Below are 354,243 nucleotides of genomic sequence, written 5' to 3'. Positions count from 1 at the left end.
TGTCAGTTGTCAGTTGTCAGTTGTCAGTTGTCAGTTGTCAGTTGTCAGTTGTCAGTTGTCAGTTGTCAGTTGTCAGTTGTCAGTTGTCAGTTGTCAGTTGTCAGTTGTCAGTTGTCAGTTGTCAGTTGTCAGTTGTTTTTTTGGGAGTATTGCCGATAGAGTTGAGGTAAGCATTTAGCTTAGGTGACAATTCATCAACAATTGGAATAAACTTATGTATTTGCTCATCTGTTAAAAGTTTGCGAGTGTAAGCTCGTCTTAACCAATGTCTTGTTTCATACAAAGAGGCTCGTGCTATCCTTACAAAACGTCGATTGTCCTGAAAGTTATACCGACCGCTTTCTTCTGCGATATTAGCACCGATGCTGTCTGCTGCACGAACAATTTGTTTGCCGATCGTATACTTAGCAAATTTATCCCATTTGTTGACTATTGTCCAAATCTCATCTGCTAGCTTCTCAGACAACTTGTAAACGTGCAGGTTTTGAAAATTCGGTTTTGTCATTTGTTTTACCAATATCCACTAACAACTAACAACTGACCACTGACCATTACCTAATTGGCGAGTACCCAAGTATCTTTCGATCCGCCACCTTGGGATGAATTTACTACTAAAGAACCTTTTTTGAGGGCAACGCGAGTTAAACCGCCTGGGTGTACGTAGATATCTTTGCCGTAGAGAATATAAGGACGTAAATCTACATGACATCCTTCAAAACAATCGTCTACTATTGTGGGAACTCGCGATAGGCAAAGGGTAGGTTGGGCAATATAATTGCGCGGATTGGCTTGAATTAATTGGGCAAATTCCGATCGTTTTTCCGGTGTGGCGTGCGGGCCAACTAACATACCGTAGCCGCCGGATTCGTTGGCGCATTTTACCACAAGTTTGTCTAAATTGGCAAGAACATAGTTTAATTGTTTCTCTTCCCAGCACAGGTAAGTGGGAACGTTTTGCAAAATGGCATCTTCGCCAAGGTAGTAGCGAATCATTTGGGGAACGTAGGCGTAGATGACTTTATCGTCGGCGACTCCCGTTCCCAAGGCGTTGGCGATCGCCACCCGACGATTGCGGTAAACTTCAGTTAAACCCGGTACGCCCAACATCGAATCGGAGCGAAATACTTGCGGGTCGATAAAGTCGTCATCGATGCGACGATAGATAGCATCAACTCGTTGCAATCCTTTGGTGGTACGCATTTGCAGGTAGCCATCCGCCACTACCAAATCTCTGCCTTCCACCAGTTCGACTCCCATTTGCTGGGCGAGAAAAGAATGCTCGAAGTACGCAGAATTGTAGATGCCGGGGGTAAGAACTACTACAGTCGGGTCTGTTAAATTGGTAGGTGCTAGATTGAGCAGAGTTTCGAGCAAATGGCTGGGGTAGTCGTCCACGGGTCGAATTGCCATTGTCTCGAATAGTTTGGGGAAGGACGACTTCATCACCCGGCGGTTTTCCAAGACGTAGGAGATACCGGAAGGACAGCGAAGATTATCTTCCAAAACGTACCACTGACCGTCTTTGTCTCGCACTAAATCCGTGCCGGTGATATGACACCAAATTCCTCCGGGAGGTTTTAATCCGATGCAAGGTTGCAGAAATCCTTTGGCGGAAGCAATTAATTCCGCAGGGATAACGCCATCCTTGATAATTTTTTGAGCGTCGTAGATATCTGCGATAAAGCAATTCAGGGCGTAGATGCGCTGCTTGAGTCCTTTTTCCAGTACCTCCCATTCTTGCGCCGAAACAATGCGGGGAATGACATCAAAGGGAAAGATACGTTCCGCACCGCGATTATCGCCGTAGACGTTGAAAGTCGCTCCCAGCTTGAAGAGGGCTGATTGGGCGACTTGCTGGCGGTGCAGAAGTTCCTCTGCTGGTAGGGAATTAATCCTTTCGATTAAAAGGCTCGCCTCTGGGCGGGGTTGCTCTTTGGCGATAAAGAGTTCATCATAGAAGTCTCCTGGTTCGTAAGTATCAAATCGCATATGGGGTATTGGTGATAAGTGAAAAGGCTTAGTAAAAAGGTAATTGGCGATCGAATTTTTTGCTATCCCGATTTATGACGCTGACTGCTGACGAGTTACAGACCAATGGCGATCGCTCATCATTTCAGCCTAAAGTGTGATGCGCCACCTGTAAATAGGAATAACCAAGTAAACTGTAGGTTGGGTTGAGGTAACGAAACCCAACATATATATTAAGTTTCTTATTTGTAACTCGACTGCCTCATGACACTGACGCAAGTTTGGGGTGTACTGCTGATTTTGATTATCTGTCCGCTGTTGGGGGGACTGCCCCTGACAGGATGGATAGTCTACGCACTGAAGCGGCGAAAGCTGCGAGACATCGGCACTGGAAATATCGGCGTGCAAGCAGCATTTTACCACGGGGGAACTCTGGCGGGTATTCTAGCTGTGCTGTCGGAAGCGGGAAAAGGTATCGCAGCTGTAATGTTGGCGCGTGCTTTCTTTGCGCCAGGGGACTCGGTGTGGGAAATGCTGACGCGAGGGCTATTTCACCCTGCACAAGTTATATCGCCATCCGCGACGTGGGAATTAATCGCTCTGCTTGCTTTGGTCATGGGGCGATACTGGATGGGAAAAGGAGCCGGTACAACTAATGTAGTGTGGGGCTTTGTTTTCCACGATGTCCGGGTGGCGGGATTGGTGTTTTTGATTGGGGGAATCAGCTTTACAATTTTGCGGGAGCGGAGTGCGGGAAGGATAGCAGTGTTAATCCTGTTTCCGCTGATGTTGGCATTATTGCATCCCCACGAGTACGATCGCATTTTTGTGGCGATATCGCTGGCGATGTTAATCGGCTGGATATATAAAAAGATACCCGACGATCTCGATCTTCGCCCAGAAGCAGGACAGGCGGATTCTGAAAAAATGTTTCGCTTTTTTCGCGGCGACAAAGCTATGATTTCTCTCGACCAACAGCTAGATGCGTCTAAAGTCGGACAAAAAGCTGCCACTCTATCTCAATTAAAACACTGGGGTTACTCGGTGCCGGATGGATGGGTATTGCCGCCGGGAGACGACCCCGTACCTTTGATAGAATCTTTGCAGCCTTCTCCCACATCGCCTTTGGTGGTGCGTTCTTCTGCAATTGGGGAAGATTCCGAACTTGCTTCTGCGGCTGGACAGTATGAAACTATTTTAAATGTTACCAGTCGAGAAGCTCTGCAACAGGCAATTCTGCGCTGTCAAGCTTCTTACAATTTACCGAGTGCGGTTGATTATCGCCAACAGCGATATCTTCCAGAAGCGAGTATGGCGGTGGTAATTCAAAAACAAGTTTCTGGTGCGTTTTCTGGAGTTGCGTTCAGCCGCGATCCTATTTTAGGACATGGTGATGCGGTGGCGATCGAAGCTTTACCCGGAGCTGCTTCGCGAGTAGTTTCCGGTAAAGTCACGCCAGAACAATATCGCGTTATTGTCAAAAATCAGGAAAATCTCCAACTTCCCTCCTCTCCCACTCCAAACTTAGAAGTAGTTGTGGAAGGCGAAGGAGATGTTCCCCAAAAGTTAATTCGACAAGTGGCAATTCTGGCGCGAGAATTGGAAAATCGCTATCACGGTATCCCGCAAGATATCGAGTGGAGTTACGATGGCGAAACATTGTGGATTTTGCAATCGCGTCCCATTACTAATTTATGGCCGATTTGGACGCGCAAAATTGCCGCCGAAGTGATTCCAGGATTGATTCGCCCACTCACTTGGTCGATTAATCGCCCTCTGACTTGTGGCGTTTGGGGAGAAATTTTTACCTTAGTTTTAGATAAACGGGTGCGTGGTTTGGATTTCAACGAAACGGCGACATTGCATTACTCTCGCGCTTATTTTAATGCTACTTTGTTAGGACAAATTTTTCGCCGAATGGGATTACCTGCGGAAAGTTTGGAATTTTTGACTAGAGGTGCTAAATTTAGCAAACCACCTTGGCGTTCCACTTGGCAAAATGTACCGGGATTACTCCGCCTATTGCGTCGCGAATTGCGTTTGGAAAAAGATTTTCAACGAGATTATCGACGACATTTTGCCCCGGCTTTAGCGGAATTGCGCCAAAGTCGGCCAGAAATAGGACGCGCTGCGACTCTCCCCCACTCCGACCCGCAAGCAATCCTAGAAAGAATCGACTTCATCCTCAATTTACTCAAGCGTGCGACATTTTACAGTATTTTGGCACCTTTGAGTTTGGCATTGCGGCAGGCAATCCTAAAGGTTAAAGATGGCGAATTGGATGCCGGTCAGACGCCGGAAGTTGCGAGTTTGCGAAGTCTGCGGGAACTTGCAAATGCTGCTCGTCATCTGCTATCCCCATCGCAATTAAACAATCTGGAAAGCGATCGAGATTTTGCGCCTACCCTGTTTGCCAGATTAGCGGAAATTCCGGATGGTGAGTCAATTTTACAACAATTTGACGAATTTTTAGATAACTACGGCTATCTCAGCGATGTGGGAACAGATATTGCCGTTCCTACATGGAAAGAAGACCCCAGTCCAGTTCGGGAATTGTTTGCACAGTTCGTTTTTAATCCTCCTTCGATCGCAGAAAATTCCGATTTGCAACAACGTTCTGCTACTCAAAAATCGCAACGCAAAAGACAAAGTTCTCTACAGCGTCGTTTGGATCTCAAAGGTAGGGTGACGGAAGTTTACAGCAAGTTGCTGGCAGAACTGCGCTGGAACTTTATCGCGCTAGAGCAAATCTGGTTAAATACAGGTGTGCTTAAGCAAGCTGGCGATCTCTTTTTTGTGGAATTATCGGAAATTCGCCGCTTTATCGCTGAGGGAAATCAAACAATCGCCGAGGAATTGGCGCAGTTGGTACTACAGAGGCGATCGCAACTCGAACAAGACCGACAATTAGAAACAGTACCGCCCGTGGTGTACGGCAATGCACCGCCAGCTGCTATGCTCAGAATTGGCGTCAGCGAAGCCAGCCAACAACTGCAAGGAATAGCCGCCAGTCCCGGACAAGTCGAGGGTCGCGTGAAAGTGTTGCGGAATTTGCAAGCGCTGGGAGAAGTTGACAAAAATACCATCCTCGTGGTAGAATACACAGATTCTGGCTGGGCTCCCCTGTTAGCCCGTGCGGGTGGATTGATTGCAGAAGTGGGTGGGCGTTTATCGCACGGTGCGATCGTCGCTCGCGAGTATAACATTCCCGCAGTCATGGATATTCACAATGCCACTCGTCTGCTGCGAAACGGACAGCAAGTGCGAATTGATGGAACTAGGGGAACAGTCGAAATACTTTAATAACCCAACTTGCATAAAGGTATGTTGTTGCGCTTCAGCGCTCTGATTAACAACTTACCCAATCGCAACATCAATTATACGAAAAAAACGGTAATTTGATACTATTTGTTGGTAACAATCAATTGACGAACTATTTGTAAGAAAAGTGGAATCAAGCTAGAGATGCGCGGATATAAAACTTGGAAACGTTGGGGAATTTTTGCTCTGTTGGGGTTGTTGGTAAGCTGGGCAGTTAGTTGCAGCAGTGGCAATGTGGTAAGTAGACAAGCTACAAGTGGCGATCGACAGGAGGTTGAGTTCTGGACGATGCAGTTGCAGCCGCAATTTACAGATTACTTCAATAAGTTGATTGCTAGTTTTGAGGCGAAAAATCCGGGTGTGAAGGTGCGTTGGGTAGATGTACCTTGGTCGGCGATGGAAACTAAAATTCTGACGGCGGTTTCGGCGAAGACTGCTCCGGATGTGGTAAACTTGAATCCAGATTTTGCTTCTCAGTTGGCTGCTCGCAATGCTTGGCTGGATTTGGATAGTAAGATTTCCAGTCAGGAACGGGAAGTTTATTTGCCGAATATTTGGAAGGCTAGCACGTTCGACGGGAAGAGTTTTGGTATTCCTTGGTATTTGGCGACAGATATTACTATTTACAATCAAGATTTGTTTAAACAAGCTGGTATTACCAAGCCGCCGGCTAGTTACGAAGAGTTGGCAAAGGTAGCTAAACAGGTGAAGGATAAGACTGGTAAGTATGCGTTTTTTGTAACTTTTGTACCGGGAGATTCGGCGGAGGTGCTGGAATCTTTTGTGCAGATGGGTGTGCAGCTGGTGGATGCAGAAGGTAAGGCGGCGTTTAATACACCGGAAGGTAAGGCGGCATTTCAATATTGGGTAGATTTATATAAAAATGGTTTGTTACCGAAAGAAGCTTTGACGCAAGGACACAGGCGTGCGATCGAACTTTACCAGTCTGGGGAAACGGCTTTGCTGCGATCGGGTGCCCAGTTTTTGAGTACGATCGCAAAAAATGCACCTGCGATCGCGCAAGTTTCTGTTGCTGCACCCCAAATTACTGGAAAAACTGGTAAAAAAAGCGTGGCGGTAATGAATTTGGCGATTCCCCGCAATACAGACCTTCCTGATGCGGCGCTTAAGTTTGCTTTGTTTGTGACTGACGATGAAAATCAGTTGGCTTTTGCTAAAGCTGCTAATACTTTGCCTTCCACGGTGAAGGCGCTGCAAGATAATTATTTCAAAACTGTTCCGCGTCATGCTACGTCTGCGGATAAGGCGCGTGTTGTCAGCGCCAATCAAATGAAGCAGGCGGAAGTTTTGCTGCCGGCGATGAAGGATGTGAATGTGCTGCAAACGTTAATTTACGATAATTTGCAGGCGGCGATGTTGGGTGAGAAATCGGTGGAACAAGCTGTGGCGGATGCAGCGAAGGGGTGGAACGATCGATAAGTGTTAAGCATTTAATAGACCTCTCCAGAAAATGATAAGAAAGGCAGGCAGGATGCCTATCCCACAACAATTTTTGGAGAGAGTTAAACTCCCTTAAAACCAAGCCCAGTTTCGGCTTGTCTGACAGCATTCAAATGCGTCATGCGGGTGGCGATTAAAGTTCTCCGCCTAATTCCCATCTGACTTAAAAGTAAACCGCAGACGATCGCGCTGATGGCAATAGAGTCGCCTAGAGTCAGTTTTTCATTCAAAATCAAGTAAGCTGCGATAACGCCCGCAATCGGACTAAAAGAATTTGCTAAAGAAGCTTGAGATAAGTTAGAATTTTTTAATCCTTTAGACCAACAAAATTGGCCGATCGCTACGATTAGGGCACCGTAAACTAACATCCACTGCCATAAAAATGGTGAAAATGCCTCGGCAAAATGTGCGCTGCCATAAAGATACATAGCGAGACAAAAAAATGCTATTGTGGCTATTCCCATACGCATAATAGTCATAATTTCCGGAGCAATGCGAGTTAGGAAAGCTTTGCTAATAATATTTCCGCTCATTCCAGCACATATTCCTATCAAAGTTAAAAACTCACCCCTGCCAAAGCCAATTGTACTCCCCATCCCCATATTTTGCAATTGAAAACTGAGAATAGCGCCTATAAAGCAAATTAAAGCTCCTCCTATTTCCCAACGATCGAGCCGTTCTTTGAACAACCAAATTGATAACAGCAAAATCAGCAGAGGTTCAATTCTTCCGATTAAAATGACGTTAGTCACTCTGGTCAGAGTTAGCGCTTGAAAAATAAAACCGGGAGCCAGCGCTCCCGATAAAATAGCAACTGCGATCGTCGCTAGCCATTCTCGGCGGGAAATTTGCTTCAATAAGTCTAACTTTAAGTGGCGATAGTTGATGACAAGCAAAACAAGTAAAGCACAAATGTTGCTGACAAATAAAACATTACAAGGAGAAATGGGATTTCTGCCTGCTACTAGATGTTGCTCGCCGACTTCAGCTAGTTTACGCACAATTGAGTTGGATGCAGCAAACAAAATAACTGCTATCCACAAATAAGCTTGTCCGGGAATTCTCTTAATCAAGCTCATAGTTTTGCTTGTCAAAAAAAATCTTGATATTTATTCGTTTTTGAGTATGACAAAATTAGCTGAGAAAATGCTGAGAATTTAATAATTTATCCTTAACCTAAGATTCAGCGAACTCTCAGACATACTTCAGATCCTCCTCAGATAGACTGTTTATGCTTCAGATAGTTGGATGAATCAATCGAACTTCCAACTCTTAACAGAAAGTATTCAAGCATTTTTAAGTTGCTGTAGTTCATTTTTCCCACCAGGATATCAGCCATGAAACTAGCTCCCATCCTTGCAAGTATTACCCTCGTTGGTTTAGTCACCGTTACTGGTTACCCATTAAAAAATCTGAATCCTTCATTGTTTGAAGCATCAGCGCAAGAAATGAAAGATTCTACTGGTCTGAGCGCTCAACAAAAAATCGATATGCTGATTAAAAATAAAGGCCAGTTTGGTAGTGGCGACCAACTCCGCCGTTTCTTCTTTGGCGACCTAGAACCAATTGCCGTTCAACCCGGTGGTGCGGGTATGGTAGTTAATCTCTACAACAAAGCAAATGATGTGACGATCGCTTACTGCGCTACTTACGATGTCGTCGTTGCGGTCAGAAAAGGTCGAATTAACGCATTTATGGCTAGTGAAGTGAAGTAATTCTCACAGGTAGTAGGTGGTTGGGACTTGGCCATTAGTGATTTGTACCTACTACCTACTATTCACTTTTAAATCCACATTCACGACTGGGAGGTTTAGTATGGAATTGAAGGATGCGATCGCCCTTATCCATCCGGCGATCGCAATGATCGTTGTCTATCCCCTGATTGGCAATGTCATTAATTTAGCGTGGCAAGTCAGACAAAGGCGACTACAAAATGCCAGTGGGGGTAAAAGTAAAATTCCTCCTATCTCCGGACAGGAACATCTGAAGTTAGGTCGGTATCTGGCAATTTCAGTTGTAGGAATTACCTTAATTGCACTAGCTTATTCAATTTTTATCAAACATATATTGGCGAAGCAAACTTGGATCGATCGACCTTTACAAGTTGGCTTTATCGTTTTGATGTTTGTGGCAACCATAGCTGCTCTTTTTTTCCTACAAAAAGCTAGTAATAAATTGTGGCGAGGAGTTTTTGCGAGTCTAACAGGTGCGGGATTAGTAATTTTAGGATTTCAAGAAGGAGTTTTCAGGCGCGATAGTGAATGGTTTGTTTCCCATTACTATTATGGGATAATTGCTGCCCTACTCATGATTTTTTCTTTAGCGATCGTTCCCGAAATTTACCGAGATAAAACAAATCGCTGGCGAATTGTGCATACAGTGTTAAACTCGATTGCATTGGTTTTATTTTTAGGGCAGGCAATCACAGGGGCGCGGGATTTGTTAGAAATTCCATTAAGCTGGCAAGAACCTTATATTTATCAGTGCGATTTTGCGAACAAATCTTGTCCGGCGACGACGCCCCAGCAATAGTTCGCCAGTAATTTATAAAAAAAAGCTAAAAAAGGAGAGAAATAGTTTTCAATAGGGGTAATAAATAGCTAAGAAACTCGACAGATAAATAGACGATCGCTCTGTGCGAGTTTTCGTACCCCTAAACATTCACTATGACTCTACCTTCAGGAGATGACATCGCGTTAGGCAGTCCTCGTGCTTGGCAGCAGGCCCAGCGGATTCTGGAAGTTTTATCTTCTCTTAACTATCGCGCTGGCGAACTCGATCGCTACCTGCACGATATTGCCTCCGGCTTAAGTCAGCTACTTGGACTCGACTGGTCTGTTGTCACTCTATGTCAGGATGGCAAAGAAAAAGTAATGGCAAGCAGCTTGGATATGGGGGAAGGAGAGCATATTTATTCATTACACGGATTGCTGACCGAGACTGTAGTGCGAAGCGGACAAACACTAGCTGTAGAAGATGCTTTAGCTTGTCAAGAGTATGGCCAACCTCCAGAAGGATATGCCTCCTATTTGGGAGTTCCCCTTCGCACATCCTACGGGGAAGTTATCGGAACAATTTGCTCTTTTTGTGTGTTATCTCGTCGTTTTTTAGAAGAAGAAATGCGGGTGGCAGAGTTGTTTGCCGAACGAGCGGCAACGGCAATTAATGATTACAATCTCTATCAGCAGCAGCGACAATTTAATGAGGTTTTAGAAGCGGAAGTTGCCAAACGCACTGAGGAATTGCGAGCCACTCAAGCCAAATTAATCGAACAGGAAAGATTGGCAGCGATCGGAGAATTTGCGGCGACGATATTGCATGAAATTCGCAACCCAGTCACTACGATAATGATGGGCTTAAATTATTTTAAGAAAAAGTCTGTTACCGCGCCCGATCGGGAAAGAGTTTCTTTAGCAATTGATGAAGCTTATCGGCTGCAAAATTTATTGAGCGAAATTTTACATTATGCCAAACCTCAAGTCCTACAATTAGAAGAAATAGAGCTAAATTCGCTCATGCAAAAAATGCTCTCCGTTCTGAGGGAAATGCCTGAAGCAGTGGAACGGAAAATAGAGTTTATCCCGACATCAAGTGGAGTTACAATTATGGGAGATAAAGATAAACTGAAGCAGGTATTGATTAACTTGGTGCGGAATGGATGTGAAGCGATCGCACCCGGAGAAGCCGTTACCTGTGAAGTCGAACTAAGTAAAGATTTGAGACAAGCTTGCCTCCAAATTCGTAATGGTGGTACGATCGTCCCATCTCATATTTTACCGAAACTAACGCAACCATTCTGTTCTACAAAATCTGGAGGAACTGGGTTAGGACTGGCGATCGTCAAACGAATTGTAGATGCTCACAACGGCATATTTTCGATTAAGTCTGCTAAAGAAACGGGGACGATCGCTAGTATTTACATTCCTTTATTAATCAAAAATAAACTATGAATTTACAAAGCAATGGTAAAGCTAATTAATAAAGTTATAGAAATAATTAAAATAACCTGGAGAAATTACGATTCTCTCTTGTTCAGTATAACTATAAAAATATTGCTGATTGCGATTCCAGTTTTGGTGAGTATGGCAATCTGGACAAGCTGGAAAGTCGATCGCTTATTAATGACAACCTCTCAACAAACGGTAAATTTAGCAGCGACTCACTTTGCTAAAGACATGGAAGAAACTCACGAATTTACCGATTCGTTAGATACATTGCAAACAATGGTAGATCGGTGGTCATCTCCAACCATGTGGTTTTGGGTCAAGCAAGCAGACAGCAAAGTGATGGTACAGTCCAAACAGTTGAATTCAAAGCTGAAAAATATTCAACCTACTTTAATGTCTCTCCAGCTTTTACCGGCTCAATTTCGACGCTATCAAATGGCTGGATATCACTTGACGATCGCCAGCAAAGCACTGTCAGGAGGTAACCAGTTGTATATTGCACAAGATGTGACGGAATTACAATTAGACGCCACAGCAATTATCCGCAATTTGGCAATCGGGATCGGACTATTTTTACCCGCATTAATCATACTGACAGCTTATATCCTGGCACAATCGCTTCAGCCTTTTCGTCAATTCAACCAGCTACTCCAACGGGAAGTAGGAGAACTCACTGTTGTTGTTAACGATGCAAAAGAGCAACAAAAACATTTTGCCGATCGCATTTCTCACGAACTGCGTACACCGCTCAGTTTGGTTTACGGATACCTGCAAAGTTTGCTGCGTCGCGGTAACAATTTGACCGATTTTCAACGCCAAGCACTGCAAACAGCTACCCAAGAAGCCGAACGCATGGTACAAATTTTACAGAACTTACTCGATCGAGCAAGGGAAAATCAACCGCAAAACTACAAGCATCAGCCAGAACTAATGGAAAGTTTATCTTGTGCGAGTGGAGATAGAACCGCCATGACCCCAACTGCACACATTCTCTTAGTCGAAGATGAAATTAAGCTAGCTCGGTTTATTGAATTAGAATTGTGCAGCGAGGGGTATCGCGTCAGCGTGGCGCACGACGGTATGAGCGGTCTGATACTAGCACGAGAGACTTCACCCGATCTGCTGATTTTAGACTGGATGTTACCGGGACTGACGGGTGTTGAACTTTGTCGGCGTTTGCGAACAACAGGTATTAAAGCGCCAGCAATTTTGCTCACAGCAAGAGATGAAGTGAGCGATCGCGTTGCAGGTTTGGATGCGGGAGCTGATGATTATGTTGTGAAACCTTTCAGTATTGAAGAACTCCTCGCCAGAATTCGCGCTCATCTGCGTCGCACAAAGGAAGATAAAGATGGAACAGATTTGTTGCAATTTCAAGATATCAGCTTAAATCGCCGCACTCGCGAAGTATTGCGGGGTCAGCGCAGCATCGAACTAACAGTTAAAGAGTTTGATTTACTCGACTACCTCCTCAGTCATCCCCGTCAGGTACTCACTAAGGAGCAAATTTTAGAAAAAGTTTGGGGTTACGATTTCATGGGTGATTCCAATATTATTGAGGTTTATATCCGCTACCTACGCCTGAAGCTAGAAGAAGGTAATGAAAAACGTCTGATTCACACAGTTAGAGGTGTGGGTTATTGCTTGCGGGAGTAGAACGATCGAGACTTAAGAAATGACCGATTAAATAAAGAGAACCGCACAAAACAAGTAAACTGGGATCGGATGCGATCGCAGCTGCTAAACCAGAAACTAGATCGGGATGAATTTCGACTAAAGCTAATTCCGGACAGATATGACGAGCGAGAGTTGCTAAATCTTCTGGATGAGCAGAATTTGGGTCTGGAACTGGCACTAAAAATAATCGATCGGATGGTCGAAGTAAAGCTTTAAAGATATCGTCACAATCTTTGCTAGAGAGGATTCCCATCACCCAGGTGACAGATTTGGGATCGAGGGTATCGACATATTGACGGAGAACGATCGCAGCTGCGGGATTGTGAGCGCCATCTATTAATATGCGCTGATTTTTCCAACTTGTCCATTGCACTCTTCCCAGCCATTTAGTTTTAGCCATCCCAGAAACGATCGCATCCTGAGAAATTTGCCAACCTTGTTGTTGGAGGAGTTGGAGGGATGCGATCGCCAACGCGGAATTAGCCAGTTGGAAATCTCCCCACAAGGGTAACGGATATTGAATTCCTTGATATTCGGCCCATTTTTCCCCTAGTGTTGGTAATGCGATCGCAGGTTGTGGGAAAATCGCCGGACAACCTAATTCCTGAATGCGGTTTTTCACAACTGTTATTGCTTCTGGCGGTAACTGACCGATAACAGCAGGACATCCCGGTTTGAGGATACCCGCTTTTTCTCTGGCGATATCCGCTATAGTTGGGCCGAGAACTTGCCAATGCTCGCGACTAATAGAAGTGATTACTGTTACCAAGGGGGAACAAACATTAGTTGCATCCAGTCTTCCTCCCAATCCCACTTCAATTACTGCCACATCTACTTTTTGTTGCGCGAAATACAACCAAGCGGCGGCGGTGATAACTTCAAACTGGGTGGGAGATTCTGCATTTGGTTTAATGACAGATTGCACTTGGAGGAGTAATTGTTGTAATTCTTGAGAAGAAATTGGTTTTTCGTTGAGACAGATGCGTTCGTTCCAAGAGATTAAATGAGGAGAAATATATCGTCCGACGCGATAACCTGCTGCTGTTAATACGGAGGAGAGATACGCGCAAACCGAACCTTTGCCGTTAGTTCCCGCAACATGGATAATACGTACTTGGCGATCGGGGTTACCTAAGTCGGCTAGAAGTTGTTGAATCCGTTCTAATCCGAGATTAACCCCGAAGTGTTGGAATGCTTTGAGGATTTTATCGATGTTCGCGTTTTCAGGTGAAAGCACTTTGTTAGTTATGGCTGACTGCCGAGTTAAACTGACAAATTACTATATTATTATGTTTTTCGGTATCGGGTGTGAGAATCTATTTTTGTCCCAAATCATTTCATAAATTGGGTTTCTTCCCGTAGTTATAGCAAATTTTCGGATTTTTTAACCTAATAAATCCGGTTTCTCCGCCTGACTATGTGAATACTTGACAGATGGTCTGGGGTGCAGGGTATAGTTAATTTTCCTTACTCCCCAAACGCCACACACTCTCTGGCTAATTTCTTAGCCAAAAAGTGTGTGGCAAATTTACCCGTTTTGCTTACCACTCTAAGTGCGAAGCAGGGGCCATCTCTTGCTTGTCACTCACTTCTCTAATGATTTAGACTTGTAAGAATTTAGCATACACCAAAATCTTGAAATTTAGCTATGTCCAATTCTATCTCTTCTACCGAGTTAGAAGAAAATTTAAAAGCTTCTAATAATATTTATTTTTTTGGCCGCGAGAAAGCGATCGCAGACCTCAAGATTTTGGTTAAGCAAAGAACAAAAATAATTCTGATCCAGGGTGAGGGAGGTGTAGGCAAGACCGTATTGTCGTGCCAGTACTTGGCAACGCAGGGTTTTGACGTAATTCTAGACCTTTGGATGGCTAAAGAAACCCAGAATATTACGAATGCCAGAAGTGTAGTAGAGGAATGGTTAAGAAGACATTTCCAAGATGAACCAGCCAGAGAATTCGGTATTTCTCTAGAACGGTTGAGGATGCAATTGCGAAAACCAAATCGAAAAGTCGGTATTTTAATTGATAACCTCGAACCGGCTTTAGATGGAAATGGTAAGTTTATCCCCGCACATCGAGATTATGTGGAATTACTGAGAGTGCTGGCCGATCCATCTGTTCATTCCTTGACCTTAATTACCAGTCGGGAGAGATTGGGAGAATCGGCGGTAAATTTTCAAAATTATCGGTTACCCGGTTTAGATATAAGTGCGTGGGAACAATTTTTGCTCAACCAAAATCTCTCTGTCGATTCTCGTTGTTTAAATACCATGCACCAAGCTTATAGCGGTAATGCGAAAGCTATGCGAATTTTGAGCGGAACTATCCAAAAAGATTGGCATGGGGATAGCAATAATTTTTGGCAAGCCAATGAAAATAATTTATTGATTCAAGGAGATTTAGAAAATTTAGTTGTCAGTCAGTTGAACCGCTTGGAACAGCTCGATCCGCAAGCTTATAAACTTTTATGTCGGCTGGGATGCTATCGCTATCAAGATGTGCGATCGATATCCCTAGAAGGAATTTTATCTTTATTGTGGGATGTGCCTTCGGAGGAACGCATATATGTTGTAAAATCGCTGTGCGATCGCTCGTTAATCGATTTCTACAAAAGTGAATATTGGCTGCATTCCGTAATTCGCGCCGAAGCGATTAAAAGGCTGAGAGCGAGCGAAGAATGGGAGTTTGTCAATGAAAAGGCGGCAGAATTTTGGAGTGCAAGTGTTGAGATAGTTGACGATATCGAAGATGCGTTTAAAGCTTTAGAAGCTTATCATCATTACGTAGCAATAAACGAATTCGAGCTAGCTTGTCAAGTAATTTTAAAAGCTCGACCAACTCCGTTAAGTAGCATGGGGGAAACAGAAAGCCTTAATTATGCCTTCGACAGGTTTGGTTTGATCCAACATATTGCTTGTACGATCGCGACTATAATAGATAAAATTGAAAACGAATATTATTTGACCATATTAAGCGGTTATTTAGGACGACATTACCATCATTTAGGTGAAATTAAAAAAGCGATCGAACTATATCAAATATCCATAGAAAAGGGCGAAAATTACCTGCGATCGCATTCTCAAGATGGTGCTACAGACAAACTCTGTTTAAAAGTCGGTCAACAAAATATAATATCTTTATTATGCCAAAGTACTTGTAAAGTTATCCTGGGCGAAACTGAAGCGGCAATAGAATCTTACAAACAAGTTGAATCATTAGCCGAAGCAACTAACTACCCGCTATTTTTAGTGTTTGCTTGGTTAAGTTTGGCCGTCATATATTCAAACAACAACTTTGCCGAACACGACCGAGAAAAGGCATCGGCTTTGTTTGCGAAAGCTGATAAACTTTATGGCGAACTACCAGAGGCTATGTTAACAACATGGAGTCATGTATATAGCTTATATATCGCTGGCATAGTATATAGAAATTTAGGAGAAAATGAAAAATCCTTAGAAATGTTCGCTCAAACATTATCTTATGCTGACAAAATTCAGTGCATTCAGCCAAAAGCGCAAGCTATCAATGGTTGGGCAGTTTTGTATCGCAATTTAGAAGATTTTGAAACCGCCATTGCTAAGCACGATGAAGCTATAGAAATGTTGGCGCAAATAGGCGCTAAAAGCGATTTGGCAGAAGTTTATTATGAAAAAGGATTGACTTATCAACAAATGGGAGATATCGAGAATAGTCGCACAAATTTTGAAGCTGCTATCTTAGCTTATGCACAAATCGACGCACCCAAGCAAGTCGAAAAAGTCCGAAAAGTGATGGATAATTGAAAATTGTAGAGACGTTTCATCAAACATATTTACATCCTAAAATAGCACAAAAAAATAGGCCAGCTTTACGCCAGCCTATCATTTAATTAAATGCCAATTAAACCTTTATCCAAACAGGTTTAAACCACCTACAGCTATTGCACCCGCCAATGCAGATATTGCCACAGAAGTAACAGCCGTACCGAATAGCCACCAAGCAGCAGTTGCAGCAGCTTTGCGAGCTTCTTCGCCTTGCTTTTTAGCTTGATGCTTGATATCTTCAATGCGTCGCTTCGTTTGTTCTTGCAGGTATTCCGCACGTTGCATTACGTTGTCGCGTGCAGATTCAATTCGATCGATAATCCGATGAGCATCAGCTTCGGAAATATCTTCGCGAGAACTGATAATGGCAACTAAAGTATCGCGATCGAACTGACTCAGACGTTCTTTGATAGCATCAAATCCCGCTTGCGGATCGTCGAACAATTTGCGGAAGTCGCGCTTGACTCCTTCGTAGTCCAGTTCGGGACGTTCCAAGGAGTTGAGGTAATTGCGAATACGATCGAAAACACCATCAAGTGCAGATTCTATTTTATCTTGAACGTTCTGCACTTGTTGAACGAATCGATCGCGCACAGATACGATGCGATCGGCAATTTGATTCGCTTCTTCTTCCGAAATATCTTCCCGCTGCGATAGCAGCGATACCAAGCTGGAACGATCGAACTGCTTGATGCGATCGCCAATATTTCCCATTCCTTCTTTGGGATGACGGAACAGCAATTGCAAATCTCGCTGGATACCTTCGGGATTGAGTTCTTGCTTGTTCGTATTTCGCAGGTAATTTGCCAAACTTGCTTGCAAATCGTAGACCTTATCTTTGGCGCGAGATGCTAAGCGACGAGGTTGTTTGACAACGCTGTTAATGGCATCTTGCACCTTATCTATTGTCTGATTGATTTGGTCTTCGGTCAAGCCTTCTCGCTGACTCAGCAATTTGACCAAAGTTTCGCGATCGACTTGGGAAAGTCTTTCGCGCAGCGCCACAGCACCTTCTTTGGGATTCTCGAAAAGTTTGGCAAAATCTTGCTTAATCCCTTCCGGATCGAGTTCTTCCAAGTTAGTGTTTCGCAGGTAATCGCCAATCTGATTTATCAGTCGATCGTACTGTTCCTTCGCTTTCTCGCTAACTTGTTGCGGTGCTTGCAGAATGTGATCGCCTACCGATTGAATGCGATCGACAAATTGATTGATTTGCTCTTCGTTCAGATCTCCGCGTGCCTTCAGCAATTCTACCAGAGTTTCGCGATCGAATTGCGAAACTCTTTCTCGCAGCGCCTTCAATCCTGCTTGGGGATCTTCAAACAGCGTTTGGAAATCTTGCGCGATCGCATCTGGATTTAATTCTGCCAAATTAGTATCGCGCAAATAAGATTCTACCCGCTGACGAAGTTCTTGCGCTTTCGATTTCGCTTGTGCTTGCGTTTCTTGTGCTTGGGAAACAACGCGATCGCGAGTTTCTTCCAAGCGACCGATCAATTCCTCTGCTTCTTCTTGACTGAAATCTTCGCGCTGTCCCAGCAATTCTACCAAAGTATTGCGATCGAACTTACCGAGACGATCGCGCAACGCCTCAAATCCCGCATCCGGATCTTCTAGAAGTGCTGTAAAGTCGCGTTCGATCCCTTCCGGATTCAACTCTTCCTTACCAGTCGATCGCAGATAATTTTCAATGCGACTGCGAAGGTCTTGGGATTGTTCTTCCGACTCACCAGTTTGAACAGTATTCAAAACTTCCATGCGAATTTCTTCAAACTGGTCGGCAATTTCATTTACCCTATCATCATCGAAATCGCCACGCTGATTCAAGAATTGCACGAAATTATCGCGATTCAGTTGTTCCAATTGCTTACGAACTAATCCCGGTGCAGCTTCTAAATCGTGAATAACTTCTTTGAATTCCTGCTTGATAGTTTCTCGATTCAGGTGCCAAGATTGAGAATTGAGGATGTAATTTTCCACATCCACCAACATCGGGTTACTCTGCGGTAGCGAAGGCAAATTTTCTTTTACCTTATTGCCAAATTGCTGCGCTTTGTCTGTTGCTTGTCCTGCCAGTTGTTGCAGTTGCGAAGAAATCTTTTCTACATCTGCATCCGACAGATCTACTCTTTCCAAAACAGCCGTCATCGCCGCACCAACGCCAGCTTGTACGGCTTTGTCCATCACGCCATTGCTATGCTCTTTCTTATCCTGTCCGTTGCCGCCGATCGCTTGTGCTAGCCTAGCAGTTAAATTGCCCGACCTCAGATCTTCTGGATTGGCAGATTTAATATAATTTACCAATTCAGCTTGCGGATCTTTCACCTGACGATTCAACGATTGCTGCCAAACAGATTCTAGTATATCTGCCACGCGATCGATATCTTTTTTCGAGAAATCGGTGCGACTGGCAACCAAGTCCACAAAACTTTGGCGATTGACATTCTGCAAAACATCGCTATTAGCTAAAGACCTGACATCCACATCGCCCAGTAACCTTTCCAAGTCACCGCGAATCGCATTCAAATCTAGTTTTGGCAATGGCAAGTCGCCCAAATAATCTTCAACTTGGTTGCGGATACCGATCGGGTCTATCGCAGAAGATAATTCTTTGCGAACCGCAGCCACAGAAGCTTCCACAGTATTGACAATCTGTTTGTTAGCAGCACCTGCACCCATAGCTGCCGTTGCGATACCCATCACTCCTTGAGCGCCAGAAGATGCTGTTTTAACTGCGGAACCGACTAAAGAACCAACAGCATTAGAACTCATCCAAACGAGCAACAAAAAGTAGCCCGACCAGATGGCAACCCCTATTATAGCACCTAAAGTGATGCTATTAACCAAGCTCAGCTTCACTGCCAAAAAGCAAGCGATAAACAAAGCCGTATTGACAGTTAACAAAGCCCAAGCGCCTACTTTGCCTTCAATTTGACGAAACTTTTTGCCCCAGCTATCTTCATTGTCTGCATCCAAGTCGATCGCATCGTCTCGATCGGAAAACTTAGCGGCCAGCGACAAATTTGTTAATAAAAATTGAAAGGCAAAAGCCATCAATATTCCCGCGCTCAATGCTACAAAAAACTGAGGACTGGAAAAGATAACGGCTACTTCTTCTGTAGTGGGAATTTGGGCGATCGACAGCGATTTGCCCGCCAATCCCAACACAATTTCTGCATGGTGAAACATGATATTTTCCTCATCAATGCTCAACCGGACGCAAAACGAATTTTGCGCGATGATAAAATGTAGAATTGAATACCCTTTCACGTTGGCAATTACAGTAATAAAAAACCTCCACCATTGGGTTGAAAGTTTTTTTTACTTATGGCAGTTAATATCTAGTTCTTAAGCAGTAATTTGAGGCGATGTTTTATAGAAATAAAAGTTTTTACCTATTTCTTTTGTGATACTCAATTTGGTCGATATAACAGCTTTTCTCAATCAAAAAATAATAGTCAGGGCGTCGGACAGTGGAGAAATTCTTTTCTCTTCCCTATTTCCGACGCCCTAACCGCTTTTTTCTTTCGACTTTTGACTTTTCTCGCGCCGACGCTCTCAGATTAGGCTTCCTTGTTCAAAAAAGCTTGAACTTGTTTGAGCGCAGCTGGGAGAATGTTACGCACTGCCCAACCGCCTGCAAGTAGAAGCGGTAGTAGAACGATGAGTAAACGCCAATCCATGTCCAGTTCCCCTCTTAAAGATTTATGAATTGTTTTTCATTTTCTTATATTTTGCGACGAATCGATCTAAATTTCCAGCCCCTGGGGAGATTTTGTGACCGGAAATAAGTTAGGGAGCGGGGGAGCGGGGGAGCGGGGGAGCGGGGGAGTGGGGGAGTGGGAGAACGGATGGCGGGAAGAAATTCTTAATTTTGACTTTTGACTTTTGACTTTTGACTTTTCTCTCCCCTCTTCAAAAACCCAAATCCGTGCCTTTACCAGCATGGACTAAGGCCAGCTTCTCATATTTGTGGGCGTGTTCGATCAGTTCCGCAACTTCCGCCTCAGAGAGATCCCGTAACTTTTTGGCGGGAACGCCGACAACCAGGGATTTTGGCGGTACATCCTTCGTTACTACAGAACCAGCACCGATAATACTACCAGCACCCACCCGCACGCCGTCCAGTACCACCGCACCGATACCGATGAGGCTACCGCGTTCGATGTAAGCTGAATGGATCACGGCGCGATGTCCGATCGTGACATAATCTTCCAAAATGGTAGGCTGACCGGGATCGCCATGTAAAATAGCTCCATCTTGGATATTGCTGCATTTGCCAATTTCAATACGTTCCACATCCCCGCGCACCACAGCGCCGTACCAGATGCTCACCCCCGCAGCTAGGTATACTTGACCCAAGACAACTGCATTGGAGGCGACAAAAGCAGCTTGAGATATATTGACGCTCGGCCAGTAGGATGGGAGAGAAGACAATCGATCGCTCATATTGTTTACCTTGAATATAGTATCTACAACTGGCTGTGCCAAAATAACCATCCTAATTAGTCTTGATGAGATGAGAGCGCAGTAAACGCGGTAAAGATGTTAAGCTTGCACTAGAAGTAACCAAAGGCGCTGGGAAACTTCCGATCTGAGCAGCTGGTAAAGTCTTAAGGACTAGCCCGCCGTTACCCAGAGATGAGAGCGTCAAGCTGCGACTGTGGGTAAGAGCGGTCTGAACTTAACAATCCCATCCCTATTAGGCGATCGGGAATGTCAAAATAAATAAACTGGCACCGTCCCTCAAAAATATTATGCCCATACGCACTTCATGATGAATCCAGGCTGGCAATACCCCATATTTGGCCCGGAGATTCAGTGTCCCCACTGTCGCCAAACCATACCGGCGCTAACACTGACGGATACCTACTTGTGTCCGCGTCATGGTGCCTTTGAGGCTAACCCGAAAACGGGCGAACTCATCCATCTCCAGTCCGGTCGGCAATGGCGACAGTGGAATAATGAGTGGTACAGACAGCACACCCATCCCGATGGGATTCGCTTTGAAATCCACGAAGCGCTAGACCGACTTTACACTCAAGGATATCGAGCCACAAGAGTAATTATTGCTCGACGCTATCAGGAATTGATCGGCGGTTACTTGGAACGCAGCACGCCTTGGCGCGGACAGTCGGATTCAGCTCGTCCTCGACTCTACGGTTTGCCGGTAGATTTTAGCCCCGACCCGAAGGACGAACCCTGCTGGGAAGTCATTAATTTTGACCTGGAAAAAGAGCCTGGGGTGCCGGTGAGATATCCTTATTTTCGCTTGTTTGAATAAATAATCGGCGAGCGGGTAATTTCAAATTTTAGATTGAAAAATTGCAGATGTAATTTTAATTCGGCAATTATTCAATTTAAAATCTAAAATCTAAAATCTGAAATCGAAAGATGCACCACGCTTCGATCCGTACTGCGAATATTCATAAAGCGATCGCTTTTTACGAACAGCTGGGATTTACCGTCTGCGAACGCTTTACGACCGGTTACACCCTAGCTTGCTGGATGGAAGGATTGGGGGGACGCATCGAACTGATTCAAATTCCCGAACCGAAACCTGCACCGGACGCTTTTGAGGACGAACATTATGTTGGATATTATCATTTATCTTTCGATCTCACTCATACCGTAGAAGATTTGCCTAGCTGGTTGAAAAATCTCCAAGAACGCTTTGACCGAGCGTCGCAAGAGAACCAAAACCAAATTCAACCGCTGAAAGTTCTACTAGAACCGACTCAACAAATGATAGGCGATCGAGTTTACGAAGTTGCCTTCATCGCCGATACAGACGGACTGCCTTTGGAGTTTATCCGCGTTTTGGATAAGGCAATTTAAAAGTCAAAAGTCAAAAGTCAAAAGTTAAAAGTTAAAAGTCAAAAGTTAAAAGTCAAAAGTTAAAATATATTTCCGATTTTTAAGCCCCAATTGTCATAAAATTAACAGTAATAAGAACATCGGCCACCAACAATTAACAAAACTCTTAACATTGCTGGGAAAAGGGGTCAAGCCTCCCATCCTTGTCCGTGAGTTTCCAGTGGCAAACTAGAAGATATTCAGGGCGCTGACGCGATCGAATTAAAATTTAAGCCTCGATTTGTAGAAGATTTATGTCGTTTTTGAGCAATTGGCATCAATATCGCATTCCCACATTCTTGTTTAGCCTTTGCCTAAGCGCTGTGCTGCTGTTTTCAGGCGAGGTTAGCAAAACTCAGCCCCTTGCCGCTACCGTCTCCAATATCGCAGAAGCTGCTCCGGCAGGGCAAGTAGCGGCAGCAATGTCAGCGGATGAAACATCCCTTTCCCTAACAGAAAACGTCCGCAAAACGGTTCTGGAAAATCAGCTCACCGTTTTAACCAAAGAAGTGCATACCGCTCCCGTTGTAACGGTGCAGGTATGGTATAAAGTGGGCTCCCGCAATGAAGAACCCGGAGTAAACGGGATTGCCCACCAGTTAGAACATATGATGTTCAAAGGCACCAAAGATCGCCCGATTCAATTCGGACGGCTGTTCAACGCCTTGGGAAGTAACTCCAACGCTTTCACCAGCTACGACCAAACCGCTTATTTCGGTACTGTAGAACGAGACAAACTGCGGGCGATGCTGGAATTGGAAGCAGACCGGATGCAAAACGCCCTCATCAATGCAGAGCAACTTGCCAGCGAAAAGCGCGTGGTGATTTCCGAGTTGCAAGGGTACGAAAATTCGCCGGATTATCGGTTAGAACGGGCAGTGATGCGATCGGTTTTCCCCACACAACCCTATGGTTTACCAGTGGGCGGCACCAAAGCAGATGTAGAAAAGTTTACCGTCGAGCAGGTACAGTATTACTATCACAAGTACTACAGCCCCAATAACGCTACCTTGGTAATTGTGGGAGATATCGAAACGGAACCCACCCTTAAGTTAGTTAAAGAAATTTTTGGTAATTTGCCCAATCGAGCGGGAGAGAGAGTGAGCGGGAGAGCGGGAGAAAATGAACGTCAAGATTCCCCCACTTCCAGTCTCCCCAGTTCTAAGTCTCCTATCACATTGCGAGAAGCAGGTAGCGCACCTATATTGCAGATAGTGTATCCGCTCCCACCCACCAATCATCCCGATGTAGCGGCGTTGAAGGTGATGGATTACATCTTGACCGGGGGGCGCAGTTCTCGTGTTTATCAAGCTCTGGTAGAATCGGGTCTGGCTAGCAATGCGGGAGGCTATGCGGCAAACTTAATTGCTGGTGGTTGGTATCAACTTTCCGCGACAGCAGCACTAAACCGTAAACTCACGGAAATCGATCGAGTTCTTCAACAAACGATCGCCGATTTGCAAAATCAAAGCGTCACAGAGGAAGAACTCAACCGCGCCAAAGCGCAATTCCGCGCCGCCGTTATCCTGAGCAACCGCGAAATCACTGCCCAAGCTATGCAGCTGGGCGATGACGAAACCAGTACGGGTGACTATAGATACACAGAACGCTTGCTGAAAGAAATTGCCGATGTGAGCGTCGCCGATGTGCAGCGAGTAGCTCAAAAATACCTCCAACAATCCGATCGCGCCGTCGGTTACTTTGAACCTACCGAGCTGACAGCTGATGGCGGCGGGGGAGGCACAAGTAGCAGCCAAACAAGCGAACAATTCAATGTGGGGCGACCAGTAGACCCAGCCGAGTTAGCAAAATATCTGCCTGAGTTTACGACATCTGCCACATCCACAGTTCAATCGCTGCCACAATCATTTAAACTGAGTAACGGTCTGCAAGTGTTGCTCATACGCGATCGCAGCACGCCCACCGTCACCCTGAGCGGCTATATCCAAGCTGGTACGGAATTCGATCTGCCAGCATCGGCAGGTACAGCTGCTTTGACAGCAGAAAACTTGATGAACGGTACGAAGACAAAAGATGCCCTGACTCTGGCGAAAACCTTAGAAGACCGAGGCGCGAGTCTCGACTTCGGTGCAGCCAGAGAAGGTGTCAGCGTCGATGGGTACAGTTTATCTAAAGACCTGCCCACCTTAATTGAGACGTTAGCTGACGTGCTGCAAAACGCCAACTTTCCTAAAGATCAGCTGGAACTGAGCCGTCAGCGGGCGATAACAGATCTCAAAGAAAGATTGGATAGCCCAGATTACTTGGCATATCGGACTTTGCAACAAACCGTTTACCCGGAAGTTCATCCCTTCCACGCCTATCCCACCTACGATAGCCTCAAGCGGATCGGCGAGGCGGATGTCATGAGCTTTTACAAGCAACATTATCGCCCTAATACTACGGTACTGACTTTGGTGGGGAACTTTGCACCGCAAGAAGTGCGATCGCTGATCGAAACTCAATTGGGCAGCTGGAAAGCCAGCGGCAATCTGCCAAAACTGAGTTTTCCCAGCGTACCCTTACCGCAAAAACTTGTCCGCTTGAATCCGGTAATACCCGGTAAAACACAGGCGATCACATTTATGGGATATCGCGGTATCAATCGCAAAGACCCGCGTTACTACGCCACATTGGTGTTAAATCAAATTTTGGGCGGTGATACCTTATCGAGTCGCTTAGGAACGGAAATTCGCGATCGCCAAGGTCTCACCTACGGCATTTATAGCGCCTTCCAAGCAGGAGAAGAACCCGGTTTGTTTTTAATTAATATGCAAACAGCACCGGAAGATACAAATAAAGCGATCGCCAGCACGATCGCTCTGTTGCAAGACGTTCATTCTCAAGGCGTTACCCCTGCCGAAGTAGATACAGCCAAGCGTTCGATCGTCAGCAGCTATACTGTCGAACTGGCAGACCCTGACTATTTAACATCAGAAATTCTGATGAACGAAGTTTACGGGCTCACGAGCGCAGAAATTCGCGATTTTCCCCGTAAAATCCTAGCAGTTACGCCAGAACAAGTTAACCGGGTAGCTAAAGATTTACTGCAACCTGATAACTTAATTGTTGTGACCGCAGGGCCATCAATTGCTGGCGGATCTTCTGCGTCGGCCAGATAAATAAAAAAGCATTGCTAAAGCTTGCTTTGTCACCAAAGATAAGGTAAAGGTAAAAAGAATAAATATCCAACATAAATTTGGGATTTTTCTTTCTTTTTACTTTTACTTCCCCAATTTTTACCCGCATTCGCAGGCAAGCAAAAATGCTCAGTCTTTATTTGTTTTTAATCCTGGGTTTTATTGGCAGCGGTCACTGTATAGGGATGTGCGGCCCTTTTGTGATGGGCTACAGCATACCAGCAAAAAATAATTGGTATTCTCACGTACTTTACGGCTTAGGTCGATCGACAACCTACGCCTTTTTGGGACTTGTGGCTGGCAGCTTCGGTCAATTTGTACAGGGTCTGTTAGGATGGCGGTCAATGCTGTTGATCCTTGCTGGTGCGGTGATGATTTACCTAGCGTTAGGCCAACTAAAAATATTACCGAGAAAGTTACCGTCGATCGAGCAATATAAGTGGTATCAAAAAAGTGTTGGGCGACTTTACGCTGTTAACGCCTGGTATCGCACCTATCCGTTAGGACTGCTGCTGGGGTTCATCCCTTGCGGTTTGATCGCAATGGCACTCAGTCTTGCCATTACGCAACCTCTAGCGATCGCTACCTTGGGAATGTTTATTTTTGGATTGGGCACTATGCCCGCTATGGTAGGCTTTGGTATCCTGATTCAAAAACTCAAAATTCCCAAACTGGAACGTTATCTGGCAATGGCAATGTTACTGTTGGGCACTCTGACCGTCTGGATGGGAATTCATCGGTTAGGTTGGCTACCTGCGCCTCCTCACAAGTCACTGCTCATGCAATTGCATCGCGTAACTTTGCCGGAAAATCCTCACAAACACCCAAATCCCGACGCACATCCTTCGTCGTCGCCATCCCATACATAATATGCTTCGCTTAATTGCTTGTGAGGGTAGATTTTTTGCCCAATCGCGGAAATATCCGATAAGTTAAATAATATAGACTGCCGCAGGCAACGAGATATTGCCCTTAAATTCTGTTGGGAAAATTTTCTCATCAGTATTTTTGAGTATTAATTCATCAGTTCTGCTGATTGTTTAAAGGTACACAGTTTCCCAAACGAACGGAGTTTTTTTTGATGAATATTTTCACCAATTTGCTTTCCCAAACCGTTTCATCTCCCAGCCCGAAAAAACGTAGAGGTATTGAAATTAAGTCGGCAAGAGAAATCGAAATTATGCGAGAGGCGGCAAAAATTGTCGCCACAGTCCTAAAAGAAATCTCCCAAACGATCGCGCCTGGAATGACAACGGCGGATTTGGACGCCTACGCAGAAAAGCGGATTCGGGAAATGGGAGCAACACCGAGTTTCAAAGGATACCACGGATTTCCCGGTTCTATTTGTTCCAGTATTAATAACGAAGTAGTACACGGCATTCCCAATCCGAAAAAAGTGATTCGCACGGGAGATGTAGTAAAAATAGATACAGGTGCTTACTACGAAGGATTTCACGGCGATTCTTGCATCACGATCGCAGTAGGTGAAGTAACGCCAGCAGCAGCTAAATTAATTCGAGTCGCAGAAGAAGCACTTTATCAAGGTATCGAGCAAGTCAAAGCCGGAAATTATTTGATGGATATTGCCGGTGCGATTCAGGATTGTGTAGAAGCAAACGGCTTCAAAGTAGTAGAAGATTTTACCGGACACGGGGTAGGTCGCAACTTGCACGAAGAACCCTCTGTGTTTAACTTCCGCACCCGCGAGATGCCGAATGTGAAGCTGCGTGCGGGGATGACATTAGCGATCGAACCGATTGTGAATGCAGGTTCTAAATTCACGCGCATTCTAGCGGACAGGTGGACTGCGGTGACGGTAGATAACTCTCTGTCTGCCCAGTTCGAGCATACGGTACTGGTGACCGAAGACGGTTATGAGATTTTGACCGATCGCGACAAGGTTTGACAAGGGAGAGGGAAAAGGGAAGAGAGAAAAGGGAAAAGGGAAGAGGGAAAAGGGAGAGGGAAGAGGGAAGAGGGAAGAGGGAAGAGGGAAGAGGGAAGAGGGAAAATATTAATTCTTCCGCTCCCCCACTCCCCCACTCCCCCGCTCCCCCGCTCCCCCACTCTCCCTCTCCCTTTCCCTCTTCCGGTGTGAAACAGGAGCTGAGAACTGGAAAAATTAGATCGAGACAACAAAGTTCGCACTCCAGGAGGATCGACAAAATGGAACAACCTCGCAAGCCAACAGTCGCAATCACGGGTACTTCGTCGGGAGTCGGTTTGTACGCCGCTAAAGCGCTGGTGAAGAGAGGATGGCACGTAGTCATGGGCTGTCGGGATTTAGAGAAAGCGGCAAAAGCAGCTCAAAGTGTAGGAATACCCTCAGACAGCTATACCCTCATCCATATCGACTTGGGCTCTTTACAGAGCGTGCGACGATTTGTGGAAAACTTTAGGGCAAGGGGTCTGTCCCTAGACGCTTTGCTGTGCAACGCTGCCATTTATATGCCTTTATTAAAAGAGCCGTTGTGGAGTCCAGAAGGCTACGAATTGACCGTTACCACGAATCACCTGGGTCATTTCCTGCTGTGCAACCTGATGCTGGAGGATATGAAACGGTCATCTTATCGCGATCGACGGTTGGTGATTTTGGGAACCGTGACCCACAACCCCGACGAACTGGGCGGAAAGATTCCGCCGCGTCCGGATTTAGGCAATTTTGAGGGTTTTGCCGCCGGATTTAAAGATCCGATTTCCATGATTGATGGTAAGAAGTTTGAACCGGTGAAGGCGTACAAAGACAGCAAGGTCTGCAACGTCCTGACGATGCGGGAACTGCATCGCCGCTTTCACTCCTCAACCGATATTACCTTCAGTTCTCTCTATCCGGGATGCGTTGCAGAAACTCCCCTATTTCGCAATCACTATCCCCTATTTCAGAAACTCTTCCCCTTGTTCCAGAAGTACGTCACGGGGGGATACGTATCTCAAGAGTTGGCTGGCGAGAGGGTGGCGGCGGTAGTCGCCGATCCGGAATACAGACAATCGGGTGCTTACTGGAGCTGGGGGAATCGCCAGAAGAAAAACCGTAAGTCGTTTGTGCAACAGGTATCTCCCCAAGCTCGCGATGATGAAAATGCTGTGCGGATGTGGGAACTGAGCTATAAGTTAGTGGGATTGGGGTGATCGGGTTCAACTCAACCTACAATCGATAAGCCAGATTGAATCGTACTAAGCACGGGAGAAACTGCGATGATTGATGACCGAGAACCGATCGCTTCTAAAGTCGATCTAGCATTTACTCCCGCGCTGGAACAGGCGCGGCTGATCCGCAGCAAAGAAATATCGCCCCTGGAATTGGTTGAAGTTTACTTAGAACGTATCCAGCGCTTGGATACTCAACTGGGCAGTTATTTTACGGTAATGGCAGATCTGGCTCTGGCAGATGCGAAAGCTAAAACGGAGCAGCTGGGTGGAAGCGATACCTCAGATTTGCCGCCTTTTTTTGGCGTCCCGATTTCCATTAAAGACCTTAACGCTGTTGCTGGTGTGCCTTGTAGCTATGGTACGCCAGTGTTGAGGAGCCAGGTGGCTGCTTTTGATGATGGCGTCGTAGTCCGAATTAAGCAGGCTGGGTTTATTATTTTGGGCAAGACTGCTACTTCCGAGTTGGGTTCTTTGCCTTATACTGAACCGCCTGGGTTTCCACCGGCTCGCAATCCCTGGAATTTGGATTATACTCCGGGGGGGTCGAGTGGCGGTGCGGCTGCATCTGTCGCTGCTGGATTGTGTGCTTTAGCGCAAGGTTCTGATGGTGGCGGCTCAATTCGGGGCCCAGCTTGTTGTTGCGGTTTAGTGGGAATCAAACCTTCTAGGGGTAGGGTATCTTACGCACCGATAGGCGATCGGCAAAGCGGGATCGGTGCCAATGGGCCGATCGCTCGTACTGTTGCAGACGCCGCCGCACTGCTGGATGTCATGTCTGGCTATGTCACTGGCGATCCTTATTGGTTACCAGATCCCAATCCTTCTTTCCTCGTCGCTAGCAGTCAAAAACCCGATCGTTTGCGAATTGCTTTTGCGACGGCAATTCCACCAATCGGTGCAGCTTCTGAAGAATGCCAAAAACCCGTTCTGGAAATTGTCAAACTTTTAGAAGAATTCGGTCATAACGTTGCACCCGGTTGTCCGGATTTTAACGGTTTGGTAGAGCCTTTCACCACAGTTTGGCTTTCGGGTGTAGCGGCATCTGGTATTCCTAAAGAAGCGCTGGGTTCTGTGAATCGCTATTTAGCAGAACGTACTTGCAATGCTGGTGAATATTTGCGAGCTGTTTGCCAAATGCAAGTTATTGCAAGGCAAATAGTTGGCTTTTTCGATAACTTTGATGTTTTGGTGTTGCCAGTTTATTTGCATCCGACAATTCGCGTTGGCGAGTGGGCTAATCTCAGTCCGGAAGAAACTATGCCAAAATTAGCTAATTGGGTGGCTCCCTGTCCGCCTTTTAATGCTAGCGGACAGCCGAGTATCGCCATTCCTGTCGGTTTCGATTCCAATGGCTTACCGCTGGGCGTTCAGCTTGTCGGACGACCTGCACAAGAAGCTACTCTCATTTCTCTTGCTGCACAAATTGAAGCTGCAAAACCTTGGATTGGGAAGCGTCCTGCTTTTGCGCTGTCATAATTCAAGAAGTAGGGTGCGTCAGAGCGATAAAATTAATGATTATTCCGCAAATTATGCTCTTCTGAGGCAGCCTACAGGTTTTGCTGAATTTTTTTACGAACTGCGCCTGCGCGTTAGCGTATAGGCGGGAAGGACACGAAGGCAAGAGAGAATATTTCATTAATCATTTAGAACTGCTGTCGTAGGGTGAGAATTGCCCACCTTATGCTCTTCTTATGGTTTGTCACTTCTCTTGGGATTTCTGCTAATATACGGATGAGCTAGATGCGCCTGTACGGGGGTCTAATTCTGTAGCCAAGATTAATAATTCTCTAACAAAAAAAATTTTAATGTCTAGCAAGTTCGCATACTCTAAACTACTATAAGCTCAACTTTGCTTTGCTAACACGCGATCGCAATTACGAATTTTTTACATTGATGGCAGAATAGTGATTAATGGAGAAAAAGCTTATGGATAAGCAGAGAGAAGAAAAATTAAATCAGCGATTTGCACTAATTCAAATATTAGTAGTAATACTAATTATAACTACGGGTAGCATGACAGCGGGTTGTAATATCATATTTTCAAAAAATCAATGTTCAGATAGGGAGTGCATTAAAAATAAAATTGAAGAAGCTGAAAATTTACTTCGGCAACTTCAATCACGACGTAGTAATGAACTCCAAAGTATTTACGATCGCTACTCTAGCGAACACCAAACTTATTACGAAAAGCTCAGGGAGGAATTGCCAAGGCTGGGAATAAGCAATCATGAAGAATTACTTAGGCAGTGTGACAAATATATCGTAACTTGCAACTTACTTGAACGGACAGCAATTTTACAGTATTCGTTGAATTGGCTGAAGACTAAAATTGATAAAGTTGACTTGCAGATAGGTAAGTTAGATCAAAACATCTGGAGGCTCAATAAAAAACTTGAACTTAGTGCAATTGCTTCTCCGGAAGATCAGGATAAAGTTAATGAACTGATAGCTTATACTAAAGTTATTCTGGAAGAACAGATTGCACCACCTGAAGCTGAAGATCCTGCTAAGTTACAAAAAGAGATATTTAACAATATTGTCAAGAGCTCGCCTAGCCCTACCGCCAGTCCTGAAGCCGATCCAAGTCCAAGTCCTACCGATAACCCTACCGCCAGTCCTGAAGCCGATCCAAGTCCAAGTCCTACCGATAGCCCTACCACCAGTCCTGAAGCCGATCTAATTCCAAGTCCTACCGATAGCCCTACTACGAGCCCTTAAGCTAACCTAAGTCTAAATCCCACCGACGGCGGAATAGTATTGCCCCCGAGTCGCTTTTAACCCAAACCTTTAATATAGAGGCTTTATGTTTAAAATCAACAAATTTTTTCACAAACCCCATCCCTATCAAGAAGCTTTACATACTCTGCTATACAGTTATCCCGATGGGCTTTCGGCTACAGAAATAGCAGATAAATTAGGAATATCAAATTCTGAGTGCGATCGGTTACTTAAACAGGAGCAAATAAGAGATACTATTGATGTCGAGCCTTGGACGGGGACTTTAATTTTTAAATCCCAAATAACTACTAAACCTCGTTATTCTTTAAAGGAAGCGTTAAAAATGGCAAAACGACTCAAATTTTTATTGGGTGTTGAGATTAGCTTGGCTATTCTGTCATCAACCTTAGTTGGTGTTACACTTATCTCTATACCTTTGAATATATCACTATCTTTTGGCTCTTCTAACAGAGATGACGTCAAACAAATTTCAGGAATTTGGCATAGCAAAAATAACGAAGATTTGCTCAAAGCTCGTGTTGAGGCTGAAATAGCAACGCAAAAGCGAATTGAGATAGAAAATCAAAGAAACGACCTAAACATACGTATCGCAAACATGGAATCTCTTCCAGCTAAGTCAGGCTGTAGTAAATACTGGCTTCAAGGTCAAACTTGCTATCTAGAAGGGCGTTTACTCAGTCAAGCCGAATTTGAGAGAGAAATGGCTGAAATGAGATTAGAAGTTAGTAAACTCAATGAAATACTCAGCTTATATAGTAAATGAGTGTTATTAATTTGTTAACCCAGAAACCCGGTTTCTTCAAGAAACAGGATTTCTGTATATCTCAATCAAGAAAAAACCGCATTAAATGTTTTTAATTCCTGCAAGGTTTACCGCTGGGAGTGGCGTCGGGATAAAAAGTGACGATCGCATCTCTACTCTTGACAAAAACGGCACTGTATGATTTACCCGTATCTCTATCTTGCACTGGTAAAATGCAAGCGCCCTGTGCATTTCCCTGCGCTTTAAATGCTTTGGTTGCATCTAATAGGAGTTCTTTCGCATCGGTGACCAAAGGGTAGCCTTTGAGGGGGTCTCGCCAAGTTCGATCGCCTTTTTTAATTACCACTCCCAAAGTATAAACAACTCCAGGAATTACTTCTTCTTTTTGTAAGTTGTTGGGTAAACGTCCCCCAATTCCTTGATTTTGCAATTGAAGGTATCTACCGAAATAATGCAGTCCGCCAATCTTTGTGGGAGTTTCTAATTCGCCGCAGAAAATATGTTCAAATCCTTCTCGCTTCGACCAAATAGCCGTTAGGTCATCCAGAAATTCTGCTTCTGTATTCCGCACAGGTAGCAGTTGACCGCCGACAGCTTGTTTGATTTCGCGTAGGACATTTGGGTGATTTGACATCAATTGTTTGAAATCGCTGGCTTTTAGTTTAGTGCCTATTTCGCCGCAGGTTTTTAGTACATCTCGATCGAATTCACTCAGTTGGGGTGCTGGTGGTGTGATGTCTACTTTCTTTCCGCGTGGAAAACCAAGCTGTTCTGGGTTATTAACTGTATCAAAAAATAATTTTAACTGTGATGATGAAGTTGCTTGGGCAATCGGGGTAGACAAACGCGATAAAGTGGCTTGGGCGATGGGGGTAGGGGAATAGCTAACTATGGCTACAGCAGCAATTACTTGCCATAATAATGCCTTCGTTAGATTGAGAGCCAATAGATTTATTGTGCGATCGCGTCCGTACCTGCACGCAGTTGTGATATAATACACAATTGAAATCCTCGTGAATTGAGATAAATTTACCTATTTCGGGGAAAATTTACAATAGAAGGGTTAGTGAAATTGTCAGCAAAAAATGGATAAAAAGACATTAGGCTTTATATTTGTTATCCTACTGGCGGGATTTATCATTGCTGGCGACAGCTTGACATTTCTGCCCCCACAGGTACGCAGTGCTAGTGTGCAAAGTCGAAACTTTGTAGTTGGGTTGATTCCCAAATGGATCAGACCTAAAAATCGCGATGCTGCTAGAGAACAAGAGATCCAGAAACTGGAAAAAGGACAAGATCCCAAGCAACAATAGAGTCATAGGTAAATTTTAAATTTTAGATTTCAGATTTCAAATTTCAATAAATCTGCAATTTGAAATCCGAAATCTGAAATTGGTCATTACCAACTAGCAACTACCGAGACTAAGCTTTTTTCAGCCAGCTGAACATTGCCCGCAAATCCTTACCGACTTCCTCAATTGGGTGTTCGGCTTCTTGACGGCGCATGGCAGTAAATCCGGGCTTACCTGCTTGATTTTCTAACACAAATTCACGGGCAAATTGACCGGTTTGAATTTCTTGAAGAATCTTACGCATTTCAGCGCGAGTTTGGTCGTTGACAATGCGAGGGCCACGAGTTAAATCGCCGTATTCCGCTGTGTTGGAGATGCTGTCGCGCATTTTGGCCAAGCCGCCTTCCACAATGAGGTCAACAATGAGTTTGACTTCGTGGAGACATTCAAAATAAGCTAATTCGGGCTGATAGCCAGCAGCCACTAAGGTTTCAAAACCACCTTTGATTAAGGCACTCAAACCGCCGCAGAGTACAACTTGTTCGCCAAATAAATCGGTTTCGGTTTCTTCGCGGAAAGTGGTTTCCAGGATACCGGCGCGAGTACCGCCGATACCTTTAGCGTAAGCCATTGCGCGATCGCGTGCTTGTCCGGTCGCATCTTGATACACTGCAAACAAACAGGGAACTCCTTCTCCCTGTTCGTAAGTGCGCCGCACTAAATGTCCTGGCCCTTTCGGTGCTACCATCACCACATCTACATTTGCGGGGGGAACAACTTGACCGAAGTGGATATTGAAGCCGTGGGCAAAAGACAGTACCTTACCTTCGGTCAAATGCGGTTCGATTTCGTTTTTATAGATTGTTTTTTGGACTTCATCGGGCAACAGGATCATAATCCAGTCTGCTGCTTTGGCGGCATCAGCTACACTGTGGACAGCTAACCCGGCTGCTTCGGCTTTGGCAGTAGATTTACTGCCGGGATACAATCCGACAATAACGTTTATGCCGCTATCTTTGAGGTTGAGGGCGTGAGCGTGGCCTTGAGAACCGTAGCCGATGATGGCAACGGTTTTATTGGCTAATAAGTCTAAATTGGCATCAGCGTCGTAGTACATTCGGGCCATAAGGGCAACTCCTTCGGTGCAAGCGTTGTCGTTCTCTGCAAACTTTTAATCATACCAAAATACGGTGGTGTCAGATCGGTTATGTGGGATACGATTTTGCCAAGAGGAAGCAGGGAGTGCGAGAGCAAACTAGATGGGATGCGATCGCTCTTTCTCAAATACAAGGTTTGGGCGATAATTGTATGCAGCCTTTAAACCTAAACGGCGGGCGCACTTTTATTAAAAATATTTCTTATCAATATATAGTTAGTAGTAAAGCTCAAATCAGCCTGCAACTGATTGAATAAATAAAGCACCTATGATGGATCGAGATCTGGAAAGACCTAACCCCGATTACGAGCGGATAGAATCAGATTTGTTGAGGCGTACTCGCCAATTGGAGATTCTCTGTCGCGCTATTCATCAGCTAAACTTAGCTCTCGAAATACCAGTTGTTATGGGAAGTTTAGTTGCTTCAGCAATGGAATTAGTCGAAGCAGGAGCGGGTACTTATGGCTTGATTAACCAAGATAAAATGTTTTTTAGCGAGTACCGAGAAAATGGAACAATCCGATCCATAAATCTAGTATTTGCACGGGGAGTTGGGGTTCCGGGTAGAGTGATGGAGACAAGGGAATATTACATTTCTAACGCTCCAGCAAATGACCCGCACGTCCTCCCGTACTTGTACGAAGAATTCGGTTTTTATAACATTATCAATATTCCTATTTTTAACCGCCGAGGTGAATTGATAGGCTGCTTTGAACTGCACAACAAAGCAGATAGTCTCCCATTCGATAGTAATGACGTTACAGTACTGCAAAGTTTGGCTGCCAGTGCGGCAGTAGCGTTAGAAAATGCCCAGATATTAAAAGAACGCGAAGAGGCTCTGGAAGCGCTAAGAAAAAGTGAGGAACTATACAAAACATTAGCCAGAAATTTTCCAAACGGTACGGTTGCCTTGTTCGATCGCGAACTCACCTATACAATTGCCGAAGGTACGGAACTGGCTTCGATCGGTCTTTCTAAAAAATCCTTGGAAGGCAAGACACTTTGGGAAATATTCCCGCCTAAATTTTGCGAAATTGCCGAACCAATGTATCAAGCAGCACTAGATGGAAAAGAGACAGTTTCGGAAATATTTTTTGCCAATCGCATCTATCTCTTACATACGCTACCCGTAAAAAATGAGTCAGTCGAAGTTGTTTCTGGCATGGTGATGATGCAAAATATTACCGAGCGCAAGCAAGCTGAAAAAGAACGACAGCAGTTAATATCATTGCTAGAAAATAGTTCTGATTATATTGCCTTAGCTTCTCTGGATGGAAAAATAATATTCCTGAACGATGCGGGTCAAAGACTTGTGGGTATCAATAATATAGAAGAAGCTAAGAGAACTGTGGTATTCGACTTTTTGATGAAAGAAGATATCTGCGATTATATGGAGCGGGTGTTACCGGCGATTATTAGAAACGGACGTTGGGAAGGTGAATATAGGTTTAGGAATTTTCAAAATAATAAGCCAATAATCGTACATAAAAATGCTTTTAGGATTGCGGATGCAAAAACAGGTAAACCAATAGCGATCGCCACAATTAGCCGAGACATCACAGAACGCAAAAGAGCCGAACAGGAAATTATCAAACTCAATGAAGAATTAGAGAAGCGGGTGATGGAAAGAACCTCACAATTGGAAGCAGCTAATAAAGAACTCGAAGCTTTTTCTTATTCAGTTTCTCATGATTTGCGTGCGCCATTGCGAAGTATTGATGGCTTCAGTCAGGCATTACTAGAACGATATGCGGATAAGTTGGATGAGAAAGGCAAACATTACCTGCAACGGGTGCGTGCGGGTAGCCAGCGGATGGCGGAACTGATCGACGATTTGCTCACTTTGTCGAGGGTGACCCGCAGCGAAATGCACCGCACGCAAGTCGATCTGAGCGCTCTAGCCAAAAGCATCTGCCAAGAACTTCAAGAGACACAGCCGCAGCGTCAAGTGGAATGGCAGATTGCAGAAGGACTTGTTGCCCAGGCAGATGCGCGGCTATTGCGAGTCGTTATGGAAAATTTGCTTAACAATGCCTGGAAATTTACTTCCAAGGGTATACGATCGCACATAGAGTTCGGATGCGAACTACAACCGGATGGCCAAATGGCCTACTTTGTGCGCGATAGCGGTGCTGGTTTCGATATGGCTTATGCTGACAAACTCTTCGGTGCTTTTCAACGCCTTCACAATACAGCTGAGTTTCCCGGTACAGGCATCGGGCTAGCAACAGTACAGCGCATCGTTCACCGACACGGCGGTCGAGTGTGGGCAATAGCCGCAGTCGATCGAGGTGCAACTTTCTACTTTACCCTTTAGCAGAAACTAGGGTCTAAAAAAGTCACTCATTCAAAAGTCAAAAGTCAAAAAGAAGAGGGAGGAGGGAAACAGGAAAAATATTAATTCTGCCCCTTTTCCGTTTTCCGTCTTACCGACGCCCGACGCCCGACGCCCTCTTGCCTAAGTCAAAAGTAAACTATTACAAATTACCATTTACCAATTACCAATTGAGAGACGAATGTGAATTACAAAAAAATCTTATTAGTAGAAGATAATCCAGATGATGAAGAGTTAACTTTGTTAGCTTTCGAGGAGAGCAACCTTTTGGGGGAGGTGATGGTAGTACGTGATGGGGCAGAAGCACTGGATTATCTACTGGGTATGGGTGCATACGCAAACCGCGATGTCAGCTTCAAACCATCGGTAGTGCTGCTGGATTTGAAGTTACCTAAAATGGATGGGCTGGAAGTGTTACGCAGGCTGCGTACCGACGAGCGCACAAAATTCATTCCTGTAGTTATTCTTACAACATCGATCGAACAGGAGGATATCATAAAAAGTTATGACTTAGGTTGTAATAGCTACATTCGCAAACCAGTGGACTATCTTCAATTCATTGAAGCTGTAAGGCATATGGGGTTATACTGGCTATTTTTAAACAAAGCACTGTCAACGTAATGGCTAATTTTTCGCTGCGTGTTTTGGTGATAGAGGACTCAGAAGACGATGCTGAGTTACTGGTGTACGAGCTAGAGAGGGGCGGTTATGCCGTTATATACGAACGGGTGGATACGCCTACCGCTATGAGTGCATCTCTAGAGCAACAGGAGTGGGATGTAGCTCTAGCTGACTACTCCCTACCCGGTTTTAGCGCTCCCGCTGCGTTGAATTTATTGAAACAAAAAGGGCTGGACTTGCCTTTTATTATCGTTTCGGGCACTATTGGCGAAGATGTGGCAGTAGCTGCCATGAAAGCAGGAGCCCACGACTATTTGACCAAAGGCAAGCTAGCGCGACTGGTGCCTGCGATCGAGCGCGAATTGCGGGAAGCCCAAGAGCGGCGCATCAGACGCAAAACAGAACAAGCTTTGCGAGAAAACGAAGAACGGTTTCGTTCCCTAATTGAAAATGCTTTAGACATTATTACAGTCATCGGTAGCGATGGAAAAATACGGTACGAAAGTCCTTCTGTAGAGAGAGTTTTAGGCTACAAACCAGAGGAATTAATCGATAAAAGCATTTGGGATTACATTCATTGTGAGGATATCAATAATGTCATCAATACCTTCACTGAAGTAATTCAAAATCCCAGCGTTGCTGCATCCACAGAGATGCGTTTTCAACATAAAAATGCTTCTTGGCGCATTCTGGAAGCAATCAGTAAAAACTTTATCGAACCTTCAGGAGTAACAAGTATTGTTGTCAATTGCCGCGATATTACAGAGCGCAAACTGGCAGAAATTCTACTGCAAAAGCAGGCAGAATCAGAACGTTTGCTTGCAGCGATAACTCTCCGAATTCGACAATCCCTAAATCTAGATGAGATTCTGGCAACGACGGTAGAAGAAATCAGACAATTTTTGCAAGCCGATCGCGTCACTATATATCGCTTTGACAATGAGCAAAATGGCACGCTCATTACAGCTTCAACTACTCCTGATTGGACGATAGAAGAGGCGATCGACCTTCACAAATACTGGTTTAAAGAAGAGCAAAAAGAACAAAATATTTTAAATACCGAGGTGATTAACGATATTGAGCGAGCCAAATTGTCTCCCAAACATTTGGAATTGATGATTCAACTTCAAATCAGGGCAAAGGTTACGGTACCTCTCCTGTGTCGTAAGGAAGAAAGCTCCGGGATGAGTAACGAATCACAGACAGAGAGCAATGCTTTTTTCCCCCCCTCTTCTTTATGGGGAGCAATGGTAGTGCATCAGTGTTCTAGTATACGGCAATGGCAGCAATTTGAAATCGATTTGTTGAAGCAACTGGCAACGCAAGTAGCGATCGCTATCCAACAAGCCCAACTATTCACAAAAGTTCAACAGCAAGCTGAGCGAGAGCAATTACTCAACCAGATCGGTCGGACACTAAACAGCAGCCTCGATCCACAACATATTTTACAGCAAATTGTCCAACTAACAGGACAATGTTTTGGTGTCGATCGGGTAATTTTGTATAGCCTAGAAGCCGAGCAAATTCAAGTACTGAATGAATGGCGAGCCAACGATGAAATACCCTCCATGCTGGATTTCAAAGCGGCTATATCAGATTGGCTAGACCTGCTAGCTCCTGCTTCTAAATGTAACTGTCACAAAGCTTTCCATGCTCCCAATTACGCACGATTGCCCAGCAAGCTGACCCGACAAGTTCAAGCAAAGCAATTGCAGACCCTTTCCGTGCTTAGTGTGCCCATTTTTATTCACGAGCAAATCTTCGGCGGCATTTCATTGCACACCACAATTTCTCAGCGAACCTTTACTCAAGACGAAATTCATATACTGGAGAGAATTGCAGACCAAGCCACAATTGCTCTTTACAATGCCTTAAACTACGAATGCCTGGAAGAATTAGTAAAACAGCGAACTCAAGAATTAGAGCAGGCAAAACTTGCAGCCGAAGCAGCAAGTCGTGCCAAGAGCGAATTTTTGGCTAACACCAGCCACGAATTGCGGACTCCGCTCAACTCGATTTTGGGATTATCTCAGATGTTGATCGAACAGTTTTACGGGCCTCTAAATCCCAAACAATTGGAGTACATGAGTTGCATTCATAGTAGTGGCGAACATCTACTGTCTTTGATTAATGATATTCTCGACTTGGCGAAAGTGGAGGCAGGTAAAGAAGATTTAGACCTGGCCACCATAGTAATTCCCGATTTATGCTATTCTTGCTTATCAATTGTAGGAGAGCGGGCATACAAAAAAGGGTTGAAACTAACAAGTAAAATTGACCCGCAACTGCATTTCTGTATTGCTGACGAACGCCGCTTGCGGCAAATGCTGCTGAATTTGCTCTCGAATGCAATTAAGTTTACTGCTGTAGGTGAAGTCTCTTTAACAGCTTGCAAGCAGCCTCACGGGATATCTTTTACGGTAGTTGATACGGGAATCGGTATTGCTCCAGAAAATATCTCTTCTCTTTTTCAACCCTTCTCTCAGTTGGATAGCAAACTCAACCGAAAATACGAAGGAACGGGTTTGGGATTGGCGCTGACGCGGCGCTTAGCGAGATTGCACGGTGGCGATTTGAGTGTGGAATCCCAACTCGGTAAAGGTAGCAAATTCAGTATTTATTTGCCAGATATACCTGCAAAAATTCCCGAGCCCAAATCCGCTGCAATTACCCCTGTTATTCTGGGAGGGAGCGGAGGAATGGGTAAGTGGGAAAAGGAATAACATTAAGGCAGAAAAATGGGGTAGCTAACCCAGATTCGGTCTGAGTATTAACAACTAAAAGTCTTCTATGGCAAAGGAGTATCTATTCGATAGCCATCAGGAAAAATTGTGGTGCGATCGAACAATGCTTTGGATAAATCGATTTGCTGGGCGCGAAACAAATTGCTACCTGCCAGTTGCGCTCCTTCCAGGTTAGCCTGTTCTAAATTCGCTCTACTTAAATTGGCGTATCGTAAATCAGCGTAACTGAGATCTGCATAATGTAAATCTGCTCCCTGCAAGTTGACACCCGACAAATTTGCAGAGCGTAGATTAGCATAACGCAGATTGGCTCTGGATAGATTCGCACCTTGCAAGTTTGCTTCGGACAGATTGGCTTCGTACAGCTGGGCATCACCTAAGTCAGCAGCTTCCAGTTGAGCTTGGTGCAAATTGGCCCCACTTAGGTTGGCATAGGGCAGATAGGTTCCCCTCAGCTTGCTGCTATTGAGATTAATTTCCCGTAAGTCGGCTTGAAATAAGTAAACTTCGCTCAAGTCGATCGGCTCAAAGTCTCTTTTTCCGCCGGTGTATTGAGCCAACAATTTCTCCGCGCTTAACTGCTCCATCTTGCTGTCGATCTTAAAAGCTTCTACTCTCACGAATTGATAAAAAAAGTTTATATTTAATATCGTGAGTATTTATACTCACGTATTACTGTTAAATGTAAACCGTTGGTAACGGGGGACACATTTTTTCTAATTTTTTTTTAAGATTTGTAAAAGAGATGCACTTGGGGGGGTAGCTAGCGATAACACTTTTGGTGCGGTAAATGCCAAGATCGAAAGGAAATAGAAGCATCTGATAATTTGTATGGCAGAAGTGCGAGGATCGATCGCTCAGCATTACCACGAGCGCACCAAATATGACCCCGAAACGATTGCTACCAAAAGTCAGGGTTTAGACTGGTCGAAGCAACCTGTGCCATTCAAGGAATACAAAATTGGCACTTCCTTTGACCTGAGACCCTATCTGAAACAAGAAACCGAAGCAGCTGTGAGCGCGGAGGTAAAGTGGTGGCGGCGTCTGTCGCAGTTGCTGTTTTGCAGCTACGGCTTGACGGCGAAAATGCCGATGCCGATGATGAATGCAGAGCCGATGTATCTGAGGTCAACGCCTTCCGCCGGTGGGCTGTATCCAGCTGAAGTGTATTTGATTTCTCGCGGGACGCCGCTACTGCCGCCAGGATTGTATAACTATCAGCCCAAAACTCATTCGCTGATTCATTTTTGGGAAAATGATGTTTGGAGGGCTTTGCAAGATGCTTGTTTCTGGCATCCGATTTTAGACAGCACTCAGTTGGCGATCGTCACGACAGCGATTTTTTATCGATCGTCTTGGCGCTATCACGATCGCGCCTATCGACGGATTTATTTAGATACCGGTCATTTACTCGGCAATATCGAGCTAGCCTGCGCGATGAATGACTACCGTCCCCATTTGATTGGCGGTTTTGCCGATGAGTCGGTCAACAACTTGCTTTACCTCAACTCGGAGGAAGAAAGTACTATAACTGTAATTCCTCTGGCAGACTTACTGGATATCAAACAAAACTTGCCGCTAGCTCGGACAGCGTTGCCTTCCGGGACTCAAACCGATTATCCTCAAGTAGCGGATGGGGAATTGCTGGGATATTTCCATCGCGCTACCAGGATTGATTTGTCCAACGCGCCAAAGATGACGGACGCGACAGGGAAATCTTTGCAAGATAAGTACAACTTTCCCTTTTGTCTGAAAGTTTCTACGGCGACAAGGGCGATCGATTGGGGAGAAAAGCTGGAAGCGCTCTTACACAATATTCTCAGACGTCGTTCCACTCGCGCTTACACAGGCGCTAATCTCACTTTGGAGGAACTGAACGCTTTACTGGATTTCACCTATCAACCGCAGCACTACATTGACCAGGGTTTAGATGGTTCTCCAGATTATTTCGATCTGAGTTTAATCGAGACGTTTATTGCTGTCTCAGGGGTGGATGGGTTAGAGGATGGCTGCTATTATTACGCACCGCTAGCCCAAGAATTGCGACAAATTCGCTTTAAAAACTTCCGACGAGAGTTGCATTACTTGTGCCTGGGACAGGAACTGGGACGGGATGCAGGGGCGGTGGTGTTTCACACGGCTGACTTGAAAAGGTCTGTGGCGAAGTATGGCGATCGCGTTTACCGCTATTTGCATATGGACGCGGGTCATCTGGGACAAAGGCTGAATTTGGCTGCTATGCGCTTCAACTTGGGAGTCAGCGGTATCGGTGGCTTTTTTGATGACCAGGTGAATGAAGTGTTGGGTATCCCAGCTGATGAAGCAGTTCTGTACATCACCACTTTGGGGCGTCCGCGATCGTGAGGCGAGTCAAAAGTCAAAAGTCACACGATTTTAGATTTTGGATTTTGGATTGGCTTGGCCTTAAAATGACCGAGCTTTAAATTTGGAAAAATTTTTTGATGATTCTCCTGGAAATAAGAGGCTTGAAACCATTTTTTTCGGTCAAAAGTCCTGACGGGGGTTTAATATATTGATAAGTGTTTTCACTAATTAAAATCCGGCAAATACTGCCATTCAATGATTTATTGAAACTTGGCAAGCGAGCCGCTATATTAACTATCGCTAATTGCTTTCTGTAAAGTCCATTCCATCGGAAATTTCCCTCAATTTAATTTCAAACTTAATTGCTAAAACGGTGTCTTCAGATTCATATTCGCTTAACAGCCATTTATTCTCGGCTGTTTTATTATATTGGATGACGTAATATCTGGCTCAATCGATTAGGATATATTCGCTGAATTGAGCGAACGATCGGAAACAAACTTGTCTTCCAAATTGTAGTTTTTAGTAAATTTGGATAAGGTCTAGTGTTGGTATTGTAGCTCAAGTTGCTACTTCTATCAGTTTTTGAATTTTGAATTTTAACTTTTCACTTTTGATTTGCTAATGTTTCCACCCGAATCGCTAAAATGAATATCGTACCGCTTTGAGTAGATTCCATATAATTGATTATGAAAACACGGGCTGCGATCGCTTGGGAAGCTGGGAAGCCTCTAGAAATTGAAGAGATTGACCTGGAAGGGCCAAAAGCAGGGGAAGTTCTGGTTCGGATTGTGGCGACTGGTGTTTGCCATACGGATGCCTACACCCTTTCAGGTAAAGATCCGGAGGGGATTTTTCCGGCGATTTTAGGGCATGAAGGCGGGGGTATTGTGGAAGAAGTTGGTGCTGGTGTGACTGGCGTTCAACCGGGCGATCGAGTAATTCCGCTGTACATCCCGGAATGCCAACAATGCAAGTTTTGTTTGTCACGAAAAACGAATCTTTGCCAAGCAATTCGTACCACTCAAGGTAAAGGATTGATGCCCGATGGTACGAGTCGATTCAGTAAAAACGGACAGCCGATTTATCATTACATGGGTACTAGCACTTTTAGCGAGTACACTGTATTGCCAGAAATTGCGATCGCTAAGATTAATAAAGACGCACCGTTAGAAAAAGTTTGCCTGTTAGGATGCGGGATTACTACAGGGATTGGTGCTGTATTAAACACAGCGAAAGTGCAACCCGGATCGACAGTTGTTGTATTCGGTTTGGGTGGAATTGGTTTAAGCGTAGTGCAAGGTGCTGTAATGGCGCAAGCAGGACGCATTATTGGAGTTGATATCAATCCCAGTAAATTTGAACTGGCGATGCAGTTGGGCGCAACAGAATGTATCAATCCCAAAGATTACGATCGACCGATTCAGCAAGTAATTATTGACCTCACAGATGGCGGTGCCGATTATACTTTTGAGTGCGTTGGCAATGTCAATTTAATGCGAGCTGCTTTGGAAGCGTGTCACAAGGGATGGGGAGAATCAACTATTATCGGTGTGGCTGGTGCTGGCGAAGAAATTAGCACTCGTCCGTTCCAACTCGTGACTGGTCGCGTGTGGCGGGGTAGTGCGTTTGGTGGTGTGAAAGGACGATCGCAACTTCCCGGATATGTAGAACAGTATTTGTCCGGCGAAATTCAGATCGATCCGTTCATCACTCAGACGATGCCTTTAGAAGAAATCAACACCGCATTCGATTTGATGCACGCTGGTAAAAGCATTCGTTCTGTAATTTTGTACAGATAAAAATTCATGTCTCAACAACTTCCTACTGACATCACTTCAGTCAGCCGTAACCGGAGTTTTGATGGTTGGCAAAATGTCTATCGCCATTACTCCCAAGTACTCAACTGCCAAATGAATTTTGGCGTGTATTTACCACCGCAAGCTGAGTCTCAATCTTGCCCAGTTCTCTATTGGTTGAGTGGATTAACTTGCACAGAACAAAATTTCATCACCAAAGCGGGAGCGCAACAATATGCGGCGAAATATGGCTTAATTGTAGTTGCTCCCGATACCAGTCCTCGCGGTTGCAATTTGCCAGGAGAAGAGGAAAGTTGGGATTTGGGAACGGGTGCGGGATTTTATGTGAATGCTACGCAAATGCCTTGGGCAAAGCATTATCGAATGTACGATTATGTGGTATCGGAATTACCGCAAGTTATTGCGGCTAACTTCCCTGTTTTGTCCGATCGTCGTGGCATTTTCGGACATTCAATGGGGGGATACGGTGCTTTAGCGATCGCGCTCAAAAATCCGGGTATGTTTAAAAGTATCTCAGCTTTTGCTCCGATTGTCGCTCCCTCGCAAGTTCCGTGGGGACAAAAAGCTTTTCGGAATTATTTGGGCGACAATGAATCTGACTGGATCGGTTACGATCCAACCTATTTGGTGAAGCTGACTTCAGAACGATTGCCAATTTTGATCGATCAGGGAGACGCAGACCAATTTTTGGAAGAACAATTGCGTCCGGATATTTTTGCTAAAGCTTGTGCGGAAGTCAATCATCCCCTGACTCTACGCCAACAACTCGGTTACGATCACAGTTACTATTTCATTGCGTCATTTATTGGCGATCATTTTGCACACCATGCTGCTGCTTTGGGTAAAGTATAGATTAGGAATACTTACTTAAGGACTTACGACAAACAAAGTAAGTATTACCAGTCGATCGCTCTACTCCCAGTTCGCGTTCTGCATCATAAACGCTGACTTCCGTAAAGCCCACATTTTCCAGCGCATATTGAATTTCTGCGCTGGAATAACATTTTTCTTGAATCGTTGTATCTGTGCGCTGCCAGTTTCCTTCTACGAGTTGGAATATGGTGACTTTAAGTTCGCCAATTTTGTTTTCTGGATCGTAGATCTGCCGAACTGCCCAAGCATAATCATCTTTAATATCGCCAGACATACTACCATTCCAATCTGACTGATATTCTGCTTCCAAATATACGTTGAAGACAAACAAGCCATTTTCCAGCAGTGCTGCATAAACATTTCGGAAGACGCTTGTCAATTCCTCAAGGTTCATCACATAGTTGAGGGAGCCAGTTGTCGAAATCACTGCATGAAAAGTTGGAGGCTGTTTAAAAAAACGTGCATCATCTAGTAAAAATTCACCGCTAGGTGCATTTTTTCGAGCATAATCTAACATTTCTTCAGAGCCATCGATTCCAGTTAATTGGTAGCCTCTTTTTAGTAGCTGTTGTGTCACTTGTCCAGAACCACAACAAAGGTCAATAATCCGCGCTCTTTCGGGGATGTGCGGTATCAGCAATTTCTCCAAAGGTGGTATGGTTTTCTTGGCAATATCCGCTGCCCAATATTCGTTATATATTCTGGCAAAGGGGTTGTATGCGTTATAAACAGTTGCTAAAGACATCAAAGGTTTTTCCTGGCGCTATGAGTGGGGTTGAAATCATCGGGACTTATATGTAGGAAGCTTGGAGAGAAACTTTTGGTAAGAAGCCTCCATCTTGCAGTTCTGCGACGCTATCTTTAACAGCTTGAATGATGCGATCGCAATCTTCATCTGTATGAGATGTAGACAAGAAATTACCTACACCTCGCAAGAGAATTCCCTTGTCGATGAGATGGTAAAATAACAGATCCATAATTGCCGAAAAAGTCGAATTATCCGAATCATCATTACCTGAGACAGCAGGGCCAAACAGAGAACCAAAATTCGCTAACCGGATGGGTAATCCTTCTTTTTCAAAGTAATTATTCAGCGTTATCACCAACTGAGACGTGCGTTGATTCAAATTTTCCTGAAGTGCAGAACCCTGCATTTTTAAATGTTTTAGTACGGCGCGTGCAGCAGCTATTGACAGTGGATGCTTGCAGTGCGTGCCTGCAAAAAATGTCTTTTTCGTCTGAGGAGAAGAGTTATCGCCATAGTTCCACATACCGCCATCAATGGCATCCATATAAACAGCTTTGCCGGCGATAATTCCGATCGGCATACCGCCACCGACAATTTTTCCATAAGTAGCAATGTCTGCTTGAATGCCAAAGTAAGCTTGCGCTCCTCCGGGATGAATTCGGAAACCTGTCACCATTTCATCAAAGATTAACGGTATATCCGATTCTTTTGTTAATTGCCTTAATTGCAACAGAAATTCTTTGGGTTGAAAGTTTGGTCGCCGAGTTTGTACGGGTTCAACTAGAACAGCCGCTAATTCATTTTTCTGGGATTCGATCATCTCAAGTGACTGAGGATTTCCGTAATCTAAAACCAAAATATCTGCAACGAAATTTGGCAGGACTCCGGGAGCGATCGGCGTTGCTTGCGCTTTGGCTAGCGTGCCATCAAAATGACCGTGATAAGAACCAGAAAATAAAACAATCTTATGACGACCTGTTACCGCTCTGGCTATACGCACTGCTGTCATTACTGCTTCTGTGCCTGTATTGCTAAAGGTAACTCGTTCCATTTGTGTCAATTGGCAAATTAATTCAGCCACTTCACCCACAAGTTCTATTTGTGGCCCTATCTGGATGCCTAGTTCGAGTTGCTCTTGCAATGCTTCTTTGATAAAAGGTGGATTGTGACCGAAGAGATTGATTCCGAATCCCATGATTAGGTCGATATATTCGTTGCCATCGATATCCCATATTTTGGAACCTAAAGATTGCTTGGCCACAATCGGATACAACATTTCTTTGACAAAAAAGTTGAATCCATCCGAAACTCTGGGATCGGCTAGAATCGGGCGATATTTTTGGGTGAATTGTTTGGATGTTTGGGTGCGCTTGTTATAGCGATCGATAAATTTACTCAGATAACTTTGCGGCAAATTAACTGCTTCTTGAATCATGTATAATTACCTCAGCTTTTGGGAAATGAGTATTCAAGTTTTTGACTAGACGGGGAATCTAAAAAGCCGCTACGAATCAAGTATGAAAAGTAAGTGCTAAGCAATTGTGCATCTACTGGCGGACAGGCGATCGATGTTTCTGCCAGTCCATTAATGGTATTTTGGCAGTCGAATTCCAGCACCGCTTTACTATCATCAACAGAAACTGTTTCGGAAAACGTAGAGACAAGCGGATACAAAGCATTTTCCGGTGAATTATCCGCAATATTAAGTAGTTTTGCTTGCCAACTTTCATCGGATATTTCCTCAAGTGGATAACCCATCGCACGAATCCAATTAACTAATTCATGCCAATGTGCAGGTTGAGGATTTACTAAGTGAAAGTTTTGACCCAGCGATTGTTTCTGTTTGGATAAATGAACGATCGCTTTGCTGGCATAATCTACAGGAGTAATGTTTGCGATCGCGTCCAAATTGGGGGCATATCCGAGTTGGATACAGCCTTTAATTGTTCTGAAGGTATGGTCATTTGTATTGCAAGCACCAGTTCGACTATGCCCGGAAATACGTCCCAGTCTGTAAATAGCGACTGGAATATCTCTGGAACGGGCAATTGTTACTAATTTTTCAGCAACCCATTTACTTTGAGCGTAGCCTCCATTGATTACTTCGCTATTGTCGATTTCATCTTCTTCTCGAACAACACGAACTTTGTCAGCACTTGCTGAGGAAAAAACCGACGTTGTGGAGATAAAATGCACTGGTTTAAGTTTAGCTTGACTTGCCAATCTCAGGATTTCCTGTGTTCCCAAAACATTGGCAGCTTTTAAGGCAGAGTAAGGATAAGTGAAATTAACTAATGCGCCATTGTGATAGATGACATCGAGTTGATTTGCCATCATCAAAAACTGCTCTTGTGAAAGTCCGAAAAGCGGTTTAGACAAATCTCCTACGATGGGAATAATCCGGTAACTCTGACTTTCATCCCAAAGTAAATAAGATTTTAGTGTGCTTTCAATTCTTTGTTTTCCTTCTATTGTATTGGCGGAACGAACCAAACAATAAATATCTGCTTCAGTTTGTTGTAAGAGTTCGTAGAGTAAGAACGATCCTACAAAACCTGTTACTCCAGTCAATAAGATATTTTTCGGTGCGCTGATGAATTTTACAGGTAGCTTATTTGGGCGAATTGTGGGGTCTAGAACAGCTTCTGCATTGAGATCCGCATCTTGTCTGCTAATTTTTTCTGTTCCCACTGTCATCTTGATGCGATCGCTCATCCCTGCCACGGTAGGCGCTTCAAACATACTACCCAAGGATAAACTCACCTGAAAAGTATTTCGCACCTTTGCCAAAAGCTGAGTCATTAATAAGGAATGTCCGCCCAACTCGAAAAAGTTGTCATAAACCCCTACTTTTTCTATACCTAAAACTTCCGCCCAGATGTCTGCTAACATCTTTTCCACAGGGGTACGAGGTGCGACAAAAACTGCTTCCAAATCCGGGCGTACTCGCTCAGGTGCAGGTAGCGATCGCCTATCGACTTTGCCATTAGGTGTTAGCGGTAAAGCCTTCAGCATTACGTAGGCAGAAGGCACCATATATTCAGGCAATTTCTCTTTCAAAAAGCCACTCAAATTGCTAATTGTGGGAGCAGATTCTTGAGATGGTACTGCATAAGCGACTAAGCGTTTGTTACCTGGCTCATCTTCTCTCGCAATTACTACTGCTTCCCGCACTTGTGGATGTTGAAGTAGTAATGCTTCAATTTCTCCGATTTCAATGCGGAAGCCGCGAATTTTTACTTGATGATCGATGCGACCGAGAAATTCTATGTTGCCATCGGGTAAGTATCTGGCTAAATCTCCCGTTTTGTAAAGACGATTTGAAGTATTTTTACCTTCTGCCTTCTGCCCTCTGCCTTCTGCCTTTATAAAAGGATTCGGGATAAACTTTTCCGCAGTTAAATCCGGTCGGTTAAGATAACCTCTGGCTACACCAACACCACTGATATACAATTCGCCAGCAACGCCGATGGGAACAGGTTGCAAATAGGAATCGAGTATATAAATTTGGGTGTTAGCAATCGGACGACCTATCGGTACTTGCGTTTTTGATAGTTGCGATCGGCAATGATATACACTGCTCCAAACTGTTACTTCGGTAGGGCCATATTCGTTGAATAGAGATGTTTCGGGAATGCGTTTGAGATGATGTTCAACTAACTCTTTTGAACAAGCTTCACCCGCGACGATAACAGCGCGAAGCGAAACTAACTGTTCGGTTTTTGCTTGCGCCAACATTAGGGAATAAAGAGAAGGAAGACTTAATAAATGGGAGATGCGATGTTGGGTAATTAATTCTACGATACTTTGAGGTTCGCGTTGTATGCCTTCAGCAGGAATGTGAAGAGTTCCGCCTTGGCAAAGCGTCCAAAATATACCCGCTACAGAACTATCAAAAGCGAAGGATGAAAGTAATAAAAAGCTGCTGACAGGTTCTTGATAGTAAGTCAGGCGAGCGTTTGTGGAATTAACTATGTTTTGATGGGTGATCTGGACTCCTTTTGGTTTTCCGGTAGAACCAGAAGTGTAGATAACATAGGCGAGGTGAGAAGGCGTGATATCGGTAAGCGGGTTTGACTGGCTTTGCTGTGCGATCGCTTCCGAATCTGCATCCAAACAAACTACTTTTGTTGTCGGTCGATCGCCAATCACTTTTGATAAATGACCGCTGAGCAAAGATGGCTGAGTTAATAACACTGGCGTTTGAGCATCTTCTAACATGAAAGCTAACCGCTCTTGAGGATAGCTAGGGTCGAGGGGTATGTAGGCTCCGCCAGCTTTGAGAATACCGAGAATACCGATGAACATTTCGAGCGATCGCTCTACACAAATCCCTACCATTACCTCTGGTTTGACTCCCAATTCTTGCAGGTAATGAGCTACTTGGTTAGCGCGTTGGTTGAGTTCGCTGTATGTTAGCTGGTGATTCTCAAATACGAGGGCAATATTGTTTGGTGTACGTTGAACTTGTGCCTCGAAAAGTTGGTGGATGCACTTGTGTTTTGGATAATCGGTTTCCGTATTATTGAACTCGAATAAAAGTTGTTGAAGTTCGCGATCGCTGAGCAGATTTAGTTGTGCGATCGCGTAGTGGGACGGATGTGCGATCGCGCTTTGCAATAAAGTTTCAAATTGTCCTGCTAAACGCTTGATATCCTCTGCCGATAACAAGTGTGCATTGTAGTGAAACTCTGCAATTATCGCATCTTTTGTACGCACGCAGGAAAGCTTGATTTTAAACGGTTCGATGCAAGCAAACTGCTTGGTAATGGCAAAAGAAATATCTGCGATCGAATGGTTAGCATAACCCTCTTCAAACTCAAAACTAAAAGGGCAAAAAGGCACGCCAACCGCGCTTGCATCGGAGCCAACTATTTCTTCCCAAGTAAAACAATCTTCCCATTTGTAAATCTCTTCCAGCGATTCACCAAGCTGTTTCAATACCTCATTGAAACGGTAGTTATCTTCCAGATGAAACGACAAAGGCAAATATTTGGCAAACAAACCTAAAGCTGACTTTAATTCGGCATATTTTCGCCCATCAGTCCCAATACCGACAATAATATCTTGCCCGGTTAAACGCCAGAGTAAAATCTGCCAACAAGCTAAGAGAAATATAGAAACGGAAGTATTATTTTCGTTAACCAGTTCTTCAATTTTTTTCGTCAAACCAGAATCTATAGTTATACTGATAACTTCTGGTTGAAACTCCGCCTTTCCCAAAATATCCTTTTCTACAGGAAGAGTTAAATTCAAAAACGCAGAGATATCCTGTTTGCGCCAATATTCTCTGCCTATTTTCGTCTCCTCTGCCTCCAGTAATTCATGTTGCCATTCAGCAATATCGGCATATTGCAGCGGTTCTTCGTTTACTTCTTCACCTAGTAAAGAATTAGCATAATAAATGCTAAGTTCGCACACCAAATTCTTGATACTTGTAGGATCGGCATTCATCGCAGGTAAGCCGATCGACAATACGTGCTTGTCAGAGGAGAGAGTAGCTAGAAAGGTATGCAAAATAGGGCCTTTCTCGAAGTCGATCGGCAATTGCTTTAATTCGTTAAAAAGCGCTTCAATTTTAGCTTCCTGTTCTTCAGCACTTAAATCGCTTAGGTCGTAATCCTCCCATTTAATACTGGAATCAGAAATTACCTGAACAGGCAACCTCATTCCTGGCAAGTAATGAAAAGTAGTCCGAAATATTTCGTATTTATTAACAATCTTCTTTAAGACAGATTTTAAAATTTTTGGGCTAATGTTTCCCTCAATCGATACAGCGCATTGGACACGGTACGGCAAGCTATTACCAACTTGCTGAACTAACCAGAGATGTTCTTGATGAGGCGAAAGCCGAAATCCTTCAGTTATTGTTGCTTGCATAATTGCCATTGTTTTTCCTTAGCCTAAATACTTTTTTGACAAAGAGATTTTTTCCCATACTCATATCTTGCAACAGAGGAGGTAGAACCTCCCAAATCTAGTTCCCAGGTTGAATCTGGGAACTAGATTTTAGAGGCTCTGCTTCTTGGTGAGATACGTGAGTAATATCTATATGACTGAGAGGTTCTGCCATGCCCACTACAACTTTTCGCGAACCTGTATAAGGGTTGCGTGCGTGTACAGACAGCAGATTGTCTAACATCAATATGTCCGATTTCTGCCAAAAAAAACTCACCATTTCTTGCAGATAAGCATCGCGAAGCTGCTGCAAAACCGATGCTTCAATAGTAGAACCATCTCCATAAAAAGTATTAGTTGGCAAATCATCCTCTTTAAATTCTGCCAGCAAAGAATCGCGTATTGCTGCTGGCAAAGTTGATACGTGAAAAAAAGTAGCGTGATTGAACCAAACTGTTTCGCCAGTGCGAGGATGTTTAATCACAACCGGACTAACTTGACGAGTTCTCAATTTTCCTCCCTCTTTCCATTCAAATTCAATCCCGTGACTGCGGCAGTATTTTTCTACATCTGCTGGTTCTGTAGTTTGAAACACAGTTTGCCAGGGAAGACCGAAACCGTCACCGAAGTTTCGCACGTACATTACCTTTTTTTCGATAAAGCGATCGCGTATTTTTCGATCGATCCGCTCAAAAATTTTCCGCGTACTACCAATAGGTGTTTCTCCGCCTGACTCTGCGGGTGTAACGCAATAGAAAAAGATTTTGCCTGGAAATACAGGTGAATAAGCGTGTTCGTTATGTGGAAATATACTTTGATCTGCCGGGTAGTCAGTCGAGGTATAAATTCTTCCACTCACTTGAGAACGCGGCGATGCACGATAGCGATATTCCAATGCTTCCCCACAAATAGCGGCGATAAATTCCTCGAATTCAGCCACCGAATTGATATCAAAATTACGGAAAAGAATGGCTCCATGTTTGATTAGCTGCGCCTCGATAAAATCTTGATTTCCAGACGCCCAAGTCAGCAGATTTACCCCCTTAACAGCAGGGCGAACTACCAAAGGTAACGACCAATCGGGATGCAAATAATCGGTTTCGATCAGTTTTTCTGGAGAAGCACTGACAACTTTCCGCTTGACAGTTTTTAAGTTTCCCATAGAGTTCGTTTGCGATTGCAAGTTTTTCATAATTTTTCTCCTAATTTAAGTGACTTGCGTTTGATATTGCTTAATTTTTGCCCAACAGTTTTTTGATACTCCTGTTCTTGGATGCTTTGTTGCTGGCGATCGGCTTCGCTCAAAATTTCCTTAAGAGCGTTCAGATTGATATTTGGTTGTGCCACAATATTATCCAGCAGCGTTTCCAATCGTGCCAAAATCCGGGCGATCGTACTGTCTTCAAATAAATCGGTTTTGTATACCAATACTAACCCAATTAGTTGTGCCTCTGTCTCCATCACATTCAGGAGAAGATCGAACTCTGAAGTGCCATTATCAACTTCTAAAAATCCCAAGGTTAAGCCCGGAAGTTGCAACGGTGGTGTGGGAACATTTTGCATGACTAGCTTGACTTGAAATAGCGGTGCGCGATTCAAACTGCGCTCTGGATTTAGCGCTTCTACAAGTTTGTCAAACGGCAAATCTTGATGAGCATGAGCTTCCAATGTTACCCGACGTACCTGTGCCAACAATTCTCGAAAGCTGGGATTTCCTGATAGATTGGTACGCAATACTAATTGATTGACAAAAAAACCAATTAATCCTTCAGTTTCGGCTTGGTTACGATTGGCAATATCAGTACCCACAACAATATCATCTTGATTTGTTAACCAATGCAATAAAGTTGTAAAGGCTGCTAGTAGCATCATAAACAGCGTCGCCCCTTCTTTGGCACTTAGGCTTTTGAGCGCATTTGAGAGGGCTTTTGATAATATCAAAGTTTTCCTTTCCCCTCGTAAAATTGGTATTGAGGGTCGGAGTTTATCGGTGGGCAATTGCAACACTGGAAGGTGATTAAGCTGTTGCTTCCAATAATTAATTTGAGTTTGCCAATGTTCTGGTAACCACTGTCTCTGCCAAATTGCAAAGTCGGCATATTGAATCGATAGTTCGGGAAGCGGAGATGGCTTTCGGAGAGAAAAAGCTTCGTAAAAAGTCGCAATTTCTTGAATCAGGATTCCCAGCGACCAAGCATCAGAAATAATGTGGTGCATGGTAAATAGTATTACCCAATCATTTTCGCCCATTTGCAGTAGTTTTACTCGCAGCAATGGCGCTTTATCTAGTGCGAAGGGTTGGCGCACTTCTGCAATTGCTAGTTGTTGGGCTTTTTGGATGTTCTCAGAAAATTCCCTTAAATCTACAATTGGTATTGTCAAAGTTAGAGTGGGAGCAATTTGTTGTACAGGTTCCCCATTTATCTCAATAAAACTGGTGCGTAAGCTTTCATGTCGCTTGATAACCTCATTCAAACTTTGCTCTAATGCCTTTACGTTGAGCGAACCAAAAAGACGCACGGCGGCAGGCATATTGTAAGCTGAATTACCTGGCATTAATTGGTTAGCAAACCACAGTCTTTGTTGAGCAAAAGATAAGGTTAAATTTCCTTGTCTGGGAACAGAAACAATTGGCGGAAGTTCTAGCTTTTGTCCCGCTTTGATTTCTGCCTCAATTCTTTCAGACAACTGCGCTATGGTTGGCGATTCAAACAAATAGCGCAAGGGAATTTCAAGTTGAAAAGCTTTGCGGATTCGTGAAATAACTTGGGTCGTCAATAAGGAATGTCCGCCAAGTTGGAAAAAGTTATCGGTAATGGCGATTGATTTAATTCCCAATACTTGAATCCAAATCCCGGTCAATATTTCCTCTGTGGGAGTGCGGTAAATTTTAACCTGTCCTTGCGATTCTTTTTTTGATGGAACGGGTATAGGTAGCCTTTTTCTGTCGATTTTACCGTTGGGTGTCAGCGGTAAACTTTCCAACAGAACAAAGCTAGAAGGCATCATGTATTCAGGCAATTTGGTTGCTAAAAACAGACGCAGTTCATTATTCAATTCTGGATGCTCAATTTTGTATTGCGATCGAGCTACACAATATGCAACTAACTGTTTATTACCCGGTCGATATTCTCTAGCGACAACCGCCACTTGTTGTATCGCTGGATGTTGATTTAATGCAGCTTCTATTTCTCCAAGTTCGATGCGGTAGCCGCGAATTTTAACTTGGTTGTCGCTCCGACCGAGAAATTCTATATTCCCATCGGGTAAGTATCGTGCTAAATCTCCAGTTTTGTAAAGTCGGCTGAATTTTGGATTGACTTCTGAGCTTTCAAAGGGGTTTGGAATAAACTTTTCGGTTGTCAGTTCAGGTCTGTTAAAATAGCCTCTCGCTAAACCAGCACCACTAATATAAAGTTCGCCAGTAACTCCGATGGGAACTGGTTGTAAGTTTGTATCTAAGATATAAAGCTGAGTATTGGGAAATGGCTTTCCTATCGGTACTAATTGGTCAGTAGGTAAGTCTATATCTGTACTTTCAAAGTATGAGCTATCAATGGTAGCTTCGGTTACTCCAAAAGAGTTAATGAGTCTGGTTTGGGAACTGCAAAATTGTCTAAATTTGCTATATTCGCTGCCATACCAACTATCAGAACCGCAAACAAGCAGCCGCATAAATTCAAGGCGCTGTTCGCTTTCTTCTAAGTATTGAATTAAGTTTCTTAAGACTGCTGGAACAAATTCAGCACAATCAACTTTTTCTCGAAGCATTAAATGATAAAGTTTTTCGGCATCTAGGAGATGTTCGCGATCGCACAACACCAGCTTTCCACCCGAACACAAAGCGCGAAGCATATCTCCGGTAAACACATCAAAGGAGAAACTTGCCATTTGGAGGTGACAAGTTGGTTGTTCGCTTAGTTGATAAATTTCTTTCCAAGCTAGATAAGCATTAACTAAGCTTCCATGCTCAACCATTACTCCTTTGGACTGTCCGGTAGAACCAGAGGTGTAGATGATATAAGCTAAGTTGTCAGATGTCGATCGACTAACTGGATTACTTTCGCTTTCCCGTGCAATTTTATCCCAGTTTTCATCCAAACAAATTACTGCCGTTTCTTCAAAGCTATTAACCAATGACAAATGACTAATAACTAATGACAATTGGGCATCTTTTAGCATGAAATATAGCCGTTCTTGGGGATAGGCTGGATCGAGAGGAAGGTAAGCACCGCCAGCTTTTAAAACGCCTAATACGGCGACAATTAAATTTAGCGATCGCTCTAAGCAAATACCAACTTTTACTTCGGGTGCAACACCGAGCGATCGTAAATAATGTGCCAAACAATTTGCCTTTGCATTCAGTTCGCGATATGTTAACTGCTGGTCTTGATAAACAACAGCAATAGAAGCAGGCGTAAGCTCTACCTGCGCTTCAAATATTTGATGAATGCACTGCCCGATTTTGGATTTTGGATTTTGGATTTTGGATTGATTTTGATTAAAATCGATTAGTATTTGATATCGCTCTGGTGTTGTTAATAAGGATAATTCCGAGAGTCGTTGAGTGGGGTTGGCAACTATATTTAAAAGTAACGTTTCCAAATGCCCCAACATTCGCTTGATGGTATCGGTGTGGAAGCGATCGCAAACATATCCAATCTTCAACAACAACTCCAAACCGGGAATCACTGTTACAGTCAAGGGATAATTAGTCTTTCCAAATGTGCGAAAATTTCCAATTTCTAGATTTGAATTAATCTGCCCTACCGCCGGATCTACCGGATAATTTTCAAACACTACAATGCTATCGAATAGCGACACACCGCGAGGAACTTCACTCCAACCTTGAATTTCTATCAATGAGTTGTATTCATATTGACGTAATTCCACAAACTGCGTTTGGAATTGCTGCAACCAAGGCAGGATAAACTCATGCGAATCGACCCAAACTCGCACTGGCAAAGTGTTAATAAATAATCCTACCATTGACTCAGCATCCGGCAGCGTCGGCGGACGACCGGAAACCGTCGCACCATATACAATGTCCTCTTCGCCACTGTAACGACTGAGTAGCAGCGCCCAAGCTCCTTGGACTATGCTATTCAGCGTTAATTGCTCTTTCCGCGCTAAAGATTGTAATGCTGCGGTTGTTTCTGTTGAAAGCTTTAATTGCTGCTCATCATAACTGGGAAATTGTGACGGTTTATTAGCAATTTGTGGCTGGTAAAATATCGCTGTTGGTGCAGTAAAACCTTTGAGTTTTTCTCGCCAAAATGCCTCAGCTTCCGTCACATTTTGTTGCTGTAACCAAGCGATGTAATCTCGATAAGGACGGGATTTTTCTAGAGACAAGTCCTTGCCTAGAGAAAAAGCTGCATAAAATGTAATAACTTCCTTAAAAATTAAAGGTAAAGACCAACCATCTAACAGCAAATGATGGTGATTCCAAATAAATTGATAGGAATTTTCTGCTAATTGTATAAGGGTAAAATTCATCAGCGGTGCTTTGGAAAGTTCAAAGCCTCGCTTTTGTTCTGTTTCTAACAAAGCCTCTAGTTGGTGTTGCTGTTCGATGGTGGAGAGTTCGCGCCAGTCAAGCTGCTGCCAAGGCAAACTTACTTGTCGTCCCACTACCTGAAGCGGCTTTTCGAGATTTTCCCATACGAAAGCAGTCCGTAAAACTGAATGCCGATTTAACACCTCTTGCCAAGCTTGTTTAAATGCGACAACATCGAGATTTCCATTTAGTTGAAGGGTGAGTTGTTCGACATACATTCCCGATGTTGGCGCATAAAGGCTATGGAAAAGCATTCCTTGCTGCATGGGAGAAAGAGGATAAATTTCCTCAATATTTCTTTGATTCATAGGAATTCTCCTCCTTCAAATTCGACGGTTTGTAACACTTGGGCAAGTTCGTCAGCACTCAGTTGTGTGAGCGGTAGATCGGATGGTGTATGCTCTTTTTTGCTCGTTTCACTTAAAGCGGCTACTGCTGCTAACTTGGCAATAGTTTGGTGTGTAAATAGCTGTTTGGGCGTTAAAGATAATCCGGCGCGATCGGCTTTGGATATAACCTGAATTGTAAGGATAGAATCTCCACCCAATTGGAAGAAGTTGTCGTGAATTCCTACCTGTTCTAGACCCAGAACTTCCGCCCAAATTTCGGCTAGTATTTGCTCAATTGAATTGCGCGGTGCTACATAAGCGTTTTCCAATTGCGATCGCATTTGGTCAATTTTTGGCAGCGCTTTTCGGTCTACTTTACCGTTAGGCGTTAGCGGCAAACTTTCCAAGGTTACGAAGCTGGAAGGCACCATGTAGTTAGGCAGCCTTTCCTCTAAATAGCTATGCAAATCGCTGGATTTAGCATTGTTTACCTGGGTAAAGGATGAACCTCTCCCCCCGTCCCCCTCTCCGACATCGGAGAGGGGGAGTGAGGGGGTGAGGTGAGGAACAACATAAGCTATTAGGCGCTTGTTACCAGTTTCATCCTCTGGCGCTAAAACTACAGCAGTTTGTACTTCTGGGTGTTGGCTTAAAACTGCTTCTATTTCGCCTAATTCGATTCGGAAACCTCGAATTTTTACTTGGTAGTCAATTCGACCGATAAATTCAATGTTTCCATCAGGTAAATAGCGTGCTAAGTCACCAGTTTTGTACAACCGCGCCCCTGGTTTACTACTAAATGGATTGGGAATAAATTTTTCGGCAGTTAGTTCGGGGCGGTTAATATAACCTCTAGCTAACCCATCTCCAGCAATGTATAATTCGCCAGGAATTCCGATGGGAACTGGATTGAGGTATTTATCTAAAATGTAGATTTGGGTGTTTGCGATCGCACTGCCAATATAAGCCACTCCATCTTCCCGATTAACCTGATAAACCGCAGACCAAATTGTTGTTTCTGTAGGCCCGTATAAATTCCACAGAGAATCGCATCTTTCTAACAATTGCTGACTTAAATTATGGGCAAGTGCTTCGCCACCACAGAGAATTTTGAGCGGTATTTTTGGCAAGCCAGCTTCTAAAAGCATTCGCCAAGTAGCGGAAGTCGCTTGCATTATTGTGACACTGGATTCAGTAATTTTTGCTAATAACTGAATTCCATCACTGGCAACTTCTCGACTCGCCACCACAACCCTAGCACCGACAATTAAAGGTAGGTAAAGTTCTAAGGCGGCAATATCAAAAGTAATGGTGGTAACTGATAAGAGGATATCTCGTTCTGTGATTCCTGGAGTTTGCCGCATGGAATTTAAGAAGTTAACCACTGCGCCATGCTGAATTTGCACGCCTTTGGGTTTACCTGTAGAACCGGAAGTGTAGATTACATAAGCGAGATTATTACTTGTTAATTCAGTCGCTAAATTGTTTTCACTTTCTTGTGTAATGCTGTTCCATTCGGTATCTAAACAAATTACCTTTGCTTGATGTTTCGGTAATTGTGCCATCAAATGTTGTTGAGTTAGCAATAGCGAAATTTGTGCATCTGCCAAGATATAAGCTATGCGTTCTTGGGGATAAGCTGGATCTAATGGTACGTAGGCTGCACCCGCTTTCAGGATGGCTAAAAGTGCGATGAGCATTTCGAGAGAGCGTTCGACGCAAATTCCTACCAATACCTCTGTTTTTACACCCGACGAGACTAAGTAATTTGCCAATTGATTCGCTCTTTGATTGAGTTCTCGGTAACTCAATTTTGTATCTTCAAAAATGACAGCAACAGCATCCGGCGTTCTTTCTACCTGCGCCTCAAATAACTGATGAATACTGGCTATTGGTTGATAAATTTTACCCTGTTCTCCAGCAACCCATTCCACTAATAATTGCTGTTGTTCGGCTGCTGTCAAAATCGACAATTCCGAAAGCCGTCGATGGGAATTAGCAACAATACTTGACAATAATCTTTGATAATGCCCCAGCATCCGGTTGATAGTTGTGGCATCAAATAGATCGGTGTTGTATTCCAAATTGGCAAGGAGTCCTGTGTCTGTTTCCTCTATATATAAAGTGAGGTCGAATTTAGCAGTTTTGCTGTTAATTTCTAAAGGTTTTAAGCTTAAACCTGGTAGTTCTAGAGGAGTTGTGGGAGCATTTTGCAAAACGAACATCACCTGAAATAGCGGCGTATGACTCAAGTCTCGCTGTGGTTGCAGTTCGTCTACTAACTTCTCGAAAGGCAGATTTTGATGAGCATAAGCGCCTAAAGCGACTTCCCGCACTCGCTTTAATAACTCTGGAAAACTGGGATTTCCTGCTAAGTTGGTACGCAATACCAAGGTATTGACAAAAAAGCCAATTAGCTGTTCTATTTCTTGGCGATCGCGATTGGCAATGGGCGTTCCTACTAATATATCCTCTTGTCCGGTATAGCGATACACCAAGGTTTTAAATGCTGCCAAAAGCGTCATAAATAGCGTTACGCCTTGCTGCTGGCTCAAGTTTTTCAATGACTCGCTTAAGCTAGGAGAAAGTTGTAGCGATCGCGTCGATCCATTGAATGTTTGGACAGTCGGACGTGGGCGATCGCTCGGCAATTCTAGTATTGGTAAATCCCCAGTTAATTGCTGCTTCCAATAAGTTAATTGATTTTCTAAATACTCTTCAGACCATTGCTGCTGCCAAACGGCAAAGTCGGCATATTGGATAGGTAATTCTGGCAGTGGAGAGGGTGTCTCATTGCAAAAACTTTGGTAAAGTGTGGCGACTTCTCGAATCAAAACTGCTGTTGACCAACCATCTGAAATAATGTGATGCAGCGTCAAAACTAACAAATAATCTTCTGCGTCTAATTTTACCAAATTGCACCGCAGTAAGCAGTCATTTGCTAAATCAAAAGGTCGTTGAGCTTCAATCGTCGCCAGTCGCAAAGCTTCTGCTTCTCTCTCAGTTTCCGGCAATTCCTGCAAGTCTATTACTGGCAATTCGATGATGGTATTTGAATCAATGATTTGAACAGGTTTACCATTTTTAACGGTAAAGTTTGTCCGCAAAATTTCGTGACGGCGCATGACTTCCCGCAAGCTGCCTTCAAGTGCTGCAATGTTCAGCTTTCCTCGTAATCTGACAGTTTTCGGCAGGTTGTAAGCGGGGCTATCGGGTTCTAATTGATGCAGAAACCACAGCCTTTGCTGGGCGAAAGATAACGGCAACTCTCTGTCTCGCGAAACGCGCTGAATTTGCGAAGAAAGTGCTTGTTCAATTTGATTGTAATTGGCAATTTTTTCGGCTAATTCTGCAACAGTTGGCGACTCAAATAAGCAGCGTAAAGGCAGTTCTAATTTAAAGGTTTCCCGCATCCGAGAAATGACTTGAGTTGCTAACAACGAGTGTCCGCCTAAGTCGAAGAAATTATCGTGAATGCTTACTTGTGCCAAACCGAGAATTTTCGCCCAAATTCCGGCTAATATTTCTTCGACTGGAGTGCGAGGTGCTACAAAAGTTCTTTGTAATTCTTGCTGTGTGCGATCGAGTTCTGACAATGCCACTCTGTCTACCTTACCATTAGGAGTTAAAGGTAGAGATTTCAGCATTACGAAAGCCGATGGCATCATATATTCCGGCAACTTTTCTCTTAAGAAATGGCGCAAAGTGTTATAATCGCTTTTTTCATCGGGAACAATATAAGCTATTAAACATTGATTATCTGATTTGTCTTCGCTTGCCAATACGACAACTTCTCGCACACCTGGATGTTGTCTGAGTGCTGCTTCTATTTCTCCCAGTTCTATACGAAAACCGCGAATTTTTACTTGGTTGTCAATCCGACCGATAAATTCTAAATTCCCATCCGGTAAGTAGCGAACTAAGTCACCCGTTTTATAGAGTTTTGCATTTGGTTCATCGCTAAATGGATGAGAAATAAACCTTTCGGCAGTTAGTTCTGGTTGATTAAAATAACCCCGCGCTAAAGATGCACCGCCGATGTATAATTCGCCGGGACATCCGATAGGTACTGGCTGTAGATGTGAATCTAATATATAAAGTTGGATGTTAGCAATTGGACGACCTAAAGGAACCGTTTTTGCCCAAGGATGTGAATTATTTTTAACTGTAAAAGTAGTTACACCAACCGTAGTTTCTGTAGGCCCGTAATGGTTGAAAATGGTGCATTTTGGCGATAAGTGCCGAATTAAATCGATGAGTTTCCAACTAGCAGTTTCGCCTCCCAAAATTAATTTTTGACGCGGCAAAATAGATGGGTTGGGCGAAGAGTTTAAAAGGGCAGATAGGTGGGAAGGTACGATTTTGAGGCAGTCGATCGGATGCTGACGGCAGTATTCGGCAAACGCCTGTGAGTCAGATGCACACTCCTGAGATATGATGTGCAAGCATCCACCATTGCACAGAGAAGGGAAGATGACTGTGTTGCCTAAGTCTGCTGCTAGTGTGGAGACGATCGCATAATTTGCATCTGTAGGTAGGTTTAATGTCTGTGCGATCGCATTCAGGTAATTCAAAAGTTGGCGATGTTCGACAGCAACACCTTTCGGTTTACCAGTAGAACCAGAGGTAAACAGCACATAAATTAGATTTTCAATTGTTACCTCGCTGCTGGGATTTGCATCGCTTTCCTGTGCAATAACATCCCAATCTTTGTCTAAACAAATTATTTGAGCGTTAAGCTTTGGCAGTGTATTGACTAAGTGCTTTTGTGTCAAAACCAACGATACTTGTGCATCTTGTAATCTAGTGACTAAACCTTCAGTTGGTAATGCCGGATCTAAAGGTAAATATGCGCCACCAGCTTTCAAAATACCTAAAAGTCCGATGATGCTTTCTAGGGATTTTTCTAAATATAACCCCACCAGCACTTCTGGTTTTACTCCCAGACGCTGCAAGTAATGGGCAAGCTTGTTGGCGCGTGCGTTTAGTTCGCTGTAAGTTAATTGCTGATTTTCAAATACTAGGGCAATTCGAGCGGGAGTTCGTTCTACTTGTTCTTCAAATAATTGATGGATACACTTATCATTTGAATAATTACTTTTTGTGTTATTGAATTCTACTAAAAGTTGCTGACGTTCGCTTGGGCTGAGAATTTCCAATTGCGCGATCGCACTTTTGGGATTTTCAATGGCGTTAGCTAATAAAGTCTCGAATTCTCCCGCCAAACGAGCGATCGCTTCGGCTGAATAGTAATTTTTATCGTAATGAAATGAAAGTTTGAGCGAGTTGCGATCGCAAGTACAGGTAAGTTTAACTTTAAACGGTTCGATGCAAGTGTATTGCTGATAAATAGAAAACGAAACACCACCTGCAAAGCATTCTGACTGCCATTGTTCAAACTCGAAACCAAACGGAAAAAATGTCAGTTCTTCTTCAACAAAATAATCCTGCCATTCCGAGGCATTTTCTTTAGCTTTATTTACCAGTTCTAATACTTCCCCAAAACGCAAATCTGATGCCAACCGGCAATGAATTGGTAGCCAAGTTGCGAATAATCCTAATGCGTCGTGCAGTTCTTCATATTCTCTGCGATCGCAACCGGTTCCAACAATAATATCTGTTTCTCCCGTCAGTCGCCAAAGCAGTATTTGCCAACAAGTCAGGAAGAAAACATCAACCGAAATCTCATCCTTTTGTACCAGTGCTTCAATCAATTCTGCCACATCAGAATTGATGTCACAAGTAAAACATTCAGGCTGAAATTCTGTTTTACCAAAATAGGGATTTTCCCAAGGAAGCTTCAATGCAGGTAGATTAGAAAAATCCTGCTGTTCCCAGTAATTTTTACCTGTTTCTGCGTCTTCATCTTCTAATAATTGATTTTGCCATTCTGAAAATTGAACGTACTGCACAACCTCGTCGTCTAATTCCTCACCTTGCAAGCAAGCAGCGTAGGAATTGCCGATTTCTTGAACTAGATTATTGAGTGTCCAACTATCAGCGCAAAGCGCAGGCAAGTTGATAATCAAAATATGCTTTTCTGGCGACAGCATTATCAGGTTTGAACGCAACAATGCCTCTTTTTCAAATTTAAAACTTTGATGTCTTTCCCATTGAAAAATATCTTCAATTTTGGCTAATTGTTCTTCTGGTTTACAATCAGTTAAATCAATCTCGCGCCACAAAGTATCGCTGCTATCTTCTACAACCATGACCGGAGTTTTCATACCCGGTAAACGGCGAAAATTTGTCCGCAAAATATCATGCCTTTCCACAACTTTTTGTAAGGCAAGTTTTAAAATTTTCGACTGGAGATTCCCTTCCAAAAGGATAGCGCAACTAGCCTGGGTAGAAAAGCCGTCTTGCTGCAACAACCAAAGACGCTTTTGCTGAGGAGAAAGACGAAAACCGCTAATAGTTTTAGTTTGCATATACTCCCTCCATCTCTTTGTTTACAAGGTCTTTACTGTCGAACATTTCGCCCATCGCTACCACAATTTTGCGCGACCCAACATAAGGATTTCGGCTGTGGGCGGCTAGCATATTATCTAGCATCAAAACATCTCCTTGTTGCCAAGGAAAACTAATCGTCGCTTCTCGATAAATTGCTTGAATTTCTGCCATCACCGAATCTTCAATGGGAGAACCATCACCGTAATAAACGTTGCGCGGTAGGTTATCTTCCCCAAACAAAGATAATAAAGATTCGCGGACTGCTGCATCTAAACAGGATATGTGGTGCAACAGAATTTGGTTGAAAAATACTGCATCGCCTGTTTTGGGATGTTTGGCTATTGCCTGGGCAATTCTCCGAGTTCTCAAATTATTTCCATCTTTCCATTCAAACTCAGTTTTCGCTTTTTTGCAAGCTTCTTCAACAACTTTTTTATCTTCTGTGTGGAAGAATTCTTGCCAGCTAACATCCAAACCTTCGGTGTAGTTGCGGACATACATTAATTGCTTTTGCTCGAAGTGCGATCGCAATTTCGGATCGAGCATATGATAAATTTTTCGGCAATCTACAATAGGCGTTTCTCCACCTTTTTGCGCTGGTTGTACGCAGAAAAACCAAATTTTCATCGGCCAACAATGCAGGTGAGAACTTTCACTATGAAACAAGATAGCTTTGTCAGACGGATAAGGTGTAGAACCGTAAACTTTGCCGCCGACTCCCTCACGCGGTAAGTCACCATATTCGCCGAATAATTCAGGACAAATTGCCCCAGCAAAGTTTTCAAACCCTGCCACAGAATTTAAATTGAAACCTCGGAAAAGCAAAGCACCGTGATGCAATAATTTCGATTCTATAAATTCCGGGTTATTTTTCACCCAATCGATTATATTGATATCTAAAACCTCTGGTTTAATTACCAAAGGCAGCATTTCGCTAGAAGGCAAATATTCCGTTTTAACCAAACTCTCCTGTAAAAAGCTGACAGCTTTCGGTGCAACTTTCATAAACTTCTTGAGTTTGGAATTTTTCCGTTCCTGTTTTTCCATCTCTTGTTGTTTCTTTTCAGCTTCAGCGAGTATTTCCAAATTGCTTAACCGGGCATCTGGCTGGGTAACAATGTTATTCAATAAAGTTTGGAAATTTCCTGTTATCCGAGCAATCGTGGTTGCCTCAAAAATGTCAGTGCTGTAGTTCCATGTTCCCTGAATTCCTTCATCTGTTTCTGTGAGGAATAAAGCCAGATCGAATTTTGCGGTTTTGTTATCCACTTCTAGCAGAGTTAAAGTTAACCCAGGCAATTCTAAAGGTGGCATCGGGGCATTTTGCAGAACGAATAACACCTGAAACAAAGGAGTGTGACTCGTCTGACGTTCTGGACGCAGAATTTCTACTAACTTAGCGAAAGGTAGGTCTTGGTGGGCATAAGCACCCAAGGTTACTTGACGTACTCGTGTCAGTAATTCGCGAAAAGTTGGGTTGCCGGCGAGGTGAGTCCGCAAGACTAATATATTGACAAAAAAACCAATTAATTGTTCTGTTTCCGAGCGATTGCGGTTAGCAACATCAGTGCCAACAAGGATATCTTCTTGACCTGTATATCGATGCAGCAAGGTTTGAAATGCTGCCAACAAAGTCATAAACAAAGTAACACTTTCTTGGCGTGAAAGCATCTTCAATTCAGAGGACAAACTTGCAGGAATTGCAAAGGAATATGTTGCACCTTGGAAGGTGGGAACTGCTGGTCGAGGGCGGTCAGTCGGTAACTGCAATACAGGCACATTCCCGCTTAATTGCTGCTGCCAATAACCCAGTTGAGTTTTTAGCGCCTCACTCTGTAACCACTGTCTTTGCCAAACTGCAAAGTCTGCATATTGAATGGGAAGTTCGGGAAGTGGTGACGGTTTTTCGCTGGAAAATGCTTCGTAAAGGGTTGCGATTTCTCGGACTAATACCCCAACAGACCAACCATCAAAAATAATGTGGTGAATTGTTAGCAGTAAAAAATGCTCTTTTTCACTCATGCGTAGCAAGGTAATTCGCAAAAGTTGGTCTTTTTCTAAATTGAAAGTCTTCTGATATTTTTCTAAGAGAATATTTTTTACTTTGGCGGCTTCCACTTCCTTTATCGACAGCTTAAGCTCCAAATTTGGATGGATAACCTGGAGCGATCGCCCCTCGGTCATCACAAAATTAGTTCGTAAAGCTTCATGCCGCCTAACAATTTCCTGTAGGCTTTTCTCTAGCGCTTTTATATTCAGTAACCCCTCAAGACGTACCACACCAGGAATGTTATAAGCGGGGTTCTCAGGCTCCAACTGGTAAAGAAACCACAGTCGCTCTTGGGCAAGGGATAGGGGTAGCTCGATTCTTTGGGAAACGCGCTCGATCGGAGAAAATTCAAGGCTCTGTTGTCCTTTCATTGCTATCTCTATCTGCTTAGCCAAACCCGCTACGGTAGGCGATTCAAACAGATAACGCAGGGGAATTTCTACCTGGAAAGTATCTCGCAGGCGAGACAAAATTTGAGTCGCAAGTAAGGAATGTCCTCCTAGCTCGAAAAAGTTATCATTCATTCCCACTCGTTCCACACCAAGTAGTTGATTCCAAATTCCTGTTACTACTTCCTCAATGGGGGTATAGGGTAATTGGAAGGTAGATGCGGATGAACTTTCAAAAGTTTTAATTATGGGGATTTCTGCGTATGTAATTTTATTTAAAAGAGTTGCTAATTTTAGTTCTGGTTGGGCAATTATTGACTGTAATAAAGTCTGGAAGTGCTGCAAAATATGAGTGATACTACTGCTATCTAAGCGGCGGACATCGTAGATAAGTTGAAATCTTAATTGGGCATCGGCTTTGACCTGAAGGATGAGGGCATATTTGGTTTGTGTTCCCCGAAAACGGCGATCGAGGATTTCTACTTTTAAATCGGAGAGTTGCCCCAGATCGATATCTACCGGATAGTTCTCGAAAACTACAATGCTCTCATAAATCGGCAAACATCCGGGTAGTTCGCTCAATTGATGAACTTGCCCTCCAGGAGTGTGTTCGTATTGCCGCAACTCAAAATTATAGGTTTGGATGTCTTTGAGCCAAGACCAAAGCGATGCTTGAGGAGAAACTTTTACCCGCACTGGCAAGGTATTAGTAAACAGCCCGATCGTCGATTCACATCCGATTAAATCAGGCGGACGACCAGAGACGGTAGTGCCAAAGACGACATCGTTTTCACCGCTATAGCGATGCAAAAGCAAAGCCCAAATTCCCTGGACTAAACTGTTCAAAGTCAAGCGGTTAGCCTTTACTAAAGACTGTAAGGTTGCTGTATCTGACGCTGATAGGTATGCTCTTTGTTTACCGCGATCGCAGCTGGAAAAATCCTCCCCCGTGCGATTGTTTTCCTGCGCGATCTGTGTTATTCCCAAAGGAGTTGGTTTGCTAAACCCTTGCAAAGTCTGCCGCCAAAACCTCTCTGCTTTGGAAAGGTCTTGCTGTTTCAGCCAAGCGATGTAGTCTTTGTAGGGACGGGGTTGCTCCAGATGTATATTTTCACTCGTGCGGAACGCTTGGTAAAAAGCAAGGACTTCTTTAAAAATTAAAGGTAAAGACCACCCGTCCAGCAATATGTGGTGATGGCTCCAAATTAATAGGTGTTCGGCTTCGGCTAACTGGATCAGCGTTAGGCGCATAAGTGGCGGTTTAGAAAGTTGGAAACCGCTCTGACGATCTGCTTCCAAAAAAGCTTCTAGTTGCACTTGCTGTTCGGATAAAGAAAGGCTGCGCCAGTCTAGCCGCTCAAATGGTACTGGTACTTGTTGAATTACAATTTGCAGTGGCCGATCTTGTTCTTTCCAGGCGAAACAGGTTCTTAAGATTGAGTGTCGATCGATCGCTCGTTGCCACGCTTTCTCAAAGGCGATCGCATCTAAACTTCCGCGCAAAGCGCAACTCAATTGCTCGATGTGCATTCCTGACTCTGGAGCGATGAGAGTCTCGAAAAGCATCCCTTGTTGTGGCGCAGACAGCGGATAAATCGCTTCTATGTTTTTCTTGCTCACCTGCAATTCTCCTCTAAATATCTATTTCTGCAAGAGCCTTTTCCAGTTGTTCTAGGCTCAGTTCGACATCGGGGAAGTCTGAAGGCGTATAGCTGCCAGCTTCCGAAGACTGGCAATAGGCAATAATTTCCCGCAGCATTTCCAGGCAACTTTGAGCCAGACGCTCAATTGTCCCGCGTTGATAAAGGTTTTCGCTGTACGCCCAATTCAGCCACAGCTGTCCGCCAGTCACAAAAGCGTTACCTTCTAACAAATGCTTGTTAATTCCTTGGAAACTGCGTCTCGGTTCTAGATTCCAGTCAGTTAGTTTAAACATCAACTCTTCAGAAAAAAGCCTATCTAACTGACCCAAATAATTAAAAATCACTTCTGCTTGGGACAGTGCTTGCAGTTGAGCGCTAATTTCCCGGTTTTCACTCAAATATCGCAGGATGCCATAACCAATACCTTGATGGGGAATCCGGCGCATTTGCTCTTTAATCGATCTCAAAACATCGCCCTTACTGCCATTAGCCAATTCCAAGCGCATGGGGAAAATTGTCGTAAACCAGCCCAAGGTGCGCGATAGATCGATATCGGTGAAAATATCTTCTCGTCCGTCTCCTTCTAGGTCTATTAGTAAACAATTTTCTCCCGTCCATTGGGCAAACGCTTGCACTAAAGCAGCGACTAACACCTCATTCATTTGCATTCGCAAGACTTGGGGAACTTCTTGCAACAAAGCTTGGGTTTCTTCCCCACTAAGTCCAACTGAGACGGTGCGTGCTGAACCTACGGTGTTTTCGGCACCCGGATAATCAACTGGCAAGCGAGAAACGGGTTTTTCTAACATTGAATGCCAGTCAGCTAGTTCTTGTTGCAATGCTGGTGATTGGGCGTACTCGATCAGTTGTTGCGACCACTGTTTGAGAGAAGTGGTTTTGCGTGGCAGTTGGATCGCTTTACCTAGACTGAGTTGCTGATAAGCGGTTTGCAGGTCTTCTAACAAAATCTGCCAAGAAAGACCATCGACGATCAGGTGGTGGATGACAAAGAGCAAACGAGAAGGTTTACTCACACCCAGGTCAAAATAGGCAACCCGCATTAAGGGGCCATCTGATAAATTCAGGCTAGGTTGCAGTTCTTCGATGGTTGCTTGGATGGCAGATTCTTGCTCTTGGGGGGAGAGGGCTGACAAATCTTGTCTGACTAAGGAGATAGTTTGGCTGTCGTCCGAGGCGGCGTACTGTTGCCAGCCGGATTCTTCTTTGACAAAACGCAGGCGTAGGGCATCGTGTTGTACCAGCAGTTGTTGCAACGCTTTCTCTAGGAGATCGGGTGCGATCGCGATCGCGTTGCGTACCATAATGGCTAGATTCCAATGGTGCGGCTGTTGGAGATTTTGTTCAAAAAACCAATGCTGAACCGCACTCAGAGGGACTTGTCCGACGATCGCTTCTTGTTCTGCTTGGATAGTTGCAGTCCTACCAGCTACAGGGGCTAATTCTGCAATTGTTTGGTACTCAAACATTTGCTTGGGAGTTAGTTGCAAACCAAACTGTTTGGCTTTGGCGATCGCCTGAATACTAAGAATAGAATCTCCGCCTATTTCAAAAAAGTTATCGTGAATGCCTACTTTTTCCAGGCGAAGCACCTGTTGCCAAATCTCAGTAAATATTTTTTCTTCAGGTGTTCTAGGTGCAACAAAAGTTCGCTCTAATTCGGGTCTTACTTTATCTGGTATTGGTAATACAACTGTGTCTACTTTTCCATTCACAGTCAGGGGCAAAGCTTCCAGAATCACGAATGCTGATGGCACCATATAGTCGGGTAGCTGCTGCTTGAGGTAATTTCGCAGTTCGCAAATGCTGGGTGTTTGCTGTTGGTGCGGAAAGATGTAAGCAACCAGGTACTTTTCTCCGGGTCGATCTTCTCGTGCCAAAACCACCGTTTCTCGCACTGCTGGATGCTGATTTAGTAACGCTTCAATTTCTCCCAGTTCAATGCGGAAACCCCGAATCTTTACTTGGCGATCGATGCGTCCGAGAAATTCAATGTTGCCATCGGGTAGATATCTCGCTAAATCCCCTGTTTTGTACAGCCTATCTAATTGACTTCTGTCTTTTGACTTGATAAAGGGGTTGGAAATAAATTTCTCTGTGGTTAGTTCGGGTCGGTTGAGGTATTCTCTGGCTAAACCAGCGCCACCAACGTACATTTCACCGGGAACGCCAATAGGCACAGGTTGTTGGTGTTTATCTAACAGGTAAATTTGCAGATCGGGAATGGGACGACCGATGACACTACTGCTACTATTGAGGTCTGCTATTGTGAGGGGACGATAGGTGGCGTGTACGGTGGTTTCCGTAATGCCGTACATATTGACCAATTGGGGGAAGTTGTCTGAGTGGCGATCGAACCAGGGTTTTAAACTTTGAATATCTAGTGCTTCCCCGCCAAAAATAACTAGGCGCAAGTTTAAATCTTTGGCATTTTCAGATGATTCATCTACTTGCATGATTTGGCGGAAAGCTGAGGGTGTCTGGTTGAGAACCGTTACCTGCTGTTGGCACAATAATTCGTAGAAAGTTTCTGGCGATCGACTCACCCAATAAGGCACTACTATCAACTTACCGCCGTAGATCAGCGCCCCCCAGAGTTCCCAAACTGAAAAGTCAAAAGCGTAGGAATGGAAGAGTGTCCACACATCGCTTTGGTTGAAATCAAACCAAGATTGAGTCGCTTTAAAGAGACGAACTACATTGCCATGAGTTATCAATACACCTTTCGGTTGTCCTGTGGAACCGGAGGTGTAAATTACGTAGCAGAGGTTTTCTGGAGTAAGAATGCTGTGGTTGGGATTTGAGGTGCTTTCTCTTGAGATGCTTTCCCAGTCGGTATCTATGCAGATAAGTTTCGCTGAGCGTTCCGGCAATGTTGCCGTTAATTCCTGTTGCGTCAGCAGTATTTCAATCTGTGCATCTTCTAATATGAAAGCTAGCCGTTCTTTGGGATAGGCTGGATCTAAGGGTACATAAGTTGCCCCTGCCTTTAAAATTCCCAATATTCCTATTACCATCTCTAAAGATCGTTCTAGGCAAATGCCAACTTTGGTTTCTGATTTCACACCTTGCGACTGCAAATAGTGCGCCAAACAGTTCGCTTTGGCGTTCAATTCCCGATAGGTTAGTTGCTGTTCGCCAAAAACTACCGCAATATTCTGTGGCGTTTGTTCCACCTGCGCTTCAAATAACTGATGTAAACAGACATCCACGGGATAATTGGAGGTAGTATTCCAATCAACTAACAAAGTTTGCTGTTCTGTTTGTGTTAAAATTGGCAATTCCGAAAGGTGTCGATCGGGATTGGTGACGATGCCTTCTAACAAAGTTGTAAAATGTGCGATCGCCCTATCAATTGTGGCAACCTCGAATAAGTCGGTACTGTATTCAAACGCTCCCGTTATTGCTGGTTCGCTGTCCACTAAGTACAAGGTCAAATCGAACTTAGCCGTTTTACTATCGGTTTCTAATCGCTTCAAAGTTAAACCAGACAGCATTAATTCCGGTGTCAGGTTTTCTTGCAAGACAAACATCACTTGAAACAGCGGTTGATGGCTCAAGTTTCGTTCTGGTTGCAATTCTTCTACCAGTTGCTCAAAAGGTAATTCTTCGTGTGCGTAAGCACCTAATGCTACCTGACGGACGCGACTGAGCAATTCCCGAAAAGTTGGATTTCCTGACAGGTCAGTACGCATTACCAAAGTATTGACAAAAACTCCAATTAATGCCTGAATTTCGCTGCAATTGCGATTAGCGATCGGAGTTCCAATTGATATATCTTCCTGTTCGGTATAGCGATAAAGTAAAGTTTGAAATGCCGCCAGCAGGGTCATAAATAAAGTGCAACCCGACTGCTGACTTAGAGATTTTAGCTTTGCAGTTAAACTCGGCGATAGTTGAAAGTGAGTCGTTGCACCTTGGAAAGTTTGGACAGCAGGTCGCGGTTTATCCGTGGTAAGTTCTAAAACCTTTGTTGCACCTGCTAGCTGTTCTTTCCAATAGGAAAGATGATTTTGCAAATGCTCTTTAGACCATTGACGCTGCCAAACTGCAAAGTCAGCATATTGAATGGGAAGTTCTGGCAATGGGGAGGGTTTGCTATGAGAAAATGCTTCGTAAAGTGCTGCTACTTCCCGAATGAACGATCGCATCGACCAACCATCACAAATAATGTGGTGCATAACGAACACCAGCACGTATTCTTTCTCACCCAGTTTCAGCAATGTACCCCGCAACAAAGGCGCTTTGCTTAAGTCGAAAGGTCTTTTAACTTCCTCAACTACAAAATCTTCAATTTGCGAATTCAGTCCCCGTAGGATAGGCGTCTCGCCTGTCGTCCCCAATTCCCTTACTGACAATTTAAAATCCAAACTGGGATGGATAATTTGCACAGCTTGTCCATCCACCATCTCGAAAGTAGTTCGCAAAGCTTCGTGACGGCGCACAATTTCATTCAAACTTTTCTCCAGCGCCTCCACATTCAACGAACCTTTTAAATGGACAGCGGAAAGTTCGTTGTAAGCGTTTCCCGAATCAAATTGATGCAGAAACCACAAGCGTTGCTGTGCAAAGGAAAGCGGTGCATGACTTTTTTCGGCACGTCGAGGAATAGTTTTTAATTGGGAATCGGATTTAACTTCTCCTCGCAATCGTTTTTCTAAAAGCTCTCGTTTTGCAGGCGAAAGTTTAGATTTTTTTGCTAATATTTCTGCTTTTTTGATATCCATAATAGTTTTACCCCAAAATCTGAATTTTTACATAATCGGGAGCGGTTTGAATTCGCGTCATATCGTTTTCTAAAATTTCCAATTCGCCTTGCTTTTCAATTTGCTGAAAACCCGCAAACTTATAAGCTACATACATCATTCGATTGCGATTGTTAGAAACAAATTCGGCACGCAACCGGACGTTATTCTGTTTAGCCAAACTCAAAATATAATTGAGCATAATTGTGCCGACGCCTCTGGACATAACGCGACAGGACATCAGCAAAAGTTTGATTGTCCATACGCTGTTTTGACATTCCACAAGTGCTAAGCCAATTTTGCCGTAACTGCCAAATTTATCTTCTAAACTGGCAATGAGCAATTTGTGGTTCTCTGACTGGCGAAAATGATTCAGTTCGTCATAGGAATAAGTGTAACCAGTTGTGTTTAATTGGTTAGTTCTTACTGTTAATTCTTCGGCGCGTTGCAAATCTTCTTCTTTGGCAGAAGAGATGGTAAAGGTCATGTTAAGTGTGGCTAAAAATTCTTCTTGAGGGCCAATGAATTCTTTTTCAGCGTTTTGCCGTTCTAAATCGCTAATATACATTAATCTTCGCTTTTTTGAATCTGCTGTAATAAAGCGTGGTTTCATTTCATCTCTGTATAGCAGACGATCTAGTTCTGCGGCGTTGATACAGAGGACTTCGGGTAGGGAAAAGTTGACTTCTTCCAGTTCAAAGGGTTGATCGTCGATGAAAGCGATCCCATCTGTACCAATGTTGAGTAATTTAGCGATTTCTTGAATAGAGGAGGCTTTGGAATTCCAGTTGATTTGGGGATAGATGAAATATTCATGTAAGCCGAACTGTTGGAGTTGCGCGATCGCTTTCTCAGGGTCGTTCTTGCTGGCGATAGATTGCAAGATTCCGCGATTGTCTAAGGTTTGAATTATATCAAGAATTTGGTTTTTTAGGGTGATGCGATCGCCTTCTAGTAAAACTCCGTTCCATAGTGTGTTATCTAAGTCCCAAACTAGACATTTGATGACTGTTTTATCGATTGTTGAGTTGGTTATAGGTAGATTTTTTGTGAGAGTCATATTCTTTTTTTAACGCAAAGGACGCAGAGGTTAACGCAAAGTTACGCAAAGGTTTTCAGAGGGGATAAGATATTCTTGGTAGGCGTAGTCGGCGATGGTAATTTGTTGAATTTGGGTGCTACCTTCGATGATTTCCATGATTTTGGCATCGCGGAGATATCTTTGGACTGGGTAGTCGCTGCTGCATCCGTTTGCACCGTGAATTTGTACGGCGTCGTTTGCTGCTTTGGTGGCTATTGTGGAGGCGAAGTATTTGGCAATTGAGGTTTCTAAAATAGCTTTTGGATTGCGGGTATCTTTGAGATATCCAGCTTGATAACAAAGTAATCTAGCTGCTTTGACGTTGGCAGTTATTTCTGTTATCATTTGCCGGATTAATTGGTGTTCTTTGAGATCGATGCCGAACTGTTTTCTTTGACTGGTGTATTGCAGGGAAGCTTCTAAGCAAGCTTGTGCAATTCCTACACATCCCCAGGCGACGCTGTATCTTCCATAGTCGAGTGCGGAAGCGGCGATGTAGGAGAAACCAAAACCAGGTTTACCGACGATATTTTCTGCGGGAATTTGACAGTTATCTAGGTGCAATTCTGCTAGCATGGAAGCTTTTACACCCATCATTCCAAAGATTGGTTTGATGGAAAGTCCCGGACTGTTTTTTTCCACTAAGAAAGCAGAAGGTTTGCCATCACATTGAGCGAATACTAAAAAAATATCGGCAATTTGTCCGTAGGTAATCCATTTTTTTTGTCCGTTTAAGACATAAGTATTGCCGGAAAGTGTGGCTGTAGTTTCTATATTTTTGGCATCGCTACCTACATTTGGTTCGCTTAAAGCGAAAGCTGCAATGACTTCGCCTGTCGCTAATTTGGGAAGCCAATAATCTTTTTGTTGCTTGTTTCCCCACTTGAGAATCGCATGAGAAACCATGCTATGAACAGTCAGCAAACTCCGCAGCGAAGAACATCCGCGACCGATTTCTTCGTTGAGCAAACCGTATGCGATCGCATCCATTCCACTCCCACCGAAATCTTTGGGGATAATCGCACCTAGATATCCTTTTTTAGCTAGTTTTTCTACTAGCTGAATGGGGGTATGTTCTTCGCGATCGCACTGATTTGCCAAAGGAACAATTTCTGCATCTACGAAAGCTCGAAATTGCGCTCGATCTTCTTTTTGCTGAACCGTCAATTCAAGTTTCATGCTATCTCATTTTCCTGCAAATACAACCATCTTTTTGTCGATTAACCGCGTCATCGCATTGATAGTCCGAAAGTTATCGAATTCCAAATCTTCGTTCTCAATGGCAATTTCAAACTCTTGTTCTATAAACAGTACCAGTTGCATGGCAAACATGGAGTTAACAAAACCAACAGCAAAGATATCTTCATCAGGCTGGAGGTCGTAATTTCGGAAAAATTTTGATAGAAACGTTTTGATTTTGGTGGTAATTTCTTGCATTTATTAAGTCCATTTTTAATTGTAGGTATAGAAACCCTGTCCGCTTTTCCGACCGTGCAATCCCGCGTCCACCATTTTCTTTAGCAGCGGACATGGCCTGTATTTACTGTCGTTAAAGCTTTCGTACAAAACTTCAATTGAATAGAGAATCGTATCCAATCCAATTAAATCGGCTGTTTCCAATGGCCCCATTTTGTGACCGAAACAGGTTTTGAAAATTCGATCCACTTCTGCTGCTGAAGCCACCCGATCTTGTAGCACAAAAATCGCTTCATTGATAGTCAACATCAGCACGCGGTTAGATACAAAACCCGGTGCATCATTGACAACAATACACTCTTTTCCCATCTGAGCCAAAAGTTTTTTCGCCGTTGCGATCGTTTCTTCGGAAGTATGATATCCCCGGATTGTTTCCACCATCGGCTTCATTGGTACAGGGTTCATAAAGTGCATCCCTAGCACTTTATCCGCACGCTTGGTTACTGAAGCAATGCGAGTGATCGGAATCGCTGATGTATTGGCAGCAAATACAGAATTTTTTGGGCAGATAGCATCTATTTTAGCATAAACATCCTGTTTAATTTGCCATTTTTCTGTTGTATTTTCAATGACAAATTCCGCCTCTTTTAGAACTTGATAATCGGGAGAAAATTTGATGCGATTGAGAATTTCATCGAGACGATCGGCTGGCTCGCTTTTCTTGAAAAAACCTTGAAAGCGGAGATTATTTTTGATTTCTTGTTTGGCACGTTCCAGAATTGCTTCTGAAACATCTATTAAAAGGACGTGATGTCCTGTTTGCGCGAGGTTTTGCGCCACCCCAACTCCCATCACTCCTGCACCCACAACACCAACTACTTGCATATTTACGCTCCTGAATTTCTGATTGCATATACGTTGTGAATATTTGAGCCTTCATACAAGTCTTCTTGTTCGGCTTCGACGCGATAACCTTGATTTTTCAACAAGTTAGTTACCTGTGCCAGTCGTCCCTCTATATCGTGTACTTCAATGACAATTTGCTGGATTTTTTGCCAATCATTTTTTTTAATGCCTTGAAGGACATCCAATTCGCTTTTTTGAACATCAATTTTGAGTAAATCGATGCGCTCAACGTTGTTTTCCCCGATCAGTTCGGAAAGAGTTCTCAACTGACAAGTAAAAGGTTGCACTTTAAACCTTTCTTCCAACAATTCATCAGCGTGTTCCATCACTTGTTCCATCCCTGCGATACCATTTTCCAATTGGTTAAGCATGATAGCTTTTAAAACTTCTTTCTCTTCCTGTTTATCGGCATAGAAAGAAGACATTCCCGAACTATTGGGATAGAAGGTAAATGTTGCTGTTTTAGGTTCGTTGGATATACCAAAATTAAACAGCTTGGTATTTATCTCATAGAAAGTGGTATTCAGGCGCAAAATTTCAAACAGAGGCGGTGCTGGCTCAAAACAGTAAATGGTGGGATTGTTGCAGTTTTGCGACGCAAAAAGCGTAAACATACCGATGTTAGCACCAACATCAAAAATAATGGCGCGATCGCGTAAAGTAATCCCATGTTTCAAATACACCCGATTTTGGAAAATATCCTCATAGAAATAATCAGCTTCCGCTTTCGTTTGATAGACAATTTCCAAATTATTAGGCAACTTGTAGCGTCGCTGACTGCTAACTTTGGGTGCTTGTGACTGGGAAACTGACACCAGCACTTCAACTTCTTCTTCAGGTAATTTTTCTAACTCATCGATCAGGATTCCTTCGATAAATAATGCCAACTCTGCCACCGTCGGCGCTTCAAAAAGAGGACGCAGGGATAAATCTATTTGAAAGTCTTTCCGCAATTGAGAAATTAACTGAATGCCAAGCAGAGAATGTCCCCCTAAAGCGAAGAAGTTGTCGTGAATTCCCACCTGTTCCACACCCAGTAATTGTTGAAAAAGTTGAGCAATTCTTTCCTCAATTTCGTTACTGGGAGCCACATAATTTTTCCGAATTCCTTGACGATCTACTCTCCCCTCTTCCTGAGATGGAGAGAGATTCTTTTCCTCAAAACATGGCTGCAAGCTCGGCACAACCCGCGTTTGTTTTTGTGGAGAAATCCAATACTTTTGACGTTCAAATGGATAGGTCGGTAAAGGTAGCCGATGGCAATTTTCATTCCCATGAACAACCGACCAATCTATCTGCACTCCTGCCAACCAAAGTTGACCCAATGCGTTCAGTAAAAATGCTATATCTGACTGCCTATCGTAGGAATGTCGCAGGCAAGGAAGCGCAATTTGATCGCCTTCTATACATTGTAATGCCAAGCTGGACAAAGTTTGACCGGGGCCAACTTCTAATAGAATTGGATGCTGTTTTTTCCACAATTCTTGAATTCCATCGGCAAAGCGAACCGGTTGGCATAAATGTTTCACCCAATAATCGGGATTTGTTGCTTCTGCTGCGGTTATCCAAGTGCCGGTAACGTTGGATAAATAAGGAATTTTTGGGGGTTTGAGATTGAAGGTTTTAACGAGTTCGCGTAAGCTGGGTGCGATCGCCTCCATCATGTAAGAATGGAAAGCATGGGAAGTAACGATTCGTCGGCAAGCCAATCCTTTGTCGATTAACAGTTGTTCTAATTCTTCGATCGCATCTATTGCACCTGCTATTACACAAAGGGACGCTCCGTTAATTGCCGATAAGGAAAGTTTCTCGTTCAAAAAAGGCTGTACTTCTTGCTCGGAAAGAGGAACTGCCAACATCGCTCCCCCCGGCAATTCTTGGATCGTTTTTGCTCTTTTGGCGACCAGAGTAATCGCTTCTTCTAGTGAGAAAACCTCGGCCAAACACGCCGCTACATATTCCCCAATGCTGTAACCGATCGTTGCTTGAGGATGAATTCCCCAAGCAATCAACAACTGTGCCAAAGCGTATTCAACGGCAAAAATTGCAGGTTGCGTTAGAAAAGTTTGATTCAGCTTTTCAGTCGCTGCATCTGTTTTTTCCTCGCCACGACCTAGCATTTTTCGCAAATCGAAACCCGAACTTTTATCCAGGTTGTTTTCACTGGAATAAAGGACATCTCGCAGATCTAAACCAAGGTGAGGTTGGAAAAGTTCGCAACAGCGATCGAATATTTTGCGAAATGTCGGCTCAACTTGGTAAAGTTCCCTCGCCATATTAACGTAATGTGTTCCCAGTCCGGGAAACATAAAAGCTACGGGACGCGAATTAGTTTTCTGAATGCTAGTAAGAACTCTTTTGGGGTCTTGAAGTGCAGCAATCGCATCTTCAATATCCCGACAAACAACAGTCCGCCGATGACTGAAAGCTCGCCTTCCTACCTGCAATGTGTAAGCAACATCTCCTAAGTTTAAATCTTTATGTTGCTTGAGGTAATCAACTAAATTATTTGTCGCCGTTTCTAATGCCGAATTAGTTTTAGCAGAAAGAACCAACAAATGATTCTTTTTCCCCTCTCCGTTTGACGGAGAGGGGTTGGGGGTGAGGTTCGGAGATTCTTCCAAAATTACATGAGCATTCGTTCCCCCAACTCCGAAAGAACTGACTCCGGCGCGACGGGGAGCGCCGTTACGTTTCCATTCAGAAAGTGTGGTATTTACATAAAAAGGACTGCTGTCAAAATCAATTTCTGGATTCGGCTTTTCAAAATGCAAAGTAGCAGGGATTTGTTGATTTTTGAGAGCCAGAACGGTTTTAATTAAACCTGCAACACCCGCCGCTGCATCTAAATGTCCGATATTAGTTTTTACCGAACCAATCGCACAAAATTCTGTCTTATTTGTATAAAGTGAAAAAGCTTCTGTCAGTGCGGCAATTTCTACCGGATCTCCTAAAGGTGTGGCGGTGCCATGAGTTTCGATGTAACCGATCGTTTCGGGATTAATTCCTGCTAAGGCAATTGCTTCTGCGATCGCTCTTGTTTGTCCCTCCACACTCGGCGCTGTATATCCAACTTTTAAAGCACCATCATTATTAATAGCGGCAGATTTGATAACAGCATGAATGCAATCTCCATCTGCGATCGCATCCGACAATCTCTTCAAAACTACTATTCCCACACCATTGCCAATCACAGTTCCCTGTGCTTTGGCATCAAAAGCGCGGCAATGTCCATCCGGAGATAAAAACCCGCCTTCGTGATATAAATATCCAGCTTTGTGCGGCACAAATATGGAAACTCCCCCCGCCAAAGCCATATCGCATTGATAGCTTAATAGGCTAGAGCAAGCCATACTTGTTGCCACTAATGATGTAGAACAAGCAGTTTGAATATTGATACTTGGCCCCCGCAAATTCAACTTATAAGAAATGCGAGTTGTCAGGAAATCTTTGTCATTTCCCATCAAGGTTTGGTGTCCGCCAACCGCTTCGATAAATTCGCGATTTGAGTAGAGATTATTGAACAAATAGCTATTCCAACCAACCCCCGCAAAAGCGCCAATTCGACCGGGGTAAGTTTCCGAATTATAACCAGCATTTTCCAATGCTTCCCAAGCGCATTCTAAAAACAGCCGATGTTGCGGATCGGTCATTTCCGCTTCTCTGGGACTAAAGCCAAAAAAGGCCGCATCGAATAAATCTATATCTTCTAAAGTTGCCCCAGCTTTTACATAATTGGGTTTCTGCAATTCGTCCGGCTCAATTCCCGAATCTAACAGTTCTTCATCATTGAAAAACTTAATTGATTCAACGCCATCTCTGATATTTTCCCAAAATTCATCGATATTTTTGGCACCGGGAAAGCGACCTGCCATACCAACGATCGCTATGCTTTCTAACTCCTCACTCATTTCCCCATCTCACTTGTTTCATTAATTGTTTTTGACGACTCAAAGCTAATCTTTGCTTTTGAGCTAAATCGCTAATTTCTTGGAATATTGGCTTTTCTTCTCGCTGAGGACTTAAATGTTTAGCCAATGATTCGATCGTTGGATATTTAAACATCTCAACCATCGAAATGTTTTTCTCCAACTTCGCTTGTAGTCTGCTATGCACTTTGACTATCAGCAATGAATGTCCGCCGAGGTCGAAAAAGTTGTCATAAATACCCACTTTTTCTAAACGCAATACTTCTTGCCAGATGGTGGCGATAATTTGTTCCAGTTCAGTTTGCGGCGAAACGTAGGCGACTTCTAATTCTGGACGCAGACTTTCCGGTGCAGGTAACGCCTGACGATCGACTTTACCATTCACAGTCAGCGGCATTTCATCCAACGTCACCAAAGCAGAAGGCACCATATATTCTGGCAATTTTTCTGCCAAATAGGTTCGCAATTCGCTAATGATGAGAGTTTCGCCAGGATGCAGAACTGCATAAGCGATGAGGCGATCGCATTTTGCCAAAACTGCACATTCCCGCACCTTGCAATGCTGACTCAACACCGCTTCAATTTCCGATAATTCGATTCGGAAACCGCGAATCTTCACCTGATGGTCAATTCTCCCAAAATATTCGATAATTCCATCAGCACGATAACGCGCTAAATCGCCTGTTTTGTAAAGCCTTTCTCCTGCAATAAAAGGATTAGCAATAAATCGTTCCGCAGTCAGTTCGGGACGATGTAAATAACCCCTTGCCACACCCGCGCCACCGATATACAATTCCCCTGTAATTCCGACAGGTACTGGTTGAAGATTCCGGTCTAAAATGTAAAGTTGAGTGTTGGCAATGGGACGACCGATCGGAACCGATCCAGACAGCTTATCTTTGGCTTGATAAATACAGCATCCAACTACCGTTTCTGTCGGCCCATACTCGTTTATTAACATCGTATCGGAGGCATTTTCTTGCCAAAAAGCAATGCTTTCAGCTAATAAATTTTCCCCACCGATGATGAATGCTCTAGTTTTCCGAGCAACTTCTTCCGGTAATAACTGGTGACTCAATAATTCTAACTGAGCGGGAGTAATTTTTATCAGACTAAAGTTAGATTTATTTCGCAGCGTTGTTGCCAGAGTTACTATGCCTTTATCTTCCGGTAAAAGTTCAACTTTTCGACCTACCAATAAAGGCGAAAATAACCCTGTAATGGTCATATCGAAAGAAATCGAAGAATGAACAGCAGCACCTTCTCCTTGTTCCACGCTATAAGCTTTCGTACACCAACTGAGGTAGTTTACCAAGCCTCTATGATGAATCAAAGTTCCTTTTGGCTTACCGGTTGAACCAGAAGTATAAATAACGTAGGCAAGATTTTCACCACAGACATTACTTACAGGATTGTCTGAACTTTCTTGAGCAATATCCTGCCAATTTGTATCTAAAGACACAACCATTCCCGAATGGGAAGGTATTATTTCTAATAGGCGCTGTTGAGTTAACAAAATAGGTGCTTGAGCATCTTCTAGCATAAAAGCTAAGCGTTCTTTGGGATAGCCAGGATCTAGAGGTACGTAAGCACCGCCCGCTTTCAAAATGCCCAAAAGCCCAACGAGCATTTCAAGCGATCGCTCTACGCAAATGCCAACCAAAACTTCTGGCTTCACGCCTAAATTTTGCAGGTAATGTGCTAGCTGATTTGCCCGTTCGTTTAATTCTCGGTAAGTTAGTTTTTCATCTTGGCAGACAACAGCAATCGCATCTGGCGTTCTTTCTACCTGAGCTTCAAACAGTTTGTGAATGCAAACATTTGGCGGTAATTCTGTTTTGGTATCGTTCCAATTTACCAAAATTTGTTGCCGTTCGGCTTCCGTCAACAAAGGCAGATCGGAAATAGCTCGATCGGGATTTTCAACGATACCTGACAGCAAAGTTGAAAAATGCCCTAACATCCGCGTCATCGTATCTGGATTAAACAGATCTGTGTTGTATTCCACAGTCCCGATTAGTTCCCCTCCCGTATCTTCCACAAATAAAGTTAAATCAAACTTCGCCGTTTTATTATCGATTTCTTCAACGCGCCAACTAAGACCGGGAATTTGTTGTGCTGGCAATGGGAAATTCTGGAGAGCGAACATTACCTGAAACAGCGGCGTGTGACTTAAATCTCGCTCTGGGTGCAGTAACTCCACCAACTTTTCAAACGGTAAATCTTGGTGAGCGTAAGCCTCCAAAGCTACCTTGCGTACTCGCCGCAATAACTCTCTAAAACTGGGATTGCCACCCAAGTTACTTCGCAACACCAAAGTATTGACAAAACAGCCAATTAATCCTTCTATTTCCCTGCGGTTGCGGTTAGCAATAGGCGACCCCACGAGAAGATCTTCTCGATCTGTATAGCGATATAGCAATGTTTTAAATGCTGCCAGCAAAGTCATAAATAAGGTGGCACCTTCTTGCTGACTTAGCTCTAAAATTGCTTGCCGGACAACTTTTGGAAAAGCTAAAGTTTGCTTAGCACCTCGAAAAGTCGTGACTGGCGATCGCGCACGATCTGTTGGTAGATTCAGTACGGGAAGATTGCCAGCTAACTGCTGTTTCCAGTAAGCAAGCTGCGTTTGGAACACCTCAACTTGCTGTTGCTGTTGCCAATAAGCAAAATCTGCATACTGAATCGGTAATTCCGCCAGCGGAGAAGGTTTCCCGCTAGAAAAAGCTTCGTAAAGCGCTACTATTTCTCGGATAAAAATGCCGATCGACCAGCCATCCGAGACAATATGGTGCATAACGAGAAACAATATGTTTTCCTCTTCTCCCAAACGCACCAATTTAGCTCGCAATAAGCCTCCCCGATCTAAATCGAAAGGCTGCTGCGCTGACTCAATTAAATAATCTTGAATTGATGATTTGCTAAAGTTTTTCCAATTCTCTAATTGCCAATCTATCTCTGGATGGATAACTTGCATCGGTTGCCCATCCATTGCCTTGAAACTCGTTCGCAAAACTGCGTGACGTTTGATAATTTCCTGAAGGCTTTGTGACAAAGCTGCTTCGTTGATTCGTCCAGTCAGGTAAACGGCTATGGCAATGTTATAAGCAGCCGAATTTGGCTCTAACTTATTGATAAACCACAATCTCTGCTGAGCGAAAGAAAGCGGATATTCTGTCGCAATGTTGCCAATTGGAGTGATAGGTACTAAAGATTTTGTTTCACCCGCCGTTATTTGAGCGAGTATCTGCGTTGCCAACACGGAAATACTCGCATCCTCGAAGAAGTCCGCCACAGATATGGCTACTTGGAAATCGCCCTCAATGCGGTTTTTTAACTCAAAAACTTTTAAAGAATCAAGACCGAAACTGCTCAAAGGTTGCTGTTTATCCGCAGAAGCTGGCGCTATTCCCAACACGCGATCGACTTGTGACTGAAGGTAAGATTCCAGAATTGATTGGCGATCGTTTACTGCAATTGTTAAGATTGCTTCTCGATTCAGGCGAGTAGCATCTTCTCCCTTTTCCCCACAATTCAGAATACTGCTACCCAACACATCCAACTTGCCTGCCAAAAATTCTGACCGACAAGCACGACGTTGAATTTTACCGCTGGAAGTTTTAGGAATACTACCTGCTTTAATCAGCACCACAGCATAAACTTGTACCTCATGTTCTTCCGAGACAGCTTTGCGAATTGCGGCGATAACTTCTGCTACATTCGCTTTCGATCGAAACTGCAATTCTTGTACGACTACCAATTGTTCTTCATTGCCAATTTCCACAGCAAATGCCGCACCGCTACTCGATCGCAATTCTGGATGACTGCGTTCTGCGCTTAATTCGATGTCAGTCGGATAGAGGTTGCGACCGCGTATGATAATTAAATCTTTGGTTCTTCCCGTGACGAAAAGTTCGCCATTTTGCCAAAATCCCAAATCCCCAGTTCGCAAAAAAGGCCCTGTGGTGCAGGCATCTTGCCTGCAATCTGTTAAATAAGCGCAGAAATTTTCTTCTGTTTCCTGAGTGCGATGCCAATAACCTTGAGCTACACTTGGCCCAGATACCCAAATTTCACCGACTTCATCCGGTAAACAACGAGTTAATTTTTCCGGATGTACGATCGCAATCTGCTGGTCTGGGATACTTTGACCGCAACTGACAAAAGTGCGGATATCCTCATTTTCACCTTCAACTTCGATGGCGCGATCGCATTCCAGCGCACTCGACCGAACACTTTTAATAGTTGGTGAAAATCTCTTAATTCCACCAGAAACCATCAACGTTGCTTCCGCCATCCCGTAACAGGGATAAAAAGCTTCCCGGCGAAATCCACACTCGGCAAAAGTAGCAGAAAATCTCTCTAAAGTATCGTGACGGACTGGTTCCGCACCGTTAAAAGCCACACTCCAACTGCTTAAATCGAGCGTCTGGCGTTGTTCTGGTGTAATTTTTTCAATACACAATTCGTAAGCAAAATTAGGGCCACCGCTAGTAGTACCTCGATAGTGGGAAATCGCCTGCAACCAGCGATAGGGACGCTGCAAAAAAGATGTCGGCGACATTAAAATGCAAGGAAATCCTCCATATAAAGGTTGCAATATCCCACCGATCAATCCCATGTCGTGATAAGCCGGCAACCAAGAAACAAATTTACTGTTTGGCGAATGTTCCATCAAACGATAAGTCACTGCGGCGTTGTGCAACAAGTTACCATGACTCACCATTACCCCTTTCGGTTCTCCTGTAGAACCGGAAGTATATTGCAAAAAAGCTAATGTATTCGCTTCAATAAAGGGTTTTTGCCAATAATCTTCTATGTTTGGATCGAGATTATCTGTAGTCAGCCATTGTAAAGCTTTTGTCCCGATTTCTTCTTCTAGCAGCGATTTGACTTTAGATTCGATCGCCGATGTAGTAAGCGCGATCGCTGCTTGTGCATCAGATGCGATCGCCTTTATCCTGGGCGTATTGCGTTTGTTGCGCGGCGGATAAGCGGGAACAGCTACCACTCCCGCATACAAACAACCGAAAAAAGCCGCCAAATAATCCAATCCCGGCGGGTAAAGCAGCAAAGCGCGTTCCCCACTTAAACCCAAACTCTGTAGTTGAGATGCGATCGCACGACTGCGGCGATCGAACTCTTGATAAGTTAAACTCGTTTCCTCGCCTTCAACCTCTTGCAAGAACGTAAAAGCTCGTTGCTGAGGTTGGTGTAAAGCCCAATACCGCAAGATGTCCGCGAAAGTGGAACAACCAACGGGGAGTTTTGCAGAGTCATTGTCAGGATCGGTCATTTTCTTCGGTGCTATCGAGAACGCAACAACGATCCAGTCAGTCAGAAGCGGGTGCTGTTGGCTTCTTTCACTGCACTGGTTTTGGAAGATTTTTTTCAGGACTTACCCAAGTGTCATAAGACAAAAGCTGATTTCTAGGTACGTTGTGGCGCTGTCTTCGCGGGTGCGATCGACATTTGTTGCTTGAGTGACGCTTCGGACTCCAGGACGCGGAGAAATTTTTTGCACATCACCAACGGGTCAGAAACCGCAGCCTAACGCTAAAGCGCAACAACATACCTCTCAGCAACTACTTCAAGCTTTTGCAATTATTTGCAATTAATTCTCACTAAGCATAAGCAATATTCTCAGTTATTAGCAAGTAGTTATGCAAAATATTTGCAAATGATTTTGAGCTTTTAGATAAGTAAAGCTAATGTGAAAGCGAAATTAAAGGCAACGAGAGCGATCGCCAGCCAGATAGACAAGCCAGCGTCGCTTCCGAAAACGGGATACCCAAAATTCTTGTCTATATTAGACTTTACTCAGATAAACAATCTATCTTTAGGGAGATTTATTCGGATTCTAGATGCAAATCCGATGAATTCCAATTCCGGGATGAGGAGCCTTGACAAAGTACACACCTTGCTGCTTAATGAATATCTGTTGCATTTAATTGAAATTAATTAGCAAATAGCAAAGCTTAATTAATTAAGAATTATTCCTGTTTAGTTGGTAGCGCGACTATTCTGGCACGGTGCAGCATAGCCTGCGCTGTGCAGTAGAGCGCTATCCGATCCGCTCGTTGTCTGTGAGGAGATTTGAGTGAAACAACTGCAATTCCTCAATGCGCTTGGGTTTGCAGGAGCTGTATCGGTGTTAGTCGCCACGCCTACAAAGGCGCAAATCGCGCAAGTAACAGCCGTAAAGCTCAACCCAACGTCCAGTGGCATTGAGGTCATCTTAGAAACGATCGATGGCAAACCGCTGCAAGCCTTCACCGGCAAGTATGGCGAAACCTTTTTTGCCGATATTATTACCGCTCAACTGCGTTTGCCACAAGGCGATTCCTTTCGCCAAGACAATCCCGCACCGGGAATTCGATCGATAGAAGTTACCCGGCTGGATACCAACAGTATCAGGGTTAAAGTTATCGGGGAGGCGGACGTACCCACCGCACAAGTGACTTCCCAAAATCGGGGTTTGGTTGTCAGTTTGAGTACTGCATCCGGTACAGCAACTCAACCGACTTCTCCAACACGAGAACCGGTCACTCAAGTGCAACCAACCCAGCCGACTTCTCCAACACGAGAACCGGTCACTCAAGTGCAACCAACTCAGCCGACTTCTCCAACACGAGAACCGGTCACTCAAGTTCAACCAACCCAGCCGACTTCTCCAACACGAGAACCGGTCACTCAAGTGCAACCAACCCAGCCGACTTCTCCAACACGAGAACCGGTCACTCAAATTCAACCAACCCAACCGACTTCTCCAACACGAGAACCGGTCACTCAAGTTCAACCAACCCAGCCGACTTCTCCAACACGAGAACCGGTCAATCAAGTGCAACCAAATCGATCGACTTCTCCAACAGTTCAACCTCCCAGAGAAAGACCAATTGAACTGATTGTGATCGCTGAAGCAGACGAAACAGGATATCGAGCGCCTTCTGCAAGTGCGGGAACTAGGACAAATACCCCATTGCGGGACGTTCCCCAAGCAGTTCAGGTTGTTCCCCAGCAGGTACTGGAGGATCGACAAGTCACCCGCGTAGAAGAAGCAGTCAGAAGCACCAGTGGCGTCAATCCCACGAGTTCATCCATTACCACATTTGAAACCTTTAATATTAGAGGTTTTGAAAGCACAAATATTCTCCGGAATGGTTTAAGGGATTCCAGTAACACTCAGATTCCATCTGAAACCGCAAACCTGGAAAGATTAGAAGTCCTCAAAGGCCCAGCATCAGTTTTGTTCGGTCAAGGCAGTCCTGGCGGTGTCATCAACGTAGTCACAAAAAGACCGCTACCCAATCCTTTTTATGCTGCTGAATTTAGCATTGGAAATTTTAGCTTTTATCGCGGAGCCATAGATTTGACTGGCCCGCTCAACCGCAGCCAAAATTCCCTGTATCGATTGAATGCTTCTTACGAAAATTCAAATACCTTCGTTGATTTTACGGAAATTGAGCGCTTATTTGTTGCGCCTGTAGTCAGTTGGGATATTAGCGAAGATACAAAGCTAACGCTAGAAGGAGAGTTTATTCGATCGAGCTTTCCTAACTATCGCGGTTTGCCAGCCGTAGGTACAGTACTTCCCAACCCCAATGGCAAGATCCCGATCGAACGCAATATCGCCGAACCCAATCGAGATTTTATCGATAATAACGCTAACCGACTCGGATACAACGTAGAGCATCGCTTCAGCGAAAATTGGTCGTTGCGAAATAGTTTCCGGGTGACGCTGTATTCCTACGAGCAAGATAGCTTTTTCCCCAGTAACCTGGAAGCGGATAACCGAACTCTCACTCGCGGTTACTCTACAGGCAGTAGCGGTACAGATAACGAGATAATGGCAACTGATTTAATCGGTAACTTTTCCACAGGGCCGATCGATCATAAGTTACTCGTTGGGGTAGAGCTATTTAGGGAAAACAACTACAAAAATAAATTCGACATTGGGGATATTGCACCGCTCGATCTTTTTAACCCGGTGTATGGCTCTCCTAACGGCGATATTACCTTCAGTCTTGATAATGCTACCCTGACGCGATCGGCAGGCTTTTACGTCCAAGATCAAATATCGATTTTCGATAAATTTAAATTGATATTGGGCGGACGTTTTGACTTCTACGAACAGCAGCTAACCGATAAATTAGCCAATACAGAAACAAAACAATCGGAAGACTCATTCAGCCCACGGGTAGGTATTGTATATCAGCCGATCGAACCGATTTCTCTCTACGCCAGCTTCAGCCGTTCTTTTAATCCTACGATCGGGACAGGCTTCAATAATGAATTATTTAAGCCGGAAACAGGCACTCAGTATGAAGTAGGCGTCAAAGCGGATCTTTTAGATGGCCGACTTTCTTCCACATTTGCAATTTACCAGTTGACTCGCCAAAACGTTCTCACTCCAGATCCCAGAGATCCTAACTTTTCCATCCAAACAGGCGAACAAAGAAGTCGGGGTGTGGAGTTAGATGTAAGTGGTGAAGTTTTGCCTGGATTGAAAGTAATTGCTTCTTACGCTTATACAGATGCCAGCATTACTGAAGACAATGCCTTGCCAGTTGGCAATCGACTCGATAACGTCCCGAAACATAGCGCTGGTTTGTTTGCAACTTATGAAATTCAAACAGGGAATCTGCGCGGTTTGGGTTTTGGTTTGGGTTTCTTCTATGTAGGAGAACGTGCGGGAGATCTTGACAATAGTTTTTATCTGCCGGATTATTTTCGCACCGATGCCGCTCTTTACTACAGAAGAGATAACTTTAAAGTCGGTTTGAATGTCAAGAATTTGTTTGACATTAGATATTATGAGGCTTCTAATGGGTCTCTGCGCGTTTTCCCTGGTGCGCCTTTGACGGTGCAAGCGACAATTGGTTTGGAGTTTTGACATTTTGCGGAAATCCAAATCTTTGTTTTTTTTTACCGCAGATGTAAGCAGATAAACGCAGATAAACGCAGATAAACGCAGATGAATCGGATGGAGTATATAGGATTTACGCAAGTGACACAAAACCAAGGCTGATTTTTAGTTATGTTGTTCCGCTTTAGCGAAAACAGCGCAACAACATACATTTGTTTAATGTGCCATATCATGTCCAGTAGCATCGATTCCCTAAAAAAACTCTCTTATCTGCGTTAATCTGCGTTCATCTGTTGTCATCTGCGGTAAAAATTTAACCCTCAATTCCAACAGACAATTTTTCGCATCACTCATGTACTATCGATGCAAGCCGACACAATATCATTTACGTAATTTTTCTTCTCCCTTTTTCCCCAGTCTGTAGCTATATCTCTGGTGTCCCAAGTCTCACAACGGAGTTTCGATATGAAATTACGCAAACTGGCGTTAGTTCTGCACCGATATATCGGTATAACTGTCGGAATATTGCTAATTGCCATCTGCTTGACTGGCAGTTTGTTGGTATTTGGCAATGAAATCGATCGCTTCCTCAACCCGCAGTTATTACAAGTAGTCCCCCAACCAGAGCGGGTATCTTTAGAATATGTAGTAAATCGAGTTAATTCTGTTTATCCAAATCTGAAAATCGAATCGATCGATATTCCGCAAAATCCTACTGCTGTTTACAGAGTATGGAGCGAATCTAAGGACAAACAGGTGGTTTTTGTTTACGTCAATCCCTACAATGGATCTATCCTCGGTTCGCGCCTGAAAGAAAAAACTCTGATGAATTTTTTGGTAGAATTACACATAAACTTTCTGGCAGGCGAAATAGGCTCGGTAGTTGTAGGTATCTGCGGGATGCTGTTGTTAGTATTATGCGTAAGCGGACTTGTCCTGTGGACTGGATGGCAGAAATTTATGCAAGGATTTAAGATTAGGTGGAAAGCTCCCTCAAAATTGCTCAATTACGATATCCACAAAGTATTGGGTATGCTGTCGGTTGCTTTTCTCCTCCTGATTGTATCTACTGGGGTAGCGATGAGCTTTTTCTCTCAGTTTGAACAAGCTGTTTACGCGCTCACATCCACTTCATTACCTGTTGTTCCTACCAAATCTAATCCGGCTGCCGATCGACAAACTTTGCCAGTCGATCGCATCTTGGAGAATGCCAATCAAGCTTTACCAGTAGCTCAAACAATTTGGGTCAATATCCCAGCAGATTCTACAGGTTTGTATAGAGTCGGGAAAAGGTTTTCTCAGGACACTTCCCTGAGTAGTGCCAGTAGCGATAGCCAGATTTATGTTGACCAATATACGGGTAAAGTTTGGCGAGTTAACACCGCTCATAAAGGCCCTTTAGCAACTAAGATCGTGTATTCTCTTTACCCTTTACATATCGGTAGTTATGGTGGCTTGGGAATGCGAATTATCTATGTATTGGTAGGTTTAGCACCCACAGGATTGTTTATCACCGGCTTTGTTTTGTGGCGTCACCGTCAGTGGTCGATCGCTCGTCGTCAAGCCGCAATGAAAGTAACTCAAAAAACTAAACGATACCCCGAAGAAGATTACTTCTGGGTTAATGAATGGCCTTGGTTTTGATTTTGGCTTTCCCAATGCGAAAATTTATTTTAGTTTGGAGCGGTCAAACGGCTTCTATTATTGGTAGCCAAATGACTAGCTTTGCCATGACTATCTGGGCGTGGGAAATTACAGGTCACGCCACAGCATTAGCTTTATTTGGTTTGTTTAACCAACTACCGCGCATATTGATAGCGCCGTTTGCGGGAGTAATTGTCGATCGCTTTAACCGGAAAGTGCTGATGATGGTTGGCGATACGGTTGCGGGTCTATCTGCGATCGCGATCTTACTACTATATCTCACCGGCAATCTGCAAATCTGGCATCTGTACGTAACTGCTACTATCAACGGCTCTTTTGAGGAAATCCAAGAACTGGCATATTTAGCAGCCATATCAACTATGGTGCCAAAACAGCAGTACAGTCGCGCTAGCAGTATCAGCTTTTTGGCAAGTTACGGTTCCAGTATTGTCGCACCGGCTGCTTCTGGTACTTTCTATCCAACTATCGGCTTTATGGGTATTGTAATCATCGATATTGCTACTTTTGCGATCGCGATCGCTACTTTGCTACTAACACCCATCCCCCAACCTACTATTACAGAAACCGAAAGCTTCACTCACCCAAATATCTACAAAGAAATTTGGTTTGGCTGGCGCTACATTGTCGCACGACCCAGCCTGCTAGCTATGTTGGTATTTATATCTTTATTTTGGTTTGCCCATGACTTTGGTGCTTCACTTTATGCACCCATGATTTTGGCACGCACTGGTAACGACGCCAGGGTATTAGCTACTGTAGCTTCAGTCGCCGGAGGTAGTGGCGTTGTGGGGGCGTTGCTTATGAGTACTTTGGGTGGCCCCAAGCGGCGGATACACGGATTTTTGTTGGGTACGATCGCAGTAGGAATGAGCAAAATGGTGTTTGGATTTGCCCAGATATTATGGATCTGGATTCCGGCACAATTTTGTTCGTCGATCAATTTCCCTATGCTTGGTAGTTGCAGCGATGCTATCTGGTTAGCTAAGGTTAAGCCTCAAGTGCAAGGGCGCGTTTTTGCCATTCGTTCTATGAGTGTCTCGATCGCATCAACATTAGGCTATTGTGTAGCTGGGCCTTTGGCAGATTATGTTTTTGAGCCAGCTATGAAGCCGGGAGGTAGTCTCGCTGCCGTTTTTGGCAGTATATTCGGCACTGCAACTGGTGCTGGGATGGCACTTTTGTATGTTATCAGTTCGATTTGTTTGTTGGCGATCGGTTTAATTGGGTATACTTCCCGTCGATTGCGAGATGTGGAAACGATAACACCCGATTCCGATGTCGAGTAGCCCACACAAAAAATTTTTACTCCCACTCCCCCAGGCAGGGCTAATTCATCGTAGTGAGAAAAAACTATTTGATATTAATTGACCGTATCACAACGGTGAAATTGGGAAAAAATCATCAAGCTCTCTTTCTCCCCTGCCCCCCTGCCCCCCTGCCCCCCTGCCCCCCTGCCCCCCTGCCCCCACTCTAGGGCTTTTGCGTTGCGATCGCTAATTTTGCACCTTCAACTCGCCGCAATCGATCCATAACCTGTACTACTTGACCGTGATTGACCGCTTTATCTGCATTCAACACCACAAGTAAAGGCTGATTGGGTTTGATCTGCTGGCGCACTGCGTTTTCCAGCGCCTCCAGCTCGATGGGTTCCCGATTTAGCGCCAATCGCCCTTGTTCGTCAACTGTCACCGTCACTTGAGCTGGAGGCTGGCTTTTTCCGGTCGCAGCAGAAGGCAAATTCACCGATAATCCTTCCGAACGAGTCAAAAACAGGGAAGACATTACAAAAAAGGTCAAAATCGCAAATACAACATCGATCATCGGCACGATGTTGATTTGGGGCGGTATATCCGGTTCATCGGGTAGACGCATAAGTTTTTTCTCCTCGTTCGTAGCGACGGCGATAAAGCAGTTCCAGCTGTCCGCCATATTCCTGAATCCGCGCAATTTGGCGGAGGTAAAGTCCTCGAAATGTGTTGGCAAACATCAGGGTAAAGATGGCGACTACCAATCCCGATGCTGTCGAAACGAGGGCTTCGCTGATTCCAGCCGTGACACCAGATGTTTTACTCCCGCCCACATCACCCAGATTCAGGGAGCTAAATGAAGTGATGAGTCCCAAGACGGTGCCTAAGAGTCCGAACAAGGGAGAAAGACTGATTATGGTATCAAAAACGTTGTTAAACCGCTTCAATATGGGTATTTCTGCTTGCGATTCGCTTTCCAACGCTAATCGAAATTCTTCTGGAGTCGGATCTTCTAGTTCCAAAGCAGCCAGAAAAATTCGTGCGATCGGCAAATCGGCATTTTGTTTGAGTCGATCGATCGCACCAACAACGTTATCTCGACGGTACAGCGCAAATACGTCTCGCACTACCCGATTCTGCCTTTGGTTGATGCGAAACCAAAAAGCTATACGCTCTGCAATTAACGCCACCGCTACTACTGAAAAGGCTAGCAGCGGCCACATGACTAAGCCGCCATCCGCAAAAAGTTTACTTATTCCCATTTAAAGCCTCTACGCCAATCTACAAGGCGATTCCTGCTTGCCAGCGAATTCTGCTGGTAAACCTAACGTCCTCATGAGAGATTATCTCTAATGAGAATAGTTGTCAAGTCTTTCCTAAACTTTAATGACACTAAAATTTCTGCTTAATAGTAAAGATTTTCGTTAAGTTTTATTTTATTTTTAGAAAAACCTTTTATATTTCATGCTATTGCAGCTTAGTAGTAAAAAAATATATCTTTTGCAAACTTGACAAAATTCTTGAATAGTCTTACCTTCACTTAAGACAAGTGCAAATTATTTGCAATAAAAGATGAGTCTTTCCAGGATCGCTCTACAGCAGCGACAAAGAGAAGAGGAGGAGCTGAGGTCTTTTCTAACCTTTAGTTCGATCGGTTCCTTGGTACTGCATATAGCCGTGCTGAGCCTCAGCAATTTTTGGGTTAGTGCGGCAGAAGTGCCAGAAGACCCGATCGAAGTGGTGATGGTGGATTCGCCTACCGAGGCAGTTGTCAAACCGGAAGAGAACACTCAACTCAAAGCAGAACCAAAAGCAGAAAGTAGCTCTAGCGGCAGTTCCCAAGCAGGTGGCACAGCCGGTAGTTCATCGGCACCATCATCTGGGTCAATCGGTTCCCAGTCAGACATCGCCCTGAAAGAACCGGCGATTTTTTCTGGCAAACAGCCGAATCTGCCTGAAATCCCTGCCATCCGGCAACCAGTTGCCACTTTAGCGCCCTCTCCACGGGAGCTACCCAAACCTCTGGAACCTCCAGTTCTTAGCACTCCGCTAAAACTACAGCCAGCGCCAGTTGCTAGCATCCCGCCGCAACCGATGTGGACACCGCCACCAGAACCGACACCAGTTGCTAGCATCCCGCCGCAACGGATCTGGACACCACCACCAGAACCGACACCAGTTGCTAGCATCCCACCGCAACCGATGTGGACACCGCCACCAGAACCACAACCAGAACCAACGCCGTTGAAAACACCGGAACCGGAATCGACGCCAACGCCATTAAAAACGCCGGCACCAGAACCGACGCCAGTTGCTAGCATCCCACCAAAACCAGAACCGACACCAACACCATCGAAAACGCCGGCACCAGAACCGACGCCAGTTGCTAGTATCCCACCGCAACCGATGTGGACACCGCCACCAGAACCACAACCAACGCCATCTCCGACTGTGACTGAGAAACCCAGGTCGGTCAGTACGCCATCACCGACGCCAACCTCTACTCCAGAAACAACGCGAACTCCTCAGATCCCTGAGACTGCTAGGAGACCGGTACAAAATGAAAGGCGAGTTGCACCAAGGGAGCGATCTGAGGATGGACGACAAGTTTCCGATCGCTCCAGAAATACTTTTCCAGACCAAACCAGTGCTAGAACCAGTCAAGAAAGTTTAGAAAATAGTTTAGGTTCGCTAAATAATAGTGGGGGATCGAGCGATCGCAACAGTATGAATTCCAGCACGAGCGATCGATCTGGGAATGGAAGGGGTTTAAACAATAACTCTGGCGATCGATCTGGGAATGGAACCGGCACGAGCGATCGACCCGGGAATGGAACGGGTTTAAACAATAGCGCTGGCGATTCCAAACAAGAATCTGGCAATGGTACTGGCGATCGATCGCAAAATGGCACTGAACCCAACAATAGTAATGACAATAAACCAAACACTGACTCCACAGTAGCCACAGGGCCGAGAAATTCCAGACCGGAAAATGCTTCAGAAAATAGACAACGTTCTAGAAGAAACTCATCTTCTAATCGCGTGCTTTGTCGTAAATGTCCGCCGCCAAGGTACCCCGCCGGTGCTGAAAACCTAGAAGGCATCGCTGTAGTTATGATAGATGTTGATAGAAATGGCGATGTCACAAATGTAGATATTGTTAAAAGCAGCGGTCATCCCGTACTTGATGAAGCTGCAAGAGAAACAATCAAGGACAAGTGGAAGTTTGCAACATCAGAAAACGGACAACAAGTGCCAGCACAGGTTCCCTTTGTCAGACGCGGATCGCAGTTGCAGCGTCAAGCTGTTCAACAGCAACGTCAGTTAGAAAGACAACGGGATCTGGCGGAACAAACAGAACGGGATCTGGCGGAACAGCAACAAAAAGAAAGCGAACAAGGGATTGAGCCAAGATAAGTCATCCGATGCAAAGATTTTCGATTTTGGATAGTTAAAACTCCCCCGCTCCCCTTATTTATGCTGTCCTCGCTGGGAGAGTCGATCGCGATCGCACAATCGCACGGTCGTCCCATCGACCTCGATCGCTCCTTCTTGACTGAGTTTATAAAAGGCGCGAGAGAGCGTTTCTGGAATAGTTCCCAACAGTGCAGCCAGTTGTCCTTTCGGTAAATCCAATTCGACGACATCAGCTTTGTTATTGCGATCGCTCAAATTTAACAAATAATTTGCTAACCGTTCGGGCACTTCTTTAAAAGAAAGAGTATCGACTAAATGCGCCAATCGTCGCAAGTGTCGGGCAAAAGTTCCCAACATTGCGATCGCCAGTGTCGGATGTTGCTGCAAAACCATCAAAAAAGCGGCTCTAGGAATAAATACAACTTCTGAATTTTCCAGTGCAGCAGCCGATGCAGGAAAATGACCGCCATCGAAAGCAGGTACTTCTGCAAAATGTTCGTCAGCGCCGAAAATATGCAAAATTTGTTCTTTCCCAGCGCTCGCCACTTTAAAAACCTTGATGCGTCCCGATTTGACGATAAAAAATCCAGTTCCTTCATCTCCCTCCCAAAATAGCGTTTCCCCTTTTTTATAACTCTGGAAAATTCCTATATTCGCTAAAGCAGCCAATTGCTCATCAGTTACATCCAGAAAAATCGGCGTCTGTTTCAAAAACTGTTTGACTTCTAAAATACGTTCGCTAATAGTCATAGCTGCTAGTGAAACTTGTGTAATATTATCTCCGCTAACATCGGTTGCCGAAAAATCGCTGTCTTATCTGCGTTTATCTGCGTTTATCTGCCTACATCTGCGGTAAAAATTTAACCCGTCATTCCCACAGATAATCTTTCGCATCATTTATATACCTACAATGCAACCGGACAAGATATAACCCCTAGAAACAAAACTTTACCAAACATTATAACTACTTTTGACTTAAGTCAAGGATCGGCTTGAGGAATCCCAATAGGCTAGAGATAAGAACACAGGAGTAACGACATATGTACTGTAACCAATGCGAACAAACAACCCGTGGCGATGTGTGTCATCAGTGGGGAGCCTGCGGTAAAAGTCCTGAAGTCGATGCGTTGCAAGATTTGTTGGTACATTGCTTGCGGGGACTATCGCAAGTGGCGCTGCAAGCCAAATCCTTGGGAATAGACACTCGCGAGGCGGATGAGTTCACAATGGAGATGTTGTTCTCCACGCTGACGAATGTAAATTTCGATCCAGTTGATTTTGTGGCATTTGTCAATCGTGCGATCGCATTGCGCGAAAGTCTGAAGTTGCAAATCCAAGCTACAGGTAACGTTGTTGTTGAGTCTGCGATCGCAACTTTCCAACCTGCTGGCGAGCCGAAAGAACAAATTGGACAAGGAAGAGAACTAGAATTTGAGTTTATCAGTCATTCTGCTAAAAATGTCGATATTTTCTCGCTCAAGCTGACTGTATTATACGGGCTTAAGGGCCTTGCTGCCTATGCCTTCCATGCGTCAGAACTCGGTCAGCACGATCGAGACCTCGATCGCTTTTTCCATGAAGTGTTGGCGAATCTCGATGCAGTAGATAAAACTCTCCCAGAATGGCTCGATTTGGCGCTCAAAGTGGGAGAGATGAATCTGAAAGCAATGGCGCTGCTGGATGCTGGAAATACGGAAACTTTCGGACATCCCACTCCTACCGTTGTAACTTTGGGCACCACAATTGGCAAGGCGATTCTGGTATCGGGACACGATTTACGAGATTTGAAAGCCATCCTAGAGCAAACAGCAGGAACGGGTATTAAAGTTTACACTCACGGCGAATTGCTACCCGCACACGGTTATCCGAAACTCAAACAAACTTATCCGCATCTTTACGGACATTACGGTACGGCATGGCAAAATCAAACACACGAATTTGAAAGCTTCCCAGGTGCGATCGTCATGACGACGAATTGCCTGATGCCACCCCACGAATCTTACAAAGACCGCGTGTTTACTTTGGGGCCAGTGGGTTATCCCGGTTTGAAACATACCAGCATTCGCGACATTTCGCCAATTATCCAGACAGCCCAAGAACTACCGGGATTTCAAGAAGAGTGCGATCGAGGTACGGTGACAGTAGGCTTTGCTCGCAATACGGTGCTAAGTGTAGCCGATACGGTAATTGATGGCGTGAAGCAAGGTAAAATTCGTCACTTCTTCTTAGTGGGTGGCTGCGATGGTGCCAAGCCGGGTCGCAATTATTACACGGAATTAGTAGAAAAGATACCCGATGATTGTATCGTTCTGACATTAGGTTGTGGTAAGTTCCGCTTCTTTGACAAACATCTGGGTGAAATTGGCGGTATTCCGCGCTTACTGGATATGGGACAATGCAATGATGCTTATTCGGCGATTCAAGTTGCAGTAGCTTTGGCAAATGCCTTTGGTATTAATGTTAACCAACTGCCTCTATCGTTAGTGCTGTCTTGGTACGAACAGAAAGCGATCGCAGTTTTGTTGACCCTGCTTTATTTGGGCATTCAAAATATCCGCATCGGCCCAACACTGCCGGCGTTCTTCACACCTAATGTTGTGAAAATCTTGTCAGAAAAGTTCAATTTGAAACTGATTGCTACACCAGAACAAGATTTAGCCGCCTGTCTTGGCTAAATTAGTTGGGTGGGAAATAAAACCCACCCAAATCAAACCCTTTTTAAGGCAAATTCGCTCCGGAATACGGTGCGATCGCCCCTTTTATATTGACCGAGTGTACAGACGTTTATTTAAATATTTTTCGTAGCAGTACGAGAATAATCCATATTAACGCACCAAATGCTAGACCGAAAACAATACTCCAGAAAATCGACCAAATAAAGGGATGAATTGGCAAAGAAAAATCGGGTCGCCATTGAATTGGTATACTGGTAGTAAGTGCGTAACTGCTACAAAATATGCCACCTGCGCCTACAGCAGTACCGAAGAAAAAGATGAGGTCTTGGAGTTTTTCTTCCCGTTCTTTTTCGCTCTGTTCTCGGTTTTCCGCTTGTTTCTCAGCTTGCCGTTCTTTTTCTCTTTCTGCTGCTTCCTGTTTCGCTAAGTTTTCCTGCCATTCTCGTTCCCTTCTGTTCTCATCCTCCTGCCATCTTCTGTCGCTTTCCACCTGTTCAATTTCCACCATTCCGCGAATTGTCGATATCATTTCTCGGAACAATTCTTGACTCGGAAACAGATAACCCAAATCTGCTTTAATTTGTTGCTGATATTTATTTTCGGCCAAATCGAGAAAATTTTGCCAAAATTTCAGGTTATCTTCTTCTAATGTCAAACTTTGAATTTCCGCTAAAGCTTCCTTGTAGTTTTCAGTATTATTTACAATCGTATTGTGATATTCACTCAAATTTCGCAAACAGCGCGAGTAATCGAAAACTTTTGTCCTGATTCGCGCTAGTAATTCCTTTAATTGGCTTAATCTATTTTCGGGATTTGGTTCATTTTCGATGCGGGTAAATTCGGGAATCTGTTTTTCGATATCGCTGGCGATGCCTTGCGCCTCTTCATACCACTCCCGCGATTTATGATAGGCAAATACTATTTTAGCACGCGAACAGAGTAGATTTAGTAAATAATAGTTAAATTTTGCGGTTGCTTGATTCAACGTATCGGGATGGCGTTTCAACCATACTAAAACGTGACAGCGATCGGCTGGGTTTATATTACGATTATCATATTCAAAAATCGGGCTACCAAATAACTTACCTTCGGCGACGAATTTCGGTGCTGGTTGAAATTTATCCTGTAAAAAAGCTTTCAGACAATTATCGGCAAGTTTCCGATAATCATCATACACTACTGGCTCGGCATAAAGCAAGATAGTTTGGCCGAGAGAAGCTTGAATTTGATTCGGTAACAAGCAACCATCGGGATTTAATAGTTTTAGTTTATCTAGGGAAACAGTCAGATTTTGATAAGAGAGAGTTAAGTCAGCAGCGTAAGTATCGTGAATGCGTAAAGGAAGGATAGAACCGTTGAGAATTAGATGATCGGGTAGAGATATTTCCTGAAATTTCAGAGTTTGGCCATCTTTTGTTAATTCTTGGTAATTCCCTTTTTCTTTCTCTTGCTTATAATTACCATTTTCGTAGCAAATCAGATGATTTTGCAGAGATTCTAATTCAGGAATATTTAATTTATTTCCGACATTATCAGCCAGATTATCCCACAATTGGGAGACATTTTGCGCGGGTGATTGGAAACCCAAATCGAAATCATCACGCAGATGAAAAGGATAAACGGTAACGCTACTCTTTCTAATTTTATATTCTTCGTTCATATTATCTTGTAATTAGGTACGTAGTTGGGCTTGAGCCCCTCTTTCTAGGTACGTAGTTGGGCTTGAGCCCCTCTTTTTAGGTATGTTGTTGGGCTTTAGCCCCTCTTTCTTAGGTACGTTGTTGGGCTTTAGCCCCCAAGAGCGCTGAAGCGCAACAACATACCTCCTAAGAGCGCTGAAGCGCAACAACGTACCTGAATATTAATCATCCCAACCTTTTCCATAATCTTTCACCGGATATTCTACCCACGTACTTCTTAACCACTCTCTCCCTTGATACTCCAAATACCAATGTACGCTACTCGCTGACCAATCATAAGGAGATCTTGCCCAACCATGCTTAACCGGATTGTAGTGAATATAATTAATAGTTGTATAATAATGCCTTTCCGATCGAATTGCTCGATCGCTAAACGAATGCCAAACTTTACCTGTAAGATTATCCTCCAGATTCCATTGCCTAGCTAATGGCCCATGAATGGAACGAAATAACACACTTAACCGTAACGTATTAATATTACGCACTAACAGATGGTAATGATTTGGTAAAACCACCCAAGCATCAATTTGTATACCATCTGAAATAAACTTATCGAATATTAAATCTAAAATTTGGTGACGGCGTTCCTGAGTATTAATCCTAGCTTGATGCTCAAAACAACCAACTGTAATATGGTAAAATTGAGCATCTTGAACTGGATGAGGTGGAGAATGAGGAGGAAATCCCTTAGCCAACCTTTCCTTAACAAGTTCAACCCGTTGTTCCGGTGTTAATTTTCGATATTCGTACATAATTATTTGGTAGTAGGTAAAGGTAAAGGTACGTTGTTGCGCTTCAGCGCTCTTAGGTACGTTGTTGCGCTTCAGCGCTCTTGGGGGCTAAAGCCCAACAACGTACCTAATTCTTATCTTTTGTTGCTGGTGATGACGATGAAGGCGAACCTAACCTCGTCCTATTTTCAATCAACCTATCATTAAAATCCCTCACAACTTCCTCATCCGCTTTACTATCCGTCCCCCCTGCGCCCATTTGACATAATTCGTTATCCATATTTTCTTTAATCAATGGTTTATCTTCACACCACGCTTCTATCTTTTTGGCAATTTCCTTCGTGCTTTCATTCGGTGCAACAGTCAATTCTGTTAATGCTTCTCTATGATTATCAAACAAATCTGAAGTATCATATAAATTGTTAAAAGCATCGATAATTTCTTTCGGGGTGCTTTCTGGTGAAAATGGCATAGTCAGTTCCTTTTGTTCAACTTTTTGGGTTTCAATCGATAAACTTTCTGTTTCACCAATTAAGGTAAATGCTGCCCAATCTGCGGGACGGGAAAATCGCGCTTTTGTCCTTAGCATAGCATCCCGCAAAGCGGCGGCTCGATCCATTCCCTTTTCCAAATTTTGATAGAATTCAGTCATCAGTAATTTGGCGGAAAGTGCGCCCATGTTCCACAGGGAAACGATGACGCTGGGAACGCCTGCGAGGATGAAGCAACGGGAAAGTCCGATGATCCCATCTCCCGTTATTTTACCTTTTCCCGTACTGCAAGCACTCAAAACTACGATTTCGGAATTCAGTTTTAAGGCGAGAATATCTCTTGCCCTAATTGCACCATCATCGGTGGCGGAAGCGGGTGCTAAAATAATCGCACCAGGGATGCCTGATTCTCCGAAATCATCTAACAGTCCGTGGGCGGAAATATGGGCGATTCGCACGCCTAAAATGCGAGCCAAGACTACTGCTTTGGTTGCTTTTTCTCCGGTAATTGCTTCCGTTTCCAAAAGGGCTGCAATTTGTTCTGCGGCTTCTTTTGCTGCGGGAATGGGTTTGAGATTATAGGGTTCTTGTCTGAATTTTGGGGCAATCATTGGATCGCCTACTACTAACGCTGCTTGCTTTAATCCGCGAATATTTTGGTGGTGCTGATGGGTGAGGTTTAATACTTGGATGGAAGGGGCGGTGAGGATGGTATGATTTTCTATTAAGTAGCTGCCATCTGCGGGGTTTTGCAGGGCATGAAAGGGAACTAGAAATAATTGGTAATGGGGGATGAAGATAACTTTGGCATTGGGGTGTTGGGGGAGTAAGTCGGCGATGGGAGAAATGAGGATTTCATAGAGGAGTTGTAATAATGGATATCGCCCTTGGTTATCGCGTTTAAATTCGGTTTCGAGTTGAATTTTTTGTCCCTCTGCATCTTTTTCTTCTATGCCAATGGAAACGCGAGATTTGAGGATGATTGATTCTAAGTTGGCGAGGCTTTGGTTTAGTTGTTGGAGGGGTTCGAGGTTGGCGCGACGAAAGGCGATTTCTCCGTTGGGTAGAATTACCCAAATGTAAATGTCTTCAGTAACAATTGAATATTCGATGATTGTGGCTTTTTGGGATTGGGCAATTTGTTGAATTTGGGCAGAGGATAGATTAACGTTAGTTTGTACGGGCGGGTTTTGTTGAGAAGTTATCTGTTCTTGTTTAATATTTTCTGCTAAACTCGCTTCTATATTTGTGGTGAATAAGGTTTTTGTTAATAATTCCACGAAGGCACGGGTACGTCCCCGTTCGGATATTTCTAAGGCAGTATCAAATTTATTTTGGGCGACTAAGACTTGTTGTAACAGGCGATATGTTTGTGTTTGGGTTTCAAAGATCGATACTTTATGGTCATAATTGGTTAATTCAGAACGCAGAGTTTCCCAAATTCGCATTGAGGCATAAAGGGTTTCTTCTGCTTCTGCGAGTTGGTTAGTTTTGAGTAAAGTCCCGCCTAGATTGTTTAGAGATAAAGCTTCCCCCTGCCGATCGCCTATTTCCCGCGCAATTTCTAAATACTGCCGCTCGTAAACAATTGCTCCTGAGTATTGTCCCAAGGAATATAAAATATGTCCTAAACTGCCTAGTGCATTAGCTTCACGTTGGCGATCCCCTATCTGGCGTAAAATTGCTAAAGTCTGTTGAAGGTAATCTAGTGCTTTTTGGTATTGCCCCAAATAATGGTAGGCATTTCCCAAATTCCCTAATGAAGAAGCTTCACCTTGACGATCTTCTAGCTCGCGTGCAATAGCGACAGACCTTAGTTGATACTTAATTGCTTCTTGGTATTGCCCCAAGGCATCGAAAACAATTCCCAAATTTCGCAATGAAACAGCTTCACCTTGGCGATCCTGTATATGATGTGCAATTTCTAGTTGCTGTTTATGGCAATCAATTGCTAGTTGGTATTTCGCTAAGTAATAATAAGCAAGCCCTAAACCACCCAATGAATTAGCTTCACCTTGACTATCTTCTATTTCCTTAGCAGTTTCTACAGACTCTTTAAGGTAATTAATCGCTAGTTGATATTGTCCCAATGAATTGTAAACAAGCCCCAAATTACGCAGAGAATTAGCTTCACCTTTGTAATCAACTATTATTCGTGAAATTGCTAGTTGCTGCTGATGGTACTCGCTCGCTACTTGGAATTGTCCCAAGGAATAGTAAGCAAGTCCCAAATTCCCCAGAGAAGCTGCTTCACCTTGACGATCGCTGATTTTCCGATAAATAATTAATGACTGTCTCCAAGATTGCAAAGCAGCGCGAAATTGACTTTTATTATACTGCTCAATTCCTAGATTCAAAAGTCTATCTGCTTCTGCTTTTGAGGTGGTTGCTGCTGAGGAATTGTCAAATACTCCCAGCAGCATTGCTGCGATATTCATCAACCGATTAGCATTATTTAAACTCCCTTCCCTTCTCAAATTATCAGCCACTTCTAACATTACCTGCACCAAACCTGCATCCTGCAAATCTGGGTGTGCCTGCAAAATTTCTGCTTCTTCGCCGCTAGGACAATTTAGCAGTGCTTCAATTAGCTGGTAATAGGCGTTTTGGCGTTCTTCGTTCATGCTTGGTGTTGGGTGGGAGAGGTACGTTGTTGCGCTTTAGCGCTCTTATAGAGGTATGTTGTTGCGCTTTAGCGCTCTTATAGAGGTATGTTGTTGGGCTTCAGCCCTCTTATAGATGTATGTAGTTGCGCTTTAGCGCTCTTATAAACGTATGTTATTACCCTTTACCGCTAAAGAGGGGCTAAAGCCCAACTACGTACCTGTGCGATCGCCCATGCTTTTTGACAAATTTCGGATTTTGTGGTAATTATGCGATTTATTTTGATTTGTAGGGGCGGGGCGCTAAAGCGCAACAATGTACCTAAAACGTAGCTGAAGGCAATATCGACTTGCCGAACTGACCCACAAATGCTACCAGTTAAGATGCAGTCGCGCTTAACACCTCTTTATACAGATGTTGGATGGATTTTGGCAAAACGTATATCGCTATGGCACGTACTTTGTTACCGTGATAACGGGTATATTCTTCTTCTTGTTCGGTTGGTTAGCCCCGTTATTGAAGCGTCCGGTAACAGCGATCGCCCTCATTAGCTTTTTTATTGCAGGCTTAATTTTTGTTGCCCTGACCCTGAGAGCGATGCTGGGTTTAAGCCCGGTTTAGTTACGATGGTGAGAGGTATGATTCATTACTGCCAAACAGGCAGGGTATTGTTATGGCTACAGATCGTCGGGTTTCCCGCGTTGCTGCACTAATACAGCGCGAAGTCAGCCAAATGCTGCTTAGCGGCATCAAAGATGACCGGGTGGGTGCAGGTATGGTGAGTGTGACGGATGTGGATGTTTCGGGAGACCTTCAGCACGCCAAGATATTTGTCAGTATCTATGGCACTCCAGAAGCAAAAGTAGAAACAATGGCTGGGTTAAAGGCGGCGACTGGTTATGTCCGTCGGGAACTCGGTCATCGCGTGCGTCTGCGTCGGACGCCGGAAGTCGTGTTTGTGGAAGATAAATCCTTAGAACGAGGCGATCGCATCTTATCTCTGCTCAACCGCATCGAGCAAGAACGGCGCGACCATCCTCTCCCAGAGGAGAACGATAATCACGATCGCAAGGATAATATAGTATCGGTGGAGGAAGAGGAAGAAACTTGAAATCTTCTCAATTACCCGATATAAATACACTTTCCCTGGCAGAACAGGTAGCCCAAATGGTGGTAGTACGCGCCTCTGGTTACTTGTTCGACCATCAAATCAAGTATCCTCAATGGGAACCACCGGCAGCTAAGTTACAGCATTTCATCAGTAATCTTGGTGTGGGTGGTGTAATCTTGCTGGGGGGTAGTGCGGCGGAATTGGCACTGCGATCGCAACAACTGCAAAGCTGGGCCAAAATCCCCTTACTCGTAGCTGCCGATATCGAAGAAGGTGTCGGACAGCGCTTTTCTGCGGCTACATGGTTTCCGCCACTGATGGCAATAGGCGCAATTGCGGAAAAAGATCCCAGCCTCGCTCAACATTATGCTGAGGAAATGGGAGCCATCACTGCCCAAGAAGCACTTGCGATCGGAATCAACTGGGTTTTAGCTCCTGTTGTGGATGTTAACAACAATCCCGATAATCCAGTTATCAATATTCGCGCTTTTGGCGAAACACCCGCTGTCGTTTCTCAACTGGCGTCTGCTTTTATCAGAGGTACGCAACGCTATCCCGTCTTAAGCACAGCCAAACATTTTCCCGGACACGGCGATACTGCTGTAGATTCGCATTTAGAATTACCTGTAATTCCTCACTCCCCCGCACGGCTAGCCGAAGTTGAACTGCCGCCTTTTGCTGCTACGATTGCAGCTGGGGTAGATACGGTGATGAGCGCTCACTTGCTGATCCCCAGTTGGGATAACAAGTTACCCGCAACTCTGTCTCCCTCCATTTTGACAGGTCAGTTGCGCCAAAATCTCGGTTTTGAAGGTTTAATCGTCACAGATGCTTTGGTGATGGGTGCGATTACCAATGATTACGGTGTGAACGAAGCACCGGTTTTGGCAGTGGAAGCGGGTGTCGATATTCTACTGATGCCATTAGACCCCGAAGGTGCGATCGCCGCGATCTGCGATGCCGTCAACTCCGGACGTATCTCCCCGGAACGGATTCGCGCTTCTGTGGAACGCATCTGGCAAGCAAAGTCGAAAGTTTTCTCGTCCCAAACTCAGACAGATGGAAACGAGAATTTCTCCCCCTCCAACTTCCTGCACCAACTAGCTAGTCCCGCAGCACTCGCCACAGTCAATGCCATCTTGCGCGACAGCTGTCAAGTTTTCGGTTCTGTACCTTTACCGAAAGAAAACTTAATCAATTTACGTAACTTAATAGTTGTTGACAATCTGCTAGACTGTAAATTCCTCGATCGCCAAGCACCCGCGATCGTTATACCCCAAGAGAGAGGATACACAACTCAGTTATGCGATGGCCATACGCCGATCTCTACTTCCGATCGCCCTCAGCCGACTCTGTTACAAGTATTTATGCGTGGCAATCCCTTTCGTGGCAGCGCCGGCTTAACCCAAATGGCAGAAGATTGGTTTAAAAATTTATTAACAACTGGGGAATTGCAAGCTCTGGTAGTTTACGGTAGTCCTTATATTAAAAATAAGTTTTTACAATATCTGCCACCAGATATACCTTGCGTCTACTCATTTGGGCAGATTTCGGCAGCACAAGCGATCGCGCTGCAAGCATTATTTGGGATCTAAAACTATTTTCTTTATAAAGATTTAATTTTCTATTTCTTTATCCCTCTGAAGAGGGATAAGTTCTCCATCAACCTATTTTTAGAACTCCCATTCAGCGTATGGCAGCATCAGAAAGGCTTCTGGGATACCTGCTTAACGTGGCTTAATGTGGGCATTACCCAATGTTTACCAATCCTAAACCCATTACCATAAGATTGCCAGGAAAATCAATAGTGGCAAACACCTGTAAATTTACTCCGGAAAAAAGTCAAGCTTTGATGACTTTTGAAACATTTGTTAATATAATAGAGGAGCAGATAGCGTAAAAATGAAAAGAGTTTAGTATATACAGCTACAAACTATCTACTCTCCGACCAACAATTTCTGAATACTTTAAGAGTGAATACAATGAGCGTAAACCTGGTGTCAGCTATATCGGTTCAATACTCTCTAGATGTCATCAAAGAAGAAGCGCGTCGTCTCGTGCATAAAGGAGTTGTTAGCCGTCAGCAACCCATCTACACCCTCTGCCAGTATATTCCTGCCCGTGAATGGGCTTGGGTGGAGTGCGAGTTGGAGAAGTGTAACTACTTGCTTAGGGATCGGATTGCCGATTTAATGGGTCGGGAAGAATGGCAGAACGATTAAAGCCAGCCTCTAGTCTTTCTTTCCTAATTGGGTCTGGGCTAGATACCTTATCTTTTGTCGGTGATTTTTGACAAAATGTGCCGGAAGGCTGAAGCCTGCTTACACTCGGTTAGGCTAACCGCCATCAGACACACTTAATTAACCTTTGTTCTTTTAGACCAAAGCGGAATTGTAACCGCAGATTAAGTCTGTTAGCACTTGCAGAATGTCTCAATATCCAAACATAAAACTGATGAACCAGCCAGAGGCGATCGCCTCTGGCTGGTTATTCGCAACTTCACAAAACTTAAAAATTTTGTCGTTTTGGGTTCTGGCCAATGGCGCTCTACTCAAAACTCTACTTCTTCAGCATATAAAGTTAACCTTGTCAAGGAGTAATAGAAACAGAAAATTCATGACTGGGAATCTTGATTTCTCAGCCTTTCCAGTTCCGCACGCATAGCCGCAATTTGTGCAGTCAGTTCCTGTAGCTCTTGCTGCACTTCGGGAGGATCTGCGGAAATAGGTATCTCGCTCGGATCTGTAGACGGTGCAGGCGTCTCAGTCGGCGTTTGATTTTTGCCTTGATTTAAAAGGGATTCAACGAAATTGCGAGCTTCCTGCTCAGTCAGTTCCCCTTTTTTCGCCCACTCATCAGTTAGTTGGCCAAACTCGGACTTACTAACTTTAGAAATAATTTCCTCTCGCTTTTGAGAGTCCGTCACACTTTCAATCAGGGAAGCGGCTGCGCCCAGAGAGACGCGAAATCCTGTTTGCAGTAGCTCAATCGGGTTATCTGAGTTCATCGGCAAGTTCATCTCGGAACAGGCGTTTGCAAACAGCAACACAAGGATCTTGAAGCCGCAACAGCTGCTTTACCGTGTGCCGCAGTCGTTTTTAGTTTACAGTATTGAGCGCTCACAGCCAAATTTGTAAATTATTTTTACCGATATGCAGTAGCACTCAACCAAACTGTTCGAGATAAACGTTGATGTCCTCGGTAATCCGAGTCAGTTCTGCTTCGGTACTCAGACGAATCCGATCGTCCCGAAGCGCGATCAAGACTTTGGCAGCAAACGGAGTGGGCCAGATGTTGGGGTTGCAGAACATTTCGAGGAACACTTCACCTGTGTATTGGTACTCCATAGGTTTCTGGGGACTGGCTTTACCGCCACCGCCGCCAGTCGCGTGAGCGCTAACTGCTTTCAAGCGCTCCATCAACTGGGCGATCGCACCTTGTAGTTCCCGCGCCGCTTCTGGAGTGAAGCTAAAGGAAACAGAACCTTCTCCCAGGTTAAGTCTAAGTTGAGAAGATGACATTAGCAATTAATCTTTACATACTCCTATTAATGCTAAGAGATATGGTCGCTTTACGGAAGGGGTTGTCCATCAAATCAAGCAAAGCACTCACTATTAATTAAAAATAATGTCAATAACCAAAAGTAATTATAGGTGTTAATACAACTAAAATGCTGATAAGGCAAGGGTTTTAACTATCCTGTTCCTGTGCCTGAGATCTACACTGGAGGCGAGAGAATTATCGTAGAGAAGCAATAGCGTCATGGTTTTAGATAACCGCTCTGAAGTGCGAAAAGTTTTGCTGATCACTTTACTACTTAACTTAGTAGTAATGGCGATCAAAGCAAGCGTAGGGTGGTGGACTGGTTCCCTGAGCTTGCTGGCAGACGCCCTGCACAGCGTCACCGACAGCGCCAACAACGTCTTGGGACTGGTTGCCAGCCGCTTGGCTTCTCCAAAACCAGACCGCGACCACCCTTACGGACACCAGAAATTTGATGCTCTGGGGGCATTGGGAATAGCTGCCTTCTTGGGAGTCGCCTGCTTTGAAATTCTTAAAGGTGCAATAGAACGAACGATCGCAGGCTTTCAACACGGTTTGCAACCAGTCAAAATATCGGCACCCGAACTGTGGATACTCCTGATTGTTTTGGGCATCAATATTTTTGTCACATTCTACGAGCGTAATGTTGGGATACGAGTTGGCAGTCCGATTCTAGTTGCAGACGCCCAGCATACCATGAGCGATGTTTGGGTAACGATTACCGTTCTTTTGGGTTTGATTGGCGTTTGGCAGGCACGAGTTTTAAATCTGCCCGCACTTCAGTGGTTGGATGTGATTTTGTCTTTTCCAGTCGCTTTGTTAGTTTTTCGCAGCGGTTGGTCGGTTTTGACAGAAAATCTACCGTGGTTGGTGGATGAAATGGCGATCGCACCGGAGGCTATTCATACGATCGCCATGCAAGTTCCAGGAACGATCAACTGCCACGAAATTGCTTCCAGAGGAGTCGTAGGAAGACAAGTGTTTATCGAAATGCACCTGATTGTGAACGCCCAAGATGTGGAAGGAGCCCATCGAATTACCGAAGAAGTAGAAGCGCGTCTGGCAGAACGGTTTAGCCCGGTAAGGGTCTTAATTCACGTCGAACCGCCTACCTACAAATCCGATCGGATCACTTACGATCGATAATAAAATTACAGGTAGTTTTCCACAGCAACACCGACTTTTCCACAGATATTTTGCAGTTTTTCCACAAAAAGTTAAGAAATTACCCACCCGAAATGAGCCCAGAGAAAGTCAAAAGTTAAAAGTCAAAAACAAGAGGGACAAGGAAGAGGAAAAAGGGAAATAGGGGTTAGGGGTTAGGGGAAAATAGGAAAATATTAATTCTTTCGCTCAAGAACTCTCCCGCGACCTAAGCTCCCCCACTCCCTACGAATGAATAACCTGGTTGACATTCTCCCCGCCGTGAACGGACGGGGATTTTAAACATCACTGTTTGGGTTTCCTGTTTCCCCGCCTCGGCTTACATTGAGGAGTTTCCTCACCAACCCTGGAAGGGCGAGGCTTTAGACCTATTATTTTCGGTAATCGAAGCAGATTCAATCTCATTCCCACTCGATCGTTCCGGGCGGTTTAGAGGTAACATCGTACACCACGCGATTTACCCCAGGTACTTCGTTGACAATGCGGGTAGAGATAGTTTCCAACAAATCGTAAGGCACTCGCGCCCAGTCCGCTGTCATCCCATCTTCACTTTTGACAAAGCGCAAGACGATCGGATAAGCATAAGTGCGCTGATCTCCCATCACCCCTACACTGCGGATAGGCAACAGAACAGCAAAAGCTTGCCACAAATGGCTGTACATTCCCTGGCGGTTGATTTCCTGGCGCACAATCAAGTCAGCGTCCCGCAAAATATCCAGCTTTTCTGCTGTGATTTCACCCAGAATCCGAATAGCCAATCCTGGGCCAGGGAAAGGATGACGCTGTACAATTTCTTCTGGTAAGCCGATCGAACGACCGACTTTGCGAACTTCATCCTTAAACAATTTCCGCAAAGGTTCTACCAGCTTAAAGCGAAGGTCTTTCGGCAAACCACCGACATTGTGATGGCTTTTAATTTTCACAGCTACCCGTTCCCCGGTTTTGGGGTCAACATTAGTATCTGCTGATTCGATCACATCCGGGTAAAGAGTGCCTTGGGCCAGATAATCGAAGGGGCCGAGGCGTCTTGATTCTTCTTCAAAAACGCGGATAAATTCGTGACCGATGCGACGACGTTTTTCTTCCGGATCGCTAACTCCAGCGATCGCAGCCAAAAAACGATCTCTGGCATTGACGTACTCTACCGGAATGTGGAATTGTTCTTGAAACAGCTTCAACAGACGCTCAGGCTCATGTTTACGCATGAAGCCTTGGTCGATGAACATACAAGTTAATCGATCGCCGATCGCCTTGTGCATCAAAAACGCCAGCGTGGAAGAATCAACGCCGCCAGAAAGAGCCAGCAATACCCGCTTATCGTCAACCTTAGCCCGAACTTCTCGCACCGCTTGCTCAACAAAAGCCGCAGTAGTCCAAGTCGGTTCGCAGTCGCAAATGTGATATACAAAGTTGCGGATTAAAGCCTGACCGCCAACCGAATGAACCACTTCCGGATGGAACTGCACGCCATAGAGCTTTTTCTCATGATGGGCGATCGCCGCACAGGGAGTATTTTCTGTATGAGCGAGGATTTCAAAACCCGATGGCAAGATGCTACAAGAGTCCCCGTGGCTCATCCACATCGTTGTCGCATCTTCTACATTTGTGAGCAAATCCGTGGGATCGTCAATCAAAAGCGACGCTTTGCCATACTCGCCCCGCTCGGCTCGCGTTACTTCCCCACCCAGCTGTTGCACCATCAGTTGCATCCCGTAGCAAACACCCAGAATGGGAATGCCTAAATTCCAAATCCGGCGATCGCAATGGGGTGCCCCTGCATCATAAACCGAGTTGGGGCCTCCAGATAGGATTATCCCCTTTGGATTAATCTCTTGTAGCTGTTCGACAGTAGTGCGATAAGAAAGGACTTCTGAATAAACTTGAGTTTCCCGAATCCGGCGAGCGATTAACTCGGAGTACTGAGAGCCAAAATCCAGAATTATAATTATCTGGCGATCCAACTGTGCCAAAGATTCGGTAGGGATCGGTTGAGATGTCTGGAGTGTCACTGAATAAATCCAAAAAAGAGAGCTTAAGAATGTCCCAATATATCTATTTATACTGCACTCTGCTTATTACTTCTCTTTTTGGTTATCAGCATTAACTATTAAGCATTTCTCACAGTTAGTTTAATTCTGCCCACTACTTAACATGACTAATTGCGGCTCGCAGTATGAAAACCCAGCAATGCAGACAGCAAGGCATAACCCATTTCACTTTTGACAAAGATTTGACGATCGCGGTCAAACAAAACCGATCCCACACAAACATCGTTTTCGGTGTGAGTGCGAATGTAAGCTTGGGATCGCGTATCGATGGCGAGGGCGATCGAACTATAAACCAAATTCACCCAATTGCTGGCGCTTTGGGCATCCAAATCTCGCAGATATTTCAAAGCGTCTTCAGCTGTTGCGCTAGTAAACACCTTTTGTAAGGCGGGTGTCGGTAAACCCACTTGGGCGCAGTGAGCGGTAAGAATTTCCAGGCGTCCGTCAGCAAGATGATGGTGAGTGTGAAAAATGCCGCCAGCCAATTTAATCAGCTTACCGTGGTAGCCAAATAATAAAATTCCTTTAACGCCCTGCACGATCGCCTCTACTAACATTGGCCCCAACCAGTTGGCAGTTTTTACCAGCCTCTCTGGTGGAATATCCAATTGTCGAGCTAAGTCTAAACCGTTTTCTCCGACACAAAAAACCAAAATGGAAGGCTGCGGACTGGATAATGAAGTATTTTCTGAATTTCCTCCCCCCTCTAGCCTTAATTTGCTGGCTTTTTCTCGTAATTCTGTAAGGCTTGCCTCCAACTGACCGGGCGCACTTAAAGGCGCGGAAATACCTGTAGTACCCAGCAAGGAAAGTCCATCGACGACCCCAAAAGCGGCATTGGAGGTACGTTTTGCCAGAGATCTCCCTTCCGGTAAAACGATCGTCACCTGAATTTTTGACTCCTGTTCTAGCAGAGGTTCTAGGTTTTGGCGCAAAAGTCGTTTGGCATAGCTGTATATTGCAGCTTCTCCACCAGCATCAACTATTCGCCCAATTCCTTCACCGCCTTTGATGACAATCTGCTCTTCTGCTTCCTGGCAAAATTCCACCAGTGTCCAGATCGGTGTGTTGCGAGTAAGGTCGAGGTTATCGCCAGGATCGCTGCACGCGATCGCCAAAGCTTCCCCCTCTTTGATTCCGCTCACCTGCTCTATTGGGATTTCTACGATTTGGCTGGGTTCGATCAAATCGACTGACACCGATGGAACAGGTTTGCGCTCCTTTAACCATAACAGGGCGGCGATCGCACCAGCACAGGCAAACACAGGTAAGGTATATCCAGAACGGGGTAAAGTCATGTCAATTTTAGATTTTGGATGCCAGGATTTTGGATTGTTTATCGGTGTGATTTAAATCATAGGTTTATGGTGACCGATCGCAAACCAAGAAACACAGTTTTGCTTCACTCTATAAGAGTAAGGTACGGCTTTGCGCCGATTTACTCTTGAGGTGCTAGTTGAAATACTAGACAAATCAGAATGTCAAACTGTACGGGCAACGCATTTAAAGCTTCGTCCTTACAAAAATTTGAAAAGGCAATCTGAGCCCAAGAATTCCTTACACTTTAGGGAATGAGAGCATCAAAAGTATAATTTGCGAGGCTCCCAACCCGACGCCTAAATTTCCACCACTACGTCCTGGAGCTTCCGATGGAACCCCTCATGGACTTCCCTAATTTTCCTCATCTAGTCAACACAACAGAAACTGGACGGCCCCGCACCGTTGTGCTGAGACCGAATGGCTGTCTCGATAATATGAGCTGCCCAGCTTTCACAAAGGCGCTAGAACAAGCTCTGGAATTAACATCTGACACTGTAGTTGTCGATCTGTTATGGGTAGACAACGTGGAAGCAGAGGGAGTTAACAGTCTGATTTCTGGGCTGAAAAGAGCCGCTTCTTTGGGTAAGACGCTATCCTTGCGATTTATGGATGTAGCAACTCAGGCAGCTGTTGAAGCTGCGTGCGTTCGCCAGTATGTGTAGCGAGCGATCCCTGGCAAGACGACAGACGCGGTGTCGCTGTCAGATCGACTCACACAAATCATCATTCGGTTGACGCTACGGGATCGGGCTGAAACTTTTTTACTAACTATACTAGCCTCATCTGCTTGGCAATAGATGAGGCCAGTCGTTATTTTAATCTTTTATTAGTTTTTCTGCCTTCACTTCGAGGATCGGGATCGTCTTTTCTTGCAGGTAATCGATCAGATCCTTCAAGTCGCGATACCGATAGGTTGGGAGTAGCCAAGATAGTTGAGAGTTCTCAAAAATAGGGTATTCCCCAGCTTTTGCTTGCACGAAAGGCTGCACCGGCACGCGCTCTAGTTGAGGCAGAATATCCTGCAATTGCTGGGGAATATTTTTGGTGTCGGTCAAGTCAACAAGGATAAACCGAGCCATTTTAGCCAGACAGGAGATAGTATCTGCAATGTCGCGATTTGCTGAAGAGTCTAGTGCGAACACTACAGGTAAATAGCAGTGAAGGCGAAGGCGATCTTGAATTGCTTCCAGAATATCCTTGCGCTCCTGAGATAGAAAACTACCCAGTACCAATACTACTTCCGAGGCCGAAGAATCGATCAGTTGGCGGATTTTCTTTTGATTGAGCAACAAATAAATAAACTGAGCCAGCTCCAGATTATCAACGACGATCGCTGTTTCACCAGGAGGAGCGATCGCCAAATTCGACTGTTTTGCACCTTGCAAGTTTAATTCCCAACAGGAAATTCCATATATTGCACAATTTGTCAACTTTGCATCCTCAAAATTCGTCTTCAGCAACCTTGCTCCCATCAGGTTTGCTCCGTCCAAATTTGCCCGACGCAAATCAGCTGCTTGTAAGTCTGCTCCGCTCAAGTTTGCTCTTTGTAGGTTCGCATCGCTGAGATTTGTGCCCAGTAAGTACGCTCCCCGTAAATCTGCCTCGTTTAGGTTAGCTTCGATCGTGTAAGTTCCGGACAAGTCTGCCTGACCCAGGTATGCCCATTGCAGATCTGCCCCATTTAGGTTTACCCGGCTCAAATTCGCCTCAAACAAATAAGCTTCGCTGAGATTGGCTTCGCAAAGATTCGCCTCAAAGAAATCAGCATTGCTTAGGTACGCCTGACTGAGATTGGCACTGCTCAGGTCGCAAAAGCGCAAATTTGCTCCCATTAAGTTAGCACTGCTGAGATTGCAAGAGCGCAGATTTGCCTCCATCAGGTTGATCCCACCCAGATCGTGCTGTTCCAGTTCCGCTTCACTCAGATCGGGTTGTATTTGCGGATTATTTTGCCTCCATTCATTCCACACATCTACCCCTTCTTTGAGCAAAGCCAACTGTTGCTCGTTTGCCATGCTACTCAACCCCTATTTTTCTGTCCGTATTTGCGTTTTCTATCTACTCTTATGCTTCCGTTCTGGAAAACTTACTCAAACTTACTCACTAGACCTGGAAAGTCTGATTTTAGAAAGTTTGACGTTTCCTTCCTGCTTCATCGAATCCTTAACGGCAGTGCCATTAAGTTGGTGTGACCCTCCACAAGCAATCCCCGTCGAACTGACGGTTAAAGGATAATCAATTTCTGGATGCCAGTGTTCTAAATTGACACTAGCATTAAAATCCCTATCTAATTCAATGCCACAGTTGACACATTTGAATATCCGTGCTGACAATGGCATTTTTTGTCGATGATGGCAACAGCTACAAATCTGAGAACTTGGATAAAATTTGTCCGCTTTAATGACGGTTGCACAACACCAACTAGCTTTGTATTCTAGTTGCCTTTTGAACTCATAAAAACCACTATCAGCAATCGCACTAGCTAAGCGATGATTCTTGAGCATCCCGGAGATATTCAAATCTTCGATGACTATTTCGCTGTGGTTCTTAGCTAACCAAGAAGTCAACTTATGCAGTGCGTCTTGTCTAATATTAGCTATTCTTCGGTGTAGCCTAGCTACTTTCAGATTAGCTTTGCTTCTGTTCAGAGAGCCTTGAAGCTGACTCGATACTGAGCGTTGTAGATGCGCCAGTTTTCTTTTGGTTTGACGGTAAGCTTTCACAGAAGGGAAAACACTACCATCGGCACAAGTGGCTAAGGAGTTGATGCCAATATCTACTCCAAGACGCTGCCTTGTTTTTGTCGATGGTTTGGCTTCTAGCTCGTATCTAAAACTGACATACCAATCCGAAGCTCTTTTTACATTCATCTTGAGGCAGATAACTTAGTTTTATTTTTGTTTCGATAGATTGAGAAACATATCTTTCTGGAGCAAGCTGCCCAGCCAAAACCTCCCATCTATCGTTATGTCATCCCTACCTTCCAGGACAAAGCTAGAAGGTTATCTTTGTTTTAGCGAGGAATTAAGTGGTTGCCTTTTCCAATTTGTATAGCTCTACAATCAAATTTGTTTCTGAAATATCTTCTCCATCTAATGAAATTGTAGAGCTCGTCAAGGGAACAGAGACAGTAGAGCCCAACAATATTCCGGTCAAATTTTCCAAACAAGCAATTCGATCGAGCTTGAGCGCGTCTACTTGGGATGGTGTCTTTGCTGCCTTATTCGGCAATATTACCAGTGGCGTTCTGCTAAGTAATTTCTTGGTGCAACTGGGTGCCTCCTCAGTGGAGATTGGCATTCTGTCCTCAATTCCGATGTTGGTGAATTTTTTGCAACCGGTGGGCGCTTATCTGGCAGGGCGAAGCACCAGCCGCCGTAACTACGGGATGCTGATTTTTGGCCCGTCGCGGCTGCTGTGGCTAATTTTAGCTCTGGGGATTTGGTTTGTCAGCCGTAGCGAAGCTCATCAGCACGATTTGTTGAGATGGACGCTCGCTACAGTCGTGGCAAGCAATTTACTCACAGCTTTGGGATCTCCGTCTTGGTTGAGTTGGATGGCTACTTTGGTTCCTGAGCGGTTGCGAGGAAGATATTTTGGTATTCGCAATAGTGCCGCTAACTTGACAAAGCTGATCTCTATACCTCTACTGGGTTTAGTGGTGTCAGCTTGGCCCAGCGGTATGATTCGCGGTTACGGTCTCCTCTTGTTATTGGGAGTTGTATTTGGCCTAATTAGTCTGGGCTGTCAAATATTTATGGTGGATATCAATCCCCAGGAACAGTCCGCTATTGAGGATCGAGGGAACAGGGGAACTCTTGAGCAGGGGAGTCCAGCAATAGGGGAAGAAGAAAATTCTTTAACTCAAAACTTCCGAAATTCCCAGCCCCCCGTTCCTAGTTCCGAGTCCCCAATTCCCCATAATTTTCTGAGATTTTTGCTGTTTTTTGGGTTTTGGACATTTGCCACCAACCTCAGCAGTCCGTTTTTCGACTTTTACCTGCTAAATGACTTAGGCATGAATGTTAGTTTGGTAACGCTCTATAACAGCTTATCAGCTGGGGCTAATTTGCTGATGTTCATTGTGTGGGGTAAGTTGGCAGACCGAATTGGCAATCGTCCTCTTTTACTATTAGTTGGTATTTTGGTGGCGGTGACTCCTTTATTTTGGCTGGGAACTAGCAATAATAGCTTTTGTGTTTGGTTCTGGCTACCGCTATTACACTTGTTCACTGGTGGAACTTGGGCAGCTATTGATTTATGCAACAACAATATCCAGATGAGTATAGCACCGACTCGAAATCAAACTAACTATTTTGCGATCGCAGCTGCTGTCGGTGGCGTCGCCGGTGCTATGGCAACAACTGCTGCTGGTTTTCTAGCCCATTTTGCCAATATCGGCGGTTTGCTCGGACTTTTCGCGATTTCGGCTGTTTTGCGCTTAATGGCTCTGGTACCTCTTTTGTTTGTGCGGGAGCAACGCAGTCAGTCGCTAATTCAGGTGATGCGATCGTTCAAACAATTTTGTCTTTCACCCGCATTTTTAAGAGGCTAAAAATCTCAACTAATTCCTGTTGCAGTAGTTGAAGAAACTAAAATAAATAGGAATTAGAACACCTATTCATTCATTAGACATCTCCAGAAAAGAATCTCAATCGTCAGGCAGGATGCCTAGCCCACAAGAATTTTTGGAGAGGTTTATTAGACATTTCCAAAAATTCAAGGTGCGTGAACTGTAACCCTTATCGAGACGTTTCATAAAACCTCTCTCCATTCTTTGAAAGGAGATGTCTATTCCTTCAAGCAACAGGGTTTTTTGGTTAAAAAAGGCGATATAGCTAGGGACTAGGGTGTCGGGGCTAGGGACTAGGGGAAGAAGTCTTTAGAATCAAGGGTTTCAGGAATTCAGAATGCCTTAACCGCCAACGCGGTTGCCATATTTGAGCAAACCAATCCAAAACGAAGGCTCTCCCGTAACAAAGAGAACCTCCTTTTTTTGTTAACTTGATAACAGAAGTTCCAATTTTGCTTATTCTATAAAAACCCGGTTATATCGTGTTTGGTTACATAGGTTGCAGAAAAATTTGCGCTCACATCTGTGTTCATCTGTGTTTATTTGTTTACATCTGTGGTGAAAATTTAACCAACGATTCAGTGCAGACAATCCTCAACATGATTCATGTACCACCGATACTACCGGACAGGATACTATTTCAAATTTTGCATAAGTTTTATGAGCGATCGGGAAAGGCGATCGCACACAACACCCTTATCTTTCATAACAGTTCTACCATAGTAATTAAGCCTGAAAATCTAGCGCTTATACCTTTTTTTCTGGCTACATAAGAAAACCCGTGTTGGGGCGAGGCTTCTTTAGGTACAGCAAACTGAGCAAAATCAAAACATGAACCAAGTTGATTACCTCCGGATTAGCTTAATCGATCGCTGCAATTTCCGGTGTCAGTATTGTATGCCGGAAGGGGCAGAGCTAAACTACATCTTGCAGCAACACCTGTTGACCGACAAAGAACTGCTCACCCTGATTGAGGAAGTGTTTGTACCTGTGGGATTTACGCGATTTCGCCTGACAGGAGGAGAGCCTTTGCTGCGTCAGAGCGTTGTAGAGTTGGTAAGGGCGATCGCATCTTTTCCCGAAACTCAAGATATCTCGATGACTACCAACGGGTTTTTACTCGCTGGAATGGCGCAAGATTTGTACGATGCCGGTTTGCGACGCATTAATATCAGTCTGGATTCCCTAAACCCAGATACTTTTGATAAAATCGTCGGCAATCGCGGTCGCTCGCGCTGGCAGCAGGTTTGGGAGGGTATTCAAGCTGCGTATCGCGTCGGGTTCGATCCCCTGAAATTGAACGTAGTCATAATTCCGGATGTGAACGATCGCGAAATTCTCGATTTAGCCGCTCTCACCTTCGATCGAGAATGGCACGTTCGTTTTATTGAATTTATGCCGATTGGCAATAACGAACTATTTGGTAATCGCGGTTGGGTGTCTTCCGAAGAGTTACGACAGCACATCCGCGCTCGCTGGGGCTTGACAGAAGGGCAAGTTCGCGGTAACGGCCCTGCCGATGTGTTCAAGATACCGGGAGCCAAGGGGACGTTAGGATTTATCAGTCAGATGTCGGAATGTTTTTGCGATCGCTGTAACCGGATGCGCCTTTCGGCAGATGGTTGGTTGCGTCCGTGTTTGTTAAACGAAAGCGGACAAATTGACCTAAAGAGCGCACTCCGTGCTGGTGTTAGTACGGATGAATTACGCGATCGAGTTTCTCAGCTACTGGCGATTAAACCAGAGATTAACTTCAAACAGCGCTATTCGGGAACGACTGGTGCTTATACTCGCACCATGTCGCAAATTGGCGGCTGAGACAATTTTAGATTTTGGATGAGAGGATTTTGGATTGAATCCAAAATCCAAAATTGGGAATCCAAAATCGTTAGGCTTGCCGCGAGTAGTACTCAACCACCAGCAGCTCGTTAATTTGTAGCGCCACCCATTCGCGTTCGACCAGACCGTTAACCTTGCCAACAAGCTTGTTTTTATCAAACTCCAAATGGCTGGGTAGGTTTGCCAAACCGGGGTATTGCAGGTTAGCTTCCACCAGCTTGCGGGATTTTTCCCTGTCTCTGACACCGATCGTTTCTCCGGGTCTGCAACTATAGCTGGGAATGTTGACTTCGCGACCGTTCACTGTGATGTGACCGTGATTTACCAGCTGGCGGGCTGCTGGGATGGTGGGAGCCATACCCATACGGAACACCGTATTATCCAGACGCATTTCCAGCAACTGCAACAGCACCTGTCCGGTGGAACCGGTCACGCGACGGGCTCTGCGGACGTAGCGCAGCAGCTGGGTTTCCGTTAAACCATAGTTAAAGCGAAGCTTTTGCTTTTCTTCTAAACGAATAGCATATTCAGAACGCTTCTTGCGGTTCTGACCGTGCTGACCGGGTGGATAAGCACGTCTTGGCGACTTCCGAGTTAAGCCGGGTAAGTCTCCCAAGCGACGAACAACTCTGAGGCGTGGGCCTCTGTATCGCGACATCTCGCTTCCTCTCTAGATCCTCAATATAATAGCCAGATTTTCTAGTATCGCAAACTTTTAGTGCAAATATCAACCAGGTAGATCGAATCTGCTACGCTGTCACCATTCTCTTGATTAAAATTCAACGAATCGCTCCTACTCCCCACCCTCTTAGGGTGGGGAGTAGGAGCGGCTAAAAAAGAGGGTTCGATGCCCTCTTTTTTAGCCATAGATGGTATACTAAGCTCAGCAAACTTCACTATTTGAAAATGTCCCAAGTTCTCACAGTCAGTTGCAAACTGGAAGTGCTGCCCCACCAAGTTGAGAAGGTGGAAGCAGTACTGCAAGGCTTTGCAAATTGCTGTGAGTACATTAACCGCAACACTCCAGAAAAGTTGACCAATCAGATAGCTGTCCAAGCGTTGATTTACAAGGCAGCGAGGCATGATTGCGGTCTACCTGCTCAGTTGACCATCCATGCCATTAGGCGTGTCTGTGCTAACCGCAAAACGGCAAAACTGAAGGGACAAAAGGTGAAGAAGTTCGCTCCTACATCTGCTAACTACGACAGTCGCATCTTCACTTTTATAGAGGAGGATTGGACAGTCACATTGACGATGTTGAAGCGTCGGGAACGGTTTCGTCTGTTAATTGGTAACTACCAACGCTCCTTGCTGAAAGGACAATCCCCCAAGGCAGCAGTGTTGGTAAAGCGACCGGATGGTTCGTACTACCTGCAAATTCAGTTGGAGTCTAAACCGCCCCAGGCGCAAGATACAAATAGTGTTTTGGGCGTCGATTTGGGTCGTACTGATATTGCCGTTACATCGCTTGGAGAAAAGTTCAGTGGCAAACAGATAACACAAATCCGAGACAAATACAGTCGTGTTAGAGCTTCTTTGCAATCCCGTGCGTCCAAAGGCACTCGGAGCAGTCGCAGAAGATGTAGACAACTCCTGAAACGGTTGAGTGGACGCGAGAGAAGATTTCAGACTTGGCTGAACCATACCATTTCTTATCGGCTTATTCAGCAGCGTCAAACAAAAACCCTCGCCATCTCTTTGGAGGATCTGACAGGCATTAGGGAGCGGACTAATCACCTGCCACGCTCTAAGACCGAACGCCGCCGCATCAATAGTTGGGCATTCTTCCAACTGCGGATGTTCTTGCTCTACAAAGGAATTAAGTTTGGCGTCAAAGTACATCTGGTCGAGCCAAGGTACACATCTAAAACCTGTCATGTCTGTAACGTCTTGGGTAATAGACAGGGAAAGAAATTTAGTTGCCTGAATGTGCCTTGCAGCTGGGTTGGTGATGCTGATGAGAATGGCGCAAACAATATTGCTAAATTGGGGGTTCTTATAAACAACCCTGGAGGTTCAAGTACATTGTTTTGTTCATTGCAGGACGTTGTGCTTAGGGCTACTGAAAACCTGACCCCCAGCCGTCAGGCGGGGTAGAGTATTTTATATTGGCAGAGGTTTATCTAACTTTAACCATGATGGGAAAGAGTTTTTCCAATAAATTGTCTCTTTTAATTCGCTTTTGGGCTACACCCTTGGCGACGCTGTGTTTATTGCCTTACGCTTGGCCCACCAATCCGGCTGGAGCAGTGACGCGCAACGAGTTCCGAAGATGTGCCTCCGAGATGGTGCGTGCGGCTATCCCCGCAGCAGTAGCGGCAGACGCCTGTGCGGCATCGCTGTATCCGGAAGATTTAACCAGATGCGTGATTGGGATAAATCAGCAAACGAACATTGCGGCGGTGGATGCCCTTTCTACTTGCGTGACCGTGCGACGACCCCGCGACCTGGCAACCTGTGTGGTAAATATCAGCAACCGCACTCAAAACGCATCGGCTCCGGACGTTTTGGATAACTGCCGCCGCAGTTTGTTACCGGTGCGCTTTGCTGATTGCGTGGTGGGATTGCATGGGGAAGTGGATATTTCTGTGTCGCAAGTGATGAGAACCTGTATTGATGGGAGCGATCGCCCGCAGGATTTCTACCCTTCCAGCGTAGCGCCTCGCAGAACTGCGCCGCTGCTCGATCGGCCTATTCCCGTACCCCAAACGCCACCGCTGGGGCCATCAAACTTGCCCATATTGCCTAGAAACCCGCGAGGGCTCTAAAAAATTACTTGTGCTAAGCTGACTGCAAATTATTCTCTATTTTCTGATGAGGCAGGGTGTGGAGCGCTGCGAGATTGCTGGGTGTGTTCGGTTTTTCTTTTAGCAGTCAGCTACGCCTGCCACAGCGCAACCGTTCGCTTTGGCGAGTGGGAATAAATTATACACTCAACCCTCAAGGCAATAAAAGGGCGATCGACACAAGAAATAGCAGGGATTGCAAATTTTTACGTATCTTGTTGCATATTTCCGATCCTACTGGCAGTAAAGCTTTATTTCTGACTTTAATGGTAGAAAGTCAATGATGATAAACTCCAAAGAAGAATTAAAATTCGCAGCTTCAGGTGCCTACCGTTACATTTATAGTCCAGAAGTAATACCAGCTGTTTGCAATGCACTCCAAAAACCACACTAAAAACTTAAAACTTAAGGAAACTAACAAGACAAAAGAAAAACAAAATCTTTCTCTTTTGCCTTTTGCCGTCGTAACCGGGCAAACCTTGGGAATGCTTTTACCTTCTAACGCTGCATCCTATCTCGCCTTAAGTCTGGTCGCCTTAATCGGCAGTTTGTACGCTGAAGGACTCAAAGCACAGACTCTGACACCAAATCCCAGCCAAGTACCGAATCCGGTGCTTCCCACTCCGCCAACACCGCCGCCTTTACCGCCACTACCAACGCCCGCACCGCTACCGCCACCTTCCGAACTGCTGCAACCATCGACTCCCTCAAATACGGCACCTACAGAACCTGTCCCCAGCGACCTTCCCAATACTATCAAAGTGGAACGGTTCGAGTTCGATGGCAATACAGCCTTGAGCGATCGAGAATTAGCTGAAGTTACTAAGCCATTCCTGGGCGATGTTTCCTTTGCCCAATTGCTGCAAGCGCGTTCTGCGGTAACGCAATTGTACGTCAGCAAGGGGTATATCACATCTGGTGCTTTTATTCCACCCCAAGCACTCAACGGTGGCGTTGTCAAGATTCAGGTGGTGGAAGGTGTTGTGGAAGAAATCCGAGTTACCGGTACTGGGCGGTTGAATGCTAACTATGTGCGATCGCGGGTTGCCTTGGGTGCAGATAAACCGCTAAATGTCAATCGCCTGCTGCAATCTCTCCAACTGCTGCAACTCAATCCCTTAATCAGAAATATTTCCGCAGAACTTTCAGCCGGATCGCGTCCCGGATCTAGTGTACTGGAAGTGACAGTACGACCAGCCCCAACCGAAGACCTTCAGATCACTTTCGATAACGGTCGTTCGCCCAGCGTGGGTACTTTACGGCGAGGAGCGGCGTTTACCGAAGCTAACTTGCTGGGACAGGGAGATGCTTTGGTCTTGTCCTATGCCAATACTACCGGCAGTCACGAATTCGATGCCAGCTACACCTATCCCATCAACGCCCGTAACGGTACCCTCCGTTTCAGCTTTGGTTACACAAAAAGCAGTATCATTGAAGAACCTTTCGACCAAGTTGATATTGAGGCGGCTTCCCGCGACTACGAGCTGACATACCGCCAACCAATTATTCAAACTCCTACTCAAGAATTTGCCGTCGGTGTGACTGCTTCGCGGCGAGAAAGCAAGACTTTCCTTTTAGATGAGCCTTTCCAGCTTTCTCCCGGTGCGGATGACGAGGGGCGCACGCGCATTTCGGCAATCAGGGTTTTCCAAGAATGGACGCAGCGAAGCAGTCAATCTGTATTCGCCGCTCGATCGCAATTCAATTTTGGTATAGGTGCTTTTGACGCCTCGATTAACGAAAGCTATCCAGATAGCCGATTTGTCGGTTGGCGGGGACAGGCGCAGTGGTTGCGCCTGCTGGGAGGACGAGGAAGAGATACGACTAATTCCCCTTTGCTGTTGCTGCGTGCGGATATGCAGTTAGCCGATCGCGCTCTTTTACCATTAGAGCAGTTTGGTTTGGGTGGTTTTGAAAGCGTGCGCGGATATCGCCAAGACGCCTTACTCACGGATAATGGCGTTTTTGCTTCTGCGGAAGTGCGTTTTCCGATTTACCGCCTCTCGGAAGGGCGCGGTCTTTTGCAAGTTATCCCGTTTGTGGATGTAGGTAAAGTATGGAACAGTTCTGGCAGAGTTAATCCAGAAACCAATAATCTAGCATCTGTCGGTGTGGGGGTACAGTGGCAAATGGGCGATAGGATGCGAGCTCGTATAGATTACGGTATCCCCCTGATCGATCTCGGTGGTGAGGAAAGAACTTTGCAAGAAAAGGGATTGTATTTCTCGTTGCAGTTCAATCCTTTTTAGAGGAGTTAGGGGCTAGGGAAAGAGTGGGGGAGTGGGGGAGTGGGGGAGTGGGGGAGTGGGGGAGTGGGAGAGCGAGAAGAAATTCTTAATTTTGACTTTTGACTTTTGACTTTTGACTTTTTCTAGCCCCTAGAGCGCCAGTCCACTAGAATAAATTGACAAAAACAATGAAATATGTATTGTGTAGGGGCGAAGCAAGAGGGCGAGAATCGATCGCCAGAAGCAACAATTTTTATGTCCTCTTGCTTCGCCCTGCCGAGGTTTCTATACAAGTACACATCTTATTTCTTTTGTCAACCTCTTTTACTGGACTGGCGCTCTAGCCGCTAGTTATAAAATTGAGATAATCCCCAATCCAAAATCCTCTCATCTAAAATGGAACGATGCTGCAAGCGTCACAAGTCTTACAGGGGCGATATCAGCTCCAACAGCGCTTAGGACAAAATGCAGGGCGTCAAACCTGGCTGGCGGTAGATGTCGCTGTGTCTCCACGTGAGTTAGCAATTGTCAAATTGCTTGCTTTTAATCCCCAGATGCAATGGGACGATTTCAAATTGTTTGAACGGGAAGCGCAAGTTCTCAAACAGCTAAATCATCGCTGTATTCCACGATATCGGGACTATTTCTCGTTGGATAAGCAAGCCGGTTCTGGTTTGTGTTGGTTTGCTTTGGTGCAAGATTTGATTCCAGGTAAATCGCTACAGCAATTGTTGGATGAAGGGAAGCGGTTTGGGGAAATGCAAGTGCGATCGATCGCCACTGGGCTGCTCGAAATTTTAACTTACTTGCACGAACAAAATCCGCCCGTGCTGCATCGCGATATCAAACCTAGCAATATAATTTTAGGGGAAGACGAACAAGTATGCTAGCAGTCCGGTTCGTTATAAACGTTTAGCACTATTATCTTTGAGCGGCATTGCTTTGAGCGGGATTATTTTAGGTGGCTTTGGTTTGGCAATTAATTTTGTGTTGAGCGATTTAAATTGCGGAGGAGGGAACCTTCCGCCAGCGCCAAAAAAATAAATTCAATCGCTCTCAATGAAGTCCTGCCAAGCAAACATCAAAAAAGAGCTTTTTGTCGATTTTAGTCAAATAAGATAACGAAAAATATGAGCAAAATGCTGGAATCGGGACAAATATTACAAGAACGCTATCAACTCAAACAAAAGTTAGGGAAAAATGCTGGGCGTCAAACTTGGCTGGCAGAAGATTTGGCAACAGAATCTAAAGAGAAGGTAGTTGTCAAACTCCTGGCTTTTGGCGGCGAAGTGCAGTGGGATGACCTCAAATTATTTGAACGGGAAGCGCAAGTTCTCAAACAACTAGATCATCCTCGCATTCCTAAGTATCGAGATTATTTTCATATAGACGATCGCACGCTTTGGTTCGGCTTGGTGCAAGAATATATTCCCGGTGCTTCCTTGAAAGAATTGCTGAGTCAAGGTCGAAAATTTACGAAAAAGGAAATACACAAAATCACCGTATCGGTTTTGAATATTCTGTTTTACTTGCACGATAAAAATCCGCCTGTGTTACATCGCGATATCAAACCCAGTAATTTAATTTGGGGTGAAGACGAACATATTTATTTAGTTGATTTTGGTGCAGTTCAAGATCGAGCGGCAACAGAGGGTGCTACATTTACTGTAGTGGGAACTTACGGTTATGCACCGATGGAACAATTTGGCGGTCGGGCAGTTCCGGCATCGGATTTGTATGCGCTGGGAGCAACTTTGATTCATTTATTGACTGGTATTCCGCCTGCCGATTTGCCACAAAAAAATTTACAAATTCAATTTGCTGACAAGGTAAATTTGTCTCCTCATTTGGCAAGTTGGTTAACGAAAATGACGGAGCCTGCTTTAGAACGCAGGTTTAGTAATGTTAGAGAAGCGCTAGAAAACCTCAAACAAATAAACTTAAAGATCGAACCAAGGGGTGACGAGCTTTTAAAGCAAACATCTGAGTTGAATAATTCCGGTCAAGGTGGTTTATTCGATTCATCTGTACCTGTGCCAGATGAAATCAAAGGTTGGAATTGGGGAGCATTTTTGCTACCTTGGATATGGCCGCTAACTAATAATGTTTGGATCGGTCTTTTATGCTGGATACCGCAGGTAGGTTGGCTGATGGCGATCGCATTAGGGAATAGAGGCAATGAATGGGCTTGGAAAAGTAAAAAGTGGCGGAGTATCGAACATTTCAAAGCTCATCAAAGAGGCTGGGCAATTGCCGGACTTTTTATCGGGATACCAACAGCTTGGATGTATTTAGTTTTCCTGGCGATAATTCTAGGTTTGCGTTAATAATGCCTCTGAGTTAACGGGAACAGAAGCATTTACCAATGTCAAAAGCGGGCCGTTTTGTTCTTGTCCGTTCACGGCAAAATCGCTGTGACACAAATAAATTCTCTCTCCCGCACGAGACAACAAATCTCGCACAATTCGTCGCAGTCTTTCTTCTCCTGCTTCTGTTTCATTTTGCTCTGTCCAAGGTTCTCCCAATCGATTTTGCAGAAATAATTGAGAAGCAAATAAACTAGCTGCACCTCCACTTAACCACAGAAGAGAACCGACATCCATCCAAAATTGCCAACGATGAAATCTGCGACTGGAACGATATTGAAAAATATTCGCTAAGGTGACGGCATTTGCTGTTCTGCCAAAAGCTCTCATGGGAAAAGGATTTGCCGTTACTGTACCGCGCCGCAGTAGCTGAATGAATCGACCGACGGTAGTATGAGATGGTGTATCTCCTGCACTAACGGGGGAGTCGATCGAAGTTTTTCGCAGTCGTCCGTCTACTTCCCAATAATGCTGGGCGGTTTCCATCAATTCTCGCAAAGCTGATAATTGGTGAAAGGGAAGATAGCTGCCATTCCACAAAAAGCGCTGTATTGCTCGATCGAGTACGTGAACGCCGCTGGGAATGAGACGTTGCTGTTGTTGCGATCGCTGTTCTTCGATCCACTGTACAATTTCTTCATAAGCTTTGGTGGCTTGATATCCCAGACGATCCCAGCGAGCAAAGCTTTTCACAGGCTGCAAACTGGGCAATTCCGGATCTGGCGCATAGCAATAGTCTGCCAACAAACCTGCGCGAACTGGATCGATACCTTTTGGGATTTGGGATTTGGGATTTTGGATGGGGGTGTCTTCCGATTCCTCGTTCTCTGTTGCTGCTGATGATTGACTGAGTACTACCAGCATTTCCGCGATCGCATCTCGGTCTACCAAACGTCCCAATCCCGGATAAACTAAAGCCAGAAGGGTGAGCAATGCGCGAACGATCGGAGAACTGGATAAAGGGCGCTGATCGTTGAGAGATTCGACGGCTATACCTTTACCTGTGAGAATTTCGATGAAACTGTAGCGTGCGATCGCATCTAAACCGGGTGCTATAACAGCGACATCTTGCGGTTGCACCTGTCCTGAGTTTATCGCTTGACTGATTATCTCGGCGGTTTCGCGCAAAAGTTGCGATCGCGATATCGTTTGCAGAGACTGCACTGATTCTGGCAAAGGGGATAGTAAGGAGGGGTCGTTGAGCGCTTCCACCAGGCTACTTCCCAGAGAATCTTCCAAACAAATAATCGGTCGCCTTCTCAAGGTATCCACTTGACAGCGGGATGCCAAACCTGCCATAAAATCGGGGTCAGCACCCAATCCTACGCGCACGCCACCTTCAGGATTGTAAGCGAAAGCGCCGATCGCGCCACTGTCTAGGAGAAAGTCAAACAAATCGCGTGCGATCGCGGGATAATCATCTATATCATCTGCCAGAACTATGCGACACCGACGAGTTAAATGTTGCTGATAAGTTGCATCTGGCAATAAATAGCGCCAATATAATTCCGCAATAATACCGTAAGTCAGCAATCCTCGCTCCAAACACCATTGCTTCCACCGCAACAACATCATTTTCAGTGTTGAGTGCTGACTGCTGAGTTCCTCTTCAAAACTCTCATCTTCTCTTCTCCCCTCCCCGTGGGACGGGGAGGGGTTGGGGGTGGGGTTGCTTCTCCCCTCCCCTTGAGACGGGGAGGGGTTGGGGGTGGGGTCGCTCTGCCCCTCTTCCACCAAACCTTGTTCTAAAATTTCAGATATATCCTCTGGAGGCGTTCCACTCAAACCAGCCAGTAACAGCAAGTCGAGGGCGCGACGTACTAATCGGTATTCGTTCACCCCCATCTGTCGCCAAATACCCATATCCAATTCCGGACGCCACAGCTCGGTTGCTAATTCCTGTTCTGTTTCCGGGCGCAGTCGCAGAGGAAATTGTGCCTTTAGATTCAACCTCTGTATTAAGAGCGGCCAAAATAGAATTACTTCATCCTCAAAAAAAGCTAGAGGTGTGGTTGTGCGAATCGGTATATTAGGTATCGCCGCTGTGATGCGATCGGTTAATTCAATGCGGTTATCTCCATTAGCAGCAAATATCAAAGCTGCTGAGGCTCTTTGTCTGGCAGTTAAACGACTGACTGCACTTTGGGTAACTGCTCGTCCCTGAGTTGCAGAATTGGGTATGGTAGCATTTGGGCGATCGAATCCCATCTGTACCCAGGTGCAAAACTGCTCTATCAACCGGGTAGTCTTGCCACCGCGACTGGAGCCAGCGATCCAAACAGATTCAGACACCACCATCCGTCCTCCGGTTAATCTGTTATCATACCACGTACATTCGATTTTCTGACTTTTGCAAATCTGCATTAAGCCAGAAGCAATCAGGATATTTCTCCTATATCACTGAGAGTCAGGGATAAATTTGTGTCATGAAGAAAACATTTTTGGCCAAAATTAGAGATTCCTTGCGTTATGCTGGCGACTGGTTTTCCGAAACGCCAGAAAGAGCCTTAGATCGAGCATATAATGCGGCTTTGCAAATCAAGGCGATCGAAGATGAACATTTTGAGGGTCGCCAAATAGCTGCTGACTCTGCTGAGTACGGAGACAGCACAATGGCTTATTTTGAGGCAGAACTTAAGCAAAACTTAAATATTATCAAGGCGGGACTGGTTGAATTCAAGGCTAGCAGTTCAATTGTAAGCCTTACGAATCAAAATGTAGCCAAACCAAAAGAAGGTGATGTTGCCGTCAAGAATGGCGATGTTTATGGGTTGGATGCCAGAGATAAACCATCGGTTATTTTAGAGAAGCTTAAGTTTATCGATCGCATCGTTTCTCAATACACTCGCGAATCGAAAAACCCCCAACCGGAAACATCTTTATCTTTGGTAGTAGTTCCCCCTAAAAATGACTTTGTTTCTCAAGATTTTAGCGCCAATAATAAAAACGAACAAGTATATTTATCCAAATCTGAACTTGAAGGCAAAATTAATGAAACTGTCACTGATAAAACAGGTATCCTACCCAGGTCAATTTTTCAAACCTTGAATCGGCTCCAGAGAGAGTTAGACCCTCAATCAGAAGAAGAAGTCGTCAAAAAATTCCGCAAGTCGAAGGCAAAAACAGCAGTTTCTATTAAGTTTATTTTAATTTTAATTATAGCACCGCTGCTTACTTATCAACTATCTAAGCTTTTTCTAATCGGCCCAATAGTAGATAAGTTGAGAGATGAAAACAAAGTCGATATTTTCATAAACCGCGATTTGGAAGAAGAAGCGCTGGGTGAGTTACAAGTATTTAAGGAAAGATTAGAATTTGAGAACTTGATTTTTGAAGTTCCCAAGTTTTCGGCAGAGGAAATAGAGGTAAAACTCAAAGAAAGAGCGCAGGAAATAGCCGAAGAATCTCGGCACGAAAGCGCTGATGCGATTAAAAATGTCTTTTCCGATTTACTGTCCTTATTTGCTTTTGGTCTGGTCATCTTTACGAGTCGTCGAGAAATCGCCGTTTTGAAATCTTTTATCGATGAACTTGTGTACGGTCTCAGCGACAGCGCTAAAGCTTTCATTATTATTTTGTTTACCGATATATTCGTGGGATTCCACTCCCCACATGGATGGGAAGTCCTGCTAGAAGGCATATCGCGACATCTGGGAATACCGGAAAGTAGACAATTTATCTTTTTGTTTATTGCTACATTTCCGGTGATTCTAGATACAGTATTCAAATATTGGATTTTCCGATATTTGAATCGCATATCTCCTTCAGCTGTTGCTACCTACAGAAATATGAACGAGTAAAAAAGTCAAAAGTCAAAAGTCAAAAGTCAAAAGTCAAAAGTCAAAAGTCAAAAGTCAAAAGTCAAAATTAAGAATTTCTTCCTGCACCCCTGCCCTCCTGCACCCCTAGCCCCTAGCCCCTAGCCCTATGAAAAGTGAGAACGATCGCAACCCGGTGCTTTTAGTTCACGGTATTAACGATACCGGCGCAGTTTTTCATAGAATGGCTCCCTACCTGCTTCAGCAGGGTCGGTCTGTATACGATCTCGATCTGATACCAAATAACGGTGCCAAACACCTAGATTATTTGGCACAGCAAGTTGCGGATTTTGTCGCCAAGACTTTCCCGCCAGGACAACCTTTGGATTTAGTTGGTTTCAGTATGGGAGGAATTGTCAGCCGCTACTACGTGCAGCGGCTGGGAGGAATCGATCGCGTACAGCGCTTCATTACGATCGCATCGCCTCATCGCGGTACTTTGGCCGCTTACGGTTCTCAACTACCCGGTTGCGTTCAGATGCGTCCTGGGAGCGAATTTCTCACAGATTTGAGTCGGGATGTCGCCATGTTGGAACGACTCAACTTCACTTCCATCTGGACACCCCTAGATTTAACGATCGTGCCGGCAAATAGTTCTCAGCTGGCGGTGGGTAAAGATGTACAGGTATTGGTTCCTCTGCATCCCTGGATGCTGACAGACTCCAAGAGTCTCGCCGCAGTTGGACAAGCGCTAGCAGAACCTCTCAGACAGTATCCCCCACCTGTGCGTACTCCCGATCGCCAAAAATCGCCGACGCATGACAGTAATACTTAAACTCCAGCAAGTTGTGAAACGGATCTTCTAAAAAGAAAGTGCGATGTTCGGTAGGTAAACCGACAAATCGGCGTTTAGCTTCTTGGTAAAAGGATAAATTTTTCTCTTTCGCCCTTTCCAGCAGCGCTTCCCAATCTGCTTCGGAAGTGAAAACCAATCCAAAATGTCTGGGATATATGCCTTTTTGAGGAGTTACAGCTTCTTTCGTGGCGTGGGCAACGATTTGATGGCCGTAAAGGTTGAGAATTACCGAATTTGGGCTTTCGCGACCGATTTGGCAGCCCAAACCATCAGCGTAGAATGCTTTTGTTTGGGCAATGTCGGTGACGGGGAAGGCAAGATGAAATAAAACTTCGTTCATAAGTTTCCTGTTTTCGCGGAGGCGGATAATAAATGCTCTCTACTATTTATGCTCTTAATCCCTGGCTGGTGGCGGTGGGATTAAATACGGTTTTGCTGGCGATCGCGTTTTTGGCCCCTAAAAAGTTGCTCACACCCGCAGGCTACTTGCACGCTTGGGTATTGGGCGTTTTGATTTGGGGAACGCTGGGGTGGCAGGGATATTTGACGGTGATGTTCTATTTTCTGGTTGGATCTGCCGTCACCCGCATCGGTATGGCCCAAAAGGAAGCAGAGGGAATTGCGGAAAAGCGTTCTGGTGCGCGTGGGCCAGAAAATGTCTGGGGTTCGGCTTTTACGGCGGCGCTGTGTGCTTTAGCAACTCTTCTGCCTCTCCCACCCTCTCCCACTCTTTACCTGCTGCGTTTGGGCTATGTCGCCAGTTTCTCTACTAAGCTTTCCGACACTTGCGCTAGCGAGGTGGGCAAAGCTTACGGTAAACGCACATTTCTAATTACTACTTTACAACCGGTAGCGCGGGGAACGGAAGGCGCTGTGAGTCTGGAGGGAACTTTAGCTGGGGTGGCGGGATCGATCGCGATCGCACTTGTGGGTTGGGGTATCGGTTCGATCGACCTCCCAGGTGTTGCTTTGTGCGTGGTGGCGGCGTTTATTGCCACTAATTTGGAAAGTCTGCTGGGTGCTACGGTGCAAGGCAAGGTAAGCTGGCTGACCAATGAAGTTGTCAATGCTATCAATACTTTGCTGGGTGCGATCGCAGCCATTATCTTAGCTTTGGCGTTTGGCTTAGCTGGCTAGAGTTTCAGAAACCCGGTTTTTTGGAAAAACCGGGTTTCTTTGATGGAAAAACCGGGTTTCTTTAATCGATATTTTGAATTTAAAACTATAGCCTGAAATGTTAAATGCTTAAACTACATCAACGATAGCTGCAATTCCAGATAAATTGACCTACTTTCAATATAATACTTACATATATATAGGTGCTGCACATAAAATATAGCGATAATTCAAGCCTAGAAAGGCCATAAAGCCGCTTATTTGCACCTTTTCTATTCATATCGAAGTCATTACGTATACACTTATTCCTCAAAAAACGCTCAAAAATTTTTGCTCGCACTTCCGTAAACATTGGTGAGAGATTGTAGTACTCAATAGAAGAGAAACACACAGATTAAGATGGGTAACACAAAACAAGACGATCTAGAGTTACAGAAATATTTCTACTTCTAGATTAGTTTTTAATCCCCCGTCAATAATTCTGCAAATGCCTCTTAAAGCCCTCAGACGCAAGGTATTCTTAATGGATTAGCATCAGCAACTATCGTTTTGTAACAATTGCCAATTGCTAATAACCATTAAACAGCGTCAGATTATCTGGATAATTAATATGTCATTTAGATCCAGATAATTATCTCCAAAAGCAGAAGTTTGGCAACAAAAAACAGCATTGGTAGCCTTTGACACCGTTCGCCAATTAAGTGTTACCTGTCAATTTTTCCACAAACTCACAATGTAATTGCACATCTTCGGAGGAATTATCATGTCCGTTAATTTATTTGATGCCAATTTTTACCGCACTCTTTACCCAGACTTAGCTAGAGCCGGAATTACCACAGATGCACAATTGCGGCAGCACTTTCTAGACAGGGGTATTACCGAAGGGCGTCAATTCTCGCGGTTTGCGGATCTCAACTACTATGCAGCGAGTTATCCCGACCTCACCGAGGCAGGCTTGACTAAAAACCAACTGTTCGATCATATGGAACAGCGTGGAATCGGAGAGAAACGCCGACCTGGAGTTGTTTTTAATGCCGCTTACTACAAAGCTGTCAACAGTGACTTAGCACAAGCTAATTTGACTGACGAGCAATTGGCGCAGCACTACCAAAGCTTCGGTCTTAAAGAAGGACGAGTTGCTTCGGAATTTTTCAATCCTACTGTCTACCTGAATAGCAATCCTGATTTAAAGGCAGCATTTGGGAACGACTTTGAAAAGGCTGAACAACACTTCCTCAACAATGGTATTCGCGAGGGACGTATAAGTTCGCTACCGGTTGCACCTGCAACAGATCCGGGAAATTTACCCAGCGTTTCATATGAATTGGGTACTTTGCTTACTCGTTCGACATTTGTTGATTCTGTGGGTACTCCCGATCCAGAGGACTACTACCGTATTATTTTGGATAAGCCGAGCAACCTCAATCTTACTTTGGGGGGTTTGAGCAGTAACACTACTCTGAAGTTGTTTGCAGATGTCAATAACAATGCTGCGATCGAACCTGGTGAAGAGTTGAGTAGCGTTACGGGTACCGTTTTTAGTCCCGCAGCAATCACTCTTGATTTGGCTCAAGGTAGCTACTACATAGATGTGGTAACGGGTTCTCCCAGTTCCAGCAGCTCGTACAGTCTGGGTATTGCAGCTAGTCCTATTTCTACTACAACTGCATCCGATCCGGGTAGCACGCCAGCTAAGGCTTTAAATGTAGATACTCTCACGGGTACTCGCACTTATCAGGACTTTGTAGGTACAACCGATCGCGATGATTTCTATCGTTTTGTCCTGGGTGATGTGCGTAGCTTCAACTTGTCCCTCAGTGGTGTCAGCGATGGAGTGACTGCGAACCTGTACGCAGACAGTAACAGTAACGGTAGCATCGATCCGGGTGAGTTTTTAGCTAGTGCTGGTGCTTCTCCTAGCAGTATTGGCTCAATTGCAAGGACTTTGGGCGCAGGTACGTACTTTGTCGATATCGTGTCAAATACTCCGACTGTGAATACGAGCTACAATCTGAGTTTGACTGCATAGCTCAATTTTGCAAATCTGTTGATTTTTTACTAAATAAGAGCGATCGCGCTTTCTCTAACTAGCAAGGACGGGAAGCGCGATCGCACAAGCGAGTTAAGATAGAACCGCTCATTAAAATCATCGCAGAACTTGAGACGTAGATGGAATGTGAGGAAATGATGAAAAGATACAAGCGATCCTAATCGAGAGGAACAGCGAAGAGGAACCAAGTCATGATAACACCAGATAATCAGTCAGCTTGGGTCGAACTTTTGACTCAAGATATTCCCGCTTTTAACATTGAAATCAACAAAATTCCAGTTTCAGAACGTCTGATGTTTCGCGGTGCTAATCTAGCTGGACTAGACATTTCCCAAGCGAACATAAAACACTGCGACCTAACTAAGGCAAATCTCGCTGGTAGCTCGGTATCGGGATTGTCTCTTTCTCGGTGTAGACTCCAAGAAACTCAACTTGAAAATATTCGATTAGATGATGATTATTGGGAACCAGTAATTACTCAGATCCAGATGTTGTGGCGCGATGTCGATGAATGGAATGCTTTTCGGGGTACTGGGAGATCGGCTATTCTTGAAAGTGCAAATTTTACTGGAGCAGACTTAGGTTGTGCAAATCTCAGTAACATGACTTTTACCACAGCACGTTTTGATGGTGCGCGTCTGGGTGGTTGCAATCTAAATGCTACATCTTTTATCGGTGCATCTCTTGTCAATACTGACTGTACAAATTTATGTGCCACATCGGTAAACTTGGAGGATGCGATGCTTGATGGTATTCGTTTCGATCGTGCCGAATTACGCTTTTGTAAGATGAGTAAAGCCAGTGCTGTTGGTGCTTCCTTTGCCCAGACATCTTTATTCAGGACTGATATGCACGGCATAAAAGCTTTTCGCACGTCCTGGGATGGTGCTATGCTTGACCGGGTACTCTTATTCGATGCTCATCTCGATGGTAGTAGTTTCCGCAATGCTAAACTTACCAACTGCAATTTGATCGATGCCAGCCTGATTGCCTGCGTGTTTGACTATGCGGAAGCGATCGACAATAAAATGACTGATGCTATCACCGCAGGGGCATCATTTGTAGGCGTGCGAGGCGCGATCGGTCTGTGAATACTCAAAGTGTTAATAAGACAGACTCTTCATACTCCCAAATAGCGCCGCAAGAAATTTTCCAAACTTTCCAATTTCAAATTAAACATCGACTCCACATTAGCAATTTCATGAGTTGTACAGAAAAATTCATTAGCTAACAAAGTCCGCAAAGTACCCAAAGATTTCCCAGTGTTGGGATTGAAAAGCCCGAATCCACCGCGCACTGCGTCAAACAATAACAGCGGCGGATTAATGACGATCGGTTCTCGGTTAAAGATCCGACCAAAAATGTGGGGAATATCTTCCCGTTTCAGAATATCTGGCCCTCCTACTGGCAAAATTTGATTTCGCGCTGCTGGGGTGGAGATGGAATTGACGGCAATTCGGGCTAAATCGTCGGTACTGATAATAGAGGTACGGTTTTTCGGGTCGCCCACAAGTAGATAAATCCCCGTTTGTCGAAACTGTTCTGCTAAGGGGAGGAGATTCGAGGAAAACCCGGAAGGACGTAAAATAGTATAATTGAGACCGCTGGCTTGCAGGTATTTCTCTACTTCGCGTTTTGCCTTAAATATGGGTGCGTTTTCATAACCGCGATCGGCTCCCAGCACAGAGATGAAGACAAAATGCTTGACTCCGATATCTTTGGCTCGATCGATTAATTCAATATTGGCGCGATAATCGAGTGCGACTGCATTGCCATCTGAGCCGTGAGCGCTGATAATATATTGAACGCCCTGGCAAGCTTTTTTAATATCTTTGTCTTGTTGCAAATCGCCAATAAAAATTTCGGCTCCTCGGTGTTCGAGTTCCGCATAGCGAGACATGAGGCGGACAAACGCCCGTACTGGCATCTCCTGTTCCCGCAACAGCCGCACAATCCGACGGCCTAATCCTCCAGTCGCTCCAGTGATTAAAAACACGATCGTGCTTCCTCAAATACAGCCTACTCCATTATTTCAGATGCCATAATGAACTCGAAATCTCCGTACTGGTGATTGATTTTTTTGCAAATAATCCTCGAAAGACATTTCTTTGAGAGCGAAATTTTCAAATATTTTTAATTCCATTTTAGTCAAAGGCCAAGGCGGACCTGTTACATTGTCTTCCGGATCGCGTCCCTGACAGATTACTAAAAGACTACCTCCGGGAGATACGAATTGGGAAATGCACTGGATTGCTTGTGCGCGAAGTTCCTGGGGGAGAGACTGTATTGTGTAAGATTCAAATACGAAGTCGAAGTTGCTTTGCCAAGATGGGGGAGATGCGAGAAGATCCGCTACGCAATAGTTTACTTTTGTGTTTGGAAAACGTTGGCGACACCAAGCGATCGCAGTGGGTGAAATGTCAAAAGCGACTACATCGAATCCCAAACGAGCTAATTCCTCCGCATCGTCTCCCAAACCGCAACCGATCGCGAGCGCTTTTTTCCCTTCTCCCTTAATATTGTAGCGCTCAATCCAGTCAGCGAAGTTGGGATTGACGGTCATATCAGCCCACGGGACGGCTCGATCGTCCCCATTGGCGCTTGCGTACAAAACGTCGAACCAACCTGTGGGGTTATCCTGCACAAGAAACTGATGAGCTAGTTGTCTTGCTTTTTGTCTGGCAGAATCTATCAAAGCTGACCTCCGCTCGATCGCTTTCTACATTTCGAGTGTAGCTACTAAAATTCCACGATCGCTGGTGCGTGGTCGCTGGGTTGGGGCAATGCTCTGGGGGTAACATCAATTGTGCAAGCGATCGCGCGATCGTACAATTCTGGTGTCAAATAGTGATGGTCTATGCGCCAACCCCAGTTGCGTCGAAAAGCAGCCGATCGATAGTCCCACCAACTAAAATTGCCACCTTCTTGAGTAAATTTGCGAAACGCATCGGCTAATCCCAATTCTAAAACTGTCTGCAAAGCTTGGCGTTCTAAATCTGTCGCCATCACCATTTTTTCTCGCCCTTTTGGGTTGTGAATATCTTTATCTTCCGGGGCAATGTTGAAATCACCGCAGACGCACATCGCACTGGGTTGTTTTTCCCGCAGCGCTTGCAGGTACTCGCGCAACACTTTTAGCCAACTGAGCTTGTAAACATATTTTTCGCTCCCGACTTCGGAACCGTTGGGGACGTAGAGGTTGACGATCCGAACATTATCTACAACGCCGTTAATTACCCGTTTCTGTTCGTCAAATTCCGAAATACCCAAAATGGGGGCAAATCCGGTGCTGACTTCTTCTAGAGGTTTGCGGCTGAGGATGGCGACACCGTTGTAGGATTTTTGCCCGGAAATGTAGAGGTGATACCCTAAACTTTCCCAGGGCGATCGCGGAAATTCTGCATCTTGCACTTTGGTTTCTTGCAAGCACAAAACATCTACAGGATTTGACTGCAACCAATTGACCACCTGCTCTAGGCGGGTACGTATTGAATTAACATTCCAAGTGGCGACTTTCATTAAAAATTTGGTTCTGTATGTTTTGAGGAAGGGCAACTTTTTCCCCACGCATCAAGGGTAAGGAAACAATTGTGCTGAACAAAGCGATCGCCTGAGAGCGATCGCGTGTTTTCAATTATTATATTCTGATATTAGTTTTGACTTAAAGGGGTGTCCTATGGCCGCAAGCATTTTGACAGTTAGTTATGAAGATGGCAGCGTGCTTACACTGCGAGAGCGCAAGTCTGGGGGCTTTTTCATCTACTATGAAGATAGCGAGGGCGAGTCAAGCAAACTGGTAGGTTTAGCCGAAGATATCGATATCAATCTAGCTAAATCTATCTTTTTTATGGTTGCCGATCGTTGGGGTTGGGAACGCTTTGAAGATGAGGAGGAAGAAGACGAAGAGGAAGAAGATGAAGAACTTTAATTGCCTAACTATTTTTAATTCAATTAGCAGAATTAAACGTAGGGTGGGCAATCCCCACCAAAAAGCCGATCGGATCGTGTCCGGTTACATCGGTAGTACATGACTGATGCTCTTATATTATCTGTTACCGCAGATTAGGCAGATAAGAACGCATTTTTTATGTAACCGATGCTACCGGACATGATATCAGCTTTTCGATACGGGAATGGTGGGCAATGCCTACCCTACTATTCTCTATGCCACCAAATTGAGTTTGATGCCTTGTCGTCGGCTTTCCAACCCGGTTTTTTAGAAAAACCGGGTTGCTCGAATTGCGGATACTAAATAGCGCAACTCAATTCTCCGGCTTTCTGAGTAAAGCGGAGATTTTCTCGATAGTCAACCGGGCAATCTATCACAGCAGGAACGTTTTGGGCAAGAGCGGTTTTCAAGGTAGGAATAAAATCAGCAGTAGATTCCACTCGGTATCCTTTTAAGCCCATACTTTCGGCAAATTTGACAAAATCGGGATTACCGAATTTGACAAAAGCCGATCGACCCATTTGGTTTTCTTGCTTCCACTCGATCAAGCCATAACCACCATCGTTGAAAATGATGGTAACAAAATTTGTGCCGACGCGCAGAGCTGTTTCCAGTTCTTGGCAATTCATCATAAATCCGCCATCACCAGTGACAGCAACTACTTGTTTTTGGGGGGCAACTAATTTAGCGGCGATCGCACCTGGAATGGCAATTCCCATCGCTGCAAAACCGTTAGAAATCAAGCAAGTATTGGGACGTTCGCAGTGATAGTGTCGCGCCATCCACATTTTATGCGCTCCGACATCGCAAATAACGATATCTTCCTCGCCCATCACTTGTCGCAAGTCATAAATTAGTTTTTGCGGCTTAATGGGGAAACCAGTATCGTTAGCATATTTTTCGTAATCTGCGCGAATATCATCCCGCAATTCCAAAGCGTAGGGGTCGGGTTTACCTGTGCGATCGGCTCGTTGCAAAATTTCATCTAACGAATCGGAAATATCCCCCACAACTTCCACAAGCGGAAGATAATTGCTATCAATTTCGGCGTGACTGGTGCTAATATGAACGATCTGAATCTTGCTATCGGGATTCCACCGCTTGGGCGAATATTCGATTAAATCGTAACCGATTGCAATCACCAAATCTGTGTTATCAAAACCGCAGTTAATGTAATCGCGCAATTGCAACCCCACCGCCCACAACGCCAGCGGATGAGTATAGGGAATTACACCTTTACCCATAAAAGTATTCGCGACAGGAATATTCATTTTGGTAGCAAATTCCGTCACCGCTTGACTGGCGTTGGCGCGGATCGCACCATTTCCCACTAAAATTAACGGATTTTTAGATTGAGAAATTAGCTGTGCTGCTTGTTCGATACTGCGAAATGAAGCAAAAGTTTTCTCCACATCCCCTTTGCTGAGAGGTTCGCCTGTTACAGGCATAGCGGCAATGTTTTCCGGCACATCGATATGCACCGCGCCCGGTTTTTCAGTTTGAGAAATTTTAAACGCTTTGCGGACAACTTCTGGTGCAATGCTGGGTCTGACAATTTGGGCATTCCATTTAGTTACCGGGGCAAACATAGCCACCAAATCGAGATATTGGTGGGATTCTTTGTGCATCCGGTCTGTTCCTACCTGGCCGGTAATTGCAACGAGAGGGGCACCATCTAAGTTGGCATCGGCGACACCAGTCATCAAGTTGGTAGCACCAGGGCCTAGAGTAGAAAGGCAAACGCCCGCTTTTCCCGTTAAGCGACCGTAGACATCGGCCATGAAAGCTGCACCCTGTTCGTGGCGGGTGGTAATAAATTGTATAGAAGAATGTGCGATCGCTTCCAAAACGTGCAAATTTTCTTCACCGGGTAAACCAAAAACGTATTTTACCCCTTCGTTTTCCAGACACCGCACTAATAATTCAGCTGTATTCATTTCGCCCATATTATTTCACCCACACGGTTTTGATGTTGACAAACTCATGAATTCCTTGCACGCCCAGTTCTCGTCCGTATCCGGAACGTTTGATACCGCCAAAAGGCAGACGGGGATCGGATTTGACTAGACCGTTGATAAATACTGCACCCGCTTCTAGTTCGGAAATTAAGCGATCGCGCTCTTTCTCCACTGTAGTCCAGGCACTGGCTCCCAGTCCAAAGGGAATTGCGTTAGCGCGTGCTATTGCTTCGTCAATATCCGCTACTCTGAATAAGAGGGCTACGGGGCCAAAAAATTCTTCGTTATCGGCTGGAGTACCGGGTGGAAAGTCTGTCAAAATTGTGGCAGGGTAGAAGTTACCCGGACGATCGGACAAGGGTTTTCCGCCAGTGAGAACTTTTGCGCCTTTGGCGATGCAGGTTTGCACTAACCCATCTAAATCTTGGACGATGCCTGGAGTTGCCAAGGGGCCAAGATCCGTTTCCGGATTCATCGGATCGCCAATTTTTAAAGCTTGAAATTTCTCTACGAAGCGCTGTTCAAATTCGTCTGCGATCGATGAGTGCAAAATAAAGCGTTTTGCCGCTATACAAGATTGTCCGTTATTGAGCATCCGCGCCGCAACTGCTGTAGAAACCGCTGCTTCTAAATCGGCACTTTCCAAAACGATAAACGGATCGCTGCCTCCCAATTCCAAGACAGTTTTTTTAATGTGCTTGCTAGCAGCGACCGCGAGAGAAATTCCAGCGGCTTCGCTGCCGGTCAGGGTGGCAGCTTTAACGCGATCGTCTGCTATAATACCTGCAACTTTATCCGCTCCCACCAGCAAGGTTTGAAATACTCCTCCTGGAAATCCCGCTGCTTTGATAATCTCCTCAATTGCCAAAGCGCACTGAGGCACGTTGGATGCGTGTTTTAGTATACCCACGTTCCCTGCCATCAGCGCGGGTGCGGCAAAACGGAAAACTTGCCAAAACGGGAAATTCCAAGGCATAACTGCTAAGATTATCCCCAACGGCTCGTATTTCACAAAGCTCGAACTGGCATCGGTTGATGCGGGGACATCGGCGAGAAATTCTGCCGCACGTTCGGCGTAATAACGGCATACTAAGGCGCATTTGTCAACTTCCGCGATCGCACCTTTAATCGGTTTACCCATTTCCAAAGTCATAATTTTGGCAAAACGATCGCGATCGCGCTCCAAAATTTTAGCAGCTTGGTTCATCCACTCGGCTCTTTGGGCAAAAGGCGTCTTGCGATATTCCACAAACGCCTTTTGTGCCAGATCCAGTTTCCCTTCTATTTCCGCTTCCGTCAGGGGTGGGAAGGTTTGAAGCGTTTCTCCCGTAGCTGGGTTTATGGTGGCAATAGCCATTGTTTCGGTCTCCAATTCCACTGATAAATTAGGGTAGCCCTGAGACTCTCTACGTCTCTTGCCGAGCTACCCACGTCACTATGTCGGTTTTAGATTTCCATTTAAAATCTAAGATTTTACGATCCCCGTCTATTATTCTTTCACATAGGTTGGTCTTCGGATGTGTAGAAATGCTGCACTTTTAACTTGTAGTGTGTCGAAGTCGTAAATTTTAATAAAGAATTAAGTATTTTCGAGATTTATGTTAACCTAACTTACAGGTAGGTGATGCCACCCTTAGAGGTCAGCCCCACTTACCCGGTTTGACCAAAGACAACCAAAAATTGTCAAATGGATGCGAGCCAATCTATTGCAAGCGCCACTCTCTTCCTATACTTGGCTTGTCCCCGATTTCGGAAGTTTTGATAGTGCCGCTTGGGGAATGCCTCGTCCACTCTTTTTCAGACTGCAATTTCTCTAATCTACAGTTTCCCCTGAAAACAGAGCGTGGATGATATGCAATTTTCCTCGAAACATAGCGCACCGTTTACTGCGGGTCGTCCTCTAGTGTTGGTAGTGGACGATCATGAAGATAATTTAGTGCTAATTTCTCTAGCTGTGGAACAGTTGTTTAACTGCTCCTCGATCGCGGCGGCCAATGGCGAAACAGCGATAATTTTAGCTCAACTTTATCAACCAGATCTGATCTTACTGGATATTGTTCTACCTGACTTAGACGGTGTTGAGGTGATTTATCGGCTTAAGCAGCATTCGCAAACAAAAACAATACCTATTGTAGCAGTCACAGCTTTGGCAAAAGAAGAAGATTGCGATCGAATTATGGCAGCGGGTTGTAATGGCTATATTAGCAAACCCTATATGCTGGAAGATCTAGAAACGGTCATCTATCGCCATCTGCGGATACCGTCTCTAGTTTGACTGGCGGGATGAAAGTAGTATCCCTATCTGTAGGCGCAACTGCCAACACAGCGATAATACCGGTGCGACCGCTTTCGATGCTGGTATCGGTGAGCAAGTCAATCGCCTCCACTCCCAGGACATCTTCGATTATCTGCACAAGCTCTGGCTTAAGAGCGGCGTCAACATTTAATCTTACTTGCTGCGCTAAATTCTTGCGATCGTTCTCCGCTAGAAGTTGTAGGGGACGCGATATCGCATTTTCCAATACGATGGCAAGTTTGTTGTCAAACAGTTGGCAAGATACTCGATCGGGTTGATGCCCAACTCTGCTATGGTACAATTGTTGAATGCGGTGCGAAAAAATTTGTTCTAATTGCTGTCTCGTCACTTTTGTTGCGGGCATATCCATAGAGATCGGCTCCTAATAGCAAAAAAATTTTTAGCTATCCACTTTGAGCGTAGCAAGCAGCACAATTTTCAAAATTAGCCTGAAGAAGTATTTACAAAAGAGCAAGCAATCATCGTTGTTATCTAAGAATAGCTGTTATCGCTAGTTCAAACCAAAAAACTGGCACAAAGCACAACAATAAGTACTTCCATTAAGGGTAGCAGACGTGCTAAGTTTTCGATCGCACCAGCCTTTGTCGATCGCACGGAGCGAGCGATCGTTTCTCAGTAAATTATGGCCACCAACTGTGTAATAAATTTTATTTATTCAACTCTCCGTTATATAGTGCGATGATTAAACCTAATTGGTTACTCTCATCCTTACTCTATAAGCATTTCTATCCTTAATGCCGACACCCGCTGTTTCCCTACACCTTCACCCCTCATCCCAGTTTCCCGTGTTCTAGATTACAGTTTGTCCCTGGGATTTAATGTATTCGCAAGCGAGGCCCAAGTTTAGCTTATTTGGGACAAAATATTCATTTTTTAGCTTTTTTACACTAAAATATCTGGATTAGCTAGCATGGTGATGTAAAAAGTATGAATTTAGCTGTTTATCGTTCATACTTTTATACGAGCCAATCTCTTTCAAGCGCCAACGTCTTAGCTCTCCCTTTTGTAGGGAGAACGTAAGCTTATAACTTTTATGCTTGCCGCTTGAGGAATGCCTCGTCCAGCCCTATCTCAAAGCTTGCAGAACAAATTTACAACTTCCCCCAAACAAAGAATGGATATGGAATTTTCTCTTGGCGACAGCATTCAATCTGTTGCCCAAAGACCATTAGTTTTAGCTGTCGATGACAATGAAGATAATTTGATTTTGATAAGTTTTACGCTCGAGCTGGTTGGCTGCGCTTTCCTCACTGCTGACACCGGCGAGACAGCAATCACATTAGCACAAAGTCATCAACCCGATCTGATTCTGCTCGATATTATGCTGCCCGACCTCAACGGAATAGAGATTGTCACTCGTCTCAGACAAGATCCCCGTACAAACAAGATTCCCATCGTCGCAGTTACCGCTTTGGCAAGAGCAGAAGACCGAGCTAACATTATCGCCGCAGGTTGTAATGATTACATTACCAAACCCTATGTAGTTGACGATTTAGAAGTTATTCTCCGTCGCTACCTCAATTAAACTCGCTTTACTTGCGGCGCTTCGAGCTAGCGGAAGAATCCCTGACTTGAGGCTCCGCACTCAATATCACGATCGTACCAGTACGACCTGTATCTAATTTCGCATCGCTAAGCAAATCCACTACACCGACTCCCACAACTTCTTCGATTAAATCCTTGAGTTGTGGCTGAATTGCCGCGTTTAAATCCGACCTCACTTGCTCGGCTAAGTCCTGCTGACCGTTGTTCACAAGAACTTGTTCTGGTTGGGTAACGGCATCTTCCAAGATTATGACAATTTTTGCATCAAAAATCTCGCAAGTCACTTGACTGGGCTGATGCCCCAGTTGATTGCGATATAGAGATTGAATACGTTGTGATAGAGTTCGCTCTAATTGCCCACGGGTAGGGGCTGGTGTTTCCATAATTGTTTGCGTATGGCCTGAGTTAGATTAATGAAGACAGACTGTGTGACAGCATATTAGACCTCGGTATGAGGAAAAAATAAATAAATCGGCATATTATATTATAGCACTGACCTACACTCAAGAGATACTCATCTTGAGCGCAAAGAATACTTATTCAGTTAGATGCGGAAAGAGGGAAGGCCGGAAGAGCGCGAGAGATGAACGATAGTTAAGGGTAAATCAAAATTTTGTAAGTTTCTGGGCTTGGGGCGACCGCTTGTTGCACAGCTATTGCTAGATCTTTAAGAGGATAGCGATCGCTAATCAAAGCATCCACATCAATTCTGCGGTTGAACACAATATCTGATGCCAGAGATTGCACCCGATAGGAAGAACTGTAGCTGCCGATCAAATCAATTTCTCGACGGTAAAGGATATTGGGATTGATGGGAATTTCCACCTCATCTGGAAACTCCGCAAAAAATAGAATTTTACCGCCTTTGCGGGTGCAGTCGAGCGCTTGGAAAAAAGCTTTTTCGCTGGGAACTGCCAGCAAAGCAGTATCGACTCCCATGCCTCCCGTCAGCGCTTTGATTTTTGTCGCTAATTCTGGGTCGCGGGCATCAAACGCTGCTTCTGCGCCCACAGCAAGAGCTTTCTCGATGCGAGACGGCAGCAAATCGGTAGCGATCGCCTTAGCACCGAAATATTTTACCAACATTGCGAACATCAGTCCGATCGGCCCTGCACCGGTAATTAATACCGTTTGTCCTGGCGCAATTTGAGCCTTTTTCACCGCCTTGAGACAGCAGTTAGTCGGCTCAACAAAACTAGCCTGCTCAAAAGTTACCCCATCCGGGATTGGGATCAATCCCCCGTTGCGAACAATGTGACCCGGAACCTTCACATATTCTGCAAAGCCACCGCCGCTAGGAGCAAAACCAGCCGTTGTCGTGATGTTCTTGTAGACATCACACATCGAAAAGTTCTCATTGAGGCAGTATTCGCAGCGCATACAGGGGATATGGTGCATCACGACAACTCGCTGTCCCACCTGCCAGTTTTTTACCCCTTCTCCCACAGCCGAAATCACACCGGCTGTTTCGTGTCCGAAGATGCGCGGCGGTTCGTAAAGCGGATAGCGAATTTTTTTGATATCCGACTGACACAAGCCAACTACCTGCACCTGTACAAGCACCTCATCCGCTTGCAGTTCCGGTATTGGCACCTCTTCGTAGCTGAGCCGATCTACTCCTCTGAATACTTGCGCTTTCATATCAATCCTTTTTCACCCACCGATATTAGACTTTACCATTTTGTGCGTTGCTCTTGGCTAGCGATCGCGGATAGAGAAGAAAGACGCAAAGGTAGAGGGCATTTCTAGGATTGCGGCAGGCCAGACTTCGACAGCCCGCTCCGGGAAATCTATTTTGTTGATTACTTTTACGGTGATTTTATTCTTACAGTTTGAATACTCTGGTGATAGCTTCTCCATTTTTTAGCATAATCCCATTGATATAAATCTTTCTTGTTTACCTTTATATTAGACATCTCCAACATAGAATGTAGAGACGTCTCATGAAACGTCTCTACAAGGGTTCCAGATAACGCACCTTTAATTTCTGGAGATGTCTGTTGATTAATTACACATTTGTGAACCTCAATTTTAACTGAGTCTATCTTACCGTTCACTAATTTATTATCCTCTGAAAATGCGTAACTTGAAACGTTTGTCAATTCTCGATTGAGTACGTAAATTCCGATACTGTTTTCACAATAAATAAATTTTTAGTCAACTATAAAAATTTGTCCCGATCCTAGATCCGAGTTTCCGTAACAGGAAATAGAGATGCGGATAAAACGATTTTTATGGGACATCACAACTCTATCGTTTGGATGGGTTTCCTCTTAGTTCTATTCACCCCTATTTCCCAAAATCTTGGGTCAGCCTCAACCAGAAATTTAGATTTTAATAGCAGCGAACAATTTGTATCCCAAAAACTGCCACTAGATCAAAACTTCGTAGCTGCTGGTTGCATTCACAGGGGTAGTGGAAGAGACGAATGCAAATGAGCTAAATTTGCGCTTTCAACCTTTGCTTGTCGAGCAAGGCTGAAAGTTGATAGCTTTTACTCCACATTTTTTAGAGAGAACCAAACAAGATTAGCGCTTCTTCGCACCCAAGCGTGTCAAATCGGCAGACGACATATATGGGCAATGGCTATTTTACGCCAAACGCGGTCACAAAAAGCCATAATAGTGACAGAATTATATCACATCGTAAGATTAACCTCTATCTCTGTAGGAACCCTTCGGTGTGAAATAGCTGAATAACCGATAAAACCTTGCTAAGCGCGGTAGGTGTTATTAACAGACACCGATCGCGCTTGGCAAGGTTTGTCACCCAACAAAAAAGATCGAGGGCAAAAATCCTTAGCTGTGCCCCCCGACCCGATTCCCAGGTTTGGGACTAAAAAACCGTTTTGTTTGGGAATGAGTGGGCTTTCACCCCCCAGATCGGCTAAATTTTGGAAAGCAGGGTTCGTCTTAAACTTGACTTAAAAGTCATAAAACGAGAAATAATGAGTGCGGGAAAGCAATCATTTCATTTCTAGTGCATCTACAGGCTCTCACCTAAATGGGTTCTGCAAATAGCGTAAACGGTCTGTTTATCCACTAAGATGAAAAGATCGTCCGTGCCTCATAATTTTGTATCTTTGTGATACCATACCTTCTAACATGAGCAAAGACCTCGATCTGATCAAACGCCTCAGCCCTAGTGCAATGGATCAGATCATGCTATATCTGGCCTTCAGTGCCATGAGAACGAGTGGGCACAGGCATGGGGCGTTTCTGGATGCAGCTGCGACAGCAGCAAAATGTGCCATTTATATGACCTATCTGGAGCAGGGCCAAAACCTGCGAATGACCGGTCACCTGCACCATATTGAGCCGAAGCGGGTTAAGGCGATAGTTGAAGAAGTCAGAGAAGCGCTGACTCAAGGTAAACTGCTGAAGATGCTCGGTTCCCAAGAACCTCGCTATCTGATTCAGTTTCCCTATGTCTGGATGGAACAGTATCCTTGGATACCGGGGCGACCGCGCATTCCCGGTACGACCCTCACTTCTGAGGAGAAAAGACAAATTGAGGAAAAACTACCGCCTCTCCTACCTGACGCTCAACTGATCAATTCGTTTCAGTTCATGGAATTGATCGAATTTCTGCATAATCGCTCTCAGGAGGATTTGCCATCGGAGAGGCGAACACCTCTGAGCGAAGCTTTGGCAGAGCATATCAAGCGTCGCCTGATTTATGCCGGGACGGTGACGCGCATAGATTGCCCTTGGGGACTGCCTTTCTACGCCCTCACCCGCGCTTCTTACTCGCCCTCTGATGACGAAGAGCGCACTTTTATTATGGTTGAGGATACGGCCAGGTACTTCCGTTTGATGAAGGGGTGGCAAGAGCGACAGCGCTATGTGATGCGAATCTTAGAGGAGTTGGATATTCCACCCGATCGCGTCGATCGCGCTTTGGAGGAGTTAGATGAGGTCATCCGCCAGTGGGCGGACAGACACCACCGCGATGGCGGCGATCAAATGATTTTACAGATGGTTTTTGGCCCCAAAGATGACTGAAGCTGAGGGGTTCTGAAACGATGGTGATATAGGGTGCGATCTGATGAAACCAGATCTGGGCCCTTGCCCAGATCGCCTTGAAATTAATTTTATTGTTAAAATCCGAGTTTTAATCTCTCTTTAGTTAGACGATCGGTTTTGATAGCGCGGATGTGGGTCAACTGGATGGCGCGATCGCAAAGTACCACCGCCAGTTTCGCTTCTCCGCAAGCAAAATCGCCAATGGTGTAGCGGCTATTGACACCAACAAATCATATCTTCATAAACAATGAGATGCCAATTTTTTCTTGACTTTTGATACAAAATATTGTATACCGCCCATTATTCTGGATTTTCTTACTATCGAAGCAAGAGGAAGGTAGCTTGAAGTTAGATGTTTCTCGACTTTTGAAGAGTAGATAAGATGTCTGAATATTTAAAAATATGCTTAAGATTATCTAGACTGTCTATATGAAATATGAGCCGAGTTAATAGGATTTGAGTTAAATATATTAAAAAAAATTATTATGTTTTCAGGTAAAAGATACTCTGGTGGAGTAAAGGAAAATCTAATTGTTGTGCGTAAATATAACCAAAAATTTGTTATTATATATTTAAAATACATAGTTATTAAAAGCGGTGCAGCTATTTGATGATGTTTGAACTTCAGCCGAAAAGGACAAATAAAAAATCACCTACTGTACTCGATCTTTTTTGTGGTGCAGGTGGGATGAGCTTAGGATTTCAAAATGCTGGCTGTGAAATCTTAGGGGGAATCGATAAAAATCCTCATGCTATAAGAACTCATCATAGAAATTTTCCCAACTGTAAACTTATGTGTAATTCTCAGCCGATTGAATCTATTACTGATTTGAGTAAGTTGGGGTTGGAGCCAGGAGAAATTGATATTTTAATTGGTGGGCCACCGTGTCAAGTATTTTCAGTAGTAGGCATTGGGAAAATGAAGTCTTTAGGTAAAAATATTGAAGGTGATAACAGAAACTTTTTATATGAAGAATTTATTAAATTTGTTAAATATTACAAACCTTTATTCTTTGTGATTGAAAACGTCAATTATCTCCGCAACCACTGGATATTCCCTACTTTGAAAAGAGAGCTAGAGAATGGACTAACTAGAAAAAATTATGATTATCCAGGCTATAATATTAGCGAAGAAATTCTAACCGCTTCTGATTATGGAGTTCCTCAAATTCGCAAACGCTTATTCATTGTTGGTAGGCGTAAAGATACGAATCTAGCTTTTGAGTTTCCAGAGCCGAATACAGGTTCTTATGTCTCTGTAGGGGAAGCAATTGGAGATTTACCAGAATTAGAGCCGATGTGTTTACCTTTAAAGAGTAAAAACACTGCGCCCAAGCAAATTGACTCTCCTAAGCCTTACAAATTTTCGCCTAAATCTGACTATCAAAAGCTAATGAGAAGTAAATCTGACGATACGGTAATGAATCATTTTTGTCGCTCGCATAATGATAAGGATTTGCACATTTTTAGCATTATGCCTCAAGGGGGTAAGTATAAAAATATCCCTGATGAGTTAAAACGCTACAGCGATCGGATTTTCGAGGACAAGTATAAACGCTTACACTGGCATAAGCCCTCATGGACGCTAACGGCACACATGCAGAAAGATTGTTTGGCCTATATCCATCCAACACAAATCAGAAGTATCTCTGTAAGAGAAGCTGCAAGGCTTCAAAGTTTCCCTGATCATTTTGTATTTGATGCACCTATGACAAGAATGTTTGAGTTAGTTGGGAATTCTGTACCACCTCTTTTAGCTGAAGCGATCGCCAGACCAATTGTAAAACAAGTACAAGCCTACTATGAGGCTCTGTCTGAAAGGAGTTAACCTAGCTTCAGGCAGACCTCAAGTATATTTCACAACTAAAAAGCAGAGAAAGGAGAATATGTAAAATGAACGACTATGATAGAACTCGTCAGGTAGCTCAAGTGCTATTGAAGGGTGAACAGACACCCACACGGCAAATCATTCAGGAAAAAGTCAAAATTGCCGTTGACTCTATCAGAACTAGCCAACCGGATCGTGTCGTTGAGGTAGATGAGGAAAAACTTGTCCGGGAACTTGAAAGTCTTTTCAATATCTGGATGGGTCTAGGTACTGTATTAGAAAACAAAGAGGGTCACATTCCTTGGTTGGCTGACCGCAACAGTGAAATCAATTGGGATTTTTGGAACCGTTATGTACGTTATTTGGAGGAAGAAAAGGGCTGGGCACCAGCGACTACCAAAGGTTTAGACCAGTTGACAGACTCCATTCTTGAACGCCTAGAGTACCCCCTACGTTCAGGAGATTGGGATCGGAGAGGAATGGTTGTTGGACAGGTTCAGTCTGGAAAAACAGCAAACTATACTGCTCTGATCTGCAAGGCGGTTGATGCAGGATATAAACTGATTATTGTGCTTGCTGGTATCCAAAACAGCTTGCGGAGCCAGACGCAAATTCGTTTAGATGAAGGTTTTCTCGGACGCGATTCACAGGTTAACAGAGCTTTCGATAGAGGGCAGAATTCCTTGATGGGTGCGGGAAAAATCCTTACTGAAAAGTTGCTGATTGCTCATTCGGCTACAAGCAGTGCTGAGAAAGGTGATTTTAACCAGCGCGTAGCAAATCAGAATGGAACAATCCCAGGCGGTGCAGATCCAGTTCTGCTTGTTGTTAAAAAGAACAAATCTGTACTGACTAATCTTCTGAAATGGGCATTAAACGTTCGCGGGATTGTGAATGAAGAATCAGGAAAACGAATTGTCAGAAGAGTTCCTTTACTCGTCATTGATGACGAGGCAGACAATGCCTCGATCAACACAAATCCTCCCCTATTGGATGAAAATGGCAGAGTTCAGGAAGAGTATGATGTTTCAGCCATCAATGGATTAATCAGGAAGCTGCTTCAAAGTTTTGAAAAGAGTGCTTATGTGGGTTACACAGCGACACCATTTGCTAACATCTTCATCTATCCAGACCCAAATCAAAAAAATCAAGAATTTGGAGACGATCTCTTTCCACGTAGTTTCATTATCAACCTACCTGCACCATCAAACTACATTGGCCCAGTACAGGTATTTGGACTGGATACCGACCCGGCTATTGGTTTTGAAGCATCAGAAGCTTTGCCTATCATCAGACCAGTTGACGACCAAAGAGAATGGATGCCAGACAAACACAAAAAAGACCATGTTCCGGGTGAACTTCCAGGGTCTCTAAAGGAGGCAATTAGGGCGTTTATTCTTTGTTGCGCTGCAAGAATTGTGCGAGGACAGGAGAACGAACACAACTCAATGCTAGTTCATGTCGCCCGTTTTACGGCTGTTCAATCCGAGGTAGCAAAGCAAGTCAAAGACGAGTTGACTTCCCTAAAACAACGACTGCGATCTGGCGATGGCAAAGCAACAGGCAAGCTAGAGGAAGAATTTGAGCAGCTATGGAAAGATGATTTTGTGCCAACGACTTCATCCATACTTTCATCTATAGCTGATCCACAACTTACGCCAGTTTCTTGGGAAGAAATCCGACCTTTACTGCATCATGCTGCCTCTAAGATTCAGGTCAAGAAAATCAACGGCACAGCTAAGGATGTACTGGACTACTGGGAACACAAAAATGGGTTAAGCGTGATTGCGATCGGCGGTGATAAATTGTCTCGTGGTCTAACCTTGGAAGGTCTGAGCGTCAGCTATTATCTTCGAGCCTCAAAGATGTACGACACCCTGATGCAGATGGGTCGATGGTTTGGATACAGACCGGGATATATCGATCTTTGCCGATTGTACACAACTGATGAGCTAATTGAATGGTACGAACACATCACTGTTGCCAGTGAGGAACTCCGGCAGGAGTTTGACTATATGGCTGATGCCGGAGCGACACCTGATGAATTCGGTTTAAAAGTTCGCACGCACCCGCAGGATTTGGTAATTACTGGGGCGAATAAGATGAAGACGGGTACTGTCATGCGGCTGTCTTACACCAGAACCCTCAGCGAGACCACAATTTTACACAAAGATGAGAATATAAATCTGAAAAATCTTGAGGTCACAGAAGAACTACTGAGAAGCCTTGGCTCATATACCAGACAAGAAAAGCATAACTACATCTGGGAGCAGGTTCCTCCTGAAAAAGTCATTAATTTTCTATTAGGCTATCAGTCTCACGATAATTGTAGACTGGCAAACACTTCACTTCTCGTCAAATACATCAAGGCTCAACTCCCGCATGAACTCATCTCATGGACAGTTGTTCTTATATCAAATAATCGAGCGAAAAATAAGATAAATATTGCTGGAAATGAAGTTGGTCTAACTTTGCGTAAGGATGCCTCTCCTGAATCTTCTCAGGAATATCGCCTCATCAAGTCTCGTCTCCTTAGTCCAACCGATGAATGGCTCGATCTCTCTGAGGAAACTCGTAACGAAATTCTCGAAATTACGCAGCAGCGGCGAGCAGAAGCTGGTAAACCACCAAGTTCCAGTAATACGCCTGATGGAAAAATTCTGCGTTCCAAGCGTTCCCCAAAGAACGGTTTACTGCTGCTTTATTCACTAGATCCACAAGAAATCAATTCGGAAATTCCTGTCATTGGTTTTGTCATAAGTTTCCCCGATAGCAAGAAAGCCCAGATGGTGGAATATAAAGTTAACAATGTGTATTGGCAAGAGGAATTCGGTCAGCCATGACAGTGCAAAATACCTGGAGACTACTGGAAGAAGATACTGCAAATGTACCTTCTGGCTATATTACCCGCCGCCTATTGCCAGAAGTTACATACGATGTTTATCTCGCTATTGAAAGACCTTCTAATGCACGTTTGCTGATGATGCGGGTAAATCACAAAGCTATCGGGAAAGCCGCTCTTTTTCCTAATTCCAACTGCTTTGAGGTTAGGCGTGTAGCCCTGCAAGGTGATGATGATACCCATGTCACCCTGCAACTGGTACTTATTAACTCGCGTTACAGCGATATCTTTACAACATTAGTACAGGACATTGTTGATGCAATTGCCCCGATTGCGGATGAGCAAAACGCTGTAGGGGCTTTCTTTACCCGTCTGCGGCGATGGCAAGCATTCTTAGAAAAACATAACCCTGAAGGACTTAGCCAAGCGGAACAGCAAGGATTATATGGTGAACTCTGGTTTTTGCGGCAAATTGTCATTCCTCAACTTGGCTCTCGTCAAGGAGTCCAATGCTGGACAGGTGCAAAAGGAACTCAACAGGATTTCCAGTTTCAAAACTGTGCTGTTGAAGTTAAAACTACTGCAACCAAACAGCATCAAAAACTAGCGATTTCCAGCGAACGGCAACTAGATGATACTGGCACTGGCACACTGATTTTACTGCACTTATCCCTTGATGCTAGACAAGAACGAGGTGAATCTCTACCGGAGATAGTCACCAGTCTTAGATTAATTCTTGAGAACGAACCTATAGCCAAGGAAGAATTAGAAATACTCCTTTTTGAAGTTGGCTATCTGGATATACATATTCCCTACTATGAACAAATTGGCTATACCCCACGAGAAGTTAACTATTTCAAAGTCGAGGGAGATTTTCCTAGAATTGTTGAAGCGGATCTCCGAAATGGCATTGGAGATGTTCGCTACACCATCAGCGTTGCCGAGTGCCGACGCTTTTCAATCCCACAATTAGATGTAATTTCTCTAATCAGCGGCAGCCATCAATGAACAAGCCAAATTAATTCAGTCTTAAAGCCCGAATTAGGAAATGTTATTACCTTCGGTAACGAACTTAAAAATTTTTTCCAATATCCAGTTTAGCACTAACCTTACAGAGCAAACATCAACTATTAATTCACAACAAAATCAGATAAACTATTTCCCACAATTAAACCTTCTACAGCTTGAAAATGCCGATCGTAACTAAACAAAGCTAAATCATGCTGAAGCGCCGTTGCAGCTATCCACATATCATTAGTTGGAATCGGTTGACCTTTGCTTCTCAAGGAACGATAGATCAGAGCGTAATATTCTGCGGTTTCCTCATCTATAGAAAAAAGTCTGACACGACTAGAACTAAGAAACTGTTTCAACTCACGACGATTGACAGCTTCTTTTGTCCCCAATGTAAATCCCCCAAGCAACTCTCCTATAATAATACTATTAATCCCAATTATGGGAACGCTCCTAATAATTTCAATTGCTTCAGGAGCGTTTCTTTTAAATGCTGCGTAAGCATTCGTATCTATTAAAATAGCTCTCACTGCCATAATTTATCATCAATTTGATTGAATTCATTAGTATGGCTTAAAAACTCAATTTCATCTTCTTTACTCCAAGTCCCCGCTAAAAAATCGAGATCGTGGTAAGTTGTTATCTCATTGTTTGACGCTTCGGTGCTACTTTTTGTAAGAAATGTAATAATAACTTGTGTTTCAGAGGGAATACTATCAGGAATTTCATTTAATTCAATTTGACCATCGCGATAAATTCCTTGAATTGTTTTGAGCATAAATTCTTTCCCAAACTTTTTTCGCACTAAACAACCTACAGATTCCTTCTCTTTCAGTCGTTGCAGCATCGCTACCGTATGAGAAGAAGAGAAGTGAAACTAATTGGTTAACTGTTGTCAAAGCAGTTCTAATTACCTAAATCTAGTAACAAAGCCATTAATCTGTTAATTATGATAACAGCCTGTCACCACGGACAAATAATTTGGCAACCTGCAAAAAATCGGGATGACAGGATTTGAACCTGCGACCCCCTCGTCCCGAACGAGGTGCGCTACCAAGCTGCGCTACATCCCGGCAAACATCAGTTTTTCTATAATATCACATTTTAGAGTGAATAACGACAAGGCTGAAGAAACCCGGTTTCTCTTCCCAGGCATCTAGGCGTAAAGTAGAGTAGGTGGCTAGAAACCCGGTTTCTGACCTCCGCAATCCAAAATCTAAAATCCAAAATCCCAAATGGAATGGCTGCTATGATAGAGGCTTGTGGATTTATCGAACTTCAGCAGTCAGAGGCAGGCGTGGTAGTAAAACCAGAGTGGTTGCGGGTAAAAGCGCCTCAGTGGGAGCGCGTTGGCACGGTTAAGGAAATTTTGCGGGATTTATCCCTAAATACGGTTTGTGAAGAAGCTTCTTGTCCGAATATTGGGGAATGTTTCCACAATGGCACCGCTACATTCTTAATTATGGGGCCTGCCTGCACGCGAGCCTGTCCTTATTGCGATATCGATTTTGAGAAAAAGCCGAAAGCACTAGACCCGACGGAACCGGAACGTTTGGCGGAAGCGGTGCGGCGGCTAAAATTAAATCATGTTGTCATAACTTCGGTAAACCGGGATGATTTACCTGATGGCGGTGCATCGCAGTTTGTTCGTTGCATTGAAATGATTCGCGCTACTTCTCCCGGTACAACTATTGAAGTGCTGATTCCCGATTTATGCGGTAATTGGGAAGCACTCGCAACAATTCTGCAAGCTTCGCCAGAAGTTCTCAATCACAATACGGAAACTGTACCGCGCTTGTATCGACGGGTGCGTCCGCAAGGCGATTATCAGCGGACTTTAGAATTAATGAAGCGATCGCGCCAACTAGCTCCTTGGGTTTACACTAAATCTGGCATCATGGTAGGACTGGGAGAAACCGACGCGGAAGTTAGCCAAGTCATGCAAGATTTGCGTAACGTCGATTGCGATATCCTCACCATAGGGCAATATCTCCAACCCAGTCAAAAACATCTGAAAGTCGATAACTTCGTCACGCCAGAACAGTTCGCCGTATGGCAAGAATTCGGGGAAACGATCGGATTTTTACAAGTTGTGGCTTCTCCCTTGACAAGAAGCTCATATCATGCTGAGCAGGTAAGAGCGTTGATGGAACGCTACCCCCGCAGTCGATCTTAGTTAAATTGGCTCTGGGAAGCTATCGGAAAAGTCGGTTTTGAAGATTTTTACCGCAGATGGAAGCAGATAAACGCAGATAAACGCAGATGAATCGCAGCTGCACAATGATTTTTCGGTGTTGCTCTCAGAGGCTTTTCTTGGCTGACGCGAATGGAAACTAACCAAGAAACGGATAATCCAAAATCGATCGCTATTTTAGGATCTGGTGCTTGGGGTACAACTTTGGCGATGTTGGCACAAGCAAACGGTCATAACGTGCGTTTGTGGTCTCGTCAAAGTTCTCAAAGCTTGCAGGATGCGATCGCATCTGCCGATATTGTACTATCGGCAGTCTCGATGAAAGGTGTCCGACCGATCGTACAGCAAGTCAGCAGCTTAGTTATTTCCCCGCAAACAATTTTTCTCACCGCCACCAAAGGTCTAGATTCCTCTACCACTTGCACCCCTTCTCAGATTTGGCAAGCTGCATTTCCATCTCATCCCGTTGTAATTTTAGCAGGGCCAAACTTATCGAAAGAAATTCAAGCGGGATTGCCAGCAGCTACAGTTGTCGCCAGCAAACAAGCGGAAGCAGCAGTGGTAGTGCAGGCGGTGTTTAACTCCAGTCGGTTTCGCGTTTACACAAATAACGATCCGTTGGGTGTAGAGTTAGGTGGTACACTAAAAAATGTGATGGCGATCGCCGCCGGTGCGTGCGATGGTTTGCAACTGGGAACAAATGCCAAAGCAGCACTTTTGACCCGTGGGTTAGCTGAAATCATCCGGATCGGCGATTCTTGGGGTGCTAATACCGACACATTTTATGGCTTATCAGGGTTAGGCGATTTACTCGCCACTTGCAACAGCGCCCTCAGTCGCAACTACCAAGTTGGATACAAACTCGCCCAAGGCGAAAAACTCCCAGACATTTTAGCTTCCTTGGAGGGAACTGCCGAGGGTGTCAATACTACCGAAGTGCTGGTACAGCTGGCCGAGCAGCAGGGTATTTACATACCCATTTCTTATCAGGTGTATCGTTTGCTCAAGGGAGAAGTGACTCCTCAAGCCGCTGTGGAAGCACTGATGCTGCGAGATGTCAAGCCGGAAAACAATCTACCGAATAATTAAATCTCGCGGCGGTTATAGCAACAAGAGTTAGGGAAGATTCGTCAGCACACTCAAAAGCACACTCAAACGGTGATCGGGAAAGCATCTATCAAGTGATGTAGATTAACCTACCCTCTGACAGAGGTCACCCTCGATCACCCGATCTTTTCCTTATACTAGCTGACGAATGGAAGAAGTCAATCATCTTCTCTCCCGATCGCGAAGCTGCTTAATGCCAGCATATCAATGGATTGGAGTCAATGTCGATACCCGGTAAACTTCGAGCCAGCTAAAACGATCGCTAGTGTCTAACAGAAGAGTGCATCACCGGTAATTAAGCCGATTAGGCAAAACCAAGCTGTGTTTCTAGTCTTGGAAAACGCCAAAACTAGCAACAAATAGCCTGTTCGAGAAAGCCCCTTTGTCACCTGGAGCAGTTGAGGCAATTAAATATGCCAGCAACCTTTGATTTAACCGATGCCACCTACGACAGTCAACTAGATGCCTCTAGCTTTGAGCTAGAAGACAGCGCTGAGCCAATGGCCAGCGATCTGGTCGATCTGGATGAGGAGGTAGACGCTACCAGCACTCAGCAAGGTACCAGCCGTCGCACTACCGATCTGGTTCGTTTGTATCTTCAAGATATTGGTCGGGTGCGTTTGCTAGGGCGAGATGAGGAAGTTTCAGAAGCACAAGAAGTCCAGCGCTATATGCGATTGCTGGAATTACGGGATAAAGCCGCCCAGGAGGAAGATGGGACGATCGGACAGTATGTTCGATTGATCGATATCCACGATCGTCTGGCTGCTAACTTGGGGCACCGTCCATCTTGGGAACGATGGGCTGCCTCTGCCAGCGTTACGGTTGCGGAACTCAAGCAAACTATGGCAGCGGGGAAACGGCGCTGGGCAGAGCTGGCTGCTTTAAAAATTGAAGAGTTAGAGCAGATCCAAGCGGAAGGCATCCGGGCAAAAGAACACATGATCAAAGCCAACCTGCGCTTGGTGGTGTCGGTTGCCAAAAAATATCAAAATCGCGGTCTGGAATTATTGGATTTAATCCAAGAAGGAACAATGGGTTTGGAGCGAGCTGTGGAGAAGTTCGATCCGACAAAGGGATACCGCTTTAGTACCTACGCCTACTGGTGGATTCGCCAAGGGATTACGCGGGCGATCGCCACTCAAAGCCGCACGATTCGCTTGCCGGTTCACATCACCGAAAAACTCAACAAAATCAAGAAAGCTCAACGGAAAATTTCCCAAGAAAAGGGCCGCACGGCAACTCTGGAAGACCTTGCTAAGGAATTGGAGATGACGCCGATGCAAGTGCGGGAAGTGTTATTCCGGGTGCCGCGTTCGGTTTCTTTGGAAACCAAAGTGGGCAAGGAAAAAGACACCGAACTGGGGGATTTGTTGGAAACCGAGGATGTGTCTCCGGAAGAAACTTTGATGCGGGAAGCTCTCTACCGGGACTTGCACCACCTGTTAGCCGATTTAACCAGCCGGGAACGGGATGTCATTCTGATGCGCTTTGGTTTGGAAGACGGTCATCCCTACTCTTTGGCCGAAATTGGTCGGGCGTTAGATCTCTCTCGCGAACGAGTTCGCCAAATTGAAGCGAAAGCTTTGCAAAAGCTCCGCCAACCCAAGCGTCGCAACCGGGTACGGGATTATCTGGAGTCTTTTAGTTAATTAGAAGGTTAGCTGGATCGGTCTGTAGCTTGGGTTCGATGACAGAATTTTGGCGATCGTCATTAATTCGATCGCGTTGACGCATCCTACTCAATCTCAAAGGGACTGGGGGAAGATTTCTCCCAGTCGCTTGTATTTTGGCGATCGCTTATCAGTCTAAGCAATAGGCGATCGCTTCCCTTTTGATAATAATTATGATTAATCAAGCAATTTATTCAAGTTTTTTTGAATAATTACAGCATTTAATTTATTTAAATATTTTCTCAATAAACACAATTGCTTTAAATTCTTTTAGCTAGAAATTCTCAATAATCTTTGCTTCTTGAAAATTAGTTCCTATATTGTGTATCCTTACCTCATATAGAAGGCTTTTTTTGAAAAAATCTCAATTATGACTAACTACACACCGAACTCGTTTAAAGCCGAACTGAATGAAAAGGGCTGGCGTTTAACTCCTCAAAGGGAGACAATTTTACAGGTTTTTCAACATCTTCCCAATGGCAATCATCTCAGTGCTGAAGACCTGCACCATTTGCTACAAAGTAAAGGTGAACAGATCAGTCTGTCTACTATTTATCGAACTCTTAAACTAATGGTGAGAATGGGTATCCTGCGAGAACTAGAACTGGCAGAGGGACATAAACATTACGAACTGAATCAACCCTACCCCCATCACCACCATCATTTAGTATGTATTCAATGCAACAAGACGATCGAATTCAAAAACGATTCGATTCTGAAAATGGCCCTCAAGCAATGTGAAAAAGCGGGATTGCATCTGCTTGACTGTCAGCTGACTATCCATACTATTTGTCCGGAAGCTTTGCGTCAGGGGTGGCCATCTCTACTCCCTAGCAGTTGGTCTTGTCTGAGAGCGTTTTCCTCAAACACTTCTTCACCTTCTACCTAACCTGGGTCGTGGGACAGGCTGTTGAATTACTTAATTAAGATTGATTCTCAATAAATATCCTTTCTTGCAAATCAATCGTTAGTTGTGTATTATTTTCAATAGAGTACCTTTGTTGAGAAGGTGAATATGACTGTCTACACGGCATCCTCACTCAAAGCCGAACTAAATGACAGGGGCTGGCGTTTGACTCCCCAACGAGAGACCATACTGAACGTTTTTCAAGAGCTTCCTAAAGGCGAACATCTGAGTGCAGAAGATCTTTACAATCTGCTGGAGTCTCAAGGAGAAGCGATCAGCCTTTCCACCATCTATCGGAGTCTCAAGCTGATGTCTCGGATGGGTATACTGCGCGAACTGGAACTGGGGGAGGGACACAAACACTACGAACTCAATCAGCCCTTTCCCCATCACCACGATCATCTGATCTGTGTTCGCTGCAATAAAACCATTGAGTTCAAAAACGACTCAATTTTAAAAATAGGGATGAAGACAGCTGAAAAAGAAGGATATCACTTACTTGATTGCCAGCTGACCGTTCATGCCATTTGTCCTACCTGCCAAAGAGCTTTGCTACCCGTATAAAAATAGCTCCCAGATAATACATCTGAGAGCTGCCTAATTTAACCAAGGTACAATTCTTAGAATCCTACTTTGAGGATGTCTTTTTCATTGATACCGTAGGCACGCTGGGCCGCTTTTACCGCCGATCTAGTCTGAGCGTTAAAGTTACCATCTATAGGGCCCTGATAGAAGCCTTTTTCTTTGAGACGCTCTTGTAACTCGCTAACATCTAAATTACTGGCCGAATCAGACGTTTCCAATGCGGCTTGAGTTTTCTTATCCACGATTCCATCGGGCCTCAGACCCTTATCTCGCTGGAAGCGGATTACAGCCGCCTTGGTTACCGATCCAAAAGCCCCGGTGGAACGACTTTTGAAATAACCTAAATCGCGCAAACGATCCTGTAGGTCTTTGACCGTCTCTCCTTTATCGCCTTGGCGCAGGACAGGTGCGGTTATCGGTTGGCCTGTAGGTTGGCCAACGCCAGATTCATTGGTGAAAGGAGAATTATCGAAAGGTTGGTTTGCAGTTTGCTTGTCGCCGTCAACTAAAGTACTCCAAGTGCGCTTGCCGACGATGCCATCAACTTTTAGACCGCTATCGCGCTGGAACTGCTTCACAGAGGCATAAGTTTGGGAGTCAAAGTTGCCGTTGATTTCTCCGTCATAAACACCCGCATCTGCCAATACTTGCTGTAGGTAGCTGACATCCGAGCCTTTCGCGCCTTTTTTCAAGGTGGAGCGGTCTGAAACACTAGCGGGTGCAGCTTTTTCGCTTCCCGATATTTTATTTTGCAGTGTTTTTTGAGTTTGCTCTTCTACTATGCCATTCGGCGTTAGTCCTTCATTTTGCTGGAAACTGATGACAGCCGATTTGGTCAGAGGGCCGAAATTCCCGGTGGGACGACGGTTGAAGTAACCGAGTTGTCCCAATTGCTGCTGGAGTTCCAATACCGCTGGCCCTTTAGATCCTTGGCGCAGTTCGGCCATTGCCTGACCTGCCATTCCCAAGGCCACGCTAGAGATCGCAATACTGACCAAATTAATCCAAACTCTTCTGTAAACCTTTTTCCAGTTTACTTTGTGCTGCGAAACTTTTAGCCGCTTGGGGCTTCCAGTCTCCTGACTTGCCTCTGCCGCATCATAGGAACTTGCGAGATGTATATAAACAAGGTTTTCCATAACTGCCCACCAACTCTTACTATCCTCTCTTTTAGGAGGGGTTGTACATTTTTGATTTTAGTTGCTAGATATTCCTTCTTCAGGACACCCCAACTCTTATAAAAGATTTTAGTTGAGGATTAATGCACTAATAAACTCAGCGTTACGGAAACACTGGGGTTCTCAGTAAGTCACGGTGACTTTTGGCGTTGATAGCTCCAGTAATAATATTTTTTTAGGTCATGCTAAATTAATGCTGTACGCTCATTGTAATTATTCCACAAAATCCTACCAGTTGCTCAGACCACCAAAGCGATCGCTTTGGGTCGCGACTGCGCGGCCAAATTCCGTTCAACAAAAATGTTACCTACCAAACATTTTCCCACAGATAAGCGAACCCAAAATTTTGTTGTCATAAAATATCTGTTCGTACTCCCCATATCAATTTTCGCAAGTTGTGCATTTAATCAGGAAGTTTGCCTGCGAATCAATGGGTTCAAAGGTGCCTGACTGCTTAGTATCGTTACAGATGCTGTCAAGGAACTGTAGCAGCTAGCCAGCGCATTACCGGAGAGTCCATCGCTGCTCGGCTTTACGGGACGATAACGCTCATACTAGCCTCAACAATAAAAGTGACTCCTAGATAAGAAACATTTTGCCAATACAGAAAAATGCTATACCAAGATGTGTTCGTTGTTAACGGTTGATTGTTGATTCTTGTACCCCGAAAACAATGCACAACATCAAAGGTATTGCTTTGGGAAAAAATTGCTGTAGCCGCCTATTTAAATTAAATGAGGTTGAGGCGATCGCACACTAAAGCAACGATAACAGCAAAGCAAGTAATTTGGAGAGCGACTAGCGGATGTTGTCCCTGATTGACAGCAAATGTAGTCACTATCCCTGCACCCAATGCAGCCGTAATAGCAGCTTGAACAAGATATCTATTGGAGTTTTTGTCGTACATAGTTTTTCAGGAAACAGGTGAGGTTTTAAGTTTGGCGATTTATAGTTTTATAAACTACCACCCCACTCCTAAATACATAAGCAGTTCTCCAGCTATTGCAATTAAAATTTAAATTTCACTACGAGGTTTAAAATTTCCATCCACATCTAAAAAAAGCTATAGCTTATTTCTATTCAACTTTCTCCACATTTCCCGCTTTTACCCAACCTTCGGTATCTCCCTCTTCCAAACGGATCTTCACCCACTTTTTGTCTTCGCTTTCACTCAATACAACAATACTTTCGTTATAACCTACACCACCAATGCGTTCGGATTCTGTGTTTGGGCCATTGCGAATACTGAGACCCTTAGACCAAGTGACGCGGGCTCTGTAGGCTCCAGGTTCGAGCGGTTTTGGCGAAGGAGTTTCGCTGGGCGTGGGTGTTGGCGTAGGATTCGTTTCTTCCGCAGTGGGAGTCTGTGCAACTAGAGTTTTAGTTGGGGTGGGAGTAGCAGCGGCGGACTTGGTAGGTGAAGGTCTTGGCGGATTTTGAGCTGCTGTTGCTTGGGCTTTGACGATCGGTTTGTCATTGGGAAAGATGGGTTTTGGAGGAGGTGCGGTTAGCTTTGTCACAAAATAGAGTGCTGCTGCTACGCCTGCGCCGATCATTAAGCCGATCGCAATGATGAAACCGAGCAAAAATTTGACAATGCCTGAAAAACTCATGCCTACTCCGCAGTCCGACCGTGATTATACCAAATGTATCTTTATTTCAGAAAAAACTAAGAGACATCTTTATATTCTCTATCACAAAATGTGCAATTAGGCTATCGGAATTGGCTCTGAATTCTATTGCTCAGACTACTGTGCTTAGAGGCTAAGCGAGCTTTCCCAGCCGCAGCCCATTCCTGTAAAAACTGGATTTGCTCTTGTGCGGTTCGCGCCAAAGGCACAATCTGGCTGGCGGCTTCCAAAATATCATCTATGGTGAAATCTCGGTTTTGGCTAAAACCGATGTGCATAGCTTCGATCAAAGATTGCTCAATTTCTGCGCCAGAAAAATCGGGGGTTTCATAGGCTAATCGATCGAGGTCGTAATTTTGGAGGTTGTGGGGACGCAGCCGAGATAAATGCACGGCAAAAATGGCTTTGCGTTCTTCCTGGGTAGGCAAACCGACGAAAAAGATTTCATCAAATCTGCCTTTGCGAAGCATTTCCGGAGGTAAAGTTTGGATATTATTAGCGGTGGCGACGACAAATACAGGCGAAATCTTTTCGGCTAACCAAGTGATAAAAGTACCGAATACGCGGTTGCTGGTACCCGCATCGCCTTTGCCATCCAGTCCGGAAAAAGCTTTGTCTATTTCATCAATCCACAGCACGCAGGGAGATAAAGCTTCTGCCAATTGAATCATTTGCCTGGTGCGAGATTCGGATTCGCCCACCAAACCGCCAAACAAACGCCCCACGTCCAGACGGAGTAGGGGTAGGTGCCAGTGGTGGGCGATCGCTTTTGCCATCAAAGATTTGCCGGTTCCCTGAATTCCCACTAAAAGCAAACCTCTGGGGTGGGGCAAACCGTATTGCCTAGCGCGTTCGGAAAAAGCACCTCCTCGCCGCAGCAACCAATCTTTTAAGTTATCCAAGCCGCCTATGTCGGATATATTTTCAGTAGCCGGATAGAATTCTAAAATTTGGGTTTGGCGAATAGTTTGGCGTTTTTCTTCCAAAACGAGTTCCACATCTTCCGGAAGCAATTCGCCGTGAGTAGCGATCGCCCTTGCTAAGACGCGGCGAATTCTCTCCATCGAAAGACCTTGGCAAGAGCGAACGATTTCATCTAATATCTTGCCTTCCAGAGATTTCCCGGTAGCTGCTAACAAACGTTCTACTTCTGCTTTAATTTCAGGTGCAGCGGGCAGATGAAACTCCAACACGGTGAGAACTTCGCTCAGTTCCTCTGGAATAGCTATTCTAGGCGACAGTATGACTATATTTTTCGGTTGAGATTTGAGCAACCGCGCTAAATTTTTGAGTTTGCGGCAGATTGCGACATCTTCCAAGAAGCGGTGGAAGTCGCGCAGAATGAAAATAGCTGGTGCAGAGGCTGCTATTTTTTCTACTAATTCCAGCGCTTGGAGGGGATTGCGACGCCCAAAACCTGCATCGTTGGGATTTCCCTGGTAGCCATCCACAAAATCCCAGACATAAATACCGCGATTGCCTTGTTTTTTTGCAATTTCTGCGATCGTTCCTTCCACTCGTTCTTCTTCACAAGTGGGAATGTAGATTAAAGGGTAGCGGGCTCGTAGCAGCAGTTCAAACTCTTCTTTGAAAACCATAGCTATTTTGGATTTTAGATTTTAGATTTTGGATTAAAAGATGAACAGATAAATTCGACCGTTTTTCATTCTGACCGATCGCCTGCAATCTCAAATCCTCTCATCTAAAATCTAAAATTCTTAGGAGAGTTGTTTTTTCAGTGCTTCCAGAGTTGCCCAGCGTCGATCGGTCAGGGGTGGTGGCTGACCTTCCTCAGATTTTATAGTAATTCCAGGACACTGGGAATCGCAAAGTTGCCTTTGCGGAATTGCCAGACACATCTGTTGATAAAGCCAGTCGCTGGGATTAAAGTAGCCGTTCGGGGGTAATGTTTCCACCAAATCTTCCAGCAACACTTCTCTTTCCGAGGGTATATCCTCAGATTCATCAGCGGCTTCATCTAACCAAATCAGTTCCGAAGTTTTCAGCACCAGACGATGATTGTATTGTTGCAAACATCGGTGGCAGGTTAAAGTAATTATTGCTTCTGCCTGGACAGATACCTCTAAATAGTTCCCTTGATGGGTAACGATCGCACGTCCCCGCACAGGGGTCAAGGTTTCCAAAGCAGGAAGAAATTCTTCGAGTTGAATTTCCTCTTTCTTTGCCGGCGCTTTGAGCAGATGGGGAATGTAAATAGGTTCCATATTGTGAGTCATCCTTATTTGATTTCAAATTTCAGATTTCAAATTTCAAATTTCAAATTTCCCATTTGAAATCTAAAATTTGAAATCTAAAATCCAAAACGACTCAGCGAAGCCGCACAACAAGACGGCGGTCTGGTTCTTTGCCCCGACTGTAGCTTTCTAAATCGCTAAATTCCTTTAAAAAGGTATGGATTTGACGCCGTTCTGCCGAAGAAAGAGATTTCATTTCAAACTCTTGACCGTTAGATCGCACTTGCTGAACCGCGTACTCTGCCAAAGCGCGTAGTTCTGCTTGTCTGCGGACGCGGTAACCATTTAATTCGATCGTGTAAGCTGCTTGTTCCTCGTGAGCTTGACCCAGGTTGAGGGTAGCATTGGCTAGATACTGAATTGCGTCTAGCGTTGTTCCTTCCGCACCAATCAAAATTTGGATTTGCGCTGGTGTCAGATTAGTTTCGTCAATTGTCAACCAGTAGCTATCAGATTCTGGCTCTTCCTCATTATCTACTAGCTTTTCTTGCTTTTCCGGCTTAACTTTGGCAGGAATTTTCATCAACCGCAGCAGTTCTTCCAGCCACTTTTGACCCCGCTGCATTCGACTATCAGTCATGAACATTACCCTGAAGCTTTTTTCTTAGAACGACCGGGTTCAAAAGGAAGTGCCTCTCGTCCTTTGGCATTAGCTTCTTTTTCCTGCTCCTCCACTAATTTTTGGAGGTTTTCCGGTAGGGGTTCCCGTGACAGAATAAAGGTTTGAGCTGTCTGGAAAATATTAGCTATCACCATATACATCAGTACCCCGGCAGGCAGTGGGAAGAACAAAAACATCCCGGAAAAGATAATGGGGGTAATTTTGTTCACTGTATCCTGCTGTGGGTTGGAGGTGGAACCCTGCTGCCCTGAAAGTAGTTGGTTTAGATATAAGCTAAGACCGAAGAACAGCACCATACCCACAATATCCCAGTGGATAACTCCATTCTGATCGACGGCACCAACGCGACCGAGGGCGTCGATGAAAAGAAAGCCTTTATCCGTTGCTAGCCCTGGAATTGTGCCTTGAATGGTTGCGTCCCCAGGCTCTAAGGCTTCTATGTTGCCGTTTTCATCAATTCGGATTCGCTCCTCTCCTTTGATAATTTTCCAGCGAGGAGTCATATGCGTTTCGGGAAACTCGGCATCGAGGCGAGCGAGCGGTTTTCCTTCGACCGTTTGAAATTCTACCTTGGCTGTTTCACCGACAACTAAGCGGTTGCCTGTGGGTAGCAGCGCTGCAATGGAATAGTGAACGCCATCGGCAACGTAGATATTTTGGGGTGCGGTGGCAAAGGCTTGGGGTTGAATCTGCTCAATTTGCTCTTTGGGAAAAATTTGCAGGTTGACGGTGTAATTTACATCAGAAAATGGTGAGCCGCGCAAGGTGGCAAACAATGCAAACAGTACCGGCATCTGTACCAGAATGGGGAAACATCCTGCCAAAGGGTTGCCGAATTCTTTGTAGAGTTTGCCCATTTCCTCCTGCTGCTTGGCAGGTTCGTCTTTGTAGCGCTCCTGAATTTCCTTTACCCGCTTTTGCATGACCGGCTGAGTTACCCGCGTGCGTCGCATACTGCGGATGGAGTTAGCGCTCAAGGGATAGAGCGCAAAGCGAACCACCAGTGTCAGCGCCACGATGGCTAGCCCATAACTGGGCACGATCCCGTAAAAGAAATCCAGGATCGGCAGCATTACGTTGTTGGATAGAAAACTGATTCCAAAATCCATGCGTGTGAAGTCAACCTACAAGCGCTGTATTTTCGTATTGTCTAGATCTAATTTAGCTAAGTGGCAGAAATCTGGGGCAGGTGTGGCTGCACGCGAGATAAAAGGGGATCGCAGATCCCCAAGCAAAGAAAGCGATCTCCTTGTGCTAGCGACTCTGACCCCTCTCCTGCTGGTTTGTTAGGAACTGGTAGCTTTTGTTGTTTTGGCAGATTTAGCCGCCGTTTTTTCCGAGATATAGTCATAAATTTCGCGAAACTTCGGGATGGCCCGCAGTTCGAGGCGGCTGCCATCTTTGAGCGTCACCACCATATCACCCCAAAGGCCGATGCCACGGGGAACCTTCTTCACATCAACTATTTCTGTGTAGATGATGTCGCTGCGATCGCGTCCCATCCAACCGCCTGTCACCGATATGCGACGATTGGTGATCCGGTAGCGCAGCCACAGCGCTCTGACGATCGCCCCTACAGTTAACGGTAAGCCAATCACCGTCAGGCCGATCAGGATGTTAATAATCAGATCCCCTATATGGGGGCCACCTTCGTAATAAACGTCCTCACGAATGCCCATTGAGTACCTCAGCTTCTGCCAACAACTGCTCTAATTCTTGCAGAAATTGTTGATATTCGCACCGTTGTGCTTCCGGTTTGACAACAACCACAAGACACCAGCCTTTTTTCAGGCGGGGAAGTAGGTGGCGAAAAGCCGCCCTGAGAAGCCGCTTAATCCGATTGCGGATAACTGCCCGCTTGCTGACTTTTTGGCTGACAGAAATGCCGATGCGAGACGGAACTTCCGACTCTTTTGGTGGAGAACGCTTGTCTCGATCGGAATCTGCTGACTTTCTCAAGGCTCTCAAGGTCAAGTTAGCACTGCTGCGACGAATCCCCTTGCGGAATACAGCACTGAAATCGTCTCGGTGCTTAAGTCGATTTGCTTTAGGCAAAGCCACAGGCGTTGGGTGTTCCACCCCCTCACTGAAAATGGCACTTAACCGCTGACAGTGAGACGATAACGACCCTTTTTGCGACGGGCTTTAATCACTGCCTGACCGTTTTTGGTACGCATCCTGGCACGAAAACCGGAAGTTCTTCTTCTTTTGCGACTGGTACCGTGTAGCGTGCGTTTGGTCATTGTTCTTCCTCCGATCGGGCGAGTTTACTTGATAAAAAAGCCGCAATCTATAATATTATCAGTTAAGTTGCTAGCTAATCAATACTCAATATCCAAGTGCCGATATAACGCAGTAAAGGCACATCGCCAGGGGAGAGAATTTGACAGTTGAAGTAGAACATTCCGCCAAAATTTGGGTTTTTCACATTGGATAAAACTAATTCCACCTGGTATCCTGCTGGCACTGGCTCTACCGGGTAAATTTGAATTACGCGGTTTTCTTTATCCCAGACTACCTCTTGCAGGGGCATGGATTTACCCCTGACCCTCACTTCAACCTTTTTGGGATCGAATTGACCCCGGTAATAATTCGGATAGGAAATCGAAAATTGTGCCACCGCCAAGTTCATTTTTTTGGCGGGAATCCTCAGACGATAACGATCCCAAGCATTAGCATTGCCGCCAAAATCCAACCTGAAGGGCAATTGGTTTTCGCGAGGAGGGCCACCAAACAAGGTAAATCCGGGTAAGGCATCGGCCCAGGTAATGGTGGGAACCCCGGTAAGCACCGCAGTAACAGTTAAGGCAGTAAGCAAACGTCGCATAGAAGACATAGGCTGAGGATTGAAAGCAGTAATTAGTCATTAGTCATCAGTCATTAGCCATTTGTCAACCGCGAAGCTAATCACGTTGAACGAATGACTAATGACCGATAACGCGATTAGCCTTATACTAATCCTCTTATTTGCGATCGATAATTGCCCATCTCAAGCCGATCGCAACTGGCTGAGGATAGCATCGACATTTTTCTTGGCATCGCCAAATAACATCCGGGTATTTTCCTTGTAAAACAGCGGATTTTCTACTCCCGCGTAACCGCTTGCCATACTGCGCTTCATCACGACAACTTTCTTAGATTTCCACACTTCCAATACTGGCATTCCCGCGATCGGACTGGCAGGATCTTCCATCGCGGCTGGGTTAACGGTATCGTTAGCGCCAATCACCAGCACTGCATCAGTTTCGGGGAAATCTTCGTTAATTTCCTCCATTTCCAGCACAATGTCGTAAGGCACGCTTGCCTCTGCCAGCAATACGTTCATGTGTCCGGGGAGACGACCTGCGACTGGATGGATACCGAAGCGAACATTAACGCCCTTATCCCGCAGCATCTTCGTGACTTCCGAGAGCGAGTGCTGCGCTTGCGCTACCGCCATCCCGTAGCCTGGAACGATGATGACGTTCTTGGCATCGCGCAACAGTTCCACGGTATCGTCAACGGTAGCAGATATTACTTCTCCTACCACTTGGCTAGCTGCGGCGACTGTTCCCGATGCAGTGCCAAAACCACCCAAAATCACGCTGATAAAAGAGCGATTCATGGCGCGACACATGATGTAGCTGAGGATAGCACCGCTACTGCCGACAAGCGCACCAGTGACGATCAGTAGGTCGTTGGATAGCATAAAACCGGCGGCGGCTGCGGCCCATCCAGAGTAGCTGTTGAGCATGGAGACGACGACAGGCATATCCGCACCGCCGATCGCCATCACCAGATTAACGCCCAAAACTCCGGCCAGAGCTGTCATAATCAGCAGCGATTGCAATCCGGTGTGACCTTCGGCACCCATAAATAGGTAGCCCAGGAACACAGAAGCAAGTAAGATGCTGAGATTGATCAAATGGCGTCCCGGCAAAAGGAACGGTTTGCCGGTGATCGCACCGCGCAGTTTTCCAAATGCAATTATCGATCCGGTGAAAGTAACGGCACCGATGAAGACGCCGACAAAGATTTCGATTTCGTGGATGGTGGCTTCTACACCGACGATCGATTCATTCGGTTGCAGGTAATTGGCGACACCTACCAATACTGCGGCTGCACCCACAAAACTATGCAGGATCGCCACTAACTCAGGCATAGAAGTCATAGCCACATTAGCGGCAACGATCGCACCGATAATTGCCCCCGGAAGAATTACTGCGGCCAAAGTGCCGTATTCGGTGAAGCCAGCGTTGAGGCCCAAAATCGTGGCGACGATCGCGATCAGCATCCCGATGATGCCGTAAAGATTGCCCTTGGGTGCGTTTTCTTGATTGGACAAACCACCCAAACTGAGGATGAATAAGGCGCTAGCACCAATGTAGGAAACTGTCAATATGCTACTTGTCATTTGTCAAATTTTGGATTTTGGATTTTGGATTTTGGATTTTGGATTTTTAGATTTTGGATGAATAGCTAGGTCATCAGTTGCACAAAATCTCTGATTCTGCTCATAGCCCCAATCCAAAATCTAAAATCTAAAATCTAAAATTACTTGCGGAACATCTTGAGCATTCTTTGGGTGACGAGGAAGCCGCCGGAGATGTTGATCGTGCCGATCAAGATGGCGATCGCACCCAAGATAGTAGTAGGTGAAGTTAGCGAACTGGAGATTTGGAGAACGCCGCCAATGATGATGATGCCGCTGATCGCATTGGTAACGCTCATCAAGGGTGTGTGCAGGGCGGGTTTCACGTTCCAAATCACCTGCCAGCCGACAAAGCAGGCCAGCACAAATACGGTGAAGTGAGATAGGAACGAAGGCGGCGCACCGATACCGACGCCCAGTAAAGCTAAGCCAGTTAAACCTAGCGTGATTAAATCGCCTGTACTGAAGGTAGATGTGGATTTTTCTGGCGCTTTTACCGCTACTTCCGCTGGTTTTGCGGCTGCTGGGGCAGCGGGTTTGGGCGGTTCTGGTGCGGCTTTGGGCGGGGGTGGTGGCAGTCGTTCGCCTTCATAAACGATCAGCGCACCGCGCACTACCTCATCGTCCATATCGACTTTGTACTGACCGCCTTTGGTCATATCGTCGAGGAGGTGGAAAAGATTGGTGCCGTAAAGCTGACTGGATTGGGGTGCCATGCGGCTGGGCAGGTCGGTGTAGCCGACGATCGTGACACCGTTGTGGCGGTTAATTTCTCCTGGCTTGGTCACTTCGCAGTTGCCGCCTTGTTCTGCTGCCAAGTCTACAACGACGGAGCCTTCTTTCATGCTCTCGACCATATCTTTGGTAATCAGGATGGGGGCGCGTTTGCCAGGGATTAAGGCGGTGGTGATGATAATATCAACGTCTTTGGCTTGGTCAGCGAACAAAGCCATTTCCGCTTTGATGAATTCTTCGCTCATCACTTTGGCGTAGCCGCCCGCACCGGTACCGTCTTCTGCGAAATCGAGTTCGAGGAACTCTGCGCCCATACTTTGTACTTGCTCTTTTACCACAGGGCGAGTATCGAAAGCACGGACGATCGCACCCAAACTTCTGCCTGCACCGATCGCCGCCAGTCCCGCTACGCCAGCACCAATTACCAACACTTTAGCTGGTGGCACTTTGCCGGCAGCAGTAATCTGTCCGGTAAAGAAGCGACCGAAATTATTGGCAGCTTCCAGTACGGCGCGGTATCCGGCGATGTTTGCCATCGAGCTGAGGGCGTCCATCTTTTGGGCGCGACTGATGCGGGGAATCGCATCCATCGCGATGACTGTGGCTTTGCGGAAAGTCAGACTTTCTACCAGTTCGGGGTTTTGTGCTGCCCAGATGAAGCTGATGAGGGTGCCGCCTTCACGCAGCAATTCGGCTTCGTGCTTACCGTCAGGGCCCATTTCCGGCGCACGAACTTTGAGGACGATATCCGACTCTGCCCATAGGGTGGGGGCATCGGGGATGATTTTGCATTCGGCTTGTTTGTAGGCTTCGTCGGGAAAGCTGGCTAATGCGCCTGCGCCTGACTCTATAAGTACTTCAAAACCTAGCTTCATAAGTCGCTTGGCTGTGTCTGGCGTAGCGGCGACGCGACATTCGCCTGAGTGGATTTCCTTGGGTATGCCAACTTTTATGGGTGTTTTTGTTTCCATTCAAATAAATTCCAAGCGTGCGTAGGGAATCTTATGTATTTGAACTTAATTGCCCTGTTCGCTTTTTTTGTACTTTGGCGATGTGGGGCTATTTTTGTCTCAAAAATTTTAGCATCCACAACTGAAATGGCTGATTTTTTTGTAACAATTTTTTTATCAAGTTTTGCAAAAGCAATCGTAAATAAAAGTTGCAAAGATTAGAAAGCTTTTAAATAATGGCTGAGATGGCTCGATCCCGAATTTTTTTTGAAGATTCTTTTATGGATGCGCCAGATGTGATACGGAAGCAGGTTAAAAGGACGAACTGCTATCGAGCAAATAGAATAACTCCAGATGAAAAGGCTGAAGTTATACAAATATTGCTGAAAACTTTAAGCAGCGGTTCGAGAGGAATTACAAAGACTCCAGGTGTCATGGTTGGTGAAGCTTGTATCGATAAAACTCGCCTTCCGGTTTGGTTGTTCGTAAGTTTGCGGGAGCAAGGTGCGACTGATGCCGAACTTCTGAAATTTTATCCTCATATTAGCGCTGCCGATTTGGTGAATGTATGGGCTTATGCTGATGCACATCCAGAGGAAATTGTAAAAATCATCCGAAAAAATTAGGCAGTTTAACTTATTATAAAATATTAAATGCTCGTTATTTTATATTAAAATAGTGGCATGTCAGATATCTTCATTTCAATCCGCAACCAAAACGGTAATGCCATGACCTCTGTTGAAGGAGTGGCATTCATCGCTATTCTCAGACAAGATGGAACTGTCATCGATCGACAGACAGTTAGCCTGCGATATGCTATTGCACAGTTGTCCAACGTTATCCATTCGACATGGGGACTTTCTAAAACTATGGGTTACGCATTAGACCCGGAATCAATTAGAGCATACCGCAATACGGTTATGATGTTTGCCCATGACCTGTGGCGAGAAAAAGATCCACAAATAAGAGCAACTTTAGCAATGTATCTGGCAGATGCGGCGACAACTTTGGCAAGGCTTGAGGTTGAGGAAGCAAGAAAATTACAAGAACAGAAGCTGGCTCAAAATGCTTAGTATATCGATTTTATAGTAAAAATTTATTGATTGACTCGGCGTTGCGGCGTTAGATTAAGTAGGGTGCCTGAGACACACCCTACAGGCTCAAAATTAATAACTAGCAACTTGCGTTATTAGTCGTTAGTCATTAGCCGAATGGTACTTACCTAAGCAAAACTTGGTGACCAGATCCCCGACTTGTTCAAGAAGTCGGGGATCTTGACAAAGGCAGAGTTCACTTTTCCGATCGCATCTTATTTGAGCATTTATACTTAGAATTTAGCTAACATAATGGCGTCTGAAAGCGAGAAAATAGAGATCTAGAGGATTGTAAGCATTTCTCGTTCCCAAGTTGAACCTGGGAGTGATGTCAAAGAGGCTCCGCCTCGCTGCAATTCTAGACCGAAGCATTGCCCAAAATAGGAGTCCGCTAGCTGTGGTTGTACAAGTATCAACTAATACATACGAAACTAAGACCCAGGAGATAGCCAAGCAACTTCTGGCTGCAACTAAAGAAAATCGTTCGTTTTTTGCCCAAATGCGCGACCAAATGCGCTGGGATGATAAATTATTATCGTGGGCAATGTCTAACCCAGGTTTGCGAGTGCAGTTGTTCCGCTTCATCGACTGTCTGCCGTCTCTGCGTAGCAAAACGGAAATTGCGCGTCACTTGCAGGAGTACCTGGGAGATGAGTCGGTGGAACTTCCCGCCGCACTCAAGGGTTTGTTAAATTTTGCTAACCCAGATGCGATGCCGGGACAGTTGGCGGCGACGACGGTTTCCACAGCAGTTGAAACTTTAGCTCATAAGTATATTGCTGGTGAAAATATTAAACAGGTAATTGAGACGGTTAAGCGACTGCGTAAGGATAAAATGACTTTCAGCATTGACCTCTTGGGTGAGGCGGTGATTACGGAAGAAGAAGCGCAGTCTTATCTCGATCGCTATCTGGAATTGATGGAACAGCTGACAGAAGCGGCGAAAAGTTGGTCAAATGTTGAGGCGATCGATTCTGCTGATGGCGAACCATTGCCAAAAGTGCAAGTATCGGTTAAAATAACGGCGTTTTACTCCCAGTTCGATCCGCTGGATGAGAAAGGCAGTCAGCAAAAAGTGAGCGATCGCATTTGCACCCTATTACGCCGCGCTAAAGAGTTGGGTGCAGCAGTTCACTTCGATATGGAACAGTATGCTTACAAGGATATTACTTTGAGCATCCTGAAACAGCTATTGCTGGAAGAAGAATTTCGTTCTCGTACAGATATCGGTATCACGATTCAAGCTTATTTGCGCGACAGCGAAAAGGATTTGCGCGATTTGATTGCATGGGCGAAGTTACGCGGTAATCCGGTGACTGTGCGTTTGGTCAAAGGTGCGTATTGGGATCAGGAAACGATCAAATCTGCTCAGAAAGATTGGCCGCAACCAGTTTACAACGACAAAGCAGCAACAGATATCAACTATGAGAAATTAACTCAGTTGATGTTGGAAAGTCACGAGTATATTTATTCGGCAATTGGTAGCCATAACGTTCGCAGTCAAGCGCGGGCGATGGCGATTGCCGAGACTTTAAATGTACCTCGCCGCCGTTTTGAGATGCAAGTGCTGTACGGGATGGCAGATAAACTGGCAAAAGCGATCGTCGATCGCGGTTATCGGGTGCGAGTTTATTGTCCTTACGGCGACTTAATTCCCGGTATGGCTTATCTGATTCGCCGCTTGTTAGAAAATACAGCTAATAGTTCGTTCCTGCGGCAAAGTTTGGAAGAACGACCTGTGGAGGAATTGTTAGCAGCGCCAACTTTAAAGAATGGCAAAGTTGACGATCGAGCAGAGTTTACCAAAGCCTTTCCCAATGTAGCAGATACTGATTATTCAGATAAGGAAGAAAGAGAGCGATCGCAGCAAGCAATCCAAACCGTTCGTCAACAAATCGGTAAAACTTATTCACCTTTAATTAATGGTGAATACATCACTACCACACAAACCGTCGATTCTGTCAATCCCTCCAATCCCAGCGAAATAGTTGGCAAAATCGGACTGCTTAGCGTCGAACAAGCAGAACAAGCAATCCTCGCAGCAAAAGCAGCATTTCCCGCTTGGCGAAAAACACCTGTACGCCAACGTGCAGGCGTGTTGCGAAAAGCCGCAGAAATCATGGAAAAACGCCGTCACGAATTAACTGCTTGGATGGTTTTGGAAACTGGCAAACCAGTGCGCGAAGGAGACGCCGAAGTTTCCGAAGCTATCGATTTCTGCCGTTACTACGCTGACGAAATGGAACGGTTGGAACAGGGATATAACTACGATATTCCCGGTGAAACTAACCGTTACAACTATCAACCCAGAGGAGTTTCTTTAATCATTTCCCCTTGGAATTTCCCCTTAGCTATTCCTACGGGAATGACAGTTGCATCCCTCGTCGCGGGAAATTGTACCCTTCTCAAACCTGCGGAAGTTTCCTCAGTAATTGCAGCCAAATTAGCAGAAATTTTAGTAGAAGCAGGCATTCCCAACGGCGTATTTCAATTCGTACCGGGAAAAGGTTCTTCTGTCGGCGCTTACATGGTGAAACATCCCGACGTTCACATGATCACCTTTACTGGTTCTCAGGAAGTCGGTTGTCGAATTTACGCGGATGCTGCGATTTTACAACCGGGACAAAAACACCTGAAACGAGTCATCGCTGAAATGGGTGGTAAGAATGCGGTCATCGTCGATGAAAGTGCAGATTTAGACCAAGCAGTTGCTGGTGTCGTCCAGTCAGCTTTTGGTTATAGCGGCCAAAAATGTTCTGCTTGTTCGCGAGTAATTGTGCTGGAATCCATCTATGATGTGTTTGTACCGCGTTTGGTAGAAGCGACTCGCAGCCTCAACGTTGGTGCTGCTGAAGACCCCAGCACAAAAGTCGGCCCCGTAATTGATGCTAACGCCCACAAACGCATTTTGGAATACATCGAAAAAGGTCGTCAGGAAGCAAATTTAGCTTTGCAAATGTCTGCACCGGAAAATGGATATTTCATCGGGCCTACAATTTTTACCGAAGTTTCTCCCACGGCTACAATTGCACAAGAAGAGATTTTTGGCCCGGTATTGTCTGTAATTAAGGTGAAGGATTTTGACGAAGCAATTAAGGTTGCTAACGGTACAAACTTTGCTTTAACTGGCGGTTTGTATTCGCGTACTCCTTCCCACATTCAAAAAGCGCAAGACGAGTTTGAAGTGGGAAATTTGTATATCAATCGCGGTATTACTGGTGCGATTGTATCGCGTCAACCTTTTGGCGGATTCAAACTTTCCGGTGTAGGTTCCAAAGCTGGTGGTCCGGATTACCTGCTACAATTCTTGGAACCCCGTGCGGTGACGGAGAATATCCAACGTCAAGGTTTTGCGCCGATCGAAGGTGCAGAATAAGTGTAGCAGGACTACGCACGAAGAAGCCAGAAACCGGGTTTCTTCGTCGATATCTAGTTGAGAAACCCACGATTTTGCATAGAAACCCGGTTTCTTTGCGTAAGTCCTAAGTAGGATAAAAATACGATCGACTGACAAATAAAATATCTGAAACGATAAGTTTTGTCAGTCGATCGGGTTTGGTTGTATTGGTAGTAAATGAGAGATCGGAAAATTGTCTGTTGAAATTGAAGGTTAAATTTTTACCGCAGATGTAGGCAGATAAACGCAGATAAACGCAGATAAGAGAAGGATGCTACTGGACGATGATATTAGTACCCAATTTGAGTTAAAAGTAGAGTGGCTATACATACTTATTGGCGAGGTCGAATATAATCAGACCCTACCCACTCATCCCAAATGTCCGGGTAATCATCATAACTAACTAAATGCAAACCATACCAAGCTTTTTTCACTTTTGCTGGATACCATTCTTCATCAGATTGAGCTTCTACTCGATCGCCAACGGCAAACATATCAGGCGCATAAGGACGAATTCGTTGCGATTCTACCGATTCCTCTGATTGGTCATCAATATATAAAACTCTCACTTCCGAACCGTTAGTCTCTAATGTTTTGGCCTTATACCAATCACCTGAATATTCTACCTCTACCCGCTTACCTTCAATCGATTCTATCTCATCCGAAACGCTGGCAAAAACCATTTGCTTATCGAAATCGTTAGTAGTGAAAAACATCGATTTTTGCTCCTCAATAAATGCCATTTCCAATTCGGCATAACGCGCTAAATCGTACAGCGTAATTACTCCATCCTTATCCAAATCTACTACTGGATCGCCCAACAAACCTTTATACAAAGATTCTGTAAAAGTCCAACCACCCGTTGAGGTATTATGAGTATAGGCAGAACTAATGCAAGCGTAGGAAATACCGCTATCTCGCCGTTTTAATTCGTCAATTAATCCGCCTGAATAGCAACAATCAGCTAAAAGCAAGACTTTTGAGCCATTAAAATTATTCTCAATGCTATCGAAAATGCTAGAGATAGACCAATAATTATCTCGATCTGACCCATGAGCATCATAATTAATAAAGTAATGTTCTCCCGTATCGCTATCCCAATCACCGTGACCTGCGAAATATAAAATAAATAAGTCACTTTCTTCAGTGTTGGCTAATACTTCTGTTAAACTGCCTTGAATGGCTTCTATAGTTGCTTCACTATCTTGTAAATAAATAATTTGTTTCTCTGGGAGTCCCGCCGCCCGGAAAAAATCTACCAATTTTTCGTCAAAACGTCCTTCTACAGCTTCGGGAAAACCGGGCCAAACATCAGAGTTTTCCCATTCTAAGATTCCGACAGAAAAAAGCCAAGTTTTCTGGGTTTTCCAATCTCTTTTTCTCATTTTTAACCAATTTATTGCTAACTCATTTTTTCTATTTAAACCTATTAGCCCCTAACCAACAAATTAGTAATCAAGCTTTATATAATTAGTGCTAGAGCAAACTAATCTGGTGCGATCGATGACTCAGAGCGAGAAAGACAACCAGTTTAAGAAGGGGCTGCTAGTCCTGGCGATAATTTGGCTTTTGGGTGCGGTGTGCGATCGCATCTGGTTTGCCATTGACCATTCTATCCCAGCTTGGGATCAGGCAGACTACCTCACAGGTTCGTTAAACTACTGGCGAGCTTTACAACATCCCCAATGGTTTTCTGGTGAATGGTGGACGAGTTTTTGGCAACTCACCTCTAAAGTCCCGCCGTTTACCTACATCGCTACAGGTATTGTTCAAAACGTATTTGGCACTGATGCAGATAAAGCCACGCTTGTCAACCTCTTCTTTAGCGCTATTCTATTAGTCTCCGTTTATGGTTTGGGCGTCGAATTGTTTAGCGTCGAAGTCGGTTTATTCGCGGCGGCGATATGTCAGGTTTTGCCCGGTTTATATCGATTTCGCCTAGATTTTCTGCTTGACTATCCGCTCGCATCTGTTGTAACGCTTGCTTTCTATTGTCTGACGATTTGGAGAGCAAAAGTTAGTGTGGGCAATTCCCGTCTTAGCTGGTTTTGGGCAGCTGCTTTTGGTCTTTCTTTCGGCTTGGCTTTAATGGTGAAGCAAACAGCCATATTTTTCCTATTCATACCAATAGTTTTGGTAATAAATGACGATTTTATTAATTTCTGGAAAAACTTAGGATTAAAAATTAAAAATCAGCGTTATTCTATTTTTAAAGCAAGTGAAAGATTAGCTCAACTATTAGGTGCTTTGTTGTTATCAGTGTTAGTATTTGGCCCTTGGTATCGCACGAATTGGCTGCTAATTCTGACATCTGGGAAACGGGCGACTGTAGACTCTGCGATCGCAGAAGGCGACCCAGCCCTAAATACGATCGATGCCTGGATATTTTATTGGAAAGATTTACCTTATGTAGTTTCTTGGCCGCTGTTGCTAGTACCCATCGTCGCTTTACTACTTTATCTGGGTAAGTTAGCCATTAGAGGGGTAGAGCAGGTACGTAGGAAAATAGCAGAGAAAGTAGAGCCGTTACGGAAAATAGCAGCGGAAAATGAACAAATGTCAGCTTGGCAGGCCGAATTTAAGAAAACTGGCAAGATGCCGCCCGAATTTAGGAAAGCAGCAGCGGATCTCGAAAAACAAATGTCAGCTTGGCCGCCCGAATTGAGAAAAACAGCAGCGGAGATCGAACAACAGCCAGTTTTTCAGATCAAACTATGGCACAAAGTTACAGTGTTAATTTGCTGTTGTTTATATTATCTGGGTATACTACTCGATCTAAAAATAGAGGTTCGGGAGCGCATAGGTGCGGAGGGTAATAGATTTCCTCGATCTCCTATTAAATGGTTAGCTATATTTTTGGTGAGTGCCTATCTGCTGTGTTCTTTAAATATTAACAAAGATACTCGTTATGTTTTGCCATATTTGCCAGTGCTGTCGCTGTTACTAGCTTACTGGTTGACGCTTTGGTCTGGGCGTTGGAAACAATATATCCGCCGCATTACTATCGGTTTAGCGATATTATTAATGTTGGCAAATATCTATCCGATCGGAGGTATCTGGTTAACGCAAATTCTCAGTCCCCGCTTCCAGCACTATCCTTATATTGGTGCCCAGTTTCCCCATCAGCAGGTAATTGCAGAAATCATCAAAACGGAACCATACCTGCGATCGACTTTAGGCGTGCTACCCTCGACACCGGAACTAAACCAACACAACTTCAATTATTACGGTGCTTTAAGCGATTTTCAGGTTTACGGGCGTCAGGTAGGAACGCGAAAAAAACACCTACAGCAAGATGCACGTTCTCTCTCCTGGTTTCTCACTAAAACTGGCAATCAAGGGTCAGTTCCCAGCGAAGCCCAAAGTGCGATCGTCCAAATTGTAGAACAAGGCGGAGATTTCCAGTTACAGAAAACTTGGAATTTACCCGATGGCAGTAATTTGAATCTTTATCACAGCCGAAAACCACCAGTACAAGTACAACCGTTAAGCCAAGAAGTAGCAAAACAGGAAATAATTTCTCAATCCCCAATTTCCAATCCAAAATCCCAAATCGAAAATCTGAAATTGAATCGCGTTACAGTACCAGATCGATCGCCTTCTGGAGTTCCAGTCCCCGTTGTCTACGATTGGTCTGGTTCTTGGAACCAGTTGCAGTCAGGCTTGGTAGTTTTAACTTGGCGCAACTCAGCTGTTTCGCCGCAACAAACGACTAAGCAACAACGATGGCTGCATGACCATGCTATTGGGATGGGAAATTTGCATCCGGGTAACTTGACAGACGATCGCTTGACGGATTCATTTCGAGTCATCGAACGAACGGCGATGCTTCCTCCCGCCGATGTTGTTCCAGGAATTTACACTTTAGAAGCAACTTATCTCAATCGCCAAACTGGTGAAACTTATCCTATTGCAGTACCGCCTGTCACCCTGAAAATTGACCCAACTGCCAAGCCTACACCCGCACCGGAATTAGATTTGCTCACTCAGTTACGAACTTTAGCAACTCAATTACCCCAAGGGTCAAAAGCACTCGATCGCGTCTTTGACCAAACTGGACGGATCAATCAATACGATCCGACTCAAGATTATCTGATTCAGGCTAGCAAGACACTAAATTATCGGTTGCAGAAAGAACCGCAAAACCTGCAATTAGCTTATGCTTTGGCGCTGGCGAAGGTGCTGCGGCGACAGCCTGCTGGTGCGATCGCCGCCTTGGAAAGAGTCACCAAACTCGACTCCCAAAACCCCTACGCCTACGCCTACCTCGCCTTCGTCCACTTGTACGACTGGAATCCTTCTTCAGCCGAAAACGCCCTCAAACCAGCCCTGGCTCTCAATCCCAATTTACCGGAAATCCAAGCCCTCAGCGGTGCAGCAGCATTGTTGCAAGGAAATTTCGTCAAAGCTTGGCATTATTTACAGCCATTAATTACCTAAAAATGTTGGATGAATACCCCCGTTACAGGGTAGCTTAACGGTGGGAGTATGTCAATATTTGAGATAGCGCATCAAGATTGACTCAATCTGGGCAATTCCAATCGGCTTAGTAAAGTAGTCATTAGCTCCGGCGGCTAAACAAAGTTCCCTGTCGCTTTCTGATGCAGTCAGTATGACGATCGGCAGATTTTGCAAATCTGGTTCTTGTCGCAGCGTTGCGAGTAAATTTAAACCTATAGGGCCTTCTGGTAAGTGTAAATCCAACAAAATTAAATCTGGTTTGAATGTTTGCACTTCACCTAGAAAATCAAGACCATTGGCTAAGTGCTTTACGTGATAGCCGATCGCCTGAAGGTAATTCTGTAACACGGAGGCAATGCGGCGATCGTCTTCCACAATTAAAACACGCATTTTGTCAGAGGCCACTTTTCGAGTGTGGCTATTGAGGTGTCGGCTGTCGGTTACTTGTGGCCTTGGTTGTGCTGGAGAATGCAAAGATCTCTCTACAACTGGAAAAACCCCTGCCCCGCTGACGATCGCTCCCTCACTATCCGGCAGAAAAAGCGTGAATTCAGTGCCTTGACCGAAAGTCGATCGCACCGTCACATCGCCACCGTGCAAACGGGCTAGTTTGCGAGTCAGCACCAAACCCAAACCAGAGCCTTCACATTGCCACTTAAGATCGCTATCGAGCTGGCAGAACGGTTGAAACAGCAACCGAAGATTTTCTGGAGCAATGCCGATACCCGTATCTGCAACAGTAAATGTGATTGCTCCCGGTGTTTTGCGGACAATCAGTTCCACTTTGCCAGCGACTGTAAACTTGATGGCATTGGAGAGCAGATTCAGCAGCATTTGCTTAACTCGCCGCTCATCCGCAACGCAAATATCTACTTGCGGATCGATTTGACTTGTTAGTTGCAGCCCCTTTGTGAAAGCGCCTTCCCGCACTAGGCTCAAACAACTATCGCACAGTTCTCTCACCGAAATGGGCATCAGCATTAGCTCTTCCTTGCCAGCTTCGACTTTGGAAAGGTCAAGAATATCGTTAATCAGCGACAAAAGATGTTGGCCACTACTGTGAATATAGTTGACATATTCCTTCTGTTTGGCATTGAGAGAACCAAAAATTTGTTGATCCAGCAGTTGCGACAAACCTAGAATAGCGTTGAGAGGAGTTCGCAATTCGTGGCTCATATTAGCTAAAAATTCAGTTTTAGAATCACTTGCGGCTTCGGCAGCTTCTTTAGCTTGACGCAGTTCCAGTTCTGTCTGCTTGCGCTGGGTAATATCGCGGACTATACTTACAACTTCTTCTTCGCCGCTGACAACCAACCGAGCCTCGTAATGGCGCTCCATACCAGCGATGGCTAATTGATATTCAAAAATTTGTATAGTTTTAGTTTGTAAGGCTTGCTCCAGGTAGTGCATAATCTGCTGACTTAATCGCTCTGGCAGAACTTCCTGGACTTTTTTACCTAAAAACTGACTTGGATGTGCGTAGACCAGATCTTCTCTGTTGGCTTTGCAGTCTATCAGAGTCCCATCTTTGGCGATGCAAAACATTAAATCTGGTATTGCACCCAGAAGAGCGTGATTTCTGACTTCGCTTTGTCGGAGTGACGCTTCTATGCGTTTGCGTTCGGTGATGTCGCGCTTAATTCCGAAATAGCATACGGTTTGGCCCTCATCATTACGGACTGCAAAGGAGGAAAATTCGATGTGTAATTGTTCTCCGCTTTTAGTAAGGCAGATGAATTCACCACAGTAACTGCCCTGCTTTTCCAGCTCCTGCAAAAAGAAGGCGCAAAAATCGCCGCCGATGTGGATGGCTGGTGTTTTGCCCCGCAACTCCTCATCGGTATAACCCAGTAAGTTTCTATGGGCCCAGTTCTGCTCAATGTAATATCCCTGCGTGTCGAATATGGCGATCGCATCCTTGCTATTGGCGATAATTTCTCGGTAGAGGGTGAGCTTTTCCTCTATGTGTTTGGGCGTCTTCATTTTCGGGGTAGTATCGATCGCCAATACCATTTGAATCACTTTATCTCTAATTCTTGCCCTATTGATACTCATTCACTCTTTTCATCCCAGGGAATACTGTATAACCTGCTGTTGCTGTATGCAGACCTTACCCCATATGGCGCAACTGAGTCTGTAGCACCTCCAGGGTAACAATTGTGCTATGAATAATTACCAACCTTTCGTAACCGCGTACACACTTTTACAGGGTCAGGGGGTTCGAGAATAGATTAGTGCCGGATTCCCTACGGCGATTTTTCTGTAACGATTTCTTTATAAAAAATTGTGACTCCACTATGTAACGCAAGGAGGATAACAATTTTAAAGATTAACGCTACGTTAAAATTATTGCTCTAACTTACCTACCGATAGTTTCTATTTGACAACAGAAGTGAGAACAATGACTGCTGCAAAAAATCTGAGAATAGTTTCTCTTATTCCCAGCGCCACAGAGATTGTGGCGCTGTTGGGCCTAACCGATTATCTGGTGGGGCGATCGCACGAATGCGATTATCCCCCAGAAATCAAAGATTTTCCTGTTTGCACCCAAGCACGATTGAACTCTTCCAAACCTAGTGCCCAAATTCATCAGGACGTTACCAATCTTCTCCAAAACGCCCTTAGCATCTATGAAATTAAACTTGAGGTCATAGAACAGTTACAACCGACACACATCCTGACTCAAGACCAGTGCGATGTTTGTGCCGTTAGCTTATCACAAGTGGAAAAAGCTCTCGCCGAACTCACCCACAGCCAACCCCACATTATTTCTTTACAGCCCAGTCTTCTAGCTGATGTTTGGGCAGATATCCAAATGGTTGCCCAAACGCTAGATGTGGAAACTCCCACTTCATTATCAGATTTACAATCTCGCGTCAAAATTTGCGAACAAAAAACACTCTCCAGTATTGATACAAAGCTTCCCACTGTTGCCTGCATCGAGTGGACAGATCCCCTAATGGCTGCTGGTAATTGGATTCCAGAACTGGTGAAGTTAGCAGGCGGTCAGCCTCTTGTTGGCGTACCGGGTCAGCCTGCCCCTCAATTACAGTGGGAATCTCTGATAACGGCTAATCCAGATGTTATTATTTTCATGCCTTGCGGCTTCGATTTACAACGTACTCGCCAAGAAGCTTCTATATTAGCCCAACGTCCTGATTGGCAGAATTTGCAAGCCGTAAAAAGTGGCAAAGTCTACATTACTGATGGCAATTCCTACTTCAATCGTCCTGGGCCGAGATTGGCTGATTCTGTAGAAATTTTGGCAGAAATTCTCCATCCCGAAACAGTGCAATATGGCTACCGAGGCAAAGCCTGGGAAGCTTTATAAACATAGATAATTGCTAATAGTTAACAGCTAATACTTATGCCAATTAGTAATTAACTATTAGCCAAAGTGAAACTAAATGGTTTCATCTTCATCTACAAATAATACCAGAGAAAAAAGTGGCAATACTACCACAAGCAATAAAGGTATGAACGCGATCGATTTCCCGACACTGTGGATAGCTACCTTGCCATTCTGAATAAACTGCTGCCACTCATTCAAAAATTTTTTGACAGCTGAATAGCTGAAATATTCTTTTCTGCTAATCGGTTGATGCAGCCTTAGCACGGCATCTCACCTCCTGCCATGCGTTACATAAAAATTTCTCCTTAGTTCCTATGATTACTCTTTTAATACGTAAAACCTATGAATGATACTAAACTAAACAAAAGTATAACAAAAAATACAAATATTTTATGATTTTTACCGGTTTCTAACTAGACAGACATAATTAAACTTAGGGTGGGCAATGTCCACCCCACAAATCATCTTTAGTTTATTTTAGACCAACTTAGTCCGGAGATTTTTAAAGATGATGCGATCGAGCGAATAATTTCCAGGGTTTTATTTGTGTTTCTTTTCAGGTTAATCGAAAAGGTTTCAGCCAACCGCGATCGATCGCTACATCAAGAGTATATCGGGCGATCGCAAACAGTACAATACTCTCGACGGCCAAAACGCCGCACGACCAAAACCCATTGCCAAAATTCAACCCTACGTCTGCTTGGGCTAATCCCCGCACCAGTCCAAACGCTAGCACCGCCCCTTCGCTAAGATGAGAATTGCGATCGCAGCGGATGATGTAGCGGTACGTGATGCCGAAGAGGAAACCGCTGATAGTAGCGATCGCCCCACTTACCAACAGATTTGCTGCCGTCGAGATTTGCAAAGAAGCCAGTATCTCAAACTGCTTCGCCAAAACTAACTGATTTCCCAAGGTTGCGATTCCGTAAGCCAAAAAAAGCGACAAAGCAGCAAAGCTTCCCGCCTTGACAGATTCAATACGTTCTGCTTGTAAGCCGTCCAATGTAAAACCTCATCACTTCCAAGTATGATAAGACTTGGTGTCATTTTGTCACATTCGATTTAACACAAAGCTATGGATATTCTCTCTCTAGGTTGGGTTGCCCTATTGGTTCTGTTTACCTACTCTATCTCGATGGTAGTTTGGGGCCGCAACGGCTTCTAGAACAGTGGAAACAACAGCTCTTAACGTTCTGGCTTTAGTTGCCTTTGTGCTGCTAGTGGCAGTCTCAGGGGGAGTTTTGTATCTGACGGTGATGGAGTGGCGCGATCGCCGCCGTCAAGACAGCGATAAGCGCTCTACTCGTCGTCGCTAAGTCCTTTTTAGGGGCTAGGGGATAGGGGTTAGAAAAAGTCAAAAGTTAAAAGTCAAAAAGAAGAGGAAAAGGGAAAATACGAATTCTCCCAGTCTCCCATTCTCCCGCTCTCCCGCTTTTCCCCTAGTCCCTAGCCCCTATCCCCTAGTCCCTTTTCCAAAGGCATTTGGGCGAAATGCTCTAATAGCAATCGGTGGATAAAAATATATCCCCCGCCAACTTTTTGCAAAAAAATGCGATCGGTTGCCCAGTCTAAAAAACGAGCGTAATTCCAAGGAATATATCCATTGCAGTAGAGGATGAACCGCAACATGAAATGCTTAACGCAGACTTCTCCTCCTCCTGCTATGATGCCAAAACACAATCCGAAACTTCCCCAAAAAAAGAACGACCAATGTAATAGATTAGCGGCAATTCCCAAGACTAAAAATCCCAGCAACCCGAAGACGATCGCATTTTTTAAAGATTGTCTGATGCCTTGATTGGGTACTGTTATTCTCTCATCGATCGAGGGAGAAGTCAAGGCGCGAACCAATCCGTAAATCAGCCCCATATTCATGCCGAATACCATGCCGCGAACTAATGAATGAAGTTGGCCATTGTTTAAATGTAGCGCCACAACTTGCCAGCGTTCTGGATTGAATATAAGCTCATAGGGTATTTTAAGTAAAAATCCAGAGACTAATCCCAAAATTATGCCGCGAACAATAGTTTTTCTCGCGGTTTTCCATGACCATTTCAAATTTTCCACCGGAGTGATGCGATCGATACCAAAAATTAACACAAAAATTACCGAAACTAAAATCAGCCAGAAGATTACTCGCTTAATTGGCAATAACAACTGACCGATTGCCAGCCCTAAAATTACAAATATTATCAATAATCCGCCTAAATAAATTTGTTTTTGTAATTTAGTTTTTAACCATTTTGTTTGCATTCGCTCGATTAAAAATACTGTTTGCGATTCCTCGGACATTCTTTGCGCCAACCAAGTTAACCACCGCATTGCTTGCACTTGGGAATATTGACGATCGCTGTGGCGACGAGCGAACATTCTGATGATATAATTATCGAACAAATGTTGGCGGCGTTCTGACAAATTCATGCTGGGTAATTCAGTGACGGACATTCCCCGATAAGCGAGGGTAATAATGTTCAATATTAAAGGCGATCGCGCTAATTCTTGCAACGTCGTATCCGCTGCTAGTGCCGTATTTACTGCTGTTAAATCTTCACCCGCAGCAGCTATATATTGATGAATTTGTTCCAGAGTCAAGGGTTGAATGAAAATAGCACCCTGACAGCGCAGGCGGTAGGAAAGTGCTTCGTAATCTTGGATGCGAGAGCAAACTACGATTTCTGTTTGTCCGTGTGATTGGATAAATTCATTAATTGCTTGGACGCACAAATCGCGGCGATCGCTACTGACTTCATCCAACCCATCCAACATTAGCATTAACTGCTGAGTTTTCACCCAAGCTTTACCGATTGGTTGGGAAACTTGATATTTTGTATTCATTTCCCGAACTAACCAATTGGCGAAAGAAGATACACAGTTTCCCTTTGTTAAACCTGGTTTTTCTGGCGACCAAGATGATAAATTAAATAAGACGGGAATGGGATGATTGAGGTCTTGTTCGGCACGATTGATTAAATCGCGAGCGAGTGACAAAAGTGTGGTTGTTTTGCCGCTACCCGGTTCGCCTAAAATGAGGAGCGATCGACCTTCTCCCAATTGGTCAAATTGCTGGATAACTTTGCTTTTTGGTGGTAAAATTTGTCTGAGTTGTGTCGGCGTTTCCCATAGCATACCCCAAGGGCGATCGACTGCATCGAGGCGTTTTTCCAAACCCAATTCAATCAGCGCTTTACCGTGCAGCGAACTTTCCAAAACGCCTTTTATCCAGTAATTTTTGACTTTGTTGAGTAAAATCTGACGATTGCGATGTTCTTGTCGGCTGTAGGTTACTTTGGGTGTCGATATTTTGGGAACTGTACCGGGAAGTGTGACTGTTTCTGCGTCCGATACACTATATACTTTTGCTGGCAATGGCGGTAGAATCGATAAGGGCAGAGTAGTTTGTAGTTGGGGTAACAGGCGATCGACAGGATGCAAAGCCAAGAGCATTTCTCTAGCAGTGGGATAGCGCTCTTGAGGATGCGATCGCACCGCTCGCTGTAACACTTCTGCTAAACTGGAACTAATTTGTCGATCGCTGTCAGTAAAAATAGTTTCACCTGTTTTAAGATTTGTCTTTAAATCTTGGGGACGTTTCCCAATTAACAGATAAATAGCAGTCATCCCCAAACTATAAATATCGCTAGCGCAGACAGGTTTACCCGCGGCTTGTTCGGGTGGCATATAACCCATTGTACCGACCGCAATAGAGCTAGTAACTTCCCCTAAAGAATCCACCTCAACACACATCGTTTCTTTCGCAATCCCGAAATCAATTAAAACTGGTTTGCCATCCTTTTGTCGCTGAATGATATTCGCAGGTTTGATATCGCGATGAACGATCCCTCTCTTGTGAATATAATCGATAACTGGTAAAATATTTAATAGTATTTCTTTCACAACGCTTTCGCTCAACACCCCTTCCTCTTTTACCTTTTGATTAAGGGTAACCCCTTCAATCCACTCCTGAACTAAATAAAATTGTCCAGCTTCGGCAAAGTAGGCGTACAACTTAGGAATTTGGGCGTGTCCCTCCCCCAATTGCTCCAAAATAGCTGCTTCCCGCTGAAATCGCTCCTGCACCAGTTCGTAAACCTGCGGGTTGTTGGCGACGGGTTTGAGCTGCTTGATTACACAGAGACGACGGGAAGGCATATGGGAGTCTTCCGCCAGAAAGGTTTCGCCAAAACCACCTTTTCCGAGCGCCCGAATAATACGGTAGCGGTTGTTCAGAAGCGCTGATGTCATCTAATTTGAAAGTACCAACTTATTTGCACGATCTACTGCTTCCAGTTTAATAATAATTTGCTTACACCCCGATTGCTGTCAGCAGTTTTGTTAATATAGTTATTTTGGGTTTAATTATAGCAAATTGAAAATAATTAAATTTTGATTAGATCTAGACATATATTACAATGTAGCAGAGCAAAATAAATATCAAGACTAACTAAAAAAGCCTTTTATGTAAGCTGGCAAGGTAAATTTTGATGAAAAGCCCATTGGAATTTTTGGAGTCAACTCGCGATCGCATCCAGCAAAAACTAGAAGCCAAATTCGGGCCAACAACAGTAGTGCGCGGTGCGGGCGTTCAGTTTAAGAGCAAAGAGAAAGCAACCCTGGAACGAATTGAACTAAAGCCCCCCTCAACTAAGGAAGTGCTACTCAAAGCAACGTGCAGCCTTGTCAGCCCCGGAACAGAACGCGCCAGCTATCTGGATCTGCCCAATACCCTTGGTAATTTTCCCCGCATACCGGGCTACTGCTTTGTGGGTAGCGTGCTGATGTCGGGACGGGGAAGCAGCGTTCAGTCTGGCGATATGGTTGTGGCTTGGGCACCCCACGCCAGTCTAGCAGTTGTCCCGGATGAGAAAGTGATGCGCTTGCCAGAGGACGTACCTCCAGAAAGGGCTGTTTTCACCACCATTGGCGCGATCGCACTGCAAGGATTTCGCAGGGCCCACCCAGAACCGGGAGAGTCCGTCGCCGTCTTGGGCGCGGGATTGATCGGACAGCTCACCCTCAGATTGGCCGCGATCGCAGGCGCTTATCCGATTATCGCCATCGCTCGCACCAAACAGCGTTTAGAAGCAGCGATGCGTAGCGGTGCAGACCTGACGATCGCCACCGCAGAAGACCCAGAAGCCCTTGACAAAGTAGCTGCCGATGTGGTAATAGAACTGACGGGAGTGCCAGAAGCGATCGGCGATGCCATCCGAGCAGTACGACCGGGCGGACGCATCATTCTGGTGGGCAGCACCAGAGGCGTAACCGAAGATCCAAACTTGCTGACAGCGCTACATCAAAAAGGAGCGGTACTGATAGGAGGGCACTTCGCCACCAACCCCAAATCATCCACATTTCCAGGCTATCAATGGCCGATGCGAGGGGCAGAGTGGGGTGCAGTGTTGAACCTGATTGCAGATGGACGGCTAGCTGTTGACGATTTGATTACCGATCGAGTCGAACCGCCCAGTCTTCCCCAAATGTATCAGCAGCTGGCAAAAGAAGGCGATCGTTCGATCGGCGTACTGATCCGCTGGGACAAACCGGGAGACTGGACACCGCAGATCCTCACCCAGAGTTTAACAACATCGATCGTCGCCAAGTTACAGAAACAACCGGAACCGTCACCAGCACCCATTATTCCTGGGCCAAGAGCAGAAACCCCACCCCTGCGAATGGCAATGGTTGGTTGTGGCGAAATTGCCGTGCAAAACTCCAAAGCCATCAAAGCCGCACCGAATACCAGCATCGTTCACGCAATGGATCTCGATATCAAACTGGCAAAGCGACTAGCGGCGCTGCACGAAGCACCCTACACCACCAATTTTGAAGAAGTATTAGCAAATAAAGAAGTAGAAACCGTTTTTCTAGCCGTTCCCCATCACCTGCACGCGCCAATGGCCATCCAAGCCATGAAAGCTGGCAAGCAGGTCATCGTCGAAAAGCCGATGGCAAACAACGTCGCCGACTGCGAAAAAATGCTGGAAGTCGCACAGCAAACTGGTGCTATCCTCTCAGTTTGTTATTGCCAGCGATACAGTCCCCAGCTAATGCGGGCAAAAGAACTGATCGAAAAAGGTGCAGTTGGGCGCATCTTAGGTACATCAATTACCTTCGGACAAGTTCGCAACGAATCGTACTGGACAGTTGGTTTTACCGGACGAGTAAAAACAGACTGGCGCGGTTCGCGGGAAAAAGCGGGAGGAGGCGTTTTAATTATGAATTTGTGCCACACTCTCGATTATTTTCGACATTTAACTGGATTGGAAGTCAAACATATTTTTGCCGAATACGCCACCCTTACTCACCCAGTTGAAGTAGAAGATATTGTATCGGCAACTTATCAGTATGAAGGTGGTGGTATTGGCACTCTTTGCGGTTCTACTCACGTTGTCGGTGCGAGGATGGATGAAGAGCGTTTGTGGGGTTCCGACGGTCAGATTATCCTGCGCCCAATTCTGAAATTCTGCTCTCAACGTACAGTTGATGGCTATAGCGCCAACCGTTGGCACGAAGTAAAAAACCTTCCCCCACCGATAGAACGCCAAATTTTTGTAGAGCGATTTGCCGAAGCAGTTCGCGCTGGTAAAGAACCAGAAGTTTCTGGCAAAGATGGATTGGCGGTGCAGCGAATAATCGAAGCTGCTTACGCTTCCGCGCAAAAACAACAACCAATTGTAGTCGAGAATTTTAACCACACATAGCAATACTTGTAGGTTGGGTTTCGTTACTCAACCCAACTTGTTAGGACAGAAATCCTTGGGTTGCGCCTTGCAAAAGCCCAACCTAAAACCTACTCCAAAAATTCGCGATCTTATCTGCGTTTATCTGCGTTCATCTTTCTACATCTGCGGTGAAATTTTAACTAATGATTCCCACAGACAATCCAGGAAATTATTCATATACTACCAATGCTACCGGACACGATGACTTTGTACGGGCGGGTTTTGTACTACAACCATAAACTCGTTATTGGATTTATTGACTAAACCCGCCCCTACGACTTTTGACTGGGTTCTCAAAATTTCATTGACGTTTTTAACATTTAGGAGAACAAAAATTTTGCTTTACACTCAGGAATCACCCCATAAGATTGCAGATTCTCTTCGCGTTCGCTTGCGAGTTGTGCGAAGCCTTCTCGATTTGACAAATCCCCAATCAGAAGCGAATTCCCTATTACCAATTCCCGTTATCGGTCGCGTTATCGAGTCTACCGCACAAGGCGTCGCTGTCGATTCCCTCGTCTTGGCTCCAGGCAACAACGCTCCTGAATGTAGCGTATCGGCAGCAGCTTGTTTGCCCCTAGAAGCGGGAACCGACGAAAATGCCGCACTCCTAGCAGGTATTGCTGCACCGGCGTTAGCGGCAATGCGGCGAGTCAATTTTGAAATCGGAGTTCACGCCGTTGTTCTAGGTCTTAATTTATACGGTCTATTGCTGGTTTCTACCAGCCGCTTGGGAGGTGCGGGAAACCTCAGCGCTTTGGATGCCCGCGAATCGCGACGCGCCTATGCAGAAAAGCTCGGTGCTGGACGGGTTGCTTCTCCAGAGGAACCGGGATGGCCGGAAGCTTTGGTTCAGGGCAGCAGTCGCGGGGGAGCGGATGTTGTATTTGTTACCGGAAACGAAGCGGGACTGGTGGAAGCAATATTGCCGAAATGCCGCAAGGAAGCTCGCGTGCTGGTGCTTGCTTCTATGCCTGCGGGTGCGATCGACCTGTATCATAGTATTCATTCTCCCGGTCGTACTCTTCTTGGGCCCCAACCGCAGACGGAACCGGGTCAGCAGTGGGTCACAGATGCAGGTCGTTTGCTACGCCTCGCACAAGCAGGACGCTATCGCCCGGAGGGGATAATCGGAGAGCGAGTCAAGGCGTCTGAAGCTACTGCAAATAGCACTTCGTCAACTTCATTAACTGTCGTGCTTGATTGGGAAAGTTGAAAAGATTACGAAAATGAATAACATAAGTGCGATCGCATAAGATGCGCTTCATGCGATCGGAACACAGGAAGTTAATTATCATTGTGACATTTGGGCAAAATGCTCTCGCAGCAACTCGTGGATGAAGCGATAACGTCCGCCTATTCGTTGCAGAAAAAGTCGCTCTGAGGCGTAGTTGAGGAATTTGGCATAGTTCCAGGGAATATCGCCATGTTGCCAAAGAATAAGGCGCAAAGTGAAGTGTTGAATGTAAGCTAAGCCACCAAAAACCATAGCAGCCATTAGCACAAGAATAAGCTCAAACATAAGTATCCATTCCAATCGCGCGGTTTGCGGTTTCCCCAAGTTGAATATGAAAATGCTTCCAGCCAATAAAAGAAAACAAACTAAGATTATAATAGCTGCATTTATAGCTGATCTTTTAATACTTTGATTAGGGATGGCTATAGCTTTTTCTTTAAATTCTATCAGCATACCGCTAAGCACAAAAGTAACTATGACAAATTGCCAAGGAATTAAAGCAAAAGCTAATCCATTAATTAGCCCATAATTTAAACCAGCGCTCATTCCAGAAATTAGTGCATATATTAAGCTGACAATTGTTACCCAAAATATCACCCCTCTTGGTATTGCGTTTTGCCAAGACCATTTTAAGGTATGAACAGGTTTTATTGTTTCACTGAAACTAACAGTTAAACCCAAAAGCAAACCAGAAATACAACCTAAAGTCAGATAGCCTATTAGCCAAACAGTCAGCCCAACAATTAGCCCAACAATTAGCCCAACAATCATCCCATATATCCACCTGTGATAGCTCTTCTCTAACCAAATAGGCTGCATTTTTTCAATCAAAAACTCGGTCTGATTCTTATCCTTTAGCTCTTTTGCTAGCCAACGGAGCCATTTACCAGTTTCTCCTTCACTTGGCTCCTTTTCTTGGGAGTAACGTGGTTCAAGTTTCCGCTTAATCTCTCGCTTAAACATTTGCTCAATATACTTATCAAACAAATAGCGCTGACGCTCATCGGAAGTATTGCACTTTTGCCAATCTGAAATCGAGATAGAATCGGATGCTAACGCCATGATAGTGAGCAGCAGGGGCGACTTAGCTAACTCCAACAAATCGGGGACGTTATTGATACCATCCCACAGATTGAAACAGCCTACTTCACGAAAATACTTTTGCATTTGCGTTTGTTCCAGCGGTTGCAAACAAACCGCACCATTCAGCCGCAATGGAATTCTACAATTTTCAAACTCTTTCAGGCGAGAACAGACTACCAAATGCTGCGCCCTTGCGTCTGTCTCCAGAAATTCATTAATTTGTCGAAGACAACTGACTCGTCGCGTTTCTTCCTGTTCATCCAAACCATCTAAAAACGGTAATAGCTGATGCTCATCCAGCAACGCTTTGGCAATATCGGCGCGGACACCATATTTAGTTTTCAGTTCCGCCGCCAACCATTCAGTCAGCGATTGACGGTTATCTTTCCAGGAAAAAAGGTCAAACAAAATCGGGATGGGTTGATTCTCGTTTTCTGTTGCTTCCGCGCACAAATCTTTCGCCAAATCGAGCAGCGTTGTGGTTTTGCCAGCACCAGGTTCACCTAAAATAAGTAACTTGCCCTCTTTGCGCTTAAAAACATCAATAATTTTTTCGTCTGCGGGATGGACATCTTGCCCATTATCAATTTTTCCTAAGAATTGCGACATCCACCTAACTGGCTGTTCAATCCAATTTATCGGCTGTCGTTTGTCTGGATTGACTGTCGAAATCGAACTTTCCCCGACATGGTGGGGTAACTCTTTCGTCGCCAAATCAATCATTTTTTGATTGTGCAGAGAAACTTCCAACCGCTGCGCCACTTCATCCCGGACAGCTTTTAGCAGCTGATTGCGAGGCGACGGGGTTTCGGCTTTCTCCCTGGTGATGAGCAAATATAACATTGTTGGCAACGCCAAGGTGTAGCCTAAGCCTAGAGTCCAGTAAACCTTCTGAATCCAATCTGCATTTTGCTCAGCCTTTGGTGTAGTAAGCAACGCACTCCCCACAGCAACTAAAAATGCAAAGATTGCTAGTAACCCAAAAATTAACAATTTCCTACGTCGTGATTTTTGTGGGTCAAATAGATTTGGCAAAAGTGCCATATTAGCGGTTAGAAGGACGCCCAGCACTAAAAGTAGTAGGTTTAAGAGGTCAATGTTTGGCATATATGGCGGAAATACCAAAGGCAGGGGAGTATTATTGCTAATCTAGCAAGCCGATCGCATCCACAGCGTTGCGGAATACAATGGTATGTTTGAGCCTTTATGTCTGTGCTAACCTGTGAGGAACGATCGCTGATACACTTGTACTTCCATACCTAAACCAGCGCCTATGGTTCATATCAAGCGCCTGGAACTCACTCACTTCAAATCTTTCGGCGGTACTGTCCAGATTCCCGTGCTGCCGGGGTTTACTGTAGTTACTGGGCCAAATGGATCGGGAAAATCGAATATTCTGGATGCGCTGCTGTTTTGTCTGGGACTCGCCAGTTCCAGGGGTATGCGTGCGGAACGCCTCCCGGATTTGGTTAACCAAAACCAAATGCAGCGCGGTGCTGCGGAAGCTATTGTTACTGTGACTTTCGATTTGAGCGATGAAGCGGGATTGGGAGAGGATGTTACAGAAGATGGGAACCCCACCCCCGACCCCTCCCCGTTAGACGGGGAGGGGAGTCAAGGAGAGGGGAGTCAAGGAGAGGGGAGTCAAGCGGAGGGGAGTCAAGGAGAGGGGAGTGAAATAGGCGCACAAAATGGCGCATCTGTTCCGCTTGCGGAAACAGGAGAACAGCAGGAAAATCCAAAATCCAAAATCCAAAATCCAAAATCGAAGGAATGGAGTGTTACCCGTAGGTTGCGGGTGACGAAGCAAGGCAGTTACACTTCGACTTATTACATTAACGGTCAAACTTGTACGGTTGGGGAACTGCACGAACAATTAGAACGTTTGCGGATTTATCCAGAAGGCTATAATGTGGTGCTGCAAGGGGATGTGACCAGCATTATTTCGATGAATTCGCGGGAACGTCGCGAGATTATTGATGAGTTGGCTGGTGTGGCGGCTTTCGATCGCAAAATTTCCCAGGCGAAGGGAACTTTGGAGACGGTGCGGGAAAAGGAAGATAGCTGTCGGATTGTGGAAAAGGAATTGGTTGCACAGCGCGATCGTCTTTCTCAAGATCGTATTAAAGCAGAAAAATACCAAAAACTTCGCGGCGAACTTCAGGAAAAAGAAAAGTGGGAAATTGTTCTGGCTTGGCGTTCTCTGCAACAACAGGAATGGCATCTCAGAGAATCGATCGAAGCAGGCGATCGCAATTATCATCAACTTAACGAACAACTAAATAATCTTAACTTACAAATTGAGCGAACTACAGCGCAACTGGAAGATTTGAACGCTCGCGTTAAAGCTTTGGGAGAAGAGGAATTACTATCTTTGCAATCTGTTCTCGCTACGCAACAAGCGGAACAGCGTCAGCTAGAACGTCAAGTGAGGGAATTGAAAACATCTGCCCAAGAAACGGAAAGGCGTTTGCAGGAAACTCATCGCGAAATCGCACAACATCAACAAAATTTAGAGCAATTAAGTCAGGAACAAGAAACTGTTGGAGGACAACTATATTATTTAGCTGCTGCACGGGAGGAAACGCAACAAGCATTAAACCAAAGTCGGGAAAATGCGAGTGCGATCGCATCTGCATCGGAAGCTTGGGTACAGCAACAAACCGCCCTCAGTCGCCAAATCGAAACTATCCTGCAAGCGATCGATCCGCAGCGCACGGAACAAGCCCAACTGCGAGAGCGCTACACTAATTTATGTCGGCAGATAGACGAACAAAGTCAAATATTACTATCCATCGAACCGCAACTGACTACCAAACAATCTCTAGCTGCTGATTGGGAAATTCAACTATCAGAATCTTCCCACACAGTTCAATCGTTAGCGCAATCTCTCACCGCCGCAGAACAAGAATTGCAAATCCAGCAAGAAACTCAAAAACGTCTCTTGCAAGAACAACGCGATAAACAACGACAATTAGATAAATTGGAAGCACAAGCGCAAGCGCAACAAGAAGCGCAAGGAACTTACGCGATTCAAGTTATTCAACAATCTGGATTGCCGGGAGTTTGCGGATTGGTTGCCCAATTGGGTAGAGTCGAACCGCGCTTTCAATTAGCGCTGGAAACGGCGGCGGGTGCGCGTTTGGGAAATTTAGTAGTAGAAGATGATGGCGTTGCTGCGGCGGGAATTGAATTGATCAAACAAAAACGCGCAGGTCGAGTCACCTTCTTACCGTTGAACAAAATTCAACCGCCGCCATTCCATCAAGCAACTGCTTTGAAATATGCGAATGGATTTATCGATTATTGCGTTAATCTGATCGAATACGACAACCGCTATCGAAATGTTTTCGCTTATGTTTTTGGCGGAACGGTTGTATTTGAAACGATCGATGCAGCTCGCGTTTATCTGGGACAATATCGCATTGTCACGTTAGATGGGGAATTGTTGGAAACTAGCGGTGCGATGACTGGCGGTAGTATCAGCCAAAAATCGGCTTTGCATTTCGGTGTTGGCGATCCTTCTGAGTCGGCGGAAGCAACGGCATTGAGAAATCGGTTACACGAAATTGAGATGGTTTTGGAACGCTGCGGTGAGGCGATTCATTCTCTGTCGATCAAGACAAAACAATTGTCTCACCAATTAACAGAAGCACGTCAACAACGGCGGGAACAAGAATTGCATTTTGAACAATTGCAGAAAGAAATCAAAAATTTAAACGCGCAGATGGAACAGGCGCGATCGCTCCTTTCTAAGAATAACCAAGAACTTGCCAACGCCCAAACTCGTCTGGAATCTTTGGATAGGGAATTACCGACGCAAGAAATACGATTGGCGGAACTCAGACAAAGTTTGGCAGAATTGGAACAATCCCAAACTCATAGCGAGTGGCAACAAATCCAAGCGACGATCAAAATCCAGGAAGCAGAATTGCGAGAAAGGGAACAAAATTTTCGCAATGCCGAACAACGTTTAAAAGATTTGGAAAATCAACAGCAACGCTTGCAAGAAAAAATCCAAGATTGTCATCGGCGCGGGGAAGAATATCACAATCTGCAAGGAAATGTTAACGCGCAACAATCAACAGTTAGCACGCAGTTAGCGGCGATAAACGAACAGATAGCGCAAACTCAGGCGTCGATGACTGAGGCAGAGAAAAAATTGGGAGATGAGAAAAAAGAACGCGATCGCACTGAAAATCACCTGCGCGAGTTACGTCAATCTCAACAACAAGTAGAATGGGAATTGCAGAAACTCCAGGAAACCCAAACCACTCGGCGGGAGGAACTGGTAACGGTGCAAGCGCAACGGGAAACCAGACAAGCAGAATTACCCGACCCCATGCCCACAGTACCGGAAAAAGTGGATTTGGAAGAACTGCAAAAAGAGATGCGTACTATCCAAAAACGGCTCCAAGCAATGGAACCCGTCAATATGCTAGCTCTGGAAGAGTACGATCGCACTCAAAATCGCCTGGATGAACTAACTCAGAAACTAGCTACCCTGGAACAAGAACGCACCGAAATCCTATTGCGGATCGAAAACTTCACCACCTTACGTTTCCGCGCTTTTAAAGAAGCCTTCGACGCCGTTAACGAAAACTTCCAAGCTATTTTTACCGAATTTTCCGAAGGGGACGGCAGTTTAACCCTCGATAACCCGGAAGACCCATTTTCCGGCGGTTTGAACCTCGTCGCACACCCGAAAGGCAAACCCGTACAGCGCCTCGCCTCCATGTCTGGCGGCGAAAAATCCATGACAGCACTGAGCTTTATCTTTGCCTTGCAGCGCTACCGTCCCTCACCCTTCTATGCGTTTGATGAAGTCGATATGTTTTTGGATGGAGCAAATGTCGAGCGATTGGCTAGAATGATCAAACAACAGGCAAGCCAAGCACAGTTTATTGTAGTCAGTCACAAAGGCCCTATGGTTAAATCGGCTGAGCGCGTCATCGGTGTTACCCAAGCTAGGGGAGCTTACACCCAAGTTTTAGGCATAAAATTGCAGTCCTGAAGCTTGCCTGAGTCAGCCAATTGACAATGTGAATAATTAAGATAAGTATTGTAACAGGGTTCGAGACCCAGGTTCGGGACACATAATGACATCTGAACAAATCCGTCAACGCTCAGACATATTAGGAATGCAGGTCATCACCCTCGATAAGGCGAAGCGCCTTGGGGTGGTGAGCCAACTGTGGGTAGATATCGACCAGCGGGAGGTTGTGGCAGTAGGTCTGCGAGATAGCATCATCTCTATTGGCAGCGTACCGCGATTTATGCTCCTCAGTCGCATCACTCAAATCGGCGACGTTATCCAAGTTGATGATGATACCGTTCTGGAAGACGACGTAGACGTAGAAGCTTACAACACCCTGATCAATTGCGAAGTGATCACAGAAACCGGCGAAATGTTGGGGAGGGTGCGGAGTTTCAAGTTTGAGCCGGAAACTGGAAAACTAACATCTCTGATTATCGCGTCTTTGGGTGTTCCGCAAATACCCGATCGCATCGGCGGTTTTGAGACTATCAGCACCTACGAACTGCCGATCGACGAAATTGTCAGCAGTGGCCCGAATCGTTTGATCGTATTTGAAGGAGCCGAAGACCGACTCGTGCAGCTGACCGTCGGTGTGATGGAGCGCTTGGGTATTGGTAGAGCGCCTTGGGAACGGGAAGAAGACGAAGAATACTACAGACCTACCACGATCGGTGCCGATAAGCAACTCGGCCCAGGCGTTCCCCTCCAAAAAGCCGAGCCCATCCGCAGAGCCAAACCGGTAGCCCAAGAAACCTGGGACGAAGACGAATGGGAAGAACCCGCACCCCGACAACCTGTGCGTCAAGCACAACCCCTGCGTAAAGCCGCGCCCCCACCAGAACCAGCCTACTACGATGAAGAAGATATAGAAGAAGAAGAAAACTGGAGCGAAGCATCGCAAACGCGCAACAACTACGCCGCCAGAAAAGCGTATGCGACACCCGAACCTCCACCGCGTTATGACAACAAAAAATATCAGGATAAATACGAAGACGAGGAAGAGGAGGAAGATGTTTGGGCTGACGACGAAGCACCCAAGCCCTACAAAGCTCCCAAGGTGAATATACCGGAAAGAACAAAGACTCCAGAATACGAAGAAGAAGATCGGTACTAAGTTGTAGGGTGGGCAATGCCCACCCTACTATTTTTAAGCACTTTTTCTAAACTTTTGAAACCTTCAATGCTGATGGATGTAATCATGTTGAAGTTGGGATGCGATCGCACAATAGTATTTTCCGGCCTATGGGAAAAAACCCGGTATTGCTACCGAGTTATAACTATTTTAATCATTTTATAGTCAGCCTACAAGTGGCATCTGCTCAGCGTAGAAGTACCGCAGGTCAAATTACGATCCTGAGATGCCCCTACTCAGTTTAAATCACCAATGCTACAACAAGTGGATAGGATAGGCTATTTCCAGTACCTTTTGTATAGGTACACATACGCCTTTTGTCCCTGGTTTTGCTGATAGCATAAAAGGTTACGATCGCATTAAATTCAATCGTAAAAGCTTGGCGGTTGAATGTCCAGTGCAAGTGCCTAACTTTGCGTAAATAGCGATCGCACTTTCCCAAAATGCTCAAAATGCGATCGCTCTTTATAGCTCGCTCTCCTAACGAGATTCATGGAAACATCACCCGCAACTTACACACATTCTCATATTTGAAGCCTTTAATATAACAAAATAGCTTAAGACTACCGCATCCAACGAATTAAAAACTAATAGAAAATTTCACTTTTTGGGAATAATATACTCCTCAAGCTTACGAAGCTATTCGCCAAGCTGACTATTTATTATAAGGAAAAATTAAATGGATTTAACCACTGTACCAGAACACTCGCGCCGAGCCGCCAAGTATGATTTCTTCAAAATCTTAGAAAATGGTTGCATCCGTTACTACGACAAATTCAAACCCGCCAAAAACCCTGGCCCAACGGCAGGAGCGCGAATGGTGCTGGAGGTAGATTCTACCACTGGGGAAGTGACTAGGACGTGGTATGAGAGTTATGATAGCCAAAATAGAGTCGTTCAGGTTCATCCGAAGCGACCTATAGATTTGGGCCATATTGAAATTGACCCGCAAACTGGCAAGGAAATAAACAGAAGACCATAAAAATGGCACAAGTTAAAGGTATCCTAAGAGAATTCAAGGAAAGGTTAGCTCAGTTTGCCAACCACACCTTAACTAGCAAAGCTCTCGCGGAATGGTCGGATGAGCAATATTGGTATTTGATGGAAGGATCGGGGAAAGATGATGAAACTCGATCGGCCAATTTTCTCCGCGAGGTGCTTTATGATGTGGCTGCACAATGGGAGTGTTTGGTTACCGATTTTCAGTCTACGAAAATTGAATTTCCAGAGGAATTGATTACAGATTGGTTTTCCCAGGTGACGCAATTTCTGGAAACGGATGAAGAGTTTGGGGAATATTTGCTTGTTGAGCATTGATTGAATAGCAAAAATCTGCTAATGAGACTCTGCCAAAAATTTGATATCGAAAATGGTGGTTATCTGGCACTTCGCGAACTTTGTAATAGAGGTAACGTACCCATTGAATTACTGCTTTTAGCTCATTCACTAGCGCAATGGGTTTCCTGTGCGACAATTGAAGAGTTAGATGGATCTTTTTTAGAACGTGCTAGGGAATTAGCGCCTGACAATCTGCGAGTGCTTTACGCTGTGCTGGAAAAACAGCCTAATATTGAAGGCGATCGCAATCAAAGAGCTTTTGAACAAAAAATTATCGATCGCATTTTGAAATTATATCCCGCCGAGCCAATTGCCACAGAAGCTAGCGCAATTCTGGCAAATAGCGATCGCAGTCTACCTCTAGATTTTATTAACCGTTTGCCGAATCCCTTAGAAGATGTCGATCTAACCCAATTGATAGAGATAATAGGCTAAACTGAAATCATGCCATCCTTCCTAGCTAATCAACCCGCGATCGCTCATCAAGCTTATGATAACTTGATGACGATGTTAGTGCAACTGTATCCTAAACGTCTAGACCAAATCCTCCATCAGCATTTGGCATTTTCATCAGCAATGAATCTTTCTGAAAAGCTGCAACAGATTGATACCCTCAAAAGTTGGCTTGATAGCTTTCGACCACTTCCCCCTACCGTTGTGGCGGAACTAAAAAAACTCTATGAAGTTCGTTTCACCTATCACTCTAACGCTATTGAAGGAAATACTCTCACGCAGCGCGAAACTGAGTTAGTTCTAGAAACTGGCATTACTATTGGTGGAAAGACTTTGCGAGAACATCTGGAAGTAATTGGACATCGGGATGCGATCGACTATATAGAAACATTAATGCAATCCGATGCTTTAATTGGGGAATGGGAGATTAAACAAATTCATAATTTAATTCTCAGAAGAATCGCTCCAGATGAGGCTGGGCGCTATCGACAATTAGATGTAAAAGCGGCTGGAACTGAATATGTTTATCCGCCTCATTATTTACTGAAAGATTTGATGCCAGAATTTATCCAATGGCTTAATTCAACTAGCGCTAAATCATTACACCCGTTAGAGTATGCTGCACAAGCACATCTTCGCTTTGTTTCCATTCATCCATTTCGCGATGGGAATGGACGCACTGGACGGCTATTGATGAATCTTTTATTATTGCAGAGTGGCTACCCCATCGTTGTGATTTCCAACCAAGTTCGCGCTGCCTATATCGATGCGATCGCACTAGCACAACAACAAAATGGTAGTATTGATGCGTTACTCGATTTGATCGTCAATGCTGCCCAAGACTCACTGATTGAAACGTTACAAATATTAGCAACTGTCGTCGATAGTCGGGGTCGAGGACTACCCTTTTATGAAAATATGCTCGCCATTTTACAGCAATATTCCCAAAAGTCAGATTAAGTCTAACTAAAAAGCAAAAATACAGAAAAGCGGTCTTTCCTACAATCAAATTGCTCTTTGTTTGTAGTATTTGTTGAGGTTTTGTAGCTCAACCAAAACTCGGAATGTTTTACCTAACAACGACGCAAACGACTCAGCAACAAAACAATTTCATCAATGGCGGGACGCATCTTTTTCGCCGGTCGATCGTACTGATTCAGCATAATACTAAATATCACCGTTTCGTAACCGGGAACATCAACATATCCAGACAGGGTTGATACACCACCCATCGTACCAGTTTTGGCTAGCACAATTCCTTGGGCAGCAGTATTTTTAAAGCGATTTTTAAGAGTGCCGCTAACTCCAGCAACTGGCAAAGAAGCGCGGTAAATTTCTGCTTGGGGTGACTGTGCCATTGCTTTGAGCAGTTGTACCAAAGCTAACGGACTGACTAAGTTGTGACGAGATAATCCAGAACCATCTTCAATAACGTAACTTTCCGGTTCTACACCCATTTCAGTTAAAGTCTTTTTTAGTACTTCTAATCCCATTTCAGCAGTATTTTGATTGGGGATATTGGGCTTTTCGATCGCGCCGATCGTTCGCAGTAAAACCTCGGCATACAAATTATTACTCGGTTGATTGGTATCTATTAAAATTTGCGATAATGGGGGAGATTCAACTGTTGCTAATTCCGGTTGATCTATACTTTTATGACTCGGTGCAAGCATTGCCTGCGCGATACTAATTCCCTCTAATTCTAAAGCGGTTTGAAAATGCCGCAAAAAGTTTTCTGCCGGATCTCGTACAGCTAAACCAACAGACTCCGGTTCGGAATTAGCTGCCAATTCACCCCAGATTTGCAAAACAGGTTTACCCAGGACGCCTGTTACGGCAACGGTACTTTCGGAACCATTTTTAGCTGTTACTGAGTAATTTTCCACTTGCCACTGGGAAGCGGCTAACGGATCGTTCCAAGTAAATTTGAGAGGTTGCCCCAATTTTTGCGGTAATAAGGTCATCTCGATCGCATTTTGATTTAAAATTAAACTATTGACAGGTGCGCCATAATCTGATGCGACATCTTCCCATTGCCAGTTAACATTAACGATCGGCCCCTGAAAATAATCATCATGCACAATTAACTGCTGCACTTGGCTAATTCCCTGACGTTTGAGTTGTTGTGCCAAATCTTTTAACTGTGCATCTGTTAAACTGGGATCGCCTCGTCCGACGACGCGCAAAACGCCATTGCTGCCATAAACTGATGTGCGAATGCGAAACTGGGAACCTAACTGGTTTAAAGCAACTGCGGTTGTAAATAGTTTGACGTTGGAAGCTGGTGTAAAGTATTGTTGTGCGTCGCGACTGTAGAGAATTTGGGATGACGATAATGTTTGAATTAACATACCCCAACGATAGCGGCGGTATTCGGGACGGTTCGCGATCGCATCAATAGCTTGACCTAACTGTGCTGGGCAAATATTCCTAGCAGAACCTTGTTGTTTGACTGCTTGCTTTGACGCGAATGCTTCTCGACTGGAAAGTGTTGGCGACTGCGCCTTTGCACTCAGTTGTCTTACCCACACCTGGCTACTCAGAACAAGCACTGCTAAAGCGATCGATCTGCCAACGACTGCAAACCTTTTAAAATTCATAAGCATTTTCAGCTACTGCGGGTTCCCCGCCTCAGTTTATCTTTTATAAAAAGAACTTACGCAGTCAATCTCAATGTGGGGCCTATTCAGCAATTGACCAGACATTGAGATGCTTTGCGTAAGTCCTCAGAAAAAAGCATACTAAATAAAATTCTCTCTGATGAGGGAGGTTCCGGGAACTCCTGGTTTATTAATATATTAAGGATAGGCGAACAAATAATAAAATTTCCGTGATTTTACTTTTGCTATGAAAACGCGCAATCGAGAAAGTGACCCACGCCCAGTAACCGCAGAACCCCAGCGTCGCGGTAGCATTTTAAACAGCTTTTTGGCTGGTGTGGCGACTGTGCTGGCGCTTTTAGCCTTGGGTGCAGGTGGCTTTTTGCTTTATCGATCGATGCAAGGCGGGCAGGTGAGTAAAGCTTCTAATCCACAAACTAACACAGGCACGACTGCAATTACTCCATCGGCTGAAACGCCGGCTTCCCCATCTCCATCTGCTAGCGTGGAAGTGCCAAAAAATCCTTATGTGCAGTTTGCTTTAGAAAATAAAGCGCAAGTAGAGTTAATCTCGGTGACGCGAGTTCCGGGAAAGCCTGACGAAGTAAATGTGCAGATGCGCGTTCATCGGCTGGGAAAGGGCTTTGTAGGCAGTGAAACTATTAATCTTGGCGCTACAAGTGCCCGCAATCCTATCACTGGTGAAACTTACCAAGCCGTCGATCCTGTGAAGCGATCGTCAGGGCCGATTTTTCTGTTTAATATGTCCAAAGAACAACCTGTCGATGGCTATGTTGCCTTAAAAGTGCCACAAGGTATCAACACAATTGATATTTTAGTCAAAAACACAGGTGCATTTAGAAATGTGCTGATTTCCGATATTAATTCAATCGCTGGTGAGTCAAGATTGCCAGCACCGGAAATAACCGCGACTCCCAACCCAACAGTAACTAACGATATCGGTAATTCCTCAGTCAGTTCATCTCCTAAAACGCCTGCACCGCAAATAACTATCGTTCCCAGTACAACTGCAAGCAATGGGATTAACAATTCCTCAGTTAATCCATCTCCTAAAACGCCTGCACCGCAAGTCGCAGCTACAGTTACCAGCACTCCAGCGCCAACTCCTCCAGTGACTGTAGAATTTCAATCTGGGGCGTTTCAACAATTAGCATTCGGTACAAAGGCGCAAGTAGAATTGCTTTCGGCTAAGCGAGTTGCCGATCCGCAAACTGGTAATCGGGATGTGGTAAATGTGCAGATGCGAATTCGCCGTCTCGCAGATAAAGTAGCGGCAAATAATCTCATACCTGTGGGCGAAACAACTGCCCGCAATACTGTTACTAGCGAAACGTATAAAGCGGTTAATCCCCGCCAAAATGCAACTGGCACTATCTCTTTATCTGAAATTCGCCCAGGTGCGTCGGTAGATGCTTATGTCTGGTTAAAAGTGCCACCGAATGCGAATACTCTGGATATCTTTATTCCAGAGACTGGCGCAATTAAGAATGTGCCGATTTCTAATTAGAACGTTTTTGGCCGATCGCTTGGAGGTAGTATGGGTGCGATCGGTCAAAATAGCGATCGATTGAACTCATATCTTTTTTTAGGGTGCGCTAACACAGCTTAGCGCACCCAATCTGCTTATGGCGCGTTACAGCTGTATCTAACGCACCTGTAAAAATTAAATCTAAAAAAATTCTGTAGTTAAAGCTACACTTTTTCATAATTAAGGTGTATTCTAGACTAAGTACAAATTCTTAGCCGACCTAGCAGACTGGATTTTGCTAAAGCGTTAAGCTTGACTCCAGAACTGTGGGAGTTTTTTTGGCTCATGAGTATATCTCTGAGTCGAAGGGTTTTTATTGGCAATTTTTTGGAAAACAGTTGTCTATTTGTTCAACAAATTTATGAGAGGTTATTTACCCAGAGGAGCAATTGGCTCTAGTTACCTGCCAAAACTCGATCGCAGAAAAAATAGATCTCGGTTCAGAAATCGCAGTAGTTCAGCCTTTGGGGTAGGACTTCCTTGGCAACAGATTCTGTTTTCCTATATGGGCGGTTTTTTTGGTATTGCAGCATTGGCTTACCTATCTGTAGCCACTCATTACCCTTTAATTATGGCTCCTTTAGGTGCTACCAGCGTACTCGCTTTTGCAGTACCCGATAGTCCTTTAGCGCAACCGCGCAATATTATCGGCGGCAATTGTTTAGCTGCTTTAGTCAGCTTAGTTTGTTTGCATCTTTTGGGAACGGAACCTTGGGTAATGGCAGTTGCAGTAGGTACTGCGATTGGTTTGATGCAATTGACTGGAACTGTGCATCCGCCTGCGGGAGCTGTTGCTTTAGTTGCAATTATGACTCATGCGGAGTGGGAATTTCTGTTTACGCCTGTACTTGCGGGTTCGATCGTTTTGGTGCTTTGCAGTGTCTTTTTCAATAATCTTGTGGCAGGGAAGAATTATCCTAAACAATGGTTTTAATTGCGCGGCTGTGCTATGTGAGGATGCGTTCCACACCTGCATAGACGTTGAAGCGTTCGCCGCGCAAAAACCCAATTAACGTTATCCCGAATTCTTCTGCTAGTGCTACGGCTAAGCTGCTGGGTGCGGAAACTGCACAGACAATTGGCACTCCAGCGGCAAGGCATTTTTGCAAGATTTCAAAGCTCGATCGCCCGCTGACCGTGACAATGTTATTATGTAATGGCAGATAGTCACCGAGTAAAGCTGTTCCTATTAGTTTGTCGAGTGCGTTGTGACGCCCGACATCTTCGCGCACAACCAATAATTCGCCTTCGATGTTGAATAATCCGGCGGCGTGCAATCCACCTGTAACGGCAAAAACTCCTTGCGATGCGCGAAGTTTTTCGGGGAGGCTGTAAAGGATTTCTGGTGTTACTTTTTGTTTGTTTGGGATGGTGGGAAAATTGTGCGATCGCAATCCTTCTAAACTAGCTTTTCCGCAAACTCCACAGGCGCTTGTCGTATAAAAATGCCGCTCTAAACTTGTCAAATTCGGTAATTCGTCGGCGGCAAGTTCTACATTGACAATATTATAGCGATTTTCGATATCTATTTGGCGATCGACACAATGAGTAATGCGGCGAATATCTTCGCGTTTGTGAATAACTCCCTCGCTGTATAAAAAACCCGCAGCTAATTCAAAATCATTACCTGGGGTTCGCATCGTGACAGCTACAGTGCGGCGAACTCCATCAGCAACCAAACGAATTTCTAAGGGTTCTTCTGTAGCAAGATAATCTGAATGAGAACGGATTTTGCCGTTTTCTACTACCCATATTTTAGCTTTAGTTTTGCTCTGGCGAAGTTCTTTCATATTAAGTTTGTACTGAAAATTGCTCTGGATCGATTCCCCAATTTACCCAGCTAATTGCCTCGCGAGCAGATATCGTCTGCGGCGGTACGCGCAAGGCGTGTATGAATCCGGTGCTGGGACAAGTCATTTTTAATAAATAAATTGGCTCGATATCTACATTATTATCTATTTTTAAGAGTGTGTATTCTCGGTAAGCATCTAATTTTATTGCTTGTAATTCTTGGCAAATGCGGGCATACCCAATTCCTTGAATTAAAACTCGTCTAATTTCTGCATTTTTCTCTGAAAAAAGCCATTGAGCTTGCCACTGGTGCGGGTGCAGTTGGCCGTATTTTTCCGGTAATGTGACGCCGTGATAGGAGTACAAACGGAATCCGTCAGCAAATGCGATCGCAGGAGATCCTTCTGCGTGGAGGCGATCTTCTGCATCGAGGGAGAATTGGATAGGACGATCGCACACAATACAAGCTTTCTCGAATGGAAAAATCCAACCGCAATGCTCGAAAATATTTTTTACGCACTGCAACACTTTTTGAGCTTTCTGTTCTAACACTAAATTTAAGGCAGAAATACAGTATTCTGTAAAGCCGATCAGTTCAACTAAGTCTTCCGGAGTAATGTAATCGCATTTATCTACTAATTCATATGGCAAATTTTGAGTGATTTGCCTATTGATATTTTCTCTTGGCAAAAATACGCTTTGTAACTTCAAAAATATCTTTAATTTCCGGCTTATAGGTAAGGCGATCGCTTCAGATAGTTGCTCTCTTAGTAAGAGATCTTTTTCCCGTAAATAGCGCTCTATTAACAAAACCACAGCCTGGTAAGGACTCTGGCAAAAAATTAGCTTTGGTTCTCCTAAACCAAGCACTGCATAAACAGATTTTATCGCTGCGGTTGCTTTTTGTTTATCTATAGGTTTAAGATAAAAATTGCGCCACTTCTCGTGAAGTGAAGGCAGCACATTAATTTCGGCAATTTGATTTTCACCAATTTCCAAGTATTGCAAATTTGTGAGATATTTAAGCGGACTGATATCGGCGATTTGATTGTTGTAAATATCCAAATAAGTTAAATTCGTGAGAGATGATAGCGGACTGATATCGCTGATTTGATTATTGGCTAAAGTCAGTTCAATTAGATTAGCGAGCGATGAGATAAAATTAAGATCGACGATGCGATTGTTGTCAAGATACAATTTAGTTATATTGCTAAAATATGAAAACAAACTTACATCACTGATTTGATTGCTGCGAAGATTCAGTACATTTAGATTGCTCAGGGATAAGAGCGGACTGATATCGCTGATTTGATTGTCGCCGATATAAAGTTCTTTGAGATTGCTGAGGGATGAAAGGGGAGTAATATCGCTGATTTGATTGTAGTGAAGGTTGAGTACAATTAAATTGGTGAAACATGAAAGCGGACTGATATCGATGATTTGATTGCCATCCAGATCCAGTTCGGTGCAGTTAGAAAGTATTTCATCAGCTTCGTTACAGTCAGATGTTCCTGCTTCTGCCAATAGCACTTCAACTGTATGCTTTGATTCTTTTGGTAGGTCATTCAAGTGCAAGCACCAGTCAGCAAATGTATGAAAGTTTGAAGTATTGTTTTCGTTTTCTGCGGACATAATTTATCTCAATTTTCAACTACCCAACTCTGACCGGATTCTAAAGGTTCTCCGGGGAAAAAAGTCGCGTCCAGAACTTGTTCTATAGAGTAAGGACACTCAGCCGGAAAATCTTTGTCAGAGAGAGAAGTCTCGCGTGCAAATAAGTCAATTCCATCTTCATAAGCTATTGATAATGCTTCCGGAAGATAAGGTTTTAAGCTGGGATTTTCGTTTAATAGGTAGTGAATTTCGCGACGTTGTTCTCGCAATGTAAAAAACCAGCTTTTAGATCGTTTGTTTGGTTGAAATTGCCATTTTAGCAAATGACCGAGTAGAATTCCCAATCGATTCCTTAATTCCTGACGTACTTGCTTTCCTAAAGATTCTATTTCCTCAACCAAATTGACAATATCCAAACCATCCCATACTCCTGCTTGCAGCAGTTTTGCTTGTTCCTGCGTCCAAGCATAGAAATCAGTTTCATAGAGATTATCGGTTGTTGGTGAAGATGCGATCGCTTTTGTATCCATAATTGAATTCCACTTAATAGAGGCGAAAGTAATACCGATTTACTCAACTGTACCGCGCAGTTTTTGGGTTCGCAACAACTCGTCTACCCAAACGGCATCTTCTGGTTTGAGTTGTGGTACAGGTTGGCGATCGTAATCTATTGCCATATCAAATGATGCTTCGTCGTAGATATTGTTTAATAAGCTTTGTAACTCTACCAATGGTTCGCTTTCGCCTGACTCCAACGGTAAATGAAAGGAGGGAATTGCATCCCGCAAGTTAAAAGCATACAAACTTGCAGTCGGACGACGATTCGATCGACTAATCAATATGCGATAATCTGACTGAATTTTTTCGATTATCCGCATTGGTTTTCCACTTCTGAGTAAGTCGATTTCTACCAAGTTAGTCAAACTTGCCAAAACTTGCTGTCGTTTGGTTTCGTAAGCTTTCCTTCCTTCTTTGTCACGCTTATTTTTAGGAGAAAGGATTTCCACAACGGTAACAACTGTACCCGTTTTTCCTTCTTTAATTGCTAAATAGCTTTCTCTGACTTCTTCCGGTAGTGGTATAGTGACAGCAGTTGCTTCTGTTGGAGAAGCAAGCGCAACATTCGATCGCGAAGCGTCTGTGCTGGATATTCGCGTTGGAGTTGCAGCAGTTCGCTTAGCGTATACCCCCACGTCGGGAATTCCGACCAAAACGCTATCTTCAATGTCGCTCAAATAGGTACGCTTTTCAATTGCGACTCGATATTTAGGACGGAGATCCGGTGCTATGGCGATCGCGATCGCAGTAATCAATCGATGATGAACTTCCGACCACAATTCGGGATTTTCTAAATAGGGGTTCATCCCTGGAAATGGTGAAGGCATTTTGTTACCTCAAACTATAGCTAGGGTGTCGGGCTTAGGGGTTAGGGGTTAGGGGAAGAAGAAACTAGAAATCTTGGGAAAAGGTGCAACTGGTGAACGTCTTAACTGATATCATGTCCGCTACCTTCGGTTGTGTATATTTGTAGGGGCGAAGCATTCGGGCGACAATCTATAGCTCAAAACCCTAGATTTTAGATCCGAATGCTTCGCCCTCCCCTTACGCAACCGATGCAACCGGACACGATATGACGAGAGCGGTTGTTATATTAACTCTATTTAATCTTAGCGTTTATAAATGCGAGCTGAATAAATAGACATGGCAACATCTCAGCTTTCCACACTAAATTCTGACGGGTCGATTCCCCAATTCACCCAGCGAATTGCTTCACGCGCTGATGTCATATTGGGTGGAACGCGCAAGACGTGAATAAAACCAGTGCTGGGACAAGTCATTTTTAGTAGATAAATTGGCTCGACATCCACATTGCTATCTATTTTTAATAAAGTGTATTCTCGCCAAGAATCTAATTCGGTTGCTTGCAACTCCTGGCAAATGCGAGCGTAGCCAATTTTTTGAATTAGCAATCGCCGAATTTCGGCATTTTTTTCTTCTAAAAGCCATTGTGCTTGCCACTCGTGCTGAGGTAAAAAGTATTTATTGGGTAAATAAAAATCGTAGACAAAGGCAGAGTTTAAGTTATTAAGCGATCGCAATGGACTCAGATCTATTACGGGATTGTTACGGAGACCGAGGTGTGTCAAATTGATAAGGGTAGAAAGTCCACTGATGTCTGTGATTTGATTGTTATCGAGATAGAGAATGGTCAAATTGGTGAGAGTAGAAAGTCCACTGATGTCTGTGATTTGATTGTTATCGAGATAGAGTTGGGTCAAATTGGTGAGGCTAGAAAGTCCACTTATGTCTGTTATTTGATTGTTACTGAGATTGAGATAGGTCAAATTGGTGAGGGTAGAAAGTCCACTAATGTCTGTGATTTGATTGTTATCGATACAGAGGTCGGTCAAATTGGTGAGGGTAGAAAGTCCACTTATGTCTGTTATTTGATTGCCAGCGAGATTGAGATAGGTCAAATTTGTGAGGTTAAAAAGTCCTCTTACGTCTGTGATTTGATTGTTATCGAGATTGAGGTAAGTCAAATTGGTGAGGTTAGAAAGTATACTTATGTCTGTTATTTTCTTATCGGATCTATGATGCAACACGGTGCAATTTGAAAGTATCCGATCGGCTTCTTCACAATCAGAAGTTCCAGCTATCTTTAACAGCACGTCGATCGTATGCTTCGCCCCTTTTGAAAGGCGGTCTTTGTGCAAACACCAATCGGCAAAGCAGGTGAAGGTTTTTGTTATTTTTGGCTGTAGTGAGGACATCAGGATATTTTCTAATTATAAATGAGGACGACGTAACCAAGCCTTAACTTTTTCCGGCCAATGTGATGGACTATCTTCTGAACGAATTTTAGGATCGAACATAGAAAGAATGAGCGGTGCGCCACCCACTTTCACGCTCATCAATACATGAATAGCTATAGCCGTAACTACCACACACCAAGCTATCAGATGAACGTAGTACCAAACATGACTCATTTCTCCTTTTGGTAACCAATTTTCATCCTGAAACTTCCCGGAAACCAAAGCAAATATGCCTGCAACTAACATCATTGTATTGGCAAGGCGTTGCAAGCTGTACCACCAGATTGGTTTGCCTACTTTCGTTAATTTTTTCAATAAATCAGGTTGTACTAACCGTTGCGAACCTGCACGAATACTGTAAATAGCAAATAAAATCAGAATTGGCAGCAAGAAAAACCCAAATGTACCGTGAATATCGATTAATTCTCGGTTTTTGAGAGTGATTCCCAGGCGACCGAAGCGACCATCCCAACTATCGTAGACTAAAAATCCGGTAATTACTGCACCGATAACAATGAAAGAAGTGATGTTGTGCAGCAAACGGAAAAGTAGGGGTTGATATGGTTTAGATTGTGGCATTGGTATATTCTGATGTAAGTTTTTCTAAATGGACGATCGCATTGTAATCTGGAATACCAGAAGCAGGCGATCGCTTCTTTTTATCTAACAACACATTACCTTCGGGCCAATGTACTTGCAAATTACCCGGTTTCACGGTAGCGATGTAAACTTTTCCGCGCAATTCGCCTAAATCGTTCTTCAAAACAACCGCATCGCCATCTTTTAAACCCAACTTTTCTGCATCTTCTCCACTCATCAATACCGCATCTCGCACTGCACCAGTAATCGCGTCTTTTCTTTCTTGCACCATACTATTAAATTGCTTACCGCGCCGAGTTGTCACTAAAAAACAACCCTCCGGCAATTCTCTTTCCGGCAAAGATAAAGGTGCAAAATGAGCTTTCCCATCCGGTGTCGGAAAATGCCAACCAAAACAAAGATGGGAACCGCCATATTGAAATTGATCTCCCGCTTCTTTTAAATGTTGGATACCCGCATATTGAGGAATAACCAAAGCAATTTCTTCTCGAATCGCAGCTGTACTTTCTTGTGGGATGGGCGTCTCGCCCGTCCCATCCCCAATGGCTGGCGAGACGCCAGCCCCACAAGATACCCCACAAGATATCCCACAACAGAAATACAACTTATCTGCAATTTCCGGACGAATTCGCCTTGCCAATTCCATAAAAACTTCCCATTCCGGACGCGCTTCGCCAATGCGATGACCGGGTATTTCCGGACTGAAAATAACTCGCCGTTCGGTAGTCGTTTCTGTTACTCCGCCAGTCACTTCGTAGCGAGTAGTTGCAGGTAACAAAACGACCGTATCCGCAGGTTCGAGTAACATCTGGCTGGAAAGTACAATATCCATATGTACGCGCAGAGGAACGCGCTGCAAAGCTGCTTCCACATATTCCGGATCTGGCAAAACTTCTAGAAAATTGCCACCCACGGAAAACAACACATCTAAATTATTTTCATAAGCAGCATCGATCGTTTCCGGTGCAGTCATTCCCTTGGATGTCGGTACTTCAAAACCCCAAATTTTACTCAACTCGGCGGCATTTTCAGCAGTGATGGGTTTACCCCCTGGCAAAACAGTTGAATAGCATCCCATTTCCGCGCCACCCTGCACGCCGGAGTGTCCCCGAATTGGCATTAAACCGCATCCTTCTCGACCGACAAAACCTTTAGTTAAAGCTAAATTAATGATGGCACGCACGTTATCTTCGCCGCACTCGTGTTGAGTAATTCCCATACTCCAAACGAACACAGCTTTGTTTGCTTCTCCTACCATTTTGGCGAAGGCGTACATTTCATCGCGGGTAGCGCCGGAAACTCGCTCTAATTCTGACCAAGATTGCGGATCGACAGTTGCTTTTAATTCGTCGAAGTTTGTGGTATAATATTTAATAAATTTATCGTCAATCCAGCTATTTTCGATTAAATGTTTCAGCGTGCCATTGAGAAAGGCAATATCCCCACCCACATTCACCAAAAAGAAATCCTCGGCAAATTTAGTTCCGAATAAAGCACTTTCCACAATCGAAGGAACCCAGTACCTTTCCATTCCCGGTTCCCGATAATTGTTGATGACAACTATTTTAGTGCCTGCTTTCTTTGCCCAGTGCAGATATTTAACGGTGACGGGCTGATTGTTGGCAACATTTGAGCCAATGAAGACTAACAAATCCGTGCCGATCCAATCTTTATAAGAGCAAGTTGTTGCGGCTACACCCAGCGATGTTTTCAGTGCAGATGTGCTGGGAGAGTGGCATATACGGGCAGCATTGTCAATATTATTTGTGCCGATCGCTCTCACGGCTTTCTGTGTTGCGTAATACGTTTCGTTGACAGTTCCGCGACTGGTGATGTAGAAACCGAGTTTGTCGGGTGTAGTCGAACGAATGCGCGAACTGATAATTGCGATCGCCTCATCCCAGCTTACCCGCCGAAAACCCTTTTCTCCCCGTTTTCGCACCATTGGATAAGGCAGGCGTCCCATATCGCGCAACTCTGCACTGCGCTTATCTTTTAAATTAGAAACATCTTCTAATATTGCCGGATCGAAAGCTGACATCGTGTTCATCCGCAACAAGCGCAAACGCACATTGCAAACGTGAATACCATCTGTTGTCCAATCTTTCATCCCTGTTGTGCCTAAAGCGCAACCATCGCACACACCTTTGTTGAGGACTTCCCAAGCGTAAGGCAGATTGTCTCGACTCATCCAAATGGCTCGAAAAACTTCCCAATAATTATTTGGATATTGTTCGCCAATGCCGAAGGGTTTCCAACTTGCCCAATGCGCGGGAGTCCATTTTTTTGTCGGTTTTTTTAACATTTTTCTATTTAACCTCGCTGCCAAATTTTGATCGTTTTATCGTGACTCGCACTAATCAAAGTTTGTCCATCGGGAGTGAAAACAACGGCATTAACTTGTTCGCTATGTCCGGTAAAAGTGCCTAAAAGTTCTCCGGTTTCCAGATGCCAAATTCTCACAGTTTTATCTTCACTGCCGCTAGCGATCTTACTACCATCGGCACAAAGCGCCACCGAAAACACAGCGGCGGTATGTCCCTTAAGCGTGCGAATCATTGCCGCCGTCTCGATATTCCATAGTTTAATGGTGCGATCGCGACTGCCGCTGATCAAGATTTTCCCCATTCCATTAGCAGAAACTGAAGTAAAAAGCACAGCACTAACAATGTGTGAATGTGCCGTAATTGTGTGCAGCAATTTAGCTTTGGGGGAACCGAATACATTCTCCTCATCCAAATGCCATATTTTAATTTTGCGATAACTGCCACTAGCTAGCAATTGACCGTTGCTGCTAAAAGCGAGAGAATGGGGGACGCTATCGCCCCAAGAAAGCGAGTTAAACGCCTCCCGCTTGCGGCGATTCCACAAGTTTATTTTGCGATCGTCCCCACCGCTGGCAAAAGTTTGACCGCTGGGACTGAAGGCGACGCACCGCACCGCACCTTTATGGTCTTCCAAAATATCGATCAAGTCTTTAGCACCGATGTGCCAAATTTTAATTGTTGAGTCTACACCGCCACCGATCAAAGTTTGTCCATCCTGACTGAACGCCAAGGAATTCACTTCATCGATGTGCCAAGAATCCATCCAGGGATATTCTGAGAGGACGCAAATCTCTTTACCCGTCGTCATATCCCAAAGCCTGATTTCCCCGCGACTACCACTAGCCAAAATTTGCCCGGATGGACTGATGGCAAGCGAATAAATTGGGTCTGGATGACCGATGAGGGTATGCAAGCATCTCCAACCGCCCACAACTGTAATAAGATGATTATTATCGGGCATCTGTTGAATTGTTTCAGGCACTAGCAACCGATCTTCTGGGGGAGTGTTGGCCGGATTTAACGATTCCAAATAACATCGCAAACCGCCAGCATAGAGCAAATCCCCTGGTTTCAAGTAAGTTTTGGGGCCGCTGAATTTAATCTGGTCTGCGGGCAAAAAACCAGCCAATAATGTTTCGATTTGCCTACCTCGCGAGTGATAAGTAGCTAACAAAAACGAACAAATAAAGATGAAAACTTTATGAGTCTTGATGTCTGATTGAGTTACTAACCACCGGACTTTATCTTTTTTGAGGCTGGTAAAACTTTCATTATCGCAAATGTGAACTTGAATGCTTACGGTGGGATAGTCTGTCAAAGTATAAATAAACTTGCTTTCATTACGCAGGCTTCCCTCATCATTCAGTTCTATGTTTGAGTGGGGGTCAATTTTAACTTTTTTGATTAGTTTGTCCAGACGCGCCGACATAATTGCATCAGCCAGCCGCTCTCGGATCAGGTATTCGGATGCGTCGTGCTGGAATTGTGCTTGGAAATCTATCCAGTTATTGTACTCTGGGGGAGGCGGTGGCGGATTTTTGGCGATTCTGTCAGCTTCTCGCTGGCTGGTGTCCAGTATTGTTTGTAACTCGTCTCCACAGATTACCATCATTTCGCTGTGGCAACCTCGGATTTCCGAATTCAGCATACTCGGCTCTAGCGCTTTTTGCTTGCTCAGCCGTTTAACGAAGTCAGCTTGTTGATATCTCAGCGGTGTTGTCCAGTCCATCGGCAAGAGGAGATTTTACGATCTGAGGGTAGGGTTTTGTTTTGTAAGCGTTTTTAATGCAAGTGCCGATCGCCAACGGCTTGTCAAATTGAGCTTTTATTGCTACGTTAGCGAATAATATCCTTAAAAGGATTATCGGGGTGCTTTCATCATCGACCCTAGCACGAAGTAATACAGACGATCCGTTTGAGTCGATCGTTTTTTCCCGAAAGCTGAGGCAAAACTAATCATTCATTCTGAGGGTCAGCCGCACAAGGCTTGTAAGTTGGCTGGGAAAATGCTTAGAGCCTGTTTGTAAAGAAAAGTTAAGCCCGGATAGACCCAGTTTCTACGTTGAAATTTGTTGACAAACAGCCTCTAAGAGAGAGATTTGCGAGAGCCATCCTCGACGTTTGCAGTTTTCCAATCTCTTACGTAGGGAGTCAGGGTGATTAAATCCTCAATATTGCGCTGTATATTAACGCAAATTGCATCCAGTGGTAGGTCATTGGGATCGTGCCCAAAGGGATTTTCAATTTCAACTCCCATTTCTTCAATGCCAAACAAAGCGAAACTAATCAAAACTACGAGGATTCCGGTAAAAAAACCAAAATCCCTGACCAAAGAAAATGGCAGAAAAATACAATAAAGTAATAATAATTGTTTGAGGTGAATCGCATAGGCCAGCGGCATCGGTGTTCTGAGAATCCGCTCGCATCCACCCAAACAATCTACCAAAATGTTCAGCAACTCTTTCATGGCATTCAATTGATATATGTGCAGGCAGTTTTTTTCATATTGCTCCTGTAGGTAATCCTCAATCCAGAAAGCAATTTCTAAAGGAGGATTGTTCATAGTCTTGAGTTTCTGATACCTAGATTGGGAGATTAATCCCTCTAAATCGTTGTCGATCGTCTCTGACCTTAACAGTAACTTAGTCGCAACTGCAAAAGCAACCAGTAACTTTAGTGTGGAGATTTTGGCATTTTTATCTTTTGGTTCGCGTTCTTCAACGGATACCCAAATTTGACGGGATAAGTTACGCACGCTATTGTTTATATTCCCCCAAAGTTTGCGGCCTTCCCAAAATCTATCGTAAGCTGTATTTGTGCGAAAAACCAATAATAAACCTAAGACAATACTGGGAATCACACTACTTAATGTCGGTAAATCTACAGGCAGTCTAAAATGATAAAGTATGGATACAAAAATACCAAAAACCCCACATCCGATGACGCGAGGCAATACGATTGGAACTACCGAACCTTGAAGGCGTAAAACAGCTTTTAACCAAGACTGCCTTTTCCTATTCATCTTACCTGCTCCGCAAAACGGTTCTTGAGTTTTTAGTATGTCGATTTTTCCGAGCGGGAGAGTGGGAGAGTTAAAAGTCAAAAGTCAAAAGTCAAAAGTCAAAAGTCAAAAGTCAAAAGTCAAAAGTCAAAATTTCTCCCTTTTCCCTTTACCCTCTTCCCTCTTCCCTCTTCCCTCTTCCCTCTTCCCCTAGCCCCTAGCCCCTAGTCCCTAGCTATATCAATGAACGGCTTCAGGTGGTGTTTCTCCACCAGGCGTGCGAAGCATCTCCACCATTTCTTGAATTTCCAACGGCGGTGGTGCAGTCAGACGAGAAACAACGAAAGTGACAACAAAATTGATCGCCATACCCAAAGTGCCAATTCCCTCCGGGGAGACACCAAAAAACCAAGGTGGCATCCCATAGAATTTGACTCCCACGATGTAGAAGAGGGTGAAAATTAAACCTACTAACATACCGGCGATCGCACCTTCTCGATTTGTGCGTTTGTCAAATATTCCCAAAATAATTACCGGGAAAAAGCTCGCTGCTGCCAAACCAAACGCAAAAGCCACTACCTGAGCGACAAAACCTGGGGGATTGACGCCGAAGTACCCCGCAATGGCGATCGCAAATCCAATCATAATCCGACCGGCCATCACCCGTTTCGCTTCCGAAGCATTCGGATCGATGATGCGATAGTAAATATCGTGTGCGATCGAACTGGAAATTACCAACAGCAACCCGGATGCAGTGGACAAAGCGGCTGCCAGTCCTCCCGTCGCCACCAAAGCAATCACCCACGGAGCGAGTTTTGCGACTTCTGGTGTGGAAAGCACGATGATATCGCGATCGATAGTAATTTCGCTCGTCGCTTTATCAGGTGTTAGCTGAATGCGCCCATCACCATTTTTATCCTCAAACGTCAACAGCTTTGTTTTTTCCCATTTATTCGCCCAATCAAGCTGTTGAATTTCCGCCACAGTTTTGTTGTGCAAACTGTCGATCAAATTATAGCGGGCAAAGCTAGACAAAGCGGGAGCCGTAGTATAAAGTATGGCGATAAACAGCAACGCCCAACCAGCGGAGAAACGCGCCGAACGCACGTCAGGAACAGTGTAAAAGCGCACGATAATATGAGGTAATCCGGCAGTTCCCACCATCAATGCCACAGTGCTAAACAAAACATCGAGCTGCGATTGGTTGGCAAAGGGTTTGGTGTACTCCTGAAAACCGAGATCGACTTGGATTTGGTTGAGTTTAGCAACGATATCGCTAAAAGTGAAGGCCAACTGGGGGATGGGGTTGCCGGTCAGCAATACTGAAATAGCGATCGCTGGAATCAGATAAGCGACAATCAACACGCCGTACTGTGCCACCTGCGTCCAAGTGATGCCTTTCATTCCTCCCAACACCGCGAAAAAGGCGACAACAACCATACCGATAATCACGCCTGTGTTGATGTCGACTTGCAAGAAGCGGCTGAACACAATTCCTACACCGCGCATCTGTCCGGCGACGTAGGTCATGGAGATGAAGATGGCGGCGACGACTGCAACTAAACGCGCAATGTTGGAATAATAGCGATCGCCTACAAAATCAGGAACTGTATATTTGCCGAATTTCCGCAAGTAGGGTGCTAGAAGTAAGGCTAGCAGCACATAGCCGCCAGTCCAACCCATCAGGTAAACCGATCCATCATAACCCAGAAACGAAATTAACCCCGCCATCGAGATAAAGGAAGCTGCCGACATCCAATCGGCGGCGGTAGCTGCACCGTTGGCGATCGAGGGAACTCCCCTTCCCGCTACGAAAAAGTCCGCACTGCCTTTAGCGCGAGACTGCCAACCTATATACAGGTAAGCGATGAAGGAGAGGCTAACTAAGAAAATAGTCCAAAGTTCAACAGACATGATTCCTCTCACTCATCGATATCGTGTTTGCGGTCTAGTTTGTCCATCTGCACAGCGTAGATGAAAATCAGCGCCACGAAGACGAAGATCGATCCCTGTTGGGCCATCCAAAAGCCGAACGGAACGCCACCGATACGCACGGCGTTTAACGGCTCAACTAGCAGGATACTAAAGATGATTGACACTAAAGCCCAAACAATCAGCAGATTTCGGATTAAAGCTGTGTTTGCACGCCAATAAGCCTGATGTTTGTCTCGCTCCATACTTTTTCTTGGGTTTGAAAAATATGATTAACTGCGATCGAGGATACATGGCCTTTGTCGGTTTTTCATATTTGTAAATAAATGTTACACAAATTTAATGAAAAAATGTTGCAGCTTGTTGATTTAGTTGTTAACGTGTGCATATAAACCGCTTTTGGTAAACGCTCGTATCGAGGAGACGTACCATCCATGCTCTGCATCAATGTTGACTGTGCGCGGATTTTCTGATGGCAAAATTGCCGACAAGATAGTCATCAGTCATTAGTTAGTAGCGGCGATGAACTAATGACTTTTCGACTAGACTGCACTAAAAACTACTTGATTTAGTGACCGACTGGGCTAAGAGGCGTAGTACCAGTTAAACTCAAATTATCCTGGATTTTCCGTAACAGACATTTTTCAGTTGTATCTACCTAACAATGTGAATTCCCTGCACTATCTCTGAGAAATGTCTTCAGCTTCAAGAAACTATCACAATTCACTGTTCGTCTAATTATCTGCCGAGGATATTGCTATGCTACAAAGTTTTGAATCTCGGTGGTTGAAAGTGGTGTGATACCTCAACGAAAGGAGGTTTTTTTAATGAACGTACAAGGAAAAACGGCTCTAGTTACTGGGGCTTCCCGTGGAATTGGAAGAGCGATCGCGATCGAATTAGCCAAACAAGGAGCAAAGCGTTTATTGTTAGTAGCACGCGATTCCCAAAAGTTAGCTGAAGTTGCCGCCGAAATCGAAGCACTTGGCGCAGAAGTCGTGACGCTGGGGTTAGATGTATCGCAAATGGTAGAGGTGAATATTGCGATCGCCCAAGCTTGGCGAGATTACGGCCCCATACATCTTTTAGTCAACTGTGCGGGAGTTGCACACCAATCGCCTTTCTTGAAATCTCCATTGCCAAACGTGCAGCAAGAAATCGCGATTAACTTAATGGGAATGTACACCATAACTCGTCTCGTAGCGCGAAGGATGGCTGCACAACAAGAAGGTACAATTGTTAACGTTTCCAGCTTAATGGGTAAGATTGCCGCACCCACAATGGCTACCTATTCTGCTACTAAATTTGCCATTGTCGGATTCACCCAAGCTTTGCGCGGCGAACTCGCTCAACACAATATCAAAGTGATAGCTTTGCTACCATCTTTAACAGATACCGACATGGTGCGCGATCTGCAATGGTTTAGATGGGTAGTGCCTATGACTCCCCAAAAAGTAGCTAAAGTACTTATCGACGGATTGCACAAGGAATCGCCGGAAATTTTGGTGGGATGGCAAAGTTATTTAGCCGTGTGGTGCCAACGTTTTGCACCTTGGTTATTGGAGAGCGTTTTAGTGATGGCTGCGCCACTATCTAAGGATAGGCGGAAACGCTATCAACGATTGAAACAGGCTTAAGGAATATAGGATTGGCGATCGCTTTTCCTTAAGAAAGGCGATCGCTTCTTATCCCCGAAGTTAGATGACACCATCGTCGATTACAGTTATCTAATTTCTTGATGCCAAATGTCTCGTTTTTAACCACATTTCCAAGTCATCATTGCCAGCAACTGTTTCTAAGGTATCTAGGCGTTTCTCTATTTCTTCCAGCCGATATTCTGGTATGGAGTTTGAGGATTTTTTATTCGATAGCCATACGCAAGCTGTACCTGTTGCTGCACTTGCGCCTAATGCGATCGGTATGGCAATATTATTTCTAGTCGGTGAAAAAATCATGCAAAGCGCCAGCATTCCGGTAGCAAAAGACCAAATTCTCGTCGTCGCAGCAAGTCGGCTATCTGTAGATGGCTCAAAATCTTTTTCTGAAAACATAAATTTTTTTCGCTCATCAACCCTTTACTTCATACATTGCCACATTCGGATCGGTTCGCGCTTCCTACTAATGGGTTGAGTCTATTGGGCTAAGTATTTATACCTATTGCTTTGGGAGGAGAGGCGAGAGAGGGTGCGATCGCACTTAAAAACCTAATAGCATCGAAGAGGCCATCTCTACCTCTATTGAACTACAAATTTTGCCATTCATCTTGTGAAATCCCTGCCTGCTTTAAAATTCTTCCCAGCAAACTTTCTCTAATATCTCCTTGATGTGGGTTGGGAATACGAATTCGTAGACCATCACGAACCATAAATTGGTGTTTTCCGCCTGAAAATGGGCCTTCAAAGCCAGCAGCACGCAAAGCAGCAATCAAGTCACGACGCGAGATAGGGCCAAAAGGTGGCATGATTTCATACTCTCTAATGATTTTGTACTTATAGAGCTAGCCAAAAATCAACTGAAAAATTTGGGCATCAGGTGACAGATTCGACTTTTAAGGAAACGCCGGCGAATTCTGGCAGTTGATGACCCATAGCAATCCCAACGAGTACCCATTCTTGCAGCACTTCTAATAGTTCTTCACGACAACTTTCCAACGTATTACCTGTTGCCCATACACCAGTTGCGCCAGGAATTTCGCCATAAAATCCTTCATCCTCCTCAAGCATCTCGTAGTGTGCCGCTTCCATCGCCTTTTGAATATATTTTTGAATCATTATCTACCTCTAATTAAGTTCAATCAGAAAACATCGAAATCATTATCGCAGTCCTTGCTCTCGCAACAGCGCATCAGCCCAAACTGCATCTGATTCCGATAGTGGCGGTACTGCTTCCCTTCTATAATCTATCCGCATATCGTAACCCGCTACGTCATACACACTATTTAATAATGCTTGCAAATCGACTACTGGCTCAACATCTCCTGACTGTAAAGGGATAGGAAACTTAGGAATTTCATTTTGTAAATTAAACGCATATAAATCGGCTAAAGGACGCTTAGCACTCCGACAAACCAAGATCCGATACTGACTCTGAATCCCATTACTGAAAAATGGCATTGCTTGACCGCTTCGCAATAAATCAATTTCTACTAAATTTGTCAAACTTCCCAATACTTTTTGCCGTTTAGCTTCGTATGCTTTCCGTCCTTCCCCAGAACGTTTGTTAACAGGTGAGAGAATTTCTATCGCCGTTACTACTTCTTTTGTCTCCACTTCGCGAATCTCTAAATATCCCTGTTTGCGAATTTCAGGTACGGGAATTGTTACTGTCACAGGTTGTGCTGGAGGTGCAGCGACAGCAACATTTGTTGTGGCGGGGTTTGTTTCAGTCAGAGGACTTTGTACCACCACATCGGGAATTCCCACTAGCAAATCTTCCCCTCCAGTTTCATACATTCGCACTTCAACGGCGACTATGTACTTAGGACGCAATTGAGGAGCCAAAAACCTCAATAGCTCGCCGATCAGTAAGTGGTGTACTCCTGGCCAAAAGTCAGGATTTTCTAAATAGGGATTCATTCCCGGAAAGGTCGAAGGCATAAAAGTACCTCTAAGACGATCGCATATATCCCATTGTTAGCTTGTTTGTCATATTATAAGCATACACCGCTCGAAGTCTGTCCTAACTAAAAGCCCTAAAATGATAAACTGAAATGCGTAGCATAAAAGTGAAATATGGCACAATACGATCGCTTAATCCTGATGGCAGAGGATGAACTGACACAGTACAGCACCGATGCTCGCAAAATTGAAAAACTCCGTCAAAAAATTGGCTTATCTGTGACTGCGGCGGAACAACGACAGGTGAAAGAAGCGTTGCTTGCTGAAATACCAACAGATTTTTTGAGCCAGTTGGTAGAAAAACAACGTCAGACGGTCGCATTGCCGTTTTGGGGTATTGCTGGACTGGGATTGCTACTGGGTATTTCCCTCTCGCAGCCAGTTGACTTTATTGCTACAATTGCAGGTACTGCTGTTGCGATCGCACTGCAAAAATGGGGTTGGAAGTTACAAGCTAAACGTTTGGTACTGCAAACTCTTGAAGACATCGAACAACGCACCCGCAACCCCGTTAGTAAAGATGTGGCTACTCAATAGACATCTCCAAAAATTCTTGTGGGGTAGGCATCCTGCCTGCCTTTGAGATTCTTTTTTGAAGATGTCTGTTGAGGCTGTTTCGGATTGATGGTGAAAATGCTTTTTGTATTACAGATTTGGTGATATGGTGGGTTACGGCACGGTCAATTAATTATTGCTTTTAACGCTGAAATTATTGTCCCTGCCTAACCCACCCTACAGTTAAATAAGATTCTATTATCACTAATCTACAAGCTTTCCCTCATCTTACCCCCCCTCCCCGTAGACGGGGAGGGGGTTGGGGGGTGGGGTAAATCATATCCCATAAGCTAACATATCTATTGCCGTTTCTATAGCTAAATGAATCTCATTTAATTCCTTGCTATTGCCAGTAGTTATGTTAATCTCATCCCCTTTATTTGTAGTTACTATCAGAGTGTAGGTACTTTTCAATTGGTTCAATTGGTAAATACCAAATGCAATAATGATAACGCCTATTGCTATCCCTAATAAGCTCCTAGCCAAAAAAGAAACTATTGCTACTATAACACCAACAGTTACTATGCGATCGAGCGGTTCCGTATCCGGCTTTTGCTCAACCCGCTTTAAAATATAAATATCGCGAATATGATATTGGATATTTTTATACTTGAGCAAACTCCTAGTAACAGAAATATCCCCTTTTTGATAAATAATTTTTTCTGGGTATGCAGATGACATTTATAGCTAGGGCGTCGGGAAGAGGGCGTCGGGCGTCGGGCGTCGGGGAGTGGGGGAGTGGAAGAATTAATATTTTCCCTTTTCCCTCTCCCTCTTATTTTTGACTTTTGACTTTTGACTTTTGACTTTTGACTTTTGACTTTTGACTTTTGACTTTTGACTTCTATTTCACATCGTAACCAAACAAATTCGGGTTAACTTCACCTAATTGCAAATCATCTAATCCATACTCAGCCCAACGCCTTTTTACCATCGCCGCTACATCGGGATCGGACTCCAAAGGTGCGCCCCATTCGTGTTCGGTTTCCGGCGGTATTTTAGTAGTGGCATCAATTCCCATTCTGCCACCCAAACCAATCTTTTCACTGGCGAAATCCAAACTATCAAAAGGTGTATTGGGCAAAATAAACACATCTCGCGACGGGTCAACTTTAGAACTGATTGCCCAGACAACTTGACGCGGATCTCGAATGTTGATGTCTTTATCGACAACAATCACAAATTTGGTGTAGGTGAATTGCGGTAAAGCACTCCAAAACGCCAAAGCTGCACGTCTGGCTTGACCGGGATATGCTTTATCAATGGAAATAATCGCCGCTTTGTAGCTGAGGGCTTCCATTGGTAAGAAAAAGTCCACAATTTCCGATACTTGTTGTCGTAAAATTGGTGTGTAGATGCGGTTAAGTGCGATCGCCATCATCGCTTCTTCCTTCGGCGGACGCCCGCTAAACGTGGTCAAATAAATCGGGTCTTTGCGATGGGTCATGCACTGGAAGCGAATCAGGGGTGAATCTTCTACACCGCCGTAGTACCCCATGTGGTCGCCAAAGGGCCCATCCGACAACACTTCTCCAGGGGTAATCGTACCTTCCAATACCATTTCTGAGTCGGCTGGCACTTCCAAATCCACCGTTTTGCACTTGGCCAAAGTTACGCCAGAACCCCCGTAAAGTCCGGCAAACAACCATTCCGACAAGTCTACGGGGATGGGTGTGGCGGCTGCCATAATGATGAGGGGGTCAACGCCGAGTGCGATCGCCACTTCCAACTTTTTACCTCTTTCCGCCGCCTTTCGCAAATGTCTCGCCCCACCCCGCACCGATAACCAATGCACGGTCATCGTATTGGGAGATTGCAATTGCAGGCGATAAACCCCCACATTCGGCGTTCCCGTCTCGCAATCTTTTGTAATTACCAAGCCTAACGTGATAATTTTCCCCGCATCTCCCGGATAAGGGCGAATCATCGGAATTTTAGTAAGATCGAGATCGTCTCCCTGGATGACAACTTGCTGACAAGCGGGGAAAAAGTCGCGTCCCGGTTTGGCTTTCAAAACATCAAACAGCACCTTGCCAAATTCTACAGCCTGCGAAATCTTCTTCGGAGGCTTGGGTTGTTGCAGCATACTCAGCTTCTTACCCAGCGTTTCCAACTCTTCTGGGTGTTCCATATTCATCGCCCAGCAAATCCGTTCTACTGTCCCCATCAGGTTGACAGCCACCGGATACGGCGACCCTTTCACGTTTTCAAATAACAAACCTGGGCCACCTCGTTGCAGCATCTGGTTGGCAATTTCGGCAATTTCCAAATCTGGGTCAACCTTGGCGGCAATCCGCCGCAATTGTCCCTTTTCTTCCAGCAATTTGATAAATCCCCGCAAGTCTCTGGCCATAATGAAAATATGTGAAGCTTTGTCTTCCTCATATTATGGACTGAACCCCGACAGCGTTGCCCGTGGAAGGCTATGCCAGATAACTCCAAGCCTAACGTGAATGAATCTGCCATTATCGACAAAATCAGCACCTGTGTCTATCAAGCTGTCCTTGATATTCAGCAAAAACAACCTGAATGGCTGAATGAAAAGTACAGGAAGGTTAACTGGGGCGATGGTAAAAGTCAATCTATCTTTTTGCGACGATTGCAAGAAGAACTCAGCAATGTCGTCGACCAAAAGGCATTGCTTATCAAAGTGAGAAAGTTTTTGATACTTCTTCTGGTTCCCAGCTTTTTTGAATCCGTTGAGTTTAAGTCGTTAATGGCAAAAGTTCGGCAGTTGAGTCAGCCAGAAATTCAGCCAAATGGCAGAGTAAATACGGATGGTAAACATACAGAATCTTCAATTACCACACCAGAATCGCCGAAATTAGAGAGTGCGATCGCACCCTCTGTCGCTCAACCAAATAGTATTGCTATCTTACTTCTAGATGCCGAAAATTTACAACTCGACGTTGACACAGAAAAGTTCTTGGCGGGAGTTTGTAGCTATCCCATCCAAATTAAAGTTGCTTTTGCCAACTGGCGCAGTATGGGTAAGCAAGATTTGGAATTTCACGGGCGCGGTTACGAATTGATTCACGTACCGCAAGGAAAAGATAGTGCCGATTTCAAAATGGCAACGGTGGGCTCATCTATCTTCGTACATTATCCCAATGCTAGAGAAGTTTTAGTATGTTCCTCTGACAATGGGATAACTCATTTGTGCAATACTTTGCAAACCCACGGATTAACTGTATATCGTGTTCGCAAGCAAGGAGATGCGCTCGTGGTATTAAATAGCAAAACTTCTCAAGTACAAACCTATTCTCTCAAGGCTTTACCGGAAATACCATCCTTGCCCGAATTGATTGCCCAACTGAAAGGCTTAATAAAAGATGAACAACAAAATACTGGTTTGCAGTGGATAAAATTATCTAGAGTTGCCAACCTTTTTCAAACTAAATACAATTTAACTATCAGTCAAGTTGTTTCTACACATCTCCCTGGCAAAAAATCTAGAGAGATTTTTAGCGACTACCCTGTGGATTTTGCGGTCCACCAGCCCACAAGTCAATCTCCTCCTTACGTGACCTTATTCGATATATCAGAAGTCAAGAAGGTAGAAAGCGATCGCAACGATGGTACTGATGATAGCAAAAATCTTCATACTGCTGCAATTACTTCCTTAGAAGATTTGGAAAAAGTGTTACTGACGCTGATCAATGAATTAATTCTTAACTCCGCGAGCGGTTATGTTTCTCTGGAAGTTATAGGCACTGAATTTCACAGGCAATACGGACAATCTATCAATGCGCTTATTAAAGATAAGTTGAAGTTTGACGGTAACCTACTTAAGATTTTGCAACATTTTAGCTCTTTTAAGGTGCAATATAAAAAGGGTAAGTGGCTAGTTGCGATCGCACAACCCTAGACTATCCGCCGAAAAACTTCTCATCCCAAATCCAGGTTAGCTACTTCCTTTTTCAGTCTCAATGTTCTTATCCAACTCCCCCACTCTCCCCTAATTCTAAAAAGTACCCCTTAAGAGGTATGTTTTGGCGATTAGAGAGTGCCAGCTTTATATGAGACATAATTTTCAACTGAGTGCCAATAAAATTAATTTTTTAACTAAATTTTTAACAAAACTTAGTTAAACAAAGTTTTACCTAAAATTAACTGGAAATTATCTCAATATTTTCTTTGCCTTAACCAACAAAGTTGTAGGGTTATGGATGCTCAATTACTGGTATCATTGTGCTTAAGGGCAGGGTGAATATGATTTTTTCTTCCACTACCTTGCGTCGAGCTGTAATGGCTTCTGTAGCCACGGTTGGCGTTGTGGCGGGAGCTGTTTATACGGCAACTTCTCAAACAGCAGTAACTTTAAACGGTGCGGGCGCAACTTTTCCAGCTCCCCTGTATCAGCGGTATTTTGCACAATTCAGCCAAAGTAACCCAAATACTCGCGTTAACTACCAAGCAGTCGGTAGCGGTGCTGGTATTCGGCAAATGATTGCCGGGACAGTAGATTTTGCCGGTAGCGACGTGGCGATGAAAGATAACGAAATCGGTCAAGTGGGTAGGGGTGTAGTATTTGTCCCCACCGCAGGCGGCCCGGTGGCAGTCGTTTACAATCTGCCCGGAGTTAACAATCTCAAACTGTCTCGCGAAGCGCTTCCCGCTATATTTTCCGGTCAAATTACGAACTGGAACGATCCCAGAATTGCCTCTGCTAACGCTGGCGTGAGTCTGCCCAATCAGCCAATCAGATTGGCCGTGCGTGCGGATAGCAGCGGTACAAGCTTTATCTTCAGCAATCACCTGAGTGCTATTAACCCCTATTTTAGAGGCCGAGTGACTGCTAGCACTACCCCTAACTGGCCTGGAAATCCACTGCGGGGCCAAGGTAATCCAGGTGTAGCCCAAAGTGTGAAGAATACTCGCGGTGCAATTGGCTATGTGGAATTTGCCTATGCTAAAACCGCTGGCCTGCAAATGGCACAATTACAAAATAAGGGCGGCGCTTACATTGCTCCCTCTATGCAAGCAGCTAATGAAGCGCTGGAATCGGTGAATTTTAACCCTGATTTCCGCGTTAACTTCAGCAGTTTGGGAGACCCAGCACAAGGCTATCCTATTTCTGGATTGACCTGGATAATGGTTTACAAGCAGTATACTCAACCCGGTAAAGCAGATGCTGTCAAGAAGCTGGTACAGTGGATGATGACAAGCGGTCAGCAAATAAACGATGACCTCAATTACACGCGCATTCCCCCTTCAGTTGCCAATCGGGTAGTTCAAGCGGTCAACAGTAGCGTTAAGTAATTATCAACAAGTCAGTCAGGATAAAGGATAAAGGCGGAATTACTCGCATCTATTTCATCTTTAATCCTTTATCATCTTTACTCGTCTGGTGAGGAACAATTCAATAAATATGAAAGATAAAAATGAACCGCAAAAAAAGTATAATTCAGTCAAAGAATCTTCTATCAAAAACGGTTTTGACGCTAACTTTGGTCTGATGAATGGAACGGGAGAAAATCTCTGGTTAGAACAAGGATTTATCCGGTTAGTTTACGCTTTTGCCTACGGTACTGCTTTTGTGCTGTTTTGGTTATCCTGGGTAATTTTTCAGCAAGCGCACCCAGCGATCGCACGTTTCGGGATAGCATTTTTGTGGGGTAGGGAATGGAACATCGGCGAGCTAACTTTCGGTGCGTTGCCATTCATCTACGGAACGCTGGTATCTTCTGGAATCGCCCTATTAATAGCAGTTCCCGTAGGGGTAGCAGTTGCTTTAGTAACGAGCGAAGATTTTTTGCCGCCGTGGGTGCGATCGCCAATCGCATTCGTAGTTGAATTAACCGCCGCCATTCCCAGCGTAATTATCGGCTTGTGGGGAATTTTTGTATTAATTCCAGCGCTCCTGCCCCTGCAACAATGGCTGTACGATCGATTCAACTGGATTCCTCTTTTTAGTACCCCACCTTCTGGCCCCAGTTTGTTAATTGCCGGTATTATATTATCGATTATGATCGTACCAACAGTAGCGGCAATTAGCCGGGATGTTTTATTAGCTATTCCCAGAGATTTGCGAAGCGCTTCCATGTCGTTGGGCGCTACCCGTTGGGAAACTATCTTTCGCGTATTTTTGCCTACGGGAATTTCCGGAATTTTAGGTGCATCAACCCTAGCTTTGGGACGCGCTTTAGGGGAAACTATGGCCGTAACGATGGTGATCGGTAACTCCCCTCAAATTAACCCTTCTTTACTGGAACTCGGTTCTACAATTCCCTCCGTTCTTGCCACTCAATTTGCCGAAGCACTAGACAAAATCCATATCGGCGCGTTAATGTATTTATCCTTAATACTGTTTGTTATCACCTTGCTTGTTAACATGGCTGCTGTTCTGATGGTGCGAGTGCTGAAACATTAAAAATCTCAAAAATCCGCTTTTTCTGACAATGACAAAAATATCCTCTCATTCTCCACCCGAAGCATCCCAAATCGCAGAAATTTACACCCCCTTGCCCATAGGTCGAACAATATTCACTTATGGCATGAATTTCCTGGCATTTGGGCTTACAGGTTTGGCACTATTGCCCTTATTAGGGATATTGTTTGCCATTTTGCGCCAAGGACTTCCGAAACTGAAGTGGGAAAGTATTACTTCTCTACCAGCCCCAGTGGGAATGGAAGGGGTAGCGAATGGATTTGCTAATGCCATCTTGGGCACTGTAATTATGGTAGGAATTGCCTCCTTAATCAGCATACCTTTTGGTTTGATGACGGGCATATTTTTATCCGAATTTGGCAGAGACTCAAAAGTTGCCAGCGCCATTCGTTTTATCACCACCGTCCTGACCGGCATTCCTTCTGTAATTGTTGGTGTTTTTGCCTACGCCGTTGTTGTTTTGACGATGGGTGGATTTTCAGCAATGGCTGGCGGTTTTGCACTTTCTATCCTCATGTTACCAGTAATAGCTCTCACAACAGAAGAAGCCTTAAAGCTTGTTCCCACTTCCCAGCGACTCGCCTCTGCTGGCTTAGGTGCCAACTGCTTCCAAACAACTTTTAAAATTGTTGTGGCAACGGCATTACCTGGGGTAACTACGGGTATTTTGCTAGCTGTGGCTCGCGCTGCTGGGGAAACGGCTCCGCTCATTTTTACGGCTTTGTTTAGCGATAACTGGCCAACTGGTTTATTCGATCCTACTCCTTCTTTGTCCGTTCTTATATTTAATTATGCCAGTTCTCCTTTTACGGAACAAAACGATTTGGCTTGGACGGCTTCGGTGGTGTTGGTGAGTTTAATTTTGGTGCTGAGTGTTTTGTCTCGCTTGGTTACGCGCACAAGAATTAAAGGTTAAAAATTTGTTCGGAAAACACAATGAATTACAGCGATCGCGATAAGATAATCAAACCCGGTATTCTCAAGGTGAATAGTTTGTCTACCGCTCCTCAATCTACTTCAGAAGAATTAATTCCCGCTTTGAAAGTCGAAAATTTAAGCTGTTATTACGGCGACAAAAAAGCGGTGCATTCAGTGTCGATGGATATCTATCAGGGTCAAATTACGGCGATTATCGGCCCTTCGGGTTGCGGTAAATCGACTTTCATTAAAGCTTTGAACCGCATTAGCGAATTGGAAGGAAAGGTACGCTTTGAAGGGTCTGTGGAATTTTTCGGTCAAAATATCTACAGTCGCCGCGTTAATCTCAATAAACTTCGCCGTCAGATTGGTATGGTGTTCCAAAAACCCAATCCTTTTGCGATGAGTATTTACGATAATGTCGCTTACGGTGTGAGGGTAGCGGGACGCAAATCGAAAGGGGAATTAGATGAAATTGTTGAATCTGCTCTTAAAGGTGCCGCTATTTGGGATGAAGTGAAAGATAATCTCAAAAAATCTGCTTTGGGACTATCTGGGGGTCAACAGCAGCGACTTTGTATTGCTCGCGCTTTGGCGGTGAAGCCGAAAATTATGCTGATGGATGAACCTTGTTCGGCTCTCGATCCGATCGCTACCATGAAAATTGAGGAATTGCTGCAAACTCTGCGGGAGGAACTGACGATCGCTATTGTGACGCACAATATGCAGCAAGCTTCTCGCGTTTCCGATTATACGGCTTTTTTCAATACCGATGAAAGTCGCATCGGTCAGTTAATTGAATTTGGCCCCACTGCTAAGATTTTTACAGATGCTTCTGAAGCAGGCACTCGCGACTATATTGCAGGTCGTTTTGGTTAACTATTTGTCTGTATTTTTACATAACAAAATTTTTGAACCTTTTCTGGGATGGGCAAGATGCCCATCCCGATTGCGATCGTGCTTCAGAACTTACGCACGCCGAGCCTAGAAAGGGGGTTTCTGTTTCGGTATCTAGTTGAAAAAACCTGATAGGCGATCGAACTTCCCATCAAACAGTAGGGTGGGCATTGCCCACTATTAGTTCTGGAAAATGTTACCGAGCAGGGAAAGAAGCTGACCGCAGCAATCACGAACAATTTAAACCTAAAGCTTTTCGCAGTAGCGTTTGGTCTTCCAATTTCGCAGATAAGCGGCCTTTTTCTAAGTCCCGAATCCAACTTTGGCTTTTACCTGTCATTTGCGCTAAAGCCCTCTGGCTAATTCCCTGATTTTTCCTGGCCATAATAATCTGTTCCGGTAAAAGGATAGACTGCTCTTTTAATTTTGTCTTTTTGTGGCGAGAGCCTTGTTTTTTATTGTTGGTATCAGTCCTTACTTGTTCCCAATCTGGTGGGAGTTCAAACCATAAAATACGGGCATTCATTAACAAATTCCATTTACCGCGAGGGCTAGCATCTGTAATGCGTGTGCCATTGCTACCATCCTTAATCCAAAAATCTAACGCTGCTTCGGCATCATCTGGAATTTCGGCTAACTTCGCCCAAAGTGGTTGAATTTCAGGTGGATAAGTCACTGGATCGAATACAGGTTTTAGGTTATAACGATTTAAACATTCTAAATCGCTTTCAAATGTTCGTAAAAGTCGCTTTCTTTCTTCTCTATTTTGAGAGGAATAACCTACTCTTTTTTCACCGTAAGCAACACGCATTAAGGTTGGTACGGTAATGCGTTGTTCTTTTCCCATTTTGGTTTTAAATAGCAGCCAAAGCATCATACGAGCGGCACCTTCATGTTGCTGCCAAATACTCATCACAGCGCTTAGGAGGGATTGAGCCAAAACCCCGTACTGATAAAAATGCGTTCGCTGCTTACAGCCTTGTTTGTTCAAAAAATATTGCGCCCAAATACCTGCCCTAACTTTGAAAGTTAAACCAACTAGGGATTTACAACCAATTTCGTCTTCTTGGAAATGATGTTGAATTTCTAGCAGGTGCCATAAGCGGCTTTCTGCCACTGAAAATTCGTTAACTTTACCTTGTTTAGGCCAAGAAAAGGAAGCTGTTATTGTGCAAGGCTGTTCGGCAATTTTTTTGATGATGGATAGTTTAGTCGATTTACTGAGATCCTTACGTTTGTCGAGTTCTAAATACTCCTCAATTTGACGATCGCTAATGAGAAACTCTTGCTCCCAAGGCTTTTCCAACGCCGTAGCGTGTGCAGCGTAAATCAAGTGCATACAGGCAGATCTGATATCCAAGGATTCAATAGCTGCAATAGCTTCTTCACGGGCCAGAGGTTCGGATTCACCAGCTAAGCTATTAGTGATGTGTAGGACAATTCTTCCCCGCCCTCCGTTGACTTGTCTCTCGTAATAGGGTTGCCCCACGTCATTCACTTTCCAATCTAACGATTGTCGTTGTGCTAATAGGTTGCAAAGTTCCCACATCACCATTGAAGATGCAAACGGATTATTCTTCACATTGGCGAATAAGTCAGGACTGGTTGCAGGTCTGACATCTACTTTATATCTACCTTTTTTTGGCTCTGAAGGTACAGGACAAGCGATCGGACAAAAAGCTAGACACTGCGGTTCCGAATAATAGCCTTCGCAATTGTTACAAAGACTGGCGTCTATCCAATAATTTTGTTCGTCTGTTTTAATTGCGCCTGTGGGACAATGGGTGCGGCAACTATCACAGGCGACACAATCCTTTGGAATTTTATAAGCCATAAACTAATCTGGAATATTTGATAGTTGGGATACTAGGTCAAACTTCTAGCTTGTTTATTTACCCAAGTTGCTATTTACATGAAGTAGGGTGCGTCAGAGCCATAGAATTAATGATAATCGCCAAAATTCTGCCTTCTGACGCACCCTACAGACTCAAAATTAATAACTAGCAACTTGGGTTATTTGCTTACTTTAACGGTAAGCATTGCATGGGAAAACCCATAGCAAATTATCGCTTAATTGCAAGCGATTAGACTAAGAAATTTAAATTGGTCTTGACCAATTAATCTTAGACAAGGTTGTGGTTTTAATTCTTATAAAATAAGCATTTTTACTTGGTGTTTCTGTTCATGGCAAACATTTTTACCTATTGAGCTTGTTTTTTTTATTGTTACGGTAGGTATATACGTATACTAACTTTGAAGTAACGCAAGCGCCAATTTATTACTCAGAATAAAGAAAAAAAACCGAGTTTATTTCGTTGCTATAGCCTCGAAAAACCCGGTTTCTAGGATTATTGAATAGGTTGTTTAGTATCTAGGCCAATCTGGAACCTCAGCATCTTCTCCCCCAATGCCGATCCCTGTATTAAAAATCTCGGCATCAGTGATATTAAGATTATTCATTGATGCCTGAAACACATTAGCGTCATAGATTGTAGCGCGAGTTAAATTTACGTTGTCGAGATTTGCTTGCTTAAGATCGGCGTTGGTGAGAAAAGCTTGAGTTAAGTCAGCGCCTGCCAAGTTAGCATTGGTTAAATCGGCACCTTCTAAGTTGGCGCGAGTGAGGTTGGCACCTTGCAGGTTGGCTTCTCTCAAATCGGCACCAATTAAATGTGCGCTCCTGAGATCGGCTCCTGAGAGATCGCACCGATAACATTGACCAGTTGACAATAGCTGTTGCACGTGAAGCGGATTTCCAGCTAGAACTGGGCTATTCAAAAATAGGGGAGCAAATAAGCTTAATGTTGCGACATGAAAAAGTTTCATAATCTTCCCCTTCACTCGAAGGTGGTAGTTTTCCTCACTCTTCTATTATCTCACTAAATTTGGCATTGGATGTTGACCGAAAGCACAGGTTGGCTGTGATGCTCGAAAGTTGGAGAACAACTCTGAGGCTAGGTGGAAAATTTTAATTGACAGCTTGCCTATTTTGTTGTATAATATTAATTGTTTTTACATCAAAAGTTAAAATTTAACGTTTAATAGAAGCTTTCAAACTATTTTTGTTCATCAGACATCTCCAGAAATTAAAGGTGCGACGCCTTGAACCCTTGTAGAGACGTTTCATGAAACGTCTCTACAATGTTTTTTGGAGAGGTCTATGGCCTTCTCCGGTACTGAATCGCAATTTTTCAGTAGCGACAATCCGAATAAAATTCGCAAACCCAAGATTTCAAACCAAGGCAAACCCCATCCCAACTTCATCTTGAGGAGAAAATACTTCTCAAATGCTGCTTTCACCCAGTTTACCCATCGTCCTTGCAAAGCGTAGGAGTAACGCCGTTTACCTGTTTCTGGATCTGGCAAAACGGGGGCTGCAATATAGGCAATCCCCGTATCGCCAAATTCAGCAAAACAAATCGCTTCCAACGTAGGTGTTTTGCAATTATCTGCGATCGCACCTAACTGAACAGCGATATTGTGTGTTACGGCTAATCCCATTGCTTCTGTCATTTGTCCGGTTTTGGGTAATCCCAGCGGCGCAACTTCTTTGGTTTCCGGCAATGCCACGCTCACGCCAAGGGCATAAACGGAGGAAAATTGAGGATGTTCGTAGGTAGGCAATACGGGAATAAACCCTTTGCGATCGCCCAAGCCAAGTACTCGATCGATAAATTCTACGCCTCGAAAAGCTGGCAGTATCATGGCATATTGATAGGGAAGTTTCCGCCCATCAGATAGTGCGATCGCTTCCGCATCGACAGAAGTAATTTTCGCATTAGTTACTGCCTCAATTCCTCGTTTTTTTAGCAGTTTTTCCGTTAATTGTCTGGAGTTACTCAAACCATCCAATCCCAAATGTCCCAGATAAGGTTCTGGCGTCACAAAAGTAATCGATACTCGATCGCGCAAACCTCTGCGCCGCAACTCCCACTCTGCCATTAACAAAAATTCATAAGCTGGCCCAAAACAACTAACTCCCGCCATTGCTCCTACTACCAAATGCCCCGGATTTTCTAAGAACTTCAGCCAAGCTGTTCGCGCTTCTAAAGTATGATTGGGCGAACAAACTGAATGGGTATAACCTCCATCTGGGCCCAGTCCGGGCACGGCATCAAAGGCAAAGGAAGCACCTGTGGCGATCGCCACATAATCCCAATCAACTATTCGATTTTCTTCTACAGTGATGCGTTTGGTTTCAGGGTTAAAAGCTGTTACTCTTCCCAGTATCCATTCAATACCGTGCCGCTTGGTTAATTCAGGCAAGTTTAATTGAATGTGTTCCAGAGGCTTGAGGTTCAGCGCTACCCGGATCGACCCAGGAATAAAAGTAAATTCGGGTCGATCGGAAATTAACGTCACCTTATGTTCTTTCGGCAGTAGATGTCGCAGTTCGTAAGCGGTGGGCAGCCCCCCCAATCCCGCGCCAATTACAACCACTTTTGCCATCTTTTTTAATTTCCTCCTTATGTGCGTCGGCAGCTTGCTGCCATTGATAGGGCTGGTGTACGCTTTTCTGCTGCACCTTAGTACTATTTCAATTTTTTTTATTGCTTATATTACTATTTAAGCATAAAATATGTAGCTTAGCTCGATCGCAGCGAAAATTGGGGACTGGGAAAGAGGCAACCCCGCCCCGCAGTACTGATTGCGATCGCCAGATGAGTAAAAAGGCAAGAGAGATATTGTTCGATCGATACGTAAGTATTTCTTTCTCTAAAATAAGGGTTTACCGAGCCCTAACCGATCGGCAAAATTTTTGGCTATTGTCAAATTGTAAAATTTATATTAATATGTGAAAAACATAAATAATAAGCAAATAAACCGTATAGTTAGTGCGTGTTTAAAAGCTCAAGAGAAAAAGCGTTTTAGGAATGTCTGAAAGTAGCGGAACGCTTTCTAGACCAAGTTTTTATGGAATGAAACAATGACGGCTTGGATTATTGGACATCTTTTAGCAACTTGTATTGGAATTAGCTTGGGGTTAATCGGCGGTGGAGGATCGATTTTAGCGGCTCCTATTTTAATTTACATAATGGGAGTACCAGCTAAGTCAGCCTTTGCCATGACCTTGGTTATTGTTGGTACTGTTAGTATTATTGGTGCGATACCTCACTGGCGACAAGGAAATGTAAATTTGAAAACTGCGGCCTTATTCTCCCCAACAGCTATGTTAGGTGCTTATCTTGGCGCTCGTGCTACTTTTCTTCCCATCGTTACACCGAATATTCAGTTAATTACCTTTGCGATCGTCATGTTGATAGCATCGATTTCTATGCTTCGTAAAGGAGCAAATCAAGCCGATGAATTTGACGAGATTGTCCAGTTAAATTATGAGGATAACGAGCCTCATAAATACCGATGGCTGGCTATAGTATTGGAAGGGTTTGTAGTGGGAATAATTACCGGATTTGTTGGGATTGGTGGTGGTTTTTTAGTAATACCGGCGCTAGTATTGCTAGGAAATACTCCCATGAAAGAAGCGATCGGTACATCTTTGATTATTTTAGCTCTCAAATCAGTTACCGGATTTGCAGGATACTTCGGTCATGTGTTTGTAGAGTGGAATTTACTGGAATCCTTTACAGCTGTTGCTAGTGCAGGTATCCTCATAGGAACGTATTTCACAAAGTTTTTCCTTCCTAAAGATTTGGAGAAAGGATTTGGTTATTTTGTCCTAGTTGTGGCCTTATTTATTTTAATCAAAAGATAGTTACAAAACGCTCTAAATCGGAATTTTAATCACAAATTCCGTACCCTGTCCGATTACCGAACTGCAAGTCAACTGTCCGCTGTGATTGATAACTACAATCTTTTGTGAAATAGATAGCCCTAATCCCGTACCTTTTCCGGGGGGCTTAGTTGTAAAGAAAGGAGCGAAAACTTGTTGTTGGAATTCCTCACTTATACCAGGGCCATTATCGATAATATGAATTAATACTTGCCGCTTTATAACTTCTGTTTTAATCTGAATCATGGGTTGATAATTTGCATATTTATCATCTATATTTTGAGAGCGTATTTTATCTTCTAGCGCGTCGATCGCATTGGCGATCAAGTTCATAAATACCTGATTTAACTGTCCGGGATAGCACTCAACAAGGGGAAATTCACCATATTCTTTTATTACTTTAATACCCGGAAAGTCAGGTCTAGCTTTCAAACGGTGTCCCAAAATTAGAAGCGTACTTTCAATTCCTTCATGAATATTAACAACTTTTTTACCTGCGTCATCCAAGCGAGAAAAATTTCGTAAAGAAGAAGAAAGATCTAAAATACGGCTTGCACCGATGTGCATAGAATTCAACACCTTGGGCAAATCTGACAACAACTCCTTCAACTCAATTTGCTCTATTTTATCTATAACTTCAGTGGGTGGTTCTGGCAGGTATTTTTGATAGAGATTGAGCAAATCGATTAAGTCTTCAAAATAGCGATCGATATGTCCTAAATTACCAACTATGAAATTAACGGGATTATTTACTTCGTGAGCTATACCTGCAACCAATTGTCCCAGACTAGCAATTTTTTCAGATTGCACAAGCCAGACTTGGGCTTCCTTGAGTTCGGCTGTTCTTGCTTCTACCCGTTGTTCTAAATCTTGTTGTAATTCCCGCAAAGTTGTTTCTACAGCCTGTCTTTCTTTAATTTCTACCTTTAACTGTTCATTTTTTGTAGCTAGCGCCTTAGTAAGATTTCGTAACCTGAGATGCAGCTCGAGCCGAACTAGCACTTCTTCCGCTTGAAATGGTTTGGTAATGTAATCGACAGCTCCTAACTTCAGCCCTTTAATTTTATCAGTGGTGTTAGCGAGGGCTGTCATAAAAATCACAGGAATATCCTGAGTTAATGAATTTTTTTTCAAACTACGGCAGATTTCAAAGCCATCTTTTCCCGGCATCACTACATCTAATAAAATCAGATCTGGTTGTGCAATTTTTAACCTTTGCAGCGCCTTTTCTCCACTGAGAGACGACCAAACTTCAAAGCCGGATTCATCTAAAAAATTACACAACACTTCCAAGTTGGTAGGGCTATCGTCAATGACGAGAATAATGCTCTTTTTAGAAGCGTCGATTGTCATACTTTTCTCCTTATATGGGTGAATTATAAAATAGATTCTTCTGCAATGGTAAGTTTACCTTTGCTTTACTAGATCGGTATTTACGCAAGCAGGTACTTTCCCCTAGATGTAGAGTAAATTCATGAATTTATTCTACATCTGTAGTGGATGAAGCAATAAAATGCCTAAGCCCTATATGTTTAAGTTTAATATAATTTAATCGCTGGTAGCAAAAACCATCTTTCTGGCTATTCTGAGTTAGCTTTTGCTATTCGATCGACTAATTGGTAGCTTGGGTTGAGGTACGCAACCAATTTGTAGGTTGGGTTGAGGTACGAAACCCAACTTTTGAGTTGAGTTTCGCTTCACTCAACCCAACCTACCAAAAAATGAGTGAAGTACAGAGAAATCCGTTGAGGTACGAAACCCAACCTACCAAAAAATGAGTGAAGCACAGAGAAATCAGGTTTGTTCAAGAAATCGGGTTTCTGGAGTCCACTCGATCGAACTGAAAACCGCGATCGCACTCCCCCTCTCGTTGGCTAATCCGTTAAATCCGCTACAGCAACCCCCGTCAACCCTGGTATCTTACGACGCAAGCAAATAAGTGGGGCTTTGGGACTACTTTCCGAGTATTCCCTGTTTTCAAGAGTGCATTTTTAGGTAATTCTATATTAGGGGCGTTGACAAAATTAGTGCATAATGCAATATATCTCCACTTCGGTATTGCCGATCGCGAGAAAGCGTGCAAGGACGCAGTTTTATGCCAGACGCAGAAGCAACGCCGGAAAGGGAGCTTTTACTTTCCTGGGGGTCTTAAGAGAAAGAAAATGAAAAAAAGATTGCCGTTTTATCTAATTTTTCTTGTACAGGGAGTTTTTTTAGGGATGGGGCTAGTTAACGCACAGCAGCTAGCTTTGTCCTTAAACAGTAATCCGGCAATCTTGCCCTCAACGCAGCAAGTGCAGCCGATCGCAAATCAGGAGAGCGAAAAAGCACAGCAGTCAAATCCTGGCAGCAACAACACCAGGGATTCCCAGTTGCAGGGGTACGATCGCATCATTAAAAATACGGATAAATTGCCAGGACTGTTCACCCTCTACCGCCACAAAGCCACAGGCAAAATTTATTTGGAAATCAAACGAGAACAACTGCATAAAAACTACCTCGCCACCATCACGATGGCATCCGGTATCGGCGAACGAGGTATTTACAGCGGACTGCCTTTACAAGATTTCCTTTTCTACTTCCGCCGCGTCAATAACAACTTGCACTTCATTGTCCGCAACGTTAATTTTCGCACAAGTTCGGGAGACCCCCAAGCGCGTTCTGTCGATCGCTCCTTTTCCGACTCAGTTCTGTACTCTCTCCCCATCAAAAGCACTCATCCCCAACAGCAAACAATGCTTGTAGATTTGGGCGACTTACTGCTGAAAGATGTGCCCAATTTAAGCGCTATGCTGACAGAAGTTTTGGATATTCGTTACCTACTCGACAAAGAGAAAACTTATTTCGGCGCTGCCAAAGCTTTTCCTCTAAATATAGAAATTGACTCGGTTTATAATTTCTCCTCATCGGATAACTCTAGCGATCGCGTTTACCTACCCACCGTACCCGACACCAGGGCGGTTACTCTCAAAGTACATTACAGTTTCTCCCAGTTACCGGAAAACAACGGCTACATCCCGCGTTTGGCAGACGAACGCATTGGCTATTTCATCACCACCTACCAGGACTTTTCCAAAGACGACAGTCGCGATCTCTATGTGCGCTACATTAATCGTTGGCATTTGCAAAAGCAAGACACCTCCACCTCTCCCCCGACCCCTCTGCCACAAGGAGAGGCGAATAATACTCCCACTCCCCCCCTATCCCCACCAAAACAACCGATCGTCTTTTGGATTGAAAACACTGTTCCTCTGGAATACCGCGATGCGATCCGCGAAGGTGTACTGATGTGGAACAAAGCATTTGAAAAAGCGGGATTCAAAGATGCCATTCAAGTGCGACAAATGCCAGATGATGCTAAGTGGAATCCAGCCGATGTGCGCTACAACACGATTCGCTGGCTGAATTCTCTGGATGGAGCATTTGCCAGAGGGCCATCCCGCGTCAATCCGCTGACCGGACAAATTTTGGATGCCGATATTATTGTAGATGCCGGTTTGGTGCGATCGCGCAAGCAGGAATTTCGCGCTCTCATTCAATCTAACCAATCCGAAACAAACTCTTTTTTAGCCAATCTCATCAACAACGGCAGTCTCTGCACGCACAGTAGCTCAAATCCTGAAGCCGAAATGCAAAAGAGAACTTTTTTGTCAAGTCTGGCTCGCGATAACGACCTGTGTTACGGCGTCGAATCTGCCAATCAACTGGCGATGGGGTCAGTAGCGCTGTCGCTGCTGAATGAGGAAAAGCCCAGTCATGAGAAAATCAAGGAATACGCACATCAATTTGTGCGATCGCTGATTGCCCATGAAGTAGGACACACTCTAGGATTGAGACACAACTTTCGCGGTAGCACTTTCCTGAAACCGGAAGAATTGAACAACACCGAAATTACTCGCAGCAAAGGGATGTCCAGTTCTGTGATGGACTATCTACCGGTGAATTTAGCACCCCCCGATGCCCAGCAGGGAGATTATTTTACCAACATTGTTGGCCCCTATGATGAGTGGGCGATCGAGTACGGTTACAAAATTAGCGGCGCGACTGCACCCGCAGATGAAAAGCAATTTTTGGCAGAAATTGCCCAAAAACAAACCATTAACCCAGAATTATCTTACGCACCAGATGAGGATAGCTACGACCTCGACCCCACTGCCAACCGCTACGATATGAGTAGCGATCCCCTGCGCTACTCGCTCTGGCAACTGGATAACGCACGCCTGATGTGGGATCGTCTGAATAAGCGTTCCCCAGCTGACGATGAAAGTTACAGCGATCTGAGCGAATTGTTTGACAGGGTGTTTGTCTACTATTTGCAAAACGTATCTTTCATCATGAAATATATTGGCGGACAATCGTTTTATCGCGATCGTCCGGGTAGCGCTAACGCACGTTTGCCATTTGAAGCGGTGTCGGTAGAAAAACAGCGCGAGGCATTGACAGCAATTCAAAAATATGTATTTGCCGAAGATGCTTTTAATTTCCCGCCGGAATTGCTCAACAAGTTAGCACCGTCGCGTTGGGAAGATTGGGGTGATCGATTGGAAGTCGATCGGCTCGACTACCCCATTCACGATAGCATTTTCATGCCCCAAAGCTACGTTTTGAGAAGTCTGCTATCTAATAATCGTCTCAAACGATTGCGCGATATCGAACTTAAAAATCAATCCGGACAAGCGCTGACAATGCCTGAATTGTTTAATACTTTGCAAACGGGTATCTGGAAGGAGGTGCTGCAAGCAGAAAATAACGCTGTAAAAATATCCAGTTTGCGTCGCGCATTGCAGCGGGAACATTTAAACATTTTAGTAGGTATGGTGTTGCGAACCAATAAAGTCCCCGAAGATGCACGCACTCTTGCTTGGGAAAAACTCCGCCAATTGCGTCAGAAATTAGATCTGACTCTCAAACACGAAGACTCTAACTTGGATGACTATACTAAGGCTCACTTGTCAGAAACTCGCGCCCGCATTTACAAAGTCTTGGATGCGCCTTTGCCTTCAAAAACAGGGAACAGCGCCTAAAATTATCCTGTCTAACGCACTCTACAGCCTCTAGCCAGAAACTCTTTCAATCCTTATACCATAAATGAACCTATTTAGCAAATAACTTTAAAAAATGTGAAGTTACCATAAAACAAATATTAAGATTGGATAAATATATAATTTTTTTTTATATAAAATTACATTTCAATTATATTTAAATTATCTAAGGATTAAACCTATCCAAAGAGATAAATCATCTAAAAAAAGCATATAAGGAGCCTAAAATGAGATACTCCCAAATCTGGCTTGTCAGTCTTCTCAGCGTTGCAGCATTGGGATCTGCCTACCTGCCAGTCAAAGCACAGCCAGCACAGACACAGACAGGGCCTTGCGTTAATGATGCAGCCAATATTCAAGAGCAAGGAACCAACATTGTTCTTACTGGGAACCGCAACGCCGCTGATGTCGGTAACTCCCAAACAAATGTTAACCAGGGTTCCAGACCTTGTGGCAGCACTGGCAACGTACAGAGACAGCGTACTAATATTGACGCTCAAGGCAATGATAACGATGTTCGGGTGAACAATCGGCAAACAAATGTTGACCAAAGCGATACAGGAAACTCAAGTGGTCGTCGCCAGGTTAATTTTGGTAACTAAATCAATTAGCATTAGATTTTCCTAATTACCTACTCCAAATACGAGGGAGAGAGTACCAAATTCCAACTCTCTCCTTATATCCATATAAAACAAGTTTGTCTCACTTCTAAAATAAGGAGTTAAGCCATGAAAATTAGATCGTTATTCTCTGTTAGCTCATTATTATTTTCTGCTGGCCTGACTTTAGCACCTGCTTCGACACCTTCAGCTTCTTCCCAATGCGTGATGACTGATGTAGGGCCGCAAGTTACAATCAGCGGTTCTCGTCAACCAACAGAACGCAGCAACAATGTAAATATGCAAAGTCAAGGGCCTTGCACTGGAAATTCTATTACTACAACAGGCGACCAACTTCAACAAGGTGGAACAAATCGAGCCGTACAAAGAAGAGAAGTTAACCAACAAATGCAAGGTGGTAGCGACAACGGCACGGGAGTTAGTGGCCCAACCGTGCGAGTCAGAGTTAACCCCACAGCTGATGTATTTAACCCAGCTGACGATCCCAATAATCCAGCTAATCGAATTCAAAAGTAATTGCCCATTGAATTCGCTTAGAAAATATAGATTTTGTTGCTAGTGATTTAAGCCTGTTCTGCAACAAAATACAATCTCAATTCCAACTAAACTAAAGGTTGACTTTTTATGAAAATCAAAATTTTGGCTTTGGCTAGCCTTTCTGCTGCCTTACTAGCAGCGGCTTGCACAATAGTATTCGCTCAAGTATCAGTCCAAACCGATGAAACTTCGGTTGAAATTAACGGCAATGGAGTTTCTGTTCAGTCTGGAAATAACAGAGTCAACGTCAGAAATTCCGATGATTGGGATAATACTGATAACTGGGACACCCCCAGAACGCCCCGGCAACCTAGAACTCAAAGAAATACTGCCCAACCGCAGCAAGATCGTAACCCATCTAGAAACCAAGGAATAAGCATAATCCAAACTCAGGAATCAACCATTAATCTTAGTTCCAACAATCTCAGGAAACCGAATACTTTAATAATCAGTGGAACTACACCCGGAACGCAATTAAACGGAGATGTTAAGGTAAATGGTGTGGTTGTGCAAAGGTTGAGAAACAACCGCACTCAAATTAATCTTTCACCTCGACTTTCTAAGGGAAGTAATACAATCGAAATCTCAGGAGGATATAGACCAACAAGTAGTTCGGTTCAGATTTTATTCTCAGGGCCAAATACCAGGATTTCTCAACAAACTGAAGGCAACGGAACCCTCAACCAAACTTTGATTATCAATGTAGATTAATCAAAGTTAATTTGCCCAAAAAATATCATAATTTGACCACTATAGATGACATCATTTAAATGAGAATTGATGTTTATTTTGACATGAAAAATAAACGATATATGTTGTGCTAAATGAATTAAATATTTATTAATCAAACTTTGTCAATTATTCAGCTAAGATACCAGCGTTAATGATTAAAGAGGCAATAAAACAATGGGAAAGAAATTTTCCGTAATGCTTATTTGTACAGGGTTGACCATTATGGTTACTCCCACAATGATTGCGATCCCTGGCTATTCGCAACAAACCTTAACCCAACCGCAAACAACTACTCCGACTATTGGAGATAACTCAAACAATAACCTGCTTAATGCTTCACCAAACCAAAATAACAACAATAACAATTTCAACAATAACTTTCCTGAATACCCCGATCGCAACATTTTTCCCTTAAATGTTCCTATGGACACTCCTGTTAATACAGAAAATGATTGGGGGTTTAATCTTTCGGTTGGAGTTAACACTCTGGACACTTCTAATGTAACAATATACCTTGGGGTTATTTTTCAACCAGGACGTAGCAATTCTCACAATGTTAGGATGGAGCGGCTGCGAAAAGAAACAGAATTACTGGAAGCTCAAAGGCAAGTTTCAGAAGCGCAACTGGGATTAATTCAAAAGCAAATAGCTGAAGCTGAACTTCGTTTGCAGCGATTGCAACAATCCTCTGGATCTCAACTGTAAACCACTTTCATATCGCACATATAGGGGCTCCACAAGGGATGCCCTCTATGTAATAAAAAAGCAAAAGTTGCATTCGCGTTAAGTTGCTAAACTCAGATCTTGCACTAGGGATAGAAACCGGGTTTCTTGCTTGTAGCTAAACTTGAAAGCCTATATTTTTCGCGAACAAACCCGGTTTCTTAGGTCTTGTTGAGAATGCTTGGGGGGATGGCGACACATCTAAGTTTTATCAATGGGGCGGCGGCGATGCCCACCCCACAAGACTTTCACATTCTGGCAATTATTAAAATTAGATGCGCCACAGCCGATCGATCTGAGCGCCGAGCGCCGAGCGCTGACAGCTTGTTAAAATAGTACATATATAAACTGCATAATTGCCGATGATAAATTTATCAATAAATCCTTATCTTCAGTTACTTTATGCCAATTTTCTACATCTACAAGACGGGATAGAGAACGCCAGACCCCTGCTTTCTTGAGAGTTTCACCCTCGACAATTCCTGTAACGACTACTATAGCTCCTTGTCGATCGGGCAAACGGGATAGCGACAGTTCTTCTGCCAATTCGTATCTAAGTTTTTGGGAATTTTTACCGATTTTTCTAGTCTTATCTGGCAGTCGATCGCCTACTTTTACTCTGTTGTTCAGTGCTTTTATTTGCTGCCATGCCACTTTGAAACCTGGGCGCTCGTCACAAGGGATAACAGCGCGATCGATTACATCTAAAAAACCTCGATCTTTTCGCAAGGCGCAAGCAGCAAGCATCCGCAAAAATGCTTCGTCAGCAGTTTTACCGATCCAGACTACAGAATTAAATATTTCCCGACCCTGAAAATCAACACCCCGCCTTGTTGTCAGGCCAAAAATAAGTAATATTAATTCTTCTCCGTATTTGGCTATAACAATTGAAGGATAATTTTTTTCTCTTAAGCCATCCACACAATGAAGTAAAGGAGGTTTAATTTGTTGGTTATCATCGCGCAGCCAAATATAGTCATGGTTTGGAGATGCTCCACAACTTTGGACATATATTTGCATCATCTCCTCCCGCATCTACTCATATTTAACCATCCTTCCTCGTCTTGCAAAATTGCAAAACCACCCGTTGTTTTGCAATTTTTGGCAAATTCAATAGCTGCTTCCCTAAAAGCAATATCTTCAAAAATATCTCCCAGTACTTTGCGGAGATATTTCCAAATTACAAAACGCTGTTCTAGGTGAATCTTGAGCAAAAATCGCAATAAATATCGCAGCGGTTGTTCGCAGTCTCTCGGCTGATAAGTGGCCGCATTAGTTTTCCGAAAATAAAACTGTGGATATGGGTGTCCGTTGAGGTTTTGAACTTTTATTCTGGAAAATTCTACATTTCCTAATGTTTGGATAGGTGTAACAACTGCCACCACATGGTAACGTAAATTCGGCTTATCGAAAAACTCAATCAGAGATCTATATCCCTCGTGAACCCGATTTAGTAAATTGGCCGGATATTGCCGCATATACTTTTCGCATTTAAGCGGAACGAAGATCACCAGCCGTGGCTCTTTTAAATTTTGGTAAGCCGTTTTAAAGTAATCTGTTACTAGATTCGGCTTGTTAATTAGATCGTGCCATCGTCCCTCTTCTTCCATAAGAGCAGGTGCATCAATAGCAATCAGCACAATTCCGCACTCATCGAGAAGGTTAGTGACGGATTCCATATCGGATATTAAATCCTTGCCTGGAAAATCTTTAAAAAAAAGTTTTACCGATGCGTCCATACCTGCCTTGACAAGGCTGAACTCGAAATCTTGAGTTTCTGTAGTACCCTTAATGCCTCCTCTTGCTTCCAGCTCATCTTGGTTATCGAAACAGCTTTTCAGCTCGGCTCTCTTATCCTGCATAATTAAAGAAGTTTTCAATTCCGGTCGCAGCATTAACACAGTTTTTTGGGTAGTTCTGTCGAATTGCTCGGACATAGCGGTCAGGAGGCTGGTTTTCCCGACTCCTCTAGGGCCAAACACAGTGATTTTAATTTTTCTGGGCCCTTCTATCGGTTTTTGGAACAGATCTTTAGCGGACTGGAAAAAGTTTTTGTGTTGAGATGCACTCATATCCCTTTCATTCCTTATTTTAAGATGATATTTCAAAATCCAGGCTCTGATGCGATCGCTTCTTCTACACGCTTGACCAACTCTAGCCACTTCTGACGCTGACGAGTATTTTCACCCAATGCTTCAAACTCAGACGACCATATTATGGCTCGCTCTGCTTGCAGAAAAATCCGCCATCCATCTTTAACGCCTTTGGCACGCAATACTCGATCTACAAACTCCTCTACAATCGCATAAGAAGCTTGACTGGGCTCATTGAGTAACTGCTTCAGAGCTTGTTTGCAATCGTACAGCACTTCATCATAAAGTGTACTGAGAAAGTTATATATTTGCTTGGCAGAGAAAGGTTGGGACAGTTGAGGAGCTTTGTCCGGCATTAGCTTGTCTAGCTGTTTCCTAATCCGGTGCTGAATCACTTCTCGATAAGAAAGATTAAATTCAGACAGTATTTGAAATCCCAGCTTAATGTCTTGCAGTTTTTCGTTTCCCAATTCGTTATTTTCTTGCTTTGGCAGTCTATCCGCAATTGCCACTATTAATTCTGCGCCTCGAACTTCTGTCCCTGTTAGCTTTCCTAAGCGTCCTTGTTCTGCTAACACGTCTGCTACCTTAGACTTGACATTTTCAATAGATATTTTTAACCCTTTATCTAGGGAAAGAAATTGCCGCGATAAGTGAGTCCGAACTTCATTGAGACACATAGTATAGACAGCCTGATAACCCCCTAAGCTAGCACGTAACTGTTCTATTTCCGCTTCTGATGGAATCCCAGGGTTATTTTGGCAACTTTCGATAACAGCGTTGACTAGCTCGCTAAAGTCAGAATTGGGAGTATCGCGCTCCTCAGCAAGGGTATCCAACAAATTTTCGAGTGTCGCGGAAAGCTGATTCCACAACTCATTAAATAAATTGATGAATACTGGGAACCACACATCATGGGATTCTCCTTGCCCCAAAGTTATTTTAGCTTTCTGCACTAAAATCTTGATTTTACTTCGGAGTTGGTTAATACTATCCCGGCGAACAGAGGCATACTGTTGATCCAGTGAAGTCATTTCACTGGTAAGGTAGTCAAGGATCGGATCGAGAATTTTTGCATTTACCTCTTCGGTATTTTGACAATTGGCGATCGCGCAATCTACTACGTTGATGTGAACATCACCGATTGTGCGTTGGAGATATTCGCAGTTTTTAAGGTTGTCATTGGCTGGTGATTCAGCAACTATGCGATTCAGAACCATGAAAGACCATTTTTCTATTGGTAACTCAACCAAAGCAGTACGCACTTTATCGTATATCCCAACATGGTCATCGATATCCCAATACGCACCTGTTGGATTTGGTAGGCGCATGAACAGGACAAAATCAACATCTTCGCCCAGTGCTTTGACTAACCTTTCTTCGTCTCCAACAGTCGTATTCCCCAAACCTGGCATATCGACTAGCGCGATTTGTCCAACATCGTCTTGAGGAAAATTACAAGTAACTCTAGCTTCTCGCACTGCTACATAATTATAGATAGGCTTACCAGCCAAGTTATGCTGTGCCACGTATTCCCTAATTTCCGCAGCCGAAATTGTTCGGGGTGAGGGAGAGCGTAAGAAATGCCGATATTGCTTGATATTTTTGTGGTATTCTTGCAATTTTTTATGTTTAGACTCAAATTCCGAAATGTTTTTCAGGTGATGTGGTAATTCCGGAAGAGGAGCTGCTGCCGCAAATTCATCAAGTGTACAAGGGCGCTTACTGAGAGAAAGTTCTGTATAATACAATGCAATAACTTCATCAAAAAAAGAGCGCTCCGTGTAAAACCAGACTTCACCATAAGTTTCCACATTCGGATCGTGGCGAATAATCACCTTGACTCCTGTGCAGTGCTGGCGATCGCTAGTTGGTATTTCTTCTGCGGAAAGTCCTGATAAACTTCGTAATAAAGTACTCTTGCCTTCTCTTGCTTTTCCCACTACCCCAATGTTGAGCGTATCCCGAAGAAAGCGATTTTTTAGCTTACTAAGCGCTTTTAATTCCAACTGAATATCGCTGAGAATATCTGGGATATTAATTTTTGAAAATTCTTTCAATTCCGAGCATATCCTTTCATCATCAATTTGTTCCACAAGCTCATCACAGTAGCTTTTTAGATCGCGCAGCACTTCTTCGTAAAAATTCAGTTTCGCTTCCTCAACCGCTATTTTATGAGCGTAAGGTTTGCGGTTTTGAATAATGCTAGCAATTCGTGCAGATCTGGGCGTGTCCATTGATAGAGCAATGTACGTAACAGCTTTGTTTAATAGAATACCTGTTTCAAACTACAGATAACACCGTATCCCCAAAGTAGGTTTTATACCAAAAATGAGTATCCGATCTACATATTTAACTAAAAATTTACATAAATTAATCAGCAGTAATTAGACCAAACTTATGCTTTGAGAATTTTGGTCGGCTCTCCCAAAATTGGGATTGTAAATATTTAACCGTAGTTAAATGCAGATGAACCACACATTCCAAATGTGCAGGTCACCTATCCAACTTTTGAGATTCGGTTTCAGAGAAATTTATCCTGCATTGCAGAATTCCTTTCGCTTGAAACCATTATCCAGTGAGGCTTTGCCAATATCGGTCAGTCGCCCCAGAGGAGTAATATAGATGCCACCCTGATGTAGCCTAGATTTAAGGCTGTGTTTTATTCAAAATATTTTAGGGTATTTTTTGTAAGTTAGTCTATCGACTGCGTAACAGTTTGTTTGTTTTCTCTGAAATTAACACAGTTTCTAAGTTGCAGAAATATTTACAACACTTTACCTTGCAACTTTATGCAGTCAATGGCGTGCCATCCATAAACTCCTCCTGATGTTGTAATTGATAGGATATGTTTGCCTTGGGCGAGCCCAACCATAGGAATTTGGTTTTGCTTAAGCAGCCCTTGTTGCGAACCGGGAACTCTCATCAACAGTTGCCCATTTATAAATAAGTTATCTTCTTCTAAACCAAAGCGATCGTACAATAAAACCAATTCTCCAAAAGCATAGTTACGCTTCACAGTAAAGATGATATTGACTTGGGCGGTTGTCAGCGGTCTGACATATGGTAAGATGGCAGGCACGCCCATCCAACCGGGCATCAGGGGGCGAGCGATCGAATTGGGGTCTCTCTCCACATCGTACCGTCTACATCGTCAAACACCTGTCCGGCGATGGGGACGCTGACGCTAATTCCTTTGCCGGTATTGGTAACGGCTCCCAAAATTGTAGCGCTAGCGGGGTGATCGGGATATTCGGGTTGAGGAAAGGTAATGCTGAAACCCATTGCCTGCAATGTCTGTGCAATGCTATCTTTCTGGATGGCCATAACTGGGGTTGACCTGAGAATTATGCGATCGCATATCAAAATACCACATCTTTACTTTTCAAAACCTTACCATCAGCTTCAAATCCTCGTTGCAACCCATCAAAATACTTTTCTACATTAGACTCCATCCACATTGCTGTTTCGCAATGCCCTAAAACAGTCGCTTTCTCCATTACACAACGCCAATTTATTAATGCAGTACCAGCTTTTTCGATCGCATCCAGACTTTGGAACACAGCCTGTGGGATTTGTACGGGCGAAACAGCATATCTTAGCAATTTTTCAGCACCTTCAGGGCAAACAATCGTGTTATCTTCGACAATAATCTTACCATTATCGTGGCGCTCTTCTCCTTGCCAATAGACTTTTCCGTTTAACGTATAACCCCAAGGTTGAATAAAGCGATCGATCAGATATTGCAACCATTCGATGTAGTGATAGAACTTCTCGCCGCCATCCCACTGAATACCGCTACCATTATAGTTAGGAACCCATCGGCACCACAATCCAGGTTGTCCGGCTGGCGGTCGGTTGTAATCCACAATGGAAATTTCTGAATCTCTATCCCACTTTTCGTTCACAAAATAGCAGGCATCTTCACCTAACGGCAAACGAACTGCTTCTCGTGCGGGGTCTGGTACATCTGCCAAGATGGTAACATCTCGCTTCATACGTCTGGTTCTGGAAAATTCTAATAAATAAAGGAATTCGCTATCAAATAATCGTTTGTCTAGATAAAAAGCCCCCTCAAATTCTGTTGTGTATCCCATATTTTATCCTATTACGGAGCGAGGTTTTATCAGCAACGCCCACCGCTGAAAGATCGAAAAAATCATCCTTCGGCCTCCATTGGAGGACGTTTGCCTTTGAAGAGATAAGTAGTCATATCTCTCTTACCTTGTACATGGATAATTCCCCGCTCCTCAAAAATATACCGATTTTTTTATAGTTCATAAATTGCGGGTGTGACTTGAATACAATTCGGTATAGCTTGAGATTCGATGCGACTGGCTGTGTTCCCAGTATCGCCCCACAGATCGAAGATAAACTTTTTTAGAGCGATCGCCATCCAGCTGCCCAGCCACCACCAATTAGGCCAGCTCGCGCAGATGGGTGAGGTCTCATATCGAATTGCAGTCAAAAATCAAAAGAAAGGGCGTCGGGATTAGGGGCTAGGGCGTCGGGAAGAGGTAGGAATTTTGACTTTTGACTTCTCCCGCTCCCACTCAGCCGCATCTTCAAGGGAAATAGGAGTGTGACGATCGACAAATTGTCCACTGCGATCGCACTCTTCCATCTCCCCCAAAACTGGATGCAACCGCGCTGTAACCGCTTAGCTTGCTTGTACCGTAGGGATTTGCGAAAAAGCGATCGCAACTTGCCATTTGAAGTAAAAACAGTCACCTAAGAGAGTGACACACAACGAGACAAAATCCTAACTGCATTTTTTTATTCTGAACCTAGAGAACGAAAACATTAAAAAAAGGGCATCAAACTTATGCAGAACGATATCAACTTCCCAATGATCGCTATTGTTAACGATTTAGATGCTCTGATAACTGAAATTGACGAAAACCCGCAGCTTTCTTCCTGGGTAGTTCGTCTGGTACTTAAGTCTATAAAAGATAAAGCACGAAATATGGTTATGGAAACTGCCCCGACCCCAGTATCGGCAAATCAAGTTCCTCATTTGGAAGCTTTGGGCAACTCATCGCCTATTGCTACGAAAGTTAGAGTTCTCAAGTGATAACAAAAATTTATCCAATCGTAGGGTGGGTTAGGCACGGGCGATCGATTCAGTACTTTCAACCAATAATTAACGAACCGTGCCGTAACCCACCATCCCACTTATCTGTAACATATACAGACATTTTCCACGATAAACTAACTGTTAACTAACTATCAGCTTTCAGTATTCAGCGGAGAGCTAGAGCGCCAGTCTAGTAGAATAAATTGACAAAAAAACGAAATATGTTTTATGTAGGGGCGAACGCGAGTGCGGCGCGGATGTGCTTATACCATTTCTCTATGAAGATACGTTTAATATAACGCAATTAACCAAAGCTCCATCAGGAATGAGGTGTATAAAAACACGGCGGTGAGTTGAAGTGCCTTTCAGCGCCGGGTCAAGAAACAGAATTTGCGATCGCGATCCGATCGGTCAGAAAAAAAAGGTGATTAAAAGCGAGTACCGATACCTTTACACAGACGCCGATCGCTCGGATCGAGATTAGCATTAGTGAGGAGATAATCGCGCACCCAATCGCAACCGCGACTCAGTAAATTATCCAAATCTTTCAGTTGCTGCCAATCATATAAAACGATCGTACCGTTCTTATCCGCTAAAGCCAAAATTTTACCGTCGGGGCTAAAACTGACACTCAAAACGCCTTCGCTATGTCCTTTGAGAGTGCGGATAGGACTGCCGTCCCGCCGCCAAAGTTTCACAGTCTTGTCCAAACTGGCAGTAGCGAGAATTTGACCGTCCGGCGACCAAGCCATATCCCAGACCGCATCATTATGTCCGGTAATAGTTTTCAGCAATGTACCGTCATACTTCCAGAGTTTGACAGTATTGTCAAAACCACCACTAGCCAGAATTTGACCGTCGGGAGACCAAGCGACAACTCTCACCCCCTCCTTATGTGCTGGGAGGGTCTTAATAAGAGTGCGATCGCGCTTCCACAGTTTGATAGTACTATCCCCACTGCCAGAAGCGATCGTCTCCCCATCCGGAGACCACGCTACGGTATAGACAGTTTTGGTATGCCCTGACAAGGTAAATGCGCGAGCCCCACTCCAAGTCCAGATTTTCACGGTATTATCATCATTGGCAGTCGCCAGCATCTGACCGTCCGGCGACCACGCTACATCCCAAATTTCTTCGCTATTAGCGTTAATAGTTGCAATCCCCGTACCGTCAGACTGCCAAAGTTTCAAAGTTTTGTCCCAACTGACACTAGCTAAAGTCAGACCGTCCGGCGACCACGCCGCGTTCCACACCTCATCGGTATGGCCGGTCAAGGTTCTCAACAGACTACCGTCACGCTTCCAGAATTTGAGCGTTCTGTCAGCGCTGGTCGATACGAGAGTTTGACCGTCCGGCGACCAAGCGACACTCCTGACCAAATCTTTATGTCCTCTGAGGATTGCGATCGGTTTTTTATCGTCCAAGGGCCACAGTTTCACCGTCCCATCCCCACTCGCTGTCGCCAGAGTGCGTCCGTCCGGGGAGAAACTCACACCATAGATTTGCTGGGTATGTCCGGTGATGGTATCTACCAAGCTACCATCTGGCTTCCAGAGTTTTATGGTAGCGTCATCGCCAGCAGAAGCGATCGTTTTACCGTCCGGCGACCAAGCGACACTCCTGACACCCTTGCTATGACCGGTGAAAGTTGCCACCAGGGTACCGTCCGCTTTCCACAGTTTCACAGTGCTGTCCCCGCTACCGGTGGCTAAAAGTTGGCCATCGGGCGACCACGCCACACTCCAAACTCCTTCAGTATGTCCCGTGAGGGTTTTAATTGGGGTACCGTCCGCTTTCCACAGTTTGACAGTTTTGTCCTCGCTGGCGGAAGCGAGAGTTTGACCGTCCGGCGACCAAGCTACGCGCCAAACTTCAGCCGTATGTGCGATAAAGGTTTTTAACCTTACGCCGTCACGATTCCACAGTTTAATCGTGTTATCTCCAGTACCGCCGGATGTGGCGAGAATTTCTCCATCGGGCGACCAAGCTAAACCTCTGACGGAAGCTGTATGTTCTTCCAAGGTTTTTAGCAATGCGCCGTCCTGATTCCACAGTTTGACAGTTTTGTCCCAACTGGCGGTAGCGAGGATTTTACCGTCGGGCGACCAAGCTACCTTTCTGACAGAATTGCCGTGTCCTTCTAGGGTTTTCAGCCAAGTGCCGTCGGGACTCCAGAGTTGCGCGGTTTTGTCCTGACAGGCAGTGGCTATTATCTTACCGTCCGGCGACCAAGCTACATCCCAAATAATACCGCTATTCTTTTCCAAGCGGTTGCCTTCTTTTACCCAGGCTACTGCCTGCTGTAGTGCGGTCATCACTTGCGCCCGCACTTCGGGGTCGCCTTTTGCCCAAGGCGATCTTTGCATTTTCGTTCCCGCTTCCAATCCCGCTATCAAAGCTTCAAATTCTTGATTGGAAGCAAACAGCGCTTCGGAAGTTTTGCTGAGGGCAATTAACTCGCGTTTTGTGGCGTTTTGGTACTGAAAAAAAGCTACTACTGCGAAGACAGTTGCGACAATTGAAACGGAAGTTACAGCACCCAAGGCGATTCTTTGACGCCGAATTTCTGCTTGTTGTCGTGCTGTTTCTGCCTTGCGGCTGCTGTTGACATATTCTCTTTGCAATTGGGTCGGTAACGGTTCTTTCTCTCCCCCGTCGATCAGCCAATGTTCTGCTTCTTCTAGGTCTCTACCCCGTAGCAAAAAGCTATCGTCTTGCCCTTTTTTCTCCCACTCGGTCGCCCTTACCAGCAAGCGCGTGTGCGATCGCACATGGTCTAGGTCGGTATCCAGTGCTTTGAGGAGTTTTTGGAAGTTAAGATCGAAATCTTCGTCCTGGGCAAAGAATATCCAGTTGTGTTTTACTAAGGCTGGATGGATGGCTTTATCTTCTGCCATCCGATATACGATCGGTACTAGCCTTTTATTGTGCTTGACAGCATGGTCTATTTCCTGACGGCAGACGGCAGAATTAACTGAATCCGGACTGATGACAAACAAAAATGTGTTCGCACCCTCTATTCCTACCTGAATTTCCTCCCACCAATCTGCCGTAGGCGGAATATCTTCCCAATCTACCCATGTGTCTCGATCGTATTGTTCGAGGGCTGTATGTAGCCGTTTTACGAAATCTTTATCCTTGCGGGAGTAGGAAATAAAAACGTCACTCATGTTGCCCTCACCAGACCCTGCGATCTTTTAATTCTAAGCTAAGAGCTTTTGTTAAGCTACCATAACTAATGCCATAAAATATCTCTTTGGGTAGACTTTTTTCCGAAAATAATATGCTTGTAGCGATCGATACACCTATTTTTAGGATTGCACACTAAAAAGGAAGCATCGCTAACATGAAAACGGTTATCTCAAACGAGTCACTGACAAAATTGTACAAAGGAAGTTTTTACATATGGCAGATGCAGCGCAAAATCAGTCTCCTCACCATGTTGTAATAGTCGGTGGCGGCTTTGGCGGACTTTATGCTGCCCAAGCACTCGGTCGCGCATCGGTGAAGGTAACTTTAGTCGATAAACGCAATTTTCATCTGTTTCAGCCGTTACTTTACCAAGTTGCTACTGGTAGTCTATCTCCAGCTGATATTTCCTCTCCACTCCGCGCTGTACTGAGTAAGGACAGAAATACGAAAGTGTTGCTGGGAGAAGTAAAAGATATCGACCCGCAACAGCAAAAAATTTTCTTGGCCAATGAAGAACTGACTTACGATACATTAATTGTTGCTACTGGCGTCAGTCACCATTATTTTGGCAACGAGCAATGGGCAACGGTAGCACCGGGATTGAAAACAATAGAAAATGCCTTAGAAATTAGGCGTCGCATTTTCTGGGCATTTGAAGAGGCAGAAAAAGAAAAGGATGCAGAAAAACGGCGTGCTTGGTTGACGTTTGCGATCGTCGGCGGCGGGCCAACTGGTGTAGAATTAGCAGGTGCGATCGCAGAACTTGCCTTTAGCACTCTCAAAAAAGATTTTCGCGATATCGACACCACAGAAACTAAAATATTGTTGTTGGAAGGAGCCGATCGCATCCTCCCTCCCTACCCACCGGAATTATCGGCAAAAGCTTTATCGGCACTGGAAAAATTGGGAGTAACTGTACAAACAAAAACTATTGTAACAGATATTGGTAATAATATTATCACGACAAAACAAGGCGATCGCATCGAAGAAATTCCCGCCCGAACAATATTGTGGGCTGCCGGTGTCAAGGCTTCTAAAATGGGAAAAGTTTTAGCAGAACGCACAAGTGCAGAACTCGATCGCGTCGGTCGCGCAGTCGTCCAACCGGATTTAAGTATACCAAATTATCCCAACATTTTTGTAATTGGCGATTTGGCGAGTTTTTCCCATCAAGATAACAAACCCCTACCCGGTATAGCACCTGTCGCCATGCAGCAAGGCGAATATGTTGCCAAACTAATTAAAAAGCGACTGCTCGGTCAAACAGCTCCTCCTTTTCGTTACGTCGAGACAGGTAGCTTAGCCGTGATCGGGCGAAATGCTGCTGTTGTAGACTTAGGTTATCTAAAATTATCCGGTTTCCTAGCGTGGCTGATTTGGGTATTTGTTCACATTTACTATCTCATCGAATTTGACAACAAATTAATCGTGATGATTCAGTGGGCGTGGAATTATTTCACCCGCCAACGCGGTGCCCGTTTGATCACAGGCGATGAATCTTTGGGTTTAGTTGCTTCTGACACCAAAGGCGATTATTTTGTACCGCAAAAAAGTAAATCGCCAGTTGAAGTGTAAAAGTCAAAAGTCAAAAGTCAAAAGTCAAAAAAAGTAAAATTTGTTTTGTGTAGGGGCGAAGCATATACCTGACGGCAGGCTATCGCCTACGGGCAGAAAATCTTGGGTTTTGTGCAATAAATTGCCGCCCGAATGCTAATGCCTACGGCAAGCTACGCGAACGCCCAGCCGAGGTTTCTATCGGCATACACACGGATCGTGCTTTTGTCAACCTCTTTTCCTCGACTGGCGCTCTAGCTGCTGCTACTGCCAGTACTCTTGGGCAATTTGGGAATCAGCCAGGAGAGGAACTGATCCTGCGATCGCGTTTGCAGGAAAAACTTACCCGGTCCAGTCAAGTCCACCACAAAGCCTTCACCGCTAAACAAGAAAGTCTTCATCCCACCAATTGAGCGGGTCTTGAACTGCATAGATTCACTCAGGGCGACAAGATGCCCGGAGTCAATGGTGTACGACTCTCCCGCCGCCAGGGTAATTTCATGAATCGCACCGTAGGAGCAAAGCACCATTTTGCCCCTGCCCTGAGTTCTGAGCATAAATAGTCCGCCGCCTGTGCCGAAGAAAGACTTGGAGCCGCCCCATTTAGAATCAATTTCGATGCCTATTTCCGATGCCACAAAGGCTCCCGACTGCACCAACATCGGCTCGGTAATCTCAAGAGCGATCAAGTCTCCTGGTAAGGACGGTGCCACAAGAACTTCTCCGCCTCGATCTGGTGCTGTGTACACATTCTGAAAAAAGCTTTCGCCTCCCAGCAACGCCCGTCCCAGCGATTTGAGAAAGCCACCAGTCGCTTCGGTCTTCAACGTTACACCACTCGACATTCCCAGCATCGAAGCGGCTTCTACCCGCACCTGTTCTCCCCCCGATAGCAGAATGCGCCCAATCGTGTAGGCTGGCTGATACATCAGTTCAATATTCATTGAGATTGGCTCCTTATGACGATATTTGAATAATGGCTTATTCCCCACCATCAACAAAGATGATGAAATCGCTGCGAATCCAGCCGATCGCCTTGGATTTCACAAATTCAACTTTACACCAATTGCGGTCATTACCAGGGGTGGAGCTTGACTAAATAGCCAAATTCTTTTCTAAAGTTACTCATAGTTATGAGTGAGCTAGAAGTCTGCCTACTACCCTCAAGAACAGTTTTTATTGCGCGAGCCGCTTGTTCGGGATACAATGCTTTAAATCATCTCGATCGCTAGATCGGGGTTGAACACCTACAGGAGTAAAGCTGTGTCAGAATTTAATAACAATGCTATTACTTTTTTAAACCGCCTTACAGCCAAAAAAATTGAAGAAAAAATGCGCCCTTTGAGAATGTCACCCACTGAAAACTCAAAAAGGCGTTGGATCTGGGAGCTTCTCCAAAATGCCAAGGATAAAGCAGCAATAGATTTTCCCGAAGAGCAAGTTTCAGTTTTTATCAATTTTAATCAAAATTTTATAGAATTCTCCCATAATTTTGGGTTCTTTTCTACAAATAACATAGAAGGAATTATCCGTCAGATAAGTTCTGATGATAAAGATAGGGAAGAAGTTGATAAGACTGAAATTCCCAAAACAACAGGTAGGTTTGGTACGGGATTTATGACAACACATTTGCTTTCCGAGAAAGTAAATGTGAGAGGCATTTATAAAAATAGCGAAGATTCCTTTCAAAAAATAGAATTTCCCCTTGACCGAAGTGGTAGGGAACTATCAAAGCTGATTGAAAGCATTAATAATTCCTTTGATTGCGCTGAAAAAAGTTTAATTGCTTCTCCTAAATTTAAAAATATAAATTTTAGCGATTTCAATACTATATTTCGGTACGAACTTGATGAAAAAGGTAAAGTTATTGCTCAAATAGGTCTAAATGATTTAGAAATATCATTACCTTACACCTTAATTTTTATTGATAGAATTAAATACGTTAAAGTGACGATAAATAACGAAGATACAATTTACGATAAACAAGCACCTTACAAATTAACAAATGAAATTAAGATAGTTGAATTTGATAAAACCCAAAACGGTAGAGTGGAGAGGCTGTACTTTGCTTGCTTATCAAAAGGATTAACAAGTATTGCTATTCAAATTGATAAAGTCGGAGAGAGGATATTTCTCAAAGAATTTGATAAAAATACGCCCAAACTTTTTCTTGACTTTCCCCTAATTGGGACAGAAGATTTTAATTTTCCTGTTACTGTTAATAATCCATTTTTAGAACCTACTGAGCCGAGAGATGGGGTTTTTCTGACTAATGAGACAGACGAACATATCATCAACAATAAAAAGGTAATCCAAGACGCGATCGAATTATATTTTCTTCTTCTAGAACACGCTACGAACAGTAACTGGCAAAACTTATATTTTTTAGCTAAAACTGATTTGCCTAAAGAAAAAGATTGGATTGCCAAAGATTGGTACAAAAGCCAAGTACAGAAAGTTTTACGTGCCAAGTTACTCAAAACTGAGATTGTCTATCCCAGCAATCCAGAGCAACCTAAGATTGCACTTGAAAATGCTTTATTTCCTTACCATACTTCCAAAGCGAAAATTCCAACAATTTGGGAATTTGCTAATGCACTTTGGCATAATCGTTTACCGAAAAAGGAACATATCGAATTTTGGTATGAAGTCATAGACAAGTCTTGGGAAAAAGATTTGCATTATGACTTGAGAAAGCTTGTCAGTGATATAGCCAGCCTCTCAAATGTTAGCCAATTGGCAAATCGTACTAATCGAAATGAAGAAGAAACCTTAAATTGGCTAAACCGAGTTATTGAATTTGTTGTAGCTGAAGACCAAAAATTACTAAGTGATTATGCGATTATTCCCAATCAATACAATGTGTTTAGAAAGAAAGAAGAACTTTCCACAGATAACAAAATTCCGAAAGAATTAAAAGATGTTTTGAAAATCTTACAAGAAGATTGGCGTAGGTACTTAAAGCACCCTAAAATTACATCTGGCAATTTAGTTCAAACAAAAGGAATTAATGATATTGTTGTGCGGATAAATCAAATAATTAAGGAAAATATTAATCCTCATATAAAAGAGGCATGTTTACAATTAATTAGTTGTTTCCCCGATGATAGCGCTCTGCCTAAAGTTCGCTACGATTTATGGAAATTCGCCAAAGACTTTTATCAGAATATACCTGACAAACAAGGCTTAGAAGATTGGATACCTACTGTTTGGGAAGAGTGCGATAAATGGCTGATTCATAAACTTATCGATGAAATATCTCAGAAGCAAAATGTTTCAAATTTAACTAAGCACCTAAGTGAAGACAGCTTAAAATGGTTGAACAAGTTTGTAAATTTTATTGTCGAGTCAGAATTTGACGCTCATTTGAACGAGTATGCTATTTTACCCAATCAAAGAGGTGATTTCAAGAAGAAAAAAGAACTTTTTGTAGACGATAAAATTGATGAAACTTTAAAAGACATTTTAGAAGATTTAGGTAACGATTATCGTGGTGCATTACTGGCGACTGAAATAGTCATAGATATTGAAGATAAAACTCGAATTTCAAAAGATATTGCCATTGAAATTCGTGAAAAAGTAGAAGAAATTTTGCAAAATGAAGGTATAGGAAACAGAAAAGAGAAAACCAAACAAATTTTCTCTAAACTTTTATTATGGTTCCACGAAAATGAGCGTTTGGCGAATAAAATATTTAGCGAATTGTATGAAAAGAGACATCGTTTAAGAAGTGACGAAGAAATAATTGCTGATATTAAATTTAGACAAGCTCTACTTAGTAATTCCAATGGATACACTCAAGAAGAAATTATCAAGTTAGTTAATATGCCAAAGGATAATTTAGTTTTTATTCCCCCTGGTATTTCTAAAGACAAGTTAGAAGAAATATTCCAAAACTTGCAGCAAGAAAAAGACGAAAAAGTTAGAGAAGGAGAACCTGAATACTTAAGTAATCCCGAAGATATATTAATAAGTCTCGGTATTACGACAATAGAAGAGCTTGAACGAGCTAAACAAATATTTGCACCTACAAAAATGGGGAGAATACTATACCGGATTTCAAGTTATTCAGCTTATTCAGCACTTAAGTTTGAGTACGTGCTGAAAGCTATTGAACGCGCGAAGAAAAACGTTAAAGCTTATTTGAGCAGTAAAAATAACTACAATTGCGATAATTGGTATGAAGAAAGTCTCACTGTAATTGCAGGTGTAAGGAAAGACGATAGACCAATAAAAATTGTAGTCAGACCTTCAGATGGAAGAAAAGTAATAATTTACTATCAATCTGAATTAGATGCCCTAGAAAGTCCTGATACAGAGCTTTGGGTTGATGATAGTACATTACAAGAAATTGTAACTCTCGGAAAAGTGCTAAAAAGAATAGGAAGAACCTCGATACCTTGGTAACTGGTCTTTATTTCCTCTCACAATTAAGCTGATAAATGTAGCTAATGTATTTGTAGATTTTTTTGATCTAAAGGCTCTCTTATCTGCGTTTATCTGCCGAATCTGCGGTAAAAAATTAACCTAGATTCCCACAGACAATTTTTCGCATCACTCATACACTACTGATGCAACCAAACACGATATCACAAGCAACCGATCGTTTTCTACCTAAAAATCGATAATTGTGACTGGAATGCCAAAGATTTCTTCTAAGAGCTTCGCCCGCATAGTCTGACTCATCTCAGTCAAACAGTCTGGCCCCTTAATGAACTCTTTAACAGTCATCTTTTTATCCCTAAAGTCTTTCACAAAATTCCGAATTTCAACCATAATTTTCATTTCTTTTTCTGTCTGAGCTAACATTTGCTGTAAAGGGTCAATTCCCAACTTAGTTGCTTGTCGGTAGTCCGACACTAATGCTCCTTCTGGCGTGTTCTTGGCTAATCTGAGTTCCTGTTTTAAGTTTTCATATTGTTTTTTTAGAAGAGAATTTTGTTGCTCCAAAATATGACATTGGCGCGTTAAATCATCTTCACTGAAACTATCAATATCTTCTCCAGTCAAATGTTGCTTCTCAATTTCCAGTAGCTTAGCCAAATCATTTTCTTGATAAGCTCGGTTAAGTTCTTTCATGATTTCGGTGTGACGCATTTGGCTTTCGCTATCTGTCACTTTATCGGGGTGGAAAATTTCTGCTAGCCTCAAAAATGTTTGCCGGATTTTTCTGGATTCTTCAGTTCTGGTAGTTTCTTGTTCGAGGTGGGTATGAGATTGGCGATCGCTAGAAGTAGAATTTTGAGAAAAATCATTTTCTTGTTCATCAGGCTCAAACAGTTGGTCTAGTTCTGGATCTGTCTCTTCTTCAATTGGTTTAGCACTGATTAATCCGCTAAACTGTAAACTTCGATAAACCGCCAAAATATCTTGTTTCGTTTTTTGTCCCAATTTCCTAGTATTTAGGATTTCATTGAATAAAGCGTGAATTTCTCGATCGATTTCAGTTACTTTCTGAAACTCAGGTTCTATGTGATGAAAAATCTGCGTAGCCACAGAGCGCATTTGTTCGACAAAGTTATGCAATTCAGTTCGTTTTTTCTTAATCTGTTTCAGTAGCCATTGATGCTCTTTATCTAACGCATCAGCACGAAGGCGCTGTTCGGAAAGAGCTAACGTTATCGATGATGGAGTAGAGGTGTGGGACGGTTGTTTTTTGCGTGGCATTGTTAAGTGATGTGGATTAACATAAAGTTAATTGTAACCAAAGATGTAGTGCAGTGAATTACACTGCTATTCACTGCAAATATTTCCTCACTCAGCACTACATACCACTGGAATCAAATATTGCGTCAGTGTAAACGCATCAACTCCCAACTCAGTTCGTGCTGCTGCTGCTAAGATACCTGCTTGCGCGTGCCACCAAGCACCTGCGGCTACTATCTCTGCAAGAGACACAGGCGAGACGCCTGTGCCACAAGAACAAGCGGATGATTGAGCTACAAGTCCTCCCAGCAATCCAGTTAGGACATCGCCGCTGCCACCACGGGCTAAGGCTGGTGTGCTTTCAGGCACAATAAATACGGAACCGTCAGGAGTTGCGATCGCAGTTCTCGCACCTTTTAAAAGTACGATCGCACTAGATAAGCGAGATGCTTCTCTCACCGCATTTACTCTGTCTTGTGTGGAATCGGGTGCATCTGGAAACAAACGCTTGAATTCACCTGTATGCGGTGTCAAGATAGTTAATGCTTGTCGCTTTGATAGTTTCGGGATGGTTCCCATTTGGGCGAGAATATTCAAACCATCGGCATCTAAAAGTAGGGGAATCTCGCTCTCCAGAACAAGCTTTGTAACAGAAGTAGCGTCTTTTGTCAAGCCTGGGCCACAAGCGATCGCATGATAAGATCCCAAATCAATTCCTTCTGGCAAATGGGAAATTGCACCGCTTTCTGTTTCCGGACAACCAATTATCAACGCTTCCGGTAAATGAGATACTAACAGCGGTTTAAGAGATTCGGGTACGGCGACTGAGAGCATCCCCACACCACTCGCTCTTGCTCCCAATGCAGTTAAAATTGCGCCTCCCGCATAGCGACGCGAACCGCAAATTAGGAGCAAATGCCCCATTTTATATTTATGAGTTACTGGCGGACGAGTGAGGGGTAAATGTGCGACGGCAAATGCTTTTGTTATACGTTGAATTTGCGGTGTTTCGCCAAGTATTGCTGCAATATCTGCCAGTGGAATATCAAAATCGATTAATTCAGCTTTGCCGATATATTCTAATGCTCGATCTTGCAATAATCCCTGTTTCCACAAACCCAAGCAAAGCGTATGAGTGGCGCGAATTGCTGTTCCCAATACCTCACCAGTATCGGTGTGTATGCCGGAAGGCAAATCGATACTAATAATTGGTTTATATAATTCGTTGATTTGGTTAATTGCAGAAGCAATTGGGTCTGATATTTCTCGTTCTAATCCAAATCCAAACAAACCATCTATGATTAGATCGCAATCTTTCAGTAAGTTATTATCGATCTGTTCGTTGAAAGAAATTCCTAAACTTTTCGCGTATTGGGCGTGTTGGGAAGTTAGCTCTTTCAGCTTTGGAAACGGACAATAAATCCCAACAATAAAACCTCGGAAATGTAACTCGCGAGCAACTACCAACGCATCGCCACCATTGTGACCGGGCCCAACCAGAATAGTAACTTTTCGGAATTGGGGAGGGAAGTTTTTGTGAAGGGAGTCGGGGAAGAGTGGGAGAGTGGGGGAAGTATTGGGGAGATAATTTCTCGGTGTTGCCAAAATATTTGTACCCAAATGCTTCGCCAGTCCCCCGTCGCCGATGATGCGATCGACGATCGCACCCGCCACTTTTTCCATTAAAGCAGCAACTGGCATCCCAGCAGCAAAGATGCGCCCTTCGATATCGCGCATTTGCTGGGCAGTGACTACCACTTGTTGAATCTGTTCCACCCTGTTCATAGATTTTAGATTCTTAATTCTAAATTGTAGCTCAATCTAAAATCTAAAATCTAAAATCTAAAATTGCTAGCTGCCGTAGAAAACCTGTGCATTGCTGAGACCAAAATCTTTTAGATATCGCTGCCATCGCTCTGCTGTTTTGCGGTCTGCAAATGGCCCTACCATTACAAATGGTTCATTAGCATTTTCTATTTGGTAAATTCCTCTCTCCGTTGCCAAACTAGGAGCCATTCGTCTGACCTGAGCTTCAATTAAATCTAAATCTGTTTCACGGCATGAAATCATTACCCCATAGTAATTACTTGCCAATGAATTAGATCTGCTTTGATTATTATTTGCCACCAACTGCACGCGACTTTGAGTCTGATAATTATCTCCAGTTACTTCAATAGTAGAAGCATCATTGGTAAATTCAGTAGTATCCAGAACGCTGACATCGCCGACAATTTCAGCAAGGATGCCTCGTTCTCGCAGCTCGTTAACAAGCTCTTGCGCCCTAGAAGCACTAGAATATTGTCCTGCAACAATCACTTTTTGTCCGCTCCTTTTATCAACTCCCAAAGTTGCATTGGACGCTTCTTCTTGAACTATATCTAAAAGATATCGGTTACTTACGATCACAGAAAATTGAGAGGTTCGCCTGGTCAGAATGCTGCCCATTTCCGCAGAAAAGCCCTGTTCTCGCAGGTAGGTGCGGGTGTCTTCTGCTTCCCCCTCTTCGCTGTAGGCTCCCACTTGAATGACATCTCTGCTGCCGTAGCGCATCTTCGTGGCTTCGGGTACAATGCTCTGAACCTGTTCTAGGAGGCTATCGTTATATCTAGGTATATAAACTACATAGCTTTGATAATCGCACTGCCTGCTTTCACATTGAACTCTCCTCTTCCTATTCCTGTTCGTATTCCTATTCCTGTTCCTGCTGCTGTTCCTCCTCTGAGCCAGTAGTTCTGGGGAGTTATTTTGTTGCAAAGTAGGTGTTGGTGGCGGTGGTGCTGGTGTTTGCAAAAGACCTTGTGCAACTAATATATCGTTGGGAATCGCTTCTGCTCCAGCCATTGTTTGAGGAGCGAGCGCTAGAGCGATACCTCCAATTAGCAGGGGTGCTAGCGGTGTAACTACTGCCGTATTTAATAGTCTCGCTTTATGCAAATGCCGATTTCGATCGCGTAGGTTTAGCTTCATAGCAAATTTCTATCCTTTTTGTTATTTAAGCACTCGGACGGGCAATTTTATAGCCTGTTAACACATACAACTCTATTCTCTGCGATCTTGAATAGCGGCTGAGATCGATCGCACCACAGTTGCGCGAGTGTTAACTTAGAGGTAACAGTAGTTGCTTCCTGCAAGATTTGAGTCATTTTTGGTTCCATGAACAAAGTAGTCGTTGGCCTCTCCGGTGGCGTTGATAGTTCAGTTGCAGCAGCGATCCTCCATCATCAGGGATATCAAGTGGAAGGCTTGACCCTTTGGCTGATGAAGGGGAAGGGTCAGTGCTGTTCTGAAGGGATGGTCGATGCGGCTAGAATTTGCGAACAGCTAGGTATTCCCCATCACATTGTCGATAGCCGCGATGTCTTCCAGGCCAATATTGTGGACTATCTGGTAGCGGGTTATAGCGACGGTATCACCCCCTTGCCTTGTTCCCAGTGCAATAAGGCGGTGAAGTTTGGCCCGATGTTGCAATATGCACGGTCAAATCTCGGTATTGACAAAATTGCCACGGGTCACTACGCCCGGATTAGTTACAATGCGGAAACCGATCGCTACCAATTGCGGCGAGCTGTTGACCTGAATAAGGATCAGACTTACTTTTTGTACGATTTGTCACAGGAATTGCTTGCTGGCTCGGTATTTCCGCTGGGAGAAAAGCACAAGACGGAAACGCGGCAAATTGCGGCGGAATTTGGTTTGAAGACTGCCGATAAGCCGGAAAGTATGGATTTGTGCTTGGTGGAAAGCAATGGCTCGATGCGGGCGTTCCTGGATAAGTACATCGCTCCGAAAAAAGGAGATATTGTCGATCGATCGGGCAAGGTTCTCGGTCAGCACGATGGTATCCATCACTACACGATCGGCCAGCGGAAAGGATTGGGTATTGCAGCGGCGGAACCGCTGTACGTGATCGGATTGGATGCGGTAAACAATCGGGTGATTGTGGGCGATCGCAATTGTGCCGATCGAACAGAATGTACTGTGGGGCGAGTAAACTGGGTATCGATCGCGCCACCCTCTGCACCCATCCGCGCCCAAGTGCAGATTCGATATCGATCGCCCGCCGTACCAGTTACGGTGATTCCTTTGTGGGGGGACGGGCAAGATGCCCATCCCACAAGAGTTAAACTGGTGTTTGACGAACCGCAGTTCAGCATCACCCCCGGACAAGCCGCAGTTTGGTACGACGGCGATATTCTGCTAGGTGGCGGAATTATCGAAAGGTAAAATTAAAGTAGGGTGGGCATTGCCCACCTTACTTTACTATTGAGGCAAATTAAATGGCTTATAGTGATTTCACTTTCAGCGTTTCAATTAGGTATAAAAATTCACTTAGGGGGGATGATTGTGACGTAGTGTCCTATACGTAGCCACGATTTTTGAATAAAATCTGCATAATCAATTAACACTAGATCGGAAGAATGGTAAATGTCTTGAAAATGAGCATAACTTATAATATTTATAATACTACGTAGTAGCAATGCTTTATCTTTTTTAGACTTTAATTTGGAAAATTCTGTAATTACTAGAACAGAATCGCTATGCAAAAGTAAATTTTCTATTGATTTATCTGCTGCTTGCAATGTAGAACATTTATTGCTTCCAACCAACTCACCTAACTGCCTAAAACTATTATTGGCTGCATTGAATAAAACGTAGCTTCTGCCAATCTCTTTTAGAGCTTGAATAACTGACTTTTCATTTTCTAAAATATGTTCTCTGCTGAAGCAGGGAAAGCATCCTATTTTAGGATTCATCCCTTTTGTAATTTCGTGGTTAAAGTAGAATAAACGCTCAAGCTGAAATTCATAATATTTTAATGCCTCAATTGATTCCAAATAATTTATAAACTTATATCTGTGCCGCATATATAATTCTTCTATCTCTGTCAAGCTTATGTTTGGAGATTCCTTCAATCCTAACTCTTCTATTCTTTTGTTAAGCTCAGAGAAAAAATTATTATCTTTATTACTGCTCATATTTATTTTACTTGCTTAAATAGATTAGCTAAAAGCTTAGCGAAACAAAATCTTTTTGTCAATACTAAGCTCTTTCTCTATTCTGGAATTTTTCAAACAGGTTGAAGAAGTTATCCAACGCATCTCTTTCATCGGCAGAATAGAAAAGAATGATGCTATCCCATCCGTGAGATGAAGTAATATTATATCTTTTTGCTATCCACTCTTGAAATTTCTCAAATTCTTGTTCCTGTTCTGTTGTTGGCAAGCCCAGATCCCCGCGAGCTATACTATATCCCATCAACAGCATACTAAGACGGGTAATTGAACACCTGCCTAAGTACATCCCTGGTCTTTCCTTGATTCTTTGCAACAAATTGTAGAGATATTCGGATTTTACATCTACTTTGCTCAGAGTAATTTCTGTCATAAAAATCCTACCTCTTTAAAAAAGTTCTTCTGTTATCTGAAACTGCTGTTGGTTATGTATTTTATCAAAAAAATGAAGGTTTGCTATCCATTCTTTTTTGGAAAGCCCGTCAGGATGATGGTTATCAAAGACGATTTCTGTTGCATTGATGACAACGGCGATTCCCTCATGACGACCATTTTCGGAAATAGCGTCTATAGGGACGCTATCATCATATATATAGCGGTTTCGATTTATCGCAGAACCCGTGTAGAGTTTGATATGTTTACCGTGAATACCTTGAGATAGCAAGTAATCTTTGAGCGCTTGAGCGCATTCAACGCACTTAAGGTTTTCATAGGTGCTGGCGATCGCTCTAATTTGGGAAATTTGCTCGCCAGTAATTTGAGTGATGTTTACCTCCTTTTTACGCTCGCTACAACTAGAATAGCATCACGGAAATGATGGCCGAACTTCCACTCGATCGGGAAGCACTAATTAATGTTGATATCAAGCCGATAAATTTGTTAAAAAGGATCTGCTACAGCGCAGGATTCATCAACGCATTCAGGGTGTCGCCAGATGTTGATTTAGCTGGCGAAGCGAATGGCTGGGTAACCTGGGGAATCGACCTAGAAAAATTTTCCGTGCAAACGCGGACATTTACCTGTGCTGAAAAGCGCTCAGAGCTTGGTAGGATGAATCCTTGCAGCTAAAAACTAAAATCCTCTCATCCTCTCTTGCGAAGGTGGGCATCGTGACGGGAACCGCCAAGACGCCCACTTCGCGCAAAATCTTCTCATCCAAAATCTAAAATCGATATGAGTCATCTTCCAGACTGGATCGCGCCTCACGGTGGGGAACTGATCGATCGCATAGCCACACCCGAACAAAAACAAGAATTTCTCTCCAAAGCCGACTTTCTGCCAAGAGTGCAACTGGATGAGAGAGCAGTTTCCGACTTGGAAATGATTGCGATCGGAGCCTTTAGTCCCCTGACCGGCTTCATGGAACAGGCAGATTACGAGTCAGTCGTTGCCAATATGCGGCTGGCAAACAATCTCGTCTGGTCAGTTCCCATCACCCTACCGGTCACAGAAGAAGTTGCCTCCACCCTCAAAGAAGGCGACTTGGTACGTTTGGATAACCCCACAGGTCGGTTTATCGGCGTCCTGCAACTTACCCAAAAATATCAGTACGATAAAAACCGCGAAGCGATAAACGTCTATCGCACCGATGACAGCAAACACCCAGGCGTAAAGGTGGTGTATAACCAAGGGCCAATCAATCTAGCTGGGCCAATCTGGTTGCTGCAACGCGACCCCCATCCCCTATTTCCCAAATACCAAATTGACCCCGCCGAGTCGCGCCGATTGTTTAAAGAACACGGCTGGAGGACAGTTGTAGGCTTCCAAACGCGCAATCCCATCCATAGAGCCCACGAATACATTCAAAAATGCGCTTTAGAAACAGTAGATGCCTTATTCTTGCATCCCCTCGTTGGCGCAACCAAAGACGATGACATTCCCGCCGACGTGCGGATGCGCTGCTACGAAGTTTTGCTGGAACGCTACTTCCCCAAAGACCGCGTGATTCTAGCCATCAACCCGGCGGCGATGCGCTACGCTGGGCCGAGAGAAGCCATTTTTCACGCGATGGTTCGCAAAAACTACGGCTGCACTCACTTCATTGTCGGACGCGATCATGCAGGTGTGGGAGATTACTACGGCACTTACGACGCTCAACATATTTTTGATGAGTTTGAGCCATCCGAATTGGGTATTGTGCCGATGAAGTTTGAACACGCTTTCTACTGCACCGTCACTCAGGGTATGGCAACGACCAAGACTAGCCCCAGCACTCCAGAACAGCGCATCCACCTGTCGGGAACGAAGGTACGGGAGATGCTGCGTAGGGGCGAACTGCCACCGCCGCAGTTCTCCAGACCGGAGGTAGCCGCTGAATTGGCGCGGGCGATGCACCAGTAGTTATAAGTTATGAGTTATGAGTTTTCCATAAAAAGCGATTTTTTAACTGGAAACTCGTAACTCTTATACCGACTCTTGGTAGGCTGATAACCGATCCTAGAAGGCGATAGCTGAAGATGAAGCGACGCAGTTTTTTGGCACGAGCTGGCTGGGTACTGGCAGCTCTGGGTGTGGGGGAAGCTGGACTGGTGGCAACAGGAAATCGCTACTATCAGGTGTTGGCACAACCGACTCCTCGCAAGTTAGCGCTGTTGGTGGGCATTAACCAGTATTCCGGGAGTTCGCTGACAGGTTGTCTGACTGATGTGGAACTGCAACGGCAACTTTTGATACACCGATTTGGTTTTCAACCCAGCGATATTTTGGTATTAACGGATCGACAAGCTACGCGGCAAAACATAGAAACGGCTTTCATCGAACATCTCACTAAGCAGGCGCAAGCGGATGATGTGGTGGTTTTCCACTTCAGCGGTTTTGGCAGTCGTGTGGAAGGGGAAAGCATTGAAGGAGAAGAATCATCAATCCAAAATCCAAAATCCAAAATCCAAAATATCTTGCTCCCGGTAGATGCAGTGCTGGCAACAAAAACTGAGCCGACAATCAACGCCTTACGGGAAGAAACGCTGGGATCGTTGTTGCGATCGCTCAATACCGATAACGTGACAGCGATACTGGATACGAGCTACAGCAATGCGGGTACTTTACTTTTGGGCAATTTGCGAGTGCGATCGCAACCCCAGCAACCCCGTCTAGCACTAAGTTCCCAAGAACTAACTTTCCCAGAACAACTCCAAGACACAAAGCTGAAAACTGCTATACCGGGAGTAATCTTAGCAGCAGGGGGATTGACTCAACAGGCATTTGAGGAGCAGTTGAATGGTGTAGGCATCGGTTTGTTTACTTACGCTTTGACTCAATATCTCTGGCAAGCTACCCCCCCAAGTACGGTTAGAGTCAGCTTGAGTAGCGTGGCGGGAGCGCTCGCACAAGTGGTGGGAAATAAACAGGAACCCATAATCAATTATCAAAATAATGCCGATATCACATTGCCCGCCTATCATCTTATACCGGATCGGCAAGCAGCTGATGGTGTGGTGAGAGCAGTAGAAGACGATGGCAAAACAGCACTTTTGTGGTTGGCGGGACTGCCGATAACAATTCTGCCTTCCTATGGAGTGAATTCTGTTTTGACTTTATTACCCTTACCGGGTTCGGAAACCCTCACCAATAAACCACCGCAACTTTCAATTCGTTCTCGCGAGAATTTGATGGCAAAGGCGCAAATCTTACCATCTTCAACTAGCGAAGCTTACCAATTACAACCTGGGCAACTGGTGCAAGAAGCGATCCGGGTTCTGCCCCGCAATGTAGACTTAATGGTGGCGATCGATGCTAGTTTGGCACGCATTGAGCGAGTGGATGCGATTAGTGCTTTTTCTGGTATTGCCAATGTGTCATCGGTGGCGGCGGGCGAACAACCAGTCGATTGTGTGTTGGGTCGTGTGCAAAGGAGGGGACTGGTAACTGGAGAGAAGTCTTCCCCATCTTCTGTCAGCAATTCGCAATCACTTATCTCCTATCCTCAATACGGTTTATTTTCCCCCGGTGGGAATCTTCTACCCAATACAGAGGGTGAAGTGGGGGAAGCAGTCAAGACGGCGGTACAAAGATTGTTCCCCAGACTGCAAACGCTACAGGCGTCCAAGCTGTTGCGTTTGAGCGAAAATGAAGCATCTTCCCGCTTGGGAGTGGGGGCAACCCTAGAGATGATTGCCCCTACCAAAAAGGTGCTGATCGAACGAACAACGCAGCGAGCTCCTTGGCTGCCACCTGCAATTGAGTCAAAATTTGATGATATGGGTGATGAGGGGATTGTCAGTGTGCCGATCGGCAGTCGCATTCAGTATAGACTTCACAATTACAGCAATGCGCCTATCTATTTTATGTTGCTGGGTATCGACAGCAGTGGTGCGGCGATCGCTTTGTTGCCTCCACAATCTTCTCCCAATCTCGATGGCTCTCCAACTAACCCTCTACAGCAGCAGGCGATCGGTCAGGGCCAAAGTATCACCTTACCAGATATTTCCAGTCCTTTTAAATGGATTGTCCAAGGCCCAGCAGGACTGGTAGAAATGCAAATGGTTTTGAGTCGATCGCCTCTCGATCTAACTCTTGCTACTCTGGAAAATACGCAGCATCCCAGAGGAGAATTTCAACGCCTCGGCGTGTTGCTCAGTCCCTTGGAAGTGGCGCGAGCAGTTCTGCAAGATTTGCACAAAGCCAGTCTTCCTGCTGCTGACATTATGCCTGTATCTCCCGATAACTTCCCGTTGGATGTAAATGCCTGGGCAACTCTCAGTTTTATTTACCAGGTAGTTTGAGCAATTCAAATCGGATTTGAGATTTTTTATTCAAGATGACTTATGTAGAAATTTGGGTTCTTAAAGTGATAAGGTTATTTCAGCTTGAGAGTGAAAATGAGAAACCTGGTTTCTTCAACGCTTGCGAATAAATCATCTTCGAGCTAAAATCTCAAATCTGAAATATGAAATTTCCAATTAATCATGACAGCAACCGATGAAATTGAGTTAGGATTTTCTTAATTATTTTTGACTTTTTTAACTCCGCTCTTCTCACAATTATATGAAGCTTAAATTTTGGCTTGCCTGCGCTATTGTCTATATCAATATCAACACTTCTGCTGTCGCTGTCGATCGACAAAATACCATGCCGGCATTATTGGCGCAAGCCAAGGGAGCGCCTGCAATTTCTCCGACTGAGCGGCAGGAACTGCAACAACTGCGCTTAGAGAAGGAAATACGCGATCGCGTTCAGGCGGAAGTCGATCGTGCCTTTAGCCGCTTGACAACCTCGATGGATCTGTTGCTATTTGCGATCGCTCTGTTTCCGCTTGTGACCGCTCTTACTGTTTGGCTTCTTTGCCGCAGCTTCATCAACCAAATAGTCTCCGAAAGCAGAGCGCAATTGCAGAAAGAAGCCCAAAAACAACTAACAGCAGAGATAGCAAATGAATTTGACAAACAAAGAGCGATTTTTACACAAGAAATCGAAAATTTAGAAGCTAAACTTGTATCTTACATAACCAGTCAAACAAGCTCGATATATTTTAAAGAACAGGACGATGTACCTATCCAAGCAACGGCAAATTTGCCAGTTGAAACTGTATCCAACGTGCCAAATATTGCCACAGCAATTGAAATAGCAGTAGACCATAGCGAAGCACAAGAGCGAATGCCAGCGCAGATTTCAAATGAGCAATTTGAATCGGTAGAAAAAGTTGAAGATTCCTTATCTGTTACTCCCCAGGAAGTATTAAATGCCAACGATTATTTAGAGCGAGGTAACGAACATTTTGCTGCCGGTCGCTACACAGAAGCAAATAATAGCTATAACCAAGCTGTGAAACTCGATCGCGATTTGCCGGAAGCTCGGTATCAAAACGCTAGAGCTTATGCTATGCGAGGCAGTATAAATGCAGCGATTGGCAACTTGCAATGGGCAATTGATGTGGAGCCGACTTATAAGGAAATGGCTAAAAGTGACTCTGCTTTTGATGAAATTCGCGAAAGTGAGCAGTTTCATAAAGTAATTGAGGAATAGCTCCCCAACCACAGGTTGTAGTTTGAGGAGCTATACTGGGATTGGTGAAATTGAGGAACAGCAATGAATGCAAAATTGATTGCGATCGCCACAAGTAGCACCCTGATGATAGCTAACACCAGTACTGCCTTAGCCGAACAACCCTACAAAACTAGCGGCAACCAAGTTGTCGTCACACAACTGCAACCTCGACAGACATATTTAGTTCAGACAACCGATACTAGCGGTAAGGAGGGTTCTATGTATGTGACGACTAATGAGTGCGGTTACGTCATGATAAATAATGGAGGTAACTATCAACGGCTCACTATCAATAACGAAACCATCAGACCCTTTGCTCTGGCAACCCAACCTTACCCATCCTGCAATCCACGACTAAATCCCAGGAATTCTAACACACAACAATCGTCGGATAGATAAACCTGTTCATAAATATTTTTGCAACAACAATCCCAACTTTTCTTTTGTAGCAGTAGGAACCTTATCCAGGGCGGTAACAATCGCGTATTTCAAAGCCGAGTGAGCTTCTGATGGGGGAGGATTTTCTGCCAAACGCCGCACCGTTTCTTGAATGGCTTTTTGGGCATTTACGCCATTGCGTTGCAGATTGGCAATCACCATTTCTACAGTTACGCTGTCATGAGCTGGATGCCAGCAATCGTAATCTGTAACTAAAGCTAAAGTTGCATAGGCGATTTCTGCTTCCCTGGCTAGTTTCGCCTCCGGCAAATTCGTCATTCCGATCACAGTCGCACCCCAACTGCGGTAGAGACGGGACTCTCCCTTGGTGGAAAAAGCTGGGCCTTCCATACAAACATACGTACCGCCACGGTAGAGGGTCAGATCCGGTAGCTTTAGGCTAGCAACGGCATCCGTTATAACGGCAGCTAAATTTTTACATACTGGGTCGCCAAAAGCAATGTGGGCTACAATTCCTGACCCGAAAAAGGTGGAAACTCTATTTTTAGTGCGATCGATAAATTGATCCGGCACTACCATATCTAGAGGTTTAACCTCCTCCTTGAGAGAACCGACAGCTGAGGCCGAGATTAAATACTCGACCCCCAGCTGCTTCATTGCATAGATATTAGCCCGGAATGGCAGTTCTGACGGTAAAAGAGTATGATTCCGACCGTGACGCGCTAGGAAGGCGACCCGTGTCCCTTCTAGAGTTCCCAGAATTAAAGCATCGGATGGTGGCCCAAAGGGGGTATCAATTTGTACTTCTTCTACATCTTTGAGGGTGTCCATTTTGTAGAGTCCACTACCGCCGATAATTCCTATCTTTGCCTGAGCCATGCTATTTACCTTTAATTTTGTGTAATGCCAAGCTATTTTAGCGATAAATGGCTACACGCATAAGACTTAGTTATTTTGTCGGTGACCTATATCACCTTGGTTTCAGAATATTTTCACAAAAAATTCACAATATCATCACCAAAAAATGTTTGAAAGTGTCTGATATTGGGAATACTGAGGTGGGTTAGATATGTTTATTGCTTGTGTAATGATGCCAGCTAACGCTAGTTTACCCAAAGTCGCAGTGGAACCAGTCATAGAGCGAATTTTTGCCCTTCGTCAAATTAGTAGGGCTGACCAACGTCTATTGATGTCTGCTCTATTATCTAAAAATTCTCTGGGCGAAACAGAACACAAACAAATTAATCGAGTTTTTGACGCTCTGCAAAAGGGATTGCTCAGAGTGGTTGATTGAAATAGATAGCTTAATTCCATATTATCGGTACTACCACCAAGCCAATGCAAGTCATTGGCTTGTGTTGCTTTTGATATGTGCGATCGCATTTCCACTCAAATTAGCCTTTAGCTTTTCTGTAACTTTAATAATTTTTACATATAAATACTTACATCTACCGAGCTTGGCTAAATGTATTTACTGAATTTCTCTGATTTTCATGAATCAAATCTAGTGGAATTTGCCAAATATTGCCTTTGTGATTATCAGAATCACGCATTACTAAATTTGTCAATGACAGAAATCGCATTTTTTTGTAAATTTTTCGCATTTTCGAGGGGATTTAGATCGCATCGGACTTACGCAGAACATCTAAATGTAGTGTCAATTCATGAATTGACACTACTAAATATAGTGTTTTTTCAAACTGGCTGCGTAAGTTCCGTCGCATTCACAACACCAACTCAGAAAATGATAGAATTGGACTCACGAACGGAGTGGCAGTTGCCAACCTTACTTTTGAGTCTATTACGCCTCTGGAGAGACTGACCTCTGCTTAGTTGAGGAAACTCTACCAAGTAAATCAACTCGCTCCGAAGAGGAAAGCCAAAGAGCGATTTTTGGAATCCCCGCACCTTTTAGGTCTGGGAGGATGTCAACTCCAAAATCGATCGTTTGCTTTGTTCAATCTTCTCCTTGCAATAGCCAAAATCCACTGTAAGTCATACCGGAATCATCAGGCTGCATTAATAAAAAGTGCAAACCTCTACTTAGGAGCAAACGTGCTTCGTACATCTGTGCAGCTGCGGAAACTTCTTCATCTTCAAAAGTCGCAACGATCCACCTGTCGTTCAGTCCGGCTTCCAATACTAAACCATTGGGCGCACCTGGTATATAGTTAAGAGAGACTGGTTTGGATTCTTGTATCCAGCGAGCTATTTGCATCGCTCGCCTTCCCCCATCAATTACCACACCGGGAACTGCAACTGTTGATGCAATTCCGAGATTTATGGGTAAGAGAAATTCTGGCATTTCTACAATTGGTACAAGTCGATCGCTAAATCTTTCTTGAATATCCCCTGCATTAAGTGTGGCAAATCGCCAGCGTTCCCCCCAAAATCTTTCTGGTAGGGGTATTGGGGGTGGTTTCTCGATCGCTAGGGGAGTATAAGGTTCGCCGCTGTAACCTTCCATACTAGGATATTGGTTAGCTTTTTCTTGCAACCATTGCTTTAAAGTGTGAGTGCGGCGCGTTGCTTCCACCGGAATTCCCAGCTGCTTTCCACTTGCTTCCATTAAACCTAAAGACTGGGGACGAAAAACTTGTATTAACTCTGGCAGATTTTTATAAGAGCTAGCTGCGATCAGTAACTGACAAACAATCCAATCGGGAGTGACTTCGGACTGAGGACAAAAGGCGCTATAAGTTAAACTGCGCGATCGATCGCAAATCAATAACTCCCATAATGCACTCCCGACTTCATCCTGCAACGGACGGCGATAAAAATCAATTTGCCAAATGCTCATTGGTGATTGATGAAAAGTTGATTGGTGAAAAGGTCATTTAACATCACTGCTAGTACTGCGTTTGAGGACAAAGCGATCGTTCCCCAAATAGCTTGAAACCACATTGTTGCCATCGCCGCTATCTAGAGTATCATCTCCTTGAGAGCCGTGCAAGGTATCGTTAACAATACTTCCTGGAAAATCAAGCTAGAGTTTCCGGGTCTATTCCCAGCGATCGCTGAAATATCATCAAGCAATGGTATCGGGGTCTATGCCAAGACTACGCAATCTTTCTGCCAACAACGAAGCCCGTTGTTCTGCTTGCTGACGCCGCTGTTGTTCTGACAAGGCCAGTTCCTCCGGCGTTAATAGGCGCTGTCCTTGTTCGTCATACCAATAAAGCCACTCTCGCGTTATTCCCTGATATGTTCCTCTTTCACAACCAATTCCCAAACCTATTTCTGCTAGCAAAATTGGATTTCCTGACTGCAATTCGTATTTGTTATTAACCAAGCGATGCACTTCCAAACGCTGCTTTTTACGGCGCAAGGGATTATAAATAACGTAGAATAATGCACCCAAATTAGCATAATCTTGCATTTTGGTGCTGTATTCTCCCCGATGAGTTTGGGAAACTACTTCTAACATTAGAATAGGAACTCGCTCTTCTTCCCAAATTGCATAACTGAGGCGTAAATCTTCATCTATAACTCTTTCTACTCCCAAACTCAAAAATCCATCCGGTACAAACGGAGGTTTTTCCCCGTGATAATATACTCCCATATCAATGCCAAAAAACCAATCTGTTCGTTCCGACCACAGCATTGCCAGTGTCGCTTTGAGCAAGCTGGGAATTAAATCTTGCAGTTCGTTATCCACAGGTGTATCGTCCGAGTCCGGTAACTCTTCAGGAGAAGGCCAATATCGTGGAAACTCGTACTTTAACATAGCACAAATGTAAATAAAGCTCTTTGTTTTGTCAATCCATTTTTTCCGAACTATTTGTATTATAAAATAACTATTGTCTAATTTGTCGGGCGATCGAGATGTTATGCTCTGATTTATCATTTGTTTTGCATTTTGTCAATATTTAAGTTCCCAGAGCCGATACAGTAAACTAAATGTCTGTCTCCAGTCCTCTTAAGCAGACTTATCAATATGCCTGCCGATAACCTCCCAGTCGCACAATCTCCGCAAACCTCGTCAGTCAGCGATTCAACGAATAATAAGGAATTAATAACCGATGCCCAAACTTTAAAAATCGCCTTGGCAACAAAGCTGAAAACTATGACTAGCGTTCACGGAGAATTTCTCTTTCCTTGCGTGCCATCTATGGTGCAAGAATATTTGCAGACCCTTGTAGGTTTGCTAAAGCTTTTAGGGCAAAATCTGACGCCAGAACATATTGAAAACTTACGTCAGTTAATCGAAAAAGGTATATCAGAGGGATTTCGCCTTTCATCCCATGCGCGGTTAATTGTCAGCTACCAACTAGCAGAAGCAAATAAAGGTTTAGCTGCTGGAATTACGATTAACACAAAAGTTCATGTAGAATCGCTGGCGGAGAAATATCAAACTTGGCCGCAAACTAGACCGGAACCTTTATTTGGCAGTCATCCGGATGCGAAAGTGATGGCAGTTGTTTCCCAATTAGGCAAACCAGAAAATGTGACTGTTTTGGATGTAGGTGCGGGAACGGGTCGCAATTGTTTACCTTTGGCAAAATTGGGATATAGTGTGGATGCGATCGAACTCACGCCCATTTTTGCAGAAAAATTAACCGAGGCGGTAAAAGCCGAAAATTTGCCCATCAAAGTGATTCAAGGGGATATTTTAGACCCGCTATTGCGAATGAGGGTAGCTAATTATAAATTGGCGATCGCTTGCGAAGTTCTCTCACACTTCCGCTACAGCGACCAAGTGCGCTTGTTCCTCGCTAAAATGTGCGATTGCTTGCAAAGCGGAGGGTTGCTTTTATTCAGCGCTTTCCTAGCAGCAGATAATTACCAACCCGATAACTTTGCGCGGGAAATGTCCGATATATCTTGGTGTTATATCATCACGCGAGATGAACTGAATTCGGCAATGGAAGATTTGCCATTAGAAGTGATATCCGATGAATCGGTAGTAGAATACGAACAAAATCATCTGCCTAAAGAAGCATGGCCTCCCACAGGTTGGTTTCTCAGTTGGGCGACGGGTCGCGATTTATTTCCGATTCAACAAAATCCGCCAATGGAGTTACGTTGGATCTTGTTGAAACGGAGGTAAGTAAAGTCTCCTGGGTACAATTTGTAGGGTGGGCATTGCCCACCGTTTATGAGAAAATTGATTTTTCAAAATCTGTGCGATCGCATATAATTAGACTATCCAGTTTAAATTTTTTGTTACAAGAAAACTGACCAATATCGAAGATAGATACAAGGCCCCGATTTAAGTCGTGGAGAGAAAGAAAAATTTTCCTTGTTTCCAGCCCCCGGATTTATCCGTAGGGTAAATCCAAAATCCCAAAATCCAAAATCCAAAATCCAAAATCGAATGACTTATGACTACAGCCATTAAACCTAAATTGACGTTAGAGCAGTTCTTGAAACTCCCAGAAACTGAACCTGCCTCGGAATTTATCAATGGAGAAATAATTCAAAAACCTATGCCTCAAGGTGAACATAGCACAATTCAGATCGATCTCTGTGAAGCTATCAATCAAGTAGCCAAACCTCAGAAAATTGCCAAAGCTTTTCCAGAGTTGCGCTGTACTTTTGGCGGTCAATCCATCGTCCCAGATATAGCAGTCTTTCGATGGGCAAGAATTCCCTTTCTGCCATCTGGTAGAATAGCTAACCGCTTTGAAATTCATCCAGACTGGGCGATCGAAATTGTTTCTCCCGAACAAAGCCAAACCAAGGTGCTTGAGAAACTACTGTATTGTTCGCGAAATGGGACGGAATTGGGGTGGTTAATTTATCCTGACGAAGAAAGTATTTTGGCGGTATTCGCGGGGCAAAAAGTGGAATTGTACAAAGGTGCAGATCGGTTGCCAATTATTGATGGAATTGAGTTACAATTAACTGTAGAAACAGTTTTTAGCTGGTTGAGTTTTGGTTAAGTTATTTTGTAGGGTGCGTTAATGAAGTATAACGCACTGAAACAGGACTTATAAGCTGCAACGCATCTAAGCTGTATAAATGGGGCGGGCAAGATGCCCACCCCACAAGAGTTTCACATTCTTGCAATTATTAAAACTATCTAGCACCACAGCTTATCAAGTCCTGTTGCATCGATAGTATCGGTAGTGTAAGAATAATGTTGAGAATTGTTTGCGCCGAATCATTGATTAAATTTTCACCACAAATGAACACTGATAAACACAGATGAACACAGATGTGAGCGCTTGCTTTTTGACGCTACCGATGCAAACGGACATGATATAATGCGAAAGATTATCTGTGGGAATTATGGGTAAAATTTTTACCGCAGATGAAGACAGATGAACGCAGATGAACGCAGATAAGGAAGGGATTTTTTCAGGGAACCGATCTTACCGGATATGATATTATTTACTTTACAAAGTGCTGTATTTGTGATGGTGCGTTACGCTGTCGCTAACGCACCCTACAATTACAGGAATTTACGACAAATTACGCCGTGGCGCTGGCTAAAATTGGTTCGAGTTTGGCCGCACTTTGGGGAGCGTAGATTTGTGTTACGTAATCTGCAATCATGCGATCGGTATTGAAAGCAGGCGAATTTGTCTTAATCGACTCCTTCATCATCTTCACCCAACCGTGCGGAATCCCATCTTTATCTTGGTTGTAATAGAGAGGCACAATTTCCTCTTCTAATAAACGATAAAGAGATTCCGAATCGATGCGATCTTGCAACTCTTGATCGCTGGTGTGTGCATCTTCGCCAATTGCCCAACCGTTTGTACCTTTACCGTTAGTATCGGCAATATAACCTTCGCACCACCAACCATCTAAAACGCTGCAATTAATACCGCCATTAAAGCAGACTTTTTGACCGCTAGTACCGGAAGCTTCCAAAGGACGGCGGGGATTATTCAACCAGACATCCACACCTTGCACAAGTTTCTGTGCGGTGTAGATATCGTAATTTTCGATAAAGGCGACGCGATCGCGAATTGCCGGATGCTTGCACCACTCCATCAATCGTTGAATAACCCGCTTACCTTGTTCGTCTGCTGGGTGAGATTTGCCAGCGAAGATAATTTGCACCGGACGTTTCGGATTGCCAAAAATCTTCAAAGCACGTTCCGGATCTAGCAATAGCAGATAACCGCGTTTGTAGAGACTGAAACGTCGCGCAAAACCAATTGTCAAAACATTCGGATCTAACAGAGAATCTGCAATCTCGATAAAATCCGGATCTTCCTCTCGCCGTACTCGCGATGCTTTAATGCGAGAACGGGTATGGGCGATCAATCGTTCTTTGAGAGTTTGGTGTCGCCACCAAATCTCTGCATCGGGAATTTCGTCTACCTTCGCCCACATCTTGGCATCAGCGGCGCGAGTTGACCAATCTTCTCCCAAATACTCGCAAAACAAATCTGCCATTAAGGGAGCTGTCCAAGTGCGTGCGTGAACGCCGTTGGTAATGTGACCGATCGGCACTTTGTCTTCCGATTTGTCAGGATAGAGGATATTCCACATTTTGCGGGAAACTTCGCCGTGCAGTTTGCTTACCCCGTTAGCGGCGCGACACATCCGCAACGCCAAAACCGTCATCCCGAAAGGTTCCCAAGGATCTCCCAAACGACGAGCTCCCAATGCGAGGAACTGATCCCGTTCTAAACCTAATTGCGGCCAATAATGGGCGAAGTAGGAGTCCATCAAGTCGGGAGAAAAAGCATCGTGTCCGGCGGGAACGGGAGTGTGGGTGGTGAAAACACAAGAGGAGCGCACCGACCCTTCCACATCGTAGAAAGATTTACCCGTGCGTTGAATTTCTTCTCGCGCAATTTCCAATGTGCAGAAAGCGGCGTGTCCTTCGTTCATATGATAAACGGAAGGTTTGATTCCCACTGCGGTTAAAGCTTTGACGCCACCAATACCGAGTACGACTTCTTGGGCGATGCGGGTGTCTTGGTTACCGCCGTAGAGGTGTCCGGTCAACCAACGATCGATCGGGTCGTTGTCAGCGCGATCGGTATCCAGTAAGTAAAGTTTAACCCGACCTATGCGTGCCAGCCAAACTTGCACTTTGACAGTGCGTTGCCGAATTTCTAAACTAATTGTTATCGGTGCGCCGCGATCGTCTTTGAGCAGCTCGATCGGCATTTCCTCAAACGAATTATCGTCGTAGTGTTCCTCTTGCCATCCCTGACGGTTTAAGGTTTGATGGAAGTAACCTTGACGGTACAGCAATCCCACACCAACTAAAGGCACGCCTAAATCCGAGGCAGACTTGAGGTGATCTCCTGCTAAAATTCCCAAACCGCCGGAATAGATGGGCAAAGATTCGTGGATGCCGAATTCGGCGCAGAAGTAGGCAACCGGGTTTTTGTAGGTAATTTTCGGTGCAACGCGATTCGCCCAAGTATCGGTTTCCGTCATGTAGCGATCGAACTGTTCGGCAAGTGCTTTCACCCGCTTGATGTAAACCGGGTCGTTTGCCAGTTGGGTCAGTCGCACGTAGCTTGTAGATTGTAGCACGGCAACTGGGTTATGTTTGGACTCGTGCCACTTTTGGGGATCGATGTTGCGAAACAAAGATAAGCGATCGCCCGTCCAACTCCACCAGTAGTTATAGGCAATGTCTGCCAATCGCTTTAGAGGAAACGGCAACTTCTCGCGTAGCTTTTCGATCGGGTTCGTAGAACTGACATTCGCCATAATTAACCTTTTCTTGATTTTCCTGCGCGTCGGACTGGCTCATTAAACCAATATCATCGAGTCGTCTTCTTGTGTTGAAAGCTCTTCAAGAATCAGAGCGACTGGATGAACTTATCCGCTAGTTGGATGTTTCGCGCATCTCGCTGAAATATAGCATTATAAGATTTCAAAGCAAGGTAATGTTACTTTTTACACCCTTTAGGATATTGTTTTGAGTCAATTTCGAGCGAGCCAATCTTAAAAAAGTTTATCGCTTTGTAAACTTTTGCCTACCAGTGAGAGACTTGAGAAACCGCGTTTCTTTACGAAAAATCGAGCATTTCACGTTTAGAGATCCGCAAGCAACCCGTTTTCTCGTCTATATGTACTTTGCCAAATTAATCGATTAGCATCGATAAAAGAGGCTGAAAAATGGGTAAGTGTTGAGTTTTGAGTTAACAAATTACTCTGCTCTCCCACTCCCCCACTCCCCCACTCCCCCACTCCCCCACTCCCCCACTCCTATGAACCCTGCCCTGACTCAATTTGGCGATCGAATGTCCCACCTCACCGGCGTGCGGGCAATTATGAAAGATATCAAAGAAACTTTACAAGCAGGCGCTGGGCAGGAATTCATCAATCTCAGTCCTGGAAATCCCGTCATTTTGCCGGAAGTCGAACAACTATGGCGGGATTGCACCAAAGAATTGCTGGATAGTTCAGAATACGGTAAAGTTGTTTGTCGCTACGGCGATTCTCAGGGTTACGAACCGCTAATTGAGGCAGTAGCTACCGATTTCAATCGTCGCTATGGGTTAAATCTCACCAATCGCAACATCCTGATTACCCCTGGCAGTCAAAGTCTCTACTTCTACGCCGCGAATGCTTTTGGCGGATATACCACAACTGGAGAATTAAAGCAAATCGTTCTGCCCCTGAGTCCAGATTACACGGGTTACGGCGGTGTGACTTTAGTGCCGCAGGCGTTATTAGCATATAAACCAAAACTGGATATCGATGCGGCTGCCCATCGCTTCAAATACCGCCCCGACTTCTCACAACTGGAAGTTAATGAAAGTACGGGTTGCGTTTTATTCTCGCGTCCCTGCAATCCTACGGGCAATGTCCTCACCGATGAAGAAGTACGCAAAATCGCAGATTTGGCGGCAAACTACGATGTACCTGTATTAATTGATTCTGCGTATGGGCCTCCCTTCCCGGCGTTGAACTTTACGGAGATGACGCCGATATTTGGAGATAATATTGTCCACTGTATGAGTTTATCCAAGGCTGGCTTACCGGGAGAACGGATTGGAATTGCGATCGGTTCCGAAAGCGCTATCGAAGTACTGGAGTCGTTCCAGACGAATATGTGTATCCATTCATCTCGGTACGGACAAGCGATCGCCACCCGTGCGATCGCCTCTGGAATGCTCGCCAACATCTCCGAAACAGTTATTCGCCCCTACTACCAGAAAAAATTTGATGTAGTAGAAAATACACTAGAGCAAGCAATGCCTAAAGATTTGCCCTGGTTTCTGCATCGCGGTGAAGGAGCGATTTTTGCGTGGTTGTGGTTAGAAAATTTACCGATGACCGACTGGGAATTATATCAACATTTGAAAAAGGTGGGTGTAATTGTTGTACCGGGTAGTTCTTTCTTCCCAGGTTTGCGCGAAGATTGGCAACATAAAAATGAGTGTATTCGCATCAGTCTGACTGCTACCGATGAGGATATTCAAGTTGGGATGCAGCGTTTGGCAAAGGTGGTGCAGGAAGTATATTCAGTTGTGAGTGCTTAATTTCTGATGAATAGTTCTGAATGGGTAGAAATAGGTGAAATTGTTGCCGCGCAAGGTTTAAACGGCGAGGTGCGCGTTTATCCGGACTCGGATTTTCCGGAAAGGTTTGAGAAACGAGGACAGCGTTGGTTATTGCGATCGCACGCCACAGAACCGGAACCGATCAAATTATTATCGGGTCGGTATATTCCCAACAAGGGCATATATGTGGTAAAATTCGCCGACATCAACGATCGCACGCAAGCCGAAGAGTTGCGCGGCTGCAAGTTGATGGTAAAAGCAAGCGATCGACCAAACTTAGAAGCAGACGAATTTCACGTTTTGGACTTAATTGGCTTGGAAGTATTTAACCAATTAACAAGTGAAAAGGTTGGCGTTGTAGAAGATATTACTACAGCAGGTCACGATTTGTTGATGGTTAAATCGGCGAACGAGAAGAATAACAAACAAATTTTGATTCCGTTTGTGAAAGCGATCGTACCTGTGGTAGACCTGGAAAATAAACGAATTGAAATTACGCCGCCGCCCGGTTTGTTGGAAATTTAACGATCGCCCTTATCTTGACCTACTGTAGAGACGTTTCATGAAACGTCTCTACAATTATGTGGGGCATTTACCGGAATTGGGATCGCGTACCGACGTAAAGAAACCGGGTTGCTAGGAAAAACCGTGGGTTTATCAACTATATATCGACAAATAAACCCGTTTTCTGGCATTTTGGTGCGTAATACGACATAAAAGAGATTGCTGCTAGGCTGTGTGAATCAGGCAACGCGGGCAGTTGGGATAAATTGGTAATTAATTGCCTGTTCGATCGACAACCAATATCGCACAAAACTAAAGTAAATCTTAATTATGTTAGAGTTCTGGGGAAATATTTTTGCTGGTAGAGGATTTATCCCGCACGGTCATTGCTACCTGTGGAAGCCTGGATTAGTGGGACTCCATATCGCATCAGACTTAGCAATTGCCCTAGCTTATTATTCAATTCCCATTGCCCTGCTTTATTTTGTTCGCAAACGGCAAGATTTGCCCTTCAATTGGGTATTTCTGCTGTTTGGGGCATTTATCGTCGCTTGCGGTACAACTCACCTGATGGAAATTTGGACGCTTTGGCATCCAACTTATTGGTTGAGTGGTGCGATCAAAGCCATCACCGCATCAGTATCAGCGTACACGGCGATACAGGTAGCGAACTTGATGCCAAAGGCACTCGCTTTACCTTCGCCAGCACAACTGGAGGCTCTCAACCTTAAACTAGAGGGGGAAATAACCGATCGCTTCCTAGCAGAAGCCACCCTCAACCAAGTTCGCGACGAGTTAGAAATCCGAGTCAGGGAACGCACCGCCCAACTGGAAAAAGCGAATCAGGAATTGAAAAATGAAATTAACGATCGCAAACAAGCAGAAGTTGCCGTCCAAGAAAGCGAAGCCAGAAACCGGGCTATCCTAGCAGCAATACCAGATTTGATGCTGCGAGTCAAGGCAGATGGTTATTGCAGTAGCTGTTTGCCGCCCAAAGATTCGTCAGCAGGAACCTTCGTTCCCATCCAACAGCACCTGTCCGAACTGCTGCCGCCGGAATTGTTGCAAATCCAGTTACAAGCGATCGAGCGGGCGCTGGCAACAGGGACATTGCAGATTTACGAGCATCAAGTTGTCAAATACGGCAAAATTAGCGACGAAGAAGTCCGCATTTCCCCTGCTGGCGAAGGAGAAGTGCTGATTATGGTGCGCGATATTACCGATCGCAAACAAGCAGAAGAAATCCTCGCAAATTATAACCGAATTCTGGAAGCCCAAGTACAAGAGCGCACAGCGGAACTAGCCCGAACTAATGCCCAATTAGAACAACAAATTCTCGATCGCAAGCAAATAGAAGCCCAATTACGGAAAAGCGAAGCCAAACTATCAGCCATCTTAGACAACGTTGGTGCCTGTATTTACATCAAAGATTTGCACAGTAACTATATATATATCAATCATTTAATCGCAGAAGTATTTGGCTTGACCGAAGTCGAAATTATCGGTAGCAACGATTTCAAGTTATTCTCAAAACAGACAGCTTCATCCCTCAGACAAAATGATAGAAAGGTGATTGAGAGCGGTGTTGTCCATCGTTTTGAAGAAGTGGGCGAGCTTAACAACGGAGAATATCGTTACTATTTGTCTGTAAAAGTTCCCTTGAAAAGTGAAGACGGTAGCATCTACGGCATCTGCGGTATTTCCACAGATATTACCGAACTCAAACAAACAGAAGCAGCATTGCGGCAAAGCGAACAAAGAATGCAGGCACTTTTGAGCGCTATGCCCGATTTGATGTTTCGGCAACGGATAGATGGCACTTATCTAGACGTAGCGGGAGACAAAAGCACGATGCTTATACCCCGTGAAACTCTCATAGGCGGAAACTTAAAAGATTTACCCATTCCCGAACAAATCAAAGCCGACCTACTAGAACGTTTCCAAGCAGCAGTTGCCACCGGAAACCTACAAATCTACGAGCATGACCTCCAAAAAGCTGACCGGATACACAGCTACGAAGCACGCATTGTCAAAAGCTGTGCGGATGAAATAGTTTGTATCGTGCGAGATATTACAGAACGCAAACGTTTTACAGCCGCCTTGCAGGAAAGCGAGGAACGCTATCGCACAGTGGTGACAGCAATGGCAGAAGGTATTGTCTTGCAAGATAGGAGCGGTGTTATCCACACCTGTAACGCCAGTGCCAAAAGAATTCTCGGCTTGTCCCGCAAGCAAATGATGGGGCGGAGTTCGATCGATTCCCGTTGGCAAGCGATTCGCGAAGACGGTTCGCCTTTTCCTGGTGAGGAACATCCGGCAATGGTAACCCTGCGAACTGGCAAACCTTGCTCAAATGTGGTGATGGGTATTCACAAGCCAAACGATCGCTTAACCTGGATTTCAATTAATTCTCAACCTCTGCGAAAAGCTGGTGAAGCTCTTCCTTATGCAGTTGTAACCTCGTTTTCCGATATTACCGATCGCAAAAAAGCTGAAGAGGAATTACGCTGGAAAGAAACTTTGCTGCGCTCAATGGCTAATGCTTCACCGCTAGCTTTTTATGTGGTCGATAACCGCACCGATAGTATTCTCTACTTTAACCGCCGCTTCTGCGAAATTTGGGGAATCGAACATCTGGAAACACAAATGCAGCGCGGTCAACTGAAGAACAAAGATCTGATTCCTGACTGCCTGCTTTTAATTAAGGATGCGACCGCATTTGCTGAATCGTGCGAACTACTGCAAAATGTGGCAAATCGAGATGTTGTTGAAGACGAGATTGTTTTTCAGGATGGTAGGACTATCCGCCGCTTTTCCAGCCAAATTCGCGATGAGTGCGATCGCTACTTCGGACGGCTGTATCTATTCGAGGATATCACCGAGCGCAAGCAGATCGAAGAACAGTTGCAACTGGCAGATTTTTGCATAGAACGCTCGATTCTCAGCATGGCTTTGATCGATTGCCACGGCAAGATTTTGCGGGCGAACGAAGCATCGTCCAAACTAATGGGATACAACCGGGAAGAGTTTCTATCAACGCACGTCTGGGATAACGATCCCAATTTTCCGAGGGAGATGTGGCCAGAGCATTGGCAAGCCCTCAAACAGAAAAAAACAATGACTTTTATCTCGCAACATCGCCGGCAGGACGGTACAACTATCCCAATGGAAATCTCGCTCCACTATTTGGAGTTTAACGGTAAAGAATATAACTTTGCCTGCTCTCGCGATCTCACCGAACGCTATCAAGCAGAAGCGGCATTACGAGAAAGCGAAGCACGCTTCCAGGCATTTATGGATAATAGTCCTACTGCGGCCTGGATTACTGATGAAAATGGGCAAATTCTTTACTTGAGCAAAGCTTATTCCCGGATGTTCAAATTGCCGACAAACTACGCCGTTGGCAAAACAGATATGACCATCTATTCGTCTGAGTTGAGACGGGAATACATCAAAAATATTCGCACAGTAATAGAAACCAATCAACCAGTTGAGGCGATCGAATCCGCACCCCGTCCGGACGGCACAATGGGCGACTTTTTAGTATACAAGTTTCCGATTCCCAATTCGTCGGGACAAATTGTAGTTGGCGGTGTGGCAATTGATATTACCGATCGCAAACAAGCAGAAGCAGCGCTACGGCAAAGCGAAGCGCGTTATCTTGCCATCATTGAAGATCAAACAGAAATAATTGTGCGGTTTTTGCCAGATGGCACCCTTATCTTTGCCAATGAAGCTTTCTGTCGATTTTTCGGACATAAGCGGTCAGAAATAGTTGGGTATCGGTACGAACCTAGTATCCACGAAGAAGACCGCGAGTATGTAGCTTCTCTCCGCAATTTCATTAGCGTGGAAAATCCCGTCGTCACTATGGAAAATCGGGTGATTGTCCGTGGAGAAGTACGTTGGACGCACTGGAGCGAGCGAGGCATATTTGATGACGACGGTCGGCTTGTAGAATTGCAATCGGTAGGACGAGATATTACCGATCGCAAGCGAATAGAAGAAGCGCGACGGCTGAGCGAAGCTCGACTCAAACACCTGACGGCAAGCATACCGGGAACTCTTTACTCGTATGGATATTATCCGGATGGTGCGGCGAAGTTTGAATATATCAGCGAAGGTTGCCAAGAAATGTTTGAACTCGCTCCAGAACAGATTCTAGAGGATCAATATACCCTATTAAACCAAATTTCTCCGGATCACCGAGCCAAGCATGAACAAGCCGTTGTTCGCGCCCTCGAAAATATGATTTCTTTGAGTTCGGAATGGCGCAATATTGCTCCTTCTGGAAAACAAAGATGGTTGCGTGTCCAAGCTCAACCTGAATGCCGCGAAGATGGCTCTAAAGTTTGGCATGGGGTGATATTAGATATTAGCGATCGCAAAGAGATAGAACAAGCATTACGCGATAGCCAATATTTTCTGCAAAAGGTTGCCAATGCAACACCGCAGATTTTGTACCTGTTCGATGTCAAACAGATGACGAGTATCTACTTGAACCAACAGTGTACGAGTATTTTAGGCTACTCACCAGAAGAATTTTACCAAGCAGATCCGCAATGGTTTGTTAATTGTTTTCATCCAGACGATCGCGATCTGTGCTACGAAGTACCTACTCGCTTCCTCAATCTTAATGACAGTCAAGTTCTTACCACTGAATATCGATTCCGACACAAAAATGGCGATTGGCGTTGGCTTTGTACGCGAGAAGTTGTCTTCTCTAGAGATGAGAATGGTGTACCCACGCAAATTCTGGGAGCGGTGCAGGATATTAGCGATCGCAAACAAGCCGAAGCACAAATCAAGCAGCAAGAAGAGTTTCTGCGAACAGTCATCGATAACGACCCGAACACCATCTTTGTCAAAGATAGGGAAGGAAAGTTTTTGCTGGTTAATAAAGCTGGTGCGAATTGTTTCTATAACAAAACTCCAGCCGAACTGCTCGGTAAAAAAGATGCAGACTTCTGTGCTTCTTCAGAGCTTGTGGAAATTTTTCTCCAACAAAATCGATACGTCATCGAAACGGGCGATCCATTGTTTATTAGCGAAGAGAAATTTGAAAATTGTACTATTAAAGAAAAATGGTTCCAGTGGCAAAAAATTCCGATCCGCCTACCCGGAAAAGATGATATTTGCGTCCTGGGAATCGGAGTCGATATCACCGCTCGCAAACAAGCCGAAGCAGAATTGGAAGCACAGCGAGCTTTCCTCTATCAGGTAATCGATGTAGTTCCCAGTGCTATCTTTGTCAAAGATCGGCAATTGCGTTTCCTGATTGTCAACCGATGGGCTGCCCAAATGTACGGCTCAACAATTGAAGAAATGAAGGGTAAAACCGATTATGAATTTGCACGCGATCGATTTGATGATTCTGCGGGGAGCAATATTCTTAAGTCACTCTCAGAACCGAATTTTGAACTAGAAAAATTCCTGGCAATCAATCGCAAAGTAATGTCAAACCTTCGTACCGAAATTATCCCGGCTCAACCTATCAAAACCCCTGAAGGTGGACTGCGTTGCTATCAAATCATCATCAGTCCGTTTATCGAAGCAAACGGTCAGGTGCAGGGAGTCATCGGCGCTGCTACAGATATTACCGCTCTCAAGCAAGCAGAAGAAGAATTGCGATTGGCAAAAGAAGCAGCCGAAGCCGCTAACCGCGCTAAAAGTACCTTCCTCGCCAATATGAGCCACGAATTGCGAACCCCCCTTAACGCCATTCTCGGCTTTTCTAAACTGATGAACCGCGCCGCCAATCTCTCTGAAGAACAACAAGAAAATCTCAATATTATTAGTCGTAGCGGCGAACATTTGCTGACTTTAATCAACCAAGTATTAGACCTTTCTAAGATTGAAGCCGGACGCATAATGCTGAATGAAAATGAGTTCGACCTCTACCGCTTGTTGGATGATGTGGAAGATATTTTTTCGTGGAAAGCCAGAGAAAAAAATTTAGAATTACAGTTGAACTGTGCTGCCGATGTTCCCCAATATATCCGCACTGATGAACTCAAATTGCGGCAAGTGCTGATTAATTTGGTGAGCAATGCTGTTAAATTTACCGGACAAGGAAGCGTGTCAGTATTAGTTAGCGCTGAAGGCGGCAGAGGAACAGGCGAAAAAACGAACGATGCCGATGATGGAGGATTTGATATAACACTTAACTTTGAAGTTTCAGATACAGGCGAGGGAATTGCCCCCAACGAATTTGAAAGGTTATTCAAACCATTCGTGCAAACGGCATCGGGCCAAAAAGTGCAGGAAGGAACCGGGTTAGGGTTGACTATCAGCTACCAATTTGTGTGTTTGATGGGAGGTGAAATAACGGTTATCAGTGGCGGGAAAGCTTTCCGTCCGGGTGCCGATCGCTGCGAAATAAACGATGATATAAGGGTGGGTACAACATTTAAGTTTAACATTCGAGTCGGCACTGTCAAGGCGATCGCAACTGAGAATCAACCCCAAAGTCGTGGTGTGATTGCCCTTGCCCCCAATCAACCCCTCTATCGAATGCTCATAGTTGATGATAATACCTATAACCGCCAACTTTTGATTAAGCTGCTCCATCCCCTTGGCTTTGAACTACAATCGGCTCATAATGGCTATGAAGCGTTACAAATTTGGTCGCGCTGGCAACCTCACTTAATCTGGATGGATATGCGAATGCCAGAGATGGATGGGTACGAGGCAACTAAACAGATTAGAAAGGCTGAAGCCGCAAAGCTAAACGATGAATTAAATTCTACCGTGGCTGCTTCATCCTCACTCGATCGTCGTTCTACTGCGATTATTGCCATTACTGCCAGTTCCTTACCAGAAGAGAAAGCGGCTGTTTTGGCGGCTGGTTGCGATGATTTCATTCGCAAACCTTTCCAAGAACACGAAATATTTGATGCTATTCAAAAACATTTAGGTGTGGATTTTATTTATGAGGAGACTACTGCTGCGATCGGGTCTGATGCCACAGAAATACTAGCAATATCTGCGGCAGATATCGCTACTTTGCCTGGTGATTTATTGCTTGTTTTACGTCATGCGATCGTTGAGGGAGACTTGGAACAAATAACTATAATTATCGAACAATTGCGCCTAGACAATCAAATGTTGGCTCAGTATTTACTTGCTTTAGCTAACCAATATCAATTCGAGCAATTGCTTAGTTTAATCCAGGCAGAACATAGCTTATGAGCGCAACCCAAGGTCTTGCACCTAAAGCAAATATTTTAGTTGTAGACGATATTCCAGGAAACATCAAGTTATTAACTCAAATTTTATCCAATCATGGATATAAAGTGCGCGTTTCCCCAAGTGGCAAACTAGCTCTACAATCTTCTCAATCAAATCCCCCCGATTTGATTTTGCTCGATATCAATATGCCAGAAATGGATGGTTACGAAGTTTGCCAACATCTCAAAAAATCTGAGCAAACTCGCGATATTCCAGTTATTTTTATCAGTGCTTTAGACGAAGCCATCAATAAAGTTAAAGCTTTCGGAGTCGGTGGAGTTGACTATATTACCAAGCCATTTGAGCCTTCAGAAGTTTTAGCTCGGATCGAAAATCAACTTCGCCTTCGCGAACTTCAATTGCAACTGATAGAGCAGAATGAACTACTGCAAAAGCATCTGGAAGCACGCCGACAAACAGAATTGGAAATTCGTTTATTACTGGTAACAACTCAAGCAATTAATCGCCATAATGATATTCACTCTGCTTTACAAGCTGTCTTGCATTTAGTCTGCATAACAATTCAATGGGACTATGGAGAAGCTTGGATTCCCAGTGAAAATAGAAGCGTTTTAGAATGCAGCCAAGGTTGGTACAGTAATGACCCGAAATTTTTAGAATTTAGGAACCAAAGTTTAACGGTTACTTATGCTCCAAATGTTGGATTTCAAGGCAAAATTTGGGCTGACAAGCAACCGCAGTGGAGCGAAGATATTTCATTTGCCAAAAATTTATTTTTTCTGGATTCGCAAATGCGTGATGCGGGCTTAACATCTGCATTTGGTGTTCCCATATCGCTGGAAAATGAAGTATTAGCAATTATTGTTTTTTACAACAAAAAGTTTACCCCTAAAAATTCACGAGTAATCGATTTGGTTACCGCAGTAGCGGCTCAGTTAGGTTCTCTAATTCATCGCAAAAAAACTGAAGAAATCCTGCGAATTACTCAAGAACGCTATCGCAGTATTGTGGAAAATGCAGTAGAGGGTATTTATCAAACTACACCAAACGGACGTTATCTGAGTGCTAATCTAGCGCTGGCAAGGATTTATGGCTATGATTCAGCGGAAGAGTTGATGACCTGTTTGCAAAATATCGAACAGCAGCTTTATGTCGATCCTCACCGCCGCCGCGATTTTTTGGCGGAGATGGAAAAAAATCATGCTGTACTTGGATTTGAGGCGCAAGTTTACCGGAAGGATGGCAAAATTATTTGGATTTCGGAAAATGCGCGTGCGGTGCGAGATTCTAAGGAAAAGTTACTTTACTACGAAGGGACTGTTTCGGATATCACTGCCCGCAAAATAGCTGAGCAGAAAACAGAAAAGCTACTATTGAATATATTGCCAAAGCCTGTTGCCGATCGCTTGCAACAAAATCAGCAGGTGATTGCAGATAGCTTTGCTGATGCGAGCGTTTTATTTGCAGATTTAGTAGGCTTTACTAATTTGGCATCGCAAAAAAATCCTACGGAGATTATACAGCTCCTGAATCAGATTTTTAGCGAATTCGATCAATTATCCAAACAACACGGTTTGGAAAAGATTAAAACTATTGGCGATGCTTATATGGTAGTCGGCGGTGTGCCAATTCCGGGTGCCGATCGCGTTGAGGCGATCGCGGAAATGGCACTGGATATGCACGCGGTTATTGTCAAATTTAATACCGAAACACGCGAAAATTTACGCCTGCGTATCGGTATTAATATTGGTCCTGTAGTCGCCGGGGTGATCGGTTTAACCAAATTCATCTACGATCTGTGGGGAGATACCGTCAACGTCGCTTCTCGTATGGAGTCAACGAGCATCCCAGGTGAAACGCAGGTTACAGCAGCAGTTTACGATCGTCTCAAAGCAAAATTTCTTTTTCAAGAAAGAGGTACGGTACAAATTAAAGGCAAGGGCGAGATGACGACTTATTTTCTGACAGGCAGGAAATAAACATCAAACAATTTATCAATGGGGATAAAATTATAGAGTAGGCTGAGTTAACTCAGCGTCATATCCCCCTTTGTACCGATAATTTACGGTGCAAAAAATTTTACTATAGGTAAAACTGGTGAAGACTAAGTGCCTAACGCACCCTCAGAAAAATTAATACTAAAGCAGCTTATGACTCAGAGGCAGTCTTTCCCGTCCAAAGCGAACATCTTAGTTGTAGACGATACAGCGGAAAATCTGACTTTATTAAATCAAATTTTGTCAAATCAAGGCTATAAAGTGCGGGTAGCTCCTAATGGCAAATTGGCTCTCAAATCCGTACTCTCAAGTCCTCCCGATCTGATCCTTCTGGATATCAGAATGCCAGAAATGGACGGTTACGAAGTTTGTCGGCATCTCAAAGAGGATGAGCGAACGCGGGATATCCCCGTAATTTTCATCAGCGCTATGGATGCAGTCATAGATAAGGTAAATGCTTTTACGGTGGGTGGAGTGGATTATGTGACAAAACCATTTGAGCCGATCGAAGTTTTGGCGCGGATTGAAAATCAATTGCGCTCGCGTCATTTTCAGTTAGAATTGCAAGCTCAAAATGCCCAGTTGCAATTTTTATTGACGACAACTCAAGCGATTAACTCTGCTGCCGATGTAGAAGAAGCATTAGAAGTAATTTTGGCAAACGTTTGTCAGACGCTCGGCTGGGATTATGGGGAAGCTTGGATGCCTAATGCAGAAGCAACTACACTTGAATGTCGTCGCTATTGGTATGTTAACGATGTCTATCTCGATAAATTTCAACACCAAAGCGAGACGTTTTGCTTTGCTCCCGATGAGGGTTTGCTGGTCAGGGTTTGGCAAACCCAAAAGTGGGAATGGATTGCCAATATTTCGTGCGATAACCATCAGGTTTTTCATCCTGCGGAAATCGCCGCAGCAAGGGAAATTAAAGGTGCGTTAGCAATTCCAATTGTATTGGAGTCAGAAGTGCTAGCAGTTTTGGTGTTTCTGCAAAAGCAGGAAATGAAACCTGACGATCGATCTCTCTCTCTTGTCAAGGCAGTTGCCAGCCAATTGGGGTCGATGATTCAGCGCAAAAAAGCACAAGCTGCTCTTGTACAAGCGAATTTGGAATTAGAACGCCTTGCCAACTTAGATGGCTTAACTCAACTGGCGAATCGACGTCGTTTTGATGAATATTTATTTCAAGAATGGCAGCGTGGGCTACGGGAAAAACAGCCTTTATCTTTAATATTATTAGATGTAGATTATTTCAAATTTTATAACGATCGCTACGGACATCAATCTGGCGATGATTGCCTGCGACAGATCGCACTAGCGGCAAGGCTTGCAGCCAAGCGTCCGGCGGATTTGGTCGCTCGCTACGGAGGCGAAGAGTTTGCCGCTATTTTGCCCAACACGGAGGCTCAAGGAGCTTTAAAAGTGGCTCAGGCTATGCGCGATCGAGTTCATCAACTGCAATTACCCCACCCTTGCTCCCAAGTAAACAACTGCGTTACCGTCAGTTTGGGAGTTGCCAGCGCGATTCCCACTGAGGATGATGTGCCGACAACTTTAATTACCAATGCAGACAAGGCACTTTACGAGGCAAAAAACCAAGGGCGCGATCGCATAGTATTGAAATGGATAGGGAACTTTTGATCTGAGGAGCGGAGGGGGAGGGGTCAACGCTCAAAAATATGGCCTCTCAACCAATCAGTAAAATCATCTCGCCCTAACTCACCAGAAGCGACGCGCAAAATAACTTGTTCTTGCTCGTCAACTGTCGCCTGAATCTCAAAACCGTTCAAAACCAAAAATACTTCTATCGCAGCATGACCGATTCTTTTATTACCATCTACAAAAGGATGATTTTTAATTAAAGAAAAACCCATAGCGGCAGCTTTTTCTACAATTGTCGGATACAAATCCTCACCGCCAAAGGTCATGCGCGGTTGAGCCAAAGCTGACTCCAATCCACCGAAATTGGAAATGCCTGTTGCTCCACCCGACTGTTCGATAATGCGACGATGCAGTTCAATTACTTCCTGGATGGTAAGATACCGCATTACGCCAACCGCCGATAAAGTTCAGCATTTTTCTTCAGCACATACTCCATCGCATTTTGAAATTCTGTTTCTTGCCGATTCAGTAATTCTTCTACGCTCATCAACACCAATTCTTCCGGCGAAATTCCCAGGCGATTTGCCGCTTCTTGCAACTTCGCCCAGCGGTCATCGGAAATAGTAATAGCGATCTTATTCATCGGGATATTCTTATTTCTGAGCTAAAAATAATATACACTATTGGCAAGTCTTATCATGTCCGTTCAATAGACATGAATAAAAATTTACCTGCGTCACCGCGTCAGTTTTAACTAAGGGTATTCGACCGGACACGGTATTAGAGCCAAGTTTTCAAGATAGCTCGATCGCGCCCTTGGTATTTTGCCTCATAAAGCCCTAAATCGGCAACATGAATCAGCCGTTCGGGAGAAGTTTGCAGCGTCGGAACCGTGACAGCAATACCTAAACTTATAGTGACATAGGGACTGATTCCAGAATTAGCATGGGGAATTTGTTGCGATCGCACTCGATCGCGAATTTCTTCTGCCACTACAAGCGCCCCTTCAGCCTTAGTATTTGGCAGAATCACGGCAAATTCTTCGCCACCGTACCGCGCCACCAAATCCGCAGGACGCCGTACAGCCTGCTTAATAGCGTTAGCAACCTGCTTCAAACAATCATCTCCCGCTTGATGACCGTAGGTATCGTTGTATTGTTTGAAAAAATCAATATCGCACAGAATCAAAGCCAAAGGTAATTGCTCGCGGGTAAGCCGACGCCACTCGCGATGCAGATATTCGTCAAAGCCTCGACGATTCGCCACTTGAGTTAAGCCATCCAAACAAGCTAAACGGTTTAGCTCTTTGTTTGCCGCTGCCAGTTTTTCAAATAGGGAAGCTTGTTGAATAGCGATCGCCAACTGAGTAGCCAATTGCTGCAACAAATTGATTTCAAACTGTTGCCATTCACGCACACAAGTGCATTGATGGGCAATCAAAAGCCCCCAGAGTTCTTCCCCATGAGTCAAAGGCACAACCAGTTTAGCTTTGACTCCAAATTCTTTTACAAAGTCAGCCAAACAAGTTGCTACATAGCTATTTTCTATATCTGCAATAGCGCATACCCTTCCCCGTTTGTACAGCTGATGGTAACTTTGGGGAAAGACTTCTTCGGGAAAAGTTCTGCCCAGAATCGCTTCACAATGGGAAACGACTGCTTCTGTCACCACGCTCCCCGTTCCCTCCGGCCATATGCGATAGATAACAACTCGATCGCACGAAAGTAATTGCTGCACTTCCAAAACAGCAGTATTGAGAATTTCCTCCAGATTGAGCGTGCCGCGAATGCGTTGAGTTATAGTCGCAACTACTCGCTCGCGATCCGCCTGCTGTCGAATGGCTTCTTCTACCAATTTGCGCTCGGTGATATCTTCTGAAATACCAGCTAAACGGTAAATTTGTCCAGAACGATCGCGAATGGCAAAACAGCGAGCGTTAATCCAGCAAATTGAACCGTCAGGACGGACAATGCGAAACTCATAACTGTGCCGACTCTCATCCCAGGCATTCATTCGTTCGTTGATACGTCTGACTACAAGTTCTCGATCGTCTGGATGGATACCATCGATCCATGAGAGCGGCTCTTCGTACAAACTTTGGCAGGTGCGACCCCATATTTTTTCGTAAGCGGGACTGATGTAAAGAATCTGACGAGCATCAGCTGTGCATATCCAAAAAACTTCCTTGCTGTTCTCTGTCATTTGCCGAAATCGCTCTTCCGACTCCCGCAGCGCCTCTTGTGCTTGCATTCGCTCGGTGATGTCCAGAATTATGCCATCCACAAGCACATCGCCATTGCTGTCCCTAGAAAAGCGGACGCTATCTTGAATCCACTTTAGTTGGCCCGATCGGGTAACGATCCGGTACTGTTGAAATAAAGGCTGAAAGCTTTCTATTGAAGCTGCGATCGACTCTTGAAATTTTGTGCGATCGTCCGGATGAACGAGTTGGCGTAATAGTTCTGGATGCTCTAACAATTGCTCCGCTGTCAAACCCGTAAGTTCGTACACTCCCGCACTAATAAAAACTAAATTCATCCTGCCGTCCGCCTGCAAAACGGAGCGAAAAACGCAACCTGGAATATTGGCAGCGATCGCAGATAAACGCTGTTCGCTTTCGCGCAATGCTGCTTGTGCTTGCTTGCGATCGGTAATGTCTTCCGAAATACCTAATAAATACAGCGGTTTTCCCGATTCGTCGAGAATCGCTAACTTCTTCGTGTGCAGTATTCTGATCCCCTTGTTTTTTGTGTGGATACGTTCCTCTGGAATATCCACAAGTTGCTTTTGTGCCAATAATTGGAGATCTTTTGCTCGGAAGAAATCTACTTCTTCTGGTGGGAAAAAGTCATAGTCACTTTTACCGATCAGCTCTTCTCTGGAATAACCGAGCAGTTCCTCACCGGCTTTGTTAAGACGCACAAATTTCAAATTTTCAGCATCCTTGACAAAGATCGTGTTGGGAATATTTTCCACAATCAAGTTAAGAAACGCTTCCGTCTCCCGTAACACTTCTTCCGATCGCACCCGCTCGGTGATATCTTGAACTAAGCAAGCAATACCGATGACATTGCCGTCTGGAGCGATTAACGGCGTGCTGTACCACTCGCAAACGATCGTTCTACCATCTTTAGTCAGATTCTCTTTGGTGGTGCGAATGCTTCCTCGACTGACAAGCAGTTGCTCGATCTCGCAGTTAACCCGATCTTTTGCACTTGCGGGTAAAATGATATGGCCGGAAGAACCGATCGTTTCGCTTTTGCTGTAACCAAAAATTGCTTCGGCGGCTGGATTCCATTCCACAATTTCAAAATTTACGTTCCACTCAATTACAGCTAGGGGAGTTTGCTGTATGTGAAGCGAAAGTTTTTGTTCGGATTTAATCAAATCTTCTTGCGCCTGTTTGGTAGCAGTAATATCAACACACGAGCCGATATAACCAATAAAAGTGCCATCCGAATCGAAACGGGGAACGCCTTTATCTAAGATCCACCGATATTCCCCATCCGCTCGTCTGAGGCGGTACTCGATCTCAAAATTCTGGCGAAGTGCAAGAGCGGAAAAGTACGTATTCCAGCAAAGTTGAAAATCTTCTGGATGTACGCCTTCCATCCAACCATTGCCTATTTCTGACTCCATAGTGCGTCCGGTAAAGTCCAGCCAACTTTGATTCAAAAAGTCACAATTTCCATCTGTGCTGCTCGTCCACAGCAACAAAGGCGCACTATTTACTAAGTTGCGAAAGCGCTCTTCACTTTTGAGCAACTCTTTTTCCATCTGCTTGCGATCGGTTATATCAATGTAGCCGATCGCAACACCGTAATTTTTCAGAGGAATAGGAGCCGCTGTTACACTAATCCAGCTAATCTCACCACCTTCTTTCAAAATCCCCATTTCTACATTTTCAATTTTTTTATTTTCTGTTAACGCTCGCACGCTGGCAAATTCGGCTGGTGGCATTGGCATCCCATCCGGGCGAATAATCTGCCATGCTTCGCTATTAAATTTTCGCTGTTTATGTTCTGTCTTTGATAATCCTAAAATTTTTTCAGATGCTGCATTAGCTTCTATTATATTTCCCGTTTTATCTGTTATCGAAATCCCCAGCGGGAATGTATCAAACAATATTTTGTACTTTTCTTCGCCTTCATTTAAGGTAATATCCCGTCCGACAAACTGAAATTCTACCAGACAATCTCGTTCATCAAATATAGCTCTGTATTTCCATTGCAGCCAACATATTTCGCCGTTTGAGTTCGCGCTTCGGTGTGCGATCGTTGTCACCGGATTGGCTCGGTTTAGAGAAGCAATCTGCTTTTGGAATTCTTCTCTGTCCTCCTTTAAAAGGAATTGTATAAACTGAGTTCCGATTATCTCTTGGTGCTGCTTACCAAAGTAGCGACAGTAAGCTTCGTTGACGAAAGTAATAGTTCCATCTGGTGTAAATCGCACAATTTGTTCGGTGCTATCTTCAACGATCGCACTGTAGCGTTGCTCGCTCTTGTACAGTTCTTTCTCTAATCTTTGAAGTTCGCTTGGGTCAATGTCCAGTTGTCGATCGATTTTGAGGAATTCGCCGGCATCGTTTCCTACCGATTTCTCTAGATGGCAGCAGTATTTCTCCATTGAGAGAGTTTTTTTAGCCACCCCTACACATTCCGTAATATCGCGCCAAACTACACCTATTGCCCCAGGACTGCCATCAGGATTGCAAATAGGCACTTTTTTTACCTCAAAAGTTTTAGTTGTACCGTCCGAGATGGCAATATCTTTCCAACTATAGCGGATGCTTTCTTCCCAAGTATCTCCTCCATATGGCTGGATATGGTTAAAAAATATTTCGCGATATAATTGGCTGCGATCGGCTAGCTCAACGTCTGTTTTCCCTCGGTAGTCTAACCCTTCCAGCCCAAATAATTTCAGTGCCGATTCATTGGCAATTAGCCACCTGCCCTCGCCATCCTTTACGATACAAAGCTCGAAAACGGCATTTAGCAAGGAATTAAGCCAGTATGCTTGATTTTGCTGCATTTCTGCGCTCTGTTTGCCCATATCTTTTTCAAAACAGCCATAGTTCTACTAAGGTTAGTATTTCGCTGTACTCTCACAGACGAAAGCTTCACACTGGAGAGTCTGCCTATACAATTCGCCAAGGAAAGGCTTTTGTTCAGATATTTATATGTTAAAAATTATACATATATTTAAATAAACTTAAGATTAAAATATATAATACTTAATAACTATTTTTATTTTCTGGCGTTATTATTTTTCCACTCTGGCACTAAAAATTGCTTTTTAAGTGCCAAAATTATCACTTGAAACAAAGACTTCTAAAGCCTCAAATTAAAGGCAATAGAACTTCAAATTCCGTGCCGATTCCGAGTTGCGATCGCATCAAAAACTTACCTCCATGTTTGGCTGTCACAATTCGATAGCTCAGAGCCAAACTTGTTTCTTTTTCACCACGTCTTTGGATCGAGAAAGATTCCATAATCTGATTTTGCGCGTTCACAGATAAACCGGGGCCATTATCGGCGATTTTAATCAAAACCCAGCGGGATGGAGCTTCATTTCCACGATTTGCCGAATCGAGAGAACAAACTTTAGTGATAATTTCAATTCGAGGTTTGGCAGCGGAATCATCTTGCAATTTCCCTTGAAATTCCATTGCAAAATTTTGGTGAACCGCCTCGTTAAGCAAAGCATCAACAGCATTAATGATGATATTCATAAACACCTGGTTAAGCTGCCCTGCGAAACAAGGTACAGGCGGTAAATTACCGTAATTTTTGACAATTTCAATTTCACTACTGAGACGACTTTTGAGCAGTAACACAATACTATCTAGCAAAGCGTGCAAATCGGCAGGTTTGGGATAAACTTCATCAATATGGCAGAAGTTTTGCAGACTTGTTACCAGCTTTTTTAAACGTTCGGCTCCGGTTTTGATACTCTCGATCGCTCGCGGCAAATCCTGCTGTAAAAAATCAAATTCAATGTCTTCTTTTAGTTCCTCAATTTCGCTTGGTAACTCAGGCAGATATTTTTCGTAAGCAGAAACCAGCTGCATCAAGCTGTCGCCATACATCGATACGTGAGTTAAGTTTCCCCAAATAAAACCCACCGGATCTAAAATTTCGTGAGCCACCCCATCCACCAAACGCCCCAAACTAGCCATTTTCTCGCTTTGAATCATCTGCGCTTGGGTGCGTTCGTAGCGTACCTGAGTTTCGATGCCGCGAATTTGCCAATAAGCGATATTTAATTCATGGATATCTAACAGTTGATAAGTGTTGGGTTCTGTTTTGACTACAATCGGTTCTCCCAAAAATTGCGGCGATCGCCGCAGTGCGTGCGGCGCTGCTGCTAGAATTGGTGTGTTATCCGACAGCACTAAAACATCACTGCGAGTGTAAGTGTGGAGAACGTGCAGCGGTTTGTGCAAAAATAGTTCCAGTCTGTGAGGACGGATCAGGTACTCCAACAGTCGCAGCCTGGAGATCATTCCGGCAAAGTTGCCGTTCTCCAGTAAGATAGCTCCTGGCAATCGGGGATATTTATCAAAAACGCGGGCGATTTCTGTACCCAAGCAGCTAGTTGGTACATCGAAACTGTACAGAGGCAGTTCGCAGAGGGTTGAGTCTATAGAGAGGTCTCGATCGCTCCCTTCGGATAAGCGTGGTGCAGAGACAAAATTGTTTGACACAAGGCATCCCAACCAATAACAATGCACTGGAGGAGCTGTAGTGAGCTCCTTAAATAGCCTATCCTCAATTAGCCGATCATTTCCACCACTGCGGGTGGTTTATGGCCGATCGGACAACCCAACTTACCAAACTGGCATCAAAAACACTTTAACTCAGCGGTAGCAAAATCTCAAATTCTGTGCCGATACCCAGATGCGATCGCAAATTCAATTTGCCGCCATGCTTTTCTGTCACGATTTGATGACCGATCGCCAATCCCAGTCCCGTCCCTTTCCCAACAGGCTTAGTGGTAAAGAAAGTTTCAAAAATCCGCCCCTGAATCTCTGGGGGAATACCGGGCCCGTTATCGGCAATGCGAACCGCAGCCCAAAGACGGTTCTCTAATTCTACAACCTCCGAGACAATTTCAATTCGAGGTTTCCACTGGCTGGCCGCTTTGGTGTTCGATTCCTTCTTATCCATCAGTGCGTCGATCGCATTGCTGATAATATTCATGAATACCTGGCTCAACTGACCTGAGTAACAAGGCACTGGCGGCAGGTCTCCATAATTTTTCACCACTTCAATCGTGTATTTTACCCGATTATGCAGAATCAACAGAGTACTTTCAATACATTCGTGCAGATCGATCGCTTTTTGATTTCCCTCTCCCATATGGGAGAAATTTCGCAGGCTATTGACTATCTTGACTAATTGCTCTGTCCCTATCTTCATGCTGTCAATCAGCTTCTGCATATCTTCTTGTAAAAAATCAAATTCTATTTCTCTTCTAATTTCTTCAACTTGCGGTGGTTTTTCTCTAATTGTTGTATCGTAAGCTGAAATTAACTTGATTAAATCTTGGCTGTAATTTGATAGGTATTCTAAATTTCCCGAAATAAAATTAACTGGATTTAAAATTTCGTGACCTACCTCAGCTACCATCTGTCCCAAGCTTGCCATTTTTTCAGTTTGCATCATGTGCAACTTTGTTTGCTCGTGCAGTAGCCGCGTTGTCAGCTCGTGAATATGCGATTGGGCAATCAGCAATTCATGAACGTCTAATAATTTGTAAACTGTCGGCTCAATTTCCACCACAATCGGTTCGTATAGCAGCTCGGCAGGCCGCTGCAAAGAGCGCCTCGCCGCCATCACAATTAGAGTATCGTCAGGAAAAATTAGCACATCTCTATGAGCCAATACATATAAACACTTTATCGGTCGCTTTAAAAATAATTCCAATCCGTAAGGTCGGCTCATACATTCTAAAAAACGCCGCCGGGAAATCATACCTGCAAACCGACTTTGCTCCACCAAAATCACTCCCGGCAGCAGCGGATTATCTTGAAATGCCTGTGCTACTTCGCTACCCGGACGCTCGTTCTCTACACTGAAATCATACAGAGGCAAGTCTTGAAGCCTTGATTCCAGACTGAGGTCTTTTTTTTGGGAAGTTGGTTGAACTGGCATTTCCAGGGATGATTGTTTGAGAGCGAACATAAGCCTATGCCTCAATCAGTTCTTTTAATTGGGATAGCAAGATTCCCATTCTACTTTATCATTATATTTTTTATTTAAAAAATCTCCTCTTTAAAACTTAATAGGCTCGGAAAATTAACCTTTTAAAAAACCTTTTTTAACCTAAACTTAACCGAATCCAAAAATTTTCTATTTTAAGTATTGATAATTAATACATCAATTAATGGGAAAGTATAAATATTTGTGAATAACGCATAAAATATCGATATCTGGCATTCCCAGCGATGAGATCGACTTGAGGCAGAGTAATGGCAGCAGCGCTTAAGCGCAGACGCTAACGCGATCGCGTCCGGATGCTTTAGACTGATAGAGAGCGCGATCGGCTGCTGCAATCAAGCCGATCGGAATCGATCCCGGTTCCGGAACCATAGTAGCTACACCCACACTGAGAGTGACATAAGGCTCAACACAAGAATTGATGTGGCGAATCTGTAACCCTTTCACATTCATTCGGATTTCCTCTGCTACGCGAACAGCACCAGCAGCCGGGGTATTGGGTAAAATCACCGCAAATTCTTCACCTCCGTAACGCGCCACCAAATCCGCCGGTCGCTTCACCGCCGCGCTAATTGCATGAGCGACTTGTTGCAAACAAGCATCTCCGCCTAAATGACCGTAAGTATCGTTATAGCCTTTAAAACAATCGATATCGCACAGAATTAAAGAAATTTGTGCTTGTTCGCGAGCGAGTTCGTGCCACTTATTGTCCAGGTATTCGTCAAATCGACGACGGTTAGCCACTTTTGTCAAACCATCAGCAGTGGCGAGACTGCGTAATTCGTGGTTGGCTTTCTCAAGTTCTTGATAAAGTTGATGAATTAGCTGAGATGCTAATTCGTGAATATGCGATTGAGCTACCAGTAATTGATGAGCATCTAATAGTCTGTAAACCGTCGGTTCAATTTCCACCACAATCGGTTCGTACAGTAACTCTGCCGATCGCTGTAAAGAGCGCCGTGCCGCCATCACAATTAAAGTATCGCTTGGAAAAATTAAACTATCGCTATTTGCTAAAAGATATAAAGATTTAATCGGTCGCTTCAAAAACAATTCCAATCCGTAGGGGCGACTCATGTATTCCAAAAACCGCCGCCGGGAAATCATACCTAAAAGGCGATCGTGTTCTATCAAGATTACTCCCGGCAGCAACGGATTGTCTTGAAACGCCTGCGCTACTTCGCCTCCACGCATATCGCTGCGGACACTAAAATCATAAAGCGGCAACTCTCCCAGCGTTGACCGCAAACTTAGTTCCCGCGCCTGGGATATGGGTAGAACTGATAACTCGGAAGAGATCTTTTTTGCAACAACCATTAAGCAATTCCTCAGTCAGTTCTTAGAGTCTATATTGCCAGATGCTCAAAGTACCCTTTTACACCCCTTTTTCTTTGTTTTTCTGCACAGAGGTAGCAGCTCTTTGCTTGCTCCAGCACAAGATGGCGTACCTATTGCAGATTAATGCTGAAATGCTATATTAGCGTATTCTTACTTTTGCTTAAGTAAAACTATACACAAAATAATATATACTAAAAAAATTAAACAAATAATAACTTTTCATTAAAAAGAAATTAATTATTTCTTAACAATGTTACTGTGCAACGAGAAACTGTTCTTTGAGAATCGCTAGGCAAAAGTTTACATAGGAACATTTTGTGCCCGTTCCCCCGCGACTCCGCCAGGAAAAATTGGCATACTAAAAACTAAATGACCAAAATAAACAGATCGTTTTTGAGGGGAATTTAATTCATCAAAAAATCTCACGCATTGAAATTTTTACTCTCAAGGCATTAGCGCAAAAAAGAAATCATCCAAAGTAAAAGGTACACAAGAGTGAAACTCGACTTTAGCAATGCCAGATCGGTTTAAATCTAGCTGCTGCGGGCGAAATTCCGATTGTTCATCCGGTATGTTGGCTCCCTGACTGACAGTGCTAGTCTGGCCGAGGAAATTCCCATCCCGGTCATAAGCGGTTAAAACAACAATTCTAGTACTGCACACAAAAGCACCGACCCAGCTGCTGGGTTTGTCAAAAAAAGCATTCAGGCTCATCATATTTCCCATCGGCATGAGAAGTTTAGATCCGGATTTAGGTGTAAATGCTGGGTTAGAAGGCTCTATGGCGATCGCACTGCTGAAGTGAACGCCGAAGTGCCGATACTGGTCGGTCAGACGCTCAAACGGCCTCAAATTCTCGAAATCAAGCCGTATCAACTTTGGACTGACAAGTTCCATCTGGGCTAGTTGCAACATAATAAGCTCAGTCTAAACAGCCTCAGTAAATGACTACAAATTCCAAGTCAATGATTCCCTCTAATCTTTGGGCAAAATTTATGGCTATCTTCATCATCTCTTTACAGGCTATCCGTAAATTCCCCCACTCCCTTCGCCCGTGTGGGTGAAAACAGCGGTGCAGTCTTTCACCAGTTGTGATGGACAGCGATTAGACATCTCCAAAAATTCTTGTGGGGTAGGCATCCTGCCAGCCCTTTGAGATTCTTTTGGAAAAGAGGTCTATTGAACACTCTTGAAGGCTTGACCGATGCTCTGACAACCTACTACTATGACCGCACGCAGAGAAAAGAAAGGATAATAACTCCCCCAAACCCCCTCAAATAGTTAAAATGACTTCACAAAGGCTTAGAGATTGCGGCTGCTGGGGCGGCTTAAAAATATTGCCCCCCACGAGCCAACTATTAGAAAACGCTGCTTGCCACGAATCGAATGAATCAATTCCAGAATGCTTTTACCCTATTCCTGAGTTTGCTAGTAGAGGCAATACCGTTTCTGCTACTGGGAGTTCTGTTTTCAGGTTTGCTGCTATTATTTATCGATGAACGCTCCTTAAGTGCAGCTATGCCTCGCAATCCTTTGCTGGGAGCTTTAGCCGGAAGTTTAGCGGGCTTTCTGTTTCCGGTTTGCGAGTGCGGCAATGTGCCAGTAGCGCGGCGGTTGCTGATGCAGGGGGTACCCGCACCGGTAGCGATCGGATTTTTACTCGCAGCGCCGACAATCAATCCGATCGTGATTTGGGCAACTTGGACAGCATTTCGAGATCAACCGGAAATAGTCGTGCTGCGCGTAGTATGTTCCCTATCTATAGCCACCATTATAGGCTGGATATTCAGCGCTCAAGCTGACTTGCGACCGCTGCTACAAAAATCCACCGCCTGCGCTGTCCCACCCCCCAAACGCGCTTGGTCTGAAATACCTAACCTAGAAAATGCCAGTCCAGCTTTATTGCAATCCGGTACTTTTTTACTTAGTGGGCCCGGTAAAGTCCTCCGTATGGACAGCGCTTCATTCCCCATGACCGCAGCTCCCGCCAAGGTAACAAAACCGATGAAATATCGCCTGCGTCTGTTTCTGGACAATACAGTGCAGGAACTGCGCGAGTTAGGCGCAGTATTAATCGTAGGAAGTGCGATCGCAGCCTCTATTCAAGTCCTGGCTCCTCGCGAAACAATCCTCAGCTTGGGTCAAAGCCCGATTACATCGATCTTAGCCATGATGGTATTGGCGGTAGTGGTATCTATTTGTTCGACAGTCGATTCGTTCTTTGCCCTTTCCTTTGCTTCTGCATTTACCAGCGGTTCCTTGTTAGCATTTCTGGTGTTTGGCCCGATGATAGACCTCAAAGGTATTGGGTTGCTGCTGTCAGTCTTCAAACCAAGGGCGGTAATTTATTTATTGGCTCTCGCAGCTCAACTTACCTTCTTGTTTACTTTGCTTTATCAATTGGCTTTTGGCTAATTCCTGTGTGGCAAAGCTAACAAAATTCCAAATTGAATTTGAAATCTGAAATCTCAAATGTGAAATTCCGCTCTTTTCACCGATGACAATCCCAAATCGCAAATCCCAAATCCCAAATTCCTTACTGCGCTGGTTAGATGTATTTGCCATCATTGCCTGGGGCATACTGCTCCTGAGATATTGGCTTACGGGCAAGTTATATTTGCTCATTCATCCCGATTACTTTTGGTTGGTAATCGCAGCAAGTTTTATACTGTTGGCGATCGGCTTTTTAAGAGGGCTTTCGCTCCTATTGAATCGACAAAGGAGCAGATATCAACCTGACACCGTACAAAATAGTTGGCTCGTCGGGCGACTGGAAAATATTGCCGCCCCACAAGTCAGAAAGACATTAATTGCCTCTGTACTTTGGTTAGTAATTATAGCTGGCGGGCTGATGCGCCAACTGTTCGGTTTCAAGAAAGACTCTTCATCGCGGCGCGATCGAACTAAAGAAAATCAACCCTCCACTTTCCCTTCTCCCGTCTCCAATTCCCAAGCCCAACACATTTCCTTATTTCCCCCAGGTTGGAGTACCGCTTTGCTTTTAACAGGGGCGCTGTTGGGTTTTATAATCGCACCCCGACCGTTTACCAGTCAAACCGCATTATCTAGAGGCATAACCGATTCCTTGACGATGACCCGATCGCAACCCCAAGAATTTCGGAGTGCCAAACGTCCCGAAGAGCGATCGCTCATAGACTGGGTGCGAACTTTAAATGCCTATCCAGAACCCGATGCTTATACCGGACAAAAAGTGAAAGTGCAGGGTTTTGCCATTCATCCTCCAGAATTACCGCCAGAATACCTTTTACTTTCTCGCTTTATACTTACCTGCTGCGCCGCAGATGCCTATCCGGTAGGTTTACCAGTTAAACTGGGCGAACAAAGCATCAACACCCAAAGTTCTGGCTCAGAATCTGGGTCGATCGACACCGATACTTTGTCCCAACTCCGCAGAGACTTCAAACCCGATACTTGGTTAGAAGTGGAAGGTGAGATGATTACCGAAAACTTCGGCGGTAAACGCCAGTTGACTATCCAGGCAAGCTCGGTCAAACTAATTCCCGAACCTAAAAACCCCTATGATTATTAGTCGTTAGCCATCAGTCAACAGCTATTAGCAATTTGTGAAAAGCTAATGAGCAATGAGCGATTACTAACCAATTACCGATCGCCAATGACCAATCAGAAATTCAAAATCCCAAATTTAAAATTCATAGAGCCGCTTGACCGGGTTGCTATTACAGTTATGCTCGTCCTGACTGCGCTCATTGGGCTACTGTTATTCCAGGGTGATGGATCGGCTCCCCGCGTGCGCGATTTTAACTGGCAGGATAAACAAGTCGGCATTGAAGATAACCGCTTTATCCTGACTTTTAACCGCCCCATGAACCATTCCAGCGTCGAAGCAAATTTGCAAATCGCTCCACCCCTACCGGGAAAATTTAGTTGGGCGGGACGGAAAATGGCATATACTCTAATCGCACCAGCCCCCTACGGCACCGAATATAAAGTGCAGTTGCTAGAAGCAAAAGACAGATTTGCTTCGCCAGAAAAAGGAACGCCAATCCAACCTTTTACAAGTAAATTCCGCACCCGCGATCGCGCTTTTGTTTATCTGGGTGTAGAAGGAAGTGAAGCCGGACGCTTGATGTTAGTCAATCTCAGCGCCCCAGAACCAAAACCGATCGCCCTGACGCCAGCAGATTTATTGGTGAGCGATTTTAAGCCTTATCCCGACTCAGGTCGCATTTTGTTTTCCGCCAGCGATCGCAGATCCCCAGGTCAAGCAGCGCTGGAACAAAATATCTACACGGTGACAACCGGTATAAACCCCCAATCTCCAGGCTCCCAAGCGACAAATCGAGAACCAGCCGGTAAAATTAGGCTGATTTTAGATAATAAAGAGTATCAAAATCTCAAATTTGACCTATCGCCGGATGGAAAAACAATTGTAGTGCAGCGGGTGAATCAGCGCAATCCGGGGGATTTTGGCATTTGGATAGTGAAAATGGAGCAATCGGATCGTCCCATAGCCAAACCCCTGCAAGGACAACCGGGAGGGGATTTTTTAATTACGCCTGACAGCAAAGCTTTAGCGATCGCGCAAGCAGAAGGATTGGCGATCGTACCCCTAGAAGCGCCCCAGGATAAACCCCTCGATTTTTTGCCCAAATTTGGTACAGTGGCTAGTTTTAGCAGAGATGGTACTCAAGCGGCGATGGTGAAATTTAACACAGATTACACGCGATCGCTGTATCTAGTAACCAACCAAGGAATCGAGAAAGAACTTTTGCGAATTACCGGCACAATTTTAAGCGCCCAATTCGATCCTACCGGACAGACTCTTTATTGCTTGCTCACCAAACTTATCTCCGGCGAACAGTACCAAGAACAACCATATATTGTCGCCATTAACGTCAAAACATCTGAAATGAAACCCCTCGTGGTGCTGCCAAATCAGCGACAGGTGCAAATCAGTCTATCACCTGATGGCATTGCCCTCCTATTTGACCAACCTGCTACAACGCCCATACCAGTAGGACAGCAGTCCGATGCCCCCCGAACGGATAGCGGCGAAGCGGTTACTTCCAGCAGCATCTGGCTACTACCTGTGATTTCTGCTGCACCTACAGAAGCAACGCCTGCCCAAATGCAACCGGAACAACTTCCCCTGCCTGGTTTTCGTCCCCGCTGGCTCCCATAAGAGGGGTTAGGGGTTAGGGGTTAGGGGTTAGGGGAAGAGGGAAGAGGGAGGAATTTTGACTTTTGACTTTTGACTTTTGACTTTTAGCTCCCCGACTCTCCCGCTCCCCTGAATGTGGGTAGACTAGGGGTGGTAACTGGAATATAGTTCTGAGTTCTCAGTTTTGAGTTCTGAATTAGATTCTTCTACTCAACGCTCAAAACTTAAAACTCAAAACTTTTATTCCCGCTTCGGGTAGCTTTAGACAAACGTAAAACAGCTGTAGGCGATCGCTTGCATTTTAGCTTGTCTGTTTGCGGATTTTCTTACCAAATGCGTGTAAAAGGTTATCTGTTGCTACTGCAAGCTTATCGGAGAAATTAATGATAAAATAATTGCCAATTTTTAACAAGTACCGATTTCAGATTTCCTAATGCCTCCGGCAAGCTGCGCCAACACCCACGCTTGTGCAAGGTATTAACCAAAAATTTAGATTTGAAATTGATTTCGCCCACGTAAGGCGAGGCATTAGCCAAAAATCTGCCCTTTTAAATCAAAAATCTGAAACGATCGGTAAAACCCGCCTCTACAATCCGTCAAATCGTTAGATAAACAGCTGCCACTTCTGCCTAAAAATTAAGGGCTGCGATGCAAGTACAAGATTTTCTGGCTCGATACAAACAAGGAGAGCGGGATTTTGCCCATATTGACCTCAGTGGAGCTATTCTCACTGGTGTCAACTTGCAGGATCTTGACCTCACCGGGGCTAACCTCACCGGCGCTAATCTCAGCTGGTCATTTTTGAGCCGCAGCAAACTTCACGGTGCTTGTCTTCGCCAAGCTGACCTCCGCCATGCTAACCTTACCGGTGCCAATCTCAACCAAGCGATTTTGAGCGGTGCAAATCTTACCAAAGCAGATTTGCGTCTTGCCAATCTACAAGAGACTGATTTGAATTGGGCGGTGTTGGAGGAAGCAGATCTCAGCGGTGCTGACCTGCAAGGAGCTAAGTTGGATCAGAGCAATCTGGAACGCAGCAAACTCAACGATACGCAGTTGATGAGAGCGGAATTGATGGAGGTAAATCTGCGTCGTGCGAGCTTGATTAGCGCCAATCTCACGAATGCCAATCTCCGGGAAGCAACTCTGGAATCGGCGAATTTGCGAGAAGCAATTTTGATTAGAACTAATTTAACAGAAGCAAATCTAACAGGTGTTTGTTTGCGATCGGCTAATCTGAGTCAGGCAGACTTGCATCGGGTCGTGCTTACTGGTGCCGACTTGAGCGAAGCAAGCCTCCACAGTGCTGACTTGAGTCGAGCTAATTTGGCAGGAGCTTATCTGCTCAAAACCAGTTTGAGAAAAGCCTATTTATTGCGAGCAAATCTTCAAGATGTGTTGCTGTTACGAGCGGATTTGAGCGAAGCAAATTTACGCGGTGCTTCTTTGCGGCGAGCGGATTTATCGGGTGCTTATTTGAGCGACACAACTTTGAGCGAAACCGATTTGAGTGAAGCTTATTTACTGGAAAGTCATCTCATCCGCACGAATCTGGAACGGGCGCAAATGACAGGCGTCTGCATTGAAAATTGGCATATTGAAGATGTGGATCTTACTAAGGTTGAGTGTCGGTATGTTTATACTGATTTCAATCATGCCAATAAAAGCCCAACTCAGCGCTATCCTGTGGGTCGGGATTTGGCACCGGGAGAACTGGCAGAACAGTATCGAGAAGATTCATCGAATATCGAAATCGATTTTGCAGAGGAACCGAATTGGGAAGTGCTGATTTTTACTCTGGCTCAAATGGAATGCGAGTCTTCTGAGCTTACTCTCACAGTTAAATCTTTTGAATCGGCAGCTGGTCAGTATGTGCTGCGACTCGCATCGAATCGCTTGGTAAATGCTAAAATCCTGCGATCGCGCTTGTTGCAAATATACCCGGAAATGCTCCATCGCTTCTTAGGTCGTCGCCATCAAATCCTTGGTCTGCTCGGTATCGTACCTCGTCAGGAAGATGGATCGCCAACGCCAGATACAACACAATCACCTCCGTCAAAAGCACCGCTAGCAAAGGATAAACAGGTGCAAATCTATCAAGAAGTTGTGCGTCAAATCGAAGCAATTCTGATGTCGCAAGCTCCAGAACAGATTGTTGATAGCGTGCAGCGATTGCTCGATTATTTAAAGCGTCAAGGTATTTCAACTGAAGAAATTCAAAAGAAAGTTATCGGTCAAGCGATCGCACGAAGAGCCAAGCGCGATCGGACATTTCAAGATAATCTTTTGCGCTGGGAAAAAACAGCCTCCGAGGCAGCTCGTACATCTGCGGTCGGTTCGGCTGTGCGCTTGGCGATCGCCCTTCTTTGGCAACAACCTCAACGACCTTAATAGCAGGGGGGTCAAAAGTCAAAAGTCAAAAGTCAAAAGAAAGGGCGTCGGGACTAGGGGCTAGGGGCTAGGGAAAGTCACTCATTCAAAAGTCACTTATTCAAAAATCCTCCTTTTCCCTCTTCCCTTTCCCTCTCCCTCTTCCCTTTTCCCTCTCCCTCTTCCCTAGCCCCTAACCCCGACGCCCTAACCTAAATTAAGGAGTCAGAAAGTCTAAATGATCGCCAGGGAGAGAGCGCAATTCCTCCACGCAGCCTTGCATTTTCAATTTTCCTTCCTCCAAAAATACTATCCAATCCGCTCGATTAATTACTCTGGGGCGATGGCTGATTAAAATCGTAGTTTTACCTTCCCGATGATGTAACAGGTTATCCAGAACTTGCGCTTCGCTCACCGGGTCTAAACCAGAAGTTGATTCATCTAAAATTAGCACAGGCGGGTCATTGACGATCGCTCTCGCTATTGCCAGTCGCTGTCGTTGTCCGCCAGACAGATTCGCGCCAAATTCACCCAATATAGTTTGATATTTATCCGGCAGGTTACTGATAAAATAGTCAGCTTCGACAATTTGACAAGCTTTTACGATCGTATCAAAAGTGACCGCATCTCCACTCAAGCGAAAGTTTTCCACGATCGATCGACTCCAAAAGTGCGCTTCTTGAGGAACGAGGACAACCTGTTGCCGCAAACAGTCCAGCGAGAGGTCTTGCTGGTTATAATTACCAAACCGAATATTGCCAGATTGAAGTTGATACAAACCGGCAATTAATTTGGCTATGGTACTTTTGCCGCAGCCAGATTTACCGATAATCGCCACAACTTTACCGCCGGTAATCTTGACAGAAAATTCCTCTAGTAACTCAACTCTACCTGTATGATGAAAATTCAGATTTGTGCAAACGATATCCGCATTATCGGGAATTTTGACAAAGTTTTTTTGAGACTTGCCTCGATCTTCTGGGGTCGTATCTATGACTTCTCCGATCCGCTCAGTCGCCGTTTTTACTCGCGTGAATTCCTCTACAAATCCAATTGTAACGATAATGAATGCGAGAAAATTACCATTCATGGCGTTAAACGCCAATAGCTGTCCAATAGTTAACTCTTCTTCAATTACTAAGCTACTGCCAAACCAAAGCAAGCCAATTACACCTAGACCGTAAATTAGTTCGGAAAAAGTTTTGTTGATAATCGCAATTTGAATAGTACGGAAGCTGACGTTGGCTAAGCGACCGAAGCGACTTTGCAATTCTTCCCAAAATTGCGGGGCAGATGAGGTGGTTTTCAACGTCAGCGCTCCTTTGAATGTTTCGACTAAAACCCCTTGATTTTCTGCTTCCAGGACTAATAAATTGCGAACTTTTTGTTGCAGGGTAGGAAGTAAAAACAACGGCGTTAGGATCGTCAACAGTGCAATGAAACAGCTACAGATTGCCAGTTTCCAGGAGTAAAAAACCATGAATCCCAAAGAAACAAGCGCAATAAACAACTGACTGGGCAAGCCGATAACTACTTGGGAAACTAGCTGATTAATTTGTTGAATATCTCGCAATCTGCTGACAATTTCACCGCTGCGACGCGATTCGTAGTAGCTGAGGGGTAAGCGCAGAATTTGTCGTCCGAATTGCAAAACTAAATTTAATTCCAGACGTTGTGCAAAGTGTGCGACGAGGTTAGATTGCACTAATCCCAAACAGCTGCCGATGAGGTTCATCGCTACAACTGCGATCGCTACACCCCCAAGCAGCTTGCGATCGCCCCTCACCAACACATCATCAGTTAAGATTTGGATTAAAAAAGGTAAAGCGATGGAAAGCAAACCCAAGACAAAGTTGATGAGCAGCGCTTCCGCCAAAATGCCTCGGTAAGCCCAAATCGGCTTGAAAAAACGCCCAAAACCACCTACCTTATCGTTAGGTTGCTCGGAAAACCGAACTGGATCTGGCTCTACTAAAAGCATCACCCAATCCGTCCAGCATTCCGTTAACTGCTTCTTAGAAAGATAAAGAATACCAACTGCCGGATCGGCAATTACATACTTTCTGCCCCGCTTACCGTACAAAACAACCCAGTGATAACCCTTCCAGTGAATAATTGCTGGCAGGGGTGCTTCTTTAATTCTGTCTAAAATTTCCGGTGAAGCTCTCACTGGGCGAGCATTGAAACCCAGTGCATCTGCACCCTGTTTTAACCCCAGCAATGTCGTCCCCAGTTGCCCAGTACCTACAGCTTCCCGGATGCGGTTAATCGCAAAGGTACGTCCGTATTTTTTAGCAATAGAAGCAATGCAGGCAGCTCCACAGTCTTCTTCATTATGCTGTAGAACATTTGGATATTGCATGGTGAAAATTGATATGCAAAAAGTAAGGCATCTGTATCTCCACAGATGCCTATTTAGCTAAGTTACCCGAGCTCTCTCCATCGCGTTTAGTCCACAAATCTAAACGTTTTGGACTTAGCAGGCATCCTGTAATTATTTACCACGGCTACCAAGTTTGGCAACATTTTGACGGCTGTGAACGCACTGTGCTTCGCATCCACCGTTGATAGAAGCAGCTTCTTTAGCTACGATTTCGGTAAATAGAGGTGCTTTCTTGTTCTCTTTCATTTTCTCTACCTTTGATTTTGCTGACAGAACTACTTATCTTTGTTCAGCATCAATCCTAGTAGCTTTAGTCAATTACTGTCAAGAGCTTTAATGCTTATTTTAGTCGGAAAAGTAGGGCATATCCCTTTACCACACCTTAATTCTGGCGCTGACAGCTTAATCATAAAGAATCTTAAATCAAGTAACTTTATGTTTGACAGCCTGTCAAAGACAAATTAACAACAAATGATTATAATAAACGGTTCTAAGTAATAAGAATGTGAGGATTGAATAAATGCGTGTGCCACCCGCGAACAAATACCTATTGAAGATTCCGACAGCGCTAGCAGTTGCTAGCCTACTAAACATTAACCCTGTTCTCGCTCAAACCTTGTTCGAGCGAGGTTCTGGTATATTGCAAACCGAACCTGAGAACGCACAGCCAATTCTGGCTCAGCGGCATTTAAATGATGATTCAACTGTCACCATCCAACCGGAACAACTACGAGCAGCCTTAATAGAAGCTAAAATTGAGCTTCTAGAATCCCAGGAATTTTCGTATAAAGCGGCAGATTTGTTGCCAGAGGGTAATAATACTGGCTCTATTTTTCCGACAAATCCTACCAATCCTACCTTGAGATCTCAACCAATAGCGCAAAGCGAAACACCTCGATCGAATTCGATCGCTCCACAGCGATGGTACGTGCAGGCGGAAGCGCTATTCCTCAATCGCACCATCCCGCGAGGTATACTAACTTCAGAAGTTGTAGACCTGAGCGTTGCAGAGACAGGTTCTCCTGAGAGAGGAGGCACTTTACGTACTGACGATGTAGCTTTTGATTACGAGTTGGGAACTAGAATTACAGTAGGCTACAGTCGCAATCGCAAAGATAGTATCAGTTTTTCTTTCTTTGGTTTGCAAGAATACAGTTCGTCAGCTACCCTTCTTTCTCCCGAACCCGGTCTGCCCAGCGATGTTGTTGTGGAAGTACCGACCGACGATACACCAATACTTGACCCTAGCGAATCTCTGGGAGACAAAATTAACATTCTTAACCAAGAGCCGCCTCTAGGTCTAGGTAATGGCAGTTTCGCTATCAGTCAGGCTTTTCTTCTCAGTTACGAACACCAGCTAGATTACAGTGCCAACCTCTACAACTTTGAGGTTAATTATCAGCAAGAGGTAGCTTCATCGAATAAGTTTCGTCCCTCTTGGTTGGTGGGAGTGCGGTATATCAGCGCTCCAGAAAAATTTAACTTAGCGACATTTGGTGCGGCTGCTCTTCCGGAACAAGGTCTGCGAGCTTATCCCACAGGAGATTACAACATCGAGACTAAAAATAACTTGTTTGGTTTTCAAATTGGAGGCAACGCCAATATTGGAGTAAGTCGTAACTTTAGTATAGGTTTGGGAGCGAAAGCAGGTGTGTTTGCTAACAATGGCGATCAGGCAAGTACTATTAGCGCCTATGATTTTGATACGGGAGAGCTACTAGAAAGAATTAAAGGAGTTAAAAGTGAATGGGGACTTTCTCCTGTTGTGGAAGGAAGTATTTCTGCGAACTGGCAGGTTACTCCCAATGTGAGCTTAACCGCAGGCTTTAATTTAGTGTATTTATATGGCTTGGCATTGGCTCCCAGACAGTTTAGGGATTTTTCTGAGTCGGGTGAATTTGGCAGGCTGGATATGAGTGGCGATACACTGTATTACGGCCCTTCAGTGGGAATAAGAGTTGTTTTTTGATCTGATATAGCAACTACCAACAATTAGGATGTTGTTAATTCCACCAACCCTTCGACCGGACTCCTTCTTCCCCTAGCCTCGACGCTCTTTTTTTCTTTTGAATTTTGACTTTTGACTTTTGACTTTCTAGCCCCTAGCTATATGTTTAGCGATCGCAATCCAGAATTTCTCCGCCCTGTTACTAGCGACGAGTTTCTCCCTCCCATCGGTCGGTGGACAACGCTAGGGGGACTGTTTTTAGTGGGAACTGTTGGCGCGGCTGTAGCTTTGGCTGCCGTCACCGAGTACAATGTGACGGTAAAGGCTCCCGCCACAGTTCGTCCTTCTGGAGAAGTGCGGATAGTTCAAGCAGCAACGGAAGGAACGGTCAAAAGCATTTCTGTGACAGAAAATATGGCGGTAAAAGAAGGAGATGCGATCGCTACTATCGACGACTCCCAAGTGCAAACTAAAAAAAGCCAACTGATCGGCAGTATTCAACAAAATCAACTGCAACTCGCTCAGATCGCCGCTCAACTAAACTCCCTGCAAAACCAGCTAGTAGCTGAAAGTAACGCTACGGAACGTACTATCGCTTCCGCACAAGCAGATTTGGAGGGCAACGAAAGGGAATATCGCGATCGTCAAATTACTACCGTCACGGAAGTTCAACAAGCGGAAGCCAACTTAAAAATAGCCCAAGCGGAGTTGCAAAAAGCTCAGGAAGAATTGCAAAGAGAACAGGCAAATTTGCTTTCAGCAGACGCTAATTTAAAGGGAGCGGAAGCCAACTTAAAATCTGCCATTTCCAGGCGCGATCGCTATAAACCATTGGCAGAATCGGGAGCAATTTCTAAAGATAGATTGGAGGAAAACGAACTAGCTGTTGAACAGCAAGAACAAGGCGTTGCGGGACAAAAAGCAACCATCGAAGCGCAAAAAAAAGCGATTGAAGGACAAGCACAAACAGTTGAAAGACAAAAACAATCTGTGGAAGTAGCTGCTGCCAAATTGCAAGCAGTTAAAACTGCTCTCAACCCTACTAAAGCACCAATTGCGATCGCCCAACAGCGAATTGCCCAAGAAAAAGCTAAAGGTGAAGCAACTTTAGCTACGTTGAAAAAAGAACGAGAAGCTTTAATTCAGCGCCGCATCGAAATCGAAAATCAAATTAATCGCGATCGCAAAGAAATCCAACAAATCGAAACCGAACTGACAAAAAGCGTTGTGCGTTCGCCTGCTGATGGCACAATTCTACAATTGCATCTGCGAAACGCCGGTCAAACAGTGCGATCGGGCGAAGCAATTGCCCAAATTTCTCCCAGTAATGCCCCGATTGTCATCAAAGCTCGCCTTGCAGCTGAAGATATCGGTAAAATTGCGTTGGGTCAAAAGTCTCTGCTGCGAATTTCTGCCTACGCCTATACAGATTACGGCGTTTTGCAAGGAAAAGTGAGTGCGATCGCTCCCGATGCTATCACATCTCAAAACAATAATTCCCCCTACTACGAAGTCACAATTCAGCCAGAAAAAGCTTATTTGGTGAAGGGCGATATTCAGTATCCCGTACAACCGGGAATGGAAATTACAGCAGATATTATTTCTAGAGAAGAGACGGTTCTGACTTTTATTATGAGAAAGGCAAGATTGCTCACAGATTTGTAGTTTGGGTGATTGATATCATGCTTTTGTTAGATTGGCGATCGCCCTTCTTTGGCAACAACCGCAACGTCCCTAAGCTATATAACCGCATTTGGTAATACCGCTTCTCAAAATGGCTGTGACGTGACGATTGCGATCGCTTTAGCTCATCTATTTGTATATTTGTGCATAGCTTTACCCAACAACTTAGCCTGATAAGTCGAGTTTTGTTTTCCCACCCAACCGATCATCTTGCTTGATTTTATTTTTCAATTTCCTGGATAATCCAAACTGGCCAAAAAGCGGCGATCCAAAGTTTAGTCGATTCTTTGAACAAAAGCTTGTCATTAGGTTGAATAACACATTTGCTACTGCCTAATGAAGCAAAGTAACAAACTAACCCTGAAAAAAAGTAAGCAGTTGTTGAAGATGCTAATATTAATAGTGTCATTGTTCCAGTTTCTAACTTGATAACTGAAGGCTAATCAACGCTTTTATTCAAGCAAGGTTGTAGATGCACCCTGGATAGCAGCTTTCTTCTATCCGGAAGTTTAACCACAAGTACTGCACTATCAGACATATCCCTTGTTTGCGATCGAGCGATCGTGACTGGGAAATTTGTCAGACTGCACAGCATTGGTAAAAAACTCCTCCAGAATATAGTGTGGACACATCTGATTGGTTATCTAGTTACCCTTTTACAGAACGTCAGCGCTAAGCAGTAATTTTTCTGACGCTCTTTGTCTGTTTTTTCGGGCCACTGGATAACTACATCTTAAGATAGATGAAAAAAGTGAAAAACTTGTGAATTACAAAATTTTTTTAAAAAAGAAAGCTAAACTTAGAGATCGAGTAGTCAGCTTCGCAATCTGACAAGCTTTTACGATCGTATCAAAAGTGACCTTATCTCCGCTCAAGCGAACGTTTTCTACGATCTGCTCCAAAAGTGCGCTTCTTGAGGAAGGAGGACAACTTGCTGCTGGAAACAATCCTGCGATAAGTCTTGCTGGTTATAATTACCAAATCCCATATTGCCAAATTGAAGTTGATACAAACCGACAATTAGTTTAGCGATCGTACTTTCACCGCAGCCAGCTTTTCCGATAATCGCCACAAGTTTATCGCCGGGAATCTTTTCAGAAAAATCCTCTAGTAACGCAACTCTACCTACATAGCAAAAATTTAGGTTTGTACAAACCATATCCGCATCATCATCAATTTTGACAAAGTTTTTTAAGAATTTCGTTGCTTATGCTGTAGAAAATTTGGATATTGTATGATGAAACTCGATATGAAAAAAGTAAGGCATCTGTATCTGCACAGATGCCTTTTTAACTAAGTTACCTGTGTTATCTCCATCGCGTTTAGTCCACAAATCTAAACGTTTTGGACTTAGTAGGCATCATGTAATTATGCGCCGCTTTTACCAAAATTGGTAAACTTTTGACGGCTGCGAACGAACTGTGCTTCGCTTCTAGCGTCGATTTCGGTGAAGAGAAGCACTTTCTTGTTCTCTTTCATTTTGCCTACCTGATATTTTGCTGACAGGACTACTTATCTTGGTTCAGCATTAATCGTAATAGTTTACTTAATTACTGTCAAGAGCTTTAGGGCTTATTGTAGTGATAAAAGTAAGTTATATAGCTTTACCAGAGCTTAATTTTGGGACTCTGAGATTAATTATAAAGAATCTTAAATTAAGGTACTTTATGTTTGACAGCCTGTCAAAGACAAATTAACAATAAATGATTATAATTAACCTTTTTAAGTAATAATAATGTGAGGATTGGATAAATGGGTGTGCCACCTGCGAATAAATGCTTACTGGTTATTCGGACAGAGATAGCAGTTGCTAGCCTACCGAACGCGACCCAGTTCTGGCTTAAACCTTGTCACGAGCTCGATTGCAGCGATTACCGGAATGAGACCGATATACCGTTCGTTAGCTGCGCGATCGCATTTGAAAATTACCCACAAAAATCCTGCACCACTTATCATCACTAGGCGATCGATCAATTCCCCGCCTCATCGATCGTAACCAATGGACTAGATACCGCGAAATACAGCCCCACTAAAATTACAGCAAATGCCAATAAATTCAGCCAAGCCAATGTTTCTCCAAATATCCACCAAGCAAACATACCCGTCAAAATTGGCTCTAGCAAAAAAACTAGAGCCACAAAAGATGCAGATAATTTATGAAGACTATATATCGTTAAAAAGTGTACTAGCATACCATTAATACCCAAAAGAATAAGACCATACCACCCTTGCCACGATATGGGGAATAGTTGCTCTTGGTTAATCAAAGCAAGCGGTAAAGTTAGAACAGTTCCTAACCCGTAACACCAGATAATTGTGGTGTCAGCACTCACTTGAGATCTTACTTTTTCTAAAGTTATTAAATACGCCCCAAATACCATACTAGAAACTAGGCTAATAAAATCTCCTTGGATTTTGTCAGTTTCTAATTCCAAGTCATTCAATCCAAGTAAAATCATTCCACCTATAGCTATAGCAGTACCGATCAGGAAGTTTTTATGAAAGCGTTTCTTGAAAAAAAACCATCCCACTATTGTAGTAAAAAAGATGGATAAATTATGAATCAAGGCAGAGTTAGCAACATTAGTCAGAGTCAGAGACCATGACCATAAAACCGACATTGCAGCTAGAAAAATTCCTGATAATAATAATAGTAATATTGTTTGATTAGTATAAGATACTGCGATATATTTCTCCTCATCAAGTTGACTGGACAGATTTGGAGATTTAATCCAAAAGCGGCGTGCAGTTGCCAAGCTATGCCATAATAGTAAAACTGTTGTGGCTATCCAGTAGCGGTTAAAGATGATCGCATCTGGGCCAATTTCGGTTTGACAAAACCGCATCAATATTGGTGTGAAGGTACAAATTATAACAGAAACTAATATAGCTGCATTCGCCAGCAAATTTGATTCTTTTGTGACAATGCGTGGGGATTGCTCTAATATTGACATGATGAAAATTGCAGTTTCTTCAAATTTAAATATTCACCTCTGCTATTTTAGCACATTCCATTAAATATACTAAAATAATGTTAGATTATTTATAATTGTACAAGCTTAAAAGCAATATGGCCGCAATAGCTTAATTTCATCAGACTCATTCCTGTCCCTTTGAAGTTAAATAACTCTGTATGAACTCTTTCTAGAACAGGTAAAGGGAGAGCGCTAGGGCCAGCATAAAAGTTTAGCAACCGATCGTTTGAGATTGATAAACAACAGATGGTAGATTCATTGTTACTTCTGGGTTTCCTCTAAACATCTTAGCCGGGAACTTATTTTTTTTGTCCCACGGAGCATTGGATTTGAATGTGCTGAACTAGGATTATACGTTACTGCGTGCAAATCCTCCCACACTTCCACAGATAATTCCCCAAGACGAGACTGTAATTCCCCATCTAGCACACCAAAGCGGCGCGTCAGCGGACGCATGACCATCTTTAGCGCTTCTTATTGTTTTTCCTCTTGTCTTCGCCTTTCGATCGAATCATCAAGGGCATATTGCATTTGTTAAATAAAAATTGCGATCGCCTTTTGATTCAGAACGCGATCGCATTTGAAAATTAGCCACAAAAATCTTGCATCTGTTGTCATCAACCGGCTCTTAATCAATTCCCCGCCTAATAGCGAAAGTCGGATAAATCCGACTGAATACATACATAAATATTTTCTTCAGTCCACTTGAGTGGACTTTCGCTATGAGCCTGGGGTTTGAACCCCAGGCGGGCCGAAAGCGCAACTCCAAGATTTGTCTGGATGAAAAAGATGCGATCGCTTTTCTGAGGAAATGATAAATGCGATCGCACCCGATGCTATTACATCTCAAAACAATAGTTCCCCCTACTACGAAGTCACAATTCAGCCAGAAAAAGCTTATTTGGTGAAAGGCGATATTCAGTATCCCGTACAACCGGGAATGGAAATTACAGCAGATATTATTTCTAGATAAGAAACTGTTCTGACTTTTATTATGAGAAAGGCAAGATTGCTCACTGATTTGTAGTTTCGAGTGATGGGTATCATGTTTTGTTAGATTTGCGATCGCACTTATTTGGCAACAACCTAAACAACGGTAGTTTGATTTTTAATTGCAAATATGAGATTTGAAATTTAACAATTAATTCAATCTATAAGGAAAAAGTTTCTAATAACTTTACAGCCCGATCGTATTCTTCAGGGCTATCATAATGCTCTTCAAAGAAATTACTATCTTTATATCCAAATAAGATGCTATTAGAATCTATTCGCTTGTATAAAAAATGCGAATAGCTGCTTTTTATCTCTTCAAAATAGCCCTGGATATAACCATAAAAGTAGGTGATAAATTTATTGATGTCTTGCCGGGAGAATTCTTCTGGAAACGGTTGATGAATTACCCTTGCGTCATAGCGCTCGTGAGGCTGTAATTGTTTGCCAATTCCGAAATTTACAGAGCCTCTGTGGTCGTAGATATTCAGCAAGTAATCAAATTCATGTCCGGCTTTACTGACTTTTAGGAAAAATGGGAAGGAAAACGATCCTTTCCAATCGTCAAAAAATTTGCCGCTTTTTTCGCATAAATTTTCTAGAGAAACATAGATTTGGGCAAGATTTAAGCTTTCGGCTCTGTCTCTTAAATAAAGATAAAAATCTATATAAAATCCATAATCATCGGCGATGGCAAGGCTATTTTTCCAAAGTTCATAATATTTACTGTCATCGAGTCTTTCAAGTCTGTAATGATTGCCACTGAGATCGATATTGATAACTTTATTTTTTATCGGGTGCATCATGACTTTGAGCGTGATAGTTCACTTGTAAGGATCTGGTGTGAGCGAACGAATAAACCAAATATAGCGGATCTAAATGAATTGCACAACTCTTCTGCCCCAAGATTTTTCGGCCAGATACTTACATAAGTTATCAAACTGCATCCGATGTTAAGTTAAAATGACTTTTTCCTATTTTATTTACTCACAATTCCCGACCACTGCACTTTTTTCAGTTTATTTCTGCGATAGGAAAAGAAATATTCCGGTTGCTGATATGTACAATAAGGTGCGATCGCAATCCGTTCTCCACTTATCCCCATTTGTAGCAATTGCAACTCGTTCACCCGCCGCACATCCAATCGCACTTTTCCCTCTTCCGGATCTGGCAATATCGGTGCATTGGGTATCTCCAGCAAAGCAGACAAAATCGCTTCATTCGTTTCTTTTTGTGGTATAATGCTGACTCCTACTTCAACAGCAACTTCCACGGAAACTTGATACACCTCACCTGCGATCGCCGGCCCCATCGCAATGCGAAGATCTTCGAGTTGGCTACCTTGGGCAACAAGACGTGCGATCGCCTGCGGTACAATCCTCTGTGCAGTACCGCGCCAACCCGCGTGAACCGCCGCCACCTGTCCGGTTCTTTCATCAGCAATCAACACCGGCGTACAATCCGCCGTACAAACCCACACCGCCTGCTGCGCCCGATCGCTCACAATACCATCTGCTGACGGCAGGAGCGTTTCTTCTGCAACCGCAGAATTGACAAACTGTTCAATTTCCGAAGGTGTCAGAACAATATTCCCGTGTACCTGCTTCACCCGATAAACTTGAGCATCTGGCTGTAGCGCCGCCACAAATTCTACCGGATAGCGAGGCGAAAACTGTTGCGTAAAAAAGCCGTGCGGCCAAGATTCCAGCAGGCTACAGGTAAGATAGGGCAAACCTTCCCAAGTGCGCCATTCCCAAGAGTGGATAGCGTCGATCGAATTTTTCAGTTCGGGTTCAGTCGTGTGTGGAGGAATCACGCCGGCTACAAAACTTTGCAAAATAACAATGACTTCTATGCTAACCTAAGCCACGATTGTGCATAAATTTGACCGAAAATAATGGGTTTCAAGCCTCGCCCTAGAAGGGCGACTTTTCCACTTTTTCCAGGTGGGTGTGCTATAATAATGCCGTAGGTTTTTTCCACGTCAAATGATCGTTCTAGAGTTCAAGGCTAAAGGGAAAACAACTCAATACGCTGCTATAGATGATGCGATGAGGACGGCTCAATTTGTCCGCAACAAGTGCATCCGTTTCTGGATGGATAACCGAGGCGTAGGACAGAAAGAGTTATATCGCCACAACACAGCATTGAGAGCAGAGTTTCCCTTTGTCAAAGACTTGAACTCTCACGCCTGCCAAGTTGCTGTGGAAAGGGCTTATAGTGCCATCGCTAGGTTCTATGACAATTGCAAAAAATCTATCTCAGGGAAGAAGGGCTATCCAAAGTTTAAAAACAACTATCGCTCGGTTGAGTACAAAGTCAGCGGGTGGAAACTTTCCGAAACCCGCAAACAGATTACTTTCACCGACAACAAGGGGATAGGTAAGCTCCGACTCAAAGGAACGTGGGATTTAAACTTCTACCAGTTAGACCAGATAAAACGAGTTAGGTTAGTGCGTCGGGCTGATGGCTACTATGTCCAATTCTTAGTCAAAGTTGAGAATAAAGTAGAGTCTCCACCAACGGGCAAAACTATTGGCTTAGATGTGGGACTAAAAGAATTCTACACTGACAGTAACGGTCACACTGAGCCTAACCCCAGGTTTTATCGAACAGGACAGAAGCGTCTTACGTTTAGGCAAAGGCGTGTATCTCGCTCTCGTGAAGGCTCTGCTAACCGGAAGAAAGCCGTTAATCGACTAGGACGAGTACACCTCAAAATAAGTAGGCAACGTGAAGAACACGCTAAGAGAGTAGCGCGTTGCGTAATCCAATCTAACGATTTGGTCGCCTACGAAGATTTGAGGATTAAGAACTTAGTTAAGAATCACTGTCTCGCCAAGTCTATTAATGATGCAGGTTGGTATCAATTCAGGAAGTGGCTAGAGTATTTTGGGGTCAAGTTTGGCAAGGTAACTGTCGCGGTTAATCCTGCCTACACTTCCCAGCAATGCTGTAACTGTGGTGCAACGGTCAAGAAATCTCTCTCCATGAGAACCCATGTTTGTCAGTGTGGTTTTGTCCTAGATAGAGACTGGAACGCTGCCATCAATATCCTGAGATTAGCCTTGAGTACCATAGGGCATATGGGAACTTGGGTCATAGACCCGAACGCTTCGGGAGATTCAACCTCTACTCGGATTGGAGCAATCCTGTCAGAGCAAGTTGGGTCTGTGAACGAAGAATCCCCACGCCTTTAGGCTGGGGAGTGTCAAATCGTGGAATTCGATCGGCAACAGTTTGCAGCAGCACTTGAGTCAGTGCGAAATCACTCTGTCGCACAAGAGCGATCGCTTGTCAACCTTTCACAAAGTCAACACTTAGATATTTCACTTCATCTTTTTGAAACTCTGCCCTCAACTAATGAGAAGGTGTGGGAATTGCTCGATCGAGGCGCTGAAGAAGGCACCGCAGTCATCGCCATTGAGCAAAAAGCCGGACGGGGACAATGGGGAAGGCAGTGGCATTCTTCTGCCGGTGGATTATACTTATCTGTGGCCTTAACTCCCAACGTAGCCGCTCGGCAGGCTGGACAACTGACTATGTGCGGAGCTTGGGGAATCGCGACAATTTTGCGCGAGTACGACCTACCGGTCTCGCTCAAGTGGCCCAACGATCTAATACTTTCAGGGCGCAAATTGGGCGGCATACTTACCGAAACCAGGGTAAACAGAGAGCGCATTAGCAAAGCAGTAGTTGGCGTGGGCATTAACTTGACTAACCAAGTTCCAGAAAACGGCATTAATCTAGTATCTTTTCTCACAAATCATCCCAGCCCAACCCTTTCATTAGAAACATTAGCCGCCATTACTCTAGTAGGGTTGATGTCTGGATACAAGTACTGGCAACAAAAAGGCATAGATTCCGTGTTGCCGTTTTACCAAAATCTACTCACAAGCATCGGGCGATCGATCGAAGTCAACGGACGCTCAGGAGTAGTCGTGGGTGTTTCTGTCGATGGCGACTTGCGAGTTTGCCTCCACCCAACGGGGGTTGCTCCCTCTTCAGAAATTTACCTCCCGCCCGGTACAATCAGTCTGGGCTATGGAGAGATGGGACTGGGAAATGGCTAATGGGTAATTGCAGATGCAACAAATTTCATCTGCAATCTCAAATCTGAAATCTGAAATCCTGACCGAGACCAATCCCTATATTAAAAGTGTTGAACAAAATAACGGTGTGATGGAGATGGTGGAACCAGTTTATCCCGACAAGCAAGTAAACTATTCGTCTACAGAAGATCGGCAAATTGACACAACCGCAGCTCGATCGACCGGGCACGATCCTAACCCCTCCGAAAGAAGCGCAGGCATCAGCTTTTGGCATCGTTTCCTGCTGGTACAGGGAATTGGTTGCGTCAGCGGTTTAGGACTTCTGAGTGGTAGCATGGTTTGGGCAAAAAATCAAACATCATCCGATGCGTTTGTCATCGCCCAAATTCCCGATATTATGCCCAAAGCCGTATCGGCAGACCCCGCACCGGAGCCGCCCAGACCAGCCGCACCAGTAAATAGAAGACGCTCTCGTGCCGGATCGACGCAGCGATCGCGAGTAGGACAAAGGGCCACAACCTCGCAATCGACCGGCGGTAACTCTTACATTGACCCAACCGATTACAGCATCGGTGCCACCAGGAGACGGGAATCAACCGCTCGCGCCTACGAACCACCTACCTCTGTTGTACTGTCGGAACGTTCCACAGGTTGTCAAACAGTTTACCGAAATAGAGGAGTTGCAGGCAGTCGCTGCGGTGGCCCAGCGGCATCGGTTAGAACCAGCGTGAGAAGAACCGCCGTCGCCAGCAATAGCTACAGCACTCTTCGGCGTCAAAGAATACGAGATATTCCCCGTTCCTACCAGACCGATCGCGTGGGTTACGAAACCCAACGCCCATCTCGTTCTTACCGCCAAAGTCGTGTAGCGCGGAGCGAACAAACCCAACGCTCATCTCGTTCTTCCCGCCAAAATCGCGTAGCGCGGAGCGAACAAACCCAACGCTCATCTCGTTCTTACCGCCAAAGTCGCGTAGCGCGGGTCGAACAAACCCAACGCTCATCCCGTTCTTACCGCCAAAGTCGCGTAGCGCAGATCGCGCAAACCGAGCGCTCATCCCGTTCCTACGAAACGAGTCGCGTGACACGTTCTCCTCGCAGCGAGCGATTAGCCCGTTCTTATCGCCAAAGTCGGGTGGCGCGTTCTACTCAAACTAATCCCTCACCCCGTTCCTCTCAACTGCGGGTGGCGCGATCTACTCAAGTCGAACGCTCATCGCGTTCCTACTACTTAAGCCGCCTGCCCCGTCCCATTGAAACCGAGCCACAGCAACGTTCCCAAAGAATTAATCGTTTGCGCTCAACACCCCAAAGGGAGGAACAACCTCGTCAATATAGAATCAGTCGTTTGCGCTCAACACCTCAAAACCAAGAACAACCCCGTCAATATAGAATCAGCCGTTTGCGCTCAACGCCTCAAAACGAAGAACAACCCCGTCAAAACAGAATTAGTCGTTTACCCTCAATAGCTCAAAACGAAGAACAGCCGCGTCAAAACAGAATTAGTCGTTTGCGCTTAACACCACAAAACGAAGAACAACCCCGTTCTTATCGAATCAGCCGTTTGCCCTCAGCACCTCAAAACCAAGAGCAATCGCTGGAAAAGTTCAGCCGTTCTTCCCAAAAAAATCGCCTCTCTTCTTCATCTGGGAAAAAACGTCAGCCTCTTCCCGATCGAACCGCCTCGAAACCCAAGCCTCAAGAGGTAACGCCGCCAACAATTGGACATATCAATATCAGTCCGGCCAAGATCGACTCCGGCAATGTTGGTTTGGGCAGACAAAATAGTTTGAGCAACGCTCCCAACACAACCCCTCACAACCAAATAGATACTGAGATAACAGGTAATGAAACGCTTCCCAATCCAACATTAAGCTACAACTACAAACAGCCCCAAACATCACCAGCCGAATCGGAAAACAGTAAATTACCGATCGCCTTTCCCCTAGCTGTTCCCGCCCAAATTACCTCCCTGTTTGGCTGGCGAATTAATCCCATCAGCGGCGATCGTCGCTTCCACGCTGGGACAGACTTAGGTGCGCCAATGGGAACCCCTGTTTTAGCCGCTCACGCCGGCAGAGTAGCGATCGCAGACTTCTTAGGCGGCTACGGCTTATCCGTTATTCTCCGTCATAAAAACGACTCTCAAGAAACCCGTTACGGTCACCTCTCAGAAATTTTAGTCAACCCAGGAGAGTGGGTTCAACAGGGAAGTGCGATCGGTTTGGTGGGCAGTACAGGCAACTCCACCGGCCCTCATCTTCATTTTGAAGTGCGGGAAAAAACATCCGAAGGGTGGATTGCGATGGACCCACGCGCTCAACTGGAGTATGGTTTGGCTCAATTAGTCAAAGCCTTGAAACCTAACCAACTCACAGAGGAAATCAAGCCTGAACAAACACAAACCCAAGTACCCGAACCCCCACAAGTTTACTCCCAGCCACCTCAAAGTGCTATCCCCAACACTTCACCACAGTTACCGCAGTTGCCTCCTTCTGGGAACGAACTCACCGATTCCCAGTTACCCGAAGTCCCAATACCCAACACGCCGCCATCCCTGATGCCGTTACCGGAACAGCAATCCAGCGAGAATGAGTTACCGGAAAGTGGGATACGCAATGTACCATCACCTGAAGTACCTTTATCCAGCGCTCAACCGATTAATTCTCAGTTACCTCCAATTCCGGTACTTCAAACACCAACAGAGGAAGTTCCCCGATCGATCGCTCAACCGATTAATTCCGAGTTACCTCCAATTCGGGTACTTAACACACCAACAGAGGAAGTTCCCCGATCGATCGCTCAACCGATTAATTCCGAGTTACCTCCAATTCCGGTACTTCAAACACCAACAGAGGAAGTTCCCCGATCGATCGCTCAACCGATTAATTCTCAGTTACCTCCAATTCGGGTACTTAACACACCAACTGAGGAAGTTCTCCGATCGAGCGCTCAGTCGATTAATTCCGAATTACCTCCAATTCGGGTACTTAACACACCAACTGAGGAAGTTCTCCGATCGAGCGCTCAATCGATTAATTCTCAGTTATCTCGCATTCCCGTACTTAAAACACTAACTGAGGAAGTTCCTCTATCGAGCGCTCGGCCTATAAACTTACCGTTACCTCGGATTCCGGTACTTCAAACACTAATTGATGAAGTACCCCGATCTAGCACCAGACCAATTAATTCCGAGTTACTTCCGATTCCCGCAATCAACACACCAACTGCGGAATTTCCCCGATCTAGCACCAGACCAATTAATTCCGAGTTACTTCCGATTCCCGCAATCAACACACTAATTGATGAAGTACCCCTATCTAATACCAGACCAATTAATTCCCAGTTACCTCCGATTCCAGTAATCAACACACCAACGGAGGAAGTACCCCTATCTAATACCAGACCAATTAATTCCCAGTTACCTCCGATTCCGGTAATCAACACACCAACGGAGGAAGTACCCTTATCTAGCGCTAAGCCGATTAATTCCCAGTTACCTGGGATTCCCGTACTTAAAACACCACCCTATGAAGCGCCGCTATCTAGGACTGTGCAAACCAACGATCGGTTAACTTCTGCCCAACAAGTTAACTTCCGACCGCCGGAACTCCCCATTTGGGTAACCCAAGAGTCTGCTTATCGTTTACCTGAAGTTCCCATTCTGCCCCATAAACCATAAGCCAAAAGTCAAAAGTCAAAAGTCAAAAACTCTAGGGAAATGGGACATGGGGCATGGGAAAAGGGAAGAATTTTTGCTTGACTCTTCTTTCTTTTGACTTTTGACTTTTCAAGGCCCCTCAAAGATAACCGTGTTCCGTCAAAAAGGCTGGTGTAATTTCGTCTTGATGTGCAAAAACGCCATTAGAACGGGAAAGCAGCAATTTTTCGATGTATTTGCCCAGAATATCTCCTTCTAAATTCACCCAACTGCCGATTTTGAGATGGGAGAGATTGGTTTGGGCAAAGGTATGAGGAATCACAGCCACTTTAAACCAAGTGCCAGCCGAGTTACAATCTGCCACAGTCAAGCTGATACCGTTGACGGCAATACTGCCTTTCGGGACAATGTAACGGGCGATCGACTCAGGCGCTGTAAAACTCATCTCCCAAGAATTGCCGGCAAGCTCTACAGTTTGCAGGCAACCAATACCATCTACGTGACCTGTAACAAAATGGCCGCCCAGCTTAGTGCCTACCCGTACAGCCGTTTCTAAATTTACCCAGACATCTTCTTCTGTCCTTCCTCCCAATGTCGTCCGCCGCAGTGTTTCCGGCGAAGCATCTGCCACAAACCCTACTGGCAAAATCTCCTCCACGGTCAGGCAAACCCCATCCACAGCTACGCTGTCGCCCATCGCTAGATCCTGCAAAATCGGATCTGCGGCCCTGCCAGAGCAAGATATCCGTAATTTGTCTTCTGCTTGCAGATGAATCGTTCCTAGACTTTGGATTAATCCTGTAAACACCGTTTTTTAGCTCAAAAAATCGCTTTTTGCACAATCTGGTTGATTTTCCCGCTGATGCAACTATTTTCCCAGAGGGAAAGTCTAAGTTTTCGATCGAATTGCGGGATCTCTAGTTAGAATCGGCTTCAAGTCAGGGCATACTGGGATGTAAAGACCCTCTTAGTTAAATAGCATCGGTTGACTTAACCGAGTCTTGACTGTCGGTCGGTTAATCGATTTAGTGTTAAGAAACATAAGTACTTGGTCTCTGTCCACAGCTGCCCAGTACCAGTTTATCCTTTAACTTTAACCACCCTTTGCCCAAGGTATTTTAGAGGCCAAGCCGATGATTGAAATGAAAGTCGCTGGAATTGCACTGGATGCAATCACACGCAGCCCAATAGTGCTTCTGAAAGATTCGACAGACCGACGGGCTCTGCCGATTTATATCGGTCAGGATCAGGCCAAGTCAATTATTGGTGCCCTGGAAAACCAAACCCCTCCTCGGCCCCTCACCCACGACCTTTTTGTCAATCTGTTAGAAGCTTGGGGTATGACCTTGGAGCGGATCATCATTCATTCGCTACAAGACAATACGTTCTATGCCATTATGACTGTACGACAGGGCGAGGTCAAAAAAGAGATTGATGCTCGTCCCAGCGATGCGATCGCGATCGCCCTCCGCACTCGCACTCCCATTTGGGTGATGGAAGAAGTAGTTGCCGATGCTTCTATTCCAGTCGATCGAGAAGCTGATGAGGCCGAAAGGAGAGCTTTCCGGGAATTTGTTGATAAAATTAGGCCGGAGGATTTTATCCAGCGCGGTGGCTTCAGTAATGGCGAAGCCTAGCAATATATGAATTTTGGATTTTGGATTCATCTCGAATCGCGCTTGTGTTTCCAGACTGACCGTGGCAACCTCAAAATCTAAAATCTAAAATCTAAAATCGGCAGATGCGATATCGACGGTTTGGCAAAACTAATTTATACCTCTCGGTGTTTTCCCTGGGTATGATGCGTTGCTTGGACTCAGAAGAGAATACCAGGCAAATTGTGCAGCAGGCTGTGGCATTAGGAATCAATCACTTGGAAACCGCTAGCCGATACGGTAAAAGTGAGGAGTATCTTGGCGCAGGGCTCAGATCTGGGTTGGCGCTGCCGCGCGATCGGCTCTGCATCACCACCAAAGTTCCACCCACACCCGACCCGGACGCCATGAGTCGGTCTATCGAACAGTCTCTCAAAAACCTCAAACTAGACTCCATAGATTGTCTGGCAATTCATGGGTTGAATACGTGGGAACACTTAGAATGGGTACAGAACGGTTGTATCAAAGCTATACAGCAAGCTGTTAGGGACGGTAAGGTGCGATACGTTGGCTTCTCTACCCACGGCTCCTTAGACTTAATTCTGGCAGCTATAAATACAGATTTATTTGAATTTGTCAATCTGCATTATTACTATTTTTGGCAGCGAAATGCCGCAGCAGTCGAACTGGCTCACCAAAAAGATATGGGCGTGTTTATCATATCACCAGCTGATAAGGGAGGACGCCTCTACACACCGCCGCCAACTTTGAAAGATTTATGCCATCCTTTGTCGCCCTTAGAGTTAAACTATCGGTTTTTGTTGAGCGACCCCCGCATTACTACCCTCAGCTTGGGTGCAGCTAATCCAGCAGAACTGAGCGAGCCTCTGAGTGTTGCAGACAGCGATTTCCCTTTAACATCTTTAGAATTGCAGATTTTAGAGCGTTTGCAAACCCATCAAGATGATGTTTTGGAAAAGGACAAATGCAGCCAATGCTATGCCTGCCTTCCATGCCCGGAAAACATCAACATTCCGGAGGTCTTGCGGTTGCGGAATCTTGCTGTTGCCTACGATATGACAGACTTCGGTAAGTACCGCTACGCTATGTTTGAAAATGCCGGACACTGGTTTTGGGGTGTCAAAGGCAACCGCTGTACCTCGTGCGGCGACTGTTTGCCCCGTTGTCCAGAACAGTTAAGTATCCCCGATCTGCTCAAAGAAACTCACCAGCACCTCAATGGCGCTCCTGGTAGGCGTCTTTGGCAATGAGAAGGTGCGGTTATGAAAGTAAAAAGAAAAAAGGTTATTGTTTTTTCGCTTTTACCTTTGGCCTTTTCCCTCTTATCACCTCAACTATTGCTGGCGCAAGGGGTGCCGGTCAGAACTCCTATTAGCCGACAAAGCGGATGCCAAAATGCGATCGCAGAAGATAGCATTTCTCAAATTAATCTGAGCAATCCCAGTTTTTGGTGGGCTTCGGAACGGTTTGGCGGTCAAGTGCTGGACACTTGGTACGCTTGTCGGGATGCGCGTCGCCTCGATCTTGTCGTCGATCGACAAATTTGGACTCTACTCGATTATCTGGAACGCTATGAATTTGTCAATCACTTTGGCCAAGTAGCCAGAGGTTATGGCTACAACCTTCGAGTTGTCAATCAGCAACAAACTGTTTTGGCTACTTATACCTGTGATTTCAGGGTCACTCCAGCAAGCTGCAATCTTCGGATCGACACCCTTGGCAGACAGGGCTTTCGACGCTCTCTAACTGCAAATTGAACAAAAAATTGAACAAATTTTGTAGGTTGGGTGGAGGGAAGCGAAACCCAACTTTACGCAGCCCCTACCCCCTTATCCCGAACGCCTAACCCCTGAAAACGAACTTCCGTCCATAGAGATTGATACTCCTGACGTACCTTTTCGGAAAGGGGCAGCAGGAATTCGCTTTTTTTGATAATTTCGGGAGTTGACAAAACTAGCTGATTTCTATCTGGATTAGAAAATTCGGGTGGATTTTTGCCTGCCAATATCGGTGAAGCTGCTGGGGTAAAGCGAGACAGCAAACGAGCAATCTCTGGCTGCCAACAGAAATCAATCCACTTTTGCGCCAAATCCAAATTAGAACTGTTACCCAAAGGACGCACCCACAGGTCTGTCCAAAGTGCGGTGCCAGATTGGGGCACTACAGCTGCAATGTTGCGGTAACGTTGTATAACTGGCAGAACGTCGCTAGACCAACCAATCGCTAAATCGGTGTCGCCCAAGATCAGGGGTTGCAAGTAGGTATTGGAACTGTAGAATTTGACTTGCTTGTGTAAGGTTAGCAGTTCTTGTTTGAGGTTGGGAATTTTTTCTAACTGTTCGGTGTTGTAAGAGTGACCGAGTTTTTTTAAAGTTAGGCCAATAACTTCTCGCGGTTGGTCGAGTAAGGAAATGCGACCGCCTAACTCCTTTCGCCACAAATCTGCCCAATCTGTAGGTGCTTTCCAGCCCTTTGATGCAAATTTATCGCGACGATAGACTATTACCGTGCTACCCCATCGGTAAGGTGCGCCCCAAATTTTACCTTTCGGGTCTGGTTTGCCTCGATCGTTCCGCCTCACCAGTTCTTGCCACGCTTGGGGTACTTGCTGCCACTGACTTAGCTGTTTTGGGTCTAGTGGTTGGATCAGTTTTTCCGCGATCGCCTGTTCTAACCAGTAGTCGCCCAATGTTACCAAATCTGCAAGCGGAATCGTCTTTTGTTTGCCAAAGGGTAGCGGCAGGTTTGACCACCAGTTACTTGCCTCCGCTTTCTGCTGCCAGTTTTGCAGTTGGGTGAATAAAGATTGCAGCTGGCTTTCGGCTACCAAATCCAAAGAGGCCGATCGTTGGATCTCTTGACTAAATTCATTTAAAAGCTGGATTGGGATAGAATTTTTCAGCAGTCTGACTTTCAGAACAGCTTTTTGCTGACTGCCACACCCTGACAGCAGCCCAGAAACAGCCAGGGTACTGCTGCCGACTATGAAGAACCTTCTTTTCATCTAAATGTCAGGATTTCGGACTGATATTTCAAATCAAAGCGATCGCTACCAGATCGATGATACTTGCTATCTGCCTCTTTGACCCTTTCTCTCCGATCCCCGAATTCTTTCCCATGAGGGCAGCACTTTCCCTAATGAGGAAAAAAATTTCGATGATTCTTCCACACTTTTCGTGTGGAAAAGGGGTTTTTTTGGGCATTGGGCATTGGGCATCCGGAATGGAAATGCTTAGGCAGCAAGAATTAGGATAACCAATTAGCTTTCCTTATCACACTATGTACGGAAGAGCCTAGTGTTTTTTCCTCGTGGCGGCGCAGTCCGGAAACTTTTCTCTCTTGTACATTTTTCTTTCATGAAAAACTGTCAGTGACTGTTATATTTTGAGGAAAAATTGATTTGCTTTTATAAATTACCAGATTTTGCCCGGTCTGCTATCTATTCCAGCGCGATCGCAACTGTGCAATCGGTAGAGACAGAATTTAGGTATTTGTGCTTTATTTAGCTTGGCGAACCTATTTAAATAGATTTAACATAGGGTTAAGCTCAAAAATGTAACTTTGCGAGCAGACAGATCTTCTTTTTTATGTATAGTAATGTTCACCACGAACATTCGATCGGAGTTGGCAGCTGCAAGCCCTAGTAGCAATACGCTAAAATTGGTATCGATTTGCTAACTAATCTCCTATTCTACAACCATTCGTTTCTGGAAGAGTTTGCGTACAAGCTTTGTATAAGAGGGGATGAGTAAGCTGTTGGGCAATCTCTTCCTTGAGCTTATAACACCTTCTTCAGTGTGGTTAGTGTGGTTTATGTTTACCCTGCATATGGCTTGGAAAGTCAAATTTATGCCAAAGCAAACATCCATCCGCGCCATAATTCTTAATAGAGAACGTGTAGAAATGTATTTTTATTCAGCCAAGCCATATAACTTGAAGTTTTTTGACAATGTATAGAAGTGTTTGTTCAGCTAGTCTGCATCAAAAATTAAATGATTCTATTGTTAGAGAAAGTTAAACTCGTTGTTGCGTAGGATGAAATAATAAACTAGGAAAATTGGGGATTGGAATGGAATCTATACGAAATCAAGTCGTCGCCGTGAATAACAAAGTCGATGCCCTCTACCAAATGGTAGAGGATCTGAGTAAGCAGCTCTCGGAAGTTTTATCACAAACAAGGCAGACATCCGGTGCGCTCGCGGATACCTCCAGCTGGAAGCTCAACGATATCCGTTATTCATATAGAAGTAACAAAGTGGATGCGGCGCTGGCGCACAAGGATGTGCTGGCAGATACTGGCTATGTAGACACGGGTTCTCATAACCGCGAAAAAGAGTTGGCACCAGAAATTCAAATTCAGCGACTAACGGCACAGCTAACAGCAGCCTACAATCGCATTGCAGCGCTGGAAGAACAGTTGCTGGCGCAAAGAGTACATTAAAAAAGCAAACCGTGCTGCTCGATTATTAGGCGCAGTAGCGCTCTACCAATGCTTCAACGGCCTGGAGAAGTTCAGCTTGGTTCCAACCTGCGTATAGATGAGCCGCGATCGCACAACCACCGGCTCCCATACCTTCTTTAACGTAACCTTGTTCGTAAGCCTGCAATTGGACGTAACGAGAAGTGGCAAAACTCAGCTGAGTCGCCAGTAAGGGCACCGAGCCAACCATTTGCGCTAATCCAACCGTGTCGCCGCTGGAGTCATCTACCACCCAACGGGTCGTTCCCACAACTATATTTTCCGGTTGCCAAGCTAAAGAATATTCTTTCGCTATAGCTTGAATTAAAGCATAGACAGCCAGCATCTGAGTTCCACCGGCAAGCATGACGCCACTGGTGCAACTGGCAGCTAGAGCGATCCCAGCTACCGCAACTTGCATAGGGTCTCCCACGGCGGCAACAACTTGTAGGGGATCTAGGAATTTAGGATTTAGGATTTTGGATTTTGGATTGACGATTCCTGCGTCGGTGTCGATCTGCCACTCTCCCTGACGCCAAAAACCGGCGCGTTCTAACCCAGTCTGCACTAGCGCCCACTTTTGGGCATGATTGCAAGTAACATGGCTGCTGTTGACTTTCCCGGCAGCGGAAATGCCCAAAGCGGTTAAAACAGCGAGTGCGGTGGTAGTTCCCCCCACCACGCACTCGCCGATAACAATTAAGCCCTCACTAGATACAGCCGCTAACTTTTCCCCCCAAATTAACCCCAAATCGAACAAATGGCGTACTTTTGCCATTTCTAAGGCGTTGCCCGAAGTTAAACAGCGAGCCCAAGCACCGCCTAAATCGATCGTCGGTACGGATGGAGGTTGGGGCAAACCAGCATTGAATAAATAAAGTGGTAGTGAAAGTGCCTCCACCACCGCACGAGAGATGAGTACCGGTGAGGCACCCGCGTGCAGTGGCGGTAAAGGGTATTTCGGATCTGGCGCAGGGCCGCGATCCAAAAATTCCGCATCTGCGATCGCTGTAAATTGGCGATCCTGCGGTGTCCGACCCGCCGCAGAAATCCCCTCGATCAGGCCGGTTTCCGTAAATCCCAACACACAAGCAAATATAGGCTGACGACCCCGATATTGCTGCAACCACCGATGGCCTTGTTCCGTTTGTGTGTAAATCTTTATCATCGGATGCGTGAAAATTTTCTCACCGCTCATCCCCTCTGCCCCTCAGATCTGCCTTACTCATCGTAATCCACCAGCACTTGTACCCAATTGGGAGGCGGAGGAATGGGATTGCCCAGACGTTCCAAAAGTAGCCATGCGGCCAGATGCACGACGAACAGGTAAACCAAGTTACTCAGAAGCACCATCCCCACGGCGATCGCCTGAATTACCAGCAAACTCGGCTCGATCAGTAACCCAAGCTTCACAAATACCCACTCTAACATCTGTGTCACTTGAGTGATGATGTACACCCAGACGTCTTCACCCAGCAGGATGGAAAGCAACCAAAACCGAAAAAAGAATCCAATGCTTCCCAAAAGCGTACCCAAACCAATGGATACCGCCCAGCTGGTTTGGCGTCGCCAACAAGCTCCCAGCAGCACGCCCAACAACCCATAGGGTATAAAAAACTGAATGCTGCGCGGTGGGCCCATCAGGACGGACAGCAGCAATCCGGAAACTAAAGCTCCCATCCAAGCGGCTCGATTGCCCCAGCGCAGGTAAACCAGTGCGATCGGCACCGAGAAAAAGATCCGCAATAGGGGGCCAAGGGGAAAATAGTAATTCACCAGCCAAATCAGACTGGCAGTACTGGCTAAAAAAGCTGTTTCTACAAGCGCTAAGGGAGCCTCGGCCCGCACCTTTGGCTCGGACAAATCGGGACTGGAAGTAGAAGAAGCGATCGGCTCGTTTGCGCCAGATTCTGGGCTTTCTTCAAAAGATTCACTCATTACGATCTTCTCGTGCAAAAGTTTGACTTTGTATTTTTTTCGCTCTCCAGTCCCCTGTCGTTCATCCCTACTCCGCACTCACTCTCAAGCAGACCCCTCATCCGCTCCTATATCTACAGATTGAATTACCAAAACCGAACAGGGAGCGTGGTGCATTACGTAATTGCTCACACTTCCCATTAAAGCTTCTGTCAATCCACTTCGACCCCGCCGTCCCAGCACTAACAAATCTGCTCCCCAGTTTTGAGCGGCTTTACATATAGACTGACTCGCTTCCCCAAATTGACAATCAAAATCAGCCGTCACTCCCTGCTTCGATGCAGTTTGGCAGAAGTTTCGCAGCATAATTTGCGCTTCTTCCAAACGCTTTTCTGCCAGTTGAGGTTGAGCGCGATAGGAGTAACCTGCAAACTCTGGGTAAAAACCCATTTCTACGGGAATAGGCCCGATCGGTTCGCCGATCGTGTCGTTCGTCATACAATGCAAAAGCCTTAAACTAGCACCTGTTGCTTGTGCTAACTCCAGGGCGCGATCGAAAACGGCCCTGCCTAAAGGCGAGTAGTCTAGTGCCACAAGGATTTTTTTGAACCCCATCTAGACCTCCCTCATTCTCGAAACTCTTTCACTTTCAAATTAACGCATAGAAGAGCTTTTGCCTTATTTTTGTTGCATTACGTTAAATTATCAAGCGTTCTAGGGCGTTCACATCCGGGATGCGAAGGGTATCCTGCTCGCGCTTGATCAAAGCTTTCTTTTCCAGCTTAGTCAGCACTCGCGTTACCGTCTCCCGTGCCAGTCCGCTCAAACTGCTCAGTTCGCGATGGGGTAAATTGGGAATTTCCGTACCCTCGGAAGTACGCTTACCTTGCCCATCTGCTAAAAACAGTAAAGTATCTGCCACCCTCGACATACTATCGGATTCCCGCAAGCGCAGTCGGCGATTGACTTGACGCAAGCGACGTCCCATCAGCTGCGCCAGACGGACTCCTGCCATCGGCTCCGTATAAATCAAATTGACAAAATCCTGAGCGGGCAGGTTACCGATCACCGTGGGAGCTAAGGTAATCACATCTGTAGATCTGGGCACTTCATCGAGTGCCGCCATTTCGCCAAAAATTTCTCCCTTGCCCAAAATGTTCAGCGTTACTTCTTTACCATCTAGGTTATAGGTGCGAATCTTCACCCAACCCTCCAATATAAAGTAAACCGAACTACCCCAATCGTTCTCCAGCAGGATCACCTGATTTGCTGGATGGTTGCGCGTGACGAGGTGGGCTGTTGCTTTTTCCACAGCCGCTTCTGGTAAACCTGTAAAGAAAGGAGTAGAGCGAATTAGTGTATTCACATTTGTATTTGTATTCGTTTCGTGAGGAGGGAGTCGGTCTTGCATGAGGCCATTGTGTGATTAACAGTATCTATTAAATTTACTGGGATCGACAGAGGCCCACTGGATTGAAACTGGCTGATTGTTTTAAAACAAATCGCTATGCCAGTAATGCGGAACGATCATAAATAATAGACCACGGAAGCTTATCTTGATAGAGCTGTTCCTCAAGCAGTTGACGATGGCACTTGACACTGGCTACACGGATCGGGTTGGCGATCGAACTAAAGGTACTGCCCATACACCCATTGGCAAGCATCGCTCGCAGTACAGGCTCTTGCCCCACACTTAGTTGGGGACTTATGGCTAAAGATAGCACCTCATACGTTTAATCTTGTGGCCATACCAAACTTTACAGAGCGTAAGTGGAAGGCACGGTCTAACCTCCAGAGAAACCAAGCAGCCGTTAATTTTGATTTGGCTGTCTATTCTTGCATTTCCTAGCATACACTTTGTCCAGCACGACGGGAGTGTCAGTTTGAGGATTTCCCTAGAGTGGCTACTTTGTGAGATAATATTGTTAAATCGATGACCGCAGGAACGATGAGGAAACAGGTTTAACGTCCTACTCCGCGATCCGGAAATGCTTAACAGTCAATGGTGTAAAAGTAAGTCCAAACTGTAAGGTCGAAAAAGCAATTAAATACTGTGGGGCACACAGAAATTTACGCTTGGGGAGTAGTCCATAAGAGCGCTTGCTGTAAAAGGTGTAGTCGGACTAGACATGAAACTGTAAGACCCTCTTTGACACGGGTCAATAGAGGCATGATTCAGCCCAAGAATCACCGCACTTCTAGGACGGTGAGTGTCAAACCCAAATTTCCGATGACGAATGGCCGAAATAAATGGGATTCAAGCCGGTTCTGCTAGGAATTTAAAGGAGCGGTTTCACCGTGAAGTTTCACACGGATCGAATTCAGGCACTGATCGCAGAGATTGATAACGTACTTGGCAAAAGCAGAAAATCCGGCCTGGGTTGGTTTAAATCTGGAGAAGAGGCCGATCGGCGTCGCGTTTTAGAACGAGTTCGCAACAGCCTGGATATGCTCCAGCAAGAATTTGCCTCCACAAGCCAAGTTGAGATCGGCCAAACCACAGAATTGCCATTGGCAGGTGAAATGGCATTGGTACAGGCTCCATCAGTCGATCGCCTTGAGTCTCTGGCAATCGACTCAACTCAAAAAAAGACGCCACAAGAAATTTTGCAAGCAGTGGTAGAAGAAATGGCTTACCTGCGAACCTTCTACGAACGCGCCAAAATTCTGACCGAGTTGACTCAACAGTGCCAAGCAGACTTAGAAGCCTTACAGCAAAAACGTCAAGCTCTCAGAGCAGAAATAGAGCAGCTCGAACAACAGCGACAAAATTATCTTTCCCAACAGCAAGGAGAGTTAAAACAGAAAACTTCGGAATTGCTGTTGGATACGGAAACAACTTCCCCGACTCAGCAGAGTAAACTTTGGCCAGATGAGGAAGCAGAGCCAACAGCAACCCAGATAATCTCTCCTCAAATACCAAACATCCTCAGCGAAGGAGATCTACCGCTACCATATGCGGGTGCTGAGTTAGTGACTCCAAATATACAGCAGTGGGAGAGATCGATTCAGGCAAACCAACAAGCTGAGGCAACAAATACTGACGAGTCGGCAAGTAAAGAAAACGACTCAGTAAATTCAGATTACAACATTCTAGATATCGTCGAAAGTTCACCACCAGCCTGCCGTATTGAAGATGCACCCCAGTTTCGGGAAGTTGCTCCCGCAGCAACAAACAGGTATGAAATAGCACAAGATGAGGAAGATTTCGCTCGGTCAATGCGATCGACAGATGAAAGCGATCGCATCGCCGCCGCAGACGATCGGCAACTGGTAGATTTAGAATCGACAGACATTGTTTCTTTTCCCCAAGACTCAGGAGAGGGAACTGGGGAAACGAGCGCATGGGAAAGCACCGACACAATAGCAGCTCTGACCGATTTAATAGACGAAACAGCACGTTTGCTTGGATCGGACTCTCTGGAAGATGAATTGCTCAGCGAGCCGATCTCGATCGAGGAGATTGCTGAAAGCGTTCTTAAATCTGCCGATACAGAAGCAGAAAGCTACTTACCAGCATCACCAGAAGAAGATTTGCTGTCAACAGATCGGTTAGAGGGGAAGTCCAATGTGGATCTTTGGGTCGGCAAGAATATGTTGGAGCAGTTGAGCCAGGATCTTTCCGGTTTGGAGGGACTCGATTCACCACAGGTTCAAGAAGAAAGCGATATTTTGCAGCGTCGGGATAATTCAGAGCAAAGCGCGATCGAAAGGACACAAGCAAACCGGAATACACAACCAACAGCTACAGCATCGGCTTACCAAATTGCCAGCAGCGATAATAAAGACGAAGATGCTCCTGTGGAACAGGAAACTGCTTCGCAAAGAGAAGCAGTCTTACTAAACATTGACGAAACAGCAAACTCTTCCAGCGACGATCGAGAAATTGAGGATCTCACGCCCCAAACAGAGGAGAAATATGGCCTGATTGGGTCAGAAGAAATACCTTGTACGATTCCAGAAGAAATTTTGGCCGAATTTGACGACCTTTTTGGCGAATCTCTCGAAACAGAGCTCGAATTACCTGTAGCGGAACCTGATTCGCAAATAGATCCACTCTCATTATCGAGGCCGAATCAAGAAGAAGTAAAAAAAAAAGTAGCGAATGCAACAGAACTGACTCTAAGTGAAGATTGGGAAAGTAAAAAAGTAGAACAAGAACAAGACGAACAAGACACCTCAACGCTCGCGACTTTCGATCGAGGAAATGAAGAGAAGCTTGACGAAGCAAAGCAGGAAGAAAAGACAGAAACAATCAATTTTTGGCAAAAACTCACCCCGCCGCCTCGCATTCCCTTTTCTAGGCCATCCTCATTCACCCCTACACCCCTTCCGCCACTACCTCCTTCTCCTCCTCCCATCTGGTACTTGGGAATTGATTTCGGGACAACAGGGCTTTCTGCGACTTTGTTGAATCGCTTAACCCGCCAGATCTATCCGATTGCCTGGTCACCCGCAGGACATTCGGAGACAAGCGAACAAACCTTTCGTTTGCCTGCGGCGGTTGATGATAACGGCATATTGCTGCGGAACTTTAAGCCATTGTTAAAAATCGGTCTGCCCTACTATTGCGCCCAAAGGGATAGATGGGAGCCTGTTTTGCAGGTTTCTTCCAGAGACAGGGTTCCGCTTTGGCAGGCGAAGCAAGCGCTGCAAGCATTGTTAACTAGCCTCAATCCTGCCAAAAATGAAGTACGAGAAGATAAGGAATTAGAGATCCCAGATAGTGATTCCCATCTCGAACCGGAAATCTTAAGTTTGGAATTACGAGAAAACAGTTCATTTTTGGATGCTAATTCTCGATATACGATCGCCGCCATTGGTTTGGAGGAAGAAACCCTGCATTCCGCGCTCAATCAGCTAGCGGGGGCGATCGTCAGCTGTCCCGCCGAGTGGTCGGAAGCATACCGCTTTAACGTGCGGGAAAGTATTTTGGGTGCTGGATTGGTGTCATCTCCCGATCGCATTTGTTTTGTTGAGGAAGCGATCGCCACATTCCTGGCTGCATTATCAAACTCCCCTTACACGGAGGGAGATGAAAAGAGCGAGTTGCCATCCACAAATGATTCCAGACAACAGACAAAGACAAAACTAACTTGGCGGGGTACCACAGTCATACTCCACACTGGGGCAACTACTACCGAGATCGCTTTAGTGGATTTACCCAAGCATATCGAAGATTTAACATCTGCTGACTTCACACTCCGTAGTTTTCCTTATGCAGGCTCTTATCTAGACCAAGATATTATCTGCCAATTGCTTTTGAATCCTGAGACAATTTCTTTACTCAGTATTACAGACTCATTAGGTAGTAAAAATTTAGACTTGCCGCTGGCGGGCGATCCCGATTTGCCAACTCGTTACCTGTGGCAACAAAGATTGGAGAGTACTCCATTTGGGAAAAATTTATTGGCATCGGCACAATATGCAAAGCACGTATTGCTACATCAAGAAAGCTTTACTGTAGAAATTGGCGAAAACCGTTGGGTTTTGCGGCGACAAGATTTAGAAAACCGCGTTTTTGCCCCTTTTATTCAACGCCTGAATCGAGAATTGAACACTTTACTGGCTGTGCTGGGAATACCTGTAGAAGCGATCGAGCAAGTAATTTGTACTGGTGGCACAGCTTTGTTACCCAGCGTAAGCGACTGGCTGCGTCAAAAACTCCCCAATGCCACTTTAATTAAGGATGAAGGCGGAAGCAGAAAAGATCCAGTTAATCATTCTGGCAGGGTGGCGTTGGGATTGGCATCCTTGCCTCTGTATACCCAAGTATTCGATCGATTCAAACAACAGTACAGCGAGTACTTTCTACTGGCGGAACTTCTGCGCGTATTTGGAGAAAAACCGCTTCCGATCGGGAGAATTTTTCAGCTGCTGGAACGTAGGGGTATTAATACTCAAGCTTGCCAAGGACGCCTTTTGGCTCTTCTGGAGGGAGAGCTTCCCATCGGTGTTGTTCCTTCTCTAATGGATGCAGACTTGCTAAATCAGGAATCGTGGCAAAATCCTGTATATCAGGCGCTTACAGCTAGGAAACTCTTTTATAAAGAAGATAATCACACTTATTGGTTAAATTCCGAACAAGGCGATCGCTTGCGTCTATATTTGAAGGCACTGCTGGAGCAAACTCACCAAAAATTAGAGGAACCTTACGCTGTTTATTGGTTAGCACCAACAGACAACACTGATACTTAATTACACTTGACTACAGGAAATATAAAACAACACACCCATTTGGGTGAAAATACTAAAACTTTAAAAAGCAAGTTAATACTACAAAGATTCCGTAAAGTCAGTACTCTTACTCCTCTCGACGGCACAGAGCGAGGTTATATTGCGTTTAAGCTCATTGACCTACTCTTGACTGACTGGGAACTGCAATGATTACATCTGACTTATCCGGTGCTTTCTCCATCAAATCTTCTCTCAATCGTGGATACAAACTCACTTTTGCGAGAAAATCGCTGCATCCTTCGGTTAGAAGCAAAGCCAAACGTGCGATCGATATTGTCGGAGCTATAGTGGGATTGGGAATCGCTGCTGTTGTGGCCATACCAGTCGCGATCGCTACACAACTGGACAGTCCAGGCCCAATTTTATACAGCCAAATGCGCTGCGGTTTGAACGGTCGCCTGTTCCGCATTTGGAAATTCCGGTCAATGGTCATTAATGCCGAGCGGATGAAAGATGCGGTAGAAAACCAAGCAAACGGTCATATCTTTAAAAATGAGAACGACCCACGCATCACCCCCGTTGGTAGATTCTTACGTCGTACAAGCTTAGACGAATTACCCCAATTCTGGAATGTGTTGGTGGGGGATATGAGCTTAGTGGGCACTCGTCCGCCCACAGTAGATGAAGTCCTCAAATACGAAAGCCACCATTGGGAGCGGTTGCGGGTTAAGCCCGGTATAACTGGCGAATGGCAGGCTAACGGTCGTTCCACAGTCAAAGACTTTGAAGAAATCGTGCGGATGGATGTGGACTACCAACGCAAGTGGTCAATTCCATACGACATCAACCTGATTCTGAAAACCATCCAGGTGGTTTTGAGCAAAAGTGGGGCTTGCTAAGGTTTTAAAGATAGCTACTTATCGTACTATTGCATTCGAGTTAAATAGTTCCTATATTTTCAGATAACAAATGCCCAATCCCAACAGGGATGAGGTCTGACGACTCGCGAAATTCCTCTATCGCTAGCACGTATCAGCTGCACTGCTGCTGGGCAGCTATGGTGAAGTAACTCTCGCCGCAATGCCAGAGTCTTTAAATCATTCCTAAAGACAGGCAGAGCCGCACTTTCAGATTCAGGTTGCGATCGCAGCCTAAAAAAAATTTTTGATATATTGAAGCCAACCAGTAATATAAATATTCTAGTCTCCTGTGAGAGACCGCTTTAAAACGTCGATCTACCGTATAAATACTTAAAAACGTGGCTAATCAACGAGGCGACAATCCATCTAAATCAATATTCAATAGTGGGTTTTCGTTCTCGCCATCCTTGAGTGACAAAGACCGAAATTGGCAGGCATTTACAGGTGCGAATTTGGCAACGCCTACTTTGAAAGGAACAGACCTAAGAGGTGCTTACTTCAAGGGTGCTTATTTGAGAAAAGCTGACCTGAGACAGGTAGACATGAGTGAAATCTGTCTGAGTTATGCTGACTTAATTGAGTGTGACTTAAGTGAAGCTTGTCTGAGTAGAGCAAACCTCACCGAAGCGTGTTTGAATTTGGCAAGTCTTAGAAAATCAAATCTAAGGGGAGCCAATCTCAGCAAGTCCAACTTAGTTGGCGCAGAAATGATTGAAACCGATTTAAGGGGAGCTAACTTAAGCAAGGCTAACCTGGTCGGGGCTAACTTGGAAAATGCCAACCTCGCGGGAGCTAACTTGAGTGGGGCAGATCTGACAGGGGCAGACTTGAAAGGATCGACTCTGAGAAATGCCGTCTACAGTCCTGGAACTAAGTTCAGCGAAGGTATTGATGCCAGTAAAGCAGGGGCTTACTTGATTGCCCCTAAAGCATCTCTTCCGGATATCAACCTCAGCAGTGTGGATCTAAATGGGGCAGATTTACGGGGGATAGACTTGCGGAGGGCGAACCTAAGAAAAACCAACTTGAACGGGGCCAACCTGAACGGGGCCAATCTCAGTGGAGCTAACTTAAGTGGGGCTGATTTGAGCGGGGCAGATCTCAGGGATGTCCTAGTTAAAAGAGCTGTTTACTGTCAGGAAACGCGCTTCTCTCAAGGTTTTGAGCCAGATAAGGCGGGAGCTTTTTTAATCGCTCCAGGTGCGTCGCTCGCGCAGGTGAACTTGAGCGGGATAGACTTGAGCGGTGCAGATTTGAGCGGTGCAAATCTGCGTCGATCGAATCTATCCGGGTCAGACATGAGGCAAATAGACCTGGCTGGAGCAGACTTGAGAAAGGCACAGATGGAAGGAGCAAAGCTGCAAGGAGCGGACTTGCGAGGTGCAAACTTGACTCAAGTTTCTTTGAATCAAGCTTCTTTGAGCGAAGCCGATCTAAGAAAGGTAGATCTGACCAGAGCAGATTTGAGCGGGGCAAATCTTAGCAGGACAGATTTGCGAGGCGCAGACTTGACGGGAGCTTGTTTAAATCAGGCCGATCTAAGGGAAGCTGACTTGAGAGGGGTAGATCTGACGAGAGCGGACTTGAGAGGGGCGTGCCTGAGTGGGGCACAAATCGCAGAGGCGGATTGGACTGGTACAACTATGGATGGTACGAATCAGTTTGAGGTAAATCTGGGTGAGATAAATTTGAGTCAGGTGACGAGATAGAGGTTGGGGCGGAAGATATCGCCGATCCTACGCTTTCTGGAATTACTGATTAGGTGTTCTAGCTGTAATTGTCGATCGCCAATCGATCTACAGGCTCGCTGCGCTCCATAGTTAGGGATTTGGAGCGTTTTTTTATGTGTTGAGTCCTTTTGTAGCCCTACTCAATTTAAAATCTAAAATCGAAATTCTAAAATTGCTTAACTCTGGCCAAATCGGCTAATCTACCAAAACACTGCTTCAATGAGATTAACTTGCGATCCTCCCAGACCTACTGATTTTGTCTTGAAGTTTATCGTTTCTGCGCTTGCGATCGCCACAGCAGCAGCTCCGAAAACTAGCCTCGCTCAACAGACACTCGCCCCAGAAAGGGATATAGCTTTAGTTTTTTGTAGCGTTTCCCAACAAAACTCCTGCGAGTCATTGGACTGGTTTGCAGATAATATTTTTGCCCAAACCCCTGAGATACCAGATCGGCAGGCAAGTCCCGCACAAACGGGCACTCCCAGTTTACAAACTGAACCGTCTGCATCTCAAGAAAAGCCTTTTGTACCGCAAAACTTGCCACTGCTGCCATCGTCAACGCTGCTTGCGCCTGGTAGATACAGTATTGCTCCCAACATTTCTGTCATTACACCCACAGCTTATGGTAAATCATGGGGAAGTATCAGCGTTGGTTTGGGTTTACAACCAAGAACTCGTTTCACCAATGAAGCTGATGGGGTTTTGGGAGTTGGTTTTGGATTGGGTGATGCCAGAAAAGCGGTAGGTTTGGATATTGGTGTGTCGATCGCTGACTTGGATACGGCAGAAGATGGTAGTATCAGCTTCAAGCTTCATCGCCAGTTACCTGATGATTTTGCCGTTGCTGTGGGCACCCTCAATGCGATCGACTGGGGTCTTACGGATAGCGGTACAAGTGTTTACGGTGTGGTGACAAAAAGATTTCGCCTGCGCGATCGAGTCGATCGGCCTTTCAGTCAATTGTATGTTTCTGCTGGCGTTGGTAGCGGCCAATTCCGTTCCGAATCTAACATTAATAAAGATGTCAATTCAGTTAATTTTTTTAGCAGCGTTGCCGTGCGAGTAGCCGAACCTGTAAATTTAATAGCAGAATGGTCAGGTCAAGATTTGACGATCGGATTATCTGTTTTACCGTTCCGCAATATTCCTTTGGTGGTTACGCCTGGGGTAACCGATATTACTGGCAGTGCTGGTGATGGGAGCCGATTTATCTTGGGAGTAGGTTATTTAATATCATTTTAAATACCCAGGATAATGGGGCAGAGGCAATGATTCAATTACCGATTAGCATAAAAGATGAAATTGATTAAATCTTCACTATATGTTGTGCTGGTTATAGGTTGTCTTTTTATTTTAGCCAAACCAGGACTTAACCAATCGGGAACGCAGTCGGATGTGACTGTTCCCAACCCAGGAGAAATTAATCCCCAACCTGTGGAAAGAGGTAGCGAACCGCCGCAAAATATAGGCGGAATAAGAGTCGATCGGAGTGGTTTCGATCGAAATTTACAGCAAGCAGATTTTGGTCGGTCAGTGCAGATGTTTGAAGAACTCCAAGCAGTAGAATTTGGTCAATACTTCGGCACTAATTTTTTCGGCCAAACTGTTTCCCCTGAAGAAATATCTCAAAGTCTCTGTAACTTGGCTGAAACGACAGGAAAAAAAGCGGCAGTACTTTACGTAATATCTCTAGAAAAACAACTGGAATTATTACTTGTTTTGCCCAATCCGAGACGTTGTACTGAGACAAGTTCTAAACAAAATGACAATTCTACTTTATTCGTTCGCAAGATTGTCACTGCCGCCAATCGAAAAAATCTCCAAACAGTTGCCAAACAATTTCGTGCAGAAGTAACCAATCCCAATCTTAGCAACGATTACCGAGCTTTTGCACAAAAACTATATGAATGGATAGTCGCTCCCGTGCAACCAGAACTTGCAGCTAACAAAATAGACAGTTTGATATTTTCAATGGATGCAGGTTTGCGATCGCTGCCAATAGCTGCTTTTTACAACGGGCAAAATTTTCTGATCGAGCAATATAATTTGGCTTTAATCCCAAGCTTTAGCCTCACCGATACTCGCTATATTCCTGTTGCCAATTCGCGCATATTGGCAATGGGAATATCTAAAAGTACCCAGTCACAATCTCCTTTACCCGCAGTAGCTGTAGAAGTGCCGACTTTAACTAACATTCTTTGGCAGGATGGTCAAAGTTTTTTAAACGAAGAATCGACATTGGAAAAACTGGAATCTCTCAGTCGCCAACAACGTTTTGGCATTATCCACATAGCTACTCATGCCGAATTTCAACCAGGAAAAGTAAGCGAATCTTACATTCAACTTTGGAATTATAAACTCAAGTTAGATCGACTCAAAGAAATTTCGCGCCAATTGGAATGGCATAAATCTCCAAAAGTGGAAATGCTTGTTTTAAGTGCTTGTAGAACTGCGCTCGGAGACGAACAAGCAGAATTGGGATTTGCAGGTTTGGCAGTTCAGGCCGGTGTGAAAAGTGCTGTTGGCAGTCTTTGGTATGCTAGCGATGTAGGTTCCTTGGGGCTGATGACGGAATTTTATCACAAGTTGCGAACGGCACCAATAAAAGCAGAAGCTTTGAGAGAAGCTCAATTGGCTATGTTGAAAAGACAAGTCCGATTGCAAGGGGGAGATTTATTATTATCCGATGGTCGTCGGATTCCTCTCCCTCCAGAAATAGCTAGCGGAGGTGAAACAATTATTTTATCTCATCCCTACTTTTGGTCGGGTTATACGATGATTGGAAATTGGAATTAATTGGCGAAGTGTGGTTAATTTCGCAGGAATTAAGCTATTTGATTTTCTCCGATTATCGTTGGTTAAATTTTCATCACAGATGAATAAAGATAAACACAGATGAACACAGATATTATTTCATTGATATTTAGTAGGGTGGGTACTGCCAACCAAAATGCCTGTAAAGTTTGAGATTAGATAATAGTGGGCACTGCCCACCCTACGTTTAATTATACTACTTGTCGGATGGGCATCTTGCCCGCCTCTTTATTCCATTTAAATGCGTAGCTGCCGATCAAATATCCAAACCTTCTATTCTGAAATAAGGGGGATGCTCTACTGTAAATTGATAGTATATTTCCTGCTTTGACTGTGGCGGTAAAGTTAGCGACCATTGTAACAATCCCATCTCACTTGGTTGAATTTTAGGATTACTTTGAGTTAGATGTACTTTTAGTTGTTCGTTCTTACTAATTGGCAATTGCTCTGTTAGCTTCAAGGTGGTTTCTCGCTCTTGTAAGTTGGCAATGTTTAGCCGATAAGCGTAAGTTGTGCGACGCCGATCGAATATTATCTTTTTATCTACTTTTCGTTCCACTAAGTCGCGATCGATCTTCAATCCTTCGTCAATTCCTAAGTTTATCTTGAACTCTTCCCCTGGTGAAACGTTTTCTATTTGGCTTGTACCGACAAAAGTTTCATCGCGGAAAATATTGGCATTTCCGGGTAAGAGGGTAGCACCGTTTGGCGGATTGGTAACATTCGCTTGCAAGTAGGCGAAACTAACCAATTTAGGTATGGCGATGTACTCTTTTCGACAAGGATAGTTTTCGTTAAAAATAGTAATTTTGTGCGGTGTTCCATCGCTGGGAATGTCGCTGTTACCGCCTATTTCAAATGTGACAACACCGCCAGAGGTAGAAGCAACTGCGGTAACAGTTTCAGCTTGTACTGAAGGTGCCGATTCTGATTCTTCAGCGCGTCTTTGATTTTCGTTTAAAAGTGCGAGGTCGTAGTCGTCGTCCCCAAAAGTGTTAATTTCATCAGCGCTTAACTGATTTTCAGCCTTTACCTTACCTCGTCCCCGCGCTCCTTCCCGCGGTTTTCTTAGAAAGTCAGGTACATTATAAGATGGCTTTTGCACATTAATATACCAGGGATCGAGCTTTGGCGGGAGTGTTCCCAAACCGGGTTTAGCAGTAGAAAGAGTGAGGGAAACACCCAACCAATCTTCGCCAGTCTTTTGTTGAACTTCCGCTAAATAGCTGAGATTCAAAGTATTTGCTGTTGTATTGACGCGCAAATCGTACAGAGGAGTCCAACTGGCATCAGTAACGATGTAGGAAACTTCTAACTCGAAATTACCAGCGCCAGATGGCTCGATCGCAACGATAATACTAAAACTTTCTTGGGGGCGAAATTTTTCTATTTCCCACAACTGCTTGCCCAGCGCTAGTGTTTGTTTTTCTAATTGTTGACCTTGCTTTTCTAGCTGCGCCATTGCATTTGAAAAATCGCTATTTCGCTGACCTAAAAAGCTCAGTAAATCTCTCGTTTCATTCAGTCCAACTTGTTGCTGAGACAGTCCTATAGAAAATTTTTCCACCGATTTTTCGCCCAAATTTTGCACAAAATTACGTTGCAATTCAAGCGACTTCAATTCATCTCGAATCCGGCGTTTTTCTTCTTCCAATTGTTCGATTTGCTGGTTTAGGTGGGCTACCCGCTCTGAAGTTGGTTCGGGGGAGAAAATGCCTTCTGTCCGTACTTGGATCAATCGCACCGGTACTGTACCAGAACCTGTTGCGCGTATAGATTCTGACAGGACGTTGACGGGTAGGGAGGCGATCGCTAATTCCCTTTCTCCGCCAGTCAGCGCCACAACACCGCGCCGCGTCACCCTCGCCCGGTCTGTGTAAACCGTTACTTCGGAAATGCGAGTATCTAGTGTCTTACTCGTTGTTTGGTTTGGTGTTTGTGAGTCAGTCACTGCCACTTTCTCCTTTAAGCATTTAATAGCATATTGTAGGGTGCGTTACGCTGTGGCTAACGCACCTGAACTTTAAAGTGATTCGGGCAGAAAATTAGCATCCAAAACTTCTGACGAACTGTAAGGAGATAATTGCGGAAACGTTTCCACTGAAAGTCCAGTTTCCGCACTCGCAATTTCTACCGCATCCGCATAACATTCAGCAAATACTTCTTCTAGATAAGGTTTCAAACTGGGAGAATCTTTCAGTCCTTCCCGAATGCGTCGGCGATGTTCGACAATGCTACCTTTCCAGTTACCGCTTCTGAATTCTGGTTGATACTGCCATTTGAGCAAGTGAGTGAGGACTACTATAAGATTACTCTTTAAGCTTTTGCGCTCACTCCGCCCCATATCTCCTAATTCCTCAATCAAGTTTTCCCAGTCGATGTTTGAGTAGTCGCCAACTCGCAAATTTTCTATTGTGGTTTCAATCCATTTCAGGTAGTCTGTTTCGTACAAATTTTTTTGGTTAGTTTCTATTTTTGCTGTCATACTTCCACCCCACTTAGGAACCATACCATTCTAAACCTCCCGGTAGTTCCTCTGCCGCAAATTCAATATGAATGACGCGCCGATGACTTGCTTGTTTTGCTGGTTGGGAAGCGTGAACTAACAAAGGTTTCATCACCAATACGCCGCCGGAATAAACAGGACAATTAACAGTATTTTCTTTCAATTTTTGGATATTTTCCGGTTTCACATATCCGTGAAGATGAGATCCGGGAATAACCTGTAGAGGTGCGTTATTTGCCAAGGTATCATCCAGATGAATGCGTAAAGTTAACATTCTTTCCAAAATAGGAATGGGAGGTTGGACGTGGTGAATGCCATCTTTAATTGACCAAGGCCAAAACCCGGATATATTAACACGTTGCTTAACGGCGATCGTCATATCTTGATGCCAGGAAACACCCCAATTAGCTTGAGGATTTTTATCAAAAAATATCCCTCGCACGGGAAAAGCATTTTTGCCGAGTATTGGTTCGACCAAATTGCGAATTGGAATTTCCCAACAAAGTTGTCGCAGCATCGGAATTTCTTCTAATAAGCGGCGCATCCCATAACCTTTGGCATTGCTATGCTGAATTGCCGATTGCAACAAACTTTTGCAAGTAGCGATTTGGTTAGCATCAATCGCTTTTTCTAGTATACTAAATCCATCTTTTTGAATAGATTGAAGTAAGTTTATCTTGTCAACACAATGCCTGTGAGAGTTTAAATTAGTTGACATCTTTGTACACTAATGTTACGATCAGCGATTGAGTATAAAGTTTCGGAAGCTGGTGGGATATTTGTAGAAGTTCCTACCCACAAAGTTAAACCGAGTCAACGTTGTCCAAAATGTGATTACGTTAAACCTAAAACTTTATCAGAACGAGTTCATAAATGCCTTCAATGCAATTATACTTGCGACCGTGACTTCGCTTCGGCTCAGGTTTGTGCAGAGTATTTACGCTTTCTTGTTGGGAACCAGCGTCGATAAACGTGGAGAGGGAGCCTCTACTTCTACCTACTGGGGTGGGTTTAAGCAAGCTCCCTCTGCGAAGCGTCAGAAACTTCGTCCAAATCTTTGATTTGGGCGGAGTAGTTCATGAAAAATCGGTATTTTGAAGAGATGCGATCGCTCTACAGCACGCCTATGCAACGAGAGACATTTCCCAAACTCCCAAAAGAGTATTAACAAAATCGGCGTAAGTCCCCACCGATACGAATGTTAAGTGGGGATATAAGCCGGACGACGAAGAAAGCATCTCCGACCAAAATCAACCATTAGGTTGATGGGGGAGTGGGGTGCTTGAGGAGTGGTCAAATTGTTGACAAATTACTGCAAA

General features: G+C 44.5%; 265 protein-coding genes, 1 tRNA gene and 2 pseudogenes. 131 read left to right on the top strand and 137 right to left on the bottom strand.

Annotation, left to right across the window (positions count from 1 at the left end; genetic code table 11):
* Nucleotides 1–121: 121 nt before the first annotated feature.
* Both ACE1CD_RS30500 and ACE1CD_RS30495 read right to left on the bottom strand, forming a co-directional pair.
* The gene (locus ACE1CD_RS30500; protein ID WP_374800408.1) at nt 122–505 is read right to left on the bottom strand and encodes a four helix bundle protein; all 384 of its coding nucleotides are present in this window, start codon (nt 503–505) and stop codon (nt 122–124) included.
* A 50-nt stretch (nt 506–555) separates the two neighbouring features.
* A complete protein-coding gene (locus ACE1CD_RS30495; protein ID WP_374800406.1) occupies nt 556–1,989 on the bottom strand; it encodes a circularly permuted type 2 ATP-grasp protein in 1,434 nt (477 codons plus the stop codon).
* 243 nt (nt 1,990–2,232) lie between these two features.
* Here ACE1CD_RS30495 and ACE1CD_RS30490 point away from each other — a divergent pair, with 243 nt between their 5' ends.
* Nucleotides 2,233–5,271, top strand: a complete 3,039-nt coding sequence (locus ACE1CD_RS30490) for a glycerol-3-phosphate acyltransferase (RefSeq protein WP_374827180.1) — start codon at nt 2,233–2,235, stop codon at nt 5,269–5,271.
* A 162-nt stretch (nt 5,272–5,433) separates the two neighbouring features.
* The gene (locus tag ACE1CD_RS30485) at nt 5,434–6,729 is read left to right on the top strand and encodes an ABC transporter substrate-binding protein (protein ID WP_374827179.1); all 1,296 of its coding nucleotides are present in this window, start codon (nt 5,434–5,436) and stop codon (nt 6,727–6,729) included.
* An 83-nt stretch (nt 6,730–6,812) separates the two neighbouring features.
* Here ACE1CD_RS30485 and ACE1CD_RS30480 read toward each other — a convergent pair whose 3' ends face one another.
* On the bottom strand, nt 6,813–7,829 hold the full coding sequence (locus ACE1CD_RS30480) for a DMT family transporter (RefSeq protein ID WP_374827178.1): 1,017 nt from the start codon (nt 7,827–7,829) through the stop codon (nt 6,813–6,815).
* 258 nt (nt 7,830–8,087) lie between these two features.
* Here ACE1CD_RS30480 and ACE1CD_RS30475 point away from each other — a divergent pair, with 258 nt between their 5' ends.
* The 5 genes and pseudogenes from ACE1CD_RS30475 to ACE1CD_RS30455 all read left to right on the top strand — a co-directional run bounded on the left by ACE1CD_RS30475 (nt 8,088) and on the right by ACE1CD_RS30455 (nt 12,353).
* Nucleotides 8,088–8,465, top strand: coding sequence for a hypothetical protein (locus tag ACE1CD_RS30475; RefSeq protein ID WP_374827177.1), 378 nt, complete (start codon nt 8,088–8,090; stop codon nt 8,463–8,465).
* A gap of 100 nt (nt 8,466–8,565) precedes the next feature.
* A complete protein-coding gene (locus ACE1CD_RS30470; RefSeq protein ID WP_374827176.1) occupies nt 8,566–9,282 on the top strand; it encodes a DUF4079 domain-containing protein in 717 nt (238 codons plus the stop codon).
* Between the two features lie 134 nt (nt 9,283–9,416).
* Nucleotides 9,417–10,700 carry an ATP-binding protein gene (locus ACE1CD_RS30465; protein WP_374800394.1) on the top strand — a complete coding sequence of 428 codons (1,284 nt, stop codon included), beginning with the start codon at nt 9,417–9,419 and terminating at the stop codon, nt 10,698–10,700.
* A gap of 12 nt (nt 10,701–10,712) precedes the next feature.
* Nucleotides 10,713–11,582: pseudogene (locus ACE1CD_RS30460) on the top strand (histidine kinase dimerization/phospho-acceptor domain-containing protein); the annotation flags it as partial.
* 84 nt (nt 11,583–11,666) lie between these two features.
* On the top strand, nt 11,667–12,353 hold the full coding sequence (locus ACE1CD_RS30455) for a response regulator transcription factor (protein ID WP_374800429.1): 687 nt from the start codon (nt 11,667–11,669) through the stop codon (nt 12,351–12,353).
* Here the strand turns inward: ACE1CD_RS30455 and ACE1CD_RS30450 are convergent.
* Nucleotides 12,322–13,611, bottom strand: a complete 1,290-nt coding sequence (locus tag ACE1CD_RS30450; RefSeq protein ID WP_374827175.1) for a bifunctional folylpolyglutamate synthase/dihydrofolate synthase — start codon at nt 13,609–13,611, stop codon at nt 12,322–12,324. The genes ACE1CD_RS30455 and ACE1CD_RS30450 overlap by 32 nt on opposite strands.
* Before the next feature lie 411 nt (nt 13,612–14,022).
* Here ACE1CD_RS30450 and ACE1CD_RS30445 point away from each other — a divergent pair, with 411 nt between their 5' ends.
* Entirely contained in the window at nt 14,023–16,158 is a 2,136-nt protein-coding gene (locus ACE1CD_RS30445; protein WP_374827173.1) for an ATP-binding protein, read from the top strand.
* A gap of 105 nt (nt 16,159–16,263) precedes the next feature.
* Here the strand turns inward: ACE1CD_RS30445 and ACE1CD_RS30440 are convergent, their stop codons facing one another.
* The 3 genes from ACE1CD_RS30440 to ACE1CD_RS30430 all read right to left on the bottom strand — a co-directional run bounded on the left by ACE1CD_RS30440 (nt 16,264) and on the right by ACE1CD_RS30430 (nt 20,628).
* Nucleotides 16,264–19,368, bottom strand: coding sequence for an MFS transporter (locus ACE1CD_RS30440; RefSeq protein WP_374827171.1), 3,105 nt, complete (start codon nt 19,366–19,368; stop codon nt 16,264–16,266).
* 374 nt (nt 19,369–19,742) lie between these two features.
* A complete protein-coding gene (locus ACE1CD_RS30435) occupies nt 19,743–19,862 on the bottom strand; it encodes a photosystem II protein Y (RefSeq protein WP_190470811.1) in 120 nt (39 codons plus the stop codon).
* Nucleotides 19,863–20,094: 232 nt separating this feature from the next.
* Nucleotides 20,095–20,628, bottom strand: coding sequence for a gamma carbonic anhydrase family protein (locus tag ACE1CD_RS30430; RefSeq protein ID WP_374827170.1), 534 nt, complete (start codon nt 20,626–20,628; stop codon nt 20,095–20,097).
* Between the two features lie 325 nt (nt 20,629–20,953).
* Between ACE1CD_RS30430 and ACE1CD_RS30425 the strand changes: the two genes are divergently transcribed.
* The 9 genes from ACE1CD_RS30425 to ACE1CD_RS30385 all read left to right on the top strand — a co-directional run bounded on the left by ACE1CD_RS30425 (nt 20,954) and on the right by ACE1CD_RS30385 (nt 31,827).
* Complete coding sequence (locus ACE1CD_RS30425) at nt 20,954–21,463, top strand: TIGR02652 family protein (protein WP_374800384.1); 510 nt, start codon at nt 20,954–20,956, stop codon at nt 21,461–21,463.
* Between the two features lie 110 nt (nt 21,464–21,573).
* Nucleotides 21,574–22,017 (top strand): VOC family protein, encoded by a 444-nt coding sequence (locus ACE1CD_RS30420; protein ID WP_374800382.1) that lies wholly within the window; start codon nt 21,574–21,576, stop codon nt 22,015–22,017.
* Between the two features lie 272 nt (nt 22,018–22,289).
* On the top strand, nt 22,290–25,157 hold the full coding sequence (locus ACE1CD_RS30415) for a M16 family metallopeptidase (RefSeq protein WP_374827169.1): 2,868 nt from the start codon (nt 22,290–22,292) through the stop codon (nt 25,155–25,157).
* Nucleotides 25,158–25,300: 143 nt separating this feature from the next.
* Entirely contained in the window at nt 25,301–26,044 is a 744-nt protein-coding gene (locus ACE1CD_RS30410) for a sulfite exporter TauE/SafE family protein (protein WP_374827168.1), read from the top strand.
* A 212-nt stretch (nt 26,045–26,256) separates the two neighbouring features.
* Nucleotides 26,257–27,081, top strand: a complete 825-nt coding sequence (gene map, locus ACE1CD_RS30405) for a type I methionyl aminopeptidase (protein WP_374827167.1) — start codon at nt 26,257–26,259, stop codon at nt 27,079–27,081.
* Nucleotides 27,082–27,341: 260 nt separating this feature from the next.
* Nucleotides 27,342–28,304 (top strand): protochlorophyllide reductase, encoded by a 963-nt coding sequence (locus tag ACE1CD_RS30400; RefSeq protein ID WP_374827165.1) that lies wholly within the window; start codon nt 27,342–27,344, stop codon nt 28,302–28,304.
* Nucleotides 28,305–28,370: 66 nt separating this feature from the next.
* Nucleotides 28,371–29,801, top strand: a complete 1,431-nt coding sequence (locus ACE1CD_RS30395) for an amidase (RefSeq protein WP_374827163.1) — start codon at nt 28,371–28,373, stop codon at nt 29,799–29,801.
* 450 nt (nt 29,802–30,251) lie between these two features.
* Nucleotides 30,252–31,043 (top strand): hypothetical protein, encoded by a 792-nt coding sequence (locus ACE1CD_RS30390; RefSeq protein WP_374827161.1) that lies wholly within the window; start codon nt 30,252–30,254, stop codon nt 31,041–31,043.
* An 85-nt stretch (nt 31,044–31,128) separates the two neighbouring features.
* Complete coding sequence (locus ACE1CD_RS30385; RefSeq protein ID WP_374827159.1) at nt 31,129–31,827, top strand: hypothetical protein; 699 nt, start codon at nt 31,129–31,131, stop codon at nt 31,825–31,827.
* A gap of 91 nt (nt 31,828–31,918) precedes the next feature.
* Here ACE1CD_RS30385 and ACE1CD_RS30380 read toward each other — a convergent pair whose 3' ends face one another.
* Nucleotides 31,919–32,827, bottom strand: coding sequence for an EndoU domain-containing protein (locus ACE1CD_RS30380; RefSeq protein ID WP_374827158.1), 909 nt, complete (start codon nt 32,825–32,827; stop codon nt 31,919–31,921).
* Nucleotides 32,828–32,912: 85 nt separating this feature from the next.
* Here ACE1CD_RS30380 and ACE1CD_RS30375 point away from each other — a divergent pair, with 85 nt between their 5' ends.
* On the top strand, nt 32,913–33,140 hold the full coding sequence (locus ACE1CD_RS30375; protein ID WP_374800368.1) for a hypothetical protein: 228 nt from the start codon (nt 32,913–32,915) through the stop codon (nt 33,138–33,140).
* A 109-nt stretch (nt 33,141–33,249) separates the two neighbouring features.
* On the opposite strand, the gene ilvC is transcribed toward ACE1CD_RS30375, so the two are convergent.
* Complete coding sequence (gene ilvC / locus ACE1CD_RS30370; RefSeq protein ID WP_190474874.1) at nt 33,250–34,245, bottom strand: ketol-acid reductoisomerase; 996 nt, start codon at nt 34,243–34,245, stop codon at nt 33,250–33,252.
* 83 nt (nt 34,246–34,328) lie between these two features.
* On the opposite strand from ilvC, the gene ACE1CD_RS30365 reads away from it, so the two are divergent.
* The 4 genes from ACE1CD_RS30365 to ACE1CD_RS30350 all read left to right on the top strand — a co-directional run bounded on the left by ACE1CD_RS30365 (nt 34,329) and on the right by ACE1CD_RS30350 (nt 39,954).
* The gene (locus tag ACE1CD_RS30365; protein WP_374827156.1) at nt 34,329–34,532 is read left to right on the top strand and encodes a hypothetical protein; all 204 of its coding nucleotides are present in this window, start codon (nt 34,329–34,331) and stop codon (nt 34,530–34,532) included.
* Nucleotides 34,533–34,543: 11 nt separating this feature from the next.
* The gene (locus ACE1CD_RS30360) at nt 34,544–36,592 is read left to right on the top strand and encodes a PAS domain S-box protein (RefSeq protein ID WP_374827155.1); all 2,049 of its coding nucleotides are present in this window, start codon (nt 34,544–34,546) and stop codon (nt 36,590–36,592) included.
* A 201-nt stretch (nt 36,593–36,793) separates the two neighbouring features.
* Nucleotides 36,794–37,231: a response regulator gene (locus tag ACE1CD_RS30355; protein ID WP_374800362.1), complete on the top strand. Its 438-nt coding sequence runs from the start codon at nt 36,794–36,796 to the stop codon at nt 37,229–37,231.
* Nucleotides 37,231–39,954 (top strand): GAF domain-containing protein, encoded by a 2,724-nt coding sequence (locus ACE1CD_RS30350; protein ID WP_374827153.1) that lies wholly within the window; start codon nt 37,231–37,233, stop codon nt 39,952–39,954. The genes ACE1CD_RS30355 and ACE1CD_RS30350 overlap by 1 nt, the downstream gene beginning before the upstream one ends.
* Nucleotides 39,955–40,019: 65 nt before the next feature.
* Here ACE1CD_RS30350 and ACE1CD_RS30345 read toward each other — a convergent pair whose 3' ends face one another.
* Nucleotides 40,020–40,562, bottom strand: coding sequence for a pentapeptide repeat-containing protein (locus ACE1CD_RS30345; protein ID WP_374827151.1), 543 nt, complete (start codon nt 40,560–40,562; stop codon nt 40,020–40,022).
* A 244-nt stretch (nt 40,563–40,806) separates the two neighbouring features.
* On the opposite strand from ACE1CD_RS30345, the gene ACE1CD_RS30340 reads away from it, so the two are divergent.
* From ACE1CD_RS30340 to fghA, 3 genes are all read left to right on the top strand, one after another.
* Nucleotides 40,807–42,339: a SagB/ThcOx family dehydrogenase gene (locus ACE1CD_RS30340; RefSeq protein ID WP_374800358.1), complete on the top strand. Its 1,533-nt coding sequence runs from the start codon at nt 40,807–40,809 to the stop codon at nt 42,337–42,339.
* 650 nt (nt 42,340–42,989) lie between these two features.
* Nucleotides 42,990–44,102, top strand: coding sequence for an S-(hydroxymethyl)glutathione dehydrogenase/class III alcohol dehydrogenase (locus tag ACE1CD_RS30335; protein ID WP_374827149.1), 1,113 nt, complete (start codon nt 42,990–42,992; stop codon nt 44,100–44,102).
* A gap of 30 nt (nt 44,103–44,132) precedes the next feature.
* On the top strand, nt 44,133–44,972 hold the full coding sequence (fghA, locus tag ACE1CD_RS30330; RefSeq protein ID WP_374827189.1) for an S-formylglutathione hydrolase: 840 nt from the start codon (nt 44,133–44,135) through the stop codon (nt 44,970–44,972).
* Between the two features lies 1 nt (nt 44,973).
* On the opposite strand, the gene ACE1CD_RS30325 is transcribed toward fghA, so the two are convergent.
* The 14 genes from ACE1CD_RS30325 to ACE1CD_RS30260 form a co-directional block, all read right to left on the bottom strand.
* Nucleotides 44,974–45,738, bottom strand: a complete 765-nt coding sequence (locus tag ACE1CD_RS30325; protein ID WP_374800354.1) for a class I SAM-dependent DNA methyltransferase — start codon at nt 45,736–45,738, stop codon at nt 44,974–44,976.
* Nucleotides 45,739–45,784: 46 nt separating this feature from the next.
* Nucleotides 45,785–47,176: an aspartate aminotransferase family protein gene (locus ACE1CD_RS30320; protein ID WP_374827147.1), complete on the bottom strand. Its 1,392-nt coding sequence runs from the start codon at nt 47,174–47,176 to the stop codon at nt 45,785–45,787.
* A gap of 11 nt (nt 47,177–47,187) precedes the next feature.
* Nucleotides 47,188–51,630, bottom strand: coding sequence for an amino acid adenylation domain-containing protein (locus ACE1CD_RS30315; protein ID WP_374827145.1), 4,443 nt, complete (start codon nt 51,628–51,630; stop codon nt 47,188–47,190).
* An 88-nt stretch (nt 51,631–51,718) separates the two neighbouring features.
* The gene (locus tag ACE1CD_RS30310) at nt 51,719–52,831 is read right to left on the bottom strand and encodes a TauD/TfdA family dioxygenase (protein WP_374827143.1); all 1,113 of its coding nucleotides are present in this window, start codon (nt 52,829–52,831) and stop codon (nt 51,719–51,721) included.
* Nucleotides 52,828–57,507, bottom strand: a complete 4,680-nt coding sequence (locus tag ACE1CD_RS30305) for an amino acid adenylation domain-containing protein (RefSeq protein WP_374827141.1) — start codon at nt 57,505–57,507, stop codon at nt 52,828–52,830. The genes ACE1CD_RS30310 and ACE1CD_RS30305 overlap by 4 nt, the downstream gene beginning before the upstream one ends.
* Complete coding sequence (locus tag ACE1CD_RS30300) at nt 57,504–63,959, bottom strand: amino acid adenylation domain-containing protein (protein ID WP_374827139.1); 6,456 nt, start codon at nt 63,957–63,959, stop codon at nt 57,504–57,506. The genes ACE1CD_RS30305 and ACE1CD_RS30300 overlap by 4 nt, the downstream gene beginning before the upstream one ends.
* Nucleotides 63,949–68,040, bottom strand: coding sequence for a condensation domain-containing protein (locus tag ACE1CD_RS30295; RefSeq protein WP_374827137.1), 4,092 nt, complete (start codon nt 68,038–68,040; stop codon nt 63,949–63,951). Before ACE1CD_RS30295 ends, ACE1CD_RS30300 begins: the two co-directional genes overlap by 11 nt.
* Before the next feature lie 13 nt (nt 68,041–68,053).
* Nucleotides 68,054–72,808: an amino acid adenylation domain-containing protein gene (locus ACE1CD_RS30290; protein WP_374827135.1), complete on the bottom strand. Its 4,755-nt coding sequence runs from the start codon at nt 72,806–72,808 to the stop codon at nt 68,054–68,056.
* A 7-nt stretch (nt 72,809–72,815) separates the two neighbouring features.
* Nucleotides 72,816–73,886, bottom strand: a complete 1,071-nt coding sequence (locus tag ACE1CD_RS30285) for an HAD-IIIC family phosphatase (RefSeq protein ID WP_374827133.1) — start codon at nt 73,884–73,886, stop codon at nt 72,816–72,818.
* A gap of 30 nt (nt 73,887–73,916) precedes the next feature.
* Nucleotides 73,917–75,086: an acyl-CoA dehydrogenase family protein gene (locus ACE1CD_RS30280; RefSeq protein WP_374827132.1), complete on the bottom strand. Its 1,170-nt coding sequence runs from the start codon at nt 75,084–75,086 to the stop codon at nt 73,917–73,919.
* A gap of 6 nt (nt 75,087–75,092) precedes the next feature.
* Complete coding sequence (locus ACE1CD_RS30275) at nt 75,093–75,344, bottom strand: acyl carrier protein (RefSeq protein ID WP_374800334.1); 252 nt, start codon at nt 75,342–75,344, stop codon at nt 75,093–75,095.
* Nucleotides 75,345–75,359: 15 nt separating this feature from the next.
* Complete coding sequence (locus ACE1CD_RS30270; RefSeq protein WP_374800332.1) at nt 75,360–76,208, bottom strand: 3-hydroxyacyl-CoA dehydrogenase family protein; 849 nt, start codon at nt 76,206–76,208, stop codon at nt 75,360–75,362.
* A gap of 2 nt (nt 76,209–76,210) precedes the next feature.
* The gene (locus tag ACE1CD_RS30265; RefSeq protein ID WP_374827130.1) at nt 76,211–80,140 is read right to left on the bottom strand and encodes an FkbM family methyltransferase; all 3,930 of its coding nucleotides are present in this window, start codon (nt 80,138–80,140) and stop codon (nt 76,211–76,213) included.
* Nucleotides 80,133–85,454, bottom strand: a complete 5,322-nt coding sequence (locus ACE1CD_RS30260) for an amino acid adenylation domain-containing protein (protein ID WP_374827128.1) — start codon at nt 85,452–85,454, stop codon at nt 80,133–80,135. The genes ACE1CD_RS30265 and ACE1CD_RS30260 overlap by 8 nt, the downstream gene beginning before the upstream one ends.
* Nucleotides 85,455–86,258: 804 nt before the next feature.
* On the opposite strand from ACE1CD_RS30260, the gene ACE1CD_RS30255 reads away from it, so the two are divergent.
* The 3 genes from ACE1CD_RS30255 to ACE1CD_RS30245 all read left to right on the top strand — a co-directional run bounded on the left by ACE1CD_RS30255 (nt 86,259) and on the right by ACE1CD_RS30245 (nt 91,975).
* Nucleotides 86,259–89,051 (top strand): TonB-dependent siderophore receptor, encoded by a 2,793-nt coding sequence (locus ACE1CD_RS30255; protein ID WP_374827127.1) that lies wholly within the window; start codon nt 86,259–86,261, stop codon nt 89,049–89,051.
* Between the two features lie 438 nt (nt 89,052–89,489).
* Nucleotides 89,490–90,668, top strand: coding sequence for a PepSY-associated TM helix domain-containing protein (locus ACE1CD_RS30250; protein ID WP_374827126.1), 1,179 nt, complete (start codon nt 89,490–89,492; stop codon nt 90,666–90,668).
* 14 nt (nt 90,669–90,682) lie between these two features.
* On the top strand, nt 90,683–91,975 hold the full coding sequence (locus tag ACE1CD_RS30245; protein WP_374827125.1) for an MFS transporter: 1,293 nt from the start codon (nt 90,683–90,685) through the stop codon (nt 91,973–91,975).
* A 184-nt stretch (nt 91,976–92,159) separates the two neighbouring features.
* Here the strand turns inward: ACE1CD_RS30245 and ACE1CD_RS30240 are convergent, their stop codons facing one another.
* Nucleotides 92,160–92,561, bottom strand: coding sequence for a biopolymer transporter ExbD (locus ACE1CD_RS30240; RefSeq protein ID WP_190475780.1), 402 nt, complete (start codon nt 92,559–92,561; stop codon nt 92,160–92,162).
* Complete coding sequence (locus ACE1CD_RS30235) at nt 92,545–93,198, bottom strand: MotA/TolQ/ExbB proton channel family protein (RefSeq protein ID WP_374827124.1); 654 nt, start codon at nt 93,196–93,198, stop codon at nt 92,545–92,547. The genes ACE1CD_RS30240 and ACE1CD_RS30235 overlap by 17 nt, the downstream gene beginning before the upstream one ends.
* 310 nt (nt 93,199–93,508) lie before the next feature.
* Here ACE1CD_RS30235 and ACE1CD_RS30230 point away from each other — a divergent pair, with 310 nt between their 5' ends.
* The gene (locus ACE1CD_RS30230; RefSeq protein WP_374827123.1) at nt 93,509–95,353 is read left to right on the top strand and encodes a TonB family protein; all 1,845 of its coding nucleotides are present in this window, start codon (nt 93,509–93,511) and stop codon (nt 95,351–95,353) included.
* Nucleotides 95,354–95,407: 54 nt separating this feature from the next.
* On the opposite strand, the gene ACE1CD_RS30225 is transcribed toward ACE1CD_RS30230, so the two are convergent.
* Nucleotides 95,408–96,103, bottom strand: coding sequence for a Crp/Fnr family transcriptional regulator (locus ACE1CD_RS30225; protein ID WP_374827122.1), 696 nt, complete (start codon nt 96,101–96,103; stop codon nt 95,408–95,410).
* A 290-nt stretch (nt 96,104–96,393) separates the two neighbouring features.
* Here ACE1CD_RS30225 and hcp point away from each other — a divergent pair, with 290 nt between their 5' ends.
* Nucleotides 96,394–98,028 (top strand): hydroxylamine reductase, encoded by a 1,635-nt coding sequence (hcp, locus tag ACE1CD_RS30220; protein WP_374827121.1) that lies wholly within the window; start codon nt 96,394–96,396, stop codon nt 98,026–98,028.
* A gap of 109 nt (nt 98,029–98,137) precedes the next feature.
* Here the strand turns inward: hcp and ACE1CD_RS30215 are convergent, their stop codons facing one another.
* From ACE1CD_RS30215 to ACE1CD_RS30205, 3 genes are all read right to left on the bottom strand, one after another.
* Nucleotides 98,138–99,688 carry a hypothetical protein gene (locus tag ACE1CD_RS30215; RefSeq protein ID WP_374827120.1) on the bottom strand — a complete coding sequence of 517 codons (1,551 nt, stop codon included), beginning with the start codon at nt 99,686–99,688 and terminating at the stop codon, nt 98,138–98,140.
* Between the two features lie 201 nt (nt 99,689–99,889).
* Nucleotides 99,890–100,480, bottom strand: coding sequence for a transposase (locus tag ACE1CD_RS30210; protein ID WP_374827119.1), 591 nt, complete (start codon nt 100,478–100,480; stop codon nt 99,890–99,892).
* A gap of 106 nt (nt 100,481–100,586) precedes the next feature.
* Nucleotides 100,587–103,574, bottom strand: a complete 2,988-nt coding sequence (locus ACE1CD_RS30205; protein ID WP_374827118.1) for a CHAT domain-containing protein — start codon at nt 103,572–103,574, stop codon at nt 100,587–100,589.
* 394 nt (nt 103,575–103,968) lie between these two features.
* On the opposite strand from ACE1CD_RS30205, the gene ACE1CD_RS30200 reads away from it, so the two are divergent.
* The 4 genes from ACE1CD_RS30200 (at nt 103,969) to ACE1CD_RS30185 (ending at nt 106,887) form a co-directional block, all read left to right on the top strand.
* Nucleotides 103,969–104,175 (top strand): DUF751 family protein, encoded by a 207-nt coding sequence (locus ACE1CD_RS30200; RefSeq protein WP_374800297.1) that lies wholly within the window; start codon nt 103,969–103,971, stop codon nt 104,173–104,175.
* 52 nt (nt 104,176–104,227) lie between these two features.
* A complete protein-coding gene (gene rbfA / locus ACE1CD_RS30195; protein WP_374800295.1) occupies nt 104,228–104,665 on the top strand; it encodes a 30S ribosome-binding factor RbfA in 438 nt (145 codons plus the stop codon).
* A gap of 56 nt (nt 104,666–104,721) precedes the next feature.
* The gene (locus tag ACE1CD_RS30190) at nt 104,722–106,260 is read left to right on the top strand and encodes a glycoside hydrolase family 3 N-terminal domain-containing protein (RefSeq protein ID WP_374827188.1); all 1,539 of its coding nucleotides are present in this window, start codon (nt 104,722–104,724) and stop codon (nt 106,258–106,260) included.
* A gap of 387 nt (nt 106,261–106,647) precedes the next feature.
* Nucleotides 106,648–106,887, top strand: a complete 240-nt coding sequence (locus tag ACE1CD_RS30185; protein ID WP_374827117.1) for a DUF4327 family protein — start codon at nt 106,648–106,650, stop codon at nt 106,885–106,887.
* Between the two features lie 392 nt (nt 106,888–107,279).
* On the opposite strand, the gene ACE1CD_RS30180 is transcribed toward ACE1CD_RS30185, so the two are convergent.
* Complete coding sequence (locus ACE1CD_RS30180) at nt 107,280–107,672, bottom strand: hypothetical protein (RefSeq protein WP_374827116.1); 393 nt, start codon at nt 107,670–107,672, stop codon at nt 107,280–107,282.
* Nucleotides 107,673–107,829: 157 nt separating this feature from the next.
* Nucleotides 107,830–108,186 carry a hypothetical protein gene (locus tag ACE1CD_RS30175; RefSeq protein WP_374800287.1) on the bottom strand — a complete coding sequence of 119 codons (357 nt, stop codon included), beginning with the start codon at nt 108,184–108,186 and terminating at the stop codon, nt 107,830–107,832.
* A 241-nt stretch (nt 108,187–108,427) separates the two neighbouring features.
* On the opposite strand from ACE1CD_RS30175, the gene ACE1CD_RS30170 reads away from it, so the two are divergent.
* Nucleotides 108,428–109,354, top strand: coding sequence for a cation diffusion facilitator family transporter (locus tag ACE1CD_RS30170; RefSeq protein ID WP_374827115.1), 927 nt, complete (start codon nt 108,428–108,430; stop codon nt 109,352–109,354).
* 419 nt (nt 109,355–109,773) lie between these two features.
* Here the strand turns inward: ACE1CD_RS30170 and guaA are convergent, their stop codons facing one another.
* Together guaA and cbiD are read right to left on the bottom strand one after the other, a co-directional pair.
* Nucleotides 109,774–111,381, bottom strand: a complete 1,608-nt coding sequence (gene guaA / locus ACE1CD_RS30165; protein ID WP_374800283.1) for a glutamine-hydrolyzing GMP synthase — start codon at nt 111,379–111,381, stop codon at nt 109,774–109,776.
* Nucleotides 111,382–111,527: 146 nt separating this feature from the next.
* A complete protein-coding gene (gene cbiD, locus ACE1CD_RS30160; protein WP_374827114.1) occupies nt 111,528–112,718 on the bottom strand; it encodes a cobalt-precorrin-5B (C(1))-methyltransferase CbiD in 1,191 nt (396 codons plus the stop codon).
* Between the two features lie 351 nt (nt 112,719–113,069).
* Between cbiD and ACE1CD_RS30155 the strand changes: the two genes are divergently transcribed.
* Complete coding sequence (locus tag ACE1CD_RS30155; protein ID WP_374800279.1) at nt 113,070–113,402, top strand: STAS domain-containing protein; 333 nt, start codon at nt 113,070–113,072, stop codon at nt 113,400–113,402.
* 153 nt (nt 113,403–113,555) lie between these two features.
* Here ACE1CD_RS30155 and ACE1CD_RS30150 read toward each other — a convergent pair whose 3' ends face one another.
* Together ACE1CD_RS30150 and ACE1CD_RS30145 are read right to left on the bottom strand one after the other, a co-directional pair.
* Nucleotides 113,556–114,755 carry a pentapeptide repeat-containing protein gene (locus tag ACE1CD_RS30150; RefSeq protein ID WP_374800277.1) on the bottom strand — a complete coding sequence of 400 codons (1,200 nt, stop codon included), beginning with the start codon at nt 114,753–114,755 and terminating at the stop codon, nt 113,556–113,558.
* A gap of 81 nt (nt 114,756–114,836) precedes the next feature.
* Nucleotides 114,837–115,610, bottom strand: a complete 774-nt coding sequence (locus tag ACE1CD_RS30145) for an RNA-guided endonuclease InsQ/TnpB family protein (RefSeq protein ID WP_374800275.1) — start codon at nt 115,608–115,610, stop codon at nt 114,837–114,839.
* A 158-nt stretch (nt 115,611–115,768) separates the two neighbouring features.
* Between ACE1CD_RS30145 and ACE1CD_RS30140 the strand changes: the two genes are divergently transcribed.
* Nucleotides 115,769–117,295: an MFS transporter gene (locus tag ACE1CD_RS30140; RefSeq protein WP_374827113.1), complete on the top strand. Its 1,527-nt coding sequence runs from the start codon at nt 115,769–115,771 to the stop codon at nt 117,293–117,295.
* A gap of 849 nt (nt 117,296–118,144) precedes the next feature.
* Nucleotides 118,145–119,131, top strand: coding sequence for a GTP 3',8-cyclase MoaA (moaA, locus tag ACE1CD_RS30135; RefSeq protein ID WP_374800271.1), 987 nt, complete (start codon nt 118,145–118,147; stop codon nt 119,129–119,131).
* A 70-nt stretch (nt 119,132–119,201) separates the two neighbouring features.
* On the opposite strand, the gene rpsD is transcribed toward moaA, so the two are convergent.
* On the bottom strand, nt 119,202–119,810 hold the full coding sequence (rpsD, locus tag ACE1CD_RS30130) for a 30S ribosomal protein S4 (protein WP_374800269.1): 609 nt from the start codon (nt 119,808–119,810) through the stop codon (nt 119,202–119,204).
* 248 nt (nt 119,811–120,058) lie between these two features.
* On the opposite strand from rpsD, the gene ACE1CD_RS30125 reads away from it, so the two are divergent.
* The 6 genes from ACE1CD_RS30125 (at nt 120,059) to ACE1CD_RS30100 (ending at nt 126,493) form a co-directional block, all read left to right on the top strand.
* Nucleotides 120,059–121,249: an RNA-guided endonuclease InsQ/TnpB family protein gene (locus ACE1CD_RS30125; protein WP_374800267.1), complete on the top strand. Its 1,191-nt coding sequence runs from the start codon at nt 120,059–120,061 to the stop codon at nt 121,247–121,249.
* Nucleotides 121,250–121,314: 65 nt separating this feature from the next.
* Nucleotides 121,315–121,920 carry a hypothetical protein gene (locus tag ACE1CD_RS30120; protein WP_374827112.1) on the top strand — a complete coding sequence of 202 codons (606 nt, stop codon included), beginning with the start codon at nt 121,315–121,317 and terminating at the stop codon, nt 121,918–121,920.
* A 56-nt stretch (nt 121,921–121,976) separates the two neighbouring features.
* Nucleotides 121,977–122,222, top strand: coding sequence for a hypothetical protein (locus ACE1CD_RS30115; protein WP_374800263.1), 246 nt, complete (start codon nt 121,977–121,979; stop codon nt 122,220–122,222).
* Nucleotides 122,223–122,309: 87 nt separating this feature from the next.
* A complete protein-coding gene (locus tag ACE1CD_RS30110) occupies nt 122,310–124,187 on the top strand; it encodes a ShlB/FhaC/HecB family hemolysin secretion/activation protein (protein ID WP_374800261.1) in 1,878 nt (625 codons plus the stop codon).
* A gap of 383 nt (nt 124,188–124,570) precedes the next feature.
* Nucleotides 124,571–125,056: a serine/threonine protein kinase gene (locus ACE1CD_RS30105; RefSeq protein WP_374800259.1), complete on the top strand. Its 486-nt coding sequence runs from the start codon at nt 124,571–124,573 to the stop codon at nt 125,054–125,056.
* 240 nt (nt 125,057–125,296) lie between these two features.
* Nucleotides 125,297–126,493, top strand: coding sequence for a serine/threonine protein kinase (locus ACE1CD_RS30100; RefSeq protein ID WP_374800257.1), 1,197 nt, complete (start codon nt 125,297–125,299; stop codon nt 126,491–126,493).
* Here the strand turns inward: ACE1CD_RS30100 and ACE1CD_RS30095 are convergent.
* Complete coding sequence (locus ACE1CD_RS30095; protein ID WP_374800421.1) at nt 126,479–128,830, bottom strand: recombinase family protein; 2,352 nt, start codon at nt 128,828–128,830, stop codon at nt 126,479–126,481. The genes ACE1CD_RS30100 and ACE1CD_RS30095 overlap by 15 nt on opposite strands.
* 128 nt (nt 128,831–128,958) lie before the next feature.
* On the opposite strand from ACE1CD_RS30095, the gene ACE1CD_RS30090 reads away from it, so the two are divergent.
* Both ACE1CD_RS30090 and ACE1CD_RS30085 read left to right on the top strand, forming a co-directional pair.
* Nucleotides 128,959–130,332, top strand: a complete 1,374-nt coding sequence (locus ACE1CD_RS30090; protein WP_374800255.1) for a proton extrusion protein PcxA — start codon at nt 128,959–128,961, stop codon at nt 130,330–130,332.
* A 127-nt stretch (nt 130,333–130,459) separates the two neighbouring features.
* Nucleotides 130,460–131,125 carry an esterase/lipase family protein gene (locus ACE1CD_RS30085; protein WP_374827111.1) on the top strand — a complete coding sequence of 222 codons (666 nt, stop codon included), beginning with the start codon at nt 130,460–130,462 and terminating at the stop codon, nt 131,123–131,125.
* On the opposite strand, the gene ACE1CD_RS30080 is transcribed toward ACE1CD_RS30085, so the two are convergent.
* Nucleotides 131,055–131,486, bottom strand: a complete 432-nt coding sequence (locus ACE1CD_RS30080; RefSeq protein ID WP_374800251.1) for a VOC family protein — start codon at nt 131,484–131,486, stop codon at nt 131,055–131,057. The two genes, ACE1CD_RS30085 and ACE1CD_RS30080, sit on opposite strands and share 71 nt — an antisense overlap.
* Before the next feature lie 32 nt (nt 131,487–131,518).
* Here ACE1CD_RS30080 and ACE1CD_RS30075 point away from each other — a divergent pair, with 32 nt between their 5' ends.
* From ACE1CD_RS30075 to ACE1CD_RS30065, 3 genes are all read left to right on the top strand, one after another.
* On the top strand, nt 131,519–132,283 hold the full coding sequence (locus ACE1CD_RS30075) for a TIGR00297 family protein (protein ID WP_374800249.1): 765 nt from the start codon (nt 131,519–131,521) through the stop codon (nt 132,281–132,283).
* 742 nt (nt 132,284–133,025) lie between these two features.
* Nucleotides 133,026–134,291: a hypothetical protein gene (locus tag ACE1CD_RS30070; protein WP_374800247.1), complete on the top strand. Its 1,266-nt coding sequence runs from the start codon at nt 133,026–133,028 to the stop codon at nt 134,289–134,291.
* A 212-nt stretch (nt 134,292–134,503) separates the two neighbouring features.
* Nucleotides 134,504–135,403, top strand: coding sequence for a pentapeptide repeat-containing protein (locus ACE1CD_RS30065; protein WP_374800245.1), 900 nt, complete (start codon nt 134,504–134,506; stop codon nt 135,401–135,403).
* Between the two features lie 29 nt (nt 135,404–135,432).
* Here ACE1CD_RS30065 and ACE1CD_RS30060 read toward each other — a convergent pair whose 3' ends face one another.
* From ACE1CD_RS30060 to xth, 3 genes are read right to left on the bottom strand one after another with little or no spacing between them, the layout of a single operon-like run.
* Nucleotides 135,433–136,308, bottom strand: a complete 876-nt coding sequence (locus ACE1CD_RS30060; RefSeq protein ID WP_374827110.1) for an SDR family oxidoreductase — start codon at nt 136,306–136,308, stop codon at nt 135,433–135,435.
* 36 nt (nt 136,309–136,344) lie between these two features.
* Entirely contained in the window at nt 136,345–137,007 is a 663-nt protein-coding gene (locus ACE1CD_RS30055) for a class I SAM-dependent methyltransferase (RefSeq protein ID WP_374800241.1), read from the bottom strand.
* Nucleotides 137,008–137,051: 44 nt separating this feature from the next.
* Nucleotides 137,052–137,831, bottom strand: a complete 780-nt coding sequence (gene xth / locus ACE1CD_RS30050; protein WP_374827109.1) for an exodeoxyribonuclease III — start codon at nt 137,829–137,831, stop codon at nt 137,052–137,054.
* Between the two features lie 157 nt (nt 137,832–137,988).
* Here xth and ACE1CD_RS30045 point away from each other — a divergent pair, with 157 nt between their 5' ends.
* Nucleotides 137,989–138,240 (top strand): hypothetical protein, encoded by a 252-nt coding sequence (locus ACE1CD_RS30045; RefSeq protein ID WP_374800237.1) that lies wholly within the window; start codon nt 137,989–137,991, stop codon nt 138,238–138,240.
* Between the two features lie 320 nt (nt 138,241–138,560).
* On the opposite strand, the gene ACE1CD_RS30040 is transcribed toward ACE1CD_RS30045, so the two are convergent.
* Nucleotides 138,561–140,198, bottom strand: coding sequence for an acetolactate synthase large subunit (locus ACE1CD_RS30040; RefSeq protein WP_374827187.1), 1,638 nt, complete (start codon nt 140,196–140,198; stop codon nt 138,561–138,563).
* A 10-nt stretch (nt 140,199–140,208) separates the two neighbouring features.
* Nucleotides 140,209–141,576: an NAD-dependent succinate-semialdehyde dehydrogenase gene (locus ACE1CD_RS30035; RefSeq protein WP_374827186.1), complete on the bottom strand. Its 1,368-nt coding sequence runs from the start codon at nt 141,574–141,576 to the stop codon at nt 140,209–140,211.
* A 495-nt stretch (nt 141,577–142,071) separates the two neighbouring features.
* On the opposite strand from ACE1CD_RS30035, the gene ACE1CD_RS30030 reads away from it, so the two are divergent.
* The gene (locus tag ACE1CD_RS30030) at nt 142,072–142,494 is read left to right on the top strand and encodes a response regulator (RefSeq protein WP_374800231.1); all 423 of its coding nucleotides are present in this window, start codon (nt 142,072–142,074) and stop codon (nt 142,492–142,494) included.
* On the opposite strand, the gene ACE1CD_RS30025 is transcribed toward ACE1CD_RS30030, so the two are convergent.
* Nucleotides 142,457–142,885 (bottom strand): DUF2294 domain-containing protein, encoded by a 429-nt coding sequence (locus ACE1CD_RS30025; protein WP_374827108.1) that lies wholly within the window; start codon nt 142,883–142,885, stop codon nt 142,457–142,459. The two genes, ACE1CD_RS30030 and ACE1CD_RS30025, sit on opposite strands and share 38 nt — an antisense overlap.
* Before the next feature lie 702 nt (nt 142,886–143,587).
* On the opposite strand from ACE1CD_RS30025, the gene ACE1CD_RS30020 reads away from it, so the two are divergent.
* Nucleotides 143,588–144,061, top strand: a complete 474-nt coding sequence (locus ACE1CD_RS30020) for a response regulator (protein ID WP_374827107.1) — start codon at nt 143,588–143,590, stop codon at nt 144,059–144,061.
* Nucleotides 144,062–144,068: 7 nt separating this feature from the next.
* Here ACE1CD_RS30020 and ACE1CD_RS30015 read toward each other — a convergent pair whose 3' ends face one another.
* Both ACE1CD_RS30015 and ACE1CD_RS30010 read right to left on the bottom strand, forming a co-directional pair.
* Nucleotides 144,069–144,464, bottom strand: a complete 396-nt coding sequence (locus tag ACE1CD_RS30015; protein ID WP_374800223.1) for a DUF2294 domain-containing protein — start codon at nt 144,462–144,464, stop codon at nt 144,069–144,071.
* 211 nt (nt 144,465–144,675) lie between these two features.
* On the bottom strand, nt 144,676–145,722 hold the full coding sequence (locus ACE1CD_RS30010) for a zinc-dependent dehydrogenase (protein WP_374827106.1): 1,047 nt from the start codon (nt 145,720–145,722) through the stop codon (nt 144,676–144,678).
* Between the two features lie 1,463 nt (nt 145,723–147,185).
* Here ACE1CD_RS30010 and hetR point away from each other — a divergent pair.
* The 4 genes from hetR (at nt 147,186) to ACE1CD_RS29990 (ending at nt 153,784) form a co-directional block, all read left to right on the top strand.
* Nucleotides 147,186–148,085, top strand: coding sequence for a heterocyst differentiation master regulator HetR (hetR, locus tag ACE1CD_RS30005; protein WP_374800219.1), 900 nt, complete (start codon nt 147,186–147,188; stop codon nt 148,083–148,085).
* Nucleotides 148,086–148,716: 631 nt separating this feature from the next.
* Entirely contained in the window at nt 148,717–149,934 is a 1,218-nt protein-coding gene (locus ACE1CD_RS30000) for a DNA cytosine methyltransferase (protein ID WP_374827105.1), read from the top strand.
* 65 nt (nt 149,935–149,999) lie between these two features.
* The gene (locus tag ACE1CD_RS29995) at nt 150,000–152,777 is read left to right on the top strand and encodes a Z1 domain-containing protein (protein ID WP_374827104.1); all 2,778 of its coding nucleotides are present in this window, start codon (nt 150,000–150,002) and stop codon (nt 152,775–152,777) included.
* Nucleotides 152,774–153,784 carry a PD-(D/E)XK motif protein gene (locus ACE1CD_RS29990; protein ID WP_374827103.1) on the top strand — a complete coding sequence of 337 codons (1,011 nt, stop codon included), beginning with the start codon at nt 152,774–152,776 and terminating at the stop codon, nt 153,782–153,784. The genes ACE1CD_RS29995 and ACE1CD_RS29990 overlap by 4 nt, the downstream gene beginning before the upstream one ends.
* A gap of 122 nt (nt 153,785–153,906) precedes the next feature.
* Here the strand turns inward: ACE1CD_RS29990 and ACE1CD_RS29985 are convergent, their stop codons facing one another.
* The 3 genes from ACE1CD_RS29985 to ACE1CD_RS29975 all read right to left on the bottom strand — a co-directional run bounded on the left by ACE1CD_RS29985 (nt 153,907) and on the right by ACE1CD_RS29975 (nt 154,863).
* On the bottom strand, nt 153,907–154,326 hold the full coding sequence (locus tag ACE1CD_RS29985) for a type II toxin-antitoxin system VapC family toxin (RefSeq protein WP_374827102.1): 420 nt from the start codon (nt 154,324–154,326) through the stop codon (nt 153,907–153,909).
* Entirely contained in the window at nt 154,317–154,637 is a 321-nt protein-coding gene (locus ACE1CD_RS29980; protein WP_374827101.1) for a hypothetical protein, read from the bottom strand. The genes ACE1CD_RS29985 and ACE1CD_RS29980 overlap by 10 nt, the downstream gene beginning before the upstream one ends.
* Nucleotides 154,638–154,789: 152 nt before the next feature.
* A tRNA-Pro gene (locus tag ACE1CD_RS29975) sits at nt 154,790–154,863 on the bottom strand.
* 167 nt (nt 154,864–155,030) lie between these two features.
* Here ACE1CD_RS29975 and lipA point away from each other — a divergent pair.
* The 5 genes from lipA to ACE1CD_RS29950 all read left to right on the top strand — a co-directional run bounded on the left by lipA (nt 155,031) and on the right by ACE1CD_RS29950 (nt 160,235).
* Nucleotides 155,031–155,966 carry a lipoyl synthase gene (gene lipA / locus ACE1CD_RS29970; protein ID WP_374827100.1) on the top strand — a complete coding sequence of 312 codons (936 nt, stop codon included), beginning with the start codon at nt 155,031–155,033 and terminating at the stop codon, nt 155,964–155,966.
* 150 nt (nt 155,967–156,116) lie between these two features.
* Nucleotides 156,117–157,073 carry an NAD(P)H-dependent glycerol-3-phosphate dehydrogenase gene (locus tag ACE1CD_RS29965; protein ID WP_374827099.1) on the top strand — a complete coding sequence of 319 codons (957 nt, stop codon included), beginning with the start codon at nt 156,117–156,119 and terminating at the stop codon, nt 157,071–157,073.
* A 431-nt stretch (nt 157,074–157,504) separates the two neighbouring features.
* Nucleotides 157,505–158,743 carry an RNA polymerase sigma factor SigC gene (gene sigC / locus ACE1CD_RS29960; RefSeq protein ID WP_374800191.1) on the top strand — a complete coding sequence of 413 codons (1,239 nt, stop codon included), beginning with the start codon at nt 157,505–157,507 and terminating at the stop codon, nt 158,741–158,743.
* Between the two features lie 391 nt (nt 158,744–159,134).
* The gene (locus tag ACE1CD_RS29955; RefSeq protein WP_374800189.1) at nt 159,135–159,653 is read left to right on the top strand and encodes a transcriptional repressor; all 519 of its coding nucleotides are present in this window, start codon (nt 159,135–159,137) and stop codon (nt 159,651–159,653) included.
* Nucleotides 159,654–159,779: 126 nt separating this feature from the next.
* Nucleotides 159,780–160,235 carry a transcriptional repressor gene (locus ACE1CD_RS29950; RefSeq protein ID WP_190474527.1) on the top strand — a complete coding sequence of 152 codons (456 nt, stop codon included), beginning with the start codon at nt 159,780–159,782 and terminating at the stop codon, nt 160,233–160,235.
* Between the two features lie 56 nt (nt 160,236–160,291).
* Here the strand turns inward: ACE1CD_RS29950 and ACE1CD_RS29945 are convergent, their stop codons facing one another.
* The 14 genes from ACE1CD_RS29945 to ACE1CD_RS29880 form a co-directional block, all read right to left on the bottom strand.
* On the bottom strand, nt 160,292–161,395 hold the full coding sequence (locus tag ACE1CD_RS29945) for a peptidoglycan-binding protein (RefSeq protein ID WP_374800187.1): 1,104 nt from the start codon (nt 161,393–161,395) through the stop codon (nt 160,292–160,294).
* Nucleotides 161,396–162,164: 769 nt separating this feature from the next.
* Nucleotides 162,165–162,341 (bottom strand): hypothetical protein, encoded by a 177-nt coding sequence (locus ACE1CD_RS29940; RefSeq protein ID WP_374800185.1) that lies wholly within the window; start codon nt 162,339–162,341, stop codon nt 162,165–162,167.
* A gap of 169 nt (nt 162,342–162,510) precedes the next feature.
* Nucleotides 162,511–163,047 (bottom strand): SH3 domain-containing protein, encoded by a 537-nt coding sequence (locus ACE1CD_RS29935; protein WP_374800183.1) that lies wholly within the window; start codon nt 163,045–163,047, stop codon nt 162,511–162,513.
* A gap of 101 nt (nt 163,048–163,148) precedes the next feature.
* The gene (locus ACE1CD_RS29930) at nt 163,149–164,663 is read right to left on the bottom strand and encodes an AAA family ATPase (RefSeq protein WP_374800181.1); all 1,515 of its coding nucleotides are present in this window, start codon (nt 164,661–164,663) and stop codon (nt 163,149–163,151) included.
* Nucleotides 164,664–164,783: 120 nt separating this feature from the next.
* On the bottom strand, nt 164,784–165,290 hold the full coding sequence (locus ACE1CD_RS29925) for a DUF177 domain-containing protein (RefSeq protein WP_374800419.1): 507 nt from the start codon (nt 165,288–165,290) through the stop codon (nt 164,784–164,786).
* Nucleotides 165,291–165,393: 103 nt separating this feature from the next.
* On the bottom strand, nt 165,394–165,900 hold the full coding sequence (locus tag ACE1CD_RS29920) for a protein jag (RefSeq protein WP_374800179.1): 507 nt from the start codon (nt 165,898–165,900) through the stop codon (nt 165,394–165,396).
* Between the two features lie 5 nt (nt 165,901–165,905).
* A complete protein-coding gene (gene yidC, locus ACE1CD_RS29915; protein ID WP_374800177.1) occupies nt 165,906–167,051 on the bottom strand; it encodes a membrane protein insertase YidC in 1,146 nt (381 codons plus the stop codon).
* 177 nt (nt 167,052–167,228) lie between these two features.
* Complete coding sequence (locus ACE1CD_RS29910; RefSeq protein ID WP_374800175.1) at nt 167,229–167,621, bottom strand: PH domain-containing protein; 393 nt, start codon at nt 167,619–167,621, stop codon at nt 167,229–167,231.
* On the bottom strand, nt 167,608–168,021 hold the full coding sequence (gene rnpA, locus ACE1CD_RS29905) for a ribonuclease P protein component (RefSeq protein ID WP_374800173.1): 414 nt from the start codon (nt 168,019–168,021) through the stop codon (nt 167,608–167,610). Before rnpA ends, ACE1CD_RS29910 begins: the two co-directional genes overlap by 14 nt.
* A gap of 20 nt (nt 168,022–168,041) precedes the next feature.
* Nucleotides 168,042–168,185: a 50S ribosomal protein L34 gene (gene rpmH / locus ACE1CD_RS29900; protein WP_374800171.1), complete on the bottom strand. Its 144-nt coding sequence runs from the start codon at nt 168,183–168,185 to the stop codon at nt 168,042–168,044.
* 74 nt (nt 168,186–168,259) lie between these two features.
* Nucleotides 168,260–168,769, bottom strand: coding sequence for a DUF2808 domain-containing protein (locus ACE1CD_RS29895; protein WP_374800418.1), 510 nt, complete (start codon nt 168,767–168,769; stop codon nt 168,260–168,262).
* A 162-nt stretch (nt 168,770–168,931) separates the two neighbouring features.
* On the bottom strand, nt 168,932–170,335 hold the full coding sequence (gene pntB, locus ACE1CD_RS29890; RefSeq protein WP_374800169.1) for a Re/Si-specific NAD(P)(+) transhydrogenase subunit beta: 1,404 nt from the start codon (nt 170,333–170,335) through the stop codon (nt 168,932–168,934).
* Nucleotides 170,336–170,475: 140 nt separating this feature from the next.
* Nucleotides 170,476–172,059, bottom strand: coding sequence for a Re/Si-specific NAD(P)(+) transhydrogenase subunit alpha (pntA, locus tag ACE1CD_RS29885; protein WP_374827098.1), 1,584 nt, complete (start codon nt 172,057–172,059; stop codon nt 170,476–170,478).
* Nucleotides 172,038–172,253: a hypothetical protein gene (locus ACE1CD_RS29880; RefSeq protein ID WP_374827097.1), complete on the bottom strand. Its 216-nt coding sequence runs from the start codon at nt 172,251–172,253 to the stop codon at nt 172,038–172,040. Before ACE1CD_RS29880 ends, pntA begins: the two co-directional genes overlap by 22 nt.
* A gap of 30 nt (nt 172,254–172,283) precedes the next feature.
* Here ACE1CD_RS29880 and ACE1CD_RS29875 point away from each other — a divergent pair, with 30 nt between their 5' ends.
* The 3 genes from ACE1CD_RS29875 (at nt 172,284) to pruA (ending at nt 176,508) form a co-directional block, all read left to right on the top strand.
* Complete coding sequence (locus tag ACE1CD_RS29875; RefSeq protein WP_374827096.1) at nt 172,284–172,664, top strand: DUF433 domain-containing protein; 381 nt, start codon at nt 172,284–172,286, stop codon at nt 172,662–172,664.
* 57 nt (nt 172,665–172,721) lie between these two features.
* The gene (locus tag ACE1CD_RS29870) at nt 172,722–173,111 is read left to right on the top strand and encodes a hypothetical protein (RefSeq protein WP_374827095.1); all 390 of its coding nucleotides are present in this window, start codon (nt 172,722–172,724) and stop codon (nt 173,109–173,111) included.
* 418 nt (nt 173,112–173,529) lie between these two features.
* Nucleotides 173,530–176,508, top strand: a complete 2,979-nt coding sequence (pruA, locus tag ACE1CD_RS29865; protein ID WP_374827185.1) for an L-glutamate gamma-semialdehyde dehydrogenase — start codon at nt 173,530–173,532, stop codon at nt 176,506–176,508.
* 353 nt (nt 176,509–176,861) lie between these two features.
* Here the strand turns inward: pruA and ACE1CD_RS29860 are convergent, their stop codons facing one another.
* A complete protein-coding gene (locus ACE1CD_RS29860) occupies nt 176,862–177,914 on the bottom strand; it encodes an agenet domain-containing protein (protein ID WP_374827094.1) in 1,053 nt (350 codons plus the stop codon).
* Nucleotides 177,915–178,032: 118 nt separating this feature from the next.
* Between ACE1CD_RS29860 and ACE1CD_RS29855 the strand changes: the two genes are divergently transcribed.
* The gene (locus ACE1CD_RS29855; RefSeq protein ID WP_374827184.1) at nt 178,033–180,969 is read left to right on the top strand and encodes a glycosyltransferase family 39 protein; all 2,937 of its coding nucleotides are present in this window, start codon (nt 178,033–178,035) and stop codon (nt 180,967–180,969) included.
* Between the two features lie 51 nt (nt 180,970–181,020).
* Here ACE1CD_RS29855 and ACE1CD_RS29850 read toward each other — a convergent pair whose 3' ends face one another.
* Nucleotides 181,021–183,045: a PAS domain-containing protein gene (locus ACE1CD_RS29850; RefSeq protein ID WP_374827093.1), complete on the bottom strand. Its 2,025-nt coding sequence runs from the start codon at nt 183,043–183,045 to the stop codon at nt 181,021–181,023.
* A gap of 346 nt (nt 183,046–183,391) precedes the next feature.
* On the opposite strand from ACE1CD_RS29850, the gene ACE1CD_RS29845 reads away from it, so the two are divergent.
* Complete coding sequence (locus tag ACE1CD_RS29845) at nt 183,392–184,321, top strand: cobalamin-binding protein (protein WP_374827092.1); 930 nt, start codon at nt 183,392–183,394, stop codon at nt 184,319–184,321.
* Between the two features lie 72 nt (nt 184,322–184,393).
* Here ACE1CD_RS29845 and ACE1CD_RS29840 read toward each other — a convergent pair whose 3' ends face one another.
* Together ACE1CD_RS29840 and ACE1CD_RS29835 are read right to left on the bottom strand one after the other, a co-directional pair.
* Nucleotides 184,394–184,606 carry a hypothetical protein gene (locus ACE1CD_RS29840; RefSeq protein ID WP_374827091.1) on the bottom strand — a complete coding sequence of 71 codons (213 nt, stop codon included), beginning with the start codon at nt 184,604–184,606 and terminating at the stop codon, nt 184,394–184,396.
* A gap of 292 nt (nt 184,607–184,898) precedes the next feature.
* Nucleotides 184,899–185,345: a hypothetical protein gene (locus ACE1CD_RS29835; protein WP_374800141.1), complete on the bottom strand. Its 447-nt coding sequence runs from the start codon at nt 185,343–185,345 to the stop codon at nt 184,899–184,901.
* Nucleotides 185,346–185,417: 72 nt separating this feature from the next.
* Here ACE1CD_RS29835 and petN point away from each other — a divergent pair, with 72 nt between their 5' ends.
* Together petN and ACE1CD_RS29825 are read left to right on the top strand one after the other, a co-directional pair.
* Nucleotides 185,418–185,507 (top strand): cytochrome b6-f complex subunit PetN, encoded by a 90-nt coding sequence (gene petN / locus ACE1CD_RS29830; protein ID WP_190475473.1) that lies wholly within the window; start codon nt 185,418–185,420, stop codon nt 185,505–185,507.
* Nucleotides 185,508–185,511: 4 nt separating this feature from the next.
* Nucleotides 185,512–185,658: a hypothetical protein gene (locus ACE1CD_RS29825; RefSeq protein ID WP_190475475.1), complete on the top strand. Its 147-nt coding sequence runs from the start codon at nt 185,512–185,514 to the stop codon at nt 185,656–185,658.
* 130 nt (nt 185,659–185,788) lie between these two features.
* Here the strand turns inward: ACE1CD_RS29825 and ACE1CD_RS29820 are convergent, their stop codons facing one another.
* Nucleotides 185,789–188,584, bottom strand: coding sequence for a protein kinase (locus tag ACE1CD_RS29820; RefSeq protein ID WP_374827090.1), 2,796 nt, complete (start codon nt 188,582–188,584; stop codon nt 185,789–185,791).
* Nucleotides 188,585–188,823: 239 nt separating this feature from the next.
* Between ACE1CD_RS29820 and ACE1CD_RS29815 the strand changes: the two genes are divergently transcribed.
* The gene (locus ACE1CD_RS29815; RefSeq protein ID WP_374827089.1) at nt 188,824–191,043 is read left to right on the top strand and encodes a bi-domain-containing oxidoreductase; all 2,220 of its coding nucleotides are present in this window, start codon (nt 188,824–188,826) and stop codon (nt 191,041–191,043) included.
* 358 nt (nt 191,044–191,401) lie between these two features.
* A complete protein-coding gene (locus ACE1CD_RS29810; RefSeq protein WP_374827088.1) occupies nt 191,402–192,280 on the top strand; it encodes a zinc-binding dehydrogenase in 879 nt (292 codons plus the stop codon).
* A 78-nt stretch (nt 192,281–192,358) separates the two neighbouring features.
* Here ACE1CD_RS29810 and ACE1CD_RS29805 read toward each other — a convergent pair whose 3' ends face one another.
* The gene (locus tag ACE1CD_RS29805) at nt 192,359–194,491 is read right to left on the bottom strand and encodes an NACHT domain-containing protein (RefSeq protein WP_374827087.1); all 2,133 of its coding nucleotides are present in this window, start codon (nt 194,489–194,491) and stop codon (nt 192,359–192,361) included.
* Nucleotides 194,492–194,657: 166 nt separating this feature from the next.
* On the opposite strand from ACE1CD_RS29805, the gene smc reads away from it, so the two are divergent.
* From smc to ACE1CD_RS29775, 6 genes are all read left to right on the top strand, one after another.
* Nucleotides 194,658–198,398 (top strand): chromosome segregation protein SMC, encoded by a 3,741-nt coding sequence (gene smc, locus ACE1CD_RS29800; protein WP_374827086.1) that lies wholly within the window; start codon nt 194,658–194,660, stop codon nt 198,396–198,398.
* Nucleotides 198,399–198,483: 85 nt separating this feature from the next.
* Nucleotides 198,484–199,536 (top strand): PRC-barrel domain-containing protein, encoded by a 1,053-nt coding sequence (locus ACE1CD_RS29795; protein ID WP_374827085.1) that lies wholly within the window; start codon nt 198,484–198,486, stop codon nt 199,534–199,536.
* Nucleotides 199,537–200,233: 697 nt separating this feature from the next.
* Entirely contained in the window at nt 200,234–200,536 is a 303-nt protein-coding gene (locus ACE1CD_RS29790; RefSeq protein ID WP_374800122.1) for a hypothetical protein, read from the top strand.
* A 2-nt stretch (nt 200,537–200,538) separates the two neighbouring features.
* Entirely contained in the window at nt 200,539–200,871 is a 333-nt protein-coding gene (locus tag ACE1CD_RS29785; protein ID WP_374800120.1) for a hypothetical protein, read from the top strand.
* 21 nt (nt 200,872–200,892) lie between these two features.
* Entirely contained in the window at nt 200,893–201,327 is a 435-nt protein-coding gene (locus tag ACE1CD_RS29780) for a hypothetical protein (RefSeq protein ID WP_374800118.1), read from the top strand.
* 9 nt (nt 201,328–201,336) lie between these two features.
* Nucleotides 201,337–202,305: a Fic family protein gene (locus ACE1CD_RS29775; RefSeq protein WP_374800116.1), complete on the top strand. Its 969-nt coding sequence runs from the start codon at nt 201,337–201,339 to the stop codon at nt 202,303–202,305.
* 113 nt (nt 202,306–202,418) lie between these two features.
* On the opposite strand, the gene dacB is transcribed toward ACE1CD_RS29775, so the two are convergent.
* Nucleotides 202,419–203,945 (bottom strand): D-alanyl-D-alanine carboxypeptidase/D-alanyl-D-alanine-endopeptidase, encoded by a 1,527-nt coding sequence (gene dacB / locus ACE1CD_RS29770; RefSeq protein ID WP_374827084.1) that lies wholly within the window; start codon nt 203,943–203,945, stop codon nt 202,419–202,421.
* 247 nt (nt 203,946–204,192) lie between these two features.
* Between dacB and ACE1CD_RS29765 the strand changes: the two genes are divergently transcribed.
* The gene (locus ACE1CD_RS29765; protein WP_374800112.1) at nt 204,193–205,473 is read left to right on the top strand and encodes a hypothetical protein; all 1,281 of its coding nucleotides are present in this window, start codon (nt 204,193–204,195) and stop codon (nt 205,471–205,473) included.
* A gap of 382 nt (nt 205,474–205,855) precedes the next feature.
* The gene (locus ACE1CD_RS29760; RefSeq protein WP_374800110.1) at nt 205,856–206,428 is read left to right on the top strand and encodes an HPP family protein; all 573 of its coding nucleotides are present in this window, start codon (nt 205,856–205,858) and stop codon (nt 206,426–206,428) included.
* 13 nt (nt 206,429–206,441) lie between these two features.
* Here the strand turns inward: ACE1CD_RS29760 and fdhD are convergent, their stop codons facing one another.
* From fdhD to ACE1CD_RS29700, 12 genes are all read right to left on the bottom strand, one after another.
* Nucleotides 206,442–207,284: a formate dehydrogenase accessory sulfurtransferase FdhD gene (gene fdhD / locus ACE1CD_RS29755; protein WP_374827083.1), complete on the bottom strand. Its 843-nt coding sequence runs from the start codon at nt 207,282–207,284 to the stop codon at nt 206,442–206,444.
* 1 nt (nt 207,285) lies between these two features.
* A complete protein-coding gene (locus ACE1CD_RS29750; protein ID WP_374827082.1) occupies nt 207,286–208,917 on the bottom strand; it encodes a leucine-rich repeat domain-containing protein in 1,632 nt (543 codons plus the stop codon).
* Between the two features lie 8 nt (nt 208,918–208,925).
* The gene (locus ACE1CD_RS29745) at nt 208,926–209,429 is read right to left on the bottom strand and encodes a DUF29 domain-containing protein (RefSeq protein ID WP_374827081.1); all 504 of its coding nucleotides are present in this window, start codon (nt 209,427–209,429) and stop codon (nt 208,926–208,928) included.
* A 39-nt stretch (nt 209,430–209,468) separates the two neighbouring features.
* Nucleotides 209,469–210,284, bottom strand: coding sequence for a DUF4058 family protein (locus ACE1CD_RS29740; RefSeq protein WP_374827080.1), 816 nt, complete (start codon nt 210,282–210,284; stop codon nt 209,469–209,471).
* Nucleotides 210,285–210,611: 327 nt separating this feature from the next.
* On the bottom strand, nt 210,612–211,673 hold the full coding sequence (locus ACE1CD_RS29735) for a leucine-rich repeat domain-containing protein (protein WP_374800100.1): 1,062 nt from the start codon (nt 211,671–211,673) through the stop codon (nt 210,612–210,614).
* A gap of 15 nt (nt 211,674–211,688) precedes the next feature.
* Nucleotides 211,689–212,294: a cytochrome b/b6 domain-containing protein gene (locus ACE1CD_RS29730; protein WP_374800098.1), complete on the bottom strand. Its 606-nt coding sequence runs from the start codon at nt 212,292–212,294 to the stop codon at nt 211,689–211,691.
* Nucleotides 212,281–214,620 (bottom strand): molybdopterin-dependent oxidoreductase, encoded by a 2,340-nt coding sequence (locus ACE1CD_RS29725; RefSeq protein WP_374827079.1) that lies wholly within the window; start codon nt 214,618–214,620, stop codon nt 212,281–212,283. The genes ACE1CD_RS29730 and ACE1CD_RS29725 overlap by 14 nt, the downstream gene beginning before the upstream one ends.
* Before the next feature lie 8 nt (nt 214,621–214,628).
* Nucleotides 214,629–216,371, bottom strand: coding sequence for a WD40 repeat domain-containing protein (locus tag ACE1CD_RS29720; protein ID WP_374827078.1), 1,743 nt, complete (start codon nt 216,369–216,371; stop codon nt 214,629–214,631).
* Nucleotides 216,372–216,728: 357 nt separating this feature from the next.
* The gene (locus tag ACE1CD_RS29715; RefSeq protein ID WP_374800092.1) at nt 216,729–217,664 is read right to left on the bottom strand and encodes a bestrophin family protein; all 936 of its coding nucleotides are present in this window, start codon (nt 217,662–217,664) and stop codon (nt 216,729–216,731) included.
* Between the two features lie 219 nt (nt 217,665–217,883).
* Nucleotides 217,884–219,557, bottom strand: coding sequence for a sodium:solute symporter family protein (locus ACE1CD_RS29710; RefSeq protein ID WP_374827077.1), 1,674 nt, complete (start codon nt 219,555–219,557; stop codon nt 217,884–217,886).
* Between the two features lie 8 nt (nt 219,558–219,565).
* Nucleotides 219,566–219,820, bottom strand: a complete 255-nt coding sequence (locus tag ACE1CD_RS29705; protein ID WP_374827076.1) for a DUF4212 domain-containing protein — start codon at nt 219,818–219,820, stop codon at nt 219,566–219,568.
* A gap of 123 nt (nt 219,821–219,943) precedes the next feature.
* A complete protein-coding gene (locus ACE1CD_RS29700) occupies nt 219,944–220,075 on the bottom strand; it encodes a hypothetical protein (RefSeq protein WP_374800086.1) in 132 nt (43 codons plus the stop codon).
* A 327-nt stretch (nt 220,076–220,402) separates the two neighbouring features.
* Here ACE1CD_RS29700 and ACE1CD_RS29695 point away from each other — a divergent pair, with 327 nt between their 5' ends.
* The gene (locus ACE1CD_RS29695) at nt 220,403–221,212 is read left to right on the top strand and encodes an SDR family NAD(P)-dependent oxidoreductase (protein WP_374827075.1); all 810 of its coding nucleotides are present in this window, start codon (nt 220,403–220,405) and stop codon (nt 221,210–221,212) included.
* Between the two features lie 90 nt (nt 221,213–221,302).
* Here the strand turns inward: ACE1CD_RS29695 and ACE1CD_RS29690 are convergent, their stop codons facing one another.
* The 4 genes from ACE1CD_RS29690 to ACE1CD_RS29675 form a co-directional block, all read right to left on the bottom strand.
* A complete protein-coding gene (locus tag ACE1CD_RS29690; RefSeq protein ID WP_374827074.1) occupies nt 221,303–221,626 on the bottom strand; it encodes a hypothetical protein in 324 nt (107 codons plus the stop codon).
* 191 nt (nt 221,627–221,817) lie between these two features.
* Entirely contained in the window at nt 221,818–222,036 is a 219-nt protein-coding gene (locus ACE1CD_RS29685; protein ID WP_374800078.1) for a type II toxin-antitoxin system HicA family toxin, read from the bottom strand.
* Between the two features lie 67 nt (nt 222,037–222,103).
* The gene (locus ACE1CD_RS29680; RefSeq protein WP_374800076.1) at nt 222,104–222,346 is read right to left on the bottom strand and encodes a type II toxin-antitoxin system HicB family antitoxin; all 243 of its coding nucleotides are present in this window, start codon (nt 222,344–222,346) and stop codon (nt 222,104–222,106) included.
* Nucleotides 222,347–222,388: 42 nt separating this feature from the next.
* Nucleotides 222,389–223,171, bottom strand: a complete 783-nt coding sequence (locus ACE1CD_RS29675) for a DUF4058 family protein (protein WP_374800074.1) — start codon at nt 223,169–223,171, stop codon at nt 222,389–222,391.
* Nucleotides 223,172–223,306: 135 nt separating this feature from the next.
* Here ACE1CD_RS29675 and ACE1CD_RS29670 point away from each other — a divergent pair, with 135 nt between their 5' ends.
* Nucleotides 223,307–223,729 carry a hypothetical protein gene (locus ACE1CD_RS29670; protein ID WP_374800072.1) on the top strand — a complete coding sequence of 141 codons (423 nt, stop codon included), beginning with the start codon at nt 223,307–223,309 and terminating at the stop codon, nt 223,727–223,729.
* 294 nt (nt 223,730–224,023) lie between these two features.
* Here ACE1CD_RS29670 and ACE1CD_RS29665 read toward each other — a convergent pair whose 3' ends face one another.
* Both ACE1CD_RS29665 and ACE1CD_RS29660 read right to left on the bottom strand, forming a co-directional pair.
* Nucleotides 224,024–224,428 carry a DUF6232 family protein gene (locus ACE1CD_RS29665; RefSeq protein WP_374800070.1) on the bottom strand — a complete coding sequence of 135 codons (405 nt, stop codon included), beginning with the start codon at nt 224,426–224,428 and terminating at the stop codon, nt 224,024–224,026.
* 163 nt (nt 224,429–224,591) lie between these two features.
* Nucleotides 224,592–226,100 (bottom strand): UbiD family decarboxylase, encoded by a 1,509-nt coding sequence (locus ACE1CD_RS29660; RefSeq protein ID WP_374827073.1) that lies wholly within the window; start codon nt 226,098–226,100, stop codon nt 224,592–224,594.
* Nucleotides 226,101–226,172: 72 nt separating this feature from the next.
* Here ACE1CD_RS29660 and ACE1CD_RS29655 point away from each other — a divergent pair, with 72 nt between their 5' ends.
* From ACE1CD_RS29655 to pstB, 5 genes are all read left to right on the top strand, one after another.
* On the top strand, nt 226,173–227,615 hold the full coding sequence (locus tag ACE1CD_RS29655) for an NYN domain-containing protein (RefSeq protein ID WP_374827072.1): 1,443 nt from the start codon (nt 226,173–226,175) through the stop codon (nt 227,613–227,615).
* 344 nt (nt 227,616–227,959) lie between these two features.
* Complete coding sequence (pstS, locus tag ACE1CD_RS29650; protein WP_374827070.1) at nt 227,960–229,009, top strand: phosphate ABC transporter substrate-binding protein PstS; 1,050 nt, start codon at nt 227,960–227,962, stop codon at nt 229,007–229,009.
* Nucleotides 229,010–229,118: 109 nt separating this feature from the next.
* The gene (gene pstC, locus ACE1CD_RS29645; RefSeq protein ID WP_374827069.1) at nt 229,119–230,120 is read left to right on the top strand and encodes a phosphate ABC transporter permease subunit PstC; all 1,002 of its coding nucleotides are present in this window, start codon (nt 229,119–229,121) and stop codon (nt 230,118–230,120) included.
* A 28-nt stretch (nt 230,121–230,148) separates the two neighbouring features.
* A complete protein-coding gene (pstA, locus tag ACE1CD_RS29640; protein WP_374800058.1) occupies nt 230,149–231,054 on the top strand; it encodes a phosphate ABC transporter permease PstA in 906 nt (301 codons plus the stop codon).
* A gap of 20 nt (nt 231,055–231,074) precedes the next feature.
* On the top strand, nt 231,075–231,935 hold the full coding sequence (gene pstB, locus ACE1CD_RS29635) for a phosphate ABC transporter ATP-binding protein PstB (protein WP_374827068.1): 861 nt from the start codon (nt 231,075–231,077) through the stop codon (nt 231,933–231,935).
* A 247-nt stretch (nt 231,936–232,182) separates the two neighbouring features.
* On the opposite strand, the gene ACE1CD_RS29630 is transcribed toward pstB, so the two are convergent.
* The 3 genes from ACE1CD_RS29630 to ACE1CD_RS29620 all read right to left on the bottom strand — a co-directional run bounded on the left by ACE1CD_RS29630 (nt 232,183) and on the right by ACE1CD_RS29620 (nt 236,402).
* Complete coding sequence (locus ACE1CD_RS29630) at nt 232,183–233,787, bottom strand: helix-turn-helix domain-containing protein (RefSeq protein WP_374827067.1); 1,605 nt, start codon at nt 233,785–233,787, stop codon at nt 232,183–232,185.
* 530 nt (nt 233,788–234,317) lie between these two features.
* Nucleotides 234,318–234,779: a pentapeptide repeat-containing protein gene (locus ACE1CD_RS29625; RefSeq protein WP_374800052.1), complete on the bottom strand. Its 462-nt coding sequence runs from the start codon at nt 234,777–234,779 to the stop codon at nt 234,318–234,320.
* A gap of 297 nt (nt 234,780–235,076) precedes the next feature.
* Nucleotides 235,077–236,402 carry an NAD(P)/FAD-dependent oxidoreductase gene (locus tag ACE1CD_RS29620; protein ID WP_374800050.1) on the bottom strand — a complete coding sequence of 442 codons (1,326 nt, stop codon included), beginning with the start codon at nt 236,400–236,402 and terminating at the stop codon, nt 235,077–235,079.
* 478 nt (nt 236,403–236,880) lie between these two features.
* Here ACE1CD_RS29620 and ACE1CD_RS29615 point away from each other — a divergent pair, with 478 nt between their 5' ends.
* On the top strand, nt 236,881–237,666 hold the full coding sequence (locus tag ACE1CD_RS29615; RefSeq protein ID WP_374800048.1) for a sulfite exporter TauE/SafE family protein: 786 nt from the start codon (nt 236,881–236,883) through the stop codon (nt 237,664–237,666).
* Between the two features lie 12 nt (nt 237,667–237,678).
* On the opposite strand, the gene ACE1CD_RS29610 is transcribed toward ACE1CD_RS29615, so the two are convergent.
* Nucleotides 237,679–239,037: a response regulator gene (locus tag ACE1CD_RS29610; protein WP_374827066.1), complete on the bottom strand. Its 1,359-nt coding sequence runs from the start codon at nt 239,035–239,037 to the stop codon at nt 237,679–237,681.
* A gap of 809 nt (nt 239,038–239,846) precedes the next feature.
* On the opposite strand from ACE1CD_RS29610, the gene ACE1CD_RS29605 reads away from it, so the two are divergent.
* From ACE1CD_RS29605 to ACE1CD_RS29580, 6 genes are all read left to right on the top strand, one after another.
* Entirely contained in the window at nt 239,847–242,708 is a 2,862-nt protein-coding gene (locus tag ACE1CD_RS29605) for a zinc-dependent metalloprotease (RefSeq protein ID WP_374827065.1), read from the top strand.
* A 245-nt stretch (nt 242,709–242,953) separates the two neighbouring features.
* Complete coding sequence (locus ACE1CD_RS29600) at nt 242,954–243,328, top strand: hypothetical protein (RefSeq protein WP_374827064.1); 375 nt, start codon at nt 242,954–242,956, stop codon at nt 243,326–243,328.
* Nucleotides 243,329–243,454: 126 nt separating this feature from the next.
* On the top strand, nt 243,455–243,862 hold the full coding sequence (locus ACE1CD_RS29595) for a hypothetical protein (RefSeq protein WP_374827063.1): 408 nt from the start codon (nt 243,455–243,457) through the stop codon (nt 243,860–243,862).
* 108 nt (nt 243,863–243,970) lie between these two features.
* Nucleotides 243,971–244,594, top strand: coding sequence for a hypothetical protein (locus ACE1CD_RS29590; protein ID WP_374827062.1), 624 nt, complete (start codon nt 243,971–243,973; stop codon nt 244,592–244,594).
* A 243-nt stretch (nt 244,595–244,837) separates the two neighbouring features.
* Entirely contained in the window at nt 244,838–245,320 is a 483-nt protein-coding gene (locus ACE1CD_RS29585; protein ID WP_374827061.1) for a hypothetical protein, read from the top strand.
* Nucleotides 245,321–245,527: 207 nt separating this feature from the next.
* Nucleotides 245,528–245,674 carry a hypothetical protein gene (locus ACE1CD_RS29580; protein WP_374827060.1) on the top strand — a complete coding sequence of 49 codons (147 nt, stop codon included), beginning with the start codon at nt 245,528–245,530 and terminating at the stop codon, nt 245,672–245,674.
* Here the strand turns inward: ACE1CD_RS29580 and ACE1CD_RS29575 are convergent.
* The 7 genes and pseudogenes from ACE1CD_RS29575 to ACE1CD_RS29545 all read right to left on the bottom strand — a co-directional run.
* Entirely contained in the window at nt 245,666–246,361 is a 696-nt protein-coding gene (locus ACE1CD_RS29575) for a hypothetical protein (RefSeq protein WP_374827059.1), read from the bottom strand. The genes ACE1CD_RS29580 and ACE1CD_RS29575 overlap by 9 nt on opposite strands.
* Nucleotides 246,358–247,410, bottom strand: a complete 1,053-nt coding sequence (locus ACE1CD_RS29570; RefSeq protein WP_374800038.1) for a hypothetical protein — start codon at nt 247,408–247,410, stop codon at nt 246,358–246,360. The genes ACE1CD_RS29575 and ACE1CD_RS29570 overlap by 4 nt, the downstream gene beginning before the upstream one ends.
* Before the next feature lie 32 nt (nt 247,411–247,442).
* Entirely contained in the window at nt 247,443–249,668 is a 2,226-nt protein-coding gene (locus tag ACE1CD_RS29565; RefSeq protein ID WP_374800036.1) for a dynamin family protein, read from the bottom strand.
* Between the two features lie 530 nt (nt 249,669–250,198).
* Nucleotides 250,199–250,567 carry a hypothetical protein gene (locus tag ACE1CD_RS29560; protein WP_374800034.1) on the bottom strand — a complete coding sequence of 123 codons (369 nt, stop codon included), beginning with the start codon at nt 250,565–250,567 and terminating at the stop codon, nt 250,199–250,201.
* Nucleotides 250,531–250,758 carry a hypothetical protein gene (locus tag ACE1CD_RS29555; protein ID WP_374800032.1) on the bottom strand — a complete coding sequence of 76 codons (228 nt, stop codon included), beginning with the start codon at nt 250,756–250,758 and terminating at the stop codon, nt 250,531–250,533. The genes ACE1CD_RS29560 and ACE1CD_RS29555 overlap by 37 nt, the downstream gene beginning before the upstream one ends.
* A 35-nt stretch (nt 250,759–250,793) precedes the next feature.
* Nucleotides 250,794–251,528, bottom strand: a complete 735-nt coding sequence (locus ACE1CD_RS29550) for a hypothetical protein (RefSeq protein WP_374800030.1) — start codon at nt 251,526–251,528, stop codon at nt 250,794–250,796.
* 62 nt (nt 251,529–251,590) lie between these two features.
* Nucleotides 251,591–251,821: pseudogene (locus ACE1CD_RS29545) on the bottom strand (adenylate/guanylate cyclase domain-containing protein); the annotation flags it as partial.
* A 192-nt stretch (nt 251,822–252,013) separates the two neighbouring features.
* Between ACE1CD_RS29545 and ACE1CD_RS29540 the strand changes: the two are divergent.
* Together ACE1CD_RS29540 and ACE1CD_RS29535 are read left to right on the top strand one after the other, a co-directional pair.
* The gene (locus ACE1CD_RS29540) at nt 252,014–252,166 is read left to right on the top strand and encodes a hypothetical protein (protein ID WP_374800027.1); all 153 of its coding nucleotides are present in this window, start codon (nt 252,014–252,016) and stop codon (nt 252,164–252,166) included.
* Nucleotides 252,167–252,256: 90 nt separating this feature from the next.
* The gene (locus tag ACE1CD_RS29535) at nt 252,257–252,505 is read left to right on the top strand and encodes a hypothetical protein (protein ID WP_374800026.1); all 249 of its coding nucleotides are present in this window, start codon (nt 252,257–252,259) and stop codon (nt 252,503–252,505) included.
* A gap of 431 nt (nt 252,506–252,936) precedes the next feature.
* On the opposite strand, the gene ACE1CD_RS29530 is transcribed toward ACE1CD_RS29535, so the two are convergent.
* Nucleotides 252,937–255,678, bottom strand: coding sequence for a TIR domain-containing protein (locus ACE1CD_RS29530; protein ID WP_374827058.1), 2,742 nt, complete (start codon nt 255,676–255,678; stop codon nt 252,937–252,939).
* A 235-nt stretch (nt 255,679–255,913) separates the two neighbouring features.
* Here ACE1CD_RS29530 and ACE1CD_RS29525 point away from each other — a divergent pair, with 235 nt between their 5' ends.
* Nucleotides 255,914–257,275: an NAD(P)/FAD-dependent oxidoreductase gene (locus tag ACE1CD_RS29525; protein WP_374827057.1), complete on the top strand. Its 1,362-nt coding sequence runs from the start codon at nt 255,914–255,916 to the stop codon at nt 257,273–257,275.
* Between the two features lie 233 nt (nt 257,276–257,508).
* Here ACE1CD_RS29525 and ACE1CD_RS29520 read toward each other — a convergent pair whose 3' ends face one another.
* Complete coding sequence (locus ACE1CD_RS29520; RefSeq protein WP_374800020.1) at nt 257,509–258,198, bottom strand: TIGR00266 family protein; 690 nt, start codon at nt 258,196–258,198, stop codon at nt 257,509–257,511.
* A 319-nt stretch (nt 258,199–258,517) separates the two neighbouring features.
* Here ACE1CD_RS29520 and ACE1CD_RS29515 point away from each other — a divergent pair, with 319 nt between their 5' ends.
* Entirely contained in the window at nt 258,518–261,661 is a 3,144-nt protein-coding gene (locus ACE1CD_RS29515; protein WP_374827056.1) for a sacsin N-terminal ATP-binding-like domain-containing protein, read from the top strand.
* 207 nt (nt 261,662–261,868) lie between these two features.
* Here the strand turns inward: ACE1CD_RS29515 and ACE1CD_RS29510 are convergent, their stop codons facing one another.
* The 3 genes from ACE1CD_RS29510 to ACE1CD_RS29500 form a co-directional block, all read right to left on the bottom strand.
* The gene (locus ACE1CD_RS29510; protein ID WP_374827055.1) at nt 261,869–262,921 is read right to left on the bottom strand and encodes a molecular chaperone DnaJ; all 1,053 of its coding nucleotides are present in this window, start codon (nt 262,919–262,921) and stop codon (nt 261,869–261,871) included.
* An 87-nt stretch (nt 262,922–263,008) separates the two neighbouring features.
* Nucleotides 263,009–264,685: an NAD(P)H-hydrate dehydratase gene (locus tag ACE1CD_RS29505; protein ID WP_374827054.1), complete on the bottom strand. Its 1,677-nt coding sequence runs from the start codon at nt 264,683–264,685 to the stop codon at nt 263,009–263,011.
* A gap of 66 nt (nt 264,686–264,751) precedes the next feature.
* Nucleotides 264,752–265,867, bottom strand: coding sequence for a hypothetical protein (locus ACE1CD_RS29500; RefSeq protein ID WP_374800009.1), 1,116 nt, complete (start codon nt 265,865–265,867; stop codon nt 264,752–264,754).
* A 186-nt stretch (nt 265,868–266,053) separates the two neighbouring features.
* Here ACE1CD_RS29500 and mnmA point away from each other — a divergent pair, with 186 nt between their 5' ends.
* Nucleotides 266,054–267,124 carry a tRNA 2-thiouridine(34) synthase MnmA gene (mnmA, locus tag ACE1CD_RS29495; RefSeq protein ID WP_374827053.1) on the top strand — a complete coding sequence of 357 codons (1,071 nt, stop codon included), beginning with the start codon at nt 266,054–266,056 and terminating at the stop codon, nt 267,122–267,124.
* A gap of 101 nt (nt 267,125–267,225) precedes the next feature.
* Here the strand turns inward: mnmA and ACE1CD_RS29490 are convergent, their stop codons facing one another.
* From ACE1CD_RS29490 to ACE1CD_RS29480, 3 genes are all read right to left on the bottom strand, one after another.
* Entirely contained in the window at nt 267,226–267,876 is a 651-nt protein-coding gene (locus ACE1CD_RS29490; RefSeq protein WP_374827052.1) for a hypothetical protein, read from the bottom strand.
* Nucleotides 267,877–267,940: 64 nt separating this feature from the next.
* Nucleotides 267,941–268,285: a hypothetical protein gene (locus ACE1CD_RS29485; protein WP_374827051.1), complete on the bottom strand. Its 345-nt coding sequence runs from the start codon at nt 268,283–268,285 to the stop codon at nt 267,941–267,943.
* Between the two features lie 15 nt (nt 268,286–268,300).
* Nucleotides 268,301–268,654: a papain fold toxin domain-containing protein gene (locus ACE1CD_RS29480; RefSeq protein WP_374827183.1), complete on the bottom strand. Its 354-nt coding sequence runs from the start codon at nt 268,652–268,654 to the stop codon at nt 268,301–268,303.
* 74 nt (nt 268,655–268,728) lie between these two features.
* On the opposite strand from ACE1CD_RS29480, the gene ACE1CD_RS29475 reads away from it, so the two are divergent.
* The 5 genes from ACE1CD_RS29475 to ACE1CD_RS29455 all read left to right on the top strand — a co-directional run bounded on the left by ACE1CD_RS29475 (nt 268,729) and on the right by ACE1CD_RS29455 (nt 274,293).
* The gene (locus ACE1CD_RS29475) at nt 268,729–268,980 is read left to right on the top strand and encodes a hypothetical protein (RefSeq protein ID WP_374827050.1); all 252 of its coding nucleotides are present in this window, start codon (nt 268,729–268,731) and stop codon (nt 268,978–268,980) included.
* 105 nt (nt 268,981–269,085) lie between these two features.
* Complete coding sequence (gene sat / locus ACE1CD_RS29470) at nt 269,086–270,252, top strand: sulfate adenylyltransferase (RefSeq protein WP_374799997.1); 1,167 nt, start codon at nt 269,086–269,088, stop codon at nt 270,250–270,252.
* Nucleotides 270,253–270,368: 116 nt separating this feature from the next.
* Entirely contained in the window at nt 270,369–272,633 is a 2,265-nt protein-coding gene (locus ACE1CD_RS29465) for a caspase family protein (protein WP_374827049.1), read from the top strand.
* Nucleotides 272,634–272,895: 262 nt separating this feature from the next.
* Nucleotides 272,896–273,873 carry a tetratricopeptide repeat protein gene (locus tag ACE1CD_RS29460; protein WP_374799993.1) on the top strand — a complete coding sequence of 326 codons (978 nt, stop codon included), beginning with the start codon at nt 272,896–272,898 and terminating at the stop codon, nt 273,871–273,873.
* 63 nt (nt 273,874–273,936) lie between these two features.
* A complete protein-coding gene (locus ACE1CD_RS29455) occupies nt 273,937–274,293 on the top strand; it encodes a hypothetical protein (protein ID WP_374799991.1) in 357 nt (118 codons plus the stop codon).
* Between the two features lie 6 nt (nt 274,294–274,299).
* Here the strand turns inward: ACE1CD_RS29455 and ACE1CD_RS29450 are convergent, their stop codons facing one another.
* Nucleotides 274,300–275,172: an S-methyl-5'-thioadenosine phosphorylase gene (locus ACE1CD_RS29450; protein ID WP_374799989.1), complete on the bottom strand. Its 873-nt coding sequence runs from the start codon at nt 275,170–275,172 to the stop codon at nt 274,300–274,302.
* Between the two features lie 190 nt (nt 275,173–275,362).
* Here ACE1CD_RS29450 and ACE1CD_RS29445 point away from each other — a divergent pair, with 190 nt between their 5' ends.
* The gene (locus ACE1CD_RS29445; protein ID WP_374799987.1) at nt 275,363–275,587 is read left to right on the top strand and encodes a hypothetical protein; all 225 of its coding nucleotides are present in this window, start codon (nt 275,363–275,365) and stop codon (nt 275,585–275,587) included.
* Between the two features lie 663 nt (nt 275,588–276,250).
* On the opposite strand, the gene ACE1CD_RS29440 is transcribed toward ACE1CD_RS29445, so the two are convergent.
* Nucleotides 276,251–277,093, bottom strand: coding sequence for a Tab2/Atab2 family RNA-binding protein (locus ACE1CD_RS29440; protein ID WP_374799985.1), 843 nt, complete (start codon nt 277,091–277,093; stop codon nt 276,251–276,253).
* Nucleotides 277,094–277,321: 228 nt separating this feature from the next.
* Complete coding sequence (locus ACE1CD_RS29435) at nt 277,322–278,020, bottom strand: Uma2 family endonuclease (RefSeq protein ID WP_374799983.1); 699 nt, start codon at nt 278,018–278,020, stop codon at nt 277,322–277,324.
* Nucleotides 278,021–278,230: 210 nt separating this feature from the next.
* On the opposite strand from ACE1CD_RS29435, the gene ACE1CD_RS29430 reads away from it, so the two are divergent.
* Nucleotides 278,231–279,343 (top strand): class I SAM-dependent methyltransferase, encoded by a 1,113-nt coding sequence (locus tag ACE1CD_RS29430; protein WP_374827047.1) that lies wholly within the window; start codon nt 278,231–278,233, stop codon nt 279,341–279,343.
* A 274-nt stretch (nt 279,344–279,617) separates the two neighbouring features.
* Nucleotides 279,618–280,178, top strand: a complete 561-nt coding sequence (locus ACE1CD_RS29425; RefSeq protein ID WP_374827046.1) for a Uma2 family endonuclease — start codon at nt 279,618–279,620, stop codon at nt 280,176–280,178.
* Nucleotides 280,179–280,710: 532 nt separating this feature from the next.
* On the opposite strand, the gene glgP is transcribed toward ACE1CD_RS29425, so the two are convergent.
* Nucleotides 280,711–282,924: an alpha-glucan family phosphorylase gene (glgP, locus tag ACE1CD_RS29420; protein WP_374799977.1), complete on the bottom strand. Its 2,214-nt coding sequence runs from the start codon at nt 282,922–282,924 to the stop codon at nt 280,711–280,713.
* Between the two features lie 503 nt (nt 282,925–283,427).
* Here glgP and ACE1CD_RS29415 point away from each other — a divergent pair.
* The 5 genes from ACE1CD_RS29415 to ACE1CD_RS29395 all read left to right on the top strand — a co-directional run bounded on the left by ACE1CD_RS29415 (nt 283,428) and on the right by ACE1CD_RS29395 (nt 296,059).
* Complete coding sequence (locus ACE1CD_RS29415) at nt 283,428–284,705, top strand: valine--pyruvate transaminase (protein ID WP_374827045.1); 1,278 nt, start codon at nt 283,428–283,430, stop codon at nt 284,703–284,705.
* A gap of 6 nt (nt 284,706–284,711) precedes the next feature.
* Entirely contained in the window at nt 284,712–285,251 is a 540-nt protein-coding gene (rimM, locus tag ACE1CD_RS29410; protein WP_374827044.1) for a ribosome maturation factor RimM, read from the top strand.
* A 309-nt stretch (nt 285,252–285,560) separates the two neighbouring features.
* Nucleotides 285,561–292,421 carry a PAS domain S-box protein gene (locus tag ACE1CD_RS29405; RefSeq protein ID WP_374827043.1) on the top strand — a complete coding sequence of 2,287 codons (6,861 nt, stop codon included), beginning with the start codon at nt 285,561–285,563 and terminating at the stop codon, nt 292,419–292,421.
* Nucleotides 292,418–294,400 (top strand): adenylate/guanylate cyclase domain-containing protein, encoded by a 1,983-nt coding sequence (locus ACE1CD_RS29400; protein ID WP_374799965.1) that lies wholly within the window; start codon nt 292,418–292,420, stop codon nt 294,398–294,400. The genes ACE1CD_RS29405 and ACE1CD_RS29400 overlap by 4 nt, the downstream gene beginning before the upstream one ends.
* 171 nt (nt 294,401–294,571) lie before the next feature.
* Nucleotides 294,572–296,059 carry a diguanylate cyclase domain-containing protein gene (locus ACE1CD_RS29395; RefSeq protein ID WP_374799963.1) on the top strand — a complete coding sequence of 496 codons (1,488 nt, stop codon included), beginning with the start codon at nt 294,572–294,574 and terminating at the stop codon, nt 296,057–296,059.
* Between the two features lie 23 nt (nt 296,060–296,082).
* Here the strand turns inward: ACE1CD_RS29395 and ACE1CD_RS29390 are convergent, their stop codons facing one another.
* The 7 genes from ACE1CD_RS29390 to ACE1CD_RS29360 all read right to left on the bottom strand — a co-directional run bounded on the left by ACE1CD_RS29390 (nt 296,083) and on the right by ACE1CD_RS29360 (nt 306,495).
* Nucleotides 296,083–296,466, bottom strand: coding sequence for a type II toxin-antitoxin system death-on-curing family toxin (locus ACE1CD_RS29390; RefSeq protein WP_374799961.1), 384 nt, complete (start codon nt 296,464–296,466; stop codon nt 296,083–296,085).
* Nucleotides 296,466–296,663, bottom strand: coding sequence for a DNA-binding protein (locus ACE1CD_RS29385; RefSeq protein WP_374799959.1), 198 nt, complete (start codon nt 296,661–296,663; stop codon nt 296,466–296,468). Before ACE1CD_RS29385 ends, ACE1CD_RS29390 begins: the two co-directional genes overlap by 1 nt.
* A gap of 137 nt (nt 296,664–296,800) precedes the next feature.
* Entirely contained in the window at nt 296,801–301,072 is a 4,272-nt protein-coding gene (locus ACE1CD_RS29380; RefSeq protein WP_374827042.1) for a PAS domain S-box protein, read from the bottom strand.
* A gap of 286 nt (nt 301,073–301,358) precedes the next feature.
* Nucleotides 301,359–302,726, bottom strand: coding sequence for a sensor histidine kinase (locus ACE1CD_RS29375; RefSeq protein WP_374827041.1), 1,368 nt, complete (start codon nt 302,724–302,726; stop codon nt 301,359–301,361).
* Between the two features lie 148 nt (nt 302,727–302,874).
* Nucleotides 302,875–304,206 (bottom strand): sensor histidine kinase, encoded by a 1,332-nt coding sequence (locus ACE1CD_RS29370; protein ID WP_374827040.1) that lies wholly within the window; start codon nt 304,204–304,206, stop codon nt 302,875–302,877.
* Nucleotides 304,207–304,506: 300 nt separating this feature from the next.
* Nucleotides 304,507–305,559 carry a diguanylate cyclase domain-containing protein gene (locus ACE1CD_RS29365; RefSeq protein WP_374827039.1) on the bottom strand — a complete coding sequence of 351 codons (1,053 nt, stop codon included), beginning with the start codon at nt 305,557–305,559 and terminating at the stop codon, nt 304,507–304,509.
* A 465-nt stretch (nt 305,560–306,024) separates the two neighbouring features.
* Nucleotides 306,025–306,495 carry a hypothetical protein gene (locus ACE1CD_RS29360; RefSeq protein WP_374827037.1) on the bottom strand — a complete coding sequence of 157 codons (471 nt, stop codon included), beginning with the start codon at nt 306,493–306,495 and terminating at the stop codon, nt 306,025–306,027.
* A 471-nt stretch (nt 306,496–306,966) separates the two neighbouring features.
* Between ACE1CD_RS29360 and ACE1CD_RS29355 the strand changes: the two genes are divergently transcribed.
* The 4 genes from ACE1CD_RS29355 to ACE1CD_RS29340 all read left to right on the top strand — a co-directional run bounded on the left by ACE1CD_RS29355 (nt 306,967) and on the right by ACE1CD_RS29340 (nt 313,114).
* The gene (locus ACE1CD_RS29355) at nt 306,967–307,995 is read left to right on the top strand and encodes a permease (protein WP_374799947.1); all 1,029 of its coding nucleotides are present in this window, start codon (nt 306,967–306,969) and stop codon (nt 307,993–307,995) included.
* An 82-nt stretch (nt 307,996–308,077) separates the two neighbouring features.
* Nucleotides 308,078–309,130, top strand: a complete 1,053-nt coding sequence (locus tag ACE1CD_RS29350; protein WP_374827036.1) for a TIGR03943 family protein — start codon at nt 308,078–308,080, stop codon at nt 309,128–309,130.
* An 84-nt stretch (nt 309,131–309,214) separates the two neighbouring features.
* Nucleotides 309,215–310,744 carry a hypothetical protein gene (locus ACE1CD_RS29345; protein WP_374827182.1) on the top strand — a complete coding sequence of 510 codons (1,530 nt, stop codon included), beginning with the start codon at nt 309,215–309,217 and terminating at the stop codon, nt 310,742–310,744.
* A 627-nt stretch (nt 310,745–311,371) separates the two neighbouring features.
* Entirely contained in the window at nt 311,372–313,114 is a 1,743-nt protein-coding gene (locus ACE1CD_RS29340) for a pentapeptide repeat-containing protein (protein ID WP_374827035.1), read from the top strand.
* A gap of 196 nt (nt 313,115–313,310) precedes the next feature.
* Here the strand turns inward: ACE1CD_RS29340 and ACE1CD_RS29335 are convergent, their stop codons facing one another.
* Nucleotides 313,311–315,455 (bottom strand): peptidase domain-containing ABC transporter, encoded by a 2,145-nt coding sequence (locus ACE1CD_RS29335; RefSeq protein ID WP_374827034.1) that lies wholly within the window; start codon nt 315,453–315,455, stop codon nt 313,311–313,313.
* A 132-nt stretch (nt 315,456–315,587) separates the two neighbouring features.
* Nucleotides 315,588–315,722 carry a hypothetical protein gene (locus ACE1CD_RS29330; RefSeq protein ID WP_374799937.1) on the bottom strand — a complete coding sequence of 45 codons (135 nt, stop codon included), beginning with the start codon at nt 315,720–315,722 and terminating at the stop codon, nt 315,588–315,590.
* Between the two features lie 274 nt (nt 315,723–315,996).
* On the opposite strand from ACE1CD_RS29330, the gene ACE1CD_RS29325 reads away from it, so the two are divergent.
* The gene (locus ACE1CD_RS29325) at nt 315,997–317,445 is read left to right on the top strand and encodes an Lpg1974 family pore-forming outer membrane protein (protein ID WP_374827033.1); all 1,449 of its coding nucleotides are present in this window, start codon (nt 315,997–315,999) and stop codon (nt 317,443–317,445) included.
* A 111-nt stretch (nt 317,446–317,556) separates the two neighbouring features.
* Nucleotides 317,557–319,089, top strand: a complete 1,533-nt coding sequence (locus tag ACE1CD_RS29320) for an HlyD family efflux transporter periplasmic adaptor subunit (RefSeq protein ID WP_374799933.1) — start codon at nt 317,557–317,559, stop codon at nt 319,087–319,089.
* Nucleotides 319,090–319,327: 238 nt separating this feature from the next.
* On the opposite strand, the gene ACE1CD_RS29315 is transcribed toward ACE1CD_RS29320, so the two are convergent.
* The 5 genes from ACE1CD_RS29315 to ACE1CD_RS29295 form a co-directional block, all read right to left on the bottom strand.
* The gene (locus ACE1CD_RS29315) at nt 319,328–319,516 is read right to left on the bottom strand and encodes a hypothetical protein (protein WP_374799931.1); all 189 of its coding nucleotides are present in this window, start codon (nt 319,514–319,516) and stop codon (nt 319,328–319,330) included.
* A 477-nt stretch (nt 319,517–319,993) separates the two neighbouring features.
* Nucleotides 319,994–320,266: an ATP-binding cassette domain-containing protein gene (locus tag ACE1CD_RS29310; RefSeq protein WP_374799929.1), complete on the bottom strand. Its 273-nt coding sequence runs from the start codon at nt 320,264–320,266 to the stop codon at nt 319,994–319,996.
* 656 nt (nt 320,267–320,922) lie between these two features.
* The gene (locus tag ACE1CD_RS29305) at nt 320,923–321,081 is read right to left on the bottom strand and encodes a hypothetical protein (protein ID WP_374799927.1); all 159 of its coding nucleotides are present in this window, start codon (nt 321,079–321,081) and stop codon (nt 320,923–320,925) included.
* Nucleotides 321,078–322,061: a DMT family transporter gene (locus ACE1CD_RS29300; RefSeq protein WP_374799925.1), complete on the bottom strand. Its 984-nt coding sequence runs from the start codon at nt 322,059–322,061 to the stop codon at nt 321,078–321,080. The genes ACE1CD_RS29305 and ACE1CD_RS29300 overlap by 4 nt, the downstream gene beginning before the upstream one ends.
* A gap of 282 nt (nt 322,062–322,343) precedes the next feature.
* A complete protein-coding gene (locus ACE1CD_RS29295; protein ID WP_374827032.1) occupies nt 322,344–322,544 on the bottom strand; it encodes a hypothetical protein in 201 nt (66 codons plus the stop codon).
* Between the two features lie 349 nt (nt 322,545–322,893).
* On the opposite strand from ACE1CD_RS29295, the gene ACE1CD_RS29290 reads away from it, so the two are divergent.
* Nucleotides 322,894–323,055: a hypothetical protein gene (locus ACE1CD_RS29290; RefSeq protein WP_374799921.1), complete on the top strand. Its 162-nt coding sequence runs from the start codon at nt 322,894–322,896 to the stop codon at nt 323,053–323,055.
* A gap of 178 nt (nt 323,056–323,233) precedes the next feature.
* Here the strand turns inward: ACE1CD_RS29290 and ACE1CD_RS29285 are convergent, their stop codons facing one another.
* Together ACE1CD_RS29285 and pgeF are read right to left on the bottom strand one after the other, a co-directional pair.
* On the bottom strand, nt 323,234–323,875 hold the full coding sequence (locus ACE1CD_RS29285; protein WP_374827031.1) for a hypothetical protein: 642 nt from the start codon (nt 323,873–323,875) through the stop codon (nt 323,234–323,236).
* A 176-nt stretch (nt 323,876–324,051) separates the two neighbouring features.
* Complete coding sequence (gene pgeF / locus ACE1CD_RS29280; RefSeq protein WP_374800412.1) at nt 324,052–324,837, bottom strand: peptidoglycan editing factor PgeF; 786 nt, start codon at nt 324,835–324,837, stop codon at nt 324,052–324,054.
* A gap of 223 nt (nt 324,838–325,060) precedes the next feature.
* Here pgeF and ACE1CD_RS29275 point away from each other — a divergent pair, with 223 nt between their 5' ends.
* The 3 genes from ACE1CD_RS29275 to ACE1CD_RS29265 are packed head-to-tail and all read left to right on the top strand — an operon-like array spanning nt 325,061 to nt 330,806.
* Nucleotides 325,061–326,272 carry an RNA-guided endonuclease InsQ/TnpB family protein gene (locus ACE1CD_RS29275; protein ID WP_374799917.1) on the top strand — a complete coding sequence of 404 codons (1,212 nt, stop codon included), beginning with the start codon at nt 325,061–325,063 and terminating at the stop codon, nt 326,270–326,272.
* A gap of 18 nt (nt 326,273–326,290) precedes the next feature.
* The gene (locus ACE1CD_RS29270) at nt 326,291–327,145 is read left to right on the top strand and encodes a biotin--[acetyl-CoA-carboxylase] ligase (protein WP_374827030.1); all 855 of its coding nucleotides are present in this window, start codon (nt 326,291–326,293) and stop codon (nt 327,143–327,145) included.
* 13 nt (nt 327,146–327,158) lie between these two features.
* Nucleotides 327,159–330,806 carry a peptidoglycan DD-metalloendopeptidase family protein gene (locus tag ACE1CD_RS29265; protein WP_374827029.1) on the top strand — a complete coding sequence of 1,216 codons (3,648 nt, stop codon included), beginning with the start codon at nt 327,159–327,161 and terminating at the stop codon, nt 330,804–330,806.
* Nucleotides 330,807–330,924: 118 nt separating this feature from the next.
* Here ACE1CD_RS29265 and ribE read toward each other — a convergent pair whose 3' ends face one another.
* The gene (ribE, locus tag ACE1CD_RS29260; RefSeq protein ID WP_374827028.1) at nt 330,925–331,593 is read right to left on the bottom strand and encodes a riboflavin synthase; all 669 of its coding nucleotides are present in this window, start codon (nt 331,591–331,593) and stop codon (nt 330,925–330,927) included.
* A 325-nt stretch (nt 331,594–331,918) separates the two neighbouring features.
* On the opposite strand from ribE, the gene ACE1CD_RS29255 reads away from it, so the two are divergent.
* The 3 genes from ACE1CD_RS29255 (at nt 331,919) to ACE1CD_RS29245 (ending at nt 334,158) form a co-directional block, all read left to right on the top strand.
* Complete coding sequence (locus tag ACE1CD_RS29255; RefSeq protein WP_374799909.1) at nt 331,919–332,422, top strand: bifunctional nuclease family protein; 504 nt, start codon at nt 331,919–331,921, stop codon at nt 332,420–332,422.
* 104 nt (nt 332,423–332,526) lie between these two features.
* Nucleotides 332,527–333,651 (top strand): aldo/keto reductase, encoded by a 1,125-nt coding sequence (locus tag ACE1CD_RS29250; RefSeq protein ID WP_374799907.1) that lies wholly within the window; start codon nt 332,527–332,529, stop codon nt 333,649–333,651.
* Between the two features lie 12 nt (nt 333,652–333,663).
* Nucleotides 333,664–334,158 (top strand): hypothetical protein, encoded by a 495-nt coding sequence (locus tag ACE1CD_RS29245; RefSeq protein ID WP_374799905.1) that lies wholly within the window; start codon nt 333,664–333,666, stop codon nt 334,156–334,158.
* A 53-nt stretch (nt 334,159–334,211) separates the two neighbouring features.
* On the opposite strand, the gene ACE1CD_RS29240 is transcribed toward ACE1CD_RS29245, so the two are convergent.
* Entirely contained in the window at nt 334,212–335,405 is a 1,194-nt protein-coding gene (locus ACE1CD_RS29240) for an extracellular solute-binding protein (RefSeq protein ID WP_374827027.1), read from the bottom strand.
* A 1,065-nt stretch (nt 335,406–336,470) separates the two neighbouring features.
* Between ACE1CD_RS29240 and ACE1CD_RS29235 the strand changes: the two genes are divergently transcribed.
* Entirely contained in the window at nt 336,471–336,842 is a 372-nt protein-coding gene (locus ACE1CD_RS29235) for a hypothetical protein (RefSeq protein WP_374827026.1), read from the top strand.
* Nucleotides 336,843–336,867: 25 nt separating this feature from the next.
* Here ACE1CD_RS29235 and cobT read toward each other — a convergent pair whose 3' ends face one another.
* The 4 genes from cobT to ACE1CD_RS29215 all read right to left on the bottom strand — a co-directional run bounded on the left by cobT (nt 336,868) and on the right by ACE1CD_RS29215 (nt 340,188).
* Entirely contained in the window at nt 336,868–338,028 is a 1,161-nt protein-coding gene (cobT, locus tag ACE1CD_RS29230; protein ID WP_374827181.1) for a nicotinate mononucleotide-dependent phosphoribosyltransferase CobT, read from the bottom strand.
* A 53-nt stretch (nt 338,029–338,081) separates the two neighbouring features.
* Nucleotides 338,082–338,798 carry a DUF2232 domain-containing protein gene (locus ACE1CD_RS29225; protein ID WP_374827025.1) on the bottom strand — a complete coding sequence of 239 codons (717 nt, stop codon included), beginning with the start codon at nt 338,796–338,798 and terminating at the stop codon, nt 338,082–338,084.
* A gap of 84 nt (nt 338,799–338,882) precedes the next feature.
* Nucleotides 338,883–339,392 (bottom strand): universal stress protein, encoded by a 510-nt coding sequence (locus ACE1CD_RS29220; RefSeq protein WP_374799897.1) that lies wholly within the window; start codon nt 339,390–339,392, stop codon nt 338,883–338,885.
* Nucleotides 339,393–339,474: 82 nt separating this feature from the next.
* Nucleotides 339,475–340,188, bottom strand: a complete 714-nt coding sequence (locus tag ACE1CD_RS29215) for a Crp/Fnr family transcriptional regulator (protein WP_190468826.1) — start codon at nt 340,186–340,188, stop codon at nt 339,475–339,477.
* Nucleotides 340,189–340,333: 145 nt separating this feature from the next.
* Between ACE1CD_RS29215 and ACE1CD_RS29210 the strand changes: the two genes are divergently transcribed.
* From ACE1CD_RS29210 to ACE1CD_RS29185, 6 genes are all read left to right on the top strand, one after another.
* Nucleotides 340,334–340,474 (top strand): hypothetical protein, encoded by a 141-nt coding sequence (locus ACE1CD_RS29210; protein WP_374827024.1) that lies wholly within the window; start codon nt 340,334–340,336, stop codon nt 340,472–340,474.
* A gap of 601 nt (nt 340,475–341,075) precedes the next feature.
* On the top strand, nt 341,076–344,975 hold the full coding sequence (locus ACE1CD_RS29205; RefSeq protein ID WP_374827023.1) for a hypothetical protein: 3,900 nt from the start codon (nt 341,076–341,078) through the stop codon (nt 344,973–344,975).
* Nucleotides 344,976–345,160: 185 nt separating this feature from the next.
* Nucleotides 345,161–345,853, top strand: a complete 693-nt coding sequence (locus ACE1CD_RS29200) for a sugar transferase (RefSeq protein ID WP_374799893.1) — start codon at nt 345,161–345,163, stop codon at nt 345,851–345,853.
* Nucleotides 345,854–346,212: 359 nt separating this feature from the next.
* Nucleotides 346,213–347,583, top strand: coding sequence for a pentapeptide repeat-containing protein (locus ACE1CD_RS29195; protein ID WP_374799891.1), 1,371 nt, complete (start codon nt 346,213–346,215; stop codon nt 347,581–347,583).
* Between the two features lie 240 nt (nt 347,584–347,823).
* Entirely contained in the window at nt 347,824–348,846 is a 1,023-nt protein-coding gene (locus ACE1CD_RS29190; RefSeq protein ID WP_374827022.1) for a hypothetical protein, read from the top strand.
* 54 nt (nt 348,847–348,900) lie between these two features.
* Entirely contained in the window at nt 348,901–350,400 is a 1,500-nt protein-coding gene (locus ACE1CD_RS29185) for a CHAT domain-containing protein (RefSeq protein WP_374827021.1), read from the top strand.
* Nucleotides 350,401–350,674: 274 nt separating this feature from the next.
* On the opposite strand, the gene ACE1CD_RS29180 is transcribed toward ACE1CD_RS29185, so the two are convergent.
* The 3 genes from ACE1CD_RS29180 to ACE1CD_RS29170 all read right to left on the bottom strand — a co-directional run bounded on the left by ACE1CD_RS29180 (nt 350,675) and on the right by ACE1CD_RS29170 (nt 353,642).
* Entirely contained in the window at nt 350,675–352,369 is a 1,695-nt protein-coding gene (locus ACE1CD_RS29180; RefSeq protein ID WP_374827020.1) for a mucoidy inhibitor MuiA family protein, read from the bottom strand.
* A gap of 72 nt (nt 352,370–352,441) precedes the next feature.
* Nucleotides 352,442–352,903 carry a DUF29 domain-containing protein gene (locus ACE1CD_RS29175; protein ID WP_374799885.1) on the bottom strand — a complete coding sequence of 154 codons (462 nt, stop codon included), beginning with the start codon at nt 352,901–352,903 and terminating at the stop codon, nt 352,442–352,444.
* Between the two features lie 13 nt (nt 352,904–352,916).
* A complete protein-coding gene (locus ACE1CD_RS29170; RefSeq protein ID WP_374827019.1) occupies nt 352,917–353,642 on the bottom strand; it encodes a phytanoyl-CoA dioxygenase family protein in 726 nt (241 codons plus the stop codon).
* Nucleotides 353,643–353,654: 12 nt separating this feature from the next.
* Here ACE1CD_RS29170 and ACE1CD_RS29165 point away from each other — a divergent pair, with 12 nt between their 5' ends.
* Nucleotides 353,655–353,894: a zinc ribbon domain-containing protein gene (locus ACE1CD_RS29165; protein ID WP_374827018.1), complete on the top strand. Its 240-nt coding sequence runs from the start codon at nt 353,655–353,657 to the stop codon at nt 353,892–353,894.
* The last annotated feature ends 349 nt before the right edge of the window (nt 353,895–354,243 follow it).

The sequence above is a fragment of the Aerosakkonema sp. BLCC-F183 genome, from assembly GCF_041929145.1.
GTDB lineage: Bacteria > Cyanobacteriota > Cyanobacteriia > Cyanobacteriales > Aerosakkonemataceae > Aerosakkonema.
This window is presented reverse-complemented; position numbering and strand designations above follow the sequence as displayed.

Bases quoted from the DNA above. Each gene is read 5' to 3' on its own strand.
- ACE1CD_RS30500 (WP_374800408.1), bottom strand. From the start codon at position 505: ATGACAAAACCGAATTTTCAAAACCTGCACGTTTACAAGTTGTCTGAG.
- ACE1CD_RS30495 (WP_374800406.1), bottom strand. From the start codon at position 1,989: ATGCGATTTGATACTTACGAACCAGGAGACTTCTATGATGAACTCTTT.
- ACE1CD_RS30490 (WP_374827180.1), top strand. From the start codon at position 2,233: ATGACACTGACGCAAGTTTGGGGTGTACTGCTGATTTTGATTATCTGT.
- ACE1CD_RS30485 (WP_374827179.1), top strand. From the start codon at position 5,434: ATGCGCGGATATAAAACTTGGAAACGTTGGGGAATTTTTGCTCTGTTG.
- ACE1CD_RS30480 (WP_374827178.1), bottom strand. From the start codon at position 7,829: ATGAGCTTGATTAAGAGAATTCCCGGACAAGCTTATTTGTGGATAGCA.
- ACE1CD_RS30475 (WP_374827177.1), top strand. From the start codon at position 8,088: ATGAAACTAGCTCCCATCCTTGCAAGTATTACCCTCGTTGGTTTAGTC.
- ACE1CD_RS30470 (WP_374827176.1), top strand. From the start codon at position 8,566: ATGGAATTGAAGGATGCGATCGCCCTTATCCATCCGGCGATCGCAATG.
- ACE1CD_RS30465 (WP_374800394.1), top strand. From the start codon at position 9,417: ATGACTCTACCTTCAGGAGATGACATCGCGTTAGGCAGTCCTCGTGCT.
- ACE1CD_RS30455 (WP_374800429.1), top strand. From the start codon at position 11,667: ATGACCCCAACTGCACACATTCTCTTAGTCGAAGATGAAATTAAGCTA.
- ACE1CD_RS30445 (WP_374827173.1), top strand. From the start codon at position 14,023: ATGTCCAATTCTATCTCTTCTACCGAGTTAGAAGAAAATTTAAAAGCT.
- ACE1CD_RS30440 (WP_374827171.1), bottom strand. From the start codon at position 19,368: ATGTTTCACCATGCAGAAATTGTGTTGGGATTGGCGGGCAAATCGCTG.
- ACE1CD_RS30435 (WP_190470811.1), bottom strand. From the start codon at position 19,862: ATGGATTGGCGTTTACTCATCGTTCTACTACCGCTTCTACTTGCAGGC.
- ACE1CD_RS30430 (WP_374827170.1), bottom strand. From the start codon at position 20,628: ATGAGCGATCGATTGTCTTCTCTCCCATCCTACTGGCCGAGCGTCAAT.
- ACE1CD_RS30425 (WP_374800384.1), top strand. From the start codon at position 20,954: ATGATGAATCCAGGCTGGCAATACCCCATATTTGGCCCGGAGATTCAG.
- ACE1CD_RS30420 (WP_374800382.1), top strand. From the start codon at position 21,574: ATGCACCACGCTTCGATCCGTACTGCGAATATTCATAAAGCGATCGCT.
- ACE1CD_RS30415 (WP_374827169.1), top strand. From the start codon at position 22,290: ATGTCGTTTTTGAGCAATTGGCATCAATATCGCATTCCCACATTCTTG.
- ACE1CD_RS30410 (WP_374827168.1), top strand. From the start codon at position 25,301: ATGCTCAGTCTTTATTTGTTTTTAATCCTGGGTTTTATTGGCAGCGGT.
- map (WP_374827167.1), top strand. From the start codon at position 26,257: ATGAATATTTTCACCAATTTGCTTTCCCAAACCGTTTCATCTCCCAGC.
- ACE1CD_RS30400 (WP_374827165.1), top strand. From the start codon at position 27,342: ATGGAACAACCTCGCAAGCCAACAGTCGCAATCACGGGTACTTCGTCG.
- ACE1CD_RS30395 (WP_374827163.1), top strand. From the start codon at position 28,371: ATGATTGATGACCGAGAACCGATCGCTTCTAAAGTCGATCTAGCATTT.
- ACE1CD_RS30390 (WP_374827161.1), top strand. From the start codon at position 30,252: ATGGATAAGCAGAGAGAAGAAAAATTAAATCAGCGATTTGCACTAATT.
- ACE1CD_RS30385 (WP_374827159.1), top strand. From the start codon at position 31,129: ATGTTTAAAATCAACAAATTTTTTCACAAACCCCATCCCTATCAAGAA.
- ACE1CD_RS30375 (WP_374800368.1), top strand. From the start codon at position 32,913: ATGGATAAAAAGACATTAGGCTTTATATTTGTTATCCTACTGGCGGGA.
- ilvC (WP_190474874.1), bottom strand. From the start codon at position 34,245: ATGGCCCGAATGTACTACGACGCTGATGCCAATTTAGACTTATTAGCC.
- ACE1CD_RS30360 (WP_374827155.1), top strand. From the start codon at position 34,544: ATGATGGATCGAGATCTGGAAAGACCTAACCCCGATTACGAGCGGATA.
- ACE1CD_RS30350 (WP_374827153.1), top strand. From the start codon at position 37,231: ATGGCTAATTTTTCGCTGCGTGTTTTGGTGATAGAGGACTCAGAAGAC.
- ACE1CD_RS30345 (WP_374827151.1), bottom strand. From the start codon at position 40,562: ATGGAGCAGTTAAGCGCGGAGAAATTGTTGGCTCAATACACCGGCGGA.
- ACE1CD_RS30340 (WP_374800358.1), top strand. From the start codon at position 40,807: ATGGCAGAAGTGCGAGGATCGATCGCTCAGCATTACCACGAGCGCACC.
- ACE1CD_RS30335 (WP_374827149.1), top strand. From the start codon at position 42,990: ATGAAAACACGGGCTGCGATCGCTTGGGAAGCTGGGAAGCCTCTAGAA.
- ACE1CD_RS30325 (WP_374800354.1), bottom strand. From the start codon at position 45,738: ATGTCTTTAGCAACTGTTTATAACGCATACAACCCCTTTGCCAGAATA.
- ACE1CD_RS30320 (WP_374827147.1), bottom strand. From the start codon at position 47,176: ATGATTCAAGAAGCAGTTAATTTGCCGCAAAGTTATCTGAGTAAATTT.
- ACE1CD_RS30315 (WP_374827145.1), bottom strand. From the start codon at position 51,630: ATGGCAATTATGCAAGCAACAATAACTGAAGGATTTCGGCTTTCGCCT.
- ACE1CD_RS30310 (WP_374827143.1), bottom strand. From the start codon at position 52,831: ATGAAAAACTTGCAATCGCAAACGAACTCTATGGGAAACTTAAAAACT.
- ACE1CD_RS30305 (WP_374827141.1), bottom strand. From the start codon at position 57,507: ATGAATCAAAGAAATATTGAGGAAATTTATCCTCTTTCTCCCATGCAG.
- ACE1CD_RS30300 (WP_374827139.1), bottom strand. From the start codon at position 63,959: ATGCAAACTAAAACTATTAGCGGTTTTCGTCTTTCTCCTCAGCAAAAG.
- ACE1CD_RS30290 (WP_374827135.1), bottom strand. From the start codon at position 72,808: ATGGATATCAAAAAAGCAGAAATATTAGCAAAAAAATCTAAACTTTCG.
- ACE1CD_RS30285 (WP_374827133.1), bottom strand. From the start codon at position 73,886: ATGACTCTCACAAAAAATCTACCTATAACCAACTCAACAATCGATAAA.
- ACE1CD_RS30280 (WP_374827132.1), bottom strand. From the start codon at position 75,086: ATGAAACTTGAATTGACGGTTCAGCAAAAAGAAGATCGAGCGCAATTT.
- ACE1CD_RS30275 (WP_374800334.1), bottom strand. From the start codon at position 75,344: ATGCAAGAAATTACCACCAAAATCAAAACGTTTCTATCAAAATTTTTC.
- ACE1CD_RS30270 (WP_374800332.1), bottom strand. From the start codon at position 76,208: ATGCAAGTAGTTGGTGTTGTGGGTGCAGGAGTGATGGGAGTTGGGGTG.
- ACE1CD_RS30265 (WP_374827130.1), bottom strand. From the start codon at position 80,140: ATGAGTGAGGAGTTAGAAAGCATAGCGATCGTTGGTATGGCAGGTCGC.
- ACE1CD_RS30260 (WP_374827128.1), bottom strand. From the start codon at position 85,454: ATGACCGATCCTGACAATGACTCTGCAAAACTCCCCGTTGGTTGTTCC.
- ACE1CD_RS30250 (WP_374827126.1), top strand. From the start codon at position 89,490: ATGAAATTACGCAAACTGGCGTTAGTTCTGCACCGATATATCGGTATA.
- ACE1CD_RS30245 (WP_374827125.1), top strand. From the start codon at position 90,683: ATGCGAAAATTTATTTTAGTTTGGAGCGGTCAAACGGCTTCTATTATT.
- ACE1CD_RS30240 (WP_190475780.1), bottom strand. From the start codon at position 92,561: ATGCGTCTACCCGATGAACCGGATATACCGCCCCAAATCAACATCGTG.
- ACE1CD_RS30235 (WP_374827124.1), bottom strand. From the start codon at position 93,198: ATGGGAATAAGTAAACTTTTTGCGGATGGCGGCTTAGTCATGTGGCCG.
- ACE1CD_RS30230 (WP_374827123.1), top strand. From the start codon at position 93,509: ATGAGTCTTTCCAGGATCGCTCTACAGCAGCGACAAAGAGAAGAGGAG.
- ACE1CD_RS30225 (WP_374827122.1), bottom strand. From the start codon at position 96,103: ATGACTATTAGCGAACGTATTTTAGAAGTCAAACAGTTTTTGAAACAG.
- hcp (WP_374827121.1), top strand. From the start codon at position 96,394: ATGTACTGTAACCAATGCGAACAAACAACCCGTGGCGATGTGTGTCAT.
- ACE1CD_RS30215 (WP_374827120.1), bottom strand. From the start codon at position 99,688: ATGAACGAAGAATATAAAATTAGAAAGAGTAGCGTTACCGTTTATCCT.
- ACE1CD_RS30210 (WP_374827119.1), bottom strand. From the start codon at position 100,480: ATGTACGAATATCGAAAATTAACACCGGAACAACGGGTTGAACTTGTT.
- ACE1CD_RS30205 (WP_374827118.1), bottom strand. From the start codon at position 103,574: ATGAACGAAGAACGCCAAAACGCCTATTACCAGCTAATTGAAGCACTG.
- ACE1CD_RS30200 (WP_374800297.1), top strand. From the start codon at position 103,969: ATGTTGGATGGATTTTGGCAAAACGTATATCGCTATGGCACGTACTTT.
- rbfA (WP_374800295.1), top strand. From the start codon at position 104,228: ATGGCTACAGATCGTCGGGTTTCCCGCGTTGCTGCACTAATACAGCGC.
- ACE1CD_RS30190 (WP_374827188.1), top strand. From the start codon at position 104,722: ATGGTGGTAGTACGCGCCTCTGGTTACTTGTTCGACCATCAAATCAAG.
- ACE1CD_RS30185 (WP_374827117.1), top strand. From the start codon at position 106,648: ATGAGCGTAAACCTGGTGTCAGCTATATCGGTTCAATACTCTCTAGAT.
- ACE1CD_RS30180 (WP_374827116.1), bottom strand. From the start codon at position 107,672: ATGAACTCAGATAACCCGATTGAGCTACTGCAAACAGGATTTCGCGTC.
- ACE1CD_RS30175 (WP_374800287.1), bottom strand. From the start codon at position 108,186: ATGTCATCTTCTCAACTTAGACTTAACCTGGGAGAAGGTTCTGTTTCC.
- ACE1CD_RS30170 (WP_374827115.1), top strand. From the start codon at position 108,428: ATGGTTTTAGATAACCGCTCTGAAGTGCGAAAAGTTTTGCTGATCACT.
- cbiD (WP_374827114.1), bottom strand. From the start codon at position 112,718: ATGACTTTACCCCGTTCTGGATATACCTTACCTGTGTTTGCCTGTGCT.
- ACE1CD_RS30155 (WP_374800279.1), top strand. From the start codon at position 113,070: ATGGAACCCCTCATGGACTTCCCTAATTTTCCTCATCTAGTCAACACA.
- ACE1CD_RS30150 (WP_374800277.1), bottom strand. From the start codon at position 114,755: ATGGCAAACGAGCAACAGTTGGCTTTGCTCAAAGAAGGGGTAGATGTG.
- ACE1CD_RS30145 (WP_374800275.1), bottom strand. From the start codon at position 115,610: ATGAATGTAAAAAGAGCTTCGGATTGGTATGTCAGTTTTAGATACGAG.
- moaA (WP_374800271.1), top strand. From the start codon at position 118,145: ATGAACCAAGTTGATTACCTCCGGATTAGCTTAATCGATCGCTGCAAT.
- rpsD (WP_374800269.1), bottom strand. From the start codon at position 119,810: ATGTCGCGATACAGAGGCCCACGCCTCAGAGTTGTTCGTCGCTTGGGA.
- ACE1CD_RS30125 (WP_374800267.1), top strand. From the start codon at position 120,059: ATGTCCCAAGTTCTCACAGTCAGTTGCAAACTGGAAGTGCTGCCCCAC.
- ACE1CD_RS30110 (WP_374800261.1), top strand. From the start codon at position 122,310: ATGCACTCCAAAAACCACACTAAAAACTTAAAACTTAAGGAAACTAAC.
- ACE1CD_RS30105 (WP_374800259.1), top strand. From the start codon at position 124,571: ATGCTGCAAGCGTCACAAGTCTTACAGGGGCGATATCAGCTCCAACAG.
- ACE1CD_RS30100 (WP_374800257.1), top strand. From the start codon at position 125,297: ATGAGCAAAATGCTGGAATCGGGACAAATATTACAAGAACGCTATCAA.
- ACE1CD_RS30095 (WP_374800421.1), bottom strand. From the start codon at position 128,830: ATGGTGGTGTCTGAATCTGTTTGGATCGCTGGCTCCAGTCGCGGTGGC.
- ACE1CD_RS30090 (WP_374800255.1), top strand. From the start codon at position 128,959: ATGAAGAAAACATTTTTGGCCAAAATTAGAGATTCCTTGCGTTATGCT.
- ACE1CD_RS30085 (WP_374827111.1), top strand. From the start codon at position 130,460: ATGAAAAGTGAGAACGATCGCAACCCGGTGCTTTTAGTTCACGGTATT.
- ACE1CD_RS30080 (WP_374800251.1), bottom strand. From the start codon at position 131,486: ATGAACGAAGTTTTATTTCATCTTGCCTTCCCCGTCACCGACATTGCC.
- ACE1CD_RS30075 (WP_374800249.1), top strand. From the start codon at position 131,519: ATGCTCTCTACTATTTATGCTCTTAATCCCTGGCTGGTGGCGGTGGGA.
- ACE1CD_RS30070 (WP_374800247.1), top strand. From the start codon at position 133,026: ATGTCCGTTAATTTATTTGATGCCAATTTTTACCGCACTCTTTACCCA.
- ACE1CD_RS30065 (WP_374800245.1), top strand. From the start codon at position 134,504: ATGATAACACCAGATAATCAGTCAGCTTGGGTCGAACTTTTGACTCAA.
- xth (WP_374827109.1), bottom strand. From the start codon at position 137,831: ATGAAAGTCGCCACTTGGAATGTTAATTCAATACGTACCCGCCTAGAG.
- ACE1CD_RS30045 (WP_374800237.1), top strand. From the start codon at position 137,989: ATGGCCGCAAGCATTTTGACAGTTAGTTATGAAGATGGCAGCGTGCTT.
- ACE1CD_RS30040 (WP_374827187.1), bottom strand. From the start codon at position 140,198: ATGAATACAGCTGAATTATTAGTGCGGTGTCTGGAAAACGAAGGGGTA.
- ACE1CD_RS30035 (WP_374827186.1), bottom strand. From the start codon at position 141,576: ATGGCTATTGCCACCATAAACCCAGCTACGGGAGAAACGCTTCAAACC.
- ACE1CD_RS30030 (WP_374800231.1), top strand. From the start codon at position 142,072: ATGCAATTTTCCTCGAAACATAGCGCACCGTTTACTGCGGGTCGTCCT.
- ACE1CD_RS30025 (WP_374827108.1), bottom strand. From the start codon at position 142,885: ATGGATATGCCCGCAACAAAAGTGACGAGACAGCAATTAGAACAAATT.
- ACE1CD_RS30020 (WP_374827107.1), top strand. From the start codon at position 143,588: ATGCCTCGTCCAGCCCTATCTCAAAGCTTGCAGAACAAATTTACAACT.
- ACE1CD_RS30015 (WP_374800223.1), bottom strand. From the start codon at position 144,464: ATGGAAACACCAGCCCCTACCCGTGGGCAATTAGAGCGAACTCTATCA.
- ACE1CD_RS30010 (WP_374827106.1), bottom strand. From the start codon at position 145,722: ATGAAAGCGCAAGTATTCAGAGGAGTAGATCGGCTCAGCTACGAAGAG.
- hetR (WP_374800219.1), top strand. From the start codon at position 147,186: ATGAGCAAAGACCTCGATCTGATCAAACGCCTCAGCCCTAGTGCAATG.
- ACE1CD_RS30000 (WP_374827105.1), top strand. From the start codon at position 148,717: ATGATGTTTGAACTTCAGCCGAAAAGGACAAATAAAAAATCACCTACT.
- ACE1CD_RS29995 (WP_374827104.1), top strand. From the start codon at position 150,000: ATGAACGACTATGATAGAACTCGTCAGGTAGCTCAAGTGCTATTGAAG.
- ACE1CD_RS29990 (WP_374827103.1), top strand. From the start codon at position 152,774: ATGACAGTGCAAAATACCTGGAGACTACTGGAAGAAGATACTGCAAAT.
- ACE1CD_RS29985 (WP_374827102.1), bottom strand. From the start codon at position 154,326: ATGGCAGTGAGAGCTATTTTAATAGATACGAATGCTTACGCAGCATTT.
- ACE1CD_RS29980 (WP_374827101.1), bottom strand. From the start codon at position 154,637: ATGCTGCAACGACTGAAAGAGAAGGAATCTGTAGGTTGTTTAGTGCGA.
- lipA (WP_374827100.1), top strand. From the start codon at position 155,031: ATGGCTGCTATGATAGAGGCTTGTGGATTTATCGAACTTCAGCAGTCA.
- ACE1CD_RS29965 (WP_374827099.1), top strand. From the start codon at position 156,117: ATGGAAACTAACCAAGAAACGGATAATCCAAAATCGATCGCTATTTTA.
- sigC (WP_374800191.1), top strand. From the start codon at position 157,505: ATGCCAGCAACCTTTGATTTAACCGATGCCACCTACGACAGTCAACTA.
- ACE1CD_RS29955 (WP_374800189.1), top strand. From the start codon at position 159,135: ATGACTAACTACACACCGAACTCGTTTAAAGCCGAACTGAATGAAAAG.
- ACE1CD_RS29950 (WP_190474527.1), top strand. From the start codon at position 159,780: ATGACTGTCTACACGGCATCCTCACTCAAAGCCGAACTAAATGACAGG.
- ACE1CD_RS29945 (WP_374800187.1), bottom strand. From the start codon at position 161,395: ATGGAAAACCTTGTTTATATACATCTCGCAAGTTCCTATGATGCGGCA.
- ACE1CD_RS29940 (WP_374800185.1), bottom strand. From the start codon at position 162,341: ATGTACGACAAAAACTCCAATAGATATCTTGTTCAAGCTGCTATTACG.
- ACE1CD_RS29935 (WP_374800183.1), bottom strand. From the start codon at position 163,047: ATGAGTTTTTCAGGCATTGTCAAATTTTTGCTCGGTTTCATCATTGCG.
- ACE1CD_RS29930 (WP_374800181.1), bottom strand. From the start codon at position 164,663: ATGGTTTTCAAAGAAGAGTTTGAACTGCTGCTACGAGCCCGCTACCCT.
- ACE1CD_RS29925 (WP_374800419.1), bottom strand. From the start codon at position 165,290: ATGGAACCTATTTACATTCCCCATCTGCTCAAAGCGCCGGCAAAGAAA.
- ACE1CD_RS29920 (WP_374800179.1), bottom strand. From the start codon at position 165,900: ATGACTGATAGTCGAATGCAGCGGGGTCAAAAGTGGCTGGAAGAACTG.
- yidC (WP_374800177.1), bottom strand. From the start codon at position 167,051: ATGGATTTTGGAATCAGTTTTCTATCCAACAACGTAATGCTGCCGATC.
- ACE1CD_RS29910 (WP_374800175.1), bottom strand. From the start codon at position 167,621: ATGGGCATTCGTGAGGACGTTTATTACGAAGGTGGCCCCCATATAGGG.
- rpmH (WP_374800171.1), bottom strand. From the start codon at position 168,185: ATGACCAAACGCACGCTACACGGTACCAGTCGCAAAAGAAGAAGAACT.
- ACE1CD_RS29895 (WP_374800418.1), bottom strand. From the start codon at position 168,769: ATGCGACGTTTGCTTACTGCCTTAACTGTTACTGCGGTGCTTACCGGG.
- pntB (WP_374800169.1), bottom strand. From the start codon at position 170,335: ATGACAAGTAGCATATTGACAGTTTCCTACATTGGTGCTAGCGCCTTA.
- pntA (WP_374827098.1), bottom strand. From the start codon at position 172,059: ATGGAAACAAAAACACCCATAAAAGTTGGCATACCCAAGGAAATCCAC.
- ACE1CD_RS29875 (WP_374827096.1), top strand. From the start codon at position 172,284: ATGGCTCGATCCCGAATTTTTTTTGAAGATTCTTTTATGGATGCGCCA.
- ACE1CD_RS29870 (WP_374827095.1), top strand. From the start codon at position 172,722: ATGTCAGATATCTTCATTTCAATCCGCAACCAAAACGGTAATGCCATG.
- ACE1CD_RS29860 (WP_374827094.1), bottom strand. From the start codon at position 177,914: ATGAGAAAAAGAGATTGGAAAACCCAGAAAACTTGGCTTTTTTCTGTC.
- ACE1CD_RS29855 (WP_374827184.1), top strand. From the start codon at position 178,033: ATGACTCAGAGCGAGAAAGACAACCAGTTTAAGAAGGGGCTGCTAGTC.
- ACE1CD_RS29850 (WP_374827093.1), bottom strand. From the start codon at position 183,045: ATGAGTATCAATAGGGCAAGAATTAGAGATAAAGTGATTCAAATGGTA.
- ACE1CD_RS29845 (WP_374827092.1), top strand. From the start codon at position 183,392: ATGACTGCTGCAAAAAATCTGAGAATAGTTTCTCTTATTCCCAGCGCC.
- petN (WP_190475473.1), top strand. From the start codon at position 185,418: ATGGATATTCTCTCTCTAGGTTGGGTTGCCCTATTGGTTCTGTTTACC.
- ACE1CD_RS29820 (WP_374827090.1), bottom strand. From the start codon at position 188,584: ATGACATCAGCGCTTCTGAACAACCGCTACCGTATTATTCGGGCGCTC.
- ACE1CD_RS29815 (WP_374827089.1), top strand. From the start codon at position 188,824: ATGAAAAGCCCATTGGAATTTTTGGAGTCAACTCGCGATCGCATCCAG.
- ACE1CD_RS29805 (WP_374827087.1), bottom strand. From the start codon at position 194,491: ATGCCAAACATTGACCTCTTAAACCTACTACTTTTAGTGCTGGGCGTC.
- smc (WP_374827086.1), top strand. From the start codon at position 194,658: ATGGTTCATATCAAGCGCCTGGAACTCACTCACTTCAAATCTTTCGGC.
- ACE1CD_RS29795 (WP_374827085.1), top strand. From the start codon at position 198,484: ATGACATCTGAACAAATCCGTCAACGCTCAGACATATTAGGAATGCAG.
- ACE1CD_RS29790 (WP_374800122.1), top strand. From the start codon at position 200,234: ATGGATTTAACCACTGTACCAGAACACTCGCGCCGAGCCGCCAAGTAT.
- ACE1CD_RS29785 (WP_374800120.1), top strand. From the start codon at position 200,539: ATGGCACAAGTTAAAGGTATCCTAAGAGAATTCAAGGAAAGGTTAGCT.
- ACE1CD_RS29780 (WP_374800118.1), top strand. From the start codon at position 200,893: ATGAGACTCTGCCAAAAATTTGATATCGAAAATGGTGGTTATCTGGCA.
- ACE1CD_RS29775 (WP_374800116.1), top strand. From the start codon at position 201,337: ATGCCATCCTTCCTAGCTAATCAACCCGCGATCGCTCATCAAGCTTAT.
- dacB (WP_374827084.1), bottom strand. From the start codon at position 203,945: ATGAATTTTAAAAGGTTTGCAGTCGTTGGCAGATCGATCGCTTTAGCA.
- ACE1CD_RS29765 (WP_374800112.1), top strand. From the start codon at position 204,193: ATGAAAACGCGCAATCGAGAAAGTGACCCACGCCCAGTAACCGCAGAA.
- ACE1CD_RS29760 (WP_374800110.1), top strand. From the start codon at position 205,856: ATGAGAGGTTATTTACCCAGAGGAGCAATTGGCTCTAGTTACCTGCCA.
- fdhD (WP_374827083.1), bottom strand. From the start codon at position 207,284: ATGAAAGAACTTCGCCAGAGCAAAACTAAAGCTAAAATATGGGTAGTA.
- ACE1CD_RS29750 (WP_374827082.1), bottom strand. From the start codon at position 208,917: ATGTCCGCAGAAAACGAAAACAATACTTCAAACTTTCATACATTTGCT.
- ACE1CD_RS29745 (WP_374827081.1), bottom strand. From the start codon at position 209,429: ATGGATACAAAAGCGATCGCATCTTCACCAACAACCGATAATCTCTAT.
- ACE1CD_RS29740 (WP_374827080.1), bottom strand. From the start codon at position 210,284: ATGCCTTCACCATTTCCAGGGATGAACCCCTATTTAGAAAATCCCGAA.
- ACE1CD_RS29735 (WP_374800100.1), bottom strand. From the start codon at position 211,673: ATGTCCTCACTACAGCCAAAAATAACAAAAACCTTCACCTGCTTTGCC.
- ACE1CD_RS29730 (WP_374800098.1), bottom strand. From the start codon at position 212,294: ATGCCACAATCTAAACCATATCAACCCCTACTTTTCCGTTTGCTGCAC.
- ACE1CD_RS29725 (WP_374827079.1), bottom strand. From the start codon at position 214,620: ATGTTAAAAAAACCGACAAAAAAATGGACTCCCGCGCATTGGGCAAGT.
- ACE1CD_RS29720 (WP_374827078.1), bottom strand. From the start codon at position 216,371: ATGGACTGGACAACACCGCTGAGATATCAACAAGCTGACTTCGTTAAA.
- ACE1CD_RS29715 (WP_374800092.1), bottom strand. From the start codon at position 217,664: ATGAATAGGAAAAGGCAGTCTTGGTTAAAAGCTGTTTTACGCCTTCAA.
- ACE1CD_RS29710 (WP_374827077.1), bottom strand. From the start codon at position 219,557: ATGTCTGTTGAACTTTGGACTATTTTCTTAGTTAGCCTCTCCTTCATC.
- ACE1CD_RS29705 (WP_374827076.1), bottom strand. From the start codon at position 219,820: ATGGAGCGAGACAAACATCAGGCTTATTGGCGTGCAAACACAGCTTTA.
- ACE1CD_RS29700 (WP_374800086.1), bottom strand. From the start codon at position 220,075: ATGACTATCTTGTCGGCAATTTTGCCATCAGAAAATCCGCGCACAGTC.
- ACE1CD_RS29695 (WP_374827075.1), top strand. From the start codon at position 220,403: ATGAACGTACAAGGAAAAACGGCTCTAGTTACTGGGGCTTCCCGTGGA.
- ACE1CD_RS29690 (WP_374827074.1), bottom strand. From the start codon at position 221,626: ATGTTTTCAGAAAAAGATTTTGAGCCATCTACAGATAGCCGACTTGCT.
- ACE1CD_RS29685 (WP_374800078.1), bottom strand. From the start codon at position 222,036: ATGCCACCTTTTGGCCCTATCTCGCGTCGTGACTTGATTGCTGCTTTG.
- ACE1CD_RS29680 (WP_374800076.1), bottom strand. From the start codon at position 222,346: ATGATTCAAAAATATATTCAAAAGGCGATGGAAGCGGCACACTACGAG.
- ACE1CD_RS29675 (WP_374800074.1), bottom strand. From the start codon at position 223,171: ATGCCTTCGACCTTTCCGGGAATGAATCCCTATTTAGAAAATCCTGAC.
- ACE1CD_RS29670 (WP_374800072.1), top strand. From the start codon at position 223,307: ATGGCACAATACGATCGCTTAATCCTGATGGCAGAGGATGAACTGACA.
- ACE1CD_RS29665 (WP_374800070.1), bottom strand. From the start codon at position 224,428: ATGTCATCTGCATACCCAGAAAAAATTATTTATCAAAAAGGGGATATT.
- ACE1CD_RS29660 (WP_374827073.1), bottom strand. From the start codon at position 226,100: ATGGCCAGAGACTTGCGGGGATTTATCAAATTGCTGGAAGAAAAGGGA.
- ACE1CD_RS29655 (WP_374827072.1), top strand. From the start codon at position 226,173: ATGCCAGATAACTCCAAGCCTAACGTGAATGAATCTGCCATTATCGAC.
- pstS (WP_374827070.1), top strand. From the start codon at position 227,960: ATGATTTTTTCTTCCACTACCTTGCGTCGAGCTGTAATGGCTTCTGTA.
- pstC (WP_374827069.1), top strand. From the start codon at position 229,119: ATGAAAGATAAAAATGAACCGCAAAAAAAGTATAATTCAGTCAAAGAA.
- pstA (WP_374800058.1), top strand. From the start codon at position 230,149: ATGACAAAAATATCCTCTCATTCTCCACCCGAAGCATCCCAAATCGCA.
- pstB (WP_374827068.1), top strand. From the start codon at position 231,075: ATGAATTACAGCGATCGCGATAAGATAATCAAACCCGGTATTCTCAAG.
- ACE1CD_RS29630 (WP_374827067.1), bottom strand. From the start codon at position 233,787: ATGGCTTATAAAATTCCAAAGGATTGTGTCGCCTGTGATAGTTGCCGC.
- ACE1CD_RS29625 (WP_374800052.1), bottom strand. From the start codon at position 234,779: ATGAAACTTTTTCATGTCGCAACATTAAGCTTATTTGCTCCCCTATTT.
- ACE1CD_RS29620 (WP_374800050.1), bottom strand. From the start codon at position 236,402: ATGGCAAAAGTGGTTGTAATTGGCGCGGGATTGGGGGGGCTGCCCACC.
- ACE1CD_RS29615 (WP_374800048.1), top strand. From the start codon at position 236,881: ATGACGGCTTGGATTATTGGACATCTTTTAGCAACTTGTATTGGAATT.
- ACE1CD_RS29610 (WP_374827066.1), bottom strand. From the start codon at position 239,037: ATGACAATCGACGCTTCTAAAAAGAGCATTATTCTCGTCATTGACGAT.
- ACE1CD_RS29605 (WP_374827065.1), top strand. From the start codon at position 239,847: ATGAAAAAAAGATTGCCGTTTTATCTAATTTTTCTTGTACAGGGAGTT.
- ACE1CD_RS29600 (WP_374827064.1), top strand. From the start codon at position 242,954: ATGAGATACTCCCAAATCTGGCTTGTCAGTCTTCTCAGCGTTGCAGCA.
- ACE1CD_RS29595 (WP_374827063.1), top strand. From the start codon at position 243,455: ATGAAAATTAGATCGTTATTCTCTGTTAGCTCATTATTATTTTCTGCT.
- ACE1CD_RS29590 (WP_374827062.1), top strand. From the start codon at position 243,971: ATGAAAATCAAAATTTTGGCTTTGGCTAGCCTTTCTGCTGCCTTACTA.
- ACE1CD_RS29585 (WP_374827061.1), top strand. From the start codon at position 244,838: ATGGTTACTCCCACAATGATTGCGATCCCTGGCTATTCGCAACAAACC.
- ACE1CD_RS29580 (WP_374827060.1), top strand. From the start codon at position 245,528: ATGGCGACACATCTAAGTTTTATCAATGGGGCGGCGGCGATGCCCACC.
- ACE1CD_RS29575 (WP_374827059.1), bottom strand. From the start codon at position 246,361: ATGATGCAAATATATGTCCAAAGTTGTGGAGCATCTCCAAACCATGAC.
- ACE1CD_RS29570 (WP_374800038.1), bottom strand. From the start codon at position 247,410: ATGAGTGCATCTCAACACAAAAACTTTTTCCAGTCCGCTAAAGATCTG.
- ACE1CD_RS29565 (WP_374800036.1), bottom strand. From the start codon at position 249,668: ATGGACACGCCCAGATCTGCACGAATTGCTAGCATTATTCAAAACCGC.
- ACE1CD_RS29555 (WP_374800032.1), bottom strand. From the start codon at position 250,758: ATGGCCATCCAGAAAGATAGCATTGCACAGACATTGCAGGCAATGGGT.
- ACE1CD_RS29550 (WP_374800030.1), bottom strand. From the start codon at position 251,528: ATGGGATACACAACAGAATTTGAGGGGGCTTTTTATCTAGACAAACGA.
- ACE1CD_RS29535 (WP_374800026.1), top strand. From the start codon at position 252,257: ATGCAGAACGATATCAACTTCCCAATGATCGCTATTGTTAACGATTTA.
- ACE1CD_RS29530 (WP_374827058.1), bottom strand. From the start codon at position 255,678: ATGAGTGACGTTTTTATTTCCTACTCCCGCAAGGATAAAGATTTCGTA.
- ACE1CD_RS29525 (WP_374827057.1), top strand. From the start codon at position 255,914: ATGGCAGATGCAGCGCAAAATCAGTCTCCTCACCATGTTGTAATAGTC.
- ACE1CD_RS29520 (WP_374800020.1), bottom strand. From the start codon at position 258,198: ATGAATATTGAACTGATGTATCAGCCAGCCTACACGATTGGGCGCATT.
- ACE1CD_RS29510 (WP_374827055.1), bottom strand. From the start codon at position 262,921: ATGCCACGCAAAAAACAACCGTCCCACACCTCTACTCCATCATCGATA.
- ACE1CD_RS29505 (WP_374827054.1), bottom strand. From the start codon at position 264,685: ATGAACAGGGTGGAACAGATTCAACAAGTGGTAGTCACTGCCCAGCAA.
- ACE1CD_RS29500 (WP_374800009.1), bottom strand. From the start codon at position 265,867: ATGAAGCTAAACCTACGCGATCGAAATCGGCATTTGCATAAAGCGAGA.
- mnmA (WP_374827053.1), top strand. From the start codon at position 266,054: ATGAACAAAGTAGTCGTTGGCCTCTCCGGTGGCGTTGATAGTTCAGTT.
- ACE1CD_RS29490 (WP_374827052.1), bottom strand. From the start codon at position 267,876: ATGAGCAGTAATAAAGATAATAATTTTTTCTCTGAGCTTAACAAAAGA.
- ACE1CD_RS29485 (WP_374827051.1), bottom strand. From the start codon at position 268,285: ATGACAGAAATTACTCTGAGCAAAGTAGATGTAAAATCCGAATATCTC.
- ACE1CD_RS29475 (WP_374827050.1), top strand. From the start codon at position 268,729: ATGGCCGAACTTCCACTCGATCGGGAAGCACTAATTAATGTTGATATC.
- sat (WP_374799997.1), top strand. From the start codon at position 269,086: ATGAGTCATCTTCCAGACTGGATCGCGCCTCACGGTGGGGAACTGATC.
- ACE1CD_RS29465 (WP_374827049.1), top strand. From the start codon at position 270,369: ATGAAGCGACGCAGTTTTTTGGCACGAGCTGGCTGGGTACTGGCAGCT.
- ACE1CD_RS29460 (WP_374799993.1), top strand. From the start codon at position 272,896: ATGAAGCTTAAATTTTGGCTTGCCTGCGCTATTGTCTATATCAATATC.
- ACE1CD_RS29455 (WP_374799991.1), top strand. From the start codon at position 273,937: ATGAATGCAAAATTGATTGCGATCGCCACAAGTAGCACCCTGATGATA.
- ACE1CD_RS29450 (WP_374799989.1), bottom strand. From the start codon at position 275,172: ATGGCTCAGGCAAAGATAGGAATTATCGGCGGTAGTGGACTCTACAAA.
- ACE1CD_RS29445 (WP_374799987.1), top strand. From the start codon at position 275,363: ATGTTTATTGCTTGTGTAATGATGCCAGCTAACGCTAGTTTACCCAAA.
- ACE1CD_RS29440 (WP_374799985.1), bottom strand. From the start codon at position 277,093: ATGAGCATTTGGCAAATTGATTTTTATCGCCGTCCGTTGCAGGATGAA.
- ACE1CD_RS29435 (WP_374799983.1), bottom strand. From the start codon at position 278,020: ATGTTAAAGTACGAGTTTCCACGATATTGGCCTTCTCCTGAAGAGTTA.
- ACE1CD_RS29430 (WP_374827047.1), top strand. From the start codon at position 278,231: ATGCCTGCCGATAACCTCCCAGTCGCACAATCTCCGCAAACCTCGTCA.
- ACE1CD_RS29425 (WP_374827046.1), top strand. From the start codon at position 279,618: ATGACTACAGCCATTAAACCTAAATTGACGTTAGAGCAGTTCTTGAAA.
- glgP (WP_374799977.1), bottom strand. From the start codon at position 282,924: ATGGCGAATGTCAGTTCTACGAACCCGATCGAAAAGCTACGCGAGAAG.
- ACE1CD_RS29415 (WP_374827045.1), top strand. From the start codon at position 283,428: ATGAACCCTGCCCTGACTCAATTTGGCGATCGAATGTCCCACCTCACC.
- rimM (WP_374827044.1), top strand. From the start codon at position 284,712: ATGAATAGTTCTGAATGGGTAGAAATAGGTGAAATTGTTGCCGCGCAA.
- ACE1CD_RS29405 (WP_374827043.1), top strand. From the start codon at position 285,561: ATGTTAGAGTTCTGGGGAAATATTTTTGCTGGTAGAGGATTTATCCCG.
- ACE1CD_RS29400 (WP_374799965.1), top strand. From the start codon at position 292,418: ATGAGCGCAACCCAAGGTCTTGCACCTAAAGCAAATATTTTAGTTGTA.
- ACE1CD_RS29395 (WP_374799963.1), top strand. From the start codon at position 294,572: ATGACTCAGAGGCAGTCTTTCCCGTCCAAAGCGAACATCTTAGTTGTA.
- ACE1CD_RS29390 (WP_374799961.1), bottom strand. From the start codon at position 296,466: ATGCGGTATCTTACCATCCAGGAAGTAATTGAACTGCATCGTCGCATT.
- ACE1CD_RS29385 (WP_374799959.1), bottom strand. From the start codon at position 296,663: ATGAATAAGATCGCTATTACTATTTCCGATGACCGCTGGGCGAAGTTG.
- ACE1CD_RS29380 (WP_374827042.1), bottom strand. From the start codon at position 301,072: ATGGGCAAACAGAGCGCAGAAATGCAGCAAAATCAAGCATACTGGCTT.
- ACE1CD_RS29370 (WP_374827040.1), bottom strand. From the start codon at position 304,206: ATGTTCGCTCTCAAACAATCATCCCTGGAAATGCCAGTTCAACCAACT.
- ACE1CD_RS29365 (WP_374827039.1), bottom strand. From the start codon at position 305,559: ATGGTTGTTGCAAAAAAGATCTCTTCCGAGTTATCAGTTCTACCCATA.
- ACE1CD_RS29360 (WP_374827037.1), bottom strand. From the start codon at position 306,495: ATGTTGCAACTAGCCCAGATGGAACTTGTCAGTCCAAAGTTGATACGG.
- ACE1CD_RS29355 (WP_374799947.1), top strand. From the start codon at position 306,967: ATGAATCAATTCCAGAATGCTTTTACCCTATTCCTGAGTTTGCTAGTA.
- ACE1CD_RS29350 (WP_374827036.1), top strand. From the start codon at position 308,078: ATGACAATCCCAAATCGCAAATCCCAAATCCCAAATTCCTTACTGCGC.
- ACE1CD_RS29345 (WP_374827182.1), top strand. From the start codon at position 309,215: ATGACCAATCAGAAATTCAAAATCCCAAATTTAAAATTCATAGAGCCG.
- ACE1CD_RS29340 (WP_374827035.1), top strand. From the start codon at position 311,372: ATGCAAGTACAAGATTTTCTGGCTCGATACAAACAAGGAGAGCGGGAT.
- ACE1CD_RS29335 (WP_374827034.1), bottom strand. From the start codon at position 315,455: ATGCAATATCCAAATGTTCTACAGCATAATGAAGAAGACTGTGGAGCT.
- ACE1CD_RS29330 (WP_374799937.1), bottom strand. From the start codon at position 315,722: ATGAAAGAGAACAAGAAAGCACCTCTATTTACCGAAATCGTAGCTAAA.
- ACE1CD_RS29325 (WP_374827033.1), top strand. From the start codon at position 315,997: ATGCGTGTGCCACCCGCGAACAAATACCTATTGAAGATTCCGACAGCG.
- ACE1CD_RS29315 (WP_374799931.1), bottom strand. From the start codon at position 319,516: ATGACACTATTAATATTAGCATCTTCAACAACTGCTTACTTTTTTTCA.
- ACE1CD_RS29310 (WP_374799929.1), bottom strand. From the start codon at position 320,266: ATGGTTTGTACAAACCTAAATTTTTGCTATGTAGGTAGAGTTGCGTTA.
- ACE1CD_RS29300 (WP_374799925.1), bottom strand. From the start codon at position 322,061: ATGTCAATATTAGAGCAATCCCCACGCATTGTCACAAAAGAATCAAAT.
- ACE1CD_RS29295 (WP_374827032.1), bottom strand. From the start codon at position 322,544: ATGGTCATGCGTCCGCTGACGCGCCGCTTTGGTGTGCTAGATGGGGAA.
- ACE1CD_RS29290 (WP_374799921.1), top strand. From the start codon at position 322,894: ATGATAAATGCGATCGCACCCGATGCTATTACATCTCAAAACAATAGT.
- ACE1CD_RS29285 (WP_374827031.1), bottom strand. From the start codon at position 323,875: ATGCACCCGATAAAAAATAAAGTTATCAATATCGATCTCAGTGGCAAT.
- ACE1CD_RS29275 (WP_374799917.1), top strand. From the start codon at position 325,061: ATGATCGTTCTAGAGTTCAAGGCTAAAGGGAAAACAACTCAATACGCT.
- ACE1CD_RS29265 (WP_374827029.1), top strand. From the start codon at position 327,159: ATGCAACAAATTTCATCTGCAATCTCAAATCTGAAATCTGAAATCCTG.
- ACE1CD_RS29255 (WP_374799909.1), top strand. From the start codon at position 331,919: ATGATTGAAATGAAAGTCGCTGGAATTGCACTGGATGCAATCACACGC.
- ACE1CD_RS29250 (WP_374799907.1), top strand. From the start codon at position 332,527: ATGCGATATCGACGGTTTGGCAAAACTAATTTATACCTCTCGGTGTTT.
- ACE1CD_RS29245 (WP_374799905.1), top strand. From the start codon at position 333,664: ATGAAAGTAAAAAGAAAAAAGGTTATTGTTTTTTCGCTTTTACCTTTG.
- ACE1CD_RS29240 (WP_374827027.1), bottom strand. From the start codon at position 335,405: ATGAAAAGAAGGTTCTTCATAGTCGGCAGCAGTACCCTGGCTGTTTCT.
- ACE1CD_RS29235 (WP_374827026.1), top strand. From the start codon at position 336,471: ATGGAATCTATACGAAATCAAGTCGTCGCCGTGAATAACAAAGTCGAT.
- cobT (WP_374827181.1), bottom strand. From the start codon at position 338,028: ATGATAAAGATTTACACACAAACGGAACAAGGCCATCGGTGGTTGCAG.
- ACE1CD_RS29225 (WP_374827025.1), bottom strand. From the start codon at position 338,798: ATGAGTGAATCTTTTGAAGAAAGCCCAGAATCTGGCGCAAACGAGCCG.
- ACE1CD_RS29220 (WP_374799897.1), bottom strand. From the start codon at position 339,392: ATGGGGTTCAAAAAAATCCTTGTGGCACTAGACTACTCGCCTTTAGGC.
- ACE1CD_RS29215 (WP_190468826.1), bottom strand. From the start codon at position 340,188: ATGCAAGACCGACTCCCTCCTCACGAAACGAATACAAATACAAATGTG.
- ACE1CD_RS29200 (WP_374799893.1), top strand. From the start codon at position 345,161: ATGATTACATCTGACTTATCCGGTGCTTTCTCCATCAAATCTTCTCTC.
- ACE1CD_RS29190 (WP_374827022.1), top strand. From the start codon at position 347,824: ATGAGATTAACTTGCGATCCTCCCAGACCTACTGATTTTGTCTTGAAG.
- ACE1CD_RS29185 (WP_374827021.1), top strand. From the start codon at position 348,901: ATGAAATTGATTAAATCTTCACTATATGTTGTGCTGGTTATAGGTTGT.
- ACE1CD_RS29175 (WP_374799885.1), bottom strand. From the start codon at position 352,903: ATGACAGCAAAAATAGAAACTAACCAAAAAAATTTGTACGAAACAGAC.
- ACE1CD_RS29170 (WP_374827019.1), bottom strand. From the start codon at position 353,642: ATGTCAACTAATTTAAACTCTCACAGGCATTGTGTTGACAAGATAAAC.
- ACE1CD_RS29165 (WP_374827018.1), top strand. From the start codon at position 353,655: ATGTTACGATCAGCGATTGAGTATAAAGTTTCGGAAGCTGGTGGGATA.